This is a genomic window from Labrys sp. Lb11, from assembly GCF_057554225.1.
The window spans coordinates 222568-670000 of the sequence record NZ_BAAJOT010000004.1 but is presented as its reverse complement, the minus strand read 5'-3'; the positions used below and the strand labels follow the sequence as shown (position 1 = coordinate 670000).

The 447433-nt window shown below is 69.3% G+C and carries 418 protein-coding genes, 5 tRNA genes and 3 pseudogenes (2 of these 426 running past the window's edge); 203 read left to right on the top strand and 223 right to left on the bottom strand.

The genetic code is table 11. The features are described 5' to 3' along the window. Positions 1-426: the 3' portion of a peptidoglycan DD-metalloendopeptidase family protein gene (locus AC27L4_RS17705; protein WP_487143548.1), read on the top strand. It extends 1533 nt beyond the left edge of the window; the window shows 426 of its 1959 coding nt (coding positions 1534-1959); its start codon lies beyond the left edge, outside the window; it ends in the stop codon at positions 424-426. A 152-nt stretch (positions 427-578) separates the two neighbouring features. Here the strand turns inward: AC27L4_RS17705 and clpB are convergent, their stop codons facing one another. The 3 genes from clpB to AC27L4_RS17690 form a co-directional block, all read right to left on the bottom strand. Then, the gene (clpB, locus tag AC27L4_RS17700; RefSeq protein WP_487143547.1) at positions 579-3176 is read right to left on the bottom strand and encodes an ATP-dependent chaperone ClpB; all 2598 of its coding nucleotides are present in this window, start codon (positions 3174-3176) and stop codon (positions 579-581) included. A gap of 161 nt (positions 3177-3337) precedes the next feature. Next, a complete protein-coding gene (locus AC27L4_RS17695) occupies positions 3338-4048 on the bottom strand; it encodes an HAD family hydrolase (protein ID WP_487143546.1) in 711 nt (236 codons plus the stop codon). 77 nt (positions 4049-4125) lie between these two features. Continuing rightward, positions 4126-6039: a potassium transporter Kup gene (locus AC27L4_RS17690; RefSeq protein ID WP_487143545.1), complete on the bottom strand. Its 1914-nt coding sequence runs from the start codon at positions 6037-6039 to the stop codon at positions 4126-4128. A gap of 386 nt (positions 6040-6425) precedes the next feature. Between AC27L4_RS17690 and AC27L4_RS17685 the strand changes: the two genes are divergently transcribed. Continuing rightward, positions 6426-8132 (top strand): formate--tetrahydrofolate ligase, encoded by a 1707-nt coding sequence (locus AC27L4_RS17685; RefSeq protein WP_487143544.1) that lies wholly within the window; start codon positions 6426-6428, stop codon positions 8130-8132. A gap of 264 nt (positions 8133-8396) precedes the next feature. Here AC27L4_RS17685 and AC27L4_RS17680 read toward each other — a convergent pair whose 3' ends face one another. The 3 genes from AC27L4_RS17680 to AC27L4_RS17670 are packed head-to-tail and all read right to left on the bottom strand — an operon-like array spanning position 8397 to position 10161. Continuing rightward, positions 8397-8831, bottom strand: a complete 435-nt coding sequence (locus AC27L4_RS17680) for a response regulator (protein ID WP_487143543.1) — start codon at positions 8829-8831, stop codon at positions 8397-8399. A 9-nt stretch (positions 8832-8840) separates the two neighbouring features. Further along, positions 8841-9368 (bottom strand): hypoxanthine phosphoribosyltransferase, encoded by a 528-nt coding sequence (hpt, locus tag AC27L4_RS17675; RefSeq protein ID WP_487143542.1) that lies wholly within the window; start codon positions 9366-9368, stop codon positions 8841-8843. A gap of 7 nt (positions 9369-9375) precedes the next feature. Then, positions 9376-10161, bottom strand: a complete 786-nt coding sequence (locus AC27L4_RS17670; protein ID WP_487143541.1) for a zinc-ribbon domain-containing protein — start codon at positions 10159-10161, stop codon at positions 9376-9378. 226 nt (positions 10162-10387) lie between these two features. Here AC27L4_RS17670 and ftsE point away from each other — a divergent pair, with 226 nt between their 5' ends. From ftsE to AC27L4_RS17620, 10 genes are all read left to right on the top strand, one after another. Continuing rightward, on the top strand, positions 10388-11053 hold the full coding sequence (ftsE, locus tag AC27L4_RS17665) for a cell division ATP-binding protein FtsE (protein WP_487143540.1): 666 nt from the start codon (positions 10388-10390) through the stop codon (positions 11051-11053). A 2-nt stretch (positions 11054-11055) separates the two neighbouring features. Further along, positions 11056-12003, top strand: coding sequence for a cell division protein FtsX (locus tag AC27L4_RS17660; RefSeq protein WP_487143539.1), 948 nt, complete (start codon positions 11056-11058; stop codon positions 12001-12003). Positions 12004-12208: 205 nt separating this feature from the next. Further along, positions 12209-12943, top strand: a complete 735-nt coding sequence (locus AC27L4_RS17655) for a YdcF family protein (RefSeq protein WP_487143538.1) — start codon at positions 12209-12211, stop codon at positions 12941-12943. 46 nt (positions 12944-12989) lie between these two features. Continuing rightward, positions 12990-13754, top strand: coding sequence for a lysophospholipid acyltransferase family protein (locus AC27L4_RS17650; protein ID WP_487143828.1), 765 nt, complete (start codon positions 12990-12992; stop codon positions 13752-13754). Between the two features lie 32 nt (positions 13755-13786). Continuing rightward, on the top strand, positions 13787-14149 hold the full coding sequence (locus AC27L4_RS17645) for a hypothetical protein (RefSeq protein ID WP_487143537.1): 363 nt from the start codon (positions 13787-13789) through the stop codon (positions 14147-14149). A 177-nt stretch (positions 14150-14326) separates the two neighbouring features. Next, positions 14327-14617 (top strand): 50S ribosomal protein L28, encoded by a 291-nt coding sequence (gene rpmB / locus AC27L4_RS17640; protein ID WP_487143536.1) that lies wholly within the window; start codon positions 14327-14329, stop codon positions 14615-14617. Positions 14618-14685: 68 nt separating this feature from the next. Then, positions 14686-15297 carry a queuosine precursor transporter gene (locus AC27L4_RS17635; RefSeq protein WP_487143535.1) on the top strand — a complete coding sequence of 204 codons (612 nt, stop codon included), beginning with the start codon at positions 14686-14688 and terminating at the stop codon, positions 15295-15297. A 354-nt stretch (positions 15298-15651) separates the two neighbouring features. Continuing rightward, positions 15652-15900, top strand: a complete 249-nt coding sequence (locus tag AC27L4_RS17630) for a hypothetical protein (RefSeq protein ID WP_487143534.1) — start codon at positions 15652-15654, stop codon at positions 15898-15900. Positions 15901-15960: 60 nt separating this feature from the next. After that, positions 15961-16188 carry a hypothetical protein gene (locus AC27L4_RS17625; protein WP_487143533.1) on the top strand — a complete coding sequence of 76 codons (228 nt, stop codon included), beginning with the start codon at positions 15961-15963 and terminating at the stop codon, positions 16186-16188. Positions 16189-16331: 143 nt separating this feature from the next. Then, a complete protein-coding gene (locus tag AC27L4_RS17620) occupies positions 16332-16940 on the top strand; it encodes a FecR family protein (RefSeq protein ID WP_487143532.1) in 609 nt (202 codons plus the stop codon). Positions 16941-16975: 35 nt separating this feature from the next. On the opposite strand, the gene AC27L4_RS17615 is transcribed toward AC27L4_RS17620, so the two are convergent. The 6 genes from AC27L4_RS17615 to AC27L4_RS17590 form a co-directional block, all read right to left on the bottom strand. Beyond that, positions 16976-17818, bottom strand: coding sequence for an aminoglycoside phosphotransferase family protein (locus AC27L4_RS17615; RefSeq protein WP_487143531.1), 843 nt, complete (start codon positions 17816-17818; stop codon positions 16976-16978). Between the two features lie 175 nt (positions 17819-17993). After that, positions 17994-18626, bottom strand: coding sequence for a GNAT family N-acetyltransferase (locus AC27L4_RS17610; RefSeq protein WP_487143530.1), 633 nt, complete (start codon positions 18624-18626; stop codon positions 17994-17996). 142 nt (positions 18627-18768) lie between these two features. Then, positions 18769-19044, bottom strand: coding sequence for a 50S ribosomal protein L27 (rpmA, locus tag AC27L4_RS17605; protein WP_487143529.1), 276 nt, complete (start codon positions 19042-19044; stop codon positions 18769-18771). Between the two features lie 146 nt (positions 19045-19190). Further along, a complete protein-coding gene (gene rplU, locus AC27L4_RS17600) occupies positions 19191-19823 on the bottom strand; it encodes a 50S ribosomal protein L21 (RefSeq protein WP_487143528.1) in 633 nt (210 codons plus the stop codon). Positions 19824-20091: 268 nt separating this feature from the next. Next, entirely contained in the window at positions 20092-20340 is a 249-nt protein-coding gene (locus tag AC27L4_RS17595; RefSeq protein ID WP_487143527.1) for a DUF2312 domain-containing protein, read from the bottom strand. Positions 20341-20445: 105 nt separating this feature from the next. After that, complete coding sequence (locus AC27L4_RS17590) at positions 20446-21231, bottom strand: N-formylglutamate amidohydrolase (protein WP_487143526.1); 786 nt, start codon at positions 21229-21231, stop codon at positions 20446-20448. Between the two features lie 144 nt (positions 21232-21375). On the opposite strand from AC27L4_RS17590, the gene AC27L4_RS17585 reads away from it, so the two are divergent. From AC27L4_RS17585 to pyk, 3 genes are all read left to right on the top strand, one after another. After that, positions 21376-22290, top strand: a complete 915-nt coding sequence (locus tag AC27L4_RS17585; protein ID WP_487143525.1) for a DMT family transporter — start codon at positions 21376-21378, stop codon at positions 22288-22290. 68 nt (positions 22291-22358) lie between these two features. Further along, on the top strand, positions 22359-22949 hold the full coding sequence (locus AC27L4_RS17580) for a DUF1036 domain-containing protein (RefSeq protein ID WP_487143524.1): 591 nt from the start codon (positions 22359-22361) through the stop codon (positions 22947-22949). A gap of 142 nt (positions 22950-23091) precedes the next feature. Next, entirely contained in the window at positions 23092-24528 is a 1437-nt protein-coding gene (gene pyk, locus AC27L4_RS17575; protein ID WP_487143523.1) for a pyruvate kinase, read from the top strand. A gap of 18 nt (positions 24529-24546) precedes the next feature. Here pyk and AC27L4_RS17570 read toward each other — a convergent pair whose 3' ends face one another. The 3 genes from AC27L4_RS17570 to ykgO form a co-directional block, all read right to left on the bottom strand. Then, positions 24547-25539 carry an alpha/beta fold hydrolase gene (locus AC27L4_RS17570; RefSeq protein WP_487143522.1) on the bottom strand — a complete coding sequence of 331 codons (993 nt, stop codon included), beginning with the start codon at positions 25537-25539 and terminating at the stop codon, positions 24547-24549. A gap of 86 nt (positions 25540-25625) precedes the next feature. Further along, on the bottom strand, positions 25626-26189 hold the full coding sequence (locus AC27L4_RS17565) for a tetratricopeptide repeat protein (protein WP_487143521.1): 564 nt from the start codon (positions 26187-26189) through the stop codon (positions 25626-25628). Positions 26190-26353: 164 nt separating this feature from the next. Then, positions 26354-26479 carry a type B 50S ribosomal protein L36 gene (gene ykgO / locus AC27L4_RS17560; RefSeq protein ID WP_487143520.1) on the bottom strand — a complete coding sequence of 42 codons (126 nt, stop codon included), beginning with the start codon at positions 26477-26479 and terminating at the stop codon, positions 26354-26356. Between the two features lie 274 nt (positions 26480-26753). Between ykgO and AC27L4_RS17555 the strand changes: the two genes are divergently transcribed. From AC27L4_RS17555 to AC27L4_RS17545, 3 genes are read left to right on the top strand one after another with little or no spacing between them, the layout of a single operon-like run. Next, positions 26754-27386 (top strand): glutathione S-transferase family protein, encoded by a 633-nt coding sequence (locus AC27L4_RS17555; RefSeq protein ID WP_487143519.1) that lies wholly within the window; start codon positions 26754-26756, stop codon positions 27384-27386. Positions 27387-27389: 3 nt separating this feature from the next. After that, entirely contained in the window at positions 27390-28541 is a 1152-nt protein-coding gene (zapE, locus tag AC27L4_RS17550) for a cell division protein ZapE (protein ID WP_487143518.1), read from the top strand. After that, complete coding sequence (locus AC27L4_RS17545; protein WP_487143517.1) at positions 28538-29149, top strand: TetR/AcrR family transcriptional regulator; 612 nt, start codon at positions 28538-28540, stop codon at positions 29147-29149. The genes zapE and AC27L4_RS17545 overlap by 4 nt, the downstream gene beginning before the upstream one ends. 105 nt (positions 29150-29254) lie before the next feature. Here the strand turns inward: AC27L4_RS17545 and AC27L4_RS17540 are convergent, their stop codons facing one another. Next, a complete protein-coding gene (locus AC27L4_RS17540; protein ID WP_487143516.1) occupies positions 29255-29536 on the bottom strand; it encodes a hypothetical protein in 282 nt (93 codons plus the stop codon). Positions 29537-29701: 165 nt separating this feature from the next. On the opposite strand from AC27L4_RS17540, the gene AC27L4_RS17535 reads away from it, so the two are divergent. The 3 genes from AC27L4_RS17535 (at position 29702) to AC27L4_RS17525 (ending at position 33101) form a co-directional block, all read left to right on the top strand. Next, positions 29702-31426, top strand: coding sequence for an EAL domain-containing protein (locus tag AC27L4_RS17535; protein ID WP_487143515.1), 1725 nt, complete (start codon positions 29702-29704; stop codon positions 31424-31426). Between the two features lie 210 nt (positions 31427-31636). Continuing rightward, positions 31637-32635 carry a GlxA family transcriptional regulator gene (locus AC27L4_RS17530; protein ID WP_487143514.1) on the top strand — a complete coding sequence of 333 codons (999 nt, stop codon included), beginning with the start codon at positions 31637-31639 and terminating at the stop codon, positions 32633-32635. 202 nt (positions 32636-32837) lie between these two features. Continuing rightward, positions 32838-33101 (top strand): SemiSWEET transporter, encoded by a 264-nt coding sequence (locus tag AC27L4_RS17525; protein ID WP_487143513.1) that lies wholly within the window; start codon positions 32838-32840, stop codon positions 33099-33101. A 5-nt stretch (positions 33102-33106) separates the two neighbouring features. Here AC27L4_RS17525 and AC27L4_RS17520 read toward each other — a convergent pair whose 3' ends face one another. The 4 genes from AC27L4_RS17520 to AC27L4_RS17505 all read right to left on the bottom strand — a co-directional run bounded on the left by AC27L4_RS17520 (position 33107) and on the right by AC27L4_RS17505 (position 36882). Further along, positions 33107-33769, bottom strand: a complete 663-nt coding sequence (locus AC27L4_RS17520) for a DUF1345 domain-containing protein (RefSeq protein WP_487143512.1) — start codon at positions 33767-33769, stop codon at positions 33107-33109. Further along, on the bottom strand, positions 33766-34680 hold the full coding sequence (locus tag AC27L4_RS17515; RefSeq protein ID WP_487143511.1) for a polyprenyl synthetase family protein: 915 nt from the start codon (positions 34678-34680) through the stop codon (positions 33766-33768). The genes AC27L4_RS17520 and AC27L4_RS17515 overlap by 4 nt, the downstream gene beginning before the upstream one ends. A gap of 163 nt (positions 34681-34843) precedes the next feature. Further along, a complete protein-coding gene (phbB, locus tag AC27L4_RS17510; protein ID WP_487143510.1) occupies positions 34844-35569 on the bottom strand; it encodes an acetoacetyl-CoA reductase in 726 nt (241 codons plus the stop codon). 140 nt (positions 35570-35709) lie between these two features. After that, the gene (locus AC27L4_RS17505; protein WP_487143509.1) at positions 35710-36882 is read right to left on the bottom strand and encodes an acetyl-CoA C-acetyltransferase; all 1173 of its coding nucleotides are present in this window, start codon (positions 36880-36882) and stop codon (positions 35710-35712) included. 351 nt (positions 36883-37233) lie between these two features. Here AC27L4_RS17505 and phaR point away from each other — a divergent pair, with 351 nt between their 5' ends. The 5 genes from phaR to AC27L4_RS17480 all read left to right on the top strand — a co-directional run bounded on the left by phaR (position 37234) and on the right by AC27L4_RS17480 (position 43126). Next, a complete protein-coding gene (phaR, locus tag AC27L4_RS17500; RefSeq protein WP_487143508.1) occupies positions 37234-37842 on the top strand; it encodes a polyhydroxyalkanoate synthesis repressor PhaR in 609 nt (202 codons plus the stop codon). A 150-nt stretch (positions 37843-37992) separates the two neighbouring features. Next, entirely contained in the window at positions 37993-39243 is a 1251-nt protein-coding gene (locus tag AC27L4_RS17495; RefSeq protein ID WP_487143507.1) for a sarcosine oxidase subunit beta family protein, read from the top strand. A 10-nt stretch (positions 39244-39253) separates the two neighbouring features. Then, entirely contained in the window at positions 39254-39571 is a 318-nt protein-coding gene (locus tag AC27L4_RS17490) for a sarcosine oxidase subunit delta (RefSeq protein ID WP_487143506.1), read from the top strand. Further along, a complete protein-coding gene (locus AC27L4_RS17485) occupies positions 39568-42567 on the top strand; it encodes a sarcosine oxidase subunit alpha family protein (RefSeq protein ID WP_487143505.1) in 3000 nt (999 codons plus the stop codon). Before AC27L4_RS17490 ends, AC27L4_RS17485 begins: the two co-directional genes overlap by 4 nt. Continuing rightward, positions 42560-43126 carry a sarcosine oxidase subunit gamma gene (locus tag AC27L4_RS17480; protein ID WP_487143504.1) on the top strand — a complete coding sequence of 189 codons (567 nt, stop codon included), beginning with the start codon at positions 42560-42562 and terminating at the stop codon, positions 43124-43126. Before AC27L4_RS17485 ends, AC27L4_RS17480 begins: the two co-directional genes overlap by 8 nt. Before the next feature lie 216 nt (positions 43127-43342). On the opposite strand, the gene AC27L4_RS17475 is transcribed toward AC27L4_RS17480, so the two are convergent. Further along, positions 43343-44065 (bottom strand): SDR family oxidoreductase, encoded by a 723-nt coding sequence (locus AC27L4_RS17475; RefSeq protein WP_487143503.1) that lies wholly within the window; start codon positions 44063-44065, stop codon positions 43343-43345. 136 nt (positions 44066-44201) lie between these two features. On the opposite strand from AC27L4_RS17475, the gene AC27L4_RS17470 reads away from it, so the two are divergent. Beyond that, positions 44202-45263, top strand: coding sequence for a threonine aldolase family protein (locus AC27L4_RS17470; protein ID WP_487143502.1), 1062 nt, complete (start codon positions 44202-44204; stop codon positions 45261-45263). An 18-nt stretch (positions 45264-45281) separates the two neighbouring features. Here the strand turns inward: AC27L4_RS17470 and hemH are convergent, their stop codons facing one another. Continuing rightward, entirely contained in the window at positions 45282-46328 is a 1047-nt protein-coding gene (gene hemH, locus AC27L4_RS17465) for a ferrochelatase (RefSeq protein WP_487143501.1), read from the bottom strand. Between the two features lie 403 nt (positions 46329-46731). On the opposite strand from hemH, the gene AC27L4_RS17460 reads away from it, so the two are divergent. Further along, positions 46732-47247, top strand: a complete 516-nt coding sequence (locus AC27L4_RS17460) for a GNAT family N-acetyltransferase (protein ID WP_487143500.1) — start codon at positions 46732-46734, stop codon at positions 47245-47247. Between the two features lie 108 nt (positions 47248-47355). Beyond that, entirely contained in the window at positions 47356-47892 is a 537-nt protein-coding gene (gene ppa / locus AC27L4_RS17455; protein ID WP_487143499.1) for an inorganic diphosphatase, read from the top strand. A 160-nt stretch (positions 47893-48052) separates the two neighbouring features. Here the strand turns inward: ppa and AC27L4_RS17450 are convergent, their stop codons facing one another. Further along, the gene (locus AC27L4_RS17450) at positions 48053-48982 is read right to left on the bottom strand and encodes a serine/threonine dehydratase (RefSeq protein WP_487143498.1); all 930 of its coding nucleotides are present in this window, start codon (positions 48980-48982) and stop codon (positions 48053-48055) included. 63 nt (positions 48983-49045) lie between these two features. Next, a complete protein-coding gene (locus AC27L4_RS17445; protein WP_487143497.1) occupies positions 49046-49759 on the bottom strand; it encodes a DUF1223 domain-containing protein in 714 nt (237 codons plus the stop codon). A 493-nt stretch (positions 49760-50252) separates the two neighbouring features. On the opposite strand from AC27L4_RS17445, the gene AC27L4_RS17440 reads away from it, so the two are divergent. Both AC27L4_RS17440 and AC27L4_RS17435 read left to right on the top strand, forming a co-directional pair. Beyond that, positions 50253-51437: an EAL domain-containing protein gene (locus AC27L4_RS17440; protein ID WP_487143496.1), complete on the top strand. Its 1185-nt coding sequence runs from the start codon at positions 50253-50255 to the stop codon at positions 51435-51437. Positions 51438-51590: 153 nt separating this feature from the next. Next, the gene (locus tag AC27L4_RS17435; RefSeq protein WP_487143495.1) at positions 51591-53186 is read left to right on the top strand and encodes a putative bifunctional diguanylate cyclase/phosphodiesterase; all 1596 of its coding nucleotides are present in this window, start codon (positions 51591-51593) and stop codon (positions 53184-53186) included. 246 nt (positions 53187-53432) lie between these two features. Here AC27L4_RS17435 and AC27L4_RS17430 read toward each other — a convergent pair whose 3' ends face one another. After that, positions 53433-54287 (bottom strand): hypothetical protein, encoded by an 855-nt coding sequence (locus AC27L4_RS17430; protein ID WP_487143494.1) that lies wholly within the window; start codon positions 54285-54287, stop codon positions 53433-53435. A 634-nt stretch (positions 54288-54921) separates the two neighbouring features. Between AC27L4_RS17430 and AC27L4_RS17425 the strand changes: the two genes are divergently transcribed. From AC27L4_RS17425 to AC27L4_RS17390, 8 genes are all read left to right on the top strand, one after another. After that, complete coding sequence (locus AC27L4_RS17425) at positions 54922-56649, top strand: arylsulfatase (RefSeq protein WP_487143493.1); 1728 nt, start codon at positions 54922-54924, stop codon at positions 56647-56649. Positions 56650-56737: 88 nt separating this feature from the next. Next, positions 56738-57214: a sulfatase-like hydrolase/transferase gene (locus AC27L4_RS17420; RefSeq protein ID WP_487143492.1), complete on the top strand. Its 477-nt coding sequence runs from the start codon at positions 56738-56740 to the stop codon at positions 57212-57214. Next, positions 57211-58251 carry an HAD family hydrolase gene (locus tag AC27L4_RS17415; RefSeq protein ID WP_487143491.1) on the top strand — a complete coding sequence of 347 codons (1041 nt, stop codon included), beginning with the start codon at positions 57211-57213 and terminating at the stop codon, positions 58249-58251. The genes AC27L4_RS17420 and AC27L4_RS17415 overlap by 4 nt, the downstream gene beginning before the upstream one ends. 16 nt (positions 58252-58267) lie before the next feature. Continuing rightward, positions 58268-59236: a formylglycine-generating enzyme family protein gene (locus tag AC27L4_RS17410; RefSeq protein WP_487143490.1), complete on the top strand. Its 969-nt coding sequence runs from the start codon at positions 58268-58270 to the stop codon at positions 59234-59236. Positions 59237-59263: 27 nt separating this feature from the next. Beyond that, complete coding sequence (locus AC27L4_RS17405; protein ID WP_487143489.1) at positions 59264-59431, top strand: hypothetical protein; 168 nt, start codon at positions 59264-59266, stop codon at positions 59429-59431. 452 nt (positions 59432-59883) lie between these two features. After that, the gene (locus AC27L4_RS17400; protein WP_487143488.1) at positions 59884-61698 is read left to right on the top strand and encodes a sensor histidine kinase; all 1815 of its coding nucleotides are present in this window, start codon (positions 59884-59886) and stop codon (positions 61696-61698) included. Further along, positions 61695-62321: a response regulator transcription factor gene (locus tag AC27L4_RS17395; RefSeq protein WP_487143487.1), complete on the top strand. Its 627-nt coding sequence runs from the start codon at positions 61695-61697 to the stop codon at positions 62319-62321. Before AC27L4_RS17400 ends, AC27L4_RS17395 begins: the two co-directional genes overlap by 4 nt. Positions 62322-62425: 104 nt before the next feature. Further along, a complete protein-coding gene (locus AC27L4_RS17390; protein ID WP_487143486.1) occupies positions 62426-62827 on the top strand; it encodes a response regulator transcription factor in 402 nt (133 codons plus the stop codon). A 62-nt stretch (positions 62828-62889) separates the two neighbouring features. On the opposite strand, the gene AC27L4_RS17385 is transcribed toward AC27L4_RS17390, so the two are convergent. Continuing rightward, the gene (locus AC27L4_RS17385; RefSeq protein ID WP_487143485.1) at positions 62890-63906 is read right to left on the bottom strand and encodes a diguanylate cyclase domain-containing protein; all 1017 of its coding nucleotides are present in this window, start codon (positions 63904-63906) and stop codon (positions 62890-62892) included. A 646-nt stretch (positions 63907-64552) separates the two neighbouring features. Between AC27L4_RS17385 and AC27L4_RS17380 the strand changes: the two genes are divergently transcribed. Further along, complete coding sequence (locus AC27L4_RS17380; RefSeq protein WP_487143484.1) at positions 64553-64984, top strand: universal stress protein; 432 nt, start codon at positions 64553-64555, stop codon at positions 64982-64984. A gap of 417 nt (positions 64985-65401) precedes the next feature. On the opposite strand, the gene AC27L4_RS17375 is transcribed toward AC27L4_RS17380, so the two are convergent. The 3 genes from AC27L4_RS17375 to AC27L4_RS17365 form a co-directional block, all read right to left on the bottom strand. Then, positions 65402-65486 (bottom strand) — tRNA-Leu (locus AC27L4_RS17375). Between the two features lie 71 nt (positions 65487-65557). Beyond that, the gene (locus AC27L4_RS17370) at positions 65558-68320 is read right to left on the bottom strand and encodes a DNA translocase FtsK (RefSeq protein WP_487143483.1); all 2763 of its coding nucleotides are present in this window, start codon (positions 68318-68320) and stop codon (positions 65558-65560) included. Between the two features lie 87 nt (positions 68321-68407). Continuing rightward, positions 68408-69442 (bottom strand): LysR family transcriptional regulator, encoded by a 1035-nt coding sequence (locus tag AC27L4_RS17365; RefSeq protein ID WP_487143482.1) that lies wholly within the window; start codon positions 69440-69442, stop codon positions 68408-68410. A gap of 147 nt (positions 69443-69589) precedes the next feature. Between AC27L4_RS17365 and AC27L4_RS17360 the strand changes: the two genes are divergently transcribed. Then, positions 69590-70222 carry a malonic semialdehyde reductase gene (locus AC27L4_RS17360; protein ID WP_487143481.1) on the top strand — a complete coding sequence of 211 codons (633 nt, stop codon included), beginning with the start codon at positions 69590-69592 and terminating at the stop codon, positions 70220-70222. Between the two features lie 8 nt (positions 70223-70230). Here AC27L4_RS17360 and AC27L4_RS17355 read toward each other — a convergent pair whose 3' ends face one another. Both AC27L4_RS17355 and AC27L4_RS17350 read right to left on the bottom strand, forming a co-directional pair. Continuing rightward, positions 70231-70716, bottom strand: coding sequence for a GNAT family N-acetyltransferase (locus AC27L4_RS17355; protein WP_487143480.1), 486 nt, complete (start codon positions 70714-70716; stop codon positions 70231-70233). 81 nt (positions 70717-70797) lie between these two features. Then, positions 70798-71442 (bottom strand): PAS domain-containing protein, encoded by a 645-nt coding sequence (locus AC27L4_RS17350; protein WP_487143479.1) that lies wholly within the window; start codon positions 71440-71442, stop codon positions 70798-70800. Positions 71443-71604: 162 nt separating this feature from the next. Here AC27L4_RS17350 and AC27L4_RS17345 point away from each other — a divergent pair, with 162 nt between their 5' ends. The 4 genes from AC27L4_RS17345 (at position 71605) to irr (ending at position 74846) form a co-directional block, all read left to right on the top strand. Next, positions 71605-72354: a rhomboid family intramembrane serine protease gene (locus tag AC27L4_RS17345; RefSeq protein WP_487143478.1), complete on the top strand. Its 750-nt coding sequence runs from the start codon at positions 71605-71607 to the stop codon at positions 72352-72354. A 159-nt stretch (positions 72355-72513) separates the two neighbouring features. Continuing rightward, positions 72514-73263 carry an electron transfer flavoprotein subunit beta/FixA family protein gene (locus AC27L4_RS17340; protein WP_487143477.1) on the top strand — a complete coding sequence of 250 codons (750 nt, stop codon included), beginning with the start codon at positions 72514-72516 and terminating at the stop codon, positions 73261-73263. A gap of 21 nt (positions 73264-73284) precedes the next feature. After that, positions 73285-74229: an electron transfer flavoprotein subunit alpha/FixB family protein gene (locus tag AC27L4_RS17335; protein ID WP_487143476.1), complete on the top strand. Its 945-nt coding sequence runs from the start codon at positions 73285-73287 to the stop codon at positions 74227-74229. Between the two features lie 149 nt (positions 74230-74378). Then, on the top strand, positions 74379-74846 hold the full coding sequence (gene irr / locus AC27L4_RS17330; RefSeq protein ID WP_487143475.1) for a Fur family transcriptional regulator Irr: 468 nt from the start codon (positions 74379-74381) through the stop codon (positions 74844-74846). Between the two features lie 197 nt (positions 74847-75043). On the opposite strand, the gene AC27L4_RS17325 is transcribed toward irr, so the two are convergent. Together AC27L4_RS17325 and murJ are read right to left on the bottom strand one after the other, a co-directional pair. Continuing rightward, the gene (locus tag AC27L4_RS17325; protein ID WP_487143474.1) at positions 75044-77194 is read right to left on the bottom strand and encodes a putative bifunctional diguanylate cyclase/phosphodiesterase; all 2151 of its coding nucleotides are present in this window, start codon (positions 77192-77194) and stop codon (positions 75044-75046) included. 166 nt (positions 77195-77360) lie between these two features. Next, a complete protein-coding gene (murJ, locus tag AC27L4_RS17320) occupies positions 77361-78914 on the bottom strand; it encodes a murein biosynthesis integral membrane protein MurJ (RefSeq protein ID WP_487143473.1) in 1554 nt (517 codons plus the stop codon). Positions 78915-79061: 147 nt separating this feature from the next. On the opposite strand from murJ, the gene AC27L4_RS17315 reads away from it, so the two are divergent. Further along, a complete protein-coding gene (locus AC27L4_RS17315; RefSeq protein ID WP_487143472.1) occupies positions 79062-80060 on the top strand; it encodes an adenosine kinase in 999 nt (332 codons plus the stop codon). A 150-nt stretch (positions 80061-80210) separates the two neighbouring features. On the opposite strand, the gene AC27L4_RS17310 is transcribed toward AC27L4_RS17315, so the two are convergent. After that, on the bottom strand, positions 80211-81215 hold the full coding sequence (locus AC27L4_RS17310; RefSeq protein ID WP_487143471.1) for a 2-hydroxyacid dehydrogenase: 1005 nt from the start codon (positions 81213-81215) through the stop codon (positions 80211-80213). Positions 81216-81458: 243 nt separating this feature from the next. Between AC27L4_RS17310 and AC27L4_RS17305 the strand changes: the two genes are divergently transcribed. After that, positions 81459-82115 carry an SH3 domain-containing protein gene (locus tag AC27L4_RS17305; protein ID WP_487143470.1) on the top strand — a complete coding sequence of 219 codons (657 nt, stop codon included), beginning with the start codon at positions 81459-81461 and terminating at the stop codon, positions 82113-82115. A gap of 178 nt (positions 82116-82293) precedes the next feature. Continuing rightward, the gene (locus tag AC27L4_RS17300) at positions 82294-82923 is read left to right on the top strand and encodes a phosphoribosylanthranilate isomerase (protein ID WP_487143469.1); all 630 of its coding nucleotides are present in this window, start codon (positions 82294-82296) and stop codon (positions 82921-82923) included. A gap of 60 nt (positions 82924-82983) precedes the next feature. Here AC27L4_RS17300 and AC27L4_RS17295 read toward each other — a convergent pair whose 3' ends face one another. The 4 genes from AC27L4_RS17295 to AC27L4_RS17280 form a co-directional block, all read right to left on the bottom strand. Next, positions 82984-84447 (bottom strand): hypothetical protein, encoded by a 1464-nt coding sequence (locus tag AC27L4_RS17295; RefSeq protein WP_487143468.1) that lies wholly within the window; start codon positions 84445-84447, stop codon positions 82984-82986. Positions 84448-84580: 133 nt separating this feature from the next. Next, positions 84581-85567 carry a CDF family Co(II)/Ni(II) efflux transporter DmeF gene (gene dmeF, locus AC27L4_RS17290; RefSeq protein WP_487143467.1) on the bottom strand — a complete coding sequence of 329 codons (987 nt, stop codon included), beginning with the start codon at positions 85565-85567 and terminating at the stop codon, positions 84581-84583. 481 nt (positions 85568-86048) lie between these two features. After that, a tRNA-Ala gene (locus AC27L4_RS17285) sits at positions 86049-86124 on the bottom strand. A 173-nt stretch (positions 86125-86297) separates the two neighbouring features. Continuing rightward, positions 86298-86702 (bottom strand): TIGR02300 family protein, encoded by a 405-nt coding sequence (locus AC27L4_RS17280; protein WP_487143466.1) that lies wholly within the window; start codon positions 86700-86702, stop codon positions 86298-86300. Positions 86703-86900: 198 nt separating this feature from the next. Here AC27L4_RS17280 and aroA point away from each other — a divergent pair, with 198 nt between their 5' ends. The 3 genes from aroA (at position 86901) to grpE (ending at position 89915) form a co-directional block, all read left to right on the top strand. After that, the gene (gene aroA, locus AC27L4_RS17275; protein ID WP_487143465.1) at positions 86901-88238 is read left to right on the top strand and encodes a 3-phosphoshikimate 1-carboxyvinyltransferase; all 1338 of its coding nucleotides are present in this window, start codon (positions 86901-86903) and stop codon (positions 88236-88238) included. Positions 88239-88574: 336 nt separating this feature from the next. Then, positions 88575-89201, top strand: a complete 627-nt coding sequence (gene cmk / locus AC27L4_RS17270) for a (d)CMP kinase (RefSeq protein ID WP_487143464.1) — start codon at positions 88575-88577, stop codon at positions 89199-89201. Positions 89202-89258: 57 nt separating this feature from the next. Continuing rightward, on the top strand, positions 89259-89915 hold the full coding sequence (gene grpE, locus AC27L4_RS17265; RefSeq protein WP_487143463.1) for a nucleotide exchange factor GrpE: 657 nt from the start codon (positions 89259-89261) through the stop codon (positions 89913-89915). A gap of 258 nt (positions 89916-90173) precedes the next feature. Here the strand turns inward: grpE and trxA are convergent, their stop codons facing one another. Further along, on the bottom strand, positions 90174-90503 hold the full coding sequence (gene trxA / locus AC27L4_RS17260; protein ID WP_487143462.1) for a thioredoxin TrxA: 330 nt from the start codon (positions 90501-90503) through the stop codon (positions 90174-90176). Positions 90504-90630: 127 nt separating this feature from the next. After that, on the bottom strand, positions 90631-91068 hold the full coding sequence (locus tag AC27L4_RS17255; protein ID WP_487143461.1) for a L,D-transpeptidase: 438 nt from the start codon (positions 91066-91068) through the stop codon (positions 90631-90633). 349 nt (positions 91069-91417) lie between these two features. Between AC27L4_RS17255 and mepA the strand changes: the two genes are divergently transcribed. Together mepA and AC27L4_RS17245 are read left to right on the top strand one after the other, a co-directional pair. Further along, positions 91418-92326, top strand: coding sequence for a penicillin-insensitive murein endopeptidase (gene mepA, locus AC27L4_RS17250; protein ID WP_487143460.1), 909 nt, complete (start codon positions 91418-91420; stop codon positions 92324-92326). Positions 92327-92337: 11 nt separating this feature from the next. Beyond that, positions 92338-92691, top strand: coding sequence for an MmcQ/YjbR family DNA-binding protein (locus AC27L4_RS17245; RefSeq protein WP_487143459.1), 354 nt, complete (start codon positions 92338-92340; stop codon positions 92689-92691). A gap of 11 nt (positions 92692-92702) precedes the next feature. Here AC27L4_RS17245 and AC27L4_RS17240 read toward each other — a convergent pair whose 3' ends face one another. Continuing rightward, a complete protein-coding gene (locus tag AC27L4_RS17240) occupies positions 92703-93212 on the bottom strand; it encodes a TIGR00645 family protein (RefSeq protein ID WP_487143458.1) in 510 nt (169 codons plus the stop codon). A 323-nt stretch (positions 93213-93535) separates the two neighbouring features. Between AC27L4_RS17240 and AC27L4_RS17235 the strand changes: the two genes are divergently transcribed. From AC27L4_RS17235 to AC27L4_RS17210, 6 genes and pseudogenes are all read left to right on the top strand, one after another. Further along, a complete protein-coding gene (locus AC27L4_RS17235) occupies positions 93536-94414 on the top strand; it encodes a phosphotransferase (RefSeq protein ID WP_487143457.1) in 879 nt (292 codons plus the stop codon). Between the two features lie 36 nt (positions 94415-94450). Continuing rightward, positions 94451-96895 (top strand): GcvT family protein, encoded by a 2445-nt coding sequence (locus AC27L4_RS17230; RefSeq protein ID WP_487143456.1) that lies wholly within the window; start codon positions 94451-94453, stop codon positions 96893-96895. A gap of 301 nt (positions 96896-97196) precedes the next feature. Further along, positions 97197-98276, top strand: a complete 1080-nt coding sequence (locus AC27L4_RS17225) for an ABC-three component system protein (RefSeq protein WP_487143455.1) — start codon at positions 97197-97199, stop codon at positions 98274-98276. Continuing rightward, positions 98273-98770 (top strand): ABC-three component system middle component 2, encoded by a 498-nt coding sequence (locus AC27L4_RS17220; RefSeq protein ID WP_487143454.1) that lies wholly within the window; start codon positions 98273-98275, stop codon positions 98768-98770. The genes AC27L4_RS17225 and AC27L4_RS17220 overlap by 4 nt, the downstream gene beginning before the upstream one ends. Continuing rightward, positions 98767-100611, top strand: coding sequence for an ATP-binding protein (locus AC27L4_RS17215; protein ID WP_487143453.1), 1845 nt, complete (start codon positions 98767-98769; stop codon positions 100609-100611). Before AC27L4_RS17220 ends, AC27L4_RS17215 begins: the two co-directional genes overlap by 4 nt. 129 nt (positions 100612-100740) lie before the next feature. Beyond that, a pseudogene (locus AC27L4_RS17210) lies at positions 100741-101607 on the top strand (aminomethyl transferase family protein); the annotation flags it as partial. A gap of 569 nt (positions 101608-102176) precedes the next feature. Here the strand turns inward: AC27L4_RS17210 and AC27L4_RS17205 are convergent. From AC27L4_RS17205 to AC27L4_RS17170, 8 genes are all read right to left on the bottom strand, one after another. Beyond that, complete coding sequence (locus AC27L4_RS17205; RefSeq protein ID WP_487143452.1) at positions 102177-103709, bottom strand: Fic family protein; 1533 nt, start codon at positions 103707-103709, stop codon at positions 102177-102179. Positions 103710-104052: 343 nt separating this feature from the next. Continuing rightward, positions 104053-105312: a cysteine desulfurase-like protein gene (locus AC27L4_RS17200; RefSeq protein WP_487143451.1), complete on the bottom strand. Its 1260-nt coding sequence runs from the start codon at positions 105310-105312 to the stop codon at positions 104053-104055. A 111-nt stretch (positions 105313-105423) separates the two neighbouring features. Continuing rightward, complete coding sequence (locus AC27L4_RS17195; protein WP_487143450.1) at positions 105424-106005, bottom strand: cupin domain-containing protein; 582 nt, start codon at positions 106003-106005, stop codon at positions 105424-105426. Between the two features lie 9 nt (positions 106006-106014). Next, positions 106015-107274 (bottom strand): allantoate amidohydrolase, encoded by a 1260-nt coding sequence (locus AC27L4_RS17190; protein WP_487143449.1) that lies wholly within the window; start codon positions 107272-107274, stop codon positions 106015-106017. Positions 107275-107465: 191 nt separating this feature from the next. After that, complete coding sequence (locus AC27L4_RS17185; RefSeq protein ID WP_487143448.1) at positions 107466-108161, bottom strand: ABC transporter permease; 696 nt, start codon at positions 108159-108161, stop codon at positions 107466-107468. 9 nt (positions 108162-108170) lie between these two features. Then, positions 108171-108863 carry an ABC transporter permease gene (locus AC27L4_RS17180; protein ID WP_487143447.1) on the bottom strand — a complete coding sequence of 231 codons (693 nt, stop codon included), beginning with the start codon at positions 108861-108863 and terminating at the stop codon, positions 108171-108173. A 212-nt stretch (positions 108864-109075) separates the two neighbouring features. Then, positions 109076-109849, bottom strand: coding sequence for a transporter substrate-binding domain-containing protein (locus AC27L4_RS17175; protein ID WP_487143446.1), 774 nt, complete (start codon positions 109847-109849; stop codon positions 109076-109078). Between the two features lie 31 nt (positions 109850-109880). After that, the gene (locus tag AC27L4_RS17170; RefSeq protein WP_487143445.1) at positions 109881-110690 is read right to left on the bottom strand and encodes an ABC transporter ATP-binding protein; all 810 of its coding nucleotides are present in this window, start codon (positions 110688-110690) and stop codon (positions 109881-109883) included. 136 nt (positions 110691-110826) lie between these two features. Here AC27L4_RS17170 and AC27L4_RS17165 point away from each other — a divergent pair, with 136 nt between their 5' ends. Together AC27L4_RS17165 and AC27L4_RS17160 are read left to right on the top strand one after the other, a co-directional pair. Continuing rightward, positions 110827-111918, top strand: a complete 1092-nt coding sequence (locus AC27L4_RS17165) for an Ldh family oxidoreductase (RefSeq protein ID WP_487143444.1) — start codon at positions 110827-110829, stop codon at positions 111916-111918. Between the two features lie 51 nt (positions 111919-111969). Beyond that, on the top strand, positions 111970-112923 hold the full coding sequence (locus AC27L4_RS17160; protein ID WP_487143443.1) for an arginase family protein: 954 nt from the start codon (positions 111970-111972) through the stop codon (positions 112921-112923). A 136-nt stretch (positions 112924-113059) separates the two neighbouring features. On the opposite strand, the gene AC27L4_RS17155 is transcribed toward AC27L4_RS17160, so the two are convergent. From AC27L4_RS17155 to AC27L4_RS17145, 3 genes are all read right to left on the bottom strand, one after another. Next, positions 113060-113839 (bottom strand): class I SAM-dependent methyltransferase, encoded by a 780-nt coding sequence (locus tag AC27L4_RS17155; RefSeq protein WP_487143442.1) that lies wholly within the window; start codon positions 113837-113839, stop codon positions 113060-113062. 193 nt (positions 113840-114032) lie between these two features. Further along, positions 114033-115379, bottom strand: a complete 1347-nt coding sequence (locus tag AC27L4_RS17150) for an aspartate aminotransferase family protein (RefSeq protein ID WP_487143441.1) — start codon at positions 115377-115379, stop codon at positions 114033-114035. Between the two features lie 95 nt (positions 115380-115474). After that, positions 115475-116356 carry a fatty acid desaturase family protein gene (locus AC27L4_RS17145; protein ID WP_487143440.1) on the bottom strand — a complete coding sequence of 294 codons (882 nt, stop codon included), beginning with the start codon at positions 116354-116356 and terminating at the stop codon, positions 115475-115477. 347 nt (positions 116357-116703) lie between these two features. Between AC27L4_RS17145 and AC27L4_RS17140 the strand changes: the two genes are divergently transcribed. The 13 genes from AC27L4_RS17140 (at position 116704) to AC27L4_RS17080 (ending at position 131096) form a co-directional block, all read left to right on the top strand. Beyond that, positions 116704-117381, top strand: a complete 678-nt coding sequence (locus AC27L4_RS17140; RefSeq protein ID WP_487143439.1) for an MtnX-like HAD-IB family phosphatase — start codon at positions 116704-116706, stop codon at positions 117379-117381. 28 nt (positions 117382-117409) lie between these two features. After that, complete coding sequence (locus tag AC27L4_RS17135; protein WP_487143438.1) at positions 117410-118321, top strand: arginase family protein; 912 nt, start codon at positions 117410-117412, stop codon at positions 118319-118321. Next, positions 118318-118677, top strand: coding sequence for an EamA family transporter (locus tag AC27L4_RS17130; protein ID WP_487143437.1), 360 nt, complete (start codon positions 118318-118320; stop codon positions 118675-118677). The genes AC27L4_RS17135 and AC27L4_RS17130 overlap by 4 nt, the downstream gene beginning before the upstream one ends. Then, the gene (locus AC27L4_RS17125; RefSeq protein WP_487143436.1) at positions 118674-119543 is read left to right on the top strand and encodes an alpha/beta hydrolase; all 870 of its coding nucleotides are present in this window, start codon (positions 118674-118676) and stop codon (positions 119541-119543) included. The genes AC27L4_RS17130 and AC27L4_RS17125 overlap by 4 nt, the downstream gene beginning before the upstream one ends. Then, complete coding sequence (locus AC27L4_RS17120; protein WP_487143435.1) at positions 119540-120676, top strand: GNAT family N-acetyltransferase; 1137 nt, start codon at positions 119540-119542, stop codon at positions 120674-120676. Before AC27L4_RS17125 ends, AC27L4_RS17120 begins: the two co-directional genes overlap by 4 nt. Next, positions 120673-121068: a DMT family transporter gene (locus AC27L4_RS17115; protein ID WP_487143434.1), complete on the top strand. Its 396-nt coding sequence runs from the start codon at positions 120673-120675 to the stop codon at positions 121066-121068. The genes AC27L4_RS17120 and AC27L4_RS17115 overlap by 4 nt, the downstream gene beginning before the upstream one ends. After that, positions 121065-122873, top strand: coding sequence for a sensor histidine kinase (locus tag AC27L4_RS17110; protein WP_487143433.1), 1809 nt, complete (start codon positions 121065-121067; stop codon positions 122871-122873). The genes AC27L4_RS17115 and AC27L4_RS17110 overlap by 4 nt, the downstream gene beginning before the upstream one ends. Continuing rightward, on the top strand, positions 122848-124230 hold the full coding sequence (locus AC27L4_RS17105) for a sigma-54-dependent transcriptional regulator (protein WP_487143432.1): 1383 nt from the start codon (positions 122848-122850) through the stop codon (positions 124228-124230). Before AC27L4_RS17110 ends, AC27L4_RS17105 begins: the two co-directional genes overlap by 26 nt. Positions 124231-124259: 29 nt before the next feature. Next, on the top strand, positions 124260-125516 hold the full coding sequence (locus tag AC27L4_RS17100; protein ID WP_487143431.1) for a cyclopropane fatty acid synthase: 1257 nt from the start codon (positions 124260-124262) through the stop codon (positions 125514-125516). Then, a complete protein-coding gene (locus AC27L4_RS17095; RefSeq protein WP_487143430.1) occupies positions 125516-125983 on the top strand; it encodes a DUF2147 domain-containing protein in 468 nt (155 codons plus the stop codon). The genes AC27L4_RS17100 and AC27L4_RS17095 overlap by 1 nt, the downstream gene beginning before the upstream one ends. A 69-nt stretch (positions 125984-126052) precedes the next feature. Next, entirely contained in the window at positions 126053-127612 is a 1560-nt protein-coding gene (locus AC27L4_RS17090) for a B12-binding domain-containing radical SAM protein (RefSeq protein WP_487143429.1), read from the top strand. A 189-nt stretch (positions 127613-127801) separates the two neighbouring features. Beyond that, entirely contained in the window at positions 127802-129631 is a 1830-nt protein-coding gene (gene typA, locus AC27L4_RS17085; RefSeq protein WP_487143428.1) for a translational GTPase TypA, read from the top strand. 223 nt (positions 129632-129854) lie between these two features. After that, positions 129855-131096 (top strand): OpgC family protein, encoded by a 1242-nt coding sequence (locus AC27L4_RS17080; protein WP_487143427.1) that lies wholly within the window; start codon positions 129855-129857, stop codon positions 131094-131096. 378 nt (positions 131097-131474) lie between these two features. Here the strand turns inward: AC27L4_RS17080 and AC27L4_RS17075 are convergent, their stop codons facing one another. The 8 genes from AC27L4_RS17075 to AC27L4_RS17040 form a co-directional block, all read right to left on the bottom strand. Next, entirely contained in the window at positions 131475-132314 is an 840-nt protein-coding gene (locus AC27L4_RS17075; RefSeq protein ID WP_487143426.1) for a C40 family peptidase, read from the bottom strand. Further along, positions 132311-132661, bottom strand: a complete 351-nt coding sequence (locus tag AC27L4_RS17070; protein ID WP_487143425.1) for a MarR family transcriptional regulator — start codon at positions 132659-132661, stop codon at positions 132311-132313. Before AC27L4_RS17070 ends, AC27L4_RS17075 begins: the two co-directional genes overlap by 4 nt. Positions 132662-132756: 95 nt before the next feature. Next, positions 132757-134142, bottom strand: a complete 1386-nt coding sequence (locus AC27L4_RS17065) for a leucyl aminopeptidase family protein (RefSeq protein WP_487143424.1) — start codon at positions 134140-134142, stop codon at positions 132757-132759. 85 nt (positions 134143-134227) lie between these two features. Beyond that, positions 134228-135553: an NAD(P)H-dependent oxidoreductase gene (locus tag AC27L4_RS17060; protein WP_487143423.1), complete on the bottom strand. Its 1326-nt coding sequence runs from the start codon at positions 135551-135553 to the stop codon at positions 134228-134230. A 144-nt stretch (positions 135554-135697) separates the two neighbouring features. Next, a complete protein-coding gene (locus AC27L4_RS17055) occupies positions 135698-136936 on the bottom strand; it encodes an NAD(P)/FAD-dependent oxidoreductase (RefSeq protein ID WP_487143422.1) in 1239 nt (412 codons plus the stop codon). An 81-nt stretch (positions 136937-137017) separates the two neighbouring features. After that, a complete protein-coding gene (locus AC27L4_RS17050; protein WP_487143421.1) occupies positions 137018-137779 on the bottom strand; it encodes a transporter substrate-binding domain-containing protein in 762 nt (253 codons plus the stop codon). A 26-nt stretch (positions 137780-137805) separates the two neighbouring features. Then, positions 137806-138810, bottom strand: coding sequence for an alpha/beta hydrolase (locus AC27L4_RS17045; protein ID WP_487143420.1), 1005 nt, complete (start codon positions 138808-138810; stop codon positions 137806-137808). A 105-nt stretch (positions 138811-138915) separates the two neighbouring features. Continuing rightward, a complete protein-coding gene (locus AC27L4_RS17040) occupies positions 138916-139434 on the bottom strand; it encodes a GNAT family N-acetyltransferase (protein WP_487143419.1) in 519 nt (172 codons plus the stop codon). Between the two features lie 135 nt (positions 139435-139569). Here AC27L4_RS17040 and AC27L4_RS17035 point away from each other — a divergent pair, with 135 nt between their 5' ends. Further along, positions 139570-140511 (top strand): LysR family transcriptional regulator, encoded by a 942-nt coding sequence (locus AC27L4_RS17035; protein ID WP_487143418.1) that lies wholly within the window; start codon positions 139570-139572, stop codon positions 140509-140511. Positions 140512-140624: 113 nt separating this feature from the next. Continuing rightward, positions 140625-142538, top strand: coding sequence for a tetratricopeptide repeat protein (locus AC27L4_RS17030; RefSeq protein ID WP_487143417.1), 1914 nt, complete (start codon positions 140625-140627; stop codon positions 142536-142538). Positions 142539-142540: 2 nt separating this feature from the next. Here the strand turns inward: AC27L4_RS17030 and AC27L4_RS17025 are convergent. Beyond that, positions 142541-143980 (bottom strand): annotated as a pseudogene (locus AC27L4_RS17025) (IS701 family transposase). Between the two features lie 408 nt (positions 143981-144388). On the opposite strand from AC27L4_RS17025, the gene AC27L4_RS17020 reads away from it, so the two are divergent. Beyond that, positions 144389-145123 (top strand): DUF2076 domain-containing protein, encoded by a 735-nt coding sequence (locus AC27L4_RS17020; RefSeq protein WP_487143416.1) that lies wholly within the window; start codon positions 144389-144391, stop codon positions 145121-145123. A 92-nt stretch (positions 145124-145215) separates the two neighbouring features. Next, positions 145216-146040 (top strand): restriction endonuclease, encoded by an 825-nt coding sequence (locus AC27L4_RS17015; RefSeq protein WP_487143415.1) that lies wholly within the window; start codon positions 145216-145218, stop codon positions 146038-146040. Between the two features lie 12 nt (positions 146041-146052). Here the strand turns inward: AC27L4_RS17015 and AC27L4_RS17010 are convergent, their stop codons facing one another. After that, positions 146053-146781 carry an SDR family oxidoreductase gene (locus AC27L4_RS17010; RefSeq protein WP_487143414.1) on the bottom strand — a complete coding sequence of 243 codons (729 nt, stop codon included), beginning with the start codon at positions 146779-146781 and terminating at the stop codon, positions 146053-146055. A gap of 123 nt (positions 146782-146904) precedes the next feature. On the opposite strand from AC27L4_RS17010, the gene AC27L4_RS17005 reads away from it, so the two are divergent. From AC27L4_RS17005 to olsB, 3 genes are all read left to right on the top strand, one after another. Continuing rightward, complete coding sequence (locus AC27L4_RS17005; protein WP_487143413.1) at positions 146905-148449, top strand: YifB family Mg chelatase-like AAA ATPase; 1545 nt, start codon at positions 146905-146907, stop codon at positions 148447-148449. A gap of 270 nt (positions 148450-148719) precedes the next feature. Beyond that, entirely contained in the window at positions 148720-150750 is a 2031-nt protein-coding gene (locus AC27L4_RS17000; protein WP_487143412.1) for an ATP-binding protein, read from the top strand. 177 nt (positions 150751-150927) lie between these two features. Next, positions 150928-151830, top strand: coding sequence for a l-ornithine N(alpha)-acyltransferase (olsB, locus tag AC27L4_RS16995; protein WP_487143827.1), 903 nt, complete (start codon positions 150928-150930; stop codon positions 151828-151830). A 24-nt stretch (positions 151831-151854) separates the two neighbouring features. On the opposite strand, the gene AC27L4_RS16990 is transcribed toward olsB, so the two are convergent. Then, the gene (locus tag AC27L4_RS16990; protein WP_487143411.1) at positions 151855-153069 is read right to left on the bottom strand and encodes an ROK family transcriptional regulator; all 1215 of its coding nucleotides are present in this window, start codon (positions 153067-153069) and stop codon (positions 151855-151857) included. 285 nt (positions 153070-153354) lie between these two features. Between AC27L4_RS16990 and AC27L4_RS16985 the strand changes: the two genes are divergently transcribed. The 5 genes from AC27L4_RS16985 (at position 153355) to AC27L4_RS16965 (ending at position 157109) form a co-directional block, all read left to right on the top strand. Continuing rightward, entirely contained in the window at positions 153355-154605 is a 1251-nt protein-coding gene (locus tag AC27L4_RS16985) for an extracellular solute-binding protein (RefSeq protein ID WP_487143826.1), read from the top strand. Between the two features lie 104 nt (positions 154606-154709). Then, positions 154710-155600, top strand: a complete 891-nt coding sequence (locus AC27L4_RS16980; protein WP_487143410.1) for a carbohydrate ABC transporter permease — start codon at positions 154710-154712, stop codon at positions 155598-155600. Then, complete coding sequence (locus AC27L4_RS16975) at positions 155597-156445, top strand: carbohydrate ABC transporter permease (RefSeq protein WP_487143409.1); 849 nt, start codon at positions 155597-155599, stop codon at positions 156443-156445. Before AC27L4_RS16980 ends, AC27L4_RS16975 begins: the two co-directional genes overlap by 4 nt. A gap of 101 nt (positions 156446-156546) precedes the next feature. Beyond that, positions 156547-156825: a CopG family ribbon-helix-helix protein gene (locus AC27L4_RS16970; RefSeq protein WP_487143408.1), complete on the top strand. Its 279-nt coding sequence runs from the start codon at positions 156547-156549 to the stop codon at positions 156823-156825. Further along, the gene (locus AC27L4_RS16965; protein WP_487143407.1) at positions 156813-157109 is read left to right on the top strand and encodes a type II toxin-antitoxin system RelE/ParE family toxin; all 297 of its coding nucleotides are present in this window, start codon (positions 156813-156815) and stop codon (positions 157107-157109) included. Before AC27L4_RS16970 ends, AC27L4_RS16965 begins: the two co-directional genes overlap by 13 nt. Before the next feature lie 19 nt (positions 157110-157128). Here AC27L4_RS16965 and lepA read toward each other — a convergent pair whose 3' ends face one another. Further along, on the bottom strand, positions 157129-158934 hold the full coding sequence (gene lepA, locus AC27L4_RS16960; RefSeq protein ID WP_487143406.1) for a translation elongation factor 4: 1806 nt from the start codon (positions 158932-158934) through the stop codon (positions 157129-157131). Positions 158935-159090: 156 nt separating this feature from the next. Between lepA and AC27L4_RS16955 the strand changes: the two genes are divergently transcribed. Beyond that, on the top strand, positions 159091-159363 hold the full coding sequence (locus AC27L4_RS16955; protein ID WP_487143405.1) for a hypothetical protein: 273 nt from the start codon (positions 159091-159093) through the stop codon (positions 159361-159363). Between the two features lie 142 nt (positions 159364-159505). Here AC27L4_RS16955 and polA read toward each other — a convergent pair whose 3' ends face one another. The 4 genes from polA to AC27L4_RS16935 are packed head-to-tail and all read right to left on the bottom strand — an operon-like array spanning position 159506 to position 166298. Then, complete coding sequence (gene polA / locus AC27L4_RS16950) at positions 159506-162475, bottom strand: DNA polymerase I (protein ID WP_487143404.1); 2970 nt, start codon at positions 162473-162475, stop codon at positions 159506-159508. Between the two features lie 28 nt (positions 162476-162503). Then, positions 162504-163973, bottom strand: a complete 1470-nt coding sequence (locus tag AC27L4_RS16945) for an FGGY family carbohydrate kinase (protein WP_487143403.1) — start codon at positions 163971-163973, stop codon at positions 162504-162506. Continuing rightward, positions 163970-164920, bottom strand: coding sequence for an NAD(P)/FAD-dependent oxidoreductase (locus AC27L4_RS16940; protein WP_487143402.1), 951 nt, complete (start codon positions 164918-164920; stop codon positions 163970-163972). Before AC27L4_RS16940 ends, AC27L4_RS16945 begins: the two co-directional genes overlap by 4 nt. Next, positions 164910-166298, bottom strand: coding sequence for an NAD(P)/FAD-dependent oxidoreductase (locus tag AC27L4_RS16935; RefSeq protein WP_487143401.1), 1389 nt, complete (start codon positions 166296-166298; stop codon positions 164910-164912). The genes AC27L4_RS16940 and AC27L4_RS16935 overlap by 11 nt, the downstream gene beginning before the upstream one ends. Before the next feature lie 145 nt (positions 166299-166443). Here AC27L4_RS16935 and AC27L4_RS16930 point away from each other — a divergent pair, with 145 nt between their 5' ends. From AC27L4_RS16930 to darG, 5 genes are all read left to right on the top strand, one after another. After that, positions 166444-167256 (top strand): HesA/MoeB/ThiF family protein, encoded by an 813-nt coding sequence (locus AC27L4_RS16930; protein WP_487143400.1) that lies wholly within the window; start codon positions 166444-166446, stop codon positions 167254-167256. Positions 167257-167274: 18 nt separating this feature from the next. Further along, positions 167275-167646 carry a dihydroneopterin aldolase gene (gene folB / locus AC27L4_RS16925; protein ID WP_487143399.1) on the top strand — a complete coding sequence of 124 codons (372 nt, stop codon included), beginning with the start codon at positions 167275-167277 and terminating at the stop codon, positions 167644-167646. A 247-nt stretch (positions 167647-167893) separates the two neighbouring features. Next, a complete protein-coding gene (locus tag AC27L4_RS16920) occupies positions 167894-168076 on the top strand; it encodes a hypothetical protein (RefSeq protein WP_487143398.1) in 183 nt (60 codons plus the stop codon). A 2-nt stretch (positions 168077-168078) separates the two neighbouring features. After that, entirely contained in the window at positions 168079-168720 is a 642-nt protein-coding gene (gene darT, locus AC27L4_RS16915) for a type II toxin-antitoxin system toxin DNA ADP-ribosyl transferase DarT (protein ID WP_487143397.1), read from the top strand. 10 nt (positions 168721-168730) lie between these two features. Further along, positions 168731-169792 (top strand): type II toxin-antitoxin system antitoxin DNA ADP-ribosyl glycohydrolase DarG, encoded by a 1062-nt coding sequence (gene darG / locus AC27L4_RS16910; protein WP_487143396.1) that lies wholly within the window; start codon positions 168731-168733, stop codon positions 169790-169792. A 181-nt stretch (positions 169793-169973) separates the two neighbouring features. Here darG and cysK read toward each other — a convergent pair whose 3' ends face one another. From cysK to AC27L4_RS16870, 8 genes are all read right to left on the bottom strand, one after another. Beyond that, a complete protein-coding gene (gene cysK, locus AC27L4_RS16905) occupies positions 169974-170960 on the bottom strand; it encodes a cysteine synthase A (RefSeq protein ID WP_487143395.1) in 987 nt (328 codons plus the stop codon). 96 nt (positions 170961-171056) lie between these two features. Beyond that, positions 171057-171506, bottom strand: coding sequence for an RrF2 family transcriptional regulator (locus tag AC27L4_RS16900; RefSeq protein WP_487143394.1), 450 nt, complete (start codon positions 171504-171506; stop codon positions 171057-171059). A gap of 15 nt (positions 171507-171521) precedes the next feature. After that, positions 171522-171977 (bottom strand): dUTP diphosphatase, encoded by a 456-nt coding sequence (dut, locus tag AC27L4_RS16895; RefSeq protein WP_487143393.1) that lies wholly within the window; start codon positions 171975-171977, stop codon positions 171522-171524. A gap of 65 nt (positions 171978-172042) precedes the next feature. Continuing rightward, entirely contained in the window at positions 172043-173293 is a 1251-nt protein-coding gene (gene coaBC / locus AC27L4_RS16890) for a bifunctional phosphopantothenoylcysteine decarboxylase/phosphopantothenate--cysteine ligase CoaBC (protein WP_487143392.1), read from the bottom strand. Between the two features lie 63 nt (positions 173294-173356). Then, complete coding sequence (locus tag AC27L4_RS16885; protein ID WP_487143391.1) at positions 173357-174130, bottom strand: AcvB/VirJ family lysyl-phosphatidylglycerol hydrolase; 774 nt, start codon at positions 174128-174130, stop codon at positions 173357-173359. Positions 174131-174221: 91 nt separating this feature from the next. Next, a complete protein-coding gene (infC, locus tag AC27L4_RS16880; RefSeq protein WP_487143825.1) occupies positions 174222-174761 on the bottom strand; it encodes a translation initiation factor IF-3 in 540 nt (179 codons plus the stop codon). Between the two features lie 186 nt (positions 174762-174947). Continuing rightward, positions 174948-176276 carry a hemolysin family protein gene (locus AC27L4_RS16875; RefSeq protein WP_487143390.1) on the bottom strand — a complete coding sequence of 443 codons (1329 nt, stop codon included), beginning with the start codon at positions 176274-176276 and terminating at the stop codon, positions 174948-174950. Between the two features lie 184 nt (positions 176277-176460). Beyond that, positions 176461-177708: a glycosyltransferase family 4 protein gene (locus AC27L4_RS16870; RefSeq protein ID WP_487143389.1), complete on the bottom strand. Its 1248-nt coding sequence runs from the start codon at positions 177706-177708 to the stop codon at positions 176461-176463. A gap of 45 nt (positions 177709-177753) precedes the next feature. Here AC27L4_RS16870 and AC27L4_RS16865 point away from each other — a divergent pair, with 45 nt between their 5' ends. The 4 genes from AC27L4_RS16865 (at position 177754) to leuB (ending at position 181631) form a co-directional block, all read left to right on the top strand. Further along, a complete protein-coding gene (locus AC27L4_RS16865; RefSeq protein ID WP_487143388.1) occupies positions 177754-178527 on the top strand; it encodes an alpha/beta hydrolase in 774 nt (257 codons plus the stop codon). Positions 178528-178605: 78 nt separating this feature from the next. Continuing rightward, positions 178606-179388 (top strand): 3-hydroxybutyrate dehydrogenase, encoded by a 783-nt coding sequence (locus tag AC27L4_RS16860; protein ID WP_487143387.1) that lies wholly within the window; start codon positions 178606-178608, stop codon positions 179386-179388. Continuing rightward, positions 179385-180407: a patatin-like phospholipase family protein gene (locus tag AC27L4_RS16855; protein WP_487143386.1), complete on the top strand. Its 1023-nt coding sequence runs from the start codon at positions 179385-179387 to the stop codon at positions 180405-180407. The genes AC27L4_RS16860 and AC27L4_RS16855 overlap by 4 nt, the downstream gene beginning before the upstream one ends. 117 nt (positions 180408-180524) lie before the next feature. Next, positions 180525-181631 carry a 3-isopropylmalate dehydrogenase gene (leuB, locus tag AC27L4_RS16850; protein ID WP_487143385.1) on the top strand — a complete coding sequence of 369 codons (1107 nt, stop codon included), beginning with the start codon at positions 180525-180527 and terminating at the stop codon, positions 181629-181631. Positions 181632-181646: 15 nt separating this feature from the next. Here leuB and AC27L4_RS16845 read toward each other — a convergent pair whose 3' ends face one another. Next, the gene (locus AC27L4_RS16845; protein WP_487143384.1) at positions 181647-182792 is read right to left on the bottom strand and encodes a hypothetical protein; all 1146 of its coding nucleotides are present in this window, start codon (positions 182790-182792) and stop codon (positions 181647-181649) included. Between the two features lie 241 nt (positions 182793-183033). Here AC27L4_RS16845 and AC27L4_RS16840 point away from each other — a divergent pair, with 241 nt between their 5' ends. Next, positions 183034-184068, top strand: coding sequence for an aspartate-semialdehyde dehydrogenase (locus AC27L4_RS16840; RefSeq protein WP_487143383.1), 1035 nt, complete (start codon positions 183034-183036; stop codon positions 184066-184068). Between the two features lie 295 nt (positions 184069-184363). Here the strand turns inward: AC27L4_RS16840 and proB are convergent, their stop codons facing one another. Both proB and AC27L4_RS16830 read right to left on the bottom strand, forming a co-directional pair. After that, the gene (gene proB, locus AC27L4_RS16835) at positions 184364-185494 is read right to left on the bottom strand and encodes a glutamate 5-kinase (protein ID WP_487143382.1); all 1131 of its coding nucleotides are present in this window, start codon (positions 185492-185494) and stop codon (positions 184364-184366) included. Positions 185495-185606: 112 nt separating this feature from the next. Beyond that, complete coding sequence (locus AC27L4_RS16830) at positions 185607-186488, bottom strand: 3-hydroxybutyryl-CoA dehydrogenase (RefSeq protein ID WP_487143381.1); 882 nt, start codon at positions 186486-186488, stop codon at positions 185607-185609. 306 nt (positions 186489-186794) lie between these two features. On the opposite strand from AC27L4_RS16830, the gene AC27L4_RS16825 reads away from it, so the two are divergent. Further along, positions 186795-186869, top strand: a tRNA-Val gene (locus AC27L4_RS16825). A gap of 13 nt (positions 186870-186882) precedes the next feature. Here AC27L4_RS16825 and AC27L4_RS16820 read toward each other — a convergent pair. Together AC27L4_RS16820 and AC27L4_RS16815 are read right to left on the bottom strand one after the other, a co-directional pair. After that, a complete protein-coding gene (locus tag AC27L4_RS16820; protein WP_487143380.1) occupies positions 186883-187071 on the bottom strand; it encodes a hypothetical protein in 189 nt (62 codons plus the stop codon). Further along, positions 187068-187442, bottom strand: a complete 375-nt coding sequence (locus AC27L4_RS16815; RefSeq protein ID WP_487143379.1) for a hypothetical protein — start codon at positions 187440-187442, stop codon at positions 187068-187070. Before AC27L4_RS16815 ends, AC27L4_RS16820 begins: the two co-directional genes overlap by 4 nt. Before the next feature lie 320 nt (positions 187443-187762). Between AC27L4_RS16815 and AC27L4_RS16810 the strand changes: the two genes are divergently transcribed. Continuing rightward, positions 187763-188095 carry a hypothetical protein gene (locus AC27L4_RS16810; protein ID WP_487143378.1) on the top strand — a complete coding sequence of 111 codons (333 nt, stop codon included), beginning with the start codon at positions 187763-187765 and terminating at the stop codon, positions 188093-188095. A 49-nt stretch (positions 188096-188144) separates the two neighbouring features. Here AC27L4_RS16810 and AC27L4_RS16805 read toward each other — a convergent pair whose 3' ends face one another. Further along, the gene (locus tag AC27L4_RS16805; protein WP_487143377.1) at positions 188145-188627 is read right to left on the bottom strand and encodes a hypothetical protein; all 483 of its coding nucleotides are present in this window, start codon (positions 188625-188627) and stop codon (positions 188145-188147) included. A gap of 291 nt (positions 188628-188918) precedes the next feature. Here AC27L4_RS16805 and AC27L4_RS16800 point away from each other — a divergent pair, with 291 nt between their 5' ends. Together AC27L4_RS16800 and AC27L4_RS16795 are read left to right on the top strand one after the other, a co-directional pair. Then, on the top strand, positions 188919-189617 hold the full coding sequence (locus tag AC27L4_RS16800; RefSeq protein ID WP_487143376.1) for a corrinoid protein: 699 nt from the start codon (positions 188919-188921) through the stop codon (positions 189615-189617). 53 nt (positions 189618-189670) lie between these two features. After that, positions 189671-190282 carry a DUF1638 domain-containing protein gene (locus AC27L4_RS16795; RefSeq protein ID WP_487143375.1) on the top strand — a complete coding sequence of 204 codons (612 nt, stop codon included), beginning with the start codon at positions 189671-189673 and terminating at the stop codon, positions 190280-190282. Between the two features lie 4 nt (positions 190283-190286). Here AC27L4_RS16795 and AC27L4_RS16790 read toward each other — a convergent pair whose 3' ends face one another. From AC27L4_RS16790 to rlmN, 3 genes are all read right to left on the bottom strand, one after another. Beyond that, positions 190287-190832, bottom strand: coding sequence for an invasion associated locus B family protein (locus tag AC27L4_RS16790; RefSeq protein WP_487143374.1), 546 nt, complete (start codon positions 190830-190832; stop codon positions 190287-190289). A gap of 185 nt (positions 190833-191017) precedes the next feature. Then, complete coding sequence (locus AC27L4_RS16785; protein WP_487143373.1) at positions 191018-191539, bottom strand: hypothetical protein; 522 nt, start codon at positions 191537-191539, stop codon at positions 191018-191020. Beyond that, entirely contained in the window at positions 191536-192792 is a 1257-nt protein-coding gene (gene rlmN / locus AC27L4_RS16780) for a dual-specificity RNA methyltransferase RlmN (RefSeq protein ID WP_487143372.1), read from the bottom strand. The genes AC27L4_RS16785 and rlmN overlap by 4 nt, the downstream gene beginning before the upstream one ends. 431 nt (positions 192793-193223) lie before the next feature. Between rlmN and mutS the strand changes: the two genes are divergently transcribed. The 3 genes from mutS (at position 193224) to msrB (ending at position 199442) form a co-directional block, all read left to right on the top strand. Beyond that, positions 193224-195938: a DNA mismatch repair protein MutS gene (gene mutS / locus AC27L4_RS16775; RefSeq protein WP_487143371.1), complete on the top strand. Its 2715-nt coding sequence runs from the start codon at positions 193224-193226 to the stop codon at positions 195936-195938. 167 nt (positions 195939-196105) lie between these two features. Then, positions 196106-198901 (top strand): [protein-PII] uridylyltransferase, encoded by a 2796-nt coding sequence (locus tag AC27L4_RS16770; protein ID WP_487143370.1) that lies wholly within the window; start codon positions 196106-196108, stop codon positions 198899-198901. Between the two features lie 70 nt (positions 198902-198971). Continuing rightward, positions 198972-199442: a peptide-methionine (R)-S-oxide reductase MsrB gene (gene msrB / locus AC27L4_RS16765; protein WP_487143369.1), complete on the top strand. Its 471-nt coding sequence runs from the start codon at positions 198972-198974 to the stop codon at positions 199440-199442. Between the two features lie 8 nt (positions 199443-199450). Here msrB and AC27L4_RS16760 read toward each other — a convergent pair whose 3' ends face one another. Beyond that, positions 199451-200008, bottom strand: a complete 558-nt coding sequence (locus AC27L4_RS16760; protein WP_487143368.1) for a NifU family protein — start codon at positions 200006-200008, stop codon at positions 199451-199453. 1033 nt (positions 200009-201041) lie between these two features. Between AC27L4_RS16760 and AC27L4_RS16755 the strand changes: the two genes are divergently transcribed. Both AC27L4_RS16755 and amaB read left to right on the top strand, forming a co-directional pair. Next, positions 201042-203219, top strand: a complete 2178-nt coding sequence (locus AC27L4_RS16755) for a primosomal protein N' (RefSeq protein WP_487143367.1) — start codon at positions 201042-201044, stop codon at positions 203217-203219. Between the two features lie 236 nt (positions 203220-203455). Further along, the gene (gene amaB, locus AC27L4_RS16750; protein ID WP_487143824.1) at positions 203456-204994 is read left to right on the top strand and encodes an L-piperidine-6-carboxylate dehydrogenase; all 1539 of its coding nucleotides are present in this window, start codon (positions 203456-203458) and stop codon (positions 204992-204994) included. A 39-nt stretch (positions 204995-205033) separates the two neighbouring features. On the opposite strand, the gene AC27L4_RS16745 is transcribed toward amaB, so the two are convergent. The 3 genes from AC27L4_RS16745 to AC27L4_RS16735 all read right to left on the bottom strand — a co-directional run bounded on the left by AC27L4_RS16745 (position 205034) and on the right by AC27L4_RS16735 (position 207809). Next, positions 205034-205306 carry a PilZ domain-containing protein gene (locus AC27L4_RS16745; protein WP_487143366.1) on the bottom strand — a complete coding sequence of 91 codons (273 nt, stop codon included), beginning with the start codon at positions 205304-205306 and terminating at the stop codon, positions 205034-205036. A 2-nt stretch (positions 205307-205308) separates the two neighbouring features. Continuing rightward, positions 205309-205881 carry an HdeD family acid-resistance protein gene (locus AC27L4_RS16740; protein ID WP_487143365.1) on the bottom strand — a complete coding sequence of 191 codons (573 nt, stop codon included), beginning with the start codon at positions 205879-205881 and terminating at the stop codon, positions 205309-205311. 275 nt (positions 205882-206156) lie between these two features. After that, complete coding sequence (locus AC27L4_RS16735) at positions 206157-207809, bottom strand: OFA family MFS transporter (RefSeq protein ID WP_487143364.1); 1653 nt, start codon at positions 207807-207809, stop codon at positions 206157-206159. A gap of 421 nt (positions 207810-208230) precedes the next feature. Here AC27L4_RS16735 and AC27L4_RS16730 point away from each other — a divergent pair, with 421 nt between their 5' ends. Next, a complete protein-coding gene (locus AC27L4_RS16730) occupies positions 208231-208644 on the top strand; it encodes a DUF1236 domain-containing protein (protein ID WP_487143363.1) in 414 nt (137 codons plus the stop codon). A gap of 111 nt (positions 208645-208755) precedes the next feature. On the opposite strand, the gene AC27L4_RS16725 is transcribed toward AC27L4_RS16730, so the two are convergent. Then, entirely contained in the window at positions 208756-209871 is a 1116-nt protein-coding gene (locus AC27L4_RS16725) for a branched-chain amino acid ABC transporter substrate-binding protein (protein ID WP_487143362.1), read from the bottom strand. 168 nt (positions 209872-210039) lie between these two features. Continuing rightward, on the bottom strand, positions 210040-213084 hold the full coding sequence (locus tag AC27L4_RS16720) for an aminotransferase class III-fold pyridoxal phosphate-dependent enzyme (protein WP_487143361.1): 3045 nt from the start codon (positions 213082-213084) through the stop codon (positions 210040-210042). A gap of 137 nt (positions 213085-213221) precedes the next feature. Between AC27L4_RS16720 and AC27L4_RS16715 the strand changes: the two genes are divergently transcribed. Together AC27L4_RS16715 and AC27L4_RS16710 are read left to right on the top strand one after the other, a co-directional pair. Next, positions 213222-213647: an Lrp/AsnC family transcriptional regulator gene (locus AC27L4_RS16715; RefSeq protein ID WP_487143360.1), complete on the top strand. Its 426-nt coding sequence runs from the start codon at positions 213222-213224 to the stop codon at positions 213645-213647. Between the two features lie 169 nt (positions 213648-213816). Next, entirely contained in the window at positions 213817-215439 is a 1623-nt protein-coding gene (locus AC27L4_RS16710) for an ABC-F family ATP-binding cassette domain-containing protein (protein ID WP_487143359.1), read from the top strand. A gap of 78 nt (positions 215440-215517) precedes the next feature. On the opposite strand, the gene AC27L4_RS16705 is transcribed toward AC27L4_RS16710, so the two are convergent. Beyond that, positions 215518-215757: an HP1242/YdcH family protein gene (locus AC27L4_RS16705; protein ID WP_487143358.1), complete on the bottom strand. Its 240-nt coding sequence runs from the start codon at positions 215755-215757 to the stop codon at positions 215518-215520. Positions 215758-216235: 478 nt separating this feature from the next. Between AC27L4_RS16705 and AC27L4_RS16700 the strand changes: the two genes are divergently transcribed. From AC27L4_RS16700 to AC27L4_RS16685, 4 genes are all read left to right on the top strand, one after another. Then, positions 216236-217255, top strand: coding sequence for a LacI family DNA-binding transcriptional regulator (locus AC27L4_RS16700; protein ID WP_487143357.1), 1020 nt, complete (start codon positions 216236-216238; stop codon positions 217253-217255). Beyond that, entirely contained in the window at positions 217252-218640 is a 1389-nt protein-coding gene (locus AC27L4_RS16695) for an FGGY family carbohydrate kinase (protein WP_487143356.1), read from the top strand. The genes AC27L4_RS16700 and AC27L4_RS16695 overlap by 4 nt, the downstream gene beginning before the upstream one ends. Beyond that, positions 218637-219329 carry a class II aldolase/adducin family protein gene (locus AC27L4_RS16690; RefSeq protein ID WP_487143355.1) on the top strand — a complete coding sequence of 231 codons (693 nt, stop codon included), beginning with the start codon at positions 218637-218639 and terminating at the stop codon, positions 219327-219329. The genes AC27L4_RS16695 and AC27L4_RS16690 overlap by 4 nt, the downstream gene beginning before the upstream one ends. A gap of 172 nt (positions 219330-219501) precedes the next feature. Continuing rightward, the gene (locus AC27L4_RS16685) at positions 219502-221298 is read left to right on the top strand and encodes a chloride channel protein (protein WP_487143354.1); all 1797 of its coding nucleotides are present in this window, start codon (positions 219502-219504) and stop codon (positions 221296-221298) included. Positions 221299-221561: 263 nt separating this feature from the next. On the opposite strand, the gene AC27L4_RS16680 is transcribed toward AC27L4_RS16685, so the two are convergent. After that, a complete protein-coding gene (locus AC27L4_RS16680) occupies positions 221562-221975 on the bottom strand; it encodes a hypothetical protein (protein ID WP_487143353.1) in 414 nt (137 codons plus the stop codon). Between the two features lie 550 nt (positions 221976-222525). On the opposite strand from AC27L4_RS16680, the gene AC27L4_RS16675 reads away from it, so the two are divergent. Beyond that, positions 222526-222750 carry a hypothetical protein gene (locus tag AC27L4_RS16675; RefSeq protein ID WP_487143352.1) on the top strand — a complete coding sequence of 75 codons (225 nt, stop codon included), beginning with the start codon at positions 222526-222528 and terminating at the stop codon, positions 222748-222750. 285 nt (positions 222751-223035) lie between these two features. Here the strand turns inward: AC27L4_RS16675 and AC27L4_RS16670 are convergent, their stop codons facing one another. The 10 genes from AC27L4_RS16670 to AC27L4_RS16625 form a co-directional block, all read right to left on the bottom strand. Then, positions 223036-223731 (bottom strand): GntR family transcriptional regulator, encoded by a 696-nt coding sequence (locus AC27L4_RS16670; RefSeq protein ID WP_487143351.1) that lies wholly within the window; start codon positions 223729-223731, stop codon positions 223036-223038. A gap of 209 nt (positions 223732-223940) precedes the next feature. Beyond that, the gene (locus tag AC27L4_RS16665) at positions 223941-224381 is read right to left on the bottom strand and encodes a Rid family hydrolase (RefSeq protein ID WP_487143350.1); all 441 of its coding nucleotides are present in this window, start codon (positions 224379-224381) and stop codon (positions 223941-223943) included. A gap of 8 nt (positions 224382-224389) precedes the next feature. Continuing rightward, on the bottom strand, positions 224390-225151 hold the full coding sequence (locus tag AC27L4_RS16660) for an SDR family NAD(P)-dependent oxidoreductase (protein WP_487143349.1): 762 nt from the start codon (positions 225149-225151) through the stop codon (positions 224390-224392). Positions 225152-225195: 44 nt separating this feature from the next. Beyond that, positions 225196-225954, bottom strand: coding sequence for an amino acid ABC transporter ATP-binding protein (locus AC27L4_RS16655; RefSeq protein WP_487143348.1), 759 nt, complete (start codon positions 225952-225954; stop codon positions 225196-225198). After that, positions 225951-226607, bottom strand: coding sequence for an amino acid ABC transporter permease (locus AC27L4_RS16650; protein WP_487143347.1), 657 nt, complete (start codon positions 226605-226607; stop codon positions 225951-225953). The genes AC27L4_RS16655 and AC27L4_RS16650 overlap by 4 nt, the downstream gene beginning before the upstream one ends. Position 226608: 1 nt before the next feature. Beyond that, entirely contained in the window at positions 226609-227271 is a 663-nt protein-coding gene (locus AC27L4_RS16645) for an amino acid ABC transporter permease (protein WP_487143346.1), read from the bottom strand. A 56-nt stretch (positions 227272-227327) separates the two neighbouring features. Further along, the gene (locus AC27L4_RS16640) at positions 227328-228155 is read right to left on the bottom strand and encodes an ABC transporter substrate-binding protein (RefSeq protein ID WP_487143345.1); all 828 of its coding nucleotides are present in this window, start codon (positions 228153-228155) and stop codon (positions 227328-227330) included. 159 nt (positions 228156-228314) lie between these two features. After that, positions 228315-229139, bottom strand: a complete 825-nt coding sequence (locus tag AC27L4_RS16635) for a transporter substrate-binding domain-containing protein (RefSeq protein ID WP_487143344.1) — start codon at positions 229137-229139, stop codon at positions 228315-228317. Positions 229140-229192: 53 nt separating this feature from the next. After that, positions 229193-230284, bottom strand: a complete 1092-nt coding sequence (locus AC27L4_RS16630; protein WP_487143343.1) for an LLM class flavin-dependent oxidoreductase — start codon at positions 230282-230284, stop codon at positions 229193-229195. Between the two features lie 56 nt (positions 230285-230340). After that, a complete protein-coding gene (locus AC27L4_RS16625) occupies positions 230341-230850 on the bottom strand; it encodes a flavin reductase family protein (protein ID WP_487143342.1) in 510 nt (169 codons plus the stop codon). A 413-nt stretch (positions 230851-231263) separates the two neighbouring features. Here AC27L4_RS16625 and AC27L4_RS16620 point away from each other — a divergent pair, with 413 nt between their 5' ends. Next, positions 231264-232019, top strand: a complete 756-nt coding sequence (locus AC27L4_RS16620; protein ID WP_487143341.1) for an SDR family NAD(P)-dependent oxidoreductase — start codon at positions 231264-231266, stop codon at positions 232017-232019. A gap of 29 nt (positions 232020-232048) precedes the next feature. On the opposite strand, the gene AC27L4_RS16615 is transcribed toward AC27L4_RS16620, so the two are convergent. Next, positions 232049-232591 (bottom strand): GNAT family N-acetyltransferase, encoded by a 543-nt coding sequence (locus AC27L4_RS16615; RefSeq protein WP_487143340.1) that lies wholly within the window; start codon positions 232589-232591, stop codon positions 232049-232051. 235 nt (positions 232592-232826) lie between these two features. Between AC27L4_RS16615 and AC27L4_RS16610 the strand changes: the two genes are divergently transcribed. The 3 genes from AC27L4_RS16610 (at position 232827) to AC27L4_RS16600 (ending at position 237516) form a co-directional block, all read left to right on the top strand. Beyond that, positions 232827-233951 carry a molybdopterin-binding protein gene (locus tag AC27L4_RS16610; protein WP_487143339.1) on the top strand — a complete coding sequence of 375 codons (1125 nt, stop codon included), beginning with the start codon at positions 232827-232829 and terminating at the stop codon, positions 233949-233951. Positions 233952-233963: 12 nt separating this feature from the next. Next, positions 233964-235919: a molybdopterin biosynthesis protein gene (locus AC27L4_RS16605; RefSeq protein ID WP_487143338.1), complete on the top strand. Its 1956-nt coding sequence runs from the start codon at positions 233964-233966 to the stop codon at positions 235917-235919. Positions 235920-236265: 346 nt separating this feature from the next. Further along, complete coding sequence (locus tag AC27L4_RS16600; RefSeq protein ID WP_487143823.1) at positions 236266-237516, top strand: molybdopterin molybdotransferase MoeA; 1251 nt, start codon at positions 236266-236268, stop codon at positions 237514-237516. An 81-nt stretch (positions 237517-237597) separates the two neighbouring features. Here AC27L4_RS16600 and fdhF read toward each other — a convergent pair whose 3' ends face one another. The 3 genes from fdhF to AC27L4_RS16585 form a co-directional block, all read right to left on the bottom strand. Further along, positions 237598-240387, bottom strand: coding sequence for a formate dehydrogenase subunit alpha (gene fdhF, locus AC27L4_RS16595; RefSeq protein ID WP_487143337.1), 2790 nt, complete (start codon positions 240385-240387; stop codon positions 237598-237600). Between the two features lies 1 nt (position 240388). After that, positions 240389-242062 carry an NAD(P)H-dependent oxidoreductase subunit E gene (locus AC27L4_RS16590; RefSeq protein WP_487143822.1) on the bottom strand — a complete coding sequence of 558 codons (1674 nt, stop codon included), beginning with the start codon at positions 242060-242062 and terminating at the stop codon, positions 240389-240391. 182 nt (positions 242063-242244) lie between these two features. Beyond that, positions 242245-242475 carry a sulfurtransferase TusA family protein gene (locus AC27L4_RS16585; RefSeq protein WP_487143336.1) on the bottom strand — a complete coding sequence of 77 codons (231 nt, stop codon included), beginning with the start codon at positions 242473-242475 and terminating at the stop codon, positions 242245-242247. Positions 242476-242867: 392 nt separating this feature from the next. On the opposite strand from AC27L4_RS16585, the gene AC27L4_RS16580 reads away from it, so the two are divergent. From AC27L4_RS16580 to AC27L4_RS16565, 4 genes are all read left to right on the top strand, one after another. Beyond that, a complete protein-coding gene (locus AC27L4_RS16580) occupies positions 242868-243761 on the top strand; it encodes a formate dehydrogenase accessory sulfurtransferase FdhD (protein WP_487143335.1) in 894 nt (297 codons plus the stop codon). Next, on the top strand, positions 243754-244380 hold the full coding sequence (gene mobA / locus AC27L4_RS16575) for a molybdenum cofactor guanylyltransferase MobA (protein WP_487143334.1): 627 nt from the start codon (positions 243754-243756) through the stop codon (positions 244378-244380). Before AC27L4_RS16580 ends, mobA begins: the two co-directional genes overlap by 8 nt. Before the next feature lie 1175 nt (positions 244381-245555). Further along, positions 245556-245810, top strand: coding sequence for a hypothetical protein (locus tag AC27L4_RS16570; RefSeq protein WP_487143333.1), 255 nt, complete (start codon positions 245556-245558; stop codon positions 245808-245810). Positions 245811-246134: 324 nt separating this feature from the next. Further along, a complete protein-coding gene (locus AC27L4_RS16565) occupies positions 246135-246515 on the top strand; it encodes a hypothetical protein (RefSeq protein ID WP_487143332.1) in 381 nt (126 codons plus the stop codon). Here AC27L4_RS16565 and AC27L4_RS16560 read toward each other — a convergent pair. From AC27L4_RS16560 to AC27L4_RS16550, 3 genes are all read right to left on the bottom strand, one after another. Then, positions 246503-246712, bottom strand: coding sequence for a cold-shock protein (locus AC27L4_RS16560; protein ID WP_487143331.1), 210 nt, complete (start codon positions 246710-246712; stop codon positions 246503-246505). The two genes, AC27L4_RS16565 and AC27L4_RS16560, sit on opposite strands and share 13 nt — an antisense overlap. A gap of 380 nt (positions 246713-247092) precedes the next feature. Continuing rightward, a tRNA-Arg gene (locus AC27L4_RS16555) sits at positions 247093-247169 on the bottom strand. 75 nt (positions 247170-247244) lie between these two features. Further along, positions 247245-247952, bottom strand: a complete 708-nt coding sequence (locus AC27L4_RS16550; RefSeq protein WP_487143330.1) for a DUF2461 domain-containing protein — start codon at positions 247950-247952, stop codon at positions 247245-247247. A 208-nt stretch (positions 247953-248160) separates the two neighbouring features. On the opposite strand from AC27L4_RS16550, the gene AC27L4_RS16545 reads away from it, so the two are divergent. The 8 genes from AC27L4_RS16545 to AC27L4_RS16510 all read left to right on the top strand — a co-directional run bounded on the left by AC27L4_RS16545 (position 248161) and on the right by AC27L4_RS16510 (position 254707). After that, positions 248161-248472 (top strand): urease subunit gamma, encoded by a 312-nt coding sequence (locus AC27L4_RS16545; RefSeq protein ID WP_487143329.1) that lies wholly within the window; start codon positions 248161-248163, stop codon positions 248470-248472. A 59-nt stretch (positions 248473-248531) separates the two neighbouring features. Beyond that, a complete protein-coding gene (locus AC27L4_RS16540) occupies positions 248532-249041 on the top strand; it encodes an urease subunit beta (protein WP_487143328.1) in 510 nt (169 codons plus the stop codon). Positions 249042-249072: 31 nt separating this feature from the next. Beyond that, positions 249073-250785, top strand: a complete 1713-nt coding sequence (gene ureC, locus AC27L4_RS16535; protein ID WP_487143327.1) for an urease subunit alpha — start codon at positions 249073-249075, stop codon at positions 250783-250785. A 5-nt stretch (positions 250786-250790) separates the two neighbouring features. Then, positions 250791-251354, top strand: a complete 564-nt coding sequence (locus tag AC27L4_RS16530) for an urease accessory protein UreE (RefSeq protein WP_487143326.1) — start codon at positions 250791-250793, stop codon at positions 251352-251354. Beyond that, a complete protein-coding gene (locus AC27L4_RS16525; protein WP_487143325.1) occupies positions 251308-252075 on the top strand; it encodes an urease accessory protein UreF in 768 nt (255 codons plus the stop codon). The genes AC27L4_RS16530 and AC27L4_RS16525 overlap by 47 nt, the downstream gene beginning before the upstream one ends. A 20-nt stretch (positions 252076-252095) precedes the next feature. Next, positions 252096-252710, top strand: coding sequence for an urease accessory protein UreG (gene ureG / locus AC27L4_RS16520; protein ID WP_487143324.1), 615 nt, complete (start codon positions 252096-252098; stop codon positions 252708-252710). A 17-nt stretch (positions 252711-252727) separates the two neighbouring features. Continuing rightward, on the top strand, positions 252728-253630 hold the full coding sequence (locus AC27L4_RS16515) for an urease accessory protein UreD (RefSeq protein ID WP_487143323.1): 903 nt from the start codon (positions 252728-252730) through the stop codon (positions 253628-253630). 321 nt (positions 253631-253951) lie between these two features. Further along, positions 253952-254707: an autoinducer binding domain-containing protein gene (locus tag AC27L4_RS16510; protein WP_487143322.1), complete on the top strand. Its 756-nt coding sequence runs from the start codon at positions 253952-253954 to the stop codon at positions 254705-254707. Positions 254708-254954: 247 nt separating this feature from the next. Here AC27L4_RS16510 and AC27L4_RS16505 read toward each other — a convergent pair whose 3' ends face one another. The 15 genes from AC27L4_RS16505 to AC27L4_RS16435 all read right to left on the bottom strand — a co-directional run bounded on the left by AC27L4_RS16505 (position 254955) and on the right by AC27L4_RS16435 (position 270087). Continuing rightward, complete coding sequence (locus tag AC27L4_RS16505) at positions 254955-255653, bottom strand: ABC transporter ATP-binding protein (RefSeq protein ID WP_487143321.1); 699 nt, start codon at positions 255651-255653, stop codon at positions 254955-254957. Positions 255654-255665: 12 nt separating this feature from the next. Next, positions 255666-256409, bottom strand: coding sequence for an ATP-binding cassette domain-containing protein (locus AC27L4_RS16500; protein WP_487143320.1), 744 nt, complete (start codon positions 256407-256409; stop codon positions 255666-255668). Continuing rightward, positions 256406-257554, bottom strand: a complete 1149-nt coding sequence (locus AC27L4_RS16495) for a branched-chain amino acid ABC transporter permease (protein ID WP_487143319.1) — start codon at positions 257552-257554, stop codon at positions 256406-256408. Before AC27L4_RS16495 ends, AC27L4_RS16500 begins: the two co-directional genes overlap by 4 nt. A 3-nt stretch (positions 257555-257557) precedes the next feature. Beyond that, the gene (locus AC27L4_RS16490) at positions 257558-258448 is read right to left on the bottom strand and encodes an ABC transporter permease subunit (RefSeq protein ID WP_487143318.1); all 891 of its coding nucleotides are present in this window, start codon (positions 258446-258448) and stop codon (positions 257558-257560) included. 75 nt (positions 258449-258523) lie between these two features. Continuing rightward, positions 258524-259807 (bottom strand): ABC transporter substrate-binding protein, encoded by a 1284-nt coding sequence (locus AC27L4_RS16485; RefSeq protein WP_487143317.1) that lies wholly within the window; start codon positions 259805-259807, stop codon positions 258524-258526. 258 nt (positions 259808-260065) lie between these two features. Beyond that, complete coding sequence (locus AC27L4_RS16480; RefSeq protein ID WP_487143316.1) at positions 260066-260272, bottom strand: hypothetical protein; 207 nt, start codon at positions 260270-260272, stop codon at positions 260066-260068. Positions 260273-260353: 81 nt separating this feature from the next. Continuing rightward, on the bottom strand, positions 260354-262375 hold the full coding sequence (locus AC27L4_RS16475) for an ASKHA domain-containing protein (RefSeq protein WP_487143315.1): 2022 nt from the start codon (positions 262373-262375) through the stop codon (positions 260354-260356). Between the two features lie 49 nt (positions 262376-262424). Next, complete coding sequence (locus AC27L4_RS16470) at positions 262425-263333, bottom strand: methyltetrahydrofolate cobalamin methyltransferase (RefSeq protein ID WP_487143314.1); 909 nt, start codon at positions 263331-263333, stop codon at positions 262425-262427. Positions 263334-263784: 451 nt separating this feature from the next. Further along, positions 263785-264708, bottom strand: coding sequence for a prephenate/arogenate dehydrogenase family protein (locus tag AC27L4_RS16465; RefSeq protein WP_487143313.1), 924 nt, complete (start codon positions 264706-264708; stop codon positions 263785-263787). Further along, positions 264705-265808, bottom strand: coding sequence for a pyridoxal phosphate-dependent aminotransferase (locus AC27L4_RS16460; RefSeq protein ID WP_487143312.1), 1104 nt, complete (start codon positions 265806-265808; stop codon positions 264705-264707). The genes AC27L4_RS16465 and AC27L4_RS16460 overlap by 4 nt, the downstream gene beginning before the upstream one ends. Positions 265809-265818: 10 nt before the next feature. Next, the gene (locus AC27L4_RS16455; RefSeq protein WP_487143311.1) at positions 265819-266610 is read right to left on the bottom strand and encodes a chorismate mutase; all 792 of its coding nucleotides are present in this window, start codon (positions 266608-266610) and stop codon (positions 265819-265821) included. 113 nt (positions 266611-266723) lie between these two features. Next, entirely contained in the window at positions 266724-266897 is a 174-nt protein-coding gene (locus AC27L4_RS16450; RefSeq protein WP_487143310.1) for a DUF1328 domain-containing protein, read from the bottom strand. 72 nt (positions 266898-266969) lie between these two features. Next, the gene (locus AC27L4_RS16445) at positions 266970-267719 is read right to left on the bottom strand and encodes a type 1 glutamine amidotransferase domain-containing protein (protein ID WP_487143309.1); all 750 of its coding nucleotides are present in this window, start codon (positions 267717-267719) and stop codon (positions 266970-266972) included. 21 nt (positions 267720-267740) lie between these two features. Then, positions 267741-268592 carry a sugar phosphate isomerase/epimerase family protein gene (locus tag AC27L4_RS16440; protein ID WP_487143308.1) on the bottom strand — a complete coding sequence of 284 codons (852 nt, stop codon included), beginning with the start codon at positions 268590-268592 and terminating at the stop codon, positions 267741-267743. A 118-nt stretch (positions 268593-268710) separates the two neighbouring features. Beyond that, positions 268711-270087: an ABC1 kinase family protein gene (locus AC27L4_RS16435; RefSeq protein ID WP_487143307.1), complete on the bottom strand. Its 1377-nt coding sequence runs from the start codon at positions 270085-270087 to the stop codon at positions 268711-268713. A gap of 146 nt (positions 270088-270233) precedes the next feature. On the opposite strand from AC27L4_RS16435, the gene AC27L4_RS16430 reads away from it, so the two are divergent. Together AC27L4_RS16430 and AC27L4_RS16425 are read left to right on the top strand one after the other, a co-directional pair. Beyond that, positions 270234-271559 (top strand): RsmB/NOP family class I SAM-dependent RNA methyltransferase, encoded by a 1326-nt coding sequence (locus tag AC27L4_RS16430; RefSeq protein ID WP_487143821.1) that lies wholly within the window; start codon positions 270234-270236, stop codon positions 271557-271559. 48 nt (positions 271560-271607) lie between these two features. Continuing rightward, positions 271608-271979, top strand: coding sequence for an HVO_A0114 family putative DNA-binding protein (locus tag AC27L4_RS16425; RefSeq protein ID WP_487143306.1), 372 nt, complete (start codon positions 271608-271610; stop codon positions 271977-271979). A gap of 175 nt (positions 271980-272154) precedes the next feature. On the opposite strand, the pseudogene AC27L4_RS16420 reads toward AC27L4_RS16425, so the two are convergent. The 12 genes and pseudogenes from AC27L4_RS16420 to AC27L4_RS16365 form a co-directional block, all read right to left on the bottom strand. Further along, positions 272155-272343 (bottom strand): annotated as a pseudogene (locus AC27L4_RS16420) (alpha/beta fold hydrolase); the annotation flags it as partial. Between the two features lie 32 nt (positions 272344-272375). Further along, complete coding sequence (locus AC27L4_RS16415; protein WP_487143305.1) at positions 272376-274196, bottom strand: alanine racemase; 1821 nt, start codon at positions 274194-274196, stop codon at positions 272376-272378. Positions 274197-274205: 9 nt separating this feature from the next. Next, on the bottom strand, positions 274206-275456 hold the full coding sequence (locus tag AC27L4_RS16410) for a D-amino acid dehydrogenase (protein ID WP_487143304.1): 1251 nt from the start codon (positions 275454-275456) through the stop codon (positions 274206-274208). Next, a complete protein-coding gene (locus AC27L4_RS16405; RefSeq protein WP_487143303.1) occupies positions 275453-276478 on the bottom strand; it encodes a C45 family autoproteolytic acyltransferase/hydrolase in 1026 nt (341 codons plus the stop codon). Before AC27L4_RS16405 ends, AC27L4_RS16410 begins: the two co-directional genes overlap by 4 nt. A 133-nt stretch (positions 276479-276611) precedes the next feature. Next, entirely contained in the window at positions 276612-278066 is a 1455-nt protein-coding gene (locus AC27L4_RS16400) for a biotin carboxylase (protein WP_487143302.1), read from the bottom strand. Positions 278067-278146: 80 nt separating this feature from the next. Continuing rightward, on the bottom strand, positions 278147-279595 hold the full coding sequence (locus tag AC27L4_RS16395; RefSeq protein WP_487143301.1) for an aldehyde dehydrogenase family protein: 1449 nt from the start codon (positions 279593-279595) through the stop codon (positions 278147-278149). A 10-nt stretch (positions 279596-279605) separates the two neighbouring features. Further along, positions 279606-281219, bottom strand: a complete 1614-nt coding sequence (locus AC27L4_RS16390) for a 5-guanidino-2-oxopentanoate decarboxylase (protein WP_487143300.1) — start codon at positions 281217-281219, stop codon at positions 279606-279608. A gap of 11 nt (positions 281220-281230) precedes the next feature. After that, positions 281231-282916, bottom strand: coding sequence for a flavin monoamine oxidase family protein (locus AC27L4_RS16385; protein WP_487143299.1), 1686 nt, complete (start codon positions 282914-282916; stop codon positions 281231-281233). 67 nt (positions 282917-282983) lie between these two features. Continuing rightward, positions 282984-283937, bottom strand: a complete 954-nt coding sequence (gene speB, locus AC27L4_RS16380; protein ID WP_487143298.1) for an agmatinase — start codon at positions 283935-283937, stop codon at positions 282984-282986. Further along, entirely contained in the window at positions 283934-284740 is an 807-nt protein-coding gene (locus tag AC27L4_RS16375; RefSeq protein ID WP_487143297.1) for a carbon-nitrogen hydrolase family protein, read from the bottom strand. The genes speB (AC27L4_RS16380) and AC27L4_RS16375 overlap by 4 nt, the downstream gene beginning before the upstream one ends. A gap of 24 nt (positions 284741-284764) precedes the next feature. Continuing rightward, positions 284765-285661 (bottom strand): universal stress protein, encoded by an 897-nt coding sequence (locus AC27L4_RS16370; protein ID WP_487143296.1) that lies wholly within the window; start codon positions 285659-285661, stop codon positions 284765-284767. After that, positions 285658-287121, bottom strand: a complete 1464-nt coding sequence (locus AC27L4_RS16365) for an amino acid permease (protein ID WP_487143295.1) — start codon at positions 287119-287121, stop codon at positions 285658-285660. Before AC27L4_RS16365 ends, AC27L4_RS16370 begins: the two co-directional genes overlap by 4 nt. A 338-nt stretch (positions 287122-287459) precedes the next feature. Between AC27L4_RS16365 and AC27L4_RS16360 the strand changes: the two genes are divergently transcribed. Continuing rightward, on the top strand, positions 287460-288023 hold the full coding sequence (locus tag AC27L4_RS16360) for an Lrp/AsnC family transcriptional regulator (RefSeq protein ID WP_487143294.1): 564 nt from the start codon (positions 287460-287462) through the stop codon (positions 288021-288023). 402 nt (positions 288024-288425) lie between these two features. Further along, positions 288426-289373 (top strand): carbon-nitrogen hydrolase family protein, encoded by a 948-nt coding sequence (locus AC27L4_RS16355; RefSeq protein WP_487143293.1) that lies wholly within the window; start codon positions 288426-288428, stop codon positions 289371-289373. Positions 289374-289380: 7 nt separating this feature from the next. Here the strand turns inward: AC27L4_RS16355 and AC27L4_RS16350 are convergent, their stop codons facing one another. From AC27L4_RS16350 to AC27L4_RS16330, 5 genes are all read right to left on the bottom strand, one after another. Beyond that, entirely contained in the window at positions 289381-289821 is a 441-nt protein-coding gene (locus AC27L4_RS16350) for a diol dehydratase small subunit (RefSeq protein ID WP_487143292.1), read from the bottom strand. A gap of 2 nt (positions 289822-289823) precedes the next feature. Beyond that, a complete protein-coding gene (locus tag AC27L4_RS16345; protein WP_487143291.1) occupies positions 289824-292103 on the bottom strand; it encodes a propanediol/glycerol family dehydratase large subunit in 2280 nt (759 codons plus the stop codon). 11 nt (positions 292104-292114) lie between these two features. Next, a complete protein-coding gene (fabG, locus tag AC27L4_RS16340) occupies positions 292115-292888 on the bottom strand; it encodes a 3-oxoacyl-ACP reductase FabG (RefSeq protein WP_487143290.1) in 774 nt (257 codons plus the stop codon). 19 nt (positions 292889-292907) lie between these two features. Continuing rightward, entirely contained in the window at positions 292908-293909 is a 1002-nt protein-coding gene (locus tag AC27L4_RS16335) for a phosphotransferase enzyme family protein (protein WP_487143289.1), read from the bottom strand. A gap of 112 nt (positions 293910-294021) precedes the next feature. Next, positions 294022-295584, bottom strand: coding sequence for an APC family permease (locus tag AC27L4_RS16330; protein ID WP_487143288.1), 1563 nt, complete (start codon positions 295582-295584; stop codon positions 294022-294024). 225 nt (positions 295585-295809) lie between these two features. Here AC27L4_RS16330 and AC27L4_RS16325 point away from each other — a divergent pair, with 225 nt between their 5' ends. Beyond that, positions 295810-296637 (top strand): helix-turn-helix transcriptional regulator, encoded by an 828-nt coding sequence (locus AC27L4_RS16325; RefSeq protein WP_487143287.1) that lies wholly within the window; start codon positions 295810-295812, stop codon positions 296635-296637. A gap of 12 nt (positions 296638-296649) precedes the next feature. On the opposite strand, the gene AC27L4_RS16320 is transcribed toward AC27L4_RS16325, so the two are convergent. After that, positions 296650-297411 (bottom strand): SDR family NAD(P)-dependent oxidoreductase, encoded by a 762-nt coding sequence (locus tag AC27L4_RS16320; protein ID WP_487143286.1) that lies wholly within the window; start codon positions 297409-297411, stop codon positions 296650-296652. 247 nt (positions 297412-297658) lie between these two features. On the opposite strand from AC27L4_RS16320, the gene AC27L4_RS16315 reads away from it, so the two are divergent. Both AC27L4_RS16315 and purH read left to right on the top strand, forming a co-directional pair. After that, entirely contained in the window at positions 297659-299356 is a 1698-nt protein-coding gene (locus AC27L4_RS16315) for a heparinase II/III family protein (RefSeq protein WP_487143285.1), read from the top strand. Between the two features lie 162 nt (positions 299357-299518). Next, positions 299519-301105, top strand: a complete 1587-nt coding sequence (gene purH, locus AC27L4_RS16310; RefSeq protein WP_487143284.1) for a bifunctional phosphoribosylaminoimidazolecarboxamide formyltransferase/IMP cyclohydrolase — start codon at positions 299519-299521, stop codon at positions 301103-301105. Between the two features lie 74 nt (positions 301106-301179). Here purH and AC27L4_RS16305 read toward each other — a convergent pair whose 3' ends face one another. The 6 genes from AC27L4_RS16305 to AC27L4_RS16280 form a co-directional block, all read right to left on the bottom strand. Further along, on the bottom strand, positions 301180-301920 hold the full coding sequence (locus AC27L4_RS16305) for a bestrophin-like domain (RefSeq protein WP_487143283.1): 741 nt from the start codon (positions 301918-301920) through the stop codon (positions 301180-301182). Positions 301921-302041: 121 nt separating this feature from the next. Continuing rightward, a complete protein-coding gene (locus tag AC27L4_RS16300; RefSeq protein ID WP_487143282.1) occupies positions 302042-302833 on the bottom strand; it encodes an SDR family NAD(P)-dependent oxidoreductase in 792 nt (263 codons plus the stop codon). Between the two features lie 9 nt (positions 302834-302842). Further along, on the bottom strand, positions 302843-303793 hold the full coding sequence (locus AC27L4_RS16295; protein WP_487143281.1) for an ABC transporter permease: 951 nt from the start codon (positions 303791-303793) through the stop codon (positions 302843-302845). Then, positions 303790-305292, bottom strand: a complete 1503-nt coding sequence (locus tag AC27L4_RS16290; RefSeq protein ID WP_487143280.1) for a sugar ABC transporter ATP-binding protein — start codon at positions 305290-305292, stop codon at positions 303790-303792. The genes AC27L4_RS16295 and AC27L4_RS16290 overlap by 4 nt, the downstream gene beginning before the upstream one ends. A 4-nt stretch (positions 305293-305296) precedes the next feature. Next, the gene (locus AC27L4_RS16285) at positions 305297-306244 is read right to left on the bottom strand and encodes an ABC transporter permease (RefSeq protein WP_487143279.1); all 948 of its coding nucleotides are present in this window, start codon (positions 306242-306244) and stop codon (positions 305297-305299) included. Positions 306245-306597: 353 nt separating this feature from the next. After that, complete coding sequence (locus tag AC27L4_RS16280; RefSeq protein WP_487143278.1) at positions 306598-307689, bottom strand: sugar ABC transporter substrate-binding protein; 1092 nt, start codon at positions 307687-307689, stop codon at positions 306598-306600. Positions 307690-307890: 201 nt separating this feature from the next. Here AC27L4_RS16280 and AC27L4_RS16275 point away from each other — a divergent pair, with 201 nt between their 5' ends. The 4 genes from AC27L4_RS16275 (at position 307891) to AC27L4_RS16260 (ending at position 311777) form a co-directional block, all read left to right on the top strand. Then, complete coding sequence (locus tag AC27L4_RS16275; protein ID WP_487143277.1) at positions 307891-308922, top strand: NAD(P)-dependent alcohol dehydrogenase; 1032 nt, start codon at positions 307891-307893, stop codon at positions 308920-308922. Positions 308923-308938: 16 nt separating this feature from the next. Next, positions 308939-309952, top strand: coding sequence for a LacI family DNA-binding transcriptional regulator (locus tag AC27L4_RS16270; RefSeq protein ID WP_487143819.1), 1014 nt, complete (start codon positions 308939-308941; stop codon positions 309950-309952). Positions 309953-310083: 131 nt separating this feature from the next. Further along, positions 310084-310836, top strand: coding sequence for a CDP-diacylglycerol diphosphatase (locus tag AC27L4_RS16265; protein ID WP_487143276.1), 753 nt, complete (start codon positions 310084-310086; stop codon positions 310834-310836). Positions 310837-311315: 479 nt separating this feature from the next. Beyond that, complete coding sequence (locus AC27L4_RS16260; protein WP_487143275.1) at positions 311316-311777, top strand: translation initiation factor 2; 462 nt, start codon at positions 311316-311318, stop codon at positions 311775-311777. A gap of 100 nt (positions 311778-311877) precedes the next feature. Here AC27L4_RS16260 and AC27L4_RS16255 read toward each other — a convergent pair whose 3' ends face one another. Next, positions 311878-313041 (bottom strand): GGDEF domain-containing protein, encoded by a 1164-nt coding sequence (locus AC27L4_RS16255; protein WP_487143274.1) that lies wholly within the window; start codon positions 313039-313041, stop codon positions 311878-311880. Positions 313042-313691: 650 nt separating this feature from the next. Next, positions 313692-313767 (bottom strand) — tRNA-Ala (locus AC27L4_RS16250). A 109-nt stretch (positions 313768-313876) separates the two neighbouring features. Here AC27L4_RS16250 and cbiB point away from each other — a divergent pair. Then, entirely contained in the window at positions 313877-314854 is a 978-nt protein-coding gene (gene cbiB, locus AC27L4_RS16245; RefSeq protein ID WP_487143273.1) for an adenosylcobinamide-phosphate synthase CbiB, read from the top strand. On the opposite strand, the gene AC27L4_RS16240 is transcribed toward cbiB, so the two are convergent. Beyond that, entirely contained in the window at positions 314838-316322 is a 1485-nt protein-coding gene (locus AC27L4_RS16240) for a cobyric acid synthase (RefSeq protein WP_487143272.1), read from the bottom strand. The two genes, cbiB and AC27L4_RS16240, sit on opposite strands and share 17 nt — an antisense overlap. 184 nt (positions 316323-316506) lie before the next feature. Between AC27L4_RS16240 and AC27L4_RS16235 the strand changes: the two genes are divergently transcribed. From AC27L4_RS16235 to AC27L4_RS16220, 4 genes are all read left to right on the top strand, one after another. After that, positions 316507-319023, top strand: coding sequence for a TIGR02302 family protein (locus AC27L4_RS16235; protein ID WP_487143271.1), 2517 nt, complete (start codon positions 316507-316509; stop codon positions 319021-319023). 88 nt (positions 319024-319111) lie between these two features. Next, positions 319112-319519, top strand: a complete 408-nt coding sequence (locus AC27L4_RS16230) for a GFA family protein (protein ID WP_487143270.1) — start codon at positions 319112-319114, stop codon at positions 319517-319519. Between the two features lie 9 nt (positions 319520-319528). Beyond that, positions 319529-321565 (top strand): oxidoreductase, encoded by a 2037-nt coding sequence (locus AC27L4_RS16225; protein WP_487143269.1) that lies wholly within the window; start codon positions 319529-319531, stop codon positions 321563-321565. A 186-nt stretch (positions 321566-321751) separates the two neighbouring features. Further along, positions 321752-322759 carry an esterase-like activity of phytase family protein gene (locus AC27L4_RS16220; protein WP_487143268.1) on the top strand — a complete coding sequence of 336 codons (1008 nt, stop codon included), beginning with the start codon at positions 321752-321754 and terminating at the stop codon, positions 322757-322759. A gap of 28 nt (positions 322760-322787) precedes the next feature. Here the strand turns inward: AC27L4_RS16220 and AC27L4_RS16215 are convergent, their stop codons facing one another. Continuing rightward, positions 322788-323411, bottom strand: a complete 624-nt coding sequence (locus AC27L4_RS16215; protein WP_487143267.1) for a septation protein A — start codon at positions 323409-323411, stop codon at positions 322788-322790. 3 nt (positions 323412-323414) lie between these two features. Then, positions 323415-324473 (bottom strand): signal recognition particle-docking protein FtsY, encoded by a 1059-nt coding sequence (gene ftsY, locus AC27L4_RS16210; protein ID WP_487143266.1) that lies wholly within the window; start codon positions 324471-324473, stop codon positions 323415-323417. Positions 324474-324867: 394 nt separating this feature from the next. Here ftsY and AC27L4_RS16205 point away from each other — a divergent pair, with 394 nt between their 5' ends. Then, a complete protein-coding gene (locus tag AC27L4_RS16205; protein ID WP_487143265.1) occupies positions 324868-325575 on the top strand; it encodes an RluA family pseudouridine synthase in 708 nt (235 codons plus the stop codon). A 37-nt stretch (positions 325576-325612) separates the two neighbouring features. Here the strand turns inward: AC27L4_RS16205 and AC27L4_RS16200 are convergent, their stop codons facing one another. Both AC27L4_RS16200 and AC27L4_RS16195 read right to left on the bottom strand, forming a co-directional pair. Further along, entirely contained in the window at positions 325613-326254 is a 642-nt protein-coding gene (locus AC27L4_RS16200; RefSeq protein ID WP_487143264.1) for a dihydrofolate reductase family protein, read from the bottom strand. 13 nt (positions 326255-326267) lie between these two features. After that, positions 326268-327053, bottom strand: a complete 786-nt coding sequence (locus tag AC27L4_RS16195) for an SDR family NAD(P)-dependent oxidoreductase (protein WP_487143263.1) — start codon at positions 327051-327053, stop codon at positions 326268-326270. 226 nt (positions 327054-327279) lie between these two features. Here AC27L4_RS16195 and AC27L4_RS16190 point away from each other — a divergent pair, with 226 nt between their 5' ends. After that, a complete protein-coding gene (locus AC27L4_RS16190; RefSeq protein WP_487143262.1) occupies positions 327280-328431 on the top strand; it encodes a Gfo/Idh/MocA family protein in 1152 nt (383 codons plus the stop codon). 27 nt (positions 328432-328458) lie between these two features. On the opposite strand, the gene AC27L4_RS16185 is transcribed toward AC27L4_RS16190, so the two are convergent. From AC27L4_RS16185 to AC27L4_RS16170, 4 genes are all read right to left on the bottom strand, one after another. Next, a complete protein-coding gene (locus AC27L4_RS16185) occupies positions 328459-329436 on the bottom strand; it encodes an NAD(P)-dependent oxidoreductase (protein WP_487143261.1) in 978 nt (325 codons plus the stop codon). 109 nt (positions 329437-329545) lie between these two features. Then, positions 329546-330295 carry a FadR/GntR family transcriptional regulator gene (locus AC27L4_RS16180; RefSeq protein WP_487143260.1) on the bottom strand — a complete coding sequence of 250 codons (750 nt, stop codon included), beginning with the start codon at positions 330293-330295 and terminating at the stop codon, positions 329546-329548. After that, the gene (locus AC27L4_RS16175) at positions 330292-331464 is read right to left on the bottom strand and encodes a mandelate racemase/muconate lactonizing enzyme family protein (RefSeq protein ID WP_487143259.1); all 1173 of its coding nucleotides are present in this window, start codon (positions 331462-331464) and stop codon (positions 330292-330294) included. Before AC27L4_RS16175 ends, AC27L4_RS16180 begins: the two co-directional genes overlap by 4 nt. Positions 331465-331556: 92 nt before the next feature. Beyond that, positions 331557-332444, bottom strand: coding sequence for a sugar phosphate isomerase/epimerase family protein (locus AC27L4_RS16170; RefSeq protein WP_487143258.1), 888 nt, complete (start codon positions 332442-332444; stop codon positions 331557-331559). Positions 332445-332846: 402 nt separating this feature from the next. Between AC27L4_RS16170 and AC27L4_RS16165 the strand changes: the two genes are divergently transcribed. The 6 genes from AC27L4_RS16165 to AC27L4_RS16140 all read left to right on the top strand — a co-directional run bounded on the left by AC27L4_RS16165 (position 332847) and on the right by AC27L4_RS16140 (position 338998). Continuing rightward, the gene (locus AC27L4_RS16165) at positions 332847-333938 is read left to right on the top strand and encodes an ABC transporter ATP-binding protein (RefSeq protein WP_487143257.1); all 1092 of its coding nucleotides are present in this window, start codon (positions 332847-332849) and stop codon (positions 333936-333938) included. A 40-nt stretch (positions 333939-333978) separates the two neighbouring features. After that, entirely contained in the window at positions 333979-335412 is a 1434-nt protein-coding gene (locus tag AC27L4_RS16160; protein ID WP_487143256.1) for an extracellular solute-binding protein, read from the top strand. 160 nt (positions 335413-335572) lie between these two features. Continuing rightward, positions 335573-336628, top strand: coding sequence for a carbohydrate ABC transporter permease (locus tag AC27L4_RS16155; protein WP_487143255.1), 1056 nt, complete (start codon positions 335573-335575; stop codon positions 336626-336628). Between the two features lie 2 nt (positions 336629-336630). After that, on the top strand, positions 336631-337539 hold the full coding sequence (locus AC27L4_RS16150; RefSeq protein WP_487143254.1) for a carbohydrate ABC transporter permease: 909 nt from the start codon (positions 336631-336633) through the stop codon (positions 337537-337539). A gap of 14 nt (positions 337540-337553) precedes the next feature. Next, on the top strand, positions 337554-338642 hold the full coding sequence (locus AC27L4_RS16145; RefSeq protein ID WP_487143253.1) for an ABC transporter ATP-binding protein: 1089 nt from the start codon (positions 337554-337556) through the stop codon (positions 338640-338642). Then, positions 338639-338998, top strand: coding sequence for a hypothetical protein (locus tag AC27L4_RS16140; protein WP_487143252.1), 360 nt, complete (start codon positions 338639-338641; stop codon positions 338996-338998). Before AC27L4_RS16145 ends, AC27L4_RS16140 begins: the two co-directional genes overlap by 4 nt. An 81-nt stretch (positions 338999-339079) precedes the next feature. On the opposite strand, the gene ispG is transcribed toward AC27L4_RS16140, so the two are convergent. Both ispG and AC27L4_RS16130 read right to left on the bottom strand, forming a co-directional pair. After that, positions 339080-340351, bottom strand: coding sequence for a flavodoxin-dependent (E)-4-hydroxy-3-methylbut-2-enyl-diphosphate synthase (gene ispG, locus AC27L4_RS16135; protein WP_487143251.1), 1272 nt, complete (start codon positions 340349-340351; stop codon positions 339080-339082). A gap of 118 nt (positions 340352-340469) precedes the next feature. Beyond that, the gene (locus AC27L4_RS16130; RefSeq protein WP_487143250.1) at positions 340470-340865 is read right to left on the bottom strand and encodes a hypothetical protein; all 396 of its coding nucleotides are present in this window, start codon (positions 340863-340865) and stop codon (positions 340470-340472) included. A 262-nt stretch (positions 340866-341127) separates the two neighbouring features. Between AC27L4_RS16130 and AC27L4_RS16125 the strand changes: the two genes are divergently transcribed. Then, positions 341128-342678, top strand: a complete 1551-nt coding sequence (locus AC27L4_RS16125) for a trimethylamine methyltransferase family protein (protein WP_487143249.1) — start codon at positions 341128-341130, stop codon at positions 342676-342678. 41 nt (positions 342679-342719) lie between these two features. Here AC27L4_RS16125 and AC27L4_RS16120 read toward each other — a convergent pair whose 3' ends face one another. Continuing rightward, the gene (locus AC27L4_RS16120; protein ID WP_487143248.1) at positions 342720-344210 is read right to left on the bottom strand and encodes a TIGR04222 domain-containing membrane protein; all 1491 of its coding nucleotides are present in this window, start codon (positions 344208-344210) and stop codon (positions 342720-342722) included. A 191-nt stretch (positions 344211-344401) separates the two neighbouring features. Here AC27L4_RS16120 and AC27L4_RS16115 point away from each other — a divergent pair, with 191 nt between their 5' ends. After that, positions 344402-344680, top strand: coding sequence for a hypothetical protein (locus AC27L4_RS16115; RefSeq protein WP_487143247.1), 279 nt, complete (start codon positions 344402-344404; stop codon positions 344678-344680). A gap of 148 nt (positions 344681-344828) precedes the next feature. Here the strand turns inward: AC27L4_RS16115 and AC27L4_RS16110 are convergent, their stop codons facing one another. From AC27L4_RS16110 to mtgA, 9 genes are all read right to left on the bottom strand, one after another. After that, positions 344829-345977, bottom strand: coding sequence for an alpha-hydroxy acid oxidase (locus tag AC27L4_RS16110; RefSeq protein ID WP_487143246.1), 1149 nt, complete (start codon positions 345975-345977; stop codon positions 344829-344831). Between the two features lie 263 nt (positions 345978-346240). Further along, positions 346241-346645 carry a F0F1 ATP synthase subunit epsilon gene (locus tag AC27L4_RS16105; protein WP_487143245.1) on the bottom strand — a complete coding sequence of 135 codons (405 nt, stop codon included), beginning with the start codon at positions 346643-346645 and terminating at the stop codon, positions 346241-346243. A 108-nt stretch (positions 346646-346753) separates the two neighbouring features. Next, positions 346754-348187: a F0F1 ATP synthase subunit beta gene (atpD, locus tag AC27L4_RS16100; RefSeq protein WP_487143244.1), complete on the bottom strand. Its 1434-nt coding sequence runs from the start codon at positions 348185-348187 to the stop codon at positions 346754-346756. A gap of 27 nt (positions 348188-348214) precedes the next feature. Further along, the gene (locus AC27L4_RS16095) at positions 348215-348619 is read right to left on the bottom strand and encodes an organic hydroperoxide resistance protein (RefSeq protein WP_487143243.1); all 405 of its coding nucleotides are present in this window, start codon (positions 348617-348619) and stop codon (positions 348215-348217) included. 28 nt (positions 348620-348647) lie between these two features. Further along, positions 348648-349523, bottom strand: coding sequence for a F0F1 ATP synthase subunit gamma (locus tag AC27L4_RS16090; protein WP_487143242.1), 876 nt, complete (start codon positions 349521-349523; stop codon positions 348648-348650). A gap of 28 nt (positions 349524-349551) precedes the next feature. Beyond that, positions 349552-351078, bottom strand: coding sequence for a F0F1 ATP synthase subunit alpha (gene atpA / locus AC27L4_RS16085; protein WP_487143241.1), 1527 nt, complete (start codon positions 351076-351078; stop codon positions 349552-349554). Next, positions 351078-351638 (bottom strand): F0F1 ATP synthase subunit delta, encoded by a 561-nt coding sequence (locus AC27L4_RS16080; protein WP_487143240.1) that lies wholly within the window; start codon positions 351636-351638, stop codon positions 351078-351080. Before AC27L4_RS16080 ends, atpA begins: the two co-directional genes overlap by 1 nt. Positions 351639-351922: 284 nt before the next feature. After that, positions 351923-352108: a 50S ribosomal protein L32 gene (rpmF, locus tag AC27L4_RS16075; RefSeq protein ID WP_487143239.1), complete on the bottom strand. Its 186-nt coding sequence runs from the start codon at positions 352106-352108 to the stop codon at positions 351923-351925. A 141-nt stretch (positions 352109-352249) separates the two neighbouring features. After that, positions 352250-352978 (bottom strand): monofunctional biosynthetic peptidoglycan transglycosylase, encoded by a 729-nt coding sequence (gene mtgA, locus AC27L4_RS16070; protein WP_487143238.1) that lies wholly within the window; start codon positions 352976-352978, stop codon positions 352250-352252. A gap of 146 nt (positions 352979-353124) precedes the next feature. Here mtgA and yddG point away from each other — a divergent pair, with 146 nt between their 5' ends. Next, on the top strand, positions 353125-354006 hold the full coding sequence (yddG, locus tag AC27L4_RS16065; RefSeq protein WP_487143237.1) for an aromatic amino acid exporter YddG: 882 nt from the start codon (positions 353125-353127) through the stop codon (positions 354004-354006). 96 nt (positions 354007-354102) lie between these two features. Here the strand turns inward: yddG and AC27L4_RS16060 are convergent, their stop codons facing one another. From AC27L4_RS16060 to AC27L4_RS16020, 9 genes are all read right to left on the bottom strand, one after another. Further along, complete coding sequence (locus AC27L4_RS16060) at positions 354103-354597, bottom strand: RNA pyrophosphohydrolase (protein WP_487143236.1); 495 nt, start codon at positions 354595-354597, stop codon at positions 354103-354105. Beyond that, on the bottom strand, positions 354594-355091 hold the full coding sequence (locus AC27L4_RS16055) for an RNA pyrophosphohydrolase (RefSeq protein ID WP_487143235.1): 498 nt from the start codon (positions 355089-355091) through the stop codon (positions 354594-354596). Before AC27L4_RS16055 ends, AC27L4_RS16060 begins: the two co-directional genes overlap by 4 nt. Positions 355092-355096: 5 nt before the next feature. Beyond that, complete coding sequence (locus AC27L4_RS16050; protein ID WP_487143234.1) at positions 355097-356290, bottom strand: divergent polysaccharide deacetylase family protein; 1194 nt, start codon at positions 356288-356290, stop codon at positions 355097-355099. Between the two features lie 81 nt (positions 356291-356371). Beyond that, the gene (locus AC27L4_RS16045; protein WP_487143233.1) at positions 356372-356965 is read right to left on the bottom strand and encodes a DsbE family thiol:disulfide interchange protein; all 594 of its coding nucleotides are present in this window, start codon (positions 356963-356965) and stop codon (positions 356372-356374) included. After that, a complete protein-coding gene (gene ccmD, locus AC27L4_RS16040) occupies positions 356962-357153 on the bottom strand; it encodes a heme exporter protein CcmD (protein ID WP_487143232.1) in 192 nt (63 codons plus the stop codon). Before ccmD ends, AC27L4_RS16045 begins: the two co-directional genes overlap by 4 nt. Position 357154: 1 nt before the next feature. Beyond that, positions 357155-357901: a heme ABC transporter permease gene (locus AC27L4_RS16035; protein ID WP_487143231.1), complete on the bottom strand. Its 747-nt coding sequence runs from the start codon at positions 357899-357901 to the stop codon at positions 357155-357157. An 80-nt stretch (positions 357902-357981) separates the two neighbouring features. Continuing rightward, positions 357982-358653 carry a heme exporter protein CcmB gene (ccmB, locus tag AC27L4_RS16030; protein WP_487143230.1) on the bottom strand — a complete coding sequence of 224 codons (672 nt, stop codon included), beginning with the start codon at positions 358651-358653 and terminating at the stop codon, positions 357982-357984. Next, positions 358650-359246 carry a heme ABC exporter ATP-binding protein CcmA gene (gene ccmA / locus AC27L4_RS16025; protein WP_487143229.1) on the bottom strand — a complete coding sequence of 199 codons (597 nt, stop codon included), beginning with the start codon at positions 359244-359246 and terminating at the stop codon, positions 358650-358652. Before ccmA ends, ccmB begins: the two co-directional genes overlap by 4 nt. Before the next feature lie 5 nt (positions 359247-359251). Next, on the bottom strand, positions 359252-360235 hold the full coding sequence (locus AC27L4_RS16020) for a KpsF/GutQ family sugar-phosphate isomerase (RefSeq protein WP_487143228.1): 984 nt from the start codon (positions 360233-360235) through the stop codon (positions 359252-359254). Positions 360236-360515: 280 nt separating this feature from the next. Between AC27L4_RS16020 and AC27L4_RS16015 the strand changes: the two genes are divergently transcribed. Continuing rightward, on the top strand, positions 360516-361670 hold the full coding sequence (locus tag AC27L4_RS16015) for a lytic murein transglycosylase (RefSeq protein ID WP_487143227.1): 1155 nt from the start codon (positions 360516-360518) through the stop codon (positions 361668-361670). A 100-nt stretch (positions 361671-361770) separates the two neighbouring features. Further along, entirely contained in the window at positions 361771-363060 is a 1290-nt protein-coding gene (locus AC27L4_RS16010) for an SGNH/GDSL hydrolase family protein (RefSeq protein WP_487143226.1), read from the top strand. A 122-nt stretch (positions 363061-363182) separates the two neighbouring features. Here AC27L4_RS16010 and AC27L4_RS16005 read toward each other — a convergent pair whose 3' ends face one another. From AC27L4_RS16005 to AC27L4_RS15980, 6 genes are all read right to left on the bottom strand, one after another. Further along, positions 363183-364607 carry a glutamate synthase subunit beta gene (locus AC27L4_RS16005; RefSeq protein WP_487143225.1) on the bottom strand — a complete coding sequence of 475 codons (1425 nt, stop codon included), beginning with the start codon at positions 364605-364607 and terminating at the stop codon, positions 363183-363185. Between the two features lie 131 nt (positions 364608-364738). Beyond that, positions 364739-369415, bottom strand: coding sequence for a glutamate synthase large subunit (gltB, locus tag AC27L4_RS16000; RefSeq protein ID WP_487143817.1), 4677 nt, complete (start codon positions 369413-369415; stop codon positions 364739-364741). Positions 369416-369812: 397 nt separating this feature from the next. Further along, entirely contained in the window at positions 369813-371180 is a 1368-nt protein-coding gene (locus AC27L4_RS15995) for an FGGY-family carbohydrate kinase (protein WP_487143224.1), read from the bottom strand. Positions 371181-371231: 51 nt separating this feature from the next. Beyond that, entirely contained in the window at positions 371232-371546 is a 315-nt protein-coding gene (gene rhaM / locus AC27L4_RS15990; protein WP_487143223.1) for an L-rhamnose mutarotase, read from the bottom strand. A gap of 189 nt (positions 371547-371735) precedes the next feature. Beyond that, a complete protein-coding gene (locus AC27L4_RS15985) occupies positions 371736-372749 on the bottom strand; it encodes a substrate-binding domain-containing protein (protein WP_487143222.1) in 1014 nt (337 codons plus the stop codon). Positions 372750-372776: 27 nt separating this feature from the next. Continuing rightward, positions 372777-373574 (bottom strand): DeoR/GlpR family DNA-binding transcription regulator, encoded by a 798-nt coding sequence (locus AC27L4_RS15980; protein ID WP_487143221.1) that lies wholly within the window; start codon positions 373572-373574, stop codon positions 372777-372779. 219 nt (positions 373575-373793) lie between these two features. Between AC27L4_RS15980 and AC27L4_RS15975 the strand changes: the two genes are divergently transcribed. The 8 genes from AC27L4_RS15975 (at position 373794) to rlmH (ending at position 381329) form a co-directional block, all read left to right on the top strand. Continuing rightward, complete coding sequence (locus tag AC27L4_RS15975) at positions 373794-375908, top strand: bifunctional rhamnulose-1-phosphate aldolase/short-chain dehydrogenase (RefSeq protein WP_487143220.1); 2115 nt, start codon at positions 373794-373796, stop codon at positions 375906-375908. 129 nt (positions 375909-376037) lie between these two features. Further along, positions 376038-376358 (top strand): CopG family ribbon-helix-helix protein, encoded by a 321-nt coding sequence (locus tag AC27L4_RS15970; protein ID WP_487143219.1) that lies wholly within the window; start codon positions 376038-376040, stop codon positions 376356-376358. An 84-nt stretch (positions 376359-376442) separates the two neighbouring features. Continuing rightward, positions 376443-377084, top strand: coding sequence for a LysE family translocator (locus AC27L4_RS15965; protein ID WP_487143218.1), 642 nt, complete (start codon positions 376443-376445; stop codon positions 377082-377084). Between the two features lie 4 nt (positions 377085-377088). Continuing rightward, complete coding sequence (locus AC27L4_RS15960) at positions 377089-377934, top strand: class I SAM-dependent methyltransferase (RefSeq protein ID WP_487143217.1); 846 nt, start codon at positions 377089-377091, stop codon at positions 377932-377934. A gap of 102 nt (positions 377935-378036) precedes the next feature. Continuing rightward, positions 378037-379452, top strand: coding sequence for a 3-isopropylmalate dehydratase large subunit (leuC, locus tag AC27L4_RS15955; protein WP_487143216.1), 1416 nt, complete (start codon positions 378037-378039; stop codon positions 379450-379452). A gap of 150 nt (positions 379453-379602) precedes the next feature. Then, entirely contained in the window at positions 379603-380217 is a 615-nt protein-coding gene (locus AC27L4_RS15950) for a nicotinate-nucleotide adenylyltransferase (protein ID WP_487143215.1), read from the top strand. 298 nt (positions 380218-380515) lie between these two features. Continuing rightward, positions 380516-380839 carry a ribosome silencing factor gene (gene rsfS / locus AC27L4_RS15945; RefSeq protein WP_487143214.1) on the top strand — a complete coding sequence of 108 codons (324 nt, stop codon included), beginning with the start codon at positions 380516-380518 and terminating at the stop codon, positions 380837-380839. 10 nt (positions 380840-380849) lie between these two features. Next, entirely contained in the window at positions 380850-381329 is a 480-nt protein-coding gene (gene rlmH / locus AC27L4_RS15940; RefSeq protein WP_487143213.1) for a 23S rRNA (pseudouridine(1915)-N(3))-methyltransferase RlmH, read from the top strand. 37 nt (positions 381330-381366) lie between these two features. Here rlmH and tlpA read toward each other — a convergent pair whose 3' ends face one another. After that, positions 381367-382032, bottom strand: a complete 666-nt coding sequence (gene tlpA / locus AC27L4_RS15935) for a thiol:disulfide interchange protein TlpA (protein ID WP_487143212.1) — start codon at positions 382030-382032, stop codon at positions 381367-381369. Positions 382033-382046: 14 nt separating this feature from the next. Between tlpA and argH the strand changes: the two genes are divergently transcribed. The 3 genes from argH (at position 382047) to lysA (ending at position 385079) form a co-directional block, all read left to right on the top strand. Further along, positions 382047-383435: an argininosuccinate lyase gene (argH, locus tag AC27L4_RS15930; RefSeq protein ID WP_487143211.1), complete on the top strand. Its 1389-nt coding sequence runs from the start codon at positions 382047-382049 to the stop codon at positions 383433-383435. A 179-nt stretch (positions 383436-383614) separates the two neighbouring features. Next, positions 383615-383803, top strand: a complete 189-nt coding sequence (gene lptM, locus AC27L4_RS15925) for an LPS translocon maturation chaperone LptM (protein ID WP_487143210.1) — start codon at positions 383615-383617, stop codon at positions 383801-383803. A gap of 7 nt (positions 383804-383810) precedes the next feature. Further along, on the top strand, positions 383811-385079 hold the full coding sequence (gene lysA / locus AC27L4_RS15920) for a diaminopimelate decarboxylase (protein WP_487143209.1): 1269 nt from the start codon (positions 383811-383813) through the stop codon (positions 385077-385079). Positions 385080-385313: 234 nt separating this feature from the next. Here the strand turns inward: lysA and bmt are convergent, their stop codons facing one another. The 3 genes from bmt to AC27L4_RS15905 form a co-directional block, all read right to left on the bottom strand. After that, complete coding sequence (bmt, locus tag AC27L4_RS15915) at positions 385314-386309, bottom strand: betaine--homocysteine S-methyltransferase (RefSeq protein ID WP_487143208.1); 996 nt, start codon at positions 386307-386309, stop codon at positions 385314-385316. Between the two features lie 146 nt (positions 386310-386455). After that, a complete protein-coding gene (locus AC27L4_RS15910) occupies positions 386456-387781 on the bottom strand; it encodes a S41 family peptidase (RefSeq protein WP_487143207.1) in 1326 nt (441 codons plus the stop codon). Beyond that, on the bottom strand, positions 387782-389116 hold the full coding sequence (locus AC27L4_RS15905) for a murein hydrolase activator EnvC family protein (RefSeq protein ID WP_487143206.1): 1335 nt from the start codon (positions 389114-389116) through the stop codon (positions 387782-387784). Positions 389117-389279: 163 nt separating this feature from the next. Here AC27L4_RS15905 and AC27L4_RS15900 point away from each other — a divergent pair, with 163 nt between their 5' ends. Together AC27L4_RS15900 and AC27L4_RS15895 are read left to right on the top strand one after the other, a co-directional pair. After that, the gene (locus AC27L4_RS15900) at positions 389280-389861 is read left to right on the top strand and encodes a YqaA family protein (protein ID WP_487143205.1); all 582 of its coding nucleotides are present in this window, start codon (positions 389280-389282) and stop codon (positions 389859-389861) included. A gap of 11 nt (positions 389862-389872) precedes the next feature. Continuing rightward, the gene (locus AC27L4_RS15895) at positions 389873-390373 is read left to right on the top strand and encodes a disulfide bond formation protein B (protein ID WP_487143204.1); all 501 of its coding nucleotides are present in this window, start codon (positions 389873-389875) and stop codon (positions 390371-390373) included. Positions 390374-390394: 21 nt separating this feature from the next. On the opposite strand, the gene AC27L4_RS15890 is transcribed toward AC27L4_RS15895, so the two are convergent. Continuing rightward, positions 390395-391567, bottom strand: coding sequence for an NAD(P)/FAD-dependent oxidoreductase (locus tag AC27L4_RS15890; RefSeq protein WP_487143815.1), 1173 nt, complete (start codon positions 391565-391567; stop codon positions 390395-390397). A gap of 198 nt (positions 391568-391765) precedes the next feature. On the opposite strand from AC27L4_RS15890, the gene modC reads away from it, so the two are divergent. After that, a complete protein-coding gene (gene modC, locus AC27L4_RS15885) occupies positions 391766-392875 on the top strand; it encodes a molybdenum ABC transporter ATP-binding protein (protein ID WP_487143203.1) in 1110 nt (369 codons plus the stop codon). A 6-nt stretch (positions 392876-392881) separates the two neighbouring features. Here modC and AC27L4_RS15880 read toward each other — a convergent pair whose 3' ends face one another. The 5 genes from AC27L4_RS15880 to AC27L4_RS15860 form a co-directional block, all read right to left on the bottom strand. Beyond that, positions 392882-393580 carry a TPM domain-containing protein gene (locus AC27L4_RS15880; RefSeq protein WP_487143202.1) on the bottom strand — a complete coding sequence of 233 codons (699 nt, stop codon included), beginning with the start codon at positions 393578-393580 and terminating at the stop codon, positions 392882-392884. After that, positions 393580-394428, bottom strand: coding sequence for a TPM domain-containing protein (locus AC27L4_RS15875; RefSeq protein ID WP_487143201.1), 849 nt, complete (start codon positions 394426-394428; stop codon positions 393580-393582). The genes AC27L4_RS15880 and AC27L4_RS15875 overlap by 1 nt, the downstream gene beginning before the upstream one ends. Before the next feature lie 19 nt (positions 394429-394447). Beyond that, positions 394448-395044, bottom strand: a complete 597-nt coding sequence (locus AC27L4_RS15870; RefSeq protein WP_487143200.1) for a LemA family protein — start codon at positions 395042-395044, stop codon at positions 394448-394450. Between the two features lie 162 nt (positions 395045-395206). Next, positions 395207-395614 (bottom strand): hypothetical protein, encoded by a 408-nt coding sequence (locus AC27L4_RS15865; protein ID WP_487143199.1) that lies wholly within the window; start codon positions 395612-395614, stop codon positions 395207-395209. 63 nt (positions 395615-395677) lie between these two features. Continuing rightward, the gene (locus AC27L4_RS15860; RefSeq protein WP_487143198.1) at positions 395678-396037 is read right to left on the bottom strand and encodes a YkvA family protein; all 360 of its coding nucleotides are present in this window, start codon (positions 396035-396037) and stop codon (positions 395678-395680) included. Between the two features lie 212 nt (positions 396038-396249). On the opposite strand from AC27L4_RS15860, the gene sdhC reads away from it, so the two are divergent. The 4 genes from sdhC to AC27L4_RS15840 all read left to right on the top strand — a co-directional run bounded on the left by sdhC (position 396250) and on the right by AC27L4_RS15840 (position 399831). Beyond that, positions 396250-396657, top strand: a complete 408-nt coding sequence (gene sdhC, locus AC27L4_RS15855; RefSeq protein ID WP_487143197.1) for a succinate dehydrogenase, cytochrome b556 subunit — start codon at positions 396250-396252, stop codon at positions 396655-396657. Between the two features lie 16 nt (positions 396658-396673). Then, positions 396674-397048, top strand: coding sequence for a succinate dehydrogenase, hydrophobic membrane anchor protein (sdhD, locus tag AC27L4_RS15850; protein WP_487143196.1), 375 nt, complete (start codon positions 396674-396676; stop codon positions 397046-397048). 17 nt (positions 397049-397065) lie between these two features. Then, positions 397066-398877 carry a succinate dehydrogenase flavoprotein subunit gene (gene sdhA / locus AC27L4_RS15845; protein ID WP_487143195.1) on the top strand — a complete coding sequence of 604 codons (1812 nt, stop codon included), beginning with the start codon at positions 397066-397068 and terminating at the stop codon, positions 398875-398877. A 171-nt stretch (positions 398878-399048) separates the two neighbouring features. After that, positions 399049-399831, top strand: coding sequence for a succinate dehydrogenase iron-sulfur subunit (locus tag AC27L4_RS15840; protein WP_487143194.1), 783 nt, complete (start codon positions 399049-399051; stop codon positions 399829-399831). Positions 399832-399863: 32 nt separating this feature from the next. On the opposite strand, the gene AC27L4_RS15835 is transcribed toward AC27L4_RS15840, so the two are convergent. After that, positions 399864-400094 carry a hypothetical protein gene (locus AC27L4_RS15835; RefSeq protein ID WP_487143193.1) on the bottom strand — a complete coding sequence of 77 codons (231 nt, stop codon included), beginning with the start codon at positions 400092-400094 and terminating at the stop codon, positions 399864-399866. A gap of 254 nt (positions 400095-400348) precedes the next feature. On the opposite strand from AC27L4_RS15835, the gene AC27L4_RS15830 reads away from it, so the two are divergent. Next, positions 400349-400999 (top strand): AprI/Inh family metalloprotease inhibitor, encoded by a 651-nt coding sequence (locus AC27L4_RS15830; protein WP_487143192.1) that lies wholly within the window; start codon positions 400349-400351, stop codon positions 400997-400999. A 158-nt stretch (positions 401000-401157) separates the two neighbouring features. Here AC27L4_RS15830 and AC27L4_RS15825 read toward each other — a convergent pair whose 3' ends face one another. Next, positions 401158-402096: a fatty acid desaturase gene (locus AC27L4_RS15825; RefSeq protein WP_487143191.1), complete on the bottom strand. Its 939-nt coding sequence runs from the start codon at positions 402094-402096 to the stop codon at positions 401158-401160. Between the two features lie 148 nt (positions 402097-402244). Between AC27L4_RS15825 and AC27L4_RS15820 the strand changes: the two genes are divergently transcribed. The 3 genes from AC27L4_RS15820 (at position 402245) to AC27L4_RS15810 (ending at position 404725) form a co-directional block, all read left to right on the top strand. Continuing rightward, a complete protein-coding gene (locus tag AC27L4_RS15820; protein WP_487143190.1) occupies positions 402245-403120 on the top strand; it encodes a helix-turn-helix domain-containing protein in 876 nt (291 codons plus the stop codon). 97 nt (positions 403121-403217) lie between these two features. Beyond that, positions 403218-403646, top strand: a complete 429-nt coding sequence (locus AC27L4_RS15815) for a hypothetical protein (RefSeq protein ID WP_487143189.1) — start codon at positions 403218-403220, stop codon at positions 403644-403646. A 143-nt stretch (positions 403647-403789) separates the two neighbouring features. Beyond that, positions 403790-404725: an alpha/beta fold hydrolase gene (locus tag AC27L4_RS15810; protein WP_487143188.1), complete on the top strand. Its 936-nt coding sequence runs from the start codon at positions 403790-403792 to the stop codon at positions 404723-404725. A 9-nt stretch (positions 404726-404734) separates the two neighbouring features. On the opposite strand, the gene hisN is transcribed toward AC27L4_RS15810, so the two are convergent. From hisN to AC27L4_RS15785, 5 genes are all read right to left on the bottom strand, one after another. Continuing rightward, complete coding sequence (gene hisN / locus AC27L4_RS15805; RefSeq protein ID WP_487143187.1) at positions 404735-405520, bottom strand: histidinol-phosphatase; 786 nt, start codon at positions 405518-405520, stop codon at positions 404735-404737. A 209-nt stretch (positions 405521-405729) separates the two neighbouring features. Continuing rightward, positions 405730-406050, bottom strand: coding sequence for a hypothetical protein (locus AC27L4_RS15800; protein WP_487143186.1), 321 nt, complete (start codon positions 406048-406050; stop codon positions 405730-405732). Between the two features lie 201 nt (positions 406051-406251). Further along, on the bottom strand, positions 406252-409689 hold the full coding sequence (locus AC27L4_RS15795) for an AAA family ATPase (protein WP_487143185.1): 3438 nt from the start codon (positions 409687-409689) through the stop codon (positions 406252-406254). Continuing rightward, entirely contained in the window at positions 409686-410933 is a 1248-nt protein-coding gene (locus tag AC27L4_RS15790) for a metallophosphoesterase family protein (RefSeq protein WP_487143184.1), read from the bottom strand. The genes AC27L4_RS15795 and AC27L4_RS15790 overlap by 4 nt, the downstream gene beginning before the upstream one ends. Before the next feature lie 16 nt (positions 410934-410949). Next, entirely contained in the window at positions 410950-411456 is a 507-nt protein-coding gene (locus AC27L4_RS15785) for a DUF1993 domain-containing protein (protein WP_487143183.1), read from the bottom strand. Positions 411457-411613: 157 nt separating this feature from the next. Between AC27L4_RS15785 and AC27L4_RS15780 the strand changes: the two genes are divergently transcribed. From AC27L4_RS15780 to rplS, 8 genes are all read left to right on the top strand, one after another. Continuing rightward, complete coding sequence (locus AC27L4_RS15780; RefSeq protein WP_487143182.1) at positions 411614-411895, top strand: hypothetical protein; 282 nt, start codon at positions 411614-411616, stop codon at positions 411893-411895. A gap of 207 nt (positions 411896-412102) precedes the next feature. Next, on the top strand, positions 412103-413650 hold the full coding sequence (gene ffh, locus AC27L4_RS15775; protein ID WP_487143181.1) for a signal recognition particle protein: 1548 nt from the start codon (positions 412103-412105) through the stop codon (positions 413648-413650). Between the two features lie 79 nt (positions 413651-413729). After that, positions 413730-414089, top strand: a complete 360-nt coding sequence (gene rpsP, locus AC27L4_RS15770) for a 30S ribosomal protein S16 (RefSeq protein ID WP_487143180.1) — start codon at positions 413730-413732, stop codon at positions 414087-414089. A 15-nt stretch (positions 414090-414104) separates the two neighbouring features. Continuing rightward, positions 414105-414749, top strand: a complete 645-nt coding sequence (gene rimM, locus AC27L4_RS15765) for a ribosome maturation factor RimM (protein ID WP_487143179.1) — start codon at positions 414105-414107, stop codon at positions 414747-414749. Continuing rightward, on the top strand, positions 414746-415441 hold the full coding sequence (gene trmD, locus AC27L4_RS15760; protein ID WP_487143178.1) for a tRNA (guanosine(37)-N1)-methyltransferase TrmD: 696 nt from the start codon (positions 414746-414748) through the stop codon (positions 415439-415441). The genes rimM and trmD overlap by 4 nt, the downstream gene beginning before the upstream one ends. 71 nt (positions 415442-415512) lie before the next feature. Beyond that, the gene (locus AC27L4_RS15755) at positions 415513-415743 is read left to right on the top strand and encodes a hypothetical protein (RefSeq protein ID WP_487143177.1); all 231 of its coding nucleotides are present in this window, start codon (positions 415513-415515) and stop codon (positions 415741-415743) included. After that, a complete protein-coding gene (locus tag AC27L4_RS15750) occupies positions 415740-416042 on the top strand; it encodes a type II toxin-antitoxin system RelE/ParE family toxin (RefSeq protein ID WP_487143176.1) in 303 nt (100 codons plus the stop codon). The genes AC27L4_RS15755 and AC27L4_RS15750 overlap by 4 nt, the downstream gene beginning before the upstream one ends. Before the next feature lie 192 nt (positions 416043-416234). Beyond that, complete coding sequence (gene rplS, locus AC27L4_RS15745; RefSeq protein ID WP_487143175.1) at positions 416235-416609, top strand: 50S ribosomal protein L19; 375 nt, start codon at positions 416235-416237, stop codon at positions 416607-416609. A gap of 188 nt (positions 416610-416797) precedes the next feature. Here the strand turns inward: rplS and AC27L4_RS15740 are convergent, their stop codons facing one another. From AC27L4_RS15740 to AC27L4_RS15725, 4 genes are all read right to left on the bottom strand, one after another. Continuing rightward, the gene (locus AC27L4_RS15740; protein WP_487143174.1) at positions 416798-418639 is read right to left on the bottom strand and encodes an extracellular solute-binding protein; all 1842 of its coding nucleotides are present in this window, start codon (positions 418637-418639) and stop codon (positions 416798-416800) included. Next, positions 418636-420516, bottom strand: a complete 1881-nt coding sequence (locus AC27L4_RS15735) for an extracellular solute-binding protein (protein ID WP_487143173.1) — start codon at positions 420514-420516, stop codon at positions 418636-418638. The genes AC27L4_RS15740 and AC27L4_RS15735 overlap by 4 nt, the downstream gene beginning before the upstream one ends. A gap of 150 nt (positions 420517-420666) precedes the next feature. Continuing rightward, a complete protein-coding gene (locus AC27L4_RS15730) occupies positions 420667-421872 on the bottom strand; it encodes a GNAT family N-acetyltransferase (RefSeq protein WP_487143172.1) in 1206 nt (401 codons plus the stop codon). A gap of 31 nt (positions 421873-421903) precedes the next feature. Then, a complete protein-coding gene (locus AC27L4_RS15725; protein WP_487143171.1) occupies positions 421904-423292 on the bottom strand; it encodes a lipopolysaccharide biosynthesis protein in 1389 nt (462 codons plus the stop codon). Positions 423293-423461: 169 nt separating this feature from the next. On the opposite strand from AC27L4_RS15725, the gene AC27L4_RS15720 reads away from it, so the two are divergent. The 6 genes from AC27L4_RS15720 (at position 423462) to AC27L4_RS15695 (ending at position 428070) form a co-directional block, all read left to right on the top strand. Continuing rightward, positions 423462-423653: a twin transmembrane helix small protein gene (locus AC27L4_RS15720; RefSeq protein ID WP_487143170.1), complete on the top strand. Its 192-nt coding sequence runs from the start codon at positions 423462-423464 to the stop codon at positions 423651-423653. Between the two features lie 40 nt (positions 423654-423693). Next, a complete protein-coding gene (locus tag AC27L4_RS15715) occupies positions 423694-424278 on the top strand; it encodes a cob(I)yrinic acid a,c-diamide adenosyltransferase (RefSeq protein WP_487143169.1) in 585 nt (194 codons plus the stop codon). 143 nt (positions 424279-424421) lie between these two features. After that, positions 424422-424988 (top strand): BA14K family protein, encoded by a 567-nt coding sequence (locus AC27L4_RS15710; RefSeq protein ID WP_487143168.1) that lies wholly within the window; start codon positions 424422-424424, stop codon positions 424986-424988. A gap of 101 nt (positions 424989-425089) precedes the next feature. Continuing rightward, positions 425090-426277, top strand: a complete 1188-nt coding sequence (locus tag AC27L4_RS15705) for a lytic murein transglycosylase (protein ID WP_487143167.1) — start codon at positions 425090-425092, stop codon at positions 426275-426277. 72 nt (positions 426278-426349) lie between these two features. Further along, positions 426350-426484: a hypothetical protein gene (locus AC27L4_RS15700; protein WP_487143166.1), complete on the top strand. Its 135-nt coding sequence runs from the start codon at positions 426350-426352 to the stop codon at positions 426482-426484. A 143-nt stretch (positions 426485-426627) separates the two neighbouring features. Beyond that, positions 426628-428070, top strand: a complete 1443-nt coding sequence (locus AC27L4_RS15695) for a sodium:proton antiporter (protein WP_487143165.1) — start codon at positions 426628-426630, stop codon at positions 428068-428070. A gap of 68 nt (positions 428071-428138) precedes the next feature. On the opposite strand, the gene cpdR is transcribed toward AC27L4_RS15695, so the two are convergent. Next, on the bottom strand, positions 428139-428501 hold the full coding sequence (gene cpdR / locus AC27L4_RS15690) for a cell cycle two-component system response regulator CpdR (RefSeq protein WP_307268844.1): 363 nt from the start codon (positions 428499-428501) through the stop codon (positions 428139-428141). A gap of 232 nt (positions 428502-428733) precedes the next feature. Here cpdR and AC27L4_RS15685 point away from each other — a divergent pair, with 232 nt between their 5' ends. The 3 genes from AC27L4_RS15685 (at position 428734) to AC27L4_RS15675 (ending at position 430917) form a co-directional block, all read left to right on the top strand. Then, a complete protein-coding gene (locus AC27L4_RS15685; protein ID WP_487143164.1) occupies positions 428734-429615 on the top strand; it encodes an N-formylglutamate amidohydrolase in 882 nt (293 codons plus the stop codon). After that, the gene (locus AC27L4_RS15680) at positions 429612-430154 is read left to right on the top strand and encodes a gamma-glutamylcyclotransferase (protein ID WP_487143163.1); all 543 of its coding nucleotides are present in this window, start codon (positions 429612-429614) and stop codon (positions 430152-430154) included. Before AC27L4_RS15685 ends, AC27L4_RS15680 begins: the two co-directional genes overlap by 4 nt. A 202-nt stretch (positions 430155-430356) precedes the next feature. Next, complete coding sequence (locus AC27L4_RS15675) at positions 430357-430917, top strand: HNH endonuclease (RefSeq protein ID WP_487143162.1); 561 nt, start codon at positions 430357-430359, stop codon at positions 430915-430917. A 141-nt stretch (positions 430918-431058) separates the two neighbouring features. On the opposite strand, the gene speB (AC27L4_RS15670) is transcribed toward AC27L4_RS15675, so the two are convergent. The 4 genes from speB (AC27L4_RS15670) to AC27L4_RS15655 all read right to left on the bottom strand — a co-directional run bounded on the left by speB (AC27L4_RS15670) (position 431059) and on the right by AC27L4_RS15655 (position 435771). Continuing rightward, positions 431059-432021 (bottom strand): agmatinase, encoded by a 963-nt coding sequence (gene speB / locus AC27L4_RS15670; RefSeq protein WP_487143161.1) that lies wholly within the window; start codon positions 432019-432021, stop codon positions 431059-431061. A 126-nt stretch (positions 432022-432147) separates the two neighbouring features. Then, positions 432148-432417 (bottom strand): TfoX/Sxy family DNA transformation protein, encoded by a 270-nt coding sequence (locus AC27L4_RS15665; protein WP_487143160.1) that lies wholly within the window; start codon positions 432415-432417, stop codon positions 432148-432150. A gap of 8 nt (positions 432418-432425) precedes the next feature. Further along, positions 432426-433148: a metallophosphoesterase gene (locus AC27L4_RS15660; protein ID WP_487143159.1), complete on the bottom strand. Its 723-nt coding sequence runs from the start codon at positions 433146-433148 to the stop codon at positions 432426-432428. A 112-nt stretch (positions 433149-433260) separates the two neighbouring features. Beyond that, complete coding sequence (locus tag AC27L4_RS15655; RefSeq protein WP_487143158.1) at positions 433261-435771, bottom strand: GcvT family protein; 2511 nt, start codon at positions 435769-435771, stop codon at positions 433261-433263. Between the two features lie 195 nt (positions 435772-435966). On the opposite strand from AC27L4_RS15655, the gene hemW reads away from it, so the two are divergent. Beyond that, the gene (hemW, locus tag AC27L4_RS15650; protein ID WP_487143157.1) at positions 435967-437133 is read left to right on the top strand and encodes a radical SAM family heme chaperone HemW; all 1167 of its coding nucleotides are present in this window, start codon (positions 435967-435969) and stop codon (positions 437131-437133) included. A gap of 23 nt (positions 437134-437156) precedes the next feature. Next, entirely contained in the window at positions 437157-437891 is a 735-nt protein-coding gene (locus AC27L4_RS15645) for a M15 family metallopeptidase (RefSeq protein ID WP_487143156.1), read from the top strand. Here AC27L4_RS15645 and AC27L4_RS15640 read toward each other — a convergent pair. Beyond that, a complete protein-coding gene (locus AC27L4_RS15640) occupies positions 437866-438291 on the bottom strand; it encodes an Lrp/AsnC family transcriptional regulator (RefSeq protein ID WP_487143155.1) in 426 nt (141 codons plus the stop codon). The two genes, AC27L4_RS15645 and AC27L4_RS15640, sit on opposite strands and share 26 nt — an antisense overlap. Before the next feature lie 117 nt (positions 438292-438408). On the opposite strand from AC27L4_RS15640, the gene AC27L4_RS15635 reads away from it, so the two are divergent. Further along, positions 438409-439488, top strand: coding sequence for a saccharopine dehydrogenase family protein (locus AC27L4_RS15635; protein ID WP_487143154.1), 1080 nt, complete (start codon positions 438409-438411; stop codon positions 439486-439488). 70 nt (positions 439489-439558) lie between these two features. Here the strand turns inward: AC27L4_RS15635 and AC27L4_RS15630 are convergent, their stop codons facing one another. From AC27L4_RS15630 to AC27L4_RS15605, 6 genes are all read right to left on the bottom strand, one after another. Beyond that, positions 439559-440260: a hypothetical protein gene (locus AC27L4_RS15630; protein WP_487143153.1), complete on the bottom strand. Its 702-nt coding sequence runs from the start codon at positions 440258-440260 to the stop codon at positions 439559-439561. Positions 440261-440270: 10 nt separating this feature from the next. After that, positions 440271-441230: a bifunctional Delta(1)-pyrroline-2-carboxylate/Delta(1)-piperideine-2-carboxylate reductase gene (gene lhpI / locus AC27L4_RS15625; protein ID WP_487143152.1), complete on the bottom strand. Its 960-nt coding sequence runs from the start codon at positions 441228-441230 to the stop codon at positions 440271-440273. Positions 441231-441394: 164 nt separating this feature from the next. Further along, entirely contained in the window at positions 441395-441748 is a 354-nt protein-coding gene (locus tag AC27L4_RS15620; protein ID WP_487143151.1) for a lipopolysaccharide assembly protein LapA domain-containing protein, read from the bottom strand. Between the two features lie 6 nt (positions 441749-441754). After that, a complete protein-coding gene (locus AC27L4_RS15615; RefSeq protein WP_487143150.1) occupies positions 441755-442063 on the bottom strand; it encodes an integration host factor subunit beta in 309 nt (102 codons plus the stop codon). Positions 442064-442140: 77 nt separating this feature from the next. Next, entirely contained in the window at positions 442141-443106 is a 966-nt protein-coding gene (sppA, locus tag AC27L4_RS15610; protein WP_487143149.1) for a signal peptide peptidase SppA, read from the bottom strand. 285 nt (positions 443107-443391) lie between these two features. Next, a complete protein-coding gene (locus tag AC27L4_RS15605) occupies positions 443392-444195 on the bottom strand; it encodes a helix-turn-helix transcriptional regulator (RefSeq protein WP_487143148.1) in 804 nt (267 codons plus the stop codon). 122 nt (positions 444196-444317) lie between these two features. Here AC27L4_RS15605 and AC27L4_RS15600 point away from each other — a divergent pair, with 122 nt between their 5' ends. Next, positions 444318-445058 (top strand): class I SAM-dependent methyltransferase, encoded by a 741-nt coding sequence (locus AC27L4_RS15600; RefSeq protein WP_487143147.1) that lies wholly within the window; start codon positions 444318-444320, stop codon positions 445056-445058. A 130-nt stretch (positions 445059-445188) separates the two neighbouring features. On the opposite strand, the gene AC27L4_RS15595 is transcribed toward AC27L4_RS15600, so the two are convergent. Both AC27L4_RS15595 and AC27L4_RS15590 read right to left on the bottom strand, forming a co-directional pair. After that, the gene (locus tag AC27L4_RS15595; RefSeq protein ID WP_487143146.1) at positions 445189-445818 is read right to left on the bottom strand and encodes a TetR/AcrR family transcriptional regulator; all 630 of its coding nucleotides are present in this window, start codon (positions 445816-445818) and stop codon (positions 445189-445191) included. 348 nt (positions 445819-446166) lie between these two features. After that, entirely contained in the window at positions 446167-446472 is a 306-nt protein-coding gene (locus tag AC27L4_RS15590) for a putative quinol monooxygenase (protein WP_487143145.1), read from the bottom strand. A 33-nt stretch (positions 446473-446505) separates the two neighbouring features. Between AC27L4_RS15590 and AC27L4_RS15585 the strand changes: the two genes are divergently transcribed. Then, positions 446506-446718: a DUF1674 domain-containing protein gene (locus AC27L4_RS15585; RefSeq protein WP_487143144.1), complete on the top strand. Its 213-nt coding sequence runs from the start codon at positions 446506-446508 to the stop codon at positions 446716-446718. A 9-nt stretch (positions 446719-446727) separates the two neighbouring features. Here AC27L4_RS15585 and AC27L4_RS15580 read toward each other — a convergent pair whose 3' ends face one another. Then, positions 446728-447433 carry the 3' portion of an NAD(P)/FAD-dependent oxidoreductase gene (locus AC27L4_RS15580; RefSeq protein WP_487143143.1) on the bottom strand. 653 nt of this gene lie beyond the right edge of the window, so only the last 706 of its 1359 coding nucleotides appear in the window; the start codon falls outside the window, past its right edge — the gene reads right to left on this strand; its stop codon occupies positions 446728-446730.

Below are 447433 nucleotides of genomic sequence, written 5' to 3'. Positions count from 1 at the left end.
ATGCACACCGGCGTCGACTGGGCCGACAAGGTCGGCACGCCGATCCTGGCCACCGGCAACGGCACCGTCGTCAAGGCGGGCTGGGCCAACGGCTATGGCCGGCACGTCGAGATCCAGCACGCCAACGGCTATCTCACCACCTATTCGCACATGCAGGGCTTCGCCCGCGGCATCCAGCCCGGCACCAAGGTTAAGCTCGGCCAGGTCATCGGCTTCCTGGGATCGAGCGGCCTGTCCACCGGGCCGCACTGCCACTACGAGGTCAAGATCAACGGCAACTTCGTCGATCCCATGCGCATCAAGCTGCCCCAGGGCCGCGAGCTGAGCGGCGACCTGCTCGCCCAGTTCAAGGACGAGCGCCAGCGCCTCGACCGCATGATGAACAAGGCACCGGTCGCCGAAGCGACCGCGACGAAGAAGATCTGACCGGCGCTCCCGCCGCTGCGGACGGACGTCACGAGGGCCCCCGGCAAAGGCGCCGGATCACGCATCCCCCGCTTTCCAGCGCCGCGGCCCGAGAGGCCGCGACGAAAAAGGCGGGCCGAAGCCCGCCTCTTGCCGTCGTCGTCCGGAAGCGTTCAGGCCGCCGCGCTGACCGCCCTGTCGCCGATGATCAGGCCGGAACCGGTGGCTGTGATCGGCACGCGGTCGCCGTCCCTGACGTCGCCGGACAGGATCATCTCCGCCAGCGGGTCCTGCACCAGCTTCTGGATGGTGCGCTTCAGCGGCCGGGCGCCGTAGGCCGGGTCGTAGCCGCGCTCCGCCAGGAACTGGCGCGCCGCATCGTCGAGGGCGAGCGTGATCTTGCGCTCGTCCAGGAGCTTCTGCAGCCGGGCGACCTGGATGTCGACGATCGTGCCCATCTGCCGCTTCTGCAGCCGGTGGAACAGGATGATCTCGTCGACGCGGTTGAGGAACTCCGGCCGGAAGTGCCCGCGCACCACGGCCATGACCTCGTCGCGCACCGCCTCCGAATCCTCGCCCTCCGGCTGGTTCACCAGGTACTCGGCGCCGAGGTTGGAGGTCATGACGATCAGCGTGTTGCGGAAGTCGACCGTCCGTCCCTGGCCGTCCGTCAGCCGCCCGTCGTCGAGCACCTGCAGGAGGATGTTGAACACGTCCGCATGCGCCTTCTCGATCTCGTCGAACAGCACGACCTGGTAGGGCCGGCGCCGCACCGCCTCGGTCAGCGCCCCGCCCTCCTCATAGCCGACATAGCCGGGCGGCGCACCGATCAGCCGGGCGACCGAGTGCTTCTCCATGTACTCCGACATGTCGATGCGCAGCAGCGCCGAGTCGTCGTCGAACAGGAAGGCGGCGAGCGCCTTGGTCAGCTCGGTCTTGCCGACGCCGGTGGGGCCCAGGAAGATGAAGGAGCCGATCGGCCGGTTCGGGTCCTGCAGGCCGGCGCGGGCGCGCCGGACCGCGGTCGAAACCGCCTTCACCGCCTCGCCCTGGCCGACGACGCGCCGGGCCAGCGTGTCCTCCATGCGCAGGAGCTTGTCCTTCTCGCCTTCCAGCATGCGGTCGACGGGCACGCCGGTCCAGCGCGACACGACCTGCGCCACATGGTCCGCCGTCACCGCCTCCTCGACCATGCCGCCCTTGTCGCCGGCCGCCTCGGTCTCGGCCAGCTCCTTCTCCAGCTGCGGGATGACGGCATAGGTCAGCTCGCCGGCGCGCTGGAACTCGCCGCGGCGCTGGGCGTTGACGAGGTCGTTGCGGGCCCCGTCGAGCTTCTTCTTCAGCTCCGCCGCATGGCCGAGCTTGTCCTTCTCCGAGCGCCAGCGGCTGGTCAGCTCGGCCGAGCGGGTCTCGAGCTCGGCGAGCTCCTTCTTCAGGCGGGCGAGCCGGTCCTTCGAGGCGGCGTCCTTCTCCTTCCTCAGGGCCTCCTGCTCGATCTTGAGCTGCACCACGCGCCGGTCGACCTCGTCGAGCTCTTCCGGCTTGGAGTCGACCTGCATGCGCAGGCGCGCCGCCGCCTCGTCGACGAGGTCGATGGCCTTGTCGGGCAGGAAACGGTCGGTGATGTAGCGGTTCGACAGGGTCGCGGCCGCGACGATGGCGCCGTCGGTGACGCGCACCTGGTGGTGCTGCTCGTACTTCTCCTTCAGGCCGCGCAGGATCGAGACCGTGTCCTCCACCGTCGGCTCAGCGACGAAGACGGGCTGGAAGCGGCGGGCCAGGGCCGGGTCCTTCTCGACGTGCTTGCGATACTCGTCGAGCGTGGTGGCGCCGACGCAGTGCAGCTCGCCGCGGGCGAGCGCGGGCTTGAGCAGGTTGGAGGCGTCCATCGCCCCGTCGCCCTTGCCGGCGCCGACCAGCGTGTGCATCTCGTCGATGAACAGGATGATCTCGCCGTCGGAACCGGTCACCTCGTTGAGCACGGCCTTCAGCCGCTCCTCGAACTCGCCGCGATATTTGGCGCCGGCGATGAGGGCGCCGAGGTCGAGCGCCAGGAGTTGCTTGTCCTTGAGGGTTTCCGGCACGTCGCCATTGACGATGCGCAGCGCCAGGCCCTCGACGATCGCGGTCTTGCCGACGCCCGGCTCGCCGATCAGCACCGGATTGTTCTTGGTGCGGCGTGACAGCACCTGGATGGTGCGGCGGATTTCCTCGTCGCGGCCGATCACCGGGTCGAGCTTGCCCGTCCGCGCCGCGTCGGTGAGGTCGCGGGCATATTTCTTCAGCGCGTCATAGGCGTTCTCCGCCGACGCGGAGTTGGCGGTCCGGCCCTTGCGCAGGGCCTCGATCGCCTGGTTCAGGCGCTGGGGCGTGACGTCGGCCAGGGCAAGCGCCTTGCCGGCCTCGCTGTCCTTCTCGACGGCCAGGGCCAGCAGCAGACGCTCAACGGTGACGAAGGAATCGGACGCCTTCTCCGCCGCCTTCTCCGCGGCTTCGAAGACGCGCGCCAGCTGCGGCGTCATGTAGAGCTGGCCGGCCCCGGAGCCCTGCACCTTGGGCAGCTTGCGCAGCGCCGCCTCGGTGGCGGCCAGGGCGTCACGCGAACGCCCGCCGGCCCGGTCGATCAGGCCCGCGGCCAGACCCTCGGGGTCGTCGAGCAGCACCTTCAGGAGATGCTCGGGGGCGAACTGCTGATGGCCTTCGCGCAACGCCAGGCTCTGCGCCGACTGGACGAACCCCTTGGCGCGGTCGGTGTAGCGGTCGAAATTCATGGATGGATCCTTTCCGGCTCGCCCCTCGGACCCGTAGCGTCGCGAAGAGCGCCTTCACACAGCGCGGGCCCTGACGGCGCCCGCCCTCCTCAGATGGTGTGGCGGCGGAGCAACACAAGAGGGGTCGGCCCCTGCGCCCCGGCGATTCTGCGAGCCGGCCATCAGCCGATCCGGGCAAGCAGGTCGGCGAGCTCGCCCAGGTGCTCCAGGCGGTGGAAGCGCGGCTCGCCCTCCGGCACCTCGGCATGCTCCAGCACCCAAGTCAGGTCATGCGGCACATAGACACCCCAGCTGCCCGCCGCCAGGGCCGGCGCGACGTCGGACTTGAGCGAGTTGCCGACCATCATGCTGCGGCCCGGGCCGTCGCCGTGCCGGGTGAAGATGCGCTCATAGGTCGAGGCGGTCTTGCTGCTGACGATCTCGACGGCGTCGAACAGGTCGGCGAGGCCGGACTGGGCCAGCTTGCGCTCCTGGTCGAACAGGTCGCCCTTGGTGATCAGCACCAGCCTGTAGGCGCCGGCGAGCCGCTGCAGCGTCTGGCGGGCGTGCGGCATGACCTCGACCGGGTGGCCGAGCAGGTCGCGGCCGGCCTCGACGACCTCGGCGATGACCGGGGCCGGCACCCGGCCGCCGGTGACGGCGATCGCGGTCTCGACCATCGACAGGGTGAAGCCCTTGATGCCGAAGCCGTAGAGGCCGAGGTTGCGCTTCTGCGCCTCCAGCAGCGCCGGGGCGATCGCCTCGGCCGGGGCATGGGCGGCCAGGAGCCGGGCGAACTGCGCCTGGGTCGCCTTGTAGAACTGCTCGTTCTGCCAGAGCGTGTCGTCGGCGTCGAAGCCGATGGTGGACAGGGCGGAAGCGCCGGACGGCATGGCAGGATCCCCGAGGCGGATGCCCGCGCAGGAGAACCCATGCCGGCCGGCCCCGCAAGCCCCGCCGGGCCGGCATCTCAGATCAGAACCTGGGTGCCGATCTCCACCACGCGGTTGGAGGGGATGGAAAAATAGTCGCTGGCGTCGTCGGCGTTACGGGCGAGGATGATGTAGAGCTTGCGCTGCCAGCGCCACATGCTCGGCGTCCTGCCGGTGCGGACGTGCCGGCGCGACAGGAAGAAGGAGGTCGACATGATGTCGAAGGTCCAGCCGGCCTTGCGGCACAGCCCCAGCGCCCGGGGCACGTTGGGATCCTCCATGTAGCCGAACGAGACGCTCACCTTGGTGAAGCTGTCGGAGATCGCCTCCATGGCGATGCGCTCGTCGTCCGCGACCGTCGGATCGTCCTCGGTCCGGATGGTGAGGATCGCCACGGACCGGTGGAGCGCCTTGTAGTGCTTCAGGCTGTGGAGCAGCGCGGTCGGCGTATAGTGGGGATCGCTGGTCAGGAAGATGGCCGTGCCCGGCACGCGCGCGGCGCTGCCCTGCTCCAGGCTCTTGACGACGGTGTCCAGCGGCACCTCGGTCCGGCGCGTCTTCTCCATGACCACGCGGGTGCCGTGCCGCCAGGTGAGCATGATCACGATCAGCCCGAAGGCGATCATCAGCGGCACCCAGCCGCCGTCGACCACCTTCAAGAGGTTCGCGGCCAGGAAGGCGAGGTCGATCAAGAGGAAGGGGGCGATGATCAGGGCCGCCAGCGGCAGCGGCCAGCGCCAGGCCTTCCAGATGACGATGAAGGCCATCATGGCGGTGACCACCATGGTGGTGGTGACGGCAATGCCGTAGGCGGAGGCCAGGCGCGAGGAATCCTCGAAGGCGAGCACCAGCAGCACGACGCCGACGGCGAGGATGCTGTTGACCGGCGGGATGTAGATCTGCCCGGACTGGTGCTCGGACGTATGCGCGATCTTCATGCGCGGCAGCAGGCCGAGCTGGATGGCCTGGCGGGTCAGCGAATAGGCGCCGGTGATCACGGCCTGGCTGGCGATGATGGTGGCGACGGTGGCCATGACCACGAGCGGGATCAGCGCCCAGGACGGCGCCAGCAGGAAGAACGGGTTCTCGATCGCCGCCGGGTCCTTGAGCACCAGCGCGCCCTGGCCGAGATAGTTCAGGGCCAGAGCCGGCAGCACCAGCGTCGTCCAGGCGGTCTGGATCGGCCTTCGGCCGAAATGGCCGAGATCGGCATAGAGCGCCTCGGCGCCGGTCACGGCCAGGAACACCGCGCCGAGCGTGACGAAGCCGATATGGCCGTGGGTGAGCATGAAGGAGAGGGCGTGCCAGGGGTTGACGGCGGCGAACACATCGGGCGCGTCGGCGAGATGGCTCAGGCCGAGCAGGCCGATCAGCACGAACCAGGCCAGCATCACCGGACCGAAAAACGCGCCGACCCGGGCGGTGCCGTGGCTCTGCACGGCGAAGAGCACGAGGATGATGGCGAGCGTCAGGGGCACGACATAGGGCTGGAAGCTGGGCGTCACCAGCTTGATGCCCTCGACGGCCGACAGCACCGAAACCGCCGGCGTGATGATGGCGTCGCCGTAGAACATGGCCGCGCCGACGGCGCCCAGCAGCACCAGCGTCCGGCCCGAGCGGCCGACGGTGCGCTGCGCCAGCGCCATCAGCGTCAGGGTGCCGCCCTCCCCCTTGTTGTCGGCGCGCAGCAGCAGCAGCACGTATTTCAGGGTGACGATGACGATCAACGCCCACAGGATCAGCGACACCACGCCGAGCACCGCCTCGCGCGACATGTCCTCGCCGCCGCGGGTGGCGGCATGCAGCGCCTCGCGGAAGGCATAGAGCGGGCTGGTGCCGATGTCGCCGTAGACGACGCCGATCGACCCGATCGCCAGGGCCCAGAAGCTGACGCCGGGCCGGTGCTGCTGGTCAGCCGCGGGGTCCGCAAAACCTGCGGTAACATGCCCCATGGGGCCTCTCCTCATTCAAACCGTAGGCTGCGACAGTCAGGGCGCCGTGGTCGGATGGCTGGTGGGTGTTCTAGCGGTTTCCGCCCTATGCGGATAGCGCATGGCCATGCAAGGACTGCGAATCGGCCCCGCGGCGGACGCGGGATCGTCGCCCCTCGCCGGCTGCCGCCGGGCCGGCGTCAAAGCCGGCGACGGTTTCGGACAAGCGGGCGGCCGGCGGGCGCGGTAGCTTTCCTGAAAGCGACGCCACGTCGTTTTGAGGACAATTGTCGTTGGCGATGACTTGCGCATGACGCCCTGAACCTTGTCCACTCCCAAGAAAATGTTTTTCATGTCGGTGAGAATGTGCCACATCTTGCCGAGCCAAAACCAGCCGGGGAAGCACCATGCCACAAGATCCGCAGAAGCCGCTCAGCGACATCGAGATCGCCCGCCAGGCGCAGATGCAGCGCATCGAGCAGATCGCCGAGAAAGTCGGCATTCCCGATGACGCCATCGAACCCTATGGCAAGCACATTGCCAAGGTCGATCTTGCCGCGATCCCCGGCATCGCCGAGCGGCCCGACGGCAAGCTGATCCTCGTCACCGCCATCAACCCGACGCCGGCCGGCGAAGGCAAGACCACGACCACGGTCGGCCTCGGCGACGGCCTCAACAGCATCGGCAAGAAGGCGATGATCTGCCTGCGCGAGCCCTCCCTGGGCCCGTGCTTCGGCGTCAAGGGCGGCGCGGCCGGCGGCGGCTATGCGCAGATCGTGCCGATGGAGCAGATCAACCTGCACTTCACCGGCGACTTCCATGCGATCACCTCCGCCCACAATCTGCTGTCGGCAATGATCGACAACCACATCTACTGGGGCAACTCGCTCGGGATCGACACGCGCCGGATCGCCTGGCGCCGGGCGATCGACATGAACGACCGCTCGCTGCGCCAGATCAACTCCTCGCTCGGCGGCGTCTCCAACGGCTTTGCGCGCGAGGACGGCTTCGACATCACCGTCGCCTCCGAGGTGATGGCGGTGTTCTGCCTCGCCAACGACCTTGCCGACCTGGAGGCGCGCCTCGGCCGGATGGTCGTCGCCTACACCCGCGACAAGAAGCCGATCACGGCCGCCGACATCAAGGCCGTCAGCGCCATGACGGTGCTGCTCAAGGACGCGATCAAGCCCAACCTGGTGCAGACCCTGGAAGGCAACCCGGCTTTCGTGCATGGCGGCCCCTTCGCCAACATCGCCCATGGCTGCAACTCGGTCAGCGCCACCAAGGCCGGCCTGAAGCTCGCCGACTACGTGGTGACCGAAGCCGGCTTCGGCGCCGACCTCGGCGCTGAAAAATTCTTCGACATCAAGTGCCGCAAGGCCGGCCTGACGCCCTCCGCCGTGGTGATCGTCGCCACGGTCAGGGCGCTGAAGATGCATGGCGGCGTCGCCAAGAACGAGCTCGGGAAGGAGAATCTCGAGGCCCTGAAGAAGGGCATGGTCAATCTCGGCCGCCATATCGAGAACATCCGCAAGTTCGGGGTTCCGGCGGTGGTCGGCATCAACAACTTCATTTCCGACACGCCGGCCGAGCACGAGCTGATCCAGACCTTCTGCCGCGAGCAGTACGGCGTCGACGCCGTGGTCTGCTCCCATTGGGCCGAAGGCTCGAAGGGAACGGAGGAACTGGCCCGCCGCGTCGTCGCCCTGGCGGAGGAGGATCATCGCCTCGACGGCCTCGGCTTCCGTCACCTCTACCCGGATTCCATGCCGCTCTGGGACAAGATGAAGACGATCGCGACGGAAATCTACCGCGCCTCCGACATCATCGCCGACCAGAAGGTGCGCGACCAGTTCCGCGACATCGAGGCGGCCGGCTTCGGACACCTGCCGATCTGCGTGGCCAAGACGCAGTATTCCTTCTCCACCGACCCCAACCTGCGCGGCGCGCCGACCCATCACGTCGTGCCGATCCGCGAGGTGCGGCTGTCGGCCGGCGCCGGCTTCCTCGTGGTGGTCTGCGGCGAGATCATGACCATGCCGGGCCTACCCAAGGTGCCCTCGGCGGAGGTCATCCGCCTCAACGAGGAAGGGCTGATCGAAGGCCTGTTCTGAGGCACGTCCCGCCGGCGCGCTCTCCCCGCGCCCGGCACCCTGCGCGGACGGCCTCGGGTCCGTCCGCGTTTTTTGTCGGGCAGGTTCGCGAGAGCCTGCCCGAAGCGCGGCCTCGACGCCTCGCCTGCGAGCCCATGGCGGAGGATTGGAGAGAGGTTTCGCCGATCCGGCGAAGGCCTGCGGCCGCCGCTTCGGCGCGGTAGCGGCACGATGCGGCGGCGGTCAAAGGCCCCGCGGGCCGTCCGCCGACGCTCACATCCGATATCAGGCGAAGGGCGGCAGATCCTGCGGCCGTTCCGACGCGGCACGGCCGCTCAGGGCGATGGCGGAGCGGCCGACCGAGATCGCCTCGCCGGCCTTCTGCCGGATCTCCGCCAGGGAGAACGGCTTCGTCACCACGTCATGGATGATCGCTTCCAGGTCGCTCGCCCGCTCGCGCTGGTCGGCGAAGCCGGTCATCAGGAGGATGGTGGTGCGCGGAAAGTCGCGGGCGGCGTTCAGCGCCAGGGCGATGCCGTCCATCACCGGCATGCGGATGTCGGTCAGCAGCAGGTCGAAGCCGGGATCATCCGCGGCCATGATCTCCAGCGCATGCGCGCCGTCCTCGGCCTGGGTGACGAAATGGCCGTCCATCTGCAAGGCTCGGGCGACGAAGGAGCGCATCGCGAGCTCGTCGTCGCAGACCAGGATTCGCGCCATCGGGACCTCCTATTCCACCACGCCGACATACGGCAGTTCGCGATAGGAATGTGCGACGTCCATGCCGTAGCCGACGACGAAGACGTCGGGGCAGGTGAAGCCGACGAAGTCGGCCTTGATGCTGACGGCCCGCTTGCCCGGCTTCTCCAGGAGGACGCAGCTCAGCACGCGCCGGGCCCCGCGGGCGACCAGCAGATCCTTGGCGAAGGCCAGGGTGCGGCCCGATTCCAGGATGTCGTCGACCAGCAGCACGTCGCGGCCGCGCACGTCGCTCTCGATGTCGCGCAGGATCGTCACCGTGCCCGAGGAGGTGGTGCCGGCCAGATAGCTCGACAGATGGACGAACTCGACCTGCGGCGCCAGCCCGGCCCGGTGCATGGCGCGCAGCAGATCCGCCGCAAAGACGAAGGAGCCCTTCAGCACGGCGATGACCAGCAGGTTTTCCGGGTTCCACGCCTTGATCTCCTCGACCAGGGACGCGTTGCGCTCGGCGATCGCGTCGGCGTCGAACAAGACCTTGATAGTGCGCTTCACCATGACGTCCTCACTTCATCGCCACCTTATCCTCGGGCCGCACGAAACGCACGGCCACGGCTCGCCCTTCCGGCGGAGGAGAGGCAAGACGGCTCTTGAACGGCATCACGGCTCCGGGTTCAAGGCTGTTGCGGGCGGGCGCCGCGGTCCAACCATAGATCTCCACGCCCTTGTCGTCCTGGATCGAGAGGCGCAGGCCCGGCACTTTCTGCGGCTTGCCGGTGATGTTGCGGATCTCGCCGTCGACGACGAGCACCGGAGCGTCGCCCTCGACGGCGGCGCTGGTCTTGACGGCGGAGAACTCCAGGCCGCGCAGATTGACCGGCAGCCCGACCTGGGCGAACAGCGAGGCGCTCGCCGGGAAGGCCCGCACCACGCCCGCCCGGAATTGCACGGCAAGGACGATCGCCGCCACGCCGGCGACCAGGACGAGGGTGCGTATCGCCGACGGCGAGAAATGGATGGCGGCCGCGCGTGCGGGCCGGCGGCGCAGGCGCTCGCTCCGGCGGGCGGCCTCGGTCTCGACGTCGGCGTGTTCGATCATGGCGGAGGCCTCCTCGGACTGCCGCGCCGCAAGGTCGGGAACGCCCTGCAGCATGCGGACGCCGGCCGGGAGGTCCTCCCCCGCCTCGGCGGCAACCGCGGCATCCTCCCCCGCCGCGCCGGCCTCGGCCGCCGCGACGTGGACGCGCCATTCGGCCCGGCAGCGCACGCAGCGCACCAGCCGGCCCTCGTCGGGAACTTCGCCGTCAGCAATCTCGTAACGGCTTTCGCATTGGGGGCAAACGATGAGCATGCGGCCTCGCCGGACGACTGCGCGTGAAAGCACGGGACGCGCGTGCCTCTTTCTCGATCCATTAACGTTAATGAGCCGTTAACGCACCCGGCGGCACAGTCGCAGCGGACCTGCATCCGCCGGCCGAACGGCTGTGGCGGGCGGGTGCGGCGCGCAAGGACATGGTTTCGCCACCCTGCTGCGGTCCTTCGGGGGCGAAGCGGCAGGCAGGAGCGGGAGGTGCGGATTGGTTCGGTTCGAGAATGTGGGCCTGCGCTACGGCATGGGGCCGGAGGTGCTGCGCGACGTCTCGTTCGACGTGCCCGTGAACTCGTTCCACTTCCTCACCGGTCCGTCCGGCTCCGGCAAGACGACGCTGCTGCGGCTGCTCTTCCTGGCGCTCCGGCCGACGCGCGGCCTCATCACCATGTTCGACCAGGATGTGGTGACGCTGTCGAAGCGGGAACTGGCCGAGTCGCGCCGGCGCATCGGCATCGTCTTCCAGGATTTCCGCCTGCTCGATCACCTGACAACCTATGAGAACATCGCCCTGCCGCTCAGGGTGCAGGGGCAGGACGAGGCGCGCTATCGCCCGGAAGTGATCGAGCTCCTGCACTGGGTCGGCCTGGGCGAGCGCATGCATGTGCTGCCGCCGGTGCTGTCGGGCGGCGAGAAGCAGCGCGCCGCCATCGCCCGCGCCCTGATCGTCCGGCCGGAGCTTCTGCTGGCGGACGAGCCGACGGGGAATGTCGACCCGGCGCTGGCCCGGCGGCTGCTGCGCCTGTTCGTCGAGCTCAACCGTTCGGGCACCTCGGTGATCATCGCCACCCACGACGCCACGCTGCTGGAGCAGTTCCCGGCCCGGCAGCTGCGCCTGGAGGGCGGCCACCTGCACATCCACGACGCGACCTGACCATGACCGACGCCGGGCCAGCCTGGACCAACCGCCGGAGCGAGACGCTGATCCGGCCTGCCGCGCCGATCGTGCCCGTCCGGTCCATCGCCGGCCGATCGCTGATGGCGGTGGTGGCGATCATGACTTTCCTGGTCGCCCTTACCGCCGGCGGCGTGCAGCTCATCGCCGCCGCGGCGGCCGACTGGGGCTCGGAGGTCTCGCGCGAAGTGACGATCCAGGTCCGCCCGGTCGAAGGCCGGGACTTGGAGGCCGAGGTCGCCAAGGCGGCCGACGCCGCCCGGGTGCTGCCGGGCATCGCCGAGGTGAAGGCCTATTCGCGGCAGGACACCGAGAAGCTGCTGGCCCCATGGCTCGGCGAGGGTCTCGATCTCGGCGACCTGCCGATCCCGCGCCTGGTGGTGCTGCGCATCGCCCCCGGCGCATCGCCGGACCTCGCCGGCCTGCGCCGGACGCTCGCCGAGCGGGTGGTGGGCGCAACGCTGGACGATCACCGCTTCTGGATCGAGCGCCTCTCGACCATGGCGCGCGCCTTCGTGCTGGTCGGGCTGGCGATCCTCGCCCTGATGATGACGGCGACGGCGCTCTCGGTCGTCTTCGCCACCCATGGCGCCATGGCCGGCAACCGGGACGTGGTCGAGGTCCTGCATTTCGTCGGCGCCCATGACGGCTTCATCGCCAACGAGTTCCAGCGCCATTTCATGTGGCTCGGGCTGAAGGGCGGCTTTACCGGCGGCGCGGTCGCCGCCGCCGTGTTCGGCCTGGCGCATCTGGCGGCGGGCCAATTGGTCGGCAGGGCCGGCAGCGAGGAGATCGAGGCGATGTTCGGCTCCTTCACGGTGGGATGGCAGGGCTACGCGGCGATCGTGGTCGCCGTGGTGCTGATCGCGCTGATCACCGGCGTGACCTCGCGCGTCACCGTCCACCGCGTGCTGCGAGGCCAGCTGTGAGCGGCCGCCCGAGACCGGATGCCCGGCCCGGATTGCGGCCGGGCGCCTGCGCGGTCATACTGGCGGGGCCCGGCGGCGACGCGCCGGCGGGCCGCGATGCCCGGCCTGCGCGGTCCGGGCGGGCGGCGCAAGGCGGACGGCCGTTCCGGACGCGCGCACCGGACCAGACCGCCTTCGCCCCGCATGCATGCTGGAGGGCGCGGGCATGAGCGCGACGCCGATCTGCGACGACGGGCAGTTCCCGCGCAACCGCTTCCTGCGCAGCAAGCCGGCGCGACGGATCGCCGGCTTCGTCTGTTTCTGCATCCTGGCGGCCTCGGCCTGGATCGTCGTCGACTTCACCCGGTTCGCCTCGACGCTGGCCGACCAGGAGCACCGCCGGCCTGTGCAGGCCGACGGCATCGTGGTCCTCACCGGCGGGGCCGAGCGCATCTCCGACGCGGTCGACCTCCTGGCCGACGGGCGCGGCAAGCGCCTCCTGATCACCGGCGTCAACCCGGCGACCAGCGGCAGCGCCCTGTCGGTCACGACGCCGCGCAGCTCCGACCTGATGGCGTGCTGCATCGACCTCGACCGCAACGCCCTCAACACCGTCGGCAACGCCCTCGAGGCGGCGCGCTGGGTGCGCGAGAAGCACTTCCGCTCGATCATCGTGGTGACCTCGAGCTACCACATGCCGCGCTCACTGCTGGAGCTGCGCCGGGTGCTGCCGGAGACGGACCTGATCGCCTATCCCGTGATTCCCTTCGGGCTGCAGCTCGGCCGCTGGTGGCAGGACCCCGGCACGCTGCGCCTGCTGATCTATGAATACGCCAAATACACCGGTGCCATGATGCGCCTCAGGCTGGAGAAGCCGACGGCACGCAAGGTGCGGCTGGCCAAGGCCGGGGGCGACGGCACCGGGACGCCGCTCGCTGCACCGGATTCTCCGCGACCCTGACGCGGAGCCCTTTGACAATGGCCGCGGCGGCAGGCAGTTGTCGTGGATGCTCGTGCTGCGCTCCCTCGCCTTCAACCTCGCCTTCTATCTCAACATGGTCTTGTGGATGGTCGGCGCCCTGCCCTCCCTGGTCCTGCCGCGCAGGGTCCTGATCATGATGGCGCGCGGCTGGGCGTTCACCAGCCTGGTCCTGCTGCGGGCCCTGGCCGGCATCCGCTACGAAGTGCGCGGTCGCGAGCATATTCCGGCCGGCGGCCTGCTGGTCGCCGCCAAGCACCAGTCGGTGTGGGAGACCTTCGCCCTCTTCATGGTGTTCGACGACCCCTGCTACATCCTCAAGCGCGAGCTGCAGTGGATCCCGGTGTTCGGCTGGTACCTGAAGAAGGACCGGATGGTGCCCGTCGACCGCGGCGCCCGCTCCCGGGCGATGAAGGCGATGAACATCGCGGCCAAGGCCGAGCTCAATGCCGGGCGCCAGATCCTGATCTTCCCCGAAGGCACGCGCCGCCCGCCCGGAGCCGAGCCTGCCTACAAGTACGGCGTCGCCTTCCTCTACAGCGAAATGGGCGTGCCCTGCGTGCCGGTCGCCCTCAACTCCGGCGTGTTCTGGCCGCGCCGCCGCTTCATCCGCCGGCCCGGGACGATCGTGGTCGACGTGCTGGAGCCGATCCCGCCGGGCCTCGACCGGGCCGCCTTCTTCGAGAGGCTGCAGCGCGACGTCGAGACCGCCACCGACAGGCTGCTCGGCACGGCGACCGGCGCCGCCGACGCCGAACCGATGGCCGCGACGCGGAGCCAGCCCTCGGCTTGACGGCACAGACGCGCATGTTCTACGTCTGTTCCATGAACACAATCTCGATTCGTTCTCCTCGCAAGACGCTGCCCGCCTGCCTGTCGCTGGTGGCGCTCGGCCATGACGCGCCCGAGGCCGCGGCGCGCTTCCGGCGCTGGCGCGGCGCCTCGGGCCGAACCTACCTCGTCTCGGTCTATCCGATCGCGGCCTGCCCGGACTATGTCGACGCCGTGCTGATCGCCGTCGACAGCTCGGCCGGGGCCTGCGTCTGGATCGGAGAAGCCGGATCGCTGACGGGCCCGGCGTTCGCCACCCTGGCCGAGGCCGGCGCGGACGAGATCCACGTCCACCTGCTGGCGGGTGACGGCGAGGCCCGCATCGCCGCGATCCGCGACCTGGACGGTCGCCATTGAGCCGCCGGCCCGGCTTCCGCCTCCGAAACGAGAACCTTATTCTGTTCGTCGGCGTGCCTTGACGCGGCAGAAAGCTGCAACTATAGGAACGCCCATATTTGAAGGCCTCGGACATCGGTCCGGACGGGCCGGGGCCCGCCCGAGGTGGAGCCTTTGTGACGTGAGAGGATTCCACTGATGTCTCGCCGCTGCGCGCTGACCGAGAAGGCCGTCCAGACCGGCCACAAGGTCAGCCACTCCAACGTGAAGACCAAGCGCAAGTTCCTGCCGAACCTGCACAATGTCACACTGATTTCCGACGTTCTCGCCCGTTCCGTGCGGCTGCGCGTCTCGGCCGCCGGCCTGCGCTCCGTCGAGCATAGCGGCGGGCTCGACGCCTGGCTGATGAAGACCAGCCTGTCCGAACTCTCCGCGCCGGCTGCCAAGCTGAAGCGCGAGATCGAGAAGAAGATGACGACAGCGCACTGACGCCGCCGCGCAATCGACCTTCCGGGCCGGAGCGGCAGCGCTCCGGCCCTTTTCGTGCGAGGACCGACATGGCCAAAACCCAGGTGACGCTGCGCAGGCTCGCTCCGGCCATCGCCGCCATGACCGTGGTGGTGCTCGCCTCCAACATCCTGGTGCAGTATCCGTTCCAGCCCTGGGGCCTGGCGGACTATCTCACCTGGGGCGCCTTCTCCTATCCCTTCGCCTTCCTGGTCAACGACCTGACCAACCGCCTTCTCGGCGCGGCCAGCGCCAGGCGGGTCGTCTATGCCGGCTTCGTCGTCGCCGTGGCCCTGTCGACCTGGCTGGCGACGCCGCGCATCGCCCTCGCCTCCGGCCTCGCCTTCATCTGCGCCCAGCTCCTGGACGTCGAGATTTTCGACCGGCTGCGCAACCGCGCCTGGTGGATGCCGCCCTTCCTGTCGTCGCTGGTCTCCTCGGCCCTCGACACGGTGATCTTCTTCACCGCGGCCTTCTCCTGCAACGCCCTGCTCGGCGCGATGCTCGCGGCCGTCGGCATCCACGATGTCTGCGGCGAGGGCCTGCCCTGGACCACCTGGGCACTGTTCGACTACCTGGTGAAGCTGGTCCTGGCGATCATCTTCATCCTGCCCTACGGCGCCCTGCTGCGCTGGCTGCTGCCGACGCTGCGCACGGCCTGACGACGCCGCTGCACCAGCGGGGCCGGCGCCGCGCCGGCCGCCTGCCGTGCGAGCCGCTGTCCGTGCCCGCAAGATTTTCACGCCGGCTCCGACCCTTGCCACCTCGGCTTGCATTCCCTAAAGTCCGAGAATTGCCGGAGCCGGAGGTGTTCCACGCGTAACAAACGCGCGACAGTACCGCATGCATCCTGGCGCATGGTCGGGAAGGTCCCTGCGAATCGATCTCGGACGATCAACCCTCCCGGCCCGTTCGCGGGATGCAGCTCGCATCGACGTCATCTGACCGAACGCTTCCGGACCATCGCAATGGCCCTGCCGCTCGACGGCAGCACGACGATTGGCAAGGAGACGACCATGTCGATCTGCTCTGCACCTCGTATCCTCCTCGCAGCGGCTGCCCTGGCCGCGGCGACAACCCTCGCCCCGCAGCAGGCTTCGGCGGGCGGATATGGCTATGACAGCGGCGGCGAGGACTATCAGCCGCCCTACCAGCCACGCTACCAGCAGGAGGAAAGCTACCAGCACTGCTATTACAAACGCATCCGCGTCTATGACGACTATTACGGCAGATACGTCTACAAGCGCGTCCGGACCTGCGAATAGGCGCCGGTCCGGCTTCCAACCATGCATCCATTCGGACGGATCATTGCACCGGAGTGCTCGATGCCCCTCAAGACACTCGTCCTGTCGGCCTGTGCCGCCACAACGCTCGCCGTCCTCGCCGGCAGCGCCGCCGCGGGCGGCCTCGCCAACCCGTCGCTCCGCGAGGGCTTCGACCTCACCCGGGACCAGGCCCAGCCCGTCTACTATCGCTGCTACTGGAAGAGGGTCCGCTACTACGACCCGTACACCCATCGCTACTATTATCGAAACAAGAAGGTCTGCTACTGACCAGCCCGGCGGCCGGGGACGTCGCGCGAACGTCTGCATGTCATGTGCTGAACAGCACATCGGGATCCGGTCCGATCTGTGATAGCTGGCAGAGATATCATGCGAGGGGTGCAACTCTCGCGCGAAAGGGAAGGCTTTGCGCCATGCTCATCGACCGACGAAGCGTCCTGATCGGCCTCGGCCTTGCGGCAACATGGCCGCTGGCTGCCGAGGCAGATCTGCAGATCGTCGAGGCCGGCACCGTCGAGGCCGTCACCGGCGCAACGACAGGCCTGTTCCGCGGCCAGAAGCGCGCGCTGGAACCGGGGGCGAAGGTCTTCATCGACGACACGCTCGGCACCGGCGCCGGAGCCCGCCTCGGCGTCCGGCTCGGCGAGACGACGCGGCTGTCCCTGGGCGAGCGCACGCGGGTACGCATCGACCGCTTCCTGGTCGACCGCGGCGGCGATCTGGTGCTGGAGCGCGGCGCCATGCTGTTCGACCGGCCGGAGCAGCCGCAATCGGGCCAGCTCAACGTCGCCACGCCGTTCGGCCTGATTGCGGCGCGCGGCACCAAGTTCTTCGCCGGCCCGAGCAACGGCACCTTCGGCGTGTTCGTCGAGCACGGCCTAGTGACGGTGAAAACCAAGGGCGGGCAGGTCGAACTGACCGATGGCCTCGGCACCGACATGAAGAGCGCCAAGGCGCCGCCCAGCGCCCCCCATCCCTGGAGCGACCTGCGCATCGCCAAGGCCCAGGCCTCCGTCTCCTGACGGAACCGGGCGCTTCCCACAGGTGGGAAGCCGGCTTACCCCCGTAGCTCGGCCAGCGCCAGTTCGGCGATCGAGAGGCTGGTGGCCGCCCCGTCCTCGTCATCGTCCTCGATGGACCAGGCAGCGCCCAGCCCGGCATAGGCCAGAATCCAGTGCAGCAGCCGCTGCGGTTCCAGGCCGGCGGCCGCGGTCACCGTGTCGACCTGCCGGGCAAGGCGCCCCGGGCGCACCGCCGTCGTGCGGTCGGGATTGCGGAAGAGATTGGCATAGTCGAAGCCGCTTTCGCCGATCAGGCCCTTCGGGTCGATCGCCAGCCAGCCGCGCAGACCGAAGTCGAGAATATTGCCGTGATGGATGTCGCCATGCAGCACCACCCGGTCCCTCGGCGCGGCCAGCAGCATCCGCGCCGCCTCGGCACAGCTCTCGAAGATGCCGCCATGGCCCGCGGCAGCCGGCGCCAACGCGCGAAACCATTCGTCCAGCGGCACCAGTTCGGGCAGCGCGCGCGCCCGCGGCGCGTGCAGCCGTGCCGCCACGGCGCAGAGGATGCGGCTGGCCTCGTCGTCCTGCTCGCCCCGCGCCATGTCACACAGCGATTCCCGGCCTTCGGCCCGCTCCAGCAGCAGCGCCTCCCGGTCATGGGCGAGGACGCTCGCCGCCCCATCGCCGTCCCACCACGCCATCAGGGCAGCGCCGGACTGCTCCTCCTGTGCCAGGGCGATCTTGAGCATCGCCGGACGGCCATCCCGCCGGACCGGCAGGAGCCGGCTGCCGAACGTCATGATCGGCGCCCCGTCGGGCGACAGACCCCACCGCAGGAGATAGGGGTGGAAGGTCGCGAGCACCTCGTCCGGCGCTATCGGCGGCTTGCAATCCATGCGATCCCCGCCCCTGTCCATGGGCTCGCCCCTTAGGGCCGTCGCCGACGGAGGGCAACCACGACGGCAAGGGTTACCGCCGGGGATCGGTCCCCCTGCCGCACGGCCGTCTTCGCCCGAACGCCGGCATGCTCCTCCCGATCGATCTCCGGCCACGAGCCTTCAGGACTGACGTTCAGGCGCAGGCCACCTCGTCCTCGCGCGGCGCTTCGATGCGGCTGCGCACCCTTGCCGGACGCCAGGCCTTGAAGCTCTCCCAGTCGCGGCGCGACAGGCGAAAGCGGTCGACCGGCACGGCGCCGCCCCGGGCGGGCGCCGGGCACAGGCCCGAGGTGACATAGTGCAGCCCGCACTTCTCCAGGACCCGGCGGGACGCCTCGTTCATCACCCGGCAGGCGCCGGTGACCGCCTCGACCGACGTCGTCTCGAAGACATGGTCGATGACGGCGCGGGCCGTTTCGGTGGCGTAGCCCTGTCCCCAATAGGGGCGCCCCACCCAGTAGCCGATCTCGGCCGAGTCCCTCCCGGCCAGCTCGAAGCCGACGCAGCCGAGCAGCACGCCGTCGCTGCCGCGCTCGATCGCCAGCACCAGGGCGCGGCCCTTGCGGCGCTGGTCGGCGGCCGAGCGAATGAAGCTCTCGGCGTCGGCCAGGCTATAGGGATGGGGGATGCGCGCCGTCATGCTGGCCACGCCGCGGTCGCCCGCCAGCTCGGCCATGGCGGCGGCGTCGCCGGCATCCGGCATCCGCAGGACGAGCCGCGCCGTCTCGATCTCGACAGCGGCGAATTCTTCGAGAGCGTCACTCATGACCAGGCTCCGGGCACGAAAAAAGGGGCTTGTGGAAGCTCTTTCCACCGCCCCTGCTTGCACCCTGAAGCCCGGTCAGCCGGGATGATTCGTCAGGTCCGCCGGTCCGATGGAACCGGCGGAGTGTCGACCATCCGCCGGGTTACTCTGCTGCTTGGGTGGTAATGGCCGGTACGACGTTGACGTAGGTACGGCCGTTGACTTTGGTTCGGAATGCCACCTGCCCATCCGTAAGGGCAAAAAGGGTGTGGTCCTTGCCCATGCCGACATTGACGCCGGGATGCCACTTGGTGCCGCGCTGGCGCACGATGATGTTGCCGGCGACGACGGCTTCCGAACCGAATTTCTTGACGCCGAGGCGGCGGCCGTCGGAATCGCGCCCGTTGCGCGTGGAGCCGCCTGCTTTTTTATGAGCCATGATACAGCCTTCGAAACTTGGAACGCCGCCGCGGTGACGGGGCGATGAATTTGGGGGTTGGCGCGACCATGCCCGATTGCGCGGGCATTGTCGACCCTGTTGGTGGAGAAAGCGCGGAAATTACGCTCCGCGCCGAAGCTTTCGCCTCAGAGATCCTGGCCGGATGCCTTCTCGGCCTGGTCGATCTTGGCGCGCGGCGGCTTGCCCGCCAGCAGTTCCTTGGCCTGCTCGACCCATTCCTCACGGGTGGCGCGGCCGCGCAGGGCCAGCTCCTCGTCCCACTTGGCGATGTCGGCCTCGGTCCAGGCGGCGATCTGGTTCCAGCTCTCGATGCCGGCCGCCCGCAGCTTCTTCTCGATGGTCGGCCCGATGCCGGCGATCAGCGAGAGGTTCGAGGCGTCGATGTCGCCTGCCGGAACGGCGGCGGCCTTGGCGGGCGCGGCGGCCTTGGCGGCGGCCTTCGCGCCACCGGTCAGGATCTCGGCGATGCGCACCACGGTCAGGTGCTGGCGATGGCCGCGCTTGCGCTTGGAGTTCTGGCGACGGCGCTTCTTGAAAGCGATGACCTTGTCGTCGCGGGTCTGCTCGACGATCTCGGCCGCCACGGAGGCGCCGGCAACGGTCGGAGAGCCGACGGACAGGCCGGCATCGCCGCCGACCATCAAAATCTCGGGAAACACGACGGTGTCGCCGACGGCGCCGTCGAGCTTCTCGACGGAGACGACATCGTTCGGGTTGACGCGGTACTGCTTACCGCCGGTCTTGATGACTGCGAACATGTTTGTTCCTCGTTCGGTCCCGGCTGCGCCCCGGAGTGCCCTCCAGGCGGCCGGCTTTTTCAGTCGGGTTGATCGGAGGCGGTCGATCCTGGATCGGCCTGCCCGTGAAAAAACACACGCGGCCCAAAGGCCGCGCGCTGCCGGTGCTTATACAGCGCGAACACCGGCAGTCAAGGAAAGCTTCGAATCACGTCGGACAGGACTTCCGAACGCCGCCTGCGGGGCGGATTCGGAAATCCTGCAGACGAACGGCGTGCTGCGCCCGCCCTCAGGCGGACATGCCCAGCGCCTGCAGGTAGAGTTCCAGGATCGCATCTTCCTCGGCCCGCTCGTCGGCCGGTTTCTTGCGCAGCGAGATGATCTTGCGCAGCACCGCGACGTCGAAGCCGTTGGCTTTCGCCTCGCCGTACACTTCCTTGATGTCGTCGGCGATCGCCTTCTTGTCTTCCTCGAGCCGCTCGATGCGCTCGACGATGGACTTGAGCTGATCGGCGGCGACGGACGTGGCGTCGGTCATGGCAAAGGTCTCCTCGGAATCGGACAGGGGATGTGGCGGATAAGGGCCTGCGGGGTCAAGAGGCCCGGACGCGGAGCTGGTCCGGCCGAACGGCGCGTCGGCCGCTCACGGCCCGGCCCTCGAGCCGTGATGCTCGACGCGCCGCATCGCCGGATCGGCGAGGAGCGGCACCAGCGCGTCGCCGAGCCGACCGGCCCAGTCGTGGGCTCCCGCCGCGGTGCCGATCAGATCCTGCCGCAGTTCCACCAGCGTGTGCGACAGGCCGCGCATCGTGGCGTGGCGATAGAGCGTGTCGCCCTCCAGGCAGCCGTCATAAGGCTCGTTGTCGCCGACGATCAGGCCGGGCTCCCGGCGGAAATGGGCGATCATCGCCTGGGACAGGCGTGGATCCTTGTCCCACAGGAAGGTCACGTGCCAGGGCCGCTGCACGCCGCGCCAGACCGGCGTGAAGGAGTGGACGGAGAAGATCAGCGGCGGCACGCCGGCTGCCAGCATGCGGTCGATCTCGGCGTCGATCGCCGCATGATAGGGCTGGTGGAAGCGCTCGATCCGCCGGCGGATCTCAGCGGCGTCGATGCGGGCATTGCCCGGGACCAGCGCGCCGTCCGACAGGCGCATCACCAGGGTCGGGTCATCGGCGCCGCGGTTGGGATCGATCAGCAGGCGGGAGTAGCGGCTCATCACCGCCGGCGCGCCGAAGCGGGCCGCCAGAGCGCGCGCCACTTCGGCGGCGCCGATGTCGTAGCCGATATGGCGCTGGAGCTGGCCATGGGGCAGGCCGAGCGAGCCGTATTCCTCCGGCAGCGCGTTGGAGGCGTGGTCGCACAGGAGGAGGAGGCCGGACGCGGCGGTGCCTGCGAGGGTCTCGACAGGCTCGAAGCTGGAGGTCACGAGATCAACCGGGAGACGGAATGTCACAGTGCCCGGCAGCATAGTGACGGTGCGGCCGCAGTGCCATAGAGCTAATGAGACCGACGACGAATGACTCCGTGCGCCGCTATCCACGCGCGCATGCCCAGCAATCCCGGAACGCACATGACCACCGCCGTCGACCCCAGTTCGACCGCCCGCGGCACCTTCTGGCCGGCCTTTGCGGCGCTGATAGGCGGCGCGCTCGCCATGGGCATCTCGCCGATCTTCGTGCGCCTGGCCGATGTCGGCCCGTTCGCCAGCGCCTTCTACCGCGTGTTCCTCGCGCTGCCGGTGCTCTATGCCTGGATGCGGGCCGAGGAGAGCCGCCCCGGCGCGGCGCCGGACACCGGCCCGCGATTCTCCGCCCCCGTGGTGGCGACCGGGCTGTTCTTCGCCGCGGACCTGTTCTTCTGGCACCTCGCCATCCTCAACACCACCGTGGCCAACGCCACCTTCTTCGCTACGACCGCGCCGGTCTGGGTGGTGGTCTTCGGCTGGCTGGTCTATCGCCGCCAGGTCGGCGCGACGGCCCTGGCCGGCCTGGCGCTCTGCCTGGCCGGCGGCATCGCCCTGGTCGGGCAGTCCTTCGCGCTGGCGCCGGGCCGGCTGGTGGGCGATGCCCTGGCGGAAGTGACGGCGGTGTTCTTCGGCGCCTATTTCCTCGCCGTGGAGAGGGCGCGCGAACTCCACCGCGCCGCCCGCGTCACCTTCTATATGAGCGTGCTGACGGCGGCGATCCTGGCCGTGGTCGCGGCGGGGGCGACGCTGCTCCTCGACCAGCCGCTGCTGCCGGCCGGCCTGCGCGGCTGGGCCATGCTGGTCGCACTCGCCTGGGTCAGCCATGTCGGCGGCCAGGGATTGCTGTCGGTGGCGCTCGGCTCCCTGCCGGCGATGTTCTCCTCGCTGGTGATCTTCCTGGAGGCGCTGGCCGCCGCGATCCTCGGCTGGCTGGTGCTGTCCGAGGCGGTGACGCCGCTGCAGGCGATCGGCGGCGTGGTCATCCTGGCCGGCATCTGGATCGCCCGGCCGAAGGGCTGACGGTGTGCATGCCGGCGGCCCGCGTATCAGTTGACAGCCGGCCGCGGGTCGGCTCAACGTCGCGCGCCATGCTTCGCTTATCCGTTCTCTGCGGCGCTGCCCTGACGTTCTTCACCCTCGGCGGCGCGACTCCGGCGCTCGCCGATTTCCGCCTGTGCAACAACACCGGCAGCCGCGTCGGGGTCGCGATCGGCTACCGCGACAAGGACGGCTGGGTGACGGAGGGGTGGTGGAACGTCTCCGCCCGCAGTTGCGAGACCATCCTCAAGGGCCAGCTCTCCGCCCGCTACTACTATCTCTACGCCGTCGACTACGATCAGGGCGGCGAGTGGAGCGGCAAGTCCTTCATGTGCACGCGGGAGAAGGAATTCACCATCCGCGGCTTCGAGAACTGCCTGGCCCGCGGCTATGACCGCACCGGCTTCTTCGAGATCGATTCGGCCGAGCAGAAGAGCTGGACCGTGCAGCTTTCCGAGCAGGCTCAGACCGGCGCCAAGCCGAAGTCGAGCGCCCCCGCCGACGCTCCGCCCTCCCCGGCCGGCACGCCCGGCGCCCAGCCGCCCCCGGCTGCCCCGCCCGCCGAGCAACCCGCCCCAGCACAGCCAGCCCCGGCGCAGCCCGCGCCCGGCGCGCCACCGCCGCTGCCGCCGGCGCAGTAGAGCTTCCTTCGGGCGGCAGGCGGCAATGTTGCCGATATGCCACGCCCGTGTCGTTGAGAGGCATTTCGGTTGTGCCGCGAACTGTTGCGGCGCACAATGCCGGTGATTGCCGAGAACCCGCCTGCAAGAAAGAACATTCCGAATGCGCCGTCAGCGAAAGGTCAAGATCCTCGCCACACTCGGTCCTGCCTCCTCGTCCCGGGAGATGATCGGGAAATTGTTTGCCGCCGGCGCGGACGTCTTCCGCATCAACATGAGCCATACCTCGCACGACCGGATGCGCGAACTGATCGCGACCATCCGTGACGTAGAGAAGGATTTCGGCCGGCCGATCGGCATCCTGGCCGACCTGCAGGGCCCCAAGCTGCGCATCGGCGAATTCGCCGCAGGCGCCGTCGAGCTGGAGAACGGGGCCCGCTTCTCCCTCGACGCCGATCCGGCTCCCGGGGACGAGACGCGCGTTCATCTCCCGCACCCGGAGATTCTGGCGGCGCTCGAGCCCGGCCACACACTGCTGCTCGACGACGGCAAGGTCCGCCTCCGGGCGCTCGAATGCTCGCCGACGCAGGCGCTGACCGAGGTCGTGGTCGGCGGCAGGATGTCGAACCGCAAAGGCGTGTCGCTGCCGGACACCGAGATCCCGCTGTCGGCAATGACGGAGAAGGACCGGGCCGACCTCGAAGCGGCGGTGCAGACCGGCGTCGACTGGGTCGCCCTCTCCTTCGTGCAGCGCCCCGAGGACGTGGCCGAGGTGCGCAAGATCGCCCGCGGCCGCGCCCTGGTGATGTCGAAGATCGAGAAGCCGCAGGCCGTGGCGCGCCTGGACGAGATCATCGAGGCCTCCGACGCGCTGATGGTGGCGCGCGGCGACCTCGGCGTCGAGCTGCCGCTGGAAAAGGTGCCCGGCCTGCAGAAACGCATCACCCGCGCCGCCCGCAAGCTCGGCAAGCCGGTGGTGGTCGCCACGCAGATGCTGGAATCGATGATCACCACCCCGGTGCCGACCCGCGCCGAGGTGTCCGACGTCGCCACGGCCGTGTTCGAGGGCGCCGATGCGGTGATGCTGTCGGCCGAGAGCGCCGCCGGCAAGTTCCCGGTCGAGGCCGTGTCGACCATGAACCGCATCGCCGAGGAGGTGGAGCGCGACGTGCTCCACCGCACCATCATCAACGCCCAGCGCAGCGATCCTGAGCAGACCGGCGCCGACGCCATCGCCGCGGCGGCGCGCACCGTGGCCGAGACGCTCGACCTCGCCGCCCTGATCGCCTGGACGGCGTCGGGCTCGACCGGCCTCAGGGTGGCGCGCGAGCGCGCCCAGATGCCGCTGCTGGCGCTCTCGCCCAACATCTCCACCGCCCGGCGCCTGGCGCTGGTCTGGGGCGTGCACGCCATCCTCACCGCCGACGCCCGCGACATCAACGACATGGTCGAACGCGCCTGCCGCCACGCCTACCAGGACGGTTTCGCCAAGCCCGGCCAGCGCGTGCTGATCATCGCCGGCGTTCCCTTCGGCACGCCGGGCGCCACCAACATGGTGCGCATCGCCTTCGTCGGTTCCGACGACATCGAAGGCGTGTAGGCAGCGGGCGGACGTTCTTCAGCCCGTAGCCTCCTCGGCCTGCGGCCGCGGCGCGGCTGCGGCGCAGATGCGCTCGATCTCGGCCAGCACCGCGTCCCGGGCGTTGTAGTGGATCATGTGGCCCTTGCCGCGCAGCACGGTGAGCGCAGCGCCCTCGATCTGCCCGGCGATGGCCATGGCGTGGATCGGTGTGGAGACGACCGTGTCGTCGTCACTGGCGAGGATCGCCGTCGGCACGCGGATCGCGCCGTAGCGTGTCGCCTGCCTCGTCACGAAGGGCAGCAGATCCGCCAGATCCTGCCCGTTCCAGCGGAACTCCGCCGGCCGCAGCACCAGCGCCGCCGCCGTCTTCGCCCCGTAGTCCTGCGGGGCGGCGAGAGGCAGGAAGGAGGCGTCGATGGAGGCCTGGAGACGCCAGGCGGCGACCGGCGTCATCACCGTGCCGACGAACAGGCTCCCGAGCACCGGCATGGCCGCGACGTCGTAGTACCAGGTCACTCCGCCGGGCCAGGGATGGGTGACCGGCGCCAGCAGCACGAGGCCGGCGGTCTGCTCGGGCAGGTCGAGGGCGAAGCTGGCGGCGACAGACCCGGCCATCGAATAGCCGACAACCACGACCTTGCCGACCCCGAGCCGGCGCAGCGCCTCGGCGATCAGCGCCGCCTGCCGCGCCGGCGAGGCATCGGCCCGGCCGCGCGGCCTGCCGCTCCAGCCATGGCCCGGCCGGTCGACGGCGATGACCCGCCGACGCCGCGAGAGCTCGGCGCCCAGCGCCAGCACCATGTCGCGGGCATTGGAGGTGGCCCCGTGCAGCAGCAGCACCGGCGGCTCCCCGGACGGGACGGGCGGCGCCATGTCGTAGAGATGCAGCTGCCCCCCCGAGACCGGCACGAAGACGCCGCCCGGCGGGTTCTGCTCCTCGATCCGCCCGGCGATCAGCCGCGTCGCGACGATGGCCGCCACCAGGTGCACGATGAAGAGGACGCAGATCACGACAAGGACGGCAATCATCGGGCGGGGATGCGGCACGGACACGGGTGGCGTAGGCATCGCCCGCCGCGGCGGTCGCGGTCAACCCGCATGGACGGCCCGGCGGTTCAGATGTCCCGCCCCTCGACCTCCGGCCGCAGATCGTCCACCGCCTTGCGCACATCGGGAAGATAGGGATTGATCGCCAGCGCCTTCTGGAAGGCGGCATAGGCACGCGCCTTGTCGCCGGTCTCGCGCAGGATCATGCCGAGGCCGGCCCAGGCGCCGTAGTGGCGCGGGTCGCGCTTCAGCGTCTCGGCGATGTCGACCATCGAGCGGGCATAGTCGTTCTTGCGGTAATAGGCCGTGGCGCGGCGATTCCAGGCTTCCGTGAAGCCCGGTTGCAGCCGGATCGTGGCGCTGAGCAGCTGGATGGCGAGGTCGTCATTGCCACCCTGGAACGCCGTCATCGCCCGCGCCATCAAAAGATCGGCGGTGTCGCTGCCCGAACGAATCTGGGCACGCTGGATAGCGCTGGAAATGCCCTTCGCCTCCTCGTCCGTCCGGGCCTTGGCCAGGCGATCGTAGAGCTGGTCCAGCGTCTGCGCGCCGGACGGCGCCGGCGTGCCCTCGGCCAGGGCCGGGCCGGCGAGGGAGAGAAGGACGCAAAGGGCGGGAACGGTGCTGCGCATGGCGCGATGATGCGCCGGCCGGGCGCGGCGATCAAGCATCATGCTGCAACGCAAACAGCCCGGTCACTCCATCGTGACCGGGCTTCTGCCGGCGAACGCGCGATGTCGACCCTGGGATTCCGGCCCGGCCTCGCGGCGGAACCGGTGCCCCTGCGGGCCGGCGATCAGCCCTGGCGGGCCTTGTAGCGCTTCTGGGTCTTGTTGATGATGTAGACGCGGCCCTTGCGGCGAACCAGCTGGTTGTCGCGATGACGCAGGCGCAGAGACTTGAGCGAATTACGGATCTTCATGACGGTCGTGCCTCGGGTCGAGAGCGCACGGCATCGAGCGACGCTCACATGTTCGAAAGTCGCGGCGTTCTAACGGCGAGCCGCGGTCCTGTCAATCATCTCGAAGGCCTTTGACAACCGGAGGGCGGCGGCGGCAAGGCAGGCGCATGGCCGCAGGCGGACGCGCGGCCGATTCCGCCGGAAAAATGCGGATGCGCGCGTTGACGGCGCGCGAATCCAGTTCCGTCATGCGCCTGTCCCGTCATAGGGTCGGGCGAGACAACAGGGGGCACGCATGGCCGAGTACAGGCTCTACGGTTTCGGCGAATCGGGCAACAGCTACAAGGTGGCGCTGATGCTCGCCCTCACCGGCAGCGACTGGGAATGCATCCCGGTCGATTTCTTCAAGGGCGAGACGCGGGGCGAGGCGTTCCGCGAGGGCATCAACGAGATGGGCGAGGCGCCGGTGCTGGAGCATGCCGGCCGCAGGCTCTGCCAATCCGGCGTCATCCTCGACTACCTCGCCGGCAGCACCGGCCGCTTCGGGCCGGCCACGGAGGAGGAACGACAGGAGATCTGGCGCTGGATCCTGTTCGACAACCACAAGTTCACCAGCTATTTCGCCTCGCTGCGCTTCCTCTACGGCCTGCAGAAGACCGGCGAAACGCCGGTGACCGAATGGCTGCGCGGACGGGCCAAGGCGGCCTTCGCCATCGTCGACAAGCACCTGGCCGGCCGCAGCTTCATCGCGGCCGACCGGCCGACGATCGCCGATTTCTCCCTGGCCGGCTATGTCTACTACGACGAGGCGACCGGCCTCGACCGCTCGGCCTACCCCCATATCGCCGCCTGGTCGCAGCGCATCGCCGCCCTGCCGGGCTGGAAGCCTCCCTACGACCTGATGCCGCGCGCCCTGGCCGGAGCCTGACCCTTGCGCCAGGCCTATGCTGCCCTCGTCGCCTCCGGCGAGATCGAATCCGACCCGGCCCAGGCTGCCGTCGCCACGCGCCTCGAGGCCCTGATCGAACGCCTGAAGGAGAAGAGCCTCGCCCGCAAGAGCAATGCCCTGGGCTGGCTCTTCGGCCGCGGCCAGCCGCAGGAACCGGTGCGGGGCCTCTACATCTGGGGCAGCGTCGGGCGTGGCAAGACCATGCTGATGGACCTGTTCCACGCTTCGGTTCCGCCGGCGATCAGCAAGCGGCGGGTGCATTTCAATGCGTTCATGAACGACGTGCACGAGCGTGTCTTCCGGCACCGCAACGCGGTCAAGGCCGGGCGGGCCAAGGGCGACGACCCGATCCCGCCGGTGGCCGCCGCCCTGGCAGCCGAGGCAAGGCTGCTGTGCTTCGACGAGTTCAGCGTCACGGATATCGCCGACGCCATGATCCTCGGGCGATTGTTCACCCGGCTGTTCGAACAGGGCGTCGTGGTGGTGGCGACCTCCAATGTGGAACCCGACCGGCTCTATGAAGGCGGTCTCAACCGCGCCTTGTTCGTGCCGTTCATCGACCTCCTGAAGCAGCACATGGACGTGGCCAGACTGGAGGCCCGGACCGACTATCGCCGCGAGAAGCTCTCCGGCGGCTCGACCTATGTGGTCGGCACCGGGGAGGAGGCCCGGGCCGCGCTCGACGCGGCCTTCCAGCGCCTCACCGGGGTGACACACGGCAAGCCGCGGGTGCTGCACGTCAAGGGCCGCGAGCTCACCATCCCCGAGGCGGAAAAGGGCGTGGCGCGCGCCTCCTTCGACGATCTGTGTCGCAACCCGCTCGGTCCGGCCGACCACCTTGCGATCGCGGAAGCCTTCCACACCCTGGTGCTCGACGCCGTGCCCGTGCTGCGCGACGAGCAGCGCAACGAAGCCAAGCGTTTCATCACCCTGATCGACAGCCTCTATGACGCCGGGGCCAAGCTGGTGGCCTCGGCGGCGGCCGAGCCGGACGATCTCTACCCCGCCGGCGAGGGCCGCGAGGCCTTCGAGTTCCAGCGCACCGCCTCGCGCCTGCTCGAGATGCGCTCGGACGCCTATCTCGCCCAGCCGCACAATCCCGGAGCGCGCAAGGCCGGCATCGTCGAGACATGAAGCCGGCGGCCCGCCCGCACGAGTCGACCGGCGAGCGGCTCCTGGAGATCGCCACGGACCATATCAGGCGCCACGGCGTCGAGCGGACCACGCTCGTGTCCATCGCCCGGGATGCCGGCGTCAGCCACGCCGCGATCTACCGCTACTTTCCTTCCAAGGACGCGCTCATCGACACGGTGACGGGCGAGTGGCTGAAATCGGTCGAGGCCCAGGTCGCCACCGTGGCCGATTCGCCCGACCCGGCCGACGACAAGCTCGAGCGCATCATGCTGCTGATCGCCCGGCTCTACCGCCAGCGCCATGACGCCGAGCCGCACCTCTTCAGGCTCTGGCTCGCCGCCCTGGCGGAGAAGCGGGCCGTGGTGCGGCGGCACCGGCGGCGCCTGCGCACGCTGATCGAGCGCGTCGTCGACGAGGGCCGGGCAACCGCCCTGTTCCGGGCGCGCTCGAACGAACGGCCGATCATCTTCCTCGACGACGCCCTGCACCGCTTCATCGATCCCGTGTCGATCGCCGCGGACAAGGATGTCGATCGCAGCGACCTGGATCGCCGCCTCGCGCGGCTGCTGCAGGTGGCCATCCGAGCCATGGCGGCAGGCACCGTGTGAGCGCTGATTCCTTCGGGTCGGGAGCTCAGGACGACAGGGCCGGCTCGGGCCTCCCCAAGGCCGGAGCCACACCGCCCAGAGGACCGTCCGCCGCCGCCCATCCGGTCAGGCCCGGGTCTGCTCCACCGGCTCGGCCCGTTCGGCCAGACGCGCGGCATCGTCATAGGCGCGGATCGCGTCGGAGGGCGAGGCGCGGCGGCGGGCTGCGGCCTGAGGAAAGCCGTCCCGGACGGCGATAAGCTGGGCGAGGAAGTCGGCGCGGCGGTCGAGCCGGGCCGTGCAGGCCGCGACCGGCTCGACCCGCCGGACCGGTGTGCCGATTTCGGACATCACCGGGACAATGGCGAGGCGCGTGCCTGCCGATATCTGTCCGGCTGGTGCGATCATGGTCGGCCTCCGTGCCGAAATGAGACACAATGACGTCATGTGTCAACATCTTGGCAAGGAATGGGCCGATCGGCAGCCAGCGCGGCGGCGAGGCGTTAAATCCAATTTTAGGGTTACCCCGCGATAAGGATCGCTTGATCGTTCGCCGGGATCCCAGAGTCCGTCATGTTCGAGTTGTCCCAGGCCGGAACCCAGGATGGGCCGGCCTTGCGTCCCCTGCCCGGCCGCGCTCCGATCGACCCGCGCTCCCTCCTCACCGCCATCGCCGAGGTGGTCTATGACTGGGCCATCGATACCGACCGGCTGACCTGGGGGCCGAATGTCGGGGAGGTGCTCAAGTTGCCCGTGGACGGCGCACCGGCCACCGGCGAGGGCTTCGCCCGGCTGCTCGACCCGGACGCGGCCAGCAGCCGCTTCGAGGCCCTCGTCCATGCCGACGGCCACGACGAGGGAGAGGGTGTCGCCTACCAGATCCACTATGCCCTGCTGCCGCACCGGCGCAACCGCGACTTCCGGCTGTGGATCGAGGAAACCGGCCGCTGGTTCGCCGGCCCGACCGGGCGGCCGCAGCGCGCACACGGCGTGATGCGGGTGATCGACGCACGCCACGCCGTCGAGCCGGGCGCGTCGTCGATGCCGCGCAGTGGCGACCTCGCCGGGCCGATGAGCCGGCCGCAACTGATGCGGGCCCTCGCCGAGGCGATCGTCGAGGCCCAGCGCCAGCGCCATGCGACGGCCTTCCTGCTGGCCGGCCTCGACAGCCCCGGCACGGCCGAGGCCGCGCGCGACCCGGCCGTCGCCGACGAGGCGATGGCCATGGCGATCCGGCGCATCCGGGCGCATCTGCACGGCGGCGACGTCCTCGGGCGAGTGTCGACCAACACGCTCGGCATCGTGCTCAGCCGCTGCGAGGCGTCCGACCTGCCGGTCGCCGCGCGGCGCTTTATCGACGCGGTCGCCGGGCTGCGGATCGCGACGCGGGTCGGACCGGCACCGCTGCGCATCTCGGCCGGCGGCGTCCTGGCGCCGCGGCAGGCGGAGACAGCTGCCGAGGCCGTGAACCGGGCCCAGCAGGCGCTCGACCGCTGCCGCACCGGCGGCCACGGCTTCCTCGCCTTCTCCGCCGTGGCGGCGCGGGCGGAGGACGGCTTTGCCGACGAGGTCCTCGCGGCGCTCAACGACCGACGCATCGTGCTGGCCATGGAGCCGGCCCTCCAGGCGACGAACCGCCGGCCCGCCTTCCATGTCTGCCGTCCGTGCCTGCAACGGCCCGACGGCACGCTCGTGCCCGTCCGTCCGACCCCGGACCTCGCGACGCTGGTGCACCACCGCGTGACGGAGCTGGCGACGGACGAACTCAGACGCAACGCCGATATCCGGCTGGTGCTGGACCTGCCGGTGGACACGGATCCCGGCTGGCTCCGCGCCTTCGCCGTCATGCTGCACCAGCACCGGGCCGCGCAGCGCCTCACCGTCATCGTCGACGAGCGCGACGTGGCCGCGGATCCGCGGACCGCGGACCGGCTGTTCGGCGAATTGAAGGAGCGCGGCGTCCGGATCGGCATCGGCGGCTTCGGCGCCGGCCACCTGCCGCCGCAACGCCTGCGCAGTCTCGGTGCCGACAGGGTCGGGATCGACGGCGCCTTCGTCCAGGCCATGACGCGGTCGGCGGATGATCGCTTTCTCGTCCGTACCCTGATCGGCCTTGCCCACGATCTCGGCCTGGAGGTCGCGGCGGACTGGGTGTCGGACGAGACGACGGCGGCACAGCTTGCCGCGTGGGGCTGCGACTACCTTCAGGGATCCGTGGCCGCACAGGCTGTCCCGGCCCGGCCCGGCCGCGCGGCCGGCCGCCCCGTCCCGAAGCGGCCGTCTGTCGCTTCCAGATAAGTCGGCGCGCCCTGGAGCGTCTCAAATCTGCTCGATTCCGCTGAAATACGACATATGGTGCTAGTCTATGTCGTATTTAAGCCAGATCATTCCGCACAATGTCGGACGATGGCGGCTATCGGTCGCGCCGGTCGCAACAGAACGACATGAATGTCGCGTTGAGGCCAGTCGAACCGGTCATGCTCTGACTTTGTCATCGAAGGGGAACCGATGAACATCAGGCCGGATGTGGGCGCGACCCACACAGTCGGGTTTTTGCTGACACCCAACTTCTCCATGATCGCCTTCACCTCGGCCGTCGAGGTGCTGCGCCTTACCAACTACGTCACCGGCGCCCGAACCTTCGCCTGGCGGCTCTACTCGCCGGACGGCCAGCCGATCGAGGCCTCCAACGGCGTCGCGGTGTCGGTGAACGGCGCCTATGCCGATGTCGGCCCCATGCCGGAGATCATCGTCTGCTCGGGCCTCGACGTGCAGAAATACGACCACGGCCCGCTGATCGCCAAGCTGCGCAAGCTCGCCTTCTACGGCGTCTCGATCGGCGCGGTGTGCACCGGCACCTATGTGCTGGCCAAGGCCGGCCTGCTCAACGGCCATCGCTGCGCCATCCACTGGGAGAACTATGACAGCTTCCGCGAGGAGTTCCCGGACATCGAGGCGACGCAGGAACTGTTCGAGATCGACCGCAACCGCTTCACCTGCGCCGGCGGCACCGCATCCATCGACATGATGCTGGCGCTGATCACCGCCAAGAAGGGCGCGGTGATCGCCGCCCTCGTCACCGACGAGCTGATCCATCACCGCATGCGCGACAGCCACGAGCGCCAGCGCATGGAGCTGCGCGCCCGTCTCGGCGTGTCCCACCCCAAGCTGCTGGCGGTGATCGGCGAGATGGACAAGCGCCTGGAGCGACCGGTCTCATGCGCCCAGCTCGCCCGCACCGTGCGCCTGTCGCCGCGCCAGCTCGAACGGCTGTTCCAGCGCTACCTCGATACGACGCCCACCCGCTACTACCTGGAAATGCGCCTCAACCGGGCCCGGCAGCTGCTGCGCCAGACCTCGATGCCGATCCTGTCGGTGGGCCTGGCCTGCGGCTTCGTCTCGGCCTCGCATTTCTCCAAGTGCTACAGCGAGCATTTCGACCGCACGCCCTCCGAGGAGCGCAAGGGCATGCGCATCGAGCGCAACGTCGCCACCGCCGTGGCGTGATGCCGCAGCGCAGCATTCCGGTGCGGGCCCTGTCTCGGCCCGCTCCGGAAAAACTTCGGAAATCAAGGCGATAGACTGGCCAGCCGGGAAGGGACGCCGGGCCGCCAATCGTTTGCGGCGTGCGGACCGGCACAGCCATTCATGAAAAATAAGTGTAAACGGCCTATGACCATCCGGTCAGAACCCGTTCGCCGGCTCTCCCATGTTTCCGTCCCTGATCATCGAAGTCATCGGCTCCGTCGCCGCGTGCCTGAGCACGTTCTGCTGGGTGCCCCAGGCCCTGCGCGCCCTGAAGACCCGCGACACCAAGTCGATCTCGCTGGTCATGCAGCTGATGCTCACCGCCGGCGTCCTGCTCTGGTTCGTCTACGGCGTGGCGCTGCATTCCTGGCCGCTGATGCTGTCGAACGCCGTGTCGCTGCTGTTCGTCGGTGCGATCCTCGGCATGAAGATCCGCTACGGCTGAGGCCGTCAGGTTCCCAGCAGCCCGGCGGCGATGTTGACCACCAGCGCCAGCACCGTGGCGTTGAAGAAGAAGGCGAAGGTGGCGTGCGCCGTGACGATGCGGCGCATCAGCTTGCTGCGCACATTGGTGTCGGAGGTCTGCGACGTCGCGCCGATGCTGACGGTGAAATAGACGAAATCCCAGAAGTCCGGATCCTCGTCGGGACCGCCGAAGTCGAGCGGCGGCCGCTCCGAACGCGACGCGGTCAGGTAGAAGACGTGGGCGTAGTGGATCGAGAACATCATCTGCACGAAGAACCACGAGCAGACCACCGTCGCCAGGGTCAGCGCGAGATGCAGGCTGCGTATTTCCGGCGGAACCGACTGCATGCCGGCAAGGACGACGACGACGGCGACGAAGCTGGCCGCGGCGCCGATCCCGGCCAGGACCAGGATGGCGACGGCGCTGTTGTCGAGGACGGCCGCCCGCCGCTCCCGCTCGGCGCGGCTGTGGCCGGTCATCTGCGAAGGCACGACGAGGACGAACAGGAAGGTCGCCACGCACCAGGCGATCAGGCAACGCATGACCGGCGGCAGGCTCGCCGGCAGCAGGAGCACCACCAGCAAGCCGACCCCGACCATGCTGAACAGCACGGGCCGGTGCCGGATGAAGCCGGGCAGCAGTCTCACCGGCTTCTCCTCGCGGTGAACAATGCGGCCTCGCGCAGCCCGTCGGCCTCGGGCCCGAAGGATGCGAGCGCCGCCACGGCCTGCGCCGCGAGGGCGTCGCGCTCCGCCCGCGCCGCCTCGATGCCGAGCGCGCCGACCAGCGTGCCCTTGCCGCGCGCGGCATCCTTGCCCGTCGCCTTGCCCAACGCATCGGGCGAGGCTTCGACGTCGAGGATGTCGTCGGCGACCTGGAAGGCGGCGCCGAGCGCCCTGCCATAGGTCCGCAGCGCCGTCCGCGTCTCGAGCCCGGCTCCGCCGATGATCGCGCCCATCTCGACGGCGCAGGCCAGGATGGCGCCGGTCTTCATCGCCTGCAACTCGCGGATGGCGTCGGCGTCCAACGCCTTCGGGCCGCCCTCGTCGAACCGTCCCTCGGCGTCGAGGTCGAGCATCTGGCCGCCGGCCATGCCGGCCATGCCGGCGGCGCGGGCGAGGGCCAGCACCAGCGCCGAGCGGATGGCGGGATCGGGGTGGATCGACGGGTCGGCCAGGGTCTCGAAAGCGAGCGTCTGCAGGGCGTCGCCGACCAGGATCGCCGTCGCCTCGTCATAGGCGCAGTGCACGGTCGGCTTGCCGCGCCGCAAGGCGTCGTCGTCCATGGCCGGCAGGTCGTCATGCACCAGGCTGTAGACGTGCAGCAGCTCGATCGCGGCGCCGGCCTGCAGCGCCGCGTCGGCGTCGCCGCCGGTGACGTGGGCAGTCTCGACCGTCAGGAAGGGCCGCAGCCGCTTGCCGCCGCCAAGCGCCGCATAGCGCATGGCGGCCAGCAGGCGCGGCGGCGTGGCCGGATCGGTCGCGACATGGAGGATGGTATCGAGCGCCGTCTCGACATCGCGGGCAACGGCGGCCAGTCGGTGTTGGAAATCGGACATGGTCTCAGATGTAGGCGATTGCCGGCAAACCCGATAGGGCCGGGCTCGTGATCACCCACAATAATGGCAGCTTTGCCGCGCGCCACCGGCCTCGCGCGCGACGGGGAAGACGGGCGCCGCCATCCGGAAGCGGCGGCCGGGGTGGCCGCCGCTTCCGGGGATATCAGGCCATGTTCTGGCCGCCGTTCACCGAGATGGTCGAACCGGTGATGAAGCCGGCGTCGTCCGAGGCCAGGAACACCACGCAGCGCGCCACCTCCTCCGGCAGGCCGAGGCGGCCGACGGGAATCTGCGGCAGGATGCGGGTCTTCAGCACGGTCTCGTCGATCGCCGCCACCATCTCCGTCCCGATATAGCCGGGGCAGATGGCGTTGGCGGTGACGTTCTTGGCCGCGCCTTCCAGGGCCAGCGCCTTGACGAAGCCGATGTCGCCGGCCTTGGCGGAGGAGTAGTTCACCTGGCCCATCTGACCCTTCTGGCCGTTGATCGAGGAGATGACGATGATGCGCCCGAAGGAGCGGTTGCGCATGCCCTCGATCACCGGGCGGGTCATGTTGAACAGGCTGTCGAGGTTGGTGCGGATGACCGAGGACCACTGGTCCTTGGTCATCTTGTGCAGGAAGCCGTCACGGGTGATGCCGGCATTGTTGACCAGGATGTCGATCGGCCCGAGATCCTTCTCCACCCGCGCCACGCCGGCGGCGCAGGCATCGAAATCACCCACGTCCCATTTGTAGGCGGGAATGCCGGTCTCGGCGGTGAAGCGGTTCGCCGCCTCGTCATTGCCGGCATAGCTGGCGGCGACGGTGACGCCGGACGCCTTGAGCGCCTTGGAAATGGCCGCGCCGATACCCCGTGTACCGCCGGTGACGATTGCTACCCTGCTCATGGAATCCCCTATGTTGACGCCGCTCGATGCGGTCTGGTTGAGAGCTTTGGAGGTGCCGCGCGGATGTGCCTGCGTGGGACGGACCGGGTCGAACCGGCCGGCCCGCTCGCCGGGGGCCGAACCGGATTCGGCAGGAGCGCCTAGCGCTCCACCGCCAGGGCCACGCCCATGCCGCCGCCGATGCACAGCGTGGCGAGGCCCTTCTTGGCGTCGCGCCGGCCCATCTCGTGCAGCAGCGTCACCAGCACGCGCGCGCCGGACGCGCCGATCGGATGACCGATGGCGATGGCGCCGCCATTGACGTTGACGATCGCCGGATCCCAGCCCATGTCCTTGTTGACGGCGAGGGCCTGGGCGGCAAAGGCCTCGTTGGCCTCGACCAGGTCGAGGTCCTTGACCTTCCAGCCCGCCTTCTCCAGCGCCTTGCGCGAGGCGGGGATCGGCCCGGTGCCCATCACCGCCGGATCGACACCCGCCGTCGCCCAGGACGCGATCCGCGCCAGCGGGGTGAGGCCGCGGCGCGCCGCTTCCTCTGCGGTCATCAGCACCAGGGCGGCGGCGCCGTCGTTGATGCCGGAGGCGTTGCCCGCCGTCACCGTCCCGTCCTTGGAGAAGGCCGGGCGGAGCTTGGCCATGGCCTCGAGCGTGGCGCCGTGGCGCGGATATTCGTCGACCTCGACGATGACGTCGCCCTTGCGGCCCGGCACCGTCACCGGGACGATCTCGTCGTTGAAGCGGCCGGCCTTCTGCGCCGCCTCGGCCTTGTTCTGCGAGGCGACGGCGAAGGCGTCCTGCTCCTCGCGCGACAGCTGCCAGCGGGCGGCGACGTTCTCGGCCGTCGTGCCCATGTGGTAGCCGTGGAAAGCGTCGGTCAGGCCGTCCTTGATCATGGAGTCGATGAACTTCATGTCGCCCATCTTGGTGCCGGCGCGCAGATGCGCGACATGCGGGGCGAGCGACATCGATTCCTGGCCGCCGGCGACGATGATGGCCGCGTCGCCGTTGGCGATCTGCTGCAGGCCGAGCGCCACCGCGCGCAGGCCCGAGCCGCAGAGCTGGTTGAGGGCCCAGGCCGTCTTCTCCTGCGGCACGCCGGCTGCCATCGCCGCCTGGCGGGCCGGGTTCTGGCCCTGGCCGGCCGAGAGCACCTGGCCCAGGATCACCTCGTCGACCTCGGCGGCCTCCACCCTGGCGCGGCTGAGCGCCGCCTTGATCGCAGTCGCGCCCAGGTCATGCGCCGGCGTGTTGGCGAAGGCGCCGTTGAACGAACCGACGGGGGTGCGGGCAGCGCTGACGATGACGATATCCGACATAGGGCCTCTCCCTGGCGTGGGGCCGCCTGCGGCGGCGCTTTCGCGAACCATATGGCGCGAGGCCGGCGACGGCGTCAATGCATCCCGAACGGGATCGGTGAATTGCGCCCAAGGGGAAGGTCAAGGAAAAACCACGCGATGTCAGGATCTTGCCAGACAAGTTTCCGACTGCCCGCGTCCAGCTTCGGTCGTTCCGCGGCACCTGCCCGGCCGTCGTGGGCGGGCGGAATCCCTTGCCCGTCCTCGCGGCTGCACAAAGGTGTTTTCGCGTCCGCGAAATGCGCTTAGTCTGACCTAATGACAAAGGCCCGGCCGGGAAGCGGGCCGTTCGGGTGGGAGAGGGCTGGTTGCATGGCCAAGGCGGACGAGCCGACGACGATCAAGAAATACGCCAACAGGCGCCTCTACAACACCGGCACATCGACTTATGTGACGCTCGAGGATCTCGGTGCCATGGTCAAGGCCGGCGAGGATTTCGTGGTCTTCGACGCCAAGACCAACGAGGACATCACCCGCCAGGTGCTGACGCAGATCATCTTCGAGCAGGAGAGCAAGGGCCAGAACCTGCTGCCGATCCAGTTCCTGCGTCAGCTCATCCGCTTCTACGGCGATTCCATCCAATCCCTGGTGCCCAGCTTCCTGGAATTCTCGCTCGAGAACCTGGTGCGCGACCAGCAGAAGCTGCGCGAGCAGATGACCCAGCAGATGGCCGCCGGCTGGTCGCAGGCGCCCTGGGCCAACGGCAAGTTCGGCTCCATGGAGGAGCAGGCCCGCAACAACATGGCCATGTTCGAACGGGCGTTCCGGATGTTCTCGCCCTTCGCGCACATGTCCGGCGACAAGGCCGCGGCCGGCGGCGAGGCGGCGCCCAAGCCCAAGAGCGAGGATCTCGACGAGCTGAAGAAAGAGCTCGCCGAGATGAAGAACCGGATCGACAGGCTGAGCGAACCCAAGCGCTGAAGGGGGCGAGGGCAGGCCGAGGCTTCCCGTCGCATTGCGACAAATCGGCTGTCGTTTCCGTGCTAGACGCGCAGGGGGTGCGACGCCGATAGTCGCGGCGACGCATGGCCCGGACGCGGGCGGCAACTCCAGCGACGGGCGGCTCATCCCTTGCGGTTCTCGTTTCTCTCCCTGGCGCGCAACGCGCTGACCGGCAACCGGAACTGGCCGGCGCAATGGCGCTCGCCCGATCCCAAGCCCGCCTATGACGCCGTGATCATCGGCGCCGGCGGGCACGGCCTGGCCACCGCCTACTACATGGCGGCCGAGCACGGCATGCGGAACATCGCCGTCGTGGAAAGGGGCTGGCTCGGCGGCGGCAACACCGGGCGCAACACCACCATCATCCGCTCCAACTACCTGTGGGAAGAGAGCGGCAAGCTCTACGACCATGCGCTGAAGCTGTGGCAGGATCTCTCCCAGGTCCTCAACTACAACGTCATGTATTCGGCGCGCGGCGTCATGATGCTGGCGCACAACGTGCACGACGTGCAGGTGACCAAGCGCCATGTCCATGCCAACCGGCTGGCCGGCATCGACAATGAATGGCTGACGCCGGAGCAGGCGAAGGACTTCTGCCCGATCCTCAATATCTCCAGGGACATCCGCTACCCGATCATGGGCGCGGCGCTGCAGCGTCGCGGCGGTGTCGCCCGGCATGACGCGGTCGCCTGGGGCTATGCCCGCGCCGCCGACGCCCTCGGCGTCGACATCATCCAGAACTGCGAGGTCACCGGCATCCGGCGCGACGCATCCGGCGCGGTCTCCGGCGTGGAGACGACACGCGGCACGATCGCCACCAAGAAGGTCGGCGTGGTCGCGGCCGGCCACACTTCCGTCGTCATGGCCATGGCCGGCGTGCGCATGCCGCTGGAAAGCTACCCGCTGCAGGCCCTGGTGTCCGAGCCGCTGAAGCCGATCATGCCCTGCGTGGTGATGTCGAACACCATTCACGCCTACATGTCGCAATCGGACAAGGGCGACCTCGTCATCGGCGCCGGCACCGACCAGTACGTCTCCTATTCGCAGACCGGCGGCCTGCACATCGCCCAGCACACGCTCGACGCGATCTGCGAGCTGTTCCCGGTGGTGCGGCGCGTCAGGATGATGCGCAACTGGGGCGGCATCGTCGACACCACCGCCGACCGCTCGCCGATCATCGGCAAGACGCCGGTGCCGGGCCTGTTCGTCAATTGCGGCTGGGGCACCGGCGGCTTCAAGGCGACGCCCGGCTCGGGCCATGTCTTCGCCCACACGGTGGCGACCGGGGAGCCGCATCCGATCGCCGCGCCTTTCTGCCTCGACCGCTTCCGCACCGGGCGCCTGATCGACGAGGCGGCCGCAGCCGCCGTGGCGCATTGAGGACGACGCCATGCTGCTGATCGCCTGCCCCTATTGCGGGGACCGCCCCGAACTGGAGTTCCGCAACATGGGCGAAGCCCATATCGCGCGGCCCGCCTTCTCCGACAGCGTGTCCGACGAGGACTGGGCCGAGTTCCTCTATATCCGCACCAATCCCAAGGGCCTGGTCGCCGAGCGCTGGCGGCACGTGCACGGCTGCGCCCGCTTCTTCAACGCGGTGCGCCACACCGTCACCGACAAGTTCGTCACCACCTACAAGGTCGACGACCCCAGGCCCGACCTCGCGGTCCTGGCCGCCGAACTGCAGGCCCGGGAGGCGGCGCGATGAGCACGACCTTCCGCACCGCCGCCGGCGGCCGCATCGACCGCGCCAAGCCGCTGCGCTTCACCTTCGACGGCGTCGCCTATCAGGGCGTGCGGGGCGACACGCTCGCCTCGGCGCTGATCGCCAACGGCGTCCACCTCGTCGGCCGCTCGTTCAAGTACCATCGCCCGCGCGGCATCATGGCCGCCGGGTCGGAGGAGGCGAACGCGATCGTCACGGTGATCCGCGACGCCGGGCGCACCACGCCCAACCTCCGGGCCGGGCAGGTCGAGCTCTATGACGGGCTGGTGGCCGAAAGCCAGAACCGCTGGCCATCGCTCAAGCTCGACGTCGGCGCCGTGAACGGACTGTTCTCGCCCTTCCTCGCCTCCGGCTTCTACTACAAGACCTTCATGTGGCCGCGGGAGTTCTGGAAGACGGTCTACGAACCGAAGATCCGTGCCGCCGCCGGCTTCGGCAAGGCGCCGACCGAAGCCGACCCGGACCGCTACCAGAACCGCTTCGCCCATGTCGACGTGCTGGTCATCGGCTCCGGCCCCGCCGGGCTGGCGGCGACCGTGGCGGCGGCCGAGGCCGGCGCCAGCGTCATCCTGTGCGACGAGCAGGCCGAGCTCGGCGGCTCGCTCCTCGCCGAGACGCGCGCCACGATCGAGGGCCGGCTGGCGCGCGACTGGGCGACCGACGTCATCATGTCGCTGGCCCTGAAGGACAAGGTGCGGCTCCTGCCGCGCACCACGGCCTTCGGCTGGTACTCGCACAATTTCGTCGCCCTGGCCGAGCGCATCACCGACCATCAGGCCGCGCCCGACGCCCGGCTGCCGCGCGAGCGGCTCTGGCAGGTGCGGGCCCGGCAGGTGGTGATCGCCGCCGGCGCCATCGAGCGGCCCTTGGTGTTCCCCGAGAACGACCGGCCCGGGATCATGCTGGCGGATGCGGCGCGCACCTTCGTCAACCGCTACGGCGCCCTGCCCGGCCAGCGGGCCGTGGTGTTCACGGCCTGCGATTCGGCCTATCGCGCCGCGCTCGACCTCAAGGCCGCCGGCGGCGAGGTGGCGCTGATCGCCGACCTCAGGCCCGAGGGCGGCGCCCTGGTCGAGGAAGCGCGGGCGGCCGGCATCCGGGTCGAGACCGGCATGACCGTCACCGGAACCGGCGGGCGGCTCAGGGTCTCCTCCGTGCGGCTCTCCAGGATCGTCGGCGGCAAGGCGGCCGGCCGGGAGACGGTCTCCTGCGACCTCGTGCTGATGTCGGGCGGCTGGACGCCGTCCGTCCACCTGTTCTCGCAGTCGCGCGGCAAGCTCGCCTTCGACGAGGCCTCGCAGAACTTCCTGCCCGGCCGCTCGCATGACGCGGAACGCTCGGCCGGTGCCTGCCGCGGCGTGTTCGAGTTCGGCGCGGTGATCGACGACGGCTTCGCCGCCGGCCACGCCGCCGCCCGCGAGGCCGGTGCCACCGGCGGCGCGCTGAAGACCTTCTCGGTGGCCGATGCCACGCTGCCCGCCGGCGCCTGCACCGGCGCGACGCCGCATGACCGCAATGCTTCGCGCGTGAAGGCTTTCGTCGACTTCCAGCACGACGTCACCGCCAAGGACATCAAGCTGGCGACGCGCGAGGGCTTCCGGTCGATCGAGCACGTCAAGCGCTACACCACCACCGGCATGGCGACCGACCAGGGCAAGACCTCCAACCTCAACGCCCTGGCGATCGCCGCCCAGGCGATCGAGGCGCCGGTGCCGAAGGTCGGCCTCACCACCTTCCGGCCGCCCTACACGCCGACCACCTTCGGCCTGTTCGCCGGCACCTCGCGCGGGGACCTGTTCGACCCCGTGCGCAAGACCGCGATCCACGACTGGGCCGCCGAGCAGGGCGCGACGTTCGAGGATGTCGGGCTGTGGAAGCGCGCCTGGTATTTCAGCCGCGGCGCCGAGACCATGCACGAGGCGGTCAACCGCGAATGCCGCACCGTGCGTACGGCCTGCGGCGTCTTCGACGCCTCCACCCTCGGCAAGATCGAGGTGGTGGGGCCGGATGCGGCGGAATTCATGCACCGCATCTATGTCAACCCGTTCCTGAAGCTGGAGCCGGGGCGGCTGCGCTACGGCATCATGACCCGCGACGACGGCTTCGTGTACGACGACGGCGTGGTCGGCCGCATGGCGCCGGATCGCTTCCACGTCACCACCACCACCGGCGGGGCGCCGCGCGTGCTCAGCCACATGGAGGACTATCTCCAGACCGAGTGGACCGACCTCAAGGTCTGGCTGACCTCGACCACGGAGCAATGGGCCGTCATCGCCGTGCAGGGGCCGCGGGCGCGCGAGGCGATCGCACCGCTGGTCGAGGGCATCGACGTGTCGAAGGCGGCGATGCCGCACATGTCGGTGCGCGAGGGGCGGATCTGCGGCGTGCCGACCCGCCTGTTCCGCATGAGCTTCACCGGCGAGCTCGGCTTCGAGATCAACGTGCCCGCCGCCTATGGCCGGGCCGTCTGGGAGGCGGTCCATGCCGAGGTGACGCGCCAGGGCGGCTGCGCCTATGGCACCGAGGCCATGCACGTGCTGCGCGCCGAGAAGGGCTACATCATCGTCGGGCAGGACACGGACGGCACGCTGACGCCGGACGAGGCGGGCGTCGGCTGGGCCGTCGGCAAGACCAAGGCCGACTTCGTCGGCAAGCGCGGCCTGATGCGGCCCGACCTCAAGGCGGAAGACCGCAAGCAGCTGGTCGGCCTGCTGACCGTCGATTCCAAGACCGTGCTGGAGGAGGGCGCGCAGATCGTCCCCGCCGCGACGCCGGCCCTCGGCGAGCATGCGCACGGCCACGTCACCTCTTCCTACTGGAGCGAGGCGCTGGGCCGCTCGATCGCCCTCGCCAACCTGGAGCGCGGCCGCGCCCGCATGGGCGAGACCGTCTATATCCCGATGCCGGACGGCGCAGTCGCGGCCGTGGTCGCCGATCCGGTGTTCGTCGACAAGGAAGGGACGCGGCTCGATGCCTGACCTCGCCATCCGCCGCGAGCCGCTCGACGGCGTCGCGCCGATCACCGCCCGCAGCCGGCTGACCATCGAGGCCCTGCCGCCGGCAACGCGCCTCGTCCTGCGCGGACCGGCGAGCGCCGCCGCCGCGATCGGCACCGCCTTCGGCCTCGCCTTGCCCACGGCGATCAACACGGCCGCGACCGACACCGTCAAGGCGGCGCTGATGCTCGGCCCCGACGAGTGGCTGCTGATCGCTCCGGCGGATGCCGCAGCCGACCTCGCCGCCGTGATCGCCGCCGGCGTCGGCGAGCCGCACTCCCTGGTCGACGCCAGCCATCGCAACACGGCGATCGGCGTCTCCGGCGCATTGGCAGTGGAGGTGCTGAATTCGGGCGTGATGCTCGATCTCGACCCAGCCGCCTTCCCGGTCGGCATGGCCACGCGCACCCTGTTCGCCAAGGCCGAGATCGTGCTGTGGCGGACCGGCGCCGACGCGTTCCGCATCGAGGTCTGGCGATCCTTCGCCGGCTATCTCCACGGATTGCTGGCGGATGCGGCCCGCGAACACGTGAAGGAGTAGGGACCGCCCCAGGCCTGCCTTGGCCGCACCGCGGGCCGCCGCCGGGACGGAAGCGGCGGCAGAACGGAGCGCGGGAGCCTTCTCCGACTCCAATCTCGGATGTTCCCGAGATTGGCATGCAAGAGAGCAAGTCGGAAACATCCGACTTGCGCGGGGAAGGCCTTTTTTGCGCCTCGTCCTGGCCCCGACAGGCCGGGTTTTGGACAAGGTCGGGCTTCAGTATTCCTGGCGCGTCGGCGTGATCGTCAGCTCCTGCAGCAGCACGTTCTGCGGCATCTGGTAGGCGAACAGGATGGTGTTGGCGACGTCCTCGGCGCTGATGCCGCCGACCTTTTCCTTGCCGGACACCCAGAAGTCGCGCGCCTCGGCGTTCTTCATGCTGCCGGGGATGTCGGTCTCGGTCAGGCCGGGTGAAACCACGACGACGCGCACGTCGTACGGCGCCATGTTGCGCCGCGCGCCCTCGCTGACGGCATGGACGAAGAACTTCGTGCCGCAATAGACGTCGTGATAGGGGTAGGACTTGCGCCCGGCAATCGAGGAGATGTTGATGATGGTACCGTGCCGGCGCTGCTTCATCGCCGGCATCACCGCATGCATGCCGTTGAGCACGCCGACGCAGTTGATGTCGATCACGTCGCGCCACTCTTCCGGATCCTGATCCTCCAGCTTGGCGAGCGGGGCGATGCCGGCATTGTTGACCAGGCAATCGACCGGCCCATGCGCGGCCTCGCCCTTGGCGATCGCCGCCTCGACGGCGGCCCGATCGCGCACGTCTGCGGCGATGCAGACCGATTGCGGCAGGCCGAGCGCTTCCAGGAGCTCGACCCGGCGCGCCAGCAGCAGCAGCGGGTGTCCCGCCTTCGAGAAAGCCTGCGCGGTCGCCTTGCCGATGCCGGCGCTGGCGCCCGTGATCATCACCAACGGTTTGCTGCTCATTGTCCTCTCCCTCGTCGAGCGGTTCGCTGTCGCCCTTGCCACCTGAAACTTTGTCTCACCCATATTACATCTGTCAATCGTGTGGCGGCTTGCGCGCCGGCGCTCGACCCGCTTTTCTGGCAGCCGGAGGAGTCCCATGCAATTTGCCAGTGACAATTGGGCCGGCGCCAGCCCGCGGGTCCGCGATGCCCTGATACGGGCCTGCGAGGGCGTCGCGCCCGCCTATGGTCAGGATGAGACCACGGCTGCGCTGAGCGCCCGGCTTTCGCAGATCTTCGAACGGGAGGTCGCCGTCTTCCTCACGCCGACCGGCACGGCGACCAACGCCCTGGCCCTGGCGGCGCTGTGCCCGTCGAACGGGGCGGTGCTGGCGCATGAGGAAGCGCATGTCGTCGGCGACGAGCTCGGCGCAGTCGAGTTCTACGGCCAAGGCTCCCGCCTGATCGGCATGCCCGGCGTCGCCGGCAAGATCCGGCCCGACGCCATCGACGCCGCCTATGCCCGCCTGCCCTCGGCGGGCTCGCGCCAGCCCGCTCCCGCCGCCATCACGGTGACGCAGGCCGGCGAATGCGGCGGGGTCTACACGCTCGACGAGCTCACCGCGCTGGCCCGTGCCGCCAAGGCGCGGGGCCTGGCGGTGCACATGGACGGGGCGCGCTTCGCCAATGCCGTCGCCTCGCTCGGCTGCACGCCGGCCGAGACCACGTGGAAGGCCGGTGTCGACGTCCTCTCCTTCGGCGGCACCAAGAATGGCGCCCTGATGGCGGAGGCCGTGCTGTTCTTCGACAAGGATCGCGCCGCCGACTTCGACTGGCGGCGTCGGCGCGGCGGCCATGTCGTGTCGAAGGCGCGGCTGATCTCGGCGCAGTTTCTGGCGCTGCTGGAAGACGGGCACTGGCTCGAACTCGCCGGCCACGCCAACGCCATGGCGGCGCGGCTGGCGCAGGGCCTCGCCGCCGCCGGCCACCGCATTCCCTGGCCGGCCGATGCCAACGAGGTCTTTCCGGTGCTGCCGCGCCCGGTGATCGCGCGTCTGCGCGACCGCGGCGCCGCATTCTACGAATGGCCGACGCAGAGCCTGGCGCCGTCCGACGTGCCCGGGGAGGCCGAAGCCCTGGTGCGGCTGGTGACATCCTTCGCCACCACGCCGGCCGAGGTGGACCGCTTCCTCGACATCGCCGCCGAGCCCGCGGGATGACCGCGGCGGCCACCGCGGTCAGAGCCAGCCCATCAGCTCGCGGTCGACCACGTGGCGCAGCACCGCCATGCCCTCCTCCGTGTCGTTCAGGCAGGGCAGGTAGGCGAACTTCTCGCCGCCATTGTCCTGGAAGATCTCGCGGTTCTCGACGCCGAGCTCCTCCAGCGTCTCCAGGCAATCGGCGACGAAGCCGGGCGCGACGATGGCAAGGCGCCTGACGCCCGACTTGGCCAGCCCCTCGACCGTCTCGTCGGTGTAGGGTTTCAGCCATTCCTCCGAGCCGAAGCGCGACTGGAACGTGATCTTCAACCGTTCCGGGGCAAGTCCCAGCGCCTCGCGCAGCAGCGTCCCGGTCTTCATCGCGAAGCAGTAGTAGGGGTCGCCGGCCAGGAGATAGGATTTCGGCACTCCGTGGAAGGAGGCCAGGATCACCTCCGGCTCGAAGTCGAGGGCGGCGAGGCTCTTGCGCACCGAGGCGGCAAGGGCCCCGATATAGACGGGGTCGTCGTGCCAGTGCGGCGCGATTCGCACCGCCGGCTGCCAGCGCAGGGTCTTGAGATGGTCGAAGGCCTTGTCGCAGACGGTGGCCGTGGTGGCAGCGGCGTATTGTGGATAGAGCGGCACGATCAGGATGCGGTCGCAGCCCTGCGCCCTGAGGCCGTCGATGCGGCTGGCGATCGAGGGGTTGCCGTAGCGCATGGCAAAATCGACGACCAGGCGGTTGGAGCGGCCGGCGAGCGCGGCGGCCAGCTTCTGCGTCTGCGCCTGCGTGATCAGCAGGAGCGGCGAGGCGTTCTTCTCCTTGTCCCAGATCGAGGCGTATTTGGCACCGCTGCGCGAGGGACGCGTCGACAGGATGATCAGGTTGAGCAGCGGCCACCACAGCAGCCGCGGCACCTCGATCACCCGGCGGTCGGACAGGAATTCCTTGAGGTAGCGGCGCATCGGCCAGTAGCCGGTGCCGTCGGGCGTGCCGAGATTGACCAGCAGCACGCCGATGCGGCCGGAAAGGACGGGCGGATGATCAGCGGGCTTGGTGTCCGGTCCGGCGGCTTTGTCGTGCATCAGGTCCTCGTGCGTCAGCGGCGATATAGGGCGTGTGATCAGACATGTTTTGGGGCGAGACGCAGCGATTTTGGCCGAGTGGAAGGAGCGCGAGGACGCAAGCCTTACGGCTTGCTACGACGCGCGACGCGCCAATCGGCCAAAAGCGCCGCGCCGCGAAGCGGTGAGGTGAAAAATGGCCATCTGCCGCGTCCCGTCGCTCGCCAAGGCATCAGCCTTGGCGTCGACGTCGCAAGCCGAAGGCTTGCGACAGCGCGACTTGCACCTGGCCATTTTTGACCTCATCTCGCTCCAAACCATGTCTGATCACACGCCCTAGCCCCTCTGAGCCGGCCGATCAAATCACGCGATCCTGAGAGCGACACTCTTGCGAGGCATGGCTTTGCCTGCTTATCCTGTCGCCATGAGTACCGACGCCATCGAGATCCGCCTCGCACGTCCGGACGATGCAGGCGCCATCGCAGAGGTCCACGACCTTGCATGGCGGCATGCCTATCGCGGCGTGATTCCCGGCCCCGAGCTCGAGCGCATGGTCGAACGGCGCGGGGCAAAGTGGTGGAAGAACGCCATCGACCGCAAGACGCGCATCGTCGTGCTGTCGTTCGGCGGCGTCGTCGCCGGCTACGCGACCTATGGCCGCAACCGCGCCGTCGGCCTGCCCTTCCAGGGCGAGATCTTCGAGCTCTATCTCAGGCCGGAATACCAGGGGCTGGGCTTCGGCCGCCGGCTGTTCACCGCCGTGCGGCGCGATCTCGCCGGCCACGCGGTGAAGAGCATCGTGATCTGGGCGCTGGCGGACAATGAAGGCGCCTGCGGCTTCTACAAGCGCCTGGGCGGCGAACCGGTGGACACCACCGTGGAGCGCTTCGGCGACACCCGCTTGCAGAAGATCGCCTTCGGCTGGCCGGCCGCGGCCTGAACGGTTCTTCCGATCATTCCGATTGAATCGACGGACGGTTGCGCCTAAGCGTTCGGCCGTTCAAAATCGGCTTTTACCGCTCGATCTAGCCAGGGGGACCGTCTCTTTATGCGTATCGACGCCATTTCCATCGGCCGCAACCCGCCGCACGAAGTCAACGTCATCGTCGAGGTGCCGGTCGGCGGCGAGCCCATCAAGTACGAGATGGACAAGGAAGCCGGGACGCTGGTCGTCGACCGTTTCCTCTACACCTCGATGCGCTATCCCGGCAATTACGGCTTCGTGCCGCACACCCTGTCCGACGACGGCGACCCGATCGACGTGCTGATCGCCAACCAGCGCGGCATCGTGCCCGGCGCGGTGATGGCGGTCAGGCCGGTCGGCGTGCTCAAGATGGAGGACGAGGCCGGCGGCGACGAGAAGATCGTCGCCGTGCCGGTGCCGCGCCTGACGCGCCGCTACGAGAACGTGCACAACTACACCGACCTGCCCGAGATCACCCGCCAGCAGATCGAGCACTTCTTCGAGCACTACAAGGACCTGGAAAAGAAGAAGTGGGTGAAGGTCACCGGCTGGGGCGACGCCAAGGAAGCCGAAGCCATGATCCTGGCTGCGATCGAGCGCTACAAGACCAGCAAGGGCTGAAGTCCCGCCCGGGGAGCCGTTCCGCAGGGACGCGAAAGCCTGGTCCCGCAAGCCGGAGTTGTCCGGCTTGCCCTCGATCCGTGCCGATCCCGGAGCCGCCGAGACCGGCGGCGGGCGAGGTCGCGACACGACGGGGTGGCGGTCCGCGCGGCTCGTCCGGTCAGGCGGCCAGGCTCTGCAGCGCCACGTTCGCCCCGCAAAGCAGCACGCCGACCCGCTCGTCCGGCTTCGGCCGGTAGGCGCCGGCGAGAAGGGCGCCGAGCGCGGCCGCGCCCCCCGGCTCGGCGGCGACGCGGATGTCACGCCAGAGCAGGCGCTGCGCCTCGACGATGGCTTCGTCCGGGGTCAGCACCACGCGGTCGAGGCAGCGCTGCGCCACCTCCAGCACGCGCGGGCCGCAGTTGCGGGCGCCGAGGGAATCGGCGGCGACGCTCTCCACCGTCACATCGACCGGATGGCCGGCGGCCAGCGCCGCGTTGAGGCAGCGCGAGCCTTCCGGCTCGACGCCGACGACGCGCACGCGCCGGTCGAACCAGGCAGCCACGCCGGCCACCAGCCCGCCGCCGCCGACGGCGACCAGCACCGTGTCGAGGTCCGGCGCCTGCTCCTCCCATTCGAGGCCGAGCGTGCCCTGGCCGGCGATCGTGGCCCAGGCATCGTAGGGGTGGACGGTCAGGGCGCCGGTCTCGGCGGCATAGGCGTCGCAGGCGGCCTGCGCGTCGGCATAGCGCTCGCCGCCGATGACGAGCTCGGCGCCGCGCTCGCGGATCGCGGCGATCTTGGCCGGGCTGGAGATCACCGGCACGAAGATGCGCGAGGGATGGCCGAGGGCCCGGGCGGCATGCGCCACGGCGATGCCGTGATTGCCGCCCGAGGCCGCGGCGATGCCGGCCGCGGGCACGGGCTGCGACAGGAGCGTGTTGAACGCGCCGCGCGGCTTGAACGAACCCGCATGCTGCAGAAACTCCAGCTTCAGGCAGACGGGGCGGTCGAGGCCGAATGCGCCGGCCTGCGTCTCGAGGATGGGGGTACGGCGGACATGCGGGCGGATGCGCGCCTGCGCGACGCGGATATCGTCTGGACTGATCATGGGGACCTCGGCTGATGGTCCTGCCTGCCACAGCCTCGCCCGAACCGCCACTGCTTTCGGTGGTCAGCGGGCGGCGGAGCGCTCCAGCGCGGCGCCGAGCATGACGCCCGGGCAGCCCTGCTCGATCTTCTGCACCAGCACCGCGAAGGCGTCGGCGCCCGGCGCAGCCACATCGGCCCGGCTCAGGGCCAAAGTCAGCGGCACGCCGGAATAATCGCCGATCTTGCGCATGCCGCGGACGACATTGGCGTAGGTCGCGGTGGTGCCGCTGTTCTCGCCGCGCGCGATGACCACACGGGCGCTGCTCTCGATCGGCACCAGCCAGACCTCGCCATGACCGGCGCCGGCCCCGACCGAAACGGAATAGCCCTCCCCGGTCGCGCTGACCGCGACCGGGACCGACAGGGCCCTGGTCGCGGTCTCGGTCATCGCCTTCTCGATCGCGGTCCGGTCCGAACCGACGCCGTGCGTCAGGCCATTGATGACGACCTGCGGCGTATAGATGTCGCGGTCGCCGCGCCCTCGGGCATAGGCGCGCTGGCGGACGCTGAAGTCGCGTCGGGCGAGCGTATCCTTCCAGCCGAGATAGTCCCAATAGTCGACCGGCCAGGACAGGGTGACGAGGCTGGGGTCGCGCGCCCATTCGGCCGCCAGCTTGTCGGCCGGCGGGCAGGAGGAGCAACCCTGGCTGGTGAAGAGCTCCACCACGGCACGCGGCTGCGCTGCGGTGGCGGTGGCCGTGGCGGCGAGGAGGAGCGAAAGGGCGAGGCGGCGCATGGGCTGGGTCCGATCCGGGCAAGGCATTTCGGTCGGCGCCCATCGGCCGCCCGGACATCCTGCAGACAACATCACGGCTTCCGGCCGGCGCGCGGGGCCGATTCCCGGTTCGCGCAATCCCGCTGAGGCTCGTCGGCGACGAGCAATAGCCGGTGTCGCGTTCGGGGGCGAGTCACGCTGCGGCGAGCAGCCGTCAAGACGGCGTGATCGCCGGCGACCTGCCGGCTTGCGGGACGTCCGCGCGGGACTGCGCAGCACGGAAGGCCCGGCCCTTCGCAAACACCGTGCCGGCCCCACGCACCGGGGCCGCGAGCCCTTGTAGAAAACAAGGCCATCCTGTGCCAGGATGTGGTATGGTCAAGCGTTCTGCCGGGTTGACGCAAACGTGCCATTCGGCGAATCTGGGCAATCGTCTCCGCTCGACGAGGATCGTTCGTCCTATTCTCGCGCCGCCGTTTCGAAGATCACAGCGATGACGCCTCCGGGGAGAGTCATGTCCGAATCGTCCGACGACAAGCCCACGGCCGGCCCGGAACGATATTTCGAGATCACCATCGACAACCTGCCGGAAATCACGGCCTGCTACGGTATCGAGCTTGCCCGGCTGGTGCGCAGTTCCGTCCGCGAGCGAGCCCGGGCCTGGTGCAGCCGCCATGGCCGCCTGATCGGCGACCGCGACGACGGTTTCCTCATCCTCGTCCATGGCACGGGTCTCGATCCGGCCCGTGACGCCGGCCTCGCGGAGGCCCTGCTGCGTGTCCTGGGCCAGACGCCGGTCTCCTCTCCCGACGGCCTGGTGCTCCCGGTCCTTTCCCTGACGATCGTGGCGCCCGAGGACGATCTCGCCGGCGTGATTCGCCTCTCGTCCTCTCCCAGCCCCCGCCCGGGGGACTTCTCGCCGAGCATCCAGCAGCAGCGCATCCGCTACATGGAGGACATGGCCAGCGCCGCCGCCGTGTCGCGCGCCATGGAGGAGGGACGCCTGCGCCTGGTGCTGCAGCCGATCATCGGCGGCTTCGCCCTCGGGCAGATCCTGTATCATGAATGCCTGCTGCGCATGACCGATCCCAGCGGCATGACGCTGATGCCCGGCCGGTTCCTGCCGGCGCTGGAGCGTCTCGGCCTGGTGCGAGGCCTGGATCAATGGGTGCTCGGGCAGGCCATCGACATCCTGCAGGCCAATCCCGGCTTCCGGCTGGGCTGCAACATCTCCGCACAGAGCGCCACCGTCGACGGCTGGTGGAGCAACACCCTGGCGCGGCTGGAGGCCGCCCCCGACCTTGCCTCCCGCCTGACGGTCGAGATCACCGAAACCGCGCCGCTGCCGGACGCTGCGACGGCGCAGGCCTTCTTCGATGCGATGCGGGCGCTCGGCTGCCGGGTCGCCATCGACGATTTCGGCGCCGCCGCCCACTCCCTGGCGGTGACGGCCGGACTGCGGCCCGACATCATCAAGATCGATGCGGTGTTCGTGCGCACGGCCAAGACGGACGCCCGCGACGCGCGCTTCCTGGCGCATCTCGTCGGCCTCGGCGCCAGCATCGCCGACCATGTCGTGATCGAGGGCATCGAGTCCGACCAGGACCTGCAGGGCGCCATGTCGGCCGGCACCGTCTGGGTGCAGGGCTTCCATGTCGGCGTACCGTGCGAGGCCGGCTTCGCCACCATGATGCACTGACCGGGCGGTCCCGGCCTGGACCGGCCCCGGCTTTCCCCGACGATCGGCAGGGCAGCCCGACGGACCGCCCGCGATGCGACGCCTGTCCGCAGGCTGCGACGGATGGCCTCGGCGCTTCCCGACCGGCCTGCGGTCGCCTACGATAGTCCCGTCATGACAGCCCAATCCCAATTGACGGACCGGCCCGACCATCCGGCCTCGATCGCCCGGCGCGTCCGTAATTTCGTCACGCGGCACCGGCCGAGCCTCCAGGATCTCGGGCTGCTGCTCGCCGTCATGCTGGTGCTCGCCTATGTCGCCTTCGAAATCGACATCTTCATCTCCCGGCACGCGGCGCCGTCATCGGAGAAGACCGTCGACCTCGACGAAGCGCTGCTGCTCGGCGGCGTCCTCGCCGTCGGCCTGCTCCTCTTCGCCGTGCGCCGCTATGTCGACCAGAAGCGGGAGATCGGCCGGCGGATCGCGGCCGAGCAGCAGGCCCGCAAGCTCGCCTACCAGGATCCCCTGACCGGGCTCGCCAACCGGCGTCAGTTCGAGGAGGCGCTGCGGGTGGCGGCCGCCTCCCCGCCCAGCGCCGGCGCCAGCCACGCCGTGCTGCTGCTTGATCTCAACGGCTTCAAGCAGATCAACGACACCTATGGCCACGGCATCGGCGACGAGGTGCTGGTCGTCGTCGCCCAGCGGCTGCTGCGCGCCGTGCGCGAGGGCGATCTCGTCGCCCGCCTCGGCGGCGACGAGTTCATCGTCCTCGCCCGGCACCTGCTCGGCCCCGAGGCGGCGAGCAACATCGCTCTCAGGATCATCCAGGGCCTGGCCGAGCCGATCGTCACCGGCTCGTCGCGCCACGACGTCGACACCGGCATCGGCATCGCCCTGATGCCGCTCGATGCGCGCACCGCCGAGGAGGCGGTCCGCAAGGCGGACGTGGCGCTCTATCGCGCCAAGGCCGAACGGCGCTCGGCCTTCCGCTTCTTCGAGGAGGAAATGGACCGGCTGGTGCGTGACCGCGAGCGGCTCGAACGCGACCTGCGCCAGGCGATCGAGCTCGACCGGATCGAGCCGCGCTTCCGTCCGACCTTCGACCTGAAGACCGGCGCGGTGTCGGGCTTCGAAGTGATCCCGGCCTGGATCCCGCCCGGTGCGGCCGAGGTGCCGCCCGAGCGCTTCCTGCCTGTGGCCGAGAAAGCGGGCCTGATCCACGCCCTGGCCCGCCGCGTGATGGAACGGGCCTGCAGCACGGCGCTGCGCTGGCCGGCCGGCGTCACCCTGGCGATGAACGTCTTTCCCGGCCAGTTGAAGGACCCGACCCTCGGGGCGGGCATCCTCGCCGTGCTCGCCGCGACCGGCCTGCCGCCGGCACGCCTGGAGATCGAGATCAGCGAGAACATGATCGTCCAGGACCTCGACGCCGCCAAGGCGGTGCTCGGCCCGCTGCGCCGGGCGGGGGTGCGGATCGCCCTCGACAATTTCGGCACCGGCTATTCCAGCCTCTACCACATGCAGGCGTTCAAGCTCGACAAAGTCAAGATCGACCGACGCCTGGTCGAGAACATGGGCCAGGAGGAGGCAGCCCGGATCGTCCGCGCCCTCGCCGGCCTCGGCCAGGGCCTCGGCCTGACCGTGAGCGCCGAAGGCGCCGGCGCCTCCGAGCACGGCGCCTCGCTGCTGAGCTCCGGCGTCGCCGAGGGACAGTCGTCGGAGGAAGCGCTGACGGCCGAGGAGACGCGCGGGTTCTTCACGGCGGCGTAAGGGAGGGCGGCTCGGGCAGTTCCGCCCCACCCTCTTCGACCGAAGCCAGCCGGGTCGGCCCCGGCCTTCGTCCGGCGAGCCCTTGCGCCGAACGGCTGCGCAATGGCAGCGACCGGCTTCAGAGCAGGATCGGCGGTCCTGCCGGCGTCCGGGGCCCCCAGAGCGAGGACACCGTGGCTTCGCCCGGCATCGGGAACCCCGCCCGCGGATGCCGGCGGCATCGCGCGGTCGGGGAAGGGCCCTGCGTCAGAAGTGAACGCCGAGGCTCATGAACGGGCCGTACTCGGTCATCTTGTACAGGAAATTGTCCTTGTCATAGTCGGTGTAGAGCACCCGGAAGCCCAACGCGGTCGAAATGTTCTTCGTCCACATGTAGCCGACCGTCGCAAAGCCCTGCGTCGTGAACTTGGAGCCGACCCCGAAGCCGCCGATATCAGCGGCCGCATTGATGAACCACCGATCGTTGATGTCGTAGTGCATGAACAGGCCGATGGTCGGGTCGACCCAGCTCTTGGTGCCTTCCCGGCTGATCGAAGCCGGCACCTGGGCGGGATCGAAATCGACTTCAGCGGTCAGATGGTTGTATCGCACACCCGCCGTGGCGTTCAGCTGCAGGCTCGGGACACCGAGAGGCAACGCGTAGCCGACGACGCCGGAGACGATCGCCTGCTTCTGCTCGAACCTGACCGAGCCGCCGAACCGGCCGACGTCGATCCGGTCGGAGACCTTGGCCCAGATCAGGTCGGTCAGCACCATCCACTGGCCGTTCGTGGCATAGAACGACCCCATCACGGCGCCGTCGAGATTCTTCAGGATGTCGGCGAAACTGAGGTCGACGCTGGCCGTCGGAAGGTTGCGGATGCCGACATCGCCATTCATTGATGTCGCCCAGCCATAGAGCGTCAGCTGGTAGTGCCAATCGTTGACCGCCGCCACCGGCTGCGGCTCGGGTGCCTGCGTCAGGTCGGCGGCGGCTGCCGGAAGCGAACCGCACAACGCCGCGACCACAGTCGCCAGGCAAGCGAGATGACGCGCCCTCATTTCCTCAGTCCCCTCGAGCCGCCCCGTTCCCCAAGACGATTCTCGAACGATCGACGGCATGCGAGACTAGTCCGAATGGCGGGAGCGGTTCTATCCCTCGCAATGGAATTGGAGTTTTTACTCAGGATGCGTGTTCGGAAAGCGACAGTTCCCCGGCGAATTGACGCGACAAGACGCCTGACCGATCATACGCACCCGGGGCGGGCCGTCTTGCCGGCTGGCAGGGCAGCCGGGCGAAGACGCGCCTGCCGCGGGGGGTGACGCGTCGAACCTGCCCGTCGATGAGCTGGCTGGCGGAAACGGCGGATGAGGGATTTGGCGGCAGGCTGAGAGGCTGCCTTCGGAGCAGCGATCTTCCCGAACCATTCCAAAGATTTTCCTGACGGTATCGGCAGAGTGGTCCGATTTCTCCAAAGATGCCCGGGAACGTCTCCCTGCGCCTGCACCTCAAAACTGCGGCCTGCGACGAAGACTCTCTCGCAAAGCTGATTGTCGTCTGAAACCTTCGCCAAATTCCCCTGCGACATGTGGGCGATTGCCTGAAACCGGCACCATTGCCCTAACAGGCAATTCGCGATTCCCTTTTGGGCAACTCCTTGTTCCCTTTGATGCAATGGTTATTCCCCGGCATTCGGACGATGTTGTCACGGCACACCGGGAAGCGGGTGCGAAGCACAAGCACAGAGGACACGCCATGGCCACTCGCTCGATGACCGATCGGGCCTGGGGAGCGTTGGCAGGAGGTTTCCTTCTAGCGGCGACCGCCCTGTCTCCAGCCCAGGCTCAGGCAACCAACCAACCCAATATCCTGTTCATCATGGGCGACGATATCGGCTGGATGCAGCCGAGCATCTATCACCGCGGCCTGATGGTCGGCGAAACGCCCAATATCGATCGCATCGGCCGGGAAGGCGCGATGTTCACGGACTATTATGCCGAGCAAAGCTGCACCGCCGGCCGCAATGCCTTCTTCACCGGCATGCACCCGCTGCGCACCGGCATGATCCCGCCCCAGTTGCCGGGAAGTCCGTCCTATCTCAAGCCGGGCACGCCGGCGCTCGCCAAGTTCCTCTACGATCTCGGCTACACCACCGGCGAGTTCGGCAAGAACCACCTCGGCGACCACACGGACGCACTGCCGACCGCCCATGGCTTCCAGGAATTCTGGGGCTATCTCTATCATCTCGACGCGATGCAGGGCGTGAGCTTCCCCGACATCAACAAGACCCCCACGCAGCAGACGGTGGCGCCGCCCTGCAGGAACACCCCGGTTCCAGGCCTGAGCGATCCCCCTGGCGCCGTCGATCCGAAGACCACGCTCTGCCTGATGCCGCCGCGTCCGATGCTGGCATGCGCGTCCTCGGACGGTACCTCGGCGCACCAGGCGTGCAAGGACGAAGGGCCATTGACGCTCGAGCGGTCAAAGACGGTGGACGAGGAAATTTCAACCCATGTGATCGACTTCCTCGGCCGCAACGATCCAAAGAAGACGGGCAAGCCCTTCTTCGTCTGGTACAACCCGGCGCGCATGCACATCACGACGGTGCTGTCGGATAAGTACAATGCCATGGTGGGCGAACCCGGCGGCAAGGACTGGGGCGTCAACGAAGCCGGCATGAAGCAGATGGACGACAATATCGGCTACGTCCTCAAGAAGCTCGAGGACATGGGCCAGTTGGACAATACGATCGTCGCCTTCACCACCGACAACGGCGCGGAGACGATCACCTTCCCGGACGGCGGGGTCACGCCCTTCAAAGGCGGGAAGCTGAGCACCTGGGAAGGCGGCATGCGTGCCCCCATGGTCGTGCGCTGGCCGGGCCACATCCAACCGGGCACGGTCAAGAACGACATATTTGCGTCTCTCGATTGGCTGCCCACGCTGGTCGACATCGCCGGTGGGCCCAAGGGCAACGACCTGAAGGCGCAGATCGAGAAGGGCGCGTATCCCGGCATCGCCAAGACGACGCTCGACGGGGTCAATCAACGCGACTATCTCGAAGGCAAGTCAGCAAAGTCGGCCCGTGATGTCTTCTTCTACTATTCGGGCAAGGACCCGTCGGCAGTCCGGTATAAAAATTGGAAGATGTACTTCGCAATGGTGTCCGATGCGCCGACCGGCTTTATCAACGGCGTGCTCCCCTATCACTGGACACAGGTCGTCAACATCAAGCGCGATCCGTTCGAGACGTCGATCGGCGAACAGAACAAGACGCTCTTTGGCATGGGCGGGGCTCTCGCCGGGCCGACCACTGCGTACGTCTACGACTGGAACATGCTGCCCATCGGCCAGGCGCTGTGGCTGAAGGAGCTCGAAAGCTACATACCTTACCCGCCGATGCAGGATCCGGCCAGCTACAACCTTGAGCAGGTCATCCAGCAGGTCAAGGAGGCAAAAACGTCGAGTCATGCGGGCGAGTAGACGCGCAAAAAGGAAGCGGCGGGCGCCCGTGCGGGCGTCCGCCGCGTCGAGTCATGGGCCGCGGCTGGGAACGATCAGGAGATCGGCAATGAACCCGACCCGGGGTGGGGCGTTCGGCCTCCTCGCATCGTTTTGCTGCATGGCGGCCCTGCCGGCATCAGCACAGGCGACCAGGCCCAACATCCTCGTTACCATGGGCGACGATATCGGCTGCCGGACCATCCGCTCCTATAATCGTGGCATGATGGAATTTCGCACGCCGACTATCGGCGGGATTGCGAACGAAGGCGCGCTCTTCGCGGATTATTACGGCCAGCGATCCTGCATCGCCGGTCGCGCAGCCTTCATCACCGGCCAGAGCCCGACGCGCACCGGCCTGCTCAAGCCACAGGGCTACGTCACGGCGCAATTCGACAAGGACCATCTCGGCGACAGAAATGAACTCCTGCCGGCCGTCCACGGATTCGACGAGTTCCGCGGCAACATTTATCGTCTAAATGCTGAGGACGAGTCTGGACATCCAGCAACCGACCGGACCACAGCAAATGGGGAGCAGCGGATATGAAACCGATCGAACCCTTGCCGGGTCTCAGCCGCCGCCTGTTCGTGTCGGCATTGGCGCTTCTGCCCGGCTTCGCTGCGCAGATCCTCCCCGCCTCCGTATCGGCGCAGACGGAGACGGCCGGCGCCCCCTTGGCGTCATGGAACGACGACGACGCCAAGACGGCGATCATGACCTTCGTCAAGCGGGTCACCACGCAGGGTTCGCCCGACTTCATCCCCGTCCCGGACAGGATCGCGACCTTCGACAATGACGGGACGCTGTGGTGCGAGCATCCGATGTATGTCCAGCTGGCCTTCGCGCTCGATCGCGTGAAGGCGCTGGCGCCCATGCATCCGGAATGGAAGAAACAGCAGCCGTTCAAGGCCGTGCTCGACGGCGACGTGAAGACCTTGGCCAAGGCCGGGGAGCGCGGCCTGGTGGAACTCGTCATGGTCACCCATGCCGGCATGACGACGACGGAGTTCGCGGACATCGTGACGCAATGGCTTGCAACCGCGCGTCACCCCCGGTTTCAGCGGCCCTATACCGAGCTCGTCTACCAGCCGATGCTCGAGGTGCTCGCCTATCTGCGGGCACACGACTTCAAGACCTTCATCGTCTCGGGCGGCGGCATCGAGTTCATGCGTCCCTGGTCGGAGCGGGTCTACGGCGTCGAGCCGCAGCAGGTGGTGGGATCCTCGATCAAGACGGAGTTCCAGATGCGCGACGGGCGGCCCGAGCTCTTCCGTCTGCCGCAGGTCCATTTCATCGACGACAAGGCCGGCAAGCCGGTCGGCATCAACGAGCATATCGGCCGACGCCCCGTCGCCGCCTTCGGCAATTCCGACGGCGATCTGGAAATGCTGCAGTGGACGACGATGCGCGGCGGAGTCCGTCTCGGCGTGATCGTGCACCATACCGATGCGGACCGCGAATATGCCTATGACCGGGACACCGATTTCGGCCGCCTCGACCTGGCGCTGGATGCGGCGGCGGCCAACAATTGGACGGTTGTGGATATGAAGAAGGACTGGAAGACAATTTTCGCGGCTGAATAAACTGGGAGCCGAGGCGATGGCCGATGGTGACTTGCCGCAGACCTCCACAAAACTGTCGCATATGATCCGCATCCCGGGCGGCACGTTCCGCATGGGCTCGGACAGCCATTACGCGGAGGAGGCGCCGGTGCACCGCGTCACGGTCGCCGGCTTCTGGATCGATCCGACGCCGGTGACCAACCGGCAGTTCCGCGCCTTCGTCGAGGCGACGGGCCACGTCACCTTCGCGGAGATCGCGCCCGACCCGAAGGACTATCCCGGCGCGCTGCCGCACATGCTGCGGGCCGGATCGCTGATGTTCGAGCCGCCCCGGCAGGCGGTCGACCTGCGCGACTGGTCGCAATGGTGGAGGTTCAAGTTCGGCGCCAACTGGCGCAAGCCCTACGGCTCGGGCTCCTCGATCAAGGGGCTCGACGACCATCCCGTCGTCCACGTCGCCTGGCGCGACGCCGAGGCCTATGCCGCCTGGGCCGGCAAGGCGCTGCCGACCGAGGCGGAATGGGAGTTCGCGGCCAGGGGCGGGCTGGACGGCGCCGAGTTCGCCTGGGGCGAGGCGTTCACGCCCGGCGGCCGGCACATGGCCAACACCTGGCAGGGCGCCTTCCCGCAGGAGAACACCAAGGCGGACGGCTGGGCCCGCACCTCGCCGGTCACCGCCTTCCCGCCCAACGGCTACGGCGTCTACGACATGATCGGCAATGTCTGGGAATGGACCGCCGACTTCTGGTCGACCCGCCACCCCGCCGACGCGCCCAAGGCCTGCTGCGTGCCGCTCAACCCGCGCGGCGGGCCGGAGGCCGGGAGCTACGACCCGCGCCAGCCCGAGATCCGCATCCCGCGCCGGGTGCTGAAGGGCGGTTCGCACCTGTGCGCGCCGAACTATTGCCGCCGCTACCGCCCCGCCGCCCGCCACGCCGAGCCCGTCGACACCTCGACCAGCCATGTCGGTTTTCGCTGCATCGTCCGCGAGGAAACACAGCCGTGACCTTCCCCGGTTGCATCAGGCGAAGGCATGGACAGTGGTCATGTCCGGCGCCGGAAAGAGCGCGCGCGCGTCGGTCAACGCCGCAGCGATGCTGAAGCGCTGATTTTGTTTGATCCCGGCCGGCGCGATGCCATTGCGCGCGGCATGAACGGACGTCGCCGGGATGCCGGCCAGGAATGTCCCGCGCCCTCGTGAGAAATCGAGCTGACCGGGCGCCCCGGCGGGACCATGCCGCGGGGCTCTACCCGGGGGAAATCGCCGTTTCGGCCAAGCGGGCGAAGGCCGTGGATCAGGCAGAGCGCCGAAGTCGCGCCTGTGGATCGAGCGGACCGACGGCGGTGGCCGCTGCCCTCCTATGGGAGCCTCCATCCGGCATCGGCTGAAAGGAAGCTTCTCACGATCGTGCACCATCGACTCACTTCCGTAGCTGACAGATAGCTTACAGTTTGCTTAGATGGCGCGGGCGACCAGGTGCGAAAACGGGCATGTGGGTCATCGCACTCTCGGGAATGGCTCGTGACGCGATGGCTTGGAGCGGGACCGGCGAGCTACAAGTCAAATGCGGCCTGTCGCGTTGCTTGCGAAGCAAGCAGAGGGCGGGATTCGCCTTTTTCCGCTCGCTCCTTCCTCTGGTTCTCGTCGTATTGTTGCCGGCGACCGGACTGCAGGCGGCTGCGGCCAAGCATGTCCTGGTGCTCTATGAGAACAACCGCCTGCTGCCGGCCAATATCGAGGGGGACCGCGGCCTGAACCAGGCGCTCCAGGCGGCGGGCCGCGCCGTCGACCTCAGCGCCGAGTTCCTCGACTATCCGCGTTTCGAGGGCGAGGCCTATTTCCGGATCGTCACGACCTATCTGCGGGACAAATACGCCTCTCACCCGCCGGACATCATCGTCGTCGGAGGCGACAAGGCGCTCGAATTCCTGCTGCGCAACCGGTCAGGCCTGTTCCCGGGCGTCCCGGTCGTGCACATGGGCGTCGAGAAGGATTTCGCCGACGGCTTGACGCTTCCACCCGACGTGCGCGGCGTGCCTTACAAGGTGGATTATCTCGGCACGATCGCGCAGGCCCTGCGCTGGCATCCGAAGGCACGCCGCCTGGTCATCGTCACCGGCGCGGCCGACCCGGACCGGGACTGGGAAGCACTCCTGCGCAAGCAACTGCCGGCGTTGCAGCCCCGCCCCGCCAGCATCGAGTTCCTGGCCGGCCTGCCGACCGCCGAGGTGGAGCGGCGCGTCGGCGCGCTCGGCGCGGATACGGTCGTCTTCACGCCCGGCTACTTCATGGACGGCGCCGGCCGCAACTTCGCCCCGCGAGACTCGGCGCGGGATATCGCCGCCGCTGCCGCCGCGCCCGTCTACGGTCCCTACAACACGTTCATCGGGGCCGGCGTCGTCGGAGGGCGGGTGTCGAATTTCGAGGCGATGGGCCGCATCGCCGGCGGCATCGTCAACCAGCTGCTGGACGGGCGCCGGCTGGACACGTTGCAGCTCCCCGACGCCATGCCATCGACGCTCAGCGTCGACTGGCGGCAGATCGAGCGTTGGGGGATCGACCCTGACGACATTCCGGCGGATGCGCAGGTGCAGTTCCGGCAACCCGGCTTCTGGGAGCTCTATCGCCTTCCGGCGCTCCTGGCCGCTGCCGCCTTCATCGTTCAATCGGCCCTCCTGGGCTGGCTCGTCTTCGAACGGGCGCGCCGGCGGCGCGCCGAAGGCGCGGCCGACAAGCATCGCTTCGAGCTCGCCCACGCCTCGCGGCTTGCGGTGGCGGGCGAGCTGACGGCCTCGATCGCGCACGAGATCAATCAGCCCCTGGGCGCCATCCTCAGCAATGTCACCGCGGCCCGGCTGCAGCTCGAGGCCGGCGGCGCCGACCCGGAGGATCTGCGCCTGATTCTCGACGACATCCGCCGCGACGACGTTCGGGCGAGCGAGGTCATCCGCCGCTTGCGGACGCTGCTCGAAAAGCATGAAGTCGAGCGCAGGCCGCTCGAGCTGAACGAGGCCCTGGCCGAGACCGAAGTCCTCCTCCGGGCCGAAGCGCGGCGCCGGCGCGTCGACCTGGCGGTTCACCCGTCGCCCGCCAGCATCGGGATCGTGGGCGACAGGACGCAGATCCAGCAAGTCCTGATCAACCTGGTCCTCAACGCCATGGACGCCGTCGCCGAAAGGCCGGAAGAGGCGCGGCTGGTCACCGTATCGGTCGCGCGGACAGGGTCCGTCGCCGCCATCAGCGTCGGCGACAGCGGCCACGGCATCGCCAGGGAGCACCATGCGCAGCTGTTCGATTCCTTCTTCAGCACGAAGCGAAGCGGCATCGGTCTGGGGCTCTCCATCGTTCGCACACTCGTCGAAGCGCATGGCGGCAAGGTCTGGGCGGAAAACCGGCCGTCGGGCGGCGCGATCTTCCGCGTCGAGCTGCCGGCGGACGCGCAGGCCAGGGCGGAGGCGGCGGCATGAACCACAAGCCCGTCATCCACATCGTCGACGACGATGAATCGCTGCGAACGGCCCTGCTCCGGCTGCTGCGGGCGCAGGGCTTCGAGGCCGTCGGCTACGCCTCGACCGGAGAATTCCTGTTGCATCCGCCGGCCGACCGCCACGGCTGCGTCCTGCTCGATGTCTACATGCCCGGGCCGTCCGGCCTCGAGCTGCACGCGGCCCTGAAGCACCAGGGCAGCCGGATGCCGGTGATCTTCATGACGGGGCATGGCGACGTCGCCTCCTGCCTGTCGGCCATGAAGGCGGGCGCGATCGACTATATCGAGAAGCCGGTCGGACCGGAGACCCTGCTGGCGGCGATCGGCCTGGCGCTGCGGCAGGACGAGCAGGCGCGGGCACTTCGCCGGCGGCAGGACGAGCTGCAATCGTCGTTCGCGACCTTGTCCGACCGCGAGCGCCAGGTGTTCGACCTGGTCGTGGCGGGGAAGCTGAACAAGCAGATCGCCGACGATCTCGGCGTCGCCGAACGAACCGTGAAGGCGCAGCGCGCCAGCCTCATGAGCAAGCTCGGCGTCGATTCGGCCGCGGCGCTGGGACGGCTCGCCGAGAGGCTGCGGGCGATCGCCGAGGAGCCGCCCTGAAGGCCGGCCGGAGACGCCCTGCACTTTCGGGCAGCCGACATGCCTGTTGGTCCAATGGCGGCGGCGGCGTGATCGCCGCATAGTGGCGGCAGGGGGGTTCTCTCATGGCCGCTCGCCTGAAAGTCCTTGTCGTGGACGACGACGACAGCATGCGAAGCGCCCTGGCGCGCCTGATGAAAGCCGCCGGCCATGACAGCATCGGTTTCGAATCCGCCGAAACCCTGCTGCAGTCGGGCGCCGCCGCCGGGGCGGACTGCATCGTCAGCGATCTGCACCTTCCCGGCATGTCGGGGCTCGACCTGATCGACGCTCTGCGCCGCGGGCGGCAGGACGGACCGCCGGTCATCCTCATCACCGCCTATGACGCGCCGGGCCTGAGCGAGAAGGCGCTGCGGCGCGGCGCGGCGGCCTATCTCAGGAAGCCGTTCCAGGGCGATGCGCTGGTCGAAACAGTGCGGCGTCTGGCCGGCGGCCATGCGGGCCGGATGCCGCCGCCCAAGGCGTGATCGCAAGACGCGTCATGGAGAAGACACGAGGCTCCTTCGCGGCGGCGCGAGGGCGCGCGCTCTCAGCCCGCCGCGCTCCTCGCGGCCGCGACGCCCCGGTCGGCCTTGCGGGCCCGCTTGGCGTCGTACATCAGCCGGTCGGCCGCGTCGGCGAGCGCCTCGACCTCGCGGCCGTCGTCGGGGAAGACGGCGATGCCGATGCTGGCGGCGAGGTCCACGGGCTGGTCCTCGAAGCTGAAGGGCGCGCTCAGCCGCTCGCCGATGCGGCCGGCATGGCTCCGGGCGCCTTCGCGGCTATCGATGCGCGACAGGATCACCCCGAATTCGTCGCCGCCGACGCGCGCGACCGTGTCGGACTGGCGCGACACGCTGGCGAGGCGGGCGCCCACCTCGCGGATTGCCGCGTCGCCGGCGCGGTGGCCATAGCGATCGTTGATCGGCTTGAGGTTGTCCATGTCGAGGTTGACGAGACCGACCCGCTCGGAGCGGCGGCCGGCCTGGAGGAGGCAATGCCGGAGCCGGTCGAAGAACAGGGCGCGATTGGCGAGCCCGGTCAGGGGATCGTGCGTGGCCTGGTGGTAGAGGTCCCTGGCGTTCCAGCGCGTGGCGTGGAACATGGCCGCGGCGATCTGCTCGGACATCAGGCCGAGGACGAAGAGGTCGTCCTCGCCGAAGGCTGCGATCGCAGGAGAGGTCACCTTCAGCACGCCGACCGTAGCGCCCGCATGGTTGAGCGGCATGACGATCATCGACCGCAGCCCGACCCGGCGGCAGGCCTGCCTGTCGACGCGCTCGTCGGTCTCGGAATCCTCGCAGCGCAGGATCTGGCCGGTCGCCACGCACAGGCCGGACAAGCTGCCCTGACGCCGCAGGCGCAGGCCGAGCTGCTGCTCGAGGTCGCCGGATACGGCGCGGTAGACCATGTCCTCGCCCTCGGCGAGTTCCACGACCGCACCCGTCGCCCGCGTGAGATGGCGGACCCGCTCGGCAACGCAGGCGATCACCGCGCCGAGGTCGAGGCCGAGCTTGGTAATCTCCGTTTGCGTTCTGACGATCTCCAGGAGCGTCTCGGGAGACACCTTCGACGCTGATTCAGAGTGATGCATTGCTGAGCCCGGCATCCATCATTTCAAGGCGACGTCATATCCTGCATACAAACCACGAATTTCTTCGCGCTTCACGCGCAAGCTAGCGTCCCGCAAACGACATCACAATCAAAAGCCGACCGCTTGTTGCCTCTACTGCGGCGGCGCACAGGGCAGGCCGGCTGTCGGCGGCGAAGACCGGGTGGCCGCTCCGATTGCTTCCTCCACCGGTACCGCGCCGGCGCGAGCCCGCAGGAACGCTTGAACAGGCGCCGGAAGAAAGTCGGGTCGTCATAGCCGAGCCGGACGGCCACGCCGTCGGCCCGATCGCGGCCCGTTTCCGGGAACTGCCTGGCCTCCTCCACGGACCAGGACATACGCGACGGGTGCAGAGCCGGTGACCGACCCGGGCCGCCCGCTGGTTTACGGCTCCCCTGTCGGGGGCCCTGAAATGCCTGCATGGGCATAAGCTCGGGACGGGGAGGACGACAAAGGCGACCAGAGTTTGACGCAGATCAAGGTCGCAATCGCTCACTCGGGAGAATCGTCAGTTTCCATGGTCGAGCGAATCTTCCTGGCCCCGCAGGGAGGCCGCGCTCCCGGGCTCTGGAAGCTTCACGCCGAGAGGAGGAAAGCAGGGATGTTCAAGGTCATCATCTGGGCGACTGACGGTTCGAGCGGAGCCGAACTGGCGCTCCCGTACGCCAAGGGCCTCGCGCAGGCTCATGGCGCCCGGCTCATTGCCGTGCACGTCGATGAGCTTGCGGTGAGTCGGGGCGGCGGGTCGGTCCACGTGGATGAGCCCGAGGTCCAGAGCGCAATCCGGAAGACGGTCGAGGGCCTGCAGCAGCAGGGCCTGGACGCCACTCTCCACACGGCGAGGCTGTGGATGGGAGGTGCTGCGCATGGGATCGCGGAGATCGCAAAGGAGGAGGGAGCCGATCTGATCGTGGCGGGAACGCGCGGCCATGGCCCGATTGCCGGACTGCTGCTGGGCAGCGTCACCCATCGCCTCGTGCAGATCGCCCCCTGCCCGGTGCTGGTTGTCCCGACCGCGCCACAGCGCGCTTAGGCCGTTCATCAATCAGTGAATCAACCTGGGTGTCATGGGCGGATCAGGTCCGACCATGATGGCTGAGATGGCATGCCCTGCGCGTAACGAAGCACGTGTTCGCAGACGAGCCCTTGGCCGGGATGGTCGTCCGGCTCGGCGCGCCAGCGCCCAGCCGGACGCTCCGTTTCAGGCCATCGGCTGCTTCATGCGGACCTGGCGTGTCGCCTTGCCTGCTGCGCTTCGGAAGCGCTGCAATGCCGCGAGCGATTTCCGGCTCGGGGACGAACGTCTTGCCTTCGGCCTGATGGCACACGGTCAACATGAAGGCAGCAGATCGCGCGGACGCCGATGCATGCTCGCGGCCTCCGGCGGAGGTCGGTTCCCTTTGATTTTTCGGGCTTTCCGATTGCCGAGCGACGGCGACAGACTGTGATTTGGTGCCCCTAGCCGGAATCGAACCAGCACTCCTTGCGGAATCCGATTTTGAGTCGGACGCGTCTACCAGTTCCGCCATAGGGGCAACGCGGCGCGGACTATAGCGCCAGCGCTCCTGCCGTCAATCATGAGGGCCGATTTCATGGAGCCGGCGCCTCACGCCTCCTCGTCCTCCAGGTCGGCGCCGGCAGGATTGTGGATGATCCTGTCTCGGCTGTAGGAGAGGATCTCGCGCTTTCCGGCATGGTTGGCGGGTCCGACGAGGCCCTCCTTCTCCATGCGCTCGACCAGGGAGGCGGCGCGGTTGTAGCCGATCTGCAGCCGGCGCTGGATGTAGGAGGTCGAGCACTTCTTGTCGCGCATCACCACCTTCACCGCCTGGTCGTAGAGCTCGCCGCTCTCCTCGCCGCCGAAGGCGCCCTTGTCGAACACCGCCGCATCGGCCTCCGCCTCCTCGCCCTCGCCCTCCTCGTCCGCCGTGATCGTGTCGAGATAGTCCGGCCGGCCCTGGGCCTTGAGATGGGCCACCACCTTCTCCACCTCGTCGTCCGACACGAACGGCCCGTGCACGCGGGTGATCCGACCGCCCCCGGCCATGTGCAGCATGTCGCCCTGGCCCAGGAGCTGCTCGGCCCCCTGCTCGCTCAGGATCGTCCGGCTGTCGATCTTCGAGGTCACCTGGAAGGAGATGCGGGTCGGGAAGTTCGCCTTGATCGTGCCGGTGATCACGTCCACCGACGGGCGCTGCGTCGCCATGATCAGGTGGATGCCCGCCGCCCGCGCCATCTGCGCCAGCCGCTGGATCGCCCCCTCGATGTCCTTGCCCGCCACCATCATCAGGTCGGCCATCTCGTCGACGATGATGACGATGTAGGGCATCGCCGACAGGTCCATCTCCTCCTGCTCGTACAGCGCCTCCCCCGTCTCCTTGTCGAAGCCGGTCTGCACCGTGCGGATGACGCTCTCGCCCTTCTCCTGCGCCGCCGCCGCCCGGGCATTGTAGCCGTCGATGTTGCGCACCCCGAGCTTCGACATCTTCTTGTAGCGCTCTTCCATCTCGCGCACCGCCCATTTGAGCGCGAGCACCGCCTTCTTCGGGTCGGTCACCACCGGCGCCAGAAGATGCGGGATGCCGTCATAGATCGACAGCTCCAGCATCTTCGGGTCGACCATGATCAGCCGGCACTCCGTCGGCTTCAGCCGGTAGAGCAGCGACAGGATCATGGTGTTGATCGCCACCGACTTGCCCGAGCCGGTGGTGCCGGCCACCAGGAGGTGCGGCATCTTCTCCAACTGGGCGATCACCGGCTCGCCGCCGATGGTCTTGCCCAGCGACAGGGCCAGCTTGAACTTCGACTTCTCGAAATCCTCCGAGCCGATCAGCTCGCGGAAATACACCATCTCGCGCTTGGCGTTCGGCAGCTCGATGCCGATGACGTTGCGCCCGGGCACCACCGCCACGCGCGCCGACAGCGCCGACATCGAGCGGGCGATGTCGTCGGCAAGGCCGATCACCCGCGAGGACTTGATGCCCGGTGCCGGTTCCAGCTCGTACAGCGTCACCACCGGGCCGGGCCGCACATGGATGATCTCGCCGCGGATGCCGAAATCCTCCAGCACGCTCTCCAGGAGCCGCGCGTTCTGCTCCAGCGCCTCCGTCGAGATCGCCGCCCCGGTCGGCTTGCGCGGCTCGGCCAGCAGCGTGAGCGGCGGATACTCCCAGCGGTCTCGCATCAAGAGGTCGGGCTGGCGCTCCTGCTCCAGGCGCCGGCCCTGCTTGGGCGGCGGCGGCGGCAGGGTGACGCGGCTCGACACCGGCGGCGGCGTGTCGCGCTCGGCGGCCTCGGCCGCGCTCATCAGGCGGCGCGACGGCGCCGCAGCCGGCGCGGCCGGAGCAGCGGCCTGCTGCTGGCGCCGGGGCGGGGCGACGAAGGGCGGCGCATCGTCCTCCTCGATTTCCGGCGGCTCCTCGAAGGCCGCCTCGTCGAGCGCGACGGCCTGGTGCGGCCGGCGAGCGTCGGGCCGCGGGGCGGTGCGAGCGGAGAGCACCGGCTCGCGCCGGCCGTCGGGCAAGGGGGCGTCGACCAGATATTCCTGGGGCTCGATGCGCGCCAGCACGTCGCCGATGCCGATGCGGCGCTCGCCGTCGCGCCGGCGGGGCCGCTCGGGGCGCGGGCGCCGACGGGTCAGGGCGTGCTTGAGGCTCAGGGCCCAGTGCATGACCGCCCCCAGCGACACGGCGCGCCGCTCGTCGTCATCGTCATTGTCGTCGTCGGGAGACAGGCGCGGCTCGCCGCGCATGCGGATCGGCATGTGCGGCGTGCGCTCCTCCTCCCGCCTGGACGGGTGGAAGAAGAATCCGGAGGCGACCACCAGCGCCGCCACCATGCCGAAGCCGAGCGCCAGTGTCAGCAGGCTCTGCGCGAGGCCGGCGCCGCGGGTGAAGAACAGGATGGCCGGGACGCCGAAGATCCAGTCGCCGACGACGCCGCCGAGGCCTGTCGGCAGCGGCCATTGCGGCGTCACCGGGAAGCCGGCGGCAAAGCCCGCCGCCAGGGCCGCGCCGAGGATCCAGGTGAGGATCCGCAGCTTCTCCGAATCGACCAGCTTGTGGGCGAGCAGGCGCCAGCCCCAGAAGGCAATGGGCAGCAGCACCGCCACGGCGCCGACCCCGAAGAGCTGCATCATGACGTCGGCGACGGCGGCGCCGGGCTCGCCGAGCCAATTGCGCACCGGGCCGGACGTGGCATGGTTGAGGCTGGGATCCTGCACCGACCAGGTCGAAAGCGCCACCGCCGCCAGCCCGGCCAGGGCCAGCAGCGCCATGCCGCCGAGCTCGGTCAGGCGTCGCGACAGCATGCCGCGCACCTCGTCTGGCAGGGAATAGCTCCGGGAGAAGCTGCGTCGGGTGGTTCGCATCACCGAGCCTCAAAACAGGGCGGGACGCCGGAACGCCACGCCGCCAACTTGGACCCGACAGTAGGGGCCGCCCGGTTAAGGGGCGGTTTATGGTTGAGCGGTCGTTAAGACCGCCGCCTGCCGCGGCTCGCCGGGCGGCGGCGGATTGCCCAGGGAGGCGCCCGGAGCGGCCCGGCTGCAGGGCTTCCAGGCGGCGAGCCTGAGGCGCAGATCCTCCACCAGCCGGCGGCCGGCGCGGCCGAGCCGATCGCCGCTGCGGCGGACGGCATAGAGTGGGAGGACGAAGCCCTCGCTCTCGGGAATGACCAGGCGCTGCAGCCGGCCCGCCTCGATATGGCCTTCGACCAGATGGATCGGCATGTGACACCAGCCCAGGCCCGCCAGCAGGAAGTCGAGGCGGGTGGCAAGGTCGGCGAAGCGCCAGATGTGCGGCGAATAGATGTGGCCGCGCAGGTTCTGGGTCAGGGTCGAACGATCGGTAAGGACGAGCTGGGTGTGCTCGGCCAGCGCGGCGCGGCCGACGGGCGAGGGCTCGCGCGCCAGCGGGTGGTCGCTGGCGACGACCGGCACCATGGCGATATGGGCCAGCAACGCGGCGTCGAGATCGGCCGCGCCGGTGGCGCGACTGCCCACTCGGACGGCGCGGTTGTCCGCGCCGACGGAGTGGACGGGATAGATGGCCAGGTGCGCCAGCCCGTCGCGCAGGCGCTGCTCGGAAGCGCCGAGCCCTTCGGTGAACAGCGCCACCGGCAGGCCTGGAAAGGTCTCCTGCAGGGCCTTCAGGCTGGCCGTCAGCACCTCGCTCGGAAAGACAGCGTCGACGGCCAGCGTCAGCTCCGGCTCGATGCCGTCGGCGATGGCGTCGGCGCGCTGGCGCAGGGCGTCGGCATGGCGGATCACCTGCCGGGCCTCGGTGAGGATCGCCCGGCCCGCCTCGGTGACGACCGGCGTCTTGCCGGATCGGTCGAACAAGGCGAGGCCGAGCGTGTCCTCCAGAACCTGCACGGTCTGGCTGATGGCGGACTGGACGCGGCCGAGCCGGCGGGCGGCGCCCGAGAAGCTGCCGGTCTCGGCCACGGCGACCAGCACGCGAAGCTGGGTGAGGGTCAGCGCATCTATCATACCAACCGATAGATGACATCATTATTTGTCCAATTGCAATGATGCATGTTGCGACGCACATCAGGGGCAACGCCAACCAAGGTCGGCGGGATCGTCGGGCTCCACGCCGTGGGGCGGCATCCCGCCCCTGCCCCGGGAGTCCCCACCATGACCATTGCCGTCCGCAACGAGATCGCCAACGCCGCCAGCCTCGGCGGCAAGCTCGATGCCCCGGCGCTCGCGCGGCTCTTCCTCGAGGCCCGCACCCACAATGGCTGGCGTGCCGTCGACGTGCCGGACACGCTGCTGGCCGAGGCCGTCGACCTCGCCAAGATGGGGCCGACCGCCGCGAACTCTTCGCCGCTGCGCATTATCTTCGTCCGCAGCCCCGAGGCCAAGGAACGGCTGAGGCCGGCCCTCTCCGCCGGCAATGTCGACAAGACCATGGCCGCGCCGGTCACGGCGATCCTCGCCTATGACCGCAAGTTCTACGACCAGTTGCCCAAGCTCTTCCCCCACGCCGATGCGCGGGCCTGGTTCACCGGCAACGAAGCCTTCGCCGACGACACCGCTTATCGCAACGGCACGCTGCAGGCCGCCTACTTCATCCTGGCGCTGCGCGCCGTCGGCCTGGATGCCGGCCCGATGAGCGGCTTCGACGCCGCCAAGGTCGACGCCGAATTCTTCCCGGGCGGCCAGGTGAAGTCCAACATCCTGGTCAATATCGGCCATGGCGACGAGGCCAAGCTGTTCCCGCGCGGCCCGCGGCTTGCCTTCGATGAGATCGCCACGATCCTCTGAGGGTCGATTCAGAAGCGCTCCGGCGGCGCCTTGAGCATGCCGGCATAGACGCCCGGCTCCGACTGCGGGATCGGCGTCGCGCCGACCGTGCGCTCATAGAAGGCCGAGGGACCGACATCGCCGATGACGGCATAGCCGTAGCCGAGGGTGCGCATGTCGAGCAGCGTCGCCAGCAGCAGGCCGCGGCCGATGCCGCCGCCCCGGGCCGCCTTCTCAACGCCCGTCGGGCCGAAGAAGCCGCGGGCGACGGCGTCGTAGCAGGCAAAGCCCAGCAGGGTCCCGGCCCGGGTGGCAAGGAAGCAGGCCGGCGGCTGGCGGGCATAGGCGACGGTCGCCTCGCTCGCCCAGCCCCGGCCGAAGCGCTGTCGGATCCAGCCGGTGACGAGCTCGAGCTCGGGCGCCAGCGCCCGGCGGATGCCGACGCCGGCGGCCTGCAACCGGGCCTCGAGGGCGGCGTCCGGGGCGAGGATCGACAGGTTGACCAGATAATCCATGGGCTGCTTCGGGGTTGCGAGCGTCAGACGCAGGATTGTCGCCGCTGTGCCGCGGGCCGGCGATCGCCGGCCTCCCGCGGTTCAGGCCGCGAGCACGCTGTCATTGTCGAGCTTGGCGATAAGCCGTTCGATGACCCGGGCGTTGACGTCGCTCTGGGCGGCAAGCTCGACCATTTCCCGCGCCACCACGGTGAAGCCGAGCCCATGGTCGCCGGCGCGCACGGCCTCGAGCCGGGCATTGAGGGCGAGCAGCCGGAGGGTCTTCAGCGTCTTCATGATCTCGCCGGTGGCGTTGGCGATCTCGCGCGCCGCCTGGGCTCGCCCGCCGATATCGACCGCCTGATTCTTCACGTCGAGGATCACGCCGTCCAGGTAGAGCACCTCCCCCGTCACGGGATCGCGGAAGGCGCCGCCGGTCTCGAAGATCGGCTGCCATTCGCCGCTGCGGGTCTTCAGACGATAGTGTACCCGCCAGCGCTGCCTGGCGGCCAGGGCCTCGTTCACCGCCCTGTCGACCCGCGCCACGTCGTCGGGATGGGTGATGCCGGTGAAGGACTGGCGGCTGGAGATGAACCAGTCGGCGTCGTAGCCCAGCGTCGTCGAGAAGCCCGACGACAGGTGCAGCATCGTGAAGTCCTTGTCGTTCAGGCAGCGATAGAAGAAGCCGTCGATCTTGTCGGCGATGCTGCCGACGAGGCTCTGGGTGTGATCGGTGTCGATGGCCATCGGGCCGGATTCCAAACGTTTGCGCCGGCGCGGAAAATACCACCGTTAACCCTAACGCGGGGTTAAGTCGGCGCACCCGCCGGACGCACGCCGCTTGCCGCGCCGACCGTGTGGGTCCATTCTAGGGCCGAGATGCTCATTCCGCTCTACGACGACACTCCGATGCGACGCATCACGCGGCCCTATGTCAATTGGGCGCTGATCGCGGTGAACGTGTTCGTCTACGCGGTGTTCCAGTCCGGCCAGTTCCTCGACGCCCAGTACGCCGACGCGGCCTCGCCCTCCTTCGGCATGATCCCGGTGGTGCTGTTCCACGAGATGGACCTGCCGGCCGAATATGCGGTGATCCCGCAATGGCTGACCCTGGTGACCTCGTCCTTCCTGCACGGATCCTGGATGCACCTGGCCGGCAACATGCTGTTCCTGTGGGTGTTCGGCGACAATGTCGAGGACGACCTGGGCCATGCGCGCTACCTCTTCTTCTATGTCGCCTGCGCCGTGCTGGCGGGGCTGGCCCACGCCTTCATGCAACCGCACTCGACCAGCCCGCTGATCGGCGCATCCGGCGCGGTGTCCGGCGTCGTCGCCGCCTATGTGCTGCTGCATCCGCGCGTGAAGATCTGGGTGCTGGTGCTGTTCCGCATCCCGCTGAGGATGCGGGCGATGTGGGCGATCGGCGCCTGGGTCGTCTTCCAGGCCATCAACGCCCTCCTCGCCGCCTCGGAGGACGACACGGCCTGGTTCGCGCATCTGGGCGGGCTTCTGGCCGGGGCGGTGCTGACGCTGGTGCTCAAGCGGCCGGACACGCCGCTGTTCGACCAGGAGGACGCCTCGCCGCTGATCATGGAAACCACGCCGCCGGACCCCGAACCGCCGGGCGGCATACCGCCCTTTCCCCGAAACCCCGGTTGAAAATTCAGCCTCGGGCCACTAGGGTCCCGCCGCCGTTCGGCGTCCAACAGTGTGATCGCGACGCGACGCGTCGGTTCATCGCTAGCAGACGAACCGGCGGCCCCCTATCCCGGCCGAACTGTTTTTCGCCCGACGCATCCCTCGCCCTGGAGGAAATCCATGAAGGTTCTGGTGCCCGTCAAGCGGGTGGTCGACTACAACGTCAAGATCCGGGTCAAGGCCGACGGGTCGGGCGTCGACCTCGCCAACGTCAAGATGTCGATGAATCCGTTCGATGAGATCGGCGTCGAAGAGGCGTTGCGCTTGCGGGAAGCCGGCAAGGCCACCGAGGTGGTGGTGGTGTCGATCGGACCGGCCCAGGCCGCCGAGACGCTGCGCACCGGCCTGGCCATGGGCGCCGATCGCGGCATCCTGGTCAAGACCGACCAGACGGTCGAGCCGCTCGCCGTGGCGAAGCTCCTCAAGGCGGTGATCGGCAACGAGGCGCCCGGCCTGGTCATCCTCGGCAAGCAGGCGATCGACGACGACATGAACGCCACCGGCCAGATGCTGGCGGCGCTGCTCGGCTGGCCGCAGGGCACCTTCGCCTCCAAGCTGGAGATCACCGGCGAAGGGATCGACGTCACCCGCGAGGTCGACGGCGGCCTGCAGACGGTGGGGCTGAAGCTGCCGGCCATCGTCACCACGGATCTGCGCCTCAACGAGCCGCGCTACGCCTCGCTCCCCAACATCATGAAGGCGAAGAAGAAGCCGATCGACGAGACCACGCCCGAGGCGCTCGGCGTCGACCTGACGCCGCGGCTCAAGGTGCTGAAGACCGTCGAGCCGCCGGCGCGCCAGGCCGGCAAGAAGGTGGGCTCGGTGGCCGAGCTCGTCGCCAAGCTCAAGACCGAAGCCGGCGTGCTCTGAGCCCGAGGAGAGGACCCCATCATGACCACGCTTCTCGTCGCCGAACAGGACAACGGCACCCTCAAGGACGTGACCGCCAAGGCCTTGACCGCCGCCAGGGCGATCGGCGCCGACGTGCATGTGCTCGTCGTCGGCGAAGGCGCCGCGACCGCGGCCGAGGCCGCCGCCAGGCTCGACGGCGTCGCCAAGGTGCTGACCGCGGCGGACGCCCCCTATGCGCATCGCCTGGCCGAGCCGACCGCGGCGCTGATCGCCGGCCTCGCCGCCGGCTACGACGCCATCCTGGCGCCTTCGACCGCGGCCTGGAAGAACGTGCTGCCGCGCGTCGCGGCGCTGCTCGACGTGATGCAGATCTCCGACATCATCGCCGTAGTCTCGCCCGACACCTTCGAGCGCCCGATCTATGCGGGCAACGCCATCCAGACGGTGCAGTCGAGCGATGCCAAGAAGGTGATCACCGTGCGCACCGCCTCCTTCGCCGCCACCGGCGAGGGCGGCTCGGCGCCGGTCGAGGCGGCCGCCGCCGTCGCCGACCCCGGCCTCTCCAGCTTCAAGGGCGAGGCGCTGGCCAAGTCCGACCGGCCGGAGCTGGCCTCGGCCAAGATCATCATCTCCGGCGGCCGCGCCATGCAGAACCGCGAGAACTTCGCCACCTATATCGAGCCGGTCGCCGACAAGCTCGGCGCGGCGATGGGCGCCTCGCGCGCCGCGGTCGACGCCGGCTATGCCCCGAACGACTGGCAGGTCGGCCAGACCGGCAAGGTCGTGGCGCCGGATCTCTACATCGCCGTCGGCATTTCCGGCGCGATCCAGCACCTGGCCGGCATGAAGGACTCCAAGGTCATCGTCGCCATCAACAAGGACGAGGAGGCGCCGATCTTCCAGGTCGCCGATTACGGCCTGGTCGCCGACCTCTACCAAGCGCTGCCGGAGCTGAAGGCCGAGCTGGAGAAGCTCGGCAAGTAACGTCCCTGCGACGAAGACGGGCAGGTGCAGCACCTGCCCGTCACGGCTGCGTCATATCGGCCAAAGCCAAGGCTTGACGGCGGGTTGCGCCATGGCCACCTCATCCTCTACAATATCGCCGGATTAGAGTAGTGGCCCCGATTATGCCGATGTCGACGACCGTTCGTTTCGATCACGCCCAGGATGCGCCGCGCGGCGAGACGCTGCGGACGGGTTGTCCGTTCCATGACGTGCGCTCGATGCTGCGCGATGTCGGCCTGCGTCCGACGCGCCAGCGCCTGGCGCTCGGCTGGCTGCTGTTCCAGAAGGGCGACCGCCACATCACGGCGGAAATCCTGCATGACGAGGCGACGCGGGCCCGCGTGCCGGTCTCGCTGGCGACCGTCTACAACACGCTGCACCAGTTCACCGAGGTCGGCCTGCTGCGCGAATTCGCGGTCGACGGCTCCAAGACCTATTTCGACACCAATGTCGACGAACATCACCATTATTTCGTCGAGGGCGACAACCAGGTGATCGACATTCCCGGCGACGTCACCATGGCGGCGATGCCGTCCGTGCCGGAGGGCTACGAGATCAGCCGCGTCGACGTGATCGTGCGCCTGCGCAAGAAGTAGGCACCATCCCCGACAAGACGTTTCCGACACCTTCGCCGTACCCCGCGGCGAGGGTGTTTTCGTTCCAGGCAGGTTCTCCCGAACCTGCCTGGACCTGCGAGCTTGGGCAGCGTTGAATTTTGCCTTGAGAATGCCAGGTCAAGCGCGGCGAAAGCCTCGAGAAGCCGCCGGGGAGCGGCGGAAGGAGCCTTTCCGGCCTATCGGTTGATCGCCTCCGGCAATTCCAGCAGGGCCGTCCGGAGCCTGGCCTGCAGCAGGCGCGCGTCGCGGCGGCGATGCGCGATGAACCAGGTCTCGAACTTGCCGGCAGGCATGGGCGCCGCGAACAGATAGCCCTGCGCGTGCCTGCATTGATGGTCGCGCAGGAAGATGTGCTCGACCTCGGTCTCCACGCCTTCGGCCACCACTTCCAGGCCGAGGCCGCGCGCCATGGCCAGGACCGTGCGCACCAGCACGCGCCGCTCCTCGGTGCCGCTGTCGATGTCGGTGACGAAGGACTTGTCGATCTTCAGCACGTCGAAAGGCAGGCGCGTCAGCACGGACAGGCTGGAATAGCCGGTGCCGAAATCGTCCATGGCGAAGCGCACGCCCGCGGCCCGCAGCGGCGCCATCTGGCTGGCGACGCTGGCCGGATCGGCCATGGCGATCGATTCGGTGATCTCCAGCTCCAGCTGCGAGGGATTGGTGCCGGTATCGGCCAGGATCTGCAGCACCATCGCCGGAAAATCCTCGCGCTGGAACTGCGCGCGCGACACGTTGACCGACAGGCGCGGATAGAGGCCGCGGCTGGCCCAGATCGCCGCCTGGGCACAGACCCGGCGCAGCACGAAGGTGCCGATGTCGATGATCAGGCCGGATTCCTCGGCCAGGGTGATGAACTCGCCGGGCGGCACCTGGCCGCGCGTCGGGTGGTTCCAGCGGATCAGGGCCTCGGCGCCGATGCTGCGCCCGTCCGAGCAGGCGACCTGGGGCTGGTAGTAGACCTCCAGCTCGCCGCGGGCCTTGGCCTGCCGCAGCTCCGATTCGAGCACGAGATGGCGATAGGCTCGCTCGTCGAGGTCGGGCGAGAAGAAGCGATAGGTGGCTCCGCCGGCCACCTTGGCGGCGTCCAGGGCGACGCCGGCGTTCTGGGTCAGGGTCTTGAAGTCGTCGGCGTCGGTCGGGGCGATCGCCACGCCGATGCTCGCCTTCAGCTCGAGCGCATGGCCGTCGAGGTCGAAATCGGTTTCAAAGGCGCGCATGATCCGGCGCAGCACCGGATCGAGCTCCCGGTCGCCGAGCGGCCCGGCGACCATGACGCCGAACTCGTCGGCCGAAAGCCGTCCGAGGACCGTCTCATAGGCGGCGCCGGCCTTGCGGACGACCTCGTCGCGCCAATCCTCCAGGAAGACGCCGAGGCGATCCGCCACCTCGCGCAGGACCAAGTCGCCATGGTCGGGACCGAGCGCGTCGTTGACGCGCTTGAAGCGGTCGAGGTCGACCACGGCCAGCACGACGCGGTCGTCGCCGTCCTTCAGCCCGGCGATGGCGGCGGCGACGCGCTGCTCGAGCTGGTCGCGGTTCGGCAGGCCGGTGAGCTGGTCGACGAAGGTCAGCGAACGGATGGCGGCGGCGGATTCCGACAGGCTCTCGACCATGGCCGAAACCGAGCGGCTGAGCTCGGCGATCTCGTCATGGCCGCGCACCTCGATCGTCGTGGTCAGGTCGCCGGCGGCGATGCGGCGGGTCGCCTCGGTGAGCCGGCGGATCGGCAGCGCCGAGCGATGGGCGGCCATCGCCGTCACCGGCAGCACCAGCACAAGGAACAACGCCACCGCCAGGAGATTGCGCTTGATCATGGCGTCGACCGCCGCATGAGTCGCGGCGAGCGAGACGCCGAAGCGCAGGACGCCGATGGTCTTGCCGTCGAGTTCCACGGGCTGGGCCACGTGCAGGGTGCCGCCGTCGTCCTGGAACTGGACGGCGCCGCTCCTGAAGGCGGCGTCGAACAGGTCGTCCTTCGACACCGCCGCGAAGGCGACGGTCGCCCCCAGCCCGTCGCTGACGACGCGGCGATACTCGTCGAGCAGCCGGGCATAGACGATGTCGGAGCGGGCGGCGAAGTTGCGCATCGTCGGCAGGAGCTCGCGCAGGCGCAGCTCCTTCAGGTCCCCGGCCGTCAGGTCGGCGCCGAAGCGGCCGAGATAGGAGACGTGCCGGTCCAGTTCCTGGCGGATCGCATAGCTCGACTGCAGCATGTTGTAGCAGGTGAACTCGACGGCGAAGACGACCAGCAGCGCGGCCAGAAGCAGCGTCTGGCGAACCGCCAGACGTCCCCGCCAGCGCCGGAACGTTTCGATCAACCGCATGTCACGCCTTGCCGGCGCACGGTCGGCGCGCCACCCGCCAGCCGTCCCGGCGGGCTGGGTGCCGCAAACCGGTCCATCGAGACGGCGTCGCTGTCGACAGGATTATCGCGGAATGGTTACCGATATCTAAAACCGCCTCCGCCGGGCTCGGCGCTGCGCCGCCGGCTCAGCCGCGGCGGCGCAGCGCCGAGCGCAGGGCGTCGCGATCGACCCCGCCCAGGACGAGGCAAGCCGCGGCGAAGATCGCGAAGCCGCCGCCGCACAGGCCGGCGAGCGCGGTGAGCCGCTGCCAGGACGCGGCTTCCGGACCGATCCAGGGCTGCGCCAGCGGAGCGGCGGCCGCCAGCGCCGCGGCCATCGCCAGGCTGGCGGCCAGGATGCGCGGCAGGCGGTGGCAGGCGGCGGCGTCGAGCCGCAGCCAGCCCCGGCGCCAGGCCGCGAGGCCGAGCAGCCCGGCATTGAGCCAGCCGGAGGCCGCCGCCGCGGCCGCGATGCCGACCTGGTGGAAGGTGGGGAACAGCGCCACCGACAGGACGATGTCGGCGGCGACGCCGAGCAGCGCCACGATGAAGGGCAGGCGCATCCGGGCCCGCGCGAAGAACAGCGGCTGCAGCAGCTTGGCGGCGGCGAAAGCGGGCAGCCCGGCGGCGAAGGCGGCGAGTGCCCCGGCCGTGGCGGCGGTGTCCCGCGGCCCGAAGGCGCCGCGCTCGAACAGCACAGCGACGATCGGCCCTGCCGCCGTCATCAGCGCCAGCGCCGCCGGCAGGCCGAGCAGCGCCGCGAACTCCGCCGCCCGGCTCAGGGCCCGGCTCTCGCCCAGGGCATCGCCCGCCGTGCTGTGGCGGGCGATGTCCGGCAGCAGGGCGATGCCGAGCGCCACGGCGACGATGCCGAGGGGGAGCTGGTAGACGCGGTCGGCATAATAGAGCCAGGCCACGGCGCCCGGTTCCGGCGAGGCGATGACCAGGCCGACGAAGGCATTGACCTGGGTGATGCCGGCGGCGGCGACGCCCGGCAGGGCCAGGACGACGAAGCGCCGCACCGCCGGGGTCAGGCGCGGCCGCGCCAGGCGCAGCGGCAGGCCGGCCCGGGCCAGAGCCAGGAAGACCAGGCCGCATTGGGCAAAGCCGCCGAGGAGCACCGCCCAGGCCAGCAGCCGCGCCGTGGCCTCGTCGCCGGTCCAGCCCAGATGTGGGGCGAGGAGAAGCGCGGCGATCGTCGCCACATTGACCAGCGACGGCGCATAGGCCGCGGCGGTGAAGCGGCCGTTAACGTTGAGCACGGCCGAGGCGACCACCATCAGCGCCGTGGCGAGGCAATAGGGAAAGGTGATGCGCGACAGCGCCACGGCAAGGTCGACCGCCCCGCCGCCGGCGGCGAAGCCCGGCGCCACCAGGCCCACCAGCATCGGCATGGCGAGCAGGGCCAGCGCCGTCAGCAGCACGAAGGCGGCCGTGACCGCGGAAAAGACCTCGTCGGCAAAGGGCCGCGCCGCGCCGCGAACCGCCGCCTCGGCATGCAGCGGGACATAAGCGGAATTGAACGCGCCCTCGGCGAACAGCCGGCGCAGCAGGCTGGGGATGCGGAAGGCGACGACGAAGGCATCCGCGGCCGGCCCGGCGCCGAGAGCGGCCGCGACCATGATGTCGCGGGCAAAGCCGAGCACGCGCGAGACCAGCGTGGCGAGGCCGACGGTGGCGGCGTTGCGGGCAAAGGACATGCGCGCCGACCGGATCAGCCGAGCGGCCGGACGCGCGGGCCCGGCCGCGGGAACGCGCGGGATTCGCGCGCCCTCCCCTTGGGCCGACCGCGAAAATCCGGCATAGCAGGCACAGCCATCGCCCTATGCAAAGCGCTCGAGACCTTCATGACCCAAATCCGCTTCGACGTCCTCACCATCGGCAACGCCATCGTCGATGTCTTCGCCCAGACCGAGGACGACTTCCTGGTCCGGGAAGGCCTTGCCAAGGGGGCGATGATCCTCACCAGCGAGGAGCGCGCCGAGCATCTCTATGCCGCCATGGGCCAGAGCGTCGAGATCTCCGGCGGCTCGGCCGCCAACACCGTGGTCGGCGTCGCCTCGCTCGGCGGCCGCGGCGCCTATTTCGGCAAGGTGAGGGCCGACGAGACCGGCCGGATTTTCGCGCGCGACCTCAGGGGCCAGGGCGTCCACTATGAAACGGCGCCGCTGGAGGAAGGCCCCGCCACCGCACGCAGCTTCATCTTCATCACGCCCGACGGCGAGCGGACGATGAACACCTATCTCGGCGCCACCCATCGGCTCGGCCCGGCCGACATCGACGAAGAGGTGGTGCGCGCCTCGGCCATCACCTACATGGAAGGCTATCTGTGGGATCCGCAGGACGCCAAGGACGCCTTCCTCAAGGCCGCCGGCATCGCCCGGCAGGCCGGGCGGCGCGTGGCGATCACCCTGTCGGATTCGTTCTGCGTCGACCGGTTCCGCGCCGAATTCCTGCACCTGATGCGTTCGGGCGTGGTCGATACGATCTTCGCCAACGAGCATGAGCTGCGCTCGCTCTACGAGACGGCGGACGTCGAGACCGGCCTGAGGCTGATCGGAGACGATGTGCGGCTGGCGGTGGTGACGCGCTCGGAGCGGGGCGCCATCGCCATCGAGGGCGGCGTGGCGACCGCCGTGCCCGCCTTCCCGATCGACCGGCTGGTCGATACCACCGGAGCCGGCGACCTGTTCGCGTCCGGCTTCCTGTTCGGCCTGGCCAGGGGCCTTGCGCATGAGCGCTCCCTGCGCCTCGGAGCCCTCGCCGCCGCCGAGGTGATCCAGCATGTCGGCGCGCGCCCCATTGCCTCGCTCAAGGCGCTGGCGCAGGAAAACGGGCTGCTGTGAGCCGCCGGCCGGCGCCCGTGCCTTCCCTCCCCCGGCAAGTCGGATGTTTCCGACCTGCCTCCCTCGTCTACCCATCTCGGGAACACCCGGGATGGGTGGGGCGGGGATCGGCCGGCGTCGCGATCGAAGCGATTTTTCGCGAACGACGCCTCACAGCATGTTTGGCAGCACCCTGTCCGGCGGCCGATGGCCGTCCATGAAGGCGCGGATGTTGACGATGACCTTCTCGCCCATGTCGTTGCGCCCCTCGATGGTGGCCGAGCCCATGTGCGGCAGCAGCACCACCCGGCCGCTCTTGGCCAGCTTCACCAGGCGCGGATTGACCGCCGGCTCGTGCTCGAACACGTCGAGGCCGGCGCCGGCGATCTCGCCGGCATCGAGCATCTTGGCCAGCGTCGTCTCGTCGATCACCTCGCCGCGCGCGGTGTTGACGATCACCGCGTCCTTTCGGATCAGCTTCAGCCGGCGGGCCGAGAGCAGGTGGTAGGTGGCGGGCGTGTGCGGGCAGTTGACCGAGATGATGTCCATCCGAGCCAGCATCTGGTCGAGCGAATCCCAGTAGGTCGCCTCCAGCTCGGCCTCGATCGCCGGCGCGACATGGCGGCGATTGTGGTAGTGCACCTGCAGGCCGAAGGCCTTGGCGCGGCGGGCCACAGCCTGGCCGATGCGGCCCATGCCGATGATGCCGAGGCGCTTGCCCCAGATGCGGCGGCCGAGCATCCAGGTGGGCGACCAGCCCGGCCAGGCATTGTTGCCTTCGGGAATGACGCGCGCGCCCTCGGTGACGCGGCGGGCGACGGCCAGGATCAGGCCCATGGTCATGTCGGCCGTGTCCTCGGTCAGGACGCCGGGCGTGTTGGTGACGACGATCTTGCGCGCCGTCGCCGCCTCCACGTCGATATTGTCGACGCCGTTGCCGAAATTGGCGATCAGCTTGAGATTTTCACCCGCGGCCTCGATCAGGTCCTTGTCGATGCGGTCGGTGACGGTGGGAACCAGAACGTCGGCGGTGCGCACGGCCTCGACCAGGGCCTCGCGCGACATCTTCTCGTCGCCCAGGTTGAGCCTGGCGTCGAAGAGCTCGCGCATGCGCGTCTCGACCGTGTCGGGCAGGCGGCGCGTCACCACCACGAGCGGCTTTTTCTTGAGAGTCATGTCCTCACCCTCGCGGACCTTAAGACCATCTTCACTCCGTCGGCGGAAATTGGACGTCACATCGCTTCGCGCCGCCCCATGACTCTGTCTAGCAGAGGCCACGGAACTGCCAAAGGCCGGCGTGGAGCAGCGCTCACAGGATGCGGGCGACGCTGGTTTTGGGAAAGTGACATGTCGCGTAGCGTACCGCGTTTGAGCCTTCTGGCTCGCCTTGGATTCGGCGGCGTCCTCGGGGCGGCCGCCTTGGTTGCGGCCCTCTCGATCGACTTCCGCTCCAAGCACGCGGCGCCGGGCGAGCCGTCTGCCTCGATGCTGGCCGCCGCCGCTTCGCAGCCGGAGGCCCCGGTGTCCAGCCCCGCACGCGGGATCGACGTGATCGGGCAGTTGCTGACCGGCAAGTCCGCTCCGCCGCCGACCGAGGTGACCGGCTCGCTGACCCCGCAGGCCGGGCCGAAGGTGGCGCTCGGGCCGGTTTCCGGCCTGCCCATGCCGCGCTTCGTCAGCCTGAAGCCCGACAAGGTCAATGTCCGCCAGGGGCCGACGCGCGACCAGAGCGTGTCCTTCATCTTCCAGCGGGCCGGACTGCCGGTCGAGGTCGTGGCCGAGTTCGAGAACTGGCGCCGCATCCGCGATTCGGAGGGAGCCGAAGGCTGGGTGCTGCAGAACTTCCTCTCCGGCCGGCGCACCGTCCTGATCGCGCCCTGGTCGAAGGAGCCGTCGCTGGTGCTGCGCGGCTATGCCGATGTCGCCGCCCGCCCGGTGGCGCGCCTCCAGCCGGGCGTGCTCGCCAGCATCAAGAGCTGCGAGGGCAGTTGGTGCCGGATCAAGGGCGATGGCTTCGACGGCTGGATCGAGCAGAACAGGCTCTGGGGCGCCTATCCCGGCGAGACCGTCGACTGAGCGGGCCCGGGCCGGCGCCCGTTTCGGCCAGGCAGGTTCTCCCGACCCTGCCTGCATCTGTCGGTCTGTGCAGCATTGATTTTGCATGGACCATGCCAAATCAATCGTGGCGAGCGCCACGGGACGCTGCCTGGAACGTGTGGGCGCCACCACACCGGATCTCGCCGCGAGGGACGGGATGACCCGCATCCGCCTCAAGATCTGCCGCATCGCCTCGACCGACGAGGCGCGCCTCGCCCTCGACGCGGGGGCGGACGCGATCGGCGTCGGCGACGTCCCGGCGCCGGATCAGGCGCTGTCCGCCGACAGCGAAACGGCGCGAATCATCCGCAGCGTCCCGCCGCCGGCCGCGAGCGTGCTGCTGAGCAGCGCCTGGAGCGCCGGCGCCGTCGCGGCGCAGGCCGACCTCTCCGGCGCGGGCACGGTGCAGGTCATGCGTCTGATCGACCCCGCCGAATATGCCGGCATGCGCCGTATCCTGCGCGGCCGCCGCTTCATCCAGGTCGTGCCGGTCGAGGGCCCCGACAGCATCGGCCTCGCCCGCGACTATATCGGCCTCGCCGATGCGCTGCTGCTGGATGCGGGCGAGCCCGATGGCGGGCGCGACCCGGACTGGGCGGTCAGCCGGCGGATCGCCGAGGCGGTGCCGGTGCCGGTGCTGCTGTCGGGCGGGCTCACGGCCGGCAACGTCGCCGCCGCCGTCGCCGCGGTCCGTCCCTGGGGCGTCGACGCCGGTCCGACGCTGCGCGGCCCGGCCGGCCTCGACCCGGCCAGGCTGGCGGCCTTCGCGCGGGCGCTGTGGGGCTGAGCCGGGCCGGCACGGAGCCGCACAGGCCCGCGGCACCGCGCGAACCGCCGCTGCGGAGGCTTACTGCTGGGTCGGCTCGGACGGAGGCTGCAGCTGCTGGCCGTTGACGTTCACCGAGCCGTCCTTGAGCATCTCGATCTTCCAGACGGACTTGCCGCCGTCTCCCGGCTTGGCCAGGGCCTTGGCCATGCCCAGCATCATCAGCGCCTGCTGCTTCTCGGGATCCTGATCGTTCGAGGCCTGCATGTCAGCCATGGCCTTGTCGATGCCGTCAGCCGTCACGGTCGCCGCGGCCTGGATCGGCTCGGGCAGGATGGTGGCCTCGCCCGCGACCGCCAGGGTCAGGGACGGCGAGCTCGCGCCACCGGGCTTGATGGTGAGCTTCAATGGTCCGTTGCGGACATCGGCAAATAACCGGGCCAAGAGGTCTGCAGGCCAAGGCCCCTTATCGCTGAGGTCGAGATGCTCTACAGCCAGCCGAGACGCCGCCTCCAGGTCCGGGCCTGACAGGCGTGCGGCGAAGTCCATCTCGGAGGGCAGCACTGCCTTTGCCCAGGTGGGCACCAGCGCCGCCGGCACCTCCAAGCCGGTGAATTTCCAACCAACATCGTAATAGCCGTCCTTGGCCAGACCGGACATGCCGATGTTCTGGGTGACAGTCGCCACCTTGAACGTGCCCATGAGCGTATCGATCGCCACGTCCTTGGCCAGGAAGTTGCCGCTGACACCCTTCCAAAGCGGCAGGGCGGCGACGAGGCGCGACCTCAGATCGGCTTGGGCGGCGACCATCTTGTCCTGGCTGGGGTTGGCGGCAAAGAAGGCCACGATCTCCAGGAAGTTCTTCTGGCGGGCGCTGTCGAGATCAATGTCCAGACTGGTCTCTCCGGCCTTGATCTCGACCTTGGTTCCCTCGCTCTCGTCGGCCTTGATGGTGATGGTCTCGATCAGGCTCGCCGAAACCTGCCTGATCTTGCTGGTGACGGCCCCGTCGCCGGCGGCTGCGGCCTCCAGCGTCACTGTGGTCGCGCCCTGCTCGGCCTCGATGTCACCTTCGGGCCCATGCGAGGACAAGGTGACCTTGTCGACCTTGGCCTCGCCGCTGACGAAGGCGGCCAGCTTGGGGTCGAACACGCCTTCGAAGGAATAATTCCTGGCGGCGAACTCGAAGGTCTCCTCGCTCCCGCCGTTCTGCTGCACCACCTTGAGGGACGGCATGCTGTCGGCGGTGATCGTCCAGGTCCCGTCGCTCTTGGGCACGGCCTCGAAGCTCAGCGGCTCCACCGTGATCTCGGCCTTGTCGGGGTTGGCGCCGGCGACGATCTTCGGCAGGTCGATGGTGACGGTATAGGCCTTCGCTCCCGCCTCGACCGTGACGATGCGGCTGTCGATCGCCGGCTGGCCGATATAGGCGGCAAAGGAGGCCGCGAGATCCCGCGCTCCCTGGTCGGAAACGGACTGGGCGGCAGCCGGCGAGGCGGCCAGCATCAGGGACAGGATCAGGGCTCTCTTGGTCGCCGTTCGCATCTCGGTCTCCGGAATAGGCGGCTGCGCGCCGTCACGGGCGTTTCGAAGGCCCGGAACCTCCCATGGCCGTTGCGTTGCAGCAACAGAAAAGATCCCGCCGCCACCGCGGCGGTTCCCCTGGAAACACGGCGGATCAGGCCGCGGCAGCCACGCCGTGATCCGGGCAGCGATGCACCTCGACGGTCACATGGGACAGCCCGTCGATGCCGTCGAGCCGGCGCTTGTAGGCATCGGGCCCGCACGGATGGTCGGAGACGATCGAGGCGATCAGGCCGGTGTGGCCGGGGCCGAGACGCCAGACATGCAGGTCGCCGACCCGGTCGCCGTCCACCTCCAGCCGACGACGAATGGCATCGGTCATCGCCTCGTCGGGCACGGCGTCCAGCAGCACGGCGCCGGCGGAACGCACCAGGCTCACCGACCAGGACAGGATGACGACCATGCCGACGAGGCCCATCGCCGGGTCGAGCCATGTCATGCCGAAGGCGAGCCCGGCCAGCAGCGCGGCGATGGCGAGCACCGAGGTCAGCGCGTCCGCCAGCACATGCAGATAGGCGGCGCGGAAATTGGTGTCGTGATGGCGATGGCCGTGATGATGGTGATCGTGATGGCCGCCCGGCGCGTGGTGATGGCCGTGTTCATGACGATGGCCGTGCCCGCCATCCCCGTCATGCAGGAGCCGGACCGAGGCCAGGTTCACAGCCAGGCCGAGAACCGCGATCGGAATCGCCTGCGAAAAAGCGATGTCGACGGGATGGACGAGGCGCATCAGGCTCTCATAGCCGATCAGCAGCGCGATCATCGCCAGCATGACGGCGCTGGCGAAGCCGGCGAGCTCGCCGAACTTGCCGGCGCCGAAGGAGAATCGCCGGTCATGGGCATGGCGGCGGGCGAATCGATAGGCGAGCGCCGCGATCGCCAGGGCCGCGGCATGGGTGGACATGTGCCAGCCGTCCGCCATCAGGGCCATGGAGTTGAAGATGGCGCCGCCGACGATCTCGGCCACCATCATGGCCGCCGTCAGGGCGACAACGGCCCAGGTCTTGCGCTCGCGACGATCATGTCCATCGCCGAGGAAGACATGCTCATGCGTCCAGGGCCCGACGGTCCGGCTGTGCATCGCAACCTCCGATTCGCTGCCGCGACCGCCGCGCCGCCGAGGCCGTCACGGCGTCCGATCGCCGGTCGCGAGTGTAAGGGCGCGGGCGCGACCGGAGCAAGCGAACCGATCGCCGCACGAGGGAACGCGGACCTGGGTGGCGCGCCCGCGGCATAGTCCAAACGGATGATGCCGATGGAGGGCCGTTCGGTATGCTGGCGGACAGTGGCCCTCGGTCACATGCTCCGTGTCTCCGGCCTGTGGAGGCCGCCCGATGACCAACCCCGTGACTCTTCTGCTGATCGCCCTGGTGGTCGCCATCACCGTCCTGCCGCTTCTGGCCGCGGCGGGAATGTAGGGCGTGTGACTCAGGCGAGGACGGAGCGCGGCGCTCCGGGGAAAGCCGGCCTGTCGGGCACACTCATCGGGGAGACAACCGTCGCGGCGCGGAAGCGCCTGAGAGCCTGCAAACCCGAACGGCGAGACGGCCCGCAGGAGAATTTGGTGGAGCCAGGCGGGATCGAACCGCCGACCTCTTGAATGCCATTCAAGCGCTCTCCCAGCTGAGCTATGACCCCACTTTGGTGAAAGGCGGGCTGGATCACCGCCTTTCGGTTCGCCCGGCGTTGCCGCCCGACGGGCCGCTCATCTGTCATAGATCGCGGCGGGACGCAAGCTTCGATGCGAAGTTTTTTTTCGGGGCCTGTCTTCCCATGTCCGAAACAGGCCCCGAAACCGCGCATCGCGGCCGTCAGCGTTCTTCCTCTTCCTCGATGCCGTCGCCGATCAGATCGATGACGTCGTCGTTCTCGTCCTCGTCGGTCTCCAGGAAGGTGTCGTCGTCGCCCGAATGATCGTCCTCGATCTCGATGTCGTCGTCGGTCGACGTCGCCTTGGCGGCGCCGCCGCCCTCCTCGTCGACATCTTCCAGGCTGATCAGCTCGACATCGCCGGTCTGGTCGGCCTCGACATCGTCCTCGGCCTTGTCGACCGGGCGGGCGGAGGCCGTCTCCGGCCGGACGCCGCGGATCATCGGCAATGCAACCGCCACCACCTGGCCGGTATAGGGCGAGATGATCGGCGACTTGTTCAGGTCGTAGAACTTGCGCCCTGTCGTCGGACAGACACGCTTCGTGCCAAGTTCTGGTCTGGCCACGGCAAAAACCTTCGTCGAATATGAAGAGGCAGCGCGCTACAGATAAGTCCGCCCGATGTCAATGGCAATCGGCATGTCGCGCATGAATGTCGCAAGCGGGCGCCGGCGCGCCATGGACCGCGGCCGGCGCCCGATAGAGGCTTTGTCGCAGGCCGCATCCGTGGTAAGCGCCCGCTCCTGCTTCCGGAGTCCCGCCGCGTGTCCGCCGCCGATACCCCCATTCCGCTCACCGCCCGCCGCTCGCAAGCCCTCAAGGGCAGCGTGCGGGTGCCCGGCGACAAGTCGATCTCGCACCGTTCGCTGATCTTCGGCCTGCTGACGGTCGGGGAGACCGCGATTTCCGGGTTGCTCGAGGGGGCGGACGTGCTGGCCACGGCGGAAGCCTGCCGCAAGCTCGGCGCGACCGTCACCCGCGTCGGCGACGGCGCCTGGCGGGTGCGCGGCGTCGGCGTCGGCGGCCTGACCAGCCCGGCCTCCACGCTCGACTTCGGCAATGCCGGCACCGGCTCGCGCCTGATGATGGGCGTCGTCGCCGGCCATGGCGTCACCGCCACCTTCGACGGCGACGCCTCCCTGCGCAAGCGGCCGATGATGCGGGTGCTGACGCCGCTGCTGGCCATGGGTGCCGAGATCGTCGCCAGCCAGGACGGCGGCCGGCTGCCGCTGACGCTGAAGGGGGCCGCCGATCCGCTGCCGATCACCTACGAGACGCCGGTTCCCTCGGCGCAGGTGAAGTCCGCGGTGCTGCTGGCCGGCCTCAACGCGCCCGGCCGCACCACGGTGATCGAGACCGAGGCGACGCGCGACCATACCGAGCGCATGCTGACCCATTTCGGCGCGGCGGTGCGCGTGACGCCGCATGGCGCGCACGGCGCCAGGATCGAGCTGGAGGGGCGGCCGGAACTGCGGCCCAATCCGGTCGTGGTGCCGGCCGATCCCTCCTCGGCCGCCTTCCCGCTGGTGGCGGCGCTGATCACGCCCGGCTCGGACATCGTGCTGGAGGCGGTGATGATGAACCCCTCGCGCACGGGGCTGATCGCCACCCTGCAGGAGATGGGCGCCGACATCGCCGAGATCGACCGCCGCGTCGAGGGCGGCGAGGACGTGGCGGATCTGAGGGTGCGTCATTCGGCCCTGGCCGGCGTCGACGTGCCGGCGGCGCGTGCGCCCTCGATGATCGATGAATATCCCGTCCTCGCGGTCGCGGCCGCCTTCGCCCGCGGCACGACGCGGATGAACGGGCTGAAGGAGCTCCGGGTCAAGGAAAGCGATCGCCTCGCGGCCGTCGCCGACGGGCTGCGGGCCAACGGCGTCGATCATGCGGTCGAGGGCGACGACCTGATCGTCGAGGGCCGCGGCCGCGTCGCCGGCGGCGGCGTGGTCGCGACCCATATGGACCACCGTATCGCCATGGCCTTCCTGGTCATGGGCCTGGCGTCGGACGCGCCGGTGACGGTGGACGACACCGGCTTCATCGCCACCAGCTTCCCAAGCTTCTCGCCGATGATGGCCGGGCTCGGCGCCTCGCTCGGCTAAACCCGGCGGCGAGGCTGCGTCCGCCAGGCCTCAAGCTGCCCGGATCGGACGCCTCACCACGTCGGAAGCCTTTGATGGCAGCCGGGATCGCGGTATTCTTGCGGGCGGAGCCATGCTCCGCGGCCGGGTCCGGCGGCGCGTGATCCGCACCACGGTCTTATCGCACAAGCTGCCCTCGGAATCGCGGCGGGGAGCACCATGCCGAACCGTGCCGAGGGGTACGATCTTGAGGATGAACGCAATCTTGCACGCCACGTTCGAAGGATGCAGCGCCGCCGCCCCGGCCGGTGGCATGCCGCCTGGCTCAAACTGGCCCCGCATGGCCCGGGAGCCGGCATGATCATCGCCATCGACGGACCGGCCGCCTCCGGAAAGGGGACCCTCGCCAGGCGCCTCGCCGCGCATTTCGGCCTGCCGCACCTCGACACCGGCCTGCTCTACCGGGCGGTCGGCCGACGCATGCTCGACGAAGGCGTCAGCTTCGAGGATGCGGAAGCCGCCGCGGCGATCGCCGAGGACCTCGCCGTCGAATATCTGGACGAGGAGCGGCTGCGCGGCCGCGAGATGGGCGAGGCCGCCTCGGTCGTCGCCGCCTATCCGAAGGTGCGCAAGGCCTTGCTCGACCTGCAGCGGCGTTTCGCCCATCAGCGCGGCGGCGCGGTGCTGGACGGGCGCGATATCGGCACGGTGATCGCTCCCGGCGCCGAGACCAAGATTTTCGTCACCGCCAGCCCGGAGATCCGGGCCCGGCGCCGCCATGAGGAGCTGGAGCGCCGCGGCGCCCCAGCGCGGTTCGAGGATGTGCTGGCCGAGATCCGCCGGCGCGATGCCCGAGACGCCGGCCGGGCCGACGCTCCGCTCAAGCCGGCGCCGGACGCGCAGGTGCTCGACACCACCGCGCTCGACATCGACAGCGCCTTCGAGGCTGCCGTCGCGATCGTCGAGCGGCACGTCCGCCCTTGATTTTGGCGTCGGTCGGGCTGATATGCGGCTGCAAAGGATGACCTCGACGGACGGATTATGACGAAACAGACAAAGCAGACTTCCGACGCGTTTGAAGACCGGGCTCTGGCCGCCGAGACGGCAGCGTTCGCCGAGGCCGCGGCCGAGACGGCGGCCGATGCCGGCCACGCCGAGGCGGTCGCCGATCTGGTCGCCAAGCTCGAGGCCGAGCGGACCGAGCTCAAGGAGCGGCTGCTGCGCTCCCTGGCCGAGATGGAGAACCTGCGCCGGCGCACCGAGCGCGAAGTCGCGGAAGCCCGCACCTACGCCGTCGCCAAATTCGCCGGCGACATGCTGGGCGTCGCCGACAATATGGGCCGCGCCATCGCCGCGATCCCCGCCGAAGCCCGGGCGGGCGACGATGCCGTGACCAAGGCCCTGCTGGAAGGCGTGGAGCTGACCGAGCGCGACATGCTGCGCGCGCTGGAAAAGCACGGCGTCCGCAAGATCGACCCGAAGGGGGAGAAGTTCGACCCGCACTTCCACCAGGCGGTGTTCGAGATCCCCGATCCGTCGGTGCCGGCCGGCACGGTGGCGCAGGTGATGCAGGTCGGCTACGTCATCGGCGACCGGGTGCTGCGTCCCGCCATGGTGGGCGTCGCCCGCGGCGGCCCGAAGCCGGCCCCGGCCGGCGGCCAGACGGAGGCAGCCTCGGGCGTCGACAAGACGGCCTGACGCAGGCTGTCCCGCCAGCCCCCGCCTTTGCTCGTCACGTGGAAGCGGCGGCCGGGCCGCGACAGGAAGGGCCGCAGACGAGCCTTCTCCACCGCAGGCGGGGAAGGTTTTCGCGCTCTTTCGGGGACCGTCTGCGACCTTATCACCCGTTCGGCACCACACAGCCGTTCGGGTCGTGTCGACAAGATGCCAGGCACAGACGACGCGGAAGGGGCGGCCCGAGCCGCCCCGTCGATCGCTTGACGCCGCGACCGCGCCTCAGGCGGCCGAGGCCTGGATCCAGCGCGACAACTCGCCTTTGGGCGCGGCGCCGACCTTCTGGGCCGCGAGCCTGCCGTCCTTGAACACCATCATGGTGGGGATCGAGCGGATGCCGAACTGGCTGGCAATGCCGGGGTTTTCGTCGATGTTCACCTTGGCGATCTTGATCTTGCCCGCCATCTCGCTGGCGATCTCATCCAGCGCCGGCGCGATCATCCGGCAGGGCCCGCACCACTCGGCCCAGAAATCGACGACGACGGGCTCGGACGACTTCAGCACGTCCTGCTCGAAAGACGCATCCGTGACCTTGATGGTATGCTCACCCATGACCAAAACTCCCGACGAGGGGCCGTGGAATCGCGGCCGCTGAAGCTCGTGTTGCCCGAAAGCTAGGAAGGGGGTCGCGAGGCGTCAAGGCGACGCATGGCTGTTCGCGCAATCGTGCACGGCAATGTCAGCTGACGACGATACGCGCGCCTCCGGCGCCGTGCGACTGGATCAGATGATAGAGGGTCGCGGCGTTCTGCGGCGCGAGACGGATGCAGCCATGGGAAGCCGGGCGGCCGAGCTGGCGGACATAATTGGTGCCGTGCACGGCGTAGCCGCCGCGGAAGAACACCGAATAGGGCATCGGCGAGTTGTTGTACTTGCGGGAATAGTGCATGCGCGCCAGGGATTTCGGGCGGTAGACGCCGCGCGGCGTCACGTAGCCGCGCTTGGCCGTCGACACTGCCCAGACCGCCTGCACCGAGCCGTCGACGATGACCGTCATGCGCTGGGTGGCGATGTCGACCTTGGCGACGACACCGGCCGAGGCGGGCGCGGCCTGCACCAGGAAAGACAGCAGCAACACGGCGAACACGCCGACCCAACGCACAGCCACGCAACGCATCAAAGCCTCCCGCGATCCCCGGCCGCCTTCCGCATGGCCCGATGCGCCACGCTCTACCGGAAGCGGCCCCTCGGCCGCCGTGCGCCATGGCACACGGCCTTGTCCGCCATGCTGGCCGGAACGCACGGTTGCGACAAGATCGAATCGCGGCGCCCGGTCAGAACTTCGCCTTTATTTTGCCGAATGGAGTCAATTTGGTTACGCGGTAGCGGCGCAGAGTCTTAACCAAGATCAAGACCTGCGTCTTTTCTGTGGAATACCGGGCCACGCCATACCGGCATGGTTAAGCCTTTGTGAACGGGCCCGACCTATCCTCCAGGCCAGACCCGGTAGACCCATGGACATCCCGATGCGCCGTGCCGTGCTCGCCTTCTGTGCCCTCCTGGCCGCGCCCGCCGCGCTGGCGCAGGACATCACTCCTCCCGGCTTCAAGCTGCCGCCGCTGGCCAACGTCACGGCGGCGACGCCGGCCAAGCAGCTGTTCGGCCGCAAGACCGAGCCGGCGGATCTGGCCGTCCGCTCCATCGGCTTCTACGCCAAGGGCTGCCTGGCGGGCGCCACGGCCCTGCCGGTCAACGGCCCGACCTGGCAGGTGATGCGCCTGTCGCGCAACCGCAACTGGGGCAATCCGGAGATGGTGGCCTTCCTGGAGAGGCTTTCCGCCAAGGTGCCGCGCGTGGCCGGCTGGCCGGGTATCCTGGTCGGCGACATCTCGCAGCCGCGCGGCGGGCCGATGATCACCGGCCACGCCTCGCACCAGATCGGCCTCGACGCCGACATCTGGCTGACGCCGATGCCCAAGCGCGAGCTCAGCCTTCAGGAGCGCGAGACCATGTCGGCCAAGATGATGGTGCGCGGCGACAGGCTCGACGTCAGCTCCGCCTGGACGCCGGGCCACATGGCGGTGATCCGCGCCGCGGCGCAGGACCCGCAGGTGCAGCGCATCTTCGTCAACGCCGCCATCAAGAAGGCGCTGTGCCGCGACGCCGGCGGCGACCGCTCCTGGCTGGAGAAGGTGCGGCCGATGTATGGCCACGACTACCATTTCCACGTCCGGCTCTACTGCCCGCCGAGCAGCCCGACCTGCACGCCGCAGGCGGAGGCTCCGGCGGGCGACGGCTGCGGCAAGGAGCTCGACTACTGGTTCTCCGACGCGGTGCTCCACCCCAAGCCGCCGACCGAGCCGGTGAAGCCGAAGCCGCCGCTGGTGATGGCCGACCTGCCGCCGGCGTGCCGGCAGGTGCTGGTCGCTCCCTGAGGCATGACGGGATGGCCGCCGATCTCGACGCCGTCCGCCGCATCGCCCTGGCGCTGCCGGGCGTCGAGGAGGGCCTCCACCATGGCACGCCGGCCTTCCGGGTCCGCAAGGCCTTCATCGGCCGGATCCGCGAGGACGGCGAGACCTTCGCGCTGAAGATGGACATGGCGGAGCGCGACATGCTGATCGAAGCCGCGCCCAACATCTTCTTCCTGACCGACCACTACCGGCCCTACCCCTTCGTGCTGATCCGGCTTGCCGCGGTCGAGCCGGAGCGGCTGCGCCGCCTGATCGAGCGGCGCTGGCGCGAGGCGGCGCCGAAGCGGCTGGTCGCCGCCCATGACGGCGGCGCCCCCGAAGGCTGAGCCCGCCGCCGTCAGTGCTCGCCTTTGCCGGACTTGGCCTGCAGGTAGTCGGACAGGGCCAGCAGCACGCCGGAGACGACGAAGACCATGTGGATGCCGACGAGCCAGTAGAGCTCGCGGTCGGTGAGCTTCTCCAGCGACATGAAGCCCTTGAGCACCTGGATCGCCGAGATCAGCACGATCGAGGCGAGGAGCTTGAGCTTGAGGCCGGCAAAGTCGACCTTGGTCATCCAGTCCGGCCAGTCGTCATGGCCGGTGCCGTCGATCTTGGAGACAAAGTTCTCGTAGCCGGAGAACACGACGATCAGGATGAGGCTGCCGAGCAGCGCCAGGTCGATCACCGCCAGGGCGCCGAGCACGGTGTCCTCCTCCGACAGCATGGCGGCTCCGGCGACGAAATGGATCAACTCCTGCACGAACTTGAAGAGCACCACGCCAAGCGCCAGGACGAGCCCGAGATAGAAGGGCGCCATCAGCCAGCGCGATGCCACCAGCGTTCGTTCGATCAGTTTTTCCAGCATGGAGTCGGTTCCCGGGCCATGGCGACGCATAAATCCTGGCGACCATATAAATAAGAGGCGGCCTCGCGACAAACCTGCCGAAGGCCCCCGAGGATGCCCGCGCTCGATCACAGCTCCATCACGGTGGCGAATTCGTCCGGGCCGAGGCCTTCTGCGGCGCAATCCTTGCCCGCCGCCGTCACCGTCCGCTGCCCGGCTCGAGGACCGGAGCGGTCCGCCCGTCTCGCCGGGCCCTGGCGAACCGAATCGCGGCATCTGGACGATTTGATCCACTCCACGCTAGTCTGCCGCACGACTGAACGGATGCATCGGAGACGTCCCGCATGACCGCCGCCCGGGCTCGTGCCGCCTCGCTCGCCTGCTGGTCCGGGCCGGTCGATCCGCAGCCGCTCGGCGGCGGCATCACCAACACCAATTTCGTCGTCGCCGATCGCGGCCGCCGCTATGTCGTGCGGATCGGCGAGGACATTCCCGTCCACCAGATCAGCCGCGCCAACGAGCTTGCCGCCAGCCGCGCCGCCCACGCCGCCGGCCTGTCGCCGGCCGTGGTGCATGCGGAGCCCGGCGCGCTGGTGCTGGATTTCGTCGAAGGCCGCACCTTCACGCCGCAGGACGTGCGCAACCCGGCCAACCGCGAGGCGCTGGTGGCGCTGGTTCGCCGCTGCCACCGGGAGATGCCGCGGCATTTTCGTGGGCCGGCGGCGATCTTCTGGGTGTTCCAGGTGGTGCGCGACTATGCCCACACCCTGGCGGAGGGGGCCAGCCGGCACCTCGCCCTGCTGCCGCGCCTCGTCGCCGAGGCCGAGGCGCTGGAGCGGGGCGTCGGTCCGGTCGAGATCGTCTTCGGCCACAACGACCTGCTGGCCGCCAATTTTCTCGACGACGGCCGGCGCCTCTGGCTGGTCGACTGGGACTATGCCGGCTTCAACTCGCCGCTGTTCGACCTCGGCGGCCTCGCCTCGAACTCGGAGCTCGACGCCGCCGCGGCCGAGGCCATCCTCGAGCTCTACTACGATCGCCCGGTCGACGATGCGCTGCGTCGCCGGGCCGCCGCCATGACCGCCGCCTCGCTGCTGCGCGAGACGATGTGGAGCATGGTGTCGGAGATCCATTCGGCGCTCGACTTCGACTACGCCGCCTACACCGCCGAGAACCTGTCGCGCTACGAGGCGGCCTACCGGGCCTTCACGGCCCTGCGCTAGCGCCCGTGCCAACCCTGCCGTCCCGAGGATGATCCCATGACCGACCTGCCCTCCTCCGCCAAGATCGTCATCATCGGCGGCGGCATCATCGGCGCCTCCACCGCCTATCACTTGGCGCGCATGGGCCTGACCGACGTGCTGCTGCTCGAGCGCGGCAAGCTGACCTCGGGCTCGACCTGGCACGCCGCCGGGCTGGTCGGCCAGCTGCGCACCAACGCCAACATCACCCAGCTGCTCGGCTATTCCGTCTCGCTCTACGAAAGGCTCGAAGCGGAGACGGGCCTCGCCACCGGCTGGAAGAAGAACGGCGGCCTGCGCCTCGCCTGCAACGCCGAGCGCTGGACCGAGGTGAAGCGGCAGGCGACCACGGCCAAGAGCTTCGGCCTCGACATGCAGCTGCTGACGCCGAAGGAAGCGCAGGATCTGTGGCCGCTGATGCAGGTCGACGACGTCGTCGGCGCCGCCTTCCTGCCCACCGACGGGCAGGCCTCGCCCTCCGACATCGCCCAGTCGCTCGCCAAGGGCGCGCGCATGGGCGGCGTCACTATCCGCGAGGGCGTCACCGTCACCGACATCGAGGTGGTCGACGGCACCGCCAGGGCCGTGCTCACCGACCAGGGCCGCGTCGAGGCCGGAACCGTCGTCATCTGCGCCGGGCAATGGTCGCGCGAGATCGGCCGCATGGCCGGCGTCAACATCCCGCTGGTGTCGATGCAGCACCAGTACCTGATCACCGAGCGCATCGAAGGCGTCACCTCCAGCCTGCCGACGCTGCGTGACCCCGACCGCCTGACCTACTGGAAGGAAGAGGTCGGCGGGCTGGTTATGGGCGGCTACGAGCCCAATCCGAAGCCCTGGGCCAACACCGGCGCCACCGAGCCTTTCGAATTCCAGCTCCTGGAGAACGACCTCGACCATTTCGAGCCGCTGATGGAGCAGGCGGTCGGCCGCGTCCCGGCGATGCAGACCGCCGGGATCAAGAGCTTCATCAACGGCCCGGAGAGCTTCACGCCGGACGGCAACTTCATCCTCGGCGCCGCGCCGGAGACCCGGGGCGTCTATGTCGGCTGCGGCTTCAACGCCTTCGGCATCGCCTCCGGCGGCGGCGCCGGCATGGCGCTGGCCGAATGGGTGGCCCGGGGCGAGCCGCCCTACGACCTGTGGGCGGTCGACATCCGCCGCTTCGGCCGCAACACCCTCGACACCGGCTGGGTGCGCCAGCGCACCATGGAGGCCTATGCCAAGCACTACACCATGGCCTGGCCGTTCGAGGAGCACCACTCGGGCCGGCCGCTGCGCCGCTCGCCGCTCTACGACCGGCTCAAGGCGCAAGGCGCGGTGTTCGGCGAAAAGCTCGGCTGGGAGCGGCCGAACTGGTTCGCGGCCGCCGGCGAGGAGCCGCGCGACATCTATTCCTACGGCCGCCAGAACTGGTTCGCCGCGGTCGGGCGCGAGCACCAAGCCTGCCGCGAGCGGGCGGTGATCTTCGACCAGACCTCCTTCGCCAAGTTCTCGGTGACCGGCCGGGACGCGGAGGCGGCGCTCTCCTGGATCTGCGCCAACGACGTGGCCAGGAAGCCCGGCAGCCTCGTCTACACCCAGATGCTCAACGCCCGCGGCGGCATCGAGGCCGACCTCACCGTGGCGCGGCTCGGGCCGGAGGAGTACTACATCGTCACCGGCACCGGCTTCGCCACGCATGACCTCGACTGGATCCGGCGCAACATCCCGGCCGGCCTCGACGCCCGCGTCTCCGACATCACCTCCCAGAACGCGGTGCTGGTGCTGATGGGGCCGCGCTCGCGCGACATCCTGTCGGCCGTGACCGGCGGCGACCTCTCCAATGCCGGCTTCCCGTTCGGCGCGGTCCGGCGCATCCACGCCGCCGGCGCGCCGGTGCTGGCGCTGCGCGTCACCTATGTCGGCGAGCTCGGCTGGGAGCTGCACGTGCCGACCGAGTTCGCCCTCTCGCTCTACGAGGCGCTGATGGCGGCGGGCGCGGCGCACGGCATCGCCAATGCCGGCTACCGCGCCATCGAATCGCTGCGGCTGGAGAAGGGCTACCGGGCCTGGGGCGCCGATATCGGGCCGGACCACTCGCCGCTGATGGCCGGGCTCGGCTGGGCCGCCAAGCTGCGCCGGGACGTGCCCTTCCTCGGCCGCGAGGCTCTCATCGCCCAGCAGGCCAAGCCGCTGCCGCGCCTGATGGCCGGCTTCACGGTCGAGGATCCCGACATCGTGCTGCTCGGCCGCGAGACGATCTACCGCGACGGCCGGCGCTGCGGCTGGCTGGCCTCGGCGGGCTTCGGCTACACCCTGGGCAAGGGCATCGGCTACGGCTATGTGCGCGACCCCGCCGGCGTCGACGCCGACCATGTTCTCTCGGGGTCCTACGAGCTGGAGGTCGCGACCGAGCGTGTGAAGGCGGAGGTGTTCCTGACGCCGCCCTACGACCCGGCCATGGCGCGGGTGAAGGGGTGAGAGGGCAGGTCTCCACGCGGGCAGGGTGCGGAAGGGCGTCTGCGGCGGCGCTCTCCGGAGGTTAGAGAGTGCCGCTTTCATGGGAGGCTGGCGTTCTGAAGCTCTCGGAAAGCCCCCTCGCGCAATGCCGGTAGCATTGCCTTTCCGGCCACATACAAAATCGACCGGATGCCGTTGCGAGATATTTCGAAATCATTTAAGTCGTAACAACATGTGAATGCAAACAAGGGAAGGCAGGGGCCAACGACCGTGGGGAATGCGCTCCGCCAACACGCGTCGCCCCTGGGCCCGGAGGGCGCGTATGAAGCCACCGACACGCGCAATAATCGTGAAGGTAATTATTAGCGCTGCCGACCCATTTGAGATTCGTTCCGGCCCAGCCATCCCACCAATTGAACGGATAAAGATCTTCTCTGCTGTTCAATGGGAAGAATGCGTCGACGAATGGGCGTCGAGCCTGAGGGATTACAAGTTGGTCGAACGTGCCGGCAGCGCAGGAGACCAAGGTTGCGATATCGTCGCGACCGTCGATCCGTCAGAGAAAGACAGCCCGTGGGACAATTACCAGTGCAAGCACTATGATCACGCCCTGACCCCGAGCGACATATGGATCGAGCTGGGGAAGCTTTGTTATTACGTATTTAATGGCGCCTACAGTTTGCCGCGCCAGTATTTCTTCGTTGCACCAAGGGGTGTGGGCACGAAGCTCATGCGCCTACTCAAGAAGCCGAACGAACTCCGAGCAGGGTTGATTGCAAACTGGCCGGAAAAATGCGCCCCGCATATTACGAAGACGCGCACCGTTCCCCTCGAAGGCGCGCTCCTCGACTATGTTCAGAAATTTGACTTCAGTCGGGTCGGTCATCTGCCGCCCCTGAGGTTGATTGAGGGACATCAGCGCACACCATACTTCGCTGTCCGATTCGGTCTCGGACTGCCGGAAAGGGCACTGGCGCCGCAGCCGCCAACGGAGATTGCGGCTTCTGAGAGCCGGTACGTGGCGCAGCTTCTTGAGGCCTACGGAGACAATAAGCGCGCGGCCTTCGCATCTCCCGGCGCGTTGCCTCCCACTGAGCAACGCCATTTTCAGCGGGCAAGGGAAGGCTTCTACTGCGCTGAGGCGCTCCGGAGCTTCTCAAGGGATACGTTGCCGCCGGGAGCCTTTGAGAACCTGCAGGACCAAATCCACGATGGCGTAATCGACACCGCGGAGGCGGCGCATGCTTGTGGGCTCACCCGTCTGAACGCGACCGTTGAGCACGCGACAAAACTCGATATCACGAGTTCGGCGCTACTCGGACGTGTTGAGCCGAAGGATCGGCGAGGCATATGTCATCAGCTGGCAAATGATGACCGCCTTACGTGGGTGCCGGTGTCATGATCCACGCGACACGCAATCCTTCACCCTTCAACAGCGCGCTCGAAACTGGCGTACGTGCACTTGCCATTCTCGTTGAGGCCTACCCGTCGGCCTACGACCTTCAGCGCCTACTATACTTTGATTACCTCGTGGTGCATTCGCAGGATGCCGATGGTCCGGAAAGTCTCCATCCAAACACACCGCTTCGGAATGGAGAACTCTTGGTTCGCCGCGGGGTCATCGAACGAGGTCTCCTCCTCCTGATCAGCCGCGGCTTGGTCGAAAGGCACGCAGACATCGACGGTATTACCTATCGCGCCTCTGACGAGGCTGCGCCTTTTCTCGATTGTCTTCAGGCGAGCTATAGCCAAGTACTTCGCAATCGCGCGCAGTGGGCCGTCGATCAGTTCGGCGCGGAGGAGGAGGATGCGCTGAGGAGCTATTTCGACGCACGTTTCGAGCGCTGGACAAGGGAGTTTCAGGCGACGAAGCTCCCCCCGGAGCGCTTGCTATGAGCGGCGTTCAGTTGCGCACGCTTCGCGTGACAGGCCCTGGCAAGCCGGACGCGGAAATCACCTTTGGCGCCGGGCTCAACGTAGTTTCTGGCCCATCGGAAACCGGTAAGTCCTACCTGGTGGAGGCAATCGACTTCATGCTGGGCGGCGCCACGCCGCCTCGCCAGATTCCAGAGAGTAGTGGATACGATCAGGCGCACCTGACGATCGAGGCGGGCGACGGGAAGAACTATCTATTGACTCGCGCTCTGCAAGGCGGGGACTTTCTCCTCAGCGAACCGTCGAATCCGAGCACGCAGCAAGTTACGCTCTCTGCACGGCACTCAGCCACGGATCCAGACAACATCAGTACATTTCTATTACGCCTGGTCAATCTTGATCAGAAACGATTACGCAGGAACATCAACAATGAACTGCAGAATCTGAGCTTTCGAAATCTTGCTCCGCTGCTCATTGTGGATGAAGAGAGCATCATCAAGAAGGAATCACCCATTTTCACGGGCGAATCCACGCAAAAAACGACTCAGACAAGTATTCTAAAGTTGCTACTTACAGGCATAGATGATAGCTCTCTTGTTTCAACAAAGAAAAAAGTCATTGTCAAAGCGGAGATTGAAGGGCAAATCCTCGCGTTTGATCAACTAATCGCAGATTTCGAAGCAGAACTAAAGGAATATACGAACGATCCCGATGGCCTTCTGGATCAAAATGAGCGCCTCGAAGCGTCCATTCTGGCTAGTGAAGCAGTGCTGGCAACCGAACGCTCTGTATTCCAAACACAAGAGCGTGCGCGTCGCCAGGCGTGGGAGGAGCACGAGCGGATCGAAAGCCGCGAGAGCGAGATCGACGGTCTCGAGGAGCGTTTTGTCCTACTAGATCAGAGCTACGCCTCGGATCTAGAACGCCTTGAGGCTATTGCCGAGGCTGGTCAGTACTTCGTCGCCCTGTCTGCGGAAACCTGCCCCCTTTGTGGCGCCCCAGTCGGCGACCATCATCATGATAATAGGACGCCACATGACGGCGACATCGAACGCCTTAGAACGGCGTGTGCCAGCGAGATCACTAAGATCAGGAAGTTGCGGCTTGAGCTTGGCGAAGCCATTGCCGATCTGGTCGGGGAGCGCGAGGCCCTGCGCGCCGACGCGCGTGCAGCCCACGCATCGTTTCGCGCAGCCGATACGCTAGTGCGTGAGATTTTAACGCCCGCACTCTCAGTGGCCAGGCTGAAATACAATGAACTACTTGATACTCGAGGGCAGGTTCGCCACTCGATCGTCCTTGTCGAGCGACTCAATGCACTTCGACTTCGAAAGGCTGACGCGGAAGCAGCTTTGGGAACTGCAGGGAAAACCAACGAGGAGCGGCCAGGTCTGCCGGCTGCGAGTGTCCAGGCGCTGAGTGTTGCGGTCGAGACCCTACTCGACGCATGGCACTTTCCGCACGGAAAGCCGGTCTATTTTGAGGAGCAGCGGCACGACCTAGTACTCGGTAATCGCCGCCGCGGAGAGCAAGGAAAAGGCTTACGTGCATTAACGCATGCGGCCTTCACGATCGGGCTGCAACTTGCTATAATGGCTCTCAAGCGAAATGCTCCCGGCTTCGTGGTGCTCGATTCGCCGCTGGTCACGTTCCGCGAAGCGGATCACGAAGACGATCTCGCACCAGACCTGAAGCTCGATGTGAAACAAGCATTCTATAGCGACTTGGCGACGCGATCAGCGGATATCCAGGTCATCATTCTTGAGAATGAAGATCCAGCCGCGAGTCTCGCATCAAACATGACTATGCACTTCTTCTCGAAACAGAAAACGCAGGGGCGCTACGGCTTCTTTCCAGTTTAGTGCGCGTCCCGCTCGTGGGACGCATCCGCTTGTAGTGAGCCGGCACACCTTGGTCGAGCTGAATTCAGACGATGGCTGGTCATCGCCAGATCGTGCGGCGTGAGATGCACCCGCCTTGCATGGGTGACGCGCGGCGGCATCGAGGCCGACCTCACCGTGGCGCGGCTCGGGCCGGAGGAGTACTACATCGTCACCGGCACCGGCTTCGCCACGCATGACCTCGACTGGATCCGGCGCAACATCCCGGCCCGCCTCGACGCCCGCGTCGCCGACATCACCTCCCAGAACGCGGTGCTGGTGCTGATGGGGCCGCGCTCGCGCGACATCCTGTCGGCCGTGACCGGCGACGACCTCTCCAATGCCGGCTTCCCGTTCGGCGCGGTCCGGCGCATCCACGCCGCCGGCGCGCCGGTGCTGGCGCTGCGCGTCACCTATGTCGGCGAGCTCGGCTGGGAGCTGCACGTGCCGACCGAGTTCGCCCTCTCGCTCTACGAGGCGCTGATGGCGGCGGGCGCGGCGCACGGCATCGCCAATGCCGGCTATCGCGCCATCGAATCGCTGCGGCTGGAGAAGGGCTATCGCGCCTGGGGCGCCGATATCGGGCCGGACCATTCGCCGCTGATGGCCGGGCTCGGCTGGGCCGCCAAGCTGCGGCGGGACGTGCCCTTCCTCGGGCGGGAAGCCCTGGTCGCCCAGCAGGCCAAGCCGCTGCCGCGCCTGATGGCCGGCTTCACGGTCGAGGATCCCGACATCGTGCTGCTCGGCCGCGAGACGATCTACCGCGACGGTCGGCGCTGCGGCTGGCTGGCCTCGGCGGGCTTCGGCTACACCCTGGGCAAGGGCATCGGCTACGGCTATGTGCGCGACCCCGCCGGCGTCGACGCCGACCATGTTCTCTCGGGGTCCTACGAGCTGGAGGTCGCGACCGAGCGTGTGAAGGCGGAGGTGTTCCTGGCGCCGCCCTACGACCCGGCCATGGCGCGGGTGAAGGGGTGAGAGGGCAGGTCTCCACGCGGGCAGGGTGCGGAAGGGCGTCTGCGGCGGCGCTCTCCGGAGGTGGAGGCAGCAGGTTCGAATCGGGTCGCGCGGATCAGAGCCTGACCCTCTATGCAAGAATAAAAAGAGAACAAGCATTCCACTGGAGCAAAGCGCGTTTTGGTGGAAACGCGCTTTGCTCCAACTCCTTGTTTCGACGCGTCTTTGCGACTTGACGCGATTCCGTCAAATCGCAAAACGCTTTAGCGTGAGACCGTAGAGGAATTCGGCGCGATGTGAGCGTCGATCTGGCGAACTGGATCGACGAACAATGAGTCATCTCGCCGGAACAACCCCGTCGGGAGCCGGCTTGGACAGTGTCTCCACGGGGATGTGAAGAGCATGGCTCCGATGGGGCGGGATGCTTCCAACGTATCGACGAGGCGATCGGTCGTGTCAGGATCGTCGATCATCGCTGAACCTTGCAGCCGACCACCGGTCCACGGGCCTCGTCGGGCAGGACGAGCCTCGATGGGACAGCATCACTCCACCTGTCATGGAATTCGTCGCTACTCACATCGACCGCATTCCTAACGGTCCGCATATATGGCCTCGATCCGCGCCGCCTCGTCGTCGGTCAGGGCCGCGAACTCCTTCTCGCGCGCTCGCTTCGACAGCCTGCCTCCGTCCTGCCGCAGGAAGCGGTGCATGAGGTCGAGCAGCCGGTCCGGCATGTCGATCATCCCCTTCACCTGCGCCTTGAAACGATCGTAGCTCCTGAGGAACGCGGCCTCGGCGGGCAGGTCGACATCGATTGCGCGCGCGAGGCATTCGAACAGAAACTCCGCGTGGGGCGTCGCATCGAAATAGCGATAGAAGTCCGCGGTCTCGTTCAGGACCTCGACATTGCCTCGGTCGGTCGGGCGCCAGCGAATGAGCGGCAGAAGACGGCGTGAATAGCTGTCCAGCACGCTCCGGTAGTCCTGGATCCGATCGAGGATGACGGCCGATACCGGGAAGACAAGACCGGGCGGGTTGAAGCCCCGCTCCGCCAGGACATGATGCATGAGATAGCGGTGGAGACGACCGTTACCGTCCTCGAACGGATGGATATACACGAAGCCGAATGCGAGAACGGCCGCGGCAAGGACCGCATCAAGCCCCTGCGCGGCGCCACGATCAAAAGCCGCCAGGCCGTCGATCAAGGCAGGCAGGTCCTGATGTCGCGCGCTGATGTGATCGGGAACGGGTGTCCCGTCCTGCCGGTCGTGCTCGCCGATAAACCCGCCCTGTGCTCTCAACCCGAGGTGTACGAAACGTGCGTCACCGATGACGATGCGCTGCAAGCGCTCCAGTTCGGCGCGGTCGATCGGACGGCGGCCCGCCCCGCCGATCGCGGATCCCCAGCGCTGAATGCGATCCTGGGGCGGATCCTCGCCCTCGATCTCAAAACTCGACCGTGAATCCCTGAGGAGCAGAAAGGCGGCGGTGCGGGCAAGGAGGTCGACGGGCAGGTCGGCCACGAGACGGCGCGCCTCACCGCCGAGATTGCGGGCGACAAGCCGCTCCAGCACCGGCGTGCGAAAGATCAGCGGGCAGTATGCGGGCGTGCCGGGCAGATTGTTCTTGACGCGATGGCGCGATGACGCTGTGCCGGCAATCGTCCATTGCTGGTCGGGATCGACGGCAGGAGCGTAGCGTCCCTGCGTCGCGTCAGGCAGGTCGAGCCGAGCGTCGAGCAGCCATTCGTACAAGAACCAGATCCGTCGTGCGTAGGCGCCGGTTGGCGTTGCACGGACAAACGCCGCGATCGGCTCCGGCCCCGTAGCCTGGAACAGCGTCTTCAGAACGGCGAGGTCGAGGCCTTCATAGCGAAGCGCGAAGGTGAGATGCCCCCCGAGACCGGCTTCCGGCCGGTGGCGTGGCGTATAAAATCTCCACCCGCCGGCCTCGTAAACCTTGTGCCGCGGGCCGACCGCGGCCAAGCGGATCGGCACCGGCACTGCCAGTTCGAACGCGTCGATCAAGGCGGCGTAGCCAACGGGAATCGCGGCTTCCGGCAACGGACGACCGTGAAAAGCCGTTACAGCTTCTGAAAATGGCTTTCGCTGCCCGGAGTCCATGAATTTCGATACGGACCCATGAAGAACGCGCCTATGCTTATCTTTCTATGAAAATCGATCAGATTCAATGATTTTTCATGAAAAATAATCATAATCCATGAAAAATGATTCCGAGGTCTTTCGGCCGGCCTGCTCCTGGAGGCCCATCATGCCGCGCCCGGGGAGATCGTGCTCGATCTCGACGCCAGGGACGGTCCGGCGCCCGGTGAGCAGGAGACGGCCGGCCCACATGCCCACCTGGCCACCTCGGCGGCGGCCGCTCCGGCGCGGGCCGCGAGATCCGCTTCGGGCATGGCCCGCACCGCCGGGCAGCCTCGCCCCGGATCGGACCGAGGCATCCGCGCTACCGGCCGCTCAGCGACCTGTCCACGGCCTGGATCACCCGGTCGATCTCCTCGGCCGTGTTGTAGTGCACCGGCCCGACGCGGATGCCGCTGCCGCGGTCGAGGATGCCGAGACGGCGGTTGGCCTCGAGCCCGTAATTGTGGCCGCTCCAGACCTGGAGGCCCTCGGCCGCCCAGGACTTCACGAGGTCGGCCGAGGACGCCTCCTCGACGAAGAAGCTGACCGTCGAGACGCGCCGGCCGATCGCCGCCGGATCGGTGATGCCGAGGACGCGGACGCGATTGAACGGCTTCAGCCCGTCGATCAGCCGCTGCGTGAGCATGTCGTCGTGCTGCTTCATCACCTTGAAGCCCGATGCGAGCTGCTCGCGCAGCCCGGCCGAGCCGGCGAGCCCCGAATCGAAACGCGACAGGCCGGCGATGTGGTCGATCGCGGCGTGCACGCCGGCGAGCTGCTCGCGGTTCGTGGTGCCGGTGGTGAAACGCCAGGGCAGCTCGTTGGACGCCGCCCGCACCTTGTAGGGGCGCAGCCGGTCCAGCACCTCGCGCCGGCCCCAGAAGATGCCGTAGTGCGGACCGAAGAACTTGTAGGCCGAGCAGACGAGGAAGTCGCAACCGAGCGCCTGCACGTCGATGAGGCCGTGCGGGGCATACTGGACCGCGTCGACATAGACGAGCGCGCCGGCCTCGTGGGCGATCGCCGAGATGGCGGCGACGTCGTTGATCGTGCCGGTGACGTTGCTGGCGTAGCACACGGCGACGAGGCGCGTGCGCTCGGTCATCAGGGCCTCGAGATCGGCGAGATCGAACTCGTAGGTCTCCGGCGAGAAGTCCAGCCAGCGCACGACCAGCCCCTTGTCTTCCGCCAGCATGAGCCAGGGCGCGACATTGGCATCGTGATCCATGCGCGAGAGGACGATCTCGTCGCCCTCCTTCAGGAGCGAGCCGATGCTGCGCGACATGGCGAAGGTCAGCGTCGTCATGTTCTGGCCGAAGAAGACCTCGCCGGTCTCGGCCGCGTTCACCAGCGTCGCCGCCGCGCTGTGGGCCTTGCCGACAAGCTCGCCCGCTTCGAGCGAGGTTTCGAAGTATCCGCCGAGATTGCTGTTGGTATGCAGCATGGCGGCCGCCATGCGGTCGACCACCAGAAGGGGCACCTGCGTGCCGGCCGGGTTGTCGAGGAAGGCGACCGGCTTGCCGTCGCGCTGGCGGGCAAGGCCCGGGAATTGCCGCCGGACATCCTGCACATCATAGGCCATGAGCATTCTCGCGCTGGGGGACCAATGCCCTCCGATTAAGGAGGGGGCTTGCTGAAGTCAAGCAACATTCCTATTTAGAAATATCCTTGACCCCTTTCGATATCGGCAGGATCAGAAGGTCGGCGGCGTGTTCACCCACAGGACGCGGGCCTCGACCTCCCCGTCGTTGCGGTAGCCGTGCGGGAGGGAGGAGTCGAAGTAGAACGAATCCCCCTCGGCGAGCTCGCGCTCATGTCCGTCCACGACGAGCGTGAAGGCGCCGGCGAGGACATAGCCGAACTCCTGGCCGCCATGGCTGATGAAGTCCGGGCTGCCGCCGGCGGCCGGGATGACGTGGATGTTGATCTGCAGGAGCTGGTCGGGCCGATGCGGCACCAGCCGCTCGAGCACGACCTTGTTTCCGGCCCGCAAATGCCCCGCCTCCAGCCGCGGCCGTTCCCTGGCGCGCACGACCGTCACGGCGCCCTCGCCCTCGGGCGCAGCGGCGAAGAGCGCGCTCATGTTGGTGTCCAGCGCCTGCACCAGCTTGTGCAGCGTCGCCAGGGACGCCTGCGAGCGCCCATTCTCCAGCTTCGACAGATAGCCTTCGGTGACGCCGACACGCTGGCCGAGCTCATTGAGGCTCAGGCCCATCAGAAGCCGGGCATGCTTGAGTTTGGCGCCGATCCTGACATTGGCGTCTGGCGTTTCCATCATTCCTCCTCAGTGCGGTCCCACGTCTCCCGTCGCGTGGCGCAGCACGGCCCGCGCCAGGACCTCGCAGCCATCGGCGACATGCCTCGGATCGGTCCACTCGCTCTCGTTGTGGCTGACGCCGTCGCGCGACGGCACGAAGATCATGGCGCTCGGCGCCACCGTCGCGAGATTGCTGGCGTCGTGCATCGCCCCGCTCGGCAGGCGACGGGTCGCGATGCCGAGTTCTGCGGCCGAGGCCTCGATGTTTGCCTGCATCGCCGGATCGAAGCGAACCGGCGCGACGTCCATCATGCGCTCGACCGTGCCTTCCACCCCTTCCGTGCCGCGCAGGGCGGCAACGTCCCGACGGAAGGCTGCATCGATGCGGTCGAGACAGGCGACCTCCGAATGGCGCAGATCCGCGGTCATGCGGACATGGCCCGGCACGGTGTTGATCGAACCGGGCTCGACGGTGGCGCGGCCGAAGGTGATGCGGAACGCCTCGTCCAGCGCCAGCGCAGCCGCCCGCATGTCGACGGCCAGCCGCGCCGCGGCCATGAAGGCATCGCGCCGGTCGCGCGCCGGCGTCGTGCCGGCGTGACGGTCCTCGCCGGCGAGATCGACCGACAGCCATCGCACGCCGTGCACGCCTTCGACGACGCCGACCGACACGCCCGCCCGCTCCAGCACAGGCCCCTGCTCGATATGGAGCTCGTAGTAGCCGGCTATGCGCCCGGTCAGCCGGGTCGAACCGCCATAGCCGATGCGATGCAGCTCGGGATAGAACGGCACGCCGCCGACACCGCTGATCGCGGACGCATCATATGACCGGATGGCGCCGACGAAGCCGCCGGACCCGGTCAGGCCGGGCGAGAAGCGCACGCCCTCCTCGTTCGTCCAGTTGACGACCGTCACGGCGTGCTCGGTCTCCGCGCCGAGCGCGTTCAGCGCGCGCACCGTCTCCAGCCCGGCCAGGACGCCCAGGACGCCGTCGAAACGGCCGCCATGCGGCTGGGTGTCGAGGTGGCTGCCCACGAGCACATGGGCGGCATCGCGCCGGCGGCCGGGACGGGTGGCGAAGACGTTGCCGAACGGATCGATGCTCACCGCGCAGCCGGCCTCGCCGGCCCAGCGCACGAACAGGTCGCGCGCCTGCCGGTCCTCGTCGGTCAGGGCGAGGCGGCAGCAGCCGCCGTGCGGCAGCGCGCCGATCTCGGCCATCGTCATGAGGTTCGACCACAGCCGTTCGCCATCGGTCAGGCGTGCCGGCCTTGCATGCGCGTTCATGACGAAATCCAGGTCGTCTTCAAAAAGGTCTTGGTCATTGCGTTTTCCCCAGGGCAGAGCGCGTTTCGGTGGAAACGCACTTTGCTTCAACTCCTTGTTTCGACGCGTCTTTGCGACTTGACGCGAGTCCGTCAAATCGCAAAGACGCTCCAGCGAAGAGGCCCGGAGCCCCCCGCGGCGCGGTGCCTCGCTCAGATGCCGGCGCGGCGCAGATGGACCAGCAGTCTCTGTTCGAGGAGACCGTACGAAAGGCGGATGAGGCCGACGATGGCGAGATAGATCACGCCGGCGATGGCGAAGCCCTCATAGGTAAAATAGTAGATCGTATTGAAGTTGCGTCCCGCCCCGACAAGGTCGATCACCGTCACCAGGCTGGCGATGGCGGTGGCGTGGAGCAGGAAGATGATCTCGTTCTCGTAGCTCGGCAGCGCCCGGCGGAACGCGTTCGGCAGCACGACGATGCGCAGCGTCTGGAAAGGCGTCATGCCGACGGCGCGCGCCGCTTCCACCTCGCCGTGCGGAACCGCCTCGATGGCGCCGCGCAGGATCTGCACGAGATAGGCGCATGTGCCGAGCGAGAAGGCGATGAGCAGGCAGGTCCAGGCCTCGCGCAGCCACGGCCAGAGCACGCTGGTGCGGATGAAGGCGAACTGCGCGAGCCCGTAATAGAGCAGGTAGACCTGCACGATCAGCGGGGTTCCGCGGAAGACGTAGCTCACCGCTTCGATGACCGGCGCCGCGACCGGCACCTTGCGCGTCAGGACCAGCGCCAGCGGCACGGCGAGCACCGAGGCAATGACGGCCGAGACGACCAGCAGCAGCACCGTGTTGCGCAGGCCGGTCAGGAAGAGCGGGATGTGGTCGACGGCGACCTGCCAAGCGTACATGGCGGCGCCTCAGACCGAAACGGCGCGAGTGCCGCGCCCCAGCCGGCGACCGAGCCGGCGGAAGGCGAGGTCGGAAAGGCCGGTGTAGACGAGATAGAGCGCCGCCACGACCAGCATGAAGGTGAAGGGCTCGCGGGTCGAGCGGCCGATCGACAGGGCGGCATAGACCGCGTCCTGCAGGCCGATGACGGAAACGAGGGCGCAGGCCTTCACCAGCGTCAGCCAGATGTTCCAGAAGCTCGGCAAGGCCAGCCGCATCAGGGGCGGCAGCACGACGAGGCGCGCCAGCGTCAGGGTCGGCATGCCGAAGGCGATGCCCGCCTCGATCTCTCCCTGCGGGATGGCGAGATAGGCGCCGCGGAAGGTCTCGGTGAGATAGGCGCCGAAGATGAAGCCCACCGACACGATGCCGGCGGTGAAGGGCTCGATGCGGATCGGCTCCGCCTGCATGGCATCGGCCACCGCGTTGATCGCGGTCTGGCCGCCGAAGTAGATCAGCAGCATCAGCACCAGCGGCGGCATGCCCCGCACGACCACCGTATAGACCAGCGCCAGCGCCCGGACCGGCCGGCTGCCGGCAAGGCGGGCCCAGGCGCCGACAAGGCCGATTGCCGTCGCCAGCACCATCGCGCTCAGGCTGAGCACGACCGTCACGAGCATGCCGCGCAGGACGATCGGCAGGAAGTCGGCGAGCACACCCATGAGAACGAGCCTTGGAGATCGGACCTAAGCAGCTTCTCGTGGCTCTCGCCACGATTGATTTGGCATTTTTCAATGCAAAATCAATGCTGCTCGAACTTATAAGTGTAAGCAGGTTCGAGAGAACCTGCTTAGCGGCGCATGCCGCGGCGAAGGTTGACGGCCGGGCCCGGGGAACCGGCCGGCGCGCCGCGGGGGCGCGTCGGCAAGGCGCGTCATTCGTAGATGTCGAAGGTGAAGTACTTGTCGTTGATCGCCTTGTAGGTGCCGTCGGCGCGGATGTCCTTGAAGGCCTTGTCCAGCGCTTCCTTGAGCGCCGTGTCTTCCTTGCGCATGGCGACGCCCGCCCCCTCGCCGAGGCAGCCCGCGTCGCGCACCGGCTCGCCGGCCAGCGCGAAGCCCTTCCCGTCATCGCTCTTGAGGAAGGAGTTGGTGATCGCGACCGTGCCGTTGAAGGCGAGGTCGAGGCGACCGGAGGTCAGGTCGAGGTAGAGCGCGTCGGAGTTCGGGTAGACGGTGAGATTGGCCTTCGGATAGGCCTTCTTCACGTAGCACTCGTAGATGCCGGGCACGGCGCCGACGGTGGCGCCGCCAAGCGTCGGGTCCTTGAAATCGGCCTTGACGTCCGACTTGCCGACGAAAGAGGCCGAGGGGCGATAATAGGGATCGGTGAAGAGAAGCTGCTTCTTGCGCTCCTCGGTGATGCCCATGGACGAGAAGATGGCGTCGTAGCGGCGGGTCTGCAGGCCGGCGACGATGCCGTCCCAGTCCTGCTGCACGAATTCGCACTTGCGCTTCATCTTCTCGCAGGCGGCCATCGCGATGTCGACGTCGAAGCCGGCGATCTTGCCGTCCGAGGTCAGCAGGTTGAAGGGCGGATAGGCCGCCTCGGTGGCGAAGACGATGGTCTTGTCCTGCGCCGAGGCCGGCGCGGCGAGCCCGCCCATGAGGCAGGACAGAACGAGCCCGAAGGCCAGGTATTTTTTCATTGATGATCCCCTTGTGGTGATGGAGGCGCCGTCAGACGGCTGCCCGAGCGAGAAAGGCACGGAGTCGTTCGGACCGTGGCTGGCGGAAGATCTCCTGCGGCGGCCCGGCTTCCTCAACTTCGCCCTGGTGGAGGAACAGCACCTTCGCGGAGACGTCGCGAGCAAAGGCCATCTCGTGCGTCACCACGATCATGGTCCGGCCTTCCTCGGCAAGGCCGCGAATGACCTTGAGCACTTCGCCGACAAGCTCGGGATCGAGGGCGGATGTCGGCTCGTCGAACAGGACGGCGGCCGGCTCCATGGCGAGCGAGCGCGCGATCGCGGCACGCTGCTGCTGGCCGCCGGACATGAAGGCGGGGTAGACGTCGCGCTTCTCGTAGAGCCCGACGCGCTGGAGATAATGCTCCGCTCTCTCCCGCGCCTCGGTCCGGCTCTTGCCCAGCACATGGACCGGCGGGGTCATGACGTTCTCCAAGACGGTCATGTGAGACCAGAGGTTGAAGCTCTGGAACACCATGCCCAGCGACGCGCGGATGCGCCGCACCTGCGCCTTGTCGGCGGCGACGAGCCCTTCCGGCGTCGGCCTGAGGTCGAGCTTCTCGCCGCGGATATGGATGGCGCCGCTCGTCGGCATCTCCAGGAGGTTCAGACAGCGCAGGAAGGTGCTCTTGCCGGATCCGCTGGCGCCGATGATGGAGATCACGTCGTGATTGGCGGCTTCGAGCGAGACGCCGCGCAGAACCGACAGCGGGCCGAAATCCTTGCAGATCCGCTCCGCGACGATGATCGGCCGAGCCGCGCCTGTGCCGCTCCCGCTGCTGTCCCTGTCCACGCTCAGCATCCGCCGCTCCATTCGGGAGCAGTTGGCATTCGCCTGTCTCTTATGTCAAGTATATTGACACATAGGATAAAAATATTCACATAAGGCATATCAAGCGCGGAGCGCCCGCGCCGATCGCCAGCAGCGGGCCGTTTTCATGCACATCGCGATCCATCACCTGCGCACCCTCTATGCCGATGTCGCCCGCCGGCACGGCGCCGGGGAAGAGGAGGCAGGGATCTTCGCCGACGGGCTGCTGAAGGCCGATCTGCGCGGCCACCACACGCAGGGCATCGGCCTGCTGCCCTATCTCGACGAGCTCCATGAGGCGGGCGCGCTGCATTTCGCCCGCCCCTTCACCGTGGAACGCGAGACCGTCGCCACCGCGCTGGTCGACGGCAATGGCGGCTGCGGCCATTTCGTCGGCCATAAGGCGATGGAACTCGCCATTTCCAAGGCAGAGACAGCCGGCATCGGCTTCGTCACGGCCAAGCGGTCGGGCGACTACGGCATGGCCTCGAACTACGCGCTGCAGGCGCTGGAGCGCGGGATGATCGGCCTCTCGATGAGCACCGGGCCCGTCCTCGTCGCGCCATGGGGCGGGCGCGACGCCTATTTCTGCACCAACCCGCTGGCGCTGGCGGTGCCGAGCGGCACGCAGGACCCCATCGTCATCGACATGGCGACCAGCGCCGGCTCCATGGGCAAGGTCGTGCTTGCCGCCCGCGACGGCAAGCTCCTCGACGAGAAGGCAGTGGTCGACCAGGACGGCGTCTACACCGACGATCCCTTGCGCGTCATCCTCAACGTGATGGACCGCGAGTCGCGCATGTCCGGCGCGCTGCTGCCTGCCGGTCCCAAGGGCTTCGGCATGATGCTGATCGTCGAGCTGCTCTCGGCGCTGCTCAGCGGCGAGCGCGAATGGCAGGGCGAGCGCCCGGCCGATCCCACCGGCCGCGCCGCCTATTATGCCCACACCTTCATCGCGATCGACGTGGCCCGCTTCCAGGATCCGTCCGTCTTTGCCGCCGCCGCCGACCGGATGATCGCCACGCTGACCCGCTCGCGCCCGGCGCAGGGCTTCGAGAGGGTGCGGCTGCCGGGCGGGGGAGCGGCGGAGACCGAGCGAGACTACCGCGCCAACGGCATCCGGCTGCGCGATGAGGAGTGGGCGATGGTCGAGGCCATGGCCCGCAAGCGCGGCATCGCGATTCCCGGGCAATATGTCGGACAAACAAATGCCGGCTGAGGCATTCCGCGCCCTTCCTTCCTTTTCCCTCCACCGTCCGAGGCTTCGCTCATGACCGACAAACCCGATCTCGCCGCCCTGTTCGGCTCCACAGCCTCGACCTTCATGGGGATCGAGGCGTGCTCCGATCTCAACAGCCTGACGGCCCCGATCGCGCTGATCGGTGCGCCGTGCGCCAGCCCGTACAGCGCGGTCGGCGCCTATTGCCGCCACGCGCCGGACGCGCTGCGCGAGGCCACCGTGCCGCTCGCCGCCAATCTCCGGCACCATGATTTCGACCTCGGCGGCCCTCTCTTTCCGAGCGCGGACCTCGCCGCGGTCGACTGCGGCAACCTGCCCTTCGACGAGGCCGACGCTGCCGGCAACCGTGCGATCATCCGCGAGGCGATCACCACGATCCGTTCGCGCGGCGCGGTGCCGATCACCCTGGGCGGCGACGACTCCATCCCGATTCCGGTCCTGGAGGCGCTCGGCGCCACCGGCGAACGCTTCACCATCCTGCAGATCGACGCGCATATCGACTGGCGCGACGACTATATGGGCGAGCGCCAGGGCCTTTCCTCGACCATGCGCCGCGCGTCCGAAATGAAGCACGTCGAGCGGATCGTGCAGGTCGGAGCGCGCAGCATCGGCTCGGCCCGGCCCCAGGACTACCAGGACGCCCTCGACTGGGGCGTGAAGTTCGTCACGGGCTACGAGGTCCACAAGCAGGGCGTCGAGGCCGCGCTCGACCTCATTCCGCAAGGCTCCAACATCGTCGTGTCGATCGACGCCGACGTGATGGATCCGGCGCTGGTCCCCGGCGTCATCGGCCGCTGCCCCGGCGGGCTGAGCTATTACCAGATGACCGACCTCATCAAGGGCGCCGCCGCACGCGGCCGTATCGCCGCGATGAACTTCGTGGAGTTCATGCCGGAACGCGACGTCGCGGGACTTGGCGCGCTCAACTTCGCCCGCGTCGTCATGACGTCGATGGGCGTGCTGGCGCGGCAGGCGGCACGCTGAAGAAGACGAGGCGGCGCCTTTTGCCGGCGCCGCCTCCGTCATCGCGTCGAAGGGCCGTCTCGCCTCGGCAAACGGGGCGAGATGTCACGGACGCCGCCCCCTTGATCCTGCTACGGCGGGCGTAAAGACCTGACGGTCAGTCCCGCACGCAGACATAGTGGAGGAGAGCGTCGGCCGCGACGCTTTCGCCCGGCTGCAGCACCCGGCCGTTCTCGCCGAAGCTGTCGATCAGCCGGAAGCCGGCGGCCGCGAGCTGGCGAGCCTGCGCCGCCGGATCGATATAGTAGAACAGGCCGTTCCAGTTGTGGGCGCTGTCGTTGAGGATGGCGTACTCGGCCTCCTCGCGGCGCAGGTGGCGCAGCCTCAGATAATTGTACCAGTTCAGCGGATGCACCGACTCGACGATCTGGCGCGGCCGCCAGGAGCGGGAATGCAGCGGCCCGCCGCCGGCCCGCCGCCAGTGCCGGTTGTGGGCCGAGAAGTAGAACATGCCGCCGGGCGACAGGAGGTCATGCACGGCGGCGAGGATGGTGAGGCGCTCGTCATGGCTGAAGGCGCTGAGGATCGCCCAGGCCCCCAGCACGAAGTCGAATTCCCCCCGCCCCAGGCCGCCGATGGCACGCACGTCCATCAGCTGGAATTCGGCCTGCGGGAAGGCGGCGCGCGCCGCCGCCAGCATCGGCTCGGAGATGTCGACGCCGAGATAGCGGCTTACCGCCGGCAGGAACTGGCGCGTCGTGCGCCCCGACCCGACGCCGAGATCGAGCATGCGCTTGCCGCGATAGGCCGCGGCATGGCGCCGGCGGAACGTCTCTTCCGCGGGGTGGTCGGCGAAGCCGGCGTAGAGCGCCGCCAGCTTCGGATCGAAGAACATGCGGGCATTGTGGTCGGTGGTGTCGAAAGCGGCCTGGCCCATGCGGCCCTCGCGTGGCTGGGGGAAATCCGGACCGGCATCCGGTCGTCGCGTCCGGGACGAGCCTCGTCCTCAAGGTTCTGCAGGCCCTGCGCCCCTGCCCGCCGGGCGGCATCCGCAGGGCCCGGCCGATAAGAGACCGTTCAAATCCGGACGGCAAGATCGACCTTCCGTTAAGGCTAATGCCGCCCGCCGGTCAGACCGAACGCGCCAGCAGGCCCGCGACCTCGGCCGCCGCGTCCAGGGTGACGGCGACGTCCTCCGGCGAATGGGCGGTCGAGACGAACAGGTTCTCGTAAGCGCCGGGATGGAACAGCACGCCGCGCGCCAGCATGCCCTCCCACCACTGCCGGAACAGCTCCTGGTCGGCATGGCGTTCCGCATCGCGATAGGTGCGGATCGGACGCTCGGCGAACCACACCTGCATCAGCGGGCCGAGGCCGACCACGCTGGCGGGCAGCCCGGCCCGCTCGAAGACCCGGCCGAGCCCGAGGCGGAGGCTGTCGGACACCGCGTCGAGGCGCTCATAGGTCCCGGGCGCGCCGAGCTCGTCGAGGGCGGCGCCGGCGGCTGCCACGGCGATGCCGTTGGCGGTGTAGGTGCCGGCCATCGAGACGGTGCCGTCGGCGACCAGCGCCATCACCTCGCGCCGGCCGCCGAGGGCGGCGACGGGGAAGCCGCCGCCGAGCCCCTTGGCGAACACCGAGAGGTCCGGCCGGATGCCGAAACGACCCTGCGCGCCGGCAAGGCCGAGGCGGAAGCCGGTGATGACCTCGTCGAAGATCAGCAGGATGCCGTGCGCCTCGGTCAGGGCGCGCAGCGCCTCGAGGTAGCCGGGCTCCGGCAGGATGCAGCCGGTGTTGCACATCACCGGCTCGGTCAGGACCGCGGCGATGGCATCGCCCTCGCGGGCGATCGCGTCCGCCAGGGCATCGGCATCGTTCCACGGCAGGATGATCAGGTTGTCCTCGACGCCGCGCGGCATGCCCGGCCCCTGGGCGACGGGCACGGGACGCTCGTCCGGGCCGGCCTTGGCGAGGGCGGGATGCTTGCTCCAGTAAACCCCGTCGGAAAAGCCGTGATACATGCCCTCGAAGCGGACGATCTTGCGCCGGCCGGTGAAGGCGCGGGCGAGACGGGTGGCGTAGAGCACCGCCTCGGTGCCCGTGTTGCACAGCCGCACCATATCGACGCTCGGCACCGCGGCGATGATCTTTTCCGCCAGCACCGCCTCGTCGGCGGTCGGCAGGGCGAACACCGTGCCGCGCCGCTCGATGAACTCGACCACGGCCTGCGTCACCCTGGCCGGGCGATGCCCGAGGATCATCGGGCCGAGGCCGAGGAGATAGTCGACATAGGCGTTGCCGTCGACGTCCTCCAGGCGCGAGCCCTGGCCGCTCGAGACGAACAGCGGATAGGGGTCCCAGCCCGACCAGGTGGCGCGGGCGGTGCTGTTGACCCCGCCGGGGATCACCCGGCGCGCCGCCTCGAACAGGGCGGCGCTGGTGGCGGTGCGGGCGAGCGGCTTGTCGACATAGTTCACGAATGTGGTCTCTCACGAAGGGAAGGGGCTGGGCGGCGCGCGCGCCGCAGCCGGCCCCCGCGATCGGGGGCCGGGGGGGCCGGCGGCGAGCGGGCTCAGTGGCGCGGCAGGTCCGGGTCGAGGAAGCCAAGCGGATGCGGCGGCCGGATCACCCGGGTGCCGGCGGCCTCCTGCTCACGGGCGATGGTGCGATGCAGTTCCGGCATCCTGGTCCAGTGCACCTTCGGCCGGTAGTGGTGCTCGGCGTGGTAGCCGTTGTTCATCCAGGTCCAGTTGTAGATCTTTTCGTAGGTGCTGACGCCCCAGGCGATCGGCTTGTCGGGGTCGGCGCCGAAATGCTCGTAATAGCCGTTGAGCGAGGACAGGCACTGGCCGAAATAGTTGAACGGCAGCATGCAGACGATGAAGCGCCAGTCGAGCACGGCCAGGCCGAGATAGAACAGGATGACGACCGCAAGCTCGATCTTCGACTGCAGCGCCTCGCCGCGGCGCTTGGCCGCCATGGCGCGCAGGATCTCCGCCGGATCGTCGCGGAAATAGCTCAGGAACGTGTAGCTCCAGACGTTCTCGGGCTTGCCGTCATGGCCGTGCTTGTAGATCGACAGGTAGTCGATCGTCTTTCCGCCCTCGTCGGGCCTGTCCATGTTGCCGCTGTGGTGGCGCATATGGACGAAATTGTACATGGCCTGGGAAAAGCCCAGGGTCAGCGACAGGAGCAGGCTGAAGGCGGCATTCAGCCCGTCGTTCCTGAAATAGGGATTGTGGATGAAATTGTGCGAGATGCTGTTGATGCTCCAGGAGATCGACAGCGAATAGATCAGGCCGAAGGCGATGAACGCCCCCCAGGACAAATGGGGGAAGGCCAGGAACAGCGCCATCACCGCGGCGAAGTGCAGGACCGCCAGGCAGATGGGCACCCAGTCCCAGGTCGAATATTGCAGCACGCCCGGCTGCGGCGTCGTCGGCTGTGTCGTCATTCCGATATCCCGATCCATGCCGCCCGGACCGGCGCGCCGTGGCAGGCCGCGGCCGGGCAATCTCGGCCCCCGATCCGCAAGGACCGTGCCAGCGGCTGAGGCACGGCCGGCAGGCGCTTCGCACGGTCTCGCCCGCGAAAAGCGCCCAGGCCCCGGGCTCGCCACCCGACATTTGGCGGCGGAAGCTGCAAAATTTGTAGCTCGCCGCTTGGAGCTCGGCGGCCCGGTCCGAGGGAAAGGCCCGCCGCCGCGGGCGAGCCGGCCCCGGCGGGCCCTGGCATGCATCTTGCGCAGCGCCGCGGGCTTCGCCGCCGCCCAGGCGGCATCCGTATGAGTTGGACTGCCGGATGATCCCCCATCTCTTCTGCGATTTCGACGGCACCGTCGCCATCGGCGACGTGACCGACGTGCTGCTCGAAGCCTTTGCCGATCCGTCCTGGCACGAGATCGAGGCGCAATGGCTGGCCGGGCAGATCGGCTCGGCCACCTGCATGGCCCGCCAGGTGGCGCTGATGCGCTGCGGCCGCGGCGCCCTCGACGCGGCGCTGGACGCGATCGAGATCGATCCGGCCTTCCCCGCCTTCGTGGAGCATTGCCGGCGGGAGGAACTGCCGCTGACCATCGTCAGCGACGGCCTCGACTATGCCATCGCCCGCATTCTCGCCAAGGCCGGCATCACCGGCCTGCCGATCATCGCCAATCGGCTGCTCTTCCTCAGCGAGGGGCACCACGCCATGCTCAGCCCCCATGCCTCGCCCGACTGCCTGGCGGCCGCCGGCACCTGCAAATGCACGACCCTGGCCGGCGGCGGCGGCCCGGCCGTGCTGATCGGCGACGGCCGATCCGACTTCTGCGCCGCCGCCACGGCCGACCTCGTCCTGGCCAAGGACGCCCTGGCCGGCTTCTGCCGGGAGCAGGCGATCCCGCACCTGGCCTTCCGCGACTTCTCCGAAGTCCCCGAGCTCCTGGCCGGCGGCCTGGCCGCGCTCGCCGCGCCCGCCCTCGCCCTGGCGGCGGCATCATGACCGGCGGCCGCACCGGCGAGGCACCGTGATGCAGATCCGCGTCCTCGATCTCGACGGCAGCCTGGTCGGCCAGCCGCCGATCGCCGAGCGCCTGGCCGACGGTCGCGCCGAGCTGCTGTCACTGCGCCCGCGCGGCGCCGCCCTGCGGCTCTGGGCGGCCCGGCGCGCCTATGACGCCTTCGACGCGCTGTGGCGCGGCCTGCCGCGGCGCCGGGGGCCGACGCTGACCCTGGTCGGCTCGGGCGACTTCCACCACCTCACCGCCAGCTTCGTCGCTGCGGCCGAGGGGCCGCTCACCGTCGTCCATTTCGACAACCACCCCGACTGGTGCTGGACCATGCCGCGGCGCCATTGCGGCTCCTGGGTCAACGAGGCGCTGGCCATGGCGCATGTGCAGCGGGTCGTCACCATCGGCCCGTGCAGCGACGACCTGGTGCGCCCCGACCGCAAGGGCGCCAATCTCGACGCCCTGTCCAGCGGACGGCTGGAGCTGCACCCCTGGCGGCACGAACCCTCGCAGGTGCGCAAGCGCGTGTGCAGCGGCGCCGGCCATGTCGCGGAAGAGGGCATGATCCGCTGGCGCAACATCGCCGACATCGGCTGGGACGCCTTCCTGGACCAGCTCATCGGCCGGCTGCCGACCGAACGGATCTGGATCACCGTCGACAAGGACGTGCTGTCGCCGCAGGAGGCCGTCACCAACTGGGACCAGGGCGCCCTGCCGCTCGCCCGTCTCGTCGAGGCGATCCGCCGTCTCGCGGCCCGGTTCGAGGTGATGGGCGCCGATATCTGCGGCGACTACGCCCCGATCCGCCACCGCAACCCGTTCAAATATGTCGAGTCGCGGCTCGACCAGCCGCGCCCGGCCGGTGAACCGGCCCTGGCGGTCAACGCCCGGGCCAATGCGAGGCTGATCGCCGCCTTCGAGGAGGCAGCATGAACGCGCTCGCCTTCACCGTCCTCGCCGGCACCATCCTGCTCGACGTCGTCGGACAGGTCTGCTTCAAGCTCGGCCTGGAAGAGCCGCCCGGCCGCCCGCAGCGGCCCGTCTGGCGCAAGGTCGCGACCTCGCCGCTGGTCTGGGCCGGGGCGCTGGCCTACGCCGTCGAGATCGGCGCCTGGCTCTTCGTGCTGTCGCGCCTGCCGCTGAGCATCGCCTTCCCGCTGGCCAGCCTGTCCTATTGCGGCATCGCGCTCGCCGGCCGCTTCGTCCTCCACGAATCCGTGTCGCGCCGCCGCTGGCTCGGCACGGCCCTCATCGCCATCGGCGCCGCCATCGTGAGCAGCACCACATGACTTCCACACCGCTCGCCCTCGCACCGCCCGACCACAGCTTCCGCTTCGCAGGCGGCCCGAGCGCAGTCCTGCTGATCCACGGGCTGACCGGCACGCCGACCGAGGTCAAGACCGTCGGCAAGACCCTGGCGCGGGCCGGCTACACCGTCTACGGCGTGCAGCTCGCCGGCCATTGCGGCACCGAGGCCGACCTGCTCGCCACGACCTGGCACGACTGGCTCGCCAGCGTCCTCGATGCCTTCGACCGCATCCGGCGCGACCATGAGGTGGTCTTCGTCGGCGGCCTGTCGATGGGGGCTCTGCTGTCGCTGCTCGTGGCGGCCAAGCGGCCGGACGAGGTCGCGGGCTGCCTGCTCTATTCGCCGACCATGTTCTATGACGGCTGGAGCGTGCCGCGCGTCAGCGTGCTCCTGCACGTGGCGATCGCGCTCGGCCTCGGCCGGTTCCTGCGGTTCCGCGAGAATTTTCCCTATGGCATCAAGGACGAGCGCCTGCGCGGGCGCATCCTGGCGGCGATGGAGTCCGGGCACAGCGCCGAGGCCGGCCTGCTCTACCTGCCGGGGCTGAGCCTCGGCCAGTTGCTGCGCCTGATCCGGACCCTGAAGAAATGCCTGCCCGACATCCGCACGCCGACCCTGGTGCTGCATGCGCGCGAGGACGACATCACCTCGATCCGCAATGCCGCCTATATCGCGGCCCATATCGGCGGCCGGATCGAGAAGATCCTGCTGGAGAACAGCTATCACATGATCACGCTCGACCAGGAGCGCGACCTGGTCGCAGACCATTCCATCGCCTTCATCCGCCGCTTCGAGCCGATGCGGCGCACCGCGTCGACGTCCGGCAGGCAACGGGTGCGGGCATGAACATGACAGCCACCGTCGAGACCTCGATCGGCGCCTTCCCGGCCGAGGACTGGGACCGGTGCTACCCCGGCGACCCGGAGAACTGGGCCTTCTACCGGGCCTGCGAGCAGGCCGGTCCGCCCGGCTTTTCCTGGTACTACGCCGCCGTGTTCGAGGATGGCCGACTGATCGCCGCCGTGCCGGCCTTCGGCACCGAATACCGCCTCGACACCACGGTGCAGGGCGCCTGGAAACGCATGACCAACCGCCTCTACCGCATCGCGCCGGCGCTGATGTCGCTGCGCCTGCTGGCGCTGGGCTCGCCGGTGGCGGAAATCTGCCATCTCGGCTTCGCGCCGGAGGTGCCTGAGGCGCGCAAGCCCGAGTTGCTGGCGCGGATGGTGAAGGCGCTGCAGGACTTCGGCGCGCGCCAGCGCTACGGCCTGTTCGGCATCAAGGACGCCCCGGCCGCCGACGACGGGCTCTGGAACGGCGCTCTCCTGCCCAACGGCTTCACCCGCCTGCCGGGCCTGCCGACCGCCGTGCTCGACCTGCCCTATCACAGCTTCGACGATTATCTGGCCAGCCTCAGCCGCGCGACGCGCAAGGACATGCGCCGCAAGATCAAGACCTTCGAGGACGTGCGCATCGAGCAGCGCCGGTCGATCGACGACGTCTCGGCCGAAGTCTCGCGGCTCTACGAGGAAACGGTGGCGCACAGCGACCTGCAGTTCGAATACCTGCCGCCCGACTATTTCGCCGAGCTGCTGCGCTCCCTCGCCCCGAATGCCAGCGTCTTCCTCTACTGGGCCGACCAGAAGCTGATCGCCTTCAACCTCGTGATCGAAGACGAGAACCGACTGATCGACAAATATATCGGCATGCACTACGCGGTGGTTCCACGCTACAACCTCTATTTCAACACATGGCTCTGCAACGTTCGGTATTGCATCGAACGTGGTATCCCCGTCTACCAGAGCGGGCAGGCTTTCTATGGACCGAAGCTGCGCCTGGGCTGCCGCCTGCAGCCCAACTGGCAATATTTCCGGCACGGCAATGCGGCGATCAATGCCGTGCTGCGGCTCGTCGCCCGCTTCGTCCGGCTCGACCGGTTCGATCCGGCGATCGCCGATCTCGTAGAGGCCAAGCCATGACCGACATGCCGGCGCACAAGCCTTACGGGCACCGCCAGGCGATCATCGCCTGGGTCGCCCTGCTCGCGTTCGAGACCGTGGCGCAGGTCGCGCTCAAGGCCGGCGGCGACAGCCTGTCGGATCTGTCCTTCGGCATGGGCTGGCTCGCAGCCGCCGCCTCCGACCCCTGGGTCCTTGCCGGCATCCTGGGCTATATCGGCTCCTTCGCCGCCTGGATGACGATCCTCGACCGGATGCCGCTGAGCTTCAGCTTCCCGCTGACGGCCCTGGTGATGCTGTCGGTGGCCCTCGCCTCCTTCCTGATCTTCGGAGAGACGCTCACGCCGTGGCGCGCGGTCGGCATCGGCCTGATCATTGCCGGCGTGGTGGTGATGGGCGGGGACGAGGCTTGACCGCCCCGTCCCGCATCGGCGCGTGGTGGGCCCGGTCGATCCGGTGGAAGCTGGTCGGCGTGTTCGTCGCCATCTGCGTCCTGCCGATGCTGATCGTCACCGAGGTGGCCACGCAGGTGGTCGCGACCACGTTCCAGAACAATGTCGAGGCCTGGCTGTTCCAGACCTCGCGCTTCTTCGTCGCCAACATCCTCGACGAGCGGCGCGAGACCGCCCATGTCGCCGACGCCCTGGCCGCGAACGGCGTCCTCGACCCGCTGCTCTCGGGCCGCACGCACGACGTGCCGCCGCCGGTCGCCCGCATGCTGGACGCGCTCGGCTACGACCTGCTCGTCATCTACGACGAGAACAACAACATCTTCTTTTCCTCCAAGCCGCTGGACAGCGTCACCGGCCTTCCCTTCGCCGACGGACAGACGATCTACCTCTACCGCCAGGACGGCAAGCCGACCCTGATGGCGGCCGGCACGCATCACGTCGTCTATGAGGGGCGCTCCTTCCGCGTCCTGCTCGGCACGCTGGTCGACCAGAGCTTCATCAGCGACATGAGCGCCATCGCCGCGCTCGCCATCCGCCTGCACTACCGGTTCAACGACGACCTCGTCCAGGTCTACTCCTCGCAAGGCGACGTGACGCCGGTGCCCCCGGCGGTGCTGGCGGCGATGGAGGCCGGCGAGGGCGATGCCGGCTACGTCTCGGGCGACGACACCGAGGGCGACCAGTCGATCGGCATCTACACGCCGCTCAGGGCCAACGGCAAGCTGATCGGCGTGCTGTATTGCGGCCTGAGCTCGGATGCCAGCTTCGCGGACTGGCTGACGCACCGCAACCTGTTCATCATCATCTTCGCCTTCGGCATGCTGCTGTCGGTCAGCGCCGGCCTGATCATGTCGCGACTGCTGACGCGGCCGGTCATCCGCCTGGCCGAGGGCGTCAACGCCATCGCCAAGGGCGACTTCACCCAGCGCGTCCCGGTGCTGCGCCAGGACGAGATCGGCCAGCTCGCCATGGCCTTCAACTCGATGGCGCGCCGGCTGGAGGGCCTGCGCAAGATGGAAGCGAAGCTGCGGCGCCGCGAACGCATGACCACGCTCGGCGAAGTGGCGGCCGGACTGGCGCACGAGGTGCGCAACCCGCTGGGCATCATCAAGACCTCGGCCGAGCTGATCGCCCGCAGCCCGAACCTGACGGAGGTGGAGGGCCGGCGCCTGGGCTATGTCGCGGACGAGGTGCGCCGCATCGACCAGCTCATCCGCGATTTCCTCGCCTTCGCCAGGCCGCCGCAGGCCTCGGCCCTGATAGCGCCGGCGGCGCTGATCGAGCGCGTGCTCGGCATCTGCCAGAGCGAGATCGAACGCCAGGAGGTGCAGGTGCGGATCGAGGACGAATGCGGCGCCGCCCTGATCCATGTCGATCTCGACCAGATGATCCAGGCCTGCCTCAACCTCGTCCTCAACGCCCTGCAGGCGATGGAGGAGACGAAGGTGCCGGCCGGCTCGCTCTTGTCGCTGACCCGGCCGAGGCTCGACATCCATCTGACCGCCGACGAGGAGGAGGTGCACCTTCTCTTCGCCGACAACGGGCCGGGCATTCCGCCGGCCCTGATCGACCGCATCTTCGACCCCTTCGTCACCAGCAAGGATACGGGCACCGGCCTCGGCCTTGCCCGGGTGTTCGCCGTCGCCGAAGGCCATGGCGGCTGGGTGGAGGCACGCAACGCCGTGCAGGGTGGCGCGATCTTCGAACTGGTCATCCCGCTGGCGGACCGGAGGGCGGGCGATGTCCCACACGATCCTGATCGTTGACGACGAGGTCCGGCTCCTGGACGTGCTGAGCGGCGTCCTGGAGACCCTGGGCTATCGGCCGTTGACGGCGAACAGCGGCGCAGCCGCCCTCGAGCTGCTCGAGCGCGAGACCGTCGACCTCGTGCTGACCGACCTGCGCATGCCGGGCATGAGCGGCCAGGACCTTCTCGCCGCCGTCCGCCGCCGCCATCCCACCATGCCGGTGGTGATCATGACCGCCTACAGCACGGTGCGCGACGCGGTCCTGGCGATCAAGGACGGGGCCTTCGACTATATCGACAAGCCGATCGAGCAGGAGGACCTCGCCACCACTCTCGCCAACGCCCTTCGGCTGCAGGATGCGCTGCGCGACAATGAGCGGCTGCGCCAGGAACTGGCCGGCCGCTACAAGTTCGACACGCTGGTCGGCAATTCGCCCGCCTTCCGGGAGGTGATCCGCGCCATCGGCGAGGTCTGCGAGCAGCGCACCACGGTGCTGCTCACCGGCGAGAGCGGCACCGGCAAGGAGGTGGTGGCCCGCGCCATCCACTTCAACAGCCCGCGCCATCGCCGTCCCTTCGTCGCGGTGAACTGCGCGGCGATTCCCGAAACCCTGATGGAGAGCGAGTTCTTCGGCCATGTGAAGGGCAGCTTCACCGGCGCCCTGGCCAATCGCGCCGGCCGCTTCGCCCAGGCCGAAGGCGGGACGCTGTTCCTCGACGAGGTCGGCGACATGCCGCTGCACCTGCAGGTGAAGATCCTGCGGGTGCTGCAGGAGCGGCAATACGAGCCGGTGGGCGGCTCGGGCACGCGCACGGCGGATGTCCGGATCATCGCCGCCACCAACCGCGACCTCAGGGCCCTGGTCGCCGAGGGCAAGTTCCGCGAGGATCTCTACTACCGCCTCGCCGTCTTCCCGATCGCCCTGCCGGCGCTGCGCGAGCGCGCCGAGGACATCCCGCTGTTCCTCAATCTGTTCGCGGACGAGCTCGCCCCTTCCCTCGGCAAGCGCGCCGTCGCCTTCAGCCCCGACGCGGTGCGGGTGCTGTCGAGCTATCGCTGGCCGGGCAATGTCCGCGAGCTGCAGAACTGCGTCGAGCGGCTGCTGATCTCGGCCCGCGGCCCGCTGATCGAGGCCGCCGAGCTGCCCGCCTACCTGTCGGAGCGCCCGGCAAGCGCCGAGACGCCGACCTTCCCGATCCAGCTCGACGACGAGACCGCCGCCTTCGAGCGCCGCCAGATCCTCGCCGCCCTGGAGCAGACGGACGGCGTGCAGGTCCGCGCGGCCGAGCTGCTCGGCATCAACGAGCGCAGCCTCTGGCACCGCCTGAAGAAATACGGGATCGCCGTCACCCGGATGGCGACGCCCCGATCCTGACCAAGCGGCGACGCCGCCCGGAGTTCACCATGGACCGCATCCTGCAAATCGCCCTCTCCCGGATCGTCAAGCGCGGCTCGCTCGTCGTCGTCTCTGCGCGCGGAACGCGGCTGAGCTTCGGCGACGGCACGGGCGAGCCCGTGGTGGTGCGGCTGACCGACCGGGCGGCGGAGATCGCCCTGCTGATGGACCCGGACATGCGGCTCGGCGAGCTCTACATGGACGGGCGCTTCGTGGTGGAACAGGGCAGCATCTACGACTTCGTCCACCTGATCCTGCGCGAGGCGCAGAACCGTACGCATCCCTTGCCGGCGCGGCTGATCGACCGCGCCCGCGCCTCGCTGCGGCGCCTGCGCCTGCGCAACCTGCCCGGCCGCTCCAAGCGCAACGTCGCCCATCACTACGACCTCGACGGCCGGCTCTACAGCCTGTTCCTCGACGCCGACCGGCAATATTCCTGCGCCTATTTCGAGCATCCCGGCCAGAGCCTGGAGGAGGCGCAGCAGGCCAAGAAGCGGCACATCATCGCCAAGCTCGACATCGGCCCCGGCGACCGGGTGCTCGACATCGGCTCGGGCTGGGGCGGCCTCGCCTGCTCCCTGGCGCAGGCCGGCGCGACCGAGGTGCAGGGCGTCACCCTGTCGGAGGAACAGCTCGCCTATGCCCGCCAGCGCCTGACGCCGGCCGAGGCCGGCCGCGTCCGCTTCGACCTGACCGACTATCGCAGCGTCCAGGGGCGTTTCGACCGGATCGTCTCGGTCGGCATGTTCGAGCATGTCGGCCTCGGCTCCTACGGCACCTTCTTCCGCACCTGCCGCCGGCTCCTGGCCGAGGATGGCGTCATGCTGCTGCACACCATCGGCTGCTCGGCCGAACCGGGCTTCACCACGCCCTGGCTCGACAAGTACATCTTCCCCGGCGGCTATATCCCCTCGCTGTCGGAGATTCTGCCGGAGATCGAGCGGGCCGGCCTGATCGTCACCGACGTCGAGGTGCTGCGCACCCACTACGCCCTGACGCTCCGCGCCTGGCGCGAGCGCTTCATGGCCCGCCGGGACGAGGCCGCCCGCCTCTACGACGATCGCTTCTGCCGGATGTGGGAGTACTACCTGGCCGCGGCCGAGGTGGCGTTCCGCTGCGAGGATCTGGTGGTCTTCCAGATCCAGATCGCCCGCCGGATCGACGCCCTGCCGATCACCCGGGACTATATCGGCGAAGCCGAGCGGGCCAGCCGGGCTCGACGGCTGCCGGCCACCTCCGAGACCAAGACCCTGGAACATTCGTGATGCGACACACCCTGATCGCGGGCCGGCTGCTCGCCGGCCTCCTGGCCGCCACGCCGACCCTCGCCACAGCCTCCGAGGCGCCGGCCAGGCCCTCGATCCTCGGCGTCTGGCAGGAGCTCGACGACGATACCCATCGCCCGCAGGCCGAGATCGAGATCACGGCGAGGGACGGCGTGTTCCAGGGCCGGATCGTCAAGCTGTTCCCGGGGCCGGGCGAGCCCGCGGCGCCGGTCTGCTCGCAATGCCGCGGCGCCCTGAAGGACAAGCCGATCCTCGGCCTCAAGATCATCGAGAACGTGCGCTGGAACGGCAGCGCCTATGACGGCGGCACGGTCACCGACCCGGAGGACGGAGCCGTCTACAAGGTCAAGCTGGTGCCGTCCACGGACGGGCGCACGCTTTCGGTGACGGGATATATCGGCGTTTCCCTGTTCGGCCGGACGGAGGTCTGGGTCAGGCCGAACTGACGCGCATCGGAACTTTGGAATCGGGGCTGAGACGAACGGATCGCACGCCATCGCAGGAGCAAGCGCACCATGGCCCACATCGTCATCATCAATCCGCGTTTCGACACCTCCTACTGGGGCCTGGAGCACGCCCTGCCGCTGTTCGACGCCAAGGCCAACCTGCCGGTCGCCTGCCTGCCGCTCCTGGCCGCCCTCACCCCGGCCGAGCACACGGTGACGCTGCTCGACGAGAACGTCGAGCCGATCGACTACGACCTGTGCGCCAGGGCCGACATCGTCGGGCTCACCGGCATGATCGTGCAGCGGTTCCGGATGCGCGAGATCCTGACCGAACTCAGGGCGCGCAACTGCTTCATCGCGGTGGGCGGGCCGTGGATCACCGTGCGCGAGGACTATTTCGGCGATCTCGTCGACGTGGCCTTCATTGGCGAGGCCGAGGAGACCTGGCCGCGCTTCCTGGTCGAGTGGGCCGAGGGCCGCCACGCCGCCCGCTACGAGCAGGCCGACAAGACCGACATGTCCCGGGTGCCGGTGCCGCGCTTCGACCTCCTGAAGATGGACGACTACGCGGTCGGCAGCATCCAGTTCTCACGCGGCTGCCCGTTCACCTGCGAGTTCTGCGACATCATCGTCGTGTTCGGGCGCAAGCCGCGCATCAAGACCAGCCCCCAGATCATCGCCGAGATCGAGGCTCTGCTCGCCGTCGGCATGGACACCGCCTTCATCGTCGACGACAACCTGATCGGCAACAAGAAGGCGATCAAGGAGGTGCTCCACGCCGTCGTCGACTGGCAAGTGCGCCACGACTACCCCATGACCTTCGTGACCGAGGCTTCGATCGACCTCGCCGACGACCCCGAGCTGATGCAGCTGATGGTCGACGCCAATATCCGCGTCGTGTTCATCGGCATCGAGACCCCGAACGAGGCGGCGCTGCGCGAGACCAAGAAGCTGCAGAACGTGCGCAAGGGGGCGACCATGCTGGAGAAGGTGCACGCCATCCAGCGCTCCGGCATCGAGGTGTGGTGCGGCATGATCCTCGGCTTCGACAGCGACGATGCCACGATCTTCGACGCTCAGCGCGTCTTCATCAAGGATGCCCGCATCGTCAGCGCCATGATCGGCATGCTCGCCGCCATCCCCAAGACGCCGCTCTACGCCCGGCTGGAGAAGGAGGGGCGGCTCGACCATGCCGACCCGCCGTCCTACGGCACCAACGTCATCCCGCTGAACCTCAGCCGCGAGAGCCTGCGCGACGGCTATCTCGCCGTGATGGGCGACCTGCACCAGCCGAACGCCTATTTCGACCGGCTCGACGCCCTCTACATCGACGAGCGCATCGAACCCGAGCGCTCGCGGCTGAAGCATCTGCGCCGCCGCCCCCTCAAGCTCGCCGCGCTCAACCTGAGCTGGATGCTGGAGGCGGCCGGCATCTTCGTAAGGCTGATGCGGCGGGTGCCGGATCGGGAGCTGCGCCGGGTCTATCGCCAGCGCCTGTGGCGGCTCATGCGCCGGCGCCCCTCGCCGGTGGTGCTGCAGATCTACGCGATCAAATGCGCCATGCACTACCATGCCCATCAGATGATCGAGCAGATGCGGTCCGGCCGCGGCATCGTCAACTCGTTCTGACATCCGCCGGGCGGACGGCGGCGGCCCGCGCCGGCGGGCCGCCCGCGCATTGCCGCTCTGCGGCCGCCACTCGCGCATTGCCCAGGTGCCTCGCTGTGTGATATTGCGGCGCAAAATCCGACAGACGACAACACACAGGCGCGGGCTTCGAAGCTCCGGATGCAGTCCGCGCGGAACCCGGCTCGACCCATGAACCTGCGCAACATCGCCATCATCGCCCACGTCGACCACGGCAAGACCACCCTGGTCGACGAATTGCTGAAACAATCCGGCTCCTACCGCGAGAACCAGCGGGTGGCCGAGCGCGTGATGGACTCCAACGACCTGGAAAAGGAGCGCGGCATCACCATCCTGGCCAAGGCGACCTCGGTCGTCTGGAAGGACACGCGCATCAACATCGTCGACACCCCCGGCCACGCCGATTTCGGCGGCGAGGTCGAACGCATCCTCAACATGGTCGACGGCGCCATCGTGCTGGTCGACGCGGCCGAAGGCCCGATGCCGCAGACCAAGTTCGTGGTCGGCAAGGCCCTGAAGGTCGGCCTGCGCCCGATCGTCGCCATCAACAAGGTGGACCGCTCCGACGCACGCGCCCAGGAGGTGGTGAACGAGGTGTTCGACCTGTTCGCCGCGCTCGACGCCACCGACGAGCAGCTCGACTTCCCCATCCTCTACGGCTCGGGCCGCAACGGCTGGATGGCGGAGCGCCCCGAAGGCCCGCAGGACCAGGGCATGGCGCCGCTGTTCGACCTCGTGCTCAAGCACGTGCCCAGCCCGGTGATCGAAGGGGACAACCGCTTCCGGATGATCGGCACCATCCTGGAGGCCAACCCGTTCCTCGGCCGCATCATCACCGGCCGCATCACCTCCGGCAGCGTCAAGCCGAACCAGCCCATCAAGGTGCTGGGCCAGGACGGCAACGTCGTCGAGCAGGGCCGCGTCTCCAAGGTGCTGGCGTTCCGCGGCATCGAGCGCCAGCCGGTCGACCTCGCCGAGGCCGGCGACATCGTCGCCATCGCCGGCCTGTCGAAGGGCACGGTCGCCGAGACCTTCTGCGATCTGACCGTCGAGGAGCCGCTGCACGCCCAGCCGATCGACCCGCCGACGGTCACCATGTCCTTCATCGTCAACGATTCGCCGCTCGCCGGCACCGAGGGCGACAAGGTGACCAGCCGCGTCATCCGCGACCGCCTGCTCAAGGAAGCGGAGGGCAATGTCGCCCTCAAGGTCGAGGAATCGCAGGACAAGGACTCCTTCTTCGTCTCCGGCCGCGGTGAATTGCAGCTTGCCGTGCTGGTCGAGACCATGCGCCGCGAGGGCTTCGAGGTCGCGCTGTCGCGCCCGCGCGTCGTGTTCCAGAAGGACGAGGCCACCGGCGAGACGCTGGAGCCGATCGAGGAAGTGCTGATCGACGTCGACGAGGAGTATTCCGGCGTCGTCGTGCAGAAGATGTCGGAGCGCAGGGCCGAGATGGTCGAGATGCGCCCCTCCGGCGGCAATCGCCAGCGCCTGGTGTTCTACGCCCCGACCCGCGGCCTGATCGGCTACCAAGCCGAGCTTTTGACCGACACCCGCGGCACGGCGATCATGAACCGCCTGTTCCACAGCTACGCCCCCTACAAGGGCGAGATCGCCGGCCGCCGCAACGGCGTCCTGATCTCCAACGATGCGGGCGAAGCGGTCGCCTACGCCCTGTGGAACCTGGAGGATCGCGGCCCGATGATGATCGAGCCGGGCTGGAAGGTCTATCAGGGCATGATCGTCGGCGAGCACAACCGCGAGAACGACCTCGAGGTCAACGTCCTCAAGGGCAAGAAGCTCACCAATATCCGCGCCGCCGGCAAGGACGAGGCGGTGCGCCTGACGCCGCCGATCCGCATGACCCTGGAGAAGGGCATGGCCTGGATCCAGGACGACGAGCTCCTGGAGGTGACGCCCAAGTCGATCCGCCTGCGCAAGGCCGAACTCGACCCCAACGAGCGCAAGAAGGCCGATCGCGCCCGCGACGCCGCCGCCTGACCGGCTCGCCCGTCCGAAGGCATCCCATCCGACGCGCGAATCGCGGCAACCCGCGATTCGCGCGTTCTGCTTTTCGTCCCCGCCTGCGCTTTCGACGCGCGCGGCACCGCCCCTGAACGGAACAAATCGCCGGCCATTCAGTTCCGGTTCAGACCGGTCGTGACAGGGTCCGCCGTGATCGACCGGCTCAGGCGCCGGGAGACCGCTGGAAGGAAGGGCCGACATGGCAACAGGTTTCGAGGCGACATCCCAGGCACGCGCTGCGGCTTATCACCCCCCCAAGGCGGGGGCCAAACCACGCGATATCCGCCTGGACGTGTTCCGAGGCCTTGCTCTGCTTTTCATCACCATCACCCATACCGGCGGCAACTGGCTGCTCGAAGTCCTGCCGTCCCGTTTCGGCTTCAGCTCGGGCACGGAGATGTTCGTCTTCTGCTCCGGCATCGCCAGCGGCCTCGCCTTCGGTGCGCTGTTCATCCGGCGCGGCTTCCTGCTGGGCACGCTGCGCGTCGCCCATCGCATCTGGCAGATCTACTGGGTCCACATCGCCTCGTTCATCGCCGTGACGGCGCTGACCATCCTGCTGGCCGGCTGGTTCGGCAGGCCGGCCTATATCGCGAACCTGCAACAGGACGTGCTGATCACCCATCCGCGCCAGGCGCTGGTCGGCCTGATGACGCTCACCTACCTGCCGCCGCTGTTCGACATCCTGCCGCTCTATGTGGCGCTACTGGCGATGGTGCCGCTGCTGATGGCAGCGCGGCGCGTCGCCCCTTCCCTGCCTTTCCTGCTGGTCGGCGCCGCCTACGTCTACCTGTGGACCACCGGCGGGCCGCAGCTGCCCGGCAACCCGACCAACCCGAACCAGCATTGGCTGTTCAATCCGCTCGGCTGGCAGCTGGTGTTCTTTGCCGGCTTCTTCATCGCCATGAAGTGGGTGCCGGTGCCTGCGCCGGGCACGCCCTGGGCGGTGACGGCCTCGGTGCTGATCGTGCTGGCCTCGGTGCCGCTGAACTGGCACGTGCTGGTGGATAACTTCGGCCTGTTCTCCTATATCCGCGAGGCAATCCTGCCGCCGACGGACCGCACGAACTTCCATCTCCTGCGCTTCGTGCACTTCATGTCGACGGCCTACCTGGCCGTGTCGCTGCTGGCAGCCTATCCGGCGATCCTGGTGTCGGCTCCGGCGCGGGTGCTGGCGGCCGTCGGCCGCGAGACATTGGCCGTGTTCGTGGCCTCGGTGCCGGTGGCGATCGTCGGCAGCTCACTGCTGGACGTCTACGGCAACGGCGTCGACATGGTGCTGCTGGTGACCGTCGGCGGCGCGCTGGTGCTCACCGCCGTGGCCTACATCACCACCACCATCAAGTCGGCGCCGTGGTCGAAGCCCGCCGCGGCTCCCGTCGCCGAGACCGCCGCCGCGCCGCGGCCCCAGCAGATGGCTCTCGCCGGCCGCCGGCCGTAAGGAGCCGTGAGAGAATAACTGCTTCAGGCGCGACGCCGGCGGTACCCCTCCTCCTTGCGGGGAGGGGTAAGGGGTGGGGGTCACGTAGGATAAGGCGCGACCAGTTCTTCACGACCCCCATCCTTTATCCCTCCCCGCGAGGGGGAGGGAAGGCACAGACGTCGCGCTCTTGCCTGAGATTGCCAGTCTCGCGCGGCCCGAGACGTATCCACTGCGTCCTCAAAACCAAGCCGGGAACATCCGGCGTGCCGGGGAGGGACGGCGCAGGCGCCGCGGAAAGACCGGAACCCCTGCGTCCCGCACGACCGCAGGCAAGGCCGACGGGTCGCGCCCGGCTGCTCCGCTGGCGCCGGCGCGCTCGCCTTCGCAGACGGATCCTTACGGCCCGACCCGCCGCACGCCGGCCAGAGGCTCGCCGGCGGCGGCGATGCGCTCGAGGCCGGCGGCGAGGTCCTCGATCGCCACCGTCATCGTATGACCGTTGGCGTGGATCATGGTCTCGCCGTCACGTACCAGCGCCACATGGCCCTTCCAGCACAGGATGTCGCCGCGCCGGGCGTCGGCAAGGTCGATCGCCGTACCGAGTTCGCGGGCCTGCATGTCGCTGTCGCGCGGAGCGGCGATGCCGCAGGCGTGGAGCGCGGTCTGCACCAGGGCCGAGCAGTCGAGCCCCAGGCTGGTCTTGCCGCCCCACAGATAGGGCACGCCGAGGAAGCGCTCGGCGACGGCGACGGGATCGTTCTCGACCGTGCCGAGCGGATCGAGGTGCGGCGCGAACACGAAGCCGCCGCCCTCCAGCGCCAGGAACAGGCCATCCTCGCCGGCAACGCGGACCTCGCTGCCCAGCGTCAGCGCCATCAGATAGGGTTTGCGGATCGACGGCACGGGATAGACGAAGGTGCGGACCGCGCCGACGCGGTGGGTCGGCGCCAGGGGCGCACCGAGGCCGTTCGCCGGCATCCAGCCGACATAGCCGTCGCGCTGCAGCTGGCCCCAGGCCCAGCCCTCGTGCTCGTCATAGATCGTCACGGCCTCGCCGAAGATCGCCTCGGTGTCGAGGCCGGCCTCGGGATCGGGATCGCGGCGCAGCGCAATGGCGGTCTCGATCACCCGCCGGGCCACGCCGGGCACGAAACGCGCCGCCTCCACGGCGCCGCGCAGGTGCTCCGCGGCAAGGTCGGCACGGGCCGGCACGCGGCGGCGGTCGAAAGCGATCATCGCGGCAGATCCTTGGCATGCAGCACCAGGAGGTCGCCCAGGCGCTCGACGAACAGCGCCCCGTCCACGGTGCGCTGGATGATGACGTTGCGCCGGTCGGCCTCGTCGCGGCGGCGGGCGGTGAGCTTGAGCTTGGCCATGGTGTCGAGCGCGCGGGTGATCACCGGCTTGGTCACCGCGAGCTTGCAGGCCAGGCCCCGCACCGTGTGCGGCGGCGGCTCGAGATAGACGGTCAGCAGAATGGCAAGCTGGCGCGCCGACAGATCCGGCTGGGAATCCCGCACCAGCTCCAGCGTGAGCTCATGCCAGAGCCTCAGCGCCTGCGCCGGGCGCATCTCGACCCCCATCACCCCCTCCCGGTCATAGCCGCGTCATTCTTCCCGTCCCGAAAGTCTTGAGCAAGCGAAACTGTTCCGGCGCCGTTCGCGTGCCGGACCGGACTTCAGCGATAGGTCGCCGCCAGATAGGCATGGAGCGCGCGGGCCGCCATCACCTCCGCCCCTTCCGGCCTGCCGGGCTTGGCCGAAGGGGTCCAGCAGAACAGGTCGAAATGGGCATGGGCCCGCGCCTTCTCGACGAAGCGACGCAGGAACAGGGCCGCCGTGACCGAGCCGGCGAAGGAGCCGCCGGAAATATGATTGACGTTGGCGATCTTGGAATCGAGCATCGCATCATAGGGCGCCCAGAGCGGCAGTCGCCAGGACGGATCCGCCTCGGCCAGGCCATGGGCCTGCAGGCCGGCGGCGAGAGCCTCGTCGTCGGTGAACAGGGCCGGCAGGTCCGGGCCGAGCGCCACGCGCGCCGCCCCCGTCAGCGTCGCCATGTCGACGATCAGGTCCGGCGCCTCCTCGTCGGCCAGCGCCAGGGCGTCGGCCAGGATCAGGCGCCCCTCGGCGTCGGTGTTGCCGATCTCGACGGTGAGCCCCTTGCGCGAGGCCAGCACGTCGCCGGGCCGGAAGGCGGAACCGGAGATGGCGTTCTCCACCGCCGGGACGATCACCCGCAGCCTGAGCTTCAACCCGGCCGCCATGACCATGGCGGCGCAGGCGAGCACGCAGGCCGCCCCGCCCATGTCCTTCTTCATCAGGAGCATGCTGGCGTCGGGCTTGATGTTGAGGCCACCGGTGTCGAACACCACGCCCTTGCCGACCAGCGTCACCTTGGGGTGGGCCTCGTCGCCCCAGGTGAAGTCGAGCAGCCGCGGCGCCCGCGCCGCCGCCCGACCGACGGCGTGCACCATCGGGAAGTTCTCGGCGAGGAGGTCGTCGCCGACGATCGAGCGCATGGCGGCACCGTGCCGCTCGGCGAGACCGCGCATCGCCGCCTCGAGCTCAGCCGGGCCGAGATCGTTGGCCGGCGTGTTGATCAGGTCGCGGCCGAAGCCGACGGCCTCGGCCAGGCGCGACACCGCCTCGCCGTCGACGCCGTCGGGCAGGACCAGCCGCACCGGCCTGGCCTCGCTCTTCCGGTAGCGCGCGAAGCGGTAGCTGCCGGTCAGCCAGCCGAGCACGGCCAGCCGCAGGTCGTGCGGGGCGTTGGCGAAGCGGTAGAGGCCGGGCGGCAGCAAGGTCACCAGCTTGGCCGGCAGGAAGGCGTCGCGGTGGCGAGCCTCCCGCCCTTCCAGGCCGAACAGCACGCCGGAGACGCCGCCCGACGCCTCGGGCAGGACGAGATGGCGGCCGGCCTTGGCCTCGAAGCCGTTGGCGGCGGCCCAGTCGCGCTGCGGCTGCGGCAGGCCATCCAGCACGCCGGTGATCGTCTCCGGCGTGACGAACCAGATCGGGCGGGCGCCCTGCGCGTCGTCGCCGGCGGCGAGAAGGGAATGCATGGTCAACTCTCCGGACAGGAACGGGACAGGCGCGACCCGCCGACGCCTCGGCGGGCGTCCGCGCCTCACGCGCCGACGGCTGCCCTCAGGCCGCGTCGGCGACGACGAAGCGGGAGTCGGCCAGGTCGAGGGCGCGGCGCACGGCGACGATGGTGAGCGTCTCGTCCACCGCGCAGTTGTCGTAGCTCAGCATCTCGCCCTTGCGAATCGGACGCGTCACCCGCGCCTTCTCGGCCAGGCCCACCGGCAGGGCGCGGGCCTTGCGGGCGTCGGCCCAGACCATCGACCAGCCGCGATAGTCCGCCTCGCCGATGCGGCCGAGCACGGTGCCGGGCGCGAGGTCGCGCTTGGCCAGCGCCGCGGTCTCGGCCACGGGATGGTCGAGCGGCTGCATGTCGGCGCGGCGGTAGAGCACGGCGCGGGCGGCGCTCAGCGGCGTCTCCAGGCTGGTGAGATGGTAGGGCCGGTGCAGGGTGAAGAGCGGCCCCTTGCCGACATGCAGGTCGGCGAAGCGCTCCAGCACACGCGGATGGGCGGTCTCGACCACGCAGAACACGCCAGGCGCCACGCCCTTGCCGATGGTGTAGTCGACGACGCCGCGGCGCGACAGCACGCCGCCGTCCTCGACCAGCCGAAACACCTCGGCAAGCTCGTCCTTGGTGGCGCGGGGGCCGTGGAGGCCGGGCTTGTCCGGCACCAGGCCGGTGGCGTTGGCCAGCGCCACCATCTCGACCATGGTCTTGGTGCCGTCGACGAACTCCACCAGCATGCGCGGGTTCATGTTGCGGGCTTCGGCCTCGACCACGTAGTCGTTCGGCACCGCGTCGACGTTGAGCGGATTGTTCTTGCCCTTGCCGGCCGCGACCACGGTCAGGCCGAGGGCGCGGGCGAAGGCGACGAGCTCCACCGCCGCAGCCGGCTCGTCCCCGGCGGCGCCGGTGTAGATCACGCCGGCCTTGTCGGCCTCGGCCTTCAGGTAGCGGCCGATGGTGATGTCGGCCTCGACGTTCATCATCACCATGTGCTTGCCATGGCGGATGGCGGCGAGCGCCACCTGGGCGCCGGACTCCGGATGGCCGGTGGCGTCGATGATCACCTCGATGCGCCCGGCGCCGGCCAGCGCCTCGATGTCGGTGGTGACGGCGATCTGCCCGGCCTCGATGGCCCGGTCGATCACGCCGGCGCTGGAGGCTTCGACGAGGTCGCCGTGGGCATGGCCGGCCGACAGCGCCGCCTGGATCGCGTTCTGCGGTCGTGTCCGCACTGCGACCGCGCCGACGCGGATGCCCTGCATCAGCGCGATCTGGACGATCAGGTCGGTGCCCATCTGGCCGGCGCCGACCAGGCCGACCACGATCGGCCCCCGGTTCCTGGCGCGTTCGGCAAGATCGGCCGCGAAGGAGGGGAACATGCGGGATCTCCGGCGGGACTCGATCCGACTTAGCCCCCGATTGCGGCTTTGCCAAGAGGAAGCGGGCGGCAGGATCAGCGAGATGCGGCGACGCACGGCAATGGAGGAGCCGACGCCCCGTCCGCCGGCTTTGCAGGACGCCTCTCAGAAGCGCTCGGCCGAGAACGGTCCGGGATCGACATAGGGCGTCTCGCCGGCCATCATCTCGGACAGGAGCCGCCCGGTGGCCGGGCCGAGCGTGAAGCCGAGATGCTGGTGGCCGAAGGCAAGCCACAGGCCGGCATGGCGCGGCGCCGGGCCGATGATCGGGCGCGAATCCGGGAACATCGGCCGCGCTCCCATCCAGGGCTCGGGATCGACCCGCTGGCCCAGCGGGAACAGCCCGCGCGCGAGGGCTTCGGTCTTCGCCAGCTGCACCGGGGTCTTCGGCGCGTCACGGCGCGCGAACTCGACACCGGTGGTCAGGCGGATGCCGCGCTCCATCGGGGTGATGACGTAGCCGCCCTCCTCGTCCAGCACCGGACGCACCAGCCCGGCATTGCCCTCCGGCCGGTAATGCATGTGGTAGCCGCGCTTGACCGCCATCGGCAGGCGGTAGCCGAGCGGGCCGAGCACATCCATCGACCAGGGGCCGAGCGCCACGACGGCGCTGCGGCCCCGGATCGGCCCGGCCTCGCCCTCGACCGACCAGACGCCCCCCTGCTGCGACAGTGTCAGTGCGTTGCCGGGCAGCAGCTTGCCGCCGATCGCCTGGAAATGGGCGGCATAGGCCTTGGTGACGCCACCGGGGCTCGACACCGAGTGCGGATCCGACCAGAGGACGGCGCCGCGGAAGATCGGCCGGAGGCTGGGCTCGGAGGCGATCGCCTCGGCGACGGAGAGTTCGCGGACACCGAGGCCGTACCGCTCGGCCATCGGGAACTCGCGGCGCTCGGCGTCGAGCCCGGCCTCGGTGCGGTAGAGCTTGAGCCAGCCGCCTTCGCGGAAGAAATGCTCGGCATTGGCCATCCGCGCCAGGGCCCGGTGCTCGTCGACCGTGGAGGACAGGATGGGATAGATGGTCCGCGCCGCCTGCTCCAGCCGCTCCGGCGAGGACGCGCGCCAATAAGCGAACAGCCAGGGGGCCAGGGCCGGCAGCGCCTCCCAGTGGAAATGGGCGCCCGGATTGCGACCGAGCGCTACCTCGGCGATCGCCGAGAGCTTGCGCGGGAAGGGAATGGGATAGAGCGAGGCGCGCTCGACCAGGCCGGCATTGCCGTGCGACGTCTCCTCGCCCGGCCCCCGCCGGTCGACCAGCGCGACGGAGCGGCCGCGCAAGGCCAGGTGCAGCGCCACCGACGTGCCGACCATGCCGGCGCCGAGAACGAGTGTGTCGAAGGTCATGACGGGACAGTCCGATTGGAGGGGGCCGGCCAGCGCCGGGACGCCGCTCAGGGCCTGGCGGAAGCGTTATCCGGCGGCGCCCTACTCGATGCTGAACGGGAAGTATTTCTCGTTGATCTTCCGGTAGGTGCCGTCGGCCTTGATCGCCTTCAAGGCCCGGTTCAGCTTCGCCAGCAGCTCGGTATCCTCCTTGCGCACGGCGATGCCCTGGCCGGCCGGATTCATGTCGGCCAGCTCGGTGCCGACGAAACGGCAGCAGCCGCCGCTCTCCGCCTGCTGCAGCCATTCATAGATCTGGAACTTGTCCGCCAGCAGCGCATCGATCCTGCCGGCGGCGAGGGCCGACGTGGCCTCGTCCTGGGTGGCGAAGAGCTTCACGCGGCTGCGCCCGTACCGCGCCTTGAGATAGGCGGCGGAGGTCGTGCCGAGCTGGGCGCCGAGCGTCTTGCCGCGCAGCGCCGCCGGCGTGACGTCGGTGATCGGCCTGCCGGTCTGGATGGCGAAGGTGCCGGGCGCCGAATAGTAGCGATCGCTGAAGGCGACCTTGCGCTGGCGCTCGGGCGTGATCGTCATCGAGGAGACGATGGCATCGAACTTGCCGGCCAGGAGCCCGGGTATGAGGTCGTCCCATGGCTGGGTCACGAAGGTGCAGGTCATGCGCATCTGCGCGCACAGCGCCCGGGCGATGTCGATGTCGAAGCCGAAGAGCCTGCCGGAGGCGTCGATCTCGTTGAAGGACGGGTTCGCGCCTTCCGTGCCGATGCGCAGGGTCCTGGTCTGGGCAACGGCCGCCGGAGCGGCGAGCAGCAGGGCGGCGATGGCGAGGAGTCGCATGAGACGCATGGCGCGTTCCCTCCTGTTCGGGCGCCTCACCCGGTGGCGGGCAGGCGGCCCTCATGGGCGAGGGCCCGGATGGCGGCGACGATGGCGGCGAAGCCTTCCCGGGCCGGCGCGCTGACCCGGCGCGCCCGCATGTAGGAATGGCCGAGCGCCAGTTCGCGCCGCAGCTGGACGGGGACGCCGGCGGCGCGCAGGCGCTCGGCGAACAGCACGGCATCGTCGTGCAGCGGGTCGTGTCCGGCCGCGGTGATGAAGGCCGGCGGCAGGTCTTCCAGATGCTTGGCCGTCAGCGGCAGGGCGCGCACGTCCTTCCAGGCGAATCGGCCGGACGGGCCGAGGAAGGCGGCAAGGTAATGCTGCATCTCGGCCCGGGACAGCGAGGCCGCCAGGGCGTTGTGCCGGTAGGACGGCGTCTCCGTGTCGGCGCCGAGCACGGGATAGATCAGCACCTGGCCGAGGAGCTGCGGCAGGCCCTGGTCGCGCAGGTGGATCGCCAGGCCGGCGCTCATCTGGCCGCCGGCGCTGTCGCCCGCCGCGACCAGCCGCGCCGCGTCGATGCCGTGGCCGGCGCCTTCGCGCACCATCCAGCCCCGGGCGGCGAGGTTGTCGGCAAGCTGCGCGGGATGCGGATGCTCCGGCGCCAGGCGATAGTCGACGGCGACCACGACCACGTCGGCGCCGGCCGCGATCTCGGCGCACATGTCGTCATGGGTCTCGATGCTGCCGAGAATCCAGCCGCCGCCGTGGAAATAGAGCACGCCGGGACGCAGGCCGCCGCCCGCGGGCCGGTAGACCCGCAGCGTCAGCCGGCCTCCGGCGCCGGAGACGGTCACGTCCTCGACCTGCAGACCCTCCGGACGCGGGGCGCGAAACGACCGGCAGACCTCGTCCCAGGCGGTCCGCTGGCGCGGCAGCGGCCAGTCGGCAGCCTCCGGCGGCGTTGCGGAGGCGATCTCGGCGCAGAGCGCCGCCATGCCGGGATCGAGCGGCTGCAGGTCGTGCGGGAAATCGATGGGCGGGAGGGAGGCGGACATGGGATTCGCGCGGCGACCGAAGAAAAGTCCAGCCTATAGGCCGAACCCCGGCGGCGGAAAGGGCCGCGGCGAGAAATTCCCAGGCGATCGGCCGTCCTGCCCGCCTCAGAGCGTCTTCTGCATGAACACCAGGTCGAGCCAGCGGCCGAACTTCTGGCCGACCTGCGGCATGCGCGCGGTCTCCGCAAAGCCGAGGCTGCGGTGCAGCGCCAGCGAGGCCTCGTTGGTGGCGTCGATGCCGCCGAGCATCACATGCTTGCCGAGCCCCCGCGCTTCTTCGATCAGCGCCGCCAGCAGTCGCCGGCCATGGCCGCGGCCGCGCGCCGCGGCGGCGACATAGACCGAATGCTCCACCGTGTGGCGATAGCCGTCGAAGGCGCGCCAGTCGCCGAAGCTGGCATAGCCCGCCGCGCCGGCGCCCTCGTCCACAACCAGGACGGGATATCCCTGCCCCGTCCGCGCCGCGAGCCAGGCTTCGCGGTTGGCGAGATCGACGGTCGACCAGTTCCAGATCGCCGTCGTGTTGAGCACGGCGTCGTTGTAGATCGCCAGAATCGCCGGCAGGTCGGCCGCCGTGGCCGGACGCACCTGCGCCGCCGGACCCGTTCCGTTCTGCGGATGCATTGCGGGAGATGATCGATCCATCACGAGACTCTATGGTCACTCGCCTTGTGCGAGCATTATTTCCCTTTACGATCACACACCAAAGCCTGCTCCGGAAAAATAGACGCTTTTCGATTTGAACCATCAAATATTCCAATGGATGCCGATCAACTCCGGACTTTCGACCGCGTCGTGCGCGAGGGCTCCTTCACCAAGGCCGCCGCATCGCTGAACGTCACCCAGGGCACCGTCTCCATGCGCATCGCCGCGCTGGAGCAGCGCCTGGGCGGGCCCCTCTTCGCCCGGGGGCGGCGCATCGAGCTCACCGAACGCGGCCAGAGCTTCCTGCCCTTCGCCCGCCGCGCCTTGGCGCAGATGATGGAGGGCATCGAGGCGGCCCGCGTCGCCGACCGGGGCGAGCGCGGCTCGCTCTGTCTGGCCACGCTGCGCTCCCATGCGGAAAACCTCGTCGGCCACGCCCTCACCCGCTTCCTCAACCGCTTTCCGGGCGTCGAGGTGAAGGTGCGCGAGGGCCATCACCACGACACGGTGGAGATGCTGCACGACCGGGCCGTCGACATCGCCCTCACCGCCTGGCCGAACCTCGACCCCCTTCTCGACGATCCGGCGGCGGCACTGATCATGCGCGAGGACATCGTGGTGGCCGCAGCGCCCGCCCTGGTCGGCGACCGCCGCCGCTTCACCGCGGCCGAGGTCGCCGCGCTCGGCCAGATCGCCATCGTCCAGCGCTGGTGGCAGGTGATGCCGGAGGCCCTGGACGTGCTGGTGCCGCGCGACCGGCCGGTCTACGAGCTGCCGACCACCGTGGCGCTGCCGCTGGTGCGCGAAGGTCGGGCTGCCGCCTGCTTCCCGCGCCACCATATCGCCGCCGACCTGCAGGCCGGCCACCTCGTGGCGCTGGAGATCAGCGACATGGCGCCGATCGTGCGCGACACCGCGCTGGTGGCCCTGAAGCAGGAGATCTGGTCGACGCCGATCGCCACCAATTTCGCGCGCGAACTGGCAAGCTCGGCCCGCGAGCTCGGCCTCGCCGTCAAGGCGGCCGGGGGCGTGCGTCTGCTGGAGGCGGCCGCCTGAGGGCGGTCGTGCCGGAACACACAGACAGGGCCGCGCCGCGCACCTAGCCTGCTCCCGACAAAGACCCCGGGCCGATCGAGGGCGGTCGCGCCGGGCGTCGCCGGGGATCTGCGATGAAGCGGACAGCCTCCTTCCTCCTCGGCGCGGCGCTGCTTCTCGGCGCCGGGCTGACGGCGCCGGCAACGCTGGCCGCCGGCGCGAAGCAGACCGCGGCCGAAGCGGCCAAGGCCTGCGCCCAGACCGATCCGGACGCGGTGATCGAGGGCTGCACCCGGGTCCTCGCCCTGGCGCGGGGCCTGCCGGCCGGGCAGGCCGCGTCGATCTACCGCACCCTCGGGCGCGCCTACGGCCTCAAGGGCGACTACGACCGGGCGCTCGCCAATCTCGACAAGGCGATCGAGCTCGATCCCGGTTCGGCCCCGGCCTTCGATGCGCGCGGCAGCGTCCTCGACGCCAAGGGCGATAGCGCCCGGGCGATGCGGGACTTCAACGAAGCCATCCGCCTCGACCCCGGCCACCTGCCGGCCTACCAGGGCCGCGGCACGCTCTATCTCGACGCGGGCGACAACGACCGCGCCATCGCCGACTTCGACGTGGCGGCGCGCGACCCGAATGCCGGCGAGGACCTCTACCGCAACCGCGGCATCGCCTTCTCGCGCAAGAACGATTTCGAGCGCGCCATCCGGGACTTCAACCAGGCGATCCGGCTGGCGCCGCAGGCGGCGCCGGCCTATGCCAGCCGGGGCCGCGTCTACTGGGCCAAGGCCGACTACGACCGCGCCCTCGCCGATCTCGACCAGGCCATCCGCCTCGATCCCCAATCCGCCGCCGCCTATCAGAGCCGCGGCATCGTGCGCCAGGCCCGCAACGACCTCGACGGCGCCCTCGCCGATTTCGACCAGGCCATCCGCCTCGATGCCGGCTTCGCCCTGGCCTATCATTCCCGGGCGATCATCCACGCCCTGCGCAAGGACTATGCCCGGGCCATTCCGGACTATGACGAGGCCCTGCGCCTCAGCCCCGCCGACGCGGTCGCGCTCAACAATCGCGGCGAGGCCCTACGCCTCAGCGGCAAGCCGGACCGGGCCGTCGCCGACTACAGCGAGGCCATCCGCCTCGATCCGAAATCGGGCGTCGCCTATAACGGCCGCGCCATCGCCCGGCTCGACCAGAACGACGTCGCCGGGGCCGAGGTCGATTTCCGCGCCGCCACCGCCGCCGATCCGACGCCCGACACCTTCACCGAGGGCCTGGCCGAAGCCAGGGCGCGGCTGCAGGCGCGGACGGCCGTCGCCGCCGCCGGCACCTCGGTCACGGCCCAGCGCCGCGTCGCCCTGGTGATCGGCAACTCCGCCTATGCCATCGGCGCCCTCGCCAATCCGGGGAACGACGCCGCCGATGTCTCGGCCAAGCTCAGGAGCCTCGGCTTCGACGTCGTCACCGGGCTCGACCTCTCCCTCTCCGGCTTCGCCGAGATCATGGGGCGCTTCACCCAGAAGGCGGCGGGCGCCGACGCGGCGCTGGTCTATTATTCCGGCCACGCCATGCAGGTGGAGGGCGAGAACTGGCTGATGCCGGTCGACGCCCGCGCCGACAGCGTCTTCGACGTCAAGACCTCGACCGTTTCGCTGCAGGCCCTGGTCGGCGAGGTGCAGGCACGGGCCAAGACCTCGCTGTTCTTCCTCGATGCCTGCCGCAACAACCCGATTGCCGACGCCCTCGCCGCCAAGCTCAAGGCGCAGAACCGCGCCTTCGGCCAGACCCGCGGCCTCGCCCGCATCGAGGTCGGCTCGCCCGACACGCTGGTGGTGTTCGCCACCCAGGCCGGCGACGTCGCCGCCGACGGCAACGGCCGCAACAGCCCGTTCACCGAGGCTTTCCTGGAAAACATCGCCACGCCGGGCGTCGAGATCGAGACCCTGATGAAGCGGGTCAGCGCCGCGGTGGAGGCCAAGACCGCCAGCAAGCAGGAGCCCGAGCGCCTGTCGCGGCTGAAGAGCGAGTTCTATTTCGTGCCGGCCCGGTAGTCTTACTGCGTCACAAGCGTTGTGGGACAGTCGGTGGCTTGCGCGGAGCGTTGCAGCAGGGACAGCGCTGCAGGCTGCCGGCGAGAGCGACGGTGAGGCGTCGGCGCATGGAGGCGATCGAGTTGGGCATGTGCCGTTCGGGCCGGACCGGCGGCGCCTCGGGGTCGATAATCGTCGGGAAGGGCAGGTTGCGGGAGGTTCGCGGCGGTGCCCGGTCCGGAGGGGGGAATCGTCTCCCTTTCGGAGACCAGGAAGCCGTAGGCGGCGATGCACAGGGTGGCGTGATGGTGGAAGCCTCGCCAGCCTCGCCCTTCGTAGTGGCCGAGCCCGACCTCCTGCTTGAGGTCCTGGTGGTCGCGTTCGATGCGCCAGCGCAGCTTGGTGACATCGACCAGGTCGGCGAAGGGGATGGCCTCGGGCAGGGTGGAGAACCAATATTTGACCGGCTCCACCTCGCTTTCGGGCCATTCGATCAGCAGCCATTCTTCCGGGCGCGGCTGGGTGAGTTGCTCGTCGCGGTGGGCCGGGCGCACGCGCACCCTGGCGTAGCGCGAGCTCAGCCAGTCGGCCGCGCCCTCGCGCCAACGGATGGTTTCCCAGGCCGAAGCCGGCAGGCTGAGCGCCAGGGCCTTGACCGTGACCGGCCGATGCTCGGCATCCCGGCGCAGGCGCGTGCCCGGCCGGCCCCGGCCGCTCCGCTCCCGCGGCGGCAACGGCCCGGTGCCGGGCGGCCACACCGTCATGGTCGACGTCAGGCCCGCTGCGTAGCGAAGGCCGAGGGCGGTGATCTCGGTGCGCAGGCGCGTGTCGACGCCATAGCCGGCATCCATCAGCACCGTCCCTCGTGGAAGACCTGCCGCACACGCCGCCCGCAGCTGGGCCAGCGCGATCTCCGGCTTGGTCGCAAACGCCACCTCCGGCGGCACGCCCGCCTTGGCCCGCCGCAGCGGATCTGCCGCCCAATCTTCCGGCAGGTACAGCCGGTAGGCCACCGGCAGGCTGGCGGCATGGTTGGCGATCGACAGGCTCACCGCCACCTGGCAGTTGTCCTGCTTGCCGAGCTGGCCGCAATCTTGCCGCGTCACCCCGACCGAATGACGCCCCTTCTTCGGAAAGCCCGTGTCATCGATGATCCAGGCTTCGATCGGCCCACTGCGCTCGATCGCCGGCAGCACCTGCTCGCGCACCTTGGCCAGCACCGGCTCATCCGGCTACGGCGCATTGCCGACAAAATGCAGCAGCGCCTGATGCTGCGCCGCCACCCGGGACGGCGCCGTCACCGCCGCCATCGGCTCCACGCTCTTGCGCTCGCCCGGCAGCAGCAGCCCGAGACAATAAGCGCGCAGCGGCTCCGCCCGGTCCGCATGCCCGATCACCCCGACAAGACCCTCGACATAGCTCGAAAAGCGCGCTTCACTCTCCCGGCTCGCCAAACCGTCCATCCCACCCTCCGATGATGCCGGCCAAATCAGTCCAACACCATACGCCGGCGGCTCGCCCCAAAATACCGATCCAATCCGCGGCTTTCTGACTCAGTAAGAGTAGGACCGCGTCGCGCCGGCCGTCGCCGGGCCGGGCCGGGCCGGGCCGGGCCGGGCATGGATTGAATCGTGTCCGGTTCGGGCGCAAGATGGAACCCGAGATCAGCAGGCGGACCACGTTCCGGCTCGGCGACTGCCTCCGGACCGGCCATGTCATGGCGCTGCCTCTCGCGCCGGCCACGCCGTGACGACCGGTCGCGGGCCGGGCGCCGGCCGGACACAGCCCCAAATCCGGCCGCTTCTTGCGCGAGCGGTCGCCAACCCTACATCGCAGGAGCGGCCGGCGCGTGCCGGCCCTGGAGACGGATCATGACTCCGAACGAGAAAGCCCTCATCGAGGATCTGTTCAACCGCATCCGCTCGACCCCGATGCCGCAGCGCGACGCGGAAGCCGATCGGCTCATCGCCGACCAGATGCTGAAGACGCCCGGCGCCGCCTATGTGCTGGCGCAGACCGTGCTGGTGCAGGACCAGGCCCTGCGCGAGGCGCACGAGAAGGTGAAGGCGGCCGAAGCGGCCCAGCAGGCCCGGCCGATGGCGCCGCCCCAGGAACAGCCCATGGCGCAGGAGCAGCCCTCCGGCTCGATCCTGGACCGGATCGGCCTCGGCAATGCCGGCCGTGGCGCCGTGCCGCGCACCGGACCGATGGCCGAAGGCGGGATGGCGGCCGGCGCCGCGGGGCCCGGCCCGGCGGCGGGCGCTCCGGCCGACAGCGGCTCCGGCGGCTTCATGCGCGGCGCGCTGCAGACGGCAGCCGGCGTCGCCGGCGGCGCCCTGCTGTTCGAGGGCGTCCGGTCGATGTTCGGCGGCGGCGGCCTGTTCGGCGGCAACAGCGCCGGCGGCTCGTTCCTCGGCGGCGGCAGCCCCTGGGGCGGCGGCGAGCCGCAGACGGTGGTCAACGAGACCATCATCAACGAGGCGCCGGACGACGACCGAGACGATGACGACCGCGGCAACGACGCCGGCCCCGACGTCGCCAGCTACGATGACGGCGACGACGATTATTCGGACGACGACGGCAGCGACGACAGCGACTACGCCTGAGCGGGCGGAGAACGAGTTGGCAACATTTGCCGGATAGTCCTGTGCCTGAGCCTGCCCGGGCATCCGGGGGGCGCGTTGCGTGAGAGCCGGGCATGCAGGCGCTGTCCAAGCTGGCGATCGTCATCGTGGTCGCGATGAACCTGGCCGGCCTCGACCATGTCGACGGCGCGGCAGCCGGGCTGTCGGCGATAGCCCTCATCGGCGTCGCCGCGTTGCGCCGCCGCGGCATCCTGCCGCTCGGGGCGAGGCGCCGCGCCTGGCTGCAGCAGATGTCGCGCCACCGCGCCGCCCTGACCAAGCGCTTCCGCCAGTTGGTCCGCATCGACGCCTATGGCCATGAGGAGCTCGGAAAATGGCATGAGGAGCTCGCCCGCTTCCGCCGCTCGGTCGGGCTGCAGGTCGACCCCGGACGCCCGCAGGAGGCCTTCGAGCGGCTGGCGACGAAGACCGTGCGCCGCTGGGCCGCGGCCGCCGAGGAGCAGCCCCTCGCCGAGGATATCCGCTCGCTGTCGCCCGAGGATTACGAGCACCACTGCGCCGACATCCTGCGCCGGGCCGGCTGGGACGCGGAGGTCACCGGCATGTCGGGAGACCAGGGCGTCGACGTGGTGGCGGAGCGGGGCGGCGTCACCGTCGCCGTCCAGTGCAAGCTGCACTTCGCCAACCCGGTCGGCAACAAGGCGGTGCAGGAGGTCCACGCCGCCGCCGGCTTCATCGAGGCCGGCCATGCGGTCGTGGTCAGCAACGGCGCCTATACGCGGGCAGCCGAGCATCTGGCGCAGAAGCTCGGCGTCCTGCTGCTGCACCATTCGGAGCTGTCCGAGCTCGATGCGCTGCTGGCGCGGCCGGCACGCCCGCGTGCGCAGCCCGCCCGCCACCCCGAAGAGAGCGTGTCGATGGCCGGCGACGCCGGGTAGGCCGGCGAACGATCAGAGGTCCTGCGCCTGCGGCAGCATCACCAGGTCGCGGATGGTGACGTTGGGCGGCCGGGTCAGCATGAACAAGGCCGCCTCGGCGACGTCCTCCGAGCGCAGGCCCTCGCGCGCCGCCGCCTTGCGATCGATCTCGGCGGGATCGTCGAAGCCCCAGAGCTCGTTCAGCACCATCCCGGGCGCGAGCGCACCGACCCGGACATTGTGGGTCAGGACCTGGCGGCGCACGCCGTGGACGAAGGCCTGCACCGCGTGCTTGGTGGCGCTGTAGACCGGCTCCCAGTGGATCGCCTGGTGCCCGGAGATCGAGCTCGTCACCAGCACGTCGCCGCTGCCGCGGGCGATCATGTGCGGCAGCACCGCGCGCACGGCGCGGAACACGCTGGAGACATTGGTGGCGATCATCCGGTCCCAGGCGTCCGGATCCCCCTCGGCGGCATTGCCGGGAACGTAGACGCCGGCATTGGCGAACAGGATGTCGACCTGGCCGAAATGGGCGAGGGCCCGCTCGACCAGGCCGTCGACCTCCGCCGGGACCGTCATGTCGGCGGGGACGATCAGCACTTCCCCGCCGGCCGCCGCCCCAACCTCCCCGAGACGCTCGCGCGAGCGGCCGCTGAGCACCAGGCGCACGCCTTCCCGGGCGAGCGCCAGCGCCGTGGCCCGGCCGATGCCCGAGCTCGCCCCGGTGACGATCGCGACCTTGCCGGACAACGGAACGGGCATGACGGGCTCCATGGCATGAGACGCCGCATCATGCGGCAAAGCCGATGCACGTCAATCGGCACCGCCGGCGCTTGGCCTCGCGCCCGCTTTGCCGCTATCGTCGCGCCGGGTCGAGGGTGGGGCATGGTTGCGCGCGTTGCGACGGTGGCGTTCGAGGGGATCGAGGCCCGTCATGTGGACGTGCAGGTGCAGATCATGCACGGCTCGGTGGTCTTCACCATCGTCGGCCTGCCGGACAAGGCGGTGTCTGAGGCGCGCGAACGGGTGCGCTCGGCCCTGGTCGCCTCGGGTCTCGCCCTGCCGGCCAAGCGCGTCACCGTCAACCTCGCTCCGGCCGATCTGCCGAAGGAAGGCAGCCATTTCGACCTGCCGATCGCGCTCGGCGTGATGGCGGCGATCGGCGCGATCCCCCAGGACGCGCTGCAGGGCTACTGCGTGCTGGGAGAACTGGCGCTCGACGGCACCATCACCGCGGTCGCCGGGGTGCTGCCGGCGGCGGTGGCGGCGAACGGGCGCGGCCTCGGCCTGATCTGTCCGGCCGCCTGCGGCGCGGAGGCTGCCTGGGCCGCCGCCGACATGGACATCCTCGCCCCGCGCTCGCTGATCCAGCTCGCCAACCATTTCAAGGGCACGCAGGTCCTGTCGCGGCCCGAGCCGCGCGTCGCCGGCCCCGGCGGCCCCTTCCCGGACCTGCGCGACATCAAGGGCCAGGAGACGGCCAAGCGTGCCGTGGAGGTGGCGGCGGCCGGCGGGCACAATCTCCTGATGATCGGGCCGGCCGGCTCGGGCAAGTCGATGCTGGCGAGCCGCCTGCCCTCGATCCTGCCGCCGCTCGGGCCGCGCGAATTGCTGGAAGTCTCGATGATCCATTCGGTCGCCGGCGAGATCGCCGGCGGCGCCCTGACCGACCGCCGCCCGTTCCGCGCCCCGCACCATTCGGCCTCGATGGCGGCGCTGGTCGGCGGCGGGCTGCATGTGCGGCCGGGCGAGGTGTCTTTGTCGCATCACGGCGTGCTGTTCCTCGACGAATTGCCGGAATTCCAACCGCAGGTGCTGGATGCGCTGCGCCAGCCGCTCGAATCCGGCCAGGCGGTGATCGCCCGCGCCAATTCGCGGGTTTCCTATCCCGCACGCGTGCAGCTGGTCGCGGCGATGAACCCGTGTCGCTGCGGCAAGGCCAACGAGCCGGGCTATGCCTGCCGGCGCGGTCCGGTGGAGCGCTGCGCCGCCGACTACCAGGCCCGCATCTCCGGACCGCTGCTCGATCGCATCGACATCGTCATCGAGGTGCCGGCCGTGTCCGCCGCCGACCTGATCCTGCCGTCGCCCTCGGAAGGCTCGGCCGAGATCGCCGAACGCGTCGCCGCCGCGCGCGGGCGGGCCGAGGCGCGCTACCGGGCCATGGGCCTGCCGGACGCCTCGACCAATGCCAGCGTGCCGCCGGGCGTGGTGGAGGAGGTGGCGCGACCCGAGGGCAAGGCGCTGACGCTGCTGCGCGAAGCCTCGGAGGCGATGAAGCTCTCCGCTCGCGGCTTCCACCGCGTGCTGCGGGTGGCGCGCACCCTGGCCGACCTCGACGGCGAGGACGAGGTCGGGCGCATCCACATCGCCGAGGCGCTGAGCTATCGGGCGCGGACGGACCGGCAGCAGGGCATGGGGAAGGCATAGGGCGTACCGCCAGGCATGCTCCGGAGCAAGACGAGGCCGGGACCGATCGAGTCTTGGTCAGGGCCATATCCGAAGACAGCGGAGATCTGCGCCTTGTTCGGATTTGATTAAGGCAATCATCAATCGCGAACGGCCAGATCTGCCATCACATCGCCGGGCAAGACTTTGGAAACATCCGGGACCTATACTGCGTTTCAACGATAAGGGACGGCGCATGACGCCGATCCCGCTCGAAACAGGGTTCACGGGATGTCGATCGAAGAGGGGTCCGTGGGATTCCTGGCGTTCGTCGTCATGATGGCCGCGGCGGTCGCATTGGCCGCCGCGGCCCTCGTCCTCGCTCGCCGCGACCGTCAGGCCCGTCGGCGCATCGAGACGCTGCAGGCCGAGGCGGAATGGCAGGAAGACCTGATATGGGACCTGCGCGAGAGCGAGGAGAGGGCCCGCAGCCTGCTGGACGGCCAGGGCGACCTCATCGTCCGGCGCGATGCGCGGGGCACCATCACCTATGTCAATGACGCCTTCTGCGCCCTGGCCGGCCATCCGCGCGACAGCCTGATCGGCGCCACCTTCGATTTCCCCGAGACGAACGGCGGCGCCGGCGAGAGGCGGGAAGACGGCGTCAGCCGCCGCGAGCAAGCAATCCCCGGCCCGAGCGGCTTGCGCTGGATCGAATGGCAGGACGTGGCGGTGCGCAGCGCCGGGCGCGGCCAGCCGGAACGCCAGAGCGTCGGCCGCGACATCACGGCCCGTCGCGAGGCCGAGAGCGCGGCGGCGCAAGCCCGCGACGCCGCCGAGGCGGCGAACCGGGCCAAGTCGCGCTTCCTGGCCACCGTCACCCATGAGATCCGCACGCCGATGGGCGGCATTCTCGGCATGGCCGACCTGCTGCTCGACACCCGCCTGGCGCCGGACCAGCAGACCTACGCCAAGGCGATCCGGACCTCGGGCGAGGCACTGCTGTCGCTGATCGACGAGATTCTCGACTTCTCCAAGGTGGAGGCCGGGCGCCTCGACCTCGACGAGAGGCCGTTCGCGCCGGCGCAACTGATCGAGGACGTGACCGAGCTGCTGGCGCCGCGAGCCCACGCCAAGGGCCTCGATATCGCCGCCGTGATCGCCGCCGACCTACCGGCGGAAGTGATCGGCGATGCCGGGCGGCTGAAGCAGGTCATCCTCAATCTCGCCGGCAACGCCATCCAGTTCACCGATGCCGGCGGCGTGGTCATCCGCGTCGCGCGCCAGGGCGCCCGCATCGGCTTCAGCGTCGAGGATACCGGCATCGGCATCGCGCCCTCGCAGGTGCCGTTGATCTTCCGCGAGTTCGAGCGGGGCGATTCCTCGTCCTCCCGGCGCCACGGCGGCACGGGGCTGGGCCTTGCCATCTCGCGGCGCATCATCGAGCGCATGGGCGGCTCGATCGCGGTGGAGAGCGCTCCGGGCGCCGGCTCCGCCTTCCGCTTCACCCTTGCCTTGCCGGCCGCCATCCGCGCCGCCGCGCTCCCGCCGCCCTTGCCGGAGCAGCGCGTGCTGGTCGCCAGCCCCTCCCCGATCACCGGCCCGGCCCTGGCCGCCATGCTGGCCGGCCGGGGCGTCGCGGCGAGCGTGGAGCCGGATGCCGGCCGGGCGCAGCAGCGCCTCGCCGCCGAACCTTTCGACACCGTGCTGGCCGACCGCGGCTTCGGCCCGGAGGCGGCGGCGGCGATCACCGCCGCCGGCATTGCCGCCGGCCGGCGGGTGGTGGTGCTGGTCACTCCCGGCGAACGGCACGAGCTCGCCCTCCTGACGGGCCACGGCGCGGCCTCCTACCTGATCAAGCCGGTGCGGACCGCCTCGTTGCTGGCGCAGATCAGTGACCAAAACTCTCCTTCGCCGGCTCAGGACAGCGACGCGCGACCCTCGCTCCGGCCTCTGGCCGGCTTCTGCGTGCTGCTGGCCGAGGACAACGAGGTCAATGCCCTCGTCGCCCGCACCGTCCTGGCCAAGCTCGGAGCCGAAGTCGTGTGGGCGACGGACGGAGGCGAGGCGGTCGCCGCCTTCGGCCGTCGGCCCTTCGACGCCGTGCTGATGGACATGCACATGCCCGGCCTCGACGGGCCGGATGCGGCGCGGGCCATACGGGCGGCCGAGGCGGCGGGCGGCCTCGCACGGATCCCGATCCATGCCCTGACCGCCAATATGCGCGAGGAGGACCGGGAAGCCTGCCGCGCGGCCGGCATGGACGATTTCCTCGTCAAGCCGTTCGACAGCGACGACCTGCTGGCGCTGCTGACGCCCAAGCCGCTGGCAAAACGGGCTTGACGGCGCCGAATCGACTTGATTCTCGTCACAAAAGCGTTGGCAATACGTGGTTGGCTAGCGAATTAGGCGATGCCGCGCGAATCGCAACCGGCGTGGGGCCTTGAGGGGTTGGGGACGATGACGACCAGCATGCCGAGGGTGCTCCTCGGAAAGATCGATCCGCGCGCGTGGGCGGGCATGATCGCCAGTTCCTTCGGCGGCGACATCATCCCCCTCGCACCCGGCCGCCTGAAGCCGGCGATGCGGCTGCGCCGGGCCGAGAATGCGGGGCTGCCGCAGACGCTCGGGCGCATCGGCGCCCTGGAAGTGCGCCTCGCCCGCTCGGCCAAGGAGGTCAAGAAGGCTCAGCGCCTGCGCTTCCAGGTGTTCTACGAAGAGATGTCGGCCATCCCCGACGCGATCTCGATGTTCTCGCGCCGCGACCGCGACGCCTATGACGCGATCTGCGACCATCTCCTGGTGCTCGACCATGACGCGCCGGCGGCGCCGTTCCGCAAGGCCAAGCCCAAGGTCGTCGGCACCTATCGCCTGCTGCGCCAGTCGATCGCGGAGGCGCATGGCGGTTTCTACACGTCGTCGGAGTTCGACATCGAGCCGCTGCTCGCCGCCCATCCCGGCAAGCGTTTCCTGGAGCTCGGCCGCTCCTGCGTGCTGGCACCCTACCGCAACAAGCGCACGGTCGAGCTGCTCTGGCACGGCATCTGGGCCTATGTGCAGCACCATGCGATCGATGTGATGATCGGCTGCGCCAGCCTGGAAGGCACCGATCCCAGCCGCCTGGCCATGCCGCTCGCCTTCCTGCACCACCATGCCGGCGCCACGGGCGAATGGCGTACCAGGGCCCTGCCCGAGCGCTACGTGGTGATGGATCGGATGGACAAGACGGCCATCGATCCGAAGGCGGCGCTGCATGCGCTGCCGCCGCTCCTGAAGGGCTATCTGCGCCTGGGCGCGAGCTTTGGCGAAGGGGCGGTGATCGACCGGCAGTTCGGCACCACCGACGTCCTGGTGATCCTGCCGGTGGAGAAGATCGCCGACAAATATGTCGGCTATTTCGGCTCCGACCGGAAAGTCGCCTGAGCGGCGGGCCGGCCGGACGCGTCCTCACCGTTTCAGGAGCACGTCGAAGCGCGGGTTGATCTCGTCGAAGATCGGCAGGGCGGCGGCGCCGAGCGCCACGATATGCGGCCCGGCGCCACCGGGCATCAGGCGCGGCAGGGCACGGCCCTGGCGAACGCCGACGGACATGGGCAGCGGCTCGACCCGGGCGATCAGGCGGCGCAGCGTCGCTTCCGGCACGAAGCCGCCGATGATGATGGTCTGCGGATCCAGGACCGATTCCAGGATGTTCACCGCCAGGCGCAGATGCGGCGCCGCCTCGTCGAGCCAGGCGTCGAGCCGGGGCGAGCCTTCGGCCTCCAGTTCCGCCAGCAGGGCCGGTGTCGCCTCGTCGGCGTCGTCGGCCAGGCGCTCATAGGCGGCGCGCAGCGAGACGTAGCGCTCCAGGCAGCCGCAATTGCCGCAGGGACAGGGCCGACCGCCCGGCTCGACGATCATGTGGCCGATCTCGCCGGCATTGAGCGAGGCGCCGCGCCAGGGCTGGCCGCCGAGGACGACGCCGCCGCCCAGGCCGTCGTCGAGGAACAGGAAGACGAAGCTCTCGATCGAGCGAGCCACCCCGTGCAGCCGCTCCCCGATCGCCGCTGCCATGGCGTCGTTCTCGATCAGCACGGTCTGGCCGAGCGCCTCGGAGACATGGGCCTGCGCGGCAGGGTCGTCCCAGCCCGGCAAGGTGGTGGGGCCGGCGGTGGTGATGGCGCCGACGCCGAATCGCACCGGCAGCGCCAGCCCAGCGCCGAGCAGGCGGCCGGGCGGAATATCGGCGCCGGCGAGGAGGCGATCGGCCAGCAGGCGCATCGCCGGCGCCGCGTCGGCGGGCGAAGGCCGGCGCGCCGGCAGTTCGGCCACGGCGACCGGCTGGCCGGTCAGGTCGACCAGCGCGCCGACGATGGCGCGGTGGTCGACGTGGAAGCCGAGCGACCAGGCGCCGCGCGGGTTGATGGCATAGGGGATGGCCGGCTGGCCGCGCCCCTCCCGGCGCGGCGGGCCGGGCGTCAGCAGGCCGGCGCGCTCCAGTTCCTCGACGATGTTGGAGATGGTCTGGCCGGTGAGCGCGGTCTCGCGGGCGATCTCGGCCCGCGACAGCGCTCCGGCGCGGCGCACGGCCTCGAGCACGGCGCGGCGGTTGTGCGAGCGCGTGAACTCGAGGTTGGTGCCGGCGATGGCACGGCCGTCGGGAGAGGAGCCGTGGGCCATCATCGCCCTGCATCCCGGGAGGGCGGCCGATGGCCCTGGCGGCCGCGGGACGGCGGGTCATTCCTGCCGGAAATCGCGCCGGGCATGGCATTCCTTTCGTGGAGACGCGGCAACACGCAACTTCGTGCTGCAGACCCTTGCACGGCGGCACCGTCTTTACAATCACTCAAATTGAGTTATTAAATCGGAAATGGGCCGATCAAGCGCCGGAGACAGGCGCACGCCCGATGCAACGTGAAGCGGCCGCGTCGCCGGCCCGTGCACGAGGGGAGAGAAACCATGACAGGACTGATGCGGGCGCTGCGGCGCTTCGGCCTCGCAGCCGCGGTGGCGGCGTTGGCGAGCACCGGCGCCACCGAGGCGATGGCCCAGAAGATCAACGCCTTGTTCATGTCGCAGGCCGCCTACAGCGATGCCGACGTGAAGGCGATGACGGCCGCCTTCGAGAAGGCCAATCCGGGCGTGACCGTCAACCTCGAGTTCGTTCCCTACGAATCGCTCTACGACAAGATCGTCGCCTCCAAGGCGGCCGGCGGCGCCGGCTACGACGTGGTGCTCTACGACGTGATCTGGCCGGCGGCCTTCGCCGAGAACGGCGTGCTCGTCGACGTGACCGACCGGCTGAAGTCGATCGACCGCTCGACCGTCTTCGACGGCGCGTGGACCTCGGTCGACTACAACGGCAAGTCCTACGGCATGCCGTGGATTCTCGACACGAAATATCTGTTCTACAACAAGGAGATCCTGGCCAAGGCCGGCATTGCCGAACCGCCCCGCACCTGGCAGCAGCTGCTCGACGACGCCAAGACGATCAAGGACAAGGGCCTGCTGCAATATCCGATCGTCTGGAGCTGGTCGCAGGCCGAGGCCGTGGTGTGCGACTGGGCGACGATCGCCGCCGCCAACGGCGGCAAGTTCTACGAGGACGGCAAGCCGGTGTTCGACAAGGGCGGCACGGTCGACGCCCTCGCCTACATGGTCCGGAGCCTGAAGGACGGCCTCTCCAACCCGAACTCCAGGGAGTATCTGGAGGAGGACGTGCGCAAGGTGTTCTCCGCCGGCGAGGCCGCCTTCGCGCTGAACTGGACCTACATGTACGCCAAGGCCCAGGACCCGGCCGAGAGCAAGGTCGTCGGCAAGGTCGGCGTCGTGCCGGCTCCCGGCGTCCCCGGCAAGTCCGAGGCCTCGGCCGTGAACGGCTCGATGGCGCTCGGCATCACCGCCGGCTCGGCCAATCCGGACGCCGCCTGGAAGTACATCGTCTACCTCACCTCGCAGCCGGTGCAGAACGAGTATGCCAAGCTGTCGCTGCCGATCTGGAAGTCGTCCTATGCCGATCCGGCGGTGATCAAGGGCCAGGAGGACCTGGTCAAGGCGGCCAGCGTCTCGATCGGCGTGATGACCGGCCGGCCGCAGGTCGCCGCCTACCAGGAAGTGTCGACCGGCATCCAGGCGCAGATCCAGTCGGCTCTGGCCGGCAAGGCCACGCCGGAGGACGCCCTGGCGGCGGCGGCCAAGGCCGCGGCGAATGTGCGCTAGGCCGGCCTCCCGGATCCGCACACGCTCGCAAGCCTGAGCAGCATCTCGTGACGAACGCCACGAGATGCCGTTCAGGCGCCCCTCCGCACCGAGAGACAGGCGCCATGGCGAACCGACAACCGGGCAGGCCGTCGCCATGGCTGCTCACCACGCCGATGCTCGTGGTCATCATGGCCGTGGTCGGCTACCCCATGCTGCTCACCCTGTGGCTCGCCTTCACCAAGGCGCGCCTGCTCGCCGGGCCCGGAGCGGCCCAGTTCGCCGGGATCGAGAACTTCGCCTACGCCCTGAGCGACCCGAACTTCCGCGCGGCGATCTGGCAGACGGTCTATTTCACGATCGCCTCGGTCGGACTCGAGGCGCTCTTCGGCGTCCTCGTCGCGCTGCTGCTCAATCAGGACTTCCACGGCCGGACCTTCTGCCGGGCCCTGCTGGTGCTGCCCTGGGCCATCCCCACCATCGTCAACGCCCTGATGTGGCGGCTGATCTACCAGCCCGACTTCGGCGTCCTCAACGCCCTGCTCACCCAGGCCGGCCTGATGGAGAGCTATCGCAGCTGGCTGGGCGACCCGGCCAGCGCCATGAACGCGGTGATCGCCGCCGACGTCTGGAAGAACTATCCGCTGGTGGCGCTGATCGTCCTCGCCGCGCTGCAGAACGCGCCCAGGGACCTCTACGAGGCGGCCAGGCTCGACGGCGCCAATGCCTGGCAGCGCTTCCGGGCGGTGACCTGGCCGGTGATCATGCCTTCGCTCCTGGTGGCGCTGGTGCTGCGCAGCGTCGAGGCGCTGAAGGTGTTCGACATCATCTATGTCATGACCCGCGGCGGACCCGACAGCTCCACCAAGACCATGAGCTTCTTCGTCTATGAGGAGAGCTTCAAGTTCATGCGCGTCGGCTCGGGCGCGTCCTACGCCCTGATCGTGGTGCTGATCTGCATGATCTTCGTCGCGCTCTATCTGCGCCTGCTCGGGAGCGAGGAGGCCCGGGCATGAAGCGTTCGCTCCTTGCCGGCATCCTGCTCTATGCCGCGGTCGGCCTCTTCCTGGTGGTGACGCTGGCGCCGGTCGCCTGGCTCACGATCATGAGCGTGTCCGATCCGGCCGCTCTCACCGCCAAGCCGCTCGACTTCATTCCCCGCCGCATCGACCTGTCGCGCTACGCCACCCTGCTGACCTTCGCCGAGAACAGCCCGGGCCAGGCCTTCCTGATGGCCCTGCGCAACAGCCTGGCCTCCTCGCTCGGCGCCGTCATCGTCTCGCTCGCCGTGTCGATCCCGGCGGCCTGGGCGTTCTCGCGCAATCCGCGCGGCGTGCACGGCGTCGTGCTCTACGGCGTGCTCTCCACCTACATGATGCCTGCGGTGGCGCTGGTGCTGCCGCTGTATTTCATGCTGTCGGCCCTGGGGCTGCTCAACAATGTCGCCGGCCTCGTCATCGTCTACTGCTCGATCCTGACGCCCTTCACCGCCTGGTTCATCAAGTCCTCCTTCGATGCCGTGCCGGAGGAGATCGAGAGCGCGGCGGAGATCGACGGCGCCTCGCTGTGGCAGACCCTGACCCATGTGACGCTGCCGCTGGCCCGCGCCGGCGTCGCCACCGCCGCCCTGTTCGGCGTGCTGCTGGCGTGGGACGAGTTCTTCTACGCCCTCCTGTTCACCTCGAACCAGAACGCCAAGACGCTGACCGTCACCATCGCCGACTTCGCCGCCGGCCGGGCCACGGATTTCGGCCTGGTCTCGGCCGCCGGCCTCCTCACCGCCCTGCCCCCGGTGCTGATCGCCTTCATCCTGCAGAAATCGCTGGTGGCCGGCCTCACCTCCGGCGGCGTGAAGGGATGAGGCACCGCCGGACGACTTGCCTCGTCGTCCAGGCGGAACTGGACTCGGGGCAGGAAATGGCTACCTTAGCGCATGGTATTACCTTTGACGAAGAAGTACTCATGGCATCGCCAACCTCACTCAAGCTCGATGACGAGCTGAAAGAGCGCGTGCAGCACTTGGCCAACGCTCGCCAGCGGACATCACATTGGATCATGCGCGAGGCCATCACCCAATATGTCGAGCGCGAGGAAAAGCGCGAGGCGCTGCGCCAGGACACGCTCAAGGCCTGGGAGGAATTTCGGGAAGCCGGACTGCACGCAACGGCCGACGAGGTCGAAAAGTGGTTGTCGAGTTGGGGAACTGAAAACGAACTGCCCCCGCCCGTATGCCACAAGTGATTTTCGCTCCGGCCGCGATCCGCGACCTCGAACGGCTCCGCGCTTTCCTGCACTGCAAAAGCCCTTCGGCCGCGAAGCGGGCAAGAGACGCCATCATCAAGGGCGTACAAGTGCTCGGCGCACATCCGCGCATGGGCCGGCTCGTCGAAGATCTCCCCGAACAATACCGGGAATGGCTGATCGACTTCGGCAATAGCGGGTACGTGGTCCGCCATCACCTTGACAACGATGCCGTGACGATCCTGGCGGTACGGCACCAGAAAGAAGTCGGATACGGCGGGTGAAGACGCGAGGACGATCCGCTCAGCCGTCGACCTTCAGCGCGGCGATGAACGCTTCCTGCGGAATGTCCACCTTGCCGAACTGGCGCATCTTCTTCTTGCCTTCCTTCTGCTTCTCCAGGAGCTTGCGCTTGCGGGTGATGTCGCCGCCGTAGCACTTGGCGGTCACGTCCTTGCGCAGGGCGCGGATGGTCTCGCGGGCGATGATCTTGGCGCCGATCGCCGCCTGGATCGGGATCTGGAACATGTGCTGCGGGATCAGGTCCTTCAGCTTCTCGCACATGGCGCGCCCCCGCCCCTCGGCGCGGGCCCGGTGCACCAGCATGGAGAGGGCGTCGACCGGCTCGGCATTGACCAGGATCTGCATCTTGACCAGGTCGCCCTCGCGATAGTCGGTCAGATGGTAGTCGAAGCTGGCATAGCCCTTCGACACCGACTTCAGCCGGTCGTAGAAGTCGAACACCACCTCGTTCAGCGGCAGGTCGTACTGCACCATGGCGCGCTTGCCGACATAGTTGAGGTCGACCTGCACGCCGCGGCGCTCCTGGCACAGCTTCAGGATCGCGCCGAGATAATCGTCGGGCGTCAGGATGGTCGCCCGGATCCACGGCTCCTCGATCGAGGCGATGCGCACCACGTCCGGCAGGTCGACCGGATTGTGCAGCTCGATCTGGCTGCCGTCGTTCAGGTTGACCTTGTAGACGACCGACGGCGCCGTGGCGATCAGGTCGAGGTTGAACTCGCGTTCCAGCCGCTCCTGGATGATCTCCAGATGCAGCAGGCCGAGGAAGCCGCAGCGGAAGCCGAAGCCCAGCGCGGCCGAGCTCTCCATCTCGAAGGAGAAGCTGGCGTCGTTGAGCCGCAGCTTGCCCATGGCGGCGCGCAGATCCTCGAACTGGGCGGCGTCGACCGGGAACAGGCCGCAGAACACCACCGGCTGGGCCGGCTTGAAGCCCGGCAGCGGCGTCGCCGTGCCCTTGCGCTCGTCGGTGATGGTGTCGCCGACGCGCGTGTCCGCCACCTCCTTGATCGAGGCGGTGATGAAGCCGACCTCGCCGGGCCCGAGCACCTCGACGGCCTGCATCTTCGGCCGGAACACGCCGATGCGCTCGACCTCGTAGACCGCGTCGGTGCCGATCATGCGGATGCGCTGGTTCTTCTTCAGCGTGCCGTCGACGATGCGCACCAGCACGACGACGCCGAGATAGGCGTCGTACCAGCTGTCGACCAGCAGCGCCTTCAGCGGCGCGTCGCGGTCGCCCTTGGGCGGCGGCAGGCGGGTGACGATCGCCTCCAGCACCAGGTCGATGTTGAGGCCGGTCTTGGCCGAGATCGGCACGGCCTCCGAGGCGTCGATGCCGATGACGTCCTCGATCTGCTGCTTGATGCGGTCGGGCTCTGCGGCCGGCAGGTCGATCTTGTTGAGCACCGGCACGATCTCGTGGCCGGCATCGATGGCGTGGTAGACGTTGGCGAGCGTCTGCGCCTCGACGCCCTGGCTGGCGTCGACCACCAGGAGCGAGCCCTCGCAGGCCGCCAGCGAGCGCGACACCTCATAGGCGAAGTCGACGTGGCCGGGCGTGTCCATCAGGTTGAGGATGTAGGCCTTGCCGTCCTTGGCGACATAGTTCAGCCGCACGGTCTGGGCCTTGATGGTGATGCCGCGCTCGCGCTCGATATCCATGCTGTCGAGCACCTGCTCGACCATCTCGCGGTCCGTCAGGGTCCCCGTCGCCTGGATCAGCCGGTCGGCCAGCGTCGACTTGCCATGGTCGATATGGGCGACGATGGAGAAGTTGCGGATGTTGTCGATCGTTTGCGTGCTCATGCGCGCGCAATAGCAGAGCGGCCCCGATGCGCCAAGGCAAACAGAGGGGGGACTCGTCCCGAGGGATCAGGCCGCACCACGTTCGATGGCGACAGCCGGCCCCATCGCCGTTGATCTTCGGCGGCTGCAGCCCATAGTCCGGCCATGACGACGTGATTGATCTTCGATCAGGAAGCTGTGGCCCGCAGGGCGGTCGAAGCCGGCCTCAGCCCTTCGGTCGAAGCCTTCATATCGGCTGCGATTCAAGCCCTCGATCACGAGTTGCACGTCACCGCCGAAGATTTTCTCGGTATGCCGACGGAGGAAATCCGCCGGGCAATCCAGGAGGGCCTGGACAGCGGCGAGGCTCTGCCTTGGGAAGGGGCGTCCCGTTTCAAGGCCCGCATGATCGAGAAATATCGCCGCGGGCCCAATGGCCGAGATCCTTAAAAGGATCATAAGGATACTACACGGCGCGAGAAGCCACGATAATCTGATCTGATCAACAGCGTGCACGGTGCAGCCTGGAGAGCGGCGAGCCAAGTCGCCGCGTCACCGATCCTGATCCGCGGACGATCTTCCTGTGGGCGCGTCAGTGTGCCTCTTCCCAGTTGCCGGCGCTGCGGGCGTCCACCCGCAGCGGCACGCGCAGCTTGAGCGCCGGCTCGGGTGCTGCCTCCATCACGCCGGCGATCACCGGCAGGCTCGCCTCGACCTCCTCCTGCGGCGCCTCGAACACCAGTTCGTCGTGCACCTGCAGCAGCATGCGGGCGGAAAGCCGGGCCTTGGCCAGGGCCGCGTCCATGCGCGCCATGGCGCGGCGGATGATGTCGGCGGCCGAGCCCTGGATCGGGGCATTGATGGCCTGGCGCTCGACGAAAGCGCGCTCCGACGGGTTCTTGGAGTTGATCGCCGGGAAATGGCACTTGCGGCCGAAGATGGTGGCGACGTAGCCCTTGTCCCGGCATTCGGCCTTGGCCGCGTCCATATAGTCGCGGATGCCGGGGAAGCGCTCGAAATACTTCTTGATGTAGGCGCCCGACTCCTCGCGCGAGATGCCGAGCTGGTTGGCGAGGCCGAAGGCGGAAATGCCGTAGATGATGCCGAAATTGATCGCCTTGGCCCGCCGCCGCACCATGGGATCCATGCCCTCGACCGGCACGCCGAACATTTCGGAGGCGGTCATGGCATGGATGTCGATGCCGTCGGCGAAAGCCTGGCGCAGTTGCGGAATGTCGGCGACATGGGCCAGCACGCGCAGCTCGATCTGCGAATAGTCGGCCGAGATCAGCCGGCAGCCGGGCGCGGCGATGAAGGCGGTGCGGATCTTGCGCCCCTCCTCGGTGCGCACCGGGATGTTCTGCAGGTTCGGCTCGGAGGATGACAGCCGTCCGGTCGTGGTCGCCGCCAGCGCGAAGGAGGTGTGCACGCGGTGGGTCCGCGGGTTGACGTAGCCGGGGAGCGCATCGGTGTAGGTCGACTTCAGCTTGGTGATCTGGCGCCAGTCGACGATGCGGCGCGGCAGCTCGATGCCCTGGGCCGCGAGATCCTCCAGCACGTCGGCGCCGGTCGCCCATTGGCCGGTCGCCGTCTTCTTGCCGCCCGGAATGCCCATCTTGCCGAACAGGATCTCGCCGAGCTGCTTGGGCGAGCCGATGTTGAACTTCTCGCCGGCGAGCTCGTGGATCTCCGCCTCCAGCCGCGCCGCGCCTTGGGCGAAGTCGCCGGACAGGCGCGACAGGATCTGCCGGTCGATGGTGATGCCGGCGGCTTCCATGCGCGCCAGCACCGCCACCAGCGGCCGTTCCAGCGTCTCGTAGATCGGCACCATGCCCTCGGCCACCAGCCGCGGCTTGAACAGCTTCCACAGGCGCAGCGTCACGTCCGCGTCCTCGGCCGCATAGGCGGTGGCCCGGTCGATCGCCACTTCCGAGAAGTTGATCCGGGCCTTGCCCGTGCCGGTGACCTGCGAATAGGCGATCGGCTTGTGGCCGAGGTGGCGCTCGGAGAGCTCGTCCATGCCGTGCGAGCCGAGGCCGCCGTCGAGCACGTAGGACATCAGCATGGTGTCGTCGTAGGGCGCCACGGCGATGCCGAGCTGGCTCATCAGCAGCGCGTCATATTTCAGGTTCTGGCCGATCTTCAGCACGGAGCGGTCTTCCAGCAGCGGCTTCAGCCGCTCCAGGGCCTGCTGCAGCGGGATCTGGCCGGGCAGCAGGCCTCCGCCGAACAGGTCGGCCTTGTCGCGGTGGGTCAGCGGCACGTAGCAGGCGCGGCCGGGCGCCAGCGCCAGCGAGAAGCCGACCAGTTCGGCCTGCATGGCGTCGAGCGAGGTGGTCTCGGTGTCGAAGGCGACGATGCCGCTGTCCCGCGCCTCGGCGATCCAGCGCTCCAGCCCCTCCAGCGTCGTCACCGTCTCGTAGGCCGCCGTATCGACCGGTATCGCCAGCAGCGAAGCCTTGACGCTCTCCGCCAGCGCCGCCGGCGTGCCGGCCGCGAGGCCCGCGGATCCCGCCGGCGCCTCCCTCGCGGCATCTGCGGCGGCAGCCGGCGCCGCGTCCGCCGGCTTGTCCTCCGCCGGAATGCGCAGGCGCTCGTCCGGCTCGATCGCCGCCACGTCGAGCCCGGCATCCTCGGCGATGCGCCGGGTCAGCGTGGTGAACTCCATCGCTTTGAGGAAGGCGATGGCGCCCCTGGCGTCGAGGCCGGGCGCGACGAGGTCGTCGAGCGGCACCTCCAGCTCAACGTCGTCGACCAGCGTCACCAGCTGCTTGGAGATGCGGGCGAGCTCGGCGTTCTCGATCAGGTTCTGGCGGCGCTTCTCCTGCTTGATCTCGGGGGCGCGGGCGAGCAGCGCCTCCAGGTCGCCATATTCGGTGATCAGCTGGGCCGCGGTCTTGATGCCGATGCCGGGCACGCCGGGCACGTTGTCGGTGGAATCGCCGGCCAGGGCCTGCACGTCGACCACCCGGTTCGGGCCGACGCCGAACTTCTCGAACACCTCCGCCTCGCCGATGATGCGCTCGGGCCGCGAGCCCTTGGCCTTCTGGTCGCCCGAGGCCGGGTCGAACATCACCACGCAGGGGCGGATGAGCTGCATCAGATCCTTGTCGGCCGAGACGATGGTCACGTCGGCGCCCGCCTCGCAGGCGATGCGGCAATAAGTGGCGATCAGGTCGTCGGCCTCGTAGCGGATCTGCTCGACCGGCATCAGCCCGAAGGCGCGCACCGCCGCGCGCATCAGCGGGAATTGCGGAATCAGCTCGTCCGGCGGCGGCGGGCGATTGCCCTTGTAGGCGGGATAGATCTCCTTTCGGAAGCTCTCCTCCGACTTGTCGAAGACGATGGCGAGGTGCGAAGGCTTGCGACCCATCACGCCTTCCCTGATCATCTTGTGCAGCACGTTGCAGAACAAGCGCACCGCGCCGGTCGGCAGCCGATCCGACCGGTAGTTGTAGCGCGCATCCTGGTTCATCGACTGGAAATAGGCCCGGAAGATGAAGGAGGAGCCGTCTACCAGGAAGACATGGTCGCCTTGTTGGACGGGGCGGGGCGCGGGCATGGCGGGGCTCTCGATTCTGCGAAAGGGATCATAGCGGCCGCGACGACGAAGGCGAGACCTGTGCGTCCGCCCCGAACCAGCCTTTCGAACGCTCGATAGCCCGGGTGAACACCGGCCTTGCCTGGCGAATCGCCGCGCCGGCGGCGGAGGGTTCGACCAGGCGATCCCCCCCGGCCGGGACCGGCGGCGGCTCGGCCCCCAGGCCGACGAAGCCCAGCATGGCGGCACCCAGCGCCGTGAGGTCGGCGCTGGCGCGCCGGCGAGCCGGGCGGCCCAGGGCGTCGGCCAGGAACTGGACGAAGCCATCGTCATGGCTGAGGCCGCCGTCGAGCGAGACGGCGCCCGAGGCGTCGGGACCGGTCAGCGCCTCGAGCAGCTCGACGGCGCGCAGGGCGATGCCTTCCCAGACGGCGCGGGCCATGTCGGCGGGCGCGGTGTCCTGGCGCAGGCCGATGAACAGGCCCGCCGCGCCGCGATCCCAGTGCGGCGCGGCCAGGCCCGCCAGCGCCGGCACGAAGACGAGGCCGCGCTCCAGCGCCGACGGTCCGGCCCCGAGGGCGCCGTCCATCGGCAGGCCGAGCGTCCGGCCCCAGCCGATGGCGGCGGCGGCGGTGAAGTCGCCGGCATCGAGGGCGTAGAGCGCCGCCTCGCCGGGCAGCTGCCAGGCCACGGTCGGCACCAGCCCCTCTCGGCCGCGCACCGACGCCGGGCCGCTGACGGCCAGGGCGAAGGTGCCGGTGCCGAAGGTGATCTTGGCGTCGCCGGAACTGCGGCAGCCATGGCCGTAGAGCGCCGCCTGCTGGTCGACGAGGCTCGCCGTGAGCGGCATCTCGGCGCCGCCGCGCCGAACGGTGCCGAACCGGCCGGCGCTGGGCAGGATCGGCGGCAGCAGGTCCGGCGGCACGCCGAACAGCGCCGCGAGTTCGCCGTCCCAGCGCCGCGCATCGAGATCCATCAGGCTGGTGCGCGAGGCCGTGGTGACGTCCGTCGCATAGCAACCGGCCAGCCGCTCGAGCAGGAAGGCATCCGAGGTCGCCAGGCCGAGCCTGCCGGCGCCGGCAAGCCCCGCCGCCTCCGGCACCTCGCGCAACAGCCAGGCGAGCTTGGAGGCGGAGAAATAGGCGTCGAGCGGCAGGCCGGCCCGCTCGGCCACCAACGCCCGCCGGGCGGCGTCGAAGCCGTCGAGCAGCGGCTGGGTGCGCTGGTCCTGCCAGACGATCGCCCGGTGCAGCGGTCGGCCGCTGTCGCGGTCCCAGGCGACGACGGTCTCGCCCTGGTTGGCGAGGGCGACGGCATCCGGCACGCCGTGGGCGGCGATCGCCCGATCGATCAGCGCATCGATCGCACCGGCGATCTCCGACGCATCGTGCTCGACCAGGCCGGGCCCCGGAAAATACTGCTGATGGGCGATGCCGCCGACCGTCTCGAAGCGGCCGTCGTCGAACAGGAGATGCGCCTTGGTCGAGGTGGTGCCCTGGTCGATGGACAGGACCTTCATGACGTCTCTCCCCGAAGTTCGCGCGCGATCGCCCGCGCCGCCGCCCGGCCCTCCAGGGCGCAGCCGCCGGAGCTGCGAACGCCGCGCAGCACATTGCCGGCGGCATAGACTGCGGCATCGCTGGTGCGGAAATCGCCCGATACGGCCGGGCCGCCCCTGGGGCCGAAGGCGAGGCCGGCCGCCCGTGCCAGCGAAGCCTCCGGCACCCAGCCGGCGGTGAAGATCACCGCGTCGCAGGCGATCTCCTCGAGGCGCCCCTCGGCATGGCGCAGGCTGACGCCGTCGACCCGCTCCCGGCCATGGATCGCCTCGACGCGGACGCCGAGTTGCACCGGCACGCCGAAGACCAGGCTGGCGCCGGGAGCCACGGGCCAGGGCGCCACGGCCCGCCGCGCTTCGCCGACGATCCTGAGCGGCTTGACGCCGACATGGCGCAGAGTCAGCAGGGCTGAGAACGACACGAGCTCGGTGCCGACGATCACCGGGGCACGACAGGGCGTGCGGCCTTCGAGATAGACGAAGCGCTGCAGCGCGCCGGTGGTGAGGACACCGAAGGGCCGCGAGCCGGAGACGAGGCGCGCGGCGCGCGTGCCCTCGCGCACGCCGGTGGCGAGGAGCAGGCGCCGGGCCTCGAGGCGATAGGGCCCGTCCGGGCCGCTGACCTCGGCGATTCCGCCCGGCCCCAGCGCCGTCACGACATGACCGGTGCGCCGGTCGAGCCCCTCGGTCGCCTGCCGCAGCATCGCGGCGTAGCGCGGGCCGGTCCAGAAGCGATGGAAATCCAGCATGCCGAAGCCACCATGGCCGCAATGGCGCGGCATGCCGCCCGCCTCGGCCTCGCGCTCGAGCACCACGGGCCGCAGCCCGGCCCGGGCGAGTTCGACGGCCGCCGACAGACCGGTCGGGCCGCCGCCGATGATGGCGACATCGGCCGATTCATGCCGCATGGGGCGCCTCCGCCACATCCCCCAGCCGCCCTTCCGCCAGCGAGCAGATCCGCGCCAGGCAGTTAAAGCCCTGGCATCGGCCCATCATCGCCCGGGTGCGGCGCTTCAGGCCGCCGAGGTCGCCGGCCGGCAGCGGCCCGGCCAGCGCGGCCTCGATCTCGTCGGCGGTGACATATTCGCACAGGCAGACGAGATCGCCACGCCCGGGGCGCTGGTGGTCGCGCGGCAGGTGCTCGGCGAGGTTCGGCATGCGGGGCCAGACCGGATCGGGCAGCGGCCTCGGCGCCGCGAAATGCGCGGCCACCAGCTCGGCCACATGCCGCCCGATGCCGAGCGCGGCGGTGAGGCCTGTCGACCGGATGCCGCCGACGACGATCCAGCGCTCTTCCGGCAGGGCCTCGATATAGAAGTCCTTGAACTGCGTCGCCGGGCGGATGCCGGCATAGGTGGCGGTGACCGGCTCCTCGCGCAGGGCCGGCACGATCCGCCAGGCCTCGGCGATCAGCGCCTCCAGCGCGGCGCGCTCCACCGTGCCGGTCTCGCGCTCCTCCTGCTCCTCGGCGGTCGGGCCGACCAGGACATTGCCGAAGATGCTCGGCGTCACCACCACGCCCTTGGTGCGCTCGTTCGGTACCGGCAGCACGATGGTGGAGAGGAAGCGGCGCGCCGTCTTGTCGAACACCACGAACTGGCCCTTGCGCGGCCGGATGGAGAAGGGGCTGGCGCGGTGCAGCGCCTCGACCCGGTCGCCGAAATTGCCGGCGCAGTTGACGACGAGGCGAGCCCGGACGAGGCCCCTGCCGGTCTCGAGGCTCCAGGCGTCGCCGGCGCGCCGCGCCCCGTGCACCTCGGCCCGGCGCAGGACCGTCGCCCCGTTCAGCACCGCCTGCAGCGCATAGGCATGGGGAGCCGACCAGGGGTCGATCAGATGCTCGCCCGGCACCAGCAGCGCGCCGGCCACGCCGGTCGCCAGGTGCGGCGCGCGCTCGAAAATCTCCTCGCGCGCCAGCGGCCGCACCCCGTGCACGCCGTTGCGGCGCGCCTGGTCGGCGATGCCCGGCAGCCGCTGCGTCTCCGCCTCGCTCCAGGCGGCGAGGATGGCGCCGGTCTCCAGCAGGGGCAGGTTCATGCGCTCGCGGATGGCGAGGTACTCGGCCCGCCCGGCCTGCATCAGCCGGACTTCCAGGCTGCCGGGCGGGGCGTCGAAGCCGGTGTGCAGGATGGCGGAATTGCCCTTGCTCGCTCCCGAGAGCAGGTCGCCGCCGCGCTCCAGCAGGACACAGGAGAGGCCGCCGAGCGTCAGCGCCCGCAACACGGCGCATCCGGCGAGGCCGCCGCCGATCACGGCGACATCGTAGAGCGGGGCATCGGACGACATGGCGGCAGATTAAGCGGGATTCTCCGCCGCGCCCAGAGGTCCGGTCCGGCGATGCCCAGAAACTCGCGGCGGCCGGACGCGCCGCGCATGTCCCGGCGGCCGCCCCGGCCTTTCACCGGACGCGCCGAACCTCTATCTTGACGCCATGGCCTTCTCCCCCGACGAACTCGAACGCTATGCCCGCCACATCGTCATGCGCGAGGTCGGCGGCCCCGGCCAGCAGGCGCTGGCCCGCGCCCGCATCCTGGTGGTCGGCGCCGGCGGGCTCGGCGCGCCGGCTCTGCTCTATCTCGCCGCCGCCGGGGTCGGCACGCTGGGCATCGCCGACGACGACACGGTGTCGCTGTCCAACCTGCAGCGGCAGGTGATCCACCGGACCGCGGATATCGGACGCCCGAAGACCGACAGCGCCGGCGATGCCGTCACCGCTCTCAACCCGCATGTCGCGGTCGAGGCCCATGCCGTCCGCCTCGACGCCGGCAATGCCCAGGCGCTGATCGGCCGCTATGACCTCGTGCTCGACGGCTCCGACAATTTCGACACGCGCTATGCCGTGTCCGATGCCTGCTTCTTTGCCCGACGCCCCCTGATCACGGGCGCGCTCGGGGTGTTCGACGCGACGCTCACCACCATCCGCGCCCATGAGGCCGGCGCCGATGGCCGGCCGAACCCGACATGGCGCTGCCTCTTCCCGGAGCGGCCGCCGCCAGGCACGGTGCCGAGCTGCGCCGAGGCCGGCGTGCTCGGGGCGCTTGCCGGCGTGCTCGGCTCGATGATGGCGCTGGAAGCGATTCGCGAGATCGTCGGCTTCGGCGAAAGCCTGGTCGGCCGGCTCATCCATATCGACGCCCGCGCCATGCGCTTCGCCGAGACGCGCTACGGCTGGGATCCCGACAATCCGCTGAACGGCGCGGCGGCGACAGGACGCGGCGATTCGGCTGTTGCGCCGGCCGGCTGACGGTGGCATCTGCGGGCGATGATCGAACCCGTCGCCGCCAGCCGCGTCTTCCTGCGCGCCCTCACCGTGGATGCGCATATCGGCTATTACGCCCATGAGAAGGGCGTGAAGCAGCCGCTCGTCGTCGACGTCGAGATGACGCTCGACCAGGACCGCTTCGGCGACGACGACATCCACCGCACCGTCGACTACACCGTCGTCGCCCGGCACGTCCGCACGCTGGCGGAAAGCCATGTCGACCTGATCGAGACCTTCGTCGAGCGGCTCGCCGATCTGTGCCTGGCCCTGGACCACGTCCTGGCCGTGCGGGTGCGCGTCGAGAAGCCCCGGGCGGTTCCGGGCGCCATGGCCGGCGTCGAGGTGGTGCGGCTGCGCCGGCCCGCGGCCTGATCTGCGGGGCCGCCCGGCCGGCCCGCCCCCTGAGCTCGACGTCATCCGAACCTGACGGGCGGCGAGACGGCGCTCGCCGCGCGAAGTGCCGAACCGTGCCGGCCGGATCGCTTGGCAAGCGCAATCCCTTTCGGGCATGCTGCGCCCGGACGACGTCCGTCGAGACCAGAACAGTAGACGAAACGGTCGATGACGAGAATGCCAATGGGCCTATCGGCAATACCGATCTGGAGGAGGCCGCAGCCTGATGGGCGTGCCAACTGAACCTATTCTCGACGTCATGCGCCGTTCCATGGCCAACCTTAAGTTCGAGGAATCTTGGGGCACCGTCATCGCGGTCGATGGCATGCGTCGGTTTCTCGACCGGTTTGCGGAACTGATCGAGGAGCGACACAAGGCCTCCGGGTGGTATGGCCGTAGGGCCGCCTGACGATGTCCGTTCCGAAGCGCCCCCAAATCTACCACATCGTTCACGTCGACAATCTTGCCTCGATCGTCGCAGACGACGGTCTGTCGCCGGATTCGGTCATGCTTCAGCGTCAAGGCGGAACCATCATTGGCATGGGCAGCATCAAGCAGCGGCGACTCCGCCTGCCGATATCCTGCCACAACGGTACGAACGTGGGCGAATGCGTCCCGTTCTATTTTTGTCCACGTTCGGTCATGCTGTTTGTAATCCATTGCAAGAACCATCCCGAACTGAGCTATCGGGGTGGTCAGGAGCCGATTGTCCATCTCGAAGCCGATCTGCATCAGGCCGTCCAATGGGCGGCCGCGAATGGGCGGCACTGGGCCTTCTCACTTTCGAACGCTGGAGCGTTCTATGCGCAGTTCCGTGCGCGACTGGACCAATTGGACCAGATCAATTGGGACGCCGTCGCGGCGAGGGATTTTCGGTCGGCGGACGTGAAAGAAGGCAAGCAGGCCGAGTTTCTCGTGCAGCAGTCGTTTCCCTGGCACCTCGTAGGGCGCATCGGCGTTCACTCCCAGGCGATGGTGCCGAGAGTTTCCAGCGCGATGCAAAATGCGGCGCACAGGCCAGTGATCGAAATCAGAAGAGACTGGTATTACTGAAGGGATGGCGATGATCGAATTCAGGACCGGTGATATCTTCAGGGCGGACGCGGAAGCGCTCGTCAACACGGTCAACTGTGTCGGCGTCATGGGCCGCGGCATTGCCCTTCAGTTTAAGAATGCGTTTCCGGAGAACTTCAAGGCATACGAAATCGCCTGCAGGCGCGAAGAGGTGCAGCCGGGCAGGATGCTCGTGTTCGAGACAGGTACGCTTACCAATCCTCGGTACATCATCAATTTCCCGACCAAACGGCACTGGCGCGGCAAGAGCCGGATGGAGGACATCGAGGCCGGGCTCAAGGCGCTCGTCGAGGTGATCCACAATCGCGGTATTCGCTCGATTGCCATACCGCCTCTCGGCAGCGGCCTGGGCGGCCTCGACTGGACGGACGTCCGCCCACGCATCGTCCACGCGCTGCGCGGCATCGATGATCTCGACGTCACGATCTTCGAACCCAACGGTGCCCCGGTCGAGACGAAGTCGCGGGACGTTCCGAAGATGACCCCTGGCCGGGCCGCCCTCGTCATGCTCATGCATCGCTATCTGGGCGGGCTCATGGACCCGTTCGTGACGCTCCTCGAACTGCACAAGCTCATGTACTTCATGCAGGAGGCGGGCGAGCCGCTGCAGTTGCAATACGCCAAGGCTCCATACGGACCATATGCGGAGAACTTGCGCCACGTTCTGCGAGCCGTCGAAGGGCACCTCATCGCGGGCTATGATGACGGGGGCGACGCGCCCGACAAGACGCTGGAACTGGTCCCCGGCGCCGTCAATGACGCCGAGGCCTTCCTGGCCGGGAAGCAGGACACGGTCGGCCGCTTCGATCGTGTCGGTGAGCTGGTCGAGGGATTCGAGACGCCATTCGGTCTCGAATTGCTTGCGAGCGTCCACTGGGTTGCGAGCCGGGAGAACGCAACCGGCCCCGATGAAGTGACAACCAAGGTCCATGCCTGGAACGATCGCAAGAGGCGCTTCTCGCCCAGGCAGATCGACATCGCCTTTGAAACCCTTCGCACAAAGGGCTGGCTGACCGGGATGTCCCGGAAAGGGGGCGCCAGGGTTGCCTAAAGCGTTTTGCGATTTGACGGACTCGCGTCAAGTCGCAAAGACGCGTCGAAACAAGGAGTTGGAGCAAAGCGCGTTTCCACCAAAACGCGCTTTGCTCTAGCCGCCCCCGTCCCTTCCGGCTCCGCCATCCCGAAATTGGGACAAAGTCGGGCGGGGAGCCCCCGCCTGTCGCACCGCGCTCCTACAGCCCCTCGAACAGGGCGCTCGAAATGTAGCGCTCGGCGAAGGAGGGGAGGATCACCACGATCGATTTGCCGTCCATGCCCGGCCGCGCCGCCAGTTCGAGCGCGGCCGCGACGGCGGCACCGGAGGAGATGCCGCCGGGAATCCCCTCGACACGGGCCAGCAGGCGGGCGGTGTCGAAGGCGGTCTGGTTGCCGACGGTGATGATGTCGTCGATGATCGAGCGGTCGAGCACCTCGGGGATGAAGCCGGCGCCGATGCCCTGGATCTTGTGCGGGCCGGGCTGGCCGCCGGACAGCACCGGCGAGTCCTCCGGCTCCACCGCGACGATCCGGAGGCTGGGCTTGCGCGGCTTCAGCACCTGGCCGACGCCGGTGATGGTGCCGCCGGTGCCGACGCCGGAGACGAAATAGTCGATATCGCCGTTGGTGTCGTTCCAGATCTCCTCCGCCGTGGTCTTGCGGTGGATCTCGGGATTGGCCGGGTTGCGGAACTGCTGCGGGATCACCGCGTTCGGCAATTCCTTGACGATCTCCTCGGCCTTGGCGACGGCGCCGCGCATGCCCTGGGAAGCGGGGGTCAGCACCAGCTCGGCGCCGAGCAGGGCCAGCATCTTGCGGCGCTCGATCGACATGGATTCCGGCATCACCAGGATCAGCCGATACCCGCGCGCGGCGGCGACGAAGGCGAGCGCGATGCCGGTGTTGCCCGAGGTCGGCTCGACCAGCACGGTCTCGGCGGTGACGGCGCCGGACTGCTCCAGCGCGTCGATCATGCTGACGCCGATGCGGTCCTTGACGCTGGAGATCGGGTTGAAGAACTCCAGCTTGGCCAGGATGCGGGCCTTGACGTTGCGGGCCTTGGCCAGCCGGTTGAGCTGGACCAGCGGCGTGTCGCCGATCGTCTCGGTGATCGACTGATAGACGCGTCCGCGGCCCGGCGCATGCGCCGTCGCGGTGTTGGAGGGCTGCGCGGAAGCGACCATGGCGTTCATTCCCGATTGCGTGGTTGAAGGGAAGCAGGCATTATTTACATAATTATTCGATATTTACGTCAAAACACATTCCAAAATTGACGAGCCTCAGATGGCGAAGTCGATGCCGACCGGCGCGCCGCCGAACACGCCCTTGCCCTCGGCGTCGCGGACGAGATCGTCGACGGTGATCCGGTCGAGCTCGGCCAGGAAGGCGTCGGACGCGCGGCCGACGGCAGGACCGATCACATGATCGACCAGGCGCGAGGACGGAGCCGGCTCGTCGTCGAGAGCGGCCGCTGTCATGGCGGCGCGGACGACGTCGCCGGCGGTGATGCGCCGCCGCTCCCGGGCAAGCTCATAGCCGCCGCGCGGGCCGCGCACGCCCTTGAGGATGCCGTGGCGGACCAGGGCCTGCAGCAGGGTCTCCAGATGCCGCGGCGGCAGGGCGTGCCGGGCGGCGAGCGCCTTGGCGGCCACGGGCGCAGGGCGGGCATGGTGGGCGATATCGACCACGGCGGCGATGCCCAGCATCGAACGGCGCGACAGAAGCTGCATACCCGGGCCTCTCCCCTATGAGGCGGCGGTCCCCGTCGAACCGAAGCCGCCCGCCCCACGCGTCGTCTCGTCCACGGCTACCGCCTCGACCGGCGCGACCCGCGTGACCGGCGCGATCACCAGCTGCGCGATCCGCATGCCGTGCGTCACGACGAACGGCTCCGATCCGAGATTGATCAGCGAGACCTTCACCTCGCCGCGATAATCGGCGTCGACCGTACCCGGGGCGTTCAAGACGGTGATGCCGCTTTTCACAGCCAGTCCGGAGCGGGGACGCACTTGTCCTTCATAGCTCTGTGGAATTTGGAACACCAGCCCCGTCGGCACGAGGGCCCGGCCGAACGGCGCGAGCACCAGGGCTTCCCCCCCCAGCGCCGCCATCAGATCCATGCCGGCGGCGCCCTCGCTCTGATAGGCGGGCAGAGGCAGGTCCGCGGCATGGGAAAGCTTGACGATCGGAAGGGACAGCATGGGCGCACCAGCGGTTGAGGGTGGGGATCTTGCAGGATTTCAGGACCGCGGCGGGACGGGCGCCGTCACGGCCGCGCGACGAGCCGGGCCATGCGCTCGACCAGCGCCCGCGCCACCGCCGCCTTGTCCATCTCCGACCAGCTCTCGACGCCGTCGGCCGTCACCAGGTGCACGGTGTTGCGGTCGCCGCCCATCACGCCGCTGCCGGCGGAGACGTCGTTGGCGACGATCAGGTCGGCGCCCTTGCGCGCGAGCTTGGCCTTGGCATGCTCGATGACCTTCTCGGTCTCCGCGGCAAAGCCGACGACCAGCGGCGGGCGTCCCGCCGGCTCCCGGGCGATGGTCGCCAGGATGTCGGGGTTCTCCACCAGCGCGAGTTGCGGCGCGCCGCCGGCGCCCTTCTTGATCTTCTCGGTTCCGGCTGCGGCCACGCGCCAGTCGGCCACCGCCGCGGCGAAGACGGCGATGTCGGCCGGCATGGCCTGGCGCACCGCCTCCAGCATCTCGCGCGCCGTCTCGACCGCGACGGTGCGCACCCCCGGGGGCGGGGCGATCGTCACCGGGCCGGACACCAGCGTCACCCGCGCCCCGGCCGCCGCCGCGGCGGCGGCAATGGCGTAGCCCTGCTTGCCGGAGGAGCGGTTGGCGATGAAGCGGACGGGATCGATCGGCTCATGGGTCGGCCCCGCCGTCACCAGCACATGCCGGCCGGCAAGCGGCTGCGGCGCGGACGGCCCGGCGCCCGGCAGCGGAATCGCGGTGTCGCCGGCGAGAGCCGCCTCGACCGCCGCGACGATCTCCAGCGGCTCGGCCATGCGTCCGGGGCCGAACTCGCCGCAAGCCATCTCGCCCTCGTTCGGGCCGACCAGGGCCACGCCATCCGCCGCCAGCACCGCGCGGTTGCGGACGGTGGCCGGATGCAGCCACATCCGCACATTCATGGCGGGAGCGATCAGCACCTTCTTGTCGGTGGCCAGCAGGGTGGTGGAGGCAAGGTCGTCCGCCCGTCCCTGCGCCATCTTCGCCATCAGGTCGGCGGTGGCCGGGGCGACGACCAGCAGATCGGCGTCGCGCGAGAGCTGGATGTGTCCCATCTCCACCTCGTCGGTGAGGGAGAACAGGTCGGTGAACGCCTTGTCGCCGGTGAGGGCGGCGACGGAGAGCGGCGTGACGAACTCCTGGGCCGCCCGGGTCAGGATCGCCCGCACGCGCGCGCCGCGTTCCCGCAGGCGGCGAATCAGATCCAGGGCCTTGTAGGCGGCGATGCCGCCGCCGATGACGAGCAGGATGCGCTTGCCGGCGAGGGAGGAGGTCATGGGCTCATTCCAGTGCGTGAGCGGCATAGCACGCCGGAAGACCCGCGGTGAATTCCCGTCCGCCTACGGATTGGAAACCGGGCTCGGCACCCCGGCCAGCACGCGCCGCGCCACCCCGTCATAATCGCCGTCGAAATGATGGCCGCCGGGCAGGGTGACGATCTCGACCCGCAGGGGATCGAGCAGGTCGCAGGCCGAGCGCCGGCCTTCGTCGGCGCCCTGGATGCACTGGATCCTGGGCCCGTCGATGCCGGCGATCGCCGGCATCGTCCGACGGTGTGCGGCCGCCATCTTCCAGAAGCCGACGGCATAGTCGGCGATGCGCGACAGCCCGATCAGCGACACCAGACGCACCCGGGCCCGGGTGGCCGGGGCAAGGTCGGCGAACACCGTCGCCGCCACGTCGGCGCCGAAGGAATAGCCGACCAGGATCAGCGGCCGGTCGGGCGGGAAGACCGCGACCATGCGCTCGATGACGGCGGCGGTCTCCTCGGGCGTGCGGCGCCAGATGAAATAGGCGAGGCTGTTGAGGCCGACGGTGGTGACGCCGGCCCGGGCGAAATCACGTGCCAGCCGGTCGCCCAAGCCCCACCAGCCGCCGTTGCCCGACAGCAGGATGGCGATCGGGCCGTGCGGGTCGTGGCCGTCCACCATCACCACCGGCAGGTCGGCCAGGCCCGGGGGCACCTCGGCGGCGAGCGGCTGGCCGAGCCTGCCCCAGAGCGGCCGGGCGAACTGCGGGAACCAGCGCGGCACGATCCGGCTGGCGCCATAGACCAAGCCCAGCGCCGCGCACAACGCGACGCCGAGGCGAACGAGGGATCGGGATCTGATCATACGACACCGCTGCGGCAGAACGGCTGTTGTCCACGCGCAGCAAGGCGCCACGAAGGCGCAAAAGCGGCATCGGCATGCCGCAACCGGCGCCTCAGCGAGGCGCCAGCACCATCACCATCTGCCGGCCTTCGAGCGCGGCATCGGATTCGACCTTGGCGATCGTCCCGGTGTCGTCCTTGACCCGGTTGAGCAGGCGGTAGCCGATCTCCTGGTGCGCCATCTCGCGCCCGCGGAAGCGCAACGTCACCTTGACCTTGTCGCCTTCCTCGAAGAAGCGCTTCATCGCCTTCATCTTGACGTCGTAGTCATGGTCGTCGATCGCCGGCCGGAGCTTGATCTCCTTGATCTCGACGGTCTTCTGGTTCTTGCGGGCCTCGGCAGCCTTCTTCTGTTCGTTGAACTTGAACTTGCCGTAGTCCATGATCTTGCAGACGGGCGGCTCGGCATTGGCCGCCACCTCGACCAGATCGAGCCCGGCCTCGAAAGCCATGGCGATCGCGGTCCTCGTCTCAGTGATCCCGCGGTTCTGGCCGTCTTGATCGATCAGCATGACTTCGCGGTTTCGGATCTCCTCGTTGGTGCGCGGACCGTCTTTCACGACCGGCGCTGCGGTCCTCATCGGGCGACGAATGGCTGTGGTCTCCTGTGCCGTTTCGCTGTTGTCTCGTATGGCGCGCAAAAGGGCTCACGCTCGCGGCGCGCCGGATCGAACAAGATTGGCGCGAAGCGGCCCGAAGTCAACGGGTCGAGCTCGAACCGTCGCAGAATCCTGCATTCGGAATGCCGTCGGAGGCGATTGAATCACCAGCACCGGGGCTCACGCGGCGGCCGGCAGGCGCGACACCAGGAGCTTGTCGATGCGCCGGCCGTCCATGTCGACCACCTCGAATCGCCAGCCCGCCCATGAGACATGGTCGCCCTCCTCCGGCATGCGGGCCAGGCGGCTGAGCACGAAGCCGGCGATGGTGTGGAAATCCTCGTCCTTCGGCCAGTCGGAGATCTGCAGCCGCGCGAAGGCCTCCACGGCGCTCATGCCGCCGTCGACCAGCAATGAGCCGTCCTCGCGCACCGCCACTTCCGGCGAGGGATCGCCGGCATCGGCGATGTCGCCGGCCAGGGCCTCGAGCAGATCGGTCTGGGTGACGAGCCCCTGCAGGGCGCCGTATTCGTCGACCACGATCGCCATCCGCACCGGCTGGGCCTTGAAATGCTCCAGCACGCTGAGGACCGGGATCGACTCGTACAGGACCAGCGGCTGGCGCAGCATCGCCATCGGATCGAACTGCTTGCCGTCGAGGGCCTGGTCGAGCAGGTCGCGCTTGAGCATCATGCCGACGACGTTGTCGGACTCGCCCCGCCCGACCAGCAACTGCTCGTGCGGGCAGTCGCGAATCGCCTTCAGCGTCACGTCCAGCGGGTCGTCGGCATCGATCCAGTGAATGTCCGGCCGCGGCGTCATGAAATCGCCGATCGGCCGCTCGCCGATGTTGAAGATGCGCTCGACCACCTCGTGCTGGGTCTGCTTGAGCAGGCCCGCCTGGTGGCTGGCGGCGACCAGCATCTTCAGCTCCTCGGCCGAATGCAGCGATTCCTCGCCCGCGCCGGGTTGCAGGCCGGCGAGGCGCAGCGTCTGGTTGCCGAGCCAGTTGAGCGAGGCGATCGCCGGGCGGAAGACGGCGAGGAACCAGCCGAGGGGGCGGACCACGGCCAGCGAGGTCCTCTCGCTGCGCTGCAAAGCCAGGCTCTTGGGCGCCAGCTCGCCGAACACGATGTGCATCGCCGTGATGATGGTGAAGGCGATGATCACCGCGATGGTGTGGGCGCCGGCGGCGGGAAGGTTGCCCGGCAGCCACGACAGCAGAGGCTCGATGACGCGCGCCAGCGCCGGCTCGCCGAGCCAGCCCAGGCCGAGGGACGAGATGGTGATGCCGAACTGGCAGGCGGCGAGATAGGCGTCGAGCCGCTCGGTGGCGCGCTGCAGCCCCCTGGCGTTCGATCGTCCCTCGGCGACCAGTTCCGCGACCCGGCTGCGCCGGACCGCCACCAGCGCGAATTCGGCCGCCACGAAGAATCCGTTGGCGAGAACCAGGAAGACCACGGCGAGCAGGCCGAGAACCACCATCGTCGTATCGTCGAGAAGAGACATTCCATCCGTCAGGAGCGGTCAATCGGAGGGCGATGGATAGCATAGGCGTGGGGTGATCGTCGCGCTCCTTGCGGGAGGTGGACCTTCCGCCGGCGGCGGGCGTCGAGCCGAGGCGGTCGCCACCCGCGGTCCCACCCTGTCGACCGGGGGTGGGCCACCAGGCTCGTCCGGGCGCCGGAACGCCCTACATGCCGGCCGCCAGGACCTCCGCATAGACGGCGAGCGTCGCCCGGCTCATCGCCTCCAGCGAAAAGTGCTGCTCCACATGGGCCCGCGCCCGCAGCGCCAGGGCGTCGCGGGCCGAGGCGCCGAGGTCGAGAGCTTCGGCCAGCGCCTCGGCCAGGGCAGCGGGGTCCCCGGGCGGCACGCGCCAGCCGGTGCGCACCAGCGAGGGTGTGTCGGGCGGGGCCAGCACGGTTTCGGGCGTTGCGCCATGATCGGCGACGATCACCGGGCAGCCCATGGCCTGCGCCTCCACCGCCGTGCGGCCGAAGGCTTCGGGGCTGGTGGAGGGAATCGCGGCAGCGGCCGAAGCCAGATAGGCGGCCGGCATGTCCGAGCAATGGCCGACGCGGCGCACCAGCCCGACCAGCCCCTTCTCCACCACCATGGCATCGAGCGCGGCGACATAGCCGTCCCGCCCCTGATGGTCGCCCGCCAGCACGAAGGCCGTGTCCTGCCGGCCCTGGCCGACCAGGATGGCCGCAGCCTCGATCAGCACGCGCTGGCCCTTCCAGCCGGTGAGGCGGCCGGGCAGCAGCACGATGCGCTGATGCGGCGCCACGCCCCAGAGCTGGCGGAGCGCCTCGACCCGGTCATGCGACACCGCCGCCGGGCTGAAGACCGAAAGGTCGGTGCCGCGATGGATCACGCGCAGGCGCGGGGCCGCCTCCGGCCACGCCTCGATGATCGCCCGGGCGGTAAAGTGCGAGTTGGCGATGACGGCGTCGCCCCGGGCCATGATCGAGTTGTAGCGCTGCTTCAGGCTGTTCGTCGCCGAGTAGGCGCCGTGATAGGTGGTGACGAACGGCACGCGCAGGCGCCGGGACGCCCAGTAGCCCGACCAGGCGGGGGCACGCGAGCGGGCATGGATGATGTCGACGTTCTCCTCGTTCGCGAGGCGGATCAGCCGGCCGACATTGCTCCAGATGCGCAGCGGATTCTTGCTGGCGGCCGGAAACGGCACCCACAGGCCGCCTCGCGCCTGCAGCTCGCCGACCAGCCGGCCGCCCTGGGTGGCGACGAGGGCGCGGGCGCCGGCATCCGCCAGCGCCGCGGCAATGTCGATGGCGGTGCGCTCGGCACCGCCCTCCTCCAGGGTCGGTATGAGCTGCAGGACCGTGACGCCGACGAGGGACTCGAGGGCGCCGCGGCGGTCCCCGACCGCACCGGCGCCCGAAAATGCTGCTGTGGTGACTGGAACATCCGGCATGGCATCGCTTATAAGCACGCCCCCCTGGCCGAGGAAACCTCCTCCATGTCCGAACCCAATTTTCTCGATGTCGGCGAAGGCGCGGAACAGCGGCGCATCGCCTGGCGGCACCAGCCGGGCGCGGCCGGCGCCCTGCGGCCGGGCGTGGTCTGGCTCGGCGGATTCCGCTCCGACATGCTGGCGACCAAGGCGAGCCACCTCTCCGAATGGGGCGCCCGCACCGGCCGGCCGGTGACGCGCCTGGACTATTCCGGCCACGGCGAATCGGGCGGACGCTTCGAGGACGGCACGATCGGGCGCTGGCTGGAGGAAACGCTGGCGGTGATCGCGGCTGCGACCGCCGGCCCGTCGATCCTGGTCGGCTCCTCGATGGGCGGCTGGATCGCCCTGCTGGCGGCCCGACGCCTGGCCGGCACGGCCAGGGCGCCCGCCGGCCTGGTGCTGATCGCTCCGGCGGCCGACTTCACGGAACGGCTGATGTGGGCCGAATTTCCCGAGGCGGTGAAACGCGAGGTAATGGAGCGCGGCTTCTGGCTGCGGCCGTCGGCCTATTCGGACGAGCCCTATCCGATCACCCGGGCCCTGATCGAGGAGGGCCGGCGCCACCTCCTGCTCGATGCCGGCCTCGCCCTCGCCTGCCCGGTGCACATCCTGCAGGGCATGGCCGACCCGGACGTGCCCTGGCAGCATGCCATGGCGCTGGTCGAGCGCCTCGACGCCGACGCGGTGACGACCACGCTGATCAAGGACGGCGATCATCGCCTGTCGCGCCCGCAGGATCTCGCCATGCTGATCGAGGCGGTGGAGCGCACCGCCTGACCGCCGCCGCACGCCCGCCTGTCACACCGCTGCCACGATACGGGCGGAGATGATGCAGTGCAACACGAGGATGCCTCCATGCTCAAAGACAAGGCCGCCGTCGTCACCGGCTCCACCTCCGGCATCGGGCTCGCCATGGCGCGCGCCTTCGCCAAGGAGGGCGCGCACATCATGCTGAACGGGCTCGGCGACGCCGCCGAGATCGAGAAGACCCGGGCCGGCATCGAGGCCGAGTTCGGCGTCAAGGTGCTGTTCTCGGGCGCGAACCTGATGAACGGCGCCGAGGTGACCAAGCTGGTCACCGATGCCGAGGCCGCCTTCGGCACCGTGGACGTGCTGGTCAACAACGCCGGCATCCAGCATGTCGACCCGATCGACGTGTTTCCGGACGACAAGTGGGAGGCGATCATCCGCCTCAACCTCGTCGCCTCGTTCTACGCCATCAAGGCGGCCCTGCCCGGCATGAAGAAGACGGGCTGGGGCCGCATCATCAACACCGCCTCGGCGCATGCTCTCGTCGCCTCGCCGTTCAAGTCCGCCTACGTCGCCGCCAAGCACGGCATCGCCGGCCTGACCAAGACGGTGGCGCTCGAGGTGGCCGAGCAGGGCATCACCTGCAACTCGATCTGCCCCGGCTATGTCTGGACGCCGCTGGTAGAGGCGCAGATCCCCGACACGATGAAGGCACGCAACCTGACCCGCGAGCAGGTCATGCACGACGTGCTCCTCACCGCCCAGCCGACCAAGCAGTTCGTCACCGTCGACCAGGTCGCGGCCCTGGCCGTGTTCCTGTGCACGGACGCCGCCTCCCAGATCACCGGCGCGAACCTGTCCATGGACGGCGGGTGGACGGCCGCGTGAAGGCCAGGCCGAGGAAGCCCGTCAACCTGGCGCTGCAGGGCGGAGGCGCCCACGGCGCCTTCACCTGGGGCGTGCTCGACGCGCTGCTGGAGGACGGCCGGCTCGAGGTCAAGGCGATCACCGGCACCAGCGCCGGCGCGATGAACGCCGTGGTCTGCGCCGAAGGCTATCTGGAGGGCGGCTGCGACGGCGCCCGCCGCCAGCTCGAGCTGTTCTGGCGCGAGGTCAGCCGCGAGGGCGCATTCTCGCCGCTGCAGCGCACCCTGTTCCAGCGCCTGATGGGCGACTGGTCGCTCGACCGCTCCTGGATCGCCCAGTGGTGGGAAACGTCGCTGCGGATGTACAGCCCCTACGAGCTCAATCCGCTGAACCTCAATCCGATGCGCGACTTCCTGGCCGGGATCATCGATTTCGACCGCGTGCGCCGCGAGGCCGGCATCCAGCTGTTCATCTCCGCCACCAATGTGCGCACCGGTCGCATCCGCGTCTTCGAGAACCACGAGCTGACCGCGGACATGGTGATGGCCTCGGCCTGCCTGCCGCAGACCTTCCAGGCCGTGATGGTCGACGGCGAGGCCTATTGGGACGGCGGCTACATGGGCAATCCGGCCATCTTCCCGCTGTTCTACAAGCCGACGCCGGACGACACCCTCCTCGTTCAGATCAATCCGATCCATCGCGACGAGCTGCCGCGCAGCGTGGTGGACATCGCCAACCGGCTGAACGAGATCACCTTCAACGCCTCGCTGCTGAGCGAGTTCCGCGCCATCAAGACGATCAAGGACCTGATCGCCAAGGGGCGGCTCACCGTGCACGAGTACCGCGACGTGCGCCTGCACCGCATCGCCGTCGACAGCACGATCAAGAACCTCGACGCCTCCTCCAAGCTCAATGCCGAGTGGGATTTCCTGCTGATGCTGCGGGACAAGGGCCGGGAGGCGGGCCGGCGCTTCCTGGCCGAGCACTTCGACGATATCGGCAAGAGGGCGACGCTGGATCTGGCCGATCCGACGGCCTGACCGCCGGCCGATGCGCGCCTTGCACCGGCCAGCCCCCTCGTCTAAGGCATCGTCCGCGGATGGGCGCCGGCCGCGGGCGACGCCGCATCGCGTCCGGCATTCCCCAGAGGTGACGACATGGCGACCCACAAGCTCCTGCTCCTGCCCGGCGACGGCATCGGCGTCGAAGTGATGGCGGAGGTGAAGCGCCTCGTCGCCTTCCTCAACACGTCCGGCCTCGCCTCCTTCGAGACGGAGGAGGATCTGGTCGGCGGCAGCGCCTACGACGCCCACGGCAAGGCGATCTCCGACGCGGCCATGGATCTGGCCCAGGCGGCGGACGCGGTGATCTTCGGCGCGGTCGGCGGACCGAAATGGGCCGACGTGCCTTACGAGGCCCGTCCCGAGGCCGGCCTCCTGCGTCTGCGCAAGGATCTCGGCCTGTTCGCCAATCTGCGCCCGGCCGTGTGCTATCCCGCCCTCGCCGACGCATCCTCGCTCAAGCGCGAGCTGGTCGAAGGCCTCGACATCATGATCGTGCGCGAGCTCACCGGCGGCGTCTATTTCGGCGAGCCCAAGGAGATCGTCACGCTGGAGAACGGCCAGAAGCGCGCCGTCGACACGCAGGTCTATTCCACCTTCGAGATCGAGCGCATCGCCCGCGTCGCCTTCGACCTCGCCAAGGTGCGCCGCAACAAGGTGACGAGCTCGGAAAAGCACAACGTCATGAAGTCCGGCGTGCTGTGGAAGCAGGTGGTGACCGCCGTCCACAAGGCGGAATATCCGGGCATCACCCTCGAGCACATGCTCGCCGACAATTGCGGCATGCAGCTGGTGCGCACGCCCAAGCAGTTCGACGTCATCGTCTGCGACAACCTGTTCGGTGACATGCTCTCCGACGTCGCGGCCATGCTGACCGGCTCGCTGGGCATGCTGCCCTCGGCCTCGCTGGGCGAGGCCGACGCCAAGACCGGCAAGCGCAAGGCGATGTACGAGCCCGTGCACGGCTCGGCGCCCGACATCGCCGGCAAGGGCCTCGCCAACCCGATCGCCACCCTCGCCTCGTTCGGCATGGCGCTGCGCTACTCCTTCGGCCTTGCGGAGGCGGCCGACCGGCTCGACCGGGCCATCGCCGCGGTGCTCGACCAGGGCCTGCGCACCCGCGACATCGCCGCTCCCGGCAAGAACTCGGTCTCGACCAGCGAGATGGGCGCGGCCGTGGTCGAGGCGATGGCCAGGGCCTGACCGCAGCCCGCGGTCCTATTGCGCGGCAAAGCTGCTGCGCAGCTTCGGCAGCACAGCGCCGCTGTCGAACCAGGCGCGCCGGGCGCCGGTGGCCCGAAGGTCGCCGGCGCCGCAATAGTCGCGCCGCCGCTCGGCTCCGGCGAAGAAGGCGCGCAGCCGCGCATCGCCCATGGCGACCAGAGCCAGCCTGTCCACCAGGCATCGCGCCATGCGGCGATCGACGGGGACGTCCGCGCTGCCGCAATAGAGGCCGTCGAAGACCAGCTCCAGATGCGGCACCTGCCGGCTGAAGGCGAGGCAGGCCCGGCCGCCGGCCGCCACCTCGACGGCGGCGAAGGCGCCGAACTTGCTCGGCATCGGCCGCGGCATCGCGGTGCCGGCGACGGACGCCTCGGCCAGGCGCGCCGCGGCGCCCGCCACGTCGAGCGGCGTGCCGGTGACGCGCCGCTGCACCGAGACGGCGATGAACGGACCGGCCTGCGCCAGCGAGCCGACGCGCAGCGTGTCACGCCGGGCATCGCCGTCGACGCGCCGCTCCCCGACATAGCGCGGGCTCGCGATCCCGTTCGGCAGCGGCAGCGCGAACAGTTCCAGCGGCCGCTCGACCACCACCCATCCCTGTTCCCAGGTCGTCCCGAAGCTCGGCGGCGCCGAGGCAGCGGGCCGTGCATGCGGGATCGCCGCCCAGGCGAGACCGGCAAGGGTCAGGGCGGCGGCGATACCCGCGGCGACGCGCTTGCGGGCGCAAAGGCGCAAGACGGCGAGGCCGAAGCTGAAGGGTCGGATCACGGCGGCGGCGATCCGTCGCATCCTCCACACGAAGTCGGCAAGGCCTGAAGCCGCTGCATCGGCCAGTCCGCCGGCACCAGCGGCGGCAAGATGCAGCGCCAGGCGCCGGCAGGTCCGAGCCGGCCGCCGGATGCGGTCCGGGACGACGAGCCTCGCCGGCCGGAGCCGGACCGCCCATGCGGTGAAGCCGATCCGCCCGCCCCGATCATCCGCGCACCAGCCCCGCAGGGCGGAGCAGGCGCGGAACAGGCGCCCGGCCATCGCCGCCGCCAGCTGCCAGCCGTGCCGGCGCAGCCGCCCGGTCCGCGCCGGGCCGGCCCGTTCGAGCTGCGCATGCACCAGTGCGGCCCGCATCTCCGCGAGATAAGTCATGACACCATCCCGGCCGTTGATCCGGCCTGTCCTGCGCATCATGAAGCCGTGCCGGCGGTTGCCCGTTCCTTGCCGGCGGCCGGCAATCCGATCTCAGCCTTAACCATCGCCGATCAAGGATCGTTAACGTTCCGTTGCCGCAGACCTCGAATTTGCCAGACGACGGCATGAGTGATACTTCCACGCGCCCGCGCATCGTGCAGCGGGCGGACGCACGCTGGAGTGCGAAAGGAAGAGGACAGTGGGTTACAAGGTCGCCGTCGTCGGCGCCACAGGCAATGTGGGCCGCGAAATGCTGAACATCCTGGCCGAGCGGGCGTTCCCCGCCGACGAGGTCGTGGCGCTTGCTTCGCGCCGCAGCCTGGGTACGGAAGTTTCGTATGGCGACACGATCCTGAAAACCAAGGCCCTCGACACTTACGACTTCTCCGACACCGACATCTGCCTGATGTCGGCGGGCGGCGAGGTGTCCAAGGAATGGTCGCCGAAGATCGGCGCGCAGGGCTGCGTCGTCATCGACAATTCCTCGGCCTGGCGCTACGACCAGGACGTTCCGCTGATCGTGCCGGAAGTGAACGCCGACGCCATCGCCGGCTTCACCAAGAGGAACATCATCGCCAATCCGAACTGCTCCACGGCCCAGCTGGTGGTGGCGCTGAAGCCGCTGCACGACCTCTACGGCATCAAGCGCGTGGTGGTCTCGACCTACCAGTCGGTCTCCGGAGCCGGCAAGGAAGCGATGGACGAGCTCTTCACCCAGACGCGCGCCGTCTTCGTCACCGATCCGGTCGAGGCGAAGAAGTTCCCCAAGCGCATCGCCTTCAACGTGATCCCCCACATCGACGTGTTCATGGAGGACGGGTACACGAAGGAGGAGTGGAAGATGATGGTCGAGACCAAGAAGATCCTCGACCCGAAGATCAAGCTCTCCGCCACCTGCGTGCGCGTGCCGGTGTTCGTCGCCCATTCCGAGGCGGTCAACATCGAATTCGAGAAGCCGGTGACGGCCGACGAGGCGCGCGACGTGCTGCGCTCCGCGCCGGGCTGCCTGGTGATCGACAAGCGCGAGCCCGGCGGCTACATCACGCCCTACGAGGCGGCGGGCGAGGACGCGACCTACATCTCGCGCATCCGCGAGGACGCGACGGTCGAGAATGGCCTGGCGATGTGGATCGTCTCCGACAACCTGCGCAAGGGCGCGGCGCTGAATGCGATCCAGATCGCCGAATGCCTGGTCAACCGCAAGCTGCTCGCCAACCGCAAGCACGCGGCCTGACTCGCGATACCATCGCCGCCGGCGACCCGGCCTTCAATCCAGCCCCTCTTCTGTCCGGAAGAGGGGCTTTTTATTGCCGCGCCGTCACCGGCGGACCGGTCCGAAGCCGGCCTGCCGGCACGATACCATCCATTGCCCGCGGACCGGCGTCCGAAGGCCGGCCACCATGTTATCCCCCAAGCAACAGGCCGTAGCTTCTGCCCCCCGGGGCAAGATGCTGTTTGAACAGCTCGCGATGCTCTTGCCCCGCACCAGAGCGGGACTTCACCGCAGGGCCTGTAAGAGCCCCCCGCCGTCAGGCCTCGATGCCGCCGAACAGCGTCATGTCGTCGCGGTGGATCATCTCGCTGCGGCCGCGATAGCCGAGCACGCCCTCGATCGCCTTGCTCCTGCGCCCGGCGATCTGGGCAGCGTCGCCGACGTCGTAGGCGACGATGCCGCGGCCGACCTCGGCGCCGGCGGGGTCGCGGATCACCACCGCATCGCCGCGGGCGAAGGAGCCCTCGACCCGCACCACCCCGGCCGGCAGCAGGCTGGCGCCGCCGCGCAGGGCCTTGGCCGCGCCGGCGTCGACATGCAGCGCCCCGCGCGGCTCCAGATGGCCGGCGATCCACTTCTTGCGGGCGGTGACCGGGTTCGACGAGGTCAGGAACCAGGTGCAGCGGCCGCCATTCTCGATATGCGCCAGCGGCGAGAGCATGTGGCCGGAGGAGATCACCATGGCCGTGCCGCCGCCGACCGCGATCTTGGCCGCCTCGACCTTGGTGCGCATGCCGCCGCGCGACAATTCCGAGGCGGCTTCGCCGGCGACGCCCTCGATCTCGGCGGTGATCCGCGGCACGACCGGGATGAGCTGGGCGTTGGGGTCGCGGCTCGGCGGCGCGGTGTAGAGCCCGTCGATGTCGGAGAGCAGCACCAGGCAGTCCGCCGCGGCCATGGTGGCGACACGGGCCGCCAGGCGGTCATTGTCGCCGTAGCGGATCTCGGAGGTCGCCACCGTGTCGTTCTCGTTGACGACCGGCACGCACTTCAGCTCCAGCAGCTTGGCGATGGTGTTGCGGGCGTTGAGGTAGCGCCGCCGCTCCTCGGTGTCGTTGAGGGTCACCAGGATCTGCGCCGCGGTCAGCTTGCGCTGGCCGAGCGCGTCGGCCCAGGCATGGGCGAGGGCGATCTGGCCGACCGCGGCCGCCGCCTGGCTGGCCTCGAGCGTCAGCGCCCCTTTCGGCAGCTTCAGGATGGTGCGGCCGAGGGCGATGGCGCCCGACGACACCACCAGCACGTCGGCGCCGCGCCCGGCATGGCGCGCCAGGTCGTCGACGAGCGAGGCCAGCCAGTCGTGCCGCGGCCGGCCCTTGGCCTTGTCGATCAGGATCGAGGAGCCGATCTTGACCACGATGCGGCGATAGCTGCTGAGCGAGGGTATCATGACGGGAATCATCGGAACGGCCCCGCCCGGGGCAGCCGGGCGACAGTCTTGACGGATCGCGCGGCCGCCGCCCGGCGCGCCGGGCCCTGCGGCAGGCGGCCGGGAGGCAGGCTCAGCGGGTCGGGACCGGCTTCTCGCCGCGATAGTCGTAGAAGCCGCGCTTGACCTTGCGGCCGAGCCAGCCGGCCTCGACATATTTGACCAGCAGCGGGCAGGGCCGGTACTTCGAATCGGCCAGCCCCTCATGCAGCACCTGCATGATGGACAGGCAGGTGTCGAGGCCGATGAAGTCGGCCAGCTGCAGCGGCCCCATCGGGTGGTTGGCGCCGAGCTTCATCGCGGTGTCGATCGAGTCGACCGTGCCGACGCCCTCGTAGAGCGTGTAGATCGCCTCGTTAATCATCGGCAGCAGGATACGGTTGACGATGAAGGCCGGGAAGTCCTCGGAGACGGCGATGGTCTTGTCGAGCCGGTTGCAATAGCCCTTGGCCGCGTCGAAGGTGGAGTCCTCGGTGGCGATGCCGCGGATCAGCTCGACCAGCTGCATCACCGGCACCGGGTTCATGAAATGGATGCCGATGAACTTTTCCGGCCGGTCGGTCGCCGCCGCCAGCCGCGTGATCGAGATCGACGAGGTGTTGGTGGCCAGGATGGCCGACGGCTTCAGGTGGCGGCAGACCTGGCCGTAGATCTTGACCTTGACCTGCTCGTTCTCGGTGGCCGCCTCGATCACCAGGTCGCAGTCGGCGAGGCCCGCCGTGTCGGCGGTGCCGCTGATTCGCGGCAACGCCGCCTGACGCTGGGCCTCGGTGATGGTGCCCTTGGCCACCTGCCGGGCCAGGGTGCCGTTGATCGTGGCGAGGCTCTCGTTGATGCGATCGGTCGAAATGTCGTTGAGGACGACGCCGATGCCGGCCAGCGCCGACACATGCGCGATCCCGCTGCCCATCTGGCCAGCGCCGATGATGCCAACCGTTTTGATCTCGACCGTCATTTCAGTTCCCTAGGGCCTATCATTCGAAGATGGGGTGGCGCGTCGCGGCGAAGCGAAAAGCACCGCCCGCAGCACCCGCTGCCTGCCGATATCTCGCGACCCGGCGTCGATCTTACCCATGCAGCACCAGCGAGGGAAGGACCAACACCGGCGACGCCGCGCGAACCTGCAATGAAATCCGGCCGCCCATCGGTTCCAAGCCAGGCAGGCGCCGGCGAGGTCTTTGACGACATCCGGCAGAAAGAGCGTCTCACCCGCTTGCACGCTCCGCGCCGACCTGTTATGAGGCCGGCCTCCGCAAGCGATGGGCGCGTAGCTCAGCGGGAGAGCACTACGTTGACATCGTAGGGGTCACAGGTTCAATCCCTGTCGCGCCCACCATCGCACCAAGCGCTCAGTTTGAGCGGCCCCGCCGGGTCCATGCCAGCATCTCGACGCCGGCCAGCGCGACGACAGCGCCGATCACCAGCCATTGCGGGCGGCCGGTCATGAAGCTGCCGCCGATCAGCCCGAGCCCCTGGCCGGCCCAGACCAGGCCGACCAGGACCAAGGCTGCGCCGACGACCCGTCCCGCCGTCCTCATCCGGCCTCGGGAGGGCGGCGGCCGCGGGCCAGGACCATGCGGCCGAGCCGGCTGAGCCGATAGCCGATCGGGAAGGCGGCGCGGTTGAAGCGCGGCGCGCTGGGGCCGACCTCGGCGATGCCGAGCTGGATCAGCCGCTCGGCCACGATCGGCCCGACATAGGAGCGCATCGCCAGCGGCTCGAAATCCAGCTTCGCTTTGGCAAGCTCTCCCACCGCACGCCATTCGCGGCCGGTGAGCGCCGTCCGCTCGAGGACCTCCTCGGCCCGCAGCGCCCTCGCCGGCATTGCCGCGCGGCGCGGATCCTCGTCGCCGCGCTGCAGCAGTTGCCGGCGCGGCCCGCTCCGGGGCGCGACTTCGGTATCACTCATCAAATTGAACCGTTTCATGTTGCACCGCACACGATCAATCGCAAACGACAGAGCCCTCGGCCGCTCTGGCCTCGGTGCTCCACCGCGCTCGCCAACCGGGCGACGCGCCTGCCATTCCAGACAGATCGCCCAAGAAGACGGCGAAAACACGAATATCACCACGACGCGATGAGAGTGCCATGCAATCCGCGCAACGCCGGCATCATTGTGCAGCGCATCTATGGATGCTGCAAGGCAATAGAGACGTCCCCATCTCAACCGCTCCCGGATCCCGATCCGGCTTGCCGGGACGGCCCGGCCAGCAACCTTGGGATTGAGCCATGCGCATTCTTCTTTCCGCCTTCGCCCTGGCGCTCGCGACCGCCGGCACCGCTTCGGCCGACACGGTGCCGGCCCGGCATGCCCGCAGCATCGACCTCGGCCCGGTCAAGGGCGTGGCCTACTATACCGCCGAGGCCGACGGCTATCACGTCGTCGCCACCCTGGCCGGCGGCGAGGCGGCGCCCCCGGTCCGGTTCATCGCGACTCTGGCCGACGGCCAGAAGCTGACGATCTCGACGCCCGGCGCCGAGCGGGAGCCCGGCGCCGTCGTCGACATCATCCGCCGCGGCGACAGCCTGTGGATCGACCCGGTCCCGCCCCCGACCCGTTGAGCGCCGCGTCTCGCCATGCACGGGGGAGCCCCGCGCACGGCCGACGGACTCAGCGCCGGGGGTAGCTGTGGAGGATCGCGTCCTCCAGGCCGACCGGCACCTTCAGCGACCAGGCCCGGCAGAGCATGACGACGTCGAGCGGCTCGGCGGCGACCTCGCCCGTCGCCAGGTCGACCCAGCGGCTCTCGCGGCGCCCGTCCCGGAACTCCCAGGCGCGCAGGAAGATCCGGTCCCCGGCCAGCCCGAGAAAGCCCGGCAGGGCGAGGTCGTCGCCCGGCGACCAGTCCTCGGCATATTGGGAAAGCTGGAAATAGGCGCCCGGCACCGGCACGGTGTTGCTGGCATCGTCGAAGGTCACGACCAGCGCCGCCACCCGGTCCCCGCCGCCGGCGATCCAGTCCAGCGCCACGAAGACCTGCGGCTCCGCCGTGGCGATGACCCATCCCGAGCGCCCGCCCTCGGAGCGGAACGCCAGCGAGGCCGGCGCCAGCCGCGTGCGCGCCGTGTCGATGCCGGTGGGAAGATGCGTCATGCCAGGTCCTGCAAGTCCCGGCCCGGGGCGCCGCCGCGCCCCGAACCGCCGTCCCCACTCCTACGCCCAACGGCCGACGATACAAGAGCCGGCCGGCGCGGGAAGGGCCCGATCGGGCGGCCGGGCGCGGCGGCGCGGCCTGCGGCGCGCCGCCGCGCGTCGCGGTTTGACAATCGGATGTCCCCGACGCGACAGCCTGCCGGCATGCCGCCGCGCTACTTGCGTAAGGCGATCATCCGGATCATCGTCTTCCCATCGCGCGTTACTCCCCGGTGCAAGGATCCACCCGACATGGCCGACGGCGACCTCGACCTGAACTCGCTTCCCGACGACGAACTTGTCGAGCAGATGCATGACGATCTCTATGACGGCCTCGCCGACGAGATCGTCGATGGCGTGAACATCCTGCTCGCGCGCGGCTGGACCCCCTACGACGTGCTGACCAAGGCGCTGGTCGAGGGCATGCGCATCGTCGGCATCGATTTCCGCGACGGCATCCTGTTCGTGCCGGAAGTGCTGATGTCGGCCAATTCGATGAAGGCGGGCATGAACGTGCTGCGCCCATTGCTGGCCGAGACGGGCGCGCCCAAGATCGGCAAGATGGTGATCGGCACGGTCAAGGGAGACATCCACGACATCGGCAAGAACCTCGTCACCATGATGATGGAGGGCGCCGGCTTCGAGGTGATCGACCTCGGCATCAACAATCCGGTCGAGAACTACCTGGAAGCCATCGCCAAGCACGAGCCCGAGATCCTCGGCATGTCGGCGCTGCTGACCACGACCATGCCCTACATGAAGGTCGTGATCGACACGATGAAGGAAAAGGGCATCCGCTCCGACTACATTGTGCTGGTCGGCGGCGCGCCGCTGAACGAGGCCTTCGCCGACGCGGTCGGCGCCGATGCCTATTGCCGCGACGCCGCCGTCGCCGTGGAGACGGCCAAGTCGCTGATCGCCCGCCGCCAGGGCGCGGCCCGCCCGGCCTGAACTGAACCGGCGGCCCGCGGGCGGCGCCGGCCCGGCGGGCTCAGGGAGGGGTCATGACCAGCCCCCGCAAGACCCTCGTCATCGCCTGCGGCGCGCTGGCGCGCGAGTTCCTTGCCGTGGTCGAGGCCAATGGCTGGAGCCATCTCGACATCACCTGCCTGCCGGCGATCTGGCACAACCATCCGGAGCGGATCCCCGAGGGGGTCCGGCGCAAGATCCGCGCCGGGCGCAAGCGCTACGACGAGATCCTCTGCCTCTACGGCGATTGCGGCACCGGCGGCCTGCTGGACAAGGTGCTGGAGGAGGAAGGCGTCGAGCGCATCGACGGCCCGCATTGCTACGCCTTCTTCACCGGCCTCGAGGCCTTCGAGGCGATGCAGGAGGCCGAGATCGGCACGTTCTATCTCACCGACTTCCTGCTGCGCCACTTCGAGCGATTCGTGATCAAGGGGCTCGGGCTCGATCGCCACCCGCAGCTCCTGCCGGTCTATTTCGGCAATTACACCCGCATGGTCTATCTGGTGCAGGTGCCGGACCCGGCGCTGGAGCGCAAGGCGCAGGCGGCTGCCGACCGGCTCGGCCTGCGCCTGGAGATCCGCCACACCGGGCTCACCGGGCTGGACCGTTTCCTGGACGGGCGCGGAGCGCCCGCCGCCGCGGACTGAGACCTTACGGGCAGGCCTTGGAGATGGCGTCCAGCGCCTGGGCGAAGCCGGAGAGCGAATAGCGGTCGGTGGTCTTGTTGCCGCGCTTGGACGCGCCCTCGAAAATGACGGCCTTGTTCTTCTTCATCGTGGCGATGACCGTGCCTTCCTCGGCCGCGTTCTTGACCCAGGCGTTCGCCTCCTTGGCATAGAGGGCGAAGCTGGTCTTGCCGATGGTGATCTTGGCGTCGGAGCCGTCCTTCATCGGGAAGCCGGCGATGAAGCTCAGCTCGTTGTGGGTGTTCGCGCTGGTCTTGCGGGTGACGAAGAAGGTGGCGGGGTCGCGGTTGAGGCCGGCCGGCTTGCGCTCCTTCGGGTTGGAGATGGCGAAGCACGACCTGCCCTTGTCCGGGCCGATCTGGAAGGCCTGCCAATCGCCGAACTGGCCGATGGGCGTGGGCTGCGCGGCGGCCGGCGCCGCCGCCGGGTCGGGCTTCTTCTTCGCGGCCATGGCCGGCGTGGCGAGAACGGCGGCGGCGACGAGCGCGAGGAGGAAGGATTTGAACGTCATTGCTGGCTCGATCGATCCGAAAACAAGGTAGCGAGGGGGCAACAGGCCGGCTTCGGGCGAAGCCGGACGGCAGGCGCATCGCGGTCCCATCACGAAAGACAGGGATTCCGGCGAAAATCCGGCCGGTATCCTTCGAATTATATCGCGCAAGATGAGCAAATCGTTAACCGTCGGCGGCCGGCCGGTCAACGCCGGCCGCTGCCGGGAACCGAGGGGCGGCCGAGGGGGCCGGACTCGGGCGGCGCCTTGCGCCCGGCGCCGCGGCCGGCGATCAGCCAGTAGACGGTGCCGGCGACGATGCCGGTGGCGAAGAAGCCGAGCGTCGCGTTCTCTGGCCAGCCATGGGTCGCCGGGTCGCCCGGGAACAGGATCGGCGTCAGCGCGAAGAGACCGCCCATGCCGAAGGCATAGGCCATCCAGGAGGCGACGCCGAAGATCTCGCCGATCAGCGCGGCCAGGATCACCGGCACGAACAGGACGCCGAGCATGACCAGCCAGAGCAGCCACAGGAAGGCGCCGATCGCGTCGGGATCGACGCCGGCGACGGCCGCGACCAGCACGCTGACGCCAGTGAAGGCGGCGAAGGAGGCGAAATTGCCGGCGAGCCCGGAGGCGACCGCCCCGGCGATGCCGCAGACCAGCGCCGCCAGGGCGGCGAAGCCGACGCCGATCGGCACGATCAGCAGGCGGGTGATGACGCGCGTCACGCCTCGTCGGCCCCGTGGATGTAGAAGGCCTCCACCGCCAGCTTCTTCATCGCCTCCGCCTCGAGGGCGTGGCGCTCGCGGGCCCTGAGCTTCTGGCTCTCGCTCTTGAGCTGGCCGCAGGCAGCGAGGATGTCGCGCCCGCGCGGCGTGCGGATCGGCGAGGCATAGCCGGCGCGGAACACCACCTCGGAGAACGCCTCGATCTGCTCCCAGTCCGAGCACTCGTAGACGGTGCCGGGCCAGGGGTTGAACGGGATCAGGTTGATCTTGGCCGGGATGCCCTTGAGCAGCTTCACCAGGCGCCTTGCATCGTCGAGGCTGTCGTTGACGCCCTTCAGCATCACATATTCGAAGGTGATGCGCCGGGCATTGGAGAGGCCGGCATAGTTGCGGCAGGCGTCCAGGAGCTCGGCGATCGGATATTTCCTGTTGAGCGGCACCAGCGTGTCGCGCAGCTCGTCGCGCGTCGCATGCAGCGAGATCGCCAGAGCCGGCGACAGGTCCTGGCCGAGCTGGCCGATCATCGGCACCACGCCGGAGGTCGAGAGCGTGATGCGCCGGCGCGACAGGCAGAGGCCGTCGGGATCCGACATCACCTTCAGCGCCGCGACGACGTTGTCGTAGTTGTAGAGCGGCTCGCCCATGCCCATCATCACCACGTTGGAGACGAAGCGCCCGCCGTCGCGCGGCACGATCGCCCCCTCCGGCGGCGTCTCGCCCGGCCAGTCGCCGAGGCGGTCGCGCGCCACAAGGAGCTGGGCCACCACCTCCGCCGTGGTGAGGTTGCGCACCAGCTTCTGGGTGCCGGTATGGCAGAAGCTGCAGGTCAACGTGCAGCCGACCTGGCTGGAGACGCACAGCGTGCCGCGCGTCTCCTCGGGGATATAGACGGTCTCGATCTCGGCGCCGCGGTCATGCGGGCCGGCGGGCGGCAGGCGCATCAGCCATTTGCGCGTGCCGTCGGCCGAGACCTGCTCGGCGACGATCTCCGGCCGGTCGAGGGTGTAGACCTCGGCCAGGGCATGGCGCAGGTGCTTGGAGACGTTGGTGATCTGGTCGAAGGACTTGGCGCCGCGCACGTAGAGCCAGTGATGCAGCTGGTCGGCGCGCATCCGGCGCTCGCGCTCGGGCACGCCGATCGAGGCCATGGCGGCGATCAGACCGGTACGGTCGAGGCCGGCGAGGGAGGACTTGGCGGCTGGCGCCGCAACGGGCGCGTCGTCCCGCGGCAGGTCGAGGGATAGGGCAGTCATCTTGCGAAAATCCGGGTTTCGGCCGGGGCTTTAGCACGAAACACGGCCAGGGCGAAATCAGCAGCAAACGGGGGCCGGCCATCCCGAGCGGAATCGGACTCGATTTCGCTCGGGATGGCATGCGATCTCGCCAGGGAACACGGCGATTGGGGAGCTGTCGTCACCTGATTCCGTATCGTTGCGTGCGCGTGGATGGCCGGATCAAGTCCGGCCATGCCGCGATTGAACGGACGAGCCCATTTCCCGACGATCGCTTATCTCAGCGCTTATGGATCAAGTCCGCCCATGACGGCCGAGAGGGCGTCGCCTCTCCCGGGAGCGACGTGGTCCGGCCCTGTCTCAGCGCCTATGGGGCCGGATCCCGCCCCTGTCCACACCTGCGCCCACCTCTCCCCCGTGCCTTCGCGGCCCGTGCCTGCTAACGTCTTGCCATGGACCTCTCCGCCGCCCCCACGCCCTCCCCCGGCGACGCGCTGCGCGTCACGCCGATGATGGAGCAGTACCTCGAGATCAAGGCCGCCAACCCCGACGCGCTGCTGTTCTACCGGATGGGGGACTTCTACGAGCTGTTCTTCGGTGACGCCGAGATCGCCTCGCGGGCGCTCGGCATCGTGCTGACCAAGCGCGGCAAGCACCAGGGCGACGACATCCCGATGTGCGGCGTGCCGGTGGTGCGGGCGGAGGAGTACCTGCACCGGCTGATCGCCCTCGGCCACCGCGTCGCCGTCTGCGAGCAGCAGGAGGATCCGGCCGAGGCCAAGAAGCGCGGCGGCAAGGCGGTGGTGAAGCGCGGCGTGGTGCGCCTGGTGACGCCCGGCACCATCACCGAGGAGGGGCTGCTCGACCCCGCCCGCGCCAACCTGTTCATGACCGTGGCGCGGATCAAGCAGTCGGAGACCGAGGCGCGCTTCGGCCTCGCCTTCCTCGACATCTCCACCGGCCTGTTCGGCCTCGGCGAATGCCCGCGCCAGGCCCTGGCCGCCGAGATCGCCCGCATCGACCCGCGCGAGATCGTGGTGGCCGAGGCGCTGTACGAGGATCCGGACCTCGCGCATCTGTGGCGGGAGAGCCGGGCTGCCGTCACCCCGGTCGGCCGCGACATCTTCGACGGGGCCAGCGCCGAACGCCGCCTCGCCGGCTTCTACGACGTGGCGACCATCGACGGCTTCGGTTCCTTCTCCCGGGCCGAGCTCACCGCGGCGGCGGCGGCCGTGTCCTATGTCGAGCGCACGCAGATCGGCGCCAGGCCGGCGCTGGAGCCGCCGCGCCGCGACGCTCCCCTCGCCCATATGGCGATCGACGCGGCGACGCGCGCCAATCTGGAACTGACGCGCACGCTCGGCGGCGAGCGTGCCGGCTCGATGCTCGACGCCATCGACCGCACCGTCACCGCCGGCGGCGGCCGGCTGATCGCGCAATGGCTGTCGAGCCCGCTGACCGACCCGGCGGCCATCGCCGCCCGTCACGACGCCGTCGCCTGGTTCCGCGACGACCTCGCCGTCCGCACCGAGTTGCGCTCGCGCCTCAAATCGGCGCCGGACATGGCCCGGGCGCTGTCGCGCCTGACCCTGGACCGCGGCGGCCCGCGCGACCTTGCCGCCATGCGCGAGGGGCTCGACACGGTCGCGGCCCTGCAGGCGCGGCTCGGCCAGGAGGCGGCGCTGCCGGCGATCCTGGTCGAGGCCCTGGCCGCGTTGGCGCAGCCGGACAGGAGCATCGCCGCCGCCCTCGGCGCCGCCCTCGCCGAGGAGCTGCCGTTGCTCAAGCGCGACGGCGGCTTCGTCAGGCCGGGCTATGACGGCGACCTCGACGACACCCGCGCCCTGCGCGACGAGAGCCGGCGCGTCATCGCCTCGCTGCAGGCGCGCTACGCCGAGGAGAGCGGCGTGCGCCAGCTCAAGGTCAAGCACAACAATGTGCTGGGCTATTTCGTCGAGGTGCCGCAGGCCGCCGGCGAGGCCTTCCTCAGACCGCCGCTGCGCGAGACCTTCGTCCATCGCCAGACCATGGCCGGGGCGATGCGCTTCTCCACCGCCGAGCTTTCCGACCTCGAATCGCGCATCGCCTCCGCCGCCGACAGGGCGCTGGCCAAGGAGCTCGCGGTGTTCGAGGACCTTGCCGGCCGGGTGATGGCCGACCACGCCGCCATCCGCGCCGCCACGGAGGCGCTGGCGCTGCTCGACGTGGTCGCGGCGCTGGCGACGCTGGCGGACGAGGAGGGCCATGTGCGCCCGCAGGTCGACGCGTCGCTCGCCTTCGCCATCGAGGGCGGGCGCCACCCGGTGGTGGAGCGGGCGCTGAAACGCGACGGCAAACCGTTCGTCGCCAATGACTGCGACCTCAGCGGCCGCGACGCCGGCCAGATCTGGCTGCTCACCGGCCCGAACATGGCGGGCAAGTCGACCTTCCTGCGCCAGAACGCGCTGATCGCCGTGCTGGCGCAGATGGGCGCCTTCGTGCCGGCGCGGCGCGCCCATATCGGCGTGGTCGACAGCCTGTTCTCCCGCGTCGGGGCGGCGGACGACCTCGCCCGCGGCCGCTCCACCTTCATGGTCGAGATGGTCGAGACCGCGGCGATCCTGAACCAGGCCGGACCGCGCGCCCTGGTGATCCTCGACGAGATCGGCCGCGGCACCGCCACCTTCGACGGCCTGTCCATCGCCTGGGCGGCGATCGAGAACCTGTCCGCCGTCAACCGCTGCCGGTCGCTGTTCGCCACGCACTACCATGAGCTGACCCAATTGGCGAAGACGCTGCCGCGCCTGGCCAACGCCACCATGCGCGTCACCGAATGGCACGGCGACGTGGTGTTCCTGCACGAGGTCGCGCCCGGCGCCGCCGACCGCTCCTACGGCATCCAGGTCGCCAAGCTCGCCGGCATGCCGGCTCCGGTGGTGGAGCGGGCGCGCCGGATCCTGTCCGAGCTCGAATCGGCCGACCGCTCCAAGACCCCCGTCCGCCTGGTCGACGACCTGCCGCTCTTCGCCGTGGCGCCGCGTCCCGCGCCCCAGCCGCCCAGGTGCGACGAAGTGGCGGAGGCGCTCGATGCCCTCGACCCCGACGACCTGACCCCGCGCCAGGCACTGGAGGCCCTGTTCGAGCTCAAGGCCAGGCGCGAGGCCGCGCGCAAGCGGTCGCAGGCCTGAGGCCGGCGGCCGGAGCGTCGAGACCATTTTCGCGAAAATGGGAATGGCACCCCCGGCTTCCGGCGCATGGAGGCTTCGCAGCCGATTTCGCCGCGGCGAAAAATGCTCTACTGGCTGGGGAGAGCCGGGACCTTCCCGGACAGGCGCCCACTCACGCTCCGGGTTCGATGCTCGACAAGGCCGACCGCGACCTCCACCTCATCGTCGATCGCATGGCGCTCGAGGCCGAGATCGACGCCCTCGCCATCGAGCATGAGGGCTCGCCCGACGCCCTGCGCCTGGCGGTCGTGCAATTGCTCAAGGCGACGCTGCAGCAGGGACGCCAGCGCATCCGGACCTGGTTCGAGGAGGATCGGCTCGGCACGATCTGCGCCCGGCGCATCTGCCACCTGCAGGACGAGCTGATCCGGGCGATCTACGCCTATGTCACGCGCTGGGTCTATACGGCGCACAACCCCTCCTCCGGCGAGCGCATGACGGTGATCGCCGTCGGCGGCTACGGCCGCGGCACCCTGGCTCCCGGCTCGGACATCGACCTGCTCTTCCTGCTGCCGGCCAAGCAGACGGCCTGGGGCGAGAGCGTCACCGAATCCATGCTCTATGTCATGTGGGATCTCGGCCAGAAGGTCGGCCATGCCACGCGCAGCGTCGACGACTGCATCCGCCTCGCCCGCTCCGACATGACCATCCGCACCTCGATCCTGGAGGCTCGGCCGATCCTGGGCGACAGCGCCCTGGCGCACGACCTGATCGACCGGTTCGACCGGGAGCTGGTGCAGTCCACGGCGCCCGAGTTCGTCGCCGCCAAGCTCGCCGAGCGCGACGAGCGCGTCGTCAAGGCCGGCAACTCCCGCTACAAGGTCGAACCCAACGTCAAGGAGGGCAAGGGCGGGCTGCGCGATCTCAACACCCTGTTCTGGATCACCAAATACGTCTACCGGGTCAAGGACCCCTCGGCCCTCGTCGCCGCCGGCCTGTTCACCAAGCGCGAATACCGCCTGTTCGTCGAAGCCGAGGACTTCCTGTGGGCGACGCGCTGCGCCATTCACTTCCTCACCCGCCGGGCCGAGGAGCGCCTCACCTTCGACCTGCAGCGCGAGATCGCCGACCTGCTGGGCTATGCCGACCGCGGCGGCCTGCGCGGCGTCGAGCGCTTCATGAAGCACTACTTCCTCGTGGCCAAGGACGTCGGCGACCTCACCGCCATCGTCTGCGCCGCCCTGGAGGAGCGGCAGGCCAAGCCCAAGGCCATGCTCGATCGCTTCATCGCCCCTTTCCGCCGCAGGCGGCGCGTCGTGCTGAAGGGAGCGAAGGACTTCGTGGTCGAGGCCGGCCGCCTCAACGTCATCGACGATGGCGCCTTCGGCCGCGATCCCGTCAACCTGCTGCGCCTGTTCCACCTCGCCGACCAGCAGGGCCTCGCCCTGCACCCCGACGCCATGCGGCTGGTGACGCGCTCGCTCAAGCTGATCGATGCGCATCTGCGCGAGAACCGCGAGGCGAACCGGCTGTTCCTCGCCATCCTCACCTCGCGCAACGCGCCGGAGACGGTGCTGCGGCGCATGAACGAGGCGGGCGTGCTCGGCCGGTTCATCCCCGAGTTCGGCAAGGTCGTGGCGATGATGCAGTTCAACATGTATCATCACTACACCGTCGACGAACACCTGCTGCGGGCGATCGGCGAGCTGGCGGACATCGATCGCGGCGGCGGCGGCGAGGAGCATCCGGTCGTCAACGAGATCATGCCGACGATCCAGAACCGCACGGTGCTCTATGTCGCGACCTTCCTGCACGACATCGCCAAAGGCCGGCCGGAGGACCATTCGATCGCCGGCGCCCGGATCGCCCGGCGCCTGTGTCCGCGCCTCGGCCTGTCGCCGGCCGAGACCGACACCGTCGCCTGGCTGATCGAGCAGCACCTGGTGATGTCGACCACCGCCCAGTCGCGCGACCTCTCCGACCGCAAGACCGTCGAGACCTTCGCCGCCACGGTGCAGTCGCTGGAACGGCTGAAGCTCCTGCTGATCCTCACCGTCGCCGACATCCGCGCGGTCGGGCCGGGCGTGTGGAACGGATGGAAGGGCCAGCTGCTGCGCTCGCTGTTCTGGGAAACCGAGCCGGTGCTGGCCGGCGGGCACTCGATCGCCGACCGCCAGGCCAGCGTGAAACAGGCGCAGACGGAGCTGCGTGCCGCACTGGCCGACTGGAGCGAGGCGGAGCTCGACGCCTATGTGGCGCGGCACTACCCGCCCTATTGGCTGAAGGTGGAGCTGGTGCGCAAGATCCGGCACGCCCGCTTCATGCGAACCGTGCTCGCCGGCGGGCGCACGCTCGGCACGGCGGTCGCCACCGACGCCTTCCGCGGCGTGACCGAGCTGACCGTGCTGGCGCCCGACCATCCGCGGCTGCTCTCGATCATCGCCGGGGCCTGCGCCGCGGCGGGCGCGAACATCGTCGATGCCCAGATCAACACCACCACGGACGGCCTCGCCCTCGACACCATCTTCGTGCGCCGCGAATTCGCCGAGGACGAGGACGAGATGCGCCGGGCCAATCGCATTGCGCGGGACATGGAGAGCGCCTTGCGCGGCGAGATCCGACTGCCCGAGGTCGTCGCCAACCGCACGGCCTCGCGGCCGCGCTCGAAAGTGTTCCAGGTGGCCCCCGACGTGGTGGTCGACAACGAATGGTCGAACCGGCACACCGTGGTCGAGGTCTCGGGGCTGGACCGGCCGGGCCTGCTCTACGACCTCACCACCGCCATCTCCAGCCTCAACCTCAACATCGCCTCGGCCCATGTCTCGACCTTCGGCGAGAAGGCGGTGGACGTGTTCTACGTCACCGACCTGACCGGGGCGAAGATCACCTCGACGGCGCGCCAGAACAGCATCCGCTCCAAGCTCCTGGCGGTGTTCGCCGCCGACGACGGCAAGGCCAGACAGGCATCGGCCACTCCCTCGTGATGCGGCGTGAGCGCAACGTGACGCCGCGGCCGTCGCCGGCGCGATAGAAGGGCGGGACGGAGGAGACGCCATGCCGAGCCGCCGCGCACTGCTCGAATTCGCGCTCGCGGGCACTGCCGTGCTGGCGGTGGGAGGAGCGCGCGCCGAGGCCGCCTTCGCCGTGACGCTGACCGATGCCCAGTGGCGCACGCGCCTCACGCCCGAGCAGTACCGCGTGCTGCGCCGGGCGGACACCGAAGCGCCGGGATCGAGCCCCTTGCTCGCCGAGCACCGGGCCGGCACCTTCCAGTGCGCCGGCTGCGGCCAGGCGCTGTTCGCATCGGCGGCGAAATATGACAGCGGCACGGGCTGGCCGAGCTTCAGCCGGGCCCTGCCCGGCGCCGTCGGGACATCGCGCGACACCGGCGCCGGCATGGTCCGCACCGCGGTGCATTGCCGGCGCTGTGGCGGCCATCTCGGCCACGTCTTCGACGACGGGCCGCAACCGACTGGACTGCGCTACTGCATGAACGGCGCGGCGCTGCGCTTCGCGCCGGCGTGAGCGGGCGGTTACGCCGCCCGCACTTCCTGCACGTCCGGCACGAAGTGGCGGAGCAGGTTCTGGATGCCGTTGCGCAGGGTCGCGGTCGAGGACGGGCAGCCCGAGCAGGCGCCCTTCATGGTCAGGTAGACGACGCCGTCGCGGTACCCCTTGAAGGTGATGTCGCCGCCGTCCGACGCCACGGCCGGGCGCACGCGCGTCTCCAGGAGGTCCTTGATGGTCTCGACCGTATCCTCGTCGGCCTCGTCATAGAACTCCCCGCCGTCGTCGACGGCGGCCGCGTCGGCGCGCAGGATCGGCGCGCCCGACATGTAGTGCTCCATGATGGCGCCGAGGATCGCCGGCTTGAGGTGCTGCCATTCGACGCCGGAGCGGGTGATGGTGATGAAGTCCGAGCCGAAGAACACGCCGGCGACGCCCTCGATGGCGAACAGCGTCTCGGCCAGCGGCGACTGGGCCCCCTCGGCGGCGTTGGTCATGTGCAGCGTGCCCTGCTCCAGCACGGTCCGGCCCGGCAGGAACTTCAGGGTCGAGGGATTCGGCGTCGCTTCGGTCTGAATGAACATTTCGGTCTCCATCCGCATCGCCGGTTCAAGGCCGGCGCGGGAAACGATTGAACGATTATAAAGTGGCACCGCCGCGCTTGGGAATCAATGGCATGCGGGCAGGCGCGGCGCGGCAAACCCGCCCGAGAGCCGGGGCACGCTGCATGGGCAGGGGCGTCGCGCGGTCCGGAAAGGGCACAGGAAGCCTTCTCCCCGCAAGTCGGGTGTTTCCGACTTGCTCTCTTGCATGCCGATCTCGGGAACACTCGAGATTGCTGAGGTGGGGTGGCCTTGCGCAGCAAGGTCGGATGGGGTGTGGCCCGCGCCGACCCTGCTCTAAAGCGTTTTGCGATTTGACGGACTCGCGTCAAGTCGCAAAGACGCGTCGAAACAAGGAGTTAGAGCAAGGCGCGTTTCCACCAAAACGCGCTTTGCTCTAGACCAAGCACCGTCCCGCGCCAAGGGCGGCGTCATCTGGAATAGAAAAATCCGAAGACGCAGGTTCCGACGCTCAAAACGCACCATGGATACATGAACTCGCCGTTGAACTCCAAATTCCGCTTCCGGAGTTCGGCAGAGAAGGCTGCGGCATCGAGCCCTTCGACAAGCTCTCCAGTCGCCTTGTCGAGAATGAAATAGCCATAATGCTTCGAAAATTCGTCCGCAATCTCGGCATCTTTCCGCTCTCCAACGACAAGGGAGCCGAGAACCTGAAACCGGAAGACATTCGGATCGACAACTATTCTATCATTGCGGTTTACGATCGTATAGTGAATGGAATCAGTTCCGAAATATTCATAGCCATCACCAAGATGGCTTTACAGATCTCCACATGCGGCAAGAGCCACACAACACGCGATGGCAGAGATTTTCTTCACACTCCCCTCATGCGTCTCAACATCCAGACTGAACACTGGATCGTGAGGACAGCACGGTCAATCCCCTCCGCTTCGGTATCCTGTCCGCCCCCCCGACTGCGCTCCATCAGCGCGAGACCGCCCCTTCATACTTGACAGACTCAAGCCCATCCCCGACCTGCCGGAGCAAGGGAGGCATGATGGCGCGTCCGGGCGAAACCGTCGAAGTGTTGCTGCCGGTGGCGCTGGAGCGCACCTATACCTATCGCGTGCCCTTCGGCCTCGAGCTCCTGCCCGGCGACGTGGTCCGCGTGGCGCTGGCCGGACGCGAGACCGCGGGCGTGGTCTGGGAAGGCGACGGCGGCCTGCCCGCCAACTCCAACCGGCTGCGCTATGTCGAGGAGCGCCTCGAGGCGCCGCCGCTGCGCGCCGACATGCGCCGCTTCGTCGACTGGGTGGCGAACTGGACGCTGGTGCCGCGCGGCATGGTGATGCGCATGGCGCTGCGCACGCCCGATCCGCCGGAGGAGCGCCCGCGCATCGCCTATCGTCGCGCCGGCCCGGAACCCGAGCGCATGACGGCGGCGCGCGCCCGGGTGCTGGCCGTGCTCGCCGACGGCTTCGCCCATGAGAAGCGCGCCCTGGTCGCGGCCGCCGGCGTCTCGGCCGGCGTGATCGACGCCCTGGTCGACTGCGGCACGGTGGTGCCGATCGCCCTGCCGCCGGCGCCGGTCGCGCCGCCGCCTGACCCGGGCTTTGCCGCCGCCGAGCTCAGCCCGGCCCAGCGCCAGGCGGCGACGGCGCTGCAGCAGGCGGTGGCGGCGCGGCGCTTCTCGGCGACACTGCTGGAAGGCGTCACCGGCTCGGGCAAGACCGAGGTCTATTTCGAGGCGGTGGCGGAGGCGGTGCGCCAAGGCGGACAGGCCCTGATCATGCTGCCGGAGATCGCGCTCACCAACCAGTTCCTCGACCGGTTCGCCGCGCGCTTCGGCGTCAGGCCGGCGGAATGGCATTCGGGCATCGCCGCCAACAAGCGGGCGCGGCTCTGGCACGCCATCGCCAAGGGCGAGGCGGCGGTGGTGGCGGGGGCGCGCTCGGCCCTGTTCCTGCCCTTCGCCGACCTGAAGCTGCTGATCGTCGACGAGGAGCACGACAGCGCCTACAAGCAGGACGAGGGGCCGCGCTACCATGCCCGCGACATGGCGGTGGTGCGCGCCCGGCTCATCGACGCCCCGGTGGTGCTGGCCTCGGCGACCCCCTCGCTGGAGAGCCGGGTCAACGCCGACCGCGGCCGCTACGCCCATGTCGTCCTGCCCGAGCGCTTCGGCGGCCGGGCCCTGCCGGAGATCGGCGCGGTCGACATGCGCCTCGAAGGCCCGGAACGCGGCCGCTTCATCGCGCCCCGCCTCGCCGCCGAGGTGCGCCGGACGATCGGCCGCGGCGAGCAGGCGCTGCTGTTCCTCAATCGCCGCGGCTATGCGCCGCTGACGCTGTGCCGCCAGTGCGGCCATCGCTTCCAGTGCCCGAACTGCACGGCCTGGCTGGTCGAGCACCGCTTCCGCAAGGCGCTGATGTGCCATCATTGCGGCCATGCCGAGCCGGTGCCGCGCGCCTGCCCGACCTGCCGGGCGGAGGACAGCCTGACCGCCTGCGGCCCCGGCGTCGAGCGCATCGCCGAAGAGGTCGCCGGGCTGTTCCCCGACGTGCACACGGTGATCCTGTCGAGCGACCTGCTGGGCGGCGCCGAGCGGCTGAAGCAGGAGCTGGAGGTGGTGGCCAAGGGCGAGGCCGACCTCGTCATCGGCACCCAGCTCGTCGCCAAGGGCCACAATTTTCCGCACTTGACCCTGGTCGGCGTGCTCGACGCCGATCTCGGCCTCGGCACCGGCGACCCCCGGGCCGCCGAGCGCACCTTCCAGCTGCTCGGCCAGGTGACGGGCCGGGCCGGCCGCGGCGACAAGCCGGGCAAGGCGCTGCTGCAGACCTACGATCCCAACCATCCGGTGATGCAGGCCCTGATCCAGGGCGACAGGGCGGCGTTCTACGAGCGCGAGATCGCCACGCGCGCCGCCGCCGGCCTGCCGCCCTTCGGCCGCATGGCGGCGCTGACCGTCTCCGACGTCGAGCGCGCCCCGGCCGAGGCCTTCGCACGCGCCCTGGTCAAGGCCGCCCCGCACGAGCCGGCCATCCGCGTGCTCGGCCCGGCGGAAGCGCCGATCGCCGTGCTGCGCGGCCGCCATCGCTTCCGCATCCTGCTGCAGGCTCCGCGCGAGCTGGCGTTGCAGGACTATATCCGCGGCTGGCTCGCCGCCGGCCCGAAGCTGCGCGCCCAGCTCCAGCTCGACATCGACATCGATCCGATGAACTTCGCGTGAGCAGATCCTGGCGCAGCGCCCGCGCGGAGAAGGAGGCGAGCGCGACCGGTGGCCGACGGAGGCGCGAGCCCCCTCTCCTCTTTTTTGACGGCCGTCCCCCGCCTGCCCCGCACATTCGCCGCGCTCGTGACGCCCCGCCCCCCCAACGGCACGCTTTGCCCCTTCCTCCCGAGCGCCGCCGCGCGTAAAAGCCCCACCAGCACGGCGCATGCAGGGAGAAGCCAGCCATGAACGAAATGTCGAAGACTGCAGCCGGGGCCGGCGCGGCCGCGGAGGTCGCGGCGGTCCTGAGCGGGCTCGGCGTCGACAAGGCCGCCTACACCGGCGGGACGCGCACGGTGCGCACGCCGCTCACCGGCGAGGTCATCGCCGAGGTCCGGGAGACCGCGTCGGCGGATGTCGCCGCCGCCATCGGCAAGGCGGAGGCCGCCTTCCAGGCCTGGCGCAAGGTGCCGGCGCCGCAGCGCGGCGAACTCGTGCGCCTGCTCGGCGAGGAACTGCGCGCCGCAAAGACCGAACTCGGCCGGCTGGTGACGCTGGAAGTCGGCAAGATCGTCTCCGAGGGCCTGGGCGAAGTTCAGGAGATGATCGACATCTGCGACTTCGCCACCGGCCTGTCGCGCCAGATCTACGGCCTGACCATCGCCACCGAGCGGGCCGACCACCGCATGATGGAGCAGTGGCACCCGGCCGGCGTGGTCGGCGTGATCTCGGCCTTCAACTTCCCCGTGGCGGTGTGGTCGTGGAACGCGGCCCTGGCCTTCGTCTGCGGCGACTCGGTGGTGTGGAAGCCCTCGGAGAAGACGCCCCTGACCGCGCTGGCGACCGAGGCGCTGCTCAAGCGCGCCGCCCGCCGCCATGGCGGCGTGCCGGACGGCCTGCTGACGCTGCTGATCGGCGGACGCGAGATCGGCGAGGCGCTGGTCGACGACCGGCGCGTGCCCGTGGTCTCGGCCACCGGCTCCACCGCCATGGGCCGCAAGGTCGCCGAGCGGGTGGCGCGGCGCTTCGGCCGCTCGATCCTGGAGCTCGGCGGCAACAACGCCTCGATCGTCACGCCCTCGGCCGACCTCGACATCGCCCTGCGCGCCATCGCCTTCGCCGCCATGGGGACGGCCGGTCAGCGCTGCACCACGCTGCGCCGCCTGATCGTGCACGACAGCGTCTACGACACGCTCGTGCCGAAGCTGAAGAAGGTCTACGGCGCGATCGGCGTCGGCAACCCGGTCACCTCCGACGCCCTGATCGGGCCGCTGATCGACAAGGCGGCCTATGAGGGCATGCAGAAGGCGCTGGAGACGGCGAAGGCTGCCGGCGGCACCGTGCATGGCGGCGGGCGCGAGCGCGCGGCCGAGGCGCCCGAGGCCTATTACGTCCGCCCGGCGCTGGTGGAGATGCCGGCCCAGACCGGGCCGGTGATCGACGAGACCTTCGCGCCGATCCTCTATGTCCTGCGCTACAGCACGTTCGAGGAGGCCATCGCCCTGCAGAACGGCGTGCCGCAGGGCCTGTCCTCCTCGGTGTTCGCCACCGACATGCGCGAGGTCGAGAGCTTCCTGTCGGCGACGGGCTCCGACTGCGGCATCGCCAACGTCAACATGGGCCCGTCCGGCGCCGAGATCGGCGGGGCCTTCGGCGGCGAGAAGGAGACCGGCGGCGGCCGCGAAAGCGGCTCCGACGCCTGGAAGGCCTATATGCGGCGCCAGACCAGCGCCATCAACTACGGCCGCACCCTGCCGCTGGCGCAGGGCGTCAAGTTCGACGTCGACGGCTGAGGCCGTCCGTCTCGCGGCGCCCGGCCCGGCGGCCGGGCGTCAGCGCAAGCCCGCCTTCAGCTGGTCCATGAACTGCACGCCGATCTGGCCGGCCGAGCGCCAGGTCACGAGGCAGAAGCGGTAGGCTCCGGCCGTCGCCGAGAGGCGGATGGTGAAGCAATCCGGCACCGGCCGGTCGGGCTGCTTCAGCCGCGCACCGCCGGCGGAGATGTCGAGCAGCGTGCACGGCACCAGGTCGGGCTCGTCGTCGAGGTCGAGCCAGACGGTGTAGTTGATGCGGACACGGGCTTCGCTCCGCCTGTCCCGCGACATGGTCAGCTCCGGCGCACCTGCCAGGCGAGGTAGGCGATCGCGGCGCCGGTGGAAATCAGCTGGACGCCGAGCAGCAGCCCGATCAGCCAGACCGCCGTCACGGGCAGGTTGGCGAGCAGCACGAGCGAGAGCAGGATCCCGATCAGTCCGCTGGCCAGCACCCAGCCCCAGTTGGGGAAGGGACGGATGGTCAGCGAGAAGACCACCTTCGAGATCCCCTCGATCATGCAGAAGACCACCAGCAGCAGGGCGATGGTCACCAGCCCCTGCCCGGGATCGCGCAGGAACAGCACGCCGATCAGCATGGCGAGGATGACGGAGATCAGCTGCAGCCAGAAATGCGGCACGTGGCGGGCGCCGATCAGGGCGACGCCCTGGAGCACGCCGCTGAGGATCAACAGCCAGCCGAGCGTGACGACGACCGCGACCGAGGAGATGGCGGGGTAGAGGATCGCCAGGACGCCGGTCACCACGAGCAGCACGCCCTCGATCAGATACCAGAGCGAGTAGCGCTTGACCGTGTCCCGCATCGCTTCGCGGAAGACCTCGGCAGCTGCGTCCAGCGATACGGGCATGGCACTCTCCTTGCTTTGGCCGGCGGCACGCGTTTGGCCGGCCGCCATCCCATCATACCATCGCCAGAACACGCCATGTCCAGCCGATGTGCAAGAGCGGAGTGATTCCGATCTCGGGATCCGCCGGCGGGCAGGCGAGGCGCTTTGACGGCTCGGCCTTGGATCCGGCATGCGCGGGCGGCGGCCAGAGCAAAGCGCGTCTTGGCGCTTTGCTCCCCCCCTCGTTTCGAGGCGTCCTTGCGACTTGACGCGCTTCCGTCAGATCGCAAGACGCTTCAGCGGAACAGAGCCGCCGTCTGCGTCAGCGTCACCCAGACGCCCCAGAGGATAGGGATGCCGACGGCGGCCCAGGCCAGCGCCGTCCTGGCGTCGAGGCCGCCGCGGCCGATGCCGAAGGAGCCGCCCTGGCCCGCCTGCAGCGCGGTCCTCGCCTGGAGGGCCGCGACTTCCTCGTCCGGCATGAACCATCTGTCGGCCAGCGGCCGTACCATGAGATTGGCCAGGAGGCCGAGCGCCAGCATGCCGGCGAGGATATACAGGGTGAAGTCGTAGACTTGGTCGCGCGGGATGCCGGCGGCGATCTGGAACTCGCGGATATAGTTGACCACGACCGGTCCGATGATGCCGGCCGTCGCCCACGCCGTCAGCAGCCGGCCATGGATGGCGCCGACGAACTGGGTGCCGAAGATATCGGCGAGGTAGGCGGGGACGGTGGCAAAGCCGCCGCCGTACATCGACAGGATGACGCACAGGATGGCGACGAACAGCACCTGGCTGCCGCTGTGTGCCGCGGTCGGGGCGAGCGCATAGAGCGCGATGCCGAGGATGAAGAAGGTGTAGTAGGTGTTCTTGCGGCCGATCCTGTCGGAGAGCGAGGCCCAGAAGAAGCGCCCGCCGATGTTGAACAGCGAGAGCAGGCCGGCGAAGCCGGCGGCGATGGTGGCGATGGCCGCCTTCTGCGAGGCGTCGAGCTGGGTGAAGGCGAGATCCGGCCGGCCGATCAGCCGGCCGCCGAAAATCTCCTGCAGCATCGGCGAGGCCATGCCGATGACGCCGATGCCGGCCGAGACGTTGAGGCAGAGCACCGCCCAGATCAGCCAGAACTGCGGCGTGCGGTGCGCGTCGCGCAGATGGACGTTGCGGGCGGTGATCATGCCGGTCTGCCGGGCCGGCGCGGTCCAGCCTTCCGGGCGCCAGCCGGCCGGCGGCAGGCGGTAGCCGAAGGCTCCGGCCAGCATGAAGACGAGGTATATGGCCGCCATCACCAGGAAGGTCTGCCAGACGCCGACGGACTGGGGGCTCTTGAAGCGGTTCATCAGGAGGTCGGCCAGGGGGGCGCCGATCATGGCGCCGCCGCCGAAGCCCATGATCGCCATGCCGGTGGCCATGCCGCGCCGGTCCGGGAACCATTTGATCAGCGTCGAGACCGGCGAGATGTAGCCGAGCCCGAGGCCGATGCCGCCGATGACTCCGGCGCCGAGCCACATCAGCCAGAGCTGGTGCAGCATGACCCCGATCGTGGCGATGACGATGCCGCCGCACCAGCACAGGGCCGCGACCACGCCGGCCTTGCGCGGACCGGCCCGCTCCAGCCAGCCGCCCCAGATCGCCGCCGAAGAGCCGAGCAGCACGAAGAACAGCGTGTAGATCCAGCCCAGATCGGCCACGCGCCAGTCGCAGGCAGTGGTGACCAGCGCCGCCGCCAGGGTCGGGTCCGGGCAGGTCCGGGGCTGGTCGATGCCGATGGCGTGCGACAACGGCAGCCAGAACACGCTGAAGCCATAGGCCATGCCGATGCACAGATGGATGCAGAGGGCCGCCGGCGGCACGAGCCAACGGTTGAAGCCGGGTTTGGCGATGATGCGCTCGCGGTCGAGCAGGCCGATGCCGCCCTTCCCCCGCACCATGGAGTCGGTTGCAGTGGGCATGACGCGTTCCTCCGGGTCGTCGGCTCGCCGGGGCAGCAGGTCATTTCTTGATGGCCGGCGGTCGATCGGCGTGCACGGCTCCCCGACCAGATCACATGCCGCCGGCAATATGATGGCATTCCAATCGTTTACGTGACGGAGCCCGGGCGCGTCGGACAAGTGTCGGAGCGGACGGCCGGCGCAACCGCCCGACGCTCGTGCCCGGCGAACGCGAGGACACCCCGGGACCGGACATCGATCGTGCTGCCTCCGGTGCCAGCGACCGATCACGACGGCGGCCGCATGATCTCTATACGGACCACCTTCACGCCACTGCGTTCATTTCGCGATCTCGGAACAATTGCTGCCGAACGCGATTGGATCTTCAGGCTCGGCGAGCTCATCGCGAGCACAAATTCACCCTAATCAAGGAGCTATCGGCATGGCGAATACCATTGCGAAATACGCCTTGATCGTGGCGTTGCTTGTTCCCGTAGGAGCTCATGCTCAAGGCATCGTCGACGGCGCAAGGCAAGGCGCCGAGCAGGGCGGCGATGCGGCCGGACCGATCGGCGGTGTCGTCGGCGGCGCGGTCGGCGCGGTGACAGGCGGCGTCAACGGCCTGCTCGGCCTCGATTTCAGGCCGCGCTTCCGCCAGTACGTCATCGCCGAGCACCGGCCGTCCTTCGCCTATGACCGGGAAGTGGTGGTGGGCGCCGTGCTCCCGCCCCAGGGCGTCACCTATTACGAGGTCCCCCAGGAGTACGGCGTCACCCGGTATCGCTACACCGTCGTGAACGACCAGATCGTCCTGGTCGATCCGGGCACCCGCCGCATCGTCCAGGTCGTCGACTGACGGCGGACGCGCGATGCTGCCGGGAAGGCGCATAAGGGAGCCCGACTCGAAGGATGGCGGGTCGGGCTCCGGGCAGCCTTGCCCGGGAGATCTCCCGGGCGAGGCTGCCGCTCAGTTCTGGAAGAAGGTGATGTTGCCGTCGGGGCCCCTCTTCCACGTGTACATCACGTAGTCGACGGTCGTGCGGTCACCCTTCTTATCGTAGGAGATGTCGCCGAGCACGGTCTTGAACACCTTGCCCGAGTGCATCACCTCGGCCATCTTCTTGGTGTCGAGCGACTTTGCCTCCTCGGCAGCCTGCGCCATGATCTGCACGGCGGCATAGGCGTAGAGCGTATAGCCCTGAGGCTCGAAATTCCTGGCCTTGAACCGGGCGACCACCTCGGCAGCAGCCGGGCTGGTGCGCGGATCGGGGCCGAAGGACATCAGCGTGCCGATGACGCCGTCGCCGCCGATGGTGACGAACTCGTTGGTGGTGATGCCGTCGCCGGACATCATCACCGTCTTGAGGCCCTGGTCGCGCATCTGGCGGATGATCAGGCCGGCCTCGGTGTGCAGGCCGCCCCACATCATGATGTCGGCGCCCGACGCCTTGATCTTCGAGACCAGCGCCGAATAGTCCTTCTCGCCGGTGTTGACGCCGTCATACAGCACTTCCTTGACGCCGCCGGCGTTGAGGAAGCCCTTGGCGGCATCCGCCAGGCCCTGGCCGTAGGTGGTCTTGTCGTGGACGATGGCGATCTTCTTGTCCTTGAGATGCTCGAGCGCATAGTCGGCCCACAGCTTGCCCTGCTGGTCGTCGCGGCCGCAGGTGCGGAAGGCGTTCCACAGGCCGCGCTCGGTCACCTTCGGGTTGGTCGCCGCCGGGGTGACGAACAGGATGCCGTTCTCCGCGTAGACCTCGGAGGCCGGGATGGTGACGCCCGAGTTGAAGTGGCCCACCACCAGGGTGACGCCGTCGCCGACGAACTTGTTGGCGACCGACACGCCCTGCTTGGGATCGGAGACATCGTCACCGACCTCGAGCACGAGCTTCTGGCCGAGGACGCCGCCCTTGGCGTTGATGTCGTCGATGGCCTGCTGGGTGCCCTGCTGCAGGGTGGCGCCGAAGGCGGCGTTGGGACCGGTGATCGGGCCGCCGACCCCGACCTTCACCTGCGCCTGCGCGGCGGCGCCCCACATGAGGCCGGCGGCCAGCGCGACCCCCGCCATCCAGACTGTCTTCATGGTCGTTCCTCCTCTGGTCGATCCGGGCCGCGGTGCGGCCCCGGTCTTGCGAAGGCGCCGACGCCCCGGGTCTTCCTGACGCCCGGCCCAGCATCGTCGCCCTGAAGTTCCCGTCCTCCGTCCGTCCCCCGCCCCGGTCGAGCCGTGCGGACCGGCCCCGTTCCCCGCCTATCCCAGCACCTCGTCCACGGCCTGGCCGAGGACGTCGAGGAGGATGTCGGCGTGCTCGCGCCGGAAGGTCATGGGCGGGCGCAGCTTGATGACATTGTCGTGGGGTCCGTCGGTGCCCGCCAGGACGCCGAGCTCCCGGGCGCGGTTGACGATGGCGCCTGCCGGCTTGCCGGCATGGACCTTGCCGATACGGTCCTCGACCAGCTCGATGCCGAGGAACAGGCCGCGGCCACGCACGTCGCCGATCGCCTCGTGGCGCTGCATTAGCCGGCCCAGCCCCTGCATGAGGTAGGCGCCCTGCTCGGCGGCGTTGGCGAGCAGGCCCTCCTGTTCCAGCACGTCGAGGACGGCGAGGCCAGCGGCGCAGGACACCGGGTTGCCGCCGAAGGTGTTGAAATATTCCATGCCGTTGGCGAAGCGTTCGGCGATCTCGCGGCGCACCGCCACCACCGCCATGGGATGGCCGTTGCCGATCGGCTTGCCCATCGTGACGATGTCCGGCACCACGCCGTGCTCCTCGAACGCCCACATCGCGTTGCCGACACGGCCGAAGCCGACCTGCACCTCGTCGGCGATGCACAGGCCGCCCGCGGCCCGTACCGCCTCGTGGACCTGGGCGAGATAGGCCGGCGGCAGGAAGACCTGGCCGGCGACGCTCGGAATGGTCTCGGCGATGAAGGCGGCCGGCGGCCGGCCGGCGGCGGCGAGATCGGCGATGATCCGCCGCGCCTGCGCGGCATGGCGCGGGCCGATTTCCCCGGCCGGCCAGTCGGCGGGGGCGCGGTAGGTCTCCGGCACCGGCAGTTCGTGGGTGTGCTCCGGCCGCCCGCTGCCGCCCTTGCGCTTGTACTTGTAGGGGCTGATGTCGATCAGGCCCTGGCTGGTGCCGTGATAGGCCCAGTCGAGCACCAGCATGTCGCGCCGCCCGGTGCAGGTGCGGGCCATCCGCAGGGCGAGCTCGTTCGCCTCGCTGCCGCTGCAGACGAGGAAGAAGGTATCGAGCGCCGGCGGCAGCGTCTGCGCCAGCCTCTGCGTGTAGTCGAGAATGGTGTCGTGCAGATAGCGCGTGTTGGTGTTGAGGCGGGCCGCCTGCCGGCTGATCGCCTCCACCACCCGCGGATGGCAGTGCCCGACATGCGCGACATTGTTGTAGCAGTCGAGATAGGCCCGGCCGCCGTCGTCGATCAGCCAGACGTCTTCGCCGCGCACCATCTTCAGCGGCGTGCGGTAGGAGATCGACAGGTTCGGCCCTAGGCGCCGGCGCCGCTCGGCCAGCGCCGCCTCCTTGTCCCGCCCCTGCCGGTCGAAGGTCTCGGGCGGCAGGCCGGCAAAGCCGTAGGGCCTCGGGAAGAGGTCGGCCCAGACCTCGGCGAAGACCGCCTCGCCGACGCCGATGATGCCGGCGGCATCCTCGTAGGCCGGCAGCACGAGCTGGAGGTGCAGATGCGGCACCCAGCCGCCGTTCTCGGCGTAGTCGCCGAGCCGCGCCACCAGCGCGCCGGCCGGCAGGCGCTCGCCGACCGTCCGGGCCGCGACCGAGGCATGGTCGAGATGGCCCCAGAGCGTGCGGAAGCGCAGCCCCGGCTCGGGCTCGTGCTCCAGCAGGATCAAGCCGCCATAGTCCTGCGGCTCGGGATTGACGGTCGCCGCCACCACCGTCGCCGCCAGCGGCGTGAAGAGCGCGGTCCCGGCGGGCGCGAAGACATCGAGGCCGAGATGCATGTCGCGGCGGTCGCCCTCGACCAGCACCGAGCGGAAGAAGGGCGCGGTGTAGACGCTGCGGATCTCGCCCCAGGGGCCGAGGCCGAGGGAGAAGCCGTGGAGGCGCTGCAGCTCGGCATAGGCCCGCCCGGCGGCGGCATGGTCCTGCGCCGCGCTGGCCTTGGGCAAGGCCGCCTCGGGGTCGCCGAGATCGAGGACGAACTTCGCCTGCCGGGCCGGGTGCGGCTGCATCATCGGCGCGAGGCGCCGGCGGTTCGCGGCCAGCCAGTCGCGCACGCGTCGGGCGCCGGGGGCCGCCTCCAGCCCGCAGGCCTGCCGCAGGATGCCGGTCGCGATATGGCGGTCGAGCCCGGCGAGCCTGCGCAGGAGGTCCCAGGCCGGCTTCTCGCTGACCAGGAGATAGGGATTGTCCGCCGCCTTGGCATGGCGCGAGGCGGAGATGGAGACGCTGATGGCGAGGCGGGCGGCGATCAGGTCCGGCAGCAGCGCGAACTCCTCGTCCTCCAGCGGCATCCCGGCGTGATAGCCGGCGACGATCTCGGCCGCCGTCGCAAGGGGTGCGGGCTTGTCCAGCATGGCATAGGCGCAGGCCACGGCAAGCTCGGCGATCCGCGGCGAATGCACGGCATCGCCGAAATCGATCAGCCCGGCGATGGCCCCGTCCGGCCCCTCGACCAGCACGTTCCAGTCATTGGCGTCGTTGTGGATGACGCTTGCCGGCAGCCGCCCCAGGGCCGGCGCGACGCGGCCGTCATAGGCGTCGAGCACCCGCTCGACCAGTGCCCGGCGCTCCGGATCGGCGATGAAACGCAGGCGCTCGCGCGACCGCGGCGTGGCGCGGATATCCCACTCGAAGTCGCGGTGGGCGCCGGCGTGGCCGAAGCTCGCCAGGGCGCGGTCGAGCCTGCCGAGCACGCGGCCGAGATCGCGGAAGGTCCGGGCGCCGGCCTCGGCGGCGGCCAGCGGCGTGCCGGCGAGATAGGTCACCAGACGCACCGCGTGGCGCTCCCCGCCCGCCCCCTCGACGAAGCCGAGGTCGGAGCCGTCCCTGAGGCGCACCAGGCGCGGCAGCGGCAGGCCGGGATCGCAGGCCTCGACGTGGCGGAGCATCGCCGTCTGGAACTCGACCGCCGCCGGCGGCTCGGCCGCGTTGACGATCTTGAAGGTGAACTGCCGGCCATCCCCGGCGACGATGTGAAAATTCTGGTCGCGCTCGCTCGGCAGCGGATCAAGCGTTCCCTCGAGGCCGAAGAGGTCGCGGACGATGGTACGGGCCGCCTCGGCGGAAAAGGCCGGGGCAGGATGGTCGATGCCGGTCAACGCGCTATTCCCAATTGTCGGTTGCCGCGCAGTCTGACATTGATGGGCGGCGGCCGCACCGCGCAGGATGGCGGTTCCTCCGCCGTTTTGGCGCCTCGTCCGCCACTGCCGGAAGACGCCCGTCGCGCTGAATGTCCATGGACGAGACCAACAGACAGATCCTCAAGCTGCTGCGGGCCAATGCCCGCCTGCCGATCAAGACCATCGCCGGCGCGGTCGGCCTGGCGCGCAGCTCGGTGCGCGAGCGCATCTCGCGCATGGAGGCGGACGGCACCATCCGCGGCTACAAGGCCGAAGCCGGCATCGACGAGGACGGCGACCTTCTCCATGCCTTCCTGATCGTCCGCCTGGCCAAGACGCCGGCCCGCGACACGGTCGGCCGCATCGCCGCCAATCCGGCGGTGAAGCGCTGCTTTTCGATCAGCGGCGAGATCGACCTCATCGTCGAGCTCAAGACCGAGACCACCAGGGCCCTCAACGCCGTGCGCGACGAAATCGCCTCGATGCCTTACGTCGCCGATCTCACCACCGCCATCGTCCTGGAGGACGAGAAGCCCGGCTGACGGCGGGCCGGCACCTTCGCCGCGGCGCCGCCGGCTCGATACCCGGCCGTCGAGCGCATCCTCCGGGGGCGCTTCGGCAGTCGTGCGCATGGGAGGGATGCGGGCCTCCGCCCTTTCGCCGGCAGCGCCCATGCCGTAATGGCGGGCCGATTTCCAAGGTCCGGCACACATGATTCGTCTCGAAAGCATCGGCAAGCAGAACGGCCGGCAGATCGTCTTCATCGAGGCCTCGGCCGCGCTGCAGCGCGGGGAGAAGGTCGGCCTGGTCGGTCCGAACGGCGCCGGCAAGACCACGCTGTTCCGGATGATCACCGGCGAGGAGCTGCCCGACGAGGGCCAGGTCTCCATCGATCGCGGCGTGACCGTCGGCTATTTCAGCCAGGACGTCGGCGAGCTCTCCGGCCGCAGCGCCCTCGTCGAGGTCATGGACGGCGCCGGGCCGGTGAGCGCCGTGGCGGACGAGCTGAAGGTGTTGGAGGCCGCGATGGCCGATCCGGGCCGGGCGGACGAGATGGACGACATCATCGCCCGCTACGGCGAGGTGCAGGCCCGCTTCGAGGAACTGGACGGCTACGCCCAGGAGGGCCGGGCGCGCGAGGTGCTGGCGGGCCTGGGCTTCAGCGAGGCGATGATGGACGGCGACGTCGGCGCCCTGTCCGGCGGCTGGAAGATGCGCGTGGCCCTCGCCCGCATCCTCCTGATGCGGCCCGACGCCATGCTGCTCGACGAGCCGAGCAACCATCTCGACCTGGAGAGCCTGATCTGGCTGGAGGCCTTCCTCAAGGGCTATGAGGGCGCGCTCTTGATGACCTCGCACGACCGCGAGTTCATGAACCGCATCGTCGGCAAGGTGATCGAGATCGACGGCGGCACGCTCACGGTCTATTCCGGCGACTACGAGTTCTACCAGCAGCAGCGCGCGCTCGGCGAGAAGCAGCAGCAGGCCCAGTTCGAGCGCCAGCAGGCGATGCTGGCCAAGGAGATCGCCTTCATCGAGCGCTTCAAGGCGCGCGCCTCGCACGCCGCGCAGGTGCAGAGCCGGGTGAAGAAGCTGGAGAAGATCGAGCGCGTCGAGCCGCCCAAGCGCCGCCAGCGGGTGCAGTTCGAGTTCCAGCCGGCGCCGCGCTCGGGCGACGACGTGGTCGGCCTGCGCAACGTGCACAAGCGCTATGGCGACCGCAGCATCTATGAAGGGCTGGATTTCCAGGTGCGCCGCAAGGAGCGCTGGTGCGTCATGGGCGTCAACGGCGCCGGCAAATCGACGCTGCTGAAGCTGGTGGCGGGCACGGCCGAGCCGGACGACGGCGCGGTCACGCTCGGCGCCAGCGTCAAGATGGGCTACTTCGCCCAGCATGCCATGGAGCTGCTCGACGGGGAGCGCACCGTGTTCCAGTCCCTGGAGGATGCCTTTCCGCAGGCGGGGCAGGGCTCGCTCAGGGCGCTCGCCGGCTGCTTCGGCTTTTCCGGCGACGAGGTCGAGAAGCGCTGCCGCGTGCTGTCGGGCGGCGAGAAGGCGCGGCTGGTCATGGCGATGATGCTTTACGACCCGCCGAACTTCCTGGTGCTCGACGAGCCGACCAACCATCTCGACATCGCCACCAAGGAGATGCTGATCGCGGCGCTGGCGGAGTACGAAGGCACCATGCTGTTCGTCTCCCACGACCGCCACTTCCTCGCCGCCCTGTCCAACCGCGTGCTGGAGCTGACGCCGGAGGGCATCCACCAATATGGCGGCGGCTATACCGAGTATGTCGCCAGGACCGGGCAGGAGGCGCCGGGCCTGCGCAGCTGAGCCTGGGGGCTCACGGGGAGGAAGAGCGCGAGACCGCGATCGACGGGGTCGCGCCCGGCCGGCCGATCAAGAATCGAACTATGCCAGGTCGAGAGCGGCGGCAATCTTGTCCTTGAGCACCAGCCGCTCCTTGCGGAGCGCGACCTCGGTCTCTTCGCTTACCGGTTCGATCCGTGTTTCCGCCCGATGGATCTTGTCGTTGACGTCATCGTATTCCGCAAGGATGCGAGCAAACTCCGGGCTTTTGACCTTGAGGGCATGAATGGCGTCCATCTGACCCGGGAATTCTTCGCCGAGCGTGTGAGGCGTGTTGGACAAGGCGTATTCTCCTTGGGCTGCTCGGGCGCAATGGTGCGCCCGAATGCTCGTCGGTGCGGGATTTGCTGGTCCAACGCAACGGGGAGCGGACGACTGAATGCCTCGTGGGCGCGGCCTGCTCTTTGATTTGTGTCAAGAAAGCGCGATGGAGACGCGCGAAGGGTGATGGAAAGGGGGCCGATCGAGAGAGGCCACCGCCAGGGCTTTCCATCCACGTGCCAGCCAGCCTATCGAACGACCAGGACGGGCACGGGGCTGTGCGCCGGCACGGCCGCGGCTGACCGCCAGCGTCCGGCCAACGACACCGGCATGGAAGTCGGGAGCATTGCGCCGCACCTTGCGGGAGCCGCTCCACGGTCCGCCGCCCCCCGAGATGCACACATAGCCGACACCCGCGGGACAATTGACACCCGGCATGACGGGCGTTAGCGTTCGATAAAACGTTTCACCGGACATGAAGACCCAGGAGAACGCAGCGTTGGCAAGATCGCACAGCCCGTCGATCCGGACTGTCGCCGAGCATGCCGGCGTGTCCGTCGCGACGGTCTCCAACGTGCTCAACGGCAAGCCCAACGTCTCTCCCGACTATGTCCGGCGCGTTACGGACGCGGTGCGCGATCTCGGCTACGTCGCCGACATCGCGGCGTCGCGGCTGCGGTCGCGCAAGTCGCGGCTGGCCGCCGTGGTCGTGCCCGACCTCACCAATCCGATGTTCGCCAGTTTCGTCTCGACCCTCGAGCATGTGGCGCGCGCCGACGGCTTCGACCTCGTCGTCGTCTCGGCCCGCAACGACACGGCCGAGGAGGCGGCCAGGCTCGCCGCCATCCGCGCCTGGCGGCCGGCCGGGCTGATCGTCATTCCCTGCGACGGCGGACTGCACGAACGCCTGCCGGCCGGCTTTCCGGTCCCGACCGTCGTCGCCGACCGCATCCCGGACCGCGAAGGCCTCGACCTGATCGCCGTGGACAACGGCCAGGCTGCCGGCGCCATGGCGCGCCACCTCGGCGACTGCGGCCATGCCGACTGCCTCGTCGTGGCTTCGCGGCTGTCGATCAGCAATGTGCGCGAACGCTTCGAGGGCGCCGCCGCGGCGGCGGCAGGCATGCGGCTCGAAGTGATCGAGATCGGTATCGACGATCCGGCCGGCATGGACCGGCTCGAGCGGCGCCTGCGCCAGGCGTCCCGTCCCGGAGCGCTGTTCGCCCTGGACCATGGCACGGCGCTGGTCGCCTACCGCATGCTGGCCGGCCTGCGCATCGGCGTGCCGGGCGACATCGCCTTCGCCAGCTTCGACGAGATGGAATGGATGCGGCTGGTGACGCCCGGCGTCACCGCTGTCCGCCAGCCTGTCGAGGAGATGGCCGAGCAGGCCTGGTCCGTGCTGACGAAGCGGCTTTCCGGCCAGCCCGGCCCGCCGATCATCCGGCGCCTTCGCTGCGCCTTCAACATCCGCGGCTCGACGCCGCGCCTGGCAGTCCGATCGGACCAGTCCCGATGAGCATCGTCGCCGTTCTCGACATCGGCAAGACCAACGCCAAGCTCCTGGCCGCGACCGAGGAGGGGGCGATCCTCGACGTGCTGTCGGCTGCCAACGCCGTCCATGACGGGCCGCCCTATCGCCACCACGACGTCGCCGCCCTGGAAGCCTGGCTCGTGGAGGGATTGCGCAAGCTGGGGCAGCGGCACGCGGTCGGCGCGATCATCGCCACCGCGCACGGCTCCGGCGGCGTCCTCGTCGGCGCCGACGGGCCGCAACTGCCGATGGTCGACTACGAGCAGCCGCTTCCGGCCGGGATCGACCGGCTCTACCGGGAAATCGCCGGCTCCTATCGGGAGCGGGGCAGCGCGATCATGCTCGGCGCCGCCCACCTCGCCCGGCAGATGCTGTGGCAGGAGACGGACTGGCCGGAGGCGTTCGCCGCCGCGCGCGCCTTCCTCGCCACGCCGCAATACTGGGCCTGGCGCCTCAGCGGCGTTGCGGCCGGCGAGGTGACGAGCCTCGCCGCCCAATCGCATCTGTGGGCGGCGCCGGACGGGCGCCCGGCCGGGATCGTGGCCAAAAGGGGCTGGCAGCGCCTGCTGCCGGCGATGCGGCATGCCTGGGAGACGCTCGGCCCGCTCCGGCCGGACATGGCGGCCCGGACCGGGCTCTCCCCCGACACCCGCATCCTGTGCGGCGTCCACGATTCCTCCGCCAATTTCTACCGCTACCAGGCCGCCGGGCTCTCCGACTTCGTCATCGTCTCGACCGGCACCTGGATCGTGCTCCTGACCGACCGCACCGGCCTCGACTTCGACGCGGAGCGGCCGGGCCATACCTGCAACGCCGATGTGTTCGGCCGGCCGGTTCCCGGCATGCTGACGATGGCGGGACGGGAGTTCTCCGCCGTGGCGCGGGGAAGCAAAGGTCCGGCGAGCGCCGATGCGCTCGGCCGGATCGTCGCGACGGGAACCATGGCGCTGCCCACCTTCGGATCCGACGACGGACTGTTTCCGGGCACGGCGGGACGCGGCCGGCTGGAAGGACCGCTCGCCGGCGACGAAACAGTGCATTTCACCCTGGCGGTGCTGCATTCGGCACTCCTCACCGTCACATGCCTGGAGGATCTGCCGCCGGCCGCGACGGTGGTGCTCGACGGCAATTTCGTCTCCGATCCCCTCTATGGCGCGCTGGTGGCCGCCCTGCTGCCGGGCCGCAGGGTGCTGGTCAGCCGCAGCACGCACGGCACGGCTTCCGGCGCCGCCCTCCTCGCCTCGCACGAGACACGCGCCGGTCCGGCCGACCTTCCGGCGCAGCCCCCGGCACCGGCGAACATTCCCGACCTCTCGACCTATCGCGCCCGTTGGCGCGAGCAAATCCAAACCTTGGAGCGAACATCATGAGCACGTCCGACGATCAGGCCCTGCGCGAGGAGATGGTGGCGACCTGCCGCAGCATGAATGCGAGCGGCATCAACCAGGGCACGGCGGGAAACCTGTCCGTGCGCAACGCGGCGGGCTTCCTCATCACCCCGACCTCGCTCCCCTATGACCGGATGGAGCCGGGCGATCTCGTGCAGATGTTCTTCGACGGCACCTATGAAGGGGCGCGGCGGCCCTCGTCGGAGTGGCGCTTCCACCGCGACATCCTGCAGTCGCGTGCCGACATCGATTGCGTGCTGCACTGTCACTCGGTCTACGCCACGACGCTCGCCGTGCACCACAAGACCATTCCGAGCTTCCACTACATGACCGCCGTGGCCGGTGGCACGACGATCCGCTGCGCCCGCTACGCCACCTTCGGCACCCAGGCGCTCTCGGACGCGGCGCTGGAAGCGCTCGATGGGCGCCTCGCCTGCCTGCTCGGCCAGCACGGCCAGATCTCGCTCGGCAAGACGCCGGCCTCGGCCCTCGCCCTGGCGATCGAGGTGGAGACCCTGTCGCGCCTCTACGTGCAGGCGCTGACCCTGGGCGAGCCCCCGATCCTGGACGACGAGGAGATGGGCCGCGTCATCCGGCAAATGAAGCAGATGAGCTACGGCCAGGCGCCCGACCTCGACGGGGTGAACGACACGGCGCAGCGCCGGGCGTGAACGCCCCGGGATACGGTCTCGCCGACGGGCCCGGGCAGCGTCGCGGCACCGCATCCATGACGGCCGGCCTTCAGGGCACGGCACAGGGCGCCGGCGCCGGCCGCCGGCGCGGCCGCCCCGCCGGCCCTTGCGCCGCATGGTGACCCGCCGCGACGCCTGATAGGGATAGCCCATGTCCCTCGCCCGCTTCTCCCGCGAAGCCGTCGCCGCCGCCTTCGACCGGGCCATTCCCGGCTGGATGCGCCTCCTGGTACGGCGCAGCGAAAGCGCCATGGTGGCGCTGGCGGCGGTCGTCGGCGCGCTGGCCGGCCTGGCGGTCTATGGGATCGCCGCAACCGCGCAGCTGGCCCATGAGCTGTTCTTCGGGCTGCGGCCGGACGAGCGGCTGAGCGGCATGCTCGGCCTGCCGACGATCCTCGCCGCCAGCGTGCCGGCATGCGGCGGCGTGATCCTCGGCCTGTTCAACCTGATGCTGCTGCGCGCGCGCACCGCCCGCCCGATCGACCCGATCGAAGCCAACGCCCTGCACGGCGGCCGGCTGCCGCTCACCGGCAGCGTCCTCATCGCGATGCAGACCTGGATCTCCAACGCCTCCGGCGCCTCGGTCGGGCTGGAGGCCGCCTATTCGCAGATCGGCTCGGGCCTGGCGGCGCGCCTCGGCCTCGGCTTCCGCCTGCGCCGCGCCGACCTGCGCCTGCTGGTCGGCTGCGGCTCGGCCGGCGCCATCGCGGGCGCCTTCGGCGCCCCCCTGACCGGCGCCTTCTATGCCTTCGAGATCATCATCGGCACCTATGCGGTCGCGCACCTGGCGCCCGTCGCGGCTGCCGCCATCGCCGGCACCATCGTCACCCACCTGCTGGGCCTGGACTCCTATGCCTTCGTCATCGGCGTCTCCTTCCTGCCGCGCGCCACCTCCTTCGCGGCCCTGGGGGGCCTCGGCCTGCTGAGCGCGGCCATCGCCGTGCTGGTGATGGTGGGCGTCCACATGACGGAACGGGGGTTCCGCCACCTGCCGCTGCCGACCTGGCTGATGCCGGGGGTGGGTGGCCTGATGGTCGGCGGCCTCGCGCTGATCACCCCGCAAGTACTGTCCTCGGGCCATGGCGCGCTGGTGAACATGCTGGCCGGCAGCGAGCTGCCGCTCCTGGTTCTGGGCGGGCTGATCGCGCTCAAGGGACTGGCCTCCTCGATATCGCTCGGCTCGGGCTTTCGCGGCGGCCTGTTCTTCGCCTCGCTGTTCCTCGGCACCCTGGTCGGCCAGTTCTATCTCGGCATCATCCATGTGTTCTCGCTCGACGCCGGGCTGACGCCGCATGCGGCGGCGCTGGCCGGCATGGCGGCGCTGGCGGCTGCCGTGATGGGCGCGCCGCTGACCATGAGCTTCCTGGTCCTGGAGATGACCGGCGATTTCCAGCTCACCGTCGCGGTGCTGATGGCGGTGATCATCGCCTCGATCACCGTGCGCGAGACCTTCGGCTATTCCTTCGCCACCTGGCGCTTCCACCTGCGGGGCGAAGCCATCCGCAGCGCCCATGACATCGGCTGGGCCCGCGACCTCACCGTCGGCCGGGTGATGCGCAAGCCGGCGCCGACCATCGACAAGGACGCCTCCGTCATCGCCTTCCGCAACGCCCATCCGATCGGCTCGACCCATTATGTCGTCGCGGTCGACGCGGCTGCCGGGCGCTATGCCGGGCTGATCCGCGTCGCCGATGCCTATCAGGCCAGCCCCGAGGGCACCGACGGCACCGAACCCATCGACAGCCTCGCCCTGCATCGCGGCCAGACGCTCGCGCCGGGGATGACGCTGAAGGAAGCGACCCGGCGCATGGAGGCCTGGGAGGCCGAAGCGCTGGCGGTGGTGGACGAGGCCGGCCGCGTCATCGGCCTGCTCTCGGAAGCCCACGCCCTGCGCCGCTATGCCGACGCGGTGGATCGGGCGCGAAGGGACCTGTCCGGCGGCGAGTAGGACGCGGGCGGCCCGCCTTCCGCCCTTCGTCCCCCGGCAAGCCTTGCCGGCGGCGGTCCGCCGTCGCGCGCATCGCGTCGCAACGCCCCTCATGACGGCGCCGCGCCCGTCCGGCGCGGCGGTCATGCCGTGCGGGCCGTCGGCGACGTCGAAGTGGCGCGTGAAGGGCGAGCCGTGGCGCCCGTCGAGGACCGGGACGCCGTCGACGGTCCGGTGCTCGCCCTTGGCGACCGCCTCCTCGATGCGCTTCAGGTCGGCGAAGGTCAGGACATTGACGACCGGAAGCTGCGTGTCGGCGTGCCAGCCGAGCCGGACCGGCGTGAAGAGACGGGAGCCGCGTCTGACCCGGGTACAGAGGCGCGGGCGGCGCACCAGCCGGTCCCGAAGACGATCAGCGTCAGGACGGCGATCGCCGCCATGGTCACCGCGATGGACCCGCGGTTCATCTGCCGGACATTGACCCGGAGCGGATTTTCTTCGCCGGCAAACAGATTGCTCGTCGCCGGCACCGTCGCCGCCTTCGCGACCGGCGGCGGTTCTGGCGGCAGAGAGGATTGGGGCGGCGCACAATCCAGCGCGAAGGTCGCGCCGGCCTTGTCGCAGGAGCCGAAGGCGCGCCGCACGAGGAGTTGCAGCTCGAACGGCCTGGTCACGTCGAAGGCAAAGTCCTCCGGCATGCCGGCCCGAGCGGCGGCTCCCCGACCCGGCCCCCGGACGATCCGCCCCCCGCAGGACCTCGGAGGCCGTGATCGCGCCGAGACAATCCGCGACGCCGTGGGCGGGCCTGGCCGGCCCCGCCGCGGCCGGCAGGCGCGGCCAGACGATCCAGGCAGGGACGCGCGCGGGAAGACATGCGCGAAAGGGGATGAGACGCATCGGTGCTCCGGCGGGAAGACCAAGGCTCGCGGCTCCCTGGACGCAGCTTTGGCCGCCGCGGCGCCGGCCCTCTTTACGCGAGGTCGAACAGGCTCCCGATGACAGGGGGCGGCCCGCGCCGACCAGGGCACCTCCCGCCCGGCTCGCCCCGTCCCGGCGTCGACGCCGCGGCCGGCGGCACGCGGAAATGGCGGGAATGCCGGTACGTCATCTTTCCCTTGCGCGCGTGCCGGCAATGTTCGACATTTCGCGGGCTTGAGCATGTCCCGGAAGGAGGAGACGGGCGGCACCCGGCAAACGGGGGCGCTTCGCCGGGCCGGGAACGCATTCGCAGCGGAGGCAGCGGCATCCATGGGTATCGGCAAGCTGTTCGCGACGGCGCTCGCCTGCGCGGTCGCGCTTTCGAGCCTGGGGACGGCGGCCGCTGCCGCCCCGAAGCTGCGGGGAGCCTGCAGCGCCTACAAGGTGAAATTCTGCGGCTCCAAGGTGAAGGGCTATCCGCCCTGCATCGCCTCACACGCCGCGGAGACCTCGGCGGACTGCCAGGCGCAGATCAGGCAGGCCGTGGGCCGGTGAGGCGGCAATGCCGGCTTGAGCCGGGCATGTCCAATTCCGCGGATCGTGTCCGATGGAACGGCGGCGCTTCAAAATCAGGCAGGTGCTCCGGTCTTTCCATCTGCGCTCGGGGACACGGCGGCGAACGACCTCATTGAATCATGAAATGGCCGCCCCGCAAGGGCGGCGGGCAAATTTCGTTCATCGCAGAGCTTCGGGACCTCGCCGCTTCAACGGCATCAAGAGCCCGGCCCTGGCCTCCAGGAATTCAGCGCAGCGGCAAGCCGCACCGACTGTCCCCGGCCCTCACGTCTTCGACCGGCTCGCCCCGTCCGACTCGACGTCGGCGATGAGCGAGAGATATCGGTGCACGGCCTTCGAGAATTTCGCCTGCCATATCTCGTGCGCGGCGACCAGGTTCCTGTCGCGCAAAGCTTCGTAGAGCCTGACGACGTAATTCTCCGCATCGCCCTTCCGATCCGTGTAGACGACGCCGAGAAGATTGTTGAATCGACGCACGTCGCCCGTCAGCTCGGAGAAGTATCTCACCGTGCGCTGCAGCCTCGTCGCGTCGATGATCGCCTGCTGGAATTCGAGATCGTTCCGAACCGTTTCCGACTGGTTCTCCAGTTCCGCGAAGCGGATTGCGTTCTGCGCCAGCTTTTCCAGCCGCTTGAGATCCGCCGGAGAAAGCCGCCCTTCCTCCGACAGAAGGTAATCCAGCGCGATCTTCCCGAGCGCCATGCGGATATTGTAGACTTCGAGGACACTGGCGGCATCGACCGCGCTGACCGATGCGCCCTTGTTGCGCTTCAGCTCGACGAACCCTTCCCGGGACAGGAGCCGAAGCGCCTCGCGCACGGGATGGCGCGAGACGTTCAGCATGTCCGTGAGCTGCTGCTCGATCAGCCTGTCGCCGGGATTGAAATGCCCGGCGATGATGGCCTTGCGGATTTGCTCGGCAGCGAACTGCGTGCTCTCCATGTTGTTCATGGGAGCCATGATCGGGGTATCGTCGCTTCGCTTCGGCATCAGGCCCCGGCAGGTGGCCGCAGAGAGGTGGCTGCGGCGGATTGGAATGTCGACTATATACAATCCGGGAAAACCGGTGAGAAGCCTCGGCTCCCGCCGTCCACGACAAATGCGCTAAGCGGCCTCTCGTGGCTCTCGTCACGATCAAGCAGGTTCGAGAGAACCCGCTCGGTGGTCGCTCAGAGCGAAATCGAGATGTGCTTCGCGGGAAGCGCTCCGGCACCGCGGTAGGCCGTGATCTCGATCTCGAAAAGGTATTCCGGACCGCCGAGCGGGCCGCAACTGACGCAGCTCGCCGGGTCGATGCCCCGGAATTTCTCGCCCATGAAGGCCATGACCTCCGCGACGTCTTCCTGCCGCGGGATGAAGATGCGGCGGCGCACGACGTCGGCGAGGCTGCTTCCAACCGCGGCCAGCGCGCCTTCCACGTTGCTCATGGCCTGCTTCGCCTGCGCCAGCCCCGTGTCGGGCATGGCGCGTGTCTTGTAGTCGCGCCCCGCCGTCAACGACATGAAGATCCAGTCGCCGAGCGCGACAATTCGCGAATACCCTTCCCGTTCCTCAAGGATGCTGCCGGACTTCAGTTTGACAAGGTCCATTTCAATCTCCGTACCCCGCAAGGGCGGGCTCAAATCGAGATGCCGCCGTCGATCGCGATGGTCTGGCCAGTGACCATGCCGGCGCCGAAGCCGAGATAGACGATGAGCTCGGCGACATCCGCCGGCGTGCAGACCTTCCTGAGCGGGGTCGCCGCCAGCGTATTTTGCCGGCGCTCCTCGGACCACTCGATCGCCCAGGAGCTTTCCACGGTGCCGGGCGCGACCGCGTTGACGCGAACCTCCGGCGCGAGCGCGCGGGCGAGGTTCTTGGTGAGATTGATGACGGCGGCCTTGGAGCCGCTATAGGCGATGGTGCTGGCCACGGCCCCGAAGCCGGCAATCGAGGCCGTGTTGACGATCGCGCCCCCGGCGGCCCTCAGAGCCGGGGCGGCGGCCTTCGAGCACCGGAAGACGCTCATCAGATTGACGTTGAGCAAGCTCGCCCAGAGCTCCTCCGTGATCGAATCCAGGTCCGAAATCGGCACGGGCACGCGGACGCCGGGTATCCCGGCATTGTTGACGAGAAGGTCGAGACGGCCCAGCCGCGCGACCGCATCGCGCACCATGGCCTCGGCCTGCGCCGAGTCCCCGACGTCGCCGGGCGCACCGATGACATCGCCCCCCTCTTCGCGCAACGCGGCCACGGCGTCGGCGCCGCGGGGATCGTCGGGCAGGAAATTGATCGCGACCCTGGCTCCCGCCCTGGCCATGAGGCGCGCGGCCTCGAGGCCGATTCCCGAAGCGGCGCCGGTGACGAGCGCCGTCCGGCCGGCGAGATCGAACGATAGCATGTGCAAAGCCCTCTTTGTCCAAGTGATGTCGCGGCGTCGCCGCGTCAGGCGACCGAGCGCCCGGCCGCCTCGCAGGCGGCCCGCTTTTCGCGACGGAGAAATTTCTGCGTCTGCTCCCGCCTGGGATTGTCGATGACCTCCGCGGCGGTGCCGATCTCGCAAACCTCGCCCTGGTGAAGGAAGGCCACGCGGTCGGCCGATTCCCTGACGAAGTTGATGTCATGGGTCACGACCACCATGGTCATGCCCTCGGTCTTCAACAGGCGCATCGTCGCCAGCACCTCGCCGACGAGCTCGGGGTCGAGGGCGGAGGTCACTTCGTCGAACAGCATGTAGCTCGGCTCCATCGCGAGCGCCCGCGCGATCGCGAGCCGCTGCTGCTGCCCGCCGGACATCCGCGACGGAAGGCTGGCGGCCTTGTCGCCGAGGCCGACATGGTCGAGATGCTTCTGGGCCAGGGCGCGCGCCTCGGCGCGGCTGCGCTTGGCGACCACGCGCGGCGCGAGCGCGACATTCTCCAGCGCGGTCAGATGGGGAAAGGCATTGTATTGCTGGAAGACGATGCCGAGCTTGCGCCGGAGATGATTGATATTCGTGCTCCGGCTGTGGACGCCGACGCCGTCGACGATGATCTCGCCGCCCTGGATCGGCTCCAGCCCGTTGATGCATTGGAGCAGCGTCGACTTTCCCGAGCCGCTGGCCCCGATCAGGCAGAGCAGCTCGCCCTTGTTCACCTCGAGGTCGATCCCGTTGAGGACCGTGATCCGGCCGAAGGCCTTTCTGACGTTCCTGATTTCAATCATACGAGGATCTTTCTTTCGAGATATCGACTGTATCTTGAAACAGGATAGCAGATCACAAAGTAGAAAATTCCGATCCCGAACAACAACAGCCATGTCTCGTGCGTTCGCGTCATGAGCATCTGAGCATTTCGGGTGAATTCGATGTAGCCAATGACCCCCGCCAGCGAGCTGTCCTTGATCAGGCTGAGGATCAGGCCGATCCAGGACGTGAGCCCCGCTCTGAAGGCGAGCGGCGCGGAGATGTGGAACAGCTCCTCGAAAGAGGTCATGCCGAGGGAGCGCGCGCTGCGGCGATAGGTGTCCGGGACGGACAGGAATGCGGAGCGGGCGACCTCCGCCGTCACCGCGGCCATCCAGGCGCTGAGCGCCACGACGCCGAACCAGAACGGCGACGTGGCGAAGCCGAGCATCGACAGGGCGCTGTTGGCCAGGATGAGCTGGATGACCATCGGGACGGACCGGAGGACGTCGATGAACGGCGAGGTCAGCAACCGCGCGGTCAAGGAGACGGATCGCAGCCATCCCAGCACGATGCCGATGACCGTGCCGATGATCGCGGAACAGACGGCCATGCGGATCGTGTTGACAGCGCCCATCAGCAGGAAATAGCTGTCCGACCATTGCAGCCCTTGATTGGCGAGCTGGAATTGCATGTCAGCTCCTGTACATCGCGCGGAAGACGAGCTGCGCCATGATTTGCAGGATCTTGGCCATGACGTAATATATACCTGCCGTGACGATGAAGAACTCAAAGGTCCGAAAGGATACGGACTGCGCGTATTGCGCCGCTCCCGTGAGTTCCCTCAGCCCGACGAGCATGCCGAGCGAGGTGTTCAGCATTCCCCAGATACCCTGGGTGACATAGGCGAAGAAGATCACCTTGAAGACCTGCGGGAAGATGACGTGGGCGAAGCCCTGAAAGCTGGTCATCCCGAGAGACCTGGCGGCCGACATCTGCTGGCGCGGAATGGCGGCAAGCCCGCCGCGGAATATCTCTGCGAGATAGCCGGCGTTGTTGAACGAGATGGCGACCAGCACGGAGATGTAGCTCGAGATATTCCAGCCGAGCGCGCCAAGGCCGAAATAGATCAGATAGACCTGGAACAGCACCGGCGTGTTGCGCGAGAGCTCGACCCACGCCGTCGAGAACCGGTAACCGAGCCCCTCGCCCGACTGGCGGGCGACCGCCATCGGCATCGCGATCAGCGTTCCGATCACCAGGGACAGCACCGTGATCTGCAGGCTGACCCAGGCGCCCGATAGCAGGCTGGGCAACGCATCCCAGACGATGGACCAGTAGAATTGATATCCGAGCATGAAGATATTCCGAGCCGCCCCGTCGGCAGGATGCCTGCCGACGGGGGACGGCGGGATCAGAATTCGACGCCGTCGATCGTCAGTTTCGGCACCGGACCATCGCCGAAATACGTCCTGTAGACCTCGGCAAAGCGACCGCTGGCGCTTTGCTGCCAGACGAAGAGCCTCGCCCAGTTCAGGAACTGCTGATCGTCGCGCTTGACGGCGATGGAGACGGTATCCGACAGCGGGGCCGCGCCGGCGAGCACGAACTCCGGAAACTGGCCGCTCTGGGACAGCGCGTTGACGACGCCCATCGCCACGAGAAGGACGTCGACCTTGCCCTGCTTGAGCGCCATGTAGGACTCGGCATCGCTGGCATAGCCGACATAGGTCGCGCCGGTGCTTGCCCAGCCATTCGCCAGCTCGGTGTTGATCAACTGCTCCTGCGTGCTGCCGATGACCCCGCCGAGCTTCTTGTCCTTCAGGTCGGCATAGGACTTCACGCCGGTGTCGGCCCGCGTGACCACGCCCATGGTGAAGTTCATATAGGGCTGGGTGAAGGCAACCGTGAGCGCGCGCTGCGGCGTCGGGGTCGTCGAGGCGATCAGAACGTCGATCCGGTTCGACACCAGGGCGGGAATTCGATCGGGAGACGGCGTCTCGACGACCTCGGCCTCCGCGCCCAGCACCTTCGCCATGTCCTTGCAATAGGTCACGTCGAGGCCGTCCGGCTCGTTGCTCGAATTGCGGAAGCCGGATGGGGGGTTGTCCATCATGACTCCGCAACGCAGCTTCTTGGTCTTGACGATCGTGTCGAGGGCGGAGTCCGCCCTGGCGACGCCGGCACAGGCGACGCCGAACAGGGCCACGAGAAGCGTGGCCGAAAAAACCTTGTGTCTCATTGTCGTTCCCCTCTTTCTTGCAGGCTGTCGGCCTGACGGCGGCTCGGGCTCTGCGAGAGCCGGCCTGCGCCGCGACGGCGGATGCCGTGAGCGGCGCCTTGCACGCGGCTCTGCCGGACGCACGATCCCGGCAGCGCCGCGATCTTCCGGAAAGCGTCCTTAGAAGTTCACACCGCTCACCGTCAGCGACGGCACCTCGGCGCTGCCGAAGAACTGCTTGTAGACTTCGGCGAAGCGACCGCTGGCGCTCTGCTGCCAGACGAAGAGCCTCGCCCAGTTCAGGAACTGCTGATCGTCACGGCGCACAGCGATCGCGACCTGGTCGTTGATAGGGGCCGTCCCGGCCGACACGAAATCCGGGAACTGCCCGCTCGCCGCAAGCGTGTTGAAGACGGCCGTGGCCTGGAGGATGGCGTCGACCTTGCCCTGCTGCAAGGCCATGAAGGCCTCGGTGTCGCTGGCAAAGCCCGTATAGGTGGCGCCGGACGCCTTCCACCCCTTTTCAAGCTCGCTGTTCAGCAGTTGCTCGGTGGTCGTCCCGATGACGCCGCCGAGCTTCGCGCTCTTCAGATCCGCCCAACTCTTGACGGCCGTGTCCTTCCGCGTGATGACCGTCGTGGTGTAGTTCATGTAGGGCTGGGTGAAGGCGACGGTCATCGCGCGCTGCGGCGTCGGGGTCGTCGAGGCGATCAGCACGTCGATCCGGTTCGACACCAGGGCGGGGATGCGGTCCGGGGCCGGCGTCTCGACGATTTCCGCCTCGGCGCCCAGCACCTTGGCCATGTCGCGGCAATAGACGACATCGAAGCCATCGGGCTGGCCGGACGTGTTGCGGAAGCCCGAGGGGGGCGAATCGAGCATGATCCCGCAGCGCAGCTTCTTCGACTGCACGATCGTGTCGAGCGCCGACTGCGCCTGGGACTGGCCGGCCAGCCCCAGGGCCAGGACCGTCGCTGCAAGCAGCGTCTTCATCATGTTCTTCATTGTCGTTCTCCCTAACGAAGTTGCTGGATGGGGACGGAAGCGACCCCCGTCGCTCAACTGGCCTTCCTGGTGACTTCGGACTCGACGCCGATCGCGCTGATCGGGCCGAGCTCCTTCTCGATCAGCGGCACGACCTCGCTCTTGAAGCGGACGATCGACCGGTGAGCTCGCTCGATCGGCATGCAGCCGAACGCGAAATTGCAGGTGTAGTTGCTTGGATTCAGCCGCCTGATGTCGGCAATCATCTTCTCTGCGACCGTGTGAGGGTCGCCGACGACCATATTGTCCGCGTACTGCTCCAGGGAATACTCGCCCGGATAGGCCTCGTTGCGGATGAAGCCCCCCTCGTCCAGCGGCAGTTCGGCGCCGCGCAGATGATGGGCCATACGCCCGACATAACGGGCGCGCTCGCCCGCCTCCAGGGCTTCGCCGCGGCTGTCGGTGACGCAGACATATTGCATGATGGCCAGCGGCTTCCTTGCCGGCTGCTCGCCGATGGACGCCCAGGCGCTGTTGAGCCCGTCCACCATCTTGTAGAGCACCGGGGAGCCGAGGGTGCTGGCGGCGAGGAACGGCACCGCGTTCCATTTCCTGAAGCGCTGCAGCAGCCGGGGATGGGAGGACGTCACGAAGATCGGCGGAAGGGGCTTCTGATGCGTGCGGATGGCAAAGCTCGTCCTGGGAACCGAGATGAACTTGCCCTGGTATTCCACCTGCCCTTCGACGAGTGCCTTCTCGATCACGTCCCAATACTCGAGGAAGACATCGACCTTGTCGTCGAGCGAAACCTTGTAGCGATCGAACTCGTACTGCTGGTAGCCGGTGCCGAGGCCGATCACCAGCCGGCCGTCGGACTGGGTGTCCGCCACGGCGATCTCCTGGGCGACGCGGAGCGGATTGTAGAGCGGCAGCACGATGACGCCCGGACCCAGCTTGATCGTCCTGGTCCAGCCCGCGGCGTAGGAACACATCATCAGCGGCGACGGCGAGCTCGAATAGTTGGCGAAATGATGCTCGGCGAACCAGGCGATGTCGAAGCCCAGTTCCTCCGCGGTTTCGACCATCTTGCGGGTGTCGCGCATGACGCCCATCGCGCCTTCCGGGTGGTCGCGCAAGGTCATCAGGCTGAACAGACCGAGTTGCATGTACTTCTCCCAAATCTTTCACAGGCCGGCGCCGGGGCCGGCAATGCAGTGCGCGCTCATCCCGCCTTCTGCAGGGCCAGCGGCGCAGCCAGCGCATAGGCTCCGTTCTGGTAGACCAGGGGAGCGACGTCCTCCGCGAAGACGACCTTCGCGACGCGTCCGATGATGATGTCGTGGGTGGCGTAGGCGATGGCCTGGTCCATCTCGCAGAAGAGATTGGCCTGGGCATCCGGCAGGTACGGAACATCCTCCCTCTCCGCCCAGATGCCGCAGTCGAAGCGGTCCTGCGGCGGCACGCCGCCGCTGAAGCGCTTCGATATCTCCATCTGCGAGGCCCGCAGGACGTTGATGCAGTAGCGGCGCTCGTCCTGAAGCGGCGCATTGATCGACGCTTGGCGATTGACGCAGGCCAGGACGGACACCGGCGCAAAGCTCAGGGGCGTCACCGACGTGACCGTGATGCCGTGGCGCACGCCATCATGCTTGCAGGATATCACGCAGACCGTCGAGGCCAGGCGTCGCATGGACTGCCGGAAATGCTCCGCCTCCTTGTTCCGCATCAGCATTGCCGCCCTCGCGTCCTTGGTTCGACGTTTGCAGATTGTCTACAATATGTCAACGCAGTTTCCCACTCTCGCCTGCCTTCGGGACCGGCCGGGGTCCGGCTTCGGCATCATGGATTGGATTTCTGTTGGAACGAGCTTGCCCGGCTATCGGGAAGCCACCTCCGCATGTCGTGCCGCGAAGGACGATCAACCTCGTTGCCGATTGTAGATAATCTGCATATATGAATCGAAACCGCAAGAGGGATCATGCGATCGTCCGATGGGAGCCGCGCCGGGCCTGGACGTCATGGGCTCGAAACCCACGGGCCCGGCATCGGGCATCGATCCGGCGGCTCGCGGTCCGACGGCGATGCACGGTACCCTTGCCCGCCGCCACGACAGCTTCATCCACCCAGGAAGACCGGAGAAGAATCATGGAACGCAGCCTCGTCGGAAAGATCGCCGTCGTCTCGGGCGCCGCGGGAGGTGTCGGCCGGGCGACGGTCGCCCGGCTGATCGCCCAGGGGGCCCGCGTCTGCGCCACGGACATCGCCGCCGCCGTGGCCGAGGTCGAGCGGGACGCCCCCGGCGAGGTCGTCGCCGTCACGGCCGATGTCACCAAGGCTGCTGATGTCGAAAGGATCTTCGCGACAGCGGAGGCCCGGCTGGGCCCCGTCGACATCCTGGTCAGCAATGCCGGGTTCATCATCTCGAAGTCGGCGCACGACACGAGCGAGGACGAATGGGACAGCGTCATGAACGTGAACGCGAAGTCCTTCTTCCTGATGTCGCGGCGAGCCCTGCCTTCGATGCTGGCGCGCCGGGAGGGCTCCATCGTCGCGACGGGCTCCATCTCCAGCGTCGTCGGCCTGCCCGAGCAGGCGGCCTACTGCGCCGCCAAGGGAGCGCTGCTCCAGCTCGTGAGGCAGATGGCCGTCGACTATGCGCCGAGGGGCATCCGCGTGAACGCGGTCGGCGCGGGATCGATCAACACGCCGTTCCTGACGCGCTATCTCGAAGGCCTGGACGATCCGGAAGCCGGCGAGGCCGCGATCAAGGCCGCCCATCCGCTCGGACGCTGGGCGGAGCCGGGCGAAATTGCCGATGCCATCCTCTATCTCGCGGGCCCCAATGCGTCCTTCGTGACCGGCCACATCCTGATGGCGGACGGGGGCTACAGCGCCCGCTGAGCCGCGGGTCAGGCGAAGCGGCGGCGGACCTACGACCGCAGGACCTTCCTCATCCTGATGAGGGGGACAGGTGCGCCGCCGCGGGCATCCTCCACGCGCTCGATCGGCCCGTATCCGCAGGCAAGGTAAAGCGGCTCGCCCGACAAGGTGGCCATCAGCTCGGTTTCCCGGAAGCCCTCTTTCCGCGCGGCCTCTTCGCAGAGCGCCATGATCAGCCGGCCGACGCCTCGCCGAGTGAAGCCGGGCCGCGTGTACATCGCCCTGATGCGCGCCGGATCCCTTGCCGGATCGAGGAGGGCGGCATCGCGGCCCGGCGTCCGGTCTCCGCCATAGAGTGTCGCCCTCCGGCTCCATCCGCCGCAGCCGGCCAGGATGCCGCCGGTCTCGATGACATAGTAGGTGCCATCGTCGATGAGCTGGGTGTCCAGACCCATGATGGCCCGGCTCGAGGCGATCTGTTCGGGACTCAGGACCGACTTCTGGTTCTCGGCGATCGCCGCATCCATCAGCAGTCCGAGCGCGGCCAGGTCGCCGCGGCTGGCCAGCCGGTACAGGAGGTCTTGCCCCGCCACCTCGCGCCTCCGAAATCTCGTCGCGCCACGCCGAGATTGCCGGGCCCGGCGGGCGGTGCGCAAGCATCGCATGTCCGGCTCGGACGATGCAAAAGGCTGGAGCCGCGAGCATTCGCGACCATTCCGCTTGCATGGGGGCCGCTCTCCCCCGGATGAGACAGAAGGTTCTCATTGGGGCGCGGTCCAGCCAGGCGCGGCTCTTGCAATCCCGTTGCCGGCAAGCCCATCATCCGACATGAACAAGACACGGCCTCCGCAGGGCACGCTGACCAGCCTTGACTCCGTGCTTGCCGACCTGCGCGATGGCCTGGGTCCGGTCGAGCCGATACCGATGCCGCTCGACAAGGCGGGCGGATATGTTGCCGCCGAAATGCCGGCATTGGGCACGCCTCTTCCCGCCCGGAATCGGGCTGTGCTCGACGGTTGGGCGCTGCGCTCGCTCGATCTTGCGGGAGCCTCGTCCTATTCACCGGTGCCGCTGGGCCGGCAGCCGCACTGGGTCGAGACCGGCGAAGCGCTGCCGGAAGGCTGTGATTGCGTTCTGAGACCCGATCTGGTCGAGCACCATGGACCCTTGGCGCAGGCCCTGGCCGAGGCCAGCCCCGGCCAGGGTACGCGTCGTATCGGCGAGGATATCGCTGCGATGCGCCCTGTCGTTCTTGCCGGTCGCAGGCTCTGCGCCGCCGATCTCCTGGCCTTGCGCGCGACGGGTTCCGACATGGTCATGGTCCGCTCGCCGGCCCTCCGCCTCATCGACCTCGCTCCTTCGAACGGAAACGGCATGACGGCCGAGTTCATCGCGGCCCTGGCGCAGGAGGCAGGCGCACGCGTCGCGACCGGAACAACCGCCCGCGATGCCGGGGCTGTCACGGCTGCGATCGCCCAAGCGGGCAGTGACCTCGTCGTCCTGGTGGGCGGCACGGGCGTCGGGCGCACGGACTGCGTGGCGCAGGCCCTTGCAGATGGCGGCACGTTGATTGCGCACGGCATCGCGCTCCGGCCCGGCGAGACGGCGGCGGCCGCAAGGTGCGGCGCAGTCCCTGTCGTGGCGCTGCCGGGCCTGCCGAGCCAGGCCCTTGCCGCCTATCTCCTTTTGGTACAGCCGCTGATCGATCACCTGTCGGCCCGCCTGCCCCGACAAGGCGTGACCCTGCTTCTTTCCCGCAAGATCGCATCGGCCGTCGGTATCGCCGAACTGGCGCTTGTGCGACGCGAAGCGGACGGCTGGCAGGCGCTCGCCGTGGGCGACCTCTCGCTCGACCATATCCGCATGGCCGACGCCTGGCTTGCGATCGGCGGCGACAGCGAGGGCCATGCCGCGGGGACGGCCGTCGAAGCCTTTCCCCTGCGGGCGATGTGATATAAGGCCGCCATGAAAATTCGCCCCCCCTCCGCCCCCGGTGGCCGGCAAGGCATGGGCCAGGATCAGTTCCTGGCCATATTGTCGCGCGAAGAGGCGCTTGCCCGCTTCCAGGCAGCCCTGTTTCCACGTCCGCTGCCGAACGAGACGCGGCGGCTCGCAGACTCACTCGGCCTGGCGCTGTCGGATGACATTGTCGCGCCGATCGACGTTCCGTTCTTTGACCGTTCGAACGTCGACGGCTTCGCCGTGCGGTCCGCCGACATCGTCGCGGCCTCGGAGGCCGGTCCGGTCAGGCTCGAACTCACCGGCGAGACCATTCATTGCGGCATGGCCCCCGTGGAAACGGTCGAGGCCGGCTTCGCAACCGTGATCGCCACCGGTGGACCGATGCCGCGCGGCGCCGATGCGGTGGTCATGATCGAGCATACCCAGCCCGTCGGCGACAGCGCCGTCGAGGTGCGGCGGAGCGCAGCCCCCGGCCAGTCCGTTTCCCATGCCGGTTCCGACATGGCTCGCGGCGAAACGCTGCTGCGCGCCGGCACCCTGCTCGGCTCCCGCGAAATCGGCATGCTGGCCGCCTGCGGCATCGCCAGCGTCGCGGTGACGCGCAAGCCGCGCGTCGCGGTCCTTTCGACAGGCGACGAGCTCGTCCAGCCCGGCGAGCCGCTGCCGCCTGCCGGCGTCTACGACACCAACGGCGCCATCGTCACCGCGGCTGTCGCGGAAAATGGCGGCGAGGCCGTCTTTTACGGCGCCATCGCCGACGATGAGCCCCGGCTCGAAGCGGCCATGCGCGGGGCATTGGCGGACTGCGACATGCTGATCCTTTCGGGCGGCACGTCCAAGGGCGCGGGCGATGTCAGCCACCGCATCATCGCCCGTCTCGGCAAGCCGGGCATCGTCGCGCACGGCGTCGCGCTCAAACCCGGCAAGCCTCTTTGCCTTGCCGTGTGCGGCGGCAAGCCCGTCGTCATACTGCCGGGCTTTCCAACCTCGGCGATGTTCACGTTCCATGACATGATCGTGCCGGTCCTTCGCCGCATGGCGGGCCTGCCGCCCCGCGCCGACACCCATGTTACGGCGCGGGTGCCGCTGCGGATCGCGTCCGACCTCGGCCGCACGGAATTCGTCATGGCGTCGCTGGTCGAGGGCGAAGACGGGCTGGTCGCCTATCCCACCGGCAAGGGCTCTGGCGCCATCACCTCCTTTGCCCAGGCCGACGGCTTTCTGCGCATCGACGCACTGGCCGACCACCTGCCGGCCGGAACGGCGGCCGAGGTGACGCTGTTCTCGCCGCATCTGCACCTGCCGGATCTCGTCATCATCGGCAGCCATTGCACGGGGCTCGACCTCGTGCTGGGCGCGCTGGTCCGCGGCGGCCTGACGGCGCGCACGCTTGCCGTCGGCAGCCTCGGCGGGCTGACGGCGGCCCGGCGCGGCGAATGCGACCTGGCGCCGATCCATCTGCTCGACGAGAAGACGGGACTGTACAATGCCCCCTATCTCGGCGAGGGCCTGGAACTGGTGCCCGGCTGGCGACGCATGCAGGGGATCGTCCATCGCTCCGGCGACGCCCGGTTCGAAGGCCGTTCCATCGACGACGCCGTCGCAGCCGCCCTCACCGATCCCGGCTGCCTGATGGTCAACCGCAACCAGGGTGCGGGCACGCGCATCCTCATCGACCGGCTGCTCGGCGGAGCGAAACCCGACGGCTACTGGAACCAGCCGCGCTCGCACAATGCGGTTGCCGCGGCGGTGGCGCAAAAGCGCGCCGACTGGGGCGTCACCATTGCGCCCGTGGCGCATGCGGCGGGGCTGGGTTTCATTCCGCTCGCCGAGGAGCATTATGACTTCGCTCTGGTCTCGGCGCGCAAGGACCGGCCGGCGGTTCAGGCCTTTCTGCAGGCCCTGCAACTGGCCGAGGTGCGCGAGGCTCTGGGGAAAGCCGGCTTTCGTCCCGCCTAAGCAGCTTCTCTTGGCTCTCACCATGATTGATTTTGCATTTTCAATGCAAAATCAACGCTGCTCAAACTTATAAGTGCAAGCAGATTCGAGAGAACCTGCCTAAAGCGTTTTGCGATTTGACGGAATCGCGTCAAGTCGCAAAGACGCGTCGAAACAAGAAGTTAGAGCAACGAGCGTTTCCACCAAAACGCGCTTTGCTCTAGCGCGCCGCGTCTTCTCCCGAAAGGTCAGAAACAGCTGCAATTTGAAGCCATCGCGTCAACCGGCACATGGCCCGTCGGCCGGGTTTACACCTGCTCCGCACAATTGGAGTATGTGGCCTGAGCAAAGTTCAGTGTGGTCCGTGATGGCACAGCTCTCCAGCGATTGTTTCCTCTCGACGTCTTCGCTCATGGCGATCGAGGAGGCCGTCGCCCTTGCGACGGATCGATTGCCGATCCTGGCGGCGACCGAGCGTGTCGGGCTCTTGCGGGCCGATGGACGGATTTCGGCCGAGGACGTTTTCGCGCGCAACAACCTGCCGCCCTTCGCGAACTCGGCGGTCGACGGCTACGCGGTGCGCCATGCCGAGCTCGTTTTCGGGGGCGAGACCGTGCTTCCCATCGGCGGCCGCCTGGCGGCCGGCGCCGCGGAGGCGGTGAGCGCCGCGGGACGCGCCGTTCGCATCTTTACCGGCGCCGTGATGCCGCATGATGCGGATACCGTGTTCATGCAGGAAGACGTCCGTGTCGAGGGCGGTTCCGTCCATCTTCCGGCGGGACTGAAGGCGGGCGCCAACATGCGGCCGCCGGGGGAAGATGTCGCGGCCGGAGAGTTGATCATCCCGGCAGGGCGTCGCCTCAAGCCGCAGGATATCGCACTGGCGGTTGCAGCCGGTCACAACCGCCTGAGTGTGCGCAGGCCGTTGCGCGTGGCGATCTTTTCGACGGGGAACGAATTGGCCAGGCCCGGAACACGCCTGAAGCCCGGCTCCATCTATGACTCCAACCGCATCATGCTCGCTGCGATGCTGACCCGACTCGGCGCCAAGGTGCTGGATCTGGGAATCCTGCGGGATGATCCGAAAGTCCTGGCCGAGCGCCTGGCCAAGGCATCGGAGGTGAGCGACCTGGTGCTGACTTCGGGCGGCGTCTCGCTCGGCGAGGAAGACCATGTGAAGTCGGCGGTGGAGGAGATCGGCCAGCTCGTGTTCTGGCGGCTCGCCATCAAGCCCGGGCGGCCGCTGGCCATGGGCATGATCGGGGCGACGCCCTTCATTGGCTTGCCGGGCAATCCAGCCGCGGTCTATGTGACGTTCGCGATGTTCGTGCGGCCCGTCCTGGCGCAGCTCGCCGGCGCCATACACGAGCCGTTGATGCCGCTCCCCGTCCGCTCGACCTTCTCATACAGGAAACGCCCCGGCCGGCGCGAATATGTCCGCGTCCATATTGCACGGGCGGAGAACGGGGACTACGAGGCGCAGCGGTTTCCGAAGGAGGGTGCGGCCCTGCTGACGTCGCTTACGCTCAGCGACGGCCTTGTCGAACTGGCCGACGACACGGCCACCGTCTCGGCCGGGGATCTTCTGCCCTTCTATCCGCACGGCGCCTTCTGGTAGCAGGCCGAGCGACGTCGGCGCAGGACACCGGTTGCGATCGGCGTGACCGTGATCACGCCGATCGAAGACGCGGGGCGCTGCTTATTCCGCGGCCTGGACGTGCCCCTGCTGCGGCGCAACCCGCGCGGCGCAATACTTGAACTCCGGAATCTTGCCGTAGGGATCCAGCATCGGGTTCGTCAGCTTGTTGGCCGGGCTTTCGTTGAAGCAGAACGGCATGAACACCATGCCGTCCGCAACATCGCGGTCCGCCCGCAGGATCGCATCCACCGTGCCGCGGCGCGTTTCGACGGCGATGAAGTCGCCGATGCGAAGGCCGCGGCGCTCGATCTCCCGCGGGTTCATCGCGGCGATGCCATAGGGCTCGATCGCGTTGAGCACGCCGGCCCGCCGGGTCATGGCGCCGGTGTGCCAATGTTCGAGGACACGGCCGGTCGTGAGCACCAGCGGATACTCCTCGTCCGGCACCTCGTCAGGCGGAAGCAGGTCCGCGGGCACGATGCGGCCGCGGCCGTCGGACGTCGGAAACCCCGAGGTGAAGATGATTTCATTGCCGGGGACGTCCGGGCCGTCGGCCGGATAGACGACCGAGTCCTCGCGTTCGATGCGCTCCCAGCTGATGTTCTTCAGCGACGGCATCGCCCTCGTCATCTCGGCGTAGACATCGGAGACGTGCCCGTAGGTCCAGTCGAGGCCGAGCCGACGGGCGAGCTCGATGATCAGCTCAAGATCCTGCCGCGCCTCGCCGGGGAGATCGAGCGCCGGCCGACCGAGCTGGATCTGCCGGTTGGTGTTGGTATAGGTCCCCAGCTTCTCGGCATGTGCGGAGGCGGGCAGCACGACATCGGCGTGCCAGGCCGTCTCGGTCAGGAAAATGTCCTGCACCACCAGGTGCTCGAGCTTGGCGAGGGCGGCCCGGGCGTGGCTCTGGTCCGGATCCGACATGGCCGGATTTTCGCCCATGATGTACATGCCCTTGATCTCGTCGGCATGGATGGCGTCGACGATTTCGACCACCGTCAGCCCGCGCTTGGGATCGAGGGCCTGCCCCCAGAAATTCTCGTACTGGTTGCGGATATCGATGTTTTCCACCGACTTGTAGTCGGGATAGTACATCGGGATCAGGCCGGCGTCGGACGCGCCCTGCACGTTGTTCTGGCCGCGCAGCGGATGAAGCCCGGTGCCGGGCCGCCCGACATGGCCGGTGATCAGCGCCAGCGCGATCAGGCAGCGCGAATTGTCGGTTCCGTGCGTGTGCTGGGAAATGCCCATGCCCCAGAAGATCATCGATCGTTCCGACTTGGCATAGGTGCGCGCGACGTCCCGCAGCACGGACGCCTCGATCCCGCAAACCTCGGCCATCGCCTCCGGCGAGAAGTCCTTGACCTTGGCCTTGAGCGCCTCGAAGCCGGTGACGTTGGCCTGGATATACTGCTTGTCGTAGAGGTTTTCCTCGATGATGACATGCAGAAGCGCATTCAGCATGGCGACGTCGCTGCCCGGCTTGAAGCGCAGGGCATGGGTGGCGTGCCGCATCATATCCTGGCCACGCGGGTCCATGATGATCAGCTTGGTGCCGCGCTTGGCCGCCTGCTTGAAATAGGTGGCCGCGACGGGATGGTTCGTCGTCGGGCGTGCGCCGATGACGACGACGCACTCGGCCTTCATGGCGTCCATGAAGGGGGCCGAGACGGCGCCCGAGCCGACGCCCTCCATGAGCGCCGCAACCGACGAGGCGTGGCAGAGCCGGGTGCAGTGGTCGACATTGTTGGTGCCGAAGGCCTGCCGGATGAACTTCTGGAAGAGGTAGGCCTCTTCATTGGTGCCCTTGGCCGAGCCGAAGCCGGCAAGCGCCTGTCCGCCGTGCTCGCCCAGGACCTTCTTCAGGCCGGCGGCGGCCCGGTCCAGGGCCTCCTCCCAGGTCGCTTCGCGGAACACCGTCAGCGGGTCCACGTCGCGCATGTCGGCATCGCCGGATTTCGGCGCGTCGTCGCGGCGGATCAAAGGCTTGGTCAGCCGCTCCGGCGACATGGCGTAGTCGTAGCCGAACCGCCCCTTGACGCACAGCCGGTTCTCGTTGGCCGGCCCGTTGCGGCCGTCGATCTGGACGATCCTGTCGTCCTTGACGGCGACGCGGGTCTGGCAGCCGACGCCGCAGAACGGGCACAGCGTATCGACGACCTTGTCGAACTCCTGGACGACGCGGGTCTTGCCCGCCTTGTCCATCAGCGTCTTTTCGTAGAGCGCGCCGGTCGGGCAGGCCTGCACGCACTCGCCGCAGGTCACGCAGGTCGACAGCCCCATGGGATCGTGCATGTCGAAGACCGGGACGGCGTGGCCGCCGCGCCCGGCCATGCCGATGACGTCGTTGACCTGGACTTCCCGGCAGGCCCGCACGCAGGCGCCGCAGGCGATGCAGGCGTCGAGGTTCACGGCAATGGCCGGATTGGAGATATCGAACTCCGCCGCCTCGGATTCGAACTTCGACTTGAAGCGGTCGCTCCCCGAGATCCCCATCGAGGAGGCCCAGGCCCAGAACGCCGACTGGTTGTCGGGACCGTCCTCGGCAGGGCGCATGTTGCTGGCGAGCAGCTCAAACACCATCTGCCGGGACTTCCGGGCGCGCTCCGTGTCGGTCTGCACCACCATGCCGGCGCTCGGCTTGCGGATGCAGGACGCGGCCAGCACCCGTTCGCCTTCGATATCGACCATGCAGGCCCGGCAATTGCCGTCCGCCCGGTAGCCGGGCAGATCGACATGGCACAGATGCGGGATCTTCGTTCCCTCGCGCTTTGCCACATCCCAGATCGTTTCGCCCTCGGCGGCGACCACCGCCTTGCCATCGAGCGTGAATGCGATCTTGTCCGCCATATCAGATGTCCTCGCGGAAATGCGTCAGCAGGTGATTGATCGGATTGGGCGCGGCCTGGCCAAGGCCGCAGATGGAAGCATCCCGCATCACCGATTCCAGATCACGCAGCCCTGCCTCGTTCAAGGGGCCGGACTCTTTCAACAAGGCAACCATTTTTCCGGTTCCCTCCCGGCATGGCGTGCACTGGCCGCAGCTCTCATGCTTGAAGAATTTGAGCAGGTTGACCGCGACGTCCTTGATGTTGTCCCGATCCGAAAACACCACGACGGCGTGCGAACCGACGAAGGCGCCCTGCTTGGCCAGCTCGCCGCCGAAGTCGAGCGGAATGTCACCCAGCGCAGCCGGCAGAATGCCTCCCGAAGCACCGCCCGGCAGGTAGGCCTTGAAGACATGACCGTCCGCCATGCCGCCGCAATGCTCCTCGATGAGCTCGCGGACGGTGACACCCGCCGGCGCCAGCTTGACGCCGGGATTTTGCACTCTTCCCGAGACCGACCAGGATCTGATCCCCGGATGGCCGGCCTTGCCGAGCCCCGCGAACCATTCCGCGCCCTTCTCGACGATGTCGCGGATCCACCAGAGCGTCTCGACATTGTGGTTCAGCGTCGGGCGCCCGAAAAGTCCGACCTGGGCGATATAGGGCGGACGATGCCGCGGCAGGCCGCGCTTGCCCTCGATGCTTTCCAGCATCGCGCTTTCCTCGCCGCAGATATAGGCGCCCGCTCCGCGCCGAAGCTCGATGAAGCCGGGTTTCGCGATCCCCGCTGCTTCGAGCGCGGCGATCTCGGTGCGAAGAATGTGGAGCACGGCCGGATATTCATCGCGCATGTAGAAATAGATGCGTCCGGCCTCGACGGCGTGGGCTGCGATCAGCGCCCCTTCCAGCGTGCGGTGCGGGTCGCGCTCGAGATAGACGCGGTCCTTGAAGGTACCGGGCTCGCCTTCGTCGCCGTTGATCGACATCAGCCGCGGGCCGGGATAGGAGCGGACGATCTCCCACTTCTTGCCGGCCGGGAATCCCGCGCCGCCGAGGCCGCGCAAGCCGGCGCTCTGCATCGTCGCCATCAACGTCTCGGCCGACACCTTGCCGCTGCGCACCTTGGCGAGAAGCTCGTAACCGCCTTCCGCGCGATACGCCGCAAGATCGGCATAGCCGGGCACCACCACCTTGGTGTCGCCGGCCTCGGCCATTCCGAGCAGGCCCTCGACGCTGGCCCGGCCGACCTCGCGGTCGCCGATGCGGGCCGCGGGCGCATCGGCGCAGCGCCCCATGCACGGCGCCCGGACGACCCGGATGGCCTGAGGATCGACACCCGCGGCCAGTCCGGAGACGAGGTCCTCGGCGCCCGCCAGCATGCAGCTGACGGAATCGCAGACCCGTATCGTCAACGGCGCCGGCGGGGTGTCGCGCTCCTTGACCACGTCGAAATGATCGTAGAACGAGGCAACTTCATAGATCTCGGCCTGGGAAAGCCGCATCTCCTCGGCGAGGGCCCTCAGATGGCGCGCCGACAAATGCCCATAGGCATCCTGGATCAGGTGCAGGAACTCGATCAGGAGGTCGCGCCGCCGTTCTCGCGAGCCCAGGAGGCCTCGAACCTGGACCAGCGCGGCGTCATCGAGACCGCGCCCCTTCGGACCACGGTCACGACCGCGACGATCTTGAATCGTCATGCCCTCTCCCCTTCGCTGTCCTTCTTGCGCAACGCGCCCGGCCGAAGGCAGAGCGCCCGTCGGACGGCAACGGTTGTCCGCTAAGACACATGATTTTCGGCGCATCTGCAAATCATTCCAAACTGAATGCGATGCGGCGCGCCGACACACCCGGCCCGACCGGACGGCGGTCCTCTCCCGTGTCAGTCCGCCCGCCTTCGGATCAGAAATATGATCCGATCCCCCTCACGGGACGTCTTCTCGATGCTGTCGCCGGTTTCGTTGACGAGATTGGGGATATCGATCGCGGACAGAGGATCGGTGCAATGAACTTCCAGATACTCGCGCGCTTTGACGGTTCCCAAGGCCTTGCGGGTTTTCAAGGCAGGCAATGGACATTTCAAGCCGCTGAGATCGAGCTTCGTCGTCGTCATGCGGGAAAGCCTATTGTCTTCCCCGGCGAAGGCCAAGCGCAAAGGCGCGTGAGAGCCGACCCTCGGTCGGGCCGAGGGGCCGGCCCCGCTCGAAATCGGCCATCGCGAGGAGCGAGACGCCCTCATGCCGAATAGGGATGACGGATGAACCGTTTCATGCAACCCTCCGGAAAAGACCGCCGCAGCGGGCTGCGCAACCAGGCATGAAGGCCCGTCCTGAAACGCGCCGCGGCGGGCGAGAGCCTGGCCGAAGATCGGTCGGCTCCGGGACGGCGGCGCGGTCGAGAATCGGAGCGCAGCGGACATGGCGTCCGCGAGCAACGGAAGCGTGGAAAGCCCCGCCCGATCGCCGCCACGGATGAGTTTCGATACAGGCTCCGAGCCGAAAAGACATGCAAAGCATTTCAGACGATTCCGACATCTCCATCATCATGCCGGACCCCGGAAATCCGAGGTTGACGGAGAAGGTCAGGGGTATCGATCAGACGGGCGGATCGGTAGAGACGACCGTGCCTGTCGAGCGGGCCTTGACGCTGTATCTCAATGCCCAGGAGATCGTCACCATGATGACGATCAACGACTATCCCGACTATCTGGCGCTCGGCTATCTGCTCAACCAGAACATGCTCAGGCCGGACGATATCGTGACCGAGGTCGAGTATGACGACGACCTGCAGGTCGTGGTCGTGCGCACCGAGCGCAATACGAATTACGAGCACAAGCTGAGGAAGCGGACCCTGACCTCCGGCTGCGCCCAGGGGACGGCGTTCGGCGACCTCATGGAGGCGATCGAAGGCGTCGAGCTGCCGGCGGCGGAGCTTCGGACGTCCTGGCTCTACCATATGACGCGGACCATCAACACCACCCCCTCGCTCTACCTCGAAGCGGGGGCGATCCATGGCTGCGTGCTGTGCAGGCAGGGGGAGCCGATCTGCTACATGGAAGACGTCGGGCGGCACAATGCCGTCGACAAGCTCGCCGGCTGGATGTACCGCCATGGCGTCGGCGCCGCCGACAAGATTCTCTACACGACCGGACGCCTTACTTCCGAGATGACCATCAAGACGGTCCGCATGGGCATTCCGATCCTGGTCTCGCGATCGGGCTTTACGTCCTGGGGCGTGAAGCTGGCACGACAGACCGGCTTGACGCTCGTCGGCCGCGCCAGGGGCAAGCGTTTCACCGCGCTTTCCGGCGAAGAACGGATCGTCTTCGATCAGGACGTTTCCGCCGTCGAGGAGGAATCCTCCCGGCATGCACGCAAGAGCGCGGGAAGCGATGACTAGGTCGTCCCGGACGGTGGGCGTCATTCTGGCCGGCGGGCTGGCGCGCCGCATGGGCGGCGGCGACAAGCCGATGCGAGAGATCGGCGGCCGTACCATCCTCGACCATGTGATCGAGAGAATGAGCGCGCAGTGCGACCCCTTGCTGCTCAACGCGAACGGCGACCCGGCCCGCTTCGGGCGCTTCGGCCTTCCAGTGGTCCCCGACGGCGTCGCCGATTTTCCCGGTCCGCTCGCGGGCGTGCTGGCGGCCCTCGACTGGACCGCGGACAACCGACCGCAGGTCGATTGGGTGGTCAGCGTCGCAGGCGATTGCCCATTCCTGCCTCATGATCTCGTGCAACGCTTCCACGAGGCCCGCGCGAAGGAAGCGGCGGAGCTCGTCGTCGCGGCGTCCGGCGAACAATCGCATCCGGTCATCGGCCTGTGGGGAGTGGCTTTGCGCCACGATCTCCGGCACGCCCTTGTCGAGGAAGGCCTGCGCAGGATCGATCGTTGGACCGCACGCTATCGGCTTGCGACCGTCACCTGGCCCGCGACCCCCGTCGACCCATTCTTCAATGCCAATACGCCGCAGGATCTTTCCGAGGCCGAACGGATAACCAGATCATTGCCCGATTGAACCGGACCGTTCCGCGAGCATGACCCCGATGCCGCCCGGGACGAAACGCGGGCTGTTCGCGACCAGCGCCAGCAGGCCTGCCGCCGGGAGCCCCCTTCCGGACCGCCGAACAACACGGCGAAGGCGTCGCCCGCGACGAAGCTCGCCGGCGCGCCGCATCACCGCCAGCGGACGGGAGCGCCGCCATCGAACCAGCGAACCCGTTCTCGGCGAGTGGAGCGTCGGTCCATCGGCTCGGCACATTCGGCGCCGCTCGGCAAGAACTCAAGGCTCTGGCCACGAAGTGAGGCAGGGGGGCGTGTCCCAGGGGGTGGCGGGTCCAGTCGATCTCGGGCGACCGTGGCAACGACAGGATCACTCTCGGCAGTGGCGGTGCCGGATCGGCCACGGGCAATGCCGGCGACGACACCGTTGCCGTCAGGATGCTCGACGACGCCACCGGCAAGGTCCTGCTGGACGGCGGCAGCGAGACGGACACCCTCAGCTTCGCGGCCTTCACGAACAGGCCGACCTTTTCCCTCGCGAGTTCGGCCGAGGCTGATATGGGAGCCGGCATTTTCATCGGCACCGGCGCGTTCACCGGCCATGCCGGCGAGTTGCGCTACGAGGCCGCCGGCGCCGGCGTCAAACCGCAGGACCCCGTGCCTTGCGCGGACGTTTTCCGTGCCTCGCCAAGGAGGTCGACCCAGGCAAAAGGACCTCCACACCAAGGCGGCCGAGCATCACGAGAACGGTGCCAAGCCGCACCGAAGCGCAGCCGGCACCGCGCCAGGGGAGATCACGACAAGGGCCGCGAACCGTGGACAGCCGCACATGGCCACTCGAAGACCGCCCATGAGCATTCGGAATGCCGCGCACAGGCAGAGCTCCCCGGCAATATGAAAAGCTGGGGGCGGTGTCCGCCCCGACCGACGGCAAGGCCATGGCGGCAGGATGTCGTACCAAGTCAAACAGCCGCGTCTTCAGGATATGCAACCGGATAAACTGAGAGAACTGGCCTGGTTCATATCTATTCAATCCCGTATTCCACAAATGAAACTTGTGCATTAAAATCAAGATATGACTAAAAACTACGATCGAGATCATATAGATTGGACGGATCGTCACAGACAATCCGAGGCCAGGACGACTGAGAGACGCATTTGCGCTCCCGCCTTGCGAAGGAGGAGACGAGCATGGTTCGCGGTATTCAGTCCTATCGTGTGTTCGACGACAGGCAGGTTGACGCGATGGGTGTCGTCTACAATCAGGTTTGCACGACCGCACGCGAGGACCGCGCAAACAGCCAGATCCCCGAACTGGAATTCCGCTCCCGCGTCGCCATGGCGGTAATCGAGGCGGCCGTAACGAATGAGTGCGACGTGCCGACGCTGACGCGCCTGACCCTCGAGAAACTCGTAGGTGGGGTGGACGCGGTGGCCGAGAGATAGGTCGCCGCAGAGCGGCCCTGTGCAAAAAGACCCGGCGTCGACCGGGCCCATTCCCAGTCCTCCACCGAGATGGGCGCCGCACCGAGGCCGCCCTCGCCGTTGCGGCCGCGCTTGGCCTCGAAGCGGGAGAGGCGGAACGAACCGGTCGCCCTCACCCGGCCGCGTCGGCGCACGCCGGCCGGCGGAGAGGTCGGCGACCTGGTCGGAGGCGACGCGCTCCCCTCACGGGCGGTCGCCCTGGGCGGCAAGCCGCCGCTTGGCGGCACCGGCCACGATGCCGCCGGAATCCCGGCGAACCGCAGGTCGAGGCCGGGGACAGCATTCGTGTCGCGCGACGGCCACGGCAGGGTCTACCGCTTCGAGCGCGTCTTCTTCGGGAGCCTCACCGGCTTCTTCGGCGGCGCCGCAGGTTCTATGCCCGCATCGCGTTCCAACCTGGCGGCGCGCAACCGCTCGGTCTTCAACGCCCTGGCCGCCGCTTCGCTCTCGACTATCTCGCGCACGTATTTCGTCGTCGTGTCGGTTTTCGTCTCGTTGCGCGAGGGCACGGGCTTGAAGAGGCTCGGTTCCATCCTGCGTTTCACGGGTACTTCTCCTCGGAATAAAAAAGGCCGGGCATGCCCGGCCTTTCCTAGATGCCTCGATGGTCAGTGCCAGTACATCCGTGGTCAAAGACCAGAGGCTCTAACCCGTTACTCCGCCTGAAGATTCTCGGCCGTGTCCTTCCCGTTCCGGCTGTCTTTCACGACATCGAAGCTTACCTTCTGGCCTTCCCGGAGAGTATGCATTCCAGAGCGCTCAATAGCAGAGATATGGACGAACACGTCGGGCAGTCCCTCGCCGCGCTCGATAAAGCCGAAGCCCTTTGTGTTGTTGAAGAACTTGACAGTTCCGGTCGTCATGGCGATTTCCTTTCAAATCGACATAAATCAACGCCGTCTGACTGCATGTCAAACGCCGCATTTCTCGAAATTGAAAAGGAAGATCGTCAGGGCGCCGCAGCGCGGAAACAACATTCGTCAGCAAGCTCGATCGGCGATATATAGCGTCGAAATGTGTTCGCAACAAGGCTTCTGTTTGGCTGCCGGGCGTCGCCCCGCTCCCTCAGGGGCGTGCTCGGCCGCCCCGGGCCTTGCCCCATGCCGAGTTCTGTCCCCGGGACGCCGAACGGACGCGACTCGCACGGACCCGGCATGACGGCGGCCGCGCGCCGCGAAAGAGCCAAACGGCTGGCGAGCCTTGCCGTCGAACCATCGTATAAATGATTGAAATATCTGGTTTTTGGCGTCCCGGAAGGGATTCGAACCCCTGACCTACGGTTTAGGAAACCGTTGCTCTATCCTGCTGAGCTACCGGGACGCGGCGCCGCGCGCAGGGGCGACGAAAACCCGGTTGGAGCCGCCGCGTCAAGAGATTTCGGCCGATCGGGGCGTTTCAGCCGCGCGCGGGCTCCAGCCGGGCCAGCGCGTCCCAGCCGAAATCGAGCAGCGGCAGAGTCTCGTCGATGAAGCGGGCGCAGTCCTCCACGAGGGCGGGCACGCCGATGGCCTCGGCGGCGATCGGCCGGGTGACGATGTGGGACTTGAGCTTGAGGGCCGCGACCAGGGCGGGATCGGCGATGCCGGCGGCCTCGCGCGGCGGCCGGGTGAGGCTCCAGCGCGGGTCCAGCGCGTGGCCGGCGGCGGCCAGGACCTCGACCAGGGCGGCGAAGCGCCGCGGCGCCGCGACGATCGCCTGGCGCATGGCGGCGAGGCGCGGCGGATCGAGGTCGTAGAAGCCGGTGGCGCAGAAACAGCCCTCGGGCGCGATGTGGACGTAGAAGCAGCCGGGATCCGTCTTGGCGCCGGTGCGGGTCAGAACCGCGCCGGCATGGGTCTTGTAGGGGCGCTTGTCCTTGGAGAAGCGCACGTCGCGGTGGATGCGGAAGATCGAGCCCTTCGGGCTGCCCTGCAGCGGCACGCCGCGGCCGGCGCAGGCCTCGGCCAGCGCGGCGACGAAGGCGGCCAGCGGCCGGAGCACGTCGGCGTCGTAGATCGCCCGGTTCTCGGCGAACCAGTCGCGGTCCTGGTGGAACTCCAGGGCGCGGAAGAAGGGCAGCGCCTTCGGCCCGAAGCCCCGGAAGGCAGGTATCTGGCTCGGCATGGCGGGGAGCCTAGCCGAGACGGCCGGCGAAAGCGAGCGGACGGCGGCGCCTGTCCAGCCCCTGTTCCGGCGGGTCATCCTACCCGGACAGGTAGGTACACAGACCCGCGCCGGCCGCGCTTTAATCCCCGCCGCAAGCTTGGGATCGCGCCACGCCGACCGGGCCGGGGCAGCACCCGTCGCAGAGCGCCGAGAGGGATAGCCGACCATGCATCTCACCACCCGCGAAGAGGAACGCATCCAGATCTGGGCCGCAGCGGAAATGGCGCGGCGCCGGCTCGACAAGGGGATCCGGCTGAACTACCCGGAGACCGTGGCGCTGATCTCCGACGAGATCCTGGAGCGGGCGCGTGAAGGCGCCATCCCGATGCTCACCGACATGATGGAATACGGCGCCACCATCCTCAAGCGCGAGCACGTCATGGACGGCGTCGCCGACATGCTGACCATCCTGCAGGTGGAAGCGCTGTTCCCGGACGGGACCAAGCTCGTCACCGTCATGAATCCGATCCGCGACTGACCTTGGCTGCCCCGCACAGCCACCCTGCCCCTTCGCAACCGTCGTTCCGGAGCCGTGCCATGGCCGCCAAATGGTCCAGACCGCCCCTGCCCAAATCCGTCGTCGCCGCCGAAGCCTTCGACGTGGGCGAACCCGCCAAGTGCGGCATGATCGACTTCGCCGAAGGCGAGATCGAGATCAACGCCGGCCGGCCCACCGTCGAACTGGTGATGGTCAACACCGGCGACCGGCCGATCCAGATCGGCGCCCACTACCACATCGCCGAGTGCAACCGGGCCATGGCCTTCGACCGCGCCGCGGCTTTCGGCATGCACCTCGACATCCCCAGCGGCACGGCCGTGCGCTTCGAGCCGGGCCAGAGCCGCAAGGTCCAGCTCACCAGCTATGCCGGCCGCCAGGTCGCCTACGGCATGAACAACATCACCAACGGCACCGTGCGCTCCGAGATCATCAAGCAGCAGGCGATGCAGCGGCTGAAGGCCGCCGGCTTCTGCTTCGAGGGCGAGCGCTTCGCCGTCAACACGCCGCCGGACGCGCGCTACGGCGCCGCCAAGAAGACCAAGGCCTGAAGCCGCCAACGCAGCACCGGGAGATCCGACCATGAGCATGAAGCTGTCGCGGCCCGAATATGCCGTCCAATACGGCCCGACCACAGGCGACAAGATCCACCTCGCCGACACCGGCCTGGTGGCCGAGATCGAGCACGACTTCACCACCTATGGCGACGAACTGGTGTTCGGCGGCGGCAAGACCATCCGCGACGGCATGGGCCAGGCCTCCAAATGGAAGGCCAGCGACGGCGCGCTCGACCTCGTCGTCACCAATGCGGTGATCATCGATCCCGTGCTCGGCGTGATCAAGGCGGACATCGGCATCAAGGACGGGCTGATCGTCGGCATCGGCAAGTCCGGCAACCCCGACACGATGAACGTCACGCCCGGGCTGATCGTCTCGCCCAACACCGACATCCTGTCGGTGGAAGGCATGATCGTCACGCCCGGCTTCGTCGACATCCACCCGCATTTCGACTCGGTGCAGCAGCTCTACGAGTACCAGGGCGCCGGCTTCACCACGGTGATCGGCGGCGGCTCCGGCCCCAAGACCGTCGGCATCGAATGCCCCGGCGTGTTCAACCTGCACCGCATGCTCGAGGCGATGGCGGACATCCCGCTCAACTTCGGCAATTTCGGCAAGGGCAACGCCGCCACCAAGGGCGCGCTGGCCGAGCAGGTGATCCTCGGCGGGGCGACGGGCCTGAAGATCCACGAGGACTGGTCGTCGTCGCCGGCCGCGATCGAGACCTGCATGGATCTCGCCGACGAGCTCGACTTCCAGGTGCAGGTCCATGCCGACACGCTGAACGAGACCGGCTACTACGAGGACACGCTCGCCGCCATCAACGGCCGCGTCATGCACATCTACCACGCCGAGGGCGCCGGCGGCGGCAACGCGCCCGACATCATGCGCTGCGTGATGGAGCCGAACTGCCTGCCGAGCTCGACCAACCCGACCAACCCGTTCTCGATCAACACGTACGACGAAGAAATCGACATGTTGATCACCTGCCACAACCTCAACAAGCAGGTGCCGACCGACATGGCCTTCATCCAGGGCCGGGCCCGGGCGGAGACGATGCGGGCCGAGGACGTGCTGCACGACCTCGGCGCCATCAGCATGATCGGCTCGGACAGCCAGGGCGTCGGCCGCGCCGCCGAGAGCGCCCAGCGCGCCTTCCAGCTCGCCGCCGTCAACAAGGTGCGCTTCGGCCGCCTCCCGGGCGACGGCTCCGGCAACGACAATTTCCGCATCCGCCGCTACCTCGCCAAGGTCACCCTCAACCCGGCGATCACCTTCGGCGTCGACAGCTATGTCGGCTCGATCGCGCCCGGCAAGCTCGCGGACCTCGTGCTGTGGCGGCCGAAGTTCTTCATCGCCAAGCCCGAGACCACGGTGAAGGGCGGCTTCATCTCGCATGCGGTGATGGGCGACCCGGCCGGCTCGCTGATGACCTGCCAGCCGCTGAAGTACCGCCCGCAATACGGCTCGCTCGGCGCCAACCCGTCCCGGACCAGCTACTCCTTCGTCACCCAGGCGGCGATCGACGCCGGCCTCGCCGGGCGGCTGCGCACCCACCAGACCCTGATGCCGGTGAAGCGCACCCGCACGATCTCCAAGCGCGACATGGTCCTCAACGACGCCATGCCGAACATCGAGATCGATCCGGAGACCTACAACGTCTACATCGACGGCGAACGCATCACCGTGAAGCCGGCCAAGACGCTGCCGCTGACCCAGCTCTTCTACTTCCGGTGAACGCCATGGGCATCATCACCGCGATCGTCGGGCGCCTGTCGGAGATGGGCTGGACCGCCGGGATCGACCCGCTCGAGCTGACGGCGGAGGAGCGGGCCAGCGCCCACTTCGCCGCCGAGACCGCCTCGGGACGCCAGATCCGCATCTCGCTGCCGCGCGGCACCGAGCTGCAGGACGGCGACGTGCTCGCCGTCGACAGCAAGACCGCCGTGGTCGTCAGGGCGGCGGAGGAGGACCTGCTCCTCGTCCGCCCGGGCACGGACGCCATCATCTGGTGGGCGGCCTGCTACCAGCTCGGCAACTTCCACCGCCCGGCCCGCTTCCGCGAGGACGGCATCCTGACGCCGGCCGATCCGATGGTGATCCAGATGCTCAACAGCCTCGGCCAGCCCTTCGAGCGGCTCAAGGCGCCCTTCGTCGGGCGGCGCTTCGGCGCCGCCGGCGCTCACCACCATCACGACGGCGATCATCACCACGGCGATCACCATCACCATGGCGATCACCACCACGCGGAAGCTCATGATGCGGCGCACCAGCACGGCCACCACCCGCGTCGTCACGGTCACTGAGGAGCCGGTGGCGCCGGTGCCGCACAACAGCAATGGCGGCGACCGCCTCCTCGCCCTGCTGCAGGTGACGAACGCGGCGTTCCCGACCGGCGCCTTCACCCATTCCTACGGCTTCGAGACCTGGATCGACGCCGGCGACGTGCCAGACGCGGCCGAGGCCGAGGCCCGCTGCCGCGACTGGCTGCGCTTCAACCTCGCCACCTGCGACGCGGCGGCCGTGGCGCTGGCCTATCGCAGCGCCCTCCGGGACGGCATGGCCGGCATCGCCGAGATCGACCGACGGGTCGGGGCGATCAAGCTCAGCCGCGAAGGGCGCGGCGCCTCGACCCTGACCGGCGCCGCCCTGACCGCCGCGGCGCGCGACATCTTCGCCCCGCCGCAGATCGTCGCGTTCGCCGGCATGGTGGCGAGCGGCGCCTGCGCCGGCCACCATGCCGTCGCCTATGGCGTGCTCGGCGTCGGCCTGGGCTTCACCGAGCAGGAGACGGTGACGAGCTTCCTGTGGAGCGGCCTCTCCAGCCTGGTCGGCGTGGTGCAGCGCCTGGTGCCGCTCGGCCAGGCCGAGGCCCAGCGCATCATCGCCGGGGCGGGGCCGCTGATCGAGCGCTGCTCGGACATCGCCCGCACCCGCGAGCTCGACCGCCTCTCCTCATCCTTCGCCGCCCTCGACGTCGCCTCGATGCGGCACGAGCGCCTCTACACGCGACTGTGCATTTCCTGAGCCCCATCCGGAGGACGTCCATGCGCAAACCAGTCCGCCTCGGCATCGCCGGCCCGGTCGGCTCGGGCAAGACCACCACGCTGATCCAGCTCTGCCGGGAGATGGGACGGCGCTATTCGATCGCTGTGATCACCAACGACATCTTCACTCAGGAGGATGCCGAGATCGTCACCCGCAGCGGCGTCATCGACCCCGCCCGCATCATCGGCGTCGAGACCGGCGGCTGCCCGCACACCGCCATCCGCGAGGACGTGTCGATGAACATGGCCGCCGTCGGCGCCCTCACCCGCCGCTTCCCGGATCTCGACCTGATCTTCATCGAGAGCGGCGGCGACAACCTCGCCGCCACCTTCAGCCCCGAGCTCGCCGACAGCCATATCTACGTCATCGACGTCGGCGAGGGCGAGAAGATCCCGCGCAAGGGCGGGCCGGGCATCACCCGCTCGCCCATGCTGCTGATCAACAAGATGGATATCGCCGCGTATGTCGGCGCGGACCTCGCCGTGATGGACCGCGACGCCCGGCGCATGCGCGGCACCAAGCCCTACGTCTTCACCAACATGAAGACCGGGGCGGGCCTGGAAGCCGTCATCACCTGGATCGAGCACAGCGTGCTCATGGCCGACGCGGCCTGAACCCCGAGGTTGCGCCCATGCAGGTCGTCCACCCCGACAGCAGCTGGATCATCGGCAAGCATGCCCTGATGAACCTGCACGTGGTCCGCCGCAACGGCAGGACCGAGATCGATCCCAAGAGCTGGCGCATCCCCTACCAGTGGCAGGGTTGCCACTACCAGGACAATGACGACCAGCCCTTCCTGCTCACCATCAACAGCGGCGGCGGCTTCGTCGAGGGCGATGCCGCCGAGCTGCATGCGGTCATGGAGCCGGACACGCGGGCGCTGATCACCACCACGGCCGCCAGCAAGTTCTACAAGTGCCCGCAGGGCGCGACCTCGCGCGAGACCATCAGCCTCACGGTCGGGCCGCGCGCGCTGCTGGAATATCATCCGGACGAGGCCATCGTCTTCGCCGATGCCCGGGTCGAGCGGCGGACGCGCATCGACCTCGACCCGACCGCCCGCCTCTTCGCCACCGACATGATCGCCGCCGGCCGCATTCACTACGGACCGGGGGAGGCGTTCCTGTTCAAGGCCCTGCGCTCGGATTTCGAGGTGCGCATCGGCGAGCGCACCGTGGCGCTCGACCGCCTGATCGCCGAGGACGCCGAGGAGATCGCGGCGCTGCGCCGGCTGTGGGGCGGCGCCTCGCATCTGGCGACCGTCGTCGCCGCCGCCCCGGACCTGCCGGCCGGCATCGAGCGGACGCTGGAGGAGGTCATCGCCGGCGAGGGCATCGTCGCCGGCGGCGCCAGCCGCGTCGAGGCCGACGCGGACCGGGGCGAGGGCGAGGCGAAGGACCGCATCGCCGGGGTCGTCGTCTGCCGCATCCTCGCCACCGAGGCCTGGGCCTGCCACGAGGCGATCCACCGCTGCTGGACCGTGCTGCGGCCCGCTATCGCCGGCAAGCCCGCCCGGCCGATCCGCAAATGCTGACCGCCGTCGCGGTCCGCCCGTTCCCGGCCTGCCGCGACCGGTCCCGGCGCGACGGCCTGAAATAGAATCCGTCAGCAGTGTCTCTCGCGGAGATGAGTCTTCCGCGAGCGACGCTGCCGTTGGCATTTCGGTTGCATGGGGAGAATGGAGTCGTCGGTGGAGGCTTTCAGAGCATTCGTCCGATTATTTTTCGGGCATATGAGGGCTAGGGTTGAGGCAGATGGGATTTTGACTTGATGAATTCTTAAGTCGGTCTATAAATTCCACCTCCATCCAGCTTGCCTGAACAGCAATCTCCATCAAAAAAGGGGAGTCTGTGTCATGCTACAGATCAAGACCGGCCGCCTCCCCGACGACGTCAAGGAGCGGATCGAGGTCGCGACGGACTTCAGCAACGCCCTCGACATCCTCATGGAGTTGACGGGCGACCTCGGCTTCACCCAGGTGCTCTACGCCTATCTGCCGGTGCGACCGCAGCTTCCGAACGGCGAATGGCTGCCGCTCAAGCTCAACGTCCGCAATTTCCCCGACGGCTGGGAAGAGGGCTGGAACCGGTTCATGACGGTCGATCCCTACTACCGCGCCTGTTTCGACGGCACGCTGCCCATCGACTGGACCGATGTGCAGAAGAGCGAGCAGCTCAACACCGCGCAGCGCTCGGCCTGCACCTATCTCGGCGACTTCGGCCTGTCGCGCGGCACCACCGTGCCGGTGCACCTGCCCTTCGGCCGCTTCGCGGTGATGAGCGCCATCGTCGACCGCTCCTGCACGCAGTGGCCCGACATCCGCGACGCCACGCGCGAGCCGCTGTTCCGCCTGATGCATATCTTCACCAAGGTCATCCGCGACCGGCATTTCGAAGACCAGATCGAGATCGTGCGCAACGCCAGCCTGACCCCGCGCGAGCTGGAATGCCTGCGCTGGGCCTCCGCGGGCAAGACCTCCGGCGACATCTCGATCATTCTCGACCGCTCGCTGGAGACCGTGCGGCTGCACATCAAGAACGCCATCACCAAGCTCGGCGCCACCAACCGCGCCCAGGCCGTGGCCAAGGCCGTGCATCTCGGCCTGATCTGAGGGCCGAAGCGGCCCGCGGACCTCGAAGGGACAGTCCCGATCCCATAGGCGCCGGAGCAAAGTGCGTTTCCACCAAAACGCGCTTTGCTCCGGCGCCTTGTTTCGACGCGTCTTTGCGGCTTGACGCGATTCCGCCAAATCGCAAAACGCTGCAGGACAGGCCGCTCGCGGGAAAGGCGACGCCCCTCCCGGCCGTCATGGCCGCCCGGGGCGCGGCGCGCGACCGCCCCCCGCGCGGGCCCGAAAGTCAGATCGCCAGGTAGCGCTGGGCGATCTCGGGATCGGCAAGGTCGCCCGGCGCGATCCGCGCCACGATCGCGCCCTTGTCCATCACCAGGCAGTAGTCGGCCACCGACTGGATCAGCGTCAGGTTCTGCTCGACCAGCACGATGGTCAACTTCTCCTCGTCGCGCAGCCGGCGGATGATCAAGCCGATCTCCTGGACGATGTTGGGCTGGATGCCCTCGGACGGCTCGTCGAGCAGGATGATGCCGGGCCGGCCGGCGAGGATGCGGCCGATGGCGAGCTGCTGCTGCTCGCCGCCGCTCATCGAGCCGGCGAGCTGGGGCAGGCGCTTCTCCAGGATCGGGAAGAAGGAGAAGGCGCGGGCGAGATCGGGCCGGCCGACCCGGCCGACGCCAGCGCCGAGCGCCAGGTTGGCCGCCACCGTCATGCGGGTGAAGATGCCGCGGCCCTGCGGCACGTAGCCGATGCCGAGCCGCGCCCGCCCGGCGGCGTTGAGCCGGGTGATGTCGGTGCCCTGGAAGCCGATCGACCCGGAAATCGCCGGCAAGGCGCCCATGATGGTCTTGATCAGCGTGGTCTTGCCGACGCCGTTGCGGCCGATGACCGCGACGATCTCGGCCGGCTTCACCGCCAGGGACACGTCGTTGACGATGCGGACCCGGCCATAGCCGGAGGTGAGCGATGAGATGGTGAGCTGCACGGCCGGCCTCTCCTACAGCGTGCCGAGATAGATGCGCCGCACGTCCTGGTTCGCGGCGATCTCGTCGAAGCTGCCCTGGGCGAACAGCCGGCCGTAATGCAGCACGCTGGTGCGGGCATCGAGGTCGCGGATGAAGCCCATGTCGTGCTCGATCACCACGATCGTCACCTTCTGGGCGTTGAGCGCCCGGATGATGGCGGCGGTCTTGTCGGTCTCCTCCACCGACATGCCCGCCGTCGGCTCGTCGAGCAGCAGGATCTCGGGGTCGGAGGCCATCGACATGGCGATGGCCAGCCATTGCTGCTGGCCGTGCGAGAGCTCGCGCACCAGCCGCTGCTCGCTGCCGGGCAGGCCGATCTGGGCCAGGAGAGCCGCCGCGCGCTCCGGGATCGCGCGGGCGCCGTGGTGGCGCCTGAGCGGGATGAACAGGTTCTGGTAGACGGTGAGGTCGGCGAAGACACGGATGTTCTGGAACTTCACCGACAGGCCGAGGCGGGCCCGGCGGAAGGCCGGCAGACGCGTGACGTCGCGGCCGCGATAGAGGATCGCGCCCGAGGTCGGCCGGTCGGTGCCCATCAGCATCTTGAAGAAGGTGCTCTTGCCCGCCCCGTTCGGGCCGAGCACGCAATGGATCTCGCCCTCGGCGACCGACAGCGACAGCCCGTTGAGGGCACGCACGCCGCCGAACACCTTGTGCACGTCCCTGACTTCCAGGATGGAGCCGGCGGCGGCCGGCGCTGGCATCGAAACGCTCATCGCGGCCGCTCCGTCATCGAAAGGGCGAAGGGAGGCGCGCCGGCCGCGGGCTGGCGCCGCCGGCCGGTCTTGCCACCGAGGCGTCGGCCGATGGCCGAGCCGAGGCCGGTGAACACGCCCTCGGGCGCCGCCAGCATGGCGACGACCAGGATGCAGCCGAGCACCAGCAGGGAGATCTCGCCCCAGGCGGTGAGCTCGATCGCCACCCAGCTCAGCACCATGGTGCTGAGCACCACGGCAGTGAGATCCTTGCGGCCGCCGACCGCGACCCAGATCACCACGAGGATGTTGGCGGCGACGCTGAACCCGTCGGGATGGATATAGGTGCCCCAGGCGGTGTAGAGCGTGCCCGCCAGCCCGGCGATCGCCGCCGACAGGCAGAAGACGCCGAGCTGCACCAGGCGGACGTCGTAGCCGAAGGTCTCGGTGCGCTCGGGATCCTCGCGCACAGCGACGAGCACATAGCCGAAGCTCGAGTTCACCACCCAGCGCAGGCCGAGATAGACCGCGATGCCGATGCCGAGCACCAGCCAGTAGAAGGCGCGGCCGCGGCCGTCGAACTCGAAGGTGCTTTCGCCGAAGCCGAGGATGATGCTCGGCAGCGACGGGTCGGAGGCCGTCGCCGGGCTGAGGCCGTTCATGCCGCCGAGATAGGCGGCGCCGATGGTGTAGCTGGGATCGGCCGTCTGGCGCATGAACAGGCCGAGCAGCAGCGACGACACCAGCATCAGGATAGCGACGTAGACGCCCTTGAGCCGGCTGTAGAACATCAGCCCGCCGATCACGGCGGCGAAGACGGCCGGCGCCAGGATGCCGGCGAGGATGGCGAGGTCGGTGTTGCCGTGGCTCTCGATCAGGTTCATCGCCGCGATGCCGTAGGCATAGCCGCCGATGCAGTAGAAGGCCGCCTGGCCCAGGCTCAGGATGCCGCAATAGCCCCAGATCAGGCACAGGCTCAGCGCCAGGATCGCCGAGATCAGGAAGTTGCTGGCGGTGAGCACCTGGTAGCGCGAGCCGAAGAAGGGCAGCAGCACCAGGGCGGCCACCACCACCAGCCAGCAGCTCCAGAAGAAGCGGCTGTTGCCGAGGGTCTGCTGGCCGTTGAAGGCGGACAGCAGACGCAGGACCGGGTTCGACGTCGGCATCGGCTACCTCTGCATCGCGCGCGTGCGGCGCCGCTCGAGAAAATCGGAGATGCCGGAGGGCATGACCAGCAGGGCCAGGAAGGCGGCGGCCATTACCGAGACGTAGCCGACATATTCGTTGAACAGGTTGGAGGCGATCGTCTGCACCCCGGCGAGATAGGCTCCCGCATAGGCCAGGCCCAGGATCGGCGCGGAACCGCCGCCGACCACCACCGTGATGAAGGCCATGGGCGTGTAGTTCTGGCCGAAGAAGGGCGAGATCGTCGCGGTCATGGCGAACATGCCGCCGGCGATGCCGCCGAGCGCCGAGCCGAGGCCGAAGGTCAGGGTGTAGACGCGGCGGGTGTCGATGCCGAGGGCGCGGGCCATGGCCGGGCTCTCCATGGTCGCCTGGGCCTCCAGGCCCAGCCGGGTCCAGCGGAAGATCGCCCAGACGCCGACGATCAGCGCCACGGCGGTCAGGAACATCACGAGGCGGTAGACGCCGAAGGCGAAGGGTCCGACGCTGAAGCTGCCGAGCGGGGTCGGCATGTTCATGATCGATGGGCCGAGCAGGAGCAGCGTGCCCTGGCTGATGATCAGGCTGACGCCCCAGGTGACGACGAGCGAGGAGAGCAGCTGGTTGTAGAAGTGGCGGATGACCAGCTGCTCGATGACGATGCCGGCAAGGCCCGCGCCGAGACCGGCCAGCACGATCGCCAGCGGGACCGGCGCCCCGGCATGGAAGGCCGAGACCGCGACATAGGCGCCGATCATCATCAGCTCGCCATGCGCCATGTTGATGACGCCCATCATCCCGTAGATCAGGATGAGACCGACGCCGGACAGGAGCAGGAATCCGAAATTGTCGAAGTACTGGTAGGTGTAGCTGACGATCTGGCCGAGAGTGTCCATCGCGTCCTCCGGAATGCACGCCGCGGTTGCAGGAAGCGCGCCGCGGCGGGGGACGGACCCGCCGCGGCGCTCGCGTCACGGCGCGGCGAAGAACGCCTTCCACTTCGGATTGTCCGGCGGCAGGAACTGGCGGCCGGGCGCTTTCTTGGTCATGTCGATGCCGACGTCGGTGAGGAAGGTCGGCTCGGTGACGCCGAGCTCGGTGACGAGCTGCAGCTTGTGCTGGTCGTCGACCTTGAACAGGTAGGTCGGCATGGCGGCATGGTGCTGCGAGCCGCGCAGCGTCCAGGGCCCGCCCGGCGCGTCGGGCACGGAGACGTCACCCTCCAGCGCCTTGATCACCGCGTCGGTCTCGGTCGTCCCCGCCTTCTGCCAGGCCTGCGCCATGGCCTTGACGGCGACGTAGCCGAAGGCGGCATGCTCGTTCACATAGACGGCTTCCGGGAACATGGCGCGGATCTTGGCGGCGAAGGCCTTGCTCGCCTCGCCCGGCACGTCCTCGATATAGCCCGGCGGCACATACATGTTGGCGAGCGAGGGCGGCGCGAAGCGCTTGTGCTCGTAGCCGTCGGAGATGGTGACGTTCGACCACATCGGCGTGACGAGGCCGGCGGCCTGGGCCTGCGGATAGAACTGGGCGTGCTCGGCCCCGACCAGGCAGTGCACCTGGAAGTCAGGCTTGACGCGCTTGATCTTGTCGATGGTCGACTGCCACTGCGAGACACCGAAGGGGAAGTATTCCTCCATCTCGATCTTGCCGCCATAGAGGTTGGCGGCCACCCGCACCCATTGGCCGATGGCGCGGCAGAAATTGTAGTCCGCGCCGATGAAGATCATGCGCGGGCCCATCTCCTTGATCATGTATTTCAGGGCGGGCAGGACCTGCTGCTCCGGCGTCGGTCCGGAGAAGAACGAGTATTTGTCGGCGATGCCGCCCTCGCCCTGATTGTTGTGCCAGTAGATGACCTTGTTGCGCACCACCTCCTTGCGGGCGGCCTCGCGCTCGGCGCCGGTATAGCCGGCCATCACCGCATCGGCCTCGTCGTTGAAGATGCAGCGCTGGGCCAGCTCCTGGTAGCGCTTCACGTCCGACTGCCCGTCATAGGAGACGAGCTTGATCTTCTTCTTGGCGCCGTCGACCTCGATGCCGCCGGCGTCGTTGATCTCCTTCACCGCAAGGCGGTAGCCGTAGGTCTTGGGCGTCGACATGATCGAGAAGTCGCCCGACAGGTCGTCGACGGTGCACAGGACGATCTCGTCCTTGGCAAAAGCGTTCGAAACGGTGAAGCCGCCGATCAGGCCGGCGGCACAGGCGAGCACTTTCAGCATCGCCCCGATGTGAAAAGGCTTGGGTTTCATTGTTTTCCCTCTGGTCGCGGGCCGCCGGAGCGGGGACGAGGGGCGGTCCACAGCCGCAACCTTAAGTGTCCGGAGGGGCGTGCAAAGCTACCCGAACGGGGAGGAGGTGGGGCGGAGCCGATGGCGGGCCGGGCGAGACGCCGCGGTTTCGGCCCTGCCGCGACGCCCCTGCCTTCCCTCCCGCAAGAGGGAGGGGACCGGCTGGCATCACGCCCGAAGCATTTTTTGCCGCCTGCCCGGCCCCCGCACCGCCGCTTCTCAGTCTTCCTCGCGCAGGAGCGCGTCCAGGCGCCCGGGCGGCATGCGCTTGAGCCGCCGCTCGACATCCCGCGAATAGGGCCTGTCGTTCGGATCGAGACCGCCCGTGCGCCGCTTGCGCCCGGACTGCGCGATGAAGAGCCGCGCCTCCGCCGCCCGCAGCGCCCGCAGCGCCCGCTTCCGGTCGGCGTTGAGATGACGGCGCACCGGCTCGTCCGCCTTCGGCCTGGCATATCCTCCCAGGGGAAAGAGGCCTTGCCGCCGGACGCCCGTCAAGGGGACGGAGCGCTACTCCGCCGCCTGTCTGGCCCGGCGCCGCTCGCGCCCGCCCCGGCCCTCGCCGTCGGCGGCCGCGCCGCGCTTGAAGGTGAGGCCGAGGGCGGCCTCCAGGTGCGGGAACGGGTCGGTCTTGTGCGGGATGGCCATGGCGCCGACGAAATGCGCCTGGAAGGAGGGCTCGATCGCGGTCTCCACCTTCTCGATGCGGCGCACGACCTCCTCGATCTCCTGGCGGGCGGCGGCGTTGAGCAGGGCGATGCGCGCACCGGTGCCGGCGGCGTTGCCGGCCGAGCCGACCTTGGCGAGGTCGCAGTCGGGCACGAGCCCGAGCACCATGGCATGCTCGACGCCGATATGGCTGCCGAAGGCGCCGGCCAGGGTGATGCGGTCGACGGTGGCGACGCCGTAGCGGTCCATCAGGAGGCGCGCGCCGGCATAGAGCGCCGCCTTGGCCAGCTGGACCGCGCGCACGTCGTTCTGGATGATGGCGATGCGCGGCTCGCCCTCGCGGATGAGGTAGCGGAAGGTGCGACCGTCGCTCTCGATGCGCGGCGTGCGCGCCGCCATGGCGCCGTCGATGACGCCGTCGGGCGTGATCAGGCCGGCGAGCAGCATCTCGGCGATGACCTCGATGATGCCGGAGCCGCAGATGCCGGTGACCCCGGTGGCGGCGGTCGCCTCGGCGAAGCCCGGCTCGTCCGACCACAGCTCCGAGCCGATCACCTTGAAGCGCGGCTCCAGCGTCTGCCGGTCGATGCGCACGCGCTCGATCGCGCCCGGCGCGGCGCGCTGGCCCGAGGCGATCTGCCCCCCCTCGAAGGCCGGACCGGTCGGCGAGGAGCAGGCGAGCAGCTTCTGCCGGTTGCCGAGCACGATCTCGGCATTGGTGCCGACATCGACCAGCAGCGTCACCTCGTCGTTGAGGTAGGGGCCCTCCGACAGCACCACCCCGGCGGTGTCGGCGCCGACATGGCCGGCGATGCAGGGCAGCACATAGACATAAGCGTTCGGCGCGAAGGGCAGGCCGAACTCGCGGGCCGGCGCCTCCAGGCCGCCGTCGAGCGCGAGGGCGAAGGGGGCGCCGCCGAGCTCGGTCGGGTCGATGCCGAGGAAGAGGTGGTGCATGATCGGGTTGGCGACCACGGTCATGCCCAGGATGTCGGTGGTGGCGAGCCCGGCCTCGGCGGCCACGGTCGCCGCCAGCTCGCCCAGGGCCTCGCGCACGGCGGCGGTGAGCTCGGCCTCGCCGCCCGGGTTCATCATGACGTAGGAGACGCGGCTCATCACGTCTTCGCCGAAGCGGATCTGCGGGTTCATGACGCCGGCCGAGGCCACGACCTCGCCGGTCGTCAGGTCGCACAGGTGCGCGGCAATGGTGGTGGAGCCGATGTCGACGGCCAGGCCGTGCGCCGCCTCGCGCAGGCCCGGCCAGATCGCCACGATCTCGCGGCCCCTGCGCACGGCGACGGTGACGCTCCAGTTTCCGGCCCGCAGCGTCTTCTGCAGGACGCGCAGGATGGTGAGCGGGGCGGTGACGTCGGGCACGCCCCATTGCTGGGCCAGCGCTTCCTGCAGGCGGCGGAAATCGCTGGCAGGGTCGTGCATGTCGGGCTCGCGCACCTCGACATAATGCAGCTGCACGATCGGATCGATCTCGATGTCGCGCACAGCCGCGCTCTTGCGCACGACCTGGCGATGCACCTGGCTGTCGGCCGGCACGTCGATGACGGCATCGGCGCAGAGCTTGGCCTGGCAGCCGAGGCGGCGGCCTTCGGCCAGCGGGCCGCGCTTGGAGACGTAGCGCTCCTCGACCGGATTCCACGCCGTCACATGGTCCGGAGCGCTGACGATGCCGAGCTTGGGGAAGCTGCCCTCCCCCACCTCGACCTGGCAGCGCCCGCAGATGCCGCGGCCGCCGCAGATCGAATCGAGGTCGACGCCGAGCCGGCGCGCCGCCTCCAGCACGGAGGTGCCTTCGGGAAAGCGCCCGCGCTTGCCGGAGGGAGAGAAGAAGACAAGCGGATCGGTCATCGGCGGAACTCTTGAACCTCTCTCCCGGCCGGAGAGCCCTGGCCGGGGCCTATCCGCGGGCGCGGCGACGCTCGCCACGCTCGCGGCGCCCGCCGGCCGCCTCGCCCTCGGCCTGCGGCTCGCGGAACTTCTTGATCCAGCTCATGCAGTTGGGGTCATGCCCCATGACCACGTCGGCGCCGAGGATCGCCTGGATGTCCTCCAGGTGCAGCGGGTTCATGATCGCCGAGGTCATGCCGGCGCCGATCATCATCGGCAGGAAGGCGGAGTTGAGGCCGCGGCGGTTCGGCAGGCCGAAGGAGAAGTTCGAGGCGCCGCACGTGGTGTTGACCTTCAGCTCGCCCTGCAGGCGGCGCAGCAGGTGCATCAGCTGACGGCCGGCATCGTTGAGCGCCCCCACCGGCATGACCAGCGGGTCGACGACGATGTCCTCGTGCGGGATGCCGTAGTCGGCAGCTCGCTGGACGATCTTCCTGGCGACCTCGAAGCGCACGTTCGGGTCCTCGGAGATGCCGGTCTCGTCGTTGGAGATCGCCACCACGGCGCAATTGTACTTCTTGACCAGCGGCAGCACCCGCTCCAGGCGCTCCTCCTCGCCGGTGACCGAGTTCAGCAGCGGCTTGCCCTTGTAGACGGCGAGCCCGGCCTCGAGCGCCTCGACGATCGACGAATCGATCGACAGCGGCACCGGCACGGTGTCCTGCACCAGCTTGATGCAGTCGGCCAGGATCTTCGGCTCGTCCGCAAGCGGGATGCCGGCATTGACGTCGAGCATCTGGGCGCCGGCCTCGACCTGGGCGAGGGCGTCCGCCACCACGCGCGTATAGTCGCCCCGCGCCATCTCCTCGGCCAGGAGCTTGCGGCCGGTCGGGTTGATGCGCTCGCCGATCATGACGAACCGCCGATCGAAACCGAGCACGACCTTCTGCTTTTCCGACGTGATCACCGTTTCGGTCATGAGTGTCCCCGTGCCGCCATCCGTGGCGGAATGACCTACACGATAGGGTCGCGTCCTGAAAAGCAGCTAGCCTGCAAGCGACGGATTTTGGTGGCGATTGGGGCGCGGCCGGGCGCCCGGGAGGCCATTGGACGGGTTCGGCCCGGAGCGACGGGCAGAGCCGGCCGGACCTGCACGGATGGATGCTCTGCCCCGGAGCATGCCGCATCGGCGCGACGACAAGACCGAACCCGTGCCGCTCCGGCGGCTCGTTCGAGGCTGGCGAAGTCCGCCGGCCTGGGGCAATTGCCGAAGACGCACGAACGCTCGTCGGGGGCCGCGCCGCCATGCCTCGGCGCCGGGCGCTCGCGTCGCCGGCGCAGGCCTCCGGCGAGGTTCCGGTCGGGGCCGGTTGCGGCGATTCCTGCCCGGCAGCTGGACGAGCTTGAGCCGCGGACCTCCGAGCCGGTCCCTAATGCTTGTGGCCGCGACCGAAATCCGGCTCGGCGGTCTCCTGGCCCATGTCGATGATCGAGCGGCGCACGGCGCGGGTGCGGGTGAACAGGTCGAACAGCTTGTCGCCCTCGCCCCAGCGGATGGCACGCTGAAGATAGGCCAGATCCTCGGAGAAGCGGCCGAGGACCTCCAGCACCGCCTTGCGGTTGTTGAGGAAGACGTCGCGCCACATGGTCGGGTCGGAGGCGGCGATGCGGGTGAAGTCGCGGAAGCCGCCGGCCGAGAACTTGATCACCTCCGACTGCGTCACCGTCTCCAGGTCGTCGGCGGTGCCGACGATGTTGTAGGCGATGAGGTGCGGCAGGTGGCTGGTGATGGCGAGCACGAGGTCGTGGTGCTCGGGCGTCATCAGCTCGATGCGCGAGCCGAGCCCTTCCCAGAACCGGCGCAGCCGCGCCACCGCCGCCTCGTCGGCGCCGGCGGTCGGGGTGAAGATGCACCAGCGGTTCTGGAACAGCTCGGCAAAGCCGGCATCCGGTCCCGAATATTCCGTACCCGCCACCGGGTGGGCCGGAATGAAATGCACGCCGGCCGGCAGGTACGGCGCCATCTGCGTCACCACCGCGCCCTTGACCGAGCCGACGTCGCTGACGACGGCGCCCGGCTCGAGATGCGGCCCGATCGCCTCGGCCACGACGCCGAAGACGCCGGGAGGCACGCAGCAGATGACGCAGTCGGCCTCGGCGACCGCCTCGGCGGAGGTCTCGGCCACCACGTCGACGAGGCCGAGCTCGGCGACGCGCGCCCGCACGGCCGCGTTGGCGTCGGTCGCGACCAGGGTCCCCGCCAGACCGTATTGCCGGGCGCCGCGCAGGATCGAGGACCCGATCAGGCCGACACCGATGATCGCCAGGCGATCGAAGACGGGGGTTTCGCTCATGCGCCGGCCTTCATGAAGTCCGCCAGGGCGGCGGCGACGAGGCGGTTGGCCTCTTCCGGACCCACCGTGAGGCGCAGGGCCTGCGGCAGGCCGTAGCCGTCGATACGGCGCAGGATCAGGCCGCGCGCCGTCAGGAAGGCGTCGGCCTCGCGGGCGGTGCGGCCAGGGGTGTCGGGGAAATGGATCATGATGAAATTGCCGACGGAGGGCGTCACGGTCAGCCCGAGCCTGCCGATCTCCTCGGTCAGCCAGGCGAGCCACCGGTCGTTGTGGGCGACGGCGGCCTCGACATGGCCGGTGTCCTCGATCGCGGCGATGCCGGCCGCGAGCGCCGGGCCGCTGACATTGAACGGGCCGCGGATACGGTTCACCGCGTCGGCGACATGGGCCGGGGCGACCATCCAGCCGAGGCGCAGGTTGGCGAGCCCGTGGATCTTCGAGAAGGTGCGCGCCATCACCACGTTCTCGGACGTGGCGACGAGCTCGAGACCCGAGGCATAATCGTTGCGGCGGACATATTCGGCATAGGCCGCGTCCAGCACCAGGAGGATGTCCGGCCTCAGCCCGGCATGCAGGCGCTTGACCTCGTCGAAGGGCAGGTAGGTGCCGGTCGGGTTGTTCGGGTTGGCGAGGAAGACCACCTTGGTGCGCGCGGTCACCCGGGCGAGCAGGGCGTCGACGTCGGTGGTGTGGTCCCGCTCGGGCGCGACCACCGGCGTGGCGCCGGCGGCAAGGGTGGCGATCCGGTAGACCAGGAAGCCGTGCTCGCTGTAGAGCCCCTCGTCGCCGGGCGCCAGATAGGCATTGGCGATGAGCGTCAGCAGTTCGTCCGAACCGGCCCCGCAGACGATGCGGGCGGGGTCGAGGCCGTAGCGCGCGGCGATCGCCTCGCGCAGCGCCGTGGCCGAGCCGTCGGGATAGAGCTCCAGCGCCGCGCCGGCCTCGGCATAGGCCGCCTTCGCCCTGGGGCTGGGGCCGAGCGGCGACTCGTTGGAGGACAGCTTCCACACCCTGGCGACGCCGGCCACGCTCGCCTTGCCGGGCACATAGGCGGAAATGTCCATCACGCCGGGACGGGGAACGGGGCGAAGCGCGGTCATGACCAGGAACTCACACGGGGTGGGACACGGCGGCGGCGTGGGAGCCGACCGGACGAATGACGGTGGCGGCCGGCAGGGCGGCCGCGAGCGCGGCGGCGGACTGCCCGCCGGTCAGGGCGAGGAGCAGCGCCGCGCCGGCGCGGGCGACGACCTCGAAGCCCGCCGGCGCCGGGGCGGCCGCATCCGGCAGCACCACCGAGAACAGACTGACGTCGGTGACGGCCGCCGCCTCGTCGACCGGCTTCGACACGACATAGGTCGGCATGGCGGCGGGATGGTCGGCGCGCTCGACGAAGGGCAGGCGGGCGATGACCTTGGGTGCCCCGGCGTCCTCCAGCGCCCGCCACCAGGCTCCGGCCGCGACCACCGGCACGAGGCCGAGGTCGCCGCGCGAGGTCGCGACGGCATGGATCACGTCGGCGGCGTCGTCATGGGTCTGGTAGGGCACGACGAAGCCGAAATGGAAGCGCGCCACGTCGCGCATCGCCGCCCCGCCGAGCGAGACGTCGCCATGCACGGCATAGGGCGCCTGGACATGGGTGAACGTGGCGATGATGACGCGCCAGATCGATTCGACGATGTCGACGGGCAGGATGCCGGAATGGCGACCGACGATCTCGCGCATCATCGCCGCCTCGCGGCCGGGCCGGAAGGCGGAGCCGGTCTCCTGCGAGCGCTTCACCGCGATCAGCTGGCTGACGATCTCGCCGCGCTCCATCAGGAGCCCGTGCATCGCCGCGTCGATCCTGTCGATTTCGCGGCGCAGATCGGCGAGGGAGGGGATGGGTGCGGCTGAGGTCATGGGGCAGCTGTCGGATGCGGCTGCCTGTCATACGAGCGGGAAACGGCGAAGGCAAATGCCGCGGCCGCCAGCCGGCCGTCGCGCGCCGGCAGCCGCGGATGTGCCCGCGGCGGTCAGAACAGGGTCTGTCCCGCCATCAGGCCGAGGACCAGGAAGATCGCGAAGATGACCAAGAAGAGGAAGAACAGAATCTTGGCGATCTGCGCGGCGCCGGCGGAAATGCCGGAAAAGCCGAGCGCACCGGCAACGAGGGAAATGATAAAGAATATCAATGCCCATTTGAGCATGATGGACCTCCATTCCACCGCTGCCCGCGGTGTCGGAGATACAACTGCCCAGACGCGTTGCGGTTCCCTCCGCTACGTCACCAACTGCTCGACCAGCGCCGCGATCATGCGCGGCAGGTCATAGGGAAAGCGCGCGGTGATCAGGTTTGCGTCGACCACGACCGGCTCGTCGAGGACGGTGGCGCCGGCATTCTCCAGGTCGATCTGGATGTTCCAGACCGCCGTCGCCTTGCGCCCCCGCAGCATCCGGGCGCTGACCAGCACCCAGGGGCCGTGGCAGATGGCGCAGACCGGCTTGCGGGCCGCGTCCATCGCCCGGACGAAGGCCTGGGCGTTCGCGTCCATGCGCAGGAAATCCGGGTTCCAGCAGCCGCCGGGCAGGATCACGGCGTCGTAGTCCTCCGGCCGTGCGGTCTCCAGGTGCCGGTCGATCTTGAGCCAGCCCGCATTCTCCATCAGGCGGATGCACAGGACGTGGGTCAGCGCCTGCTCGGGCATCTTCACCCCGTAGGAGGGCGGCAGGGGCCCTGCCTTCGGGCTGACGACGTGGACCGTGGCGCCATGCTCCGTCAGCCAGCGCTGGGCGCCGAGGATCTCGACCTCCTCGACGCCGTTGGTGCACAGGATCGCGATCGTTCGACCCTTCAGGAGCTCGGGATGCGTCGGCGGGTCGAACAGGAAATGGTTGAGCTCGCGGTTGAGCTCGCCCTCGGCCGTGGCGAGGGCGACCGTGGACAGGAGCGGTACCGCCGGCGGGCTTTCATACTCGGCGGCGCGGCGCGCGCCGGCATCCGCCGGCTGGAGACGAGCGGAGACGTTCATCCTGGTGTTCCTCCCGGTTGGTCATGGCCTTGCCTCGTCCCAGCAGCGCCGGATGGTGGCGATGCTCTCGGAGAAGAGCGTGTCGAGATCGGGGAAGAGGTCGCGCCACACCCGGGTCGCCGCGGCAAGGGCCGGGACCGAGCGGCCGAAGGCCTCCACCGTCAGCCAACTGTCGTAGTGCTTGTCGCGGATGGCCCGGATCGAGGTTGCGATCGGCGCATGGCCGCGTCCGGGAATGCCCCGGTCGTTCTCGGAGATATGGACGTGGTTCACATCGGCCGCGTGCAGGCGATAGGCCTCGACCGGGTCGCGTTCCTCGATGTTGGCGTGGAACGTGTCATAGGTGACGCCGAAATTCGGGTGGCCGACGCGGTGGCTGAGCTCGGCGGCCTGGGCCAGGGTGTTGAGCACGTAGCATTCGAAGCGGTTGAGCGGCTCGAGCGACAGCTTCACGCCCGCGGTCTGCGCATAGGCCGCCGCCTCGTGCATGGCATCGGCGAGGCACTCGATCTCGTCCACGGTCGGGCCGTCGCCGGTGAAGACCCCGAGCGGCGAGTGGAACGGCCCCATCATCACGTCCGAGCCCAGCGCCTCGGCGCAATCGATCGACCAGCGCAGGCGCTCGCGGGCCTTGTTGCGGATGCGCAGCTCGCGGCTGATCGGGTTCTCGTCCTCGGTGACGATGGCGCAGATCGTGGATTGCAGGCCGATCTCCTTCAGCCGCTGCCCGAGCTCGCGATAATGGGCGACGCTGCCCTCGAAGACCGGCACCTCGACCCCGTCATAGCCCAGGGCCTTCAGCCGTTCGAGCGCATGGCCATGCTCGTCGGTGATGAGCCCCCCGATGACGAGCAGATTGAAGCCGATCTTCACGATCGCCCTCCTTACAACTTTTCGTTGTGCGGCGGTCTTCCCGGCCACCGTTGCGGGGCTGGACGTTACCCCCGTTCCGAGCGCGTGTCAGCAGGCCGGCGGAACCGACCTCGCGATTTCATGAACGCGGCCCGGCGAGGCCCGCCTCGGCAAGCGCCTCGTGCTGGCGCGACGCCACAGCGTCGGTGGAGAAATCGCCGATGGCGTCCTCGAACAGGCGGTGGAAGTTCAGCTCGGCGCCCAGATGCAGGAAGACGCCGCCGAGGCCGATGGCGGCCCGGTCCATAAACACGAACTCGCGCGGCACCGTCACCGGCCCGTTGCGCTTGAGGGCCTGGTGCACGGCAAAGGCCTCGCGCCGGCCATACTCGCCGGGCTTGACGCCGTCGGCGATGGTGCGGACGCGGTCCTCCATCAGCGGGCCGTAGATGAAGCGGGCCCAGATGTTCAGCGTCTCGATCATCACCTTGCTGAGATCGCGGAAGCCCCAGGTCTCGTAGGCGTGCAGCACCAGCGCGTCGTCGCCGCGCTTGAGGCCATGGTAGAGGTCGACCACGCCACCGACGAAGCGGGCGGGGAAGATGCGGATGCAGCCATAGTCGAGCAGGTTGATTCCCGCCGCCGCGCCGTCCTCGCTGAACACGGTGTAGTTGCCCAGATGCGGGTCGCCATGGATGACGCCGACCCGGGCATAGGGCTTCCACCAGGCCGCGAACATCGCCCGGGCCAGCCGGTTGCGGGTCTCGAGGTCGGCAGTCCTGTAGGCGAGGATGCGCTCGCCCTCGAGCCAGTCCATGGTCAGCAGCCGCCCGGTCGACAGCTCCGGCCAGATGCGCGGGGCGCGGACCTCGGCGATGCCGAGCCCGGCGAAGATGTCGCGGTAGAGCGCGGCGTGCCGGGCCTCGCGCCGGTAGTCGAGCTCCTCGCGCACGCGCGCGCCGATCTCCTGGTAGATCTCGCGGGTGTCGATGGCGGGGTCGAGCCGGCGATGGATGGCGAACAGCACCTGCAGCTGGGCGAGATCCGCCTCCACCGCCGACTGCATGTCGGCGTATTGCAGCTTGCAGGCGAGCGGCGAGCCGTCCAGGGCGGCGGCGCGATGCACCTGCCCGAGGGAGGCAGCGGCGGCCGGCCGGTGCTCGAAAGAGCCGAAGCGCTCGGCCCAGGCCGGGCCGAGCTCGGCCATCATCCGGCGCTTGACGAAGGCCCAGCCCATCGGTGGCGCCTGGCTCTGCAGCTTGCCGAGCTCGGCGGCATATTCGGGCGGCAGCACGTCCGGGATGGTGGAGAGAAGCTGCGCCACCTTCATCAGCGGGCCCTTGAGCCCGCCGAGGGCCTGCGCCAGCGCCGCCGCGTTGCCCGCGCCCGACTCCGGGCCGCCGAACAGGCGCGTTCCGGCGATGCGGGCAGCGACGCCGCCGACATTGGCGCCGACCTTGGCATAGCGGACCGCACGGGCCGAGAGGCGGTTCTGTTCACGGTCTCGTTCGGTCATGCGGCGCGCCTCCACGTCCCTCACATAGGATGTCTCCGGCGCTTCACAAAGCTTTTGCCGCCACCCTGCCTGCGGGCTTGGGTTGCCGGCCCCTTCGGTCTATGGACATGCACCCTCAGACTCGGATCCCCGACCGAATGCGCGACCTGCCACCCCGACGCCCCGCCCGCCGCCCCGACGCTTCCGTCCCGGGCCTTGCCGCCCGAGCCCTGGCCATGGCGGCGATCGAGGGGGTGCTCAGCCATGGCGATGCGCTGGAGGAGGCGTTCGAGGGCAGCCGCCTGGAGCCGCGCGACCTCGCCCTCGCCCGGATGATCGCCGGCGTCGCCATGCGGCGCTACGGCAGCATCGGCCACCTCCTCGACGGCCTGATGGCCAAGGGCATGCCGCGCAAGTCGGGGCCGCTGGAGGCGATCCTGATCACGGCGGCGGCGCAGATCCTGTTCCTCGACGTGCCCGACCATGCTGCCGTCGACCTCGCCGTCCGCCTCGCCCGGGCCGACGACCGGGCGCAGGCCTTTTCCGGCCTCGCCAACGCGGTGCTGCGCAAGCTCTCGGCCGAGAAGGCGGAGCGGCTCGCGGCCCTGCCGGCCGACGCCGACACGCCGTCCTGGCTGATGGCGCGCTGGCGCACGGCCTATGGCGAAGCGGGCGCCCATGCCATCGCCGCGGCCCAGCGGGTCGAGCCGCCGCTCGACCTCAGCGTCAAGGCGGATGCGGCGGCCTGGGCCGAGCGGCTCGGCGGCCGGGTGCTGCCGACCGGCACGGTGCGCCTCGCCGGCCACGGCGCCGTCCCGGCGCTCGAAGGCTTCGCGGAGGGGGCGTGGTGGGTGCAGGACGCGGCCGCGGCGCTGCCGGCCCGGCTGCTCGGGCCGGTGGCGGGGCTGGCGGTCGCCGATCTCTGCGCCGCGCCGGGCGGCAAGACGGCGCAGCTCGCAGCGGCGGGGGCGCGTGTCACCGCCGTCGACCGTTCCGAGACGCGCCTGGACCGCCTGAAGGACAATCTCAAGCGCCTCGGCCTGACGGCGGAGGTGGTCGCCGACGACCTGCTCGCCTGGCGCGGCGGCACGTTCGACGCGGTGCTGCTCGACGCCCCGTGCAGCGCCACCGGCACCATCCGCCGCCATCCCGACGTGGCCTGGGCCAAGTCGGCCCACGACATCGCCGCCCTCGCCGACCTGCAGCGCCGCATGCTGGCCCGGGCCGCCGGCATGGTGAAGGCCGGCGGCACGCTGGTCTACTGCACCTGCTCGCTGGAGCCGGAGGAAGGCGAGGCGCAGGTCGAGGCCTTCCTCGCCCGCAACGCGGCGTTCGCACGCGTGCCGGTCGAGGCCGCCGAGATCGGCGGGCTCGCCGAGGCCGTCACGCCGGCCGGGGATCTGCGCACCCTGCCCTCGCTGCTGCCGGATCCCGAGCCGACCATGGCCGGCATGGACGGCTTCTTCGCCGCCCGCCTGCGCCGGGCGGGGTGAACAGGGAGCCTGAGGACTTTCTATCCGAAATAGAAAGCGGAGGCAGTCATGAGAACACTGACAATCATGACGAACCCGGACTGGAAATCAGCTTTGCGAGCTGCCGGACAACGGGCCGAGGTTGGCTTGGCATCAGGGGAGTATCAAGGCGAAACGCTGAGCTTCGAGACACCGGGAGCTTTCTTTTCCCACCTCACCGAACGCCGCTGGCGTCTGCTGAATGAACTCCTGGGTAGCGGTACAGTGGGCGTGCGGGAACTTGCTCGCAGATTGGGCCGGGACGTTAAACGTGTCCACAAAGACGCGGCGGCTTTGGTCGAGCTGGGCTTGATCGAGAAGGACGAGCGCGGGGCGGTACAATGCCCGTATGGAAATATCCACGTCGACATGGTGATGACCCCTGCAAAGAAGGTGGCGTGATCTCCGCCCGAGCATGGCTCCCACGGTAACGCACCTCCCGACCGCACCTCTCGTCCTCCTCCCGGGAGCCGGGCCGGGTTGTGTGACAGTCAGGCACGGGCGGCCGCAGTCCGCCGCACATCCGCCGCCGCCGTCTGACAGAACGCACGAATGACCATCCTCGTCGAGCAGCGCCTTACTGGAACATGCCCTTGAGCGTCTCGCCCTTGAGGAAGGGTTCGATGACGCCATGGAGCAGCTCGGTCTGCCCGATGACGGCGGTGTGCGAGGTCACCGGCAGCACGGCGAGGCGCGAGGCGGGAAGGGGCTTGCCCATGTCGCCCATGCCGCCGCCGCCCAGCAGGCGGAACATCTTCACCGGATGAAAATTCCCGCAGCCGGGACGCCCCGTCCGGGCTACAGGATGCGCTTGCCGAAGGCGGAGGCGATGAAATGGCCGCACTCGGCCGCCACCAGCGGATCGAGGCCGGCCGAGAGGCCGGAGACGCTTATCGACGCCATGCCGCCATGGCGCGCCACCGCCTCCATGGCCTGGTGCGTCTCGCGCACGGTGATGCCGCCGCCGCCCTCGCGCCAGCCCGGCAGGTCGGAGACCGTCGGCGAATAGGCGAGGTGGAAGCCCCGGACGCCGGCCGAGGCGATGCGGATCGCCTCGCGCATCACGTCGCGCAGGCCGGTGGCGTCGATCTCGACCATGGTGAAGACGCTGGCGCGCGAGGCCTTCAGCGCCGCCGCCTCGGCCGGATCGGCGTGGCGCAGGCCGACCAGGACCACGTTCTCGGCCGAGAGCTTCGGCGGCAGGCCGGCGAGGATGCGGGTCAGCACCGCGTCTTCGGCCGGTTCGACGCCGCCGGCGTCGGGCATCATCGCCGCGGCGCTGTCGAGCCAGATCAGGCCGACCGCATCGCGCGCCCGGGCGGCGGCCGCGACCCCGGCCAGGGCGATGCGCCGGTCGGGCCCGGCGAGCAGCACAGGACCGCGCGACAGGCCGGCGGCGAGGCCGGCCGGCTCGAGGCCGGCGCGCGGCGTCACCGTGAAGCCGATCGCCGCGAGGCGCGCCTCCACGCCCTGGGCCGCCAGCACCGGCGCCGCCTCGTCCGACGCGAACACCGACGCGGCCTGGATCGGCGGGCGCTCCTCGACGTCGCGCATGGGCAGCTTCTCCACATATTCGGAGGTCATCACCGCCAGCATGGCGCCATAGCTCATGCGGAAGCTGACGGCATCGCCGACGGCCAGCGGCGGATCGGCCTCGGTCAGGTCGAGCAGGAGATGGTCGCTCGAGGCGCCGAGCACCCGGACGCCGGCGTTGACCGGGACCAGGCCCTCGACCATCACGTCCTCGCGGCCGATATTGGCGATGCCGCGCAGGCGGTCGCCCTCGTCGACGAAGACCGGGCGCTGGCCGAAGGCGTCGATGCCGGACTTGCCGATCGGCAGCGACGGCTTGACCTTGACCTCCAGCAACTCGCCGCTGAGCTCGAAGGCGCCGCGGTCGAGCTCGGCCCAGGGCTCATCGAGGAATGTGTCGCGCCCACCCTGCAGAATCGCCTCGCCGATGCGCAGGTGGTTGATGCCGGCCGGCATGCGCCCGGCCAGCAGCAGCGGCAGGGACGAGGAATTGCCGCCGGAGACGAAGTCGAGCGGCCGGCCGGTGACGCTCTCCACCTTATAGGCGTGGGCGACGAGCTGGCCGAGATTCTCCTCGGTCGGCACGATGGCGCCGAAGCAGGTGAGGTTGGTGCCCAGCCCGGCGATGCGCACCCCGGGCAGCTCCATCACCCGCTCGACGGTGGCGACGAGATCGTTCGGCCAGATGCCCTCGCGCAGGTCGCCGAGATCGACCATCAGGACGATGTCGTGCACCCGCCCGACCCGCTCGGCAATGCGCGAGATCTCTCGGATGACCGCGAGCTCGGACTGCAGGCTGACGTCGACATTGCGCACCATCTCCTCGATGCGCGAGGCCGGCGGCGTGCGCAGCAGCAGGATGGGGCCGTCGATGCCGGCGTCGCGCAGGCGGCGGATGTTCTCGAAGCGCGATTCGGCCAGGCCCGCCACTCCGCCGCGCAGCATGGCCCGCGCCACCTGCGGCATGCCGCAGGCGCCCTTGGTGACGCCGAAGACCGAGATGCCGGAGCGGGCGCAGCGCGCCACCACCGTCCTGGCATTGCGCTCGATGCGGGCGAGATCGATGGTGACCTGCGGGTCGGACATGGCTCGCCCTCAGGATGCCCCGTAGACCAGGCCGGCCGTGTCGATCTCCGGCTTGCGGCCGGCGACGAGGTCGGCCAGGAGCTTGCCGGAGCCGCAGGCCATGGTCCAGCCGACATGGCCGTGGCCGGTGTCGAGATAGAGGTTGTCGTAGCGCGCCCGGCCGTGCACCGGCACGGAGCCCGGCATCATCGGCCTCAGCCCGGCCCAGCACTCGGCCCGGCTCTCGTCGACGGCGCCCGGGAACAGATCCTTGGCGACGCGGAAGATCATGGCGAAGTCGGACGGCTTGTGGCTGCGATCGTAGCCGGCGAATTCGGCGGTCGAGGCGACGCGCAGGCGGTCGCCGAGCCGGGAATAGGCCACCAGCCGGTCCTCGTCGACGCCGCCCATGGTCGGGCCCAGGCCGTCGGCCAGCGGGATCGTCGCCGAATAGCCCTTCACCGGATAGATCGGCAGGTCGATGCCGATCCGGCGCGCCAGCAGCGCGCTCTCCGCCCCCATGGCCAGCACCACGGCGTCGCCGGCGACCGGCCCGGCCGAGGTGCGCACCGCCCGGACCTTGCCGCCCTCGATGTCGAGCCCCTCGACGGTGACGCCGAAGCGGAAGCGCGCGCCCAGCCGCGCCTCGCACCACGCGGCCAGGCGGCGGGAGAACAGGCAGCTGTCGCCGGTCTGGTCCATCGGCGAGAAGACGCCGCCGGCCAGCTGGTCCTTGACCCCGGCCAGCCCCGGCTCCAGCGCCGCCAGCCGTTCGCGGTCGACCACCTCGATCTCGAGGCCCCGGTCGGCGATGTAGCGCATGTGCTTCACCCCGGCATCGAGGCTCTGCTGCGACCGGTAGAAATAGAGGATGCCCCGGCGCCGGTCGTCATAGGCGAGGCCGGTCTCGTCCTGCAGGGCGTTGATGCAGGCGCGCGAATAGAAGGCGAGGCGCAGCTTCTTTTCCGTGTTGGCGTCGGCCCGCGCCTGGCTGCACTGCATCAGGAAGCGCAGGGTCCAGCCGATGAAGTGCGGATCGAGGCTGAAGCGCACCTTGATGCCCATGTCGGGCCGGTAGAGCGACTTGACGAAGGTGGCGAGCGCCGCCGGCGAGGCCCAGGCGGTGGAGTCGCCGGGCGAGACCAGGCCGGCATTGCCCCAGCTGGTCTCGGACGCCGCCTGCGGCTGGCGGTCGAGGACCGTGACCTGGTGGCCGTCGCGGGCGAGGTAGTAGGCTGCGGCCGTGCCGACGACGCCCGCGCCAAGGACCGTGATCTTCATGCCGGAGCTCTCGGGATCGCGCCATGCTTCAGCGCGGGCGCCGCGCCGGCATCGCCGTCGTTGAAGCGGATCGAGCGCGCCTCTTCCGTGAAGTGCGCGCAGGACTGGCGCCAGCGCATCGTCGGCCAGACGAGGTCGACCGCCGCTTCGGCCGGCCGGTAGAACGCGGTGTAGAGCGTGCCGTAGCCGCGGCCGTAGGAGGTCTGGTAGACCGGCGGCCGCAGGAAGGCGCGCAGCAGCGCCTCGGCGTCGCCGCCCTGGCTGACGGCGCGCTGCAGCGCCTCCTCGCGCTCCACCGAGCGGGTGGTCTCGGAATGGCGCGCCCATTCGACGGCGTGCTGGTGGTTGGTGCTGATGCGCCGCTCCAGCCGCTCGGCCGGCCGGTCCGGATTGACGAAGACGGTGGCATAGTGGCCGGCCCGGTCGAGCACGGCGACCGAATAGGACATGTGCACCGGCACGCGCTCGAGGATGGCGACCGCCTCGGCCGTGGTCGCGGCGAATTCCAGGACGTAGCGCAGCACGATCGGAATGCCGAAGCCGTGTCCCGCCGCCGTGCGCCCGCCGAAGGAGAGCGAGACGGCGAGCCCGTCCTCGTTGATGCCGTCGAGCACGCCCCACAGGCAGTCGACCATGGCGACGACGCGCCGGCCGTTGAGGCGGGAGGCGAGCCAGGTGCCCTCGAGCAGGCGCGGCGAATAGTCGTAGTTGCGGATCAGCGCCGGCGACGGGCCGGGGGCGATGACCTGGCTGCAGCCGCCGACATAGACCGGCGGACACCACATCGACAGGAAACGCGCCTCCAGGTCGCCGCCCCCGGCCGCCGCGACGATCCGCTCATAGGCCGGCAGCAGCTCCGGCATATGGGCGCGCAGGGCCTTGAGGCTGGCCAGGTAGGTCGGCCGGGAGCGGATGCCCTCGCGCACGAACCAGCGGCTGTAGGCGTGCCAGTGGCGGTCGAACACGCGCCGCCACTTGGCGCCGGGCTGGTCCTCGTCGATGGCGTCGAACAGGATGTCCATCACAGCCTCACGCCTGCCTGCCCGCCCCCTCCCCAGCCGGCGGCCGGCCGCGGCCCCGGGCGGCGCTGGGCCGCGGCCGGACCGGGTCTGTCCGCGACGGGCGGGCGGAGGGCAGGAGCGCGGATCATGGCGGTCAGAGGATCTTGAACGACCCGGCCTCCGGCGATTCCTCGCGCTGGATCTCGGTCAGCGGCTTGGTGGCGTAGAGCCGCTTGATGCCCCTGATCCAGTTCAGCGCCCGCTCGTTCAGCTCGAACTCGTTGGTCATGGAGCGCCCGCGCGTGATCAGGATGCCGAGGTCGGCGCCCTCGTAGCGATAGTCGCCCGGCCCGGTGATACGCAGGAAGAAGGCCTCCTGTTCCGACTCGATCGCCTGCCGGTGATAGTCGAAGCGGTCGTAGGAGACGCTGCCGTCCGGCGCCATGTGGTAGATGCCGGTGGCGGGCGCATGGGTGACGATGTCGACGATGTCCTCGGTCGACTTGATCACCAGCTGCGACCAGCTGTCGATGAACTCCTTCTGGGCCCAGCGGTTGTTCAGCTCCTCGACGTCGATGTCGTACTCGATGCCCGAGAACTCCATCAGGTGGAACAGGAACAGCGGCGCGTCGGCATAGGCGAAGGCGGCGTGGTTGGTCATGGAGCTGGCGCCGCAGATGCGCGGGTTGAGCTCGCCGAGATAGACCTCGTCGTCGGACTCGTCGATCAGGAAGTCGAGGTCGAAATAGCCGCGATAGCCTTCCTTCATCAGCTGGTTGCCGAAGCGATAGGCCATGTCGCGCGCCTTGGCGCGGATCTTCTCGGAGAAGGCGCCGGGGAAGATCTCGTTGCCGCACCAGCCGCCCTTGTAGGGCGTCAGCTCCCTGCGGCCGACCACCTCGGTGAGCAGCGGGCCGACCAGGGTGCCGGACCTGGTGGCGCAGGCCTCCATGGTGGCGCCGCGGCACTTGATCCGCTTCATGATCTTGACCTCGTCCTCCCGGGCGAGATCCTCGGCGTGCTTGTTGTAGTCGTCCTCGCTGGCGATGAAGAAGGTGGTGTGGCCGGAATCGCCGAAGGCGGTCTGCACCACCAGGTCGCTGCCGATGCCCGCCTTGTCGGCCGCCGCCAGCAGCTCCGCGTAGGTCCGGGCGCCGGCCAGGGTGTTCGGCACCGAGGGAACGCCCGCCTTGTTGCCGATGCGCACGGTCTCCATCTTGTTGTCGCAGCGCTGGCGCAGCCGGGCCGGCGGGAACCAGATCTCGATGCCGAGATCCCTGCAGATCTCCTCGGTGGTCTCGTCGAACATCAGGAAGGTGGCGACCGCCTTGCCGCCGCGCCGGTGGATGTGGTCGATCACCTCCTTGTGCTGCAGGAGGTAGTTGTTGATGTCCTCGATCGACTCGAACTCGGCGTGCGGGATCTCCGAGGGCACGAAGACGTTGGGGTGGCGGCCGTCGAAGCAGTCGATATAGCTGATGAACTTGAAATTGCGCACCCACTCGTCGACGCCGAGCAGATTGAAGTTCGTCGCAGAAATAAAATAGATCGGCTGCTCGTTGCGGTGCATCACCACGCGCAGATCGGCCACGTTGCGGATGGTTTTCATCTTCGACCCTTTCCCCAATGGGGTGTGCTTCTTCGCGACTTTTTTGTTTGCGCTCTTCTTCGAGCCCTTCTTCTTTTTCTTCACGCCAATGTCTGCCGCCTGGTTGTGTGCTTGACTTCCAGATAGGCCGACAGGCCCCACGGACCGAGCTCGCGCCCGATGCCGCTGGCCTTGAACCCGCCCCAGGAGGTCTCGACGAAGATCGCCTGCGGCGCGTTGATCCAGACATGGCCGACTTCGAGGGCGTCGGCAACGCGGTTCGTCCGCTCCTCGTCGGCGCCGACCACGGTGCCGACGAGGCCGAAGGCGCTGTCATTGGCGAGGGCGACGGCCTCGGCCTCCGTCTCGAAGGTGCGCGCGCACAGCACCGGGCCGAAGATCTCCTCGCGCCAGAGCGGGTCGGAGGTCTCGACGTCGGCGAAGACCGTGGGCTCGACGAACCAGCCGCGGTCGAGGCCGGCCGGGCGGCCGCCGCCGGTGAGGAGGCTGAGCCCGGCGGCGCGCCCGCCGGCGATGTAGCCCATCACCTTCTCGTACTGGGCGCGGGTGGTGAGCGGCCCGATCTGCGTCGCCGCATCGAGCGGATCGCCGGGCCTGAGGGCGCGCGCCGCGGCGACCACGCCCTCCAGCAGCTTCGGCGCGATCGAGCGTTCGACGATCAGGCGCGAGGTGGCCGAGCACATCTGGCCGGCGTTGAAGAAGATGCCGCCGACGACGCATTCGATCGCCTGGTCGAGGTCGGCGTCGGCGAAGACGATGATCGGCGACTTGCCGCCGAGCTCGAGGCTGACCGACTTGGTGCCCGGCGCGGCCGCCTGCATGACCCGGGCGCCGACCGCGTTCGAGCCGGTGAACGAGACCTTGGCCACGTCGGGATGCACGGTCATCGGCGCGCCGACACCGGCGCCCGTGCCGTTGACGATGTTGAGCACGCCCGGCGGCAGGCCGACCTCGCGGGCGATGGCGCCCATCTCCAGCTCGACCACCGGCGTCACCTCGGAGGGCTTCAGCACCACGGTGCAGCCGGCCGCCAGCGCCGGGCCGACCTTCCAGGAGGTGGTCACCAGCGGGAAGTTCCAGGGCACGATCAGGCCGGCGACACCGGCCGGCTCGAGCCGCAGCCGCGAGCGATAGGCCGGATCGGGCACGGCGACCGGCGTGTCCTGCCGGGCCTCGAGCGCGAGCGCCTGCCCGGCATAATAGGCGTAGGAGGCGGCCGCGTCGGCAAGGTCGATGCGCGCCTCGCCGAGCGGCTTGCCGTTGTTGGCGGAGGAGAGGCGCGCCAGTTCCTCGGCGCGGGCGCGCAGGCGCTCGGCGATGGCATTGAGATAGCGCGCCCGCTCGGCTCCCGGCAGCGCCCTCCAGGCCGGGAAGGCGGCCCGGGCGGCGGCCACCGCCCGGTCGACGTCGCGCGGGCCGCCGGCGGCGACGCGGTGCATCACCGTCTCGGTGCAGGGATTGTAGGCTTCGATCCAGCCGGGCTCTGCCGGCTGGCGCCATTCTCCGTCGATGAACAGGTCCTGGAGCATCGCGAGTCGCCTAGCGTCCGAGGGCTTCGGCCAGGGCGGAGCCCGCCTGGATTTCGATCACGGTCGGCACGCTTCGCGCCGTCGAGGCCGCCAGCGCCTCGCGCAGCGCCGCCAGCGTCTCGGGCCGCGTGCCGACGCAGCCGAGCGCACCGGCAAAGCCGACGAAGTCCGGCGTCAGGATGTCGACGCCGATCTGCGGAATGTCGCGGTCGGCCATGAAGGCCTTGATTTCGCCGTAGCTGCGGTTGTTCCAGACGATGACGGCGGCGGCGATGCCGGCCTCGGCGGCGCTGGCGAGTTCGGGCGAGGAGAATTGCAGGCCGCCGTCGCCGATCAGGCAGACGGCCGGGCGGTGCGGCGCGCCGAGCTTGGCGCCGAAGGCCGCGGGCAGACCGTAGCCGAGGGTGCCGTAGCCGGTGCTCGAATTGAAGTAGGAGCGCGGCTGCGGCGCCTCGTAGAACTGGTTGGCGGCATAGACCGGCTCGGTCTGGTCGCCGGCGACGATGGCGTCGGGCAGCACCTCGCCGACGATCTCCATGAGGCGGCGATGGGTGGCACAGGCCGGCCAGAGCCCGGCCGCGACCCGCTCGCGCACGGCCTTGGCCCGGGCGGCGCCCTCGCCAGGCGTCCGCGCCGCGGCCGGCAGGGCGGCCAGCAGCGCCGCCGCCGCGAGCCTGGCATCGGCGGCGATGGCGAGCGTGCATGGCAGGTTGGTGACGAGTTGGGCCGGATCGATGTCGACCCGGATCAGCGCGCCGCCGAACACCAGCGGCCGCGGCTCGGGATACATCTCCGTCTCGCCGAACTCGGTGCCGATCGCCAGCACCGCGTCGCTGGCGGCCAGCTCTTCCAGGAGCGGCGCCATGCTCAGATTGCCGGCGAGCGCCAGGGGATGGCCGGGCCGGAGGATGCCCTTGCCGTTGATGGTGGCGAACACCGGCGCGTCGAGCCGCTCGGCGATCGCCGCGATCTCGGCCGCCGCGTCGGCGGCGCCGCCGCCGGCGACGATCAGCGGGCGACGGGCCTGTGCCAGCAGCCCGGCGGCGCGGGCGACGGCCTCGGGCGCCGGCGCCGGCTTCGACGGCAGGGCCCAGGCCGTGGCCGGCATGTCGCCGACATCGGCGACGATGACGTCGAGCGGGATCTCGATATGCACCGGCCGCGGCCGGGCCGAGGCGAAGACCGCGAAGGCCCTGGCCATCACCTCGGGGAGCTGGGCCGGATCGAGCAGGGTGTGGCTGAAGGCGCTGACGCCGGCGGTGAGGTTGCGCTGCGAGGGCAATTCATGCAGGCGGCCCTGGGCCATGCCCAGCTGGTCGCGGGCGTTCACCGCCGAGATCACCAGCATCGGCACCGAATCGGCATAGGCCTGGCCCATGGCGGTGGCGATGTTGGTCATGCCCGGACCGGTGACGATGAAGCACACGCCCGGCTTGCCGCTCACCCGTGCATAGCCGTCGGCCATGAAGCCGGCGCCCTGTTCGTGGCGCGGCGTGACATGGCGGATGCGCGTGGCCGGCAGGCCGCGATAGAGCTCCACCGTGTGCACGCCGGGAATGCCGAAGATCAGCTCGACGCCGTAGGCTTCGAGCAACCGGACCAGATATTCGCCGCAGGTCGTCATCGTCTTGTCCATCAGCCGCCGGGCAGGGTGATCGGGCCGAGATCGGCCCAGACGTCGCCCGGTCCGGGATTGTCCGGGGCGCTCCTGCCGCCGAAATGGTTGAGCACGCCCCAGACCGCGTTGAGCGCCGTGGTGACGGCGCCCTCGGCCCAGCCCGCGGTCCAGGAGATGCTGTCGCCGGCCAGGAAGATGCCCTTCTGCGCCTCCGGCAGGTCGTCCTGGACGAAATGGCCGTAGAGGCGGCGCTGGTAGCGGTAATGGCCGGGCAGGTTGGCCTTGAACGCGCCCATGAAATGCTTGTCGTGCTCCCACGACACGGTGATCGGCTCGGCGATGATGTGGCTCTCGATGTCGAGGCCGGGATAGATCTTCTCGAGGCTCTCGATCATCAGGCGGACGCGCTCCTCGACGGGCAGCGTGATCCACTTCATCGCGTCGTCGTTCCAGGTGTAGGACAGGCAGATCGCCGCCGGCCTGTCGTCGCCGTGGTCGAGCAGGTAGGTGCCGCGGGTCTTGCGGTCGGACAGGGTCATGCTCATGACGTCCTGGCCGGTGGCCGGGTCGACGTCCTTCCAGAACGGCCGGTCGACGATGATGAAGGTCTTGGAGGCCTGCATGTAATGCGTGCGCTCCATCGCCATCCACAGCTGCGGGCTGAACAGGCTCTCGTCGCAGTCGATCAGGGTGGAGAGCAGCCAGCTCTGGCAGGTCACCACCGCCGCGCCGAAGGAGCGGACATTGCCCCAGCGGTCGCCGATCTCGATGCGCCCGTCCCCGCCCCGGCGGATGCGCGTCACGGCCGGACGCGGGATGCCGCCGTGCAGGGTGGCGAGCGAGGTGCCCTGCGGCCAATGCGCCATGCCGTCCGGCGCCAGGCGCCACAGCCGGTTCGGCACCTGCTCGACGCCGCCCACCACCGTGCGGTGATGCGAATCGGCGTCGGCATAGACCACGCGCAGGATCTCCAGCATGGAGTTCGGGAAGTCCGTGTCCCAGCCGCCGGTGCCGAAACCGACCTGGCCGAAGATCTCCAGGTGCCGGAAGGAGCGCGAGGAGAAGGCGTGCGACTTGGCCAGGAAGGCGTAGAAGCTGATGTCGTCGAGGAGCGGCACCAGCCGGTCCCAGATGCGCTTGACCGCCCCGGCGTCGCGGGCGCGCATGGCCTGCTGCATGGCCGAGAAGCTGGCGCCCGCCTCGATCGCCTCGTCCCAGGCCCTGGCGACGTCGTGGAAGACCTCCGGCAGGTCCTGCAGCTTGCGGGCGAAGTGCTTCTCGCCCGCCAGCTCGATCACGGTCGAAGGCGTCACCGGGGCGAGCGGGTTGGGGAAGGGCACGGTCTCGACCCCGGCGAGGTCGAGATAGTGGTAGAAGGTGGTGCCGGAAGGCGGGAAGCGCATGCCGCCGAGCTCCACCACCATGCCGTCGACGCCCTTGACCGGCTCGGACCGCAGCCGCCCGCCGATGCGGTCGGCCTCGTAGACCACCGGCTTGAGGCCGAGCTTCATCAGCTCGAACGCCGTCACCACGCCGGAGATGCCGGCGCCGACGATGGCGACCTCCTCGCCGTGCCGGTACGCCGGGATCGCGCCGAGCCCGGCGGGATGGCGGGCATAGTCGTCGAAGGCGAAGGGAAAGTCCGGGCCGAACATGGTGATCGGCTGGGCGGCAGGGGAGGATGGCGGGGAGGCGGCGGTCATTCTTGTCATCCTTGGGGCCGCCGTGCCGGAACGGGCGGGGCGCCCGCTCCGGCAGGCGGCGGTCGCGTCAGCGCCGCTGCACGCCCGGCAGCACGCAGAGCATTTCATAGAGGAGATAGGCGCCGGTCAGCGCGGTGTTGCCGGACGGGTCGTAGGGCGGCGACACCTCGACCAGGTCGCAGCCGACAAGGTTCAGGCCCCAGCAGCCACGGATGATCTCCAGCGCCTGGATGGTGGTGAGGCCGCCGATCTCCGGCGTGCCGGTGCCGGGCGCGAAGCCCGGGTCGAGGCTGTCGATGTCGTAGCTGAGATAGACCGGGCCGTCGCCCATCTGGGCACGGACCTCGGCCATCAGCGGCGTCAGCGACTTGTGCCAGCACTCCTCCGCCTGGACGACGCGGAAGCCCTGCTGGCGCGGCCAGTCGAAGTCGTCGGCGGCATAGCCGGTGCCGCGCAGGCCGATCTGGATGCAGCGCTTGGTGTCGAGCACGCCGGCCTCGACGGCGCGGCGGAACGGCGTGCCGTGGGCGATCGGCTCGCCGAACATGTGCTCGTTGATGTCGGCATGGGCGTCGACATGGATCAGGCCGACCGGCCCGTGCTTGGCGGCCATGGCGCGCAGGATCGGATAGGCGATGGTGTGGTCGCCGCCGAGCGTCAGCGGGATGCAGCCGCCCTGGATGATCTCCCGATAGGCATCGGTGATGATGTCCATGCACTTGGGCAGGTTGAACGTGTCGATGGCGACGTCGCCGATGTCGGCCACCATCAGGCTGTCGAACGGGGCGGCGCGGGTCGCCATGTTGTAGGGCCGCACGAAGCAGGACTCGGCCCGGATCTGCCGCGGTCCGTAGCGGGTGCCCGGCCGGTTCGACGTGCCGATGTCCATCGGGATGCCGACGAAGCAGGCATCCAGCCCCGCCGAGCTCGGGGCGGAGGGCAGGCGCATGAAGGTCGGCACGCCGCCGAAGCGCGGCATCTGGTTGCCGCCGAGCGGCTGGTTGAAGGTCTTTTCGGTCATGACGGATCCCGTATCGACAGCGGGCCGTAGAGCTCCGGCCGCCGGTCGTTCAGATGGGTGTTGGCGAGACGCGAACGGTTGAGACCGTCCACATCGATGTCGGCCAGGATCAGCTCTTCGTTCCGGCCGGCACGCGCGACATCGGCCCCGTCGGGACCGACGACGCAGCTCAGGCCACAATAGACGAATTCGGCCTCGGTGCCGCAACGGTCGACATAGGCCAGGTAGACCTGGTTCTCGTAGGCGCGCGCCGGCACCAGGATGCGCGCCACCACGTCGTAGGGCTGCATCAGCGCCGTCGGCACGATGACGAGGTCGGCGCCCCGCAGCGACAGGAGCCGCACCGTCTCCGGGAACTCGACATCGTAGCAGATCAGCATGCCGATCCTGAGCCCGCCGAAGGCGACCACCACGGAGCGCTCCGTGCCCGGGCTGAAGGCCTCGCGGTCGACGCTGCCGAACAGGTGGGTCTTGCGGTAGGAGGCGAGGAGCCGGCCTTCGGCGTCGAGGAGCACGGCGGTGTTGTAGACATGCTCGCCGGCACGCTCGGGCAGGCCGAACAGGAGGCCGATGCCGAGGCTGCGGGCGATGCGGGCCGCAGCCTGCATCGACGGCCCGTCGAGCGGCTCGGCCAGCCGGTGAACATTGCCGGCGCCGATGCAATAGCCGGTGAGGAACAGCTCCGGCGCGACGAGCAGGCCGGCGCCGTCCGCCTTGGCCCGGGCGGCCATCGCTTCCAGCCGGGCGAGATTGCCGGCCGGGGAATCGGGTTGCTCGGGCCCCTGGTAACAGGCAATGCGCATCGCGGACACCCGTGGCGAGAGGGATTACAGGCTGCCTTCGGCTTCGCCGTGGCGCGGCATCACCAGGCAGGGCACCGGCGAGTTCTGGACGATCTTGCCGGAGTTCGAGCCAAGGAAGACGCGCAACAGCGGCCCGAGCGAGCTCGACCCGACGACGAGCAGCTCGGCATTGGCCCATAGCAGGGAACCGAACGCGGCCTTCCAGGTGCTGCCGTCGCCGATCTCGCCGGTGACCGGAACGGGCGAATCCCAGGCCGACATCACCGCGTCCTGCGCCTCGGTCGCCTGGCGGCGGAGCTGGTTGGAGACCATGTTCTCCGCATTGTATCCGGCGCCGGTCGGATACATCTGCTTGTCGCGCACCACCAGCGTGGCGAGCCGCAGCGGCACGCCGAAGACGTCGGCGAGCTCGGCGGACCGCCGGGCCAGCGTCGCGGTGCCGGAGGCGCCGGAGAAGGCGCAGGTGATCCGCTTCACCCGGGTGCGCGAATCGGCCGAATAGCCCCTCGGCGCCAGCGCCAGCGGCAGGTTGGACATGCGCAGGATGTCGGAGGTGACGCTGCCTTCGCCGAAGCGGCCGGCCGGGGCGACGCGGGCGGAGCCGAGGACGATGCCGTCGGCGCCGACGTCGGAGGCCGTCTGCAGCAGGCCGTCGCGGGCCGAGTGGGCGGAGCGCGAGACGAATTCGGCTGATATGTCGGCGGCCAGGCTGGCCTTGGCCTTGTCCAGCGCCTTGCGGGCATGCTGGTTCAGGAATTCGCCGTATTCGGCATCGACCCGGGCCATCGAGGGATGGCCCCAGGTCTCGGGGATGACGGTGCAGACCACCAGGCTGCCGCCGGTGGAGCGGGCCAGCACGGAGCCGAGAGCCAGCGCTTCCCGTCCGCCCTGATCGGGTGAGAAACCGACGACGTATTTCATCGCGCCGCCTCGCTCAGCTTCTCCAGCCGGGAATGGCGCATCGCATAGGTGAAGTACCAGATGGCGGCGAGGACCAGCCAGATGCCGGTCAGGGCGAAGACGATGCTGGTGAGGTTGGAGATGAGATAGATGCAGGCCACGATCGAGAGGATCGGCAGCACCGGGTAGAGCGGCACCCGGAAGCCGCGCGGCATGTCGGGATGGGTCCGGCGCAGGATCATCACGCCGGCGGAGACGACGGTGAAGGCCACCAGCGTGCCCATGGAGGTCAGGTCCCACAGGATGTCGTTGGGGATGAAGGCGGCGATGGTGGCGACGAAGATGGCGACGACGACGGTGTTGACCACCGGCGTCATGGTGCGCGGATTGACGTCGTGGAACACCGGCGGGATCATGCCGTCGCGCGACATGGCGAACAGGATGCGCGTCTGGCCGTAGAGCACGACCAGCGTCACGCTGAACACCGAGATCACCGCGCCGACCGCCAGCACGCCGCCGGGAACGGTCGAGCCGGTCAGGTTCTCCAGGATGGTGGCCAGGCCCGCCTCCTGACCGGCGAACTGCTCAGCCGGCTGCACGCCGAGGGCGGTGATCGCGACCAGGACGTAGAGCGAGGTGACGATGATCAGGGCCATGACGATGGCCAGCGGCAGGTTGCGCTTGGGGTTTTCGACCTCCTCGCCCGCCGTCGACACCGCGTCGAGGCCGACATAGGTGAAGAAGATCGTGCCCGCCGCGGCGCTGATGCCGGCGAAGCCGAACGGGGCGAAGGGCGACAGGTTGCCGGCCTTGAAGCCGGTCACGGCGATGAGGACGAACATCGCCAGCACGCCGAGCTTGATCAGCACCATGATGGCGTTGGCCTTGGCCGATTCCTTCGAGCCGCGGATCAGCAGGAGGCAGCACAGGAACACCAGGACGGCGGCCGGCAGGTTGACATAGCCCTCGCCCCCGACATGCAGCGAATAGCCGTCGGCCACCAGCGGCGCGGCCGTCAGCGCGGCCGGCAATCCGTGTCCGAACAGGATCTCGAACAGCTTGTTGAGATAGCCGCTCCAGCCGACCGCCACCGCCGCGCCGGAGATGCCGTATTCGAGGATGAGGCAGGCGGCGACGAAGAAGGCGATGCCCTCCCCCAGCGTCGCATAAGCATAGGAGTAGGACGAGCCCGAGACCGGGATCATCGAACTCATCTCGGCGTAGCACAGCGCCGTCAGGCCGGCGACGACGCCGGCGATGATGAAGGAGACGATGACGCCGGGGCCGGCCTTCGGAACGGTCTCGGCGAGCACGAAGAAGATACCGGTGCCGATGGTGGCGCCGACGCCGAACAGGATGAGCTGGAACAGCGTGATCGAGCGGCTGAGATGGCCGTGCTCCGAATCGGCCCCCGCCGAATCGCTGACCAGCATGTCGACAGGCTTCTTGCGGGCCAGCCGCTGCCCAATGGATGGCTGCATCGCCGTGCGTTCCCCCATGCAAGCTCCGGGCGGAGCTGTTCTTTTTGTTGCCTTGAGCTTAGATCCGTTTCCGGAAAAGGTGCTACCGTACTTTTGGGTTGTTTCGACGAATGCTGCTGCGCCGGGTTCATCGCGCAGCGAAATCTGCTGCTGCTCGACAGGACCCGCGAATAGTGCGAATTCCCTGCTGCAGGAGTCCGGGAACGCAACGCCGATCCGCCCTCCGGAGGAGGCGCTCCGGATGGGCCGAATCGAAGCGGCACGATCCGGCAGGGCTCTGAAATATCGCGGGAATTCCGAAGCCGTCCTCGGGGCGGACGATCGGGCGGGAGAAGCACATGAAGGACGAAGACGGGTCGCTGCGGCTCGACCAGGTCGACCTGCGCATTCTCAACCGCTTGCAGGCGGACGCGCGCACCACCAACCAGGAGCTTGCGGACGCGGTCGGGCTGTCGCCGAGCCCCTGCCTGCAGCGCGTCAAGCGGATGGAGCGCGCCGGCATCATCTCCGGCTACCGGGCGCATGTCGATCTCAGCAAGGTCTGCCGGCACGTCGACGTCATCGCCGCCGTGACGCTGAACAGCCACGGCCTCGGCGACTTCAGGTCGTTCGAGCAGATGGTCGCCGGCATGCGCTACGTGGTGGAGTGCACCAAGGTCAGCGGCCCGATCGACTATCTCGTACGCTTCATCTGCCCGGATATCGGTTCCTACCAGATGCTCTCGGACGAACTGCTGCAACTCGGCCCGAAGATCGGCAATCTCTCGAGCTATATCGTCCTGAACTCGACCAAGCCGTTCCGGGGCGTGGTGCTCGACGACCTGGTCTCTCCCAATCGCCGGCCGGCCCGGCGCCACGACGACATCGAGCCGGACGCCGAGCCGCGCAGGATGGTGGAATGACCGCCAGGCCGTTCCCCATGGGCGCTAGGACAGGGCCGGACCATGCCGCTCCCGAGAAGGGCGGCGTCGTTTCAGCCGTCATGGCCGGACTTGATCCGGCCATCCACGCGACCACAGATCTGGCAGAGCCGCACGATGGTGGCCTCGCAGGACTACTCAACCGTCGCGTTCGCGTAGATGGCCGGATCAAGTCCGGCCATGACGCTCCTGAGAGGTTGAGCCCGTTCCTCCGACGATCGCTTATCTTAGCGCCTATGGGATCAAGTCCGGCCATGACGCGATTGAACGGGCGAGCCCATTTCCCCGACGATCGCTTATCTCAGCGCCCATGAGGCCGCCCCCGGTGGGGGCATCGGCAAGGACAGCCCGGCCGGCCGGGCATCGCGACAAGGACCTTCGATTGTGAACACCTGGCTCGACAGCAAGACCGTTTCCGACGCCGAACCGGCCGGCGAGGTCCGGCATGCGCCCCTGCCGGCCCGCGATACCGGCCGCTTCCTCGTCGCCGGGGTGCAGATGCCGGTGCCGATCAGCGGCGGCAACATCCCGGCCATGGCCAAGCAGGTCGAGAAGGCGATGGCCCTGTTCCCGGGGCTCGGCATGATCGTGTTCAGCGAGCTGGCCTCGCGCGGGCCGCTGCACGCCTGCGCCGCCGAGGATCCGGCCGAGGACGAGGCGGCGTTCCAGGCGCTCGCCGCCAAGCACGGCATCTGGCTGGTGCCCGGCTCGATGTTCGTCAGGCGCGAGGGGCGGATCTACAACCACGCCGTCGTCATCGCCCCGGACGGCTCGATCGTCGGGCGCTACGACAAGATGTTCCCGTTCATGCCGTTCGAGACCGACGTGACCGGCGGCTCGCAGTTCCTGATCTTCGACGTGCCGCAGGTCGGACGCTTCGGCCTGAGCATCTGCTACGACATCTGGTTTCCGGAGACGACGCGCACCCTGACCTCGGCCGGCGTGGAGGTGCTGCTGCACCCGGTGCTGACCGGCACGACCGACCGGCAGGCGGAGCTGGCGATCGTCCAGGCCACGGCGGCGATGTTCCAGTGCTACGTCGTCGACGTGAACGGGCTGGATTCGGGCGGTGTCGGCCTGTCGCTGGTGGCCGACCCGACCGGGCGCGTCGTGCACCAGTGCGGCCAGACCGCCGAGATCTTCCCGATCACCCTCGATCTGGGCCTGGTGCGCCAGGTGCGGGCGGAGGGCGCCAACGGCCTCGGCCAGACGCTGAAGTCCTACCGCGACCGCAACGTCGCCTTCACCACCTATCGCGACGACGCGCCCTCCGGCTACCTGCAGTCGCTCGGGCCGCTCAGGCCGATGGCCAAGGCCGGCCCGGCGGGCTGACCCCCGGTCAGAACCGGCCGACGAACAGCCCGCGCTGCTCATAGACCCCGGCCGCCTCCTCGATGAAGGCGGCCAGGCCCTCGGCGCCGAAATCGCGCCGCAGGCCCGCCGCGGCCTCGAGCAGGGCGGCCTTGTCCGGAGCTCGGCCGGGGCGCAGCAATTCATAGATCGCCAGGATGCGCTCCTGCGGCACCGCCACCATCTCGGCGGCGCGCTCGAAGTTGAGCGCCAGGGTCGGCCGCCCGGCCGAGCGGGCGATGTCGGCCTGGTGGCGCAGCGTCCGAGGCGTCACCGCCACGTCCGCCAGCGTCACCTCCCCGGCCGCGACCGCGGCCACGGTGAGGTCCTCGAGGCGCTTGCCGGTGGCGGTGCGCACCAGGTCGGGCCGCTTCTCGGCCAAGGGATAGTCGGAGACGCCCAGCGGCGCGTTCGGAGACGGCTTTTCCATCGTCAGACCCTCGCCACGGCGATGTCGAGTTCGTCAGGCACGGCGCCGGCCTCGGTCAGCGAGGTCTCGACCGCGTAGATCAGCGCCACCTGCGCATGGAAGCGCGCGCCCAGCGCCTCGCCGTGGGTCGGCACCACCACCGGCTCGGGCAGGCCGCCGAGCGCATGGTCGGCGGCGTTGCGGCCCATCATCCGGTAGTGCGGCAGGCTGACCAGCGGCGCGTTGGAGAAGAGCTCGAGATTGTTGTGCGGCAGGCGGCCACGCCGGTGGATCACCGCCGTGCCCTTGGCCTGGAGGCCGATGCCGACGCCGGAGCCGGCCAGGCCGGCGGCGGCGAGGCCGAGGAAGGAGGTGTCGGCGGTGTGGCGCATGCGCACGATGCGGACCTTGAGGCCGCGGCTCTCGATGCCCTCGACCAGGGCCTTCAGCACCAGCGGCAGGGGATGGCCGGCCAGGGTCTCGAACAGCTGCAGGCCGAAGGCCGGGCTGACGCCGATGACGATCTCGTCGGGATCCGCGCCCGCGACCGCCGGCCCCATGCTGCGCCCGAACGGCACCCGCTCCCAGCCGCGCCCGGCCCGGGCGGCGGCAGAGAGGACGCCCTCGCGGTCGAGCACGTCGCGAATGGCGTTGATCTCGCGGCGGCGGCCCTCGCTCATGCGATAGCCGCTGCCGGGGCCGGCATAGTCGTTGGGATCGTTGACGGCGCTGAGCACGCGGCCCTCGCGCACGCAGGCCGAGGTCTGGAGATAGTCGCCGCTGACGCGCAGCTTGAGGATGAACAGGAGGTTCTCGGCCTCGTCGCGGAAGCCGCGCCGGTCGAGCGCGGCGACGACGTCGAGGATGCTGAAACCGTTCTCCTGGATGCGCTCGCTGATGACCGCCGCCTCGCGCGGGCCGTAGCTCCGCGTCTCCTCCGAGCCCGAGGCGAAGACGACGCTCTCCTGCATCGCCGCATCCGGGCTGCCGAGGCCGAGCTCCTCGAACACGGCACCGAGCGCCGCCACAGCGCGGCGGCGGCGGTCGAGGGCGAGATCGGGCCCGAGCGGAATGAGGCCGCCGTCGGCCTCGAAGTCGCGCTGCAGCACCAGGTAGTCCTCCAGCTCCTCGCCGTTGAACAGCGAGGGGTTGAAAGAGTTGTCGTATTTCTTGATCGAGCCGAAGCCCGAGCAGATCAGGTCGGAGCCGGCGATCAGGAAGGGCAGGATCTTGGCGCCGATGCGGATCTCGGACTCGGAGGTGCGGGCATCGTTGCCGGAGGCGCATTCGAGGTCGAGCCAGACGGCGATAAGGTTCTCGGCCATCAGTTCGCGGACGCCGCCGGCAATGGTGGCGGCGAGCGGCGCCCCGTCGATGCCGCCGTTCTGGGTGCCCTGCACGCCCATGCCGCGCTGCAGGCACAGGCAGCGGGCCTCCAGGTAGAGCAGCGACTTGGCTTCGTGGAAGCCCATCAGCAGCTCGGAGCCGGCGCCGGAGGTGCAGCGCATCTTGATGCCGCGCGAGGCATAGGCGGCGGCGAGGAAGGCCTTCGACCAGGGGGTGTCGTCGCCGTCGACGAAGGCCTTCTCCGTGCCGTAGACCGACACGGTCTCGGCGTAGGAGGTGAAGCCGGCCATGCCCAGGCGCAGTTCCTCCGCCTCCTCCGACGAGCACTGGAACAGGGTGCCGGCGCGACCGACCGCGGCGCCGACGCTGCAGGCGAGCGCGTTCGACCAGGCGTTGCGCGAGACGCGCATGGTGGTCTCCACCTCGTCGAAGCCGAGGGCCACGGCCACGGCGGCATCGGCCGCGAGCTGCAGCGGGTCGTCCTTGGCGTTGGTGACGTGCGCCTGGTTGCCGGGCGTGCGGCGCGCCCGCATCTTGGCGTAGGCGAAGGTGATCTCGGCGGCGTTGAGGCGGGCGACGACGTCGGCGAGCTTGGCCGGGGTCATGCCATGGGCGAGGCGCACCAGCTCGGTGCGCGGCACGTTGACGTCCACTAGCATGCGCGCGACCGTCTCCGACGGCAGCGCCATCGCCTCGGCCGCCACCGCGGTGTCGATATGGTGGCGGGCGATGAAGGCGTCGATCATGTCGAACTCGGCCTCGGGGGTGCCGTCGAGCGCGACGACACGGCCCTCCGCAACGACGATCCCGGGCCTGGGGTCGCAAGCCCCGGCGAAGGCGGAGAAGCCGTTCGCGGGATCCTCGGCGGCGAAGCGGTCGAGCCGCAGCGGGCGCTCGTCCCATTCGGCGAAGCGCTGCCAGCGGTTGGGCGCCGGCCGGGGAGCGTCGTCGGACATCGCGGGTCTTCCTATTCGAGGGCGGCGAGAGATTCGGGCAGCACCTGCCCGCCGTCGATGACCAGGGTCTGGCCGGTGACGAAGCCCGCCTCGTCGCTGGCGAAGAACAGCGCGCCGTTGGCGATGTCCTCGACGGTGCCCAGGCGCTTCATCGGGATCGAGGCGGCCATGGCGGCGCCGTAGTCGGCGCCGAGGTCGTCGAGGCCCTCGGTGGCGATGTTGCCGGGCATCACCGCGTTGATGGTGATGCCGAAGGCGGCAAGCTCGATCGCCGCAGTGCGCACGAAGCCGAGCTGCCCGGCCTTGCTCGCGCCGTAGTGGGCCCAGCCGGGATAGCCGGTGATCGGGCCGGTGATCGAGGAGGTGACGACGATCCGGCCGCGGCCCGCCCTCTTCATCGCCGGCAGGCAGGCCGAGACGCTGAGGAAGGTGCCGCGCAGGTTAACGCCCATGACGCGGTCGAACTCCGCCGCGGTCATGGCGTCGAGCCGGGCGGCCGGGAAGATGCCGGCATTGGCGCAGAGGATGTCGATGCCGCCGAAGGATGCCAGCGCCGCCGCCGCCATGGCCCGCGTGCCTTCCTCCGTGGCGACGTCGGCGACATGGGGCTCGGCGACGCCGCCGCCGGCACGGATGTCGGCGACGGTGCGGGCGATCCCGGCCTCGCTCAGCGCCACGGCCAGGACGCGGCAGCCGGCCCGGCCGAAGCGCAGGGCGATGCCACGGCCGATGCCGCGTCCCGCTCCCGTGACGACGACGGTTCTGCCGGCAAGGGGAGCGAACATGGCGGGCCTCCTCGAAGGGTCAGGAAAAGTCGGACAGCAGCCTCTCGGCCATGGCGAGGGAGCCGGCGGTGTAGCCGGCGCCGAGTTCCCGGGCGATCGGCACTTCCGGGTGCGAGGCGATCCAGGCGGTCAGCAGGAAGCGGCGCATGGCGACGAAGACCGGCAGCTCGGCCGCATCCTCCGGCGGCAGCGGCGCCACCGTCCGGTAGCCCTCGACCCAGGCCTCGCGCAGCGCATCGACCACCGGCTCATGCTCGAAGAAGCTGACCGCGGCGGCGAAGTCGTAGAGGCGCCAGCTCAGGCCGCAGTCGTCGAAGTCGATGACGCGCAGATGCGGCTCGTCGACCAGGAGATTGGCGAGGCGCAGGTCGGCATGGATCAGGCCGAAGCGCTCGGGCGAGCGGCCGAAGCGCTGCAGCCTACCGCGGATCAGGCCGAGCGCCCGCTCCATCAACGCGATGCCCGGCGCATCCAGGCCGACCCCGGCCCGCCACGGGCCCCAGAGCGCCCGCTCGCCGAACATGGCGTCGAAGTCCCAGGTCTTGCGGCGGAAGCCAGCCGGCGGCGTCCAGCCCGTGGCGTGGCGGTGCATGCGGGCGGTGAGGCCGCCGAGGGTGCGGAACCAGCCGGGCAGGTCGGCGTCCGCCGCCGGCTCGCGGCCGGCCGCGAAGGCGAAGGCCACCGCGCGGCGCGTCGGCAGGCCCGAAGGCGACACGAGCGGCTGGACCAGGGCGCCGTCGGCGCCCGGCAGGGGCGCCGGGGTCTCGACCACGCCGTCCCGGCGCAGTGCGGCGATCCAGGCGAGCTCGGAGCCGATCTCCTCGTCCTGGTGGTAGCCGAGGCGATGCACCCGCAGGACCAGTGTCCGCCCGCTTGCAGGATCATCGAGGCGGAAGGTGGCGTTCTCCGAGACGTTGAGGAGGACGATCCCGGCATCCCGCGGCAGCGACCAGGCCGGCAGGGCCTGCCGGATCGCCACCTCCAGATCGGCAAGGGCCTCCGGTCCGTACTCCACTGCCATGGGGCCTTCCTGTCGGTCGCGCGGTTCGGATGCGGACGCGGAATATGGATCGGCCGGCACGGGGCCGTAAAGCGTCCGCTCCCCTCTCCTCGCCTCCTCCTGCGGCATCGGCTCAGGCCTTGTCCGGCACGCCTTCATAGATCAGCCGGCCGATCTTCTCGTATCGGTCGGGTGCACTCGTCTTCAGGTAGAAGGCGCCGAGGATGCCGACGGCGATCACGGCGAGGTCGATCCACAGGATCCAGTCGGCGAAGGCGAAGCCGCCGCCCAGGAAGTCCATGTTCGACAGGCAGAGATAGATGATCACGCTCTGCGACACGAAGGCCAGGGCCGGGGCCGTGAGCGTGCGCCACCAGTGATGGTCGCCGGGATGGCAGCGGCGGAAATAGGCGATGATCGCCACCGAGACGATCGCCTGCGCCACCAGGATCAGGAGCGTACCGAGCAGGGCCATCAGGCCGTAGAGCTGGCCATAGGCCTGGACGTTCGGATTGTCCGTGCCGGAGAAATAGGCGAACAGCAGCACCACGATGGCCGAGAACACGCTCTGGACGCAGGAGGCGACGTGCGGCGTCCTGAACCTGCGATGGGTGCGGCCCAGCGCCTTGGGCAGCACGCCCTCGCGACCGAGGGCGTAGAGATAGCGGGCGGCGGTGTTGTGGAAGGCCATGCCGCAGGCGAAGGCGCCGGTGAGGATGAGGTAGCTCATGACCACCTCGGCCCATGGCCCGACCAGGCGATTGGCGGTGTCGAAGAAATACTGCGCCGCATTGCCCTGGGCCTGGGCGATCGAGGTGGCGGTGTCGGGGTAGCCGGAGGTCGCCGCCCAGGTGGTGATGGTATAGAGCACGCCGAGGAACAGCACGGAGATGTAGAGCGACAGCGGCACGACGCGCTTGGGATCGCGGGATTCCTCGGCATAGTTCGGCGCGCTCTCGAAGCCGACCCATGACCAGAAGGCGAAGAACAGGCCGATGCCGGCCGCGCCGGCGACGATCTTGTCCTGCGCCGGGAAGCCCCGGAAGGCATTGACCGGGTTGATCGCCGCCAGGTCGACCACGGCGCCGTTGCCGGCATGGGCGAAGACGCCGATGTCGAAGACCACCAGGATGACGACCTCGCCGACCAGGGCCACGCCGAGCACGGCGGTCGAGATCTTCACGTCGAGATAGGCGAGCAGGCAGACCACGGCCACCATGACGAGCGCCAGCACCGGCCAGGACACGTCGATGCCGTACTGGGCCAGCTTGAGATTGGCGAAATAGGCAAAGCCCCCGGCGAGGGAGGGCTCGAACACCGCATAGGCGACCACCGAGGCAAAGCCCATGCCCATGCCGAGCTCGCGGCCGAGGCCGTGGCTGATGAAGGAATAGAAGCCGCCCACCGCCGAGACCTTGGCGGCCATGGCGGCGTAGCCGACCGAGAAGATCAGCAGGATGACGGTGGCGACGAGGAAGGCCGCCGCGGCGCCGACACCGTTGCCGTAGCCGACGGCGATCGGCACGTTGAACAGCATGGCGCTGATCGGCGCCGCGCCGGTGACCGTCAGGAACAGCACGCCCCACAGGCCGACCGCCCTCGAATGCAGCCTGTCGATGTCGGTGCGCGCGCTGACGTCGAACGCCGTCTGAACGGGGCCGGCCGCAGCTTCGGCCTCTTGGCTTGCAATCGCCATGTCGACCTCTCCCTCGAATTGATGGCATGGTGACGTTGCGTCTTGCAGCACGCTCCGGAGGGTCGAATGCGGCAAGCGTCGTCTTGTTCGTGCAGAATCCGCGCCCGAATTCTGCTCGGCAGCCTAGGCATTCGCTGTGCCCCCGGGTATACCCTGAAAGTGGTAGCTCGCGGAAAGTGTCGGGAGCAGGTGGTATCTTGCCTGTTTGCATGGCGGTGAGCACGAATGCGTATTTCTTTGGCAGACACTTTCGCCCGGCTGGTGCCGCTGATCGATTCGGCGGCATCGACCGATGCGCAATTCGGCCAGAGCCTGGTCGACTTCCTGAGATCCATCGCCCCGTTCGACCGCAGCGTGGTGTTCGCCTATCGCGGCCGGGCTCGGCCGATCGATCTGTTCGACACATTCAGCGCTGAAGAGCGCGTCGTCTTCGTGACGCTCTACCAGCCCGGGCCCTATCTGCTCGACCCGTTCTACCATACCGCAAGCGTCGGGCAGGTCGGATTCTGGCGCATGCGCGAACTGGCGCCCGACCGGTTCTATTCCAGCGAGTACTACCGGGCCTACTACATGAAGACGGGCCTGGCCGAGGAAGCCGGCTTCTTCGTGCGGACATGCGAAAGCGTGATGGTGGTGCTGTCGCTGATGCGCCTGAAGCGTTCGGGCGCCTTCTCGGCAGCGGAGGCGGCGGCGCTGAAGGCCTGCGAGCCGCTGGTGAGCGCGCTCGTCGCGCGCCATTGGCGCGACGTCGAAAGCCGCTTCCTCGACCATGCGGCGACGCCGGCGCGCCAGCGCCCTTTCGCCAGCCGTCCATCGGCGATGGCGGCCTGGCAGGCGCTCGGCCTGACCGGGCGCGAGGCCGCCATCGTCGAGCTGGTGCTGCAGGGGCACTCGTCGGAATCGGTCGCCTGGCGACTGAGCATCGCGGCGGGAACCGTCAAGGTCCATCGCCGCAACATCTACCGCAAGCTCAGCATCTCCTCGCAGACCGAGCTCCTGTCGATCTATCTCGACCGGATCGTCGGCCATGCCGGGCCGGATCCGGCCCATTGAGTCCCGACGTCCTCAACCGATGGTCTCGCCGCCATCGACCACCAGCGCCTGGCCGGTCAGATAGGTGCAGCGCGGCGACACCAGGAACAGGACGGCTTCGGCGATCTCCTCGACCCGCCCCCAGCGCCCGAGCGGCACGCGGCCGCGGACATAGGCCTCGACCGCCTCGCGCCCGCCCATCTGGCGGATGAAGGGGTCGTTGAAGGGCGTGTCGACCCAGCCCGGGCACAGGGCGTTCACCCGGATGTTGAAGCGGGCATAGTCGAGCGCCATCTGCCGCGTCATGGCGATGACCGCATGCTTGGTGGTGGTGTAGGCGATCATCTCGCGGTCGTAGAACACGCCCGAACTCGACGACGTGTTGAGGATGACGCCGCCGCCCTGGGCCTTCATCGCCGGGGCGACCAGGCGGGCGGCCATGAAATGCGCCCGGACATTGATCTGCCAGGAGCGGTCGAAGCCCTCGGGCGAGACGCCCTCGAGCGTGCCCTCGACCTGGATGCCGGCATGGTTGTGCAGGATGTCGATGCGGCCGTGCCGCTCGAGCACGCCGGCGACCAGGGAGCGGACCGCCGCATCCTCGCCGACGTCGGTGGCGATGGCTTCGGCCCTGCCGCCGGCCGCGACGATGCCGGCTGCCACCGCCTCTCCGGATGCGGCGTCGCGGTCGGCCACGATCACCGCCGCTCCGGCCCGGGCCATCGTCTCGGCGCTGGCCCGGCCGATGCCCGACCCGGCGCCGGTAACGATCGCGACCTGCTGCGACAGAAGCATGGCTCTTCCACAGGCATGGCGGGCGGCGCTCGCCGACCACCCATGGTTGCCATGGTGGCCGGAGCGGCAAAATACCCCGCGAGCGGTAGGGCGGCGGCACCGAACCGGGCGGGAATCGAGCCTCCTGCAGCTTTTGTTCGAAACGGCGCTTTCCATGTCGCCCATTCCCTGCCGCTCCGGTAGAGTTGCGATTCGGAACCGCCCCCCTCGCGGCGGCGGGCCGCTGTGAGAGGTGTCGCGTCGAACGATGAGCCGAGGTGCGATCGGCACGAAGGTGCGGTTGGGGGTGCTTGCCGGCCGCAATGCCGGGCGGGCGGCCTTGGCGCGCCTCTACGTCTCGCCGCTCTATCGCTGGCGCTTCTCCTCCGGCCAGCCCGAGCGCCTGCTCCTGGCCCCGCAGGATCTGCGCGCCGCCGATCCGACCCGGGCGGCGGAGATCGTCCAGAACCGCTTCTCCTTCGCCGGCAAGACGGTGGCGCCGAAGGACGGCTCCCCCTTCACGATCGTCTCGCCTTCGCCGGGCTGGAGCGAGGGCCTGCTCGGCTTCACCTGGCTCCGGCACCTGCGCGCCGACGACGGCAGCGCCGGCCGCCAGGCCGCCCGCCGCCTGGTCGGCGATTTCGTGCGCGGCCCGGTGCGCTTCAGTCCCGAGGCGCTGGCTCCGGCCACGACGGCGCGGCGGGTGCTGTCCTGGCTCAGCCAGTCGCCGCTGGCGCTCGACGGCGCCGACCGCGGCTTCTACCGCGCCTTCATCCGCAGCCTCGCCTGGCAGACCCAGTATCTGCTGCGGGCCGGCCGGGTCGGGCCGGACGGCCTGACGCGCCTGCTCTGCGCCATGGCGGCGACCCAGGCGAGCCTGTGCCTGGCCGAGAAGGGCGGCCTGCGCCGCCGTGCCTCGCGCTGGCTGGTCGACGAGCTGCAACGCCAGATCCTGCCGGACGGCGTGCATCGCAGCCGCAATCCCCAGGTGATCGTCGAATTGCTGCTCGACCTCCTGCCGCTGCGCCAGTCCTTCGCCGCCCGCAACCTGCCGCCGCCGGCCGAGCTGCTCGGCGCCATCGACCGGCTGATGCCGATGCTGCGCTTCTTCCGGCACGTCGATGGCGCCTTCGCCGCCTTCAACGGCATGGGCTACACCCAGACCCACCTGATCGCCACGCTGCTCGCCTATGACGATGCCCGCGGCAAGCCGGTGCAGAACGCGCCGCATGGCGGCTATCAGCGGGTCGAGGGCGGCGGCTCGGTGCTGGTCGTCGACACCGGCCGGCCGCCGCCGCTGGGCATGTCGCAGGACGCGCATGCCGGCACGCTGTCGTTCGAGTTCTCCGCCGACGGCAGCCGGATCATCGTCAATTGCGGGGCACCGGCGGTCGGACGCGACAGCTGGCGGCAGCTTGCCCGCGGCACGGCGGCGCATTCGACCGCGGTGGTGGGCGACGCCTCGTCCTGCACCTTCGCCGCGGTGCGGCGGATCGACCGGCCTATCATCGCCGGTCCGAAGCTGGTGACGGTGGAACGGCGCGAGACCGCGGACGACACCGCGCTTGCCGCCAGCCATGACGGCTACAGGGCCGAGTTCAACCTGGTGCATGAGCGCAGCCTGGCTGTGGCCACCCGCACCGGCGCCCTCAACGGCCAGGACACGCTGCTCGACCCTGACGGCCGGCCCTGGCGCGGCCGCGAGACGGTGCTGCTGCGCTTCCACATCCATCCCGCCGTCTCGGCTCGCGCGGGTGGCGGCGACACCTTCGCCGCCCTGGTCCTGCCCAACGGCAAGGCCTGGGTGCTGCACGCGCACGGCCTGCCGGTCTCGATCGAGGAGAGCATCCATTTCGCCAACCCGGAAGGGCCGCGCCGGTCGGCGCAGGTGGTGGTCGTCGTGCCGCGGGACGAGAACGGAGCGGCGAAGCCGGTCGCCTGGGCGCTGGAGCCGGAAACGCTCTGAGCAGGATCGGGCGCGCGGCCGTGGGCCGGCGCCCGGCGGACAATCGCCGGACGGGATCGGCTGGCTCCGAACGGATTCGCGGCGACCGACGCTTTGGTCTTCCCTCCGCCGCATTGGGGGAGATAAAGGGAGCCGCCGCCCCTCGCTGCCCCGGAGCCTGCCTTGTCCTCTCCCCGCCCGATCGCCCGTGCGCTGCTCTCCGTCTCCGACAAGAGCGGCCTCATCGATTTTGCCCGGAGCCTGGTCGGGCACGGCGTCGCCCTGGTCTCGACCGGCGGCACCCGCAAGGCGCTGGCCGAGGCGGGCCTGCCCGTCACCGACGTCGCCGAACTGACCGGCTATCCGGAGATGATGGACGGCCGGGTGAAGACGCTGCATCCGGCGGTGCATGGCGGCCTGCTCGCCATCCGCGACAATGCCGAGCACCGCGCCGCCATGCAGGCCCACGGCATCGCGCCGATCGACCTCCTGGTGGTCAACCTCTACCCGTTCGAGGCGACTCTGGCGCGCCAGGCCTCCTATGACGAGTGCGTCGAGAACATCGACATCGGCGGCCCCGCGATGATCCGCGCCGCCGCCAAGAACCACGCCGACATCGCCGTGGTGGTCGACACTGCCGACTATGACGCGGTGCTGGCCGAAATGGCCGAGACCGGCGGAGCGACCACGCCGCAGTTCCGCCGGAGCCTGGCGGCCAAGGCCTATGCCCGCACCGCGGCCTACGACGCGGCCATCTCCAACTGGCTGCTCGCCGAGGCCGGCGAGGACGCCCCGGCCTTCCGGGCCGTCGGCGGCGCCCTGGCCGAGGCGCTGCGCTACGGCGAGAACCCGCACCAGAGCGCCGGCTTCTACCGCACGGCGGAGAAACGCTTCGGCGTCGCCAGCGCCGAGCAGCTGCAGGGCAAAGCGCTGTCCTACAACAACCTCAACGACACCGACGCCGCCTTCGAATGCGTCGCCGAGTTCGATCCCGCCCGGCCGGCGGTGGTGATCGTCAAGCACGCCAATCCCTGCGGCGTGGCGGTGGGCGCGACGCTGCTGGAAGCCTATGAGAAGGCGCTGGCCTGCGACCCGGTCTCCGCCTTCGGCGGCATCATCGCCGCCAACCGCCCGCTCGACGCCGAGGCGGCCGCCAGGATGGTGGAGATCTTCACCGAGGTGATCGTCGCGCCGGCGGCGAGCAAGGAGGCAATCGCCATCCTCGCCGCCAAGAGGAACCTGCGCCTGCTGGTGACCGGCGGCCTGCCGGACCCGCGCGCCGCCGGCCTGACGGCGAAGACGCTGGCGGGCGGGCTCCTGGTGCAGTCACGCGATGCGGCCGTGGTCGACGACATGGCGCTGAAGGTGGTGACGAGGCGTCAGCCGACCGAGCGCGAGATGGCCGATCTGCGCTTCGCCTTCCGAGTGGCCAAGCACGTCAAGTCCAATGCCATCGTCTATGCCAGGGACGGGGCCACGGTCGGCATCGGCGCCGGCCAGATGAGCCGGGTCGATTCGGCGCGCATCGCCGCCCGCAAGGCCGAGGACGCCGCGCAGGCCGCCGGGCTGGCGCAGAGCCTGACCAAGGGCTCGGTGGTGGCCTCCGACGCCTTCTTCCCCTTCGCCGACGGGTTGGACGCGGCGATTGCCGCGGGCGCCACGGCGGTGATCCAGCCGGGCGGCTCGATGCGCGACGCCGAGGTGATCGCCGCCGCCGACAAGGCAGGCCTCGCCATGGTGTTCACGGGCGTCCGGCATTTCCGGCACTGACGGCAACAGCCCCCTCTTCCGCCGGAAGAGAGGGGCGCTCGACCGCGATCATCCGCGCACCGTCGCCGGCCGCGCTATCGCTGCGCTTCCGCTAAGGCATGCCGTATCGGTTCGTTGGATATGTGGATGATCCCGGACGACGGATCGTCCAGGTCGAGGATGATGTAGATGGACGCCGAAATCAGAAAGGCCGAACAGACGAAGGACGTCGCCACGATCGCGTTGCGCGGCGCCCTGTAGCCGTAGCTGGCGAAGATCAGCACGAGCCAGGCGAGGAGGATGGTGATCAGGGGCCGCGGCAGGTTTCCCGTGGCTTCCTCGATGATCACCCACCGCCCCCGAATCACCCGCCGGTACAATTCGCGGGCATCGTTCCACAGCACGATCTGCTGGTCGTCCGACGACTTGAGCGCCTTCAGGCCCGCGCCGACCTGGGTCAGCTGCCTTTCGGCCTCCTGGTTCTCCAGGACGATGCTGGAATCGCGGACGATGGTCTCCAGATAGTCGCGCAGGTGGCGATGGGCTTCCTCGCCATCGGGACCGAGCTCGCGGATCGTCCGGTCCAGCAGGATCAGTTCGGTGGCGAAGGCATGGACATTGCGCTCGTTGGTCTCGAACGCGTTCTTCGCCGAGTTCATCAGCAGGCCGAGCATCAGCGAGGTCACGACGACGAACAGGTTGGCGACCAGCCGGATCGTGTTGTTGGTGTCATCCTGGAGATGCTTGGGCAGCAGCCGGGCATTGCTCAGGAGGCTGCCGAACGAAGCGGCGATCAGCACGATGAAGGTGATGCCGCCAACCACCACTTCGTTCATGACCGCCACCTCCGCATTCCGGTGGCATGACCTTATCGCCGGAATCGCGTCGAGGCACTGGCTTGGTTGCGAGAGTTCAATCCCTCTCCCGGCCGGAGAGGGGTCTCGTCCCCGCCCTGCCTCACACCGTCTTCAGCATGCCGCCGTCGACGTAGTAGGTCGAGCCGACGCAATAGGTCGCCTTGTCCGAGCACAGGAACACGAAGAAGTGGGCCAGTTCCTCGGGCGAGCCGAAACGGTCGATCGGGGCGTGCTCGCGGGCGACGCCGGCGAGATAGCCTTCCCAGTCGCCGCCGGTGTCGGCGGTGAGCTGCCTGGCCGTCTTCTTCCAGTCCGGCGTCAGGATCAGGCCGGGATTGACGCAGTTGACGCGGATGTTGTCCTTGATCACCTCGTTGGCGAGGGTCTTGGAGAACATCATCAGCGCCGACTTGGTGACGTTGTAGATCGGCTCGTACCAGAGCGGCTGGGCGGCGCAGATCGAGGCGTTGTGCAGGATGACGCCGCCGCCGCGCCGGCGCATGCCCGGCACCAGGCCGCGGGCGAGGCGCACCGCCGCCATGACGTGCAGGTCCCAGTAGGCCTGCCACTTCTCGTCCGGCGCCTCCATGATCGTCTCGTTGGAGCCGGTGCCGGCGTTGTTGATCAGGATGTCGGCTCCGCCGAAGGCCTGCTCGGCCTCGGCGACGATCTGCGCCGTGCCCTCGGCGGTGGCGACGTCGCAGGCGACCGGAACGACCCGCACCTTGTGCTGCCCGGCCACCCGCTCCGCCTCGGCCGCCAGGCGGTCGGCCTGGCGTGCGGCGAGGACGAGATGCGCGCCCTCGGCCGCCAGCCCTTCCGCGACGGCGAGGCCGATGCCGATGCTGCCGCCGGTGATCACCGCGACCTTGTCGCGCAATCCGAGATCCATGTCCGTCTCCTACTTCACGATGGGTATCTTGCTGCGGTCGATGGTGACCGCCACGGCCGCGACCAGCACGGCGCCGAAGACGATCTGCTGGGCGAAGATATTGACGCCGAGGAACGTCATGCCGATGCGCACCACCGAGATGATCAGCGCTCCGACCAGGGTGCGGCCGACGCCGCCGACGCCGCCGGTGATGGCGGTGCCGCCGACGATCACCGCCGCGATGGCCGGCAGCAGGAGCTGGTTGGCCAGCACCGGCGAGCCGCTGGCGTTGCGCCCGGCCAGCAGCATGCCGGCGAGCGCGGCCAGCACGCCGCACAGGGCGAGCGCCGCGATCTTCTGCCGGTCGACGCGGATGCCCGAGGCCCACGCCGCCGGCTCGCCGGCGCCGATGGCGGCGCAGTAGCGCCCGAAGCGGGTATAGCCCTGCACGAGGATGCCGAGGACCAGCACCAGCGCCCCGATCAGCACGACGTTGGGCAGGCCGAGGACGGAGCCGTTGATCCAGGCCAGGTAGGCCCGGCCTTCCTCGCCGACGGTGATGGTGCGCGCCTGCGACACCAGCAGCGCCGCGCCGCTGACGACGCCGCTCGTCGCCAGCGTGGCGATGAAGGACGGCACCTTCAGCCTGACGTGGACGATGCCGCTGAACAGGCCGGCGGCGAGCCCGGTGACCAGGGCGACGGCGAAGGCGGCATAGCCGATCTGGGGCACCAGCAGGGCGACGAGGACGGTGGAGAGCGAGGCGATGGTCTGCACCGACAGGTCGATGCCGCCGATCATGATGACGAAGGTGAGGCCGGTGGCCAGAATGAACAGGGTGGCGGTGTCGGCCAGCAGCACCAGGAGGGTGCCGGGACTGGCGAAGCCCGGCGTCACCGCCGAGATCAGCCCGACCAGCAGCAGGAGGAACAGGCTCGGGGCGGCGGCACGCAAATGGGCGGGGGTGAGGAACTGCTTCATACCATGTGCCCGATCAGGTCGACCTGCGCCGGCTTGGCGCCGGCCGCGGCGTCGAAGCGTGCGGTGACGCGGCCGTCGCGCATCACCAGGATGGTATGGCTGAGGCCGATCGTCTCCTCCAGGGTATCCGCGGTCAGGATCACCGAGGCGCCCTCGGCGCAGATCTCGCGGATCAGCCGGTAAACCTCCTCCTTGGCGCCGACATCGAGGCCGCGAGTGGGATGGTCGAGGATCAGGATGCGGGACTTGGCCTGCAGCCATTTGGCCAGCACCACCTTCTGCTGGTTGCCGCCGGAGAGGGAGAGGCAGAGCGCCTCCGGTCCCGGCGCCTTGATCGAGAGCTCCCTGATCCAGTCGCGCGCCAGGTCCCGCTCGCGGCCATGGTCGATCAGGCCGCCGCGCATCACCGTGTCGAGGTGGCTCAGCGTCATGTTGGTGGCGATGGACAGGAACATCACCAGCCCCTCGACGCGGCGCTCGCGCGGGATATAGCCGATGCCGCGCGCCACCGCGTCGGCGGGCGTCGCCAGGCGCACCGCTTCGCCGTCGACCTTGAGCGTGCCGGCGGTGTGCGGCTCGAAGCCGAACAGGGTGCGGATCAGTTCCTCGCGCCCCGAGCCGATCACCCCGGCGATGCCGAGCACCTCGCCCCGATGCAAGGTGAAGTCGACCTCGCGGTAATGGGCGCCGGCCGCCAGCCCCACGGCTTCCAGCACCACCGCCTGCTGCGGCGGCACCTGCTCGGACTCGCGGTAATACTCGCTGTGCAGGCCGCGGCCGACCATCATCCGGTGCAGGGCCGGGACGGAGGCCTCGGCCACCGGCATCTCGCCGACCACGCCGCCGTCCTTCATCACATAGATGCGGTCGGACAGGGCGAGCACCTCGTCGAGCCGGTGCGAGACGAAGACGAAGCTTGCCCGGCTCTTGAGTGCGCGCACCCGGGCGAAGAGGATGTCGATCTCGGCCTGTTCGAGCACCGAGGTCGGCTCGTCGAGCAGGATCACCAGGTCGCGCTCGACCCGGTCCTCCAGCGCCAGCGCCTTGGCGAGCTCGACCATCTGGCGGGCGGCGAAGCTGAGCTCGGCGGCGCGGGTGGAAGGGTCGACCGAAAGGCCGACCTTCTGGAGCTGGTGGCGCGCCGCGGCGTTGAGCTTCTTCCAGTCCATCAGGCCGAACCGGACGAAGGCGCCCTCCTGGCCGAGGAAGATGTTCTCGGCCACCGAGAGGTTGAGCAGCAGCGACTGTTCCTGGAACACCATGGCGATGCCCTGCGCCCCGGCGTCACGCGGATCGTGCAGGTGGAAGGCGGCGCCGTCGCGCCTGAGCTCGCCCGAGCTCGGCTGCTGCACCCCGGCGAGGATGCGCATCAGCGTCGACTTGCCGGCGCCGTTCTCGCCGACGAGGCCGACGACCTCGCCCTTGCGCACCTCGATGTCGACGGCCTTCAGCGCCTGCACGCCGCCGAAATTCTTGGAGAGGGCGATGGCCTGCAGCATGGCGTCACTTCACGATGCGGAAGCGCGTGCGGTCGAGCGAAAGCGCCACCGCGGCGATGATCATCAGGCCCTGGGCGGCCTGCTGCGCATAGGGCGGGATGCCGAGCAGGATCATGCCGTTGGCGAGCACGGCGACGATCAGCACCCCGACCAGCGTGTTGAGCACGCCGCCCTGTCCGCCCATCAGCGAGGTGCCGCCGACCACCACGGCGGTGATGGTCATGAACAGGCGGCCGTCGCCGATGGTGGCGTTGCCCTGGCCGAGCTGCGCCGCCGCCATGACGCTGGCGAGACCGTAGAAGGCGCCGGCGAGCGCGAAGACCAGGATCTTGACCCGGCCGATCGGGATGCCCGACAGCGCCGCCAGATCCTCGCCGCCGCCGATGGCGAAGGCATAGCGCCCGAGGCGGGTGTGGTTCTGGACGACATAGGCGAGGCAGAGCGCGGCGGCGGCGATCCACACGACCAGCGGCAGGTTGAGGATGCGCGTCAGCGACAGGGCGCGGATGGCGGGGTCGAGGATGCGCACCGTGGTGCCGCCGAGCAGCACGGCGGCGAGGCCGAGGCCGATGAACCAGACGCCGAGCGTCACCATGAAGGAGGGAATGCGCAGGCCGACATGCACGCCGCCGCTGGCCGCGCCCATCGCCGCGCCGACCAGCATGGCGAGCGGGATGGCCAGAAGGCCGAGATCGAAGCCGTTGACGTCGTTGTGCACGGTGAGGCTGAGCACGATCGCGCCCAGCGCCATGGTGCCTTCGACCGAGAGGTCGACGCCGCCGATCAGGATGACGAAGGTCGCGCCCATGGCCAGCACCAGCGGCACGGCGGCGGCTGTCAGCACCCGTCCGGCGTTGGCGAGGCTGAAGAAGGCGGGATTGAGCGCGCCGACGATCAGGCACAGCCCGATCAGCACGAGCACCGGCGCCAGGGCGCGCAGCCGCCGAGCCATGAGGGATGGGGTATCGGGGGCGGAGGCAGCGACCATGAGCGACCTTGACGAGGCCCCGATGGGCCGTGGAATGGCGCGGCGCCTGCCGCAGACGGGATGATTCAACCGCGACGCCGGATCAGCCTCCGCTCGCGGATACTGTTTTCAGGCGCGACGCCAGCCGGTCCCCTCCCCCTTGCGGGGAGGGGTAAGGGGGTGGGGGTCGTGGGCGTAGGGCTCATCTTATCCTGTACGCCCCCCACCCTTTATCCCTCCCCGCAAGGGGGAGGGAAGACACGGGCGTCGCGGTGAGACTGCAACGTGGCGTCTCGCACCGCCGCAAGCAAAGCCGACAAGGGCGACGCTGGTCCGCCTCACCCCTGCCGGATCTGGCCGGAGACGCGGCCCCACAGGTCGTTGAAGTCGATCTTGGGCTCGGCCTCGATGTTGTCCTTGTAGAAGGCGGCGACGGTGTCCTTGGTCACCACCACGCCGCTGCCGTAGAATTCGCGATGGTCCTTCGGCTCCTTGGCCGGATCGAACTTGCCGATCTTGGCATTGTAGGGGATGGCGAGGCCGATCGAGCCCTGCCAGAACGGGTCCCAGGACACGGTGGCCGCCATCTCGCCGGCCTTGACCGCCTCGACCGCGGTCTTGATGCCGTCGATGCCCGTGACCGGCACCTTGCCGGCAAGGCCTTCGGCCCGGAGCGCCTCGAGGGCACCGATGGCCATGTCATCATTGGCGGCCCAGATACCCTTCACCTCCGAGCCGAAGCGGGTGAGCCAGGCGGAGACCGCGTCGAAGGCCTTGTTGGACTGCCAGTCGGCGACCTGGAAGTCGAGGATCTTGACGTCGGGATGGGCGGCGACCGCCTTTTCCAGCCCGGCCTTGCGCTCGATCGCCGGCGTGTTCGACTGGATGCCGCCGAGCGCCAGGATGCCGCCCTTGCCGCCGATGGCCTCGATCAGCGCGTTTGCGGTCACCTCACCGTACTTCACGCCGTCGAAGGAGATATGGGCGACGTAGCAGGGGTCATGGTCCCAGGGATGCAGGTCGGCCGGCTTGTTCCACTGGGTCAGCACGTAGGCCTTGGCCTTGACGCAGGCCTCGACGATCGGCCGGGCATCGGCAGCGTCGTTCGGGTCGACATTGATGATGGCATTGCCGCCGGTCTTGGCCAGGATGGCGCGGATATCGGCGGTGCCCTTCTCGCTGTCGCCCTCGGTGACGAGCGTGACGTACTCGCAGCCGACAGCCTTGGCGAAGGCCTCGCCGCCCTTGTTCCAGGCGGCGTGATAGGGGTTCGACAGCGAGCGGATCGAGTTGACCAGGGTCGGCTTGCCCTCGGCAAAGGCGGAGCGGGCGAAGCCGGCGGGCAGCGCCGCGCCGAGGCCGAGCGCCGCGGCCGCCTTCAGGATGTCGCGACGACGCGTGAGGGGGCCACGCGGATGCATGGTGAGCATTGTCGTTTCCTCCAGATATTTTGATTTTGATTAGCTATTCATTGCGCGTGCATAGCTATGCATCAAACGATAATGTCGTCAAGAGCCTTCGACTCCGGGCTTGTGCCGGGGGGGCGGGAGGCGCTAATCAGAGGTTGAGGGGGCCCTGGCCGCCCCACCATCCCCGGCACGGCTTCATCGAAAGAACAGGGAGGACTGCACATGCGCGCGCTCGTTCTGGAACGCATCCGCGAATTGTCTCTGCGCGAGATCGACCTGCCGCAGGAGGTCGGGCCGGGCGATCTGAAGATCCGGATCGACACGGTGGGCGTGTGCGGCAGCGACGTGCACTACTATACCCACGGGAAGATCGGCCCCTTCGTGGTCAACGAGCCGATGGTGCTCGGGCATGAGGCCGCCGGCACGGTGACCGAGGTCGGCAGCGGGGTCATCGGCTTCAAGGTCGGCGACCGCGTCTGCATGGAGCCGGGCATCCCGGATCTGACCTCGCGCGCCTCCAAGCTCGGCCTCTACAATGTCGACCCGAGCGTGGTGTTCTGGGCGACGCCGCCGGTGCATGGCTGCCTGACCTCGCATGTCGTCCATCCCGCGGCCTTCACCTTCAAGATGCCCGCCAACGTCTCCTTCGCCGAAGGCGCGATGGTCGAGCCTTTCGCCGTCGGCCTGCAGGCCGCCTCCAAGGCGCGGATCGCGCCCGGCGACCTCGCCGTGGTGGTGGGCGCCGGCCCGATCGGCATCATGGTGGCACTGGCGGCGCTGGCCGGCGGCTGCTCCAGGGTCATCATCGCCGACCTCGTCGACGAGAAACTGGAAATCGCCGCGCGCTATCCCGGCATCAGCACGGTCAACATCCGGCGCGAAGCTCTCGCCGACGCGGTCAAGTGCGAGACCGACGGCTGGGGCGCCGACGTGGTGTTCGAGGCCAGCGGCAGTCCGCGCGCCTTCCAGGGCATCTTCGACCTGGCGCGGCCGGGCGGCTGCCTCGTCCTGGTCGGCATGCCGGTCGAGCCGGTCGCCTTCGACGTGGTCTCGGCCGCGGCCAAGGAAATCCGCATCGAGACGATCTTCCGCTATGCCAACGTCTTCGACCGGGCCCTGGCCATGATCTCCTCCGGCAAGGTCGATCTGAAGCCGCTGATCACCCACACCTTCAGCTTCGAGGAGAGCATCGCCGCCTTCGAGCGGGCCGCCGAAGGGCGCCCGGGCGACGTGAAGCTGCAGATCAAGCTGTGACGGTCCCGGCGTGACCATGGTCCCGGGCCGCAAGAAATACGCGTCCTCCACCGATGTCGCCCGCCTCGCCGGCGTGTCGCAATCGGCGGTGTCGCGCACCTACAAGCCCGGGGCCAGCGTGTCGGAAGAGACGCGGCGCAAGGTGATCGCGGCGGCCGAAGAGCTCGGCTACCGCCCCAGCCTGATCCCGCGCATCATGCTGACCCATCGCTCCCACCTGGTGGCGATCGTCATCGGCGGCATGTACAACCCGTTCTACTCGGCGGTGCTGGAGCGCTTCACCGTGCGGCTGCAGGAAACGGGGCACCAGGTGCTGCTGGTGCACGTCGACAGCGGCCATTCGCTCGACGCGGTCATTCCCAGGCTGGCCAGCTACCGGGTCGACGCCATCGTCAGCGCCCTGGCGATCCTGTCGCCGCAATCGGCCGAAGACCTCGCCCGCTTCAAGATTCCGGTGATCTCCTTCAACACACCGGTGCTGAACGAGTGGGTCTCCTCGGTGTGCTGCGACAATGCCGGCGCGGCGCGGTCGCTGGCCGACCTGTTCATCGCCCGCGGCGGCCGGCGCTTCGGCTACATCTCCGGGCCGCCCGGCAGCCCGGCGAACCAGGAGCGCTTCGCCGGCTTCAGCGAGCGGCTGGCCGAGCACGGCGTCACCGAAATCGCCACCGCCACCGCCGATTTCCGCTACGAAGGCGGCTTCAAGGCCGCCCTCGAGATGTTCGGCCGGCCGGACCGGCCGGACGCCGTGTTCTGCGCCAACGACCTCGTCGCCATCGGCACCATCGACGCCCTGCGCCAGAGCTTCGGCCTCAACGTGCCGCAGGACGTGCTGATCGCCGGCTTCGACGATATTCCCGCCGCCTCCTGGTCCGGCTACGACCTCACCACCTTCGTGCATGACGGGCCGCGCATGGTCGACGAGACGCTGGCGATCCTGGAGGCTTCGGCCGCAAGCCACATGCCGGCGGGCAACCAGCGCGTGGTCGTGCCGGCGCGGATGATCGAACGCGGCACGACGCGGCGCTGATCCGTGGTGAGCGTCGGCCATGTCGCGGACCGGGCACAAGGCCGCGCTTTGCCATTGACCCGCCGGCCGCGGCCGGGCACAGCCTTGGCCGGCTCGGGGCGGGACGTCGGTTTCTTTCCAGGACGCACGCGGTGACACGGACGCTTCGCTGGTCTCTGATCGTCGCCGCGTTGGCGGTCGCCTGTGGCGTCGCCTGGGCGATGCACCGGCAGGCCCTCGGCGTCGCCGTGGCGGCCTGCGCGCTGAACCAGCGCCTGACCGGCTCGCCCTACCCTTGCCTGAGCGTCGACGACGCCGGCCCCTGGGGCTACGCCGCGGTGCCCTCGCCCGGCCTCCCCAGCGAGACGATCGTCACCGCGACCGCGCCGATCAGCGGCATCGAAAGCCAGGAACTGCTGCAGCCCGGCGCGGCGGCGCTGTGGCAGGCGGCCTGGGCCGAGCGCGGCCGGACCTCGGCGGAACTCGGGCGCGACCTGCCGCGCACCGGCATCGGTCTCGCAGTCAACTCCCGCATCGGCCGCGCCCAGGATCGCCTGCATATCCATGTCGACTGCCTCGAGCACAGCTATCATCGCGCGCTGGTCAGGCACCAGGACGGCATCACCGAGGATTGGAGCCGGCTTCCCGTGCGCCTGGAAGGGCACGATTACTGGGTGCGCCGGGTCACCGGCGAAGACCTGACGGCGATCAATCCCGTCGCCCTGCTCGCCGACGGCCTGCCGGAGGCGCGCGCCGACATGGGCGCGATGACGCTGATCGTCGCCGGAGCCGCCTTCAAGGACGGGACGGACGGCTTCTACCTGCTGGCCCACCGCGCCGATCCCGCCCGCAACGACACCGCCAACGGCGAGGAGCTTCTCAACCACAGCTGCGTCGGCTGGTAGGCGCCGGCGCACCGGCGAATCAGCCGTCGTCGCGGCCGCCGGAGCGTCGACGACGATCGCAGCACCGGCCCGGTCGTAGAGCATCGGAGCAGCGCGCAACGTCTCCTCCGTCACGAAACCGGTACAATCCCGGACGTTGACGCCCGTACTTTCCTGCCCCTGCGGCATGCCTGACAAACAACGTCGGCCGCACGCGACAGGTCGCACCAGATATCGCATGCGGCGTCCCCGCACATCGGCTATCAGCGCACTGGCCTGACTTAGGCGAAGGATATTTTATTCACACTATTTTTGTCACAAATCCAAATAAAACATAAAAAATTTTTCCATCTCTCTGCGTTAATTTTGCTGTATCTCGACCAAATGTGGCGAATATCTGCTTGAAAATGACGTTGAGAACCGACCTATCCGGATGGAATTCATCGGAGAGAGACTGTAGATATTCACCGTTGTTTTCTTGCCAATGAGCTGGGGGCTCGATGAAGAAACTGGTGGCATGCGCGATGTTCGTCGCGCTGGGCGGCTGTGCGACCGTCACTCGAGGAACGACCAATCAAATCCAGGTCGTCAGCACGCCGTCCGAGGCGCAGGTGACCACCTCGATCGGCAACCAGTGCCCGGCGACGCCCTGCACCTTCGAAGTCTCCCGCAAGAGCGAGTTCATCCTCACGGTCAAGAAGACCGGCTACCAGGACGCCCAGGTGCCGGTGAAGACACGGATCGCCGGCTCGGGCGCCGCCGGCTTTGCCGGCAATGTGCTGATCGGCGGCATCGTCGGCATGGGCGTCGACGCGGCGACCGGCTCGACCCTGGAGCACTACCCCAACCCCGTCTCGGTCACGCTGGTGCCGCTCGCGCCCGAGCCGGCGAAGCGCTCGCCAGCCCGGCGCAAGCCGGTCGCGATCAAGCCCAAGGCGCCGCCGGCCTCGCCGTCCACCTGACCGCCTCGCGCGGACGGGCCCATGCGAGGCAGGCGCGCCGGCGTCGGGCCGCGTGGCCGTCCGGGCCGGCAACATGCGGGCCCGGCCGAGAACGCCGGGGTCAGGCCGCGGCCTCGACCCGGTTCCGGCCGCCGGCCTTGGCGCGGTAGAGCGCCTTGTCGGCGCGGCGCAGCATGTCCGCGAAGCTCCGGTCCTCGTGCCGACGCACCGCCACGCCGACGGACACGGTGATCGGGATGGTTGCGGCGCCGAGATGGAACGGGTCGTCCTGCACGGCGATGCGCAGGCGCTCGGCCGCGGCCTCCGCCGCCTCGTCGTCGAGATCATCGAACAGCACCACGAACTCCTCGCCGCCGGAGCGCGCGACAAGGTCGTTGTCGCGCGTGCCGGCCTGCAGCCCGGCGGCGACGTGCCTGAGCGCCCTGTCGCCGCCCTCATGGCCGTGGGTGTCGTTGATCGTCTTGAAGGCGTCGATGTCGAGCACCGCGACGGCGAATCCGGCGCTTCCCCCGGACAACTGCCGGAAGCGCTCATTGCCGATCTCGGCCAGGGTGCGCCGGTTCGCCAGGCCCGTCAGATAGTCGGTGGAGGCGGCATGCTCCCATTGCCGGCGCAACTGGTCCGAGCACATCAGCACGAAGGCCGTCGTGCCGATGACCGGCAGGACGGTCATGAACATCGGCGTGGCCAGGTTCATCCAGCTCGCGCCGCTCGCGGCGTTGAAGTCGGCGGCCGCCGGAGCCTGGAAGACGAAGAACATCATCCGCGCCACGGTAAATGCCAGGACGGCGGCGAAGATGGCGAGGAGCATCTTCCGGCTCAGCCCCGAGGGCCGGTGCGGCCTGGCGGCGAGCGTCCGCATCGAAGCCGCCATCAGCCACACCCAGACGGCCGACACGACCATGACCCGGGCGACGAAATTCGGGCTGACCGCCGAGAACCAGAAGACGCAGACGACCGCCAGGGCCGACGGCAGCAGGTCGAGGGCGTTCGGGCGCCCGCCGTGGAACTGCTGGAGCGCCCAGCGATAGCTGGTCAATCCCGCCAGGAACAGGCCGTTGACGAGCGTCAGCATCGCCGCGGCCGGCAGCCCGGCCTCGAAGGCGAAGAGCGTGCAGCCGACGGCGATCAGCAGCGTGCCGACCTGCCAGCTCAGCGCCGCCGGCCGAAGCGCCGGCGGAAGGTCGCGGTGGATCAGCCCGAGGACGCCGCCATTGGCGAACATCATCAGGGACACCGTGACGAAAACACTCTTCGCATCCATTCCCGCCGGACAGCCCCTGCACGACAGCGTGCTCCGCCCTGCCCGCCCGGGCGGCAAGCCTCGCGCCGTGATCCTCCCCTGCATATGGCCAGGACAGGACGCCGACAATAGACAGCGCCTGCCATCGATGAGCGACTGAGCGCGCATCCCGCGGCGTGCGCCTCTTGTTCCTCGGCGATAGGGTCTTTGCCTCTGGCAGCATCGCCGTGGCCTCGGCGAGCGAGACGACTGGGTATGGACGGATCGTCAGGAGATTTTCTTCACCCGAAAGCTCGTCACGCACGCACCAGATCTTGGCGTCGCTCGGCGGACCATCGAGGCGGAGGCCCGTCGAATCAGCGAGCTGCAGGGCTGCCCGGCGGCCTTGCCCTTGCGAGCCCCGAGTCCGTGAGCCGGATGGAAATCACCGTTATCCGGCGTTCCAGTCACCACACCCGGCATTCTACCTGCGGTGGGGAGGGAAGACGCGGGCGTCGTGGCAAGTCCGGCAGGGAGCCCATCTCGCCCACAGGGTGGCTTCACAAAATTGAGGTGAAGCACTTAGTCCCGGACGCAGCCTTACCGCGAACCGACGCCAACGCCCAGAAACCCCGCGGCTTCTAGACTATGAAGGAATTTCGGACGCATAGGAACCGCATGGGATCGGTTCTTGGTGGAGCTGATGAGATTCGAACTCACGACCTCTGCAGTGCGATTGCAGCGCTCTCCCATCTGAGCTACAGCCCCGGTTGCCCGAAAGCGCCGCCATTTACTGTTCGACCTCCTCGCCTGTCAAGCGTGAGGAGGAGAGAAACGGCGGAAGGCGGGCGTTTCTTGGGTAGCCCGCAGGAATGCCGTGATCACCGCCCTCACCGTTCTCGCCGCAGCGCTGGCGATCGAGATGCTGGCGGGCTATCCGCCGGGCCTGTTCGCGGCGATCGGCCATCCCGTCACCTGGATCGGCAAGCTGATCGGCGTGCTCGACCTGCGCTTCAACCATGAGCACGAGGATGCCGACACGCGCCGCCGCGCCGGGCTGCTGGCGCTGTTCATCCTGCTGGCGGTGACGGGCTTCGCGGCCGAGGTCATCGAGCTCTTCTGCCTGTCGCTGCCGTTCGGCTTCCTCTTCGTCGCCGCAGCCGCCTCCTCGCTGATCGCCTCTCGCAGCCTGGAGGAGCATGTGGCAGCCGTGGCCTCCGGCCTGGAGACGCAGGGGCTCGCCGGGGGGCGTGTCGCGGTGTCGCGCATCGTCGGCCGCAATCCCGAGGCGCTCGACGAGCACGGCGTGTCGCGGGCGGCGATCGAGAGCCTGGCCGAGAACTTTTCCGACGGCGTGGTGGCGCCGGCCTTCTGGCTGGCCATGCTCGGCCTGCCGGGCGCCGTGCTCTACAAGGCCATCAACACCGCCGATTCGATGATCGGCCATCGCACGCCGCGCCACGAGGCCTATGGCTGGGGCGCGGCGCGGCTCGACGACCTCGTCAACCTGCCGGCCTCGCGCCTCTCCGCCGTGTTCCTGGTGGCGGCGGCCTGGCTCCTGCCCGGCGCCGACCCCGCCGCCGCCTGGCGGGCGGTGAAGCGCGACGCGCACAAGCACCGCTCCCCCAATGCCGGCTGGCCGGAGGCGGCCATGGCCGGGGCCCTCGGCCTCGCCCTCGCCGGACCGCGCGTCTACGGCCAGACCCGGGTCGAGGACGGCTACATGGGCAACGGCCACGTCGATGCGACCGCCGCCGACATCCGCCGCGCCCTCGACCTCTACCGCATCGCCTGCCTGCTGCAGCTCGGCCTGGTGCTGGCGCTGGTCGCGCCGCTGCTCATCGCGCGAGGCTGAGCAGCGCCGCGATGTCGAGATGGCGCGCCAGATGGGCGGCGAAGGCGTCGAGCGCCGCCTCGACGCCGGCCTCGTAGTCGCGCCCCGACGCCCGGCCGCCGAGCCGGCGGATCCAGGCGGCGCGCTGGCGGTCGTCGGCGAACAGGCCGTGGACATAGCAGCCCATGACCCGGCCGTCGGCGGAGACGGCGCCGTCGGGCCGCGCGGCCGGCCCGGTCCCGGTCCGCAACAGCGGCCGCGCCGTGTCCGGTCCCTGCGTCAGGCCGACATGCATTTCATAGCCGGCGAACGGGACCCCGTCCTCGCTCTCGCCGCGCACCGCGACCAGGCGCTTGTCGCCGCCGAGCACGGTGCTCACGTCGAGCAGGCCGAGCCCGGCCACCGCTCCGGCCGGTCCCTCGATGCCGCCCGGGTCGGAAATGCCGCGGCCGAGCATCTGGTAGCCGCCGCACAGGCCGAGCACCCGGCCGCCCCGCCGGACATGGGCCTGGATGTCGATGTCCCAACCCTCGGCCCGCAGCGTGGCGAGATCGGCGATGGTCGCCTTGGAGCCCGGCAGGATGACGAGGTCGCAGACCGGCAGCGGCTCACCTGGACGCACCATCACCACTTCGAGGCCCGGCTCCTGCGCCAGAGGGTCGAGGTCGTCGAAATTGGAGATGCGCGGCATCACCGGCACGGCGATGCGCGGCATCGCCGGGGCGGTGCGCGGCCCGGCACGGCCGGCCGAGCCGTAAGACGGCAGGGCGAGCGCGTCCTCCGGCGGCAGGCGGGCGACCGCGGCGGCATGCGGCACAAGGCCGATCGCCGGCCAGCCCGTGCGCTCGGCGATGAAGCGCATGCCGTCGGCGAACAGGGCCGGATCGCCACGCATCTTGTTGACGATGAAGCCGCCGACCAGGGCCGCGTCCTCGGGCGCGATCGCCGCCCGGGTGCCGAGGATCTGGGCGATGACACCGCCGCGGTCGATGTCGCCGACCAGCACCACCGGCGCGCCGGCGGCCTGGGCAAAGCCCATGTTGGCGATGTCGCCCCGGCGCAGGTTGACCTCGGCGGCCGAACCGGCGCCCTCGACCAGCACCAGGTCGGCCTCGGCCCTGAGGCGGGCCAGGCTGTCCAGCACCGCCGGCATCAGGCCCTGCTTGACCGTCTGGTAGTCGCGCGCGCCGGCCGAGCCCCGCATGCGCCCCTGCACCACGATCTGCGCGCCGGTCTCGGACTGCGGCTTCAGCAGCACCGGGTTCATGTGGACGCTCGGCGCCGTCCGCGCCGCCCGCGCCTGCAGCGCCTGGGCCCGGCCGATCTCGCCGCCGTCGGCGGTCACCGCCGCGTTGTTCGACATGTTCTGCGGCTTGAACGGCCGCACGCGCAGGCCACGATCCGTGAACAGCCGGCACAGCCCGGCCACCAGCACCGACTTGCCGACATCCGAGCCGGTGCCCTGCAGCATCAGGAGGCGGGCGGTCATCGCATCGATCGTCCTGTGATTGTCCTGCCGCAGCGCGGTCCGGTCCCGCACGCATCTGGCATGAAACGCCCGGCAAGGCCACACGCCAAAGGACATGCAATTGCCTCACGGCCTGTTTACAGCTGCCGTGTGGCCGCAGGATCGGTTTGGTCCTAGGATAACTGCAGGCTGACACGGAGACGGCATGGCGGACGAGGCAGGGCGAAGGCTCTCGCAGGCCCCGGAGGCTGCAAAGCGCACCCATCTCGAACCCCTGCTGCGGCGGGCGTGGCTGGTGTTGACCTGGGAACGGCTGTGGCCGCGGCTCGCCCCGGTCCTCGGCGTCGTCGGCCTGTTCCTGTCCGCCGCCTGGTTCGGCCTGTTCGCGATGCTGCCCGTCGCAGCCCGCATGGCGGGGCTCGGCCTGTTCGCGCTGGCGCTCGCCGCCGCGCTGATGCCGCTGCGCCGCTTCCGCCTGCCCTCGGTCCCGGCCCTGCTCGGCCGGCTCGACCGCGAGAGCGGCCTCGCCCACCGTCCGGTGACCGCGCTCGGCGACACGCTGGCCAATGCGCCCGGCGACCCGGTGTCGCGGGCGCTGTGGGCGGCGCACCAGCGCGAGGCCGAGGCCAGGGCGGGCGCGGTCCGGCTCGGCCTGCCCTCGCCCGGGCTGCCGGCGCTGGATCGCCACGGGCTGCGCTTCATCGTCATCCTGACGCTGATCGTCGCCTGGTTCCATGCCGGCGCCGACCGGGGATCGCTGCTGCTCGGCGCCTTCGAACCCTCGCGGGAAGCCGCGGCCGGCGCGGCGGTGCGGATCGACGCCTGGGTGACGCCGCCGCCCTACACGAGGCGCGCGCCGATCATGCTGACGGCCGAGTCCGACACGGCCCCGATCTCCGTGCCGCAGGACAGCGTCCTCACCCTCAGGGTGGCGGGCGACGACAAGGCCGAGATCACCGCGACCGGCAAGGCCGTCGATGCGACGCCGGCTCCGACCGCCCCGCCGGACGGCGTCGCCGCCGTGATCGAGCGGCGCCTGACCTTGAAAGGCGATGCCGGCGTCACCGTGCGCCGTGACGGCCGCGATGCCGCCGCCTTCCACTTCACCGTCATTCCCGACACGGCGCCGACCATCGCCTTCGACGGGCCGATCGTGCCGGCGGCACGCGGGGCGATGACCCTCGCCTACAAGGTCGAGGACGATTACGGCGCCACCGGCATCGAGGCGCAGGTGCGCATCCCCGACAATCCGGGCGCCCGGCCGCTCTACGATCCGCCGAAGATCGCCCTGCCCCTGCCGCCGGGCCGCACGCACAGCGGCAAGGCCAGCGCGACGCGCGACGTCTCCGATCACCCCTTCGCCGGCGCGACGGTGACCATGACGCTGGTCGCACGCGACGACGCGGGCAATGAGGGCCGCAGCGCCGGACAGGAGGTCACCCTGCCCGGCCGCGTCTTCCTCAAGCCCCTGGCACGTGCCCTGGTCGAGCAGCGCCGCAAGCTCGCCCTCGACGCCCTTCAGGCGCCGGCGGTGAAGGATGCCCTGGACGCGCTGATGCTGGCGCCGGAACAGTTCACCAAGGACGCCGGCATCTATCTCGGCCTGCGCACCGCCTGGATCCGGCTCGACCGCGCCACCGACGACGAGGCCCTGCGCGGCGTGGCGCAATATCTCTGGCAGATCGCGCTGCGCATCGAGGAAGGCGACCTCTCCGAGGCGGAGCGCGACCTGAAGGCGGCGCAGCAGCGCCTGCGCGACGCGCTGGAGCGCGGCGCCTCCCCCGAGGAGATCGCCCGCCTGACCCAGGAGCTGCGGCAGGCGATGACCAAGTTCATGCAGGAATATGCCCAGCGCCTGGAGCAGCAGCGCCGCAACGGCGACATCGACCGGCCGCGCCGGCAGGCCGGCCGCACGGTGACGCCGGACGAGCTCAACGCCATGCTCGACCGCATGGAGAAGATGGCGCGGAACGGTGACAAGGACCAGGCCCAGCAGCTCCTGTCCGAGCTCAGCAATCTCCTGGAGAACCTGCAGTCGCCCGACCAGGGCGAGATGGCGCAGGACGAGGCCGGCCAGGAGATGCAGCGCTCGCTGGACGAGATGGGCAAGATGATCCAGCGCCAGCAGCGCCTGCGCGACCAGACCTTCCGCAACCGCGGCAACCAGCAGCAGGGCGAGCCGCAACCGGGGCAGGAAGGCGACGAGCAGGCCCGGCAGGGCGAAGGACAGCAGAATGAAGAGGGCATGAAGGGCTTGCGCCAGCGCCAGCAGGCCCTGCGCGAGCAGCTCGAAGCCATGCGCAAGCGCCTCGAGCAGATGGGCGTGCCCGGGGGCGAGGAGCTCGGCCAGGCCGAGCAGGCCATGCGCGATGCCGAAGGCAAGCTCGGCGAGGAGGACGGCGACGGCGCCGTCGGTTCGCAGGGCAAGGCGATCGAGGCGCTGCGCAAGGGCGCCCAGGGACTCGCCAAGCAGATGCAGGCCCAGAACGGTCAGCAGCCCGGCCGGGGCCAGCGCGGCAGCACCGGCGACGACCGCGATCCTCTCGGCCGTCCGCGCCGGGACAATGTCGGCGCCGACGACAGCGGCAACGTGCCGCGACGCGGCGAGACCGACGTCCAGCGGGCCGGCCGGGTGCTGGAGGAGCTGCGGCGCCGCCTCTCCGACCCCAACCGGCCCCGCATGGAGCTCGACTATATCGACCGGCTGCTGCGCCAGGAGTAGCAGCCTTCTCCGTCCGCGACATCCGTGACGCACCGAGGCGAGTGCGCGGCTGCGGCTGGCATACGATCGGCGGACGGAGGGAGATGCGATGACCGAGAAACCCCTGGGCGCCGCCGGCGGATGCCTGTGCGGCGGCGTGCGCTACGAAGTCCGCGGCGCGCTGCGCGAGGTGATCGCCTGCCATTGCTCGCAATGCGCCCGCACCAGCGGCAATTTCGTGGCGGCCACCAGCTGCGCCGTGGCCGACCTGACGCTGACCAGCGACGCCTCGCTCGCCTGGTACCGCTCCTCCGATGCGGCCGAGCGCGGCTTCTGCAGGGTCTGCGGCGGCAACCTGTTCTGGCGTTCCATCGAAGGCCCGGACATCAGCATCATGGCCGGCACGCTCGACCGCCCGACCGGACTGCGCACGGCGACCCATATCTTCGTCGGCTCCAAGTCCGACTATTACGAGATCAGGGACGGCTTGCCGCAGCTGCACGCCTGGGAGAGCTGAGGTGCCGCCATGACGATCGATCCGCTGCTCCAGCCCTATCGCCTCAAGCACCTGACCCTGCGCAACCGCTTCCTGTCGACCGCGCACGAGCCCGCCTACACGGTGGACGGCATGCCGGCCGAGCGCTACCGGCTCTACCATGTCGAGAAGGCCAAGGGCGGCATCGGCCTGACCATGATCGGCGGCTCGGCCGTGGTCGCGCCCGACAGCCCGCAGGCCTTCGGCAACATCCTGCTCTACAAGGACGAGGTGGTCGGCCACCTCACCCGCCTGGCGGAGGCCGTGCACGAGCACGGCGCGGCGGTGATGATCCAGATCACCCATCTCGGCCGCCGCACATCCTGGGCCAAGGACGACTGGCTGCCGATCATCGCGCCGTCGCCGGTGCGCGAGCCGGCGCATCGCGCCTTCCCCAAGGCGGCCGAGGACTGGGACCTCAGGCGCATCGCCGCCGCCTATGCCGACGCCGCCGAGCGGGTCAAGGCGGCGGGCCTCGACGGGCTCGAGTTCGAGATGTACGGCCATCTCATCGACCAGTTCTGGTCGCCTGCCACCAACCGGCGCGACGACGCCTATGGCGGCGCGCTGGAGAACAGGCTGCGCTTCGGCTTCGAGGTGATGCGGGCGGTGCGCGAGCGCGTCGGCCCGGACTTCATCGTCGGCACGCGCATGGTCTGCGACGAGGACTGGGACCGCGGCCTCTCGCGCGAGGAAGGGCTGGCGATCGCCCGGCGCATCGCCGCCTCCGGCGAGATCGACTTCATCAACGTCATCCGCGGCCATATCGACACGGACGAGGCGCTGTCCCATGTCATCCCCGGCATGGGCGAGCGCTCGGCCCCGCATCTCGACTTCGCCGGCGCGGTCAGGACGGCCACGGCGGTGCCGGTCTTCCATGCCGCCCGCATCCAGGACGTCGCCACCGCCCGCCACGCCGTGGCTTCCGGCAAGCTCGACCTCGTCGGCATGACGCGGGCGCACATGGCCGACCCGCATATCGCCCGCAAGGTCGGCGAGGGGCGCGAGCACGAGATCCGGCCCTGCATCGGCATGGGCTACTGCATCGATTCGATCTATGGCGGCGAGGCGCTGTGCATCCACAACCCGGCGACCGGCCGGGAAGCGGCCGTGCCGCACGAGATCGCGCCCGGCCCGGGGCCGGCGCGGCGCGTGACGGTGATCGGCGCCGGCCCGGCCGGGCTGGAGGCGGCGCGGGTGGCGGCCGCCCGCGGCCACCGGGTGACGCTGCTCGAGGCGGCCGACGAGCCCGGCGGCCAGGTGCGCCTGACCGCGGCGCTGAAGCGGCGACGCGAGATCATCGGCCTCGTCGACTGGCGCATCGCCGAATGTGAGCGCCACGGCGTCGCCCTGCGCTTCAACACCTATGCCGAAGCGGACGACGTGCTGGCGACGGAGCCGGACGTGGTGGTGGTCGCCACCGGCGGCCTGCCGAACCTCTCCTTCCTCGACGACGGGGCCGACCTCGTCACCACCAGCTGGGACATCCTGTCCGGCGCGGCGCGGCCGGGCGAGACGGTGCTGCTGTTCGACGACAACGGCGCCCATCCCGGCATGACCACGGCCGAATTCCTGGCCGAGGCCGGCGCCAGGCTGGAGATCGTCACGCCCGAGCGCAGCCTCGCCCCGGATGTCGGCGGCACCAACTATCCCGCCTATTTCCGCGCCTTCTCCCGGCACGGGGTGAGGACCACGCTCAACCTGCGGCTGGAAGCGGTGCGGCGCGAGGGCAACGGCCTCGTCGCCCGCCTGTTCGACGATTACGGCAAGAGCCACGTGGAGCGGCACGTCGACCAGGTGGTGGTCGAGCACGGCACGCTGCCGCTCGACGACCTCTATTTCGCCCTGAAGCCCCGATCGAAGAACCTCGGCGAGGTCGACTACCCCGCCCTGATCGCCGGGCGGCGGCAGGCCGTCGAGACCAATCCGGCCGGCGGCTTCATGCTGTTCCGCATCGGCGACGCCGTGGCCTCGCGCAACATCCACGCCGCCGTCTATGACGGCCTGCGCTTCGCCATGGCGTTGTGAGGGCCGACCTCCGTCACCACAGCCTCGCGACCCGGTCTGCCCGCCCGGTCAGATCATCGAACACCGTATCGGCCGACACGAGGGGAAGAACCGGCCCGCCGGGATAGCCTCATCCCGACATCCCGCCTTGACCCCCGCACGCCGTACCGACAAGGTGCGACCCTCCCGCCTGCCGTGGCCGTGTTGATGCGCCGATTGATCCTGGCCGCCCTGGCCTCCCTCGCCTTCGCCGGCCCGCTCGCGGCCAAGCCCTTCGATCCCAAGCCCGGGGCCGTGCCGATCACGGTGACGGCCTCGCCGATCGAGCGCTTCCGCATCCGCAGCCCGGAGCGGCGGTTCGGCGCTCTGGAATTCCGCGGCGGTCTGGAGCTTTCGGGCGGGGCCAAGTTCGGCGGCATCTCCGGCCTCAGCCTCGATGCCCTCGGCGAACGCTTCGTCGCGGTTTCCGATGCCGGCCTGTGGATCACCGGCCGCTTCGTCGAGCGGGACGGCCGGCTCGCCGGCGTCGAGGATGCCGCGGTCGGGCCGATCCTCGGCATGGACGGCAAGGCCCTGATGCTGACGGGCGAGAACGACACCGAATCGGTGGCGATGGACGGCAGCGGCAATGCCTATGTCGGCATCGAGGCGGTCAACCAGATCCGCGTCTTCCCCTTCCGCCGCGACGGCATGATGGCGCGCGGCGACAAGATCGCCCTGCCGAAGGAGGCGGCCAAGCTGCCGTTCAACCGCGGCTTCGAGGCGATCGGCATCGCCCCGCCCGGCACGCCGGTCGCCGGCGCCCTGGTGGCGATCGCCGAACGATCGCGCGAGGCCGGACCGACCACCAGGGGCTTCCTGGTCGGCGGCCCGATGCCCGGCTCCTTCGAGGTGCGGCGCACCGACGGCTTCGACGTGACCGACCTCGCCTTCCTGCCCGGCGGCGACATGCTGATCCTGGAACGACGCTTCTCGCTGCTGCGCGGCGTCGCCATGCGCATCCGCCGCATCGCCATCGCCGATGTCCGGCCGAACGCGGTGCTCGACGGGACCACCGTGATCGAGGCGGGCCTCGGCGAGCAGATCGACAACATGGAAGCCCTGGCCGTCAGCCGCAACGCCCGGGGCGAGACCATGCTGACACTGATGTCCGACGACAACTACAACTTCTTCCAGCGCACGCTGGTGCTGCGCTTCGCCCTGGTGGGCGAGTGACGCGCCAGCGTGCGCGAGCCGGCGGGCTCTATTCGGCGCCTCCGCCCTTGGCCTCGTAGCGCATCAGCAGCGGCACCTGCGAGGCGGCGAACAGGAAGGTCAGCGGCATGGTGCCGAACACCTTGAAGCTCACCCAGAAATCCGTGGAGAAGTTGCGCCAGACGATCTCGTTGAGGCCGGCGAGCAGGAAGAAGAAGAGACCCCATCGGAAGGTCAGCTTGCGCCAGCCCTCCTCGGTCAGGTTGAACACGGCATCGAGCACATAGGTGATCAGCGACTTGCCGAAGGCGAGGCCGCCGAGCAGCACCGCGCCGAACAGGCCGTTGATGATGGTCGGCTTCATCTTGATGAAGGTGTCGTCGTGCAGCCAGAGGGTCAGCCCGCCGAAGACCAGCACGATGATGCCCGATACGAGCGGCATCACCGGCAGGTGTCGTGTCAGGGCATAGCTCGCCGCCAGCGCCGCGATCGTCGCCACCATGAACACGGCCGTGGCCGTGAAGATGCCGACATTCGGCTCGGCGGCGTCGAGGCCGAACAGGCCGGCGAAGAGCTGCGGCCTGGAGTTGGCGAGGAAGAACAGGCCGAGCGGCCCCATCTCCAGCAGCAGCTTGAGCACGGGGGAAAGCTTGGGCTTGGCGGCGTCGGGCATGCCCTACTCCAGGCCGGCGATGGCCCGGGCGAAATCGCGGGCGGAGAACGGTTCGAGGTCGTCGACGCTTTCGCCGACGCCGATGAAATGCACGGGCAGGCCGAAACGCTGGGCGATGGCGACGAGGATGCCGCCGCGCGCCGTGCCGTCGAGCTTGGTCATCACCAGGCCGGTGACGCCGGCGATCTTGCCGAAGATCTCGACCTGCGACAGGGCGTTCTGGCCGACCGTGGCGTCCAGCACCAGCAGCACCGCATGCGGGGCGGTCTCGTCCTGCTTCCTGATGACGCGCACCACCTTGGCGAGCTCGTCCATCAGCTGCGCCTTGTTCTGCAGGCGGCCGGCGGTGTCGACCAGCAGCACGTCCGAGCCGTTCTCGCCGGCGAGCCTCAGCGCGTCGAAGGCCAGGCTCGCGGCGTCGGCGCCCTGCTCGCGGGCGACGACCGGCGATCCCGTGCGCTCGCCCCACACCTTGAGCTGCTCGATCGCCGCGGCGCGGAAGGTGTCGCCGGCCGCCAGCGTCACCTTGCGGCCCTGCGCCGAGAACTTGGCGGCGAGCTTGCCGATGGTGGTGGTCTTGCCCGAACCGTTGACGCCGACCATCAGGATGACGAACGGCTTGCGGGCCGGATCGACCGTCAGCGGGCTGGCGACGGGCGCCAGCACGGCCTCGACCTCGGCGGCCAGGACGCTGCGTACCTCCGCCGGGTCGATCTGGCGGTCGAAGCGGCCCTTGCCGATCGCGCCGGTGATGCGGCTGGCCACGTCGATGCCGAGGTCGGCCTGGATCAGCACGTCCTCCAGCTCTTCCAGCGTGGTCGCGTCGAGCTTGCGCTTGGTGAAGATGTCGGTGATGCCCTGGCCGATGGCCGAGGACGAGCGCGACAGGCCGTCCTTCAGCCGCCGCCACCAGGATTTCTTCTCCGCCGGGGCGGGCGCGGGCGCCGCCGGGACGGATGCGGGCGGGGGGGCGGGAGTGGGCTGCGGCTCGGGCTCGCGCTCCTGGCCGCGGCCGAACAGGCGCGACAGGAAACCGGGTCTTTGCTTGTCGTCGTCGGCCATGGGGTCCGGATGTTCGATCTGTCAGGTCCAGGCTGCCTCGGCCGGCCGGGCCGGGTCGGGGCAGGACGTGGCGGCCGGAGCGTCCCCGGCCCTGACGCGATAAGTCAGTTCTGACTGCCTCTCTAGCGCAGGCGGGCGCCAGGGGATAGCCGGTATCGCCGGCGATGATGTCGCGCCGACGGCGGCGACGAAATCCCTGGAGCAAAGCGCGTTTTGGTGGAAACGCGCTTTGCTCCAGCTCCTTGTTTCGACGCGTCTTTGCGACTTGACGCGATTCCGTCAAATCGCAAAACGCTCTGGCGTCGACCGGCGCCGGCGGCTAGAGCAAGGCGTCTTCCGGTGGAAACGCGCCTTGCGAGTCCGTCAAATCGCACGACATTTTGGCTGATCGGCCATGGATATCGACCTCGAAGCCCGCCTGCTCCATCGCGACGGCCTGATGCTGGTGCTGGACAAGCCCGCCGGCCTGCCCGTGCATGCCGGCCCGAAGGGCGGCCCCAACCTGACCGTCATGCTCGACGCCCTGCGCTTCGGCCTGCCGCGCCGGCCGGAGCTGGCGCACCGGCTCGACAAGGACACCTCCGGCTGCCTGGTGCTGGGCCGCCACCCCCGTGCGCTGAAGACGCTCAACGCGCTCTTTGCCGCCGGGACGGTGGAGAAGACCTACTGGGCGGTGGTGGAACGCGGCCCGGCTGAAGCCGAAGGCCGGATCGACCTGGCGCTGGCCAGGCGTTCGCCCGAGCGCGGCTGGTGGATGAAACCCGACCCGGCCGGGCAACCGGCGACGACGCTGTTCCGCGTGCTCGGCCGCGCGGACGGGCTGGCCTGGCTGGAGCTTCGCCCGCTCACCGGCCGCACCCACCAGCTCAGGGTGCACTGCGCCGCCTCCGGCTTCCCGATCCTCGGCGACGAGGTCTACGGCACGGCGCCGCGCTTCGGCGGCGAGCGGCTGCACCTGCACGCCCGCGCCGTCAGCGTGCCGCTCTACCCCAGGAAGCCGCCGATCGGCGTCACCGCGCCGGCGCCGGACCATATGCAGCCGAGGCTGGCGGCGCTGGGATGGCGGGAGGCAGAAGCCGCCGCGCCCGCCATGGAGGGATGAGACCGGCTGCCAAGCCGGGATCGGCAGACGACGCCGGCTATTTCCGCAGGATCAGATGGAGGGCGGCCTCCGTCGAGACATGCTCGACGACCCGGAAGCCCAGCTTCGGCAGGTCGACGCCCTGGAGCAGGTGCTCGCCGGAGCCGAGCAGGACCGGCGAGACGGCAAGGTGGATGTCGTCGACCAGGCCTGCGGCCAGATATTGGCGGATGGTCGCGACGCCGCCGCCGAGGCGCACGTCCTTGCCGCCGGCCGCCGCCTTCGCCTGCTGCAGCGCCTCGCCGATGCCGCCGGTGACGAAATGGAACACCGTGCCGCCGGCCATGGCGACCGGCGCTCGGGCGTAATGGGTCAGGACGAAGACCGGCGCGCGATAGGGCGGCTCCTCGCCCCACCAGCCCTTCCAGCTCTCGTCCGGCCAGGGACCGCGGATCGGGCCGAACATGTTGCGCCCGAGGATCCAGGCGCCGATGTTCTCGAGCCCGCGCCGGGCGAGATCATTGTCCGGACCGGTCGTCCCCTGGCCGTCGCCGAACTCGCTCCGGAACACCTGCGTCGGGATGAACCAGCGGTGCAGGTCGAAGCCGCCGACGCCGAGCGGATTGTCGGCGTCCTGGTTCGGGCCGGCGCCGTAGCCGTCCGCCGAGATGGTGAAAGCATGGACACGCAGCCTGCTCATGGGCATCCCCCGTTCAGTCGACGACCGATCCGCATGTGAGGTTGACGACGGCGCCGGTCATGGCGCCGGCGTGGTCGGAAGCGGCGAAGGCCGCGGCCTCCGCGACCTCGGCGAGCCTCGGGCTGCGCCCGAGGAGGGAGACCTGGCGCGCCCGCTGCTCGAGCATGGCCTCGACCGTGACGCCGGCCCGCCTGGCGAAATCGGCGAAGACGCCGGCCGCATGGGATGTCGGAACCGCTTCGGCGATGGCGTCGGGGCGCAGGCAGACCACCCGGACCCCGCTTGCGCCCAGTTCGCCGGCCAGGAGCCGGGAAAAGGTCTCGACGGCGCCGCAGGTCACGCCGAAGCCGAGGAAGCCGGAGCCGGTGATGCGTGCGCCGGGAGTCGAAAGGGTCAGGATCACGCCCGCGCCACGGCGCGTCATCGCCGGCGCCACGGCCCTGGCGATGTTGAAGTTCGCCCGCATCGATCCGGTGAGCGGAAACATGAAGTCGTCCAGCGAAAGCTCGGCCAAAGGCGGACCCTGGACGTGATGGAAGCCGATGGCGTTGAGGACGATATCGATCCGCCCCGCCCGAGCGAGCACATGCTCCACATGCCGGCCGACCTGATCGGGGTCCATCGCGTCGACCTGCGCCAGGTCGACGTCCCCGCCGAGATCCGCGGCGACCGTCTCCAGTCCGGCACGCGTCCGGCCGGCCAGGAAGAGCCGCGCGCCGTGCCGCGCGAAGGCCCGCGCCGCGGCGCCCCCGATCGCCCCGCCGCCGCCATAGACGACCGCCACCTTGCCCTGCAGCATCGAGGCCTCCCATATGATCTTATGTAGCAACTAGTTGCATTATGAAATCTGATATGTCAAGCCGACGCGCGACGGATCGGATGGGCGACGGCATCCATCGCCAGGCGAACGACGGAAACAGACGGCCTGGCCGGGACATCGCCCCGATCCCTCCCAGCATAGCATTGCCTCCGGCCTCGGCCGAATGCGAACATGGCCGCAACGGGACCAGAGGGAGGACGCCGCCATGGCCGACGACGCACCGCCGCGGCGGATAAGATGGGGCATGGTCGGGGGCGGCCAGGGCGCCTTCATCGGGGAGGTGCACCGGCGCGCGGCGCGGCTCGACGACGGCTACGAGCTCCTGGCCGGGGCGCTCTCCTCCGACCCGGAACGGGCCCGGCTCTCGGCCCGGGACTGCCGCATCGCGCCCGAGCGCGCCTATGCCGACTTCCACGCCATGGCCGAGACCGAGGCGGCACGGCCGGACGGGGTCGAGGCGGTCAGCATCGTCACGCCCAACCATCGCCACTACGAGGCGGCGAAGGCCTTCATCGAGCGCGGCATCCACGTGATCTGCGACAAGCCGCTGGCGACCTCGCTGGCCGAAGCCCGCGACCTCACCGAACGGGCGCGCGCCCGAAACGTGCTGCTCGGCGTCACCTACAATTATTCCGGCTATCCGATGGTCCGCCACGCCCGCGAGCTCGTGCGCAGCGGCGCCATCGGCCGGGTGCGCATGGTGCAGGCCGAGTTCGCGCTCGGCTGGCTGTCGACGGCGCTGGAGGCCGAGGGCGTCAAGCAGGCCTGGCGCACCGATCCGGCCCTGGCGGGACCGAGCGGCGTGGTCGGCGACATCGGCACCCACGCCTATCACCTCGCGCACTTCGTCACCGGCTTGAGGCTCGACGCGGTCGCGGCCGACCTTTCCACCTTCGTCCCCGGCCGGCGGCTGGAGGACAACGCCACGATGATGTTGCGCTACGAGGGCGGGGCGCGCGGGGCGATCTGGGCCAGCATGGTCGCGGCGGGCGAGACGGTCGGGCTGCGCCTGCGGGTCTATGGCGAGACCGGGCACCTCGCCTGGGACCAGGCCTATCCCGACGACCTGCACCTTCGCCCGCTCGACGGCGAGGCGAGGCAGCTGACGCGCGGCGGCAGGCTGTCGACCGCGGCCAAGGCGGCGACGCGCCTCGTCGCCGGCCTGCCCGAGGGTTTTTTCGAGGCCTTCGCCAACCTCTACCGCGACTATGCCGCGGCGATCACGGCTTTGCGCGAGCATGCACCCCTGCCCGAGCCGATCGCGCCGACCGGCGAGGACGGCGTCGCCGGACTTGCCTTCGTCGAGGCGGTGCTGGACTCGGCCCGCCGCGACGGCGCCTGGGTGCGGCCGGGGTGACGGCCCGGCAGGCTCTCCCGACGCTGCTCAGCCGGGGAACCGGGCCCGATAGGCGGCGACGACCTCGGGGTTGACGAAGTTCAGCGGCAGGCCGCCGGCAAGGATGCGCGCCGCCTCCTGCGCCACGCCGACGCCCATGCGCTCCATGCTCTCGCCGGTAATGCCGGCGAGATGCGGGGTCAGCAGCACCGTGTCGAAGCGGAAGAAGGGCTGGTCGGGCGGCAGGGGCTGCGTCGCGAACACGTCGAGCGCCGCGCCGCCGATGCGGCCGGCGGCGAGGGCCTCGACCAGGGCGACCTCGTCGACCACCGGGCCGCGCGCCACGTTGATCAGCAGCGCGTGCGGCCGCATCAGGCCGAGGCGGCGGGCGTCGATCAGGCCGCGGGTCTCGGCGTTGAGCGGGCAGCACAGCACCACGATGTCGCTCGACGCCAGCAGCTCGTCGAGCGGGGCGGCCGTGACGCCGGCCGGCAGCGGCGCGTCCGGACGGCGGCTCGCGGCCAGGATGCGCAGGCCGAAACCGGCGGCGATGGCGGCCGTGGCCCGCCCGACCGCACCGAAGCCGACGATGCCGAGCGTGCGGCCGAAGAGTTCGCCGGCGCCCTCGGCGTGGGCGCGGCCGGCCAGCCAGCCCTGGCCGCGCAGGTCGCGGTCGATGCGGCGGAAGCGGCGGGTCAGCGCCAGCGCCGCGAACAGCACGTATTCGGCGACCGAGCGGGCATTGACGCCGGGGACATTCGCCACCAGCACGCCGGCGGCGGTGGCCGCGTCGATCGGGATCATGTCGACGCCGGCGCCGTGGCGGATGGCGGCGCGCAGCCCCCCGGCCCGCTCGAACAGGACCGGCGGCAGCGGCGCGCGCACGACGACGATGTCGGCCGGCTCGGCCTCGCGCGCCAGGGTCTCGGCATCGAGGGCCGAGGCGACGCGCAGCTCGGCCACGGCCTCGACCATGGCCGCGGCGCGCGGGTGCAGGGCATGGGTGGAATAGACGATCGGCGTCATCAGAACCTCTGGAGCAAAGCGCGTTCTGGTGGAAGCACAGCCTCGCCTCGGCGTCTCGTCTCGACGAGACCTTGCGATCCGACGCGACGGCGCCGGATCGCAAGCCGCTTCAGCGCAGATATTGTCCGGTGGCGAGGCTGAGCCAGGTCTCGGTATGCTCGGCCGCTCCCGGCGCGCCGCCGCGGCCGAGCAGGTCGTGCCAGTAGCTGTTGGCGCCCTTGAGGTGCTCGCTCATCAGGTTCATCGCCGCAATGGCGTCGCGCCGGGCGACGGCCTGGAAGATCGCCTGATGCTCCTCGTGCGACGTGCGGCAGCGGGCGGGATCGCCGAAATAGATGCGCAGCCGGTCGACGGTCATGAGATAGTAGATCTGGACGATGCGGTGGAAGATCGAGTTCTGCGTGGCGCGGACGATCTCCAAGTGGAAGGCGCGGTCCTCCTCGTGGATCGGCTCGCCGGCGGCGATCTTCTCCTCCGAGGCGGCGAGGATCTCGCGCAGCCGGTCGAAATTCTCCAGCGTCGCCCGCTCGCAGGCGAGGCGCACCGCAGTGATCTCGTGGATCTTGCGCATCTCGATCGACTGCTGCACGTCCTGCGCCGTCAGCGGCGCCCCGACCTGGGCATAGAGCGCCAGCGCCTCGACGCTCGCCGCCTCGCGCGCCATGAAGATGCCGGACTTGGCGCGACGCTCGATGACGCGCAGCGCCTCCAGATAGGCCAGCGCCTCGCGAATATGGCCGCGGCTGACCTGGAAGCGCTCGGCCAGCTCGCGCTCGGACGGCACGCGCTCGCCCGGCTCGTATTTCCTGACATGCAGGAACAGAACCAGTTGCGAGACGAGGTCCTTCTGCTCGTTCATGGGGTCTCCACCGCAAACCGCCGCACGATATCCTCGCGGACGGTCACGCCGAGGCCCGGGCGTTCGGGGATGGCGAGCATGCCATCGGCGACGGCGATATCCTCCTCGATCAGGTCATGCAACATCGGGTTGGCGCCCAGCGAATATTCGAGGATATGGCAGGACGGGCTGGCGGCGGCCAGATGCAGGCCGGCGAAGAAGGCCGGCGCGCCGGCCCACAGATGCGGCGCCAGCCGGAGATTGTAGGCGCCGGCCAGGGCATCGATGCGCCGCGCCTCGGTGAGGCCGCCGCAGATGGCGAGATCCGGCTGCAGGATGTCGACGGCGCGGGCGGCGATCAGGTCGCGGAAGTCGAAGCGCGTCTGCTCGCTCTCGCCGGCGGCGATGGGGATGCCGGAAAAGGCGCGGACCTCGGCCATGCCGGCCTTGTCGTCGCCGGTCACCGGCTCCTCGAACCAGGCGATGTCCTCGTCGCGGGCGAGATGGCTGAAGCGCTTGGCCTCGGCCACGGTAAAGGTGCCGTGGGCGTCGACCATGATCTCGATGCCCTCGCCCAGCCGCCGGCGCGCCGCCTTGACCCGCCGCGCCGAGACATGAGCCCGGCCGTCCATGGCGCCGACGCGCATCTTCACCGCCGAGAAGCCGCCGGCCGCGACATAGCCGGCGAGCTGCTCGCCGATGCCGGCCTCGTCGGCCCAGCCGCCGGAGGCATAGGCGGGCAGGCGTTCGGCCCGGCGGCCGCCGAACAGGCGCCAGATCGGCTGGTTCAAGGCCTTGCCGAGAATGTCCCAGCAGGCGATGTCGATCGCGGACAGGGCGGCGACGGTGAGGCCCCGCCGGGCGATTTCCGGCATGGCATGGCCGCGCGCCACCGCATGGTGATGGCGCGTGCCGCTGTAGAGCCAGTCCCAGATCGCCGCGGGCTCGCGCGGATCGCGGCCGACCAGCCGCGGGGCGAGCTCGGCATTGATGAGATGGACGAGGGCGGCGTAGGTGCCGGCGCTGCCGGCGGCGTTCTTGCCCTCGCCCCAGCCGACGAGGCCGTCATCGGTCTCGATGCGCAGGATCGCCGCGTCGAAGGTGCGGATCTGGCCGAAATCGCTGCGGTGCTGGCGCGACTCGGCAATCGGCATCCGCACCCATGTGGCCTCCACCCGCGCGATCCGCATCGGTCCTCCCCGCCCACTCTACCCAAAGGCGGGATACCCGGCCCGCTCCGGCGAGCTGGCACGGGGATCCCGCCGACATGACGGTCCGGCGGCTACTTGATCAGCGGCAGGAGGGTCTCGGCCGACTTGGCGACGAGCATCGAGTAGAACTCCTCGCTGAGCAGGCTCGAGCCGTGGTCCTGAATGAACTTGAGCTGCTCGGGCGAGATGTCGACCGGGCTCTTCTCGATGGCGTCGGGATACTGCGTCGCGGGCGTGCGGTCCACCGGGGCGACGAACTCGACGGTGAGCGCACCGTCATAGCCGACCTCCTTGAGCGTGCCGACGATCTTCTTCCAGTCGAGCGCACCCTGGCCGGGCGCCATGCGGTTGTTGTCGGCGACGTGGAAGTCGACCAAGCGCTTGCCGGCCTTGCGGATCGAGGCGTGCATGTCGGCATCCTCGATGTTGAGGTGGAAGGCGTCGAGGCAGACGCCGCAGTCGGGCCCGATCGCCTCGGCCAGGGCGAGGGCCTGGTCGGCGCGGTTGAGCAGATAGGTCTCGAAGCGGTTGAGCGGCTCGATGCCGACGCGGACGCCCTTCGCCTTGGCGAACTCGTAGCATTCGCCGACGCTCTCGACCAGCCAGCGCCACTCCTCCTCGGGCGTCGCGTCGGGCGTGATCTTGCCGACCGTGACCGGCACCAGCGTGATGATCTCGCCCTCGAGCTCGTGGATCATGGTCAGCACGTCCTTGACGTACTGCACCGAGGCGGCGCGCTGGCGGGTATCCTTGGCGGCGAGGTTGCGCTCGGCCAGCGTCAGCGTCACCGAGCCCCAGCAGCGGATGTTGTACTGCTTGAGCAGGGCCCGCACCGCCTTGGTGTCGTACTGAGCGGGCTCGCCGGAGATCTCGATCGACTCATAGCCGAGCCGGGAGATACGCTTCAGCGTCACTTCCAGCGGCTCGGCCCGCATCCAGTTATGGGTCGACAGGTGCATGACATCCTCCCATGCGGCGCTTTGTTTGGTTGGCCATTTTGGTAGGGCCAGATTTAGCACAGAGGAGGCAAATGTCTGCCCCCTTCTCCGTAATAGGTATTTTTACGTATATAATCTGCAGTGCACCATCGTTTTTTGCACCGCATCCTGGATCTGCGCTTGCCGACAGCCTCATATCTGGTATGACCAGATGAACTGAATTGCGACCAGATTGATCCGCCACAAGAGCGGACATCATCCCGGGGAGGGACGCGTGCCGCATTGCCACTGGTGCCGGGACGATGATGCGGCAGCGCGGAACCGCCGTGGCGCCGGAACGAGCCGGGCCATGACCGCAGGAAGGACGCAGCCGGGATCGCGGCGGCATCCTGCCCTGCCTTCCTCCGGCCGGGGCCGGCGCCCATGACGCGGACCGCCCTGCAGCTCGAGAGTGTTTCCAAGGCCTATGGCCGGGTCCGTGCGCTCGACCGGCTGAGCTTCGGCGTGGCGGAAGGCCGGTTCTTCGTGCTGTTCGGGCCGAGCTCGGTCGGCAAGACCACGGCGCTTCGTACCATCGCCGGCCTGGTGACGCCCGATTCCGGCCGGCTCTCCCTGTTCGGCAGCGACATGACCCGGGCGCCGATCGCCTCGCGCGGCGTGTCGATGGTGTTCCAATCCTTCGCGCTCTATCCGCACCTGACCGTGCGCGAGAACTTCGCCTATCCCTTGCGCGAGGCGAGGACCGCCGCCGCCGAGATCGACCGGCGCGTCACCGAGACCGCGGCCATGCTGCGCCTGTCGCACCGGCTCGACCGCAAGCCGGGCACCCTGTCGGGCGGCGAGCAGCAGCGCGTGGCGCTCGGGCGCTCGCTGATCCGGCGGCCCAAGATCCTGCTGCTCGACGAGCCGCTGACCAATCTCGACGCCAAGCTGCGCCACGACATGCGGGCCGAGCTGAAGCGCCTGCATGCCCAGTTCGGCATGACGATCGTCTATGCCACGCCCGACGAGCTGGAAGCCCTCTCCATGGGCGACGAGATCGCCGTGATGCGCGAGGGCGCGGTGGTGCAGCGCGGCACGCCGGACGACCTCTACGATGCGCCGCGCGATCTCTATGTCGCGGGCAAGATCGGCTCGCCCACCATCAACTTCGTCGACGCGGTGGTGCGGCGTGACGGACGCGGCCTCGACACGCCTTTCGGCGCCCTGCCGCTCGTCGACCGTGCCGCCGAGGCCGGCGAGAAGACGGTGCTCGGCATCCGGCCGAGCGACATCCGCCTCGCCGCGCCGGACGAAACGGCGCTCGCTGCCAGCGTCCATCTGGTCGAGCCGCTCGGCGACATCACCGTGGTGTCGTTCGACGTCGCCGGACAGAGCCTGCGCGTCGTCCTGCCCGAAGCCCGGGCCGTGGGCATGAAGCCCGGCGACGCCGTGCCGCTCACCCTCGACCCCTCGCGAATCCACGTCTTCCGCGCCAGCACCGGCCTCGCCCTGCGCGAGCCGGCGCCGGCGTGACGGAGAGACCAGAACAAGAAACGTCTGGAGGAAACACGATATGATCTGCCGCAGGACATGGCTGGCGCTCGCAGGCGCCACCGCGGTTGCGACGACGATGGCCGCTAGCCCTCTTCCGGCTTTCGCCGAGGAGGTGACGTTGCGCATGGCCGTGCCGGACTGGCCGCCGACGCGCATCATGAAGGACCTGTTCGACAAGCAGTACAAGCCGCCGTCGGGCAACACGGTGAAGCTCGAACTCGACTTCATCCCCTGGCCGGACTACTACACCCGCCTCAATGCCTCGCTCACCTCGGGCGAGAAGAAGTACAATATGGCGGTGTCGGACAGCCAATGGCTCGGCGCCTTCATCGAGGGCGGCTACTACCTGAAGATCAACAAGTTCGTCGACGCCGACCCCGGCCTGCAGGCCGTGTTCCAGGAACTGCACCCGGCCGTGAAGGCCGCCTACTCGACCTATCCCTACAAGTCCGACAATCTCTACGGCTTCCCGCAGATGCCGGACGTGATCATCTCCTACTACCGCAAGGACGTGCTCTGCGACGAGACCGAGCAGAAGGCATTCCAGGCCAAGTACAACGAGAAGCTCCCCTGCACGCCCGAGGAGATGGACGCCATCAGCTGGGACACGTTCGGCAAGATCGGCGAGTTCTTCCAGCGCAAGAAGGGCGACATGCTGGCCGGCAAGCCGCTGGACGATGATTTCTACGGGGTGGAATACCAGTCGGGCAAGGGCTACGACTTCTCCACCAGCCAGGTCGACGTGTTCCTCTGGCAGCACGGCGCCGACATCTGGGACGAGACCAAGGCGCCGAAGGGACATGCCGAGGGCGTGGTCAACTCGCCGGAGGCGGTGAAGGCCTTCGACCACTACCTCTCCTTCCTGAAATACATGCCGCCCGTGGTGAAGACCGGCGGGCTCGACATCTTCAAGACCGACGAGCTCTTCCGCGAAGGCAAGGTCGCGATCAACCTGAACTGGGTCGGCTTCGCCGAGAGCTCGCTCAACCCGGCCACCTCCAAGGTGTCGGACAAGGTCGCCTTCGCCCAGCAGCCCGGCATCAAGGGTCCCGACGGCAAGCTGGTGCGCTGGTCCAACATCGGCGGCCAGCCCTTCGTGCTGATGACATGGAACAGCGATCTCCAGTCGAAGGAAGCGCTCGACTTCGTCAAATGGTGGCTGTCGAAGGAGACGCAGAACGCCTTTGCCGCCGGCGGCGGGCAGAGCGCCATGAAGTCGGTCTATACCGACGCGAAATACAACGACTATCGTCCCTGGAACCGGGCCTATGTCCTCAGCCTCGACTGGCAGAAGGACCTCTGGCACATCCCCGAATTCTACGAGCTCCTGGTGCAGCAGCAGGAGCAGTATGACGCGGCCATCACCGGCAAGCAGGACGCCAAGACCACGCTCGACAATATCGCGGCCTTCCAGGAGAAGCTCCTGAAGGAGGCAGGCCGCATCGAGGACTGAACGGTCCTCACCTCGCGGCGCCGGGCCCCGCGTCCGGCGCCGCCTTTGCCGTCACGGCCCGGAGCACGGCCGCCGGCATCCCGCGCTGCGCGGAGGCGGCAGGCGCGTCGCACGCCCGGGCCGGCGCCGGGGACCATCGCCCACCAAGAGCACCGATCGGATGACCATCCAGACCTTGCCGCCAGCCGCCGCCGGCTCGCCCTTCCTGCAGCTGCGCTGGGGCAATTGGCGCCTCGCCCTCGCCGCAGCCGTCCTGGTGTTCGCCCTGGCGATCCCGCTGCTGCCGCCCGAAGTCTCCTTCTGGCTGTGCGGTGCCGCCGCGGCCCTGGTCGGGCTGACGGCCGTGGTCAATGCCTGGGGGCGCTATCGCGGCGGCCTCCTGGTCGCGCCGGCGATCGCCCTCCTGTTCATCATGAACATCTTCCCGCTGCTCTGGTCCTTCGGCCTCAGCTTCTTCGCCTACCGCGCCAACCGGCAGGCGGCGCCGCGCTTCGTCGGCCTCGCCAATTACGAGAAGGTCATCACCGATCCCGTGGTCTGGGAGCGCCTGCACACCACCGCCATCCTGGTGATCCTCACCGTCTCGGTGCAGATGATCGTCGGCTTCCTGCTGGCCATGCTGTTCTCCAAGCAGTTCCCGCTGCGCCGCTACCTGCTCATCCTGGTGCTGACGCCGATGATGCTGTCCTTCGTCGCGGTCGGCGCCTTCTTCCGCTACTACTACGAGCCGACCTTCGGCCTGCTCAGCCAGTTCGTGCGCCTGTTCACCGGCGAGCCCTACATCCTGATCTCCTCGACCGCCGGCGCCATGGCCGGCATCGTCTTCGCCGACGCCTGGATGTGGGCGCCCTTCGTCATGCTGCTGGTGCTGGCGGGCCTGGTCAGCGTGCCGAAATATCTCTACGAGGCCGCCGCCATCGACCGGGTGTCGGGCTGGCGGCGCTTCTGGTCGATCACCTTCCCCTATATCCGCGGCCTCCTGATGCTGGCGCTGCTGTTCCGCACCATCGAGGCCTTCAAGCTGTTCGACGTGCCCTTCCTGCTCACCGACGGCGGCCAGGGCACGGAGACGATCGCCATCTACGTCTACCGCGTCGCCTTCCAGTTCATCCGCACCTCCGAATCCACCGCGCTTGCCTACATCCTGCTGTTCACGGTGATCGTGCTGACCAACCTCTATCTCTACTTCGCCAACCGCCGCGCGCAGGAGGCCTGACGATGAGCCAGCCCGCCGCCATCCCCCTGCTCGAACGGCTGGGCCTGCGCCGCGCCTCCGGCGTCGGCGAGGCCGGCTGGGGCCGCACCGCGCTCGCCGCGATCGTCAGCCTGATCTACTTCTTCCCGGTGCTGTGGATCATCCTCACCGCCTTCAAGACCAACGCCGATGCGCTGGCGGTGCCGGCCAAGTTCTTCTTCACCCCGACGCTGGACAATTTCGTCGAGGTGTTCAGCCGGGCCTACACCGTCGGCAGCGTGGCGCAGGACACCGGCTACAAGCTCTACTTCTTCAACTCGATCTTCATCGCCGGCACCAGCGTCATCGCCGCGCTGATCATCGGCACGCTCGCCGCCTTCGGCTTCTCGCGCTACCCGCTGAAGGGCAACGACACCTACCTGTTCATGATCCTGACCACGCGCATGCTGCCGGCGATCGTGGTCATCATCCCGATCTTCGTGATGTTCCGCGTCACGGGCCTGGCCGGCACCTATCTGGGCATCATCCTGCTCTACACCGTGTTCAACCTGCCGTTCACGATCTGGATGATGAAGAGCTTCTTCGACGAGCTCTCACTCGACGTCGAGGACGCGGCCCGGCTGGACGGCTCGTCCGACACGAGGGTGTTCTTCAAGATCTGCCTGCCGCAGGTGATCGCGGGCCTGGCCGCCACCGCCGTGTTCGGCCTGATCCTGACCTGGAACGAGTTCCTGTTCTCGCTGCTGCTCTCCGGCGTGGAGACGCGCACCGTGCCGGTCGCCATGGCCCAGACCATCGGCGGCGACATCGGCGTGCGCTGGGGCCTGCTGGCGGCGATCGAGACGCTGTTCCTCATCCCGGTCATCGTCGTCACCTTCGCCCTGCAGAACCACCTGCTGCGCGGCGTGACCTTCGGCACCATCAAGCGCTGAGCCTGGAATCCCGCATGTCGACCATCCAACTCAAGCGGATCACCAAGCGCTTCGGCAGCTTCATGGCGGTGCGCGACGTCGACCTCGACGTCGCCGCCGGCGAGGTGGTGTGCCTGCTCGGCCCGTCCGGCTGCGGCAAGACCACGACGCTGCGCATGATCGCCGGGCTCGAGGCCCTGACCTCCGGCGACGTGGTCATCGCCGGCCGGACCATGAACGCGCTGCCGCCGGAAAAGCGCGACATCGCCATGGTCTTCCAGTTCTACGCCCTCTATCCGGCCCTGACCGTCGGCCAGAACCTCGCCTTCCCGCTGCACTATGAACGGTTGCCGGCGGCGGAGATGAAACGGCGGGTCGACCGGGTCGCCGCCATCCTCCATCTCTCCGACGTGCTCGACCGCCTGCCCGGCCAGATCTCGGAGGGCGAGAAGCAGCGCGTCGCCGTGGCCCGCGCCATCATCCGCGACCCCAACTGCTTCCTGTTCGACGAGCCGCTGTCGCGCCTCGACGTCGAGCTGCGCCAGTCGATGCGCGGCCAGATCAAGGAGGTGCTGCAGGGCCTGTCCAAGGCGACGGTGATCGTCACCCACGACCAACTCGAGGCCCTGACCATGGCCGACCGGGTGGCGATCATGCGCGAGGGCATCATCGAGCAGATCGGCTCGCCGCACGAGGTGTTCGCCCGGCCGGCCAACACCTTCGTCGCCGGCTTCATCGGCACGCCGCAGATGAACCTGATCGAGACCGAGCTGCGCGCCGTCGAGGACGGCCACGCCGTCATCGGCTTCGGCCGGGACATTGTCCGCCTCGAAGTCGATCCGGCGGCCGCCCGGCTGAAGCCGTCGCGGGCCACCATCGGCGTCAGGCCGCGGGCGCTGAGCCCGGTCGACGCCGCGGCGCCCGACACCTTCGCCGCCAAGGCCGAGCTGATCGAGCCGATGGGCGCGGAGACGCTGATCCATGCCCGCGGCTCCGCCGGTCAGGATCTGCGCATCGTCGTGCCGCGCGAGCGGCGCATCCGCGTCGGCGAGGCGCTGCATCTGCGCTGCGACCCGCGGCAGACCCATCTCTTCGACGAAGCCGGGAAGGCGGTGCGAACATGAGCCAGGCGCCAAGCCAGCAGACCGCGGCAACCGCCCCCCGCCGGGTCGCCGGCGGCATGTCCGCCAAGGCGGCGGCCCGGCTCGAGCATGCCATCATCGGCCTCGGCCTGCTGGCGCTGGCGCTGATCTTCCAGCCGCTCAGCCTGCGGCTGTTCTCGATCGGCTGCGGCCTGGTGGTGCTGGCCGGCCTCGTCAACAACCTGCTGCCGCTGGCCAGGCCCGGCGTGCCGGCGCGCTCGGTGGTCAAGGTCGCGCTGGTGGTGGCGCTGATCTTCGTGATCGTCACCGCGCTGGCGATCGGCTCGGCCTGGCTCTACGGCGTCTATCTCGAAGCGCAGCGCGCCGCCCAGGGATGAGGCGCACAGGGAGACGGCCGCCGCGCCGCGAGCGGCGCTTCCGGCCGATCGGCACATCTCGCTCGACCGTACCCGCTGGCGTCACTCCGCCGCGGAGCGGGCGCCGACGCCGAAGCGCCGGTCGATATAGTCGATGACCATCTGCTTGAAATCGGTGGTCAGGGTCGGCCCGCGCAGGGTCGCCACCTTCTGGCCATCGACGAAGACCGGCGCGGTCGGCGATTCGCCGGTGCCGGGCAGCGAGATGCCGATGTCGGCGTGCTTGGACTCGCCGGGGCCGTTGACGATGCAGCCCATCACCGCGACCTTCAGCGCCTCGACGCCGGGATAGCGCGTCTTCCACTCCGGCATGCTGTCGACGATGAAGCCCTGGATGTCCTGGGCCAGTTCCTGGAACACGGTGGAGGTGGTGCGTCCGCACCCCGGGCAGGCGGCCACGAGCGGCACGAAGGTGCGGATGCCCATCACCTGCAGGATCTCCTGCGCCACCTTGACCTCGGTGGTGCGGTCGCCGTTCGGCTCGGGCGTGAGCGAGACGCGGATGGTGTCGCCGATGCCGGCCTGCAGCAGCGGCGCCAGCGCCGCGGCCGAGGCGACGATGCCCTTGGAGCCCATGCCCGCCTCGGTCAGGCCGAGATGCAGGGCATAGTCGGCCCGCGCCGACAATTCGCCATAGACGGCCAGCAGATCCTGCACCGCCGAGACCTTGGCCGACAGGATGATGGCGGACTTGGGCATGCCCATCTCCACCGCCCGGTCGGCCGAGAGCAGAGCCGACTGCACCAGTGCCTCCCAGGTGACGGTGCGCGCATCGACCGGCGCGGCGCTGCGGGCGTTCTCGTCCATCAGGTGCGTGAGCAGCTCCTGGTCGAGCGAGCCCCAGTTGGCGCCGATGCGCACCGGCTTGCGGTGGCGCATCGCCGTCTCGATGATCGCGCCGAACTGCCGGTCCTTCTTCTCGCGGAAGCCGACATTGCCGGGGTTGATGCGGTACTTGTCGAGCGCCTCGGCGCAGGCCGGATGGTCGGCGAGCAGCTTGTGGCCGATATAGTGGAAGTCGCCGACCAGCGGCACGGTCACGCCGATGCGCAGCAGGCGCTCCTTGATACGCGGCACCGCGGCGGCGGCCTCGTCGCGGTCGACGGTGATGCGCACCAGCTCCGAGCCGGCGCGCGCCAGGGCCGCGACCTGCTTCACCGTCGCGTCGGCGTCGGCCGTGTCGGTGTTGGTCATCGACTGCACGACGACCGGCTGCCCGCCGCCGACGGTGACGGCGCCGGGGCCTTCGCCCACCTGCACCGGCACGGTGGTCCGCCGGGAGGAGAGGCCATAGCGGGAATAGGACGGGATCATCGGCTGCGTCCGGGAAGGTCGGGTGCCCTATGAGATGGACGCTGGCGCGGGGGGCGTCAATGGGGCACGAGCGCGCCGGTGCGGGGCGGCCGCAGCCGTCCCGCGCAACGCCAGGCGGTCAGCCGTGCTCCCAGAAGAAGAAGTCGGGATGCTCGCGCCGCCATTGCGTCGCCCGCTCCTGGTGCTCGCCGATGATGATGCCGAAGCGCACGCAGGCCGCGCGGTTGCCGATGTCGCACGCCGCGCGCAGCCGGCTCATCTGGTCGTAGTAGGGATCGACGGCGACCGGCGCCGGCGGAGGCGCGACATAGACCGGCGCCTGCCGGACATAGACCGGCTGCGGTGCGGGGGCCAGGGCCTGGCCGAGCAGGACGCCGCCCACCGCGCCGACGGCGAGGCCGCCGGCGAAGGCTGCATTCCTCCCCTCGGCTGCCGCGGCCGGGCCGGCCGCCGGCAGGAGCGCGCCGGCGACGCCGAGGGCGAGGACGGCCGCTGTGACGATATGTCTGGACACTGGAATTCTCCGATCGGTTCCGTCAGCACCCCAGCATCGCGAGAATTGTCCCGACAGCGTGAACCCGGCGTTAACGAGGCGTGCAGATTCGTACCGGGCGATGGCGCGAGGGGCCCCGGGGTGCAAGACGCTGTCCTTCCCGCGCCGCCCCTGTCGCGGCGAGGCAAAAGCGCGGCGGGCTTGGGCCGTGACCGGAGCGTGGCCTCGCCTATGTGTTTTCCCGATGGGCTCATGCCGGACTCGAGCCCGAGGGAGAACGGCCATGTCGCACGCAGCGGAAGCCCATGAGGTCCAGGGGGCGCGGCGCGGACGCGACGCCAGGCGGGCGGCGCGAGCCCAGCGCAGCGGCGTCGCCGTGCCTTTCATCACCCGCAACCTGCCGCTGACCGAGGTGCTCTCGGAAGAGGCGATGCAGATCATCGAGCACAATGCCGAGACGCTGCTGCAGGAGATCGGCATCGAGTTCCGCGACTATCCGCGGGCGCTGGAGCTGCTCAGGGGCGCCGGAGCCGACATCAAGGGAGAGCGGGTGCGCTTTCCCCGCGGCCTCGCCCGCCAGCTGATCTCGACCGTCCCGTCCCAGTACACCCAGGTCGCCCGCAACCCCGAGCGCAGCGTGCAGATCGGCGGCAAGGCGACGGTGTTCGCGCCGAACTACGGCTCGCCCTTCGTGCACGACCTCGACAAGGGGCGGCGCTACGGCACGATCGAGGACTTCCGCAACTTCGTGAAGCTCGCCTACATGTCGCCCTATGTGCACCACTCGGGCGGCACGGTGTGCGAGCCGGTCGACCTGCCGGTGAACAAGCGCCATCTGGAGATGGTCTATGCCCATATGCGGCTGTCCGACAAGCCGTTCATGGGCTCGGTCACCCACCCCGACCGGGCGCTCGATACGGTGAAGATGTCCGAGATCCTGTTCGGCGCCGACTTCATCCAGCAGAACACCGTCGTCACCAGCCTGATCAACGCCAACTCGCCGATGGTGTGGGACAACACCATGCTCGGCGCGGCCGACGTCTACGCCCAGAACAACCAGGCCTGCATCATCACCCCGTTCATCCTGTCGGGCGCGATGAGCCCGGTGACGGTGGCGGGGACGCTGACCCAGGTGCTGGCCGAGGTGCTGGCCGGCGTCTCCTTCCTCCAGCTGGTGCGCCCCGGAGCGCCGGCGATCTTCGGCACCTTCGTCTCCACCCTGTCGATGCAGTCGGGCGCACCGACCTTCGGCACGCCCGAGGCCGCCCTCGCCATCTACGGCGCGGCACAGCTGGCGCGGCGCATGAAGATGCCGTTCCGCACCGGCGGCTCGCTCTGCGCCTCCAAGATCCCCGACGCCCAGGCCGCCTATGAGAGCGCGCAGACCCTGGTCCCGACCCTGCACGCCGGCACCAACTTCGTGCTGCATTCGGCCGGCTGGCTGGAAGGCGGCCTCTCCGCCAGCTACGAGAAGTTCATCATGGACTTCGACCAGCTCGGCGCCATGCACGTGCTGGCCAAGGGGGTCGACATGTCCGAGAACGGCCAGGCGATGGAGGCCTTCCATCAGGTCGAGCCCGGCGGCCATTTCCTCGGCTGTGCCCACACCCAGGCCAATTTCGAGACCGCCTTCTACCGCTCCAGCGTCGCCGACAACAATTCGGTCGAGCAGTGGGAAGCCGAAGGCAAGCAGGACGCCCCGCAGCGCGCCAACCGCATCTGGAAGAAGATGCTGGCCGAATACGAGGCGCCCGCGATCGATCCGGCCGTGGACGAGGCGCTGCGCGACTTCATCGAGCGCAAGAAGAGCTCGATGCCCGACGCGATGTATTGAGGACGTTCGGCCCCTGCGCGGCACCACCTCTCCAGGCGGCGTCAGCCGCCGCAGCCCGCACCGCCGCCGCAACCACCGGCACCGTCACCGCTGCAGCCACCGCCACCGCAGGACGACCTGGATTTGCCGCCGGCCGTTTGCGGCGCGAGGCCGTCGAGAAAGGCGGCAAAGTCCAGGAGGCCGATTTCGGCCAGTGCCGATGTGCCGAACACGGCGACCCAGACGGAGAGCTCCGGACTTGTGACCGAGGGCCGTCCCTGCCTCCCCAATTCGGCCCGCACCGACCGCTCGAACCGGAGAGCGGCGGGGAGAGGCGGAACCACACGGCGTCGAAGCAGGGCCAGGACGATCCCCGTCAGCGCCAGGGCCATGATCAGCATCGGGACGGGGCGATGATACGCCATGCCGAAGCCCAATCGCACGAGACCCAGGGCGAGCAGCGGCCCGATCGCCAGGAACGGCATCCAGCGCACCATGTCGAGCTCGCGAGGCCGGCGCAGCAGGCGGGCCTCGGTCAGATCCCGCTCGATCCTGGCCAAGACCGGGTCGACGGCGTCGGCCGCGAGCGTCACCTCCGCCTGTCCGAGCCTGTCGGCGATCAGTTGCTCGGGCGGTTCAGCCAGCGATGAGGCTCTCCGTACCAGTACCGGGCGACGCGATTGCAGCACGACTTCGCCGCCGGCGTAGAGGCGGGCCATCGCGGTTTCGAACACTCTCTGCCCGCCGCCGGTCAGATAGGCGAGGTGATAGACGCCGAGCTGCGCGCCGCTCCCCCACCGGCCGAACCGGGGCGGCGTCGCGGCGCGCGCAGGCCAACCCGGCACGAGCACCAGCCGATGCCCGTTCTGCACCGCGACGCAGCCGGTCGCGGCAAGACCGAGAACGACGGCATAGAGCAGCAGGAAGGCCGGCCCCTGGAGGGCGCCCGGGCTCGGCGAGTTGTAGAGGGCGGCACATCCGGGCACGGCCAGCAGGAGCGCCATCGGGGAAAGGGATCCGAGCAGACCCTGCAGGCGCGCCAGGAGCCCGCTCCCGCCGGCCCGGGAGAACCCGCCGGCGGCAGCCGCATCGGGATCCGGCCAGATTTCGGTCGGCGGCTCTTCGCCGAAGAGGCGCCGATAGTCGGCGAGCGTCTGCCGGTAGAGCTGCGCAAGGCGCAGATCCTCCTCGATGCCGCCGCGGCTGGGCTCGTGGTGAAAGTCCCGCTGCAGCACCTCCCGGCAGAATTCGCCCCAGTAGCGCTTCGTATCGAGCAGATGCAGGTGCCAGGCCTCGTCCACCGCACGCGAGGGACAGGCGCCGTAGCCGCTGCAGAGGGCTATGGCCACGAAGCGCCGATATTCGAACGTCACCCGCCGGGCCTTGTCCCGGCTCCAGCCGCACCCGGCAGCCAGCCGCGCGGTAAAGGGAGCGGCGTCGCCGGGCTTGTCGAGGTCACAGGCTTCGAGCCTGGCCCGGAGCTTCTGAAAATCCGGCTGCGTCCCGCCCAATGCCGGCGGTCTGGGCATTCCGGCTTCAGCGAAGTCCTGCAAGGTCCCTCTTGGCCCTCTTCCGAGGTCCCTCACCCTACCACGGCCACCGCCCGACCCGCCAGGGCCTCGCTGGGCCGATTCCCGCGGCGTTTCCCCTGTGCCAATGCGCACGGCGGGGATGGGAGGGGCCGCTAAAGTCGCCTCATCAAGCCGGCGCAAGGGCGCGGCGATCAGACCAGAGGACGACCACCATGTTCCGCAAGCTCATTTCCGCCGGCCTCGTCGCGACCACCCTGGCCGGAGCCACCCTCGCCACCACCGGCGCCGCCGAAGCCCGCAACGGCCGCAACGCCGCCTTCGCCGCCGGCGCCGTCGGCGGCCTGCTCCTCGGCGGCCTCGTCGCCAGCTCCTACGGCCGCGGCTACGGCTACGAGCCGGTCTACTACGAGCCGACCTGCTTCTGGCGCAAGCAGCGCGTCTACGACGGCTACGGCTACTACCACTACGAGCGCGTGCGCATCTGCCGCTGACCTCCCGGTTCGAGCGTCGAGCCATCGTCGCGCCCGGACAGCAACTCGACGCACGAGGAAGCCCCGCAGAACCCTGCGGGGCTTCTTGCATCGGGGACCGACCATGAAGCCGGCCGCCTCGATCGCGGCGAGAACCACGAGAAGCCGCTCAGGACCGAAACCGCAGGCCTTGCCGCGACAGCTGGTCGACGGACGTGCAGCCCATCAGCTTCATGCCGCGCTCGATCTCGGCGCGCATCTGCTCCAGCGCGCGCTCCACGCCGGCCTGGCCGGCGGCGGCGAGCGGGAAGAGGTAGTAGCGGCCGACGCCCACCGCCTTCGCTCCCAGCGCCAGCGCCTTCAGCACATGGGTGCCGCGCTGCACGCCGCCGTCCATCATGACGTCGATCCTGTCGCCGACGGCATCGACGATCTCGGCCAGCTGGTCGAAGCCGCTGCGCGAGCCGTCGAGCTGGCGCCCGCCATGGTTGGACAGCACGATGCCCGTGCAGCCGATGTCCACGGCGCGCCGGGCGTCCTCCACCGTCATGATGCCCTTGAGGCAGAAATGGCCGCCCCAGTGCTGCACCATCTCGGCCACGTCGTCCCAGCCCATCGCCGGATCGAGCATCTCGGTGAAGTAGCGGCTGATCGACATGGTGCCGCCGCCCATGTCGACGTGGCTGTCGAGCTGCGGCAACCTGAACTTCTCGTGCATGAGGTAGTTGATCGCCCAGGCCGGCTTGACGGCGAACTGCGCGATGCCGGCGAGGTTCAGCCTGAAGGGGATGACGAAGCCCGTGCGCTTGTCGCGCTCGCGGTTGCCGCCGGTGATGCTGTCCACCGTCAGCATCATCACCTCGACGCCCGCCTGCTTGGCGCGCGCCATCATCTCGCGGTTGAGGCCCCGATCCCGATGGAAATAGAACTGGTAGACCTGCGGGCCGCCGCTGATCCGGCGGGCTTCCTCGAGGCTGACCGTCCCGAGCGAGGACACGCCGAACATGGTGCCGAACTTGCCGGCCGCCGCGGCCACGGCGCGTTCGCCCTGGTGATGGAAGAGCCGCTGCAAGGCGGTCGGCGAGCAGTAGACGGGCATGGCCAGCTTCTGGCCCATCACCGTCACCGACATGTCGACCTCGCTCACCCCGCGCAGCACGCTCGGCAGCAGGTCGCACGTCTCGAACGCCGCGGTGTTCCGGCGATAGGTCACCTCGTCGTCGGCCGCGCCGTCGATATAGTTGAAGATCGGTCTCGGCAGGCGCTGCCTGGCCAGGCGGCGGAAATCATGGAAGTTGTGGCAGTTCTGTAGACGCATTTCGGGCTCCCTGCCGGCTCGCGCCCGAAGCGTGCCGCGCGGATAAGGAGGGCGCGGCACGCGCCGGACCTGCGGTTCGGGATGCTATCGCGAAACCGCGGGCACTCCGAGCCTCGTGCATCCCCTCGCCTCGGGGTTCCGGCCGTGCCAGGCCGACGACCGCGGCGGCATCTCCGCCCCGAGGCGGTTCAGGCCGGGTGCGCCAAAAGAGAAGGCCGCCCTGGAGGGCGGCCATGCCTTCGACGCCCGCGATTGCCGGGCCCTCAGTGGGTGATGGCGCGCTGCACGTCGCGGAGCTGGCCGAGCTTGGTCAGGGCCTTGGACTTGGCGGCATCGGAGCTCGCGTCGGCCACGTCCTCTTCCGCCATCGAGATCTCGCTGGCGAGCTTCTCGGCGGAAAGCTCCTCCACCGGGACCGCATGCTCGGCGAGAATGGTCAGGCCTTCCGGGTTCACCTCGGCGAAGCCGCCGCGGACGAACAGGCGGCGGGCGACGCCCGAAGCGGTCTCGCGCACGGCGATCAGGCCCGGCCGGATGGTGGACATGACCGGCGCATGATGCGCCAGCACCTCGAAATCGCCTTCCGTACCCGGAATGACGACGCCCTCGACCGGACCGGAGAACAAAAGCCTCTCCGGCGTGACGAGTTCGAACTGGAACGTTGCCATCAGCGAATTCCTTCCAGGCCGGATTGCGCGACGGCGCCCGAGGGCGCCGTCCGGCCATCCCGCACATCCTCATGGTCCCGGCCGGAACACTCCGGCCGGATCAGCTCGTCACGCAGCTTCCGCAGCGAGCTTCCTGCCCTTCTCGACGGCCTGCTCGATGGTGCCGACCATGTAGAAGGCCGCCTCCGGCAGGTAGTCGTACTTGCCCTCGACGATGCCCTTGAAGCCCTTGACCGTGTCCTCGATCTTGACCTGCACGCCCGGCGAGCCGGTGAAGGTCTGGGCGACGTCGAAGGGCTGCGACAGGAAGCGCTCGATCTTGCGGGCGCGGGCGACGGTGAGCTTGTCCTCTTCCGAGAGCTCGTCCATGCCCAGGATCGCGATAATGTCCTGCAGCGCCTTGTAGCGCTGGAGCACCTGCTGCACCGCACGGGCGGTGTTGTAGTGCTCCTCGCCGACGACGGCGGCGGTCAGCATGCGCGAGGTGGAGTCGAGCGGGTCGACCGCCGGGTAGATGCCCTTCTCGGCGATCGAACGCGACAGCACCGTGGTGGCGTCGAGATGGGCGAAGGAGGTGGCCGGCGCCGGGTCGGTCAGGTCGTCGGCCGGCACGTAGATCGCCTGCACCGAGGTGATCGACCCCTTGGTGGTGGTGGTGATACGCTCCTGCAGGGCGCCCATGTCGGTGGCGAGCGTCGGCTGATAGCCCACCGCCGAAGGGATGCGGCCAAGCAGAGCCGACACTTCCGAGCCCGCCTGGGTGAAGCGGAAGATGTTGTCGACGAAGAACAGCACGTCCTGGCCCTGGTCGCGGAAATGCTCGGCGACGGTGAGGCCGGTGAGCGCGACGCGGGCACGGGCGCCCGGCGGCTCGTTCATCTGGCCGAACACCAGGGCGCACTTCGACTGGATCTTCGGGTCGGGATTGTGCGGATCGGCGTTGACGCCGGCGTCGATGAACTCGTGATAGAGGTCGTTGCCCTCGCGGGTACGCTCGCCGACGCCGGCGAACACCGAGAAGCCGCCATGGGTCTTGGCGATGTTGTTGATCAGCTCCTGGATCAGCACGGTCTTGCCGACGCCGGCGCCGCCGAACAGGCCGATCTTGCCGCCCTTGGCGTAAGGGGCGAGCAGATCGACCACCTTGATGCCGGTGACCAGGATCTGCGCTTCCGTCGACTGCTCGGCATAGCTGGGCGCCGGAGCGTGGATCGGACGCAGCGCCTCGCCCGTCACCGGACCGGCCTCGTCGATCGGCTCGCCGACGACGTTCATGATGCGGCCGAGCGTGGCGTTGCCCACCGGCACCTGGATCGGCAGGCCGGTGTCGCCCACGGACTGGCCGCGGACCAGGCCTTCGGTCGTGTCCATGGCGATGCAGCGGACGGTCGATTCGCCCAGATGCTGCGCCACTTCGAGCACGAGGCGCTGCCCGTTGTTGCTGGTCTCCAGAGCATTGAGGATTTCAGGCAGATGCCCGTCGAACTGCACGTCGACGACGGCGCCGATGACCTGGGCAATGCGACCGGTCGGATTGGCCATGGGTGTCTCCTTCAAACTTGGGTCGGGTCAGACGGCGGTGATCGTGACGGGCACGTTGCCGCGGGTCGCCCGCGAATAGGGGCAGATCGTATGCGCATCGTCGGCCAGCGCCTGGACCTTGTCCTTGTCCGCGCCGGGGATCGACACCTTGATGTCGACGGAGAGCGCGAAGCTGACCTCGTCCTTCTCCAGCTTGACCGCCACGGTCACCTTGGCGGCCGAGCCGTCCAGGCCATGCTTCTTGCCGAGGGCCAGGATGGCCTGGCCGTAGCAGGCGGAATAGCCGAGGGCGAACAGCTGCTCGGGATTGTGGCCGTCGCCCGCGCCGCCCAGCTCCTTGGGGAAGGCCATGGCGAGGGACAGGCCGGCGTTCTCGAGGATCGCACGCCCCTCGCGGCCGCCCTTGGTCGTCGCGCTGGTGGTGTAGGCCATGACGGTTCTCCCTGGACTCGCTTGGCTGTCAGAGCGCTTCCGCGCCCGAGATGATCTCGATCAGTTCCTTCGTGATCATAGCCTGGCGGGTACGGTTGTAGGTGATCGTCTGCTTCTTGATCATCTCGCCGGCATTGCGCGTGGCATTGTCCATGGCGGACATGCGCGCGCCCTGCTCCGACGCGCCGTTCTCCAGCAGAGCCCGCAGGATCTGGATGGTGACGTTGCGCGGCAGCAGATCGGCCAGGATCGCGCCCTCGTCGGGCTCGTAGTCATAGGCGGTCCTCGCCTCGCCCGGCTTGGCGGCCGGCACCTCGGCGGGGATGATCTGCTGGGCCGTCGGGATCTGGGCGATCACCGACCTGAACTTCGAGTAGAACAGGGTGGCGACGTCGAAGCCGCCCTGCTCGTAGAGCTCCAGCACCTTCTCGCCGACCGATTCGGCCTGATCGAAGCCGATCTGGCGCACCGAGCGGAACTCGATCACGTCGATGATGTGCCTCTCGAACTGACGCTTGAGAACATCCGCGCCCTTCTTGCCGACGCAGAGGATCTTGACGGTCTTGCCCTGCGCCAGCAGCGACGTGGCCTTGTCGCGCGCCAGACGGGCGATCGAGGAATTGAAGGCGCCGCACAGGCCGCGCTCGGCCGTGCAGACGATCAGCAGGTGGACCTGGTCGCTGCCCGTGCCGGACAGCAGCCGCGGCGCCTGGCGGATATCCGAGACGCCGCCGGCGAGATTGGCCAGCACCGCGTCCATGCGCTCGGCATAGGGACGCGCGGCTTCGGCCGCCATCTGGGCGCGGCGGAGCTTGGCCGCCGCGACCATCTGCATGGCCTTGGTGATCTTCTGCGTCGCCTTCACGGAGGCGATGCGGTTGCGTAGGTCTTTCAGCGACGCCATCGTCCCCGCCTTTCAGGTCCAGGCAGGATCAGGCGAAGGTCTTGGCGAAGGATTCGACCTGCGCCTTGAGCTTGGCCGCGACATCGTCGGAGAGATCCTTCGACGAGCGGATGGCCTCCAGGATCGTGCCCTCGCCGCGGAGCTTGGCCAGCAGGCCGGCCTCGAACTCCTTCACCTTGCTGACCGGCAGCGGGTCGAGATAGCCGTTGACGCCGGCATAGATCACCACAACCTGCTCTTCCATCTTCAGCGGCGAGAACTGGCCCTGCTTCAGGAGCTCGGTCAGGCGGGCGCCGCGGTTGAGGAGGCGCTGGGTGGTGGCGTCGAGATCGGACCCGAACTGGGCGAAGGCCGCCATCTCGCGGTACTGGGCCAGCTCGCCCTTGATCTTGCCGGCGACCTTCTTCATCGCCTTGGTCTGGGCCGAGGAGCCGACGCGCGACACCGAGAGGCCGACGTTCACCGCCGGGCGGATGCCCTGGTAGAACAGGTCGGTCTCGAGGAAGATCTGGCCGTCGGTGATCGAGATCACGTTGGTCGGGATGTAGGCCGACACGTCGTTGGCCTGGGTCTCGATCACCGGCAGGGCGGTCAGCGAGCCGAGGCCGGCGTCCTTGCCCATCTTGGCCGCGCGCTCGAGCAGGCGGGAATGCAGGTAGAACACGTCGCCCGGATAGGCTTCGCGGCCCGGCGGACGACGCAGCAGCAGCGACATCTGGCGGTAGGCGACGGCCTGCTTGGACAGGTCGTCATAGATGATCACGGCATGCATGCCGTTGTCGCGGAAATACTCGCCCATGGCGCAGCCGGCGAAGGGTGCCAGGTACTGCATCGGCGCGGCGTCCGAGGCGGTGGCGGCGACGATGATGGAGTAGTCGAGCGCGCCGTTCTCCTCCAGAACCTTGACGAACTGGGCGACGGTGGAGCGCTTCTGGCCGATGGCGACGTAGACGCAGTAGAGCTTCTGGCTCTCGTCGTCGCCCTGGTTCAGCGGCTTCTGGTTGAGGATGGTGTCGAGCGCCACGGCGGTCTTGCCGGTCTGGCGGTCGCCGATGATCAGCTCGCGCTGGCCGCGGCCGATCGGGATCAGGGCGTCGATGGCCTTGAGGCCGGTCGCCATCGGCTCGTGCACCGACTTGCGCGGAATGATGCCGGGGGCCTTGACGTCGACGCGGGCGCGCTTGTCGGCCTGGATCGGGCCCTTGCCGTCGATCGGATTGCCGAGGGCGTCGACAACGCGGCCGAGCAGGCCCTTGCCGACCGGCACGTCGACGATGGCGCCGGTGCGCTTGACGACGTCGCCTTCCTTGATCTCACGGTCGGAGCCGAAGATCACGACGCCGACATTGTCGCTCTCGAGGTTGAGGGCCATGCCGCGCGTACCGCCCGGGAATTCGACCATCTCGCCCATCTGGACGTTGTCGAGGCCGTAGATACGCGCAATGCCGTCACCGACGGAAAGGACCTGACCGACTTCGGAGACTTCGGCTTCCTGGCCGAAGTTCTTGATCTGCTCCTTCAGGATGGCGGAAATTTCAGCGGCGCGGATATCCATCAGCCGACCTCTTTCATGGCGATCTTGATCGATTGGAGTTTGGTCTTCAGCGAGGCGTCGATCATGCGGCTGCCGACCTTCACGGTCAGCCCGCCGATCAGGCCCGGATCGACCTTGACGTCGAGTGCGACATCCTTGCCGGTCGCGCCGCGAAGCGCGTCCTTGAGGGTCGCGAGATGAGCATCGGAGAGAGGCTGCGCCACCACGACCTCGGCCGTGGTCTCGCCGCGCGACCTGGCGACGAGCGCCCGATAGGCCTTCGACATGTCGCGCACGGCGAAGAGGCGGCGGTTCTGGGCGACGAGCCTGACGAAGTTGGCGGCTAGGCCGCCGATGCCGGCACGCTCAAGCACGGCGGACACGGCCTTGGTCTGCTCCTCGGAGGAGAACACCGGGCTGCGCACCAGCCGCTCGAGGTCGGCGCTTTCGGCGACCAGGGCGTCGAAACGGGCAAGATCGGCGCCCACTGCATCGACGGCGTTGGTCTCCTGGGCGAGATCAAAGAGCGCGGACGCATAGCGTCCCGCCATGCCGGATATGATGGGTTCTTCGCCTGCCACGGACAGCCTTCCTGCTGGACCCGCCCCGCTCCCCCGGAGGGACCGGCGGAATCAGCGCTTAAGTCTTTGACGAATATGTTGGATTCTCAACGGATCCGAAGCCGGAGCACGCCCCCCTCCGAAATCTCGGGGCTCACTAACACACAGATCCCGCTGACGCAACATGACCTGGCGAGGTTGCAGCCTCTCCAAGATGGGCGACATTATGGCGCGGCCCGTGGTTGGACACGCAAAAAAGGCCGGCGTCGAGCCGGCCCCCCCTGCGAACCGAGCAGCGCGCCCGATCAGGCTTCGCTCTTCGCCGTCAGGATCTGGCGGCCGCGATACATGCCGCTCTTGAGGTCGACATGATGCGGACGGCGCAGTTCGCCCGAGTCCTTGTCCTCGACATAGGTCGGGGCCTTGAGCGCATCGGCCGAGCGGCGGAAGCCGCGCTTCATGCGGGAGGTTTTTCGCTTCGGAACAGCCATGACGTGATCTTCTCAAGTGGCGCGCGGGCCGCAGGTCGACGGCAAACCGCTCGGGTCATTCGAATAAGGCGGCAGCCTATACAGGAAGAGCGTCGGGGAAGAAAGGGGTTCCCGGCAGGATTTGCGATTCCGCCGCGCCGCCTATTTGACGCAGTCGAGAATCTCGCCCGAGGCCCGGGCCCGGCTGGCGATCAGGCCGGCGAGATTGCGCAGACGCCGGGAGGGATCGCCGGCGTCGCGCTTGATCGGATTGGGCAGCGCCACCGCCAGCAGCGCCGCCTCGCGCTTGGTCAGCGCCGCGGCGGGCTTGCTGAAGTAGGTCTGCGCCGCGGCCTCGGCCCCATAGATGCCGTCGCCCCATTCGGCGATGTTGAGATAGACCTCGATGACGCGCTGCTTCGACCAGACGAGATCGATCCACAGCGCCAGGGGAATCTCGGCCCCCTTGCGCACCAGCGTCGGCAGGTACCAGAGGTAGAGATTCTTGGCCACCTGCATGGCGATGGTCGAGGCCCCGCGCGACGGGCCCTTGTCGCCCCCCTGCTGCAGCACCAGCTCGATCGCGTCGAAATCGACCCCGTTGTGCATGCAGAAGCGCGCATCCTCCGACGACAGCACCGCGAGCGGCAGCGCCGGCGAGATCCGGTCGATCGGCATCCAGCGCCGGTCGACATCCTGCAAGGTCACGGCGCGACCGATCATCGGCAGCGAGATCGGCGGCACCACCGCATAGACCAAGGTCAGGACAAAGGGCGTCAGGCCGACCAGCACCAGGCCAAGCAGGACCCTGCGCCAGAGGCGGCCGCCGCCGCGGCGCTTCGGCTTGGGTTCCGTCACCATGTCGTCGGGCGTCAGGATCGCGTCGGCCATCACTCGGGCGTGAAAAGGGCGGCTGGTTTCTCCATCCATAGCCGATCTCGCGGGCAAAGGCACGGCCTGCCTGCATGCCGACGGGACTGGCCAAGCGCCCGGGCTTCAGCCATAGGTCAGGCTCCCCGCCTCTCCGGTCGCCCTCCATGTACTCGCGCATCGCCGCCACCCTGATCGGCCTCGTCGCCATCGCCTTCTGGGCCGTGCTCGCCCTGCTCACCGCCGCGTCCGGCACCGTGCCGCCGTTCCAACTCCTGGCGATGACGTTCACCGTGGGAGCGGCGATCGGCGTGGTCTCCTGGCTGTTCCGGCCCGGAGCGGTGCGGGCGCTGCGCCAGCCCTGGCCGGTGTGGCTGCTCGGCGTCGGCGGCCTGTTCGGCTACCACGCCGTCTATTTCGCGGCGCTGAAGCAGGCGCCGCCGGCCGAGGCCAGCCTGGTCGCCTATCTCTGGCCGCTGCTGATCGTGCTGTTCTCGGCACTGCTGCCGGGCGAGCGGCTGCGCTGGTTCCACGTGGCGGGCGCCCTGCTCGGCTTTGCCGGCGTGGTGACGCTGGCGCTCGGGCGCGGCGTCGCCCTGGAGGCGCAGAACCTGCCGGGCTATCTGCTGGCGCTGGCCTGCGCCTTCATCTGGTCGGGCTATTCGGTGCTGTCGCGCCGTTTCAAGGGTGTGCCGACGGATGCGGTGGTCGGCTTCTGCATCGTGACCGCCCTGCTGGCCGTGGCGTGCCATCTCCTGTTCGAGCAGACGATCCGGCCGGCCCGCCTCACCGAATGGCTGGCGATCCTCGGGCTCGGCCTCGGGCCGGTCGGCGCGGCCTTCTACACCTGGGACCACGGCGTCAAGCATGGCGACATCCGCCTGCTCGGCGTCGCCTCCTATGCCACGCCGATCCTGTCGACGCTGCTCCTGGTGCTGGTCGGCTTTGCCGAGCCGACCCTGGCGCTCGGTCTCGCCTGCCTGCTGATCGTCGGCGGCGCCCTGCTCGCCGCGCAGGACCAACTGTTCGGCGGCCGGAAGGCGGCCTAGAGCAAAGCGCGTTTTGGTGGAAACGCTCGTTGCTCTAACTTCTTGTTTCGACGCGTCTTTGCGACTTGACGCGATTCCGTCAAATCGCAAAACGCTTTAGGAGCCGAACGCGGCGAAGGCGACCGCCATCCGCTCATAGACCGCACGCTTGTGCGGCGTGACCAGCCCGGGCAGGCGATCCAGTCGCTCCCAGCGCCAGTCGAACAGTTCCTGGGGCTCGCCGGTCGGCAGGTGGACCACGTCGATCTCACGCACGTCGCCGTCGAAGCGCAGCGCCGCCCAGCGCTGGCGCTGGCCGCGAAAGGGCGAGAGCTTGTGCCGCGGCCCGTCATAGGGCGGGAAGTCGTAGGCCCACCAGTCCGGCGTCACCGCCAGCACCGTGACGGAGCGGATGTTGGTCTCCTCCCACAATTCGCGCCGCGCCGCCGCCTCGATGTCCTCGCCCTCGTCGATGCCGCCCTGCGGGCACTGCCATTCGAAGCCCGGCACCACCAATTCCGGCCCCGACGTCTCGGCCCGGCCGACGAAGACCAGCCCCGCCGGGTTGAACAGGGCGATACCGACATTGGGGCGGTAGGGCAGCGCGCTCACGGCGCCAGGTGCCTGAAGGCGGCGACGACCTCGCGATAGACGCCGCGCTTGAACGGCACGATCAACTCGGGCAGCCGCTCCATCGCTTCCCAGCGCCAGGCGTCGAACTCGGGCTTGTGAGCGCCGCCGCCGGGACTGGCGATGTCGATCTCGCTCTCCTCGCCCTCGAAGCGGAACGCGAACCATTTCTGGGTCTGGCCGCGGTACTTCCGGGTCCAGCCGCGGCCGACCATCTCGGCCGGCAGGTCGTAGGAGAACCATTGCGGCGCCTCGGCCAGCGGCGCGATGCTGGTGACGCTGGTCTCCTCGTAGAGCTCGCGCAGGGCGGCGGCGCGCGGCTCCTCGCCCTCGTCGATGCCGCCTTGCGGCATCTGCCATTCCAGGCCTGCTTCGACGCCGCCGCCCGGCCTGCGGCCGATGAAGACCCGGCCGGCGCGGTTCAAGAGCATGACGCCGACACAGGGGCGGTAAGGCAAGGTGCTGCGATCGGTCATATCGCCTATTTCCTGGAGAAAGCGCTGACTGGCACCAGCAATACGCCGCGCCGTTCGAGATCCCTGGCCCAGCCCGACAGCCTGGCGATCGTGATCGGCAGGCCAGTGGCGACGCCGAAGGCCCGGCCCTGGTCGCGGGCGGCCTGCTCGAGCCTGGCGAGGGCAGCGTCGATCGCCTGCGGCGTCGGCGTCGCGTCGATGACGATGTCGGCCTGCGGCACGGCGAGCCCGAGCGTCGGCCCGATCCGGCCGGCGAGGCTGCGCGGCGAGGAGCCGTCGTCGGCGTAGATCAGGCCGCGGGCGGCGACCTCCTTCAGCACCGGCGTCAGGGCCTCGGCCGCAGCGGTGAACTTGCCGCCCATGTAATTGGTGATGCCGACATAGCCGCCGAAGCGGCTCATCTGCCAGCGCAGGCGCTCCAGGTTCTGGTCGGCCGGCGCGGCGGCCAGCAGCGTCTGCGGGCCGGGATCGTTGTCGGGGTAGTCGAACGGCTCCATCGGCGCCTGCAGCATCACCTCGTGCCCGGCGTCGCGCGCCCTCTGGACGATGCGGTCGAGATCGGAGCCATAGGGCGCGAAGGCGAGCGTGACGGCGCCCGGCAACTTGGCGATCGCCTCGGCCGTGCCGGTCTGGCTGATGCCCATGCCGCCGACCAGGATGGCGATGCGCGGCGGGTTGGCGGCCTTGATCGTCGGCGGCGTCACCACCGGGCGGGCATAAAGGTCCGCCGGGCGGCGGCCGTCGGCGGCGATCCTGGGCAGCGGCCCGAGCTTGCCGCGCTCGGTCAGCGCCGCATCGGGCGGGGCCAGCCGCACCGCGCCGCTCGCCTGGTCGGGCACGCGCACGATCACCGAGGGCGGAGCCGTGCCGTCACCGCCGCGCACGACGACGACGCCGGACTGCTGCTCGACGTCGGCGGCGGAGGCGGCGCGGGCGTCGGGGTCGGTCGGCGCCGCCGGCGCGGCGTCGGCGGCCGCCTCGGCCGGCTTCGGCGCCGCCGGCATGGTCATGTCGATCGCCACGACCGCCTTCGGCTCGCCGCCGAGCGGGTCGTCGACCAGGGCGACCCAGACCAGGAACACCGCCGCGACAGCCAGGACCAGGCCGCCGAGGATCGCCCGCACCGGCACGCGCAGCCGCGGCCGCACGGGTCCGGCGGCCTCGACGCCCAGGGGAGTGGTGAGGTCATTGACGGCCATGCCATCGGTCCGGCGAATCACTTATGGCACGGTAGAGCAATTTTGCCGGCGCCGCCGCGCCCGGCGCGCCGCCGCATCCGCCTAATTCGCCGCCGCCTTGTCGATCTCCGGCAGCAGCACCGTTTCCAGCGTCTCGGCGGTGAGCGGGCCGACGAACTTGTAGCGGATGGTGCCGTCTCCGCCGACGACGAAGGTCTCGGGCACGCCGTAGACGCCCCAGTCGATCGCCGCGCGCCCCTTGGCGTCGACGCCGACCGCCGCATAGGGATTGCCGAGCTGGCCGAGGAAGCGGCGGGCGTTCTCCGGATCGTCCTTGTAGTTGATGCCGACCAGCCGGGCCTTGCCGGTGGCGGCGAAGGCCGCCAGCACCGGATGCTCCTCGCGGCAAGGCGCGCACCAGGAGGCGAACACGTTGACGACGGTGACCTTGCCGTCCTTGAGGTCCCCGGCCGGCAGGCCGGGCACGGGCTTGCCGCCGGCGTCCACCAGGCCCTCGAGCGGCGGCATGGCGCCGTCGGGCGCCGGCCGGCCGATCAGGGCGGAGGGCAGCTTGCCCGGATCGCCACCGAGCCAGAAGACATATGCAAAGACCGCGGCCAGCGCGGCGAACACCGCCAGCGGCACGAAGCGCAGCCGGCTCGACCGGGACGCAGACGTGTCGGCCGCCTCGCTCATGCTCTCTCGCCGCCCCGGTTCGAGCGGCGGCGCAGGCCGCGCGCCTGCAGCTCGTCCAGCGTCCGCAACTGGATGCGGTGGTCGATCATCACCCAGGCGACCAGCCCGGAGACGACCAGGATCATCACCGCATAGGCGACGACGATGAAGCTCCAGTGCGGGCCGAGATCCATGCCGAGGAGCACCATCTCAGGCCTCCACCGGCGTGGCGGCCATGGGGGCGCCCGTGGCCGCCATCAGGCGCATGGTGCGGATGCGGCGGCGCAGGATCTCGTTGCGCATGGCCAGGAGATGCAGCACCGCGAACAGCAATGTGAAGGCGAGCCCCATGACCAGGAGGGGCCAGAGCATGGACCCGTCGATGGTCGAGCCGTCCATGCGCAGCACCGAGGCGCCCTGGTGCAGCGTGTTCCACCACTCGACCGAGAACTTGATGATCGGGATGTTGATGGCACCGACGAGCACCAACACGGCGCAGGCCTTGGCGGCGCGGCCGGGATCGTCGACGGCGCGCCAGAGGGCGATGACCCCCAGATACATGATGAAGAGAACGAGCACGGAGGTCATCCGCGCATCCCATTGCCACCAGGTTCCCCACATGGGCTTGCCCCAGAGCGAGCCGGTGACCAGGCAGACGAAGGTGAAGGCCGCGCCGATCGGCGCCGCCGCCTTCATCGACACCTCCGCCAGCGGATGGCGCCAGACCAGGGTGCCGATGGCCGAGGCCGCCATCACCATCCAGCCGGCCATGGAGAGCCAGGCGGACGGCACGTGGATATACATGATCTTGACCGTCGCGCCCTGCTGGTAGTCGTCGGGCGACAGCACCGTGCCGGCGATGCCGACGGCGAACAGGGCCAGGATGACGCCGACGAGCCAGGGCATGGCACGGGCGACGGCGGCCAGGAAGAGGGTGGGATTGGCGAGTTTCCACATGGCGCTGTTCTAATCCCGCGAAGGCGCCGAAACAATGTCGCCGAAGCCGGTGCGGCAAAGTGCGGGATGGCACGCGCCGCCTATTCCAGCGCGAAGCGCAGCGCCCAGGCCGAGGCCACGGCGCCGACCACCGTGGCGAACAGCGTCAGCGCGCACAGGATCAGGAACGGCGGCAGGAACGGCCCGGCGCCGACGATCGCGGCATTGGCCGCGGCAACGCCGAAGACCAGCACGGGGATGGTCAGCGGCAGGATCAGGATCGACAGGAGGAGGCCGCCGCGCCGCAGCGCCACGGTCAGCGCCGCGCCGATGGCGCCCAGAAAGGTCAGGGCCGGCGTGCCGGCGAGCAGCGTCAGGGTCACCGCGCCGACGCCGGCAAAGGGCAGGTTGACGAAGATACCGAGCACCGGCGCGGCCACCACCAGCGGCAGGCCCGTCGCCACCCAATGCGCCGCCACCTTCACCGCCACCACCAGCTCGAGCGGCTGGCCGGCAAGATGCATCAGGTCGAGCGAGCCGTCCTCCTGGTCGGCCTGGAACAGCCGGTCGAGACCGAGCAGCGTCGCCAGCAGCGCCCCGAGCCAGAGGATGGCCGGGCCGATCCGGCCGAGCAGCGCCATGTCGGGACCGACGCCGAACGGGATGACGGTGACCACGGCCAGGAAGAACACCACGCCCATCATGGCGCCGCCGCCGACGCGCACGGCCAGGCGCACTTCGCGCAGGAACAGGGCGCCGAGGGCGGTTCTCATCCCCCGATCTCCAGGACGGCCGCAGCGATCCCCAGATCGGCATGGGTGGCGGCCAGGATCATGCCGCCGTCCGCCAGATGCTCGCGCATATGCGCCGCCAGGAGGCGCTGCGTGGCCGCATCCAGGGCCGACGTCGGCTCGTCGAGCAGCCAGACCGGCCGGCGCGAGACGAAGAGCCGCGCCAGGGTCAGGCGGCGCTTCTGGCCGGCGGAGAGATAGGCGGCAGGCAGGTCGGCGAGATGCGGGATGGCCAGGCGCTCCAGCGCCTCGTCGGACGAGAGCCAGCGCTCGCCATAGAAATCCGCCCAGAAGCCGAGGTTCTCGGCTGCCGTGAGCGCGGGCTTGAGGGCGTCGGCGTGGCCGGCATAGTGGCAGTGCTCGCCGACCGCCCGATCCGCGGCGGCGCCTTCGAGCCGCAGCGTGCCGCCCGCCTTCGGCACCAGCCCCGCCACCAGGCGCAGCAGGCTCGACTTGCCGGCGCCGTTGCGGCCGACCACGGCCAGCATGGCTCCGGCTTCGAGCGTGAAGGAGACATCCTTGAAGACGCTCCGGCCGCCGCGCTCGCAGGCAAGGGTCTCGGCGGCGAGGCGCATGCCCGTCAGATCAGGCCGATGCGCAGCAGGTCGTGCATGTGGACCACGCCGACCGGCCGTGCGCCCTCCACCACGAACAGGGCGGTGATCTTGCGCGTCTCCATGGCTTCGAGCGCCTCGCCCACCAGCACGTCCGGGCGGATGGTGAGGGGCTTGCGGGTCATCACCTCGTCGACGTTGCGGATCATCAGGTCATGCGACATGTGGCGACGCAGGTCGCCGTCGGTGATGATGCCCTGCAGGCCGCCGGCCGCATCCACCACGCCGACGCAGCCCAGGCCCTTGGACGACATCACCAGCATCGCCTCCGACATGGCGCTGCCGGCCGGCACGGCCGGCATGCCCTCGCCGGAATGCATGACGTCGCGCACGAACTTCAGCGCGGCCCCGAGCTTGCCGCCGGGGTGGAAGACCTTGAACTGCGAGGCGGTGAAGCCGTGCGCCTCCAGGAGCGCCACGGCGAGGGCGTCGCCGAGGGCGAGCTGCATCAGCGTCGAGGTGGTCGGCGCCAGGCCGTGCGGGCAGGCCTCCTCGGTGCGGGGCAGGGTCAGGCAGATGTCGGCGGCGCGGCCGAGGGTCGACTCGGGCGAGGAGGTCACGGCGATCAGGGTGACGCCGAAGCGGCTGGCATAGTCGATGAGGTCGCCGAGCTCCTTGGTCTCGCCCGACCAGGACAGGGCCATGACCACGTCGTCGGTGGTGATCATGCCGAGGTCGCCATGGCTGGCCTCGCCCGGATGGACGAAGAAGGCCGGCGTGCCGGTGGAGGCCAGGGTGGCGGCGATCTTGCGGCCGACATGGCCGGACTTGCCCATGCCGGTGACGATGACGCGGCCCCTGGCCGCCTGGACGCGGGCGATGCAGGCGGCGAAGGACTCGCCCAGGCCGTTGGTCAGGGCGGCAGCCAGGCCGTCGAGACCGCGGCGTTCCGTCTCGATGGTGCGAAGGGCCGACGCGATCGCCGGATCCAAGGGCTCGGTGCTGCGCATCGCCTGTCCTGCCGGCATTCCCTGTCTCTCTCGATCGTTGTACGAACGGGTCTCTTATCACAAACTTCGGTGAATCGAACCGCGCGGTCGCCGCAGCGGCCATGCAGACAGCGAGATGCCGGTGGATACCGGAGCACCGGGAAATGGACCTGATCCGATGCCGCCACGCCGGGGCTCCGCCCTCCACCCCCACGCAATGCCGCCAATCCCGGTCTCCGCGCCTCGCCGGCGGCGCGCCCGATCCCTCCGTGCTTTCGCGGCATTCGCCCTGGGGGCGGCCTTGAGCCTCGCCGGGCCGGCGCGGGCGGACAGCTTCTCCGCCTTCGTCGCCGGCCTCTGGCCCGAGGCGCAGAAGGCCGGCGTCGAGCGCGCGACCTTCGATGCCGCCTTCGCCGGCGTGACGCCGGATCCGAAGGTGATCGGCCTCGCCAAGGCGCAACCCGAGTTCAACCAGACGATGTGGAGCTACGTCAACGGCCGCATCACCGAGGCGCGGGTGGCGCAAGGCCGGCGGCTGGCGGCACAGTGGCAGCCCTGGCTCGACAAGATCGAGGCCGGCACCGGGGTCGATCGCTTCGTCGTCCTGGCCATCTGGGGGATGGAGAGCAATTTCGGCGGCGGCAGCGGTTCGTCCGACACCATCCGCTCGCTCGCCACCCTGGCCTGCTGCACGACGCGGCGGCCGGACTATTTCCGCGGCGAGCTGATCGCGGCCCTGCAGATCCTCGAGGCCCACGACACGGCGCCGCGCGCCATGACCGGATCCTGGGCCGGCGCCCTCGGCCAGACCCAGTTCATGCCGTCCAGCTTCCTCAAGCATGCGGTCGACATGGACGGCGACGGCCACCGCGACATCTGGCGCAGCGTGCCCGACGTGCTCGGCTCGATCGCCACCTATCTCAAGCACTATGACTGGGAGGCGATGCAGCGCTGGGGCTACGAAGTCCGCCTGCCGGAGGGCTTCGACTTCGCGGCCATCACCGCGCACGAGGGCCAGCCCGTCGCCGCCTGGGCCAGGCTCGGCCTGGCGCGCGCCGACGGCCAGCCCCTGCCGGCCAAGGGCGGCAAGGCCTGGCTACTGCTGCCGGCCGGCGCCCGCGGCCCCGCCTTCCTGACGCTGCAGAACTACTGGGCGATCAAGAGCTACAACATCTCCGACAGCTACACCCTGACAGTCGGCCTCCTCGCCGACCGCCTCCGCGGCGGCGGCCCGATCGCCGGATCCTGGCCGACGGCCGACAAGCCGCTGACGCGCGCCCAGCTGGAGGCGATGCAGAAGCGCCTGGCGGCGCTGGGCTTTGCCATCGACAAGATCGACGGCAAGGTCGGCCCCGGCACGCGCGCGGCCATGCGCGGCTGGCAGGCCTCGGTCGGCCTGACGGCGGACGGCTATGCCACGCTGCCCCAGCTCAAGCGGATGGGGGCGATCCCGTAGGGCCTCGCTCGCCGGCCGGGCGGTCCGGGCTGCGAGATTCAACCTCGGTCCGGCCCGGCTCGCCATCGCCGCGCCGCGATCGGCGTGATATTGGCAGGCGATGCGTGCGGTCCTTGCCCTCCTGCTGCTCCTTTTCGGCCAGGCGCTGCTCGGCGCCCCGCCGGCGCAGGCGCAGGGCCTTTTCGACTTCCTGTTCCGGCCGACGCCGCGGCCGCAGCCCGAGGTCGTCCGCCCCGAGCCGATCCGCCCCCGCCCAGCCCCGGTCAAGCCGAAGCGGCCGAAGCCGCGCGCCTCGCCCTTCGCGACGCCGGCCCCGGAGAGGGCTCAGGCCGAACCGAAGGAGCCGGAGATCCCGCCCTCGGTGTTCGTCAACGTGGTCGGCGATTCGCTCGCCGAGCTCCTCGCCGACGGGCTTTCGATCCAGTTGCAGGACCGCCCCGACATCGCCGTGGTGCCGCGGACCAAGTCTTCCTCCGGCATCGTCCGCGACGACTACTACGACTGGAACAAGGAGCTGGCCAAGCTGCTTGCCTCCGGCGAGGAAATCGCCGCCGTGGTGATCCTGATCGGCGCCAATGACCGCCAGCCGCTGCGCGAGGGCGAGGATGCCTTCGAGCCGCGTTCCGACGAATGGCGCGCCGCCTACGTCAAGCGCATCGACGGGCTGCTCGCCCAGCTCAAGGCCAAGAACATCAAGACCTACTGGGTCGGCCTGCCGCCGATGCGCAGCCCGCGCCTCAACGCCGACGTCGTCTGGTTCAACGAGATCTATCGCGAGCGCGCCGAGGCGGCGGGCGCCACCTATGTCGACGTCTGGGACAGCTTCGTCGACGAGGACGGCGAGTACACGGCGTCCGGCCCGGACCTGAACGGCCAGGTCGCCAAGCTGCGCGCCGGGGACGGCGTGCATTTCTCCAAAGCCGGCGCCCAGGTCGCCGCCCATTATGTCGAGCGCGAGCTGCGCCGCGCCCTCGGCCAGGCCCCGCTCGCCGCCACACCCGCGTCCACCGCCCTGGCGCCGGCCACGCCGGAGGACGCGGCCGCCAACGCATCGCCGGAGGGCGGCGGCGCCGCCGAGGCGCCCGAACCGGAAAAGCCGGAATTCGGCCCGGTCCAGCCCTTGGACCAGGCCGATCTCTCGACCAACGGCGTACTGCTCGGCGCCTCCCCGGCCGCTCCCTCGCAGGTCGCATCGAGCGCGCCGCGCATTGCCGCCCCGCCGCTCTCGCCGGCCGCCGACCCGTCCGCGGCCAAGGTGCTGGTGCGCGGCGAGGCCCTGCCCGCGCGCGAGGGCCGTGCCGACGACTTCCGCTGGCCGCGCCCCAGCGCCGAGGAGCCGCCGCCGAAGGCCTCGAGCCAGCCGGCCGGCCCCCGACCGGCGACGCGGTGAGGGGCGTGCGAAGGCGCCGACCGCCAGCATCACAGGCGGCAAGACAGGACGGAGCCCTTCCGGGCCTGGCGCGACCACCGCCGCCCGGCGGTGTCGGTGGCTTCCCGGCCCGACCTCCGCCCCTACAGCGGCAGCGTGGTGGCACCCATCAGCGACAGGTCGATCGCCCGCGCCGCCTGGCGGCCCTCGCGGATGGCCCAGACGACCAGGGACTGGCCGCGGCGCATGTCACCGGCTGCGAAGACCTTCTCGTTCGAGGTGCGGTAAGCGCTGTCGTCGGCCTGGACATTGCCGCGCTTGTCGAGCCGGATGCCGGACTGCTCCAGCATGCCGGCCTTCACCGGACCGGAAAAGCCGAGGGCGATGAAGACGACGTCGGCGCGCAGCACCCGCTCGGTGCCGGGAATCGGCACGCGCTTGAGGTCGACCTCGGCGAGGGTGACGCCGACGACGCGGCCGTTCTTGCCGACCATGCCCAGCGTCGCCACCTGGAACTCGCGCTCGGCGCCTTCGGCCTGCGAGGACGAAGTGCGCATCTTGGTCGGCCAATAGGGCCAGACCGCCAGCTTGTTCTCCTTGACCGGGGGCCTCGGCCGGATGTCGAGCTGGGTCACCGAGATGGCGCCCTGACGGAAGGAGGTGCCGACGCAGTCGGAGGCGGTGTCGCCGCCGCCGATCACCACCACGTGGCGGCCCGTCGACAGGATCGGCGCCGCATCGCCGGCGTCCTCGCCGCCGACGCGGCGGTTCTGCTGGACGAGATAGGGCATGGCGTAGTGCACCCCTTCCAGCTCCATGCCCGGCAGGGCCGGATCGCGCGGCGCCTCGGCGCCGCCGGCCAGCAGCACGGCATCGTGGCCGGCCGTCAGCTCGGCGAAGGGCATGGTGACGCCGACATTGACGCCGTAATGGAAGGTCACGCCTTCCGCCTCCATCTGGCGCACGCGCCGGTCGATGTGGTGCTTCTCCATCTTGAAGTCGGGGATGCCGTAGCGCAGCAGGCCGCCGGCGCGCGGCTCGCGCTCATAGACGTGCACCTCGTGGCCGACGCGGGCGAGCTGCTGGGCGGCGGCGAGGCCCGCCGGGCCGGAGCCGACGATGGCGACGCGCCTGCCGGTCCTGTGCTGCGGCGGCTCGGGCCGGGTCCAGCCCATGGCCCAGGCCTTGTCGGCGATCGACTGCTCGATCGTCTTGATCGTCACCGGCACGTCCTCGAGGTTCAGCGTGCAGGCCTCCTCGCACGGCGCCGGACAGATGCGGCCGGTGAACTCCGGGAAATTGTTGGTGGAATGCAGGTTCTTGGCCGCCGCCTCCCAGTCCTCCTGGTAGACGAGATCGTTCCAGTCCGGGATCTGGTTGTGCACCGGGCATCCCGTCGGCCCGTGGCAGAAGGGGATGCCGCAGTCCATGCAGCGCGCCGCCTGGCGGCCGACGTCCTTGTCGTCCAGCGGCAGCGTGAACTCGCGGAAATTGCGGATGCGATCGGAGGCCGGCAGATACTTCTGCTCCTGCCGGTCGATCTCGAGAAAGCCAGTCGCCTTGCCCATTCGTCCAACCCCATTCGTCATCCCGGCCGGGCGCGCCAGCGCCTCTCGACCGGAACCGCCTTCAGGAAGAGGCGTGTTGTCCGCATCCCGATCCCGGCCGCGCCCAGGCGCAGGCCGGGATCACCTCGCTCTCATTCCGCCGCCATCAGGGTGCGCATCTTCTCCATCTCGCGCAGCGCCCGGCGATATTCGACCGGCATCACCTTGACGAAGCGCGTGCGGTAGCTTGCCCAGTCCTCCAGCATGGCCTTGGCCACGCTGGAGCCGGTGTAGCGCAGATGGTTCTCGATCATGTGGCGCAGGCGCTCCTCGTCGTGCCGGCCCATGTCGGTGACGTCGATGCGCCCCTTGAACTCCAGGTCGCCGCCGTGATGGTGCAGGCGCTCCATCAGGTCCTCTTCCTCCTCCACGGGCTCAAGGTCGACCATGGAGAGGTTGCAGCGTTTCTTGAAGCTCTGGTCCTCGTCGAAGACGTAGGCGACGCCGCCCGACATGCCGGCGGCGAAGTTGCGCCCGGTCTGACCGAGCACGGCGACGACGCCGCCCGTCATGTATTCGCAGCCATGGTCGCCGGCGCCCTCGACCACGGCGATTGCGCCCGAGTTGCGCACGGCGAAACGCTCGCCGGCAACGCCGCGGAAATAGCATTCGCCCGCGATGGCGCCGTAGAGCACGGTGTTGCCGACGATGATCGACTTTTCCGGAACGGCGAGGCTGTCGGGCGCCGGCTTGATGATCAGGCGCCCGCCCGACAGGCCCTTGCCGACATAGTCGTTGGCCTGGCCGACCAGCGTCATCTCGATGCCGGCGGCCAGGAAGGCGCCGAAGCTCTGCCCGGCCGTGCCGGTCAGCGTCACCTTGATGGTGCCGTCCGGCAGGCCCTCATGGCCGTAGCGCATCGCGACCTCGCCCGAGAGCATGGCGCCGGCGGTGCGGTCGACATTGGTGATCGTGGCGGCGATCTCCGTCGGGCGGCCGTAGTCGAGCGCCGGCGCCGCCTCGGCGATCAGCCGGCGGTCGAGCACCGCGTCGATGGGATGGTGCTGGCGCTCGGTGTGGCGGGTGCCGACCGAGGCGGAGACGTCGGGCTTGTGGAAGATGCGCGTGAAGTCGAGGCCCTTGGCCTTCCAATGGTTGATGGCCTCGCGCTTGTCGAGCAGCTCGGAGCGGCCGATCATCTCGTCGAGGCGGGAGAAGCCCATCTCGGCCATCAGCTCGCGCACTTCCTCGGCGACGAAGAAGAAGAAGTTGATGACGTGCTCGGGCGTGCCCTTGAAGCGCTTGCGCAGCACCGGGTCCTGGGTGGCGACGCCGACCGGGCAGGTGTTGAGGTGGCACTTGCGCATCATGATGCAGCCGGCGGCGATCAGCGGCGCGGTGGAGAAGCCGAATTCGTCCGCCCCGAGCAGGGCGCCGATGACGACGTCGCGGCCGGTGCGCAGGCCGCCGTCGACCTGCAGGCCGACGCGCGAGCGCAGGCGGTTGAGCACGAGCGTCTGCTGCGTCTCGGCCAGGCCGATCTCCCAGGGCGAGCCGGCGTGCTTGATCGAGGTCAGTGGCGAAGCGCCGGTGCCGCCCTCGAAGCCGGACACGGTGATGTGGTCGGCGCGCGCCTTGGCGACGCCGGCGGCGACGGTGCCGACGCCGACCTCCGAGACCAGCTTGACCGAGACCTCGGCCTTCGGGTTGACGTTCTTCAGGTCGAAGATCAACTGGGCCAGATCCTCGATCGAATAGATGTCGTGGTGCGGCGGCGGCGAGATCAGGCCGACGCCGGGGGTGGAATGGCGCACCTTGGCGATGACCGCGTCGACCTTGTGGCCGGGCAGCTGGCCGCCCTCGCCGGGCTTGGCGCCCTGGGCCACCTTGATCTGCATCATGTCGGAATTGACCAGATATTCCGCCGTGACGCCGAAGCGGCCGGAGGCCACCTGCTTGATGGCCGAGCGCTTGGAGCGGCCGTCCGCCATCGGCTTGAAGCGCTCGGCTTCCTCGCCGCCCTCGCCGGTGTTGGACTTGCCGCCGATCTCGTTCATCGCGATGGCGAGCGTCTCGTGCGCCTCGCGCGAGATCGAGCCGAAGGACATGGCGCCGGTGACGAAGCGCTTGACGATCTCGGCCGCCGGCTCGACCGCCTCCAGCGGCACGGGGGCGACGCCGCGCTCCTGCGCCGTGCGGATGCGGAACAGGCCGCGAATGGTCTGCAGGCGGCCGTTCTGCTCGTTCACCCCGGCGGCATAGGCGCGGTAGCGGTCCTGCGCGTTGTGGCGCACGGCGTGCTGCAGCGTGGCGACGCTGTCCGGCGTCCAGACATGGTCCTCGCCGCGGATGCGGTAGGCATATTCGCCCCCGACGTCGAGCGTGCCGCTGTAGATGGGCGAGTCGCCGAAGGCGTCCTTGTGGCGCGACACGGTCTCGGCGGCGATCTCGGCAAGGCCGACGCCTTCGATCATGGTGGCGGTGCCGAAGAAGAACTCGTTGACGAAGGCCGAAGACAGGCCGACGGCGTCGAAGATCTGGGCGCCGCAATAGGACTGGTAGGTGGAGATGCCCATCTTGGACATCACCTTCAGGATGCCCTTGCCGATCGACTTGATGTAGCGCTTGACCACCTCGTCCTCGTCGACCTCCTCGGGGAACTCGAGCGAGGCGTGCAGGTTGGCGAGGGTCTCGAAGGCGAGATAGGGGTTGATCGCCTCGGCGCCATAGCCGGCGAGGCAGCAGAAATGGTGGATCTCGCGCGCCTCGGCGGTCTCGACCACCAGGCCGGCGGCGGTGCGCAGGCCCTTGCGGATGAGGTGGTGGTGCACGGCCGCGGTCGCCAGCAGAGCCGGGATCGGGATGCGGTCCGGCCCGGTCTGCCGGTCGGACAGGATGATGATGTTGTAGCCGCCGTGCACCGCCGCCTCGGCCCGCTCGCAGAGCCGGTCGAGGGCGCCGCGCATGCCCTCGGCGCCCTGCACGGCCGGATAGGTCATGTCGAGCGTCTTGGTGTCGAAACGCTCCTCGACATGGCCGATGCAGCGGATCTTCTCCAGGTCCTCGTTGGTGAGGATGGGCTGACGCACTTCCAGGCGCTTGCGCCGCGAGGTGCCGAGCAGGTCGAGCAGGTTCGGGCGCGGGCCGATGAAGGAGACCAGGCTCATCACCAGCTCCTCGCGGATCGGATCGATCGGCGGGTTGGTGACCTGGGCGAAGTTCTGCTTGAAATAGGTGTAGAGCAGCTTGGACTTGTCGGAGAGCGCCGAGATCGGCGTGTCCGTGCCCATGGAGCCCGTCGCCTCCTGGCCGGTGGTGGCCATGGGCGGCAGCAGGATCCTGATGTCCTCCTGGGTGTAGCCGAACACCTGCTGGCGATCGAGCAGCGACACGTCGGTGCGCGAGGCACGCGCCTCCACCGGCCTCAGATCCTCAAGCACGATCTGGGTGCGCTTCAGCCACTCCCGGTAGGGGTGGGCGCTGGCGAGCGAGGCCTTCATCTCGTCGTCGGAGATGATGCGCCCCTCCTCCAGGTCGATCAGCAGCATCCGGCCGGGCTGGAGGCGCCACTTCTGCACGATCTCGCTCTCCGGGATCGGCAGAACGCCGAACTCGGAGGCGAGCACCACCAACCCGTCGCGGGTGACGAGGTAGCGCGCCGGCCTCAGGCCGTTGCGGTCGAGCGTGGCGCCGATCTGGCGCCCGTCGGTGAACACGACGGCAGCCGGCCCGTCCCAGGGCTCCATCAGGGCGGCGTGGTACTCGTAGAAGGCGCGGCGTTCCTCGGACATCAGCGGATTGCCCGCCCAGGCCTCGGGGATCAGCATCATCATGGCATGGCTGAGCGAGTAGCCGCCCTGCACCAGGAACTCGAGCGCATTGTCGAAGCAGGCGGTGTCGGACTGGCCCTCGTAGGAGATCGGCCAGAGCTTGCCGATATCGTTCTCGAACAGGTCGGAATCGACGGAAGCCTGCCGCGCCGCCATCCAGTTGACGTTGCCGCGCAGCGTGTTGATCTCGCCGTTGTGGGCGACCATGCGATAGGGATGCGCCAGCGTCCAGGACGGGAAGGTGTTGGTGGAGAAGCGCTGGTGCACGAGAGCCAGGGCGCTCTCGAAGCGCGGATCCGCCAGATCCTTGAAATAGTCGCCGAGCTGGGTGGCCAGCAGCATGCCCTTGTAGGTGACGGTGCGGCTCGACATCGACACGGGATAGAAGCCGGCGGTGATCGGCCGGCGCGCCACGTCGTTGTAGACGGTGTTGGAGATCACCTTGCGGGTGATGAACAGCCGCCGCTCGAAGTCGTCCCGGGTGGCGAGGCTGGGGTGGCGGCCGATGAAGGCCTGCATGTGCACCGGCTCGGTCGGCAGCACGCTCTCGCCCAGGCCCGAATTGTCGACCGGCACGGCGCGCCAACCCAGGAACAGCAGCCCCTCGTCGGCGACGACCTTCTCGACCACGCGCATGACATGGGTGCGGCCTTCCTCGCTGCGCGGCAGGAAGAAGAAGCCGACGGCGTAATGGCCGGGCTCGGGCAAGGTGAAGCCGAGCCGGGCGCATTCCTCGGCGAGGAAGCCATGCGGGATCTGCACCAGCATGCCGCAGCCGTCGCCGGCCTTCGGGTCGGCGCCGACGGCTCCGCGATGGTCGAGATTGTGCAGGATCTGCAGGGCCTGCGTGATGATCGCATGGCTCTTGCGGTTCTTCATGTCGGCGATGAAGCCGACGCCGCAGGCATCCTTCTCGTGGCGGGGATCATAGAGGCCCTGGGCCTCCGGCAGGCCGGGATCCCGGACGAGCACGCGATCGGCGGTTTTCGCCGCGCGCATCGCCGCCGTCGAAACCGTCTCGCGTCCAGGCCCAGTGAGCGCGCCCATCGTCCCATCCCTTCTCGTCAGCAGGCTCGCTCCATGGTTCGCCCGCCTCGATGAGGCGGGACGCGGGAAACGACGCCCATCCACTTAAAGCCATTCCATGCTGCACTGCATCGCGCGGAAACGCGAGCGCAGAGTTGTCGCGTCGGCCATCCGGGCTTCAGTGCCATTTTCAGAGGCCGCGACCCGCGATTGGACAGCATGGCTGTCCTAATGCGGATGGCTGACATGACATATTTCCACAACTGCGACAAGCACAGAAAATAGGCAGAGTGGCGTTTTCTTGCGCAAAAGCCGATCCGGCGGCAAGAAGACGACGGTCTATGGGGTCGGCGCGAAAGAGAGCTGCGTATCACATGTTCAGGACGGCGGCACGCCAGCGATCCCTGTAACGGATGAGAGCGCCGGCATCGGCCAGGGGCGCGGCCGCGGTCAGCGGCGGGCGCGGCGGCATGTGCGGCCAGGTGGCGAGCAGCGAGGCGCCGAAGGCGGTGCCCCCGGTGTCCTGGCCGGTCAGCACCGGCTGGCCCGGCCGCAGGACGGCGAGCATGCCGCAATAGAGCGGATTGCCGGCAAAGCTGCCCTCCACCGGCAGCGGCCCCCGCGCGGCGCCGAGGACGTCGAGCTGGAAATCGGTGACCAGCGCTTCATAGAGCGCGGCCACCGCGGCCCGCGCGCCCGGCCGGTCCGGCAATTGCCCCTCGATCCTGCCCCTGTGGCCTTCGAAGGGACCGCCGTTCGAAACGAATGACGGCAGGATCAGGGCGCCGGACGCCAGCACCGCATCCAGATCCTCGATGGTGGCGTCCGATGCGGCGCCCTCGAGGATGACGGCATATTCGCGCCCGCCCATGTACTTGGCGGTCGGCAACGGCCGGCCGAGCACGTCGACGTTGGAATAGGAGTCCCGGGCGGGGTCGAGCCCCTCGGTCGAGGCGCCCACGGCCATGATCACCACCCAAGTGCCGGTCGACACCACCGTGAAGGGCGGCTCCAGCGTCAGCAGGTGCGGCAGGATCGAGGCGTTGGAATCATGCGCGCCGACGAGGACGCGCACGTCCGGCCTGAGGCCGGTGGCGGCGGCGATCTCCGGCCTGAGCGGCCCGATCACCGAGAAGGCGGGCGCGACCGGCGGCAGCAGGCGGCCCCAGCCGCGGCGCTCGACCAGGGAGGAGGGCCTGCCCTCCAGGGGCAGCCAGAGATCGCTGTGGCTGCCGAGCGAGGTCACCTCGTTGCGGGCGACTCCCGTGAAGCGCCAGGCATAGTATTGCGGATAGGTCAGCAGGTGGCGCGCCCGCGCGAACGCGTCGGGGTGGCGCGTCTCCATGTAGAAGACCTGCTTGCCCCAGTTGAGGCCGCCGGAGATCGGCGGCGACAGCGTCTGCGAGAAGGGCGGGCGGAACGGCGCGTATTCGCTTTCCATGGCGTCGAGGCCGGTGAACTCGTAATCCATCACCGGCAGGGCCAGCTCGTCGTCGCCAACCAGCGCGCAGCTCCCGCCATGGGTGGTGACCGTCAGGCTGTCGATGGGATGGGCGGCCGCGGCCTCGCGCAGCGACTCGAGCGCAAAGCGCCAGACGAGCTCGACATCGGCATGCGGATAGGGCGGCCCCGGCAGCGAGGCGTTGGGGATGGAGCGTTGCCAGAGCACGGCCGCGCCCTCGAACACGGCGAGCTTGACGTTGGTCTTTCCGACATCGAGGACGGCAGTGACGGACATGGCCGGCGAAACCTCGGCTTGCAGATGGGTGGGGGAACGGCGTGGCGCCGTTTACGCCATATGGAACATTTCGGCGAGCGGCACCGCGGCGGGCGTGCCGTCGGGGTTGTAAGCCATGATGTCCTTCATGTGATCCCACCAGCGCCGCATCACCGGTTCGGCCGGCAGCGCGTCCATGGCGTGGTCGTCGCGGCGCTCGAGATAGGCGAAGAGGATGTTGGTCTCGGCGTCGAGATGGATCGAATAGTTGGTGATGCCGGCCCGGGTCAGCAGCGCCGACAGCTCCGGCCAGATCGCGTCGTGGCGGCGCTTGTATTCGTCGGCCATGCCGGGGTTCAGCATCATCTTGAAGGCAAAGCGCTGCATCGGGATCCTCGTCGGGGGCTGGCGCCGCGTCCGGTCGCAGCTGCCGGGACAGGCCGGTCATCGCGACGTCGAAGGCCGTGACCGGCGCATCGACAGGCATGCGGCCGCGACCGCCGGCGCCGACGGTCACCGCGTCAGCAAGCATCAGCGAAGCGCCATTGTCCAGGCCCGATCCGCGCGCCGCGACGCTCAGAACATCGCCGCATATCTGTCGATGTTGGTCTTGTCGAAGGTGATGAGGTCGGCCATCACCGCCTCGCCGCCCTCGCCGATGCCGATCTCGCCGACGCGCCCGGCCCGGACGGTGGTGCCGGCGGCGCCGCTGGCCGTGCCGCCGGCCAGGGCGGCGGCGATCATCACCGCGGCATAGCCGAGGTCCACCGGGTTCCAGAAGGTGAAGCGCTGGGCGACGCCGGCGAGCACCGCCTCCTTCATCTGCGAGGGCAAGCCGAGGCCGGTCGCCTCGACCTTGCCGGCGAGGCCGGTCTCGACCACCGCCTTCGCCGCAGCGGCAAGGCCGACGGGGCTCAGGGCGATGATGCCCTTGATGTTGGGGTAGGAGCCGATCAGCGCCTGCGTCTCGCTGAAGCTGCGCCGGGCGTCGTCCTCGCCATAGGCGGTGGCGACCAGCTTCATGCGGGCATAGGCAGGCTTCGCCCATTCCAGCTTCATCGCCTCGATCCAGCCCTCGAGGCGGGCCGAGCCGGCGGCGCCGGAGAGGATCGCCACCTCCCCCTCCTTGCCGATGCTCTCGGCGATCATCTCGACGCAGCGCCGGCCGATCCGTGCGCCGTCGGCCGGGTCGAGGTGCAGGATGCGCCCGCCGGCGCCGACATCGGCGTCGAAGGAGATCACCTTGATGCCGCGCTGCAGCGCCTTCCTGCACACCGGCAGCAGCGCCGCGCCGTCGGCGGCGGAGACGGCGATGGCATCGACCTTCTGGGCGATCAGCCCGTTGAGCAGCTGGGTCTGCGACTGGGCCTTGGGCACGGCGGCGGCATCGACCAGTTCGACCGTGCCCAGCTCCTTCGCCGCCTCCTCGCCGCCGGTGCGGCAGGCCGCGAAGAAGCCGGAGGCGGGCATGCCGCCGACCAGGGCGATGCGCAGGGGCCCGGCGGCCCGGGCCGGCGCAGAGGCCCCGCCCGCCAGGGCCGCCGCGGCCAGGAGCCTGAGCGCGCTGCGGCGCGAGTGCCGATGCACCATGGTTCGTCCTCCACGTCTCCAGCCGAATCAGGCGGCGTCGACCAGCCGCTCCTCGACGCTGACGACGATCACCTGGACGCCGGCGTCACGCAACATCGCAAGCGCCGAGGCCGGGGCGGCGTCGTCGGTGATCAGGGCGTGGATGCGCGACAACGGCGCCACGGTCATGTGGCCGCGCGGCTCGAACTTGGACGAATCGGCCAGGACGATCAGGTCGGCGGCGCGCTTGAGCAGCTTGGCCTCGGCCCGGGCGAGCAGCGGGTCGCCCTCGATCACGCCGAGCGGGCCGACCGACTGGCCGCTCATGAACATCTTCGAGGCGGTGTAGGACTGGACGGAGTCGTCGTCGAAGGGCGACACGATCACGTTCTGGTCGCGATAGATCTCGCCGCCCGTCACCACGATGCGGTTTTCGCTGTGATGCACCAGCGCCTCGGCCACCGGGAAGGAATTGGTCAGGATGTGCAGGCGGCGCGGGCGCAGGAACTCGATCATCTGGCTGGTGGTGCTGCCGCCGTTGATGATGACCGATTCGCCGTCGCGGCACAGGTCGACGGCGGCGCGGGCGATGGCGCGCTTGCGGGCGCCGTTGACGGTACGGGCGACATCGAAGGGACCGGTGGCCAGCTGCGGCCGCTCCTGCGGCGACACCGCCTCCACCGCGCCGTGCACGCGCCGCAGCAGGCCCATCTCGGCGAGCTTGGTCAGGTCGCGGCGCAGCGTCGCCGACGAGGCGTCGACGATCTCCGCCAGCTCGCGCACCGGCATCACCGCGCGCTGGCGGATCTGATCGAGAATGGCCTGCCAACGCTCCCGTTCGTGCATCCGACACCTCCTGTTCGCTCACGAAATGCCATGAGCGCTCATTCCAGTCAAACGGCCTCGACGCCGCGGCCGCAAGTTTCGATCATCCCAGCCGGGAATTCGCTCATGTTGTATCGCGATATGAGCGAATCTGGAGAAATTTCACCGCCATCGTGATTGACCATGATCGAATTTCCGCCTAATTCGTCATTCCCAGCCGAAACACCCGGGAGCCGCGCCATGACCGCTCATCCGCCCGCCGCATCGACGCCGTCCGACCGCCTCGAGGATCTCTGGGACGAGGCCAAGGCCGCCGGCCTCGACGAGCCGGGCCTGCTGCTCTACCGCTCGAACCTGCTGGGCTCGGACCTGCGCATCACCAATTTCGGCGGCGGCAACACCTCGGCCAAGGTGCGGGCGGTCGACCCGCTGACGCGCCGGGAGACGACGGTGCTCTGGGTCAAGGGCTCCGGCGGCGACATCGGCTCGATGAAGCTCGACGGCTTCTCCACGCTCTATCTCGACAAGCTCGAACAGCTGAAGGGCCTCTATCGCGGCATCGCTCACGAGGACGAGATGGTGGGCTATCTGCCCCACTGCACCTTCGACCTCAACCCGCGCGCCGCCTCGATCGACACGCCGCTGCACGCCTTCGTGCCGGCCGTGCATGTCGACCATGTCCATGCCGACGCGGTGATCGCCATCGCCGCCGCCGCCAATGCCGAGGACCTGACCCGCACCGTGTTCGGCGGCGAGATCGGCTTCCTGCCCTGGCAGCGGCCCGGCTTCGACCTCGGCCTGAAGCTGGAGGCCCTGGCCAAGAGCGACCCGAAGCTGGTCGGCGTGGTGCTCGGCGGCCATGGCCTGTTCACCTGGGGCCCGACCTCCCGCGAGTGCTACCGCACCACGCTGCGCATCATCCAGACCGCCGCCGACTGGCTGAAGGCCAATGGCCGCTCCCCCGCCTTCGGCGGCGCCAGGGTGGCGACGCTCCCCCCCGAGGAGCGGGCCGCGGTCGCCACCCGGCTGATGCCGGAGATCCGCGGCCGCATCGGCAAGGACCGGGCCAAGGTGGGCCATTTCAACGACGCGCCGGAGGTCCTGGAGTTCGTCAACTCCAACGCCCTCGCCCGCCTCGCCCCGCTCGGCACCTCCTGCCCCGACCACTTCCTGCGCACCAAGATCCGGCCGCTGGTGGTCCCCTTCGACCCGGCCACCCCCGACCTCGCGCCGGTCATCGCCGGGCTCGACACCCTGCTGGACGGCTACAGGGCCGACTATGCCGCCTATTACGGGCGCTGCAAGCATCCGGATTCGCCGGCCATGCGCGATCCCAATGCGGTGATCTACCTCGTGCCCGGCGTCGGCATGCTGTCCTTCGCCGCGGACAAGGCCACGGCCCGCATCGCCGGCGAGTTCTACGTCAACGCCATCAACGTGATGCGCGGGGCCACCAGCGTCAGCGACTATGTCGGCCTGCCCGAGCAGGAGGCGTTCGACATCGAGTACTGGCTCCTGGAGGAGGCCAAGCTGCAGCGCATGCCCAGGCCCAAGAGCCTCGCCGGCCGGGTCGCCCTGGTCACCGGCGGCGCCGGCGGCATCGGCCGGGCGATCGCGACGCGCCTGATGGCGGAGGGCGCCTGCGTGGTGCTCGCCGACATCGACCGGGCGGCGCTCGAGGCCAGCGTCGCCGAGTTCGGCAAGGCGTTCGGCAAGGACGTGGTTCGCGGCGTCGAGGTGAACGTCACCGACGAGGCGGCGGTGATCCGCGCCTTCGACGACACGGCCCGCGCCTTCGGCGGCATCGACATCGTGGTCAACAATGCCGGCATCTCCTCCGCCGCCCCGGTGGAGGACACCTCGCTGGAGCTGTGGAACCGCAACATCTCGATCCTGGCCACCGGCTATTTCCTCGTCGCGCGCGAGGGCTACCGGCTGATGAAGCGCCAGGGCCGCGGCGGCTCGATCGTGTTCATCGGCTCCAAGAACGGCGTGGCCGCCTCGGCCGGCGCCTCGGCCTACTGCACCGCCAAGGCGGCCGAGCTGCACCTCGCCCGCTGCATGGCGCTGGAGGGAGCGCCGTTCGGCATCCGCATCAACTCCGTCAACCCCGACGCGGTGCTGCGCGGCTCGAAGATCTGGCAGGGCGAGTGGCGCCAGCAGCGCGCCGAGTCCAACAAGATCACCGAGGACGAGCTGGAGGATTTCTACCGCAAGCGCTCGCTGCTGCAGCGCTCGGTCTATCCGGAGGACATCGCCGAGGCCGTGTACTTCTTCGCCTCCGACCTGTCGGCGAAGTCGACCGGCAACTTCCTCAACGTCGACGCGGGCAACGCCACCAGCTTCACACGCTGAGGCTCCCGGAGCCCGGCCGGCATTCGGACTGTTTGCCGACCGGGGCCCGCCGCCCCCGCGGGAGCGCCTGCATCTCTTCCATCAGCCTGCCTGCGTGATACTACGCGGCACCGAGACGGACGAGAGAGCATGAGCCGAGCGAATTCGACCGAGTCCGTCACGATCCACGCTGCCAAGGACATGGTCGGCGCGATCGACGCGCTGGCAACCGCCACGGACCGGTCGCGCGACGACCTCGTCAACGAGGCGCTCGAACAGTTTCTGGAAGCGAATGCCCGGCAGGTCGAGCGCATCAAGGCGGGGCATCGCCGCTGCCCGCCAAGGGCGGGTACGACCGGCCGGAGACGTATTCGCTGCGATCGCAGCCAAGCATGGCTGGAACCCGTGACGCGGCTCGTCTTCGCCGAACCGGCGGAGCAGGATCTCGACGACATCAGGCGGAAGAGATGACATACGCCCGCCACGCAGCCGGCGCCTCGACACGGCGCGGGATTTTGCTATGCGTGGCCTGACACGAGACGTCGAGCCCGCGCCATGGCCTTCCTGCCCGACCCGCATACCCTGCTGCTCTTCGGCACGGCCTGCGTGATTCTGTTCGTCACGCCCGGCCCCGACATGAGCCTGTGGCTGGCCAGGACGATCAGCGGCGGACGGCGGGGCGGCGCCGCGGCCATGCTGGGCACGCAGGTCGGCTGCCTCGTCCACACGGTCTTCGCCGCGGTCGGCCTGTCCGCCTTGCTGGCGGCCTCGGCCACGGCCTTCACCGCGCTCAAGCTCGTCGGGGCGCTCTACCTCGCCTGGCTCGCGGTCCAGGCCATCCGCTCCGGCTCGGCCCTGAACGTCAAGGGCGACGGCCGCGGGGCGGACAGCGCCTGGAGGACCTTCATGGTCGGGCTCGGCATCAACCTGACCAATCCGAAGGTGGTGCTGTTCTTCCTCACCTTCCTGCCGCAGTTCGTCGCCGCCAGCGACCCGGACGCACCGGCGAAGCTGTTCTTCCTCGGCCTGTTCTTCATCGGCATCAACCTGCCCCTCTCCTTCCTCCTGATCCTGGGAGCGGAGCGGGTGATCGGCTGGCTGAGGGACCGGCCGCGGGTGCTGCGCGGCATCGACTTCACCTTTGCCGGCGTGTTCGGCTTCTTCGCCTTCAAGATCCTGACCACGCAGGGGCGCTGAGGCCATGGACCCGGCGCCGCATCGGATCAACCTGCCGGGCTGGAACGAGCGCGCGGCCATTCATCTGCGCGACACCACCGGCTTCTACGACATCGACGGCTTCCGCACCGGCGCCGACAGCCTGATGCCGATCGAGGCGGCGGAGATCGGCGACGTCGCCGGCCTGCGCGTCGCCCACCTGCAATGCCATATCGGCCTCGACACGCTGAGCCTGGCGCGGCGGGGCGCCGAGGCCTTCGGGCTCGACTTCTCGCCCGTGGCCATCGCCGGGGCGCGGCGGCTGGCCGCGGAGACCGGCATCGCCGCCCGCTTTGTCGAGGCCGACGTTCACGAGGCGCGACGGGCGCTGCCCGGCCTGTTCGACCTGGTCTACGTCACCTGGGGCGCGATCAACTGGCTGCCCGACATCCGGCGCTGGGCCGCCGTGGTCGGCTCGCTGCTGCGGCCGGGCGGACGGCTCTACCTCGCCGAGACCCATCCCTTCGCCTTCTCGCTCACGGAGGACAATGGCCGCTTCGTCGTCACCGAGGCCTGGCTCACCCCGCCGGACCGGCCGATGGCCTACGATGCGGGCGTCACCTACACCGGGGACCCGACGCCGCTGGCCAGCACCCGCCAGCACGAATGGCTGCACCCGCTCTCCGCCATCCTCGGCGGCCTCGCCGATGCCGGCATGGCGCTGGAGTTCCTGCACGAGCACGAGACGCTGCCCTACCGGCTCTTTCCCTCGATGGTGGAGGTGTCACGGCAGGTCTACCGCCTGCCCGAGGGCGCGGTGGCGCTGCCCCTCGCCTTCTCGCTGGCGGCGGCGAAGCGGCCGGGTCCGCCCTGGCCGGAGCACGGGGGATAGAGCAGCGCCCGCGCGGAAGGCTGGTAGTTTTTCCACTCTTTTCGCCGGCTGCGAATTTGTCTAAACACCACGCCGACAATGGCTTTTTGGCAGGAGATGCTCATGGCTCCCCGCACCCTCTACGACAAGATCTGGGACGACCACGTGGTCGACACCTCGGCGGACGGCACCAGCCTCCTCTATATCGACCGTCATCTTGTCCATGAGGTGACGAGCCCGCAGGCCTTCGAAGGCCTGCGCGTGTCGGGCCGCAAGGTGCATTCGCCCCAGCGCACCCTGGCCGTGGTCGACCACAACGTGCCGACCTCCGACCGCTCCAAGGGCATCGACGATCCGGAAAGCGCCACCCAGGTGGAGACGCTGGCCGAGAACGCCCGCGACTTCGGCATCGAATATTATTCCGAGCTCGACCGGCGCCAGGGCATCGTCCACATCGTCGGCCCGGAGCAGGGCTTCACCCTGCCCGGCACCACCATCGTCTGCGGCGACAGCCACACCTCCACCCACGGCGCCTTCGGGGCCCTCGCCCACGGCATCGGCACCTCGGAGGTCGAGCACGTGCTCGCCACCCAGACGCTGATCCAGAAGAAGGCCAGGAACATGCGCGTCACCGTCGACGGCAAGCTGCCCGTCGGCGTGACCGCCAAGGACATCATCCTGGCCATCATCGGCGAGATCGGCACGGCCGGCGGCACCGGCCACGTGCTGGAATATGCGGGCGAAGCGGTGCGCGGCCTGTCAATGGAAGGGCGCATGACCGTCTGCAACATGTCGATCGAAGGCGGCGCCCGCGCCGGCCTGATCGCGCCGGACGAGAAGACCTTCGCCTATCTGCAGGATCGGCCCAAGGCGCCCAAGGGCGAGGCCTGGGAGCGGGCGCTCGCCTATTGGCGCACGCTCTACACCGACGAAGGCGCGCATTTCGACCGCGAGATCAAGCTCGACGCCGCCAAGCTGCCGCCGATCGTCACCTGGGGCACCAGCCCGGAGGATGTCGCCTCGGTCACCGGCTCGGTGCCGCGGATCGAGGACGCGGCCAACGAGCACCAGCGCGCCAAGATCGAGCGGGCCCTTGCCTATATGGGCCTGAACGGCGGCGAGCGCATGCAGGACATCCGGCTCGACCGGGTGTTCATCGGCTCCTGCACCAATGGCCGCATCGAGGATCTGCGCGCCGTCGCCCAGGTCGTCGCCGGCAAGACCGTCAACCCCAATGTCAGCGCCATGATCGTCCCGGGCTCGGGCCTGGTGAAGCTGCAGGCCGAGGCCGAGGGCCTCGACGCCATCTTCAAGGCCGCGGGCTTCGACTGGCGCGAGCCGGGCTGCTCGATGTGCCTGGCCATGAATGCCGACAAGCTGCGCCCCGGCGAGCGCTGCGCCTCGACCTCGAACCGCAACTTCGAGGGCCGGCAGGGCTACAAGGGCCGCACCCACCTGGTGTCGCCGCAGATGGCGGCGGCGGCGGCGATCGCCGGGCATTTCGTCGACATCCGGGAATGGGACATGGCGCCGGCCTGAGCCGCGCCGACGTCCCCGCCCCGACGCGCGCTGTCGCCGCGTTCCGAAGCAGGCGCCTCGCCCGTGACCGGCGAAGCGTCTGCTTCACTTTTGTTCTGACGCGGGGTCCGAAAGCGGCGAGGCCGCGCCCCCTGCCAAGGCAGGCGCTCGATGTCGCAGCCCGTCCGGCTTCCTCCCTTCGCACCCGGCATGACCATCGGGCTGTTCGGCGGCAGCTTCAATCCGCCGCATCCCGGGCACCGCCATGCCAGCCTCGTCGCCCTGACGCGCCTCGGCCTCGACCGGGTGTGGTGGCTGGTCACCCCCGGCAACCCGCTCAAGAACAATGACGGCCTGCCGCCGATCGAGGCCCGCATCGCGGCCGCGCGGCGCGTCGCCGCCCATCCCGGGATCGTCGTCACCGGTATCGAGGCGGCCATCGGCGCCCGCTACACCTACGACACCGTCCGCTGGCTGGTACGCCGCTGTCCCGGCGTGACCTTCGTGTGGATCATGGGGGCCGACAACCTCGCCGGCTTCCACCGCTGGCAGCACTGGCGCGGCATCGCGGCGCTGACGCCGATCGCCGTGGTGGCCCGGCCCGGCGCCCTGAGCAAGGGGCCGCTCGGCAAGGCCGCCCGGGTGCTGGCGGCCGGCCGCGTGCCGGAAAGCGCGGCGCCGACCCTCAAGCGCCGCCGCCCGCCGGCCTGGGTGTTCCTGCACGCGCCCCTGGACGGCACCTCCTCCACCGCCCTGCGGGCCCGCGGCCAGGGGCTTGGCGGCTGAGACGCCGCCGCGGGGCGTCGGAGGGGACCGCGCCATCCCGACAGGTGTGACCGGGATGACTCGACAGACGCTTATTTGCCTCCCATGCCGGAATCCGAAGATCAAACTCGGCTGACGTCATTGAAACGACGCCGATCATCGCTAATATTTGCGGGCAGATGAAATTCGCGGATGTCCGCGAATGGAATGAGCCAAAAGGGACGCCCCCCTGACCACACTGCTGCGACGCGAAGCGGATGTGATTCCGCTTCATCCCGTGGCCCGATCGATCCCGAGGGATGTCGAGGACACGGTCCGCATGCTGCTCGCCAGCCTGGAAGACATGAAGGCGGAGCAGATCGTCGAAATCGACATTCGTGGCAAGAGCTCCATCGCCGACGTGATGATCATCGCCACCGGCCGGGTCGCCCGGCATGTGAGCGCGATCGCCGATCGCCTGGCGAAGGACTTGAAGGATGCCGGCCATCACAATGTCCGGATCGAAGGCATGCCGGTCTGCGACTGGGTGCTGATCGATACCGGCGACGTGATCGTGCATCTCTTCCGCCCCGAGGTCCGCGCCTTCTACAACCTGGAGAAGATGTGGTCCTCCGGCCGGCCGAACGAGTTGCTGCCGAGCTGAGCCGCACGCGATGAAGCTGCTGATCTGCGCCGTGGGCCGGCTGAAGGCCGGTCCCGAACGCGATCTGGTGGCGCGCTATGCCGAGCGCCTGGCTGCCACCGGCAGAAGCCTGGCGCTCGGCCCGCTCGACATCGTCGAGATCGACGAAAGCCGGGCCCGCCGCGCCGACGACCGCAAGGCGGAGGAGGCCGAGAAGCTGCTCGCAGCCGCCGGCAGCGCCGTCGCCGTGGCGCTGGACGAGACCGGCGCCACCCTCGCCAGCGAGGCCTTCGCCCAGAGGATCGCCGCCTGGCGCGACGGCGGCGCGGCGACGCTGGCCTTCCTGATCGGCGGCGCCGACGGCCACGGCAAGGCCGTCACCGAGCGCGCCGCGCTGACCCTCTCCTTCGGACGCATGACCTGGCCGCACCAGATCGTCCGCCTCCTCCTGGCCGAACAGCTCTACCGGGCGGCGACGATCATCGCCGGCCATCCCTATCATCGCGCCTGAGACGGCCGCCGGCGGGACGCCGGCCGCCTCTTCAGCCTCACGACCCGATCGCCGTCCTGACGAAGGCCTTGGCCTCGTCGCTGGCCCAGGCGGCCGGGCCGGCCATCGAGGCCACCAGGCAGCCCTGCTTGTCGACGATCAGCGTGGTCGGCAGGCCGACGGCCAGGCTCTGCGCCTTCAGATCCTGCAGGATGCCGGCGGAATGGTCGGCATAGCGCGTCAGCGACGCCACCTTGATCTCGTCGAGGAAGGCGCCGGCCCGCTCGACCCGGTTGGTGTCGATATTGACCGCCACCACCTCGAAATCCTTGCCGCCGAGGCTGGCCTGCAAGGCGTCCAGCTCCGGCATTTCGGTGCGGCATGGCGCGCACCAGGTCGCCCAGAGGTTGAGCAGCACGGTCCTGCCCTTGAAGTCGGCCAGGGTCACCGGCGCGCCGTCGGGCTTGCTGAAGGAAAGCGGCTGCAACGGCCGCGGCGTCGACAGGACGTTGAGCGCCGCGACTTCGCCCTTCGCCAGCGGCGCGAGCTTGCCCGCCAGGTCGTTTCCACCGGCGCAGGAGGCGCTTTCAGCGTTGCGGGAGGCCGAGTTCATCCCGTATACCCCCGCGATGCCGGCGGCCGCGCCCGCCAGCGCCACCAGCCCGACGACCATCCCCAGCCGGGTCTTCCTCGGGGCGGGCTGGCCCGTATCCTTCACGTCCATGCGAGCAGTTCCTGATGAGCAACAAGATGTGGGGCGGCCGGTTCCAGTCGGGTCCGGACGCGATCATGGAAGAGATCAACGCCTCGATCGACTTCGACAAGCGCCTCTGGGCTCAGGATATCCGCGGCTCCGTGGCGCATGTGACCATGCTGGAGGCCCAGGGCATCCTGACCCCGGCCGATGCCTCAGCCATCCGTGACGGCTTAGAGGCGGTCCGCGGCGAAATCGAGAGCGGCGCGTTCACATTTTCGCGGGCGCTCGAGGACATCCATATGAACGTGGAGTCGCGGCTGGCGGCGATCGTCGGCCCGAATGCCGGCCGGCTGCACACCGCCCGCTCGCGCAACGACCAGGTCGCCACGGATTTCCGGCTCTGGGTCCGCGACACGATCGACGAGCTCGACGCCCAGATCGAAGACCTGATGGTTGCCCTGGCCGAAAAGGCGCAGACCCATTACGCCGCCGTGATGCCGGGGTTCACCCACCTGCAGTCGGCGCAGCCCGTGACCTTCGGCCATCACCTCCTCGCCTATGTCGAGATGCTGTCGCGCGACCGCGGCCGGCTGGTGGATGCGCGCCGGCGCATGAACGAATGCCCGCTCGGCGCCGCGGCGCTGGCCGGCACCTCCTTCCCGATCGACCGCTTCGCCACCGCCGCGGCGCTCGGCTTCGACCGGCCGACCGCCAACTCGCTGGACTCGGTGTCGGATCGCGATTTCGTGCTGGAGACGCTGTCGGCGGCCTCGATCTGCGCCATGCACCTGTCGCGCTTCGCCGAGGAGATCGTGATCTGGACGACGCCGCAATTCGCCTTCGTCGCGCTCAGCGACAAGTTCACGACCGGCTCCTCGATCATGCCGCAGAAGCGCAACCCCGACGCGGCCGAACTGGTGCGGGCCAAGGCCGGACGGGTGATCGGCGCCCTGGTCGGCCTTCTGGTGGTGATGAAGGGCCTGCCGCTCGCCTATGCCAAGGACATGCAGGAGGACAAGGAGCAGACCTTCGACGCCCTGCAGACCCTGTCCCTGGCCGTCGCCGCCATGGCGGGCATGGTGCGCGACATGGAGCCCGATCTCAGGCGGATGAAGGCGGCGGCCAACGAGGGCTACGCGACGGCCACCGACCTTGCCGACTGGCTGGTGCGCACGCTGAACCTGCCGTTCCGCGAGGCGCACCACGTCACGGGCCGCCTGGTCGGGCTGGCTTCCGAGCGCAAGACCAAGCTGGAGAAGCTCACCCTGGCCGACATGCAGGCCGTGGAGCCGCGCATCGACGACGGCGTGTTCGAGGTGCTGAGCGTCGACAAGTCGGTGCGCAGCCGCACCAGCTATGGCGGCACCGCGCCGGCCAATGTCCGCCAGCAGGCGAACTGGTGGCTGAGGATGCTGCAGAAGAACAAATGACCGATTTGCCGGTCCCGCCTTCCACGCCAAGCAGGTTGCCTCGAGCCTGCCGACACCTGCAAGTTCGAGCGGCGTTGATTTTGCATCGAAGATGCCAAATCAATCGTGGCGAGAGTCACGAGAAGCCGCTTAGGCCGAAGCCGTGCTAAGCACGGGATCGACGATCGGAGTTCGCCGCGATGCCGCGCCTTGCCCTGCCCCTCATCCTCCTCCTTGCCGCCGGCCTGGCGCTGCCGGGCTGCGGCCGGAAGGGCAAGCTCGAGCCTCCACCCGAACAGCAATTGACCAAGACCCCCGAGGGCAAGACCCGCGATCCCGGCTATGAAAGGCCCAAGGGCTCCTTCGCTCTCGATCCTCTGTTGAACTGACGCCGCCATGCATCATTTTGCCTATCGGAACGGCGTGCTGCACGCCGAGGACGTGCCGCTGCCGGCGATCGCGGCCGAGGTCGGCACGCCGTTCTACTGCTATTCGGCGGCGACGCTGCGGCGCCACTACCGGGTGTTCTCCCAGGCCTTCGCCGGCCTGCCGTCACTGGTGTGCTACGCCATGAAGGCGAACTCCAACCTGGCGGTGCTGCGGGTGCTGGCCAAGCTCGGCGCCGGCATGGACGTGGTGTCGGAGGGCGAGCTGCGGCGGGCGCGCGCGGCCGGAGTGCCGGCGGAGCGCATCATGTTCTCGGGCGTCGGCAAGACCGCCCGGGAGCTTGGCTACGCGCTCGACGAAGGGATCCTCTGCTTCAACGTCGAGTCCGAGCCGGAGCTGGAGCAGCTCTCGGCCATCGCCGCGGCCAGCGGCCGCACGGCGCATGTGTCGCTGCGCATCAATCCCGACATCGACGCCGGCACCCACAGGAAGATCTCCACCGGCAAGTCCGAGAACAAGTTCGGCATCCCGATCACCCAGGCCCGCGCCGTCTACGCCAGGGCGGCGAAGCTGCCGGGCATCAAGGTCTCGGGCGTCGACATGCATATCGGCAGCCAGATCACCGCGCTGGAGCCCTACGACGCCTCGATCGAGCGCCTCGCCGGCCTGGTCAAGGCGCTGCGGGCCGACGGACACCAGATCGAGCATGTGGATCTCGGCGGCGGCCTCGGCATCCCCTATCGCGACGACAACGAGCCGCCGCCGCATCCGGAGGACTATGCCGCGGTGGTGCGGCGCTACGCCCCCGACCTCGGCGCACGGCTGATCTTCGAGCCCGGACGCCTGATCGCCGGCAATGCCGGCATCCTGGTCAGCGAGGTGATCTATGTGAAGGAAGGCGAAGGCCGGACCTTCGTCATCGTCGACGCGGCCATGAACGACCTGATCCGGCCGACGCTCTACGACGCCTATCACGCCATCTGGCCGGTGAAGGAGCGCCCGCCGGGCGGGCCGATGATCCAGGCCGACGTGGTCGGCCCGGTGTGCGAGACCGGCGACTATATCGCCCTCGGCCGCGACATCCCGGCGGTCGCCGCCGGCGATCTCATCGCGGTGATGTCGGCCGGCGCCTATGGCGCGGTGCAGGCCGGCACCTACAATTCGCGCCTGCTTGTGCCCGAGGTTCTGGTCGACGGCGACCGCTACGCCGTGATCCGGCCGCGCCCGAGCTATGACGACCTGCTCGGCCTCGACCGCGTGCCGGATTGGCTGGGATAGGTGGGGATACGGCCCCGGAAAGGGCCCTGGAAGCCTTCTCCGCGGAGCGGCTAGTGTCGGGCACACAAGTCGTTCATGAGATTTCAGGCGCGACGCCAGCCGATCCCCTCCCGCAAGGGGGAGGGAAGACGCAAGCGTCCCGCCTCAGCCTGTCTCCGCCCCTCTCGCCCGGCCCCTCGGATGTGTGCCGACACTAGCCGCGGAGCGGGGAAGGCCTTTCGCGCTCTTTCCTGCTCAGCCCCGGCGCCGGCCGGCGCGCCGCCCCTCGTCGGCGCCGGCGGCCTTGGGCGGCGCCACCAGCGGGCCGATCTCGGCGACGACCTTGGCCATGTCGGGCCGCTCGGCCCGGGCATGGGCGTCGATGGCCTCGCGCATGGCGGCCAGGTGCCTGGGCGAGGTGCCGCAGCAACCGCCGATGATGCGTGCGCCCGCATCCATGGCCAGCCTGGCATACTGGCCCATCAGCTCCGGCGTGCCGGAATAATGGATGTGGTCGCCGTGGAACTGCGGGATGCCGGCATTGGCCTTGGCGATGACGATCGCATCGGGGTTGGCCTCGGTCATGGCCAGCACCGACACCAGGAGGTCGGAGGCACCGACGCCGCAATTGGCGCCGACCGCGACCGGGGCGGGCATCAATTCGCTGAGGAAGCCGGGCATGGCGGCCGGCGGCAGTCCCATCATGGTCTTGCCGGCGGTGTCGAAGCTGCCGGTGATGGTGTAGGGCAGGCCGACCCTGGCGGCGGCCTTGGCCGCGGCCCGCATCTCCTCGGGCGCCGACATGGTCTCGATCCAGGCCAGGTCCGCCCCGCCTTCCTTCAGGCCCTCGATCTGCTCGGCGAAGACCTCGGTCGCCTGCTCCTCGGTCAGCGGCCCGAGCGGCTGGAACAGGTCGCCCGTCGGCCCGACCGAGCCGGCCACGACCACCGGCCGCCCGGCGGCGTCGGCAACCTCGCGGGCGAGCCTTGCCGCCGCGGCGTTGAGCTCGCGCACCCGGCCCTCCAGCTTGTGCAGGGCGAGGCGGCGGGCGTTGCCGCCGAAGGAGTTGGTCAGGATGATGTCGGCTCCGGCCTCGACGAAGCTGCGATGCAGCGCCCGGATGCGGTCGGGATGGTCGAGGTTCCACATCTCCGGCGGGTCGCCCGACATCAGGCCCATCTCGAACAGGTTCGTGCCGGTGGCGCCGTCGGCGAGAAGCACGCCCTTGCGGGCCAGGAGGTCTGCGAGCATGGCCTTGGTCTCCAAAATCGGGGCGGCGCGCCGGATACGCCAAGCCCGGCGATGCCGTTCGCCGGGCGGGACAGGCGAGCCGAAAAGCAAAGGCATGATCCGAACAGTCGGATCATGCCTTCCGTGCCGTTCAGCCGGGACGGGCGTCAGTTCGGGATCGCCGCCTTCGGGTCCGGCGGGAAGAACGCGCTCTTCTGCGTGCCGCGCAGCAGGTTGAGCGCGGCGTTGAGCTGGGTGTCGTCCTTCTCGTCGGTCGGCACATAGGCCGAGGAGCCGCCGGCTTCCTTGTTGTCCTGGCTGCCCAGATGACCCTTCAGCCCGGCCTCGCCCTTGGTCTCGTCCTTGCCCTTCAGATCGTCAGGCACGTTCTGCTTGACCTCGATCTCCGGCTCGATGCCCTTGGCCTGGATGGACCGGCCGGACGGCGTGTAGTAGCGCGCCGTGGTCAGGCGCAGCGCCCCGTTGCCGTTGAGCGGGATGATGGTCTGCACCGAGCCCTTGCCGAAGGACCGCGTGCCCAGGATCGTGGCGCGCTTGTGGTCCTGCAAGGCACCGGCGACGATCTCCGAGGCCGAAGCCGAGCCGCCGTTGATCAGCACGATCACCGGCTTGCCGTTGCTGAGGTCGCCGCCCCGGGCCGAGAAGCGCTGGATGTCGTCGGGGTTGCGGCCGCGGGTCGAGACGATCTCGCCGCGTTCCAGGAACGCGTCGGAGACCGCGATCGCCTGGTCGAGCAGGCCGCCCGGATTGTTGCGCAGGTCGATGACATAGCCCTTCAGCTTGTCCGCCGGGATCTCCTTGTTCAGCTTCTCGATGCTCGCCTTCAGGCCGTCGAAGGTCTGCTCGGTGAACTGGGTGATGCGGATATAGCCGACGTCGTCGCCCTCCGTCTTGGCGCGCACCGACTTGATGCGGATGACGTCGCGGACGATCTTGACGTCGAACGGCTCATCCTTGCCGGCGCGCTTGATCTTGAGGGTGATCGGGCTGTTGACCGGCCCGCGCATCTTCTCGACCGCCTGCTGCAACGTCAGGCCCTGCACCTGGTCGCCGTCGAGCGCGATGATCAGGTCACCCGACAGGATGCCGGCCTTGGCCGCCGGCGTGTCGTCGATCGGGGTGACGACCTTGAGCACGCCGTCCTCCTGGGTCACCTCGATGCCGAGCCCGCCGAATTCGCCGCGGGTCTGCACCTGCATGTCCTGGAAGGACTTGGCATCCATGTAGCTGGAATGCGGATCCAGCGAGGTCAGCATGCCGTTGACCGCCGCCTCGACCAGCTTGGCGTCGTCGGGCTGCTCGACATAGTCGGCGCGGACGCGCTCGAACACGTCGCCGAACAGGTTGAGCTGCTTGTAGGTGTCGGTAACGGCCGCGTTGGCGCCGCCGAGGACGATGCGCGGCTGCGTGACCAGCACGGCAGCCGCCGCGCCGAAAGCCACACCGCACAGGAGAAGGGGAAGCTTGCGCATTTATCCGCGTGCCTTTTCACCTTGTTTCGCCCACCAGGGAGTGGGATCAATGGAAACGCCGTCTTTTCGAAACTCGACATATAGGGTGGGCTGCGCCGCGGCGGAAGCGCCGGTGGACGCCACCTGGATTTCCCCCGATCCCATGGCGGCAACCGGCTCGCCGGTCAGGACGAACTGCCCGAGGCTGACATTGATCTTGTCCATGCCGGCCAGGACAACATGGTAACCCCCACCGGCATTGATGATCAAGAGTTGGCCGTAGGAGCGGAACGGTCCGGCATAGACGATCCACCCGTCGCAGGGCGCCGTCACCGTCGCGGCGGGCGGCGGCGCCAGGGCGATGCCCTTCTCCACGCCGCCATTGCCGTCATCCTGGCCGAAGCGGCGCAGCGTCACCCCCGCCGTCGGCAGCGGCAGCATGCCCTTGGCCTTGTCGAAGGGCAGGGCCGGCGACAGGCGGTTGGCGTCCTGCAGGGCGGCGAGCGAGGCGGGCGCCGCCGGCCTGGCCGCGGCGGCCTGCGCCGCCTTGGCGGCGTCGCGGGCGGCCGCGACCTCCTGCTCCATCCTGGCGATCAAATCCTTGAGACTGGCCGCGTCGCGCACCAGCGCCTGCGCATGCGCCTGCTCGCTGGCGAGGGACCGCTCCTGCTGGGCCAGCGCCCGGGCGCGCTCCTCCACCAGGAGGTCGATGCGCTTGCGGTCCTCGACCAGGGAGGCGAGCACGGTCTTCAGCGAATCGCGCTCGGCGGTGATCTCGGTGCGCACCTCGGCCAGGCGGGTGAGGTCGGCGACCAGGGCCTGCGTCTCCTGCCGCATCTGCGGCAGCACCGCCCCGAGCAGCATGGCGGTCCTGACCGCCTGCAGTGCGTCCTCAGGTCGCACCAGCAGGGCCGGCGGCGGGTGGTTGCCCATGCGCTGCAGCGAGGCGAGCACCTCGATCAGCAGGCCGCGGCGGGCGCGCAGCGAGGCCTGCACCGCCGCTTCCTCGTCCCTGAGCGCGGACAGGCGCGATTCAGCCGCGACCACCTTGTCCTCGGTCTCGCGCGCCCGGGCGCCGGTCTCGAGCAGGTCGGCGTGCAGCTTCTTGCGATCGGTGTCGAGCGAGCGGATCTGGTCCTGCAGGCGGGAGACGGTCTCGTCGCTGAGCTTGATCTCATCCTGCAGCCGGGCAAGCTCGCTGCGCTTGTCGGCCGCGCCCGCCGTGGCTTCCGACGGCGGCGCGGCGGGGGGCGGCGTCTCGGCGGCGGGAACGGCGACCGTCAGCGCGCAAAGCAACGCGCCCGCTGCAGCGAGGCGCGGGGCGATCGGACGAGCGGCGAGGGCACGACGCACCATGTGCCGAAGTTGATACGCAATCGTGTTAAGGAACTGTCAAACATGCTGGTGCGCGATCTTCACGCCTTTTCCAAGGCAGGGGAGCGGCGCCTTGGCGATGGACGCCGGCCATCCTCCTGCCGTAAGAGCCCGGCAAGTCCGGCCGCACCGCAGAAAGACCACCATGCTCCGCCGCCTCTACGACTGGCTGATCCGCATCTCCGACAAGCCCTATGCCGTGTGGGCGCTGGGCGCGATCTCGTTCGCCGAGAGCTCGGTGTTCCCGCTGCCGCCCGACCCGCTGCTGGTGGCGATGACGGTGGCCCATCCCAAACGGGCCTGGCTCTACGCCGCGGTCTGCACCCTGGCCTCGGTGGCGGGCGGGATCCTCGGCTATTTCATCGGCATGTGGTTCTACGACAGTATCGGCCATTGGGTGGTCACCACCTTCGGCGGTGCCGACAGCGTCGAGAGGTTCCGGGCCTTCTATGCCGAGTGGGGCGCGCTGGCGATCCTGGTGAAGGGGCTGACGCCGATCCCTTACAAGATCGTGACCATCCTGTCCGGATTTTCGGGCTATGACTTCTTCTGGTTCGTGGTGCTGTCGCTGATAACCCGCGGCGCCCGCTTCTTCATCGAGGCCGGCATCCTCAACTATTTCGGCGACGACGCCCGCCATTTCATCGAGCGTCACCTCACCCTGGTGGCCATCGTCTTCGTCGCCATCCTCGTCGGCGGCGTCGTCGCGCTGAGATACGTGTTCTGAGGCTGAAGTCCATGCTCCATCCCGGCCGGACCGCGGCGACCGTCGCCGCCATCGTCGCCTTCGCCGTCATCGTCATGGCGCTGGTGCTGCAGCACGGCTTCGGCTATGCGCCCTGCCCGCTCTGCCTGGAGCAGCGCTGGCCCTATTATCTCGGCGTGCCGCTGGCGGCGCTGCTGGCCGCGTTCGGCAGCCGGCTGCCGCGCCCGGTCCTGGTGCTGGGCCTGGCGGCGCTTGCCGGCCTGTTCGCCTGGGGCTTGTTTCTGGGAGTCTACCAGGCGGGGGCGGAATGGCGCTGGTGGCTCGGCCCGCGCGACTGCAGCGGCGGCAACTCCGGCGGCAACCCCGCCGGTGTCGGCGGCCTGCTCGATGCCATCAACGCCTCGACCGTCGTCTCCTGCACCGATCCGAGCCTGCGCATCCTCGGCCTGTCGCTGGCCGGCTGGAACGCGGTGACCATGGCCGGCCTGATCGTCGTGGTGCTCCGGGGCATCCGCCGCACGCTCAAGGCCTGACCCGGCCCTGCTGGCAGGCTCTCAGATCACGTTGAGCTCGAACACCGGCCGGTTCCGCGCCACGCGGTCATAGCCGAAGACCGCGAGGTCGAGCGAGGTGAAGCGCCCGGCCGTGATCAGCTCGGCGACCGCGCGGCCGGCGGCCGGCGCCTGCTGCAGGCCGTGGCCGGAAAAGCCGTTGGCGAACAGGAAGTTCGACACCTCGGGGTGCGGGCCGATGACCGCGTTCTGGTCGAGCGTGTTGTAGTCGTAGTGGCCGGCCCAGGCGCGCACCAGCTTCAGCTCCTCCATGGCGGGGATCTGCGTGGCCAGCGCCGGCCAGATCACATCCTCGTAGAGCGCGTAGTTGACCTCGAAATCACCGTCGGCCCGCGGGTCGTCGCGCTCGTCCTCAGCGCCGCCGCAGATATAGACGTCGCCCTCCGGCCGGACATAGATGCCGCCCGGATCGACCAGCAGGGGCATGCCCGGCAGGGGCGTGCGGCAGCGCACCACGAACACCGAGCGCTTGCGCGGCTCCACCGGCAGGTGGATGCCGGCGAGGGCCGCGACGTCGCCGGCCTGCGGCCCGGCGGCGTCGAGCAGCGTGCCGCAGGCGATGCGCTCGCCCGTGGCCAGCACCGCCGCGGCGACACGGTCGCCGACGCGCTCGATTCCCGTCACCTCGCCCTTGACGAAGATGGCGCCGGCCTTGCGCGCCGCCTTGCGGAAGAGGTCGAGCATGGAATGGGCGTCGAACCAGCCCTCGCCCGTCCGGCCCCAGGCGCCGGCGGCGATGCCCTCGGTGGAGAGCCAGGGGAAGCGGGCGGCGAGATCCTGCGGCGTCAACAGGAGGATGTCGGCGCCCTCCTTGCGCTGCACCTGCCAGTTGGCGCGCAGCACCCCTTCGCCGGCCGGACTGGCGAGCAGGAGATAGCCGCCTTCATGGAAGCCGATGCTCGCCTCAGGCCCGAAGCGCTCCTCCAGGTCGCGGATGATCTCGATGCCGAAGCGGCTCATGCGGATGTTCTCGGGCGTCGAGAATTGCTGGCGGATCGAAGCGGCGGAGAGCGTGGTGGAAGCGCGGGCATAGGTCGGGTCGCGCTCGACCACGGTGACGCTGCCGGCGAAATCCAGCTCCGTCTTGAGGAAATAGGCGGCGGCGCAACCGACGGCCGCGCCGCCGACGATCAGGACGTCTGTCGAAGAGGGTATCAAGGATCGCTCGCTCTGGTTCCGAATCGGACGGCCGCTCCGGACGGGGCGCCGGATCGCGGACCATGCCCGCCGCGGCGCCTCCTCGATCGGGGTCGGGTGCCGGTGCCGCGGCGAAGCACCGGCCGGGATCCTCGCACGCCGCGAGCCGCGGGTCCACCGGTGGACCGGCTTCCATGTTTGCGCCATGCTTGCCGCATGACCGCTTCCGCCTCCCCGACCATCGAGATCGACATCGGCGCGACGCGCGGCGCCTTCGTCCTCGACGTGGCGTTCCGCGCCGACGGCGGCCTGACCGCGCTGTTCGGTCGCTCCGGCTCCGGCAAGTCGACGGTGATCGGGGCCGTGGCCGGACTGATCCGGCCCAAGCGCGGCCGGATCGCCATTGCCGGCGTCACGCTGTTCGACGCCGGCGCCGGCGTCTTCGTGCCGCCGCACCGGCGCCGGATCGGACTGGTGTTCCAGGACGCGCAGCTGCTGCCGCACCTGACCGTCAAGCAGAACCTCGACTACGGCCGCTGGTTCGCCCCCAGGCAGGCGCCGCGGCTCGATTTCGACACGGTGACCGGCGTGCTCGGCATTGCGCCGCTGCTGGGACGGCGGCCGAGCTCGCTCTCCGGCGGCGAGCGCCAGCGTGTCGCCATCGGCCGGGCCCTGCTGGCCGCGCCCCGCATCCTGCTGATGGACGAGCCGCTGGCCTCGCTCGACGGGCCGCGCAAGCAGGAAATCCTGCCGCTGATCGAGCGGCTGCGCGACGAGTTCGCCATCCCGATCCTCTACGTCTCGCATGCGGTGGAGGAGGTGGCGCGGCTGGCGACGCAGGTGGTGCTGATCGAGGACGGCAAGGTGCGGACCGTCGGCGCGCCCGAGGCGGTGCTGATGCCCGCGGCCGGTCCGCCCTCCGAGACGCGGTTCGGCGCGGTGTCGCTGATCACCGCCCGCGTCCGCGGCCACGACGCGCACTACGGCCTGACCCTGCTCGACCATCCGGGCGGCGAGATCAGCGTGCCGGGCCGCCCCCTGCCGCCGGGCGCCCTGACCCGGGTGCTGGTGCGCGGCACCGACGTGACGCTGGCGCTGCGGCGCCCGCGCGGCGTCAGCGTGCGCACGGTGCTCGCCGGCACGGTGCGCACGACCACGCTCGACGACGGCCCGCTGGCGCGGGTCGACGTGGCGCTGCCGGGCGGCGACACGCTGGCGACCTTCGTCACCCGCAAATCCGTCGACGAGCTCGGGCTCGACGCCGGCGATGCCGTGTTCGCCATGATCAAGGCGGCCTCGATCGAGGACGGCGCCGGGCGCGGCTGAGCCGCCCTACAATTCGACGACCCGGTCGGGCAGCTCGTTGACGTCGTCCGGGCGCGGGGGGAAATGCAGGGCGAGGACGGCGCCGCAATGGCCGATGGCGTCTGCAAAGCCGTCGACCACCCGCCCGTTCACCGCCGCCGCCACCAGCGCGGCGACCGCCTGGTCCCAGACCTCCGGCGAAACCTTGGCATAGATGCCCTCGTCTGCGATGACGCTGACCTGCCGCTCCGCCAGGGCGGCGAAGATCAGCACGCCGGTGCGCTCGCGCGTGCGCTGCAGCCCGCGGGCCAGGAACTGCTGCATGGCCATGGCCTCGGCGCGGGCCCGCCTGAGGCTCCGCGGCGTCGCGGCCAGGCGAAGGCGCTGCGGCTGGAGGAGCAGGAACACCAGGGCGAAGACCAGGACCTGCAGTGCGACCTGCACCATCAGCGCCGAGCGCACGGCCGCGTCGACCTCGGCCAGGCTGGCGCTGCCCGGCCACCAGGGCTCGCCGACCAGGGGCCAGCGATGCGGCGCATAGCCCCAGAGCGCCATCAGCGCCGGCACGGCGAGCGAGGCCAGCGCCGCCCAGGCGAGCGGGACGATGCGGTAGTCCGAGGCCTGCCGGGCACAGACGCAGTAGATCTCGCCGGAGGTCCGAGCCTCGGCCTCGGCGATGGCTTCGGCGATGCGCCGATGGTCGGCCGCGCTGAACAGCTTCGTCATCACCAACTCCCCGACGAGCCGCCGCCACCGAACGAACCGCCGCCGCCGGAGAACCCGCCGCCACCGGAAAAGCCGCCACCGCCGCCGGAAAAGCCGCCGCCGGAGATGATGACCGGCGGCATGCCGCCGCGCCTGCGCATGCCGGGGCCGAGGCCGGATGTCGGCCTTCCGCCGCCGCCACCGCCGCCGCGGAAGGCGTTGAGCAGGATGACCAGCAGCACGAACACCACCAGGAGGGTGACGAAGGCATCGGAGGCGGAGAAGTCGTCGGCCGGGCGCGCGCCCTCCTCCGCCCGCTTCTTCCACTCGGATTCGTCCGACGTGAGGACCGAAATGATCGCGTCGACGCCGGCGACGATGCCGCCAGGCATGTCGCCGGCCTTGAACCTGGGCAGGATCGCCTGCTGAATGATCACGCTCGACAGGGCGTCGGTGAGCGTGCCCTCCAGGCCGTAGCCGACCTCGATGCGCAGCTTGCGCTCGTTGGGCGCGACGATCAGCAGCACGCCGTTGTTGAGCTTGCCCTGGCCGATGCCCCAGGCGCGGCCGAGGCGGTAGCCGTACTCGGCGATGTCGGTGTCCTGCAGCGACGACAGCGTGGCCACCACCAGCTGGTCGGAGGACTTCTGCTCCAGGGCCGCCAGCTTGCGGTCGAGCTCGGCCCTGGTCTGCGGCGGGATGATGCCGGCCTGGTCGACGACGCGGCCGGTCAGCGGCGGGAAGGCGGGCTCGGCCGCGAGGGCCGGCAGCGCCAGGGCGGCCAGCACGAGGACGAGCGCCAGCACGCCCGGCCAGACGGCCTGGGCGCCCCCTCGCGGATGCGGGACGAGCCTGAGGCTGGCTGTCATCGACCTGGCCCGGGCCGACCTACGTGCCGAAGTTCACCTTGGGCGGGGTTTCGCTGCCGGGCGTGGCCGCGAAGGTCTCCATCGGCTTGGCGTCGGGGTAGAAGATGGCGGCGATCCACCGCCCGGGAATGGTGCGCAGCTCGGTGTTGTAGACGCGCACCGTCTCGATGTAGTCGCGGCGGGCGACGCCGATGCGGTTCTCGGTGCCCTCGAGCTGGGACTGCAGCGCCAGGAAGTTCTGGTTCGACTTCAGGTCGGGATAGTTCTCGGTGATCGCCAGCAGGCGGCCGAGCGCGCCCGACAGCTGCTGCTGCGCCTCCTGGAACTGCTTGAACTTCTCCGGGTCGTTGAGGATCGAGGCGTCGACCGTCACCTGGGTCGCCTTGGCGCGGGCCTGGACCACGCCTTCCAGCACGTCCTTTTCCTGCTTGGCGTAGCCCTTCACCGTCTCGACGAGGTTGGGGATCAGGTCGGAGCGGCGCTGGTACTGGTTCTGCACCTCGCTCCAGGCCGCCTTGGCCTTCTCCTCATAGGTCGGCACATTGTTGATGCCGCAACCGCCGAGCGCGAAGGCCATGGCGACGACAGCCGCCAGCGCGCGAATCCTTGCAATCATGGGCTAGTCCCCCTGAACGGGACGGGACGAAGCCGCCCCGCCTCAAGCTGACACCCCGGACGGACGGACCTCAGCCCGGCCCCGGCCGAATGAACCGACCCGGCGCGCGCCGGCCGCGCCCCGCATCCGGGACACCGCCGCCGGCCATGCGCCGCGCTTCCATCAATAGCTCCGGCCCGCGCGCATGGCGAGCAGCCAGAAGATCGCGCCGAGCAGCAGCGCGAGCCCGCCATAGGCGGCGAAGAACGGCCAGCCCTTGGCGGTGATCTCGGCGAGGCCGCCGGTGTTGACCCAGAACGGCGCGGCCACAAGGCCGAGGCCGACCAAGAGCGTCGTCGGCACGAAACCGGTGTGCCCGAGGGTGCGCAGCAGCACAACGGCGGCCGAGAACAGCACCACGGTGAAGGCGGCCGCCTCGACCACGAGGTTACGGGCGCTGGTGAAGCCGATGGCGTAGATGCGGAATTCCAGCCCGTCGGGCGGCGGGATCAGGGCCAGGGGCAGCAGCGCCGCGAACAGCACCTCCGCCAGGACGAACGCGATCAGGGTACGCGACACCGAATCAAACATGGAGGCCTCTCCCAGCCAAGGGAGTCCTATCCCCCGGCAAGGCCGGCGTCGAGACGGCGGACGTCAGCCGCCGGCAGCGACCTCGTCGAGCCAGCGGCGCGCCGCCTCCCGGTGCCGCTCCTCGATCGCGCCGGAGACCATGCGCAGCGCCGCGTAGAACACGGCCGCGTCGTCGGTGAAGCCGATGCCCACCAGCACGTCGGGCACGATGTCGAAGGGCAGCACGAAATAGGCGAGCGCGCCGACCAGCGTCACCCGCACCCGGGTCGGCGTCCGCCGGTCGAGCACCGCGTAATAGGCGGCGAGCAGGTCCTCGGCGAAAGGCACGTTCGCCAGGACCCGGCGCAGCTTCGGCAGGAACTCGGCGCGGACCTTGCGCTCCTGCCGGGACTGGGCGTCATCGTGAAACGTGGCGGCGGCCATGGCGGTCGGCTTCCCCTTTCGCGCATGAGATGGCCCCGCCCCCGCGCCGTTCAAGAGGAGGAGGGCGGTGATCGGCCGCCGGCGCGCGGTTTGGCGGCACGAAACGCCTTTTTCTTGAGCGATCCGCCCCTCCGCCGCATTGCGTCCGGCCGGCTGACGGGATACTGCATCGCAATAGAATTGAATGGGTCGAAACTGGAGCCTTCCCCCCGATGGCCGAACCCAAAGCATCCGCCCGGCCGCTTTCTCCCCACCTGCAGATCTACCGCTGGCCGATCACGATGCTGATGTCGATCCTGCATCGCGTCACCGGCGGTGCGCTCTACGTCGGCACGGTGCTGCTCGCCGCCTGGCTGCTGTGCGCTGCGGCCGGTCCCACCGCCTTCGCCTGGGCGCAATGGTTCGCGGGCACGCCGATCGGCCTGCTGATCCTGTTCGGCTACACCCTGGCGCTGATGCACCACATGCTCGGCGGCATCCGCCATTTCGTCTGGGACCTCGGCCACGGCCTCGGCCCGGGCATCCGTGACCGCTGGGCCTATGCCAATGCCATCGGCTCCGTGGCGCTGACGCTCCTGATCTGGATCGTCGGCCTCCTGATCTCGTTCACCGCGGGGTAATGCCATGAGCTCCAGCATGAAGACCCCGCTCGGCAAGGTCCGCGGCCTCGGTTCGGCCAAGTCGGGCACCGGGCATTTCTGGCGCCAGCGCCTGACCGGCGTCGCCCTGGTGCCGCTCACCCTGCTCTTCGTCCTGACGCTGATCTGCCTGGCGCGCTCCGGCCCGGCCGAGGCGCTGGCGACGCTGCGCTCGCCCTGGGCCGGCCTGCCGATGCTGCTGTTCGTCTGCGCCGGCGCCTACCATATGTATCTGGGCATGCAGGTGATCATCGAGGACTACGTCGGCGGGGAAGCCGCACGGATCGCGGCGGTGATGGCCAACGCCTTCTTCTGCGTCCTCATCGGCGTGGCGAGCGCCTATGCGCTGCTGAAACTCAATTTCGGGGTCTGACGATGGCGGACGGATCGATGAACGCCCCTGCGGCCGGCGGCCGTGCCTATCCGATCACCGACCACAGCTATGACGTGATCGTGGTCGGGGCCGGCGGCGCGGGCCTGCGCGCCGTGGTCGGCTGCTCGCAGGCGGGCCTGCGCACCGCCTGCATCACCAAGGTGTTCCCGACCCGCTCGCACACGGTGGCGGCCCAGGGCGGCATCGCCGCCTCGCTCGGCAACATGAGCGAGGACGACTGGCGCTTCCACATGTACGACACGGTCAAGGGCTCCGACTGGCTCGGCGACCAGGACGCCATCGAATATCTCGTGCGCAATGCGCCGGCCGCGGTCTACGAACTGGAGCATTGGGGCGTGCCGTTCTCGCGCACCGAGGACGGGCGCATCTACCAGCGCCCCTTCGGCGGCATGACCACGAACTACGGCAAGGGCATCGCCTTGCGCACCTGCGCCGCCGCCGACCGCACCGGCCACGCCATGCTGCACACGCTCTACGGCGCGGCCCTCAAGCATACGGCCGAGTTCTTCGTCGAATATTTCGCCATCGACCTGATCATGGACGATGAGGGGCGCTGCCGCGGCGTGGTGGCGTTGAAGATGGACGACGGCACGCTGCACCGCTTCCGGGCGCAGCGGACCATCCTGGCCACCGGCGGCTATGGCCGCGCCTATTTCTCGGCGACCTCGGCCCATACCTGCACCGGCGACGGCAACGCCATGGTGCTGCGCGCCGGCCTGCCGCTGCAGGACATGGAGTTCGTGCAGTTCCATCCGACCGGGATCTACGGCGCCGGCTGCCTGATCACCGAAGGCGCCCGCGGCGAGGGCGGATACCTCACCAATGCCGCGGGCGAGCGCTTCATGGAGCGCTATGCCCCTTCGGTGAAGGATCTGGCGCCGCGCGACATGGTCTCGCGCGCCATGACCATGGAGATCCGCGAAGGCCGGGGCGTGGGCCGCAACAAGGACCACATCCACCTGCACCTCGACCATCTCGACCCGAAGATCCTGCACGAGCGCCTGCCGGGCATCTCGGAGAGCGCGCGCATCTTCGCCGGCGTCGACGTCACCAAGGAACCGATCCCGGTGCTGCCCACCGTCCACTACAACATGGGCGGCATCCCGACGAACTACCACGGCGAGGTGCTCACCAAGAAGGGCAGCGACCCGGACGTGGTGGTGCCCGGCCTGATGGCGCTGGGCGAGGCGGCCTGCGTCTCCGTGCACGGCGCCAACCGGCTCGGCTCCAACTCGCTGATCGACCTGGTGGTGTTCGGCCGGGCGGCCGGCCTGCGCTGCGCCGAGACGGTGGCGCCGGGCGAGAAGCAGGCCGACCTGCCCAAGGACTCGGCGGAGATGGCGCTCGCGCGCCTCGACCGCCTGCGCCACGCCTCGGGCGGCACGCCGACGGCCGAGCTGCGGCTCGCCATGCAGCGTGTCATGCAGGAGGACTGCGCCGTCTACCGCACCGGCGAGACGCTGGCCCAGGGCCAGACCCGCATCCACGCGGTGTGGAAGAACGCCGACGACGTCCGCGTCACCGACCGGTCGCTGATCTGGAACTCCGACCTGATCGAGACCATGGAGTTCGACAACCTGATCGCCCAGGCCGTGGTGACCATGGACGGCGCGCTCAACCGCACGGAGAGCCGTGGCGCCCATGCGCGCGAGGACTACTCCCAGCGCGACGACACGAACTGGATGAAGCACACGCTGGCCTGGGCGGACGCCGGGGCCAAGTCGGTGACCATCGACTACCGGCCGGTGCACACCTACACCATGAGCAACGACATCCAGTACATCGAGCCGAAGGCGCGGGTGTACTGATGCGTCTCATCCTGGCGGCCTGGTCAGGTCTGAAACCCGCCATCCCTGGAGCAATGCACGTTTCGGGCGAAACGTGCTTTGCGTCACCCCCTTGGTCCGACACGTCCTCGCGACTTGACGCGATTCCGTCTGATCGCGAGACGCTTTAGGGATCGTCGCCGAGAGAGCATCATGGTCCAGCTCACCCTCCCCAAGAACTCCCGCATCTCCAGCGACGGCAAGGTGTGGCCGATGCCCGCCGGCGCCAAGACCGTCACCGAGTTCCGCATCTACCGCTACGATCCGGAGAGCGGCGCCAATCCACGGGTCGACACCTATTTCGTCGACCGCGACGATTGCGGGCCGATGGTCCTGGATGCGCTGCTCTGGATCAAGAACAAGGTCGACGCGACGCTGACGCTGCGCCGGTCCTGCCGCGAGGGCATCTGCGGCTCCTGCGCCATGAACATCGACGGCGGCAACACGCTGGCCTGCACCAAGGCGATCGACGACATCAAGGGCGCGGTGAAGATCTATCCACTGCCGCACATGCCGGTGGTCAAGGACCTGGTGCCGGACCTCACCCGCTTCTATGCCCAGCACGCTTCGATCGAGCCCTGGCTGAAGACCGACACGGCCAAGCCTGAGAAGGAGTGGCGCCAGTCGCATGAGGACCGCCAGAAGCTCGACGGCCTCTATGAATGCATCCTGTGCGCCTGCTGCTCGACCTCGTGCCCGAGCTATTGGTGGAACGGCGACCGCTATCTCGGCCCGGCGGCGCTGCTGCAGGCCTATCGCTGGCTGATCGACTCGCGCGACGAGGCCACGGGCGAGCGGCTCGACAATCTGGAAGACCCGTTCCGGCTCTATCGCTGCCACACCATCATGAACTGCGCGCAGACTTGCCCGAAGGGCCTCAACCCGGCCAAGGCGATCGCGGAAGTGAAGAAGATGATGGTGGCGCGGCAGGTCTGAGCCGCGGCCGCGTCATGGCCGGCGACGCCGGATCAGCGCACCACGCCGGTGATCTCGACCGGTGGCAGCTCAGGCTCGTCGCCCGGCTGCAGCCGCGGCGAGGCGACGGCGGCGATGGTCTGGGGAGCCGAAAGCTGGAGAGCGGTGAGACGGAGCATCGGGGCGGGCTTCTCCGCCGAATCGGCCGGCAGCACGGCCGCGAAGGCCGGAAGGATCGTGGCCATGCCGACCAGGAGCAGTCCCGCGAGCAGCTTTTCCGACATGACGCATACTCCTCTACGCTTGGCCACCATTTTCCGCCGTCATGTCTTAACTCCACGTTAAGGCTGACAATTTTCAACTCGCTTCAACCCGGAGGCTGCGGATGTCCCACTCGGTCCTGGATCGGGCGGCGGGAGCGCCAGGGCGGGGTCCGGCGGGCCGCCCTGCGGCCTTTCGGCAAGTGTCTGCATCAAAGCAAGGATCCCGGCAGACATGTCCTTGGATCATCGGCGAACGTCTGCTTAGAATGGCGCCCATGAGAATCGCGTCGGATCGACCTGCAAGAGTTGCGACCCTGGCCCTGATACCGCTGGCGCTGGCGCTGGCTGGTTGCGAATCGACCAGCCGTTTCGGCGGCGACCTGTTCGGATCGAACCCGCCCCCGGCAGCACGCCCGGTCGCGCGGGCGCCCGCCCCGGCGCCGGTCATCGCGGCGCCGACCGCGCCGGTCACCTCCGAGCCTCTGCCACCGGTCACCGGCTCGGTCGATGCGGAGCCCGCCGTCCCCGACGAGGCGGTCCCGGCGCCCGCGGGCAGCCCGCCGCGGGTTGCCGCCGTGCCCGACGGGTCCGCGCCCGTCACTCCTTCTGCGCCCGCGGCTCCGGCCCCCGCGCCGTCTAAGCCGACGGCCCGCGCCATGGCGGGGAACTGGAAGATCTCGGACGCGGCGCGCGGCAACTGCTCGATCGCGTTGACCCAGCAGACTCTGCTCGACCTCTACCGCGCCAGCCCGTCGGGCTGCCAGGCGAGCTCGCTTGCCAAGGTCAATGCCTGGCAACAGCGCGGCCAGGAGATCGTGCTGCTGGAGTCGGGCGGCCGCACCGCCGTGCGTCTCTTCCCCAAGGGCGACGGCACCTATGAGGGTGCGGCGACGACGTCCGGCGCCATCATCCGCATGTCGCGATAGGAACGCCGGCTCGCCGCGGGCGAGGAGCCCGCCGGCAATCCTGTTTTCGGCATGGGACCGGGGCGCCGGGGCTGCGCGAGCGCCGGCGGTCCTGCGCGCCTGGCGCGGCCGCCGATCCTTGCCTCATCGCGCATGGATGACATTCCGCGGCGGGCGGCTCAGGCCGGTTCGGAGGCGGCGGCGGGCGCGCGGCCCAGAGGGTGCACGGGCGTGTCGTGCACGGTGAGGAAATAGCGGCGCGCCACGTCGAGATAGCCGTCGTAGACGAGCCCGCCATTCTCGGCGATCAGGCGGTCGCGGTTGGCCCGGTACCAGGCCGGGATCTCGTACCACGGGATCATCGGGTTCTCGTGATGCACGGCATGCAGGTTGTTGTAGAGGAACAGCAGCCCGAGCACCGGCGCGTTCTCGACGATCGCGGTGCGCTCGTCCACCGAGCTCTCAGCCCGGTGCTCGGCGAAGGAGCGCACCAGCATCAGCGAGGTGCCGGGATAGACGAAGGCGAGGAAATAGATCAGCGGGTGCATGCCGCAGACCCCGACCACCCAGGCCAGCACCACCGCCATTTCCGCCAGGTGCCTGCCCCAGATCCTGCGCGCCAGGCGGTCGCCGCGGATGATCGCGACCATTTCGCCGGCGACGAAGCGTCCCATCGACCATGCCGGACCGACGGTGACGCGGCCGAGGAAGGTGGCGTTGATGCGGATGACGGTCCGGCGCCAGAAACCGAGCCGCGCCCACTCCTCCGGGGTCCAATAGTAGGATTCGGGATCGTCCAGCGGGTCGGTCAGCCGCTCGTCGCGATGATGGACAAGATGGCTGATGCGATAGCTCTCGTAGGGCAGCCACAGCAGCAGCGGCCAGCAGCCGATCAGGCGGTTCACGGTGCGGTTGCGCGTGGGATGGCCGTGGATGACCTCATGCTGGAGCGAGGCGTGCCACGCGGTGAACCAGCCGCCGAGCGGGATGAGCAGCCAGAGCGGGATCGCCTCATGGAAGAAGGTCAGGCCGGCCCAGCCGCCATAGACGGCTGCGGCAAGCACTGCCGTCGGCCATTCGATCGTCCTTCGTCGACGCGGGCTGCGGACGCCTTGCATGGGATTCCTCGTGAGTCGGCAAAAATCTACCAATTCACTGGTGTTATGCAAGGATGATGTTGTAGCGTCGGATTGACAGTTTCGACGTTTTGTGCCGATATGTTGTTTAATCTATCTTTCGTTTACTATTATCAACAAACGTAGAATTATGGCCCATGCTGCGACAGCCCAGGGATTTCGCGACCGGCTCGACCAGGTCATCGCCCGCACCGGGCTGAACCACGCCGCCTTCGCCCGGCATGTCGGCGTCGACCGATCGACGCTGTCGCAACTGGTCTCGACCGCGAACGACCGCCTGCCGCGAGCCGAGACGCTGATGGCGATCGCCACCCATTGCCGGGTTTCGATGGACTGGCTGCTCGGCCTCAGCCAGCGCGAGGAGATCGGCGCGCCCATGGTGGAGACCGCCCTTACCATCGAGACCCAGGCGCACGCTCCGTTCGACCATCGCTTCCTGCACTGGCTGGCCGAAGCCCATGGCCGCAAGCTGCGCACCGTGCCCATGTCCTTCCCCGACATGATGAAGACCGACGCGGTGATGCAGTTCGAATATGCCGTGGCGCTCGAAGCCGACCCCTGCCCCGACCTCGCCGACCGGCGGCGCCAGATCCAGGACGCGCTGAACGACGGCACCGAGATCGAAGCCTGCGTGGCACTGCAGGCGCTCGACGCCTTCGCCCACGGCCTCGGCCAGTGGCAGGGCATCGGCGCCGATGTGCGCCGGGCCCAGTTCGAGGCGATGATCGGCTTCGTCGACAGCTTCTATCCCGCCTTCCGCCTGTTCCTCTACGATCTGCGCCAGACCTATTCGGCCCCCTTCACCGTGTTCGGCCAGAGCCGGGCCGCAGTCTATCTCGGACCGAGCTACATGGTGCTGAACGCCAGCGAGCACATCCGCATGTTCTCGCGCCGCTTCGATGAGATCATCCGCGCCAGCGCCGTGCAGCCGCACGAGGTGGCGCGCCATCTCGGCGGGCTGCTCGCCGCCGTCGCCGCGGAGCCGGAGCAGCCGCCGGCTCGATGAACGCAGGCTGAACGGACCCTTACGTCGGCGTTCAGGCCTGTCCGGCTAAACAACGTCCCCGTCGAAGCTCGGAGGCTTCGTTCCCGGGGATTCCGCCATGCTGCGCAGAGTGTTTCTGGTCGCCGCCATCTGCCTGCCGGCGCTGGCCGGCGCGGCATGGGCGCAAGCCCTCCGTCACGGCCCCGCCGCGGACGACGCGAGCGCGGGAAGCCAGGAATCCGACGGCAAGTGGGAGCAGCGCTGGGGTTCCGCCCCCTCTCGCGACGGGCTGCGCCTCCTGTCGCCGCGCAGCATTGCCGGGGCGCTGGCCAGGCAGGGCTATAGCGACGTCGACATCAAGCGCCTGCGCGGCTCCAACTACATCGCCGAGGCCCAGACGGAGCGCGGCAACCGCGTCCTGCTGGTGGTCGACGGCCGCACCAGCGAGATCACCGGGCGGCAAGTGATCGAATGGAGCAATCCGAAGCGCAATTGGGACGAGGGCAACGGGTGGAGGCCCGGCCCCTGGAGTGGTCCGCGCTGGTAGACGTCGAGCGTCCAGCGTGATTCCGGAGCAGTCCGGCAGCCCGTCCGTGTCCCCCGGCATGGACGGGCTGGTTCTGCCGCAACCCCGCTGCATTCCGGCAAGGTTTGTCGCTATAACGGCGCATGGCTTGTGCTGCGGGCTCCATGACCCTCCTTGACCTTCCCGACAATCCGCGCCCGGCCGGCGGCGCGTGCGAGATGATCCGCACCTCCGACGGGATCGGCCTGCGCTGCGCCCATTGGCCCGCCCTGACGTCGAATCCCCGCGGCACCGTCTGCCTGTTCCATGGCCGCTCGGAGTTCATCGAGAAATATTACGAGGTGATCCGCGATCTCAGGGCGCGCGGCTTTGCCGTGGCGACCTTCGACTGGCGCGGCCAGGGCGGGTCGGACCGGCTGATCGAGGACGGCCGGCTCGGCCACGTCCACGACTTCGCGCATTACGCCCGCGACCTCGATGCCTTCATGCGCCGGGTCGCCCTGCCCGAATGCCCGGCGCCGTTCTTCGCGCTGGCCCATTCCATGGGCGCGGCCATCCTGTTCGCCAACCTGCCGACCCGGGCGTCCTGGTTCGAGCGCCTGGTCGCGACTGCGCCGATGATCGACCTCGTGCGGCTGCCGCCCGCGCCGCGCCTGATCGCCCGAACGCTGTGCGGCGTCGGCCTGTCGCGCCGCCTGGTGCCGGGCTGGTCGCCGCGCCCGGTGGTGCTGAAGCCGTTCGAGGGCAATCCCGTCACGTCCGATCCGCAGCGCTACGCCCAGGCGGCCGCCATCGCCCGCGTCGCGCCGCATCTCGCCATCGGCGGCCCCACCATCGGCTGGGTGCGCGCCGCCTTCCGCCAGATGGACATGCTGACGGACCCGCATTTCGGCCAGGATTGGCGCACGCCCGCGCTGGTGGTGCTGGCCGGCGAGGACAGGGTGGTCTCGACGCCCGCCGCCGAGCATTTCGTCCGCAAGCTGCGCGCCACCCGGGCCGTCACCGTCGCCAGCGCGCTGCACGAGGTGATGCAGGAGCGCACCCTGCTGCGCGACCGGTTCTGGGCGGCCTTCGACGCCTTCGTGCCGGGCCGGGGATAGTACGGGCCGTCAGCCCTGCTGCAGCAGGGACAGGGCGGCGGCGTGGACGCGCGGGTCGCCGGCGGCGACGATGCGTCCGCCCGCCTGGGCCGGGCCGCCGTCCCAGGTGGTGATGACGCCCCCGGCCCCCTCGACGATCGGGATCAGCGCCACGATGTCGTAGGGCTGCAGGCTGGACTCGATGACCAGGTCGATGAAGCCGGACGCCAGCATGCAATAGGCGTAGCAGTCGCCGCCATAGCGCGACATCCGCACCCTCTCTTCGACCGTCTCGAAGATGCGCCGCTCCGGCGCCTGCATCAGCCGCGGCGTGGTGGTGTAGAGCACGGCGTCCGAGAGCTGGGCGCAGGAGCGCGTGTGCAGCGCCCGCTCGCCGCCCGGGCCGCGGTACTTGGCCGAACCACCGTCGCCGGAGAAGCGCTCGCGGGTGAAGGGCTGGTGCATCATGCCGTAGCAGGGCTGGCCGTTGCGCAGGAGCCCGATCAGCGTGCCCCAGCCCGGCATGCCGGCGATGAAGGTCTTGGTGCCGTCGATGGGGTCGAGCACCCAGACGAACTCCGCGTCCAGCCGCTCGGAGCCATATTCCTCGCCCATGACGCCGTGGGCGGGAAAGGTCGCGCGGATCCGGTGACGGATCGCCGCCTCGGCGGCCTTGTCGGCCTCCGTGACGGGATCGAAGGCGCTGCCGCCCGACTTGTCCTCGACCCCGAGGGCGGTCCGGAAGAACGGCATGATCGCCGTGCCCGACACAGTCGCCAGCTCGTCCACGAAGGCTTCGAAATCCACCGCCGTCATGTGCACGTCCCCACTCTGCGCCAGCCTGCTTAGGCGAGCGCCGCGAGGTTGGCAATGCATCGTTGCGACCCTGCGGAAATTCCGGCCCCGGCATGCGGGGTCGAGACCGAATCTCTGCGAGAATTCAGGTGTCTAGCAGCCTGCGCCGGCGCGCCGACAGACAGGGGGCTCCGCCGGCCGGAGCCCCTGATCGCCGCTCCGCGACCGCCTCAGTCGCAGACGCGCACGCGCTCCCAGTGATAGCCGTAATCGTAGCTGTTGGGCACGCGCTGCCTAGTCCAGTAGCACGCCGGCTCGACATAGGCCGGCTCGACCTCATAGCCATAGGCCGGCGCGACTTCGTAGCCATAGGCCGGGCGCGGATTGGCGAGCGCGCCGCCCAGCAGCAGGCCGCCGACCAAGCCGGCGGCCGCTCCCGCAGCAGCGGCGCCGTTGCGGCCGTCGGCGGCTTCGGCCGTGCCGGCGAGGGGCAGGGCGGTGCCCGCGACGAGCGCGGCGGCCAACGCAGAGGCGAGAACTTTCTTCAGCATGTCAGCTCCTTCGCAGGGGGCATGGCCGATTCGAACAGCCATTCGACCGGGCAGGCTAATGTGACTGTGTGGAAACATTATGCACATACCCGGCCGCGGCATGCCTGCCGGCACGGAAGACGGTGCCCTGGCGAGCGACGGGGCGTCGCCGACGGCCAAGATCGCTCGCGTCCTGACCGAACCGTCCCCAGCCCGCAGGCCCTATCCCAGCGCGACCAGGTCGAGCCGGCCGCCGAGGCGCTCCTGCGCGATCTCCACCACATGGCGATGATGGGTGAACAGGATGGTCTGGCCGTGCCCGGCCGCCTCGGCCAGCGCCTCCAGGGCCGTGGCGACGCGAGCCTCGTCGAACGTGACGACGACATCGTCGCCGATGAACGGCGGCGCCGAACGCCTGGCGGCGAAGGCCTCCAGGCTGGCCAGGCGCAGGGCGAGATACAGCTGGTCGCGCGTGCCCTCGCTGAGGCCCTCCACCGCCACCGTGCGGCCGTCGGCCCGCCGCGCGGCGAGGCGCGGGCGGTCGTCATGGCCATAGTCGACGGCGAGGCCGGCAAAGGCGCCGCCGGTGATGCGCGACAGGAGCGCGCCGGCGCGGGCCACCAGCGGATCCTGCCGGCGTTCGCGCTGGCGCTCGATGCCGACGGCGATCAGCGCCGCCGCCGCCTTCAAGGTGAGGTAGTCGCGGGCGACGCGCTCCAGCTCGGCGGCGGCGTCCTCGCGGCGCTGGGCGGCAGAGGCGGCGGCGCTGTCGGTCTCGAGCGCCTCGCGCCGGCGCGTGAGATCGCGCAGCTCGCCGACGAGGCCGGTGCGCTCGTCCTGAAGCCCTGCCTCCTCCGCGCCGAGGCCGGCGTCGAGTTCCGCAGCCTCGACCGCGGCGACACCCTGCGCCTCGATCCGCAGCGCTTCCTCGCCGAGCCCGTCGCCCTGCTGCGCCAGCTCGGCCCGCTGTGCCGCGAGATCCGCATCCAGCTCGGCCATGCGGACCAGGCGCGCGGCAAGCTCGGCGAGATCGGGAGCCGGCACCGCGGCCTCTCCGGCCAGCGCCGCCAGGGCCGCCTCGGCTGCGACCGCCGCATCGCGGGCCCGGTCCAGCCCCTGGCGCAGCTTCGCCAAGGTCTCCTCGCCGGCACGCCGGCGGGCCAGGGCGTCGCGGGCCTGCTGCAGGCGTCCGGCCAGGGCCTGCGCCAGCTCGGCGGGCTCGCTGCCCGCGTCGATGCCGAGCCTGGCGGCGAGCGTCCCGGCTCGCACGACGAAGCCGTCCCGGTCGGCCTCGATGCTGGCGATGCGGTGGTCGAGATCGCGCAGCAGCACCAGCCTTGCCCCGGCCTTCTGCCAAAGATCCAGCGCGACGCGAACCTCGCCGACGCCGGCCGAAGCCGGCAATCCGATGGCGGCGAGACCCGTCTGCCAGGCCGGCTCGAACCCGCGGAGCGCAGCCTCGGCCTCGGCCTCGGCGGCGGCGGCCCGCTGCCGGACCGCACGCGCCCGCGCCGCGAGGTCGTCGAGCGAGCGGGCCTTGCGGACCGAGGCCTCCAGGGCCTCGAGCCGTTCCTCGACCTCGCGCACCAGGGTGTCCGCCGATCGGCTGGCGGGATCGGCGATGCCGGCTCGTCCGGCGACGGCATCGAGCGCCGGCCGCTCGGCGGCCAGGCGCGCCTCGGCCGTTTCGACGATTTCGTCGAGGCCGGCAATGGCGGCACGTTCCTCGCGCAGCGCCCGCACCTCGCCGATCCACGCCGAAGCGCGCGCCGGGGCCGGCGCCGCCCCGAAGCCGGCGAACAGCGCCGCCCATTCGGCGCCGAGCGCCTCGGCCTCCGCCGCCTGCCCCGCCGTGACGGCGGCGTGGTCGGCGAGCGCAGTCCGCGTCTCCCCGGCCAGGCGCCGGGCCGCCTCGTGCCGGACGACGCGGTCGGCCGCCAGGAAGCGGCGATCCGCCAGGAGGTCGGCGGCGGCGCGTTCCGCCCGATAGCGGGCAAGGGCCTCGGCGCCGGGCACGGGCAGCATGGCCTCGAAGGTCGCGTCGCGCCGCGCCCGGGCCTCGTCCAGGGCCGAGGCCTCGACGATGTCGCCGCCGGCCGGTGCGGCGGCGGCGCGTTCGGCCTCGGCGAGCACGCCGGCCAGGCGCCGGCCTTCCGTCTCCAGGGCCTGCCGCCGGGCTGCGGCCGCCGACAGCCGGGCTTCGAGCCGCAGCAGGGCCTCGTCCTCGGGCAGAACGGCGCTCCACAACCGCCCCGCATCGGCAACAGGCGGCGACAGGCGCCCGGCCCGCTCCCCGAGCTGCCGGCGCCGGCGCGCCGCCTCGGCCCGCCGCTCCAGGCCGCCGGCCGCCGCCGCGAGCGCCGGCCGCATCGCCTGCAGCGTGCGGCGCAGGGGATCGGGATCGACGGCCTCGCCCAACTGCGCCCGCTGGCCGGCGAGATCGTCGAGGTCGCGCGCCGCCGCCTCGACGGCCTTGCGCGCTTCGGCCACGGCCGCCTCGTGCTGCCGGCGGCGCTCCAGCAGGGCGCGCAGGCGCTCGATCGCAAGATCGTCGGGCAGCAGGCGTTCGAGCGCCGCCCTGTCGGCCACGCCGAGGCGGCGGGCGATGTCGGCCACCTCTTCCGCCCCGCTGCGCGCCTCGCCGCGACGGCGCTTGGCGTCCTCCAGGCTCTTGGCCAGGGCGGCGCGCTCGTCGTTCAGCGCCGTCACCGCGGCGGCCTCGGCCAGGACCGGCTCGTCGACCTCCTGGCCGGCCAGGGCCGCGGCCGCGGCCCGCTCGTCCTGCTCCAGCCGCGCGGCCGCCTCGCGCGCGGCGGCGGCGGCGGCGAGAGCCGCCCGGGCGCGGCCGGCGAAGTCCGGGCCGACGGCGGCAACGGGGCCGAGCGCCGCGGCCTCGGCCAGCGCCGCATCGATCCGGCGCAGCAGCGGTCCGATCCGGCGCACCCGCGCCAGCCGCGCCCGCTCGCCGGCGATGGCGCCGAGGCGGCCGACGATCTCACGGATCCGCGCATCGTGCCGGGCAATGTCTTCGTCCAGCCCTTTCAATTCGTCGGCGCGCAGGGTCTGCTCGCGCAGATCCTTGCGCGCCTGGTCGAACCGTTCCTGCGCCTGGTAGAACGGCTTCCTGTCGGAGCGGCGGATGCCGAACAGCGCGTCAGCCTCCTCCTCCAGCCCGGCGCGGATGCCGACCAGGCCCCTCAGCCCCGAGGACGCGGCGAACAGGCTTTCGCCGACATCGCCCTGCGCCTCGATCAAGGCCTCGGCGCCGGCGCGCAGCCCCTCCTGCGACAGGCCGAAGGCGGTCAGGAACACCTCGCGCGTCACGCCGCCGAGCAGCGGGTCGAGCAGGGCGTCGTCGAGCGGCTTGTCGGCGGCGTCGACCAGCGTGTTGCGCAGGCCCTTGCGGCGACGCACGGCGATCCGCTCGCCGGTGGCGGCCTGGATCTCGGCGCCGACGCGCAGGTCGCCGTACTTGTGCAGGAAGTCGACGGTCGAGCGCGCCTCGAAGCCGTAGAGCAGGTCGGTGATGGCCGAGAGCGCCGAGCTCTTGCCCGCCTCGTTCGGACCGTAGACGAGGTGCAGGCCGGCATCCGGCCGGAACCGCACCGTGCGGTCGGTGAACGGACCGTAGCGCTCCAGGTCGAGCCGCAGCAGCTTCATGCGCCGCCCGCCGTCAGCCGGCCGAGCGCGAGTTCGCGCGCCTCGGCCACCAGCGCGGCGCGGCCATCCGCCGACAGGTCGGCCAGGGCCTGGCGCACCTCCTCCGGCAGCTTGGCGGCGATGTCGGCCAGCGCCCTGTCCAGGCTGGCGGCGAAGGTCCCGTCGCCGGCGGCCTCGTCGAGCAGCACGGCCGGATCGGTGAGGCCGTCGGCCTCGTCCCGGACCGCCGGCCGCGCCGGGGGACGCGTCTCCAGCACCAGCTTCTCCAGGAAGGCCTGATCGGAGGCGCGGTCGAGCGCCGCCTCGACCTCGGCGCGGAGCTGCGTGCGGTCGGCGGCGAGGCCGCCATGCGCCGGCGTCTCGCCGCCGAGCACGAGCCGCACGGCCAGGGGCCGCCCCTCGGCCTCGGCCAGGGACGGTGCCAGGGCCGGCCCGATCCGTCCCATCGCCGCGTCGAGGTCGGCGGCGCCGGAGACGTCGACGGCCACCCGCGCCCAGCGCGCGACGTCGACGATCAGCCGTTCCTTCGAGACGATGCGCCCGTCCGACACCTCCACCAGCATGGCGCCCTTCGGCCCGGTCTCGCGGATATGGCGACCCTGGAGGTTGCCGGGGAACACCACCGGCGGATCCTCGGCCAGGATCTCATGGGCATGCACATGGCCGAGGGCCCAGTAGTCGTAGCCCTTCGAGCGCAGGTCCTCGACCGAGCAGGGGGCGTAGGGCGCATGGTCGGGCCGGCCGTCGGCGGAGGTGTGCAGCACGCCGATGTTGAACCAGCCGGCCTTGGCCGGCGGATAGGCCAGCGCCAGGTTCTCGGCCATCTCGCGCTCGGCAAAGCTGCGGCCGTGCAGCGCCGTGCGCCAGCGCTCCAGGAGGAGGGTCTCGGCCTTGCGCGAGGAGAGAAGGCAGACGCCGTCCGGCAGGCTGAGCGAGCGGCTGATCAGGCTCTCGGCGTCGTGGTTGCCGCGGATCAGCACCACGGGAATGCCGCCGCGCGCCAGGCGCGCCAGCTGGCGGGCGAAGAACAGGCCGGTGCCGTGGTCGCGCCAGTCGCCGTCATAGACGTCGCCGGCGATGACCAGGAAGGCCGCCTCCAGGGCGAGGACCTTGTCGACCAGGGCCTCGAAGGCACGCCGCGTCGCGTCCGCGAACTGGGTGGCCAGCCGCGGATTGCGGGCGCCGAGGCCGCGCATCGGGCTGTCGAGATGCAGGTCGGCGGCGTGGACGAAGCGAAAGCGCATCGATCGGGAACGCCGGTCAGCCCGGCCCCATGAAGTCGCGCTTGGCCAGCTCGATGCCGTTCTGGCGCAGGATCGCGTAGGCTGTGGTAATATGAAAGAAGAAGTTGGGCAGGGCGAAGTGCAGGAGATAGGTGCGGCCGATGAAGTTCATCGGTTGGCCGCCTCCCGGGATGGTGATCGGCCGGTCGCCGCCCTCGTCGATCGCCGCCCGCGGCAGGCTCGCGACATGCGCCAGGGTGCGGGCGAGGCGGGCCTGCAGTTCCTCCAGGCTGGTCTCGACGTCGGAGAAGCGCGGCGGCTCCTGGCCGGCGAGGCGGGACGAGGCGTTCTTGGCGAAGTCGCCGGCGAGCTGCACCTGCCGCGACAGCGGGAACATGTCGGGGAACAGGCGCAGCTGGCAGAACACGGCGCCATCGATCTTCCTGGCCGCGGCGTGGGCGCTGACCTTGCCCAGGGTCGCCGACAGGGCTTCGAGATATTGCGTGAAGACGGGAACCGAGGCTTCATAGACGGAAATCGGCATGGATGCTGTCTTCCCTGCGGGTGGCCTTGGCCCCTTCGAATAGGACCGATTGCGGCAGATCGCCACCGGAAAGTCGGCTCTCCCCTGGAAGGTGAGTTCCGCCATGGTCGAAGTGCCCGAGAATCCCCGTCGTCTCCGCCCGGCTGCCCGGAGGGCGATGCTCGCCCTCGCGCTCGCCCTTGCCACCCCGGCCGCGGCGCATCAGGCGCCGAAGGGCTGGAACTATGACAGCGAGTGCTGCGGCGGCAAGGATTGCCGGCAGATCCCCGACGACGCCGTGCGGCACGTCAGCGGCGGCTGGCTGATCGTGGCGACCGGGCAGATCATCCCCGACAATCAGGTCAAGCACTCGCAGGACGAGCACTTCCACCGCTGCTCGGCCTATGGACGGGAGGACACCCACACCTATTGCCTCTACGTGCCGGATCTGACCATGTGAGCGGCCAGTAGCGGGGCCTGGCGCCGCCAAAACCGGTTTTGCGTTGACTTTCGCCGCCCTTTCCCCTATCCGACCGCCACTCCCAACGGAGTGAGACGTCCGATCCGCCGCCCGGCCCCGCGAGGCCGGAGGCCAACGCCCGCCAGCGCGATGCGCCCGCGGGCGTGTTTTGCGTTGGACGTCTCGCTTCCAAACCGGACGAACCTGATGTTCGATGGCCTTTCCGCACGTCTTTCGGATGTGCTCGACAAGCTGACCCGACGCGGCGCCCTCACCGAGGGCGACGTGGCCGAGGCGTTGCGCGAGATCCGCCGCGCGCTGATCGAGGCGGACGTGGCGCTGGACGTGGTGCGCAGCTTCACCGACAAGGTCCGCCATCGCGCCGTCGGCGCCGAGGTGCTGAAGTCGGTCACCCCCGGCCAGATGGTCGTCAAGATCGTCAACGACGTGCTGATCGAGACGCTGGGCTCGGAGGCGCAGACGATCGACCTGGAAGCCGTGCCGCCGGTGCCGATCCTGATGGTCGGCCTGCAGGGCTCGGGCAAGACCACGACCACGGCCAAGATCGCCAAGCGCCTGACCGACCGATCCAAGAAGAAGGTGCTGCTGGCCTCGCTCGACACCCGCCGCCCGGCGGCCATGGAGCAACTCGCCGTGCTCGGCCGCCAAGTGGGCGTCGAGGTGCTGCCGATCGTCCCCGGCCAGAGCGCCGTGCAGATCGCCCGTCGCGCCATGGACGCGGCGCGCTTCGGCGGCTTCGACGTGGTCATGCTCGACACCGCCGGCCGCACCACGGTCGACGAGGCCCTGATGGCCGAGGCGGCCGAGGTCAAGGCCGCGACCAATCCGCGCGAGGTGCTGCTGGTCGCCGATGCGCTCACCGGCCAGGACGCCGTCAATACGGCGCGCGCCTTCGACGGGCGCCTGGGCGTCACCGGCATCGTGCTCACCCGCCTCGACGGCGACGGGCGCGGCGGCGCGGCCCTGTCGATGCGCGCCGTCACCGGCAAGCCGATCAAGCTGGTGGGCGTCGGCGAGAAGGTCGACCAGCTGGAGGATTTCCATCCTCAGCGCATCGCCAACCGCATCCTCGGCATGGGCGACATCGTCTCCCTGGTCGAGAAGGCCGCGGAGACCATCGACGCCGAGAAGGCCGCCAAGATCGCGGCCAAGATGCAGAAGGGCGCCTTCGACCTGGACGACCTGCGCGAGCAGCTCCTGCAGATGGAGAAGATCGGCGGCATGTCCGGCGTGCTCGGCATGCTGCCGGGCATGGGCAAGATCAAGGACCAGATCGCCGGCGCCAACCTCGACGACAAGCTGTTCAAGCGCCAGCGCGCCATCATCGAATCGATGACGCCGCAGGAGCGGCGCAACCCTGACATCCTCAAGGCCAGCCGCAAGCGCCGCATCGCCGCCGGCTCGGGCACCACGCCCGAGCAGATCAACCGGCTGCTGAAGATGCACCGCCAGATGGCCGACATGATGAAGGCCATGGGCGGCGCCAAGAAGGGCGCGCTCGGCAAGATGGCCTCGATGTTCGGGCTCGGCGGCGGCATGCCGCAGATTCCGCCCGGCGCGCTGGAGCAGCTCGGCAAGGGCGGCATGCCCGGCCTTCCCGGCCCCGGCGGCCTGCCGCCCAAGATGCCCGGCCTCGGCGGGCCGGGGCTGCCGGCGAAGTTCCCCGGAGCGCCCGGGCTTCCCGGCCTCGGCGGCCTGCCGGGCCTTCCCTTCGGCGGGGGCAAGAAGAAGTGAGCCCGACTTTTCGGGCTTCCGTGCACCCGCTTGAACCGATCCAACCACCCCACTGAACCGATACAACCGGAGAACCACCATGTCCCTCAAGATCCGCCTCGCCCGCCGCGGCGCCAAGAAGCGCCCGTTCTACGCGGTCGTCGTCGCCGACTCGCGCTCCCCGCGCGACGGGCGCTTCATCGAGAAGATCGGCACCTATGACCCGATGCTGGCCAAGGACGGCGACAAGCCGCGGTGGACCGTCGACCTCGAGGCCGCCAAGACCTGGCTCGGCAAGGGCGCGACCCCGACCGACCGCGTGCTGCGCTACTTCGACGCCGAAGGCCTCCTGAAGCGCGCGCCGCGCAGCAACCCGGAGAAGGCCGTTCCCGGCAAGAAGGCGCAGGAGCGCGCCGCCGAGAAGGCCAAGAAGGCCGGCGCAGCCGAAGCCGCGGAGTAAGGCCGGATCGCCGCGATGCGCCGTCCGTCCCCCCGACCATCATCCCGGCCGGCGGCCGGCGAGCCCGGGGGCGCGGGCGCGCCGCCGGCCGGGCTGGTGCTGCTCGGCGTGTTCGGCGCGGCCCATGGCGTGCGCGGCGAGGTGCGGCTGAAGTCCTACACCGCCGATCCCGCCGCCATCGCCGCGTACGGCCCGCTGCGCACCGAGGCCGGCCGGATGTTCGAGCTCGTCTCGGTCCGGCCGCTCAAGGACGACATGCTCGTCGCCCGGGTCAAGGGCATCGCCGACCGCAACGCGGCTGAGGCGCTGACCAACCTGCGCCTCCATGTCGAGCGCGGCGTGCTGGGCAAGGCCGACGCCGCCGAGGACGAGTTCTTCCATGCCGACTTGGTCGGCCTGCGCGCCGAGACCGCCGAGGGCGCCGCCTTCGGCACGGTGGTGGGCCTGTTCGACTTCGGCGCGGGCGATCTCGTCGAGATCCGCCCGGCCGCCGGCGGCGGCACCGTGTTCCTGCCCTTCACCAAGGCCGCCGTGCCGGTGGTGGACATTGCCGGCGGACGCCTTGTCGTGGCGCCGCCCCAGGAGGTCGAGGGCGAGGCGCCTCCCGCGGAGGCTTCGGGACCCCCTCGGCGCCGCGGCCTGGAGCCGCCGGCGCGATGAGCTGGCACGCCACCGTCCTGACGCTCTATCCGGAGATGTTCCCGGGCCCGCTCGGCGCCTCGCTCGCCGGCGAGGCGCTGGCGCGCGGCCAATGGTCGCTGGAGGCCCGCAACATCCGCGAGCATGGCCAAGGGCGGCACCGCGCCGTCGACGACACGCCGGCCGGCGGCGGGCCGGGCATGGTGATCCGCGCCGACGTGCTGGCGGCGGCGATCGACGCGGCCGGGATCGGCGAGCGGCCCTGCCTGCTGATGTCGCCGCGCGGCGCGCCGCTGACCCAGGCGCGGGTGCGCGCCCTCGCCGCCGGGCCGGGCGCGGCCATCGTCTGCGGCCGGTTCGAGGGCGTCGACGAGCGGGTGATCGAGGCGCGCGGCCTGGAGGAAGTGTCGATCGGCGACTACGTCCTCTCCGGCGGCGAACTCGCCGCCATGGTGCTGATCGACGCCTGCGTCCGGCTGCTGCCGGGCGTGATGGGCGCGGAGAGCTCGGGCGAGGAGGAAAGCTTCGAGAACGGCCTGCTCGAATATCCGCATTACACGAGGCCGGCGAGCTTCGAGGGCCGCGAGATCCCCGAGGTGCTGCGCTCCGGCCATCACGCCCGGATCGCCGCGTGGCGACGAGCCGAGGCCGAGCGGATCACGCAGGAGCGACGGCCGGACCTTTGGGCGCGGCGGCAGGGCGGCGCGAGGTAGGATCGGCCCCTCTGCCGCATGCAGCGGGTCGCGCCGATTGGCCGAGGGGCGAACATCCGGTATGATGCGGCATGACCAAGCTGCTCCGCCAAGCCATGGATGCCGTCAGTCGCCTGCCTCCCGGCGACCAGGACGAAATCGCCGAGATGATCCTGAGGCTCACGGGAGGCGAGCGTGAGGAGCCGGAGCCTCTCGACCCCGCTCACCTGCCGGACATCCTTGAGAGCCTCGCCCAGGCGCGCCAGCGCGAATTCGCCACCGACACCGAGATTGCGGCGGCTTTCGCCCGCTTCAGCCGATGAAGCTGCGCTTCACGCGCCGCGCCGTCGCCGACATCGCCAGGCTTGCCGACTTTGTGAACGAGCACAGCCCGTCGGCCGCGACGGCGGTCCGAGCCGCGATCTCCAGCAGCCTCCAGACCTTGGTGATGTTTCCTCGATCCGGACGCTTGCAGAACGCTGTGACTGTTCGAAAGATCGTGACGCCACGCTTTCGCTATCGGATCTATTATACGTATGATGAATTGGGGGAAGAGCTTGTCGTTCTCAACGTCAAGCACCCGGCCGAGTTCCAGGACGACGAGTCTTCGGGACATTCCTGAACATCGCCGGTTGCCGGCTCGCCTCTTGGCGCAGCGGCCAATGGCCGCAGGACGGAGGGCAGGCTGGCGGATTCCCGCCGACGAACTCTTTGTCCTTACCCATGGACTCTCGCCGGCTTTTCGCGTATGGCGACGCCTCCCACTCAACCAAGAGCAAGATGCGCCCGAACGGTGCGCGCGGAGATCAGGACGATGAACCTCATTCAGACCATCGAGCAGGAAGAAGTTGCCCGCCTCACGGCCGGCAAGGAGATTCCCGAGTTCCAGCCCGGCGACACGGTGATCGTGAACGTCAAGGTCAAGGAAGGCGATCGCTCCCGCGTGCAGGCCTATGAGGGCGTGTGCATCGCCCGCGACGGCGGCGGGCTGCAGGAGAGCTTCACCGTCCGCAAGATTTCCTACGGCGAGGGCGTCGAGCGCGTGTTTCCGCTCTATTCGCCGATGATCGACTCGATCAAGGTCGTGCGCCGCGGCAAGGTGCGCCGCGCCAAGCTCTATTACCTGCGCGACCGCCGCGGCAAGTCGGCCCGCATCGCCGAGCGCGTGGACACCAAGAAGGGCTCCTGAGCCTTTCGAAGAGCCCTTGTCGAGAAGCCGCCTTCGGGCGGCTTTTTGCTGTCAGGCCCTGTGCCGGGTGATTGCCTCGCCGGACGGCTCCAGCCCGGTGTCCAGGCGAAGCCCTCCGCATCCCGGCCAGGCCCAGGGGCGGGCTCGCCTTGCCATGGGCGAGGCGAGGCACGCACCCCGTGCCGCTTCTACGCCTTCGACCACCAGATCTCCGGAGCCCCGCGGGCGTAGCGCGGCTTGGTCACGGGATGGTCGAACACGTCCCAATAGGCGAGCCAGTGCTCGGGCTTGGACCATTGCGGAATCCAGTAGAATCCGGCCCGCAGGACGCGGTCGAGCGCCCGGCAGGCGACATCGAGGGCGTTGCGGCTGTCGGCGGCGATGATCGCCTCCAGCAGTACGTCGACGACCGGGTCGGCGATGCCGGCGAGGTTGTAGGAGCCGCGGGTGGCGGCCGCCTTCGACGACCAGGTGAAGCGCACGTCGTCGCCGGGCGTCGTGCCGAAGGAATAGCGGCGCACCAGCATGTCGAAGTCGAAGGCATCGGCGCGCGCCTGGAACTGGGCGGTGTCGACCACCCGGTAGCTGGCGGCGATGCCGAGCCGGCCGAGATTCTTGATCAACGGCGCGGTATGGCGCTCCAGGGCATTGTCGCTGTCGAGGAACTCGATGACGAAAGCCTCGCCGGCCGCGTTCTTGAGCTTGCCGCCGTCGATGGCCCAGCCGGCCTGCTTGAGCAGGCGGGCCGCCTCGCGCAGCAGCGTGCGGTCCTCGCCCGTGCCGTCCGAGACCGGCGGCAGCACCGCCTCGCCGAAGACCAGCGGCGAGAGCTTGTCACGATAGGGCTCGAGCAGCGCCAGCTCCTCCGGCGGCGGCTTGCCCGAGGCCATCATGTCCGAATTCTGGAAGAAGGAGGCGGTGCGGATATAGGACGAGAACATCACGTTCTTGTTCGTCCATTCGAAGTCGAAGGCCATGCCGAGGGCCTGGCGCACCCTGGGGTCGGCGAATTTGGATCGCCGCGTGTTGAAGAACCAGCCCTGCGCCGCCGAGGGCGTCTGGTCGGGCAGGACCTCCCGGCGCACGCGCTTGTCGTTCGCCGCCGGAAAGTCATAGCCCTTGGCCCAGAGCCAGGAGGTGAACTCCTCGCGGAACAGGAAGTTGCGCGCCTTGAAGGCCTCGAAGGCGACGGCGCGGTCGCGATAATATTCCCAGCGCAGCACGTCGAAATTGTTGGAGCCGATCTCGGTCGGCAGGGCCTCGCCCCACCAGCCCTTGACCCGCTGCAGCTCGATCGACTGGCCGACCGCGAAGCGGCCGACCTTGTAGGCGCCGGACGAAGGCTGGATGTCCAGCGTCGGCTGCTCGAAGTCGCGGCCGGCCCACCAGGCCTTGGAGAAGATCGGCAGCACCGCCACCAGGAGCGGCAGGGCGCGGCCGCGCCCGGGCGCGAGGGTGACGCGCACGGTGCGCGGATCCTCCGCCACCGCCTCGACGAAGGCGTGCAGCGGCTGGGAGAAGAAAGGATGTCCCTTCGCCTTGATGGTGTTGAACGACCAGGCGCAGTCTTCCGCGGTCAGCGGCGAGCCGTCGTCGAAGCGCAGGGCCTCGCGCAGCCGGAAGCGGTAGGTCAGCCGGTCGGCGGAAACGGCGACGCTCTCGGCCGCCTGCCCGTACACGGCGTCGGGCTCGTCATAAGCGCGGGCCATCAGCGTGGCGAAGCACAGCTCCAGGCCCGCGGCGCCGTCGCCGCGCAGGCAATGGATGTGCAGCGTGTCGAAGGTGTTGAAATTCTGGTTGCCGATCGTCTGCTCGATCTGGCGCGAGAACACCCCGCCCTTGGGCGCATCGGGGTTGACGTAGTCGAAGGCGGAGAAGCCCTTGGGATATTTCAGCTCGCCGAAGGTGGAGAGGCCGTGGCTCGCCGCGTCCTCGGCCCGGGCGCCCGCCGGCAGCAGGATCGTGGCGGCGCCGAAAGCACCGAGGGCGAGGACGTCGCGGCGCGTCGGGCCGGCCGGGCGCGCCGTCACTTCGGCGCCTCGCTCTTGGCCTTGGCCCCGAGCTTGCCGGGATCGGACCACCACACCGTCGGGAAGCCGCCGGTGGGTGACTGCTCCGGCAGGACGGCCGGGCCGGAGAACTTGTTCCAGCGCAGCGTCCGCCAGGTTGGCGAACGATAGTGCGGCACGACGTAGTTGTGGGCGAGCAGGACACGGTCGAGCGCCTTGGTCGCCGCCATCAGATCATCGCGCGAGGTGGAGAAGATCACGCGATCGATCAGCGCGTCGATGCCGGGATCCTTGATGCCCATGACATTGCGCGAGCCGCGCCGATCGGCGGCCTCCGAACCCCAGAACTCACGCTGCTCGTTGCCGGGCGACTGGCTCTGCGACAGCACGTCGGAGATGATGTCGAAGTTGAAGTCGTCGACCAGCGCCTTGTACTGGGCGGTGTCGACCGTGCGGATGGTGACGCCGATGCCGAGACGCTCCAGCGACGGCTTGTAGGCCAGGGCGAGCTTCTCCAGGGAGGGGTCGTCGAGCAGGATCTCGACGTTCATCGCCTCGCCGGTGGCGACATTGGTGAGCTTGCGGTTGCGGATTTCCCACCCGGCCTCCTTCAGGAGCCGCACCGCTTCGCGCAGATTGGCGCGACGCGCCTCGTCGGTGCCGTTCACCGGGTTCTGATAGGGGGTGGTGAACACCGAGGGCGGCACCTTGTCGCGGACCGATTCCAGGATCTTCAGCTCTTCGCCCTGCGGCAGGCCGCTGGAGGCAAGGTCATCGAGCCCGGCGAAATAGGAGCCGATGCGGGTGTAGAGGCCGAAGAACAGCGTGCGGTTCATCTCCTCGAAATCGAAGGCGAGGTTGAAGGCCCGGCGCACGCGCTCGTCCTTGAACTTGTCGCGCCGCAGGTTGAAGACATAGGCCTGCATCCGGCCGGAGCTGTGGTCCGGCACCTCCTGCTTGACGATGCGCCCGTCCCGCACCGCCGGGATGTCGTAGCCGGTCGCCCATTCCCTGGCGATGTTCTCCAGCTGGAAGTCGACCGCCCCGCCCTTGAACGCCTGGCGGATCACGCCGGGGTCGAGATAATAGTCATAGCGGATCTCGTCGAAATTGTTCTGCCCCTTCTCGCTCGGCAGGTTCTCCCCCCACCAGTCCTTGACCCGCTCCAGCGTGACGGAGCGGCCGGCCTCGAAGGACTTGATCCGATAGGGGCCGGAGCCGAGCGGCTTCTCCAGCGTGGGCCTGGTGACGTCGCGCGGCTTGCCGTCGGGGCCGGAGCCGGTCCACCAGTGCTTGGGCAGCACCATCAACTGGCCGACGATCAGCGGCAGCTCGCGGTTGCCGGCCTTGTCGAATGTGAAGGTGACCTCGCGCTCGCCGGTGGCCTCGGCCTTGACCACGTTCTTGTAGTACTGGCCGTATTGCGGATTGTTCTCCTTCCAGACGCCGAGGGACCACACCACGTCCTCGGGCGTGATCGGCTGGCCGTCGTCCCAACGGGCCTTGGGGTTGAGGCGGTAGGTGACCGAGCTGCGGTCCTCCGGGTACTTCACGGCCTCGGCGATCGAGCCGTATTGGGAGAACGGTTCGTCCTGCGACTGCGAGGTCAGGGTCTGGTAGATCTGGCCGACGGCGCCGGCCACCTGGCCGCGCACCGGCACCGGGTTGAAGCTGTCATAGGACCCGTAGGCCGACAGGCGGACCGTGCCGCCCTTCGGCGCGTCGGGATCGACGTAGTCGAAATGGGTGAAGCCTTCGGGATATTTCAGGTCCCCCAGCAGGGAGACGGCGTAGCGCCAGCCGTCCTGCCCGGCCGCATGGGCGCCGGCCGCGGCCGTCAGGCCGACGAGGGCGACACAGGCCGCAGCCAGGCCGCGCCGCAGCCGTGAATGGATCATCGGGGTCGAAAACCTGCCGGGCCGCATCGTCACATCCGGTTCGAGGGAGTCGAGCCAGACTACCCGCTGCGCGGCCGGCGGTGCAAATGACCTCGCCGTAATGCCCCGATCGCCGTGGAGCGCAGCCGCCGCGCGGCCGGCCCGCACGCCCTACCGCAGCCCGAGACGCTTCAGCAGCGCCTTGGCCCGGACGCGCCCCTCCCCCCGCGCGCGCTCCAGGGCGATGGCAAGCCGCATCCGCCAGGAGCCGCCGGGGGTGAGGTCGACCAGCCAGTCGGCGACGGTCAGCCGCTCGCGCCAGAGATGGTCGATCATCGGATGCCCGGGATCGGCGACCGAATCGATCGCCGCGATGCCCGGCTGGGCCAGGAGGTCGCGGGTGAGGGCGAGCGCCACCTGGACGCCGGGCGAGAAGCGGGCCTGGGCCTCGTCATAGGCGACCTTCCAGAACACGGCGCGGTCGGCGCCGAGAAGGCCTATGCCGGCGGCGATGGCCTGGCCGTCGAGCCTGAGCAGGTGCACGCGCATCCGCCCGTCCTGCGCCATGCCGCGCGCCGCGGCCCGCACGAAGGCGGCACGGTCGTCGCGCTGCAGCGTGGCGGTGCGGGCGCGCCGGCCCTTCCAGCCCTGCAGCTCGAGCCGGAGGAAGTCCTCCACGGCCCGCTCCACCGCCTCCGGCGTCGTCGCGATCTCGGTGGTGACCTCGCCCCGGTCCGAGAGACGGCGGAACTGGCGCTCCAGGTCCCGGCGCTTGCGGTGGCCGACGGCGCGCTCGATGTAGTCGCCCGCCTCCTGCGGCGCAGCCAGCGCGCGCTGGTGGCGGCGGAACGCCTGGTGACGCAGGCCGCGGGCGGCGGCCGCCTCGGCGAACATCCGGGCGGCCTCGCCGTCCTCGGGCAGGTAGGCGAACAGGGCAAAGCGGGCCGCGACCGGGCGGCGGCGGAGCCAGTCGAGCAGCGCCCCCGCGGCCTCGCGCCCGTGCCGGCGGTCGAGCAGCGGCGCGCCGAGCGGCGCATAATTGTGGGCCATGCCCTCGGCGAGGCCGAAGGGCAGGCCCCAGCGTCGGCTGGCGGCGGCGAAGGCCCACAACCCGGCGAGCCTCTGGCCGGCCGCATCGGTGCGCCAGATCGCGGCGATCTCGTAGCCGCGGGCATCGGCGAGCTCGCGCAGCGAAGCGGCGGCAAAGCCCGGCATCAGGAACGGGTTGGAGTCGATCGAGCGGGCCGCGAGGTCGCGCCAGGCCGGCGCTATGCGATCGAGGTCCTCTGCCGCGATCCGTTCCACCGCATAGCCGGCCCCCGTGCCGGCGGCGGGATCGCCGGATATGTCGCGCTCAGCTTGGGACGTCGACGCCATGGTCCTTTCTCCCGCCCGATCCGGTGCCGGATCAGGACGTCCGGCGCTTCGGACCGCCCCAATAGAAGACATGGAGGCCGAGACGCCGCTTGGTGATGACAAAGAGCAGGATCGATTCCATCACCAGCGCCGCGGTGGTCGCGACGGCCGCGCCCATCAGCCCGAGCCAGGGCACCAGGGCGAGGTTGAGGCCGATATTGGCGAGGAAGGCAAAGGCGTAGACCACGGCGCAGGCTCCCTGGTGACCAAGCATGTTGAGCAGCTTCTCCACCGGCCCGACCGAGGCGCGGGCCAGCAGCCCCAGCACCAGGATGGGCAGGAGGTGGTAGCCCTCGACGAAGCCGGGGCCGAAGAGCCAGAGCAGCGGCCGGCCAAGCGCGACGATAACCACCGCCATGGCCAGCGAGGGCAGGAAGGTCCAGCGGATCGAGGCCCGGACGAAGGCGTCGAGCTCATCCGGCCGGTCGCTGACGTGATATTCGGTGAAGCGGTGCGCCGAGGCCGCCGCCACGGCGAAGTAGACGAAGGCGACCAGCGCCACCAGCTTGGTCGCGGCATAATAGATCGCCACCTGGCCGGGCTCGACGAAGCGTTCCAGCACGATCACGTCGCAATAGGTCAGCGAGAGATAGAAGCCTTCGACCAGGAATTGCGGGAAGGCGATGCGCAGCCAGGTGCCCGGCGCATAGGCCTTGGGACCGGCCGGGACACGGCTGGGCAGGCGGCGGTTCAGCACCACCATCTGCCAGAGCGTCGTCACCCAGGTGGATAGGGTGGCCGCCCACATGGCGGAGACCGCGTCGGGCTCCATGCCGACGAGGTGCATGCCGGCCAGGATGGCGATCAGCAGCAGCGGCCGGACGAGGTAGATCGGCGCCATGGCGATGTTCGCCCAGTTGTAGGTCCGGGCGATGCCTTCCTGCACCTCGGTGACCACGAACAGCGGCAGGCAGGCCAGGCCCAGATAGAGCGGCACCAGGAGCCAGGGGTCGAGCCGGTCGCCGAACAGGGCGAGGCCGAGCGCGCCGAGCGCGGCGAAGCCGCTGCCGAGCCCGAAAGCCAGCCAGCGCCCGCCGTCGATGAAGCCGCGCAGAAGGTCCCATTGGCCCCGTTCGGCATAAGTCGGGATGAAGCGCTGCGTCGAGGATGCCAGGCCGATATTGGTGACGGTGCCGAGCAGGAGCACCCAGGTCCAGACATAGACGTAGATGCCGAACTCGTGCGCACCCATCCAGCGGGCCAGCACGATCTGGGTCAGGAAGGCAAGGCCGGCATTGGCAATGCGGAAGAGATAGGCAAAGCCCGCAAAGCGCTGCGCCGTGCCGCTGGCGCTGCGGTCGCCGAACCAGGCCAGGATGCGCGCGCGCATGGACCGCATCGCCCCCTTCGCTTCGCCCGGCCGGTCGGTCGTTTCAGCCATTCGCCCCTTCCGCTGCCTCCCCCACCGGTCCTGCCATGCCGAACGGCGGCGAGACGGCTCTCGGGTCTCGGGCGACGACAACGTCTCCTAGCAGCCGAGCTTTAAGAAACGGTGTGGCGGCCGCCGGTCCGGCTTTCGCAGTGCGGCAGCGTGCACTACATTGCACGGCATGAGGTCCCTTTTCGACTATCTCGTCCCCATCGCCGTCGGCGCCGTCGCGGTCGTGCTGATCTTCGGCCTGGGCAACATGATGAAGGGCGGCAGCCCGTCGCGGTCGCAGCAATTGATGCGCCTGCGGGTGATGCTGCAGGCCGTCGCCATCGTCATCATCATGGCGGCGATCTATTTCTCACGCAAATGAGCCGGCGGCTGAGCGCAGCCGTCCGGGGGCGGGAGGCGACATGGTTCGGCTGAACCGGATCTACACGCGCACGGGCGACGACGGCACGACCGGGCTGGGCACCGGCGAGCGCCGCGCCAAATGCGACATCCGCATCGAGGCCTACGGCACGGTCGACGAGACCAATGCCGCGGTGGGAGCGGCACGCCTGTTCACCGTCGAGGAAGATGGGGAGGTCGACGCCATGCTCGGCCGCATCCAGAACGACCTTTTCGACCTCGGCGCCGACCTGTGCACGCCCGAGAAAGGTGCCAAGGAGATCACCTGGACGCCGCTGCGCGTGGTCAAGGGGCAGGTCGAGCGCCTGGAACAGGAGATCGACGCGATGAACGCCCTGCTCGAGCCGCTGAAATCCTTCGTGCTGCCGGGCGGAACCCCCGGGGCGACGCTGCTGCACCAGGCCCGCACGATCTGCCGCCGCGCCGAGCGGCAGATGGTCGCGCTGGACGGCACGGAGGGCGAAGCGGTCTCGGCCAATGCCCTGCGCTACATCAACCGCCTTTCCGACCACCTGTTCGTCGCCAGCCGCTATCTCAACCGCAAGGCCTCGGGCGACGTGCTCTGGGTGCCGGGGCAGAACCGGTAGGTCCTCGCCGCCGCGCGAGGAAAAGCACCGCCGACGCCCCTTTCAGCCATCCGCGACGGCACTGCGCCCTGGCCAATCGCCATTGCGGCGGGAACAATGCCGTCCGGGGCGGGTTCCGGTTGCATGACAACCAGGAGAACGCAATGAAGGGACTGTTCACGCTCCGAGCCGTCATGCCCGCGGCCCTCGCCGGCCTGTTGGCCCTGGGAACGCCGGCCATGGCGGCCCCGATCGCACCGGCGCCGATCATGGATGCCGGGCCTGCCGCGGTCCAGGTGCGCGACAGCGACGCGTGGCGGCGGCGCGCGCCAGGCAGGCAGCACCACGTCAACCGGCCGGACAATCGGGGGTATCACGACGCCCGCCGCGCCTATGACCATCGCCGCTACGGCAACGCCCGGCGGGGCTACGACTATCGCCGCCCCTATGACGGCCGACGGGGATACGTCTACGACGAACGGCGCTACGGGCCCCGCTACACCTACCGGCACGGGCCCTATCGCCACTACTACAACGGCTACTATTACAGCACGCCCTGGTGGCTGGGCGCCGCCGCCGGCGTCGGTGCCGCTGTCGGCGCCGTCGTCAACACGATTCCCTCGGGCGACAGCCATGTCGCCTGGTGCCAGAGCCGCTACCGCACCTATGATCCGCGCACCGACACCTATATCGGAAAGGGCGGACGCGCCTACAGGTGCGTGAGCCCCTGAGAGCCGGTTCCTCCGGCTCTCGGCTCCGAACATGCGGCCGGCTCGTCCCGGCCGCGCCGATCGCCATCAATTTGTTTACCTTAACGGGGTATGAGAGAGGCATGACCAAGCGCCTCCTCCTCACCCTCGCCCTCCTCGCCTCGAGCGCGGCCCCGGCCGGCGCAGCGAGCTTCGAGGCCTGCCTCGCCGGGCTGCGCGGCCCCGCCGCCTCCGCCGGCGTCTCCCCAGCCGTCTTCGATGCCCAGACCCGCGGGCTGCAGCCGGACATGAGCGTCATCGACGCCATGAACAAGCAGCCGGAGTTCAAGACGCCGATCTGGGACTACATGGCCAGCCTCGTCGACGACGAGCGCATCGCCGAGGGCCGCAAGATGCTGTCGAAATGGGGCGGCGTCCTCGGCACGGTGCAGCGCCGCTACGGCGTCGACCCGGCGACGATCGTCGCCGTCTGGGCGGTGGAATCGAATTTCGGCCAGAAGGGCGGCGAGCGGCCGCTGGTGCAGTCGCTGGCCACCCTGTCGTGCTACGCCGGCCGGCGGCAAGGCTATTTCCGCAGCGAGTTCTACAACACGCTGAAGATCATCCAGCGCGGCGACGTCAAGGCGGAGCATCTCACCGGCTCCTGGGCCGGCGCCTTCGGGCATACCCAGTTCATGCCCTCGACCTTCCTGCGCATCGCCGTCGACGGCGACGGCGACGGACGGCGCGACATCGTCGACTCCGTGCCGGACGCCCTCGCCTCCACCGGCAACTACCTGCACCGGGCCGGCTGGGTGAACGGCGCGACCTGGGGCTTCGAGGTGGCGCTGCCGGCGAACTTCAACGCGGGCCTGGCCGGACGCACCAGGAAACGGGCCCTCTCGGCCTGGGCGGCGGCCGGCGTGAGGCGGGTCGACGGGTCGGCGCTGCCCAAGGGCGACCAGCGCGCCGCCATCCTGCTGCCGGCCGGTCCGCGCGGCCCGGCCTTCGTGGTGTTCAAGAACTTCGATGCGATCTACTCCTACAACGCGGCCGAATCCTACGCGCTCGCCATCGCCCACCTGTCCGACCGCATCCGCGGCGGCGGTCCGATCGTCACGCCCTGGCCGACGGACGATCCCGGCCTGTCGCGCGCCGAGCGCCGCGAACTGCAGGTGCTGCTCACCAAGCGCGGCTACGACGTCGGCACGCCGGACGGGGCCATCGGCGACAAGACGCGCGCCGCGGTCAAGGACGTGGAGCGCCGCCTCGGCTGGGCCCAGACCGGGCGGGCCGGCATGAAGATCCTGGTGGCGTTGCGCAAGAGCTGAGCAAGCCCGGCCTCGCGAAGGGGTCCGCAGCGTGGCGACGACGTCGCGCGCCACTTCGTCCGCCGGAGCTCCGTGACTGCCGGCCTGATCGCCATTCCCGCCCGCCGGGGCGTCGCCGCCCGGGTCGCTCGCGGCCGGGTCGCCCTGCCGAAGCTCATCCCGGTCGACGCGATGGCGCCGACGGTCGTGCATTTCTCCGTCGCCTGACCGCCTATCGGGAAGTGAACGAGATGATCGTCACCCCGGCGACGAACTTCGCCGCCTCGCTGCCGACGCGGGAAAGCCGGTAGGCGCTTCCGGCGCCGGCCGGAGTGGGCTACACCCCGTCGAAGCTCGACGGGATGGACGACATGACGATCAAGGCAGGAGCGGCGACCGCCGCCGCGGCGGCACTGGCTCTCCTCGACGCCTGTCCTCCAGCGTTCGCCGCCGAGGCGATCGACGGGGCCGGCCTGTCGCTCGCCTGGACCGTGCCCTTCGCCGGCCTGCTGCTCTCCATCGCCCTCGGGCCGCTGCTCTTCGCCCGCTTCTGGCATCACCACTACGGCAAGATCGCGCTCGGCTGGGCCCTGGCGACGGCGGTGCCGCTGGTGCTGGCCTTCGGCGCCGGCCCGGCGAGCCAGGCCGTCGCCCATGCGCTGCTCCTGGAATACCTGCCGTTCATCATCCTGCTGTTCACGCTGTTCACGCTGGCCGGCGGCGTGCTGGTGCGCGGCAACATCCACGGCAGCCCGGCGACCAACACGGCGCTGCTCGCCATCGGTGCGGTGTTCGCCAGCCTGATCGGCACCACCGGCGCCTCGATGATCCTGATCCGGCCGATGATCCGGGCCAATGACGACCGCCTGCACAATGTGCACGTGGTGGTGTTCTTCATCTTCCTGGTCTCCAACATCGGCGGCTCGCTGACGCCGCTGGGCGACCCGCCGCTGTTCGTCGGCTTCCTGCGCGGGGTCGACTTCTTCTGGACCACGCGGCACCTGGCGCTGGAGACGCTGTTCGTCGCCGGGCTGGCGCTCGCCGCCTTCTTCGCCCTCGACACCTGGCTCTACCGGCGCGAGGGCATCGTCCGCCCCGACCCGACGCCGGACACGCCGGCGATCACCATGGCCGGCGGCGTCAACGTCCTGCTGATGGGTGGGGTCATCGCCGCCATCCTGATGAGCGCGATGTGGAAGCCGGGGCTCGGCGTCACGGTCCTCGGCAACAGGCTGGACGTGCAGAACCTGCTGCGCGACGCCATCCTGCTCGGGCTGGCGGCGGTATCGCTCATGATCACGCCCTGGGCCTTCCGCCGGGAGAACGGCTTCGACTGGGAGCCGATCCGCGAGGTCGCCAAGATCTTCGCCGGCATCTTCGTGTGCATCGTGCCGGTCCTGGCCATGCTGACGGCCGGCCCGCGCGGGGCACTGGCGCCGCTGGTGGCGCTGGTGGCCCAGCCCGACGGCAGCCCGAACCCGGCCGCCTATTTCTGGATGACGGGCCTGCTCTCATCCTTCCTCGACAATGTGCCGACCTATCTCGTCTTCTTCGAGCTCGGCGGCGGCGACGCGCAGCAGCTGATGGGCTATGTGCCGGGGCGGGAGAGCATGGCGGTGACGCTCGCCGCCATCTCGTCCGGCGCCGTGTTCATGGGCGCCAACACCTATATCGGCAACGCCCCCAACTTCATGGTCTACGCCATCGCCCGGCAGAGCGGCGTGAAGATGCCTTCGTTCTTCGGCTACATGCTGTGGTCGGGCGCCGTGCTGCTGCCGATCTTCGTGGCGGCGACCTTCGTGTTCTTCCACTGAAGCCAGCGGTCCCCGGCCGCTCGGGCCGATGCCGGACCGGTCCGCTGCCGCCGCGGCCCCGGTCGACCTCAGGCGGCCTTGAGCAGCTTCTCGACCTCGTTGACGAGGTCCTTCAGGTGGAAGGGCTTGGACAGCACCTTCGCATCCTTGGGCGCGTTCGAATCGGGGTTGAGCGCGACGGCGGCAAAGCCGGTGATGAACATCACCTTGATGTCGGGGTCGAGCTCGGTGGCCCGGCGCGCCAGCTCGATGCCGTCCATCTCCGGCATGACGATGTCGGTCAGCAAAAGCTCGAACGGTTCCTCGCGCAGGCGGTGATAGGCGGACAGGCCGTTGTCGTAGGACGAGACCTCGTATCCCGCGTTCTGCAGGGCCTTGACGAGGAAGCGGCGCATATCGTTGTCGTCTTCCGCCAGAAGTATCTTGTTCATCTCAACGCCCTGCATGGCCTGCGAATCTCCGATGGCCCGCTCAATACTCCAGATAAGACCTCGACATGGTAAATGCCGGGTTTAGAATACCGGAAGAACCCGGCCTGGGCATCGGTGCGCGCCTGCTTTCCGGGCCGATGCGCCGGCCGGAATCGCAATCGCCCCTTGTGATGGCGGGCGACGCGTGGTCTTGTCAATGTGAAGACGCATTCCGCAGTCCGAGACGCTTTCGGTGGCCGAGAACGAACTGAACCCTGCCTTCGATCTCATCGAGCCGGTGGTGCTGACGGACCCGCTTTTCTTCAATTCGCCCCATTCCGGACGGGTCTATCCCAAGGCCTTCCTGCGCGCTTCCCGCCTTGACGCCACCACCCTGCGCCGCTCCGAGGACGCCTTCATCGACAAGCTGCTGGAGCCGGTCGCCCTGAGCGGCACGCCGCTGATGTCGGCCCGCTTCCCGCGGGCCTATCTCGACGTCAACCGCGAGCCCTACGAACTCGATCCGCGCATGTTCGAGGGACGGCTGCCGAATTTCGCCAACACCCGCTCGCTGCGCGTCGCCGGGGGGCTGGGCACCATCGCCCGGGTGGTGGGCGAAGCGCAGGAGATCTATGCGGCGCGGCTGCCGGTGGACGAGGCGCTGATCCGGATCGAGGAGCTCTACAAGCCCTATCACCGCACGCTCAGGCGGATGCTGAACAAGATCCACCGCCAGTTCGGCACGGCCGTGCTGGTCGACTGCCACTCCATGCCGTCGTCGAGCCTGGCCAAGGACGAGCGGCCACGCGCCGACATCGTGCTCGGCGACCGCTACGGCACCAGCTGCACCGCGGCGATCATGGATTGCGTCGACCTGACCTTGCGCGGCCTCGGCTACGCCGTGGCCCGCAACAAGCCCTATGCCGGCGGCTTCATCACCGAGCATTACGGCAATCCGTCCGCCGGCTTCCACGTCATCCAGATCGAGGTCAACCGGGCGCTCTACATGGACGAGCGGCAATTCGACCTGCTGCCCGCCTTCGACCAGCTCTCGCGTGACATGCTGGCGCTGCGCGACGCCCTGGCCGCCCTGCCCTTCGGCATGCTCGAGACTTTCAGCGCAGCCGCCGAGTGACCGGTATCGAGTCCCTTTCCGCGCACGAGGACCTGTGGGTCTTCGGCTACGGCTCGCTGATGTGGCGACCGGGCTTCCCCCATGAGGAGCGGGCGCTCGCCACCATGCACGGCCTGCACCGGGCCCTGTGCATCTGGTCGCACGTGCATCGCGGCACCCCGGAAAGGCCCGGGCTGGTGCTCGGCCTCGACCGGGGCGGCAGCTGCCGGGGCGTCGTCTTCCGCGTGGCGGCGTCACGGCGCGAGGAGACGGTGCGCTATTTGCGCGAGCGCGAGCAGGCGACGGCCGTCTACCTGGAGGCTCTGCACGAGGCCCGCCTCGCCGACGGCCGGCGGGTGCAGGCGCTGGCCTATCGGGCCGACCGGCGCCACGCGCAATATTGCGGGCGGCTGCCGCCGGAAACGCTGCTGGCGCTGGTGCGCCAGGGCGTCGGCATCTCCGGCGCCAATCCCGACTATGTGCTCGCCACGCACGACCATCTGGTCGAGCTCGGTATTCACGACGCGACGCTCGACTGGCTGGCGCAGCGCCTGCGTTGAGGCCCTGTCGTCGCGACGGAGGGCGAGCCGGATCGCGAGTATTCGCCCCACGGACGGCGCGGCGCGAAGTCTTCGCGTGCCTGCCCCCTTCACAAGACCGACATGATGCTTCACCATTATGGGCGTACGAGTGGTCGACTCGGACATCGGCCACAGGGTGCGAGGTCTGGAGTACGTCGTGACGGCGCATGTGTCGCCTGCCATGTTTCATCCGCAAGTATCCCCCGAGGCGTGCCCCGCTCTCGTGCTGAATGCCGATTACCGGCCGCTGTCCTATTATCCGCTGTCGCTCTGGTCGTGGCAGGACGCCATCAAGGCGGTGTTCCTCGACCGGGTGAACATCGTCTCCGAATATGACCGCACGGTGCGCAGCCCGACCTTCGAGCTCAGGCTGCCCTCGGTCGTGTCGCTGAAGACCTATGTCAAGCCGACGCGCAACCCGGCCTTCACCCGCTTCAACGTCTTCCTGCGCGACCGCTTCACCTGCCAGTATTGCGGCGCGCGCGAGGATCTGACCTTCGACCATGTGATCCCGCGCTCGCGCGGCGGCCAGACCACCTGGGAAAACGTCGTCGCCGCCTGCTCGCCCTGCAACCTGCGCAAGGGCGGGGCCATGCCGGCCGAGATCAACATGCACCCGCACCAGCGCCCCTACGCGCCGAGCCTGAACGACCTGCACCTCAACGGCCGGCACTTCCCGCCGAACTACCTGCACGAAAGCTGGCTGGACTACCTCTACTGGGACACCGAGCTGGATCCGTAGCGCTCGTTCGCGAGCGGGTGCTTGCGCGTGCCCTCCCAACCGTCGTGGCCGCATCAGGTCCGACCACGAGGCCCGGGTTGATTCACTTGTCGATGAACGGCTCCCGAGGCCGGATCGCCCCGTCGGGCGCAAGCCGGCCCGTCACCGCTTCCGCCGCGCGGCGATCATCGGGGCCATGACGCAGAGCAGTTCGAACATCATGGTGGCGCCGGCGAGCGCGGTCATGCCGCCGAGGTCGAAGGGTGGCGCCACCTCGACCACGTCGGCGCCGACGATGTCGACGCCGGCGAGCAGGCGCACCATCTCCTGGGCCTCGCGGGTGGTGAAGCCGCCGATCTCCGGCGTGCCGGTGCCCGGCGCCATGGACGGATCGATGCAGTCGATGTCGAAGCTGACATAGGTCGGCCCGTCGCCGGCGATCGCACGGGCCTCGGCCATCACCGCGGCGGGACCGCGGCGGACGAACTCCTCCATGTAGATGACGCGCACGCCCCGCTCGCGAGCCCAATCGTGCTCGTCGGGCGCGTAGATCGAGCCGCGGATGCCGATCTGCACCATGCGCGCGGGATCGAGCAGGCCCTCTTCGATGGCGCGCCGGAACGGCGTGCCGTGAGTGTAGGGATTGTCGCCGAAATAGGTGTCGTTCGTGTCCGAGTGCGCGTCGAAATGGATCAGGCCGACCGGCCGGCTCCGGGCGACGGCGCGCAGCACCGGCAGGGTGGTGAGGTGGTCCCCGCCTGCGGCGAGCGGCAGGGCGCCATGGGCAAGGATGGCGGCCATGCCCGCCTCGATGCGGGCAAGCCCGTCGGCGAGGTTGATCGGATTGACCGGCAGGTCGCCGACATCGGCGATGTTGGCGAGCGAGAACGGCTCGATGCCGGAGACATGATGCACCCGGCGCATCAGGCTGGACTGATTGCGCACCTCGCGCGGGCCGTGGCGGGCGCCGGCGCGGTTGGTGGTGCCGCCGTCCCAGGGAATGCCGGCCAGGGCGATGTCGAGCCCCGCCGCCGACGCGACTGCCGGCAGGCGCATGAAGGTGGAGTGGCCGGCAAAGCGCGGCACCTCGGCCGCGTCGACCGGCTGGAAGAAATTGTCGCTCATCTGTTCAGCCTTTCCGGACCCTGCCGGCGATCTCGACGATATGCCCAGACGATCCCCGGACAAGGCAGCTCGCAGATCGCGCCGCCCGCGGCAAGAGCAAAGGTGCGGCGGCCATCGCGGCCCGGCTCATGCCGGCCCGGCCGGCCGCGCCGCCGCGGCCCGCAGCTCGGCCTTGCGCTCCGGCGTCACGGCGCGCCAGTCGATGCCTCGCAGCGCCGCATCCATGGCGTAGAGCGCATTCAGGCTGATGCGCCGGCCATGGACGAAGCGCAGGCGCGCATAGGCGGCCGGCGCGCCCAGGGCGCGCAGCGCATCCTCGTCATGGACGTCGATCCCGGCGAGATCGCGCTCCATGGCCGGGCCGAGATTGGGCAGGAGGCCGATGCGCCGGGCCATGCCCGCTCCTACAGCAAGGTGACCCGGTCGTCCTCGAACAGGGCGGCGGTCAACCGTCCCGTGGCGTAGGCGCCGGTGTCGAGGTTGATACGGTTGCTCAGGAATTGCGGCTCGCGCACCGGCGTGTGGCCGTGCACGATCATCTTCTCGAAGCGATAGGCGGAATGGTGCAGCTCGTCGCGGATCCAGAGCAGGTCGTGCTCCTGTTGCGCGGCGAGGGGGATGCCCGGCCGCGCCCCGGCATGGGCGAAGAAATAGTCGCCGAAGCTGACGGAGAGCGGCAGGGAGCGGAAGAAGTCGCGATGGGCCGGCGGCAGGCACGCGCGGAAAGCCCGCTGCAGCGCCCCCGGTCCCAAACCGGAGCGGACGGGCACGCCATAGCTCTCCAGCGTCTCCAGCCCGCCCCAGTCCAGCCAGTGCCAGGTCTGCGGGCCGCCGGCCAGGAAATCGAGCAGCGCCTCCTCGTGGTTGCCCTTCAGCACCACGAGCTCGCAGCCGGCGACGCCGCGCAGCAGCCGGTCGACCACGCCGGCCGAATCCGGGCCGCGGTCGACCACATCCCCGAGGCTGACGACGACATGGCGGCGGTCCCGATGACGGGCCGCATGCTCCTCGGCCCGCCGCAGGATCGGCTCGAGCAGGGCGAGGTGGCCGTGCACGTCGCCGATGGCGACGACGCTGGTGCCGGGCGGCATGCGCGGCGGCTGCGGGAAGGGGACGATGTCGACCATGACGCTGCGACTCGGCGGGCTCTGCACCCGCCGGATCCCTTACCCCAGCGTTCCGGCGGGAGGAAGGCCGGAAGCGGATCCCGGAGCCTGCCCGGACCTTCGAGCCGTCCTCTCAGGCCCGCAGGCGCAGGTTCTCCGGATCGAACGGGCTCTCCTCAACGACCCGGGCGCGATGGGGCTTGCCCAGGATGGTGATGTCGAGTTCGGAGCCGATCTCGCCGAGGTCCGGACGCACCATGCCGAGCGCGATCGACTTGCCGAGGCGCCAGCCATAGGTGCCGTTGGTGCAGCGGCCGACCAGCCTGCCGTCCTTGAGGATCGGCTCGGAGCCGCGGGCGTCGACGTCGGTGACGCCGTCGACCTCCAGCGTGACGAAGCGGTTGGAGAAGCCCTTCTGCTGCCAGGCGACCAGGGCGTCGCGGCCGACGAACGCGCCCTTGTTGGGATGGACGAAGCGCTGCAGGCCGGATTCCAGCGGCGAATACTCGATCGAGAGCTCGCGCCCGACCAGCCGGTAGGACTTCTCCACCGACATGGACAGCATGGCGCGGATGCCGAAGGGCTTGATGCCGAACTCGGCGCCGGCCTCCATCAGGAGGTCGAAGATGGCGTTCTGCATCTCGATCTCGTGATGCAGCTCCCAGCCGAGCTCGCCGATGAAGTTGACGCGCAGCGCATGGGCGCGGGCATGGCCGACCGAGATCGGCTTGCCCGAGAGCCAGGGGAAGGCCTCGTTCGAGAGGTCGGTGTCGGTGAGCTTCTGCAACACGGCGCGCGACTGCGGGCCGGCGAGCACCAGCACGCCGTAGGCCTGCGTCACCGTCTTCATCCGCACCGAGCCGTCCGCCGGCAGCAGCTTTCTCAGGCAATCGTGATCATGGCGCTCCAGGGCGCCGGCCGAGACCAGGTAGAACACGCCCGGCGCGCTCTCGTACACCGTGAACTCGGCGCGCACGCCGCCGTTTCTCGTCAGCATGTGGCAGAGGGCGATGCGGCCCTGCTTCTTCGGGATCTTGTTGGCGAAGATCGATTCCAGCCAGTCGCGTGCGCCGGGGCCGGTGACGATGCACTTGGCGAAGGGCGACATGTCCTGCAGGCCGACCCCCTCGGTCACGCTCCTGATCTCGTTGCCGACATGCTCGAAATAGTTCGAGCGGCGGAACGACCAGACCTCCTTGACCCGGCCGTCGGCGTCGGGCCTGGGGTGGTTCTCGTTGGTGAGGACGTCCGGCTTGTCGATCGAGGCGACGTCGATGCCGTAGCCCGCCGGAGCGAACCAGTTCGGCCGCTCCCAGCCATAGACCGAGCCGAACACGGCGCCGAACGCCTTCATGCGGTCATAGCAGGGCGCCGTCTTCAGGGGGCGGGCGGCCGCGCGCTCCTCGTCGGGGTAGTGCGGGGTGAAGACATTGGCATAGGCCTCCTCATTCTTCGCCTTGAGGTAGCCGCGCGACGCGTAGGGGCCGAAACGGCGGGGGTCGACGCCGAGCATGTCGACGGTGGGCTCGCCGTCGACGATCCACTCGGCCAGCTGCCAGCCGGCGCCGCCGGCGGCGGTGACACCGAAGGAATGGCCCTCGTTCAGCCAGACGTTCGGCAGGTCCCAGGCCGGGCCGACGATCGGCGAGCCGTCGGGCGTGTAGGCGATGGCGCCGTTGTAGACCTTCTTGATGCCGACCTCGCCGAAGGCGGGAACGCGGGTCATCGCCGTCTCGATATGCGGGGCGAGACGATCGAGGTCTTCCTGGAACAGCTCGTACTCGGACTGGGCGTCGGGCCCGTCGACATAGCAGCAGGGCGCGCCGTGCTCGTAGGGGCCGAGGATGAAGCCGCCGTTCTCCTCGCGCATGTACCAGGAGGAATCGGCCTCGCGCAGCACGCCCATCTCCGGCAGGCCCTGCCTGTGGCGCTCCTGCACCGCCGGATGCGGCTCGGTGACGATGTACTGGTGCTCGACCGGGATGACCGGAATGTCGAGGCCGAGCATGGCGCCGGTCTGGCGGGCGAAATTGCCGGAGCAGGAGACGATGTGCTCGGCCGTGATGTTCCCCTTGTCGGTCTTCACCAGCCATTCGCCGGTGCGGGTGCGCTCGATGCCGAGCACGGTGGTGTAGCGGTTGATCTCGGCCCCGAGCGCGCGGGCGCCCTTCGCCAGGGCCTGGGTGAGGTCGGCGGGCTGGATATAGCCGTCGTCCGGGTGCTGGATGGCGCCGAGCAGGCCGCCGGTCTCGCACAGCGGCCAGATCGCCTTGACCTCGTCCGGGGTGAGGACGTTGACCTTGACGCCGAGCGTGTCGGCCACGCCCTTGTAGTACATGAACTCGTCCCAGCGGTCGCGGGTGCGGGCGAGGCGGATGTTCGACACCTGCTTGAAACCGACATGCTGGCCGGTCTCGGCCTCCAGGCGGCTGTAGAGGTCGACGGAATAGCGGTGCAGCTGGCCGACCGAATAGCTCATGTTGAACAGCGGCAGCAGCCCGGCCGCGTGCCAGGTCGAGCCGGAGGTCAGCTCCTTGCGCTCGATCAGGACGACGTCGCTCCACCCCTTCTTCGCCAGGTGGTAGAGCGTCGAAACGCCCACCACGCCGCCGCCGATCACCACCACGCGCGCCGTCGTCTTCATCGTTTCACCCGTTTTCCGATCGCGCCCGCACACTCGCTTATCGCGCCGCCCGACGATGTCGCGTATGGGCCGGGACATGATCCATATGCGACACCAGCAGGCGCCGCAGCGGCAAGGGCCTCCTCCCCAGGGAGTTTGCGCTCCGCCGCGGCTGACGATTGACTGCCGGGGCCGGGCCTGCCACTGACTCGGGGCATGTCCACATCCGACCCTCGCGCGGAGCCCGGCTTCGGCGTCTATGTGCATTGGCCCTTCTGCCTGGCCAAGTGTCCCTATTGCGACTTCAACAGCCACGTCCGCCACGGCGGGGTCGACGAGGCGCGCTTCGTCGCGGCCTACCGGCGCGAGATCGCCCACATGGCCGCGATCGCGCCGGGACGCACGGTGTCGTCGGTGTTCTTCGGCGGCGGCACGCCCTCGCTGATGGCGCCTTCGACGGTGGCGGCGGTGCTGGACGCGATCGGCGGCAGCTGGACGATCGCGCCGGATGCGGAAGTGACGCTGGAGGCCAACCCGACCAGCGTCGAGGCCGAGCGGTTCCGCGGCTACCGCGCCGCCGGCGTCAACCGCGTCTCGCTCGGCGTGCAGGCGATGAACGACACCGACCTCCGGAAGCTCGGGCGCATGCACAGCGTCGCCGAGGCGATGGCCGCGGTGGAGATCGCGGCGCGATCCTTCGAGCGCTTTTCCTTCGACCTGATCTATGCCCGGCCCGGCCAGACGCCGGCCGAGTGGAGCGCCGAGCTCGATGCCGCCATCGACCGGGCGGCCGAGCACCTGTCGCTCTACCAGCTCACCATCGAGCCGGACACGGTGTATGAGCGCCTGGTGGCGGCGGGCAAGCTGATCCCGATGCCGGAGGACGAGGCCCGCATCCTGTTCGACATCACCCGCGAGACCTGCGCGCGGCGCGGGATGCCGGCCTACGAGATCTCCAACCACGCCCGGCCGGGCGCCGAATCGCGCCACAACCTGGTCTACTGGCGCTATGGCGAATATGCCGGCGTCGGCCCGGGCGCGCATGGCCGCCTGATCGACACCGACGGCGTGCGCCAGGCGCTCTCCACCGAGCGCCAGCCGGAGATGTGGCTGACCGTGGTCGAGACCGACGGTCACGGCGTGGTCGAGCGCCAGGCGCTCAGCGACGAGGAGCAGGGCGACGAATACCTGCTGATGGGGCTGCGGCTGAACGAGGGCATCGATCTCGAGCGCTTCCGCGCCCTGCGTGGCCGGGCGATCGACGAGAGCCGCATCCGTTCGCTGGAAGCCGACGGGCTGGTCGAGCGCGTCGGCCCGCGGGTGCGGGTGACGCGCGAGGGCTTCCCGCTGCTCGACGCCGTCGTGGCCGACCTCGCCGCCTGACGGGCCCTTGCGGCGGAGGACCGATGCTGTCGCCGCTCGAACTGACCGGTCGGACCCGCAGCCACGTCGCGCAGTTCGAAGCGCCGCGCTTCGCCGCCATGCCGCGCGCGGGCGAGGCCTTCCTCGACATGAGCGCGGCGGCACGCCGGGACGGGCTCGAGATCGAGCCCGTCAGCGCCTTCCGGGATTTCGACACGCAGCTGCGGATCTGGAACGGCAAGTTCCGCGGCGAGCGGACGCTCTACGACGCCGCGGGCCGGCCGCGCGACCATGGCGCGCTCGCCGGCCGCGACCTCGTCTTCGCCATCCTGGAATGGTCAGCCCTGCCCGGCGCCAGCCGCCACCATTGGGGCACCGAGATCGACGTGATCGACCGGGCGGCGATGCCGCCCGGCTATCGCGTCCGTCTCCTGCCCGAGGAGACGGCGCCGGGCGGGCTGTTCCGGCCGCTGCACGCGTGGCTCGACGCCCATGCCGCCCGCTTCGGCTTCGTCCGCCCCTATGCAACGGAGCGCGGCGGCATGCATCCCGAGCCCTGGCATCTCAGCTTCGTCGAGGCGGCCGGGCCCTGTCTCGCCGCGCTGACGCCGGGCCTCGTCGCCGAGGCGCTGTCCGCGGCCGCAGACCTTGCCGGCCGCGACGTCGTGCTCGATCTCCTCGACGAGATCTTCGAGCGGCACGTCCGCAACGTCGACGAAGCGGCGGCCCTGCGCGGCAGGGCGCCACCCGTTCCTACCCCTTCTTCGTCGACAGGATGATCGACGACATCGTGCGCTCCACCCCCTCCATGGCGCCGACGCGGTCGATCAGCGTGTCGAGGGCGCCGATCGAAGGCGCCTCGATCACCACGATCATGTCGTAGCTGCCGCTGACCGAGTGCAGCGTGCGCACCTCCGGGATCTGCTCCAGCCGCCGCATCACCGCCGGGGCGAGCTTGGGCAGGGCGGTGACCAGGACATGCGCCATGACCCTGGCCTGCTCGGCCGCGTCCGACAGGCGCACCGTGTAGCCCAGGATGGTGCCGTTGCGCTCCAGGCGCTCCAGCCGGCTCTGCACCGTGGTGCGCGACAGGCCGAGGCGCCGCGCCAGCTCCGACAGGGAGAGACGGGCATTCTCGCGCAGCAGCGCGATCAGGGCACGGTCCGCATCCGTCGTCATTATGCCGATTCGTTTCGTCGATCTGTCGAATAGCCGCGTCATATCATCCGGATTGCCGGCTGCAAACCGGCGCGAATCGCGGGCATCCTGACGTCATCGCAGCGGGAGGGGTGCATCATGAAGCAGGTCGCCGTCGTCGGAGCCGGCAAGATCGGCAGCACCATCGCCGACATGCTCGTGGACAGCGGCGACTATCGCGTCGTGGTGTTCGACCGGGTGCCCGAACGGCTGGCGGAGCTGAGCCCGCGCGAGGGCGTGGAGGGCGTCGCGCTCGACATCGGCGCCCCGGGCGAGCTCGAAGGGGCGCTCTCGGGCATGTTCGCGGTGCTGAGCGCCGCGCCCTTCCATCTGACCAGCCATATCGCCGAGGCGGCGGTGGCGGCGGGCGTGCACTATCTCGACCTGACCGAGGACGTCGCCAGCACCCGCGGGGTCAAGGAGCTGGCACGGCGGGCCGAGACGGCGCTGATTCCGCAATGCGGCCTGGCGCCCGGCTTCATCACCATCATCGCCAACGACATGGCCAAGGGTTTCGACGAGCTGCACGATGTGCGCATGCGCGTCGGCGCCCTGCCGCAGTTCCCGTCCAACGCCCTCAACTACAACCTGACCTGGTCGACTGACGGGGTGATCAACGAGTATTGCGAGCCCTGCGAGGCGATCGTCAACGGCGTGCTGCGCGAGATGCCGCCACTGGAGGAGCGCGAGGAATTCTCCATCGACGGCATCCTCTACGAGGCCTTCAACACCTCCGGCGGCCTCGGCACCATGTGCGAGACGCTGCAGGGGCGGGTGCGAAACCTCAACTACCGCACCATCCGCTATCCCGGCCATGCCGCGATCATGAAGGTGCTGCTGCAGGATCTCCGCCTGGCGCAGCGGCGCGAGGTGCTCAAGGACATTCTGGAGAACGCCCTGCCCTCCACCGTGCAGGACGTGGTCATCGTCTTCGTCACCGTCACGGGCCTCAAGAAGGGACGGCTGGTGCAGGAGACCTATGCCAACAAGCTCTATGGCCGCGACGTCGGCGGCTCGTTCCACAGCGCCATTCAGGTGACCACCGCCGCGGGCATCACCGCCGTGCTCGACCTCCTGGCCACCGGCGCCCTGCCGACCCGCGGGCTGATCCGGCAGGAGGACATCACGCTCGAGGCCTTCCTCGCCAACCGCTTCGGCCGAGCCTACGCCATGGCGTGAGGCCACCTCGCGCCGCCGCGGCCCCTGAGAGGACACCGCGGTGACGCGGTGACGCTCATCGATCGAGGCCTCACTTCGGCGGCGCGGCGCAGCCCGCCGGCAGCGGCGGCGTGCCGAACCAGATCTCGAACGTGTTGGGCCGCGAATCGCGGGCGCCGCTCCACGAGGTCGACAGATCCTTGAGCGTCAGGGTCAGGCCGACGGACTTGAACAGGTCCGCCAGGGCCTCGGCGCGCTTGCGGTCGCCGATCTTGAAGAAGCGCAGCTCGTGCGATTCGCCCGACCATTTCACCGGCTGGATCGCCGGAATGGTGACGCCGGCCTTGTCGCCGTCCTTCATCTCGTCGAGCAGCAGGCCGATGCAGGGGCGCTGCGCGTCGGTGAGCGTGTGCACGAAGATGCGGCTCGGCAGGCGCGCCGTCGCCTCCTCATAGGCGGCGCTGACATCGCTGTTGACCTGGGAGGCCTTGCGCACCGCCGTCTCCAGGAGCGGCAGCAGGTCGCGGTCGGACGAGGTGTTGGCATAGTCGAGCTGGGCGGTGATGAACTCCACCGGCACCTTGTCGTTCTTGAGCAGGTACTCGAACATGGCGATGCCGTATTTGCGCTTTTCCGGCGTCTGGTCGGTGACCAGGTCGATCATGGTGCGCAGATCGGACAGGTTCTGCTGCCAGCGCGTGTAGTAGAAGCCGACGCCGGCCACGGTGAGCGGGATCAGCGCCGTCGAGATCAGTTGCGGCAGGACTTCGCGCCAGGGGCGGGGGAGGGACAAGACCAGGCTCTCAAAGGTTGTGCTCCGCCACGAGATGCCAGACGAGCATGGCGGCCGCCAGATCCTCCAGGGCCGCACCCACCGATTTGAACAGCGTGATCTCGTCCGGCGCCGTCCGCCCGGCATGGGCGCCGCGGGCGAGATCGGCCAGCGTCCCCCGCACATGGGAGGCGGCGATGGCGCCGGCCTGCACGGCCACGGCCACGTCGCCGCCCTCGGTCAGGGCCGCCTCGGTGTCGACGAACACGGCGGCGCGGCGCAATGCCTCATCGTCGGCCTCGCGCATCGACAGGTTGAAGGCGCCGACCAGGTCGAGATGGGTGCCGGGGCGCAGCCAGGCACCGCGGACCAGCGGGTCCTTCGTCAGCGTGGCGCAGGAGACGATGTCGGCCTCGCCGACCGCCGCTTCGAGATCGCGCTCGAAGCGGATGTCGAAGCCTTCCGCCGCCAGGGCGCGGACCACGGCCTCGCCCCGCTCGGGCCGATGGTTCCACAGCGTCACCTTGCGGATCGGCCGCTGGCTGGCATGGGCGCGCACCAGGAAGGGCGCCAGCGCGCCGGCGCCGACCACCGTGAGGCGCGTGGCGTCGGGCCGCGCGAGATAGGAGGCCGCCAGGGCCGAGGCGGCGGCGGTGCGCCAATGGGTGAGGCGGGTGCCGTCGAGCGTGGCGAGCGGCGCGCCGGTCTCGCCCGACATCAGGAGATAGACGCCGAGCACCGAAGGCAGGCCCCTGGCGCCGTTGGTCGGGAAGATGTTGACGAACTTGGCGCCGAGAAAGGCGCCCTGTCCCGGGGCGCCGCCGGTCCAGGCCGGCATCAGCAGCATGGTGGCGTGGTCGGCGCCAGCCCCGATCTCGTGATGATGGCGGACCGGCGTGACGACGCCGCCGGCGAAGGCGCGGCGCAACGCGTCGACCATCGCCGGAAAGGTCAGCCGCTGGTCGATGTCGTCGGCGGAGATGAAGCGCATGTCGCCCCCTGTCGGAAGGCCGGCAGGCGCACGCCTCCGGCTAGAGCAACGCGTTTTGGCGGAAACGCGCTTTGCTCCAACTCCTTGTTTCGACCCGTCCTTCCGACTTGACGCGATTCCGTCAAATCGCAAAACGCTTTTGGGAAGAACCGGCGGATCGGCCGTCAGAACGGCACGGGCGCCGGCAGGCCGCCGCGCTGCTGCTTCTGGTCGACGCCGCTCATCCGGTCGCGCAGGCGGTCGGCCTCGCTGCGGTGGCGCTCGGCTTCGACGCGGGCGACGCGCGCGGCCCGGCGGTGCCGGCCCTGCTTGAGCCAGGCCGCGGCCCCGCCGACGACGACGCCGACCATCAGCACCGCGAACATCACCAGGAACAGCGGCGCCTGGAAGGACAGCGCCGGGGCCGCGGGATTGAACGGGTCGAGCGACAGCGTGACCATCTGGCGATTCGCCACCGCGAACAGCAGCACGAGGATCGCGACGGGCAGGAAGACGAGGTAGAGGGCGATGCGCTTCATGCGGTCCTATCCCTTCTTCGGCTCGGCGGCGTCGGCCGGGCGGTTGAGGCGCACGCGCATGTCCTTGCCGGTCTTGAAGAAGGGGACGACCTTCTCATCGACCTTGACATGAGCGCCGGTGCGCGGGTTGCGCCCGACACGCGCCGGCCGTTCCTTCACCGAGAAGGCACCGAACCCGCGCAGCTCCACCCGATCGCCACGGCTCATGGCGCCGGAGATCTCGTCCAGGATGGCGTTGACGATATTCTCGACGTCACGCTGGTAGAGATGCGGATTGGTCTCCGCGATCTTCAGGACGAGTTCGGACTTGATCATCGCTGTACCCCTCGGAATGCGCTCAATCCTACGGCTCGAGACCTTTGCCTCAGATCCTCTAGGTGCTTGAGAAATCGCTACTTTTGCGCGCGAGGTTGCCAAACCGAAACGAGTCCGTCAAGCGCGCCCGGCTCCGTCGGGGAGCCGGCCCTGAGCACCGTCCCGACCAGCGGCACGCCCGCCTTGTCGGCCAGATCCGCCAGGGCCTCGGCGAAGAAGAAGCTGCGCGATTCGCTCGGCTTCTCCCAGTCCTGCACCGGCAACCCCTTGGCCACCCCCCTGCTCTGCTCCAGCCAGGCAATGGCGGTGCTCTCATCGCCGATGGCATCGATCAGCTTCAGGTCGAGCGCCTGCTGGCCGGTGAAGATACGGCCGTCCGAGACCACGCCGAGATCCTTGTCGCCATAGCCGCGGCGCTCCTTCACCAGCCCCTTGAACCAGCCATAGGTGTCGTTCACCACGGAGGCGAGCGCGGCCGCGGCCTCGGGACTGGTGGGCTCGAAGCCGTTGGGCGCCGCCTTGAGGGGCGAGGACTTCACCTCCTCCACCTTGACGCCGATCGTGTCGAGCAGCCTGGAGACGTTGGGATACTGCACCAGCACGCCGATCGAGCCGACCAGGGCGGTGCGGCGCGCCACCAGGCGGTCGGTGCCGATCGCGGCCATGTAGGCGGCGGAGGCGCCGAGGCCTTCGATCACCGCCACGGTCGGCTTCTTGCCCGAAAGCTTGCGCAGGCCGTCATAGAGCGCCTCGCCGCCGGTGGTGGCGCCGCCGGGGGAGTTGATCTGCACGATGACGCCCTTGGCGTTCGATGCGGCGATCGCGTCGAACAGCTTGAGGTTGGCGGTCTGGTCGCCGATGAAGCCGGCGATCTTGATACGCGCGATGTGGTCAGCCCGCCGGTTGAGCAGGTCACTGCCGCCGCTGGCCGCCAGGATGGCGGCGAGCGCGGCGGCGGCGGCGACGAAGGCCAGGACCCGCCACACCGACAGCTTCCGCCGCAGCCGGCGGCGGTCGACGAGAAGATCGGTCTCCAGCGACATGGTCGCGAACCTCGCGGGTGGTTTCAGGCGGCGGACCCTAAGCAGCTTCCCGTCACTTTCGCCACGATTGATTTTGCATTTTCGATGCAAAATCAATGCTGCGCATGTGAGCGGGCCCGCCAGACCCTGCTTAGCCGCGCGCGGACCGAGCGGCAAGGGCGCCGCCCGGCAAGAAGCCGGCGTGCCTTGAGCGTTTCGCGATTTGACGGAATCGCGTCAAGTCGCAAAGACGTGTCGAAACGAGGAGTTGGAGCAAAGCGCGTTTCCTCCGAAACGCGCTTTGCCCTAGGCGTCCGGCGTCAGGATGACCAGCTTCAGGTCGGTCCGGCCGGCCGGGTTGAGCGTGATCTGGCGAAAGCGCAGCGGCCCGTCCCGGGGATGCAGGAAGGCGCGCGCGCCGCCTTCGCGGCCGACCACCGTGTGCGCGTCCCAGGCCTTGGCGAAGAGCTCGCTGCCGCGGCCGAGATCGGCGACCAGGCGCTGCATCTCCGGCTCGTCCATATGGCGGATATAGTCCGCCCGGAACTCGGCCAGCACCCGCCGGGCCCGGGTCTCCCAATCCTGGATCAGGGTGCGGGCCGCGACGCTGAGGAAAATGAAACGCAGCAGGTTGCGGTCCGGCGGTTCGGCGTCGAGCCAGCCGGCGAACAGGTGCTCGGCCGCGGCGTTCCAGCCCTCGGCATTCCACAGATGGTCGAGCACATAGGCGGGGCAGGCGATCTGCGGCAGGGTTGCGAGCAGGGCCGGCGGCGCATTCGGCGCCCGCCCTTCGGCCGCCTTGGGATCGCGCTTGCCGGCGAGATCGAAGACATAGGCCCGCTCGGCCGGCGTGAGGCGCAGCACCGCCGCGAGCCGCCCCAGCGCATGGGACGAGAGGGAGATGTCGCGCCCCTGCTCCAGCCAGGTGTACCAGGTGGTGCTGAGGCCGCAGAGCTGGGCCACCTCCTCGCGGCGCAGCCCGGGGGTGCGCCGGCGCGGACCGCCGTCGAAACCGAGCATCGCCGGTGTCAGCCGGGCGCGCTGGGCCCGCAGGAACTCGCCGAGTTCCAGTCGCCGCGCCTGGTCCGTGTCCACCGCCTCCGTCTTCATGGCGCAAAACATACCAGTATAAAATTGGAACTGGTACCGGTGTCCGACAGTCCCTAGCCTTGCCGTATCGATCTTGCGGGGAAGGACGGACCATGACGGCGGGGCGAGGGCACGAAACCTTGGTGACGGATCAGTTCGGTCCGCGGGCGGCCGCCTATGTCGGCAGCCCCGTCCATGCGCAGGGCGCGGATCTCGACCTGATCGCGGCGGTGGCGCGCGACAGCCGGGCTCGGACCGTGCTGGATCTGGGCTGCGGCGGCGGACATGTCAGCTTCGCCGTGGCGCCGCACGCAGGCTCGGTGACCGCCTACGACCTGTCGGACGCCATGCTGGCGGCTGTGGCGGCCGAAGCGGAGCGGCGCGGCTTTGCCAACGTCACCGTGCGCAAGGGTTCGGCCGAGAAGCTGCCCTTCGCCGACGGCAGCTTCGACATGGTCGCGAGCCGCTACAGCACCCATCATTGGGGCGATCCCGCCGCCGGCATCCGCGAGGCCCGGCGCGTGGCCGCGCCCGGCGCCCGGGCGGTGTTCGCCGACGTGGTGGCGCCGGAGAATCCGCTGTTCGACACGTTCCTGCAGACGGTCGAGCTGCTGCGCGACCCCTCGCACGTGCGCAACCATTCCGTCGCCGCCTGGCGGGGCATGGTCGAGGCGGCGGGTTTTTCCGTCGATTCGGTGGTGCCGGCCCGCCTCAGGCTCGACTTCGCCGCGTGGATCGCCCGGATCGACGCACCCGACCTGCATGCCCGGGCGATCCGCTCGCTGCAGGCTGAGATGTCCGAGCCGGTGCAGCGTCATTTCGCGATCGAGGCGGACGGCACCTTCACCATCGACACGATGACGCTGGTCGCGACAGCGGCGTGACGCCGCCTTCCCGGCCGGGGGATCGGGCAGGCTGGCGCCTCTTTATCGGGACGCTCGACGACCCGGACATCGCGCCGCCGGGACGGCGCATTCGGACACGCAGCGGCATCCGCTGGTTCGTCGCCGACGACTACCTGGAGACGGTCGAGTCCTGAAGGGCCGGCCGGGCCTCCAGCCCCTTCATCAGCATTGCGACCACGGCCCGCGCCAGGGCCTCCCGGTCCGCCTCGCTCTCGCCCGGGCGCGGCCTGTACCACATCGACACGCCGTTCAGCCCGCCGAGCAGCGTCTTGGCCGCCAGGGAGACATTGGCCTCGGCAATCTCGCCATCGGCGATGCCCTGCTCGATGACGCGACGAAAGATCATCTCGTACTCGTCGCGCAGCGCGATCAACTCGCGCAGGGCGATGCGCTGCTGCGGCTTGAGTGCCATGCTCAGGCGCATCTCGATGCCCTGCTGCGCCACATGGTGATAGCCGAGCGCCCGCATCAGCAGCGTGACGTGGGCGATCGACATGTTGGCGAGGCGTTCGACGCTCCGGCTGCCGTCATCGAGAAACGGTTGCACATTGCTCAGCGTGTTGTGCAGCGCGCGGCGATAGACGGCGAAGAAGATGTCGACCTTGGAACGAAAGGAATAGTAGATCAGGCCCTTGGTGGCACCGAGACGATCGGCGATGTCGTCGATCTTGGTGGCCTCGAAGCCCCGTTCCATGAAGCAATCGGCAGCAGCGTCGAGGATGTAGAGAGTTTTATCCATCTCTGCATCAGGCTGGTTCGTCCCTTTGCGCATTCTGGATCGTCTTTCGGACCGGCGAAGGTTTAGCGTTACAAACTCTTTCGGGCCAATCTCGACCGCCCGGCCCAACGCTAAAGCGTCTTGCGATTTGACGGAATCGCGTCAAGTCGGAAGGACGCGTCGAAACAAGGAGTTGGAGCAAAGCGCGTTTCCACCAAAACGCGCTTTGCTCTAGGCTGGGCCGACCGGCTTCGAGTGTGCCTCCCTCGTCGTCGTCCGTAAGATCTTAGTGAAACGCGGCGGCGAGCGCCAGAGCGGTCATGGCCGCAGCGCTCGCCGCAACCGCCCCGGCGCCGGGCGGCGGCGATGTCAGAGCACCTCGGCCAGGATCAGCCGCTGCGAGGCGACCAGCGCCTTCACCGCCGCGCCGACCGAAGGCATGCGCGGATTGGCTTCGTGCGCCGCGACGGCGGCCGCGTCGGCATAGAGCTCGTTGACCAGGACGCGCCCCGGGATCGGGTTGCCCGAACGCTCCACCCCGCGGATGACCTCGAAGCGCAGGCAGCCCGGCTCCTCGGCCAGGGTGGCGCGGGCATGCTCGCCGATCACCTCGAGAAAGGCCTCTTCCCGGCCGGGCAGGGTTTCGAATTCGACGATGATCGCCATCTGAGGCATAAGGCCGTCTCCTGATTGGGTCCGAGGTGCCACATGCCCGACGAAACCGCGCATCGCAACCCGCCGAACGCCGCCCCGGGCAAGACCCTCGCGCCAGCGGCCCGGCGCGCCCTCGAGGAAGCTGCCGCCCGCCGGGCCACCGCGGCCGACGCGCCGCCGCCGGCCCGCGAACTCAACGGCCGCGAGGGGCCGGAGCCGGTGCGCTACGGCGACTGGGAGATCAAGGGCCTCGCCTCCGACTTCTGACCGGCGGCCTCAGCCGGAGAACCGGTCCTTCAGCCATTCGCGGATGCCATAGCCCATATAGACCGCCCCCAGGACCTGGCGCCGCAGGCCGGGAACGGGAAAGCGCGGCGGCAGCTCGGCCAGCGGCGCCGGCACGTCGACGGCACCGGAATTCGAGGCGCCGATGGCACGGGCGATGTAGCGGCCGGCGAGCGGGGCCGCCAGCACGCCGGAGCCGTGATAGCCGAAGCCGTAATAGACGGACGGGTCGTCCGGCACCCGGCCGACCGAGGGCGCCAGCTTCATCGACAGGCAGACCAGACCGCGCCAGAAATAATCGGTCTGGATGCCCTTCCACGGCGGGAACAGCTCGCCGATGCGCCGTTCCATCCAGGCGCGCATCGCCGCCGCGGCCGCCGGCGTGCCGGAGGCATCGCCCCGGGCGCCGAACAGGAAGCGCCGGTCCGGCAGGAGACGGTAGTAGAACAGCAGCTTGCGCGTGTTGGAGACCGGCGTCTCCGTCACGTAGGGCACGGCCTTCAGCTCCGCCTCGGCCAGGGGGCGGGTGACGACGATGTTGGAAAGGGCGGGCCAGGCGCGGGCGTCCATGGCGCGATGCAGACCGTCCGGCATCCAGCCATTGGCGGCGACGACGACGCGGCGAGCCGTCACCGTGCCGCCCGGCGTCACCAGGCGATGGGCCGCGCCGTCGCGCTCCCAGCGCTCGACCGGCGAC

What these genes read in the sequence shown, in the direction of transcription:
- clpB (WP_487143547.1), bottom strand. Translation starts at nt 3,176, where the DNA reads ATGAATTTCGACCGCTACACCGACCGCGCCAAGGGGTTCGTCCAGTCG.
- AC27L4_RS17695 (WP_487143546.1), bottom strand. Translation starts at nt 4,048, where the DNA reads ATGCCGTCCGGCGCTTCCGCCCTGTCCACCATCGGCTTCGACGCCGAC.
- AC27L4_RS17690 (WP_487143545.1), bottom strand. Translation starts at nt 6,039, where the DNA reads ATGGGGCATGTTACCGCAGGTTTTGCGGACCCCGCGGCTGACCAGCAG.
- AC27L4_RS17685 (WP_487143544.1), top strand. Translation starts at nt 6,426, where the DNA reads ATGCCACAAGATCCGCAGAAGCCGCTCAGCGACATCGAGATCGCCCGC.
- AC27L4_RS17680 (WP_487143543.1), bottom strand. Translation starts at nt 8,831, where the DNA reads ATGGCGCGAATCCTGGTCTGCGACGACGAGCTCGCGATGCGCTCCTTC.
- hpt (WP_487143542.1), bottom strand. Translation starts at nt 9,368, where the DNA reads ATGGTGAAGCGCACTATCAAGGTCTTGTTCGACGCCGACGCGATCGCC.
- AC27L4_RS17670 (WP_487143541.1), bottom strand. Translation starts at nt 10,161, where the DNA reads ATGCTCATCGTTTGCCCCCAATGCGAAAGCCGTTACGAGATTGCTGAC.
- AC27L4_RS17660 (WP_487143539.1), top strand. Translation starts at nt 11,056, where the DNA reads ATGACCGACGCCGGGCCAGCCTGGACCAACCGCCGGAGCGAGACGCTG.
- AC27L4_RS17655 (WP_487143538.1), top strand. Translation starts at nt 12,209, where the DNA reads ATGAGCGCGACGCCGATCTGCGACGACGGGCAGTTCCCGCGCAACCGC.
- AC27L4_RS17650 (WP_487143828.1), top strand. Translation starts at nt 12,990, where the DNA reads ATGCTCGTGCTGCGCTCCCTCGCCTTCAACCTCGCCTTCTATCTCAAC.
- AC27L4_RS17645 (WP_487143537.1), top strand. Translation starts at nt 13,787, where the DNA reads ATGAACACAATCTCGATTCGTTCTCCTCGCAAGACGCTGCCCGCCTGC.
- rpmB (WP_487143536.1), top strand. Translation starts at nt 14,327, where the DNA reads ATGTCTCGCCGCTGCGCGCTGACCGAGAAGGCCGTCCAGACCGGCCAC.
- AC27L4_RS17635 (WP_487143535.1), top strand. Translation starts at nt 14,686, where the DNA reads ATGGCCAAAACCCAGGTGACGCTGCGCAGGCTCGCTCCGGCCATCGCC.
- AC27L4_RS17630 (WP_487143534.1), top strand. Translation starts at nt 15,652, where the DNA reads ATGTCGATCTGCTCTGCACCTCGTATCCTCCTCGCAGCGGCTGCCCTG.
- AC27L4_RS17625 (WP_487143533.1), top strand. Translation starts at nt 15,961, where the DNA reads ATGCCCCTCAAGACACTCGTCCTGTCGGCCTGTGCCGCCACAACGCTC.
- AC27L4_RS17620 (WP_487143532.1), top strand. Translation starts at nt 16,332, where the DNA reads ATGCTCATCGACCGACGAAGCGTCCTGATCGGCCTCGGCCTTGCGGCA.
- AC27L4_RS17615 (WP_487143531.1), bottom strand. Translation starts at nt 17,818, where the DNA reads ATGGATTGCAAGCCGCCGATAGCGCCGGACGAGGTGCTCGCGACCTTC.
- AC27L4_RS17610 (WP_487143530.1), bottom strand. Translation starts at nt 18,626, where the DNA reads ATGAGTGACGCTCTCGAAGAATTCGCCGCTGTCGAGATCGAGACGGCG.
- rpmA (WP_487143529.1), bottom strand. Translation starts at nt 19,044, where the DNA reads ATGGCTCATAAAAAAGCAGGCGGCTCCACGCGCAACGGGCGCGATTCC.
- rplU (WP_487143528.1), bottom strand. Translation starts at nt 19,823, where the DNA reads ATGTTCGCAGTCATCAAGACCGGCGGTAAGCAGTACCGCGTCAACCCG.
- AC27L4_RS17595 (WP_487143527.1), bottom strand. Translation starts at nt 20,340, where the DNA reads ATGACCGACGCCACGTCCGTCGCCGCCGATCAGCTCAAGTCCATCGTC.
- AC27L4_RS17585 (WP_487143525.1), top strand. Translation starts at nt 21,376, where the DNA reads ATGACCACCGCCGTCGACCCCAGTTCGACCGCCCGCGGCACCTTCTGG.
- AC27L4_RS17580 (WP_487143524.1), top strand. Translation starts at nt 22,359, where the DNA reads ATGCTTCGCTTATCCGTTCTCTGCGGCGCTGCCCTGACGTTCTTCACC.
- pyk (WP_487143523.1), top strand. Translation starts at nt 23,092, where the DNA reads ATGCGCCGTCAGCGAAAGGTCAAGATCCTCGCCACACTCGGTCCTGCC.
- AC27L4_RS17570 (WP_487143522.1), bottom strand. Translation starts at nt 25,539, where the DNA reads ATGATTGCCGTCCTTGTCGTGATCTGCGTCCTCTTCATCGTGCACCTG.
- AC27L4_RS17565 (WP_487143521.1), bottom strand. Translation starts at nt 26,189, where the DNA reads ATGCGCAGCACCGTTCCCGCCCTTTGCGTCCTTCTCTCCCTCGCCGGC.
- ykgO (WP_487143520.1), bottom strand. Translation starts at nt 26,479, where the DNA reads ATGAAGATCCGTAATTCGCTCAAGTCTCTGCGCCTGCGTCATCGCGAC.
- AC27L4_RS17555 (WP_487143519.1), top strand. Translation starts at nt 26,754, where the DNA reads ATGGCCGAGTACAGGCTCTACGGTTTCGGCGAATCGGGCAACAGCTAC.
- AC27L4_RS17545 (WP_487143517.1), top strand. Translation starts at nt 28,538, where the DNA reads ATGAAGCCGGCGGCCCGCCCGCACGAGTCGACCGGCGAGCGGCTCCTG.
- AC27L4_RS17540 (WP_487143516.1), bottom strand. Translation starts at nt 29,536, where the DNA reads ATGATCGCACCAGCCGGACAGATATCGGCAGGCACGCGCCTCGCCATT.
- AC27L4_RS17535 (WP_487143515.1), top strand. Translation starts at nt 29,702, where the DNA reads ATGTTCGAGTTGTCCCAGGCCGGAACCCAGGATGGGCCGGCCTTGCGT.
- AC27L4_RS17530 (WP_487143514.1), top strand. Translation starts at nt 31,637, where the DNA reads ATGAACATCAGGCCGGATGTGGGCGCGACCCACACAGTCGGGTTTTTG.
- AC27L4_RS17525 (WP_487143513.1), top strand. Translation starts at nt 32,838, where the DNA reads ATGTTTCCGTCCCTGATCATCGAAGTCATCGGCTCCGTCGCCGCGTGC.
- AC27L4_RS17515 (WP_487143511.1), bottom strand. Translation starts at nt 34,680, where the DNA reads ATGTCCGATTTCCAACACCGACTGGCCGCCGTTGCCCGCGATGTCGAG.
- phbB (WP_487143510.1), bottom strand. Translation starts at nt 35,569, where the DNA reads ATGAGCAGGGTAGCAATCGTCACCGGCGGTACACGGGGTATCGGCGCG.
- AC27L4_RS17505 (WP_487143509.1), bottom strand. Translation starts at nt 36,882, where the DNA reads ATGTCGGATATCGTCATCGTCAGCGCTGCCCGCACCCCCGTCGGTTCG.
- phaR (WP_487143508.1), top strand. Translation starts at nt 37,234, where the DNA reads ATGGCCAAGGCGGACGAGCCGACGACGATCAAGAAATACGCCAACAGG.
- AC27L4_RS17490 (WP_487143506.1), top strand. Translation starts at nt 39,254, where the DNA reads ATGCTGCTGATCGCCTGCCCCTATTGCGGGGACCGCCCCGAACTGGAG.
- AC27L4_RS17485 (WP_487143505.1), top strand. Translation starts at nt 39,568, where the DNA reads ATGAGCACGACCTTCCGCACCGCCGCCGGCGGCCGCATCGACCGCGCC.
- AC27L4_RS17480 (WP_487143504.1), top strand. Translation starts at nt 42,560, where the DNA reads ATGCCTGACCTCGCCATCCGCCGCGAGCCGCTCGACGGCGTCGCGCCG.
- AC27L4_RS17475 (WP_487143503.1), bottom strand. Translation starts at nt 44,065, where the DNA reads ATGAGCAGCAAACCGTTGGTGATGATCACGGGCGCCAGCGCCGGCATC.
- AC27L4_RS17470 (WP_487143502.1), top strand. Translation starts at nt 44,202, where the DNA reads ATGCAATTTGCCAGTGACAATTGGGCCGGCGCCAGCCCGCGGGTCCGC.
- hemH (WP_487143501.1), bottom strand. Translation starts at nt 46,328, where the DNA reads ATGCACGACAAAGCCGCCGGACCGGACACCAAGCCCGCTGATCATCCG.
- AC27L4_RS17460 (WP_487143500.1), top strand. Translation starts at nt 46,732, where the DNA reads ATGAGTACCGACGCCATCGAGATCCGCCTCGCACGTCCGGACGATGCA.
- ppa (WP_487143499.1), top strand. Translation starts at nt 47,356, where the DNA reads ATGCGTATCGACGCCATTTCCATCGGCCGCAACCCGCCGCACGAAGTC.
- AC27L4_RS17450 (WP_487143498.1), bottom strand. Translation starts at nt 48,982, where the DNA reads ATGATCAGTCCAGACGATATCCGCGTCGCGCAGGCGCGCATCCGCCCG.
- AC27L4_RS17445 (WP_487143497.1), bottom strand. Translation starts at nt 49,759, where the DNA reads ATGCGCCGCCTCGCCCTTTCGCTCCTCCTCGCCGCCACGGCCACCGCC.
- AC27L4_RS17440 (WP_487143496.1), top strand. Translation starts at nt 50,253, where the DNA reads ATGTCCGAATCGTCCGACGACAAGCCCACGGCCGGCCCGGAACGATAT.
- AC27L4_RS17435 (WP_487143495.1), top strand. Translation starts at nt 51,591, where the DNA reads ATGACAGCCCAATCCCAATTGACGGACCGGCCCGACCATCCGGCCTCG.
- AC27L4_RS17430 (WP_487143494.1), bottom strand. Translation starts at nt 54,287, where the DNA reads ATGCCGTCGATCGTTCGAGAATCGTCTTGGGGAACGGGGCGGCTCGAG.
- AC27L4_RS17425 (WP_487143493.1), top strand. Translation starts at nt 54,922, where the DNA reads ATGGCCACTCGCTCGATGACCGATCGGGCCTGGGGAGCGTTGGCAGGA.
- AC27L4_RS17420 (WP_487143492.1), top strand. Translation starts at nt 56,738, where the DNA reads ATGAACCCGACCCGGGGTGGGGCGTTCGGCCTCCTCGCATCGTTTTGC.
- AC27L4_RS17415 (WP_487143491.1), top strand. Translation starts at nt 57,211, where the DNA reads ATGAAACCGATCGAACCCTTGCCGGGTCTCAGCCGCCGCCTGTTCGTG.
- AC27L4_RS17410 (WP_487143490.1), top strand. Translation starts at nt 58,268, where the DNA reads ATGGCCGATGGTGACTTGCCGCAGACCTCCACAAAACTGTCGCATATG.
- AC27L4_RS17405 (WP_487143489.1), top strand. Translation starts at nt 59,264, where the DNA reads ATGGACAGTGGTCATGTCCGGCGCCGGAAAGAGCGCGCGCGCGTCGGT.
- AC27L4_RS17395 (WP_487143487.1), top strand. Translation starts at nt 61,695, where the DNA reads ATGAACCACAAGCCCGTCATCCACATCGTCGACGACGATGAATCGCTG.
- AC27L4_RS17390 (WP_487143486.1), top strand. Translation starts at nt 62,426, where the DNA reads ATGGCCGCTCGCCTGAAAGTCCTTGTCGTGGACGACGACGACAGCATG.
- AC27L4_RS17380 (WP_487143484.1), top strand. Translation starts at nt 64,553, where the DNA reads ATGTTCAAGGTCATCATCTGGGCGACTGACGGTTCGAGCGGAGCCGAA.
- AC27L4_RS17370 (WP_487143483.1), bottom strand. Translation starts at nt 68,320, where the DNA reads ATGCGAACCACCCGACGCAGCTTCTCCCGGAGCTATTCCCTGCCAGAC.
- AC27L4_RS17365 (WP_487143482.1), bottom strand. Translation starts at nt 69,442, where the DNA reads ATGATAGATGCGCTGACCCTCACCCAGCTTCGCGTGCTGGTCGCCGTG.
- AC27L4_RS17360 (WP_487143481.1), top strand. Translation starts at nt 69,590, where the DNA reads ATGACCATTGCCGTCCGCAACGAGATCGCCAACGCCGCCAGCCTCGGC.
- AC27L4_RS17355 (WP_487143480.1), bottom strand. Translation starts at nt 70,716, where the DNA reads ATGGATTATCTGGTCAACCTGTCGATCCTCGCCCCGGACGCCGCCCTC.
- AC27L4_RS17350 (WP_487143479.1), bottom strand. Translation starts at nt 71,442, where the DNA reads ATGGCCATCGACACCGATCACACCCAGAGCCTCGTCGGCAGCATCGCC.
- AC27L4_RS17345 (WP_487143478.1), top strand. Translation starts at nt 71,605, where the DNA reads ATGCGACGCATCACGCGGCCCTATGTCAATTGGGCGCTGATCGCGGTG.
- AC27L4_RS17340 (WP_487143477.1), top strand. Translation starts at nt 72,514, where the DNA reads ATGAAGGTTCTGGTGCCCGTCAAGCGGGTGGTCGACTACAACGTCAAG.
- AC27L4_RS17335 (WP_487143476.1), top strand. Translation starts at nt 73,285, where the DNA reads ATGACCACGCTTCTCGTCGCCGAACAGGACAACGGCACCCTCAAGGAC.
- irr (WP_487143475.1), top strand. Translation starts at nt 74,379, where the DNA reads ATGTCGACGACCGTTCGTTTCGATCACGCCCAGGATGCGCCGCGCGGC.
- AC27L4_RS17325 (WP_487143474.1), bottom strand. Translation starts at nt 77,194, where the DNA reads ATGCGGTTGATCGAAACGTTCCGGCGCTGGCGGGGACGTCTGGCGGTT.
- murJ (WP_487143473.1), bottom strand. Translation starts at nt 78,914, where the DNA reads ATGTCCTTTGCCCGCAACGCCGCCACCGTCGGCCTCGCCACGCTGGTC.
- AC27L4_RS17315 (WP_487143472.1), top strand. Translation starts at nt 79,062, where the DNA reads ATGACCCAAATCCGCTTCGACGTCCTCACCATCGGCAACGCCATCGTC.
- AC27L4_RS17310 (WP_487143471.1), bottom strand. Translation starts at nt 81,215, where the DNA reads ATGACTCTCAAGAAAAAGCCGCTCGTGGTGGTGACGCGCCGCCTGCCC.
- AC27L4_RS17300 (WP_487143469.1), top strand. Translation starts at nt 82,294, where the DNA reads ATGACCCGCATCCGCCTCAAGATCTGCCGCATCGCCTCGACCGACGAG.
- AC27L4_RS17295 (WP_487143468.1), bottom strand. Translation starts at nt 84,447, where the DNA reads ATGCGAACGGCGACCAAGAGAGCCCTGATCCTGTCCCTGATGCTGGCC.
- dmeF (WP_487143467.1), bottom strand. Translation starts at nt 85,567, where the DNA reads ATGCACAGCCGGACCGTCGGGCCCTGGACGCATGAGCATGTCTTCCTC.
- cmk (WP_487143464.1), top strand. Translation starts at nt 88,575, where the DNA reads ATGATCATCGCCATCGACGGACCGGCCGCCTCCGGAAAGGGGACCCTC.
- grpE (WP_487143463.1), top strand. Translation starts at nt 89,259, where the DNA reads ATGACGAAACAGACAAAGCAGACTTCCGACGCGTTTGAAGACCGGGCT.
- trxA (WP_487143462.1), bottom strand. Translation starts at nt 90,503, where the DNA reads ATGGGTGAGCATACCATCAAGGTCACGGATGCGTCTTTCGAGCAGGAC.
- AC27L4_RS17255 (WP_487143461.1), bottom strand. Translation starts at nt 91,068, where the DNA reads ATGCGTTGCGTGGCTGTGCGTTGGGTCGGCGTGTTCGCCGTGTTGCTG.
- mepA (WP_487143460.1), top strand. Translation starts at nt 91,418, where the DNA reads ATGCGCCGTGCCGTGCTCGCCTTCTGTGCCCTCCTGGCCGCGCCCGCC.
- AC27L4_RS17245 (WP_487143459.1), top strand. Translation starts at nt 92,338, where the DNA reads ATGGCCGCCGATCTCGACGCCGTCCGCCGCATCGCCCTGGCGCTGCCG.
- AC27L4_RS17240 (WP_487143458.1), bottom strand. Translation starts at nt 93,212, where the DNA reads ATGCTGGAAAAACTGATCGAACGAACGCTGGTGGCATCGCGCTGGCTG.
- AC27L4_RS17235 (WP_487143457.1), top strand. Translation starts at nt 93,536, where the DNA reads ATGACCGCCGCCCGGGCTCGTGCCGCCTCGCTCGCCTGCTGGTCCGGG.
- AC27L4_RS17230 (WP_487143456.1), top strand. Translation starts at nt 94,451, where the DNA reads ATGACCGACCTGCCCTCCTCCGCCAAGATCGTCATCATCGGCGGCGGC.
- AC27L4_RS17225 (WP_487143455.1), top strand. Translation starts at nt 97,197, where the DNA reads ATGAAGCCACCGACACGCGCAATAATCGTGAAGGTAATTATTAGCGCT.
- AC27L4_RS17220 (WP_487143454.1), top strand. Translation starts at nt 98,273, where the DNA reads ATGATCCACGCGACACGCAATCCTTCACCCTTCAACAGCGCGCTCGAA.
- AC27L4_RS17215 (WP_487143453.1), top strand. Translation starts at nt 98,767, where the DNA reads ATGAGCGGCGTTCAGTTGCGCACGCTTCGCGTGACAGGCCCTGGCAAG.
- AC27L4_RS17205 (WP_487143452.1), bottom strand. Translation starts at nt 103,709, where the DNA reads ATGGACTCCGGGCAGCGAAAGCCATTTTCAGAAGCTGTAACGGCTTTT.
- AC27L4_RS17200 (WP_487143451.1), bottom strand. Translation starts at nt 105,312, where the DNA reads ATGGCCTATGATGTGCAGGATGTCCGGCGGCAATTCCCGGGCCTTGCC.
- AC27L4_RS17195 (WP_487143450.1), bottom strand. Translation starts at nt 106,005, where the DNA reads ATGGAAACGCCAGACGCCAATGTCAGGATCGGCGCCAAACTCAAGCAT.
- AC27L4_RS17190 (WP_487143449.1), bottom strand. Translation starts at nt 107,274, where the DNA reads ATGAACGCGCATGCAAGGCCGGCACGCCTGACCGATGGCGAACGGCTG.
- AC27L4_RS17185 (WP_487143448.1), bottom strand. Translation starts at nt 108,161, where the DNA reads ATGTACGCTTGGCAGGTCGCCGTCGACCACATCCCGCTCTTCCTGACC.
- AC27L4_RS17180 (WP_487143447.1), bottom strand. Translation starts at nt 108,863, where the DNA reads ATGGGTGTGCTCGCCGACTTCCTGCCGATCGTCCTGCGCGGCATGCTC.
- AC27L4_RS17175 (WP_487143446.1), bottom strand. Translation starts at nt 109,849, where the DNA reads ATGAAAAAATACCTGGCCTTCGGGCTCGTTCTGTCCTGCCTCATGGGC.
- AC27L4_RS17170 (WP_487143445.1), bottom strand. Translation starts at nt 110,690, where the DNA reads ATGCTGAGCGTGGACAGGGACAGCAGCGGGAGCGGCACAGGCGCGGCT.
- AC27L4_RS17165 (WP_487143444.1), top strand. Translation starts at nt 110,827, where the DNA reads ATGCACATCGCGATCCATCACCTGCGCACCCTCTATGCCGATGTCGCC.
- AC27L4_RS17160 (WP_487143443.1), top strand. Translation starts at nt 111,970, where the DNA reads ATGACCGACAAACCCGATCTCGCCGCCCTGTTCGGCTCCACAGCCTCG.
- AC27L4_RS17155 (WP_487143442.1), bottom strand. Translation starts at nt 113,839, where the DNA reads ATGGGCCAGGCCGCTTTCGACACCACCGACCACAATGCCCGCATGTTC.
- AC27L4_RS17145 (WP_487143440.1), bottom strand. Translation starts at nt 116,356, where the DNA reads ATGACGACACAGCCGACGACGCCGCAGCCGGGCGTGCTGCAATATTCG.
- AC27L4_RS17140 (WP_487143439.1), top strand. Translation starts at nt 116,704, where the DNA reads ATGATCCCCCATCTCTTCTGCGATTTCGACGGCACCGTCGCCATCGGC.
- AC27L4_RS17135 (WP_487143438.1), top strand. Translation starts at nt 117,410, where the DNA reads ATGCAGATCCGCGTCCTCGATCTCGACGGCAGCCTGGTCGGCCAGCCG.
- AC27L4_RS17130 (WP_487143437.1), top strand. Translation starts at nt 118,318, where the DNA reads ATGAACGCGCTCGCCTTCACCGTCCTCGCCGGCACCATCCTGCTCGAC.
- AC27L4_RS17125 (WP_487143436.1), top strand. Translation starts at nt 118,674, where the DNA reads ATGACTTCCACACCGCTCGCCCTCGCACCGCCCGACCACAGCTTCCGC.
- AC27L4_RS17120 (WP_487143435.1), top strand. Translation starts at nt 119,540, where the DNA reads ATGAACATGACAGCCACCGTCGAGACCTCGATCGGCGCCTTCCCGGCC.
- AC27L4_RS17115 (WP_487143434.1), top strand. Translation starts at nt 120,673, where the DNA reads ATGACCGACATGCCGGCGCACAAGCCTTACGGGCACCGCCAGGCGATC.
- AC27L4_RS17105 (WP_487143432.1), top strand. Translation starts at nt 122,848, where the DNA reads ATGTCCCACACGATCCTGATCGTTGACGACGAGGTCCGGCTCCTGGAC.
- AC27L4_RS17100 (WP_487143431.1), top strand. Translation starts at nt 124,260, where the DNA reads ATGGACCGCATCCTGCAAATCGCCCTCTCCCGGATCGTCAAGCGCGGC.
- AC27L4_RS17095 (WP_487143430.1), top strand. Translation starts at nt 125,516, where the DNA reads ATGCGACACACCCTGATCGCGGGCCGGCTGCTCGCCGGCCTCCTGGCC.
- AC27L4_RS17090 (WP_487143429.1), top strand. Translation starts at nt 126,053, where the DNA reads ATGGCCCACATCGTCATCATCAATCCGCGTTTCGACACCTCCTACTGG.
- typA (WP_487143428.1), top strand. Translation starts at nt 127,802, where the DNA reads ATGAACCTGCGCAACATCGCCATCATCGCCCACGTCGACCACGGCAAG.
- AC27L4_RS17080 (WP_487143427.1), top strand. Translation starts at nt 129,855, where the DNA reads ATGGCAACAGGTTTCGAGGCGACATCCCAGGCACGCGCTGCGGCTTAT.
- AC27L4_RS17075 (WP_487143426.1), bottom strand. Translation starts at nt 132,314, where the DNA reads ATGATCGCTTTCGACCGCCGCCGCGTGCCGGCCCGTGCCGACCTTGCC.
- AC27L4_RS17070 (WP_487143425.1), bottom strand. Translation starts at nt 132,661, where the DNA reads ATGGGGGTCGAGATGCGCCCGGCGCAGGCGCTGAGGCTCTGGCATGAG.
- AC27L4_RS17065 (WP_487143424.1), bottom strand. Translation starts at nt 134,142, where the DNA reads ATGCATTCCCTTCTCGCCGCCGGCGACGACGCGCAGGGCGCCCGCCCG.
- AC27L4_RS17060 (WP_487143423.1), bottom strand. Translation starts at nt 135,553, where the DNA reads ATGTTCCCCTCCTTCGCGGCCGATCTTGCCGAACGCGCCAGGAACCGG.
- AC27L4_RS17055 (WP_487143422.1), bottom strand. Translation starts at nt 136,936, where the DNA reads ATGACCTTCGACACACTCGTTCTCGGCGCCGGCATGGTCGGCACGTCG.
- AC27L4_RS17050 (WP_487143421.1), bottom strand. Translation starts at nt 137,779, where the DNA reads ATGCGTCTCATGCGACTCCTCGCCATCGCCGCCCTGCTGCTCGCCGCT.
- AC27L4_RS17045 (WP_487143420.1), bottom strand. Translation starts at nt 138,810, where the DNA reads ATGTCCGCCTCCCTCCCGCCCATCGATTTCCCGCACGACCTGCAGCCG.
- AC27L4_RS17040 (WP_487143419.1), bottom strand. Translation starts at nt 139,434, where the DNA reads ATGCATCCGCAGAACGGAACGGGTCCGGCGGCGCAGGTGCGTCCGGCC.
- AC27L4_RS17035 (WP_487143418.1), top strand. Translation starts at nt 139,570, where the DNA reads ATGGATGCCGATCAACTCCGGACTTTCGACCGCGTCGTGCGCGAGGGC.
- AC27L4_RS17030 (WP_487143417.1), top strand. Translation starts at nt 140,625, where the DNA reads ATGAAGCGGACAGCCTCCTTCCTCCTCGGCGCGGCGCTGCTTCTCGGC.
- AC27L4_RS17020 (WP_487143416.1), top strand. Translation starts at nt 144,389, where the DNA reads ATGACTCCGAACGAGAAAGCCCTCATCGAGGATCTGTTCAACCGCATC.
- AC27L4_RS17015 (WP_487143415.1), top strand. Translation starts at nt 145,216, where the DNA reads ATGCAGGCGCTGTCCAAGCTGGCGATCGTCATCGTGGTCGCGATGAAC.
- AC27L4_RS17010 (WP_487143414.1), bottom strand. Translation starts at nt 146,781, where the DNA reads ATGCCCGTTCCGTTGTCCGGCAAGGTCGCGATCGTCACCGGGGCGAGC.
- AC27L4_RS17005 (WP_487143413.1), top strand. Translation starts at nt 146,905, where the DNA reads ATGGTTGCGCGCGTTGCGACGGTGGCGTTCGAGGGGATCGAGGCCCGT.
- olsB (WP_487143827.1), top strand. Translation starts at nt 150,928, where the DNA reads ATGATCGCCAGTTCCTTCGGCGGCGACATCATCCCCCTCGCACCCGGC.
- AC27L4_RS16990 (WP_487143411.1), bottom strand. Translation starts at nt 153,069, where the DNA reads ATGATGGCCCACGGCTCCTCTCCCGACGGCCGTGCCATCGCCGGCACC.
- AC27L4_RS16980 (WP_487143410.1), top strand. Translation starts at nt 154,710, where the DNA reads ATGGCGAACCGACAACCGGGCAGGCCGTCGCCATGGCTGCTCACCACG.
- AC27L4_RS16975 (WP_487143409.1), top strand. Translation starts at nt 155,597, where the DNA reads ATGAAGCGTTCGCTCCTTGCCGGCATCCTGCTCTATGCCGCGGTCGGC.
- AC27L4_RS16970 (WP_487143408.1), top strand. Translation starts at nt 156,547, where the DNA reads ATGGCATCGCCAACCTCACTCAAGCTCGATGACGAGCTGAAAGAGCGC.
- AC27L4_RS16965 (WP_487143407.1), top strand. Translation starts at nt 156,813, where the DNA reads ATGCCACAAGTGATTTTCGCTCCGGCCGCGATCCGCGACCTCGAACGG.
- lepA (WP_487143406.1), bottom strand. Translation starts at nt 158,934, where the DNA reads ATGAGCACGCAAACGATCGACAACATCCGCAACTTCTCCATCGTCGCC.
- polA (WP_487143404.1), bottom strand. Translation starts at nt 162,475, where the DNA reads ATGCCCGCGCCCCGCCCCGTCCAACAAGGCGACCATGTCTTCCTGGTA.
- AC27L4_RS16945 (WP_487143403.1), bottom strand. Translation starts at nt 163,973, where the DNA reads ATGAAGGTCCTGTCCATCGACCAGGGCACCACCTCGACCAAGGCGCAT.
- AC27L4_RS16940 (WP_487143402.1), bottom strand. Translation starts at nt 164,920, where the DNA reads ATGCGGCATGAATCGGCCGATGTCGCCATCATCGGCGGCGGCCCGACC.
- AC27L4_RS16935 (WP_487143401.1), bottom strand. Translation starts at nt 166,298, where the DNA reads ATGTCGTCCGATGCCCCGCTCTACGATGTCGCCGTGATCGGCGGCGGC.
- AC27L4_RS16930 (WP_487143400.1), top strand. Translation starts at nt 166,444, where the DNA reads ATGGCCTTCTCCCCCGACGAACTCGAACGCTATGCCCGCCACATCGTC.
- folB (WP_487143399.1), top strand. Translation starts at nt 167,275, where the DNA reads ATGATCGAACCCGTCGCCGCCAGCCGCGTCTTCCTGCGCGCCCTCACC.
- AC27L4_RS16920 (WP_487143398.1), top strand. Translation starts at nt 167,894, where the DNA reads ATGGGCGTGCCAACTGAACCTATTCTCGACGTCATGCGCCGTTCCATG.
- darT (WP_487143397.1), top strand. Translation starts at nt 168,079, where the DNA reads ATGTCCGTTCCGAAGCGCCCCCAAATCTACCACATCGTTCACGTCGAC.
- darG (WP_487143396.1), top strand. Translation starts at nt 168,731, where the DNA reads ATGATCGAATTCAGGACCGGTGATATCTTCAGGGCGGACGCGGAAGCG.
- cysK (WP_487143395.1), bottom strand. Translation starts at nt 170,960, where the DNA reads ATGGTCGCTTCCGCGCAGCCCTCCAACACCGCGACGGCGCATGCGCCG.
- AC27L4_RS16900 (WP_487143394.1), bottom strand. Translation starts at nt 171,506, where the DNA reads ATGCAGCTTCTGTCGCGCCGTTCGATGCTGGGCATCGCCGCCGTGGTC.
- dut (WP_487143393.1), bottom strand. Translation starts at nt 171,977, where the DNA reads ATGCTGTCCCTTCCGATCGTCAAGCTTTCCCATGCCGCGGACCTGCCT.
- coaBC (WP_487143392.1), bottom strand. Translation starts at nt 173,293, where the DNA reads ATGACCTCCTCCCTCGCCGGCAAGCGCATCCTGCTCGTCATCGGCGGC.
- AC27L4_RS16885 (WP_487143391.1), bottom strand. Translation starts at nt 174,130, where the DNA reads ATGATCAGATCCCGATCCCTCGTTCGCCTCGGCGTCGCGTTGTGCGCG.
- AC27L4_RS16875 (WP_487143390.1), bottom strand. Translation starts at nt 176,276, where the DNA reads ATGTCTCTTCTCGACGATACGACGATGGTGGTTCTCGGCCTGCTCGCC.
- AC27L4_RS16870 (WP_487143389.1), bottom strand. Translation starts at nt 177,708, where the DNA reads ATGCCGGATGTTCCAGTCACCACAGCAGCATTTTCGGGCGCCGGTGCG.
- AC27L4_RS16865 (WP_487143388.1), top strand. Translation starts at nt 177,754, where the DNA reads ATGTCCGAACCCAATTTTCTCGATGTCGGCGAAGGCGCGGAACAGCGG.
- AC27L4_RS16860 (WP_487143387.1), top strand. Translation starts at nt 178,606, where the DNA reads ATGCTCAAAGACAAGGCCGCCGTCGTCACCGGCTCCACCTCCGGCATC.
- leuB (WP_487143385.1), top strand. Translation starts at nt 180,525, where the DNA reads ATGGCGACCCACAAGCTCCTGCTCCTGCCCGGCGACGGCATCGGCGTC.
- AC27L4_RS16845 (WP_487143384.1), bottom strand. Translation starts at nt 182,792, where the DNA reads ATGACTTATCTCGCGGAGATGCGGGCCGCACTGGTGCATGCGCAGCTC.
- proB (WP_487143382.1), bottom strand. Translation starts at nt 185,494, where the DNA reads ATGATACCCTCGCTCAGCAGCTATCGCCGCATCGTGGTCAAGATCGGC.
- AC27L4_RS16830 (WP_487143381.1), bottom strand. Translation starts at nt 186,488, where the DNA reads ATGACGGTCGAGATCAAAACGGTTGGCATCATCGGCGCTGGCCAGATG.
- AC27L4_RS16820 (WP_487143380.1), bottom strand. Translation starts at nt 187,071, where the DNA reads ATGAGGACGGCGGGACGGGTCGTCGGCGCAGCCTTGGTCCTGGTCGGC.
- AC27L4_RS16815 (WP_487143379.1), bottom strand. Translation starts at nt 187,442, where the DNA reads ATGAGTGATACCGAAGTCGCGCCCCGGAGCGGGCCGCGCCGGCAACTG.
- AC27L4_RS16810 (WP_487143378.1), top strand. Translation starts at nt 187,763, where the DNA reads ATGCGCATTCTTCTTTCCGCCTTCGCCCTGGCGCTCGCGACCGCCGGC.
- AC27L4_RS16805 (WP_487143377.1), bottom strand. Translation starts at nt 188,627, where the DNA reads ATGACGCATCTTCCCACCGGCATCGACACGGCGCGCACGCGGCTGGCG.
- AC27L4_RS16800 (WP_487143376.1), top strand. Translation starts at nt 188,919, where the DNA reads ATGGCCGACGGCGACCTCGACCTGAACTCGCTTCCCGACGACGAACTT.
- AC27L4_RS16795 (WP_487143375.1), top strand. Translation starts at nt 189,671, where the DNA reads ATGACCAGCCCCCGCAAGACCCTCGTCATCGCCTGCGGCGCGCTGGCG.
- AC27L4_RS16790 (WP_487143374.1), bottom strand. Translation starts at nt 190,832, where the DNA reads ATGACGTTCAAATCCTTCCTCCTCGCGCTCGTCGCCGCCGCCGTTCTC.
- rlmN (WP_487143372.1), bottom strand. Translation starts at nt 192,792, where the DNA reads ATGACTGCCCTATCCCTCGACCTGCCGCGGGACGACGCGCCCGTTGCG.
- mutS (WP_487143371.1), top strand. Translation starts at nt 193,224, where the DNA reads ATGGACCTCTCCGCCGCCCCCACGCCCTCCCCCGGCGACGCGCTGCGC.
- AC27L4_RS16770 (WP_487143370.1), top strand. Translation starts at nt 196,106, where the DNA reads ATGCTCGACAAGGCCGACCGCGACCTCCACCTCATCGTCGATCGCATG.
- msrB (WP_487143369.1), top strand. Translation starts at nt 198,972, where the DNA reads ATGCCGAGCCGCCGCGCACTGCTCGAATTCGCGCTCGCGGGCACTGCC.
- AC27L4_RS16760 (WP_487143368.1), bottom strand. Translation starts at nt 200,008, where the DNA reads ATGTTCATTCAGACCGAAGCGACGCCGAATCCCTCGACCCTGAAGTTC.
- AC27L4_RS16755 (WP_487143367.1), top strand. Translation starts at nt 201,042, where the DNA reads ATGATGGCGCGTCCGGGCGAAACCGTCGAAGTGTTGCTGCCGGTGGCG.
- amaB (WP_487143824.1), top strand. Translation starts at nt 203,456, where the DNA reads ATGTCGAAGACTGCAGCCGGGGCCGGCGCGGCCGCGGAGGTCGCGGCG.
- AC27L4_RS16745 (WP_487143366.1), bottom strand. Translation starts at nt 205,306, where the DNA reads ATGTCGCGGGACAGGCGGAGCGAAGCCCGTGTCCGCATCAACTACACC.
- AC27L4_RS16740 (WP_487143365.1), bottom strand. Translation starts at nt 205,881, where the DNA reads ATGCCCGTATCGCTGGACGCAGCTGCCGAGGTCTTCCGCGAAGCGATG.
- AC27L4_RS16735 (WP_487143364.1), bottom strand. Translation starts at nt 207,809, where the DNA reads ATGCCCACTGCAACCGACTCCATGGTGCGGGGGAAGGGCGGCATCGGC.
- AC27L4_RS16730 (WP_487143363.1), top strand. Translation starts at nt 208,231, where the DNA reads ATGGCGAATACCATTGCGAAATACGCCTTGATCGTGGCGTTGCTTGTT.
- AC27L4_RS16725 (WP_487143362.1), bottom strand. Translation starts at nt 209,871, where the DNA reads ATGAAGACAGTCTGGATGGCGGGGGTCGCGCTGGCCGCCGGCCTCATG.
- AC27L4_RS16715 (WP_487143360.1), top strand. Translation starts at nt 213,222, where the DNA reads ATGGACGAGACCAACAGACAGATCCTCAAGCTGCTGCGGGCCAATGCC.
- AC27L4_RS16710 (WP_487143359.1), top strand. Translation starts at nt 213,817, where the DNA reads ATGATTCGTCTCGAAAGCATCGGCAAGCAGAACGGCCGGCAGATCGTC.
- AC27L4_RS16695 (WP_487143356.1), top strand. Translation starts at nt 217,252, where the DNA reads ATGAGCATCGTCGCCGTTCTCGACATCGGCAAGACCAACGCCAAGCTC.
- AC27L4_RS16690 (WP_487143355.1), top strand. Translation starts at nt 218,637, where the DNA reads ATGAGCACGTCCGACGATCAGGCCCTGCGCGAGGAGATGGTGGCGACC.
- AC27L4_RS16685 (WP_487143354.1), top strand. Translation starts at nt 219,502, where the DNA reads ATGTCCCTCGCCCGCTTCTCCCGCGAAGCCGTCGCCGCCGCCTTCGAC.
- AC27L4_RS16680 (WP_487143353.1), bottom strand. Translation starts at nt 221,975, where the DNA reads ATGCCGGAGGACTTTGCCTTCGACGTGACCAGGCCGTTCGAGCTGCAA.
- AC27L4_RS16675 (WP_487143352.1), top strand. Translation starts at nt 222,526, where the DNA reads ATGGGTATCGGCAAGCTGTTCGCGACGGCGCTCGCCTGCGCGGTCGCG.
- AC27L4_RS16670 (WP_487143351.1), bottom strand. Translation starts at nt 223,731, where the DNA reads ATGGCTCCCATGAACAACATGGAGAGCACGCAGTTCGCTGCCGAGCAA.
- AC27L4_RS16660 (WP_487143349.1), bottom strand. Translation starts at nt 225,151, where the DNA reads ATGCTATCGTTCGATCTCGCCGGCCGGACGGCGCTCGTCACCGGCGCC.
- AC27L4_RS16655 (WP_487143348.1), bottom strand. Translation starts at nt 225,954, where the DNA reads ATGATTGAAATCAGGAACGTCAGAAAGGCCTTCGGCCGGATCACGGTC.
- AC27L4_RS16650 (WP_487143347.1), bottom strand. Translation starts at nt 226,607, where the DNA reads ATGCAATTCCAGCTCGCCAATCAAGGGCTGCAATGGTCGGACAGCTAT.
- AC27L4_RS16645 (WP_487143346.1), bottom strand. Translation starts at nt 227,271, where the DNA reads ATGCTCGGATATCAATTCTACTGGTCCATCGTCTGGGATGCGTTGCCC.
- AC27L4_RS16640 (WP_487143345.1), bottom strand. Translation starts at nt 228,155, where the DNA reads ATGAGACACAAGGTTTTTTCGGCCACGCTTCTCGTGGCCCTGTTCGGC.
- AC27L4_RS16635 (WP_487143344.1), bottom strand. Translation starts at nt 229,139, where the DNA reads ATGAAGAACATGATGAAGACGCTGCTTGCAGCGACGGTCCTGGCCCTG.
- AC27L4_RS16630 (WP_487143343.1), bottom strand. Translation starts at nt 230,284, where the DNA reads ATGCAACTCGGTCTGTTCAGCCTGATGACCTTGCGCGACCACCCGGAA.
- AC27L4_RS16625 (WP_487143342.1), bottom strand. Translation starts at nt 230,850, where the DNA reads ATGCTGATGCGGAACAAGGAGGCGGAGCATTTCCGGCAGTCCATGCGA.
- AC27L4_RS16620 (WP_487143341.1), top strand. Translation starts at nt 231,264, where the DNA reads ATGGAACGCAGCCTCGTCGGAAAGATCGCCGTCGTCTCGGGCGCCGCG.
- AC27L4_RS16610 (WP_487143339.1), top strand. Translation starts at nt 232,827, where the DNA reads ATGAACAAGACACGGCCTCCGCAGGGCACGCTGACCAGCCTTGACTCC.
- AC27L4_RS16605 (WP_487143338.1), top strand. Translation starts at nt 233,964, where the DNA reads ATGAAAATTCGCCCCCCCTCCGCCCCCGGTGGCCGGCAAGGCATGGGC.
- AC27L4_RS16600 (WP_487143823.1), top strand. Translation starts at nt 236,266, where the DNA reads ATGGCACAGCTCTCCAGCGATTGTTTCCTCTCGACGTCTTCGCTCATG.
- fdhF (WP_487143337.1), bottom strand. Translation starts at nt 240,387, where the DNA reads ATGGCGGACAAGATCGCATTCACGCTCGATGGCAAGGCGGTGGTCGCC.
- AC27L4_RS16590 (WP_487143822.1), bottom strand. Translation starts at nt 242,062, where the DNA reads ATGACGATTCAAGATCGTCGCGGTCGTGACCGTGGTCCGAAGGGGCGC.
- AC27L4_RS16585 (WP_487143336.1), bottom strand. Translation starts at nt 242,475, where the DNA reads ATGACGACGACGAAGCTCGATCTCAGCGGCTTGAAATGTCCATTGCCT.
- AC27L4_RS16580 (WP_487143335.1), top strand. Translation starts at nt 242,868, where the DNA reads ATGCAAAGCATTTCAGACGATTCCGACATCTCCATCATCATGCCGGAC.
- mobA (WP_487143334.1), top strand. Translation starts at nt 243,754, where the DNA reads ATGACTAGGTCGTCCCGGACGGTGGGCGTCATTCTGGCCGGCGGGCTG.
- AC27L4_RS16570 (WP_487143333.1), top strand. Translation starts at nt 245,556, where the DNA reads ATGGTTCGCGGTATTCAGTCCTATCGTGTGTTCGACGACAGGCAGGTT.
- AC27L4_RS16560 (WP_487143331.1), bottom strand. Translation starts at nt 246,712, where the DNA reads ATGACGACCGGAACTGTCAAGTTCTTCAACAACACAAAGGGCTTCGGC.
- AC27L4_RS16550 (WP_487143330.1), bottom strand. Translation starts at nt 247,952, where the DNA reads ATGCCGAGCCAGATACCTGCCTTCCGGGGCTTCGGGCCGAAGGCGCTG.
- AC27L4_RS16545 (WP_487143329.1), top strand. Translation starts at nt 248,161, where the DNA reads ATGCATCTCACCACCCGCGAAGAGGAACGCATCCAGATCTGGGCCGCA.
- AC27L4_RS16540 (WP_487143328.1), top strand. Translation starts at nt 248,532, where the DNA reads ATGGCCGCCAAATGGTCCAGACCGCCCCTGCCCAAATCCGTCGTCGCC.
- ureC (WP_487143327.1), top strand. Translation starts at nt 249,073, where the DNA reads ATGAGCATGAAGCTGTCGCGGCCCGAATATGCCGTCCAATACGGCCCG.
- AC27L4_RS16530 (WP_487143326.1), top strand. Translation starts at nt 250,791, where the DNA reads ATGGGCATCATCACCGCGATCGTCGGGCGCCTGTCGGAGATGGGCTGG.
- AC27L4_RS16525 (WP_487143325.1), top strand. Translation starts at nt 251,308, where the DNA reads ATGCGGCGCACCAGCACGGCCACCACCCGCGTCGTCACGGTCACTGAG.
- ureG (WP_487143324.1), top strand. Translation starts at nt 252,096, where the DNA reads ATGCGCAAACCAGTCCGCCTCGGCATCGCCGGCCCGGTCGGCTCGGGC.
- AC27L4_RS16515 (WP_487143323.1), top strand. Translation starts at nt 252,728, where the DNA reads ATGCAGGTCGTCCACCCCGACAGCAGCTGGATCATCGGCAAGCATGCC.
- AC27L4_RS16510 (WP_487143322.1), top strand. Translation starts at nt 253,952, where the DNA reads ATGCTACAGATCAAGACCGGCCGCCTCCCCGACGACGTCAAGGAGCGG.
- AC27L4_RS16500 (WP_487143320.1), bottom strand. Translation starts at nt 256,409, where the DNA reads ATGAGCGTTTCGATGCCAGCGCCGGCCGCCGCCGGCTCCATCCTGGAA.
- AC27L4_RS16495 (WP_487143319.1), bottom strand. Translation starts at nt 257,554, where the DNA reads ATGCCGACGTCGAACCCGGTCCTGCGTCTGCTGTCCGCCTTCAACGGC.
- AC27L4_RS16490 (WP_487143318.1), bottom strand. Translation starts at nt 258,448, where the DNA reads ATGGACACTCTCGGCCAGATCGTCAGCTACACCTACCAGTACTTCGAC.
- AC27L4_RS16485 (WP_487143317.1), bottom strand. Translation starts at nt 259,807, where the DNA reads ATGAAACCCAAGCCTTTTCACATCGGGGCGATGCTGAAAGTGCTCGCC.
- AC27L4_RS16475 (WP_487143315.1), bottom strand. Translation starts at nt 262,375, where the DNA reads ATGACCGATCCGCTTGTCTTCTTCTCTCCCTCCGGCAAGCGCGGGCGC.
- AC27L4_RS16470 (WP_487143314.1), bottom strand. Translation starts at nt 263,333, where the DNA reads ATGACCGAAACGGTGATCACGTCGGAAAAGCAGAAGGTCGTGCTCGGT.
- AC27L4_RS16465 (WP_487143313.1), bottom strand. Translation starts at nt 264,708, where the DNA reads ATGAGCGAAACCCCCGTCTTCGATCGCCTGGCGATCATCGGTGTCGGC.
- AC27L4_RS16460 (WP_487143312.1), bottom strand. Translation starts at nt 265,808, where the DNA reads ATGACCGCGCTTCGCCCCGTTCCCCGTCCCGGCGTGATGGACATTTCC.
- AC27L4_RS16455 (WP_487143311.1), bottom strand. Translation starts at nt 266,610, where the DNA reads ATGACCTCAGCCGCACCCATCCCCTCCCTCGCCGATCTGCGCCGCGAA.
- AC27L4_RS16450 (WP_487143310.1), bottom strand. Translation starts at nt 266,897, where the DNA reads ATGCTCAAATGGGCATTGATATTCTTTATCATTTCCCTCGTTGCCGGT.
- AC27L4_RS16445 (WP_487143309.1), bottom strand. Translation starts at nt 267,719, where the DNA reads ATGAACGTCTCCGCTCGTCTCCAGCCGGCGGATGCCGGCGCGCGCCGC.
- AC27L4_RS16435 (WP_487143307.1), bottom strand. Translation starts at nt 270,087, where the DNA reads ATGACCGAACGAGACCGTGAACAGAACCGCCTCTCGGCCCGTGCGGTC.
- AC27L4_RS16425 (WP_487143306.1), top strand. Translation starts at nt 271,608, where the DNA reads ATGAGAACACTGACAATCATGACGAACCCGGACTGGAAATCAGCTTTG.
- AC27L4_RS16415 (WP_487143305.1), bottom strand. Translation starts at nt 274,196, where the DNA reads ATGTCCGACCCGCAGGTCACCATCGATCTCGCCCGCATCGAGCGCAAT.
- AC27L4_RS16410 (WP_487143304.1), bottom strand. Translation starts at nt 275,456, where the DNA reads ATGAAGATCACGGTCCTTGGCGCGGGCGTCGTCGGCACGGCCGCAGCC.
- AC27L4_RS16405 (WP_487143303.1), bottom strand. Translation starts at nt 276,478, where the DNA reads ATGGACATCCTGTTCGACGCCATCGACGAGGACCAGCCCGGCGCCAAG.
- AC27L4_RS16400 (WP_487143302.1), bottom strand. Translation starts at nt 278,066, where the DNA reads ATGAAAACCATCCGCAACGTGGCCGATCTGCGCGTGGTGATGCACCGC.
- AC27L4_RS16395 (WP_487143301.1), bottom strand. Translation starts at nt 279,595, where the DNA reads ATGCTCCAGGACCTGTTCATCGACGGAGAATGGCGCCAGCCGGCAGAG.
- AC27L4_RS16390 (WP_487143300.1), bottom strand. Translation starts at nt 281,219, where the DNA reads ATGACGACCTGCGGCGAATATCTGGTCCGGTTGCTCGAAGCCTACGGC.
- AC27L4_RS16385 (WP_487143299.1), bottom strand. Translation starts at nt 282,916, where the DNA reads ATGACCGCCGCCTCCCCGCCATCCTCCCCTGCCGCCCAGCCGATCACC.
- speB (WP_487143298.1), bottom strand. Translation starts at nt 283,937, where the DNA reads ATGACCGAAAAGACCTTCAACCAGCCGCTCGGCGGCAACCAGATGCCG.
- AC27L4_RS16375 (WP_487143297.1), bottom strand. Translation starts at nt 284,740, where the DNA reads ATGCGCATTGCCTGTTACCAGGGGCCCGAGCAACCCGATTCCCCGGCC.
- AC27L4_RS16370 (WP_487143296.1), bottom strand. Translation starts at nt 285,661, where the DNA reads ATGAAATACGTCGTCGGTTTCTCACCCGATCAGGGCGGACGGGAAGCG.
- AC27L4_RS16365 (WP_487143295.1), bottom strand. Translation starts at nt 287,121, where the DNA reads ATGCAGCCATCCATTGGGCAGCGGCTGGCCCGCAAGAAGCCTGTCGAC.
- AC27L4_RS16360 (WP_487143294.1), top strand. Translation starts at nt 287,460, where the DNA reads ATGAAGGACGAAGACGGGTCGCTGCGGCTCGACCAGGTCGACCTGCGC.
- AC27L4_RS16350 (WP_487143292.1), bottom strand. Translation starts at nt 289,821, where the DNA reads ATGGAAAAGCCGTCTCCGAACGCGCCGCTGGGCGTCTCCGACTATCCC.
- AC27L4_RS16345 (WP_487143291.1), bottom strand. Translation starts at nt 292,103, where the DNA reads ATGTCCGACGACGCTCCCCGGCCGGCGCCCAACCGCTGGCAGCGCTTC.
- fabG (WP_487143290.1), bottom strand. Translation starts at nt 292,888, where the DNA reads ATGTTCGCTCCCCTTGCCGGCAGAACCGTCGTCGTCACGGGAGCGGGA.
- AC27L4_RS16335 (WP_487143289.1), bottom strand. Translation starts at nt 293,909, where the DNA reads ATGGCAGTGGAGTACGGACCGGAGGCCCTTGCCGATCTGGAGGTGGCG.
- AC27L4_RS16330 (WP_487143288.1), bottom strand. Translation starts at nt 295,584, where the DNA reads ATGGCGATTGCAAGCCAAGAGGCCGAAGCTGCGGCCGGCCCCGTTCAG.
- AC27L4_RS16325 (WP_487143287.1), top strand. Translation starts at nt 295,810, where the DNA reads ATGCGTATTTCTTTGGCAGACACTTTCGCCCGGCTGGTGCCGCTGATC.
- AC27L4_RS16320 (WP_487143286.1), bottom strand. Translation starts at nt 297,411, where the DNA reads ATGCTTCTGTCGCAGCAGGTCGCGATCGTTACCGGCGCCGGGTCGGGC.
- AC27L4_RS16315 (WP_487143285.1), top strand. Translation starts at nt 297,659, where the DNA reads ATGAGCCGAGGTGCGATCGGCACGAAGGTGCGGTTGGGGGTGCTTGCC.
- AC27L4_RS16305 (WP_487143283.1), bottom strand. Translation starts at nt 301,920, where the DNA reads ATGAACGAAGTGGTGGTTGGCGGCATCACCTTCATCGTGCTGATCGCC.
- AC27L4_RS16300 (WP_487143282.1), bottom strand. Translation starts at nt 302,833, where the DNA reads ATGGATCTCGGATTGCGCGACAAGGTCGCGGTGATCACCGGCGGCAGC.
- AC27L4_RS16295 (WP_487143281.1), bottom strand. Translation starts at nt 303,793, where the DNA reads ATGAAGCAGTTCCTCACCCCCGCCCATTTGCGTGCCGCCGCCCCGAGC.
- AC27L4_RS16290 (WP_487143280.1), bottom strand. Translation starts at nt 305,292, where the DNA reads ATGCTGCAGGCCATCGCCCTCTCCAAGAATTTCGGCGGCGTGCAGGCG.
- AC27L4_RS16285 (WP_487143279.1), bottom strand. Translation starts at nt 306,244, where the DNA reads ATGGCTCGGCGGCTGCGCGCCCTGGCGCCGGTGCTCGTGCTGATCGGG.
- AC27L4_RS16280 (WP_487143278.1), bottom strand. Translation starts at nt 307,689, where the DNA reads ATGCTCACCATGCATCCGCGTGGCCCCCTCACGCGTCGTCGCGACATC.
- AC27L4_RS16275 (WP_487143277.1), top strand. Translation starts at nt 307,891, where the DNA reads ATGCGCGCGCTCGTTCTGGAACGCATCCGCGAATTGTCTCTGCGCGAG.
- AC27L4_RS16270 (WP_487143819.1), top strand. Translation starts at nt 308,939, where the DNA reads ATGGTCCCGGGCCGCAAGAAATACGCGTCCTCCACCGATGTCGCCCGC.
- AC27L4_RS16260 (WP_487143275.1), top strand. Translation starts at nt 311,316, where the DNA reads ATGAAGAAACTGGTGGCATGCGCGATGTTCGTCGCGCTGGGCGGCTGT.
- AC27L4_RS16255 (WP_487143274.1), bottom strand. Translation starts at nt 313,041, where the DNA reads ATGGATGCGAAGAGTGTTTTCGTCACGGTGTCCCTGATGATGTTCGCC.
- AC27L4_RS16240 (WP_487143272.1), bottom strand. Translation starts at nt 316,322, where the DNA reads ATGACCGCCCGCCTCCTGATGCTGCAGGGCACCGGCTCGGATGTCGGC.
- AC27L4_RS16235 (WP_487143271.1), top strand. Translation starts at nt 316,507, where the DNA reads ATGGCGGACGAGGCAGGGCGAAGGCTCTCGCAGGCCCCGGAGGCTGCA.
- AC27L4_RS16230 (WP_487143270.1), top strand. Translation starts at nt 319,112, where the DNA reads ATGACCGAGAAACCCCTGGGCGCCGCCGGCGGATGCCTGTGCGGCGGC.
- AC27L4_RS16225 (WP_487143269.1), top strand. Translation starts at nt 319,529, where the DNA reads ATGACGATCGATCCGCTGCTCCAGCCCTATCGCCTCAAGCACCTGACC.
- AC27L4_RS16220 (WP_487143268.1), top strand. Translation starts at nt 321,752, where the DNA reads ATGCGCCGATTGATCCTGGCCGCCCTGGCCTCCCTCGCCTTCGCCGGC.
- AC27L4_RS16215 (WP_487143267.1), bottom strand. Translation starts at nt 323,411, where the DNA reads ATGCCCGACGCCGCCAAGCCCAAGCTTTCCCCCGTGCTCAAGCTGCTG.
- ftsY (WP_487143266.1), bottom strand. Translation starts at nt 324,473, where the DNA reads ATGGCCGACGACGACAAGCAAAGACCCGGTTTCCTGTCGCGCCTGTTC.
- AC27L4_RS16205 (WP_487143265.1), top strand. Translation starts at nt 324,868, where the DNA reads ATGGATATCGACCTCGAAGCCCGCCTGCTCCATCGCGACGGCCTGATG.
- AC27L4_RS16200 (WP_487143264.1), bottom strand. Translation starts at nt 326,254, where the DNA reads ATGAGCAGGCTGCGTGTCCATGCTTTCACCATCTCGGCGGACGGCTAC.
- AC27L4_RS16195 (WP_487143263.1), bottom strand. Translation starts at nt 327,053, where the DNA reads ATGCTGCAGGGCAAGGTGGCGGTCGTCTATGGCGGCGGCGGGGCGATC.
- AC27L4_RS16190 (WP_487143262.1), top strand. Translation starts at nt 327,280, where the DNA reads ATGGCCGACGACGCACCGCCGCGGCGGATAAGATGGGGCATGGTCGGG.
- AC27L4_RS16185 (WP_487143261.1), bottom strand. Translation starts at nt 329,436, where the DNA reads ATGACGCCGATCGTCTATTCCACCCATGCCCTGCACCCGCGCGCCGCG.
- AC27L4_RS16180 (WP_487143260.1), bottom strand. Translation starts at nt 330,295, where the DNA reads ATGAACGAGCAGAAGGACCTCGTCTCGCAACTGGTTCTGTTCCTGCAT.
- AC27L4_RS16175 (WP_487143259.1), bottom strand. Translation starts at nt 331,464, where the DNA reads ATGCGGATCGCGCGGGTGGAGGCCACATGGGTGCGGATGCCGATTGCC.
- AC27L4_RS16170 (WP_487143258.1), bottom strand. Translation starts at nt 332,444, where the DNA reads ATGCACCTGTCGACCCATAACTGGATGCGGGCCGAGCCGCTGGAAGTG.
- AC27L4_RS16165 (WP_487143257.1), top strand. Translation starts at nt 332,847, where the DNA reads ATGACGCGGACCGCCCTGCAGCTCGAGAGTGTTTCCAAGGCCTATGGC.
- AC27L4_RS16160 (WP_487143256.1), top strand. Translation starts at nt 333,979, where the DNA reads ATGATCTGCCGCAGGACATGGCTGGCGCTCGCAGGCGCCACCGCGGTT.
- AC27L4_RS16155 (WP_487143255.1), top strand. Translation starts at nt 335,573, where the DNA reads ATGACCATCCAGACCTTGCCGCCAGCCGCCGCCGGCTCGCCCTTCCTG.
- AC27L4_RS16150 (WP_487143254.1), top strand. Translation starts at nt 336,631, where the DNA reads ATGAGCCAGCCCGCCGCCATCCCCCTGCTCGAACGGCTGGGCCTGCGC.
- AC27L4_RS16145 (WP_487143253.1), top strand. Translation starts at nt 337,554, where the DNA reads ATGTCGACCATCCAACTCAAGCGGATCACCAAGCGCTTCGGCAGCTTC.
- AC27L4_RS16140 (WP_487143252.1), top strand. Translation starts at nt 338,639, where the DNA reads ATGAGCCAGGCGCCAAGCCAGCAGACCGCGGCAACCGCCCCCCGCCGG.
- ispG (WP_487143251.1), bottom strand. Translation starts at nt 340,351, where the DNA reads ATGATCCCGTCCTATTCCCGCTATGGCCTCTCCTCCCGGCGGACCACC.
- AC27L4_RS16125 (WP_487143249.1), top strand. Translation starts at nt 341,128, where the DNA reads ATGTCGCACGCAGCGGAAGCCCATGAGGTCCAGGGGGCGCGGCGCGGA.
- AC27L4_RS16115 (WP_487143247.1), top strand. Translation starts at nt 344,402, where the DNA reads ATGTTCCGCAAGCTCATTTCCGCCGGCCTCGTCGCGACCACCCTGGCC.
- AC27L4_RS16110 (WP_487143246.1), bottom strand. Translation starts at nt 345,977, where the DNA reads ATGCGTCTACAGAACTGCCACAACTTCCATGATTTCCGCCGCCTGGCC.
- AC27L4_RS16105 (WP_487143245.1), bottom strand. Translation starts at nt 346,645, where the DNA reads ATGGCAACGTTCCAGTTCGAACTCGTCACGCCGGAGAGGCTTTTGTTC.
- atpD (WP_487143244.1), bottom strand. Translation starts at nt 348,187, where the DNA reads ATGGCCAATCCGACCGGTCGCATTGCCCAGGTCATCGGCGCCGTCGTC.
- AC27L4_RS16095 (WP_487143243.1), bottom strand. Translation starts at nt 348,619, where the DNA reads ATGGCCTACACCACCAGCGCGACGACCAAGGGCGGCCGCGAGGGGCGT.
- AC27L4_RS16090 (WP_487143242.1), bottom strand. Translation starts at nt 349,523, where the DNA reads ATGGCGTCGCTGAAAGACCTACGCAACCGCATCGCCTCCGTGAAGGCG.
- atpA (WP_487143241.1), bottom strand. Translation starts at nt 351,078, where the DNA reads ATGGATATCCGCGCCGCTGAAATTTCCGCCATCCTGAAGGAGCAGATC.
- rpmF (WP_487143239.1), bottom strand. Translation starts at nt 352,108, where the DNA reads ATGGCTGTTCCGAAGCGAAAAACCTCCCGCATGAAGCGCGGCTTCCGC.
- mtgA (WP_487143238.1), bottom strand. Translation starts at nt 352,978, where the DNA reads ATGGCCGACGCGATCCTGACGCCCGACGACATGGTGACGGAACCCAAG.
- yddG (WP_487143237.1), top strand. Translation starts at nt 353,125, where the DNA reads ATGTACTCGCGCATCGCCGCCACCCTGATCGGCCTCGTCGCCATCGCC.
- AC27L4_RS16055 (WP_487143235.1), bottom strand. Translation starts at nt 355,091, where the DNA reads ATGACCGATCGCAGCACCTTGCCTTACCGCCCCTGTGTCGGCGTCATG.
- AC27L4_RS16050 (WP_487143234.1), bottom strand. Translation starts at nt 356,290, where the DNA reads ATGGCCGTCAATGACCTCACCACTCCCCTGGGCGTCGAGGCCGCCGGA.
- AC27L4_RS16045 (WP_487143233.1), bottom strand. Translation starts at nt 356,965, where the DNA reads ATGAGCGAGGCGGCCGACACGTCTGCGTCCCGGTCGAGCCGGCTGCGC.
- ccmD (WP_487143232.1), bottom strand. Translation starts at nt 357,153, where the DNA reads ATGGTGCTCCTCGGCATGGATCTCGGCCCGCACTGGAGCTTCATCGTC.
- AC27L4_RS16035 (WP_487143231.1), bottom strand. Translation starts at nt 357,901, where the DNA reads ATGTGGAAACTCGCCAATCCCACCCTCTTCCTGGCCGCCGTCGCCCGT.
- ccmB (WP_487143230.1), bottom strand. Translation starts at nt 358,653, where the DNA reads ATGAGAACCGCCCTCGGCGCCCTGTTCCTGCGCGAAGTGCGCCTGGCC.
- ccmA (WP_487143229.1), bottom strand. Translation starts at nt 359,246, where the DNA reads ATGCGCCTCGCCGCCGAGACCCTTGCCTGCGAGCGCGGCGGCCGGAGC.
- AC27L4_RS16020 (WP_487143228.1), bottom strand. Translation starts at nt 360,235, where the DNA reads ATGCGCAGCACCGAGCCCTTGGATCCGGCGATCGCGTCGGCCCTTCGC.
- AC27L4_RS16010 (WP_487143226.1), top strand. Translation starts at nt 361,771, where the DNA reads ATGCGTGCGGTCCTTGCCCTCCTGCTGCTCCTTTTCGGCCAGGCGCTG.
- AC27L4_RS16005 (WP_487143225.1), bottom strand. Translation starts at nt 364,607, where the DNA reads ATGGGCAAGGCGACTGGCTTTCTCGAGATCGACCGGCAGGAGCAGAAG.
- gltB (WP_487143817.1), bottom strand. Translation starts at nt 369,415, where the DNA reads ATGCGCGCGGCGAAAACCGCCGATCGCGTGCTCGTCCGGGATCCCGGC.
- AC27L4_RS15995 (WP_487143224.1), bottom strand. Translation starts at nt 371,180, where the DNA reads ATGTCCGTCACTGCCGTCCTCGATGTCGGAAAGACCAACGTCAAGCTC.
- rhaM (WP_487143223.1), bottom strand. Translation starts at nt 371,546, where the DNA reads ATGCAGCGCTTTGCCTTCAAGATGATGCTGAACCCCGGCATGGCCGAC.
- AC27L4_RS15985 (WP_487143222.1), bottom strand. Translation starts at nt 372,749, where the DNA reads ATGGTGCATCGGCACTCGCGCCGCAGCGCGCTCAGGCTCCTGGCCGCG.
- AC27L4_RS15980 (WP_487143221.1), bottom strand. Translation starts at nt 373,574, where the DNA reads ATGCACGAACGGGAGCGTTGGCAGGCCATTCTCGATCAGATCCGCCAG.
- AC27L4_RS15975 (WP_487143220.1), top strand. Translation starts at nt 373,794, where the DNA reads ATGACCGCTCATCCGCCCGCCGCATCGACGCCGTCCGACCGCCTCGAG.
- AC27L4_RS15970 (WP_487143219.1), top strand. Translation starts at nt 376,038, where the DNA reads ATGAGCCGAGCGAATTCGACCGAGTCCGTCACGATCCACGCTGCCAAG.
- AC27L4_RS15965 (WP_487143218.1), top strand. Translation starts at nt 376,443, where the DNA reads ATGGCCTTCCTGCCCGACCCGCATACCCTGCTGCTCTTCGGCACGGCC.
- AC27L4_RS15960 (WP_487143217.1), top strand. Translation starts at nt 377,089, where the DNA reads ATGGACCCGGCGCCGCATCGGATCAACCTGCCGGGCTGGAACGAGCGC.
- leuC (WP_487143216.1), top strand. Translation starts at nt 378,037, where the DNA reads ATGGCTCCCCGCACCCTCTACGACAAGATCTGGGACGACCACGTGGTC.
- AC27L4_RS15950 (WP_487143215.1), top strand. Translation starts at nt 379,603, where the DNA reads ATGTCGCAGCCCGTCCGGCTTCCTCCCTTCGCACCCGGCATGACCATC.
- rsfS (WP_487143214.1), top strand. Translation starts at nt 380,516, where the DNA reads ATGCTGCTCGCCAGCCTGGAAGACATGAAGGCGGAGCAGATCGTCGAA.
- rlmH (WP_487143213.1), top strand. Translation starts at nt 380,850, where the DNA reads ATGAAGCTGCTGATCTGCGCCGTGGGCCGGCTGAAGGCCGGTCCCGAA.
- tlpA (WP_487143212.1), bottom strand. Translation starts at nt 382,032, where the DNA reads ATGGACGTGAAGGATACGGGCCAGCCCGCCCCGAGGAAGACCCGGCTG.
- argH (WP_487143211.1), top strand. Translation starts at nt 382,047, where the DNA reads ATGAGCAACAAGATGTGGGGCGGCCGGTTCCAGTCGGGTCCGGACGCG.
- lptM (WP_487143210.1), top strand. Translation starts at nt 383,615, where the DNA reads ATGCCGCGCCTTGCCCTGCCCCTCATCCTCCTCCTTGCCGCCGGCCTG.
- lysA (WP_487143209.1), top strand. Translation starts at nt 383,811, where the DNA reads ATGCATCATTTTGCCTATCGGAACGGCGTGCTGCACGCCGAGGACGTG.
- bmt (WP_487143208.1), bottom strand. Translation starts at nt 386,309, where the DNA reads ATGCTCGCAGACCTCCTGGCCCGCAAGGGCGTGCTTCTCGCCGACGGC.
- AC27L4_RS15910 (WP_487143207.1), bottom strand. Translation starts at nt 387,781, where the DNA reads ATGCGCAAGCTTCCCCTTCTCCTGTGCGGTGTGGCTTTCGGCGCGGCG.
- AC27L4_RS15905 (WP_487143206.1), bottom strand. Translation starts at nt 389,116, where the DNA reads ATGGTGCGTCGTGCCCTCGCCGCTCGTCCGATCGCCCCGCGCCTCGCT.
- AC27L4_RS15900 (WP_487143205.1), top strand. Translation starts at nt 389,280, where the DNA reads ATGCTCCGCCGCCTCTACGACTGGCTGATCCGCATCTCCGACAAGCCC.
- AC27L4_RS15895 (WP_487143204.1), top strand. Translation starts at nt 389,873, where the DNA reads ATGCTCCATCCCGGCCGGACCGCGGCGACCGTCGCCGCCATCGTCGCC.
- modC (WP_487143203.1), top strand. Translation starts at nt 391,766, where the DNA reads ATGACCGCTTCCGCCTCCCCGACCATCGAGATCGACATCGGCGCGACG.
- AC27L4_RS15880 (WP_487143202.1), bottom strand. Translation starts at nt 393,580, where the DNA reads ATGACGAAGCTGTTCAGCGCGGCCGACCATCGGCGCATCGCCGAAGCC.
- AC27L4_RS15875 (WP_487143201.1), bottom strand. Translation starts at nt 394,428, where the DNA reads ATGACAGCCAGCCTCAGGCTCGTCCCGCATCCGCGAGGGGGCGCCCAG.
- AC27L4_RS15870 (WP_487143200.1), bottom strand. Translation starts at nt 395,044, where the DNA reads ATGATTGCAAGGATTCGCGCGCTGGCGGCTGTCGTCGCCATGGCCTTC.
- AC27L4_RS15865 (WP_487143199.1), bottom strand. Translation starts at nt 395,614, where the DNA reads ATGTTTGATTCGGTGTCGCGTACCCTGATCGCGTTCGTCCTGGCGGAG.
- AC27L4_RS15860 (WP_487143198.1), bottom strand. Translation starts at nt 396,037, where the DNA reads ATGGCCGCCGCCACGTTTCACGATGACGCCCAGTCCCGGCAGGAGCGC.
- sdhC (WP_487143197.1), top strand. Translation starts at nt 396,250, where the DNA reads ATGGCCGAACCCAAAGCATCCGCCCGGCCGCTTTCTCCCCACCTGCAG.
- sdhD (WP_487143196.1), top strand. Translation starts at nt 396,674, where the DNA reads ATGAAGACCCCGCTCGGCAAGGTCCGCGGCCTCGGTTCGGCCAAGTCG.
- sdhA (WP_487143195.1), top strand. Translation starts at nt 397,066, where the DNA reads ATGAACGCCCCTGCGGCCGGCGGCCGTGCCTATCCGATCACCGACCAC.
- AC27L4_RS15840 (WP_487143194.1), top strand. Translation starts at nt 399,049, where the DNA reads ATGGTCCAGCTCACCCTCCCCAAGAACTCCCGCATCTCCAGCGACGGC.
- AC27L4_RS15835 (WP_487143193.1), bottom strand. Translation starts at nt 400,094, where the DNA reads ATGTCGGAAAAGCTGCTCGCGGGACTGCTCCTGGTCGGCATGGCCACG.
- AC27L4_RS15830 (WP_487143192.1), top strand. Translation starts at nt 400,349, where the DNA reads ATGAGAATCGCGTCGGATCGACCTGCAAGAGTTGCGACCCTGGCCCTG.
- AC27L4_RS15825 (WP_487143191.1), bottom strand. Translation starts at nt 402,096, where the DNA reads ATGCAAGGCGTCCGCAGCCCGCGTCGACGAAGGACGATCGAATGGCCG.
- AC27L4_RS15820 (WP_487143190.1), top strand. Translation starts at nt 402,245, where the DNA reads ATGGCCCATGCTGCGACAGCCCAGGGATTTCGCGACCGGCTCGACCAG.
- AC27L4_RS15815 (WP_487143189.1), top strand. Translation starts at nt 403,218, where the DNA reads ATGCTGCGCAGAGTGTTTCTGGTCGCCGCCATCTGCCTGCCGGCGCTG.
- AC27L4_RS15810 (WP_487143188.1), top strand. Translation starts at nt 403,790, where the DNA reads ATGACCCTCCTTGACCTTCCCGACAATCCGCGCCCGGCCGGCGGCGCG.
- hisN (WP_487143187.1), bottom strand. Translation starts at nt 405,520, where the DNA reads ATGACGGCGGTGGATTTCGAAGCCTTCGTGGACGAGCTGGCGACTGTG.
- AC27L4_RS15800 (WP_487143186.1), bottom strand. Translation starts at nt 406,050, where the DNA reads ATGCTGAAGAAAGTTCTCGCCTCTGCGTTGGCCGCCGCGCTCGTCGCG.
- AC27L4_RS15795 (WP_487143185.1), bottom strand. Translation starts at nt 409,689, where the DNA reads ATGAAGCTGCTGCGGCTCGACCTGGAGCGCTACGGTCCGTTCACCGAC.
- AC27L4_RS15790 (WP_487143184.1), bottom strand. Translation starts at nt 410,933, where the DNA reads ATGCGCTTTCGCTTCGTCCACGCCGCCGACCTGCATCTCGACAGCCCG.
- AC27L4_RS15785 (WP_487143183.1), bottom strand. Translation starts at nt 411,456, where the DNA reads ATGCCGATTTCCGTCTATGAAGCCTCGGTTCCCGTCTTCACGCAATAT.
- AC27L4_RS15780 (WP_487143182.1), top strand. Translation starts at nt 411,614, where the DNA reads ATGCTCGCCCTCGCGCTCGCCCTTGCCACCCCGGCCGCGGCGCATCAG.
- ffh (WP_487143181.1), top strand. Translation starts at nt 412,103, where the DNA reads ATGTTCGATGGCCTTTCCGCACGTCTTTCGGATGTGCTCGACAAGCTG.
- rpsP (WP_487143180.1), top strand. Translation starts at nt 413,730, where the DNA reads ATGTCCCTCAAGATCCGCCTCGCCCGCCGCGGCGCCAAGAAGCGCCCG.
- rimM (WP_487143179.1), top strand. Translation starts at nt 414,105, where the DNA reads ATGCGCCGTCCGTCCCCCCGACCATCATCCCGGCCGGCGGCCGGCGAG.
- trmD (WP_487143178.1), top strand. Translation starts at nt 414,746, where the DNA reads ATGAGCTGGCACGCCACCGTCCTGACGCTCTATCCGGAGATGTTCCCG.
- AC27L4_RS15755 (WP_487143177.1), top strand. Translation starts at nt 415,513, where the DNA reads ATGACCAAGCTGCTCCGCCAAGCCATGGATGCCGTCAGTCGCCTGCCT.
- AC27L4_RS15750 (WP_487143176.1), top strand. Translation starts at nt 415,740, where the DNA reads ATGAAGCTGCGCTTCACGCGCCGCGCCGTCGCCGACATCGCCAGGCTT.
- rplS (WP_487143175.1), top strand. Translation starts at nt 416,235, where the DNA reads ATGAACCTCATTCAGACCATCGAGCAGGAAGAAGTTGCCCGCCTCACG.
- AC27L4_RS15735 (WP_487143173.1), bottom strand. Translation starts at nt 420,516, where the DNA reads ATGATCCATTCACGGCTGCGGCGCGGCCTGGCTGCGGCCTGTGTCGCC.
- AC27L4_RS15730 (WP_487143172.1), bottom strand. Translation starts at nt 421,872, where the DNA reads ATGGCGTCGACGTCCCAAGCTGAGCGCGACATATCCGGCGATCCCGCC.
- AC27L4_RS15725 (WP_487143171.1), bottom strand. Translation starts at nt 423,292, where the DNA reads ATGGCTGAAACGACCGACCGGCCGGGCGAAGCGAAGGGGGCGATGCGG.
- AC27L4_RS15720 (WP_487143170.1), top strand. Translation starts at nt 423,462, where the DNA reads ATGAGGTCCCTTTTCGACTATCTCGTCCCCATCGCCGTCGGCGCCGTC.
- AC27L4_RS15715 (WP_487143169.1), top strand. Translation starts at nt 423,694, where the DNA reads ATGGTTCGGCTGAACCGGATCTACACGCGCACGGGCGACGACGGCACG.
- AC27L4_RS15710 (WP_487143168.1), top strand. Translation starts at nt 424,422, where the DNA reads ATGAAGGGACTGTTCACGCTCCGAGCCGTCATGCCCGCGGCCCTCGCC.
- AC27L4_RS15705 (WP_487143167.1), top strand. Translation starts at nt 425,090, where the DNA reads ATGACCAAGCGCCTCCTCCTCACCCTCGCCCTCCTCGCCTCGAGCGCG.
- AC27L4_RS15695 (WP_487143165.1), top strand. Translation starts at nt 426,628, where the DNA reads ATGACGATCAAGGCAGGAGCGGCGACCGCCGCCGCGGCGGCACTGGCT.
- cpdR (WP_307268844.1), bottom strand. Translation starts at nt 428,501, where the DNA reads ATGAACAAGATACTTCTGGCGGAAGACGACAACGATATGCGCCGCTTC.
- AC27L4_RS15675 (WP_487143162.1), top strand. Translation starts at nt 430,357, where the DNA reads ATGTTTCATCCGCAAGTATCCCCCGAGGCGTGCCCCGCTCTCGTGCTG.
- speB (WP_487143161.1), bottom strand. Translation starts at nt 432,021, where the DNA reads ATGAGCGACAATTTCTTCCAGCCGGTCGACGCGGCCGAGGTGCCGCGC.
- AC27L4_RS15665 (WP_487143160.1), bottom strand. Translation starts at nt 432,417, where the DNA reads ATGGCCCGGCGCATCGGCCTCCTGCCCAATCTCGGCCCGGCCATGGAG.
- AC27L4_RS15660 (WP_487143159.1), bottom strand. Translation starts at nt 433,148, where the DNA reads ATGGTCGACATCGTCCCCTTCCCGCAGCCGCCGCGCATGCCGCCCGGC.
- AC27L4_RS15655 (WP_487143158.1), bottom strand. Translation starts at nt 435,771, where the DNA reads ATGAAGACGACGGCGCGCGTGGTGGTGATCGGCGGCGGCGTGGTGGGC.
- hemW (WP_487143157.1), top strand. Translation starts at nt 435,967, where the DNA reads ATGTCCACATCCGACCCTCGCGCGGAGCCCGGCTTCGGCGTCTATGTG.
- AC27L4_RS15645 (WP_487143156.1), top strand. Translation starts at nt 437,157, where the DNA reads ATGCTGTCGCCGCTCGAACTGACCGGTCGGACCCGCAGCCACGTCGCG.
- AC27L4_RS15640 (WP_487143155.1), bottom strand. Translation starts at nt 438,291, where the DNA reads ATGACGACGGATGCGGACCGTGCCCTGATCGCGCTGCTGCGCGAGAAT.
- AC27L4_RS15635 (WP_487143154.1), top strand. Translation starts at nt 438,409, where the DNA reads ATGAAGCAGGTCGCCGTCGTCGGAGCCGGCAAGATCGGCAGCACCATC.
- lhpI (WP_487143152.1), bottom strand. Translation starts at nt 441,230, where the DNA reads ATGCGCTTCATCTCCGCCGACGACATCGACCAGCGGCTGACCTTTCCG.
- AC27L4_RS15620 (WP_487143151.1), bottom strand. Translation starts at nt 441,748, where the DNA reads ATGAAGCGCATCGCCCTCTACCTCGTCTTCCTGCCCGTCGCGATCCTC.
- AC27L4_RS15615 (WP_487143150.1), bottom strand. Translation starts at nt 442,063, where the DNA reads ATGATCAAGTCCGAACTCGTCCTGAAGATCGCGGAGACCAATCCGCAT.
- sppA (WP_487143149.1), bottom strand. Translation starts at nt 443,106, where the DNA reads ATGTCGCTGGAGACCGATCTTCTCGTCGACCGCCGCCGGCTGCGGCGG.
- AC27L4_RS15605 (WP_487143148.1), bottom strand. Translation starts at nt 444,195, where the DNA reads ATGAAGACGGAGGCGGTGGACACGGACCAGGCGCGGCGACTGGAACTC.
- AC27L4_RS15595 (WP_487143146.1), bottom strand. Translation starts at nt 445,818, where the DNA reads ATGGATAAAACTCTCTACATCCTCGACGCTGCTGCCGATTGCTTCATG.
- AC27L4_RS15590 (WP_487143145.1), bottom strand. Translation starts at nt 446,472, where the DNA reads ATGCCTCAGATGGCGATCATCGTCGAATTCGAAACCCTGCCCGGCCGG.
- AC27L4_RS15585 (WP_487143144.1), top strand. Translation starts at nt 446,506, where the DNA reads ATGCCCGACGAAACCGCGCATCGCAACCCGCCGAACGCCGCCCCGGGC.